422 protein-coding genes, 9 tRNA genes, 3 rRNA genes, 1 other RNA gene, 8 pseudogenes and 1 riboswitch (2 of these 444 only partly in view) are annotated in these 455,364 nt (G+C 58.5%); of the genes and pseudogenes, 242 read left to right on the top strand and 201 right to left on the bottom strand.

The features are described 5' to 3' along the window. A protein-coding gene (gene ispA / locus ACWGZX_RS10795; RefSeq protein ID WP_223521910.1) for a (2E,6E)-farnesyl diphosphate synthase crosses the window boundary here: on the bottom strand, positions 1-567 show its 5' portion. It extends 321 nt beyond the left edge of the window; only the first 567 of its 888 coding nucleotides appear in the window; the start codon lies at positions 565-567; its stop codon lies off the left edge, out of view. Continuing rightward, complete coding sequence (locus tag ACWGZX_RS10790; RefSeq protein ID WP_056743654.1) at positions 564-806, bottom strand: exodeoxyribonuclease VII small subunit; 243 nt, start codon at positions 804-806, stop codon at positions 564-566. Before ACWGZX_RS10790 ends, ispA begins: the two co-directional genes overlap by 4 nt. Before the next feature lie 208 nt (positions 807-1,014). On the opposite strand from ACWGZX_RS10790, the gene ACWGZX_RS10785 reads away from it, so the two are divergent. Further along, complete coding sequence (locus ACWGZX_RS10785; protein WP_452629004.1) at positions 1,015-2,106, top strand: IS110 family transposase; 1,092 nt, start codon at positions 1,015-1,017, stop codon at positions 2,104-2,106. A 422-nt stretch (positions 2,107-2,528) separates the two neighbouring features. On the opposite strand, the gene ACWGZX_RS10780 is transcribed toward ACWGZX_RS10785, so the two are convergent. Next, entirely contained in the window at positions 2,529-3,674 is a 1,146-nt protein-coding gene (locus ACWGZX_RS10780; RefSeq protein WP_452628297.1) for a Fic family protein, read from the bottom strand. A 277-nt stretch (positions 3,675-3,951) separates the two neighbouring features. Here ACWGZX_RS10780 and ACWGZX_RS10775 point away from each other — a divergent pair, with 277 nt between their 5' ends. The 6 genes from ACWGZX_RS10775 to ACWGZX_RS10750 are packed head-to-tail and all read left to right on the top strand — an operon-like array spanning position 3,952 to position 14,129. Continuing rightward, positions 3,952-4,743 carry a YfaP family protein gene (locus tag ACWGZX_RS10775; protein ID WP_452628296.1) on the top strand — a complete coding sequence of 264 codons (792 nt, stop codon included), beginning with the start codon at positions 3,952-3,954 and terminating at the stop codon, positions 4,741-4,743. Positions 4,744-4,779: 36 nt separating this feature from the next. Beyond that, positions 4,780-6,492, top strand: a complete 1,713-nt coding sequence (locus tag ACWGZX_RS10770) for a DUF2138 domain-containing protein (protein WP_452628295.1) — start codon at positions 4,780-4,782, stop codon at positions 6,490-6,492. Continuing rightward, the gene (locus ACWGZX_RS10765) at positions 6,477-7,127 is read left to right on the top strand and encodes a DUF1175 domain-containing protein (RefSeq protein WP_452629003.1); all 651 of its coding nucleotides are present in this window, start codon (positions 6,477-6,479) and stop codon (positions 7,125-7,127) included. The genes ACWGZX_RS10770 and ACWGZX_RS10765 overlap by 16 nt, the downstream gene beginning before the upstream one ends. Further along, positions 7,124-11,689 (top strand): alpha-2-macroglobulin family protein, encoded by a 4,566-nt coding sequence (locus ACWGZX_RS10760; protein ID WP_452629002.1) that lies wholly within the window; start codon positions 7,124-7,126, stop codon positions 11,687-11,689. Before ACWGZX_RS10765 ends, ACWGZX_RS10760 begins: the two co-directional genes overlap by 4 nt. Position 11,690: 1 nt before the next feature. Next, positions 11,691-13,310: a DUF2300 domain-containing protein gene (locus ACWGZX_RS10755; protein ID WP_452628294.1), complete on the top strand. Its 1,620-nt coding sequence runs from the start codon at positions 11,691-11,693 to the stop codon at positions 13,308-13,310. Positions 13,311-13,313: 3 nt separating this feature from the next. Beyond that, the gene (locus ACWGZX_RS10750) at positions 13,314-14,129 is read left to right on the top strand and encodes a YfaP family protein (RefSeq protein ID WP_223521916.1); all 816 of its coding nucleotides are present in this window, start codon (positions 13,314-13,316) and stop codon (positions 14,127-14,129) included. Between the two features lie 56 nt (positions 14,130-14,185). Here ACWGZX_RS10750 and ACWGZX_RS10745 read toward each other — a convergent pair whose 3' ends face one another. Next, the gene (locus ACWGZX_RS10745; protein WP_452628293.1) at positions 14,186-15,151 is read right to left on the bottom strand and encodes an HAD family hydrolase; all 966 of its coding nucleotides are present in this window, start codon (positions 15,149-15,151) and stop codon (positions 14,186-14,188) included. Between the two features lie 426 nt (positions 15,152-15,577). On the opposite strand from ACWGZX_RS10745, the gene ACWGZX_RS10740 reads away from it, so the two are divergent. Next, positions 15,578-16,237, top strand: coding sequence for a MarC family protein (locus tag ACWGZX_RS10740; protein ID WP_452628292.1), 660 nt, complete (start codon positions 15,578-15,580; stop codon positions 16,235-16,237). Positions 16,238-16,542: 305 nt separating this feature from the next. Here the strand turns inward: ACWGZX_RS10740 and ACWGZX_RS10735 are convergent, their stop codons facing one another. The 9 genes from ACWGZX_RS10735 to exaC all read right to left on the bottom strand — a co-directional run bounded on the left by ACWGZX_RS10735 (position 16,543) and on the right by exaC (position 26,035). Then, complete coding sequence (locus ACWGZX_RS10735; RefSeq protein ID WP_452628291.1) at positions 16,543-17,289, bottom strand: S24 family peptidase; 747 nt, start codon at positions 17,287-17,289, stop codon at positions 16,543-16,545. 228 nt (positions 17,290-17,517) lie between these two features. Next, entirely contained in the window at positions 17,518-18,045 is a 528-nt protein-coding gene (gene ppa, locus ACWGZX_RS10730) for an inorganic diphosphatase (RefSeq protein WP_003205933.1), read from the bottom strand. Between the two features lie 113 nt (positions 18,046-18,158). Then, a complete protein-coding gene (locus ACWGZX_RS10725) occupies positions 18,159-18,971 on the bottom strand; it encodes a M90 family metallopeptidase (protein ID WP_452628290.1) in 813 nt (270 codons plus the stop codon). Between the two features lie 6 nt (positions 18,972-18,977). Then, a complete protein-coding gene (locus ACWGZX_RS10720) occupies positions 18,978-19,634 on the bottom strand; it encodes a DedA family protein (protein ID WP_452628289.1) in 657 nt (218 codons plus the stop codon). Between the two features lie 308 nt (positions 19,635-19,942). Next, on the bottom strand, positions 19,943-20,404 hold the full coding sequence (locus ACWGZX_RS10715; RefSeq protein ID WP_452628288.1) for a GNAT family N-acetyltransferase: 462 nt from the start codon (positions 20,402-20,404) through the stop codon (positions 19,943-19,945). A gap of 110 nt (positions 20,405-20,514) precedes the next feature. Beyond that, on the bottom strand, positions 20,515-21,339 hold the full coding sequence (eutC, locus tag ACWGZX_RS10710) for an ethanolamine ammonia-lyase subunit EutC (RefSeq protein ID WP_452628287.1): 825 nt from the start codon (positions 21,337-21,339) through the stop codon (positions 20,515-20,517). A gap of 8 nt (positions 21,340-21,347) precedes the next feature. After that, positions 21,348-22,742, bottom strand: coding sequence for an ethanolamine ammonia-lyase subunit EutB (locus ACWGZX_RS10705; RefSeq protein ID WP_452628286.1), 1,395 nt, complete (start codon positions 22,740-22,742; stop codon positions 21,348-21,350). Positions 22,743-22,947: 205 nt separating this feature from the next. Beyond that, entirely contained in the window at positions 22,948-24,318 is a 1,371-nt protein-coding gene (gene eat / locus ACWGZX_RS10700; RefSeq protein WP_223521932.1) for an ethanolamine permease, read from the bottom strand. A 196-nt stretch (positions 24,319-24,514) separates the two neighbouring features. After that, a complete protein-coding gene (gene exaC, locus ACWGZX_RS10695; protein ID WP_452628285.1) occupies positions 24,515-26,035 on the bottom strand; it encodes an acetaldehyde dehydrogenase ExaC in 1,521 nt (506 codons plus the stop codon). 566 nt (positions 26,036-26,601) lie between these two features. On the opposite strand from exaC, the gene ACWGZX_RS10690 reads away from it, so the two are divergent. The 4 genes from ACWGZX_RS10690 to ACWGZX_RS10675 all read left to right on the top strand — a co-directional run bounded on the left by ACWGZX_RS10690 (position 26,602) and on the right by ACWGZX_RS10675 (position 30,987). After that, on the top strand, positions 26,602-28,515 hold the full coding sequence (locus ACWGZX_RS10690) for a sigma-54-dependent Fis family transcriptional regulator (protein WP_452628284.1): 1,914 nt from the start codon (positions 26,602-26,604) through the stop codon (positions 28,513-28,515). 216 nt (positions 28,516-28,731) lie between these two features. After that, positions 28,732-30,081, top strand: a complete 1,350-nt coding sequence (gene mpl, locus ACWGZX_RS10685; RefSeq protein ID WP_223521938.1) for a UDP-N-acetylmuramate:L-alanyl-gamma-D-glutamyl-meso-diaminopimelate ligase — start codon at positions 28,732-28,734, stop codon at positions 30,079-30,081. Next, the gene (gene ubiX / locus ACWGZX_RS10680) at positions 30,078-30,710 is read left to right on the top strand and encodes a flavin prenyltransferase UbiX (RefSeq protein WP_452628283.1); all 633 of its coding nucleotides are present in this window, start codon (positions 30,078-30,080) and stop codon (positions 30,708-30,710) included. The genes mpl and ubiX overlap by 4 nt, the downstream gene beginning before the upstream one ends. Next, positions 30,703-30,987: a YceK/YidQ family lipoprotein gene (locus tag ACWGZX_RS10675; protein ID WP_452628282.1), complete on the top strand. Its 285-nt coding sequence runs from the start codon at positions 30,703-30,705 to the stop codon at positions 30,985-30,987. Before ubiX ends, ACWGZX_RS10675 begins: the two co-directional genes overlap by 8 nt. 146 nt (positions 30,988-31,133) lie before the next feature. Here the strand turns inward: ACWGZX_RS10675 and ACWGZX_RS10670 are convergent, their stop codons facing one another. From ACWGZX_RS10670 to ACWGZX_RS10660, 3 genes are all read right to left on the bottom strand, one after another. Next, positions 31,134-31,775, bottom strand: a complete 642-nt coding sequence (locus ACWGZX_RS10670) for an oxidoreductase (RefSeq protein WP_223521944.1) — start codon at positions 31,773-31,775, stop codon at positions 31,134-31,136. A 27-nt stretch (positions 31,776-31,802) separates the two neighbouring features. After that, positions 31,803-33,521 carry a C13 family peptidase gene (locus ACWGZX_RS10665; RefSeq protein WP_452628281.1) on the bottom strand — a complete coding sequence of 573 codons (1,719 nt, stop codon included), beginning with the start codon at positions 33,519-33,521 and terminating at the stop codon, positions 31,803-31,805. Positions 33,522-33,623: 102 nt separating this feature from the next. After that, positions 33,624-34,079 carry a MaoC family dehydratase gene (locus tag ACWGZX_RS10660; protein WP_452628280.1) on the bottom strand — a complete coding sequence of 152 codons (456 nt, stop codon included), beginning with the start codon at positions 34,077-34,079 and terminating at the stop codon, positions 33,624-33,626. A 195-nt stretch (positions 34,080-34,274) separates the two neighbouring features. Here ACWGZX_RS10660 and ACWGZX_RS10655 point away from each other — a divergent pair, with 195 nt between their 5' ends. From ACWGZX_RS10655 to ACWGZX_RS10645, 3 genes are read left to right on the top strand one after another with little or no spacing between them, the layout of a single operon-like run. Further along, positions 34,275-34,637 carry a CidA/LrgA family protein gene (locus ACWGZX_RS10655; protein ID WP_223521950.1) on the top strand — a complete coding sequence of 121 codons (363 nt, stop codon included), beginning with the start codon at positions 34,275-34,277 and terminating at the stop codon, positions 34,635-34,637. Then, positions 34,634-35,350, top strand: a complete 717-nt coding sequence (locus tag ACWGZX_RS10650) for an LrgB family protein (RefSeq protein WP_452628279.1) — start codon at positions 34,634-34,636, stop codon at positions 35,348-35,350. The genes ACWGZX_RS10655 and ACWGZX_RS10650 overlap by 4 nt, the downstream gene beginning before the upstream one ends. Before the next feature lie 10 nt (positions 35,351-35,360). Continuing rightward, positions 35,361-35,951: an LON peptidase substrate-binding domain-containing protein gene (locus ACWGZX_RS10645; RefSeq protein ID WP_223521952.1), complete on the top strand. Its 591-nt coding sequence runs from the start codon at positions 35,361-35,363 to the stop codon at positions 35,949-35,951. A gap of 3 nt (positions 35,952-35,954) precedes the next feature. Here ACWGZX_RS10645 and ACWGZX_RS10640 read toward each other — a convergent pair whose 3' ends face one another. The 4 genes from ACWGZX_RS10640 to ACWGZX_RS10625 form a co-directional block, all read right to left on the bottom strand. Further along, positions 35,955-38,087, bottom strand: a complete 2,133-nt coding sequence (locus tag ACWGZX_RS10640) for a hypothetical protein (RefSeq protein ID WP_452628278.1) — start codon at positions 38,085-38,087, stop codon at positions 35,955-35,957. 50 nt (positions 38,088-38,137) lie between these two features. Further along, complete coding sequence (locus ACWGZX_RS10635; protein ID WP_452628277.1) at positions 38,138-41,641, bottom strand: calcium-binding protein; 3,504 nt, start codon at positions 41,639-41,641, stop codon at positions 38,138-38,140. Between the two features lie 525 nt (positions 41,642-42,166). Then, complete coding sequence (locus ACWGZX_RS10630; RefSeq protein WP_452628276.1) at positions 42,167-43,483, bottom strand: bifunctional DedA family/phosphatase PAP2 family protein; 1,317 nt, start codon at positions 43,481-43,483, stop codon at positions 42,167-42,169. Between the two features lie 249 nt (positions 43,484-43,732). Continuing rightward, on the bottom strand, positions 43,733-44,431 hold the full coding sequence (locus ACWGZX_RS10625) for a DNA-3-methyladenine glycosylase (protein WP_452628275.1): 699 nt from the start codon (positions 44,429-44,431) through the stop codon (positions 43,733-43,735). A 189-nt stretch (positions 44,432-44,620) separates the two neighbouring features. On the opposite strand from ACWGZX_RS10625, the gene ACWGZX_RS10620 reads away from it, so the two are divergent. The 13 genes from ACWGZX_RS10620 to ACWGZX_RS10560 all read left to right on the top strand — a co-directional run bounded on the left by ACWGZX_RS10620 (position 44,621) and on the right by ACWGZX_RS10560 (position 57,205). Next, entirely contained in the window at positions 44,621-45,892 is a 1,272-nt protein-coding gene (locus ACWGZX_RS10620) for a glutamate-5-semialdehyde dehydrogenase (RefSeq protein ID WP_452628274.1), read from the top strand. A 64-nt stretch (positions 45,893-45,956) separates the two neighbouring features. Beyond that, positions 45,957-46,583: a nicotinate-nucleotide adenylyltransferase gene (gene nadD / locus ACWGZX_RS10615; protein WP_452628273.1), complete on the top strand. Its 627-nt coding sequence runs from the start codon at positions 45,957-45,959 to the stop codon at positions 46,581-46,583. Between the two features lie 71 nt (positions 46,584-46,654). After that, positions 46,655-47,149 carry a ribosome silencing factor gene (gene rsfS, locus ACWGZX_RS10610; RefSeq protein ID WP_223521957.1) on the top strand — a complete coding sequence of 165 codons (495 nt, stop codon included), beginning with the start codon at positions 46,655-46,657 and terminating at the stop codon, positions 47,147-47,149. Positions 47,150-47,158: 9 nt separating this feature from the next. After that, the gene (gene rlmH, locus ACWGZX_RS10605) at positions 47,159-47,626 is read left to right on the top strand and encodes a 23S rRNA (pseudouridine(1915)-N(3))-methyltransferase RlmH (RefSeq protein WP_007937439.1); all 468 of its coding nucleotides are present in this window, start codon (positions 47,159-47,161) and stop codon (positions 47,624-47,626) included. 10 nt (positions 47,627-47,636) lie between these two features. Then, on the top strand, positions 47,637-49,532 hold the full coding sequence (gene mrdA, locus ACWGZX_RS10600; RefSeq protein ID WP_452628272.1) for a penicillin-binding protein 2: 1,896 nt from the start codon (positions 47,637-47,639) through the stop codon (positions 49,530-49,532). A 31-nt stretch (positions 49,533-49,563) separates the two neighbouring features. Beyond that, positions 49,564-50,667 (top strand): rod shape-determining protein RodA, encoded by a 1,104-nt coding sequence (gene rodA / locus ACWGZX_RS10595; RefSeq protein ID WP_452629001.1) that lies wholly within the window; start codon positions 49,564-49,566, stop codon positions 50,665-50,667. 17 nt (positions 50,668-50,684) lie between these two features. Next, on the top strand, positions 50,685-51,695 hold the full coding sequence (gene mltB, locus ACWGZX_RS10590; protein WP_223521963.1) for a lytic murein transglycosylase B: 1,011 nt from the start codon (positions 50,685-50,687) through the stop codon (positions 51,693-51,695). After that, complete coding sequence (locus ACWGZX_RS10585; RefSeq protein WP_452628271.1) at positions 51,695-52,708, top strand: septal ring lytic transglycosylase RlpA family protein; 1,014 nt, start codon at positions 51,695-51,697, stop codon at positions 52,706-52,708. The genes mltB and ACWGZX_RS10585 overlap by 1 nt, the downstream gene beginning before the upstream one ends. 180 nt (positions 52,709-52,888) lie before the next feature. After that, complete coding sequence (locus tag ACWGZX_RS10580; RefSeq protein WP_452628270.1) at positions 52,889-54,046, top strand: D-alanyl-D-alanine carboxypeptidase family protein; 1,158 nt, start codon at positions 52,889-52,891, stop codon at positions 54,044-54,046. A gap of 83 nt (positions 54,047-54,129) precedes the next feature. Beyond that, positions 54,130-54,405 carry a DUF493 domain-containing protein gene (locus tag ACWGZX_RS10575; RefSeq protein WP_223521967.1) on the top strand — a complete coding sequence of 92 codons (276 nt, stop codon included), beginning with the start codon at positions 54,130-54,132 and terminating at the stop codon, positions 54,403-54,405. After that, complete coding sequence (gene lipB / locus ACWGZX_RS10570; protein WP_452628269.1) at positions 54,405-55,052, top strand: lipoyl(octanoyl) transferase LipB; 648 nt, start codon at positions 54,405-54,407, stop codon at positions 55,050-55,052. Before ACWGZX_RS10575 ends, lipB begins: the two co-directional genes overlap by 1 nt. A gap of 1 nt (position 55,053) precedes the next feature. After that, positions 55,054-56,079: a lipoyl synthase gene (lipA, locus tag ACWGZX_RS10565; RefSeq protein WP_008035102.1), complete on the top strand. Its 1,026-nt coding sequence runs from the start codon at positions 55,054-55,056 to the stop codon at positions 56,077-56,079. A 175-nt stretch (positions 56,080-56,254) separates the two neighbouring features. Further along, the gene (locus tag ACWGZX_RS10560) at positions 56,255-57,205 is read left to right on the top strand and encodes a S66 peptidase family protein (RefSeq protein WP_452628268.1); all 951 of its coding nucleotides are present in this window, start codon (positions 56,255-56,257) and stop codon (positions 57,203-57,205) included. Positions 57,206-57,322: 117 nt separating this feature from the next. Here ACWGZX_RS10560 and ACWGZX_RS10555 read toward each other — a convergent pair whose 3' ends face one another. The 5 genes from ACWGZX_RS10555 to leuS form a co-directional block, all read right to left on the bottom strand. After that, the gene (locus ACWGZX_RS10555) at positions 57,323-58,645 is read right to left on the bottom strand and encodes a lytic murein transglycosylase (protein ID WP_452628267.1); all 1,323 of its coding nucleotides are present in this window, start codon (positions 58,643-58,645) and stop codon (positions 57,323-57,325) included. Positions 58,646-58,706: 61 nt separating this feature from the next. Further along, on the bottom strand, positions 58,707-58,871 hold the full coding sequence (gene arfA / locus ACWGZX_RS10550) for an alternative ribosome rescue factor ArfA (RefSeq protein ID WP_007946659.1): 165 nt from the start codon (positions 58,869-58,871) through the stop codon (positions 58,707-58,709). Between the two features lie 273 nt (positions 58,872-59,144). Continuing rightward, positions 59,145-60,182 carry a DNA polymerase III subunit delta gene (holA, locus tag ACWGZX_RS10545; protein ID WP_452628266.1) on the bottom strand — a complete coding sequence of 346 codons (1,038 nt, stop codon included), beginning with the start codon at positions 60,180-60,182 and terminating at the stop codon, positions 59,145-59,147. A gap of 39 nt (positions 60,183-60,221) precedes the next feature. Continuing rightward, positions 60,222-60,827, bottom strand: a complete 606-nt coding sequence (locus ACWGZX_RS10540; protein WP_452628265.1) for an LPS-assembly lipoprotein LptE — start codon at positions 60,825-60,827, stop codon at positions 60,222-60,224. Between the two features lie 88 nt (positions 60,828-60,915). Further along, positions 60,916-63,522 (bottom strand): leucine--tRNA ligase, encoded by a 2,607-nt coding sequence (leuS, locus tag ACWGZX_RS10535; protein WP_452628264.1) that lies wholly within the window; start codon positions 63,520-63,522, stop codon positions 60,916-60,918. 279 nt (positions 63,523-63,801) lie between these two features. Between leuS and ACWGZX_RS10530 the strand changes: the two genes are divergently transcribed. Then, positions 63,802-64,122 carry a hypothetical protein gene (locus ACWGZX_RS10530; RefSeq protein ID WP_223521981.1) on the top strand — a complete coding sequence of 107 codons (321 nt, stop codon included), beginning with the start codon at positions 63,802-63,804 and terminating at the stop codon, positions 64,120-64,122. Positions 64,123-64,236: 114 nt separating this feature from the next. Next, positions 64,237-64,998, top strand: a complete 762-nt coding sequence (locus ACWGZX_RS10525; RefSeq protein ID WP_452628263.1) for a YdcF family protein — start codon at positions 64,237-64,239, stop codon at positions 64,996-64,998. Between the two features lie 110 nt (positions 64,999-65,108). Here ACWGZX_RS10525 and lnt read toward each other — a convergent pair whose 3' ends face one another. From lnt to miaB, 5 genes are all read right to left on the bottom strand, one after another. After that, on the bottom strand, positions 65,109-66,632 hold the full coding sequence (lnt, locus tag ACWGZX_RS10520; RefSeq protein ID WP_452628262.1) for an apolipoprotein N-acyltransferase: 1,524 nt from the start codon (positions 66,630-66,632) through the stop codon (positions 65,109-65,111). Positions 66,633-66,647: 15 nt separating this feature from the next. Further along, a complete protein-coding gene (locus tag ACWGZX_RS10515; RefSeq protein WP_452628261.1) occupies positions 66,648-67,487 on the bottom strand; it encodes an HlyC/CorC family transporter in 840 nt (279 codons plus the stop codon). A 5-nt stretch (positions 67,488-67,492) separates the two neighbouring features. Continuing rightward, entirely contained in the window at positions 67,493-67,987 is a 495-nt protein-coding gene (gene ybeY, locus ACWGZX_RS10510) for an rRNA maturation RNase YbeY (RefSeq protein WP_223521988.1), read from the bottom strand. After that, complete coding sequence (locus ACWGZX_RS10505; protein WP_223521989.1) at positions 67,980-68,984, bottom strand: PhoH family protein; 1,005 nt, start codon at positions 68,982-68,984, stop codon at positions 67,980-67,982. The genes ybeY and ACWGZX_RS10505 overlap by 8 nt, the downstream gene beginning before the upstream one ends. 228 nt (positions 68,985-69,212) lie before the next feature. Further along, positions 69,213-70,541: a tRNA (N6-isopentenyl adenosine(37)-C2)-methylthiotransferase MiaB gene (gene miaB / locus ACWGZX_RS10500; protein WP_452628260.1), complete on the bottom strand. Its 1,329-nt coding sequence runs from the start codon at positions 70,539-70,541 to the stop codon at positions 69,213-69,215. A 134-nt stretch (positions 70,542-70,675) separates the two neighbouring features. On the opposite strand from miaB, the gene ACWGZX_RS10495 reads away from it, so the two are divergent. Beyond that, positions 70,676-71,005 carry a DUF1820 family protein gene (locus ACWGZX_RS10495; RefSeq protein ID WP_007894425.1) on the top strand — a complete coding sequence of 110 codons (330 nt, stop codon included), beginning with the start codon at positions 70,676-70,678 and terminating at the stop codon, positions 71,003-71,005. 167 nt (positions 71,006-71,172) lie between these two features. On the opposite strand, the gene ACWGZX_RS10490 is transcribed toward ACWGZX_RS10495, so the two are convergent. The 4 genes from ACWGZX_RS10490 to ACWGZX_RS10475 all read right to left on the bottom strand — a co-directional run bounded on the left by ACWGZX_RS10490 (position 71,173) and on the right by ACWGZX_RS10475 (position 74,704). Further along, positions 71,173-71,727 (bottom strand): tetratricopeptide repeat protein, encoded by a 555-nt coding sequence (locus ACWGZX_RS10490; protein WP_223521990.1) that lies wholly within the window; start codon positions 71,725-71,727, stop codon positions 71,173-71,175. Positions 71,728-71,951: 224 nt separating this feature from the next. Continuing rightward, positions 71,952-73,235, bottom strand: a complete 1,284-nt coding sequence (hemL, locus tag ACWGZX_RS10485; protein ID WP_452628259.1) for a glutamate-1-semialdehyde 2,1-aminomutase — start codon at positions 73,233-73,235, stop codon at positions 71,952-71,954. Positions 73,236-73,250: 15 nt separating this feature from the next. After that, a complete protein-coding gene (gene thiE, locus ACWGZX_RS10480) occupies positions 73,251-73,874 on the bottom strand; it encodes a thiamine phosphate synthase (protein WP_452628258.1) in 624 nt (207 codons plus the stop codon). A 32-nt stretch (positions 73,875-73,906) separates the two neighbouring features. Continuing rightward, positions 73,907-74,704 carry a hydroxymethylpyrimidine/phosphomethylpyrimidine kinase gene (locus tag ACWGZX_RS10475; RefSeq protein ID WP_223521993.1) on the bottom strand — a complete coding sequence of 266 codons (798 nt, stop codon included), beginning with the start codon at positions 74,702-74,704 and terminating at the stop codon, positions 73,907-73,909. Between the two features lie 279 nt (positions 74,705-74,983). Here ACWGZX_RS10475 and ACWGZX_RS10470 point away from each other — a divergent pair, with 279 nt between their 5' ends. The 4 genes from ACWGZX_RS10470 to ACWGZX_RS10455 all read left to right on the top strand — a co-directional run bounded on the left by ACWGZX_RS10470 (position 74,984) and on the right by ACWGZX_RS10455 (position 81,481). Then, the gene (locus ACWGZX_RS10470) at positions 74,984-77,347 is read left to right on the top strand and encodes a hybrid sensor histidine kinase/response regulator (protein ID WP_452628257.1); all 2,364 of its coding nucleotides are present in this window, start codon (positions 74,984-74,986) and stop codon (positions 77,345-77,347) included. A gap of 96 nt (positions 77,348-77,443) precedes the next feature. After that, positions 77,444-79,090: an acyl-CoA dehydrogenase family protein gene (locus tag ACWGZX_RS10465; protein ID WP_452628256.1), complete on the top strand. Its 1,647-nt coding sequence runs from the start codon at positions 77,444-77,446 to the stop codon at positions 79,088-79,090. A gap of 178 nt (positions 79,091-79,268) precedes the next feature. After that, on the top strand, positions 79,269-80,768 hold the full coding sequence (amn, locus tag ACWGZX_RS10460) for an AMP nucleosidase (RefSeq protein ID WP_193560094.1): 1,500 nt from the start codon (positions 79,269-79,271) through the stop codon (positions 80,766-80,768). A gap of 71 nt (positions 80,769-80,839) precedes the next feature. After that, positions 80,840-81,481 carry a pseudouridine synthase gene (locus ACWGZX_RS10455; RefSeq protein WP_452628255.1) on the top strand — a complete coding sequence of 214 codons (642 nt, stop codon included), beginning with the start codon at positions 80,840-80,842 and terminating at the stop codon, positions 81,479-81,481. On the opposite strand, the gene ACWGZX_RS10450 is transcribed toward ACWGZX_RS10455, so the two are convergent. Next, the gene (locus tag ACWGZX_RS10450; RefSeq protein WP_223522002.1) at positions 81,476-81,685 is read right to left on the bottom strand and encodes a DUF2788 domain-containing protein; all 210 of its coding nucleotides are present in this window, start codon (positions 81,683-81,685) and stop codon (positions 81,476-81,478) included. The two genes, ACWGZX_RS10455 and ACWGZX_RS10450, sit on opposite strands and share 6 nt — an antisense overlap. Positions 81,686-81,927: 242 nt before the next feature. Continuing rightward, positions 81,928-82,407, bottom strand: coding sequence for an Lrp/AsnC family transcriptional regulator (locus ACWGZX_RS10445; protein ID WP_007937367.1), 480 nt, complete (start codon positions 82,405-82,407; stop codon positions 81,928-81,930). Between the two features lie 435 nt (positions 82,408-82,842). On the opposite strand from ACWGZX_RS10445, the gene ACWGZX_RS10440 reads away from it, so the two are divergent. Then, complete coding sequence (locus tag ACWGZX_RS10440) at positions 82,843-83,913, top strand: DUF6515 family protein (protein ID WP_452628254.1); 1,071 nt, start codon at positions 82,843-82,845, stop codon at positions 83,911-83,913. Here the strand turns inward: ACWGZX_RS10440 and ACWGZX_RS10435 are convergent. Both ACWGZX_RS10435 and ACWGZX_RS10430 read right to left on the bottom strand, forming a co-directional pair. Then, positions 83,898-84,803: a cation diffusion facilitator family transporter gene (locus ACWGZX_RS10435; RefSeq protein WP_223522006.1), complete on the bottom strand. Its 906-nt coding sequence runs from the start codon at positions 84,801-84,803 to the stop codon at positions 83,898-83,900. The genes ACWGZX_RS10440 and ACWGZX_RS10435 overlap by 16 nt on opposite strands. Positions 84,804-84,825: 22 nt before the next feature. After that, positions 84,826-85,245 (bottom strand): polyribonucleotide nucleotidyltransferase, encoded by a 420-nt coding sequence (locus tag ACWGZX_RS10430; RefSeq protein WP_223522008.1) that lies wholly within the window; start codon positions 85,243-85,245, stop codon positions 84,826-84,828. Positions 85,246-85,508: 263 nt separating this feature from the next. Here ACWGZX_RS10430 and ACWGZX_RS10425 point away from each other — a divergent pair, with 263 nt between their 5' ends. From ACWGZX_RS10425 to hrpB, 3 genes are all read left to right on the top strand, one after another. Continuing rightward, positions 85,509-86,510 carry a hypothetical protein gene (locus ACWGZX_RS10425; RefSeq protein WP_452628253.1) on the top strand — a complete coding sequence of 334 codons (1,002 nt, stop codon included), beginning with the start codon at positions 85,509-85,511 and terminating at the stop codon, positions 86,508-86,510. Then, positions 86,504-87,256 (top strand): hypothetical protein, encoded by a 753-nt coding sequence (locus ACWGZX_RS10420; protein WP_452628252.1) that lies wholly within the window; start codon positions 86,504-86,506, stop codon positions 87,254-87,256. The genes ACWGZX_RS10425 and ACWGZX_RS10420 overlap by 7 nt, the downstream gene beginning before the upstream one ends. 70 nt (positions 87,257-87,326) lie before the next feature. After that, positions 87,327-89,843, top strand: coding sequence for an ATP-dependent helicase HrpB (gene hrpB, locus ACWGZX_RS10415; protein WP_452628251.1), 2,517 nt, complete (start codon positions 87,327-87,329; stop codon positions 89,841-89,843). 141 nt (positions 89,844-89,984) lie between these two features. Here hrpB and ACWGZX_RS10410 read toward each other — a convergent pair whose 3' ends face one another. After that, the gene (locus tag ACWGZX_RS10410) at positions 89,985-91,058 is read right to left on the bottom strand and encodes an endonuclease/exonuclease/phosphatase family protein (RefSeq protein WP_452628250.1); all 1,074 of its coding nucleotides are present in this window, start codon (positions 91,056-91,058) and stop codon (positions 89,985-89,987) included. 150 nt (positions 91,059-91,208) lie between these two features. Next, complete coding sequence (locus ACWGZX_RS10405; RefSeq protein ID WP_452628249.1) at positions 91,209-91,883, bottom strand: YciC family protein; 675 nt, start codon at positions 91,881-91,883, stop codon at positions 91,209-91,211. A gap of 178 nt (positions 91,884-92,061) precedes the next feature. Here ACWGZX_RS10405 and ACWGZX_RS10400 point away from each other — a divergent pair, with 178 nt between their 5' ends. From ACWGZX_RS10400 to ACWGZX_RS10390, 3 genes are all read left to right on the top strand, one after another. Continuing rightward, the gene (locus ACWGZX_RS10400; RefSeq protein ID WP_452628248.1) at positions 92,062-92,826 is read left to right on the top strand and encodes a DUF2076 domain-containing protein; all 765 of its coding nucleotides are present in this window, start codon (positions 92,062-92,064) and stop codon (positions 92,824-92,826) included. Between the two features lie 138 nt (positions 92,827-92,964). Beyond that, the gene (locus tag ACWGZX_RS10395) at positions 92,965-93,444 is read left to right on the top strand and encodes a LabA-like NYN domain-containing protein (RefSeq protein ID WP_007946629.1); all 480 of its coding nucleotides are present in this window, start codon (positions 92,965-92,967) and stop codon (positions 93,442-93,444) included. 22 nt (positions 93,445-93,466) lie between these two features. Then, entirely contained in the window at positions 93,467-94,078 is a 612-nt protein-coding gene (locus ACWGZX_RS10390; protein ID WP_452628247.1) for a 3'-5' exonuclease, read from the top strand. A gap of 97 nt (positions 94,079-94,175) precedes the next feature. Here the strand turns inward: ACWGZX_RS10390 and ACWGZX_RS10385 are convergent, their stop codons facing one another. Then, positions 94,176-94,634 carry an Lrp/AsnC family transcriptional regulator gene (locus ACWGZX_RS10385; RefSeq protein WP_452628246.1) on the bottom strand — a complete coding sequence of 153 codons (459 nt, stop codon included), beginning with the start codon at positions 94,632-94,634 and terminating at the stop codon, positions 94,176-94,178. Between the two features lie 163 nt (positions 94,635-94,797). Here ACWGZX_RS10385 and yedA point away from each other — a divergent pair, with 163 nt between their 5' ends. Both yedA and ACWGZX_RS10375 read left to right on the top strand, forming a co-directional pair. After that, positions 94,798-95,724, top strand: coding sequence for a drug/metabolite exporter YedA (yedA, locus tag ACWGZX_RS10380; protein WP_452628245.1), 927 nt, complete (start codon positions 94,798-94,800; stop codon positions 95,722-95,724). 78 nt (positions 95,725-95,802) lie between these two features. Continuing rightward, positions 95,803-97,146 (top strand): DEAD/DEAH box helicase, encoded by a 1,344-nt coding sequence (locus tag ACWGZX_RS10375; RefSeq protein ID WP_452628244.1) that lies wholly within the window; start codon positions 95,803-95,805, stop codon positions 97,144-97,146. Positions 97,147-97,261: 115 nt separating this feature from the next. On the opposite strand, the gene ACWGZX_RS10370 is transcribed toward ACWGZX_RS10375, so the two are convergent. The 3 genes from ACWGZX_RS10370 to ACWGZX_RS10360 all read right to left on the bottom strand — a co-directional run bounded on the left by ACWGZX_RS10370 (position 97,262) and on the right by ACWGZX_RS10360 (position 100,890). After that, positions 97,262-98,209 carry an IS110 family transposase gene (locus ACWGZX_RS10370; protein WP_452625178.1) on the bottom strand — a complete coding sequence of 316 codons (948 nt, stop codon included), beginning with the start codon at positions 98,207-98,209 and terminating at the stop codon, positions 97,262-97,264. A gap of 237 nt (positions 98,210-98,446) precedes the next feature. Beyond that, positions 98,447-99,688: a TIGR03862 family flavoprotein gene (locus ACWGZX_RS10365; protein WP_452628243.1), complete on the bottom strand. Its 1,242-nt coding sequence runs from the start codon at positions 99,686-99,688 to the stop codon at positions 98,447-98,449. Between the two features lie 281 nt (positions 99,689-99,969). Continuing rightward, positions 99,970-100,890: a histone deacetylase family protein gene (locus ACWGZX_RS10360; RefSeq protein WP_452628242.1), complete on the bottom strand. Its 921-nt coding sequence runs from the start codon at positions 100,888-100,890 to the stop codon at positions 99,970-99,972. Positions 100,891-100,964: 74 nt separating this feature from the next. On the opposite strand from ACWGZX_RS10360, the gene ACWGZX_RS10355 reads away from it, so the two are divergent. From ACWGZX_RS10355 to ACWGZX_RS10345, 3 genes are all read left to right on the top strand, one after another. Next, positions 100,965-101,534: a GNAT family N-acetyltransferase gene (locus tag ACWGZX_RS10355; protein ID WP_452628241.1), complete on the top strand. Its 570-nt coding sequence runs from the start codon at positions 100,965-100,967 to the stop codon at positions 101,532-101,534. Between the two features lie 109 nt (positions 101,535-101,643). After that, entirely contained in the window at positions 101,644-102,513 is an 870-nt protein-coding gene (tesB, locus tag ACWGZX_RS10350) for an acyl-CoA thioesterase II (RefSeq protein ID WP_223519376.1), read from the top strand. Next, on the top strand, positions 102,510-103,103 hold the full coding sequence (locus ACWGZX_RS10345) for an HAD family hydrolase (protein WP_046028658.1): 594 nt from the start codon (positions 102,510-102,512) through the stop codon (positions 103,101-103,103). Before tesB ends, ACWGZX_RS10345 begins: the two co-directional genes overlap by 4 nt. Before the next feature lie 140 nt (positions 103,104-103,243). Here ACWGZX_RS10345 and ACWGZX_RS10340 read toward each other — a convergent pair whose 3' ends face one another. Continuing rightward, positions 103,244-104,203, bottom strand: coding sequence for an alpha/beta hydrolase (locus tag ACWGZX_RS10340; RefSeq protein WP_452628240.1), 960 nt, complete (start codon positions 104,201-104,203; stop codon positions 103,244-103,246). Next, entirely contained in the window at positions 104,204-105,097 is an 894-nt protein-coding gene (ypfJ, locus tag ACWGZX_RS10335) for a KPN_02809 family neutral zinc metallopeptidase (protein ID WP_452628239.1), read from the bottom strand. It lies immediately after the preceding gene. A 278-nt stretch (positions 105,098-105,375) separates the two neighbouring features. Here ypfJ and ACWGZX_RS10330 point away from each other — a divergent pair, with 278 nt between their 5' ends. Together ACWGZX_RS10330 and ACWGZX_RS10325 are read left to right on the top strand one after the other, a co-directional pair. Continuing rightward, positions 105,376-106,152, top strand: coding sequence for an IclR family transcriptional regulator (locus ACWGZX_RS10330; protein WP_452628238.1), 777 nt, complete (start codon positions 105,376-105,378; stop codon positions 106,150-106,152). 247 nt (positions 106,153-106,399) lie between these two features. Then, positions 106,400-107,278: a DMT family transporter gene (locus ACWGZX_RS10325; RefSeq protein WP_452628237.1), complete on the top strand. Its 879-nt coding sequence runs from the start codon at positions 106,400-106,402 to the stop codon at positions 107,276-107,278. A gap of 49 nt (positions 107,279-107,327) precedes the next feature. On the opposite strand, the gene ACWGZX_RS10320 is transcribed toward ACWGZX_RS10325, so the two are convergent. Continuing rightward, complete coding sequence (locus tag ACWGZX_RS10320; protein ID WP_452628236.1) at positions 107,328-108,629, bottom strand: MFS transporter; 1,302 nt, start codon at positions 108,627-108,629, stop codon at positions 107,328-107,330. A gap of 390 nt (positions 108,630-109,019) precedes the next feature. Here ACWGZX_RS10320 and quiC point away from each other — a divergent pair, with 390 nt between their 5' ends. Together quiC and ACWGZX_RS10310 are read left to right on the top strand one after the other, a co-directional pair. Next, positions 109,020-110,921, top strand: a complete 1,902-nt coding sequence (quiC, locus tag ACWGZX_RS10315; RefSeq protein WP_452628235.1) for a 3-dehydroshikimate dehydratase QuiC — start codon at positions 109,020-109,022, stop codon at positions 110,919-110,921. 102 nt (positions 110,922-111,023) lie between these two features. Next, the gene (locus ACWGZX_RS10310) at positions 111,024-111,701 is read left to right on the top strand and encodes a TetR/AcrR family transcriptional regulator (protein WP_452628234.1); all 678 of its coding nucleotides are present in this window, start codon (positions 111,024-111,026) and stop codon (positions 111,699-111,701) included. A 35-nt stretch (positions 111,702-111,736) separates the two neighbouring features. Here the strand turns inward: ACWGZX_RS10310 and ACWGZX_RS10305 are convergent, their stop codons facing one another. The 3 genes from ACWGZX_RS10305 to ACWGZX_RS10295 form a co-directional block, all read right to left on the bottom strand. Beyond that, the gene (locus ACWGZX_RS10305) at positions 111,737-112,591 is read right to left on the bottom strand and encodes a shikimate dehydrogenase (RefSeq protein WP_452628233.1); all 855 of its coding nucleotides are present in this window, start codon (positions 112,589-112,591) and stop codon (positions 111,737-111,739) included. Positions 112,592-112,596: 5 nt separating this feature from the next. Continuing rightward, entirely contained in the window at positions 112,597-113,037 is a 441-nt protein-coding gene (gene aroQ / locus ACWGZX_RS10300) for a type II 3-dehydroquinate dehydratase (protein ID WP_223519394.1), read from the bottom strand. A gap of 140 nt (positions 113,038-113,177) precedes the next feature. Next, on the bottom strand, positions 113,178-114,089 hold the full coding sequence (locus ACWGZX_RS10295; protein WP_452628232.1) for a LysR family transcriptional regulator: 912 nt from the start codon (positions 114,087-114,089) through the stop codon (positions 113,178-113,180). A 248-nt stretch (positions 114,090-114,337) separates the two neighbouring features. Here ACWGZX_RS10295 and ACWGZX_RS10290 point away from each other — a divergent pair, with 248 nt between their 5' ends. Further along, positions 114,338-114,766: a DUF4160 domain-containing protein gene (locus ACWGZX_RS10290; RefSeq protein ID WP_452628231.1), complete on the top strand. Its 429-nt coding sequence runs from the start codon at positions 114,338-114,340 to the stop codon at positions 114,764-114,766. Further along, a complete protein-coding gene (locus ACWGZX_RS10285; RefSeq protein ID WP_452628230.1) occupies positions 114,763-115,209 on the top strand; it encodes a DUF2442 domain-containing protein in 447 nt (148 codons plus the stop codon). The genes ACWGZX_RS10290 and ACWGZX_RS10285 overlap by 4 nt, the downstream gene beginning before the upstream one ends. A 53-nt stretch (positions 115,210-115,262) precedes the next feature. Here the strand turns inward: ACWGZX_RS10285 and trmA are convergent, their stop codons facing one another. After that, on the bottom strand, positions 115,263-116,342 hold the full coding sequence (trmA, locus tag ACWGZX_RS10280) for a tRNA (uridine(54)-C5)-methyltransferase TrmA (RefSeq protein WP_452628229.1): 1,080 nt from the start codon (positions 116,340-116,342) through the stop codon (positions 115,263-115,265). Then, the gene (locus tag ACWGZX_RS10275) at positions 116,339-117,634 is read right to left on the bottom strand and encodes an NCS2 family permease (RefSeq protein WP_223461025.1); all 1,296 of its coding nucleotides are present in this window, start codon (positions 117,632-117,634) and stop codon (positions 116,339-116,341) included. Before ACWGZX_RS10275 ends, trmA begins: the two co-directional genes overlap by 4 nt. Before the next feature lie 223 nt (positions 117,635-117,857). Between ACWGZX_RS10275 and ACWGZX_RS10270 the strand changes: the two genes are divergently transcribed. Beyond that, positions 117,858-118,304, top strand: a complete 447-nt coding sequence (locus tag ACWGZX_RS10270; RefSeq protein ID WP_452628228.1) for a DUF4879 domain-containing protein — start codon at positions 117,858-117,860, stop codon at positions 118,302-118,304. 67 nt (positions 118,305-118,371) lie between these two features. Continuing rightward, positions 118,372-118,923: a DJ-1 family glyoxalase III gene (locus ACWGZX_RS10265; protein WP_452628227.1), complete on the top strand. Its 552-nt coding sequence runs from the start codon at positions 118,372-118,374 to the stop codon at positions 118,921-118,923. A gap of 6 nt (positions 118,924-118,929) precedes the next feature. Here the strand turns inward: ACWGZX_RS10265 and ACWGZX_RS10260 are convergent, their stop codons facing one another. From ACWGZX_RS10260 to ACWGZX_RS10250, 3 genes and pseudogenes are all read right to left on the bottom strand, one after another. Continuing rightward, the gene (locus tag ACWGZX_RS10260; RefSeq protein ID WP_059182122.1) at positions 118,930-119,217 is read right to left on the bottom strand and encodes a HigA family addiction module antitoxin; all 288 of its coding nucleotides are present in this window, start codon (positions 119,215-119,217) and stop codon (positions 118,930-118,932) included. A gap of 13 nt (positions 119,218-119,230) precedes the next feature. Beyond that, positions 119,231-119,517: pseudogene (locus ACWGZX_RS10255) on the bottom strand (type II toxin-antitoxin system RelE/ParE family toxin). A gap of 84 nt (positions 119,518-119,601) precedes the next feature. Next, a complete protein-coding gene (locus ACWGZX_RS10250) occupies positions 119,602-120,840 on the bottom strand; it encodes an MFS transporter (RefSeq protein WP_223519411.1) in 1,239 nt (412 codons plus the stop codon). A 484-nt stretch (positions 120,841-121,324) separates the two neighbouring features. On the opposite strand from ACWGZX_RS10250, the gene ACWGZX_RS10245 reads away from it, so the two are divergent. From ACWGZX_RS10245 to ACWGZX_RS10235, 3 genes are read left to right on the top strand one after another with little or no spacing between them, the layout of a single operon-like run. Further along, complete coding sequence (locus ACWGZX_RS10245; RefSeq protein WP_452628226.1) at positions 121,325-122,764, top strand: cytochrome ubiquinol oxidase subunit I; 1,440 nt, start codon at positions 121,325-121,327, stop codon at positions 122,762-122,764. 3 nt (positions 122,765-122,767) lie between these two features. Next, the gene (cydB, locus tag ACWGZX_RS10240) at positions 122,768-123,775 is read left to right on the top strand and encodes a cytochrome d ubiquinol oxidase subunit II (RefSeq protein ID WP_452628225.1); all 1,008 of its coding nucleotides are present in this window, start codon (positions 122,768-122,770) and stop codon (positions 123,773-123,775) included. 57 nt (positions 123,776-123,832) lie between these two features. Continuing rightward, on the top strand, positions 123,833-124,000 hold the full coding sequence (locus tag ACWGZX_RS10235) for a DUF2474 domain-containing protein (RefSeq protein WP_452629000.1): 168 nt from the start codon (positions 123,833-123,835) through the stop codon (positions 123,998-124,000). A 67-nt stretch (positions 124,001-124,067) separates the two neighbouring features. Here the strand turns inward: ACWGZX_RS10235 and ACWGZX_RS10230 are convergent, their stop codons facing one another. Continuing rightward, on the bottom strand, positions 124,068-125,192 hold the full coding sequence (locus tag ACWGZX_RS10230; RefSeq protein WP_452628224.1) for a methyltransferase: 1,125 nt from the start codon (positions 125,190-125,192) through the stop codon (positions 124,068-124,070). Between the two features lie 178 nt (positions 125,193-125,370). Further along, a complete protein-coding gene (locus tag ACWGZX_RS10225; RefSeq protein ID WP_452628223.1) occupies positions 125,371-126,081 on the bottom strand; it encodes an autoinducer binding domain-containing protein in 711 nt (236 codons plus the stop codon). 344 nt (positions 126,082-126,425) lie between these two features. Here ACWGZX_RS10225 and ACWGZX_RS10220 point away from each other — a divergent pair, with 344 nt between their 5' ends. Further along, positions 126,426-127,202 (top strand): ferredoxin--NADP reductase, encoded by a 777-nt coding sequence (locus ACWGZX_RS10220; protein ID WP_223519421.1) that lies wholly within the window; start codon positions 126,426-126,428, stop codon positions 127,200-127,202. Positions 127,203-127,247: 45 nt separating this feature from the next. Here ACWGZX_RS10220 and mscL read toward each other — a convergent pair whose 3' ends face one another. Beyond that, positions 127,248-127,661, bottom strand: coding sequence for a large-conductance mechanosensitive channel protein MscL (gene mscL, locus ACWGZX_RS10215; RefSeq protein ID WP_046028605.1), 414 nt, complete (start codon positions 127,659-127,661; stop codon positions 127,248-127,250). Between the two features lie 285 nt (positions 127,662-127,946). On the opposite strand from mscL, the gene katB reads away from it, so the two are divergent. Genes katB through radA form a run of 3 tightly spaced genes read left to right on the top strand, consistent with a single transcriptional unit; the run spans position 127,947 to position 131,503 of the window. Beyond that, entirely contained in the window at positions 127,947-129,488 is a 1,542-nt protein-coding gene (gene katB, locus ACWGZX_RS10210) for a catalase KatB (RefSeq protein ID WP_452628999.1), read from the top strand. Positions 129,489-129,547: 59 nt separating this feature from the next. Next, complete coding sequence (locus ACWGZX_RS10205; protein ID WP_452628222.1) at positions 129,548-130,090, top strand: ankyrin repeat domain-containing protein; 543 nt, start codon at positions 129,548-129,550, stop codon at positions 130,088-130,090. A 45-nt stretch (positions 130,091-130,135) separates the two neighbouring features. Continuing rightward, the gene (gene radA, locus ACWGZX_RS10200; RefSeq protein WP_008040321.1) at positions 130,136-131,503 is read left to right on the top strand and encodes a DNA repair protein RadA; all 1,368 of its coding nucleotides are present in this window, start codon (positions 130,136-130,138) and stop codon (positions 131,501-131,503) included. Between the two features lie 135 nt (positions 131,504-131,638). Here radA and ACWGZX_RS10195 read toward each other — a convergent pair whose 3' ends face one another. Further along, positions 131,639-132,007 carry a PilZ domain-containing protein gene (locus tag ACWGZX_RS10195; protein ID WP_452628221.1) on the bottom strand — a complete coding sequence of 123 codons (369 nt, stop codon included), beginning with the start codon at positions 132,005-132,007 and terminating at the stop codon, positions 131,639-131,641. Positions 132,008-132,167: 160 nt separating this feature from the next. On the opposite strand from ACWGZX_RS10195, the gene ACWGZX_RS10190 reads away from it, so the two are divergent. From ACWGZX_RS10190 to yjiA, 3 genes are all read left to right on the top strand, one after another. Continuing rightward, the gene (locus tag ACWGZX_RS10190) at positions 132,168-134,237 is read left to right on the top strand and encodes a carbon starvation CstA family protein (RefSeq protein WP_452628220.1); all 2,070 of its coding nucleotides are present in this window, start codon (positions 132,168-132,170) and stop codon (positions 134,235-134,237) included. Positions 134,238-134,252: 15 nt separating this feature from the next. Continuing rightward, complete coding sequence (locus ACWGZX_RS10185; RefSeq protein WP_003228401.1) at positions 134,253-134,450, top strand: YbdD/YjiX family protein; 198 nt, start codon at positions 134,253-134,255, stop codon at positions 134,448-134,450. A gap of 122 nt (positions 134,451-134,572) precedes the next feature. Then, positions 134,573-135,544, top strand: a complete 972-nt coding sequence (yjiA, locus tag ACWGZX_RS10180) for a GTPase (protein ID WP_452628219.1) — start codon at positions 134,573-134,575, stop codon at positions 135,542-135,544. 118 nt (positions 135,545-135,662) lie between these two features. Here yjiA and ACWGZX_RS10175 read toward each other — a convergent pair whose 3' ends face one another. The 5 genes from ACWGZX_RS10175 to ACWGZX_RS10155 form a co-directional block, all read right to left on the bottom strand. Next, positions 135,663-136,352 carry a GntR family transcriptional regulator gene (locus ACWGZX_RS10175; RefSeq protein ID WP_452628218.1) on the bottom strand — a complete coding sequence of 230 codons (690 nt, stop codon included), beginning with the start codon at positions 136,350-136,352 and terminating at the stop codon, positions 135,663-135,665. Positions 136,353-136,376: 24 nt separating this feature from the next. Then, complete coding sequence (locus ACWGZX_RS10170; protein WP_452628217.1) at positions 136,377-137,081, bottom strand: FadR/GntR family transcriptional regulator; 705 nt, start codon at positions 137,079-137,081, stop codon at positions 136,377-136,379. 57 nt (positions 137,082-137,138) lie between these two features. After that, the gene (locus ACWGZX_RS10165; RefSeq protein ID WP_222588533.1) at positions 137,139-138,452 is read right to left on the bottom strand and encodes a C4-dicarboxylate transporter DctA; all 1,314 of its coding nucleotides are present in this window, start codon (positions 138,450-138,452) and stop codon (positions 137,139-137,141) included. Positions 138,453-138,813: 361 nt separating this feature from the next. Beyond that, positions 138,814-140,067, bottom strand: coding sequence for a serine hydroxymethyltransferase (gene glyA / locus ACWGZX_RS10160; protein ID WP_452628216.1), 1,254 nt, complete (start codon positions 140,065-140,067; stop codon positions 138,814-138,816). 274 nt (positions 140,068-140,341) lie between these two features. Continuing rightward, positions 140,342-144,190, bottom strand: coding sequence for a sensor domain-containing protein (locus ACWGZX_RS10155; protein ID WP_452628215.1), 3,849 nt, complete (start codon positions 144,188-144,190; stop codon positions 140,342-140,344). 285 nt (positions 144,191-144,475) lie between these two features. Here ACWGZX_RS10155 and ettA point away from each other — a divergent pair, with 285 nt between their 5' ends. Both ettA and gdhA read left to right on the top strand, forming a co-directional pair. Beyond that, the gene (ettA, locus tag ACWGZX_RS10150; protein WP_223520471.1) at positions 144,476-146,140 is read left to right on the top strand and encodes an energy-dependent translational throttle protein EttA; all 1,665 of its coding nucleotides are present in this window, start codon (positions 144,476-144,478) and stop codon (positions 146,138-146,140) included. Positions 146,141-146,453: 313 nt separating this feature from the next. Beyond that, on the top strand, positions 146,454-147,791 hold the full coding sequence (gdhA, locus tag ACWGZX_RS10145) for an NADP-specific glutamate dehydrogenase (RefSeq protein WP_452628214.1): 1,338 nt from the start codon (positions 146,454-146,456) through the stop codon (positions 147,789-147,791). Here the strand turns inward: gdhA and ACWGZX_RS10140 are convergent. The 3 genes from ACWGZX_RS10140 to ACWGZX_RS10130 form a co-directional block, all read right to left on the bottom strand. After that, positions 147,788-148,282 carry a GreA/GreB family elongation factor gene (locus ACWGZX_RS10140; RefSeq protein WP_452628213.1) on the bottom strand — a complete coding sequence of 165 codons (495 nt, stop codon included), beginning with the start codon at positions 148,280-148,282 and terminating at the stop codon, positions 147,788-147,790. The genes gdhA and ACWGZX_RS10140 overlap by 4 nt on opposite strands. Positions 148,283-148,426: 144 nt before the next feature. Then, positions 148,427-150,280, bottom strand: a complete 1,854-nt coding sequence (locus ACWGZX_RS10135; RefSeq protein WP_452628212.1) for an Lnb N-terminal periplasmic domain-containing protein — start codon at positions 150,278-150,280, stop codon at positions 148,427-148,429. A gap of 92 nt (positions 150,281-150,372) precedes the next feature. Continuing rightward, complete coding sequence (locus tag ACWGZX_RS10130; protein ID WP_452628211.1) at positions 150,373-150,861, bottom strand: DUF3015 domain-containing protein; 489 nt, start codon at positions 150,859-150,861, stop codon at positions 150,373-150,375. A gap of 279 nt (positions 150,862-151,140) precedes the next feature. Here ACWGZX_RS10130 and ACWGZX_RS10125 point away from each other — a divergent pair, with 279 nt between their 5' ends. Together ACWGZX_RS10125 and ACWGZX_RS10120 are read left to right on the top strand one after the other, a co-directional pair. Next, complete coding sequence (locus ACWGZX_RS10125; protein ID WP_452628210.1) at positions 151,141-153,579, top strand: Lon protease family protein; 2,439 nt, start codon at positions 151,141-151,143, stop codon at positions 153,577-153,579. A gap of 322 nt (positions 153,580-153,901) precedes the next feature. Continuing rightward, positions 153,902-154,243 carry a PA4575 family protein gene (locus ACWGZX_RS10120; RefSeq protein WP_223515467.1) on the top strand — a complete coding sequence of 114 codons (342 nt, stop codon included), beginning with the start codon at positions 153,902-153,904 and terminating at the stop codon, positions 154,241-154,243. Positions 154,244-154,248: 5 nt separating this feature from the next. On the opposite strand, the gene ACWGZX_RS10115 is transcribed toward ACWGZX_RS10120, so the two are convergent. Beyond that, positions 154,249-156,078, bottom strand: coding sequence for a hypothetical protein (locus tag ACWGZX_RS10115; protein WP_452628209.1), 1,830 nt, complete (start codon positions 156,076-156,078; stop codon positions 154,249-154,251). Positions 156,079-156,249: 171 nt separating this feature from the next. On the opposite strand from ACWGZX_RS10115, the gene ACWGZX_RS10110 reads away from it, so the two are divergent. From ACWGZX_RS10110 to ACWGZX_RS10100, 3 genes are all read left to right on the top strand, one after another. After that, positions 156,250-156,738 (top strand): TIGR00645 family protein, encoded by a 489-nt coding sequence (locus ACWGZX_RS10110; protein ID WP_027924206.1) that lies wholly within the window; start codon positions 156,250-156,252, stop codon positions 156,736-156,738. Between the two features lie 211 nt (positions 156,739-156,949). Further along, positions 156,950-157,261 carry a DUF6482 family protein gene (locus ACWGZX_RS10105; protein ID WP_452628208.1) on the top strand — a complete coding sequence of 104 codons (312 nt, stop codon included), beginning with the start codon at positions 156,950-156,952 and terminating at the stop codon, positions 157,259-157,261. Between the two features lie 121 nt (positions 157,262-157,382). Beyond that, positions 157,383-158,000 carry an FKBP-type peptidyl-prolyl cis-trans isomerase gene (locus tag ACWGZX_RS10100; protein WP_223515490.1) on the top strand — a complete coding sequence of 206 codons (618 nt, stop codon included), beginning with the start codon at positions 157,383-157,385 and terminating at the stop codon, positions 157,998-158,000. Between the two features lie 132 nt (positions 158,001-158,132). Here the strand turns inward: ACWGZX_RS10100 and ACWGZX_RS10095 are convergent, their stop codons facing one another. The 3 genes from ACWGZX_RS10095 to ACWGZX_RS10085 form a co-directional block, all read right to left on the bottom strand. After that, entirely contained in the window at positions 158,133-158,390 is a 258-nt protein-coding gene (locus tag ACWGZX_RS10095; RefSeq protein WP_452628207.1) for a PA4570 family protein, read from the bottom strand. A 206-nt stretch (positions 158,391-158,596) separates the two neighbouring features. Beyond that, on the bottom strand, positions 158,597-158,938 hold the full coding sequence (locus ACWGZX_RS10090) for a zinc ribbon domain-containing protein YjdM (protein ID WP_046028563.1): 342 nt from the start codon (positions 158,936-158,938) through the stop codon (positions 158,597-158,599). 207 nt (positions 158,939-159,145) lie between these two features. Further along, positions 159,146-160,114 carry a polyprenyl synthetase family protein gene (locus tag ACWGZX_RS10085; protein ID WP_223515496.1) on the bottom strand — a complete coding sequence of 323 codons (969 nt, stop codon included), beginning with the start codon at positions 160,112-160,114 and terminating at the stop codon, positions 159,146-159,148. Positions 160,115-160,354: 240 nt separating this feature from the next. Here ACWGZX_RS10085 and rplU point away from each other — a divergent pair, with 240 nt between their 5' ends. The 5 genes from rplU (at position 160,355) to ACWGZX_RS10060 (ending at position 164,129) form a co-directional block, all read left to right on the top strand. Then, positions 160,355-160,669 carry a 50S ribosomal protein L21 gene (rplU, locus tag ACWGZX_RS10080; protein ID WP_003176051.1) on the top strand — a complete coding sequence of 105 codons (315 nt, stop codon included), beginning with the start codon at positions 160,355-160,357 and terminating at the stop codon, positions 160,667-160,669. Between the two features lie 34 nt (positions 160,670-160,703). Then, the gene (gene rpmA / locus ACWGZX_RS10075) at positions 160,704-160,979 is read left to right on the top strand and encodes a 50S ribosomal protein L27 (RefSeq protein ID WP_007943982.1); all 276 of its coding nucleotides are present in this window, start codon (positions 160,704-160,706) and stop codon (positions 160,977-160,979) included. Between the two features lie 193 nt (positions 160,980-161,172). Further along, complete coding sequence (gene cgtA / locus ACWGZX_RS10070) at positions 161,173-162,396, top strand: Obg family GTPase CgtA (RefSeq protein ID WP_008037904.1); 1,224 nt, start codon at positions 161,173-161,175, stop codon at positions 162,394-162,396. Between the two features lie 137 nt (positions 162,397-162,533). After that, positions 162,534-163,652, top strand: a complete 1,119-nt coding sequence (gene proB / locus ACWGZX_RS10065; RefSeq protein WP_452628998.1) for a glutamate 5-kinase — start codon at positions 162,534-162,536, stop codon at positions 163,650-163,652. Between the two features lie 12 nt (positions 163,653-163,664). Continuing rightward, positions 163,665-164,129, top strand: a complete 465-nt coding sequence (locus tag ACWGZX_RS10060; protein WP_452628206.1) for a CreA family protein — start codon at positions 163,665-163,667, stop codon at positions 164,127-164,129. Positions 164,130-164,313: 184 nt separating this feature from the next. On the opposite strand, the gene rpsT is transcribed toward ACWGZX_RS10060, so the two are convergent. After that, a complete protein-coding gene (gene rpsT / locus ACWGZX_RS10055) occupies positions 164,314-164,592 on the bottom strand; it encodes a 30S ribosomal protein S20 (RefSeq protein WP_007942340.1) in 279 nt (92 codons plus the stop codon). A 252-nt stretch (positions 164,593-164,844) separates the two neighbouring features. Here rpsT and murJ point away from each other — a divergent pair, with 252 nt between their 5' ends. From murJ to ispH, 6 genes are all read left to right on the top strand, one after another. Beyond that, complete coding sequence (gene murJ / locus ACWGZX_RS10050) at positions 164,845-166,383, top strand: murein biosynthesis integral membrane protein MurJ (protein WP_223515501.1); 1,539 nt, start codon at positions 164,845-164,847, stop codon at positions 166,381-166,383. A 128-nt stretch (positions 166,384-166,511) separates the two neighbouring features. Next, positions 166,512-167,462 carry a bifunctional riboflavin kinase/FAD synthetase gene (gene ribF, locus ACWGZX_RS10045; RefSeq protein ID WP_223515504.1) on the top strand — a complete coding sequence of 317 codons (951 nt, stop codon included), beginning with the start codon at positions 166,512-166,514 and terminating at the stop codon, positions 167,460-167,462. Further along, positions 167,463-170,294 (top strand): isoleucine--tRNA ligase, encoded by a 2,832-nt coding sequence (ileS, locus tag ACWGZX_RS10040; protein WP_452628205.1) that lies wholly within the window; start codon positions 167,463-167,465, stop codon positions 170,292-170,294. Next, positions 170,287-170,799 carry a signal peptidase II gene (gene lspA, locus ACWGZX_RS10035; protein WP_452628204.1) on the top strand — a complete coding sequence of 171 codons (513 nt, stop codon included), beginning with the start codon at positions 170,287-170,289 and terminating at the stop codon, positions 170,797-170,799. The genes ileS and lspA overlap by 8 nt, the downstream gene beginning before the upstream one ends. Further along, positions 170,792-171,244, top strand: coding sequence for an FKBP-type peptidyl-prolyl cis-trans isomerase (gene fkpB / locus ACWGZX_RS10030; RefSeq protein ID WP_452628203.1), 453 nt, complete (start codon positions 170,792-170,794; stop codon positions 171,242-171,244). Before lspA ends, fkpB begins: the two co-directional genes overlap by 8 nt. A gap of 141 nt (positions 171,245-171,385) precedes the next feature. Further along, a complete protein-coding gene (gene ispH / locus ACWGZX_RS10025; protein WP_033054296.1) occupies positions 171,386-172,333 on the top strand; it encodes a 4-hydroxy-3-methylbut-2-enyl diphosphate reductase in 948 nt (315 codons plus the stop codon). Here the strand turns inward: ispH and ACWGZX_RS10020 are convergent. Then, positions 172,302-172,862, bottom strand: coding sequence for a GspH/FimT family pseudopilin (locus ACWGZX_RS10020; RefSeq protein WP_452628202.1), 561 nt, complete (start codon positions 172,860-172,862; stop codon positions 172,302-172,304). The two genes, ispH and ACWGZX_RS10020, sit on opposite strands and share 32 nt — an antisense overlap. Before the next feature lie 129 nt (positions 172,863-172,991). Between ACWGZX_RS10020 and ACWGZX_RS10015 the strand changes: the two genes are divergently transcribed. The 7 genes and pseudogenes from ACWGZX_RS10015 to thiO all read left to right on the top strand — a co-directional run bounded on the left by ACWGZX_RS10015 (position 172,992) and on the right by thiO (position 177,063). Next, entirely contained in the window at positions 172,992-173,465 is a 474-nt protein-coding gene (locus ACWGZX_RS10015; RefSeq protein ID WP_452628201.1) for a GspH/FimT family pseudopilin, read from the top strand. Further along, positions 173,462-173,911: a type IV pilus modification protein PilV gene (pilV, locus tag ACWGZX_RS10010; RefSeq protein ID WP_452628200.1), complete on the top strand. Its 450-nt coding sequence runs from the start codon at positions 173,462-173,464 to the stop codon at positions 173,909-173,911. Before ACWGZX_RS10015 ends, pilV begins: the two co-directional genes overlap by 4 nt. Continuing rightward, on the top strand, positions 173,908-174,621 hold the full coding sequence (locus ACWGZX_RS10005) for a PilW family protein (protein ID WP_452628199.1): 714 nt from the start codon (positions 173,908-173,910) through the stop codon (positions 174,619-174,621). Before pilV ends, ACWGZX_RS10005 begins: the two co-directional genes overlap by 4 nt. Next, on the top strand, positions 174,618-175,088 hold the full coding sequence (locus tag ACWGZX_RS10000; RefSeq protein WP_452628198.1) for a pilus assembly PilX family protein: 471 nt from the start codon (positions 174,618-174,620) through the stop codon (positions 175,086-175,088). Before ACWGZX_RS10005 ends, ACWGZX_RS10000 begins: the two co-directional genes overlap by 4 nt. A 187-nt stretch (positions 175,089-175,275) precedes the next feature. After that, a pseudogene (locus ACWGZX_RS09995) lies at positions 175,276-175,491 on the top strand (hypothetical protein); the annotation flags it as partial. Positions 175,492-175,505: 14 nt separating this feature from the next. Further along, entirely contained in the window at positions 175,506-175,907 is a 402-nt protein-coding gene (locus tag ACWGZX_RS09990) for a type IV pilin protein (protein ID WP_452628197.1), read from the top strand. Between the two features lie 55 nt (positions 175,908-175,962). Continuing rightward, the gene (thiO, locus tag ACWGZX_RS09985) at positions 175,963-177,063 is read left to right on the top strand and encodes a glycine oxidase ThiO (protein WP_452628196.1); all 1,101 of its coding nucleotides are present in this window, start codon (positions 175,963-175,965) and stop codon (positions 177,061-177,063) included. Positions 177,064-177,189: 126 nt separating this feature from the next. On the opposite strand, the gene ACWGZX_RS09980 is transcribed toward thiO, so the two are convergent. From ACWGZX_RS09980 to ACWGZX_RS09965, 4 genes are all read right to left on the bottom strand, one after another. After that, positions 177,190-178,530 (bottom strand): sigma-54-dependent transcriptional regulator, encoded by a 1,341-nt coding sequence (locus tag ACWGZX_RS09980; RefSeq protein ID WP_452628195.1) that lies wholly within the window; start codon positions 178,528-178,530, stop codon positions 177,190-177,192. A gap of 2 nt (positions 178,531-178,532) precedes the next feature. Beyond that, complete coding sequence (locus ACWGZX_RS09975; RefSeq protein WP_452628997.1) at positions 178,533-180,122, bottom strand: sensor histidine kinase; 1,590 nt, start codon at positions 180,120-180,122, stop codon at positions 178,533-178,535. Continuing rightward, positions 180,112-180,345, bottom strand: a complete 234-nt coding sequence (locus tag ACWGZX_RS09970; protein ID WP_452628194.1) for a PP0621 family protein — start codon at positions 180,343-180,345, stop codon at positions 180,112-180,114. Before ACWGZX_RS09970 ends, ACWGZX_RS09975 begins: the two co-directional genes overlap by 11 nt. Positions 180,346-180,467: 122 nt before the next feature. Beyond that, positions 180,468-181,490: an outer membrane protein assembly factor BamD gene (locus ACWGZX_RS09965; RefSeq protein ID WP_452628193.1), complete on the bottom strand. Its 1,023-nt coding sequence runs from the start codon at positions 181,488-181,490 to the stop codon at positions 180,468-180,470. Positions 181,491-181,641: 151 nt separating this feature from the next. Between ACWGZX_RS09965 and rluD the strand changes: the two genes are divergently transcribed. The 7 genes from rluD (at position 181,642) to ACWGZX_RS09930 (ending at position 186,736) form a co-directional block, all read left to right on the top strand. Further along, entirely contained in the window at positions 181,642-182,604 is a 963-nt protein-coding gene (gene rluD, locus ACWGZX_RS09960) for a 23S rRNA pseudouridine(1911/1915/1917) synthase RluD (RefSeq protein WP_007942311.1), read from the top strand. Further along, positions 182,601-183,326 (top strand): peptidoglycan editing factor PgeF, encoded by a 726-nt coding sequence (pgeF, locus tag ACWGZX_RS09955; RefSeq protein WP_223515587.1) that lies wholly within the window; start codon positions 182,601-182,603, stop codon positions 183,324-183,326. Before rluD ends, pgeF begins: the two co-directional genes overlap by 4 nt. Before the next feature lie 130 nt (positions 183,327-183,456). Continuing rightward, positions 183,457-186,021: an ATP-dependent chaperone ClpB gene (gene clpB / locus ACWGZX_RS09950; RefSeq protein ID WP_452628192.1), complete on the top strand. Its 2,565-nt coding sequence runs from the start codon at positions 183,457-183,459 to the stop codon at positions 186,019-186,021. A gap of 299 nt (positions 186,022-186,320) precedes the next feature. Next, a tRNA-Asn gene (locus tag ACWGZX_RS09945) sits at positions 186,321-186,396 on the top strand. 9 nt (positions 186,397-186,405) lie between these two features. After that, positions 186,406-186,482 (top strand) — tRNA-Pro (locus tag ACWGZX_RS09940). 5 nt (positions 186,483-186,487) lie between these two features. Further along, positions 186,488-186,563, top strand: a tRNA-Lys gene (locus tag ACWGZX_RS09935). 96 nt (positions 186,564-186,659) lie between these two features. After that, a tRNA-Pro gene (locus tag ACWGZX_RS09930) sits at positions 186,660-186,736 on the top strand. A 100-nt stretch (positions 186,737-186,836) separates the two neighbouring features. On the opposite strand, the gene ACWGZX_RS09925 is transcribed toward ACWGZX_RS09930, so the two are convergent. From ACWGZX_RS09925 to ACWGZX_RS09905, 5 genes are all read right to left on the bottom strand, one after another. Beyond that, positions 186,837-187,235: an HvfA family oxazolone/thioamide-modified RiPP metallophore gene (locus ACWGZX_RS09925; RefSeq protein ID WP_452628191.1), complete on the bottom strand. Its 399-nt coding sequence runs from the start codon at positions 187,233-187,235 to the stop codon at positions 186,837-186,839. 323 nt (positions 187,236-187,558) lie between these two features. Then, a complete protein-coding gene (locus ACWGZX_RS09920) occupies positions 187,559-188,857 on the bottom strand; it encodes an NAD(P)/FAD-dependent oxidoreductase (protein WP_452628190.1) in 1,299 nt (432 codons plus the stop codon). Between the two features lie 60 nt (positions 188,858-188,917). Next, the gene (locus ACWGZX_RS09915) at positions 188,918-189,091 is read right to left on the bottom strand and encodes a DUF3094 domain-containing protein (protein WP_008028730.1); all 174 of its coding nucleotides are present in this window, start codon (positions 189,089-189,091) and stop codon (positions 188,918-188,920) included. Positions 189,092-189,141: 50 nt separating this feature from the next. Next, positions 189,142-189,669 (bottom strand): MOSC domain-containing protein, encoded by a 528-nt coding sequence (locus tag ACWGZX_RS09910; protein WP_452628189.1) that lies wholly within the window; start codon positions 189,667-189,669, stop codon positions 189,142-189,144. After that, complete coding sequence (locus ACWGZX_RS09905; protein ID WP_007942303.1) at positions 189,666-190,292, bottom strand: DUF1780 domain-containing protein; 627 nt, start codon at positions 190,290-190,292, stop codon at positions 189,666-189,668. The genes ACWGZX_RS09910 and ACWGZX_RS09905 overlap by 4 nt, the downstream gene beginning before the upstream one ends. A 129-nt stretch (positions 190,293-190,421) precedes the next feature. On the opposite strand from ACWGZX_RS09905, the gene ACWGZX_RS09900 reads away from it, so the two are divergent. The 3 genes from ACWGZX_RS09900 (at position 190,422) to ACWGZX_RS09890 (ending at position 191,854) form a co-directional block, all read left to right on the top strand. Beyond that, positions 190,422-190,889 carry an FAD/FMN-containing dehydrogenase gene (locus ACWGZX_RS09900; protein ID WP_452628188.1) on the top strand — a complete coding sequence of 156 codons (468 nt, stop codon included), beginning with the start codon at positions 190,422-190,424 and terminating at the stop codon, positions 190,887-190,889. Continuing rightward, on the top strand, positions 190,886-191,575 hold the full coding sequence (locus ACWGZX_RS09895; protein WP_452628187.1) for an energy-coupling factor ABC transporter permease: 690 nt from the start codon (positions 190,886-190,888) through the stop codon (positions 191,573-191,575). Before ACWGZX_RS09900 ends, ACWGZX_RS09895 begins: the two co-directional genes overlap by 4 nt. A 63-nt stretch (positions 191,576-191,638) precedes the next feature. Continuing rightward, complete coding sequence (locus ACWGZX_RS09890; protein ID WP_452628186.1) at positions 191,639-191,854, top strand: hypothetical protein; 216 nt, start codon at positions 191,639-191,641, stop codon at positions 191,852-191,854. A gap of 3 nt (positions 191,855-191,857) precedes the next feature. On the opposite strand, the gene yacG is transcribed toward ACWGZX_RS09890, so the two are convergent. From yacG to ACWGZX_RS09870, 4 genes are read right to left on the bottom strand one after another with little or no spacing between them, the layout of a single operon-like run. After that, a complete protein-coding gene (gene yacG / locus ACWGZX_RS09885; protein ID WP_452628185.1) occupies positions 191,858-192,058 on the bottom strand; it encodes a DNA gyrase inhibitor YacG in 201 nt (66 codons plus the stop codon). Further along, complete coding sequence (gene coaE / locus ACWGZX_RS09880; RefSeq protein WP_452628184.1) at positions 192,055-192,678, bottom strand: dephospho-CoA kinase; 624 nt, start codon at positions 192,676-192,678, stop codon at positions 192,055-192,057. The genes yacG and coaE overlap by 4 nt, the downstream gene beginning before the upstream one ends. Continuing rightward, entirely contained in the window at positions 192,675-193,547 is an 873-nt protein-coding gene (locus ACWGZX_RS09875) for a prepilin peptidase (protein WP_452628183.1), read from the bottom strand. The genes coaE and ACWGZX_RS09875 overlap by 4 nt, the downstream gene beginning before the upstream one ends. Before the next feature lies 1 nt (position 193,548). Further along, complete coding sequence (locus tag ACWGZX_RS09870) at positions 193,549-194,766, bottom strand: type II secretion system F family protein (RefSeq protein WP_452628182.1); 1,218 nt, start codon at positions 194,764-194,766, stop codon at positions 193,549-193,551. Positions 194,767-194,999: 233 nt separating this feature from the next. Here ACWGZX_RS09870 and ACWGZX_RS09865 point away from each other — a divergent pair, with 233 nt between their 5' ends. After that, positions 195,000-195,422, top strand: a complete 423-nt coding sequence (locus ACWGZX_RS09865) for a pilin (protein WP_452628181.1) — start codon at positions 195,000-195,002, stop codon at positions 195,420-195,422. Positions 195,423-195,729: 307 nt separating this feature from the next. Then, positions 195,730-196,083 (top strand): BON domain-containing protein, encoded by a 354-nt coding sequence (locus tag ACWGZX_RS09860; protein WP_452628180.1) that lies wholly within the window; start codon positions 195,730-195,732, stop codon positions 196,081-196,083. A gap of 217 nt (positions 196,084-196,300) precedes the next feature. On the opposite strand, the gene ACWGZX_RS09855 is transcribed toward ACWGZX_RS09860, so the two are convergent. From ACWGZX_RS09855 to dksA, 15 genes are all read right to left on the bottom strand, one after another. After that, positions 196,301-199,285: a DUF748 domain-containing protein gene (locus tag ACWGZX_RS09855; RefSeq protein ID WP_452628179.1), complete on the bottom strand. Its 2,985-nt coding sequence runs from the start codon at positions 199,283-199,285 to the stop codon at positions 196,301-196,303. Between the two features lie 60 nt (positions 199,286-199,345). After that, positions 199,346-200,362, bottom strand: a complete 1,017-nt coding sequence (locus ACWGZX_RS09850; RefSeq protein WP_452628178.1) for a class I SAM-dependent rRNA methyltransferase — start codon at positions 200,360-200,362, stop codon at positions 199,346-199,348. 201 nt (positions 200,363-200,563) lie between these two features. Beyond that, on the bottom strand, positions 200,564-201,436 hold the full coding sequence (locus ACWGZX_RS09845) for an oxygenase MpaB family protein (RefSeq protein ID WP_452628177.1): 873 nt from the start codon (positions 201,434-201,436) through the stop codon (positions 200,564-200,566). 50 nt (positions 201,437-201,486) lie between these two features. Continuing rightward, a complete protein-coding gene (gene acs, locus ACWGZX_RS09840) occupies positions 201,487-203,424 on the bottom strand; it encodes an acetate--CoA ligase (RefSeq protein WP_452628176.1) in 1,938 nt (645 codons plus the stop codon). Between the two features lie 169 nt (positions 203,425-203,593). Next, positions 203,594-205,258 carry a glucose-6-phosphate isomerase gene (gene pgi, locus ACWGZX_RS09835; RefSeq protein WP_452628175.1) on the bottom strand — a complete coding sequence of 555 codons (1,665 nt, stop codon included), beginning with the start codon at positions 205,256-205,258 and terminating at the stop codon, positions 203,594-203,596. Between the two features lie 229 nt (positions 205,259-205,487). Continuing rightward, the gene (gene panD / locus ACWGZX_RS09830; RefSeq protein ID WP_003228271.1) at positions 205,488-205,868 is read right to left on the bottom strand and encodes an aspartate 1-decarboxylase; all 381 of its coding nucleotides are present in this window, start codon (positions 205,866-205,868) and stop codon (positions 205,488-205,490) included. 135 nt (positions 205,869-206,003) lie between these two features. Then, positions 206,004-206,864, bottom strand: coding sequence for a pantoate--beta-alanine ligase (panC, locus tag ACWGZX_RS09825; RefSeq protein ID WP_452628174.1), 861 nt, complete (start codon positions 206,862-206,864; stop codon positions 206,004-206,006). Beyond that, positions 206,861-207,661 carry a 3-methyl-2-oxobutanoate hydroxymethyltransferase gene (gene panB, locus ACWGZX_RS09820; protein ID WP_452628173.1) on the bottom strand — a complete coding sequence of 267 codons (801 nt, stop codon included), beginning with the start codon at positions 207,659-207,661 and terminating at the stop codon, positions 206,861-206,863. Before panB ends, panC begins: the two co-directional genes overlap by 4 nt. A gap of 364 nt (positions 207,662-208,025) precedes the next feature. Further along, positions 208,026-208,511, bottom strand: coding sequence for a 2-amino-4-hydroxy-6-hydroxymethyldihydropteridine diphosphokinase (gene folK / locus ACWGZX_RS09815; protein ID WP_452628172.1), 486 nt, complete (start codon positions 208,509-208,511; stop codon positions 208,026-208,028). Between the two features lie 3 nt (positions 208,512-208,514). Beyond that, a complete protein-coding gene (locus tag ACWGZX_RS09810; RefSeq protein WP_223515650.1) occupies positions 208,515-209,915 on the bottom strand; it encodes a polynucleotide adenylyltransferase PcnB in 1,401 nt (466 codons plus the stop codon). An 852-nt stretch (positions 209,916-210,767) separates the two neighbouring features. Continuing rightward, on the bottom strand, positions 210,768-212,204 hold the full coding sequence (locus ACWGZX_RS09805; RefSeq protein ID WP_223515653.1) for a sigma-54-dependent transcriptional regulator: 1,437 nt from the start codon (positions 212,202-212,204) through the stop codon (positions 210,768-210,770). Positions 212,205-212,226: 22 nt separating this feature from the next. Then, on the bottom strand, positions 212,227-215,181 hold the full coding sequence (locus tag ACWGZX_RS09800; RefSeq protein WP_452628171.1) for a sensor histidine kinase: 2,955 nt from the start codon (positions 215,179-215,181) through the stop codon (positions 212,227-212,229). After that, positions 215,165-215,341, bottom strand: coding sequence for a hypothetical protein (locus ACWGZX_RS09795; protein ID WP_003176118.1), 177 nt, complete (start codon positions 215,339-215,341; stop codon positions 215,165-215,167). The genes ACWGZX_RS09800 and ACWGZX_RS09795 overlap by 17 nt, the downstream gene beginning before the upstream one ends. Positions 215,342-215,418: 77 nt before the next feature. Next, positions 215,419-216,315: a tRNA glutamyl-Q(34) synthetase GluQRS gene (gene gluQRS, locus ACWGZX_RS09790; RefSeq protein ID WP_452628170.1), complete on the bottom strand. Its 897-nt coding sequence runs from the start codon at positions 216,313-216,315 to the stop codon at positions 215,419-215,421. A gap of 204 nt (positions 216,316-216,519) precedes the next feature. Then, a complete protein-coding gene (gene dksA, locus ACWGZX_RS09785; protein ID WP_007948662.1) occupies positions 216,520-216,963 on the bottom strand; it encodes an RNA polymerase-binding protein DksA in 444 nt (147 codons plus the stop codon). Between the two features lie 333 nt (positions 216,964-217,296). Here dksA and ACWGZX_RS09780 point away from each other — a divergent pair, with 333 nt between their 5' ends. Then, the gene (locus ACWGZX_RS09780) at positions 217,297-218,469 is read left to right on the top strand and encodes a pyridoxal phosphate-dependent aminotransferase (RefSeq protein ID WP_223515662.1); all 1,173 of its coding nucleotides are present in this window, start codon (positions 217,297-217,299) and stop codon (positions 218,467-218,469) included. After that, positions 218,469-219,182 carry a DNA/RNA nuclease SfsA gene (gene sfsA, locus ACWGZX_RS09775; protein ID WP_452628169.1) on the top strand — a complete coding sequence of 238 codons (714 nt, stop codon included), beginning with the start codon at positions 218,469-218,471 and terminating at the stop codon, positions 219,180-219,182. The genes ACWGZX_RS09780 and sfsA overlap by 1 nt, the downstream gene beginning before the upstream one ends. On the opposite strand, the gene ACWGZX_RS09770 is transcribed toward sfsA, so the two are convergent. Continuing rightward, complete coding sequence (locus ACWGZX_RS09770; protein WP_452628168.1) at positions 219,179-219,496, bottom strand: Rieske (2Fe-2S) protein; 318 nt, start codon at positions 219,494-219,496, stop codon at positions 219,179-219,181. The two genes, sfsA and ACWGZX_RS09770, sit on opposite strands and share 4 nt — an antisense overlap. Before the next feature lie 250 nt (positions 219,497-219,746). On the opposite strand from ACWGZX_RS09770, the pseudogene ACWGZX_RS09765 reads away from it, so the two are divergent. The 4 genes and pseudogenes from ACWGZX_RS09765 to ACWGZX_RS09750 all read left to right on the top strand — a co-directional run. Further along, positions 219,747-219,929 (top strand): annotated as a pseudogene (locus ACWGZX_RS09765) (hemin ABC transporter substrate-binding protein); the annotation flags it as partial. 50 nt (positions 219,930-219,979) lie between these two features. Next, positions 219,980-220,963 (top strand): FecCD family ABC transporter permease, encoded by a 984-nt coding sequence (locus tag ACWGZX_RS09760; protein WP_452628996.1) that lies wholly within the window; start codon positions 219,980-219,982, stop codon positions 220,961-220,963. After that, positions 220,963-221,730 carry a heme ABC transporter ATP-binding protein gene (locus ACWGZX_RS09755; protein ID WP_452628167.1) on the top strand — a complete coding sequence of 256 codons (768 nt, stop codon included), beginning with the start codon at positions 220,963-220,965 and terminating at the stop codon, positions 221,728-221,730. The genes ACWGZX_RS09760 and ACWGZX_RS09755 overlap by 1 nt, the downstream gene beginning before the upstream one ends. 20 nt (positions 221,731-221,750) lie before the next feature. After that, the gene (locus ACWGZX_RS09750) at positions 221,751-222,602 is read left to right on the top strand and encodes a ChaN family lipoprotein (RefSeq protein ID WP_452628166.1); all 852 of its coding nucleotides are present in this window, start codon (positions 221,751-221,753) and stop codon (positions 222,600-222,602) included. A gap of 262 nt (positions 222,603-222,864) precedes the next feature. Here the strand turns inward: ACWGZX_RS09750 and ACWGZX_RS09745 are convergent, their stop codons facing one another. The 3 genes from ACWGZX_RS09745 to ACWGZX_RS09735 all read right to left on the bottom strand — a co-directional run bounded on the left by ACWGZX_RS09745 (position 222,865) and on the right by ACWGZX_RS09735 (position 225,366). Then, positions 222,865-223,137 (bottom strand): TfoX/Sxy family protein, encoded by a 273-nt coding sequence (locus ACWGZX_RS09745; RefSeq protein WP_223515680.1) that lies wholly within the window; start codon positions 223,135-223,137, stop codon positions 222,865-222,867. A 237-nt stretch (positions 223,138-223,374) separates the two neighbouring features. Then, on the bottom strand, positions 223,375-223,719 hold the full coding sequence (locus tag ACWGZX_RS09740; RefSeq protein WP_310339230.1) for a pentapeptide repeat-containing protein: 345 nt from the start codon (positions 223,717-223,719) through the stop codon (positions 223,375-223,377). Positions 223,720-223,809: 90 nt separating this feature from the next. Next, the gene (locus tag ACWGZX_RS09735; protein WP_452628165.1) at positions 223,810-225,366 is read right to left on the bottom strand and encodes a bifunctional aminoglycoside phosphotransferase/ATP-binding protein; all 1,557 of its coding nucleotides are present in this window, start codon (positions 225,364-225,366) and stop codon (positions 223,810-223,812) included. A 117-nt stretch (positions 225,367-225,483) separates the two neighbouring features. Between ACWGZX_RS09735 and mrcB the strand changes: the two genes are divergently transcribed. From mrcB to ACWGZX_RS09720, 3 genes are read left to right on the top strand one after another with little or no spacing between them, the layout of a single operon-like run. After that, positions 225,484-227,808, top strand: a complete 2,325-nt coding sequence (mrcB, locus tag ACWGZX_RS09730; protein WP_223515688.1) for a penicillin-binding protein 1B — start codon at positions 225,484-225,486, stop codon at positions 227,806-227,808. 16 nt (positions 227,809-227,824) lie between these two features. After that, complete coding sequence (locus ACWGZX_RS09725) at positions 227,825-228,571, top strand: tetratricopeptide repeat protein (RefSeq protein WP_452628164.1); 747 nt, start codon at positions 227,825-227,827, stop codon at positions 228,569-228,571. Beyond that, positions 228,571-228,906: a YqcC family protein gene (locus tag ACWGZX_RS09720; protein WP_452628163.1), complete on the top strand. Its 336-nt coding sequence runs from the start codon at positions 228,571-228,573 to the stop codon at positions 228,904-228,906. Before ACWGZX_RS09725 ends, ACWGZX_RS09720 begins: the two co-directional genes overlap by 1 nt. 73 nt (positions 228,907-228,979) lie before the next feature. Here ACWGZX_RS09720 and ACWGZX_RS09715 read toward each other — a convergent pair whose 3' ends face one another. Continuing rightward, positions 228,980-229,417 carry a DUF4124 domain-containing protein gene (locus tag ACWGZX_RS09715; RefSeq protein WP_452628162.1) on the bottom strand — a complete coding sequence of 146 codons (438 nt, stop codon included), beginning with the start codon at positions 229,415-229,417 and terminating at the stop codon, positions 228,980-228,982. Positions 229,418-229,817: 400 nt separating this feature from the next. Between ACWGZX_RS09715 and ACWGZX_RS09710 the strand changes: the two genes are divergently transcribed. The 14 genes from ACWGZX_RS09710 (at position 229,818) to ACWGZX_RS09645 (ending at position 245,204) form a co-directional block, all read left to right on the top strand. Further along, positions 229,818-231,542, top strand: coding sequence for an acetolactate synthase 3 large subunit (locus ACWGZX_RS09710; protein ID WP_046049403.1), 1,725 nt, complete (start codon positions 229,818-229,820; stop codon positions 231,540-231,542). Positions 231,543-231,544: 2 nt separating this feature from the next. Beyond that, complete coding sequence (gene ilvN / locus ACWGZX_RS09705) at positions 231,545-232,036, top strand: acetolactate synthase small subunit (protein WP_003176102.1); 492 nt, start codon at positions 231,545-231,547, stop codon at positions 232,034-232,036. Between the two features lie 48 nt (positions 232,037-232,084). After that, on the top strand, positions 232,085-233,101 hold the full coding sequence (ilvC, locus tag ACWGZX_RS09700) for a ketol-acid reductoisomerase (RefSeq protein ID WP_007948647.1): 1,017 nt from the start codon (positions 232,085-232,087) through the stop codon (positions 233,099-233,101). 145 nt (positions 233,102-233,246) lie between these two features. Next, positions 233,247-234,104, top strand: coding sequence for a CDP-diacylglycerol--serine O-phosphatidyltransferase (gene pssA, locus ACWGZX_RS09695; RefSeq protein ID WP_007948646.1), 858 nt, complete (start codon positions 233,247-233,249; stop codon positions 234,102-234,104). A 63-nt stretch (positions 234,105-234,167) separates the two neighbouring features. Then, positions 234,168-235,181, top strand: a complete 1,014-nt coding sequence (gene msrP / locus ACWGZX_RS09690; protein WP_452628161.1) for a protein-methionine-sulfoxide reductase catalytic subunit MsrP — start codon at positions 234,168-234,170, stop codon at positions 235,179-235,181. Next, the gene (msrQ, locus tag ACWGZX_RS09685; protein ID WP_452628160.1) at positions 235,181-235,801 is read left to right on the top strand and encodes a protein-methionine-sulfoxide reductase heme-binding subunit MsrQ; all 621 of its coding nucleotides are present in this window, start codon (positions 235,181-235,183) and stop codon (positions 235,799-235,801) included. Before msrP ends, msrQ begins: the two co-directional genes overlap by 1 nt. 487 nt (positions 235,802-236,288) lie before the next feature. Beyond that, a 16S ribosomal RNA gene (locus ACWGZX_RS09680) occupies positions 236,289-237,824 on the top strand. 81 nt (positions 237,825-237,905) lie between these two features. Then, positions 237,906-237,982 (top strand) — tRNA-Ile (locus tag ACWGZX_RS09675). Positions 237,983-238,012: 30 nt separating this feature from the next. Beyond that, positions 238,013-238,088 (top strand) — tRNA-Ala (locus ACWGZX_RS09670). Between the two features lie 248 nt (positions 238,089-238,336). Continuing rightward, positions 238,337-241,225, top strand: a 23S ribosomal RNA gene (locus tag ACWGZX_RS09665). A gap of 148 nt (positions 241,226-241,373) precedes the next feature. Next, positions 241,374-241,489: ribosomal RNA gene (gene rrf / locus ACWGZX_RS09660) — 5S ribosomal RNA — on the top strand. The 16S, 23S and 5S rRNA genes sit together here with 2 tRNA genes alongside, the layout of an rRNA operon. Positions 241,490-241,638: 149 nt before the next feature. Beyond that, entirely contained in the window at positions 241,639-242,298 is a 660-nt protein-coding gene (locus tag ACWGZX_RS09655; protein WP_223519816.1) for a paraquat-inducible protein A, read from the top strand. After that, entirely contained in the window at positions 242,285-242,908 is a 624-nt protein-coding gene (locus ACWGZX_RS09650) for a paraquat-inducible protein A (protein ID WP_223519818.1), read from the top strand. The genes ACWGZX_RS09655 and ACWGZX_RS09650 overlap by 14 nt, the downstream gene beginning before the upstream one ends. After that, complete coding sequence (locus ACWGZX_RS09645; protein ID WP_452628159.1) at positions 242,901-245,204, top strand: PqiB family protein; 2,304 nt, start codon at positions 242,901-242,903, stop codon at positions 245,202-245,204. The genes ACWGZX_RS09650 and ACWGZX_RS09645 overlap by 8 nt, the downstream gene beginning before the upstream one ends. Positions 245,205-245,386: 182 nt before the next feature. Here ACWGZX_RS09645 and mksF read toward each other — a convergent pair whose 3' ends face one another. From mksF to mksB, 3 genes are read right to left on the bottom strand one after another with little or no spacing between them, the layout of a single operon-like run. Continuing rightward, positions 245,387-248,227, bottom strand: a complete 2,841-nt coding sequence (gene mksF / locus ACWGZX_RS09640) for an Mks condensin complex protein MksF (protein ID WP_452628158.1) — start codon at positions 248,225-248,227, stop codon at positions 245,387-245,389. Next, positions 248,224-248,925 carry an Mks condensin complex protein MksE gene (gene mksE / locus ACWGZX_RS09635; RefSeq protein ID WP_452628157.1) on the bottom strand — a complete coding sequence of 234 codons (702 nt, stop codon included), beginning with the start codon at positions 248,923-248,925 and terminating at the stop codon, positions 248,224-248,226. Before mksE ends, mksF begins: the two co-directional genes overlap by 4 nt. Continuing rightward, complete coding sequence (gene mksB, locus ACWGZX_RS09630) at positions 248,915-250,207, bottom strand: Mks condensin complex protein MksB (RefSeq protein ID WP_452628156.1); 1,293 nt, start codon at positions 250,205-250,207, stop codon at positions 248,915-248,917. Before mksB ends, mksE begins: the two co-directional genes overlap by 11 nt. A 239-nt stretch (positions 250,208-250,446) precedes the next feature. Between mksB and ACWGZX_RS09625 the strand changes: the two genes are divergently transcribed. Both ACWGZX_RS09625 and rimI read left to right on the top strand, forming a co-directional pair. Beyond that, positions 250,447-251,187 (top strand): energy transducer TonB, encoded by a 741-nt coding sequence (locus tag ACWGZX_RS09625; RefSeq protein ID WP_452628995.1) that lies wholly within the window; start codon positions 250,447-250,449, stop codon positions 251,185-251,187. Next, complete coding sequence (gene rimI / locus ACWGZX_RS09620) at positions 251,180-251,632, top strand: ribosomal protein S18-alanine N-acetyltransferase (protein ID WP_223519827.1); 453 nt, start codon at positions 251,180-251,182, stop codon at positions 251,630-251,632. Before ACWGZX_RS09625 ends, rimI begins: the two co-directional genes overlap by 8 nt. A gap of 146 nt (positions 251,633-251,778) precedes the next feature. Here the strand turns inward: rimI and ACWGZX_RS09615 are convergent, their stop codons facing one another. Beyond that, the gene (locus tag ACWGZX_RS09615; RefSeq protein ID WP_452628155.1) at positions 251,779-252,183 is read right to left on the bottom strand and encodes a serine kinase/phosphatase; all 405 of its coding nucleotides are present in this window, start codon (positions 252,181-252,183) and stop codon (positions 251,779-251,781) included. A gap of 141 nt (positions 252,184-252,324) precedes the next feature. Here ACWGZX_RS09615 and can point away from each other — a divergent pair, with 141 nt between their 5' ends. Next, positions 252,325-252,969 carry a carbonate dehydratase gene (gene can, locus ACWGZX_RS09610; RefSeq protein WP_223519831.1) on the top strand — a complete coding sequence of 215 codons (645 nt, stop codon included), beginning with the start codon at positions 252,325-252,327 and terminating at the stop codon, positions 252,967-252,969. A 6-nt stretch (positions 252,970-252,975) separates the two neighbouring features. Here the strand turns inward: can and ACWGZX_RS09605 are convergent, their stop codons facing one another. After that, positions 252,976-253,500, bottom strand: a complete 525-nt coding sequence (locus ACWGZX_RS09605) for an SET domain-containing protein-lysine N-methyltransferase (protein WP_452628154.1) — start codon at positions 253,498-253,500, stop codon at positions 252,976-252,978. A 322-nt stretch (positions 253,501-253,822) separates the two neighbouring features. On the opposite strand from ACWGZX_RS09605, the gene ACWGZX_RS09600 reads away from it, so the two are divergent. Together ACWGZX_RS09600 and ACWGZX_RS09595 are read left to right on the top strand one after the other, a co-directional pair. Then, positions 253,823-254,113, top strand: coding sequence for a nucleotidyltransferase family protein (locus ACWGZX_RS09600; protein WP_452628153.1), 291 nt, complete (start codon positions 253,823-253,825; stop codon positions 254,111-254,113). After that, positions 254,110-254,454: a HepT-like ribonuclease domain-containing protein gene (locus tag ACWGZX_RS09595; RefSeq protein WP_452628152.1), complete on the top strand. Its 345-nt coding sequence runs from the start codon at positions 254,110-254,112 to the stop codon at positions 254,452-254,454. The genes ACWGZX_RS09600 and ACWGZX_RS09595 overlap by 4 nt, the downstream gene beginning before the upstream one ends. Before the next feature lie 36 nt (positions 254,455-254,490). Here the strand turns inward: ACWGZX_RS09595 and ACWGZX_RS09590 are convergent, their stop codons facing one another. Continuing rightward, positions 254,491-255,909 carry a short-chain fatty acid transporter gene (locus ACWGZX_RS09590; RefSeq protein WP_223519839.1) on the bottom strand — a complete coding sequence of 473 codons (1,419 nt, stop codon included), beginning with the start codon at positions 255,907-255,909 and terminating at the stop codon, positions 254,491-254,493. 202 nt (positions 255,910-256,111) lie between these two features. On the opposite strand from ACWGZX_RS09590, the gene ACWGZX_RS09585 reads away from it, so the two are divergent. From ACWGZX_RS09585 to ACWGZX_RS09570, 4 genes and pseudogenes are all read left to right on the top strand, one after another. After that, positions 256,112-257,425 carry an MFS transporter gene (locus tag ACWGZX_RS09585; protein WP_452628151.1) on the top strand — a complete coding sequence of 438 codons (1,314 nt, stop codon included), beginning with the start codon at positions 256,112-256,114 and terminating at the stop codon, positions 257,423-257,425. A 72-nt stretch (positions 257,426-257,497) separates the two neighbouring features. Next, positions 257,498-258,274 (top strand): annotated as a pseudogene (locus ACWGZX_RS09580) (PAS domain-containing protein); the annotation flags it as partial. After that, complete coding sequence (locus ACWGZX_RS09575; protein ID WP_452628994.1) at positions 258,254-258,862, top strand: methyl-accepting chemotaxis protein; 609 nt, start codon at positions 258,254-258,256, stop codon at positions 258,860-258,862. The pseudogene ACWGZX_RS09580 and the gene ACWGZX_RS09575, both read left to right, overlap by 21 nt. Before the next feature lie 57 nt (positions 258,863-258,919). Then, entirely contained in the window at positions 258,920-259,516 is a 597-nt protein-coding gene (locus tag ACWGZX_RS09570) for a flavin reductase family protein (protein ID WP_452628150.1), read from the top strand. A 22-nt stretch (positions 259,517-259,538) separates the two neighbouring features. On the opposite strand, the gene ACWGZX_RS09565 is transcribed toward ACWGZX_RS09570, so the two are convergent. Further along, positions 259,539-260,063 carry a hypothetical protein gene (locus ACWGZX_RS09565; RefSeq protein ID WP_452628149.1) on the bottom strand — a complete coding sequence of 175 codons (525 nt, stop codon included), beginning with the start codon at positions 260,061-260,063 and terminating at the stop codon, positions 259,539-259,541. Positions 260,064-260,379: 316 nt separating this feature from the next. Then, positions 260,380-262,212, bottom strand: a complete 1,833-nt coding sequence (ggt, locus tag ACWGZX_RS09560; protein WP_452628148.1) for a gamma-glutamyltransferase — start codon at positions 262,210-262,212, stop codon at positions 260,380-260,382. A gap of 165 nt (positions 262,213-262,377) precedes the next feature. On the opposite strand from ggt, the gene ACWGZX_RS09555 reads away from it, so the two are divergent. Further along, entirely contained in the window at positions 262,378-263,487 is a 1,110-nt protein-coding gene (locus ACWGZX_RS09555; protein ID WP_452628147.1) for a DUF2817 domain-containing protein, read from the top strand. A gap of 89 nt (positions 263,488-263,576) precedes the next feature. Here the strand turns inward: ACWGZX_RS09555 and ACWGZX_RS09550 are convergent. Beyond that, positions 263,577-263,653: transfer RNA gene (locus ACWGZX_RS09550), tRNA-Met, on the bottom strand. 116 nt (positions 263,654-263,769) lie between these two features. Further along, the gene (locus ACWGZX_RS09545) at positions 263,770-265,824 is read right to left on the bottom strand and encodes a methyl-accepting chemotaxis protein (protein WP_452628146.1); all 2,055 of its coding nucleotides are present in this window, start codon (positions 265,822-265,824) and stop codon (positions 263,770-263,772) included. A gap of 333 nt (positions 265,825-266,157) precedes the next feature. Here ACWGZX_RS09545 and ACWGZX_RS09540 point away from each other — a divergent pair, with 333 nt between their 5' ends. After that, positions 266,158-267,375 (top strand): MFS transporter, encoded by a 1,218-nt coding sequence (locus ACWGZX_RS09540; RefSeq protein WP_452628145.1) that lies wholly within the window; start codon positions 266,158-266,160, stop codon positions 267,373-267,375. 80 nt (positions 267,376-267,455) lie between these two features. On the opposite strand, the gene ychF is transcribed toward ACWGZX_RS09540, so the two are convergent. The 8 genes from ychF to ACWGZX_RS09500 form a co-directional block, all read right to left on the bottom strand. Beyond that, positions 267,456-268,556, bottom strand: coding sequence for a redox-regulated ATPase YchF (gene ychF, locus ACWGZX_RS09535; RefSeq protein WP_007942650.1), 1,101 nt, complete (start codon positions 268,554-268,556; stop codon positions 267,456-267,458). A 23-nt stretch (positions 268,557-268,579) separates the two neighbouring features. Further along, entirely contained in the window at positions 268,580-269,164 is a 585-nt protein-coding gene (gene pth, locus ACWGZX_RS09530) for an aminoacyl-tRNA hydrolase (protein WP_046030136.1), read from the bottom strand. Between the two features lie 168 nt (positions 269,165-269,332). Beyond that, a complete protein-coding gene (locus ACWGZX_RS09525; protein ID WP_140668560.1) occupies positions 269,333-269,932 on the bottom strand; it encodes a 50S ribosomal protein L25/general stress protein Ctc in 600 nt (199 codons plus the stop codon). A 141-nt stretch (positions 269,933-270,073) separates the two neighbouring features. Next, entirely contained in the window at positions 270,074-271,015 is a 942-nt protein-coding gene (locus ACWGZX_RS09520; RefSeq protein WP_003208392.1) for a ribose-phosphate pyrophosphokinase, read from the bottom strand. Between the two features lie 46 nt (positions 271,016-271,061). After that, positions 271,062-271,136 (bottom strand) — tRNA-Gln (locus tag ACWGZX_RS09515). Between the two features lie 36 nt (positions 271,137-271,172). After that, entirely contained in the window at positions 271,173-272,024 is an 852-nt protein-coding gene (ispE, locus tag ACWGZX_RS09510; protein WP_452628993.1) for a 4-(cytidine 5'-diphospho)-2-C-methyl-D-erythritol kinase, read from the bottom strand. Between the two features lie 2 nt (positions 272,025-272,026). Then, positions 272,027-272,644, bottom strand: coding sequence for a lipoprotein insertase outer membrane protein LolB (gene lolB / locus ACWGZX_RS09505; protein ID WP_223515439.1), 618 nt, complete (start codon positions 272,642-272,644; stop codon positions 272,027-272,029). Between the two features lie 4 nt (positions 272,645-272,648). Further along, a complete protein-coding gene (locus ACWGZX_RS09500) occupies positions 272,649-274,373 on the bottom strand; it encodes a tetratricopeptide repeat protein (RefSeq protein ID WP_452628144.1) in 1,725 nt (574 codons plus the stop codon). Between the two features lie 182 nt (positions 274,374-274,555). Between ACWGZX_RS09500 and hemA the strand changes: the two genes are divergently transcribed. The 6 genes from hemA to ACWGZX_RS09470 all read left to right on the top strand — a co-directional run bounded on the left by hemA (position 274,556) and on the right by ACWGZX_RS09470 (position 279,920). Beyond that, positions 274,556-275,845, top strand: a complete 1,290-nt coding sequence (gene hemA, locus ACWGZX_RS09495) for a glutamyl-tRNA reductase (protein WP_223515434.1) — start codon at positions 274,556-274,558, stop codon at positions 275,843-275,845. Beyond that, complete coding sequence (gene prfA, locus ACWGZX_RS09490) at positions 275,842-276,924, top strand: peptide chain release factor 1 (protein WP_223515431.1); 1,083 nt, start codon at positions 275,842-275,844, stop codon at positions 276,922-276,924. The genes hemA and prfA overlap by 4 nt, the downstream gene beginning before the upstream one ends. Beyond that, positions 276,925-277,755, top strand: a complete 831-nt coding sequence (prmC, locus tag ACWGZX_RS09485) for a peptide chain release factor N(5)-glutamine methyltransferase (RefSeq protein WP_452628143.1) — start codon at positions 276,925-276,927, stop codon at positions 277,753-277,755. After that, positions 277,749-278,504 carry a molybdopterin-synthase adenylyltransferase MoeB gene (locus ACWGZX_RS09480; RefSeq protein WP_452628142.1) on the top strand — a complete coding sequence of 252 codons (756 nt, stop codon included), beginning with the start codon at positions 277,749-277,751 and terminating at the stop codon, positions 278,502-278,504. Before prmC ends, ACWGZX_RS09480 begins: the two co-directional genes overlap by 7 nt. Further along, positions 278,497-279,288: a glutamate racemase gene (murI, locus tag ACWGZX_RS09475; protein ID WP_452628141.1), complete on the top strand. Its 792-nt coding sequence runs from the start codon at positions 278,497-278,499 to the stop codon at positions 279,286-279,288. Before ACWGZX_RS09480 ends, murI begins: the two co-directional genes overlap by 8 nt. 113 nt (positions 279,289-279,401) lie before the next feature. After that, complete coding sequence (locus ACWGZX_RS09470; RefSeq protein ID WP_452628140.1) at positions 279,402-279,920, top strand: acyloxyacyl hydrolase; 519 nt, start codon at positions 279,402-279,404, stop codon at positions 279,918-279,920. A 104-nt stretch (positions 279,921-280,024) separates the two neighbouring features. Here ACWGZX_RS09470 and ACWGZX_RS09465 read toward each other — a convergent pair whose 3' ends face one another. From ACWGZX_RS09465 to ACWGZX_RS09430, 8 genes and pseudogenes are all read right to left on the bottom strand, one after another. Beyond that, positions 280,025-280,330: a YkgJ family cysteine cluster protein gene (locus ACWGZX_RS09465; protein ID WP_007942663.1), complete on the bottom strand. Its 306-nt coding sequence runs from the start codon at positions 280,328-280,330 to the stop codon at positions 280,025-280,027. Positions 280,331-280,459: 129 nt separating this feature from the next. Then, positions 280,460-281,242, bottom strand: coding sequence for an SDR family NAD(P)-dependent oxidoreductase (locus ACWGZX_RS09460; RefSeq protein ID WP_452628992.1), 783 nt, complete (start codon positions 281,240-281,242; stop codon positions 280,460-280,462). Next, positions 281,239-281,346, bottom strand: a pseudogene (locus ACWGZX_RS09455) (nuclear transport factor 2 family protein); the annotation flags it as partial. The gene ACWGZX_RS09460 and the pseudogene ACWGZX_RS09455, both read right to left, overlap by 4 nt. Further along, positions 281,342-282,763: pseudogene (gene phrB, locus ACWGZX_RS09450) on the bottom strand (deoxyribodipyrimidine photo-lyase); the annotation flags it as partial. The pseudogenes ACWGZX_RS09455 and phrB, both read right to left, overlap by 5 nt. A 20-nt stretch (positions 282,764-282,783) precedes the next feature. Next, complete coding sequence (locus tag ACWGZX_RS09445; protein WP_452628139.1) at positions 282,784-283,725, bottom strand: MerR family transcriptional regulator; 942 nt, start codon at positions 283,723-283,725, stop codon at positions 282,784-282,786. Next, the gene (locus ACWGZX_RS09440) at positions 283,725-284,684 is read right to left on the bottom strand and encodes a YbgA family protein (protein ID WP_452628138.1); all 960 of its coding nucleotides are present in this window, start codon (positions 284,682-284,684) and stop codon (positions 283,725-283,727) included. The genes ACWGZX_RS09445 and ACWGZX_RS09440 overlap by 1 nt, the downstream gene beginning before the upstream one ends. 280 nt (positions 284,685-284,964) lie before the next feature. After that, a pseudogene (locus ACWGZX_RS09435) lies at positions 284,965-285,030 on the bottom strand (TIGR02450 family Trp-rich protein); the annotation flags it as partial. Further along, on the bottom strand, positions 285,027-286,013 hold the full coding sequence (locus tag ACWGZX_RS09430; protein WP_452628137.1) for an NAD(P)/FAD-dependent oxidoreductase: 987 nt from the start codon (positions 286,011-286,013) through the stop codon (positions 285,027-285,029). The pseudogene ACWGZX_RS09435 and the gene ACWGZX_RS09430, both read right to left, overlap by 4 nt. Before the next feature lie 196 nt (positions 286,014-286,209). Between ACWGZX_RS09430 and ACWGZX_RS09425 the strand changes: the two genes are divergently transcribed. Both ACWGZX_RS09425 and hemH read left to right on the top strand, forming a co-directional pair. Then, on the top strand, positions 286,210-287,112 hold the full coding sequence (locus tag ACWGZX_RS09425; RefSeq protein ID WP_452628136.1) for a TIGR01777 family oxidoreductase: 903 nt from the start codon (positions 286,210-286,212) through the stop codon (positions 287,110-287,112). A 13-nt stretch (positions 287,113-287,125) separates the two neighbouring features. Next, entirely contained in the window at positions 287,126-288,148 is a 1,023-nt protein-coding gene (gene hemH / locus ACWGZX_RS09420; protein WP_452628135.1) for a ferrochelatase, read from the top strand. Positions 288,149-288,235: 87 nt separating this feature from the next. On the opposite strand, the gene ACWGZX_RS09415 is transcribed toward hemH, so the two are convergent. Beyond that, positions 288,236-289,510 carry a uracil-xanthine permease family protein gene (locus tag ACWGZX_RS09415; protein ID WP_452628134.1) on the bottom strand — a complete coding sequence of 425 codons (1,275 nt, stop codon included), beginning with the start codon at positions 289,508-289,510 and terminating at the stop codon, positions 288,236-288,238. A gap of 2 nt (positions 289,511-289,512) precedes the next feature. Then, positions 289,513-290,151, bottom strand: a complete 639-nt coding sequence (gene upp, locus ACWGZX_RS09410) for a uracil phosphoribosyltransferase (RefSeq protein WP_223515400.1) — start codon at positions 290,149-290,151, stop codon at positions 289,513-289,515. A gap of 163 nt (positions 290,152-290,314) precedes the next feature. Here upp and ACWGZX_RS09405 point away from each other — a divergent pair, with 163 nt between their 5' ends. From ACWGZX_RS09405 to ACWGZX_RS09390, 4 genes are all read left to right on the top strand, one after another. Then, a complete protein-coding gene (locus ACWGZX_RS09405; protein ID WP_223515397.1) occupies positions 290,315-290,872 on the top strand; it encodes a hypoxanthine-guanine phosphoribosyltransferase in 558 nt (185 codons plus the stop codon). A gap of 3 nt (positions 290,873-290,875) precedes the next feature. Further along, positions 290,876-291,349 (top strand): WbuC family cupin fold metalloprotein, encoded by a 474-nt coding sequence (locus ACWGZX_RS09400; RefSeq protein WP_452628133.1) that lies wholly within the window; start codon positions 290,876-290,878, stop codon positions 291,347-291,349. Positions 291,350-291,533: 184 nt separating this feature from the next. Beyond that, the gene (locus ACWGZX_RS09395; protein WP_452628132.1) at positions 291,534-292,019 is read left to right on the top strand and encodes a hypothetical protein; all 486 of its coding nucleotides are present in this window, start codon (positions 291,534-291,536) and stop codon (positions 292,017-292,019) included. 63 nt (positions 292,020-292,082) lie between these two features. Continuing rightward, positions 292,083-292,370 carry a PA4642 family protein gene (locus tag ACWGZX_RS09390; protein ID WP_452628131.1) on the top strand — a complete coding sequence of 96 codons (288 nt, stop codon included), beginning with the start codon at positions 292,083-292,085 and terminating at the stop codon, positions 292,368-292,370. A gap of 225 nt (positions 292,371-292,595) precedes the next feature. Here ACWGZX_RS09390 and mqo read toward each other — a convergent pair whose 3' ends face one another. Continuing rightward, positions 292,596-294,104: a malate dehydrogenase (quinone) gene (gene mqo, locus ACWGZX_RS09385; RefSeq protein WP_223515384.1), complete on the bottom strand. Its 1,509-nt coding sequence runs from the start codon at positions 294,102-294,104 to the stop codon at positions 292,596-292,598. A 737-nt stretch (positions 294,105-294,841) separates the two neighbouring features. Continuing rightward, positions 294,842-295,039, bottom strand: coding sequence for a hypothetical protein (locus ACWGZX_RS09380; protein WP_452628991.1), 198 nt, complete (start codon positions 295,037-295,039; stop codon positions 294,842-294,844). Positions 295,040-295,142: 103 nt separating this feature from the next. On the opposite strand from ACWGZX_RS09380, the gene ACWGZX_RS09375 reads away from it, so the two are divergent. Further along, on the top strand, positions 295,143-295,727 hold the full coding sequence (locus ACWGZX_RS09375) for a YajG family lipoprotein (RefSeq protein WP_452628130.1): 585 nt from the start codon (positions 295,143-295,145) through the stop codon (positions 295,725-295,727). A 181-nt stretch (positions 295,728-295,908) separates the two neighbouring features. Here ACWGZX_RS09375 and ACWGZX_RS09370 read toward each other — a convergent pair whose 3' ends face one another. After that, positions 295,909-296,115 (bottom strand): hypothetical protein, encoded by a 207-nt coding sequence (locus ACWGZX_RS09370; protein ID WP_223515378.1) that lies wholly within the window; start codon positions 296,113-296,115, stop codon positions 295,909-295,911. A gap of 194 nt (positions 296,116-296,309) precedes the next feature. Between ACWGZX_RS09370 and ACWGZX_RS09365 the strand changes: the two genes are divergently transcribed. After that, the gene (locus ACWGZX_RS09365; protein ID WP_452628129.1) at positions 296,310-296,588 is read left to right on the top strand and encodes a hypothetical protein; all 279 of its coding nucleotides are present in this window, start codon (positions 296,310-296,312) and stop codon (positions 296,586-296,588) included. Between the two features lie 175 nt (positions 296,589-296,763). On the opposite strand, the gene ACWGZX_RS09360 is transcribed toward ACWGZX_RS09365, so the two are convergent. After that, on the bottom strand, positions 296,764-297,927 hold the full coding sequence (locus tag ACWGZX_RS09360) for a 1-acyl-sn-glycerol-3-phosphate acyltransferase (RefSeq protein ID WP_223515372.1): 1,164 nt from the start codon (positions 297,925-297,927) through the stop codon (positions 296,764-296,766). A 141-nt stretch (positions 297,928-298,068) separates the two neighbouring features. Between ACWGZX_RS09360 and ACWGZX_RS09355 the strand changes: the two genes are divergently transcribed. The 4 genes from ACWGZX_RS09355 (at position 298,069) to ACWGZX_RS09340 (ending at position 300,166) form a co-directional block, all read left to right on the top strand. Beyond that, complete coding sequence (locus ACWGZX_RS09355) at positions 298,069-298,251, top strand: CPXCG motif-containing cysteine-rich protein (RefSeq protein ID WP_452628128.1); 183 nt, start codon at positions 298,069-298,071, stop codon at positions 298,249-298,251. 15 nt (positions 298,252-298,266) lie between these two features. Further along, entirely contained in the window at positions 298,267-298,527 is a 261-nt protein-coding gene (locus ACWGZX_RS09350) for a putative signal transducing protein (RefSeq protein WP_452628127.1), read from the top strand. Between the two features lie 35 nt (positions 298,528-298,562). Further along, on the top strand, positions 298,563-299,186 hold the full coding sequence (locus tag ACWGZX_RS09345) for an SOS response-associated peptidase (RefSeq protein ID WP_452628126.1): 624 nt from the start codon (positions 298,563-298,565) through the stop codon (positions 299,184-299,186). Positions 299,187-299,347: 161 nt separating this feature from the next. Continuing rightward, complete coding sequence (locus ACWGZX_RS09340; RefSeq protein WP_452628125.1) at positions 299,348-300,166, top strand: M48 family metallopeptidase; 819 nt, start codon at positions 299,348-299,350, stop codon at positions 300,164-300,166. 135 nt (positions 300,167-300,301) lie between these two features. On the opposite strand, the gene ACWGZX_RS09335 is transcribed toward ACWGZX_RS09340, so the two are convergent. From ACWGZX_RS09335 to ACWGZX_RS09325, 3 genes are all read right to left on the bottom strand, one after another. Then, positions 300,302-300,883: a TMEM165/GDT1 family protein gene (locus ACWGZX_RS09335; RefSeq protein ID WP_452628990.1), complete on the bottom strand. Its 582-nt coding sequence runs from the start codon at positions 300,881-300,883 to the stop codon at positions 300,302-300,304. 100 nt (positions 300,884-300,983) lie between these two features. Then, a riboswitch (yybP-ykoY riboswitch) is annotated at positions 300,984-301,099 on the bottom strand. A 40-nt stretch (positions 301,100-301,139) separates the two neighbouring features. Beyond that, entirely contained in the window at positions 301,140-302,138 is a 999-nt protein-coding gene (locus ACWGZX_RS09330; protein ID WP_131059460.1) for a class I SAM-dependent methyltransferase, read from the bottom strand. Positions 302,139-302,171: 33 nt separating this feature from the next. Further along, a complete protein-coding gene (locus ACWGZX_RS09325) occupies positions 302,172-303,137 on the bottom strand; it encodes a 2-hydroxyacid dehydrogenase (protein ID WP_452628124.1) in 966 nt (321 codons plus the stop codon). A gap of 242 nt (positions 303,138-303,379) precedes the next feature. On the opposite strand from ACWGZX_RS09325, the gene ACWGZX_RS09320 reads away from it, so the two are divergent. The 7 genes from ACWGZX_RS09320 to ACWGZX_RS09290 all read left to right on the top strand — a co-directional run bounded on the left by ACWGZX_RS09320 (position 303,380) and on the right by ACWGZX_RS09290 (position 314,131). Beyond that, a complete protein-coding gene (locus ACWGZX_RS09320) occupies positions 303,380-304,009 on the top strand; it encodes a LysE family translocator (protein ID WP_007947100.1) in 630 nt (209 codons plus the stop codon). A gap of 153 nt (positions 304,010-304,162) precedes the next feature. After that, positions 304,163-305,845 carry a fatty acid--CoA ligase gene (locus tag ACWGZX_RS09315; protein WP_452628123.1) on the top strand — a complete coding sequence of 561 codons (1,683 nt, stop codon included), beginning with the start codon at positions 304,163-304,165 and terminating at the stop codon, positions 305,843-305,845. Positions 305,846-306,182: 337 nt separating this feature from the next. Then, positions 306,183-308,084 carry a DUF1302 domain-containing protein gene (locus tag ACWGZX_RS09310; RefSeq protein ID WP_452628122.1) on the top strand — a complete coding sequence of 634 codons (1,902 nt, stop codon included), beginning with the start codon at positions 306,183-306,185 and terminating at the stop codon, positions 308,082-308,084. A 28-nt stretch (positions 308,085-308,112) separates the two neighbouring features. Continuing rightward, complete coding sequence (locus ACWGZX_RS09305) at positions 308,113-309,477, top strand: DUF1329 domain-containing protein (RefSeq protein ID WP_452628121.1); 1,365 nt, start codon at positions 308,113-308,115, stop codon at positions 309,475-309,477. A gap of 376 nt (positions 309,478-309,853) precedes the next feature. Further along, positions 309,854-312,592 carry a LuxR C-terminal-related transcriptional regulator gene (locus ACWGZX_RS09300; RefSeq protein WP_452628120.1) on the top strand — a complete coding sequence of 913 codons (2,739 nt, stop codon included), beginning with the start codon at positions 309,854-309,856 and terminating at the stop codon, positions 312,590-312,592. Between the two features lie 84 nt (positions 312,593-312,676). After that, complete coding sequence (locus ACWGZX_RS09295; protein ID WP_223515342.1) at positions 312,677-313,318, top strand: MBL fold metallo-hydrolase; 642 nt, start codon at positions 312,677-312,679, stop codon at positions 313,316-313,318. 114 nt (positions 313,319-313,432) lie between these two features. Further along, the gene (locus ACWGZX_RS09290; protein ID WP_223515339.1) at positions 313,433-314,131 is read left to right on the top strand and encodes an OmpA family protein; all 699 of its coding nucleotides are present in this window, start codon (positions 313,433-313,435) and stop codon (positions 314,129-314,131) included. Between the two features lie 201 nt (positions 314,132-314,332). Here ACWGZX_RS09290 and ACWGZX_RS09285 read toward each other — a convergent pair whose 3' ends face one another. After that, the gene (locus ACWGZX_RS09285; protein ID WP_452628119.1) at positions 314,333-314,767 is read right to left on the bottom strand and encodes a YhcB family protein; all 435 of its coding nucleotides are present in this window, start codon (positions 314,765-314,767) and stop codon (positions 314,333-314,335) included. Positions 314,768-314,911: 144 nt separating this feature from the next. On the opposite strand from ACWGZX_RS09285, the gene ACWGZX_RS09280 reads away from it, so the two are divergent. From ACWGZX_RS09280 to zapE, 3 genes are all read left to right on the top strand, one after another. Further along, positions 314,912-315,541 carry an alpha/beta hydrolase gene (locus ACWGZX_RS09280; protein WP_452628118.1) on the top strand — a complete coding sequence of 210 codons (630 nt, stop codon included), beginning with the start codon at positions 314,912-314,914 and terminating at the stop codon, positions 315,539-315,541. A gap of 24 nt (positions 315,542-315,565) precedes the next feature. Continuing rightward, complete coding sequence (locus ACWGZX_RS09275) at positions 315,566-316,921, top strand: tryptophan--tRNA ligase (protein WP_452628117.1); 1,356 nt, start codon at positions 315,566-315,568, stop codon at positions 316,919-316,921. Between the two features lie 91 nt (positions 316,922-317,012). Beyond that, on the top strand, positions 317,013-318,107 hold the full coding sequence (gene zapE / locus ACWGZX_RS09270) for a cell division protein ZapE (RefSeq protein WP_033049434.1): 1,095 nt from the start codon (positions 317,013-317,015) through the stop codon (positions 318,105-318,107). A gap of 191 nt (positions 318,108-318,298) precedes the next feature. Here zapE and ACWGZX_RS09265 read toward each other — a convergent pair whose 3' ends face one another. After that, positions 318,299-319,195: a GlxA family transcriptional regulator gene (locus tag ACWGZX_RS09265; protein WP_452628989.1), complete on the bottom strand. Its 897-nt coding sequence runs from the start codon at positions 319,193-319,195 to the stop codon at positions 318,299-318,301. Positions 319,196-319,438: 243 nt separating this feature from the next. Between ACWGZX_RS09265 and ACWGZX_RS09260 the strand changes: the two genes are divergently transcribed. Then, positions 319,439-320,575: an acyl-CoA dehydrogenase family protein gene (locus ACWGZX_RS09260; RefSeq protein WP_452628116.1), complete on the top strand. Its 1,137-nt coding sequence runs from the start codon at positions 319,439-319,441 to the stop codon at positions 320,573-320,575. Positions 320,576-320,678: 103 nt separating this feature from the next. Here the strand turns inward: ACWGZX_RS09260 and ACWGZX_RS09255 are convergent, their stop codons facing one another. After that, complete coding sequence (locus ACWGZX_RS09255) at positions 320,679-321,719, bottom strand: NADP(H)-dependent aldo-keto reductase (RefSeq protein ID WP_452628115.1); 1,041 nt, start codon at positions 321,717-321,719, stop codon at positions 320,679-320,681. A 245-nt stretch (positions 321,720-321,964) separates the two neighbouring features. Here ACWGZX_RS09255 and rplM point away from each other — a divergent pair, with 245 nt between their 5' ends. From rplM to ACWGZX_RS09220, 7 genes are all read left to right on the top strand, one after another. Next, the gene (gene rplM / locus ACWGZX_RS09250; protein WP_007905295.1) at positions 321,965-322,393 is read left to right on the top strand and encodes a 50S ribosomal protein L13; all 429 of its coding nucleotides are present in this window, start codon (positions 321,965-321,967) and stop codon (positions 322,391-322,393) included. Between the two features lie 14 nt (positions 322,394-322,407). After that, the gene (gene rpsI / locus ACWGZX_RS09245) at positions 322,408-322,800 is read left to right on the top strand and encodes a 30S ribosomal protein S9 (RefSeq protein WP_002555064.1); all 393 of its coding nucleotides are present in this window, start codon (positions 322,408-322,410) and stop codon (positions 322,798-322,800) included. 268 nt (positions 322,801-323,068) lie between these two features. Continuing rightward, complete coding sequence (petA, locus tag ACWGZX_RS09240; protein WP_452628114.1) at positions 323,069-323,662, top strand: ubiquinol-cytochrome c reductase iron-sulfur subunit; 594 nt, start codon at positions 323,069-323,071, stop codon at positions 323,660-323,662. After that, positions 323,662-324,873, top strand: coding sequence for a cytochrome b (locus ACWGZX_RS09235; RefSeq protein ID WP_223515319.1), 1,212 nt, complete (start codon positions 323,662-323,664; stop codon positions 324,871-324,873). Before petA ends, ACWGZX_RS09235 begins: the two co-directional genes overlap by 1 nt. Continuing rightward, positions 324,873-325,655, top strand: coding sequence for a cytochrome c1 (locus tag ACWGZX_RS09230; protein ID WP_452628113.1), 783 nt, complete (start codon positions 324,873-324,875; stop codon positions 325,653-325,655). Before ACWGZX_RS09235 ends, ACWGZX_RS09230 begins: the two co-directional genes overlap by 1 nt. Positions 325,656-325,805: 150 nt before the next feature. Further along, positions 325,806-326,423: a glutathione S-transferase N-terminal domain-containing protein gene (locus tag ACWGZX_RS09225; protein WP_007905304.1), complete on the top strand. Its 618-nt coding sequence runs from the start codon at positions 325,806-325,808 to the stop codon at positions 326,421-326,423. A gap of 16 nt (positions 326,424-326,439) precedes the next feature. Further along, entirely contained in the window at positions 326,440-326,853 is a 414-nt protein-coding gene (locus ACWGZX_RS09220) for a ClpXP protease specificity-enhancing factor (protein ID WP_007943725.1), read from the top strand. A 119-nt stretch (positions 326,854-326,972) separates the two neighbouring features. On the opposite strand, the gene ACWGZX_RS09215 is transcribed toward ACWGZX_RS09220, so the two are convergent. From ACWGZX_RS09215 to ACWGZX_RS09200, 4 genes are all read right to left on the bottom strand, one after another. Next, entirely contained in the window at positions 326,973-327,551 is a 579-nt protein-coding gene (locus tag ACWGZX_RS09215) for a BON domain-containing protein (protein ID WP_452628112.1), read from the bottom strand. Then, complete coding sequence (locus ACWGZX_RS09210; protein WP_223515311.1) at positions 327,548-328,141, bottom strand: phosphoheptose isomerase; 594 nt, start codon at positions 328,139-328,141, stop codon at positions 327,548-327,550. Before ACWGZX_RS09210 ends, ACWGZX_RS09215 begins: the two co-directional genes overlap by 4 nt. Before the next feature lie 104 nt (positions 328,142-328,245). Beyond that, positions 328,246-328,608, bottom strand: coding sequence for a YraN family protein (locus ACWGZX_RS09205; RefSeq protein WP_019582357.1), 363 nt, complete (start codon positions 328,606-328,608; stop codon positions 328,246-328,248). Next, positions 328,608-330,419: a penicillin-binding protein activator gene (locus ACWGZX_RS09200; RefSeq protein WP_452628111.1), complete on the bottom strand. Its 1,812-nt coding sequence runs from the start codon at positions 330,417-330,419 to the stop codon at positions 328,608-328,610. The genes ACWGZX_RS09205 and ACWGZX_RS09200 overlap by 1 nt, the downstream gene beginning before the upstream one ends. Before the next feature lie 175 nt (positions 330,420-330,594). On the opposite strand from ACWGZX_RS09200, the gene rsmI reads away from it, so the two are divergent. From rsmI to lpxC, 18 genes are all read left to right on the top strand, one after another. After that, on the top strand, positions 330,595-331,500 hold the full coding sequence (rsmI, locus tag ACWGZX_RS09195) for a 16S rRNA (cytidine(1402)-2'-O)-methyltransferase (protein ID WP_223515303.1): 906 nt from the start codon (positions 330,595-330,597) through the stop codon (positions 331,498-331,500). Between the two features lie 75 nt (positions 331,501-331,575). After that, an RNA gene (gene rnpB, locus ACWGZX_RS09190) (RNase P RNA component class A) lies at positions 331,576-331,929 on the top strand. Positions 331,930-332,283: 354 nt separating this feature from the next. Next, the gene (gene mraZ / locus ACWGZX_RS09185) at positions 332,284-332,739 is read left to right on the top strand and encodes a division/cell wall cluster transcriptional repressor MraZ (RefSeq protein WP_223515300.1); all 456 of its coding nucleotides are present in this window, start codon (positions 332,284-332,286) and stop codon (positions 332,737-332,739) included. Next, complete coding sequence (gene rsmH, locus ACWGZX_RS09180; protein ID WP_452628110.1) at positions 332,736-333,683, top strand: 16S rRNA (cytosine(1402)-N(4))-methyltransferase RsmH; 948 nt, start codon at positions 332,736-332,738, stop codon at positions 333,681-333,683. The genes mraZ and rsmH overlap by 4 nt, the downstream gene beginning before the upstream one ends. Beyond that, positions 333,680-333,973 carry a cell division protein FtsL gene (gene ftsL, locus ACWGZX_RS09175; RefSeq protein ID WP_007943735.1) on the top strand — a complete coding sequence of 98 codons (294 nt, stop codon included), beginning with the start codon at positions 333,680-333,682 and terminating at the stop codon, positions 333,971-333,973. Before rsmH ends, ftsL begins: the two co-directional genes overlap by 4 nt. Further along, positions 333,973-335,712, top strand: coding sequence for a peptidoglycan D,D-transpeptidase FtsI family protein (locus tag ACWGZX_RS09170; protein WP_452628988.1), 1,740 nt, complete (start codon positions 333,973-333,975; stop codon positions 335,710-335,712). Before ftsL ends, ACWGZX_RS09170 begins: the two co-directional genes overlap by 1 nt. Then, the gene (locus ACWGZX_RS09165; RefSeq protein ID WP_452628109.1) at positions 335,712-337,175 is read left to right on the top strand and encodes a UDP-N-acetylmuramoyl-L-alanyl-D-glutamate--2,6-diaminopimelate ligase; all 1,464 of its coding nucleotides are present in this window, start codon (positions 335,712-335,714) and stop codon (positions 337,173-337,175) included. The genes ACWGZX_RS09170 and ACWGZX_RS09165 overlap by 1 nt, the downstream gene beginning before the upstream one ends. Next, entirely contained in the window at positions 337,168-338,535 is a 1,368-nt protein-coding gene (locus ACWGZX_RS09160) for a UDP-N-acetylmuramoyl-tripeptide--D-alanyl-D-alanine ligase (protein WP_452628108.1), read from the top strand. Before ACWGZX_RS09165 ends, ACWGZX_RS09160 begins: the two co-directional genes overlap by 8 nt. Continuing rightward, on the top strand, positions 338,535-339,617 hold the full coding sequence (mraY, locus tag ACWGZX_RS09155) for a phospho-N-acetylmuramoyl-pentapeptide-transferase (RefSeq protein WP_027922688.1): 1,083 nt from the start codon (positions 338,535-338,537) through the stop codon (positions 339,615-339,617). The genes ACWGZX_RS09160 and mraY overlap by 1 nt, the downstream gene beginning before the upstream one ends. A 5-nt stretch (positions 339,618-339,622) precedes the next feature. After that, a complete protein-coding gene (gene murD / locus ACWGZX_RS09150; protein ID WP_452628107.1) occupies positions 339,623-340,969 on the top strand; it encodes a UDP-N-acetylmuramoyl-L-alanine--D-glutamate ligase in 1,347 nt (448 codons plus the stop codon). Further along, a complete protein-coding gene (ftsW, locus tag ACWGZX_RS09145; RefSeq protein ID WP_452628106.1) occupies positions 340,966-342,183 on the top strand; it encodes a putative lipid II flippase FtsW in 1,218 nt (405 codons plus the stop codon). Before murD ends, ftsW begins: the two co-directional genes overlap by 4 nt. After that, positions 342,173-343,243, top strand: coding sequence for an undecaprenyldiphospho-muramoylpentapeptide beta-N-acetylglucosaminyltransferase (gene murG, locus ACWGZX_RS09140; RefSeq protein WP_452628105.1), 1,071 nt, complete (start codon positions 342,173-342,175; stop codon positions 343,241-343,243). Before ftsW ends, murG begins: the two co-directional genes overlap by 11 nt. Further along, positions 343,236-344,696 carry a UDP-N-acetylmuramate--L-alanine ligase gene (gene murC, locus ACWGZX_RS09135; protein ID WP_452628104.1) on the top strand — a complete coding sequence of 487 codons (1,461 nt, stop codon included), beginning with the start codon at positions 343,236-343,238 and terminating at the stop codon, positions 344,694-344,696. Before murG ends, murC begins: the two co-directional genes overlap by 8 nt. Beyond that, the gene (locus ACWGZX_RS09130) at positions 344,693-345,676 is read left to right on the top strand and encodes a D-alanine--D-alanine ligase (RefSeq protein ID WP_452628103.1); all 984 of its coding nucleotides are present in this window, start codon (positions 344,693-344,695) and stop codon (positions 345,674-345,676) included. The genes murC and ACWGZX_RS09130 overlap by 4 nt, the downstream gene beginning before the upstream one ends. 4 nt (positions 345,677-345,680) lie before the next feature. Next, positions 345,681-346,550 carry a cell division protein FtsQ/DivIB gene (locus ACWGZX_RS09125; protein ID WP_007943484.1) on the top strand — a complete coding sequence of 290 codons (870 nt, stop codon included), beginning with the start codon at positions 345,681-345,683 and terminating at the stop codon, positions 346,548-346,550. A 15-nt stretch (positions 346,551-346,565) separates the two neighbouring features. Next, entirely contained in the window at positions 346,566-347,825 is a 1,260-nt protein-coding gene (gene ftsA / locus ACWGZX_RS09120) for a cell division protein FtsA (protein WP_223515261.1), read from the top strand. A 71-nt stretch (positions 347,826-347,896) separates the two neighbouring features. Continuing rightward, positions 347,897-349,090: a cell division protein FtsZ gene (gene ftsZ / locus ACWGZX_RS09115; protein WP_452628102.1), complete on the top strand. Its 1,194-nt coding sequence runs from the start codon at positions 347,897-347,899 to the stop codon at positions 349,088-349,090. A 112-nt stretch (positions 349,091-349,202) separates the two neighbouring features. Further along, the gene (gene lpxC / locus ACWGZX_RS09110) at positions 349,203-350,114 is read left to right on the top strand and encodes a UDP-3-O-acyl-N-acetylglucosamine deacetylase (RefSeq protein ID WP_007943488.1); all 912 of its coding nucleotides are present in this window, start codon (positions 349,203-349,205) and stop codon (positions 350,112-350,114) included. Between the two features lie 205 nt (positions 350,115-350,319). Here lpxC and ACWGZX_RS09105 read toward each other — a convergent pair whose 3' ends face one another. From ACWGZX_RS09105 to ACWGZX_RS09080, 6 genes are all read right to left on the bottom strand, one after another. Continuing rightward, on the bottom strand, positions 350,320-351,822 hold the full coding sequence (locus ACWGZX_RS09105) for a diguanylate cyclase (protein ID WP_452628101.1): 1,503 nt from the start codon (positions 351,820-351,822) through the stop codon (positions 350,320-350,322). Between the two features lie 203 nt (positions 351,823-352,025). Beyond that, on the bottom strand, positions 352,026-352,250 hold the full coding sequence (locus ACWGZX_RS09100) for a hypothetical protein (protein ID WP_452628100.1): 225 nt from the start codon (positions 352,248-352,250) through the stop codon (positions 352,026-352,028). Positions 352,251-352,529: 279 nt separating this feature from the next. Continuing rightward, positions 352,530-353,894, bottom strand: coding sequence for a heavy metal sensor histidine kinase (locus ACWGZX_RS09095; protein WP_452628099.1), 1,365 nt, complete (start codon positions 353,892-353,894; stop codon positions 352,530-352,532). Then, positions 353,884-354,561: a heavy metal response regulator transcription factor gene (locus tag ACWGZX_RS09090; RefSeq protein WP_007943491.1), complete on the bottom strand. Its 678-nt coding sequence runs from the start codon at positions 354,559-354,561 to the stop codon at positions 353,884-353,886. Before ACWGZX_RS09090 ends, ACWGZX_RS09095 begins: the two co-directional genes overlap by 11 nt. Positions 354,562-354,570: 9 nt before the next feature. Beyond that, positions 354,571-357,672 (bottom strand): multidrug efflux RND transporter permease subunit, encoded by a 3,102-nt coding sequence (locus tag ACWGZX_RS09085; RefSeq protein ID WP_452628098.1) that lies wholly within the window; start codon positions 357,670-357,672, stop codon positions 354,571-354,573. Beyond that, positions 357,669-358,829 (bottom strand): efflux RND transporter periplasmic adaptor subunit, encoded by a 1,161-nt coding sequence (locus ACWGZX_RS09080; RefSeq protein ID WP_452628097.1) that lies wholly within the window; start codon positions 358,827-358,829, stop codon positions 357,669-357,671. The genes ACWGZX_RS09085 and ACWGZX_RS09080 overlap by 4 nt, the downstream gene beginning before the upstream one ends. Positions 358,830-359,162: 333 nt before the next feature. Between ACWGZX_RS09080 and ACWGZX_RS09075 the strand changes: the two genes are divergently transcribed. Next, on the top strand, positions 359,163-359,420 hold the full coding sequence (locus ACWGZX_RS09075) for a hypothetical protein (RefSeq protein ID WP_007943495.1): 258 nt from the start codon (positions 359,163-359,165) through the stop codon (positions 359,418-359,420). A 155-nt stretch (positions 359,421-359,575) separates the two neighbouring features. Here ACWGZX_RS09075 and ACWGZX_RS09070 read toward each other — a convergent pair whose 3' ends face one another. From ACWGZX_RS09070 to norR, 5 genes are all read right to left on the bottom strand, one after another. Beyond that, positions 359,576-360,325, bottom strand: a complete 750-nt coding sequence (locus ACWGZX_RS09070) for a YkgJ family cysteine cluster protein (protein WP_452628096.1) — start codon at positions 360,323-360,325, stop codon at positions 359,576-359,578. 83 nt (positions 360,326-360,408) lie between these two features. Continuing rightward, entirely contained in the window at positions 360,409-360,735 is a 327-nt protein-coding gene (locus ACWGZX_RS09065; RefSeq protein ID WP_452628095.1) for a hypothetical protein, read from the bottom strand. Between the two features lie 159 nt (positions 360,736-360,894). Further along, the gene (locus ACWGZX_RS09060) at positions 360,895-361,353 is read right to left on the bottom strand and encodes a GNAT family N-acetyltransferase (protein WP_452628987.1); all 459 of its coding nucleotides are present in this window, start codon (positions 361,351-361,353) and stop codon (positions 360,895-360,897) included. A 27-nt stretch (positions 361,354-361,380) separates the two neighbouring features. Next, on the bottom strand, positions 361,381-362,283 hold the full coding sequence (locus ACWGZX_RS09055; RefSeq protein ID WP_223518630.1) for a chemotaxis protein CheV: 903 nt from the start codon (positions 362,281-362,283) through the stop codon (positions 361,381-361,383). A gap of 281 nt (positions 362,284-362,564) precedes the next feature. Then, the gene (gene norR / locus ACWGZX_RS09050) at positions 362,565-364,115 is read right to left on the bottom strand and encodes a nitric oxide reductase transcriptional regulator NorR (protein ID WP_452628094.1); all 1,551 of its coding nucleotides are present in this window, start codon (positions 364,113-364,115) and stop codon (positions 362,565-362,567) included. Between the two features lie 148 nt (positions 364,116-364,263). On the opposite strand from norR, the gene hmpA reads away from it, so the two are divergent. The 7 genes from hmpA to cyoE all read left to right on the top strand — a co-directional run bounded on the left by hmpA (position 364,264) and on the right by cyoE (position 371,909). Next, positions 364,264-365,445, top strand: coding sequence for an NO-inducible flavohemoprotein (gene hmpA / locus ACWGZX_RS09045; RefSeq protein WP_223518632.1), 1,182 nt, complete (start codon positions 364,264-364,266; stop codon positions 365,443-365,445). Between the two features lie 276 nt (positions 365,446-365,721). Then, the gene (locus ACWGZX_RS09040; protein ID WP_452628093.1) at positions 365,722-366,231 is read left to right on the top strand and encodes a disulfide bond formation protein B; all 510 of its coding nucleotides are present in this window, start codon (positions 365,722-365,724) and stop codon (positions 366,229-366,231) included. An 829-nt stretch (positions 366,232-367,060) separates the two neighbouring features. Next, entirely contained in the window at positions 367,061-368,005 is a 945-nt protein-coding gene (cyoA, locus tag ACWGZX_RS09035; protein ID WP_452628092.1) for a ubiquinol oxidase subunit II, read from the top strand. A 3-nt stretch (positions 368,006-368,008) separates the two neighbouring features. Next, entirely contained in the window at positions 368,009-370,039 is a 2,031-nt protein-coding gene (cyoB, locus tag ACWGZX_RS09030; protein WP_452628091.1) for a cytochrome o ubiquinol oxidase subunit I, read from the top strand. 3 nt (positions 370,040-370,042) lie between these two features. Beyond that, on the top strand, positions 370,043-370,669 hold the full coding sequence (locus tag ACWGZX_RS09025; protein ID WP_223518646.1) for a cytochrome o ubiquinol oxidase subunit III: 627 nt from the start codon (positions 370,043-370,045) through the stop codon (positions 370,667-370,669). Next, positions 370,669-371,010 (top strand): cytochrome o ubiquinol oxidase subunit IV, encoded by a 342-nt coding sequence (cyoD, locus tag ACWGZX_RS09020; RefSeq protein ID WP_027922712.1) that lies wholly within the window; start codon positions 370,669-370,671, stop codon positions 371,008-371,010. The genes ACWGZX_RS09025 and cyoD overlap by 1 nt, the downstream gene beginning before the upstream one ends. 11 nt (positions 371,011-371,021) lie before the next feature. Further along, a complete protein-coding gene (cyoE, locus tag ACWGZX_RS09015; RefSeq protein ID WP_452628090.1) occupies positions 371,022-371,909 on the top strand; it encodes a heme o synthase in 888 nt (295 codons plus the stop codon). 197 nt (positions 371,910-372,106) lie between these two features. Here the strand turns inward: cyoE and ACWGZX_RS09010 are convergent, their stop codons facing one another. Next, positions 372,107-373,516 carry an aminotransferase-like domain-containing protein gene (locus ACWGZX_RS09010; protein ID WP_452628089.1) on the bottom strand — a complete coding sequence of 470 codons (1,410 nt, stop codon included), beginning with the start codon at positions 373,514-373,516 and terminating at the stop codon, positions 372,107-372,109. A 121-nt stretch (positions 373,517-373,637) separates the two neighbouring features. Here ACWGZX_RS09010 and ACWGZX_RS09005 point away from each other — a divergent pair, with 121 nt between their 5' ends. Then, positions 373,638-374,132, top strand: coding sequence for a RidA family protein (locus ACWGZX_RS09005; RefSeq protein WP_452628088.1), 495 nt, complete (start codon positions 373,638-373,640; stop codon positions 374,130-374,132). Between the two features lie 67 nt (positions 374,133-374,199). Here ACWGZX_RS09005 and ACWGZX_RS09000 read toward each other — a convergent pair whose 3' ends face one another. From ACWGZX_RS09000 to ACWGZX_RS08980, 5 genes and pseudogenes are all read right to left on the bottom strand, one after another. Continuing rightward, complete coding sequence (locus tag ACWGZX_RS09000; protein ID WP_140668471.1) at positions 374,200-374,514, bottom strand: helix-turn-helix domain-containing protein; 315 nt, start codon at positions 374,512-374,514, stop codon at positions 374,200-374,202. Then, positions 374,511-374,800 (bottom strand): annotated as a pseudogene (locus ACWGZX_RS08995) (toxin). The gene ACWGZX_RS09000 and the pseudogene ACWGZX_RS08995 overlap by 4 nt, the downstream one beginning before the upstream one ends. Positions 374,801-374,939: 139 nt before the next feature. After that, a complete protein-coding gene (locus tag ACWGZX_RS08990) occupies positions 374,940-375,644 on the bottom strand; it encodes a hypothetical protein (RefSeq protein WP_452628087.1) in 705 nt (234 codons plus the stop codon). A 167-nt stretch (positions 375,645-375,811) separates the two neighbouring features. Next, positions 375,812-377,329 (bottom strand): ATP-binding protein, encoded by a 1,518-nt coding sequence (locus ACWGZX_RS08985; protein ID WP_452628086.1) that lies wholly within the window; start codon positions 377,327-377,329, stop codon positions 375,812-375,814. Continuing rightward, on the bottom strand, positions 377,326-378,042 hold the full coding sequence (locus ACWGZX_RS08980) for a response regulator transcription factor (protein ID WP_123435046.1): 717 nt from the start codon (positions 378,040-378,042) through the stop codon (positions 377,326-377,328). Before ACWGZX_RS08980 ends, ACWGZX_RS08985 begins: the two co-directional genes overlap by 4 nt. Before the next feature lie 152 nt (positions 378,043-378,194). Here ACWGZX_RS08980 and msrB point away from each other — a divergent pair, with 152 nt between their 5' ends. From msrB to msrA, 3 genes are read left to right on the top strand one after another with little or no spacing between them, the layout of a single operon-like run. Beyond that, positions 378,195-378,713: a peptide-methionine (R)-S-oxide reductase MsrB gene (msrB, locus tag ACWGZX_RS08975; protein WP_452628085.1), complete on the top strand. Its 519-nt coding sequence runs from the start codon at positions 378,195-378,197 to the stop codon at positions 378,711-378,713. A 43-nt stretch (positions 378,714-378,756) separates the two neighbouring features. Beyond that, positions 378,757-380,520, top strand: a complete 1,764-nt coding sequence (locus ACWGZX_RS08970) for a cytochrome c biogenesis protein DipZ (RefSeq protein WP_452628084.1) — start codon at positions 378,757-378,759, stop codon at positions 380,518-380,520. Between the two features lie 30 nt (positions 380,521-380,550). Beyond that, positions 380,551-381,255, top strand: coding sequence for a peptide-methionine (S)-S-oxide reductase MsrA (gene msrA / locus ACWGZX_RS08965; RefSeq protein ID WP_452628083.1), 705 nt, complete (start codon positions 380,551-380,553; stop codon positions 381,253-381,255). 24 nt (positions 381,256-381,279) lie between these two features. Here msrA and ACWGZX_RS08960 read toward each other — a convergent pair whose 3' ends face one another. Together ACWGZX_RS08960 and ACWGZX_RS08955 are read right to left on the bottom strand one after the other, a co-directional pair. Then, positions 381,280-382,293, bottom strand: a complete 1,014-nt coding sequence (locus ACWGZX_RS08960) for a diguanylate cyclase (RefSeq protein ID WP_452628082.1) — start codon at positions 382,291-382,293, stop codon at positions 381,280-381,282. Positions 382,294-382,367: 74 nt separating this feature from the next. Beyond that, positions 382,368-383,273: a LysR family transcriptional regulator gene (locus ACWGZX_RS08955; RefSeq protein ID WP_452628081.1), complete on the bottom strand. Its 906-nt coding sequence runs from the start codon at positions 383,271-383,273 to the stop codon at positions 382,368-382,370. A 102-nt stretch (positions 383,274-383,375) separates the two neighbouring features. On the opposite strand from ACWGZX_RS08955, the gene ACWGZX_RS08950 reads away from it, so the two are divergent. Next, entirely contained in the window at positions 383,376-384,551 is a 1,176-nt protein-coding gene (locus tag ACWGZX_RS08950) for an acetylornithine/succinylornithine family transaminase (protein ID WP_452628080.1), read from the top strand. A 242-nt stretch (positions 384,552-384,793) separates the two neighbouring features. On the opposite strand, the gene ACWGZX_RS08945 is transcribed toward ACWGZX_RS08950, so the two are convergent. From ACWGZX_RS08945 to ACWGZX_RS08920, 6 genes are all read right to left on the bottom strand, one after another. Next, positions 384,794-385,291, bottom strand: a complete 498-nt coding sequence (locus tag ACWGZX_RS08945; protein WP_452628079.1) for an adenylate kinase — start codon at positions 385,289-385,291, stop codon at positions 384,794-384,796. Between the two features lie 14 nt (positions 385,292-385,305). Further along, positions 385,306-387,228, bottom strand: coding sequence for an alkaline phosphatase D family protein (locus tag ACWGZX_RS08940; RefSeq protein WP_452628078.1), 1,923 nt, complete (start codon positions 387,226-387,228; stop codon positions 385,306-385,308). A gap of 115 nt (positions 387,229-387,343) precedes the next feature. Next, positions 387,344-387,565 (bottom strand): formate dehydrogenase subunit delta, encoded by a 222-nt coding sequence (locus tag ACWGZX_RS08935; RefSeq protein ID WP_452628077.1) that lies wholly within the window; start codon positions 387,563-387,565, stop codon positions 387,344-387,346. Then, on the bottom strand, positions 387,562-390,444 hold the full coding sequence (fdhF, locus tag ACWGZX_RS08930; RefSeq protein ID WP_452628076.1) for a formate dehydrogenase subunit alpha: 2,883 nt from the start codon (positions 390,442-390,444) through the stop codon (positions 387,562-387,564). Before fdhF ends, ACWGZX_RS08935 begins: the two co-directional genes overlap by 4 nt. Further along, the gene (locus ACWGZX_RS08925; protein WP_452628075.1) at positions 390,441-391,982 is read right to left on the bottom strand and encodes a formate dehydrogenase beta subunit; all 1,542 of its coding nucleotides are present in this window, start codon (positions 391,980-391,982) and stop codon (positions 390,441-390,443) included. Before ACWGZX_RS08925 ends, fdhF begins: the two co-directional genes overlap by 4 nt. Beyond that, positions 391,979-392,455, bottom strand: coding sequence for a formate dehydrogenase subunit gamma (locus tag ACWGZX_RS08920; RefSeq protein WP_452628074.1), 477 nt, complete (start codon positions 392,453-392,455; stop codon positions 391,979-391,981). The genes ACWGZX_RS08925 and ACWGZX_RS08920 overlap by 4 nt, the downstream gene beginning before the upstream one ends. A gap of 331 nt (positions 392,456-392,786) precedes the next feature. Here ACWGZX_RS08920 and ACWGZX_RS08915 point away from each other — a divergent pair, with 331 nt between their 5' ends. Beyond that, positions 392,787-393,155 (top strand): PH domain-containing protein, encoded by a 369-nt coding sequence (locus ACWGZX_RS08915; RefSeq protein WP_093226569.1) that lies wholly within the window; start codon positions 392,787-392,789, stop codon positions 393,153-393,155. A gap of 318 nt (positions 393,156-393,473) precedes the next feature. Here ACWGZX_RS08915 and ACWGZX_RS08910 read toward each other — a convergent pair whose 3' ends face one another. The 4 genes from ACWGZX_RS08910 to ACWGZX_RS08895 form a co-directional block, all read right to left on the bottom strand. After that, positions 393,474-393,974 (bottom strand): DUF3916 domain-containing protein, encoded by a 501-nt coding sequence (locus tag ACWGZX_RS08910; protein ID WP_452628073.1) that lies wholly within the window; start codon positions 393,972-393,974, stop codon positions 393,474-393,476. A gap of 185 nt (positions 393,975-394,159) precedes the next feature. Further along, entirely contained in the window at positions 394,160-394,390 is a 231-nt protein-coding gene (locus tag ACWGZX_RS08905) for a DUF7683 domain-containing protein (protein WP_452628072.1), read from the bottom strand. 20 nt (positions 394,391-394,410) lie between these two features. Further along, positions 394,411-395,532: an S-type pyocin domain-containing protein gene (locus ACWGZX_RS08900; protein WP_452628071.1), complete on the bottom strand. Its 1,122-nt coding sequence runs from the start codon at positions 395,530-395,532 to the stop codon at positions 394,411-394,413. A gap of 275 nt (positions 395,533-395,807) precedes the next feature. Continuing rightward, positions 395,808-396,119 carry a DUF3077 domain-containing protein gene (locus tag ACWGZX_RS08895; protein WP_452628070.1) on the bottom strand — a complete coding sequence of 104 codons (312 nt, stop codon included), beginning with the start codon at positions 396,117-396,119 and terminating at the stop codon, positions 395,808-395,810. Between the two features lie 727 nt (positions 396,120-396,846). Between ACWGZX_RS08895 and ACWGZX_RS08890 the strand changes: the two genes are divergently transcribed. Together ACWGZX_RS08890 and ACWGZX_RS08885 are read left to right on the top strand one after the other, a co-directional pair. After that, on the top strand, positions 396,847-397,983 hold the full coding sequence (locus ACWGZX_RS08890) for an ImmA/IrrE family metallo-endopeptidase (RefSeq protein ID WP_452628069.1): 1,137 nt from the start codon (positions 396,847-396,849) through the stop codon (positions 397,981-397,983). Next, a complete protein-coding gene (locus ACWGZX_RS08885) occupies positions 397,980-398,477 on the top strand; it encodes a DUF4411 family protein (protein ID WP_452628068.1) in 498 nt (165 codons plus the stop codon). The genes ACWGZX_RS08890 and ACWGZX_RS08885 overlap by 4 nt, the downstream gene beginning before the upstream one ends. Before the next feature lie 132 nt (positions 398,478-398,609). Here the strand turns inward: ACWGZX_RS08885 and ACWGZX_RS08880 are convergent, their stop codons facing one another. From ACWGZX_RS08880 to ACWGZX_RS08865, 4 genes are all read right to left on the bottom strand, one after another. Beyond that, on the bottom strand, positions 398,610-398,939 hold the full coding sequence (locus tag ACWGZX_RS08880) for a hypothetical protein (RefSeq protein ID WP_452628067.1): 330 nt from the start codon (positions 398,937-398,939) through the stop codon (positions 398,610-398,612). Positions 398,940-399,268: 329 nt separating this feature from the next. After that, complete coding sequence (locus tag ACWGZX_RS08875; protein ID WP_452628066.1) at positions 399,269-400,084, bottom strand: hypothetical protein; 816 nt, start codon at positions 400,082-400,084, stop codon at positions 399,269-399,271. Between the two features lie 902 nt (positions 400,085-400,986). After that, entirely contained in the window at positions 400,987-401,499 is a 513-nt protein-coding gene (locus ACWGZX_RS08870; protein ID WP_452628065.1) for a hypothetical protein, read from the bottom strand. Continuing rightward, the gene (locus tag ACWGZX_RS08865; protein ID WP_452628064.1) at positions 401,496-402,464 is read right to left on the bottom strand and encodes a hypothetical protein; all 969 of its coding nucleotides are present in this window, start codon (positions 402,462-402,464) and stop codon (positions 401,496-401,498) included. The genes ACWGZX_RS08870 and ACWGZX_RS08865 overlap by 4 nt, the downstream gene beginning before the upstream one ends. Before the next feature lie 381 nt (positions 402,465-402,845). Here ACWGZX_RS08865 and ACWGZX_RS08860 point away from each other — a divergent pair, with 381 nt between their 5' ends. Beyond that, positions 402,846-403,325 (top strand): HNH endonuclease, encoded by a 480-nt coding sequence (locus ACWGZX_RS08860; protein ID WP_452628063.1) that lies wholly within the window; start codon positions 402,846-402,848, stop codon positions 403,323-403,325. A 94-nt stretch (positions 403,326-403,419) separates the two neighbouring features. Here the strand turns inward: ACWGZX_RS08860 and ACWGZX_RS08855 are convergent, their stop codons facing one another. The 14 genes from ACWGZX_RS08855 to ACWGZX_RS08790 form a co-directional block, all read right to left on the bottom strand. After that, a complete protein-coding gene (locus ACWGZX_RS08855) occupies positions 403,420-404,685 on the bottom strand; it encodes a hypothetical protein (RefSeq protein ID WP_452628062.1) in 1,266 nt (421 codons plus the stop codon). Further along, positions 404,651-405,841 (bottom strand): helix-turn-helix domain-containing protein, encoded by a 1,191-nt coding sequence (locus ACWGZX_RS08850; protein WP_452628061.1) that lies wholly within the window; start codon positions 405,839-405,841, stop codon positions 404,651-404,653. Before ACWGZX_RS08850 ends, ACWGZX_RS08855 begins: the two co-directional genes overlap by 35 nt. Next, positions 405,838-406,530: a hypothetical protein gene (locus ACWGZX_RS08845; RefSeq protein WP_452628060.1), complete on the bottom strand. Its 693-nt coding sequence runs from the start codon at positions 406,528-406,530 to the stop codon at positions 405,838-405,840. The genes ACWGZX_RS08850 and ACWGZX_RS08845 overlap by 4 nt, the downstream gene beginning before the upstream one ends. Before the next feature lie 287 nt (positions 406,531-406,817). After that, positions 406,818-407,678, bottom strand: coding sequence for a hypothetical protein (locus ACWGZX_RS08840; RefSeq protein WP_452628059.1), 861 nt, complete (start codon positions 407,676-407,678; stop codon positions 406,818-406,820). Between the two features lie 90 nt (positions 407,679-407,768). Then, a complete protein-coding gene (locus tag ACWGZX_RS08835; RefSeq protein ID WP_452628058.1) occupies positions 407,769-410,672 on the bottom strand; it encodes a DUF927 domain-containing protein in 2,904 nt (967 codons plus the stop codon). Next, the gene (locus ACWGZX_RS08830; RefSeq protein ID WP_452628057.1) at positions 410,657-410,941 is read right to left on the bottom strand and encodes a DUF3077 domain-containing protein; all 285 of its coding nucleotides are present in this window, start codon (positions 410,939-410,941) and stop codon (positions 410,657-410,659) included. Before ACWGZX_RS08830 ends, ACWGZX_RS08835 begins: the two co-directional genes overlap by 16 nt. Continuing rightward, complete coding sequence (locus ACWGZX_RS08825; RefSeq protein ID WP_452628056.1) at positions 410,938-411,219, bottom strand: hypothetical protein; 282 nt, start codon at positions 411,217-411,219, stop codon at positions 410,938-410,940. The genes ACWGZX_RS08830 and ACWGZX_RS08825 overlap by 4 nt, the downstream gene beginning before the upstream one ends. After that, positions 411,216-411,374: a hypothetical protein gene (locus tag ACWGZX_RS08820; protein ID WP_452628055.1), complete on the bottom strand. Its 159-nt coding sequence runs from the start codon at positions 411,372-411,374 to the stop codon at positions 411,216-411,218. Before ACWGZX_RS08820 ends, ACWGZX_RS08825 begins: the two co-directional genes overlap by 4 nt. 374 nt (positions 411,375-411,748) lie before the next feature. Further along, the gene (locus ACWGZX_RS08815) at positions 411,749-412,090 is read right to left on the bottom strand and encodes a hypothetical protein (protein ID WP_452628054.1); all 342 of its coding nucleotides are present in this window, start codon (positions 412,088-412,090) and stop codon (positions 411,749-411,751) included. Continuing rightward, complete coding sequence (locus tag ACWGZX_RS08810) at positions 412,087-412,695, bottom strand: hypothetical protein (protein WP_452628053.1); 609 nt, start codon at positions 412,693-412,695, stop codon at positions 412,087-412,089. The genes ACWGZX_RS08815 and ACWGZX_RS08810 overlap by 4 nt, the downstream gene beginning before the upstream one ends. Further along, positions 412,692-412,973, bottom strand: coding sequence for a helix-turn-helix transcriptional regulator (locus ACWGZX_RS08805; protein WP_452628052.1), 282 nt, complete (start codon positions 412,971-412,973; stop codon positions 412,692-412,694). The genes ACWGZX_RS08810 and ACWGZX_RS08805 overlap by 4 nt, the downstream gene beginning before the upstream one ends. Positions 412,974-413,061: 88 nt before the next feature. Further along, positions 413,062-413,901 carry a hypothetical protein gene (locus ACWGZX_RS08800; RefSeq protein WP_452628051.1) on the bottom strand — a complete coding sequence of 280 codons (840 nt, stop codon included), beginning with the start codon at positions 413,899-413,901 and terminating at the stop codon, positions 413,062-413,064. Between the two features lie 282 nt (positions 413,902-414,183). Then, the gene (locus tag ACWGZX_RS08795) at positions 414,184-415,425 is read right to left on the bottom strand and encodes a tyrosine-type recombinase/integrase (RefSeq protein ID WP_452628050.1); all 1,242 of its coding nucleotides are present in this window, start codon (positions 415,423-415,425) and stop codon (positions 414,184-414,186) included. Between the two features lie 165 nt (positions 415,426-415,590). Next, positions 415,591-415,675: transfer RNA gene (locus tag ACWGZX_RS08790), tRNA-Leu, on the bottom strand. Positions 415,676-415,782: 107 nt separating this feature from the next. Between ACWGZX_RS08790 and queA the strand changes: the two genes are divergently transcribed. From queA to ACWGZX_RS08760, 6 genes are all read left to right on the top strand, one after another. Beyond that, positions 415,783-416,832, top strand: coding sequence for a tRNA preQ1(34) S-adenosylmethionine ribosyltransferase-isomerase QueA (gene queA / locus ACWGZX_RS08785; protein ID WP_452628049.1), 1,050 nt, complete (start codon positions 415,783-415,785; stop codon positions 416,830-416,832). Between the two features lie 14 nt (positions 416,833-416,846). After that, complete coding sequence (tgt, locus tag ACWGZX_RS08780) at positions 416,847-417,962, top strand: tRNA guanosine(34) transglycosylase Tgt (protein ID WP_223512204.1); 1,116 nt, start codon at positions 416,847-416,849, stop codon at positions 417,960-417,962. Positions 417,963-418,005: 43 nt separating this feature from the next. After that, the gene (gene yajC, locus ACWGZX_RS08775; protein WP_007982729.1) at positions 418,006-418,341 is read left to right on the top strand and encodes a preprotein translocase subunit YajC; all 336 of its coding nucleotides are present in this window, start codon (positions 418,006-418,008) and stop codon (positions 418,339-418,341) included. A gap of 63 nt (positions 418,342-418,404) precedes the next feature. Continuing rightward, complete coding sequence (gene secD / locus ACWGZX_RS08770; protein WP_452628048.1) at positions 418,405-420,273, top strand: protein translocase subunit SecD; 1,869 nt, start codon at positions 418,405-418,407, stop codon at positions 420,271-420,273. A 9-nt stretch (positions 420,274-420,282) separates the two neighbouring features. Next, positions 420,283-421,197, top strand: coding sequence for a protein translocase subunit SecF (gene secF, locus ACWGZX_RS08765; RefSeq protein WP_223512190.1), 915 nt, complete (start codon positions 420,283-420,285; stop codon positions 421,195-421,197). A 119-nt stretch (positions 421,198-421,316) separates the two neighbouring features. Further along, positions 421,317-421,865 (top strand): glycine zipper 2TM domain-containing protein, encoded by a 549-nt coding sequence (locus ACWGZX_RS08760; RefSeq protein ID WP_223512189.1) that lies wholly within the window; start codon positions 421,317-421,319, stop codon positions 421,863-421,865. A 251-nt stretch (positions 421,866-422,116) separates the two neighbouring features. Here ACWGZX_RS08760 and suhB read toward each other — a convergent pair whose 3' ends face one another. Beyond that, on the bottom strand, positions 422,117-422,935 hold the full coding sequence (gene suhB / locus ACWGZX_RS08755; protein WP_007948182.1) for a type III secretion system regulator SuhB: 819 nt from the start codon (positions 422,933-422,935) through the stop codon (positions 422,117-422,119). A 146-nt stretch (positions 422,936-423,081) separates the two neighbouring features. Between suhB and trmJ the strand changes: the two genes are divergently transcribed. The 21 genes from trmJ to ACWGZX_RS08650 all read left to right on the top strand — a co-directional run bounded on the left by trmJ (position 423,082) and on the right by ACWGZX_RS08650 (position 442,182). Beyond that, positions 423,082-423,852 carry a tRNA (cytosine(32)/uridine(32)-2'-O)-methyltransferase TrmJ gene (gene trmJ, locus ACWGZX_RS08750; protein ID WP_140668441.1) on the top strand — a complete coding sequence of 257 codons (771 nt, stop codon included), beginning with the start codon at positions 423,082-423,084 and terminating at the stop codon, positions 423,850-423,852. Positions 423,853-423,854: 2 nt separating this feature from the next. Next, positions 423,855-424,631, top strand: a complete 777-nt coding sequence (cysE, locus tag ACWGZX_RS08745) for a serine O-acetyltransferase (RefSeq protein ID WP_452628047.1) — start codon at positions 423,855-423,857, stop codon at positions 424,629-424,631. 238 nt (positions 424,632-424,869) lie between these two features. Further along, positions 424,870-425,361 (top strand): Fe-S cluster assembly transcriptional regulator IscR, encoded by a 492-nt coding sequence (iscR, locus tag ACWGZX_RS08740; protein ID WP_003227911.1) that lies wholly within the window; start codon positions 424,870-424,872, stop codon positions 425,359-425,361. A gap of 50 nt (positions 425,362-425,411) precedes the next feature. Then, on the top strand, positions 425,412-426,626 hold the full coding sequence (locus ACWGZX_RS08735; protein ID WP_046026628.1) for an IscS subfamily cysteine desulfurase: 1,215 nt from the start codon (positions 425,412-425,414) through the stop codon (positions 426,624-426,626). Positions 426,627-426,711: 85 nt separating this feature from the next. Further along, the gene (gene iscU / locus ACWGZX_RS08730) at positions 426,712-427,098 is read left to right on the top strand and encodes a Fe-S cluster assembly scaffold IscU (protein WP_003443374.1); all 387 of its coding nucleotides are present in this window, start codon (positions 426,712-426,714) and stop codon (positions 427,096-427,098) included. Between the two features lie 34 nt (positions 427,099-427,132). Next, positions 427,133-427,456, top strand: a complete 324-nt coding sequence (gene iscA / locus ACWGZX_RS08725) for an iron-sulfur cluster assembly protein IscA (RefSeq protein ID WP_003227904.1) — start codon at positions 427,133-427,135, stop codon at positions 427,454-427,456. An 8-nt stretch (positions 427,457-427,464) separates the two neighbouring features. Continuing rightward, the gene (gene hscB, locus ACWGZX_RS08720) at positions 427,465-427,986 is read left to right on the top strand and encodes a co-chaperone HscB (RefSeq protein WP_452628046.1); all 522 of its coding nucleotides are present in this window, start codon (positions 427,465-427,467) and stop codon (positions 427,984-427,986) included. A 51-nt stretch (positions 427,987-428,037) separates the two neighbouring features. Continuing rightward, positions 428,038-429,900, top strand: coding sequence for a Fe-S protein assembly chaperone HscA (gene hscA / locus ACWGZX_RS08715; protein WP_452628045.1), 1,863 nt, complete (start codon positions 428,038-428,040; stop codon positions 429,898-429,900). A gap of 2 nt (positions 429,901-429,902) precedes the next feature. Beyond that, positions 429,903-430,244: an ISC system 2Fe-2S type ferredoxin gene (gene fdx / locus ACWGZX_RS08710; RefSeq protein WP_452628044.1), complete on the top strand. Its 342-nt coding sequence runs from the start codon at positions 429,903-429,905 to the stop codon at positions 430,242-430,244. A 14-nt stretch (positions 430,245-430,258) separates the two neighbouring features. Further along, positions 430,259-430,459: a Fe-S cluster assembly protein IscX gene (gene iscX / locus ACWGZX_RS08705; RefSeq protein WP_007903597.1), complete on the top strand. Its 201-nt coding sequence runs from the start codon at positions 430,259-430,261 to the stop codon at positions 430,457-430,459. Between the two features lie 92 nt (positions 430,460-430,551). Then, positions 430,552-430,977: a nucleoside-diphosphate kinase gene (ndk, locus tag ACWGZX_RS08700; RefSeq protein ID WP_007916882.1), complete on the top strand. Its 426-nt coding sequence runs from the start codon at positions 430,552-430,554 to the stop codon at positions 430,975-430,977. 27 nt (positions 430,978-431,004) lie between these two features. Continuing rightward, entirely contained in the window at positions 431,005-432,147 is a 1,143-nt protein-coding gene (rlmN, locus tag ACWGZX_RS08695) for a 23S rRNA (adenine(2503)-C(2))-methyltransferase RlmN (RefSeq protein WP_452628043.1), read from the top strand. 17 nt (positions 432,148-432,164) lie between these two features. Further along, positions 432,165-432,923, top strand: coding sequence for a type IV pilus biogenesis/stability protein PilW (pilW, locus tag ACWGZX_RS08690; protein ID WP_223512183.1), 759 nt, complete (start codon positions 432,165-432,167; stop codon positions 432,921-432,923). After that, entirely contained in the window at positions 432,923-433,951 is a 1,029-nt protein-coding gene (locus tag ACWGZX_RS08685; RefSeq protein ID WP_452628042.1) for a RodZ domain-containing protein, read from the top strand. Before pilW ends, ACWGZX_RS08685 begins: the two co-directional genes overlap by 1 nt. 3 nt (positions 433,952-433,954) lie before the next feature. Then, complete coding sequence (gene ispG / locus ACWGZX_RS08680; protein WP_027922758.1) at positions 433,955-435,064, top strand: flavodoxin-dependent (E)-4-hydroxy-3-methylbut-2-enyl-diphosphate synthase; 1,110 nt, start codon at positions 433,955-433,957, stop codon at positions 435,062-435,064. A gap of 37 nt (positions 435,065-435,101) precedes the next feature. Continuing rightward, positions 435,102-436,391 carry a histidine--tRNA ligase gene (hisS, locus tag ACWGZX_RS08675; RefSeq protein ID WP_452628041.1) on the top strand — a complete coding sequence of 430 codons (1,290 nt, stop codon included), beginning with the start codon at positions 435,102-435,104 and terminating at the stop codon, positions 436,389-436,391. Positions 436,392-436,431: 40 nt separating this feature from the next. Beyond that, on the top strand, positions 436,432-437,073 hold the full coding sequence (locus ACWGZX_RS08670) for a tetratricopeptide repeat protein (RefSeq protein ID WP_223512179.1): 642 nt from the start codon (positions 436,432-436,434) through the stop codon (positions 437,071-437,073). Beyond that, positions 437,066-438,217 carry an outer membrane protein assembly factor BamB gene (bamB, locus tag ACWGZX_RS08665; RefSeq protein ID WP_223512177.1) on the top strand — a complete coding sequence of 384 codons (1,152 nt, stop codon included), beginning with the start codon at positions 437,066-437,068 and terminating at the stop codon, positions 438,215-438,217. Before ACWGZX_RS08670 ends, bamB begins: the two co-directional genes overlap by 8 nt. 260 nt (positions 438,218-438,477) lie before the next feature. Beyond that, complete coding sequence (der, locus tag ACWGZX_RS08660; RefSeq protein ID WP_150747938.1) at positions 438,478-439,947, top strand: ribosome biogenesis GTPase Der; 1,470 nt, start codon at positions 438,478-438,480, stop codon at positions 439,945-439,947. Between the two features lie 307 nt (positions 439,948-440,254). Further along, entirely contained in the window at positions 440,255-441,403 is a 1,149-nt protein-coding gene (locus ACWGZX_RS08655; protein WP_452628040.1) for a pyridoxal phosphate-dependent aminotransferase, read from the top strand. Further along, positions 441,391-442,182, top strand: a complete 792-nt coding sequence (locus tag ACWGZX_RS08650; protein WP_452628039.1) for an amidohydrolase — start codon at positions 441,391-441,393, stop codon at positions 442,180-442,182. The genes ACWGZX_RS08655 and ACWGZX_RS08650 overlap by 13 nt, the downstream gene beginning before the upstream one ends. A 179-nt stretch (positions 442,183-442,361) precedes the next feature. Here the strand turns inward: ACWGZX_RS08650 and leuA are convergent, their stop codons facing one another. Next, positions 442,362-444,041 (bottom strand): 2-isopropylmalate synthase, encoded by a 1,680-nt coding sequence (leuA, locus tag ACWGZX_RS08645; RefSeq protein ID WP_452628038.1) that lies wholly within the window; start codon positions 444,039-444,041, stop codon positions 442,362-442,364. A 168-nt stretch (positions 444,042-444,209) separates the two neighbouring features. Here leuA and ACWGZX_RS08640 point away from each other — a divergent pair, with 168 nt between their 5' ends. Together ACWGZX_RS08640 and ACWGZX_RS08635 are read left to right on the top strand one after the other, a co-directional pair. After that, positions 444,210-444,410 (top strand): hypothetical protein, encoded by a 201-nt coding sequence (locus tag ACWGZX_RS08640; protein ID WP_452628037.1) that lies wholly within the window; start codon positions 444,210-444,212, stop codon positions 444,408-444,410. An 18-nt stretch (positions 444,411-444,428) separates the two neighbouring features. After that, complete coding sequence (locus ACWGZX_RS08635) at positions 444,429-444,785, top strand: hypothetical protein (RefSeq protein ID WP_452628036.1); 357 nt, start codon at positions 444,429-444,431, stop codon at positions 444,783-444,785. Between the two features lie 119 nt (positions 444,786-444,904). On the opposite strand, the gene ACWGZX_RS08630 is transcribed toward ACWGZX_RS08635, so the two are convergent. From ACWGZX_RS08630 to ACWGZX_RS08620, 3 genes are read right to left on the bottom strand one after another with little or no spacing between them, the layout of a single operon-like run. Next, the gene (locus ACWGZX_RS08630) at positions 444,905-445,726 is read right to left on the bottom strand and encodes a peptidoglycan DD-metalloendopeptidase family protein (protein WP_452628035.1); all 822 of its coding nucleotides are present in this window, start codon (positions 445,724-445,726) and stop codon (positions 444,905-444,907) included. Between the two features lie 3 nt (positions 445,727-445,729). Next, on the bottom strand, positions 445,730-447,109 hold the full coding sequence (gene xseA / locus ACWGZX_RS08625) for an exodeoxyribonuclease VII large subunit (RefSeq protein WP_452628986.1): 1,380 nt from the start codon (positions 447,107-447,109) through the stop codon (positions 445,730-445,732). Positions 447,110-447,154: 45 nt separating this feature from the next. Next, positions 447,155-448,051 (bottom strand): LysR family transcriptional regulator, encoded by an 897-nt coding sequence (locus ACWGZX_RS08620; RefSeq protein WP_452628034.1) that lies wholly within the window; start codon positions 448,049-448,051, stop codon positions 447,155-447,157. 101 nt (positions 448,052-448,152) lie between these two features. On the opposite strand from ACWGZX_RS08620, the gene ACWGZX_RS08615 reads away from it, so the two are divergent. The 6 genes from ACWGZX_RS08615 (at position 448,153) to tadA (ending at position 455,043) form a co-directional block, all read left to right on the top strand. Beyond that, on the top strand, positions 448,153-448,920 hold the full coding sequence (locus ACWGZX_RS08615) for a sulfite exporter TauE/SafE family protein (RefSeq protein ID WP_452628033.1): 768 nt from the start codon (positions 448,153-448,155) through the stop codon (positions 448,918-448,920). Between the two features lie 178 nt (positions 448,921-449,098). Then, complete coding sequence (locus ACWGZX_RS08610; RefSeq protein ID WP_452628032.1) at positions 449,099-449,647, top strand: sugar ABC transporter ATPase; 549 nt, start codon at positions 449,099-449,101, stop codon at positions 449,645-449,647. 185 nt (positions 449,648-449,832) lie between these two features. After that, complete coding sequence (guaB, locus tag ACWGZX_RS08605; protein ID WP_223512163.1) at positions 449,833-451,302, top strand: IMP dehydrogenase; 1,470 nt, start codon at positions 449,833-449,835, stop codon at positions 451,300-451,302. An 83-nt stretch (positions 451,303-451,385) separates the two neighbouring features. Continuing rightward, positions 451,386-452,963, top strand: coding sequence for a glutamine-hydrolyzing GMP synthase (guaA, locus tag ACWGZX_RS08600; RefSeq protein ID WP_059406339.1), 1,578 nt, complete (start codon positions 451,386-451,388; stop codon positions 452,961-452,963). A 215-nt stretch (positions 452,964-453,178) separates the two neighbouring features. Next, entirely contained in the window at positions 453,179-454,555 is a 1,377-nt protein-coding gene (locus ACWGZX_RS08595) for a multicopper oxidase family protein (RefSeq protein ID WP_452628031.1), read from the top strand. After that, complete coding sequence (gene tadA, locus ACWGZX_RS08590; RefSeq protein ID WP_452628030.1) at positions 454,555-455,043, top strand: tRNA adenosine(34) deaminase TadA; 489 nt, start codon at positions 454,555-454,557, stop codon at positions 455,041-455,043. Before ACWGZX_RS08595 ends, tadA begins: the two co-directional genes overlap by 1 nt. A 9-nt stretch (positions 455,044-455,052) precedes the next feature. Here tadA and ACWGZX_RS08585 read toward each other — a convergent pair whose 3' ends face one another. After that, a protein-coding gene (locus ACWGZX_RS08585) for a retron system putative HNH endonuclease (RefSeq protein ID WP_452628029.1) crosses the window boundary here: on the bottom strand, positions 455,053-455,364 show its 3' end. The gene runs 453 nt beyond the window's last position; the window shows 312 of its 765 coding nt (coding positions 454-765); its start codon lies off the right edge, out of view — the gene reads right to left on this strand; its stop codon occupies positions 455,053-455,055.

Raw genomic sequence — 455,364 nt, 5'->3', positions numbered from 1 at the left:
GACGCTGACTTCAATCAGCGCGCCGGTCTTGTGCCGGTGCATGTACTCAAGGGCTTTTTGATCGAGTTTCAGACCGACCGAACCGAGGTCGATGGCTTGACCGCCGACCATGCCCGCCGGGCCTGCCGCGACGGCCAGGGCGCTGACCATCTGCAGGCGGATCTCGGCGTCCGCCCCGTTCAGGCGCGGGTCGAGCAGGGCGCTGAACGCCAGGCTCTGCAAGCCGTCACCGGCAAGGATTGCGCAGGCTTCATCGAATTTCTTGTGAGTTGTCGGCTGGCCGCGACGCAGGTCGTCATCGTCCATGGCCGGCAAGTCGTCGTGCACCAGGGAGTACGCGTGAATCAGCTCCACCGCGCAGGCTGCGCCGTTGGCTTGCTCAGCCTTGCCGCCCAACGCTTCGCAGGCCGCATAAGCCAGCAATGGACGTACGCGCTTGCCGCCATTCATCACGCTGTAGCGCATGGCTTCATAGAGACGGGCAAGTTCAGAGCTGGGGGCGTTGAACAGGGTTTCCAGTGCCGCGTTGACGCGGGCCTGGCTGGTCGCCGAATACGCTGCAATCATTCTGGCTGATCCGCTTCGAAGGGTTCCTCGGCCAGCTCGCCATCACGTTCGAGCAGCACTTGAACCTTCTGCTCGGCCTGGGCTAGCGCCGCCTGGCAATCGCGAGTCAGACCGATGCCCTGCTCGAAAGCCGTCAGCGAGTCTTCCAGCGACAGTTCGCCGTTCTCCAGACGCTCTACCAGCGTTTGCAGGTCAGCGAGCGATTGTTCGAAATCCAGTGCAGCTTTTTTGCGGGCCATGGCGGCTATTTCCGGTTGACGTTAAACCGGCGCGACACTAGCAGACATGGGGGGGATGGGCAAATGAGCCGGGTGTTTCGGCCAATGCACCGGCAGCAACCGTTTCACCTGCGCCACACTATTTGTAATTGAATGGACTCGCCCAAGCCGAGGCGTCTTCGCGCCACGGTGGCATTCTATGAAAGCCAACGACAGCGAGGGCGAGGCCATGAGCAAGCATACGACGATAAACAAATCCTTGTCGCCAGCCGATCTTGCGGCGTGCACGACAGTAGCGGTGGATCTTGCGAAGAATGTGTTTCAGGTCGCGGGGGAAAATTCCCTTGGCCAGGTGGTCCACGAGCAACGGATCAAGTCTCGTGAAGCTTTTCACGTGTTCCTGCGCCAGTTGTCGGCGGATGTGACGGTACTGATGGAGACCGGGCCGGGCGCGCAAGCGTGGGCACGGCTGTTACAGGCGCAAGGCAATCCAGTGCGGATACTGCCTGCACAACGTGTGGCCGAACACCGTAGCGGAGCGAAGAATGACCGCAACGATGTGCTGGCGATATTACGTGCAGGCCGAGACCAAAAAATTGCAGCCGTACCGGTCAAGAGTGAGTCGGCGTTAGCGATGCAAGCGCTGCACCGCGTCCGGCAGGGATGCGTGCGACGGCACACGGCCTTGGGTAACCAGATGCGTGGCTTGCTGCTGGAACACGGCATTGCCTTGGCGCAGGGCGAGATGGCCCTCAGCCGAGATGTGCCACGGGTACTGGAAGACCCCAGCCAGCCGCTGCCGGATATGTTGCGCGAGCTGATCGACGAAATACTGGCTGAGTGGGGCCAACTGGGCGAACACATCAACGTGCTGACGGGGCGCCTGGAAGCCAGTGCTCGCGCGGACGAGACGGCGAAACGGTTGATGACTATACGGGGTGTCGGCCCGATCTTCTCCACGGCGATGCTAGCCAAACAGACTGAGCCTGAACGCTTTGCCAACGCGCGCCAGTTCGCCGCCTATTTCGGCACGGTGCCCGAACAGCACAGTAGCGGGCAAAAGATTCGACTGGGCAATATGTGCAAGCGCGGTGATGCCTATCTGCGCAGCTTGGCGATTCAAGGTGCGCACTCTGTATTGAGGCAGGTGCGGCCAGATTCGGAACATCCAGATGACCAGCGTCTGCGACGCTGGTTGAGCCGTCACGGTCAAAAAGGCGCGGCGGTGCGGTTGGCCAACCGCAACCTGCGCATCATGTGGGTGCTGCTGCAAAACGAGCAGACCTATCATCGCCAACCGGCCACTGGTCAGAGGCCGTGATGAGGGGCTGATCAAGAGTCATTGACAGAGTTCTGCCACCGGGGCGCTGAGCCGCCTCAACCCTTGCTGAAGAACATTGACCCCAGGTCAGACCGTCGCGGATAGATGCCTGAGCTGCTACCGGCCCTTGAGGCCTAAATGTAATAGGCATACCGCGAGCTCACCCAATGTTGGCCAGAAGCCGATGAAGGCTTCCTCGAATAGGCCTTATACATAGATGCAACCGGGTAGCAGTGTTCAAAAGCGGGTTGAAAGTGGGGGCGAGTCCATACATAGCAGCTGGCGAAGCCTGCGTCCGGCTGCGTAGCAGTCGTAAAACCATCACTCGCGGTCAATCAGGCATACCGTACAAGCAGCATTGACGACTGCTTCGCAGCCGAACGCAGGCTTCGCCAGCTGCTACAGATCGCATTACGGCTTGATTAATAGGTTGAGTCATCTGGATAGCGGACCTGATAGCGGGTGCTACGCCCACCACCGGGCAGGCGTTTCAGACAACCCTTCTCCAGCAACTCAGCCAAATGACGGGTCGCAGTGGCTTTCGATACTTTTGCCACAGCTTGATATTGAGCCGCGCTGATACCGTTTTCGAAACCTCGCTCTCCGCCATCCAGCAAGCGATTCAGTACCTTGATTTGCTCGGATGACAGTTTTGCGTCCCGATGCGCCTGCCAGAAGCGCGCCTTGCCCAGTACTGCTTCGATCCGTGTCATGGCCTGCTGCAAGCTGAGCAGCAAGGTTTGCAGAAACCATTCCAGCCACTCGGTAATGTCCGTGGAGCTTTTCTGGCTGGTTTCCAACACTCGGTAATAGCCGGAGCGATCCTCAAGGATGCTCGCCGACATGGCGTAAAAACGGATCGCTTGGGCTTCACCCTGAGCCAACGCCAAGTCGGTGATGGTTCGCGTGAGGCGACCGTTGCCGTCGTCAAAGGGGTGCAGGGTGACGAACCAGAAGTGCGCGATGCCGGCCCGCAACAATGGATCGAGCCCGCCTTGTCTCTGGCTGGTTTCAAACCAGGCGAGAAAACTATCGAGCTGTTGTTCAAGGCCAAGGCGGGGCGGTGCCTCGAAGTGGATGGTCGGTTTGTCGAGTCGTCCGGACACCACCTGCATCGGCTCATCGCCGCGCAATTCGCCGATATGAATCGACCGGGCGGCAACATTCATATCCTGATCCGGAAACAGCCATTGATGCCATGCCAGTAACCGCTCCATTGTCAGCGGTTGCGCAAAGTGCCGAGTCGCGTCGAGCATTAACTGCGCTAGCCCTTCACTGCGTTGACTGACTTTATCGCCATCGACCACCTCCAGACCCAGGCGTCGCGCCAGTGATGAGCGGACCGAGCCAACATTCAGCTGCTCACCCTCGATAGCTGAAGACGTCACGATGTTCTGCAATAACGCATCCAGTTCGTTCTGCACGCTGAGTGAGCCACCCACAGAACTGGCCATGCCCATCAACCGACCTTGCGCCTGCACGCACTCACGCAATAGCGGCGTCAGGCGTTCGGATTGCCAAGTGAAATTCGGCCAATCAGGCTGTTGCCAAATCCAGTGAGATGCCATGACCACGGATAACTCCAGAGTGAATGAGCCGAATAATAGCCTTATTCGGCTCATTTAGTGAGCCGAATAAGGTCGCTATTCGGCTCACGCACTCAAATGTTCGTGACTCGCACCGCAAATCAAGATGGATCCGATTGTTAAAAACTAGCCAAATCGCTACCCTCGCGCCTTCCAGGACCCATCCGTCACGGGTCTTTCTGACGAAACGCAGCTTTTGGATCTGTAACGCGCCGAGGATCGGGCGCAAGGTTTCGTTATGCATGGCAGGAGGCATCACATGCGTTCATTTCTTGTGCTGGCGATGGGGCTGGTCTGCGCGACTGCTGCCTGGGCAGAACCGACGGCTGAGCTGTCGGAACCGGTCGGCGGCTGGCGCTTTAGCGGTCTGCTCGACCGTAGCGAAAACCCGCAAGTTGCCTATCCCACGCCGCCCATCGACCGGGGTGTGCAGCGTAATCGCACGATGATCGAGGGCCAACTCAAGGCCATCGGCACTCAACGCGGACCGCACACGCTGGCGGTCAACGGTAATCCACTGAATCTGTACACCGACGACGAGGGGCGTTTCGCCCGGCCGTATGCCTTTGGCGCGGGTTCCAACAGCGTCGAAGTGCGCAGTGCCGAAGGCCAGTCGCTCAAGCGCGTTCAATTCTATGAAGCCAACAACCTGCGCACGCCGGCACGGATTCGCGTGGTGCTGGGTTGGGACGATCCGAAAGCCGAGCTCGACCTGCACATCATTACCCCGGACGGACAACATGCGTTTTGGGCTCACTCGGCGCTGACCAACGGCGGCGGGCTTGACCCGGACGGCGTCGATGGCCCCGGTCCGGAAATGTTCACCATGACCGCGCCGATGCATGGCACCTATCTGGTTTACGTGAACTATTGGGGCAACTTCGGCAGCGGCGGCTATAACTTCGAGGAGGCCAGCAACCAGAACGAGGTCATCACCTCGCAGATCAACCTGGTGCTGAACGAAAACACCGTCGACGAAAAACGCGAGACCTTCATCGTGCCCTTGCGCGCGATCGGTGACCTGCTGCTGGTCAAGACTTTCAACTATTAAGCATCCCGCACCACGGATGAATTGGGCGTTGTGAACATGAGCGAAAAGACTGTTTCCCCGGCCGCTGACGCACCTGCTGCCAAAGCTATCCGCCGTTTGCCGGCGCTGCTGGTCGGGCTGTGCCTGGTGGCTGGCGTGGCGGGTGGGTTGTGGTGGTTCATGCACAAACCCAAAGCGCCACCGGCGGAGTTGGCTAGCGACAAACTGGGCATGAGCCGGCCGGACGGTCTGCTCGAAACCCATTCCTTGAGTCAATTGCCCAAGGACTTGCTGACGGTGCCGTTTCTCAAGGAAACCCTGACTGAAGATTTCGTCTTCTATTACGAAACGCATGTCGATCGCCTCGGCTTGATCGGCAGTCTGCGACGGATCATTTACGAGCATGACCTGAAATTGCAGGACAGCCTGATCGAGCAACTCTTCGATCAACCGGCCGATGTGGCGCTGTGGCGCGGGGCGGATGGCCGGCTCAAGGATTTCCTGTTGGTGATGGATCGCGGTGGCCTGGCCAAGGTCTTGGAGCCGTTGGCCAAAGTGGCGCTGGATGATTCGCAGTTGACCAAGCTCAGTGATGTGAAAGTCGGCGCCGACGACGTGACGCTTTATCAGCTCACCTACAACAACAGCAAAGCGCTGGTGTTCGCTTCCCATGGCGACAAGTTGGTGGTGCTGTCCAATCCCTCCAAACTCTACGACCCAAGTAACGGCGCGGCGGAAGAGCCGGGCAGTGTTTCGACGCTGGCGCTGGCGGCCCTGCTGAACGGCGACAAACTGTTTCCCGAAGCCTTCGGCCTGCCACCGCGCACACCGGAAGTGAAGCAACGCCTGTCGGTCCACTCCAGCGTCTTGGCCATGGGTTACCAGCGCTTCATCCCGAACTTCGCCGGGCTGCGCTTCGACATGGATGACAAGGGCTGGCACAGCTTCCTCGCCATGGACGAACTGGACAACCAGCCGGACTTCGATTTCAAACCAATCTGGCAAGCCATGCCGATGGGCGCCAGCGCTTGCGTCGCCTTGCCCCTCGCCGCCGAACAACAGAAACCACTGCTGGTGAAACTCGGCGCCGAAGAAACCGTGGCCCAGGCCCTGGCCGAACACATGGCTGGTGCCGCCGGCCTGTGCTGGTATGCCGACTCGCGTCTCTACACACCGTTGCTGGTGGCCAGCCTGAACGACAAGGGCAGCGCCAAACTCGACGCTGATTTGGGCACTCTGTTCGGCTCGATGGTCGGTGCCTTTGAGCCCAACGTCGATGAACACGCGTTCCCGGTAGTCGAGAAACAAACAGATCAAACCCACCAATGGCTGCGTCAGGTCAGCTCCAATTTCGGCCCTTACAAAGCCAAGGACGCCGAAGATCCGGATGCTATTTCCGGCAAGGCCTTCATGAAAGTCAGCCTGGCGCGTCACGGCTCGACGCTGTTGTTCTCCCTCGACGACAAACTCGTGGACAAGGCCCTCGGCACCCTCGACAAACGCTTCCCGCCGATGGCCGACGTGGTGCCAAAAGACCTGCTGATGCCGTTCTACTTCGGCCCGGAGTCCATGGCGCAACTGATGCAACAGGAAACCCTCGACAGCCTGCCGCAGGACATGGAACCGGTGTTTTACAACGCCGCGCAAACCTACCTGATCCCGAAACTGCGCAAGCTCGGTGGCTATGGAAAATACGCCCTGACCTTGCCCGAAGGCAGTGAACCCGACGGCCACTGGCAATGGCTGCCGCTGCAATGGAAAACCCTGTGACCGCACTCATCCGAGGCCTCGGCTTGCTGGCCATGTTGCTGGGCAGTCGCGCGTTTGCCACTGAAGCGCCACCGCTCGACGTGCAGCAATCCCAGGTGTTTCGCGCCTGGTTCGTGCGCATCGCCCAGGAACAACTGACCCAAGGCCCGAGCCCGCGCTGGTATCAGCAGGACTGCGCGGGACTGGTGCGGTTCGCCGCCAACGAAGCGTTGAAAGTCCACGACGACAAATGGCTGCGCAGCAACGGCCTGTCCAATCGCTACCTGCCGCCGGAACTGCAATTGAGCGAGGCGCAACGTGGTCTCGCGCAGCAATGGCAGCAGGGCGGCGGCAAGGTCGGGCCATACGTCAACGCGATCAAACTGATTCAGTTCAACAGCCATCTGGTTAGCCGTGATGTGGCGCAAGCCCGGCCCGGCGACCTGATGTTTTTCGATCAGGGCGACGACCAGCACCTGATGATCTGGATGGGCCGCTACATCGCCTATCACACCGGCACCACCACCCCCACTGACAACGGCATGCGTTCGGCAAGCCTGCAGCAACTCATGACATGGAAGGACACCCGATGGATACCCGACGTAGCCAACCCCAACTTCATCGGCGTCTATCGATTGAACTTTCTCTCCCAATGATCGGTGCCTGCATGTTGCGTTTTCTGCCTCTGCTGTTGGTCTTGATGCTGCCTTTTTCGGCGGTCAACGCCGAAGACACCGTCGAGCCGAGCGGCTATACGCCGGTGGCTGGTGAAAGCTTTTTCCTGCTGGCCGACAGCAGTTTCGCCAGCGATGAACAGGCGATGGTGCGCCTCGAAGCACCGGGCCGTGACTATCGCCGGTTTCGCATGGAGCCTTACGGCGGCGCCGACATTCGTGTGTACCGCATCGACAAGCCGCTGGATTTTCTCAAACGCCAGAAGAACCTGCACCGCGTCGTCAGCGATGGCCAGTTCAAAGGTGAAGGTCTGTCGAACACGCTCGCGTACCTGTGGGACAACTGGTACCGAAAATCCCGTCGCGTGATGCAGCGGGCGTTTTCCTACGAGTCCCGCCAACAAGTCACCGAGGCAGTGCCGGAACTGAAGATGGGCACCGCGATTGCCGCGCCAACGCCTTACGACGCCCAGCCGCAATTCGCACTGATTCCGGGCCTGCCGGTGGTCAGTCAATTCCGTTATCCGCTGTGGCAAGCCAAACCGATCCAGCCGCCTGAGGGTGTGAACCTGGCGGGTTCTTCCAGCGAGTTCGTCAGCGTCGCGCCGGGCAATGTGTACATCCCGTTGGGCAACCTGAAACCGGGTCTGTACCTGGTAGAAGCGCTGATCGGCAAGTACCGCGCGACCACTATGGTCTTCGTTTCCAACACCGTAGCCGTGAGTAAGATTGCCGGTGATGAGCTGGTGGTCTGGGCTGCACGCAAACACGAAGGCAGTTCGGTGTCGAAGGTCAATGTGCTGTGGACCGATGGCCTCGGCGTGATGAACAGCGGCGCCACCGATACCGATGGTTTGCTGCGTCTGAAACACGTCAGCCCCGAGCGTTCTTTCGTGATTGGCGAGGACGAAGAGGGCGGGGTGTTTGTCTCCGAGAACTTCTATTACGACAGCGAAATCTACGACACCAAACTCTACGCCTTCACCGACCGACCGCTGTACCGGCCGGGGGATTGGGTGTCGCTGAAAATCGTCGGGCGCGAATTCAAGAATGCGCGTGATTCGGTGGCGCCGACCGCAGCCGACGTCAACGTGACCGTGCTCGATGCCACTGGTACTGCGCTGCAATCGCTGGCGTTGAAACTCGATTCCAAGGCGGGCACCCAAGGTCGTTTCCAGTTGCCGGACAATGCGGTGGCGGGCGGTTATGAACTGCGTTTCAGCTACAAGGATCAGACCTACAGCAGTGCGTTCCGCGTGGCTGAATACATCAAGCCGCACTTCGAAATTTCGCTGAACCTGGCCAAGCAGGATTACCGCACTGGCGAACCGGTCAAGGGCAGCCTGGTGTTGCTATACCCGGACGGTAAACCGGTGGCCAACGCCAAGTTGAGCTTGAGCCTGCGCGCCCAGCAACTGTCGATGGTCGACAACGAACTGCAATACCTCGGGCAATTCCCGGTGGAGCTGACCAGCACCGAACTGACCACTGATTCCAAAGGCAACGCGACCCTCGACCTGCCGGCCGCCGAGAAGCCGAGCCGCTACATGCTCACCGTGTTTGCCAGCGATGGCGCGGCGTATCGGGTCAAGACCACCAAGGAGATTCTCATTGACCGTGGTGCCGCGAGTTTCAGCTTGAGTGCGCCGCAACGCTTCAGTGCGGTGGGCGACAAAGTCATTTTCAGCTATCAAAACGAAGGCGCCAACGAGCAGAGCAAAACCGTCACGCCGAGCAGCTACGGCTGGGTGCGTCTGGAAGACCAGAGCAGCGGCGACGGCAAACTTGCCGCGAAGGACAAAGGTTTCACCGTGGCCTTCGACCGTCCGGGCACTTACAACCTGACGTTGAAGGATGACCATGGCCACGTGATTGGCGCGACCGGTCATTCGGTCACCGGCGATGGCGTCAAAGCCGTGCCGGGCACCGTGGAAATTGTCCTCGATAAACCGGAGTACAAAGCGGGCGATGAAGCCTTGGCGTTGATCACTTTCCCGGAACCAATCAGCGATGCGCTGCTGTCGCTGGAGCGCGACAAGATCGAGGCTACGGCGCTGCTGTCCAAGGGCGGCGACTGGCTGAAGATGGAAAAACTCAGCGACACCCAATACCGCGCGCGCATCCCGGTGAAGGACAATTTCGCGCCGAACCTGACCTTCTCCGTGCTCTACACCAAGGGCGGTCAGTACAGCTTCCAGAACGCCGGCATCAAGGTGATTGCGCCGCAAATCGACGTGGCCATCGCCACCGATAAAGAGGCGTACCAACCGGGCGATACCGTGTCGGTCGACCTGACCACACAGTTCGCTGGCAAGCCGATTCCGGCGCACCTGACGGTCAGCGTGGTCGACGAAATGGTCTACGCGTTGCAACCGGAAGTCGCGCCGACCATCGACCAGTTCTTCTACCACCCACGCCGCAACAACGTGCGCACCAGCGCCAGTCTGTCGTTCATCAGCTACGACGTGGCGTTGCCGGGCAGCCCGGGCGCGCCGGGCAAAGCCAACCGCAGCGAGCGGGGGGTGAAAGTGCTGGAGCGGCCACGTCGTGAAGACGTCGACACCGCCGCGTGGCAGCCGGAATTGATCACCGATGCCAACGGCAAAACCCGCTTCACCTTCAAGATGCCGGACTCGCTGACCCGCTGGCGCATCACCGCCCGAGCCATCGCCGATGACGGTCAGGTCGGGCAGAAGAAGCAATTCGTGCGCTCGGAAAAACCGCTGTACCTGAAGTGGAGCGGGCCGACCAAATTCCGTAGCGGCGACAAGCCGGCTCTTGGGGTGTTTGCCTTCAGTCAGGCCGAAAAACCGGTCAAGGCTGAGTTGGTGATTCACTACGGCGGTGCCGATCAGCGTGTGCCGGTGATTCTGAACAACGGCATCAACTACATTGCGTTGCCTGAGTTTTCGTTGGCCAGTGGTGAGTGGACTGCCGAACTGGTGCAGGATGGCAAAACCGCTGACGCGCTGGCCGTGCGCCTGACCGCGACCGGTGAAGGTTGGCAGGTTACGCAAAGCCAAAGTCTGGACGTGGCCAGCGGCGATACACCGCTGAGCTTGCCGGCGGACGCGACGGATATTCGCCTGCGTCTGGATGACAGCCCGCAAGCGCTGTTCCGTTCGGCGCTTGATGATTTGCTCAGTTATCCATACGGCGGCGTTGAACAAACCGCCAGTCGTTTGCTGCCGCTGAGCATTGCGTATCCAACCTTGGCGTCGAACCCGCAAATCCGCGATCGCTTACGCCTGATCATGCAAAACAGCCGCTTGCGACTGGTGCAAATGGCCGGGCCTTCCGCGAGCTTCACGTGGTGGGGCATGGACGGTGAGCCGGATGCCTTCCTCACGGCTTACGCCTATTACGCCGACTGGAACGCCAGCAAGGTGCTGGAGCTGAACCTGCCGTCGGAGCATTGGCAGCGGGTGCTGGAGGTGTATTCGAAGCAGGCCAAAAACACCCCGCTGTTGCAGCGCGCGCTGATTCTTTCGTTCGCCAAACAGATGCAATTGCCGGTGAACACCTTGCTCAGTGGTTTAATGGACGACCTGGCGAAAGCGGGCGAGGGTAACGCCGCGAACCTGATGGAGGACGGTGCAGACAGCCTCGTGATGAGTGATCCGGATTCGGCGCTCGGCCTGGCGGCCGCACGTGTGTTGACCGCCTCGTTGGCCAAGCAGTCGAAGGTCAATCTGCCAGACACGTTCAATCGCCAACTGGCGGACGCGCAACAGCGTCTGGCCGTCAGTTCGCAGCCGTTTGCCGAAGCCTTGAACCTGTCGCTGCAGGCCTTCGATCCGGCTCACGCGCAAGCCTTGTTGCAACGCTTGCTGCCGCAGCAATCGACGCTGGAACGCGCCTTGGCGCTGACCTGGTTGCAACGCAGCATCGAGCAGGCTTCGCCCACCATCGCATTGGCGCCGGGTGAAGGCTGGAAGAAAGAACACGGTGATACCGGTGAGATGTATTGGACGTGGCAGGGTGTTTCGCCAGTGCCAGCCGTGTTGTCGTTGGCTGGGACGCAGGAACGGCCATTGCGTGCCGCGTTGAGCTACCAGACCAAACAACCGCCGGTCGATCCGATGGCCGTGTCCATCACTCGTCGTTTGTCTCGATTGGTGCCGGGTGACGAAGCCTTCACCTTCAAACTCGAAGCGGTTGGCGCCCGGCCATTGTCCAGCGACAGTCTGTATCTGGACGAAGTGATCATCACCAGCAAAGCCGCGAAACCGCTGCGTTACGGCATGCTCGAAGTGCCGCTGCCGCCGGGTGCCGATGTCGAGCGCACCACGTGGGGCATCAAGTTGATGGGCAAGGCTGGCACCGAACCGACGGCGCTGGAGAAGGCGCGTTTCGAGCCGGGGCAAATGGCTTACGCGATTCCGGTGGATGCCTTGAGCGGTGAGTTGCGCTTGCGTCACTTGGTGCGCTTTTCGCAGAAGGGGCAGTTCAATTTGCCACCGGTGCGTTTCACTCAGGTTTATGCGCCGCAACATCAGGCGCAGGAACAGAAGCCGGCCCTGGGCCAGGTCACGGTCAACTGACATGCCCCGGCCTCTGGTCTGGTTGCTGCTGTGTTTGATTCCTGCCCTGGCGACAGCGCAGGACGAACCGCTGCGGCTGGGTTTCAAGGGCGAACTACTGTCGTTGAACCGGACTCAGGTGATTTCACGCGAACCGTTGCCTGCTGATTTTCAGGCGCCTTTAGGTAGTTTGTGGAAGTTGTTTGTGTACGGTTGGCTGGTGGAAACCGGCGCTCAAGAATCGCCTTATGAATGTCGCGGGCAGTCAAAAGAAGAAGTTTATTGCTGCACGGCCGGCGGCAAAATTGAGCGCGATCAGGCGTTGGTGAAATCGTGTGGCTTGTACTTTGAACCGGCGCGATTGGGCATCACCGACGCTGACTGGCGCACGTATTGGCAAGCGCGACAGGCACCGGAGTGGTTACTGGATTTGCCCTCATTAAAGCCCTCTGCGCGAGTTTCCGTGGCTGAATTGCTCAAGGTGCTGGCCGGGATGCCGGCTCAGGATCAGGCGCGACGGGTGTTGCTGGACGTGGTGCTGAATGCCGCCGACGGCAATGTCGTGGGCGAGCTCGGTGGCCGGTTGCGGGTGAAAACCTGGAGCTGGCTGGGGGATCAGGACCCGTCGTCACGTCAGGGCGGGTTTGCCGGTTGGACGGCGGATGGCACGCCGATCTGGGCCGGTGGGCGCGGGACCAGTCAAATGGTGCTTCGTCATTACGGTGAGGCGTTAGCCTCCGCGTTGCCGACTGACTGGCCTGCGGATACCGGGCGTTGTGTCGAAGTCGGGTTGTTTTCTCGCTATCCGATCGAGCGCGTTCTGACGGGGGATCGTGTGGTTTCTTCCGGGCCATTGCAGGGCGACTATCGCGTTGAATTCAGCAACGGCAACCAGCTCGATATCCACAGCGACGGCGAACTCTTTTTGTTGAAGGACAAGCTCGTCGCCCGCCTGGACCGCGAAGAATACGTCGCCCGCGTCCTCCAGCGCGAAGCCAAACCCGAACCCGCTGAAGCCGCCAAAGCCCTGGCCGTCGCCATCCGCACCTATCTGCTGCAAAACGCCACCCGCAATGGCGACTGCCTGAGCATCGACGACAGCAGCAGCCGCCAACGCGTCGCCCCGCGTCCGGCCACTAACGAAGCACGCAACATCGCCGCCTGGACCAGCGACCTCGTATTGGCCGGCAGCACCGTCACCTACCACTCCGACCAACCTGGCCCGGACAAACTCTCTTGGCAGCAAGCCGTCGAACAAGCCAACGCCGGCCAACGCTTCGACGCTATCCTGCTGCACGCCTACCCGCGCGCCAGCCTCAGCCGCTGGGACAACCCTGTCGCCTCCTGCGAAGCACTGCCCGCCGCGCAAGACTGGCTGCAAACCCAGCGCCGCAGCTGGCGCCAACGTCTCGAAAGCGAAGTCGGATACAACGAAGTCAGCACCTTCGCCGTCTGCCGCCTGGCCTTCGGCCGCCCCTATGTCGACCGCGAACGCCAGCGCATCTACGTGCGCGGCCTGCTGTCGCTGCAAGACCGCCTCGACCTGACCCACGAATACCTGCACCTGGCCTTCGAAGCACACCCCAACGGCCAGGATGAAACCTACATCGAAGGGCTCGCCCGCCACCTCTTGCTGGAATAGGCCATGAAACTCCGTTATCCACAGGTCATCCTGTTCCTTTGTTCTTTTTGCGCACTGCCGCCGATTTTCGCCGCCGACGCCGCCGTCAAACTCGACACCCCCGTCGGTGGCTGGCGTACCGGCGCGGTTGAGGGCGAAGGCGAAAACTTCCGTCAGACCGTCAATTATCCCGCTTCGTCGGTTAACACTCCGGTGGGGCAGGCCAACACTGCGCGCATCAGCGGTCAGATAAAATCCACGCCCAAATCGGCGGAGCCTGGTCGACTGATCGTCAACGGCGTGAGCATGCCGCTGAAAATCGATTCGGCGGGCCGCTTTGATCGCCCGTTCTCGTTTCCCAATGGCAGCAACAGCGTTGAAGTGCGCAGCCCTGATGGCCAGCAGCGGCATCGCACGCAATTTCTCAATGCCAGTGGCGGTGCCACACCAGCCAAGTTACGGGTGTTGCTTTCCTGGGACAGCGATAACACGGATCTGGACTTGCACCTGATTACGCCGGAGGGGGCGCACATCTGGTACGGGGATCGTGTTGCGCCCAATGGTGCGGCGCTGGATGTTGATGTGACGACTGGGTATGGCCCGGAAATTTTCGCCATGCCTGCGCCGATCAAGGGGCAGTATCTGGTGTATGTGAACTACTTTGGCGGTGGCTATCGCAGTGACGATGAGGGGCAGGAGGATGCGGTTCAACCGCTGACAACGGCGCAGGTGACGGTGATTACCGAGGAAGGGACTCCAAGCGAGAAAATGGAGACGTTTCTGGTGCCGATGCGGGCCGTGGGAGAACTGACGCTGGTGAAATCGTTCAGCTATCCATGAGGAAGTGATTGTCCAACGGGCTGCTGGACAATCACCAATTCAACGACAGCTGCGTTTCACTCGAATGCAAAAATTTTCTTCCAGTCCTTTTTCATGCTGATCACAGTCCAGCCTTCATTGGTCGCCTGGTTATACAACGACTCGGTAAAGGTGCCCACTTTGGTATCCGGTAATCCTTGCGCCGGGCCATAGGCGTACTCGCGATCAGCGTCGTCATGGAGCACCAACATCGCCAGTCGCGCACCCTTGCCGGCTTTGGTGTACTCCAGCATTTGCTTGTCACCGGTGGAATTACCGAAAGCTGCTTGAGGCTGACGGCCGACCATCAGGTAAATGTTCTCTGCCTTACCCGCATCGTTGTCATTGAGCAGTATCTTGGGCAGCTTGATCAGCTCGGGTTTGCCGCTTTTGTCGTAGCCATATTCGGTGGCCCCGGCACTGCCGACTACCTGTTCGGGAGGCACACCATAGACTTCTTCGGCATAAGCGCGAACGAAGTCCTGACCGCCGCCGGTGACGATGTAAGTTTTGTAGCCGTTGTCACGCAGGTATTGCATGACTTCCTTCATCGGCTTGTAGGTCAGCTCGGTAAAAGGGCGCTTCCAGCGAGGGTCACGGGCTTTGGCCAGCCAGGCTTGGACTTGCTGCTTGAACTCATCCGTGGGCATGCCGCTCAGGGTCACCATGGCAATTTTAAGGTAATCATCAAGGGTCAGTTTCGCCATGGCGGCACGGTCCCCCGACAGCACTGTCTTGAAGGGTTCTAATTTAGCCAGTTCTGGCCTTGCCTCGACCGCGGCAGGTACGCGACTCAGACAATAGAACAATTGGCTATAGGCAGGGTGTTCAACCCACAAGGTGCCGTCCTGGTCGAAGGTTGCGATGCGCTCGGCCTGTGGTACGAACTGAGCACCGCCTTCCTGGGTGGTCGCCTTGACGAATTCTACGATGGCTTGCTTGGCCGGCCCTTCATTCCAGGAAGGCAGCGGGTCGGCAGCGAACACCACCGTCGAAGCAATCAAACTCAGCCCCAGTACCGCAAGGGGGGACCCGAAACGTCGTCTGACATGACCGTCAGTACGGTTCGCAGATATGAGGGAGCTCCAAGTACGCTGCACCAAAATCATGAATTTCATGATGATTACCCATGGTTGGACTGGTAAATCGTTGGTGGTTACATGGCTGCTCACTTTGACTATGACTGCAGCAGTCAGTTGGGAATCCAGTGTAGATGGTTTGGTAATAGTTGCTATTCAGAGCGGTTCCGCCCCCCTGGTGCCGTTTGTAGGCTAGTTTTACCGGTGTCTGGACGCCACGCACCTCAGCGATATGGTCAGTGACGATGGAGTTCAACGCTGCCAGTCCCGGCGTCAGAGCGAGTCCCTGGCGAGCTCATCGCTTCCCATCCGCTATGGTGATGTAAAACTGTCTGTTATCGAGGGTGCGCCATGAACTCATATTTCACGTTGTTTATCGGTATGTTCACTACGTTACTGGCCATCATCAATCCCTTGGAGGCTATCCCCGTGTTCCTTGGTATGTTGCAAGGCAAGGACATTACCGAGCTCCGCCGGGTGGCACGTAAAGCTTGCATCTATGCCTTACTGCTGATGTTTTTTTTCCTGATTTTCGGCAACTTGCTACTGCGCCTGTTCGAAGTACCACTGAGTATGATTCGGGTGGTCGGCGGGATAATTCTGATGCGTATCGGTTTTGAACTTTTCGCACCCTCACCTAACAGCAGCCTGATTCCCACTAGCCATGACTCTAATCAGGATGTGTCCTTCATCCCCATGGCCATGCCAATCATGTTTGGCCCCGGTGCGATTGCCACCGTGATCGGATTGACCAGTACCATCAAGGAAGCCGATCGGGTCGTAATATCTTTCGCCGTGGTGGCGCTGGCCATCTGCGCCACCATGTTCACCACCTATTTGTCACTGGCCTACGCTCAAGTCATCCTCAAGACAATCGGCCCGCAAGGTATCGATGCCGCCACCCGAATTGTCGGTTTCTTCGTCTCTGCCATGGGGGTCGGCCTGATATTCCACGGCACGGTGGAGTTTCTGCAATCGTATGGGGTGCTGCTCCATGGCGGAGCGGGGTAGGGCTGCGGCGTGATCGTGATCTGCGGGGAAGGGGGGACTTCGTGCGAGGCCAGTAATTACGTGGCTTTCAGGCATTAAAAAGCCGGCTTGTGGCCGGCTTCTCGGGGACTGGCTTGGATCATTTTTGGTAAACCGCGCCAGCCTTCAAAACGTACACCCGGATCTTGCGTCCGGCTGTGGGACTTGGCGAGAAAATCATCTGCCGTGTCGGTGCGATCTGAGCCGCCAGGCGGGTCGATACGCAAATGTGGGGCGCAGCATACTGATTTTTTTGGGAAATTCCCAGTGTGGTGTGCTGCGCGGTGTTACAGAAACGGCACCGCCGGCCGGCGTTTGTTAAGCGTCGACCACCAGAACACCCATCCCAACACACTGATGTTCTGCTTCTCAATCTGCTCGGCACTAAGGATCTCATCCGGGTGCTCGGTTTTGTTGTAACTGCGCAATCTCAATGCATTGCCCGGCATCCGGTGCAGGTATTTGATTCGCAGCATCCCGTCATGATCGATGGCGTAAATCTCCCCATCAATCACCGTGGTCAGCCCACGGTCGATGGCCAGTGTGGAGCCATCTTCAATCCTCGCGCCCATGCCGTTACCGAGCATGTGAACGCAGAACACATCCGCATGATTGATTTCCAGGGAGTCGAGGTGGCTTTTGGGTAGTCGGATGAATTGGCCGGTGTCTTCCACGATATGGGTTTTATTGGACCCCGGGGCGATGGGCATTTCTTTGTAGAAGGGCAGTTCGACATCCGTCGGCTCGATGACCGTGTAGATGCCACGAATGGCCTGGGCGTCGAAGGTGTTGCCAGACTCGCCGAGCAGATGCAGGTGTTTGGCGTCTTCCGGGCCTTCGCCGGTTTTGAGCCAGTGGCTGTTTACCGAGAGTAATCTGGCGACCTCTTCCATGCGGTAGGCGGGCACACCGCGGGTGTACCAGTTGTGGATGTTTTGTGCTTCCGTGTCGAAAAACGCAGCAAATCCTGTCGTCGTGATGTTCGCTTTTTCGAGGAGTGCTTTGAACCGGGGGCCGCTAGTGTTCTTTTTCATAAACACGAGTCTACGGGCGCAGGGCGGGGCTTTGAATAAACGAAGCGTTCAAATTTCGAGGGAAATTTACGACCGGATGTAAGACGTATTTCGAACAAATTAAACAGAAAAAAACCGCAGCGACCGAAAGATAAACACGCTGTTTAAAACGCTTTATGAGCGCCCACAAAAAACCCCGGATAAACCGGGGTCTTTTCAAGGCGTCAGTGGCGCGAGACCACTGGCGTCTTAGCCTTTATAGGCAGCAACCGACTTGGTGATCGCTTCGCGAGCGGCATCTGCGCCGGCCCAGCCTTCGATCTTCACCCATTTGCCTTTTTCGAGATCTTTGTAGTTCGCGAAGAAGTGCTCGATCTGCTGAATCAGCAGCGGTGGCAGGTCGGTGTATTCCTTCACGTCGACGTACAGCTGGGACAGCTTGTCGTGTGGAACAGCGATGACTTTGGCATCGCCGCCGCCGTCGTCGGTCATGTTCAGGATGCCGACTGGACGAGCGCGGATGACCGAACCTGGAGCAACCGGGTAAGGGGTTACAACCAGCACGTCGAGGGGATCACCGTCGTCAGCCAGGGTGTTCGGGATGTAACCGTAGTTGGCCGGGTAGAACATCGGGGTGGCCATGAAACGGTCAACGAACAGGCAATCGCTGTCTTTGTCGATTTCGTACTTGATCGGCGCGTGGTTGGCCGGAATCTCGATCGCGACGTAGATGTCGTTCGGCAGGTCTTTGCCAGCCGGAATCTTGCTGTAGCTCATTGGGCGGTGCCCCCGTTAGTTGACCAAAGATACTTGGCCGGATTGACCAAAAAGTGGCGGCGATTATAGGCATATTCCGCCGTTGATGCTACGTACCAAGGGTCGTAGAGACCTTAGTCGCGTGCCTGATAGACCGGGTCTGCAGCCAGAAGTTGCCGTAACCGGCTCAGTGGATCCTGCCGGTAGAAAAGCTTGAGCTGCTCATAGACCCGCGGATAAGCCTCGAACAGTAAATCCGGGGCGCTGAAGAAATATTCGCTGGTGACGGCGAAAAACTCGGCGGGGTTTTCTGCTGCGTAGGGATCGATCGCGGTTTCGGCGTCCGGGTTGCGCTCCAGTTGCCGGTCGAGGTCATCGTAGGCCTCTTGCATCACCTTGGCCCAGTCGCTGACCCGCATGTCGGGGTGCAGCGGCGGCAGGCCATTGGCGACGCCATTGAGCATGTCGAGTTTGTGTGCGAGTTCATGGATGACCAGGTTGTAGCCTTCCCAGCCTCCACTGGCCATCACGCCCGGCCAGGCGAGGATGATCGGACCTTGTTGCCACGCCTCGCCGCTGTGTTCGCCGTCCCACTCATGTTCGACGCCGCTGGCGTCGCGATGGCGCTGGGGGCTGAGGAAGTCGTCGGGGTAGAGAATTATTTCGTGGAAACCCTGATACCAGTTCAAGTCGCCCAGGTTCAGCAGTGGCAATTGCGCCTGCGCTGCCAGCAGCAGGCGCTGCTCCTGATGCAGTTCAACGCCGGGCAGGGCAGTCAGGTGTTTGTCTTCGAGGAACAGCACGCAGGCTTCGCGCAGCCACTGGTCTTCAGTGGCGCTGATGCCATCGAGAAAGCTCAGGTGATGGCGCACCCGCTGCCACATGTCGTCGGCAATCGGGTGCCTGGCCAGGATCCGCTGGCGGCGCCAGGCGCTAAGCGACCACATCGCGGATCAGCGCGATTGGGTTTTGGACGCAGCGTTGGCGAGGCGGCTGCGGACCATGCTTATGATCATCGGAAGCAGCGACACCAGGATGATGCCCACCACCAGCAGCGACAGGTTTTTCTTGATGAACGGTACGTTGCCGAAGAAGTAACCGAGGGTCACCAGGCCGCCGACCCACAGGATCGTGCCGAAGACGCTAAAGAAAAAGAAACGCGGGTAAGGCATTTTTCCGACGCCGGCGACGAACGGTGCAAAGGTGCGGATGATCGGCAGGAAACGCGCCATCGTTACGGTTTTACCACCGTGCTTGTCATAGAAATCGTGGGTTTGTTGCAGGTAGTCGCGACGAAAGATTTTCGAGTCCGGGTTACTGAACAACTTTTCGCCTGCTGTTCGACCAATGAGGTAGTTGGTGCTGTCGCCGAGAATCGCCGCGAGCATCAACAGGCCGCCCAGTAATACGGGGTCCATGCCGCCACCGGCCGCAACGGCACCGGCGATGAACAGCAGGGAGTCACCTGGCAAGAACGGCGTCACCACCAGGCCCGTTTCACAGAAAATCACCAAAAACAGAATGGCGTAGATCCAGGCACCGTAGTTGGTTACCAGCATGTCGAGGTAGACGTCGAGATGCAGCACGATGTCGATCGGGTTGAAATCCATAGGGGCACCTGTGGTAACGGCCGGACTCTGCAGGCCTGTGCGGACGACTTCGCGGAAGACTACATAGGAGTGTAGTTTTTCTTGCAAGTCGAAAAGCTCGGGATTATACGGGCTGAAAAGTGAAAAGAGCGTTCAGTGTATATAGCGGGGGATGTCGCGGTAGACCGATGGTCGATGCAGGCTTTTTTTGTAGGAGCAAGCTTGCTCGCGATAGCCGCACCTCGGTGAATCAGTTAAGCCGAGGTGCGGCTATCGCGAGCAGGTCGAATCGTCGCACCGTCGCTCCCACAGTATTAGGCCGGTGGGGCTCAGAGACTGTCGCTGATCGGCAGCACGTAGTTCTTGAACTCAGTGTCTTCCTTGAACCCGATGGATTCGTAGGTTTTGCGCGCGACTTCGTTGTCGATGCTGGTGGAAACACGCATGCGCACGGCATTGGTTTCCTTGGCCATTTTCTTGGCGGTGCGGATCAGATTGTCGGCCACCAATTGGCGGCGGGCGTCTTCGGCGACATAGATGTCGTTGAGGATCCACACGCGTTTAAGCGAAAGAGAGGAAAAGCTCGGGTACAACTGGCAGAAGCCCATCAGTTTGTTGTTGTCGTCGTCGGATACGGCGAGATAAATCACCGATTCCTTGCGGCGCAGGCGTTTTTCGAGGAACGCACGCGACGAGTCCGGGTAGGGCAGGGATCCATAAAACTCACGATATTTCACGAACAGTGGCGTCAGAAGGTCCAGGTGTTCGAGGGTCGCTTGAATAATCCGCATGGTAGGTCTCGACTTCAAGTGGCTGTCTTACGTGACGGCGATGGGAAACCCGTGGCGGCCGTTCGTCGATCCTGCCTGAAACCGGCGCAGAAACGCAATGCGGGAACTGTTCACGTATCTTTCTGACCCAACAGGAAGTTGCGTTTCATGTCCGCTCCTGCGTCTGAATCCAGTGTCTGAAGCTGGGCTTCGTCCTTGAGATTGACCCCCGACAACTGTCTGCGACAGGCCTCGCGCATTAAATACAGCAAACGGTGTGCCGCCATGCCGTAACTCAGGCCTTCGAGCCGGACATTGGAGATGCAATTGCGATAAGCGTCTGTCAGGCCGATCTTTGGATTGTAAGTGAAATATAAGCCCAGACTGTCCGGGGAGCTGAGTCCAGGACGTTCGCCGATCAGGATCACCGTCATTTTTGCCCCTATCAGCTCGCCAATCTCGTCGGCCACCGCGACGCGGCCCTGCTCGACCAGTATCACCGGCGACACGGACCAGCCTTCGGCCAGCACCTGTTCTTCCAAGCGCGTGAGAAATGGCAGGGTGTGGCGATGAACGGCCAGTGCCGACAGCCCATCGGCCACCACAATCACCAGATCGACGCCGCCGGGATTGGCTGAGGCATAAGTGCGCAGCCTCTGCGCCGACTCATCGCTCAATTTTCGCCCCAAATCAGGGCGCTGCAAGTAACTGTTTCTGTCCGTGGCGGCGCTGTGCAGCAACACACTGTCGCGCCCGATCTCGGCCAGTTGCGAGCTGAGCCCTGCCGAGTCGAACGGCAGATGCACCGCATCCCGCGCCTGAGCGTGGGCGTACTGGAAATCCAGTTGGGCGCTGGTCGGCATGCTGGTGCCCGTGCGCCCCAGGGCAATTCGTGCTGGTGTCAGACGCCGCAATTCCAGCAATGGATTCTGTGGATCTACGGGTGGTTTTTCCATGAAAGCACTCATCCCAATTGCGCCATCGCCTGGCGGAAGGCCGGGGGCAGGCTGTCGCCGAAGTGAATTTTGCCGTCTGCCTGGGTAAATATGCCCATTTTTGTCAGCCACTGTTCGAATTCAGGTGCGGGTTTCAGGCCCAGGGTCTGACGGGCGTAGAGGGCATCGTGGAACGAGGTGGTCTGGTAGTTGAGCATGATGTCGTCAGAACCGGGGATGCCCATGATGAAGTTGATTCCGGCCACGCCCAGCAGGGTCAATAGGGTGTCCATATCGTCCTGGTCGGCTTCGGCGTGGTTGGTGTAACAGATGTCGCAGCCCATCGGCACGCCCAATAGCTTGCCGCAGAAGTGGTCTTCAAGGCCGGCGCGAATGATCTGTTTACCGTTGTATAGGTATTCCGGGCCGATGAAGCCTACAACCGTGTTGACCAGAAACGGCTTGAAATGACGCGCCACGGCGTAGGCGCGGGTTTCGCAGGTCTGTTGATCGATACCGTGGTGGGCGTTGGCCGACAGTGCGCTGCCCTGACCGGTTTCGAAATACATCAGGTTCTGACCCAACGTGCCGCGATTGAGGCTCAAACCGGCGTCATAACCTTCCTTTAAGACATTCAGGTTGATGCCAAAACTGGCGTTGGCCGCTTCGGTACCGGCGATCGACTGGAACACCAGATCTAGCGGAACCCCGCGATTGATTGCCTCGATCGACGTGGTGACGTGGGTCAGCACGCAGGCCTGGGTCGGGATTTCATAGCGCTGGATAATTGCATCGAGCATTTCCAACATGGCGCAGATCGACGCGATGCTGTCGGTGGCCGGGTTGATGCCGATCATCGCGTCGCCGTTTCCGTACAGCAGGCCGTCGAGGATGCTTGCTGCGATACCGGCGGGCTCGTCGGTGGGGTGATTGGGTTGCAGGCGGGTGGATAGCCGGCCACGCAATCCCATGGTGCCGCGAAACCGGGTGACCACGCGGATTTTTTGCGCCACCAGCACCAGGTCCTGGACGCGCATGATCTTCGACACGGCGGCCGCCATTTCCGGCGTCAGGCCGGGGGCGAGCGCTCGCAGGCTCTGCTCATCAGCGGCGTCGCTGAGTAGCCAGTCGCGAAACCCGCCGACGGTGAGATGGCTGACCACGGCAAAGGCGTGTTTGTCGTGAGTATCGATGATCAGTCGGGTGACCTCATCGGCCTCATAAGGAATCATTACTTCCTGCAGGAAGTGGGTCAACGGGATGTCAGCCAGGGCCATCTGCGCGGCCACACGCTCGCCATCATTAAGCGCAGCGACGCCCGCCAGGAAATCACCGGAGCGCGCCGGACTGGCCTTGGCCATGACGTCCTTGAGGCTCTCGAAGCGATAGGTCTGAGTGCCGACGGAGTGGGCAAATGTGGCCATGGGATGGTGTCCTCCTGAACCTCTGAATAACTCAAATTCATTACTAACCCCCTTGTGGGAGCGAGCCTGCTCGCGAAAGCGATCTGACATCCAACAGTTGTGGTGAATGACACACCGCATTCGCGAGCAGGCTCGCTCCCACAGGGGGAACAGCATGCACTTCAATATGGCAGGCGCCGGGTGATTGGCCCGGCGCCGGTGCAACTCAAATGCCTTCGAGCATCGCGTCTGCCGGCGCATCGGCACGTTGTTTGGCGGTCAACTGGAAGTACAGGTAACCGGCCGCCATGAAGCCGAGGAACACACAACCAATCAGCGTGTTGAACCAGGCCATCGCCACCAGGCACACCACCGCCAGAAACAGCGCAATCCCCGGGACAATCGGATAGCCCGGTGCGCGGAAGGTGCGTTCCAGGTTCGGTTCGGTTTTACGCAGTTTGAACAGGCTCAGCATACTGATGATGTACATCACGATGGCGCCGAATACCGACATAGTGATCATCGCCGCCGTCAGCGTCATGCCTTGCAGGTTGACCAGGCCATCGCTGTATATCGCCGCGATGCCGATCACACCACCGGCCAGAATGGCGCGGTGCGGGGTCTGGAAGCGCGAGAGTTTGGCCAGGCCGCTGGGCAGGTAACCGGCACGCGCCAGGGCGAAGAACTGTCGCGAGTAGCCGAGGATGATCCCGTGAAAGCTCGCCACCAGGCCGAACAGACCAATCCAGACCAGCATGTGCATCCAGGTCGAGTTGTTGCCGACCACGGCTTTCATCGCCTGGGGTAGCGGGTCGTTGATGTTCGACAGTTGACGCCAGTCACCGACGCCGCCGGCCATCACCATCACGCCGATGGCCAGAAACACCAAGGTCAGAATGCCGCTGACGTAAGCCTTGGGAATCGTGCGTTTCGGGTCCTTGGCTTCTTCGGCTGCCATCGCCGCGCCTTCAATCGCGAGAAAAAACCAGATCGCGAAGGGAATGGCGGCAAAGATGCCGGGAATGGACGCGATGGTGAACTCATTGGAACCCGACCAGCCATTCAGCACGAAGTTACTGAAGCTGAAGCCCGGCGCAACCACGCCCATGAACACCAGCAACTCGGCGACCGCCAGCACGGTGACCACCAGTTCAAAGGTGGCCGCGATGCTGACGCCAAGGATGTTCAGGCCCATGAACACGAAATAGGCGCCAACTGCCGCGATTTTCGGATCAAGTTCCGGGTATTGCACGTTGAGGTAAGCGCCAATAGCCATCGCAATGGCCGGGGGCGCAAATACGAATTCGATCAGGGTGGCGATACCGGCGATCAATCCGCCTTTCTCACCAAACGCCCGCCGGCTGTAGGCGAACGGCCCTCCCGCGTGGGGAATTGCGGTCGTCAGTTCGGTGAAGCTGAAGATGAAGCAGGTGTACATCGTCGCCACCATCAGGGCAGTGACGAGAAAGCCCAATGTGCCGGCTGTGCCCCAGCCGTAACTCCAGCCGAAGTACTCACCGGAAATCACCAGGCCGACGGCAATACCCCATAGGTGCAGGGTGCCGAGTGTGGGTTTGAGCTGTGTAGAAGAAGTCATAAGTCCTCGCTGTCTTTTTATTGTTTGATCTTTTGGACTTGCGGTACGACGTTTTAGCTGTGAAGCGGGCACGCAAAGCCCGTGCCAGAGCGGCCAGGGCAGTTGTGCGGAGTCATTAAGGACGCCTTCGCCGGCAAGCCGGCTCCTACAGGAGCCGAGCTTGCTCGCGATGGCCGTTACGCGATATCGCGCCGGGTTAGAAGAAGCCCAACGGATTGATGTCGTAGCTCACCAGCAGGTTTTTGGTCTGCTGATAGTGATCGAGCATCATTTTGTGGGTTTCACGGCCGACGCCGGACTTTTTGTAACCCCCGAACGCGGCATGCGCCGGGTACAGGTGGTAGCAGTTGGTCCACACACGACCGGCCTTGATGGCGCGGCCCATGCGATAGGCGCGGTTGATGTCGCGGGTCCAGAGGCCGGCGCCCAGGCCGAACTCGGTGTCGTTGGCAATGGCCAGGGCTTCAGCTTCGTCCTTGAAGGTGGTGATGCTCACCACCGGGCCAAAGATTTCTTCCTGGAACACGCGCATTTTGTTAGTGCCCTTGAGCAGGGTCGGCTGGATGTAATACCCGGTCGCCAGGCTGCCCTCGAGTTTTTCCACCTTGCCGCCGGTCAGCAGCTCAGCGCCCTCGCCCTTGGCAATTTCCAGGTACGAAAGGATTTTGTCGAATTGCTGTTCGGACGCCTGGGCGCCGACCATGGTGTCGGTGTCCAGCGGGTCGCCACGTTTGATTTGCAGAACCTTCTTCATCACCACTTGCATGAATTCGTCGTAGATGGACTCTTGCACCAGGGCGCGGGACGGGCAGGTGCAGACTTCGCCCTGGTTGAAGAATGCGAGCACCAGGCCTTCAGCGGCTTTTTCGATGAAGGACGGTTCGGCCTTCATGATGTCTTCGAAGAAGATGTTCGGCGATTTGCCACCCAGCTCCACGGTGGACGGAATGATGTTTTCGGCGGCGCATTTCATGATGTGCGAGCCGACCGGGGTCGAGCCGGTGAAGGCGATTTTGGCGATGCGTTTGCTGGTGGCCAGCGCTTCGCCGGCTTCTTTGCCGAAGCCTTGCACGATGTTCAGCACGCCGGGTGGCAGGAGGTCGCCGATCAGCTCCATCAGTACGGTAATGCCCAGCGGGGTTTGCTCGGCAGGCTTGAGCACCACGCAGTTACCGGCGGCCAGGGCCGGGGCGAGTTTCCAGGCGGCCATCAGGATCGGGAAGTTCCACGGGATGATCTGCCCGACCACGCCCAGTGGCTCGTGGATGTGATAGGCGACGGTGTTGCCGTCGATCTCGGCAGCGCTGCCTTCCTGTGCGCGGATGCAACCGGCAAAGTAGCGGAAATGGTCGGCCGCCAGCGGGATGTCGGCGTTGAGGGTTTCGCGAACGGCTTTGCCGTTGTCCCAGGATTCGGTGATTGCCAGCAGTTCCAGGTTTTGCTCGATGCGGTCGGCGATTTTCAGCAGCACCAGCGAACGCGCCTGGGCGGACGTGGCGCCCCAGGCATCGGCGGCAGCGTGGGCAGCGTCCAGGGCCTTGTCGATGTCTTCGGCGGTGGAGCGCGGGAATTCGGCAATCGGTTGGCCATTCACTGGCGAGGTATTGGTGAAGTACTGACCTTTGACAGGCGCGACGAACTCGCCGCCGATGTAGTTACCGTATTTGCTCTTGAACGAAACGATAGCGCCTTCAGTACCGGGGTGAGCGTAACGCATGGTGGATTCTCCTTGGCTCTTGTGCTTATCAGACTCGGTCCGAAAACTGCCTGCGCGACGATCATGCTGCGTTAAAAACAGGCTCGGAATACTCATGTAGGTCCCCTACACTCCGCTTCCTCACCTGTTTTTGCCTTGCCTGATCGCCGCTCGGCGAGTTTTCGGACCGACCCTGGGGAGAGCGCATGTGCGCTTGTATAAGCGTAGAGCAAAGGTCGGGCCACTGCCTTGCAAGTCAGGCAAATCAAGGCCTTGCGTGGTTTTTGTCGGACCGGCGGGTGTGCGCTGTGACGCTTTCGATACAGTTCACGTGACACTTTGTACCGCTTGTGGCACAGCGTGTGACTGGCGAGTCTCGACAGCATTGCAATGCGGGCCAGGCTGGAGGATGCTCGGACTCGCGCTCTATGTAGCAGCTGCCGAAGGCTGCGTCAGAGTGCGCAGCGCTCTCTTCGGTTTAGCCCTGAAATAGGGGACACAGGTTTACGACCGCTTCGCGGCCGGACGCAGCCTTCGGCAGCTGCTACACGGGAGCGAGCCAGACCCGCGGGGGAGAATAATAAGAAATGCACGACAACCATTTGAGTCGCCATGCCCAGCAAGTCTTGACCGTGACTCAGGGCAAATCGCACCTGCACGGCCCCGGCAGCGATCCGTCCATTGCCCGCTCCTGGCTGCGCTGTCTTGAGGACTATCACCTCGACCCGGCCCTGACCATGGCGCCCACCGTGTTGGAACATGGCCGCGTGCTGGAAAGCCGTGAACGCTTGCAGCAAGTGCTGCACATCGCCGGCAATGAAATGTCCAGCCTGCACCAACAACTGTCTGGCGCCGGCCATGCGGTGCTGCTGACCGACGCTCGTGGTGTGATCCTCAATTGCGTCACCGCTCCCGCCGAACGGAAGATTTTCGAACGTGCCGGCCTTTGGCTTGGTGCCGACTGGAGCGAAGCCTGCGAAGGCACCAACGGCATCGGCACCTGTCTGGTGGAGCGTCAGTCGCTGACCATTCATCAGGACGAACACTTTCGCGGACGCCACACCGGCCTGACCTGCTCGGCGAGCCCGGTTTTCGATCCTCATGGCGAACTGCTGGCGGTGCTCGACGTGTCTTCGGCGCGCCACGATGTATCGCGCCAGAGCCAGTTCCACACCATGGCCTTGGTCAATCTTTCGGCGAAGATGATTGAGAGTTGTTATTTCCTGCGCTACTTCGACAATCAATGGCTGCTGCGTTTTCACTTGCAGGCCGAGTCCGTCGGGTTGTTCAGCGAGGGGCTGCTGGCATTCGACGGGGAAGGGCGGATCTGTGCGGTCAACCAGAGTGCACTGAACTTGCTGGGGCATATTCGCGGCGGCTTGCTGGGTAAACCGGTCGAAGCGTTTTTCGACTGTTCGCTGGATGAGTTGCTCGGCCGCGCCAGTGTAAATGCCAGCGCCAGTTGGCCGCTGCGCACCCGCGACGGCCGTAGTCTATTTGCCGTGTTGCGTGGGCAGCCGCGCAGCATTCCAGTGCCCGTGGTGCTAAGCCCGACGATTGCCGAACGTCCACGGCTGTCAGGCATCTGCATCGGTGATACCGCGTTGCAGGAGGATTTTCGCAAGTCGCTGCGGGTATTCGAGCGCGATGTCCCGCTGCTGATCAACGGCGAAACCGGTTCCGGCAAAGAGGCGTTCGCCAAAGCCGTGCACCAGGCCAGTCAACGGGCGGAAAAATCCTTCGTCGCCCTTAACTGTGCGGCCATTCCTGAAAGCCTGATCGAGAGCGAATTGTTCGGCTATCGCGGCGGCAGCTTCACCGGCGCGCGCAAGGAAGGCATGCGTGGCAAGTTGCAGCAGGCCGATGGCGGGACCCTGTTTCTCGACGAAATCGGCGACATGCCGTTGGCCTTGCAGACCCGACTGTTAAGGGTATTGGAAGATCGACAGGTAGTGCCGATTGGCGGGGAGCCGGAAGCGGTCAACGTTCGAATCATCAGCGCCACTCACCGAAATCTGCTGGATCGGGTGCAGGACGGCAGTTTCCGAGAGGATTTGTATTACCGGCTCAATGGGCTGGAAGTGGCGTTGCCGGCATTGCGTGAGCGTAGTGATAAATCGCAGTTGCTCGATTTTTTACTGGCCGAAGAGGCAGGTGGGGAAACCATCCTGATCGACGGACCGGCGCGGGAAGCCTTGCTGGGTTTTTCCTGGCCGGGCAACGTGCGGCAATTGCGCAATGTGCTGCGCACCTTGGCGGCATTGTGTGACGGCGGGCGGATCGGGCTGGAGGATTTGCCAGCGATGATTCGTCACGCGCGGCCGGCGGTTGCATGGGCGGTGGAAGAGCCGTCCGAACATCCGTTGGACGATGCCGAGCGGCTGGCGTTGTTGAATGCGCTGGAGCACACGCGTTGGCATATGACCCATACCGCTGAGCACTTGGGTGTCAGCCGTAACACGCTTTATAGAAAGCTGCGCAAGCACGGTATTGCCCGGTAAACCGTGTCGCGGCCATTCGCGAGCAGGTCGAATCGTCGCACCGTCGCTCCCACATTAGATTTTCAGCGGACACACTTTATGCGAACACCGCTGAACCACTGTGGGAGCGAGCCGGCTCCGGGCGGCGTTCCGACGAAGGCGTCTTCAAATCCTAAACACAAGGTGCGATTTTCCCCTCCCTACGCTAACCTGCGGCCATGTTTTACGAGGTCGACTATGCACATTCATATTCTGGGTATCTGCGGCACTTTCATGGGTTCGATGGCGGTGTTGGCCAAAGAGCTGGGCCATCACGTGACCGGCTCCGATGCTAACGTCTATCCGCCGATGAGCACTCAACTTGAGGCTCAAGGCATTGAGTTGACCCAAGGCTACGATCCTTCTCAGCTCGATCCGGCACCGGACCTGGTGGTGATCGGTAACGCCATGTCGCGCGGCAACCCGGCCGTCGAATACGTGCTGAACAAAGGTTTGCCGTACGTTTCCGGCCCGCAATGGCTGGCCGATCATGTGTTGCAAGGTCGCTGGGTGCTGGCCGTCGCCGGTACTCATGGCAAAACCACCACCAGCAGCATGCTCGCTTGGGTGCTGGAGCACGCGGGCATGAGCCCGGGCTTCCTGATCGGCGGCGTGCCGCAGAATTTCTCGGTGTCGGCGCGCTTGGGCGGCACGCCGTTCTTCGTGATCGAAGCCGACGAATATGACAGCGCCTTCTTCGATAAACGCTCCAAGTTCGTTCACTACCGCCCGCGCACGGCGATCCTGAATAACCTTGAATTCGATCATGCGGACATCTTCCCTGATCTGCCGGCCATCGAGCGGCAATTCCATCATTTGGTGCGGACCATTCCAAGCGAAGGCCTGGTGATCCATCCGACCACCGAACCGGCGTTGCAACGTGTCATCGAAATGGGCTGCTGGACCCCGGTGCAAACCACCGGTGCTGGCGGTCAGTGGCAGGTCAAACTGCTCAGCGAAGACGGTTCGAAGTTTGAAGTGATGTTTGAAGGCGTCGCTCAAGGCGTGGTCGAGTGGGACATGACCGGTCAGCACAACGTCGCCAATGCTTTGGCTACATTGGCGGCCGCGCGTCATGTCGGCGTAGTGCCTTCCATGGGCATCGCCGCGTTGAGCGCGTTCAAAAGCGTGAAGCGCCGCATGGAAAAAGTCGCCGACGTACGCGGCATCACCATTTATGACGACTTCGCGCATCACCCGACCGCCATCGCCACCACCCTTGATGGCCTGCGCAAACGCATCGGCGATGCGCCATTGATCGCGATCATCGAGCCGCGCTCCAATTCCATGAAGCTCGGCGCGCACCGCGACGGCTTGCCGGAAAGCGTGGTCGATGCCGATCAGGTGATCTGGTATGGCCCGGCCAACCTCGGTTGGGACCTGGCCGGCACGGCAGCGCTGTGCACTGTGCCGTCGGTTGTCAGCGATTCGCTGGAAGGCATCATCGAACGCGTGAAGAGCCAGGCTCAGCCCGGCACCCACGTGGTGATCATGAGCAATGGCGGCTTCGGCGGCCTGCACGGCAAACTCGCCGAGGCGCTGCAATGAGCAGCGGCCCGGATCGCATCACGCTGGCCATGACCGGCGCTTCCGGCGCCCAATATGGTTTGCGCCTGCTCGATTGCCTGGTGCGTGAAGATCGCGAAGTGCACTTCCTGATTTCCAAGGCGGCGCAACTGGTGATGGCGACCGAGACGGATGTTTCGTTGCCGTCCAAACCGCAGATGATGCAGGCCTTTCTCACCGAATACACCGGCGCTGCGGCCGGGCAAATCAAGGTGTATGGCAAGGAAGACTGGATGTCGCCAGTGGCTTCGGGCTCCGGTGCGCCCGCAGCGATGGTGGTGGTGCCGTGTTCCACGGGGACGCTGTCGGCCATTGCGACGGGTGCCTGCAACAACCTGATCGAACGTGCCGCCGACGTCACCTTGAAGGAGCGTCGCCAGTTGATTCTGGTCCCGCGTGAAGCGCCGTATTCGAGCATCCATCTGGAGCACATGCTCAAGCTGTCGAACATGGGCGTGACGATCATGCCGGCTTCGCCGGGCTTCTATCATCAGCCGCAGACGATTGATGACCTGATCGACTTTGTCGTGGCGCGGATTCTCAATCTGTTGAACATTCCGCAGGACATGCTGCCACGCTGGGGTGAACATCATTTGAGCAGCGATGAATAAGCTACTGATCCTTCTGCTGGTGTTGCAACTGACGGGCTGCGCCACGGCGCGCACCCTTGATGCCGCCAAACCCGGAGCACCGCTGGTGTATGCGGGGACGCGTCTGGATGTGTATGCCATGAACGGTGGGTGCTGCGCCAAGGACCACTTTGGCGCCGAAGCTCCGAGTTACCCTGGCTTGGACCTGCCAGCCAGCGCGTTGCTCGACACGCTACTATTGCCGTTGTCGTTACTGACGGTGATCGGGGTGAGTTTTCAGGCTACGGGCGGATTGTAGGAGAGCGCTGTGGTGAGGGGGCTTGTCGGAACGCCGCACCGCCCCGTTCGGCTGCGAAGCAGTCGTAATCCAGGCGACGCGGTTTTATTGAATTATTAAATGGGGCCGCTTCGCAGCCCAACGGGGGCAAGCCCCCTCGCCACAGGTTACTTGCCGAGCTTGCGCAACTCATCCGACTCGACAATCCGAACCCCATCCTGCTCTTCCAGCGCCAAGCGCCACATCGCCCGGGCCAGTTGGCAGGCTTCGATGCCGTGATATTTGCCCGGGATAAGGCGTGACAGAGGGCCGGCAATTTTCTCGCCCAGACGTGGCGTGACGCGATCACCGAGCAGCAGAGAAGGGCGGCAAATGGTCAGTTGCGGCCAGTCCTGCGCGCGCAATGCGTGTTCCATCTCGCCTTTAACCCGGTTATAGAAAATCGAGGATCTGCGATCGGCGCCCAATGCGCTGATCACGATCAGGTGCCGTGCGCCCATTTCCCGTGCACGTTTGGCGAATGCCACCACCATGTCCAGGTCCACTGCACGAAACGCTTCTTCGGAGCCGGCCTGTTTGATCGTGGTGCCAAGGCAGCAGTAGGCGATGTCGACGCGGCCGTTCAGTTGCGGCAGAAACACCGTCGGGTCGCCGACCGGGTTTTCCAGGTGCGGATGTGTGGCCAGTGGTCGCCGTGAAGGGGCCAATACCCTTGAAATTGTGGGCTCATTGAGCAAGCGATCAAGCAAGTGTTCACCGGTCAACCCGGTAGCTCCGGCAAGCAATACATGCTGAGGCGTCAAGTACATAGTGTTTCTCCCTTGATACTGTTCAGCTTAGTTGCTCTTTGAATCCTTGCTATCGGTAGAGCTACTTTGTAGCGCTTTTCGTGCCTGCTGCTTGCGTAACAACTGCCAGTGCGAGATCACCCCTTTAGGCGCCCACATCTGCGGCTCGGAAGCTTCGAAGCTGTCCGCCAGTTCGCGTTCGGCGACAGTAGCCTTGGCCAGTTTGAAGGCTTGCTCCAGGTCGTCGGTCTGGTTCAGTGCCTGGGTGAACAGTGCATCGCCGAAGTAGGTAGAGTTGGCTTCTTCGGAGCAACCAAAGGACACGCGGTCTGCCCGCGAGGCGGTGATGATCAAGGTGCGTTCATCCTTGAGGGCGGGGATGAAACCACCGGAATAGCAGGCCGAAATCACAATGATCTTGTCGCGATTCTTCAAGGGTGCAAGCACTGCGGCGAGTTCATCGGCCGGCAGATCGGGCAGTTCCATGCGCGGTTGATCGAGCACCAGTTCGTGTTCGCTGGTGCCGTGGCTGGTCAGGTAAATGAAGATCAAATCTTCCGGGCCGCTGCGCTCGGCCAACGTCAGCGCGGCACGGCGCAGGTTTTCCCGGGTGGCCATCGGCCGGTCGACGAGGTGGTCGCGATGATTGACCAGACGGATCTGGCCAAACGCACCGAAGCGGCTGCTGAGCATGTTGCTGACGTAATCGGATTCGCGCAGGAACACGCTTTGTTTGCCGTCACCACCGAGGGTCAGGGTGTACAACTCGACGGCCGGAGTCGAGCTCGGAACATTGAGCAGTGCGTCGTCGAGCAAGCGGCCCTGAGCCAGCAAACCGAGCTCCAGGCTATCGGGTAGCAGCTTGCCATCGGCGTCACGCACACGTTGGCCATTGAGCCACGTGCCGCTTTGCACGGTGCCGTCAGTCAGCACCAGCGTGCCGCGTCCCGAGTAACTGTCATTGTCGAACTGGCCGGTGTAGAAGCTGCCGTCCGCCAGGTTCAGTCGCCCTTGGCCGGTGAAGCGCCAGTCGCTGAACCGGCCGACGTAATGGCTGCCATCGGCACCGATCAACTCGCCCTTGCCATTCAGCGAGCCTTCCTTGAACTGGCCCAGCCAGACATCGCCATCGGCATTCTCGTAGCGGCCCTTGCCGTGCAGTTGATTGTTCTTGAAACCGCCGACGTAAATGTCACCCTCGGCGCTGTTGAAGGTGCCGTTGCCCTCCAGTTGTCCATGGACAAAATGTCCGGTGAACTGATTGCCGCTGGCGTCGCCGCGCTGGCCTTCACCGTTGGGTTTGCCTTGGGTGAACTGGCCCTGGTAGGAGCTGCCGTCGTCGAGTTCGAGACGACCGAGCCCTGAATATTGATCGGCCTTGAATTCGCCGCGATAGGTCATGCCGTTTTCTTTGAGCGTGCCTTCGCCATCGCGCCGACCGAGTTTGAACCCACCGGTGTAATTGCTGCCTGGTGTGGTCAGCGTGCCTTGGCCGTCGAACAGGCCCTGATTGAATTGACCGCGAAAGACCTCGCCGTTGCTGCCATGCCATTCGCCTTGGCCATGCCATTGACCCTTGTCGAACTCGCCGGCGTACCAGCTTTTGTTCGGGTAGTCGATGCGGCCCTGGCCTTGCAGCAAGCCGTCGACCAGATCCCCGCGATAGCGTCCACCGTCCGGCAAGCGGGCATCGGGGGGCAGCAGCGATTCGCCATCGCCGCAAGCGGTGAGCAACAGGGTCAAGGCAAGGAGTGCAAGTGAGCGCATAGCGGGATCCGGGCAATTAGGCGACGGAGTATGCCGTAGCTATGTGTCGTATATATAGAGACGGTCGCGAAACAGCGTGAGCTGCTTCGCATCCGGGATGGGTTATACGAAACAGAGGGACAGGGATTCAGCGACATAGGCCGGCTTGTCCGAGCCTTCTATCTCAAGGGTGGTGGTGGCCTTGAGCAGCCATTGGCCGGGCTTTTTCTCGACGGCGTCGGAGAGGTCAACCTTGAGGCGTACTTTCGAATTGACCTTGACCGGTTGAATGAAACGCACGCCGTCGAGACCGTAGTTGACTACCATCTTCACGCCTTCGGGGAGGATGAGGATGTCTTCCATCAACTTGGGGATCAGTGACAGCGACAGGAATCCATGTGCGATGGTGCTGCCAAATGGCGTTTGCGCGGCTTTGACCGGGTCGACATGAATAAACTGGTAATCACCAGTGGCTTCTGCGAACAGGTTGATGCGCTCCTGATCGATGGTGAGCCATTCGGAACGTCCGAGTTCCTTGCCGACATAATCTTTGAGCTCTGCAACGGGAACATAGGGCATTGAGACTCTCCTTGGGTTTCATCGGATTTATAGTTTTTCGAGTGGGGGGATTTGACCTCCCTGCGAACCACTGTAGATCAACATGGGTAATTGCTCCGGTCAACTGTCCATGCTTTTGGCGAATGCCGATCCATAGTGTTGACGTGCTTATAATGCGCAGCCCCTTCTTGGTGGGGAGAGCGTGGGAGATGCCGGATGTTGTTACGTGGCCTGACTTGGCTGGTGCTGTTCCAATTGCTGGGCACAGCCATCAACCACTTGTTTTTACCGGTGCTACCGGGGCCGATTATTGGCTTGCTGCTGTTACTGGTGTACCTGATTTCACGCGGACAAGTCGGCGAGCCGCTGAGCCTGGCGGCCAGCAGCCTGCTGCGTTACTTGCCCTTGCTGCTGGTGCCACCGGCCGTGGGCGTGATGGTGTATGCCAAGGATATTGCCGCGGACTTCTGGGCCATCGTCGGTGCGCTGGTGTTGTCGCTGCTGCTGTCCATGGCCTTCGCCGGCGTACTGATGCAGCGCATGGTCAAGCGCCACGCCCATCGCGGAGATGACCAATGATCCTTGATTGGCACGGCGCACTCGACTCGGTGATTCATCATCCGTTGTTCGGCATCGGCATCACGTTGGGCGCTTATCAGTTGGTGCTGGCGGCCTTCGAGAAAACCCGCTGGATCTTTTTGCAACCGGTGCTGGTCTCGATGCTGGTGGTGATCGGTGTTCTGGTGACCTGTGGCCTGACGTACGCCGAGTACCGCAAGAGCACCGAGATCCTCAGTATCTTGCTCGGGCCTGCGACAGTCGCGCTGGCGGTGCCGCTGTACCTTAATCTGCGACGTATTCGGCAGTTGTTCTGGCCGATATTTACTACGCTGGTGATAGGTGGCGTGGTGGCCACGGGCATGTGCGTGTTGCTGGGCTGGTGGTTCGGTGCCGAGCACATGATCCTGATGACCATGGCACCCAAGTCGGTGACGTCACCGATTGCCATGCTGGTGGCCGAGCAGATCGGCGGTGTCGCGGCGTTGGCTGCGGTGTTCGTGTTGATCACCGGCGTAATCGGTGCGATCTTCGGCCCGAGCCTGTTGACCCGGCTCGGTGTCCACAGTCCTGAGGCGCGCGGTATGGCACTGGGCATGACCGCCCATGCGGTCGGCACCTCGGTGGCCTTGCAGGAAAGTGAAGAGTGCGGCGCCTTTGCGGCGCTGGCGATGAGTCTGATGGGTGTGGCCACGGCGGTGTTCCTGCCGTTGGCGGTGTCGATGGTGGTGTAAGGAAATGTCTATGAGCTTGCCGCTTTTCCCACTGAACACGGTGCTGTTTCCTGGCTGCATCCTCGACTTGCAGATCTTCGAGGCGCGCTACCTGGACATGATCGGCCGCTGCATGAAACAGGGCGGCGGCTTCGGCGTGGTGTGCATCCTCGACGGCGAAGAAGTCGGCATCGCTCCGGCTGGGTATGCCTTGGTGGGGTGTGAAGCGCTGATCACCGATTTCAAGCAGCAGGACAACGGCCTGCTGGGGATTCGGGTGCAGGGCGGGCGGCGTTTTCATGTCTTGCGCACCGAGGTGCAGCGCGACCAGTTGACCGTCGCCGACGTTGAATGGCTTGAAGACGAACCTGAACAGCCGCTGCAGGAAGAAGACGCCGATTTGGTGGCGCTGCTCAAGGCGTTGGCCGAACACCCGATGGTCGAAGCGTTGAACATGGGCACTGAGGCGACCGGGCAACAATCATTGGCTAATCAGTTGGCCTATTTGCTGCCGTTCGCGGAAGTGGACAAGATTGACCTGCTGCAACTCGACGATCCGCAGCAGCGACTGGATGCGATTCAGGCGCTGCTGGATGAATTACAAGGGGAGTTGTTTGCGTGACGTTCAGCTCGGGTTCTGAACGACGGGGATGGGCGGCCAGACAATATCGTTGGCAAACCAGTCTTTATCGCTATTCAGTTCGAGAATTGGTTTGCCGGCCTTGGCAGCTTTATCGATCAACCCATCGTATTCCTCTTTGTTGTAGCTGCCGGCATGTGTTCGTGCCTGCACTTCTTCCTGGTAATCGTTATCAGCTTGTTCAGTGAGGTCTCTGACGCGTACTGCTCGTTTAAAGTTTGAATCGAACAGCCAGATCCGATCGGCATTGATGCCTCGTCTCGATACTGAGATCAATGCTTCGAGATCGTCTTCAGGGAACCAGGTAGGGAGAACATCCGCACGTTTATTAAAAGCGTGATTTTCTTCGCCTAATACCACTTCCATGTTGCGGGTATCGATTGCGTAAACGAACCGTATATTTTGATTGTGTCGGGTCGTTTCATAGTTTCGTTCGGAGTCAAGTTGAAGTGAGGTGTCGGAGTCTGACCAGTCGTTATCGGAGGCGCTGGAGTGGTTTGAGCTATCAGAGCTATCAGAATTGTCGGAACCACCGTCCGTATCATCCGGTTTCTTGCCAGGGTATTTGTTGGTCTGACTGTTATAGAGCAAGTATTCCGGATCAGGTCCGTCCTTTCCGTACAAAGAAGTTGCCTCGCGCAGGCGGACCGTTGCACTCATGGGCTTCTGGGTCGTTGCCCCGGGCCTGTGGTTGTAACGGGGTAACATCCAGCCATCATTGGCCAGTTCAAACGGAGTGCGTTCATCTCCTCTGAATAGCGAAGGGATGTCCGTGCGGTATAAACAATTATTTTTGTTTCGGGCGTAGCCCATTTTCTTCAGAAAAGAAAAGAGGAACTCTTCGGTCAAGCTCTCTTCAAGGCCATAAAGGCCTGTTTGCGCGGTTTTGTTTCGGACATGCAGTACTTGGGGGGCGAATTCGCTATAGAGCTGATCGAACCTGATCGGGTTGGTTTTGTCGTGGCTCAGTTGTTTGTGATGCTCAGCCCATACCGGAATTTTTTGCTGCTTTGACAAGTCCTGGTGGAGACGTAATTGTTGCCCGGGAGAGAGATTGTAAGTTCTCAGGAGCATTTCGCGCTCCTTGACCGTCTTGTTCGGATAAAGCCACTTCAGCGTGTCGTTGATCAGTGAAGCTCTTGGATCGTCATTCGATGCCGTTTTTGCCCACTGCGGCCTCATTCCGCTTGCTTGGGCTTCCATGCGGAAACGTTGAATATCCTGGCCATGAATGCCGTAGAGCTCCCAGAGCTGATGATCCGTCCACTCGCTCAAATGCCTGACAGGCGCATTGAATCCATCCGGTGGTGGGTCAACTTTCACCCACATGTTTTTTGAATCCCTGAAGCCGTAAAGGTATCTTGGCTCATTTGAGCCAGGCACCGGTTTCACCAGCAGACGGTAGTAGCCCTGAACATCAGGACCCCCTAACGGATTGTTGGAACCCAAATATATTCCCCCTGCTGGAACTCCTGTTTCCAATGGGTCGTCAGGTAAAGCGTGCTTTGGATGTTTGGGCGCTAACGTGTTGTCGGAAGATTCATTGTCACCGGCGTGAATTCGCTTGAGCGAAGGTCGTGTTTCTTCCAAGGCAAGGGCAGGCTGACTCCAGGTCAATTCCCCATCGTTCTTGTAAAGTGCGGGGCCTGACGGGAGCTTATGGTAAAGATCTGTTGCACGATAAGCCCCAAGGGTGTCATCGAACTCCACATACACAGTTCCTTTGTCTTTGACATCGACGAACTTGCGCCCGACGATGAGTCGAAATCCCTCTGCATTGGGCGATTGCATTCCGCGCAAGAATGCAGATCCCAATAGATATTTGTCCAGGCTGGCGCTGGTTATGCGCTCTGGCAGTCGCAGTGAAGGTAGATCCGTTATGTTCAACGTTGATGAATCGCTTGCCATTCCACTTGCGTGGTTTCTTGTTTCGCTGCCGCCCGCGACATCGGGACCTGTCGGATCCTGCTGTTGCAGATGTGGCGCAGTACCCGTTATCTGGCGTGGCAGCGTTGAAGTGTCTCCTTGGGTGCGTAACCTAGGGGGGTTAATGGATATAGAGGAAGGCGAATCCACGCCGGAAGAATTTGCTGAGACAGGCGGTTTTTTTGTACCCACGGTGCCACTCCTTGGCCAGTGAAAAGAGAGAGATTTAGTTTGAATTTGACTCAGGTTGACGCTATCGAAATGACCTTGTCTACGATGGTCAGGTCTTCGATCTTTATAATGCGTGACCAGTCGGTATCAATAGTCCAGTTGTTCATTTCTGTGTCGTAATAAATGTTGCCGGCTGTGAGGTCGGTCATTCGGATGTTCTTTACATAGGTCAGATCATTGTTTAGCTCTCCTCGTTGTTTGTGAAACTTTATGTCCGATTGTATAGCGTTGATGCTTGAATAAGCCTGTGCGTTGACTGCATCAAGCAGAATGATTTCAAAGAGCGTACTGATATGGTAACGATTGCCAGATGAGATAGTGACGCTGACCTGCTCGAGGGGAACTCCAGGTGATGCACTGTTCGGAAGTCGAATGTGTATGCTTCCAATCTTGAGCACGCTGTTGGAAATGATGAGTTCCTGTCGGGTTATTATTTCGCGAAGGTGTTCTGTATAAATGCTCCAGGTTGAGCCCGTCGCGGTGTCTGGGGTTGAGAGGCTGAGGCGTGTGTTGCTTGCCAGGTATATGTCATAGGACGAAGCTTGACCTTCAAGCAAGTAGACGGTGTTGTGTAATGCCGAGCTGATATCGATACGCTGCGAAACCGACTTCAAAACACGTCTTTCAAATGCAGGTTCGACGAGCAAGTACTTTCCTGGTCTTTGACGCAATGAAGCACGGCTTTCAATGGTTCTATATCCGGGGTTTTCCTTGTCTTCAAGGTAGGAGTTTTGCGGGTAATCCAGCGAGTAAGATTTTCCGTTGCGCATTGTCAGAGTAAACGCGTGGATGGTCTCCCAACCTGAAGTCATGATGCCGCTCCCCCGGTCAGATTTTTTTCCGGAGCCTTCCCTCGCAGCACCATGAATCAGCAGTGAGCATCCATTGTTGAAATGGATCTGGAAGTGAATGTGCGAATAACTCAAGTAAGTAAAGCTGCTGCGACCGGTGGCCGTGACAACATAGATAGCGTTGACGTTACTGATTTCGTCATCGTCGAAGTCTATATATAGCGTGCTGGACGTGTTTTTCTTCTGTGCGTCGACACTGAAAGTGGTTCGATACGTCTCGCGGGACACGAAGTAATTTTGGTGTTTTTCATTGGGGACTCGCTGGATTTTACTGTTGACGATAACGGGTGGATCTTTGGGGACGCCGGGAGCGACGACAATGACCTTGATGCTTTGCTCGCTAAAATCCGCTATTTCAGAGGGTAGGTCGGCTTTTAGTTGGTAGCCGTCGCTTGTGATAAATAACAACTTGTCGTTGCGTAATCTCCTTGTGCCCTCGAGCTTTGCGTAGACATCTTTGATGATCAGCTGTCTCTGAGGCCCATACTCGTCTGTGCTGCGCAATGAGGAGATGATCAGGGCATTGTCATGTATGCGCCAACTCTGGATAAGTTCGAGCGTGACGCCCAGATGTAGGGTGCTGATGTCCTGACCGTCTTCAGTAATGGATACAAAGTGGCTCAGGTCATTCAAATAGTAGGAGTCAACACCGCTTCCGCCGTTGACCTGGCATTCGTTACCCCGAATAAAGATCTGGTCGTCACCTGCGCCTGCGTCGATGCTGTCGTTGCCACTGGCAACAATCGTGTCAGTCTGATCAGAGCCGGTGACCCGGTTGGAAGCACCAGCCAGTGTCTCGACTTTCTCGATCGAGTCGAGGGTCGAGTGTAAAATCGGGGTCGCATCGGCCTCGGGGAGGCGCAAGCCCAGTGTTCCATTCTTCAAGTCAATGTCGTAGCCGGTATACGCATTGTCATCCGGCCCATGGCGTACCGGTACGTGTCGCCCCTGAAGTGATAGCGTGTCTATTCCGGCGCCACCATTTAAAGAGCTTACGTGTTCAGCGGCAGGGGTTTTCTTGAGGCCTTCGGCGGCCGACTGAAAGAGGAACGAATCGTCAAGGTCACCGCCCGTCAGGGATTTAGTGCCTGACGCGTAATTAAAGTAATTCGATTTGTCTTGGACACCGACGATGCTGTCGTTACCTGCGCCCAGTGCCCACAGTATTCCTTTGCCTGCGCCGGTCTCACCCGCAACGACACCGGGAGTGCCTGGCGAGAGGCCCTCTCTGGCGTTGTAAACGTCGTCGGTTTCCTTAATAGCGGGTACGTTGACCGTTATGTAAGGTGACTCTCCGCCCTCTGCATCCCACTGAAATTTTTGATATCGGGTAGGCTGCAATGTCACTTCGAATCGGCCATTCACAACCGCTTCAACGCTGTCTCTCAGTTCATTTTTGAGCCATCCGGCGCTCGTGGTTTCGAGCGCACTGGCATAGTCGCTGTAGGTCTTGGCGACGCTGAAGCGATCCGCGACCTCTTGGTCCAGGTCTTGTCCGGTAAAGGCAAGCCAGCCTGTACGCCAACGCTCATGCACGGTCAACTCGATGTAATCGTCGATATCGTCGACCACTCGCGCGGCACTGTAGACTTTTGCCCCGATGATCAATATAGCGGCGGCGGCGATCCCGACAGGCCCGGCGGCTTTGAAGCCCAGTAACGCGGCACAGCCCAGTATTGTGGACACCCCCGCGCTCGTCAGGCTGAGCGCGCCATTGACGTAAAGATCTTGTGCAGTTTTGCTCTGTGCATTGGCTGCATCGTTAAACGATTTGATCGCGGTGTAGAGGTCAAACGGCAGGGTTAAAACGCTGGCAAATAGTCCAGCCCCCCTACTCAGCAATTGGCCGACGGTTGTCCTGCCAAAGAGTTCGAATGTTTTTGCACCACTGCGAATCATTGCCTCGCCGGTTTTTGCCAAGCCCCGTTCGACAATCAACGAGCCGATCTCTGCTACGCCTCCTCCGATATTGACCGCAGCTTCATCCCAATGACCTTTTTTAAGTGCATCCGTCGTGCCGATCAAAGCGCTATAGAGCCCATATGCCTGAAGCCCAACCCCCATGGACGCCATGCCATGGCTTTTGGTTTTATCGACCCAGTCAGGCAGGTGAGCAGGTAGTGAGATTTTCTGTATATCCAATCGCTGGGCGGTTTTTAGCAAACTACCGATTCTCTCCAAGGGTACTGCCGACCTGCCTGGTTCGGGTTGCTTCAATAAGGGGGCGGCCGAAATGGAGCGTTTTGTGGCAATTTCAAACAGCAAGGTGGCCGGGAGATGAGTCTGGTCAGTTTCGACTGTTTTTATCCGGTGTTCGACTTTCACTGGATCAAACTCCAGCGCATCTATGAACGCCTGGTCGGGCTCTGCAAAGTAAGTGAGCGAGCCGGTAATTATTTCTCCATTGAGTAGGGCGCCCATCGAATGAAGTTCTACACGGCTTACGCTTAGATCGCCGAAGCGTAAGGGGCCAAAAAGATTATCAATGTCTTTGAGGTCAGGCTGTTTTATCTCTCGCGCAGCCGTATTGTTGTCGATCGTTCCCTGTGCGTCATTCAGTACTTCATGAGGTGGTGTGAGTGGTGCAGGCATGGCGATATCGGTTATTCGGATGAGGCCATCGCGTGCAGTCTGAAAGTCGGAGCTGATGAGAGGTATGGACATGGTTGATATTCTTGTTGGAAGAGGTACTTGTTTTGAGTGTGGAGGGTTGTTGCGATATGTCTAATATTGCACAGCTGCAATTAATTTTTTAGCGGGGTTGTTTTTCCAGATGTTATTTATTTTTTGTATTATTTTGGTTGCGATGTAGGTGTTGTTTGTTTGCGCCATGTTTGGCTATAAAAAAATATAAAGTCGTATTCTTATCGTGCGCCGATCGAGGCGGGATAATTACAATGATTTTTATTTTAAATAATCCGCGGCAGCGACTGGATGTGATTCAGGGAGAGTGTTTACCTGAATTGCGCTGATAGGTCGCAATATTTCGGTCGCCGTTATTTCTTTTTGTTTTAAACGGCTTTCATGCGAACGATGTTATGTCTGGAAGATAGGGGGGGCATGTTCAATACACTTTGGTCAGAGTGTCAGATCATCGTGAGGCGCACGATGCGAAATTCTTGACCCCTTTGCGCCGGGAGATTTGAGGTGATTTTCTTATCGGCAGATCGATTTTCTGAAATGCCTGCCCTAATACGCATACCGCAACATCGCGTGCGGCAAATGCCGCAACGCAAAGAACCCGAACAACGCCATCAGCGCTGGCAACACCAGCCACCAGACCTTGGGTGGCATGGCGTTGAGCGGTGTCTGGCGCTGACTCAGCCACAGGCTCGCCGCACAAACACAGGCAGCCAACATAGCGCCGGCCAATACATCTGTCGGCCAATGTGCGCCCAGGTACACCCGCGATAGCGCAATCGCCAGCGCGGGCAAGCAACCCAGTAGCAGCCATGTCAGACGCATCCGCGGTGGTTGTCCTCGGCCCGCCAGCACGGCGAGGGTCAGGAACAGCGCGAATGACCCCGAGGCATGGCCGCTGGGCATGCTGTAACTGGTCAGTGGATCGCTCAGTACTTCCGGGCGCACGCGGGCGAAAAATTGCTTGGTGAAGGTGTTGCCGAGGGCGGTGACAAGCAGGGTGCTGCCGGCAAAAATCGTCTGCCGCCATTGTCGCGCGATCAGCAGCAGGCCGGTCAGCAGTGCGCTGAATAGCAGCATGTTGCGAAACTCGCCAATCAGCGTAAAGACCACGGCCACTTCATCGAGCATCGGGCTGCGGTGTTCTTGCACCAACGTCATTAAGCCCTGATCAAGCGCGGTCAGGTGCGGATAGCCGATAAACAATCCCGCCAGAATCAGAAGGCTCATCCCGGCAATCAGCATCGTCGCCTTGCGATGGCGGCGCAGGCTGCTGGTGACGCTCAAACCAACCATGACGGCAATAGCACCAGCGACGACTCCCGCCTCAGGCCAGAAACCTTCCGGCAACGGCAAACGAATCGCCGCGCCCGTGGCCCAGCCGGGCAGCAGGTACGCAACACTCCAGCCAGCGGCAGCCAACAGACTGACGGCGAAAAATCGCGGGAATGGCATATCGAACATCCCGGCAACCATCGGCAACATCGGGCGCAGCGGTCCGATAAAGCGTCCGACCAGCAGGCTGGCGATGCCATAACGCTGGAAATACGCCTCGGCGCCGGCAATCCATTCCGGATGATGACGTAAGCCGGGCAGGCGTCGGATGTTCTGGTGGAAATGCCGTCCGACGAAGTACGAAATGACGTCACCCAGCACCCCGGCAACGAACCCCAGCAGCAGCGTTTCACTCAACGATAGCGCGCCACTGCCGGCCAGGACCGCCACGGCAAACAGCAACACCGTGCCGGGCACGATCAGCCCGGCAATCGCCAGGCATTCCACAAAGGCCACTATGAACACCGCCGCAGCCAGCCACTGCGGGTTGACCGTCAACCAACCGGTGACGCTATCGAGCCATGGGCCCATAAAAACAACTCCATAAATGTTCATTGGTCCCATGAGGGACGACCGCAATCTTCAAAAAACTACAGATCCCTTGTGGGAGCGACCTGTGGCGAGGGGGCTTGTCGGACCGCCGCACCGCCCCGTTTGAGTGCGTAGCACTCACAATATCTTTGGCACATCAGCGATTTTGGGGCCGCTTCGCAGCCCAACGGGGCGGTGCGGCGGTCCGACAAGCCCCCTCGCCACAGGTCGCTCCCACCGGGGGCGTCATCAAAACAGTACAAAATAATCGCGACCTTCGACCTGCCCCCGTCGCAGCGGGTTACGCGTGCAATACGGCGCGTAAGCCGCATCGACAAAGCGGTACATCAAGTGTTCATCACGGCCATGGGGGATGCCCAAGCGCGTGGTCTGGATGATGTGGGCGGGCGCCGGGCCGATGTCTTCCACGAGAAGCACTTCATGATCGAAACGCTTGGCGTCCCAGACCGGCACCTTCAAACCCAGGGCCTTGCACAGCAGGGTCTGCCCGGCACACAGCTTTTGCGAGGGGCGAGGGCGGCCTTGGGCGTCGGGATTGTTCAACAGCATTTGCGCCAGGCTCGCCGGTCCGCTCAGCTCATCGACCCACGGATAGGCCGATTTGATCAGCACCGCGTTGCCGGGGCCTTTGGCACTGAAGTTCAGCGAATCGCCGCCACGGGCGTAATACATATAGATGTGGCCGCCATCCAGAAACAATGCCTTACGTTTTTCTGTGTAGCCGAGGGAGGCGTGGCTGCCTTTTTCCTCAAAATAATAGGCTTCGGTTTCGATAATCCGGGCGCTGAGCCACAGGTCGCCGACCCGGTGGCGAATGACTTTGCCGAGTAAATCCCGGGCCAGCGTTTGCGCGTCACGGTCGAAAAACGCGTCCGCAAGCCCGGTGGGCAGGCTAGTAGCGGACGCTCGAACAGTCAGGTTGGACATGATGAACGGCGTTTATCAGGGCTTATAGAGCGGTGATGATAACAATTTGCAGCTTAATCACGGCTGAACGTCGGCAAATTGCCCTCGATTTCGACCATCCGCCCGTCACCGCTGTTAGTCGGGGGACGCGACAGCTATAATCTGCCGCTTTACTCTTTACCAAGACCTTAGCAAAGACCAATCCAGACCATGACTGAGTCCGTTCTTGACTACATGACCCGCCTGGGTCGCGCTGCCCGCGAAGCCTCTCGCGTCATCGGCTGCGCCAGCACTGCGCAGAAAAACCGCGCCTTGCAGGCTGCTGCCAATGCGCTGGACGCTGCACGCGCCGAGTTGACGGCGGCCAATGAACTGGATTTGGCCGCGGGTCGCGCCAATGGTCTTGAGCCGGCCCTGCTGGAGCGTCTGGCGCTGACCCCGGAACGCATCGACGGCATGATCGTCGGCCTGCGCCAGGTGGCCGCATTGCCGGACCCGGTCGGCGCGATTCGCGACATGAGCTTCCGCCCGTCGGGCATTCAGGTCGGTAAAATGCGCGTGCCGCTGGGCGTGATCGGGATCATCTACGAATCCCGTCCCAACGTGACCATCGATGCCGCCAGCCTGTGCCTCAAGTCTGGCAATGCAACCATTCTGCGTGGCGGCTCCGAAGCGATCCATTCCAATCGCGCCATCGCCGCCTGTATCCAGCGCGGTCTGGCCGAAGCCGAACTGCCAGCCGCCGTGGTGCAAGTGGTCGAAACCACCGATCGTGCCGCCGTTGGCGCACTGATCACCATGCCGGAATATGTCGATGTCATCGTGCCCCGTGGTGGCCGTGGCCTGATTGAACGCGTCAGCCGTGACGCCCGCGTGCCGGTGATCAAACACCTCGACGGCATCTGCCACGTTTACGTGAGTGAACATGCCGATCTGGCGAAAGCCCAGCGCATCGCGTTCAACGCCAAGACGTACCGTTATGGCATCTGCGGCGCCATGGAAACGCTGCTGGTGGATCAAGCCGTTGCCAAAGATTTCCTGCCATCGATGGCTGCCCAGTTCCGCGAAAAAGGCGTCGAGCTGCGTGGTTGCGAGCGCACGCGCGCGATTATCGATGCTGTAGCGGCCACCGAAGAAGACTGGACTACCGAATACCTGGCGCCGATTTTGTCGATCCGCGTAGTCGAAGGGCTGGACCAGGCGATCGAGCATATTAATAAGCACGGCTCCCATCACACCGACTCGATCGTCAGCGAAAACCTCGCTGACACACGGCGTTTTGTCGCGCAGGTCGATTCGTCGTCGGTGATGATCAACACCCCGACGTGCTTCGCCGATGGCTTCGAATACGGATTGGGTGCCGAGATTGGCATTTCTACTGATAAGCTGCACGCCCGCGGCCCGGTGGGTCTCGAAGGTTTGACCTGCGAGAAGTACATCGTGGTCGGTGATGGCCAGTTGCGCGGCCAGGCGTCGGTCTGACTTGGGCGACCTCGACCCGACAGCCCCAGCCACTTCAAGCGAGCCTCAACCTCGCCGGATTGGCATGCTGGGCGGTACGTTCGACCCGGTGCACATCGGCCATCTGCGTGGTGCGCTGGAAGTCGCCGAATCGCTGGCGCTCGATGAGTTACGTCTGACACCCAGTGCCAGACCGCCGCATCGTGGTACGCCGCAGGTGTCGGCCAAAGACCGTCTGGCGATGGTCGAGTGCGCGGTGGCCGGTGTGGCGCCGTTGGTGGTGGACGCCCGCGAATTGCAGCGGGACAAACCGTCCTACACTATTGACACCCTGGAGCTGATGCGCGCCGAACTGCCCGCTCAGACCCAGGTTTTTCTACTTTTGGGCTGGGACGCATTTTGCGGCCTGCCCACTTGGCACCGCTGGGAAGAGTTGCTCCAGCATTGCCACATCCTGGTGCTGCAACGCCCGGATGCCGACAGCGAACCGCCGGATGCCTTGCGCAACCTGCTGGCAGCGCGCTCGGTGAGCGACCCGCTGGCCCTCAAAGGGCCGAGCGGACAGATTGCATTCGTCTGGCAGACACCGCTCGCGGTATCCGCCACCCAGATCCGTCAACTGCTGGCCAGCGGTAAGTCGGTACGTTTCCTGGTGCCCGACGCGGTCCTGGCCTACATCGATGCGCACGGACTTTACCGTGCGTCGAACTGAAAAGAGGCGCGCTTCAAGCACGTGATCACGTGTATCGAAGCCCCCGAACATACGAGCAAAACGAGTTTTATATGACGAACAAAGACGTAACTAAAGTAAAGCGCAAAGGCACATTCAAAAGCGCCCCACTGCCAGTAGTAGCACCGACCGGCCCGGAGCTGGCCGGTGAAGAGCTGGTCAAGGTTGCCGTAGCGGCCCTGGAAGACGTCAAGGCCCAGGACATTCAGGTGATCGACGTTCGTGAAAAGCAGAGCATCACTGACTTCATGATCATCGCTACCGGTACGTCCAACCGCCAGATCGGCGCGATGCTGGACAAGGTTCGCGAAGCCGTCAAAGCCCAGGGCGTGAAGCCATTGGGTGAAGAAGGCAAGGGCGACAGCGACTGGGTTCTGCTGGACATGGATGATGTCATCGTTCACATGATGACCGCCTCGGCTCGCCAGTTCTACGACCTGGAGCGTCTGTGGTCCGGCGCTGAACAGAGCCGTGCGCTGAACGCGGCTCACCACAGCCCGGAAAACACCCACGAGCATTTCATCAAGCTCAACAAAGACCAGCAATAAGGGCCCGCTGTGCGACTGCGACTGATCGCCGTCGGTTCACGGATGCCCAAGTGGGTGGAAGAAGGCTGGCATGAATATGCCAAGCGTCTTCCGTCCGAGCTGGCGCTGGAACTGGTGGAAATACCGCTCAACACCCGTGGCAAGAACGCCGACGTGGCGCGCTTCATCCGTCAGGAAGGCGAAGCCATGCTGGCCAAGGTCGGGCCGAACGAGCGTGTTGTCACCCTCGAAGTCCACGGCAAGCCCTGGAGCACTGAGCAGTTGGCGGTCGAACTCGATCGCTGGCGTCTGGACTCGCGCACGGTGAATTTCATGGTCGGCGGCCCCGAAGGGCTGGCGCCGGAAGTCTGTGCCCGAGCCGATCAGCGCTGGTCATTGTCGCCGTTGACGTTGCCGCACCCGCTGGTGCGAATCCTGATCGGCGAACAGCTGTATCGTGCCTGGACAGTCTTGTCCGGCCACCCTTACCACAAGTAGTTCTGCCCTCATGTCTCAGCCGATCCGTATCAAGGACCACGAAAAAGACGCCCGTCTGGTGCGTGGTCGCGTCGTGTTCGGTGCAATTGCGGTAGTAGCGCTGATTTGTGTGCTGATTGCGCGGTTGTATTTCCTGCAGGTGATCCAGTACGAGTACCACTCGACCCTGTCGGAAAACAACCGCGTCCATGTGCAGCCGATTCCACCCACCCGTGGGCTGATCTTCGACCGTAATGGCGTGGTGGTGGCCGATAACCGGCCCAGCTTCAGCCTGAGCATGACCCGCGAGCGCTCCGGCGACTGGCAGCAAGTGCTCGACGTGATTGTCGAAGTGTTGGAGCTGACACCCGAGGACCGGGTGATCTTCGAGAAACGCATGCGTCAGGGGCGTCGGCCATTCGAGCCGGTGCCAATCCTGTTCGAGCTGACCGAAGAACAGATCGCCCTGATCGCCGTGAACCAGTTCCGCCTGCCGGGCGTGGAAGTGGTCGCGCAGCTGGTTCGTCACTATCCGCAGGGCGCGCACTTTGCGCACTCGGTGGGTTACATGGGGCGAATCAACGAGAAAGAGCTCAAGTCACTGGATCCTGTGAGTTACAGCGGCACCCATCAAATTGGCAAAACCGGCATCGAACGTTTCTACGAGCCGGAATTGCACGGTCAGGTCGGTTACGAAGAAGTCGAAACCAACGCTCGGGGCCGCGTATTGCGTGTGCTCAAGCGTACCGAACCGATTTCCGGCAAGGACATCGTCCTGAGCCTGGACATCAAATTGCAGGAAGCGGCCGAAGCGGCACTGGGCGGTCGTCGTGGTGCCGTCGTGGCGCTGGACCCGAAAACCGGCGAAGTGCTAGCGATGGTCAGCCAGCCGAGTTTCGACCCGAACCTGTTCGTCACGGGCATCAGTTCCAAGGCCTATTCCGAACTGCGCGACTCCATCGACCGACCGCTGTTCAACCGCGTGTTGCGCGGTCTGTACCCGCCGGGTTCGACCATCAAGCCGGCGGTGGCGATTGCCGGTCTGGATTCAGGTGTGGTCACCGCGTCGACCCGCGTGTACGACCCCGGTTATTACCAACTGCCCAATTACGATCACAAGTACCGGAACTGGAACCGTACCGGCGACGGTTACGTGGATCTGGACACGGCGATCATGCGGTCCAACGACACCTACTTCTATGACTTGGCCCACAAGCTGGGGATCGATCGTTTGTCGGCGTATCTGGGTAAATTCGGCATCGGCCAAAAGGTCTCGCTGGACATGTTCGAAGAATCGCCGGGCCTGATGCCGTCCCGCGAGTGGAAACGTGCGACCCGCCGCCAGGCCTGGTTCCCGGGCGAAACCCTGATCCTGGGGATCGGTCAGGGCTATATGCAGTCCACGCCGCTGCAACTGGCCCAGGCCACGGCACTGGTGGCCAACAAAGGTGTGTGGAACCGTCCGCACCTGGCCAAGACGGTCGAAGGCGAGAAGCCCAAGGATGAAAATCCGATGCCGAATATCGTTCTGCGCGATCCGTCGGACTGGACCAAGGTCAACCACGGTATGCAACAGGTGATGCACGGCGCTCGCGGTACGGCGCGCAAGGCCTCGATTGGCGCGCAATACCGGATCGCCGGGAAAAGTGGTACGGCCCAGGTGGTCGCGATCAAGCAGGGCGAGAAGTACGACCGCTCCAAGGTTCAGGAACGTCACCGCGACCACGCCTTGTTTGTCGGCTTTGCGCCGGCCGACAACCCGCAAATCGTGGTGTCGGTGATGGTCGAGAACGGCGAGTCCGGTTCCGGGGTCGCCGCGCCAGTGGTGCGTCAAATCATGGATGCCTGGCTCCTGGACCAGGACGGCCATCTCAAAGCCGAGTACGCCAGCCCTATCAGTGCGGAGGTTACGGCCCATGATGAATAATTTTGATCGCATGCTCTCAAGCGAAGATGTGATGCGTCGCCGCGCGACGCTGTTGCAACGCCTGCACATCGATGGGCCGTTGCTCATTTTGCTGCTGACCCTCGCCGCCGGCAGCCTGTTCGTGCTGTATTCGGCCAGCGGCAAGAGCTGGGACCTGCTGGCCAAGCAAGCCACTTCGTTTGGTATTGGCCTGGTGTCGATGGTCGTCATCGCGCAGTTCGAGCCGCGTTTCATGGCGCGGTGGGTGCCGGTCGGTTATGTGCTCGGTGTGCTGTTGCTGGTGGTGGTGGACGTCATGGGCCACAACGCCATGGGCGCCACGCGCTGGATCAACATCCCCGGGGTGATCCGCTTCCAGCCCTCGGAGTTCATGAAAATCCTGATGCCGGCGACCATCGCCTGGTATTTGTCCAAGCGCACCTTGCCGCCGCAGCTCAAGCACGTTGCGGTCAGTCTGTTTCTGATTGGCTTGCCATTTATCTTGATCGTGCGTCAGCCGGACCTGGGGACATCGCTACTGATCCTCGCGGGTGGCGCGTTCGTCTTGTTCATGGGGGGCTTGCGCTGGCGCTGGATCATCAGCGTGCTGGCGGCTGCCGTGCCGGTGGCCGTGGGCATGTGGTACTTCATCATGCACGACTATCAGAAGCAGCGAATCCTGACGTTCCTCGACCCGGAGAGCGATCCGTTGGGGACTGGCTGGAACATCATTCAGTCGAAAGCCGCCATCGGTTCCGGTGGTGTGTTTGGCAAGGGCTGGCTGCTGGGCACCCAGTCGCACCTGGACTTCCTGCCGGAAAGCCACACCGACTTCATTATTGCGGTATTGGGCGAAGAGTTCGGCCTGGTCGGCATTTGCGCGTTGCTGTTGATTTACCTGCTGCTGATTGGACGGGGTCTGGTAATTACCGCTCAGGCCCAGACATTATTCGGCAAATTGCTCGCGGGCAGTTTGACCATGACGTTTTTTGTTTATGTTTTCGTCAACATCGGTATGGTCAGTGGCCTGTTGCCGGTGGTGGGGGTGCCGTTGCCGTTCATTAGCTACGGAGGAACTTCGCTGGTAACGCTGCTGTCAGCGTTTGGGGTTTTGATGTCGATCCATACCCATCGTAAGTGGATCGCACAGGTTTGAATAAGGTGAAGATTTCAATGCAAGTAATGCGTGGCTGGGTGACTCGATACGCGCCATGGGTCGGCCTGGTAAGCATCCTTGGCACAACGCAGCACGCGTTGGCCGGCGAGTACGAAGGCTCACCCCAGGTGGCTGAATTTGTCGGTGAAATGACCCGCGATTACGGTTTCGCCGGTGAACAGCTGATGGGCGTGTTCCGCGAAGCCGAGCGCAAGCAGTCGATCCTGGACGCGATCTCGAAACCCGCCGAACGGGTCAAGCAATGGAACGAATACCGCCCGATGTTCATCACCGATGCGCGTATCGCCCGTGGTGTGGACTTCTGGCGTCAGCACGAAGCGGTGCTGGCGCGTGCCGAGCAGGAATACGGTGTGCCGGCGCAGGTGATCGTCTCGATCATCGGCGTAGAAACCTTTTTCGGCCGCAATACCGGCAATTACCGGGTGATCGACGCATTGTCGACCCTGGGCTTCGACTATCCTCCCCGCGCTGAATTCTTCCGTAAGGAATTGCGTGAGTTCTTGCTGCTGGCCCGGGAAGAGCAGGTCGATCCGTTGACCCTCAAGGGCTCCTACGCAGGTGCCATGGGATTGCCGCAGTTCATGCCGAGCAGTTTTCGCGCGTATGCGGTGGACTTCGACGGTGACGGTCACATTAATATCTGGACCAATCCCGACGATGCCATTGGTAGTGTCGCCAGTTACTTCAAGCGTCACGGTTGGGTCGCCGGCGAACCGGTGGTCAGCCGCGCCGATGTCCGTGGCGAGCAGGTGGACGACGGTTTGACCACGGGCATCGAGCCGACTAAAACCGCAGGGGAGTTGCGGGCTCTGGGGTGGTCAAGTCATGATGCGCTGCGCGATGATATGCCGGTTACGGCTTTCCGCCTGGAAGGTGACAATGGCCCCGAATACTGGATGGGCCTGCAGAATTTTTATGCGATCACGCGTTATAACCGCAGCGTGATGTACGCCATGGCCGTACATCAACTGTCTGAACAGCTGGTCCAAGCACGGGGCGTCAAGTAATGCGGGCATTGCCTATGAATAAACCCCTGAAGTTCATGGCTTTCGCCGCGTTGGCGGTGCTGCTCGCCAGTTGCTCGACCAGTCGCGCACCCGCTCAGAAATCCTCGTCCACTGCCGTGCGCCCGGCGCCGGGGCTGGACATCAACCGCGCCCACAAAGATGGCGCGCCGTGGTGGGATGTCGACGTATCACGCATCCCGGATGCCACGCCGACCCTGCACTCCGGCCCTTATAAGGCCAACCCGTACACGGTTCTGGGCAAGACCTACTTCCCGCTGCAAGAATCCAAGACTTACGTCGCCTCGGGCACGGCGTCCTGGTATGGCACCAAGTTCCACGGCCAGAACACCGCCAATGGCGAGGTCTACGACCTGTATGGCATGAGTGCCGCGCACAAGACGTTGCCACTGCCGAGTTACGTCCGGGTGACCAACCTGGACAACAACAAGAGCGTGATCCTGCGGGTCAACGACCGTGGGCCGTTTTATTCGGACCGTATCATCGACTTGTCCTATGCCGCCGCCAAAAAGCTCGGTTATGCCGAAACCGGCACGGCGCGGGTCAAGGTCGAGGGTATCGACCCGCAACAGTGGTGGACCCAAAAAGGCCGCCCAGCGCCTTTGATGCTCAACGAGCCGAAAGTCGCGCAAAATAGCGCCCCGGTGATTACGGCTTCGGCCGGTACCGTCGAGCAATGGACGCCTCCGGCGCAGCAACACGCTGCGGCCGTCGTGCCTGTTCAGCTGGATGCAAAAAAAAACGCTTCTGTACCAGCCTCTGGCCAGTATCTGCAGGTGGGCGCGTTCGCCAACCCGGACGCTGCAGAACTCCTGAGATCGAAGCTCAGCGGGATGGTGAGCGCCCCGGTGTTCATCAGCTCGATCGTGCGCAACCAACAGACACTGCATCGGGTGCGCCTGGGGCCGATAGGCTCTCCGGGTGAAATCCAGCAAGTGCAGAACAGCGTGCGCATGGCCAATCTCGGTTCGCCGAGCCTGGTCACCGCCGAGTAATACGTAGTACCTGATTGACGGTTCACTTGCGATTCATGGGGTGAACCTGGTTGTTGGCTCGTAACGAACAAAAGCCCGGCAAGGGTTCTGAGTGAACAGCTGAATACGCGATGGCCCGTTAGAAGGTCATCTGATTAGTTTTGCCCCCGGGCAGTTTCCATTAGCGATTTCGAGAGACGGATGAACATCACCACCTTTGCCAAACGCCTGTTCCTGTTAGTCCCGCTGCTCCTCTCACCGGCTGCGTTCGCGGTCGAGGTGATGCCAGCTCCACCACAACTGGCTGCCAAAGCCTATGTGCTCATGGATGCCAGCAGCGGCAACGTGCTGGTCGAAAACAATGGTGACCAGCGTCTGCCGCCGGCCAGCCTGACCAAGCTGATGACCGCCTACCTCGCGACCCTGGAAATCCGTCGTGGCCAGATCGGCGAAAACGACCCGGTGACCGTCAGCGAAAACGCCTGGCGCACCGGTGGTTCGCGGATGTTCATCAAGGTGGGCACGCAGGTGACTGTCAGCGACCTGCTGCACGGCATCATCATTCAGTCGGGTAACGACGCCAGTGTTGCGCTCGCCGAGCACATCGCCGGCAGCGAAGACGCCTTCGCTGACATGATGAACAAAACCGTGGCCGACCTTGGCATGACCAACAGCCACTTCATGAACCCGACCGGTCTGCCGAACCCGGAGCACTACTCGTCGGCTCATGACATGGCGGTGCTGGCTCGCGCGATCATCCACGAAGACCCGGCTCACTACGCGATCTACTCGCAGAAAGAATTCTTCTGGAACGGCATCAAGCAACCTAACCGCAACCTGCTGCTGTGGCGCGACAAGACCGTCGACGGTCTGAAGACCGGCCACACCGACGAAGCCGGCTACTGCATGGTGTCTTCGGCTGTACGTGATGGCATGCGCCTGATCGCCGTGGTGTTCGGCACCAGCAGCGAAGTGGCTCGCGCCGCCGAAACCCAGAAGCTGCTGACTTACGGTTTCCGCTTCTTTGAAACCCAGACCTTCTATCAGAAAGGCGCCGAGCTGGCTCAGGCCCCTGTCTGGAAAGGCGCGACCAATCAAGTCAAGGCCGGCCTGGCTGAAGACCTGACCATGACCCTGCCAAAAGGCCAGCTGAAAAAGCTCGCTGCCAGCATGACCATGAACCCGCAGCTGATTGCGCCAATCGCCAAGGGCGACGTGATCGGTAAAGTCGAAGTGAAGCTGGAAGACAAGGTGGTGCACAGCGCCGACCTGATCGCCCTGGACGCTGTCGAGGAGGGTGGTATCTTCCGCCGTATGTGGGATAGCATCCGTCTATTCTTCTACAGCATGTTCAACTGATAGTGTGCTCCTGCAAGGCCCCGTGCTGATCCGGCGCGGGGCTTTGTTGTCGCCACGGCTTACGCTTACGAGGCCGTTACGCCATGACCGATACCGAAGTAAAGGCACCAAAGATCGAATTCCCTGCCACTGATTACCCGGTTAAGGTGATCAGCGACACCGGCGTGGGTAACAAGGACAAGATCATCAATATCGTCAGAAAACACGCCACCATCAACGATGAGCGTGTTGACGAGCGCCAAAGCAGCAACGGCAAATACACCACCATCCAATTGCACATTGTCGCCACCGACCAGGACCAGCTGTACAACATCAACAGCGAACTGCGGGCTACCGGCTTCGTGCACATGGTGTTGTGATGTCTGGCACGCTGGGCTTTCGTGAGCTCGGCCAGATGGCTTACGAGCCGGTCTGGCACGCCATGCAACGCTTCACCAACGAACGCGGCACCGACGCCGCCGACGAGATCTGGCTGGTCGAGCACCCGCCAGTGTTCACCCAAGGTCAGGCTGGCAAGGCCGAGCACCTGTTGCTGCCGGGGGATATTCCGGTGGTACAGGTCGACCGTGGTGGTCAGGTAACCTATCACGGGCCTGGCCAACTGGTGGCCTATCTGCTGCTGGATGTGCGCAAGCTGGGGTTTGGCGTGCGTGACCTGGTCACCCGCATGGAACTCTGCCTGATCGAACTGCTGGCGAGCTACGGCGTCACTGCCGCCGCCAAGCCGGACGCGCCGGGTGTCTACGTCAACGGGGCGAAAATCGCTTCCCTGGGTCTGCGGATCCGCCATGGTTGTTCCTTTCATGGCTTGGCCCTGAACGTGGACATGGACCTGGAACCGTTTCGACGGATTAATCCCTGCGGATACGCCGGGCTGGCGATGACCCAGCTGAGCGATCACGCAGGATCGATTGAATTTGCCGAGGTAAGTGCCCGGCTGCGCGCGCAGCTCGTCAAACACCTCGACTATGCTGAGCAGACGACCCTAACGGGCGGAATCGACTGATATGACTACTGATGCAGTGCAAACCATGATCCCGACGCTTGATGTTACCGAGCGTCCGGCCCCGCGTGCCAAGGTTGAAGCCGGCGTCAAGCTGCGCGGCGCCGAGAAGGTTGCACGTATCCCGGTGAAGATCATTCCGACCACCGAACTGCCGAAGAAACCCGACTGGATTCGCGTGCGTATCCCGGTTTCGCCGGAAGTCGACCGCATCAAGGCCCTGCTGCGCAAACACAAGTTGCACAGCGTGTGCGAGGAAGCGTCCTGCCCGAACCTGGGCGAGTGTTTCTCCGGCGGCACCGCGACGTTCATGATCATGGGCGACATCTGCACCCGTCGCTGCCCGTTCTGCGACGTCGGCCACGGCCGTCCGAAACCACTGGACGTCAATGAGCCGGAAAGCCTGGCTATCGCCATCGCCGACCTGAAGCTCAAATACGTAGTGATCACCTCGGTAGACCGCGACGACCTGCGTGACGGCGGTGCCCAGCACTTTGCCGACTGCATCCGCGAGATCCGCAAGCTGTCGCCAAACGTACAGCTCGAAACCCTGGTCCCGGATTACCGTGGCCGTATGGACGTGGCGCTGGAAATCACCGCTGCCGAGCCACCAGATGTGTTCAACCACAACCTGGAAACCGTGCCGCGCCTGTACAAGGCTGCGCGTCCAGGTTCGGATTACCAGTGGTCGCTGACCCTGCTGCAACGCTTCAAGCAGATGATGCCGCACATTCCGACCAAGTCCGGCCTGATGCTGGGCCTGGGCGAAACCGACGAAGAAGTCATCGAAGTCATGAAGCGCATGCGCGAACATGACATCGACATGCTGACCCTGGGCCAGTACCTGCAACCGTCCCGCAGCCACTTGCCGGTGCAGCGTTTTGTGCACCCGGATACCTTCGCCTGGTTTGCCGAGGAAGGTTACAAGATGGGCTTCAAGAACGTCGCGTCCGGCCCGTTGGTACGTTCCTCGTACCATGCCGATGAGCAGGCAAAGTTGGTCAAAGCTGAGCTGATATCGTCCTTGTAATTTGGCGGTGACATAAAAGGCGCCCGCATGGCTTTTCAGGCCTTGCGGGCGTTTTTTTGCCTGGCCTACGCCAGCCAGTGTTTTTTCCTGCAACCTGCGGGCGACTGACCCTCTTCTGTTTGTCCCCGTTCCTGACTACTGTGTGCTGAAGATTTTCGCGCAGGGAGATTCATGGATGACCGTTCGACCGACCCACACGCTGTATCCGCATAAACCTGTTCCGGCCTTGCCGTCGGAAGGGCTGATCGGCGTGATTGCACCCGCCGGTCCCGCCGGGCTGGACACTGACAAAGCCATCGCCTGGATGCGCGCTCGCGGCTATGCGTTGCGGGTGTTTCCCGGGGTATATGAACAGGATGGGTATCTGGCCGGCAGTGACGAGGTGCGGCTCAATGATCTGCACGCGGCGTTCGCTGACACAGAAGTCGATGCGATTATCTGCCTGCGTGGTGGTTACGGCACACCGCGTTTGCTCGACCGAATTGATTTCGAACTGCTGCAAAACAACGCCAAACCGTTCATCGGCTACAGCGACATCACGGCGCTGCACTTGGCGATCAGCCGTTATGCCGGTTTTGTGACCTTTCATGGCCCGCTGCTCAATGCCGATTTGCTGGGCGACAAGCAGAAGCCTACCGAGTCGTCGTTTTTCAACATGCTCAGAGGGCAGGTGAAGACCGGCAGCGTACTGTCGCACCCGGTGGCCTGGCCGTTGACCACGATCGAGCCCGGTATCGCTCACGGGCGTTTGCTGGGTGGCAACCTGTCGATGATTGCCGCGACCATGGGCACGCCGTACGAGCTGGACGCCGAGGGCGTCATCCTGCTGATCGAGGACGTCAACGAGCCGCTGTATCGCATTGACCGGCTACTGACCCATCTGCGGCTGGCTGGCGCGCTGGGCAAGCTTCGTGGGGTTTTGGTGGGGGATGTGGCAGGGGTCGATGCGGCAGCGCTGGAGCAATTGCTAAAACAGACCTTCGAGCCGTTGCGGATACCGGTGCTGGCCGGGTGGCGTAGTGGTCATTGTGATCCGAACCTGACGTTGCCGATGGGAGCGTTGGTTCGATTGGATGCGGGGAAGAAGGAGTTGGTGTTGGAGCAGGATGTGGTGGTCAGGCGCTAGAGTTTCGTCGCCTGATAGTCAGCTATCGTCGGAACGCCGCCCGGAGCAAGCCCGCTCCCACACTGGATCTGTAAACGACACAAAATCTGTGGGAGCGTGGCTTGTCCGCGATGCTTTTTAGCGGCTACGCAGTCCTTCCAGCAACTTGTGCGTCGGATACCCATCCGCCGGCCAGCCAAACGACTGTTGTGCACTGCGAATCGCCTTGCGCGTGTTGGCGCCAATGATTCCGTCAGGGATGCCCGCGTCGTAGTTCTGGGCACTCAGCAGGCTTTGCAGTTCCATGCGCTCGGTGCGGCTCAACGGCAAATCATCTTTGGGCCAGTTGCCGCTGATCAGTCCTGCACCGTCGAAGCGTTCGGACAGCAAACTCACGGCCAACGCATAAGACGACGAGTTGTTGTACTTGAGTATCGCGCGGAAGTTGTCGAGGACCAGGAACGCAGGGCCACGATAACCGGCTGGCAGCAACAGGGCCGCGGAGAGGTGTTCCGAGCCTGGCGGAACCTGAGCCCCCGGGGGCAGTGAAACGCCCAGCTGCTGCCACTCGGCGACGCTTTTGCGAATCGTGCCATCGGCCAAAACGTAGTTGAAACTGCTTGGCAGTCGTACTTCAAAGCCCCACGGCTGGCCTTTCTGCCAGCCGGAGCTTTGCAAGTAGTGCGCAGTCGAGGCCAATGCGTCGGCGGGGCTGTCCCAGATGTCGCGGCGGCCATCGCCGTCGAAATCCACGGCGTGGGTGTTGTAAGTGGTCGGGATGAACTGGGTCTGGCCCATGGCGCCGGCCCAGGAACCGAGCATTTTCTCGGGTGTGATGTCGCCTTGTTGCAGGATTTGCAGGGCGGCGATCAGTTGATCGTGCGCAAAGCCCGGGCGCCGGCCTTCGTACGCCAGGGTTGCCAGCGAGTTGATGACCGACTTGCTGCCCTGGAACTGACCGAAGTTACTTTCCATGCCCCACACCGACACCAGTGCTTGGCGGTCGACGCCATAACGTTGTTCGATGCTTTGCAGGATGGCAGCGTTTTCGCTGATCAGCGCTTGGCCTTTACGTACTCGCAGTGGAGAAACTGCGCCATCGAGGTATTCCCACACCGGACGGGAAAATTCCGGCTGGCTGCGATCGGCACGGATCACGCTGGGGTCGAAGCTGACATCGGCAAAGGCGCGGTCGAACAGATCGGCGCGGATACCGGCGGCCAGTGCGTCTTTGCGGAAACCCGCTTGCCATTCGGCGAACGACTGGGTGGGCTGGATGTCGGGGGTTTCACCCGTCGGCACCGCGGGCGGATAGACCGCAGGAGCTGTCGCGACAGGAAGGGTTTTGAGCGGCTGGGCGTCGGCGGCAGTCGGTTTTTCCGCGCAGGCGACAAGCAAAATGAGGCTGGAGGCAGCTATCAGTTGGCGAACTGGCCAACGACGGGAAAGACAAAGGGGCATGCACAGGTCCAGGGCAATCGATTCAAGTGCAGACCTTAACATGTAGAAGGGGTGTTCTGCTTTACGCAGCCAGAAAGTAAGAAGCCTCCCAGCTATTAGACTGGAAGGCTTCGCGGCGGTAGCTGCCTTTGCCCTTGCCGGCTCGTTCCTGACGGCTGCGGAACAGTGGCTGGGCGATGATGGATTTGGCCTTGTTGGGGCCATGCGTTGATGGCTTTTTGCTCATGATGATTTCTCGTAAGTGAGGGGATTTTGCGGGGCAAATCATCGGCCGAAGTTGTGGTTCTGTCTAGTCCCCACAGGTTGTAGGACCTTTCGGCGATCGCAAAACCTGTAGCAGCTGGCGCAGCCTGCGTCGGCCGGTCCGCGCTCGGGCGAAGCAGTCGCCAAATCAGCCGATGGGGTATGTCAGGAAGATTCTGGATTCAGGGTTTACGACTGCTTCGCCCGAGCGCGGACCGGCCGACGCAGGCTGCGCCAGCTGCTACAGGGGGAGTGTTTACTCGGAAGGCAAAGTCAGGCGCTGACCGGCCATCAACAGCGTCAACCGGCTCAGGCTCATCCACGGCGAACCCGCCGCCTGGCCTTTAATTTGCGCGTCGATACGCTGCGCTTCGAGCAGCAACTGCGCCCAGCGTTGCGCCGAGTAGCGTTGCAGTGCCTTGCTCATCAGCGGCTTGCGCTTGTCCCAGATCGGCGGTCGGGCCGAGCTGAACGCCTTATCCAGCGGCACGCCCTGACTGTATTGCAGCGACAGGTTAGCCAGCAGGCGCAGTTCCCGGGCCAGCGCCCAGAGAATCACCGGTGGTTCGACACCTTCACCGCGCAGCCCTTCCAGCATGCGCAGCGCGTGGGCCGCTTCACCATTGAGGATGGCATCGGTCAGGCCAAATACGTCGAAACGTGCACTGTCGGCCACGGCAGCCTGTACGGTTTCGACAGTGATCTGCCCACTTTCGGCCATCAATTTGAGCTTTTCGATTTCTTGCGCGGCGGCGAGCAGGTTGCCCTCGACGCGAGCTGCAATCAGTTCGACCGCGTCCTGGCTGGCCGACAACCCTGCCTGAGACAGGCGCTGGCGGATCCAGCTTGGCAACTGGTTGGCATCCACCGGCCAGATCTGCACGAACTGAGTCTGCTGACCTTCGACCAGCGCCTTGCCCCACTTGGTTTTCTGCGCGCTGGCGTCGAGCTTGGGCAGGCTGATCAGCAATATCGTGTCTTCGGCCGGGCGCGAGCAGTACTCTATGAACGCGGCGGCGCCTTTGTCGCCGGGTTTGCCGGACGGCAGGCGCAGTTCCAGCAGGCGTTTTTCGGCAAACAGCGACATGCTTGCCCCCGCCTGCAACAACGTTCCCCAGTCGAAACTGGCGTCGGCGGCGAAGACCTGACGTTCGTCGAAGCCCTGCTGGCGCGCGGCCGCGCGAATGGCATCGGCCGCTTCCTGGCACAGCAGCGGGTCATCGCCACTGATGATATAGACCGGCGCGAGGGCACCTTGCAGGTGTTTACCGAGTTGGGCGGGGGCAAGTTTCATAAGAGAGGCCAAACGGGGCGCCGGAACGCCCCGAAAGTTTTACTGCTGAGGGATCTGGACAGGCGACTGGCGCGGAGTATTCGCTTCAGCCTTCTGTGCTGCTTCCAGCGCCTGGGCTTCGGCCTTGGCCTTGGCTTCTGCGGTCTGCTGCAGTTGGTCCAGTTGCGCCGGGGTGATCTGCTGCAGACGCAGCATCATGCGTTGAACCAGCTCGCGACGGCTTTCGTTGCGCGCGGCGCTAGCTTCCTGGTCCGAACCCAACAGGTTGTTGCCGTCGTGAACGTAGGTCTTCTGCACCTCGAGCTTATCGCTCATCAGCGGCAGGTTATGTGCCCCACGAATGTCGTAGTTCAACACGGTGATCAGTTCATATTCGCCGGTACCGCCACCGCCTGTGTAACTGAGGACGCGCTGGTTGTTCTGCTCATTGGTCAGCACCAATTTGTAAGGTGCGCCGGCGTAGACCTTGACGCCACTGCTTTCCAGCGCCTGACGCAGCATCACCACGGTTTCGCCGTAGGCATTGCGGGCGCTCAGGTCGATTTCGGTGATCGCCAGTTCGGTGGTGCCGGTGCCGCGCAGCTGGAAACCGCAGGCGCTCAACAGGACCGCAAGGCCCATCACCAGCAGATTGCGTTTGATCATTTTGTTGCTCCCCTTGAAACCATGTGGGCCGATCTGGCGGCCCGTAAGGTTTTACTCGGCGCCGGGCATGGCCCGGCGCCTGGTCCAATTAGCTGGCGACGATATTGACCAGTTTCCCGGGCACGACGATCACTTTGCGAATAGTCAGGCCGTCGACAAAGCGCAGCACGTTTTCGTTGGCCCGTGCGGCGGCTTCGACTTCTTCACGTGTCGCGCTGGCCGGCATTTCGATCTGGCCGCGCAGCTTGCCGTTGACCTGGATCACCAGTGTCAGGCTGTCCTGCACCAGCGCGCTGTCGTCCAGCACTGGCCAACCGGCGTCGATCACAGGCTCAGCGTGACCTAGTTGATTCCACAACTCGTGGCAGATGTGCGGGGTGATCGGGGCCAGCAGCAGAGTCACTGTTTCCAGACCTTCGTGAACCAGTGCGCGATCCTGTTCGGTGCCTTGGGCCGCTTTTTCCAGCACATTCATCAGCGTCATCACCTGGGCGATGGCGGTGTTGAATTTGTGGTTCTGGCCGACGTCATGGCTGGCCTGCTTGATGGCCTGGTGGATCGAACGGCGAATGACTTTCTGCTCGTCGTTCAGGCTGGCGACGTCCAGTTTCCCCGGCAGGCCCTGAGTGACGTGCGCTTGAGCCAGGCGCCAGACGCGCTTGAGGAAGCGGTGCGAACCTTCTACTCCGGAGTCGGACCATTCGGCGCTCATGTCCGGCGGCGAGGCGAACATCATGAACAGGCGGCAGGTGTCTGCGCCGAACTGGTCAATCATCGACTGCGGGTCAACGCCGTTGTTCTTGGACTTGGCCATCTTCTCGGTGCCACCGATTTCCACCGGCAGGCCGTCTGCGATCAGCTTGGCGCTGATTACCTTGGCCTTGCTGTCGCGTTCAAGTTCGACGTCCGCCGGGTTGAACCACGTGTAGGCACCGTTGGCTTCGCGACGGTAGTACGTCTCGGCGATTACCATGCCTTGGGTCAGCAGGTTCTTGAATGGCTCATTGGAGCTCACCAGGCCTTCGTCGCGCATCAGCTTGTGGAAGAAACGCGCGTAGAGCAGGTGAAGAATTGCGTGTTCGATACCGCCAATGTACTGATCCACCGGCAACCAATGGTCGGCCGCGGATTTTTCCACCAGGCCACCTTGGTAGTTTGGCGAGGCGTAACGGGCGTAGTACCACGAGGACTCGACGAAGGTGTCCATGGTGTCGGTTTCACGCTTGGCAGGCTGACCGCATTTCGGGCAGCTGCACTCGTAGAACTCCGGCATGCGTGCCAGTGGCGAACCGGCACCATCGGGCACGACGTCTTCTGGCAGTACCACGGGCAATTGATCTTCCGGGACCGGCACATCGCCGCAGGTGTTGCAGTGGATGATCGGGATCGGGCAGCCCCAGTAGCGCTGACGGCTGATGCCCCAATCGCGCAGGCGGAACTGGGTACGCGAAGCGCCGAGGCTTTTCTTGATCAGCGCGACTTCGATGGCGTCGAATGCGCCGGCGAAGTCGAGGCCGTCGAACTCGCCGGAGTTGATCAGCGTGCCGTACTCGCCATAAGCGTCCTGCCATGGCGCCGGGTTGGTGTCGCCTGCGCTTGTACGCACCACGGACTTGATCGGCAGGTTGTACTTGGTGGCGAACTCGAAATCACGTTCGTCGTGCGCCGGGACAGCCATGACCGCGCCATCGCCGTAGTGCATCAGCACGTAGTTGGCGACCCACACCGGCAGTTTCTCGCCGGTCAGCGGGTGCTCGACGAACAACGTGGTCGGCAGGCCTTTTTTCTCTTGAGTGGCGACGTCGGCTTCAGCGACGCTGCCGCCCTTGCATTCAGCGATGAACGCTTGCAGCTCAGGATTGTTCTGCGCGGCCAGGGTGGCCAAATGGTGTTCGGCGGCCACGGCAACGTAGGTGGCGCCCATCAGGGTGTCCGGACGGGTGGTGAAGACTTTGAGCGCGCCGGCCTCGCCGATGGAATCGACGTTGTACGGGAACTGCACTTCCATGCCACGGGACTTGCCAATCCAGTTGCGCTGCATGGTCTTGACCTGTTCAGGCCAGCCAGTCAGTTCGTCGAGGCTCTCCAGCAGCTCATCCGCGTAAGCGGTGATCTTGAAGTAGTACATCGGGATTTCGCGTTTTTCGATCAGCGCGCCGGAACGCCAGCCGCGACCGTCGATCACCTGTTCGTTGGCCAGGACGGTCTGGTCGACCGGGTCCCAGTTCACGGTGCCGCTTTTTTTGTAGATCACACCTTTTTCGAACAGGCGAGTGAACAGCCATTGTTCCCAGCGGTAGTAATCCGGCTTGCAGGTGGTCACTTCGCGGGACCAGTCCACCGCCAGGCCCAGGCTGCGCAGCTGGGTTTTCATGTAGGCGATGTTTTCGTAGGTCCACTTGGCGGGCGCTACGTTGTTCTTCATTGCGGCGTTTTCCGCTGGCATGCCGAAGGCGTCCCAACCCATGGGTTGCAGGACGTTCTTGCCTTGCATGCGCTGGTAGCGGGAGATCACGTCGCCGATGGTGTAGTTACGCACGTGCCCCATGTGTAGCTTGCCGCTGGGGTAAGGGAACATCGACAGGCAGTAGAACGTCTCCTTGCCTGGCTGTTCACTGACTTCAAAGGACTTTTGCTCATCCCAGAATGACTGGGCGGCGGCTTCGATTTCACGGGGCTGATATTGTTCGTGCATGGCTACTTTTGAACTGAATAGGGGTGGCCTAATCCTCTTCAATGCAACGCTGGGCGGTGATCACGCCAAATCGGCGTTTTGGTGCCCAGACGAGCAGGAAGTGGAGTTACAGGAAGCGCCGTAGCATACATGACCGCACTCTACCGAGGGAAACCCTGATTACTGTCGCGCGTCTTGTAAAAACCGCTGCGAGGGCCGTTGGTCGCAGCGCTCAGCCGGTTTGTTCATGGAAGCTAAGCTCTAAATGGGGAGCGAGTCTTATCTTCAATGAGGTGAGGGATGGTTGAGTCACGGCAAAAAGCTACAAAACCGGAGCTGTACGAAAGACTGATTGATCGTCTGGGAATGGCTCTGGACGTTGCAAAAACTGCTGGTCGGCTGCGCGATGAGCGTCCCCTTGAGCTGGAACTGCGTGGTCTTAGTCCCGCAGAGTTTGAATTGGTCAAAGCCTATCTGGATCGCAGTGAACGGGAAACACGTGGATGCTTGTCAGCAGCAGTGCAGCAACTCGACGCCCCACGTTCGGCCAAAATCATCTGGCTCAAGGATAAAGTACCTGGCAGGGATGCGGTAAAGGTCCGGTCTCTGCAATTCAAGTAAGGGCGCATGAGCTATTGGCCCCTTCTTTTGACACATTCCAAAGCGTAGTCCTTCCATATTTGTTGTCGCTTTGCGTCAACCCACTTAGGCTTCGGGCATCTCTGGAGATGCTCGATGCCTTTTCGATATTTCGTGAAACAACTTCTGTTGCCGCCCGGCCTTCTTTTGCTGTTGCTGGTTCTTGCGTGGTGGTTGCGCCGCTCAAGGCCAAGGCTTGCGGGTGTGTGCTTTGTCTTGGGTTGCGGGGGCTTCTGGCTGATGAGTTTGCCCGTGGTGGTGCAGTGGAGCGCTAAAGCGCTTGAGCGCGAACCACCGCTGGCACGCGACGAGTGGGCGACGCTGGGTCAGCGCGCGGACGCCATCGTGGTGTTGGGTTCCGGGCGTGAACGCGGCGACCTGGCCTGGGGCGCCGACCAGCCGACTGGCGTAGGGTTGGAGCGCGAGCGATATGCGGCGCGTCTGGCCAAGGCTTCTGGTTTGCCGGTTCTGACCAGCGGTGGTTTGCACTACGGCACGCCACCCACCGAAGCGAAGTTGATGGCGGACTCGCTGCTCGATGATTTCGGCGTGACAGTACGCTGGCAGGAAGGGCGCAGCCGTACGACGTGGGAAAACGCGCAGTTCAGTGCCGAAGTGTTATTGCCTCAGGGCATCAAGCGGGTCGTGGTCGTGACTCAGGCCTGGCACATGCCGCGGTCTGTCTGGAGTTTCCAGAAGGCAGGATTTGAAGTGGTGCCCGCGCCGGTAGGATTTTTAGGTGTGGATAATGCCCGACCGCTGGGCGGCTGGATGCCGGAATTCAAATCGATCTGGCAGTCCGGGCTATTGATGAATGAGGCGGTGGGGCAGATCGGGTATTCGATGTTTTACCGCTGATCCATTGTGGCGAGGGGGCTTGCCCCCGTTGGGCTGCGCAGCAGTCCCATTCCTTCTGGGGATAAAGGGGGCCGCTACGCGACCCAACGGGGGCAAGCCCCCTCGCCACATCAGACGATCTTGGCCATCCGGCTGGCAATCAACGCCCAGCCAAACAACAGCACGCAAACGATGAGCAGCGGCCACGAGCGCCATTGCAGGTAAGGCGTCAGGTTGTGCATCGGCACGACTTCGCCGTACAGGATGCCGCGTTCGAACTGCGGGATCTGCGCGGTAATCTGGCCAAACGGGTTAATCAGGCCGGACACGCCGTTGTTGGTGGCGCGGATCATCCAGCGGCCCGCCTCAAGCGCGCGCATCTGTGCCATCTGCAAATGTTGCAGTGGGCCGATGGAGGTACCGAACCAGGTGTCATTGCTGATGGTCAGCAGCAAGTCACTGCGGGCCGCGAGGCTGGCGGCGAATTCCGGGTAGACCACTTCGTAGCAGATGAATGGCGCAATCTGATAACCCTTGGCCTGCAACATCGGCTGATCGGCCGGTCCTCGCGCGAAGTCGGACATTGGCAGGTCGAAGAATGCGATCAGCCCGCGCAGTACATCCTGCAACGGCACGTATTCGCCAAACGGCACCAGTTTCTGCTTGAGGTAAGTACCTTCGCCTTCACCGACGACAGTAATACCGTTGAAGAAGCGTTTCTCGTGGTGCACTTCCTGACGGATCGGTATGCCAGTAATCAACGCCGAATTACGCTCGGCGGCGAAGTTACCCATCATGTTCAGGTAGCTCTCGGCGGACTCCTTGAGTACCGGCACGGCGGTTTCCGGCCAGATCAACAGGTCGACGCGTTTGGAGCGAAAGCTCATGTCACGGTACAGCCCCAATTGCGCATTGAGCTGCGCCGGGTCCCACTTCATGCTTTGTTCGATGTTGCCTTGAATCGCTGCGACGCTTAACGGCGGGCCCGCCGGGCTGGTCCAGGCGTGTTCTTTCAGTGCCATGCCGGCCACCCATGGGCCAATCAGCAGCAACGCGCCGACCGCGATAAACCCTTTGCGCCCGGTGCGTACCAGGCGCAATGCGTTGTAGATCAGCGCGGCCGTCAGGGCGAGGGTGAAGGAAATCAGCCACATCCCGCCCACGGGCGCGAGTCCGGCCAATGGGCCATCAAGCTGGCTGTAACCGGAATAGAGCCATGGGAAACCAGTGAGGAACCAGCCACGAAACGCTTCCTGGCCAACCCACAGCGCCGCAAATGCCAAGGCATCCGCCAGTGGCGCTTCATTGCGACGCAACCAGCGCGCCCAAATCCAGGCGGGCAGGGCGAAGAACCAGGCAATCGCCGCCGTGAAGATCAGCATCAGGAAACCGGCCAGCAGCACCGAAGCACCACCGAAATGGTGAATGCTGTAGTAGATCCAGCTGGTGCCGGCGCCAAACAGACCGAAACCGAAACACCAACCACGGCCCAAGGCCTGACGTGGGCTTAGTTCGCGTAAACCGGCGTAAAAGAAACCGACTGCCAGCAATGCCAACGGCCAGATATCGAACGGCGCCAAGGCCAGAGTGGTGAGTGCACCGGCCGCCACGGCCAGCAGGTTACCGGGCCAGCCGGGGCGGGTTATCCAGCGCATTTCTATCCTTAGTTTTTACCGAGCAATAGGCGTCAGGCGAAGCAAGTGAATCCGACGGCTGTCGGCATTCAGGATGCGGAAGCGATAAGGGCCGATTTCAGTGATTTCGTTGCGTTTTGGCAAGTGCCCAAACGCGCTCATCACCAGGCCGCCGACCGTATCAAATTCATCGTCGGAAAATTCGCTGTCGAAGAAGTCGTTGAAGTTTTCGATCGGCGTCAGGGCCTTGATCAGGAAATCACCGCTGGGCAGCGGCTTGATGTAGCTGTCTTCCTCGACGTCGTGCTCGTCTTCGATGTCGCCGACGATTTGTTCCAGCACGTCTTCGATGGTCACCAGCCCAGCCACACCGCCGTACTCGTCAATGACGATGGCCATGTGGTTGTGGTTGGCGCGAAATTCACGCAGCAGCACATTCAGGCGCTTGGACTCGGGCACGAAGGTGGCCGGGCGCAGCAGGTCCTTGATGTTGAAACGGTCGCCATTCTCCTTGAGGATCAACGGCAGCAAGTCCTTGGCCAGCAACACACCCATCACGTCATCGTGGCTTTCGCCGATGACCGGGTAGCGGGAGTGAGCCGAGTCAACCACGGCGGGCAGGAACTCGCGAGGGGTCTGGGTCGCCTTGATGCTGACCATTTGCGAGCGCGGGACCATGATGTCCCGTACTTGCAGGTCCGCAACCTGGATGGCGCCTTCGACGATGGCCAGCGCTTCGCTGTCCAACAGTTTGTTCTGGTGTGCATCGCGCAGGAGCTCCAGCAGCTCCTGACGGTTTTTCGGCTCGTGGGCAAAAGCCTGGGTGAGCTTACCCAGCCAAGACTTCTGCCCGTTGCTCGATCGATCTTCGCTCATAGCGATTACTCTGAATCCTTTGTTGTAACAATAGGGGATGTTTCGGTTTCGTCGTCCGCGTACGGGTCCGGATAGCCCAATTCTGCAAGCAACGTTCGTTCCAGTGCTTCCATTTCTTCGGCTTCGTCGTCATCTATATGGTCGTAACCCAGCAGATGCAAGCAGCCGTGAATGACCAGATGTGCCCAATGGGCCTTCAGTTCCTTGCCTTGTTCGGCCGCTTCGCGCTCAACCACGGCCACGCAGATCACCAGATCGCCCAGCAGCGGGATATCCAGAAACTCGTCGGGTACATCGGCGGGGAACGATAGAACGTTAGTGGCGTAATCTTTTTGCCGCCAGGTGTGATTCAGTTCGCGGCCTTCTGCTTCGTCGACCAGGCGAATGGTCATCTCCGAATCGGCAGTGCGTTGGCGCAAGGCCAGTTCGCACCATTGGCGGAACTCGGCTTCAGTGGGGGCGGACGCTTGTGTCGCCAGTTGCAGATCAAGCTCAAGCATCGCGGCGGTGGTCCTTGGGGGCTTCTTCGGCCACGCGGTTCTCGAAGCGCTCGTAGGCTTCGACGATGCGCTGCACCAGTGGATGGCGCACAACGTCCTTGGGCATGAAATGGGTGAAGCTGATGCCCGGCACGTCTTTGAGCACCTCGATCACATGGTGCAGCCCTGACTTGGTGCCTTTCGGCAAGTCGACCTGGGTAATGTCACCGGTGATGACCGCTGTGGAGCCAAAGCCGATACGGGTCAGAAACATCTTCATCTGCTCGACGGTGGTGTTCTGGCTTTCGTCGAGGATGATGAAACTGTTGTTCAGCGTGCGACCGCGCATGTAAGCCAGCGGCGCAACTTCGATGACCTGGCGCTCGATCAGCTTGGCGACGTGTTCGAAGCCGAGCATTTCGTAGAGGGCGTCGTAGAGCGGGCGCAGGTATGGGTCGATCTTCTGCGACAAGTCGCCTGGCAGGAAGCCGAGCTTCTCGCCAGCTTCAACCGCCGGGCGAACCAGCAGGATGCGGCGAATCTGCTCACGCTCCAGCGCGTCTACCGCGCAGGCAACGGCCAGATAGGTTTTGCCAGTACCGGCAGGGCCGATGCCGAAGTTGATGTCGTTGCCGAGAATTTCCTTCACGTAACGCAGCTGATTCAAGCCGCGAGGGCGAATCATGCCTTTTTTGGTACGCAGTGCTACGGAGGGTTCTGACGGGGACACATTGTCCAGCTCTTCGACGGCCGATTCCTGCAGGAACAGGTGAACCATGTCCGGCGACAGGTCGGTACCTTTGGTTTCCCGGTACAGGCGGCGCAGGAGGTTTTCCGCGGAGGTGGTGTGTTTGGGCTCGCCGATCAATTCGAACTGGTTTCCGCGGTTGCGGATCTCGATGGTCAGGCGCTGTTCGATCAAGCGCAAATGCTCATCGAATTGCCCGCACAGATTGGCGAAGCGGCGAGCCTCAAAAGGCTCGAGGATGAAACGATGCGGTTCTATGGGTGCGTTCAAGGTCGTATTTAGCCGCCCTGGGGCAATTAAGTTGAAATCAAGGATAACGCCAGTGGGCTGGGTGCGAAAGCTCTTAAATAAGATGCCGGATTTCGGCACTTAATCTGTGGCGAGGGGGCTTGCCCCCGTTCGGCTGCGAAGCAGTCGCAAAATCTTGGGACCGCTTCGCGATCCTACGGGGGCAAGCCCCCTCGCCACAAAGCTCGCTCCCACAAGGGGATTGGTGTGTTACGGGATCAGCGAGCCCCGCAGCGAGTGCGGTTGTGCGGCATCGATGTGCACGTCGGCAAACTGGCCGATCAAGGTCGGATTGTCGCAGCGGAAGTTGACGATACGGTTATTCTCGGTCCGGCCTTGTAGCTCGCCAGGGTCTTTTTTCGAATAATCGGTGACCAGGATTCGCTGGATCGAACCGACCATTTGTCGGCTGATCTCGAAGCCTTGCTGGTTCAGGCGATGTTGCAGGGCGTTCAGCCGTTCTTTTTTCAGCTCTTCGGGCGTTTCATCGGCCAGGTCGGCAGCCGGAGTGCCCGGGCGCTGGCTGTAGACGAATGAATAGGAAAAGTCGAAGCCGACGTCTTCGATCAACTTCATGGTCTGCTCGAAGTCTTTTTCGGTTTCGCCCGGGAAGCCGACAATAAAGTCCGAACTGATGCAGATGCCCGGCACGGCCGCCCGCAATTTGCGCAGTTTGGATTTGTATTCCAGCGCGGTGTGGTTGCGTTTCATCGCCGAGAGAATCCGGTCTGAACCCGACTGCACCGGCAAGTGCAGGTGTTTCACCAGTTCCGGCACATCGGCGTGGGCCTGGATCAGGCTGTCGGAGAATTCCAGCGGGTGCGACGTGGTGTAGCGAATCCGGTCGATGCCATCGACAGCGGCTACAACGCGGATCAGTTCGGCCAGATCAGCCAAACGCCCGTCGTGCGTAGTGCCGCGATAACCGTTGACGTTCTGACCCAGCAGCGTCACTTCGCGCACGCCGCTTTCGGCCAGGTGAATGATCTCGGCAATCACGTCGTCGAACGGGCGGCTGACTTCTTCGCCACGGGTGTAGGGCACCACACAGAAAGTGCAGTACTTGCTGCAACCTTCCATGACCGACACGTAGGCACTCGGGCCATCGATGCGCGGCTCGGGCAAATGGTCGAATTTTTCGATTTCCGGGAACGAGACGTCGACTTGCGGCAATTTGGTGGCGCGTGCGGCGTCGATCATTTCCGGCAGGCGGTGCAGGGTTTGCGGGCCGAAGACCACGTCCACGTACGGTGCGCGATCACGAATGGCGGCGCCTTCCTGACTGGCCACGCAACCGCCGACGGCGATCACCATGTCCGGGTTGGCGAGTTTCAGTTCGCGCCAGCGGCCGAGCTGGGAGTACACCCGGTCCTGGGCGCGCTCGCGAATCGAACAGGTGTTGAGCAGGATCACGTCGGCGTCTTCAGCGCGAGCGGTGACTTCCAGGGCCTGGTGTTCACCCAGCAAGTCGACCATGCGCGAGCTGTCGTACTCGTTCATCTGGCAACCGTGGGTTTCGATGTAAAGCTTCTTGGCCATGGATACAGTCATCACGTGATTCAAAGAACCGCGCATTATAGGGAACATGTCCCAAGGTTCCTACCGTTGTGCGTCCGGTGGCTATGCTATAGTTCGCGCCCTCATTTTTATCCCAAATGTGTTGCTCGCCCACCATGACCAAACGTGAAGCTCCAATCTACAAGGTGATTTTCCTCAACCAGGGCCAGGTGTACGAAATGTATGCCAAGCAGATCTATCAAAGTGATCTGTGGGGCTTTCTGGAAGTGGAAGAGTTCGTCTTTGGCGAGCGCACGCAAGTGGTCGTCGATCCGAGCGAAGAAAAGCTCAAGGCTCAGTTTGAAGGCGTGGTGCGCAGTTTTGTGCCGATGCATTCGATTGTGCGCATCGACGAGGTAGAGCGTCTGGGCACACCGAAAATCAGCGAAGCCCGTGGCGCGGTCGGCAATGTCATGCCGTTTCCGATGCCGATGCCTGAGAAGTAGGCCCTGTGGTGAGGGGGCTTGTCGGACCGCCGCACCGCCCCGTTCGGCTGCGAAGCAGTCGCAAGTCAGAAGTCACGGTGAGTCAGAAAGAATTAATTTGAAGGATTTGGGGCCGCTTCGCAGCCCAACGGGGGCAAGCCCCCTCACCACAAGGGCCCGAGTTGAAATCAGGGAAGCGGCGAGAAAGGCGTGCGCCCGTCAGCGCTCTGCAATTCCATCAGGTATTTACGGAATATTTGCCCCAGCACCTGTGTGGCGACTTCAAGTTCTTCGCGCGGCATTTTCTCGGTGACTTCGTCGGCGGTGTCCAGTGCATCTTCAGCGCCGTTGACCGCAGCCATTTTCAGCAGAATGTAAGCCTGAACGTTATTGGCCTGAACGCCTTCGCCTCGGAAGAACATGGTACCCAGTTTGAATTGCGCCTGGGCGTGGCCTTGTAGTGAGGCTTTTTCGAAATAGCTGAGGGCTTTATTGAGGTCGCGCGGCGTGTTTTTGCCGTTGTAGTAGAACTCACCCAACTCGTATTGCGCTTGCGCATCCCCTTCATCCGACGCTTTCTGGCAGGCGGCGAGCGCTTGCGTCAGGTCTTGCGGCTGAGTATTGAGGGTGCAGCGACCCATCGCTGGGATTAACAACGAGTTGCCGCCTGCTTGTGCGAGCGCGAGCAGTGGCTGAAGGAGCAACAGGCAGCCCAATGAAAGGGCGCGGCCGGTGCGGTTCATGAGAATCGACTTACCTCTGAAGGGCGCGCGGACCCATCGAGGGATCCAATAAGCGCGCATTATGAAATAAGCAGGGCCAACCTTACAAAGTCTTTACTCGTTTTTCTGCTGCGCGGGGAATATATCGCCCAATTTGCGGGAGATTATTAGCAGTAGCGTAGGAAGAACGGTGCGGATGTAGGTAAAAGCTGACGCTGGCAGTCGCCAACGTCAGCGGTAAGGCGTTATTTCAATGCGGCGAATGCACGCTCAGCGGCATCCAGCGTCAGTTTCAACTCGACTTCGCCATGGGCGATCGAGGTGAAGCCGGCTTCGAACGCGCTCGGCGCCAGGTACACCCCGCCTTCGAGCATCAAGTGGAAGAACCGACCGAACAGAGCCGCGTCGCTGGCCATCACGTCATCGAAGGTCACGATGTCGTCAGCGCCACTGAAGTACAGACCGAACATGCCGCCGGCCTGCGTGGTCACGAATGGAATGCCCGCGGCATCGGCGCGCTGTTGCAGGCCGTCGAGCAGGCGGCTGGTGTAGTCGCTCAGTTCGGCATGGAAGCCCGGACGGCTGATCAGGCGCAGGGTGGCCAGGCCGGCGGCCATGGCCAGCGGGTTACCTGACAACGTGCCCGCCTGGTACACCGGGCCCAGTGGCGCGATGTGCGACATGATTTCGCGTTTGCCGCCGAAGCAGCCGACTGGCATGCCGCCGCCGATGATCTTGCCAAACGTGCTCAGGTCCGGCGTCACCCCGAAGTGTGCCTGGGCACCGCCAAGGGCAACGCGGAAACCGGTCATCACTTCGTCGAAAATCAATACCACGCCATGTTTGTCGCACAGGGTCCGCAGGCCTTCGAGGAAGCCTGGCGCCGGCGGTACGCAGTTCATGTTGCCGGCAACCGGCTCGACGATGATGCACGCCACGTCCTGCCCGACTTCGGCGAGCATGGTTTCCACCGCGTCGATGTCGTTGAACGGCAGGGTCAGGGTGTGTTTGGCGAAGTCCGCCGGCACGCCGGCCGAGCTCGGTACGCCTTGGGTCAATGCGCCGGAACCGGCCTTGACCAGCAGGCTGTCGGAGTGACCGTGGTAGCAGCCTTCGAACTTGATGATGTTGTCGCGGCCAGTGAAACCACGGGCCAGGCGGATCGCGCTCATGGTCGCTTCAGTGCCGGAGCTGACCATGCGCACCATTTCCATCGACGGCACGATCGAGCAGACCAGGTCGGCCATCTCGGTTTCCATCGCGGTCGGGGCGCCGTAGGACAACCCGTGTTCCAGCTGTTTACGCACCGCGTCCAGCACGTCCGGATGGCTGTGGCCGAGGATCATCGGGCCCCAGGAACCCACGTAATCGACATAACGCTTGTCGTCTTCGTCGGTGACGTAGGCGCCTTCAGCGTGTTTGAAAAACAGCGGGGTGCCACCCACGCTTTTGAACGCGCGAACAGGCGAGTTCACGCCCCCGGGAATGTGTTTCTGGGCATTGGCAAACAGGGTTTCGGAACGAGACATGGTCGGGCTCTCAAATCAGATTTTAAGTAATTCATTAAAGGCGCGGGCGCGGCGTGTCACTTCAGCCGGGCTCTCGGCGCCAAACAGACCGTGGACGACCGCCAGCAGATCAACCCCATGGGCCACCAGTGGCGCGGCGTTTTCCAGGGTGATGCCACCAATCGCGCAAATCGGCAGGTGCAGTGTGCGGCGGGCCTGGTCGAGCAGTTCGAGGCTGCAAGTGGGGGCGCCGGGTTTGGTGTTGGAGTTGAAGAAACGACCGAAGGCGACATAACTGGCGCCTTCCTTCGCGGCTTGTTCGGCGAGTTCGAGTTGCGCGTGGCAGGTCGAACCGATGATGGCTTTGGAGCCGAGCAGAGCGCGGGTCGGCGACAACGGACCATCGGTCTGGCCCAGGTGCACGCCGACGTTCAGGCGTGCGGCCAGTTCGGCATCGTCATTGATGATCAGCTGGGTTTTATAGCGGTCGCACAGATCGCGCAAGGCTTCGGCCTCGCGCAGGCGTCGGGCCTCGTCGCTGCTCTTGTCGCGGTACTGCAGCAGGGTGACGCCGCCTTCCAGCGCCGCCTCCACGTACTCAAGCAGTTTACCGGCCAGCAACTGGCTGTCGGTAATAGCGTACAGGCCACGTAGTTTCATCGAACAAGCCTCACCGCATGACTAATAGAAAGTTACGAACAGAAATCCAGCGGCAGGCGGCGCGGCACGAACTGGCCTTTGCCCAATTGCTCCGCATCACGCAGGGTTCGCCATGTGTAGTTAAGCGCGGTCTGCACGGCGCTAACGAGGTTTTCACCTTGGGCCAGACGACCGGCCAGGGCGCTGGCCAATGTGCAACCGGAACCGTGATAACTGCCGGGCAAGCGCTGGCAGGTGAAGGTTTCGCGGTGGCCGTCGCGGCTGTACAGGCGATTGTGTATTTCGTGTTCGTCGCCATGGCCGCCGGTGATCAGCAGGTGTTTGACGAATGGCAGCAGTTTTTCGGCGCACTCGTCGGCGGTGCCTTCGGGCAGTTCGGCGAGGATGCGCGCTTCGGGAAGGTTAGGGGTGGCAATGATCGAAAGTGGCAGCAGGCGTTCGCGCATGGCATAGCCGACTTCGTCCTTGCCCAGTCGTCCGCCACCGCCGGCGCGCAGCACCGGGTCGCAGACCACTGGCAGGTGCGGGTGCGCCAAGAGCAGTTCGACTACCGTGTCGACCATCTCCAGGGAACCGAGCATGCCCAGTTTGACCGCGGCGACTTCGGAGTCGTTGAGTACGGCATTGGCCTGGGCCAACACCCACTCACGGTCGAGGACGCGAAAGTCAGTGACGTTGACCGTGTCTTGCACGGTCAGGGCGGTGACGGCCGGGGCCGCATGACAACCCTGAGCGAGCAGGGCTTCGATATCTGCCTGCAAGCCGGCGCCACCACTTGGGTCGTGGCCGGAGAGACAGAGGACAACGGGGCGAGAGCTGTAGATATTCATGGTGCGCGAGCTTACCACCAGTCGACCAGTGAGTCATGAGACGGACTATGTAGCAGCGTCATTCTCTCACTCTGACCGGGCAAACAGCTCTATATCAATGGTTGCCGCTGGAACGCCCGTTCTAGAGCCCTTGCTGTAAATATTTCAATGGTGTTCAAAGGCCATCAACGGCTATGCTAGAGTGGATCCAAACCAATAACAGGTAATGCCGGTTTTACGTCTACTCAAAAGGAATGAGGGGCTTCCTGAGATAACCGGACAGGCCACGCTGGGGCTTAAATGCGCTATTTGCTGATGTTGCTGCTTTGCTTGCCCCTCATGGCGAGCGCCGTCGAGTTCGACGAGTTCACTCAAAGCCTGCCCTTGGGCAAAAGCCTGCAAGTGTTCGAAGACGCGGGCGGTCAGGCGACCATCGCCGATGTCCGCGCGCAAGCTGCGGCTGGAAACTTCAAGACCCACGACAAAGCGACACTCAACGCCGGCTATTCGCGTTCGGCGTTCTGGCTGAAAATTGACCTGCACTATCGTCCGACCAGCCCGGAGGCACAACGCACCTGGCTGCTCGAACTGGCCTATCCGCCCCTTGATCACCTCGATCTGTACTTGCCCGATGCTACCGGCAGCTATCAATTGGTGCGCCAGACCGGTGATGCCTTGCCGTTTGCCACGCGCGCGATCCGTCAGAACAACTACCTGTTCGATTTGAATTTCACGCCTGACCAGGCACAAACGGTGTACCTGCGCCTGCAAAGTGAAGGCTCGATCCAGGCGCCGGTCACCTTGTGGTCGAGCACCGCTTTCCTCGAAGAACAGCCGGTCCGGCTTTATGTGTTGGGGCTGATCTATGGCGTGTTGTTGGGGATGCTGGTTTACAACCTGTTCATCTACCTCAGCGTACGCGACACCAGCTACCTCTATTACATCTTCTATATCGCCTCGTTCGGGTTGTATCAGCTGTCAGTCAACGGCGCGGCCGTGCAGTATTTCTGGCCGAATAACCCGTGGTGGGCCAACGCAGCAACACCGTTCTTCATCGGTTGCGCCGGGCTGTTCGGCAGCCAGTTCGCCCGTAGCTTCCTGCAGACAGGGTCTTACGGGCGCTGGCTCGATCGCTTGCTGCTGGCATTGATTGCATTCGGCGCGGTGGTGATCGGGCTGTCATTGATGGCCAGTTACGCCCTGGCCTTGCGTCTGGCCACCGCATTGGCCTTGACCTTCACGGTGGTGATTTTCGCCGCCGGGTTGTTTGCCTGGTTGCGTGGCTTGCGTGTGGCGCGGTATTTCATCATTGCCTGGTCGGCGTTTTTGCTCGGCGGCATCGTCAACACGCTGATGGTGCTGGGTTACCTGCCCAACGTGTTCCTGACCATGTATTCGAGCCAGATAGGCTCAGCAATCGAAGTCGCCTTGCTGTCGCTGGCCCTGGCTGACCGAATCAACGCCATGCGCGAGCAGCAAGCGCAAACGCTGTTTGATGCGGGTCAAAAACTCGAAATGCTGAACCAGCAACTGGCTCACAGTAACAAGCTCAAGGATGAATTCCTCGCCACCCTGACCCACGAATTGCGCACCCCCATGAACGGTGTGATCGGTTCGCTGGAGTTGATGCAGACCGTCGAGATGGACCCTGAGCTGGAGCAATACCAGCAAACTGCCGCCGGTTCCGCGCGGGACATGATGCGCATGGTCAATGGCATCCTGACCCTGACCGAATTGCAGGCCGGCAAGCTCAAGGCCTCCCCTGCAGTGTTCAGCTTGCGGGGCGTGGTCGATGCCTTGCGCGCGCAATTCGAGGTCAACGCATCGAGCAAGTCGCTGGACTTCAAAGTCGACGTCACGCCGGGGCTGCCGGATCGCTTGCACGGTGACAGCGCCAAACTCACGCAATGCCTGGAATGCCTGTTGGACAACGCGATCAAGTTCACTCGGGTCGGTGGGCTGGCGCTACGGGTGACGGGCAAGCCGGTGGAAAACGGTCGGTTGTCGTTGTCGTTTGCCGTGATCGACACGGGTATCGGCTTCACCGATCTGGGGGAGGCGACGATGTATCAGCGTTTTTTCCAGCTCGACGGTTCAATGACTCGCGAATACGGCGGTTTGGGCGTGGGGCTGGCGATTTGTCGGCAACTGGTCGAACTGCTCGGTGGGCGCCTGACGCACCGCTCCGAGCCGGGCAGTGGCAGCCGCTTCCAGCTTGATGTCGACTTTGAAGTGCCGGTGGTAGAGCGACCGCCCATACCGTTGATGAGCGGCGATCTTGCGCGTTTGCGCTTGCCTCAGGATTGCAGCGTATTGCTGGTGGATGACAACAGCGTCAATCTGTTAGTGATGCGCGGTATGTTGCTTAAACTCGGGTTCCGGGTGCGTTCCGCCGACAACGGTCTGAACGCGCTCGATCAATTGCAGCGTGAAACCTTTGATGCGGTGCTGGTCGATTGTCAGTTGCCGCCTCAAGACGGCATCTCCCTGTGCTGCCAGATCCGCGCCTTGCCGGGTTGCGCCGAATTGCCGGTGTTCGTGGTGGCTCTGAGTGTTGATCGTGAACGTTGCCCGACCGCAGACTCGATCGATTACTTGAACAAACCGGTAAAATTCGAAGATTTACAGGCCGCGCTCTATCGTCGTGTGTTGTGCCCAGGCTAGGGCGAAAGCGCCGACAGTTAGGCGGATATGCCACTTTGTTCAGTCTCGGGGCAGTGCTTAACTGACTCCCTTGGCTGACCCAAAGGAGCCCCCGTCATGAACCTGCATCAGTTTGCCGAAACTCACGAAGTCACCAACCAACCTCCGTCGCTGGACGGCACCAACCTTTATCGCATCGACTTGCCGTTGCAAGAATGGTCGCGGCGGTTCGGGGCCGGTTGGGCCGAGTCGCGGATCGACGCGTATGGCGCACTGGCAGGCGGGCCGCTGATGGAGGCCGGGTTTGCGGCCAACCAAAACAAACCGGTATTCGTCAGCCATGACCGTTATGGCCACCGTATCGATTTAGTGGAGTTCCACCCGGCCTATCACCAATTGATGCGCACCGCGGTGGAGCACGGGCTGACCTCGTTGCCTTGGGCACATCCGCAGTCCGGTGCGCATGTGGCCCGAGCGTCCATGAGTTATCTGCACAGCCAGGCCGAAGCCGGAAGCGGTTGCCCATTGACCATGACCTTCGCCAGCGTTCCGGCAATGCGCCTGCAACCGGATCTGGCTGAGCAGTGGCTGCCGAAAATCCTTTCTACCGAATACGACCCGCGCAACGTCGGCATGGCGCACAAGGCCGGTGTGACCATCGGCATGGCCATGACCGAGAAGCAGGGCGGCACCGACGTGCGCGCCAACACCACCAAGGCGTATCCGATCGGCGCCAGCGGTCCGGGCCAGGCTTACGAACTGGTCGGTCACAAGTGGTTCTGCTCGGCACCGATGTGCGATGCCTTTCTGACCCTGGCGCAGACCGATAAGGGTTTGACCTGTTTCCTGCTGCCGCGTCATCGTCCCGACGACACGCGCAATCAGTTCTACATCCAGCGCCTGAAAAACAAACTCGGCAATTGCTCCAACGCCTCCAGCGAAGTGGAGTTTCGTGGCGCGCTGGCGTGGATGGTCGGCGAGGAAGGGCGGGGCGTGCCAACCATCATCGAAATGGTCGCCATGACCCGCTTCGATTGCATGGTCGGCTCCAGCGCATTGATGCGCCAGGCCCTGACCCAGGCCAGCCATCACTGCGCTCACCGCTCGGTCGGCGGCAAGCTGCTCAGCGAACAGCCGTTGATGCAAAACGTGCTCGCCGATCTGGCGCTGGAAAGTGAGGCCGCCCTGGCCTTGAGCCTGCGCATGGGCAAGGCGCTGGATCATCTGGACGACAGCCATGAAGCGAAATTCGCCCGACTGGTGACGGCAGTGGGCAAATACTGGATCTGCAAACGCGCGCCCGCCATGATCAACGAAGCCGCTGAATGCATGGGCGGCGCCGGGTACGTCGAAGAAAGCATCCTGCCGCGCCTGTACCGTGAGGCACCGGTCAATTCGACATGGGAAGGTTCCGGCAACGTACAGTGCCTGGATGTGCTGCGGGCGCTGTCGAAAGAGCCAGGTGTGCTCGACGTGCTATTCAGCGAATTGGGCGATGGTCATGGTGACAAACGCCTGGCCGCGCACATCAATCAGTTGCAGGCGGCGTTCAAGGACACCAGCGACATTCAATACCGAGCGCGGCAACTCACCGAAGACATCGCCTTGGGGCTTCAGGCCAAGCTATTGCTGGAGGCGGGGAATGCGGCGGTCAGCGATGCGTTTATCGCCAGCCGTCTTGGTTCCGCCGGTCGGGTGTATGGCGCGTTGCCGCGTGGGCTGGATGTAGAGGCAATTGTCGCTCGCTCGACCCCGCTTATGTGAGCGACCTTGATCTACTGTAGGAGCGGGCTTGCCCGCGAAAGCGATTTAACATTCAACATTGATGTTGGCTGACACACCGCCATCGCGAGCAGACTCGATCCCACAGGGGGTAATTGTTCATCGCGATTGGCGTATGGCCAACACGCCGCTGTTCCCGTGAAGCGACGATGCAGGCAAGATGAAGGTCTGCAAGTCAGAACACAGGATGCTGATCGTGACCGAAGCTTTTATTGTCGTTCAAACCGCCGAGCAAGCCGTGGACCGGCTTGCGCTCTTGCACAATCGTGCAACCACCGCGCTGAATCAGGCGCTCAAGCGTTACCTCAAGGATCGAGTTGAGCCGGACGCCGAACAGCGTGCGATGTTTCGTTATCCCGAACTGCGACTGACCTATCACTGCCAGGGCGAAGTCCCGCAGACCACGCGCGCCTATGCCAAGGTTCAACTGCCGGGGACCTACAGCGTCACCGTCACCCATCCGGCCGCTTTCCGTAAATACCTGCTGGAACAACTCGTGCCGTTGATGCACGACTTCACCGTGACCGTCGAAGTCGGCATCAGCCAGCAAAACATTCCTTATCCGTACGTGGTCGAACAGGGCGATGAACTGGCCGGCTCCGGCGTGACCGCTGCCGTGCTGGCGCGCGTGTTCCCGAGTACCGATTTGTCGGCCGCGACTGACGGCATTGCCGATGGTTTATACGACTGGGAAAACACCGACCCGTTGCCACTGGCCCTGTTCGATGCGGCGCGGGTGGATTTCTCCCTGCGCCGGCTGGTGCATTACACCGGCAGTGACTGGCGTCATGTGCAGCCATGGATTCTGCTGACTAACTATCACCGTTACGTTGACCAGTTCATCGTCCATGGTCTGGAGCAGTTGCGCAGCGACCCGCGTTTTGTGCGCATGGTCTTGCCGGGCAACGTGATCATAGAAAAGAGCATGGACCACGGCGAAGCGTCGGCAATTGCCGCGGGCGTGGTCTGGCACCGTTACCAGATGCCGGCTTATCACCTGATCGCCAGCGATGGTCACGGCGTGACGCTGGTTAACATCGGCGTCGGCCCGTCCAACGCCAAAAACATCACCGACCACTTGGCCGTGCTGCGCCCGCACTGCTGGCTGATGATCGGCCACTGCGGCGGCTTGCGTCAGTCGCAGACTATTGGCGACTACGTACTGGCGCACGCTTACATGCGCCGCGACGGGATTCTCGACCGGGTCGTACCGCCGAACATTCCGATTCCGGCCTTGGCTGAAGTGCAGATGGCGTTGCAGCAAGCGGCGGCCAATATCACTGGCGAGAAAGGCGATGAGCTGAAAAAACGCCTGCGCACCGGCACTGTACTGACTTACGACGACCGCAACTGGGAGCTGCGTTGGGCTCAGGAACGTCCACTGATCAACCTGTCCCGCGCCGTGGCGGTGGACATGGAAAGCGGCACCATTGCCGCCCAGGGTTATCGTTTGCGTGTTCCTTACGGCACGTTGCTGTGTGTCTCGGACAAACCGTTGCACAGTGAAATCAAGTTGCCGGGCTCGGCCAACGCTTTCTATGAGCGTGCGGTCAGCCAGCACTTGAAGATCGGCATCGAGGCAGTGGACCTGTTACGTACCGAACTCAACTCGCTGCACTCGCGCAAACTGCGCAGCTTCGACGAGCCACCGTTCCGCTAACGGTTGTCATGGTCATTTGGCGGTCAGGGCACTAGCATTAGCAGCCCTGACCGTTAGATGTTTCTTTCCTCATGTCTCGTCCCCAACGTCCCGTTTCTAGTCGCCCTGGCGCGAAGCCTGCACCATCCTCCTCAGCCCCGCGCCGTGTCGCCAAAGTACCGCCGGCCGAGCCGAAGCTGATTCTGTTCAACAAACCTTTTGATGTGCTGACCCAATTCAGCGACGGTGAGGGGCGGGCGACGCTCAAGGATTACATCGACATCCCGGGGATTTACCCGGCAGGACGGCTGGACCGCGACAGCGAAGGTTTGCTTTTGCTGACCAACGACGGCCAGCTCCAGGCGCGGATTGCTGACCCGAAACACAAACTGGCCAAGACCTATTGGGTGCAGGTGGAAGGCGAGCCGAGTGCCGAGCAATTGCAGCGTTTGCGTGACGGTGTCGAACTGAACGACGGCATGACCTTGCCGGCCGAAGCGCGGCAGCTGGACGAGCCTGAACTGTGGCCACGCAACCCGCCCGTGCGCTTTCGCAAAAGCGTGCCGACGAGCTGGCTGGAGCTGGTGATTCGCGAGGGGCGTAACCGTCAGGTGCGGCGCATGACGGCGGCGGTCGGCTTGCCGACATTGCGTCTGGTGCGGGTTAGAATCGGCGACTGGACGATCGAAGGGCTCGATCAGGGCCAGTGGAAGGAAGTCCCGGCGCGTTTATAACGTGCCGGATTCGATCAGGCCGATCACCACGCTTTTGATCACGAACGCGGCCACGCCCAGACCCAGTACAAAGAACAGAATGAGCGAGCCAAAGCGCCCGGCCTTGGACTTCTTCGCCAGATCCCAGACGATGAAACCCATGAAAATGATCAGAATGCTGACAAGGCCAGTCATCATCCACTCTTCAAATACTGCAGGATCCATCGAACATCTCCAGCGTGGGCGAGACTAAAAGGCGCTGGAGTATACGCCACGGGGAATTGGCGAAGTATTGACCTGCGTCGGTGTGTCGCACCTGTGGTGAGGGGGCTTGCCCCCGTTGGGTTGCGAAGCAGCCCCTAAAGCAACCACTGAGTTTTACCTAATCCCCCCGCATACTCTGGTTTTACGACCGCTGCGCGGCCGAATGGGGCGATGCGGCGTTCCGACAAGCCCCCTCGCCACAATCAGCTGCGCAGATGAGTCAACGGCAGCTCGGTACTATTGAGCACCTGATTCAACACAAAACTCGACCGCACACTGGTCACCCCTTCAATCCGCGTCAAATGCCCCAGCAGCAGTTTCTGATAGTGATCCATGTCCGGCACCACCACCTTCAGCTGATAGTCGGCATCCATCCCCGTCACCAGGCTGCACTCCAGCACCTGTGGCAACGTACGAATCGCCGCTTCGAAGTTCTCGAATCGTTCCGGTGTGTGCCGGTCCATACCGATCAGCACGTAAGCCGTCAGGCTCAAACCGAGCATCTTGCGGTCCAGCAGGGCGACCTGGCGGGAGATATAGCCGTCATCTTCCAGTTGCTTGACCCGGCGTGAGCATGGCGAGGGCGACAGGCCGATGCGTTCGGCCAATTCCTGGTTGGAGATACGCGCGTCACGCTGCAATTCCGCCAAAATGCTCAAGTCGTATCGGTCGAGTTTGCTCATCAATCAGTCCTTTGTCTTAACTATTGCGGAAGATTATCTATCCAGGGTTAAAAATTGCGCAAGTGATGTTTAATTGAGCAATCTTCGCAATCCTCTGCCGGCGCCTCAGGCCTATTCTTATCACCAGAATCACTGCTCGGACAAACAGTCCACAGCGGCTCGCCCAACCAGGCCAGCCGCGGCCGCCACCCCCACCGGGGATGTGCCGGCCCCCGAGCTGCACACTGTCCAGAAGACGGCGTGAGGTGAGCCGACGTCATAAGCGTCGAGCACGGACGAAGTTCTCAAAGGGAGGCCGACGGGTCTCCCTTTTCTTTTGCGTGCTGTTTCTGTTCTGTCCTCAATAAATAAGTTTCGTGACTGATAACCTGTTGCAGAACCGGCCTGTGCTTTTCCAGTCTTACGTACAGGCCCTAACCCGCAGTGAGGATAAGCATGAAGTCGCGCATCTGGCGTTTAGCCGGTGTTGGTTTGTTGTGCGTCAGTGTCACTGCGCAATCGCTGGCCGATGATCAGCAAAACCGTGGGTCCGATGGCGGCCAGCATGGGTCGGACAGCCATCAGGGAAACGGTCAGGGCCATGGCGGTAATAATCAACCGCACCCGCAGAATAATGGTCAGCAACAGAACCAGCAGCACCCGCAAAACAACGACGTCAATCGTGGCGACAACAACCGCCAGTTCGAGCACAACCGCCAGAATCAGAACAATAGCCAGTGGCAGAGCCGCCCGCAGCCTGACTTCAATAATCCGATTCGATCGCCTCCGCCCCCGCCGCAACTGCCGGCCAATGACCTGCCGATCCAGCCCCGGCCCGACACCGTGCACCAGACCCAGCCGTCACAGCGTGGTTACTATCAGGACATGCCGCGACGCAACGACAACAACCAGCGCTGGAACGGCTATATCGGCGCTCCATCCTATGGCAATCATTATCAGGGTCGTTCCAGTGGCTACGGAAATGGCTGGGGCCCAGGCCCGCAATATCGCCCGGGACACGTGATCGACCGCTTCCCGGACCGCGAGTACCGCGTGCCTTACCGTGGAATGGATTATTTCTACTCCGGCGGTTACTGGTATCGCCCGCTGGGCCCACGCTATGTGGTGGTCGAACCACCGCACGGGATTCGCGTCAGCTATTTGCCGGATTACGCGGAGCAGGTGTTGATCGGCGGGGCGGTGCTGTTCCTGGTGGCAGGCTCGTATTACGCCTATCAGGAGAGCACCCGGGATTACGTCGTGGTCGAGCCACCGGCTGGGACCTTGCAACCTCAACAGCAGCCGCAAGTCGCCAGCAATGGATATGACGTGGAGGCGTATCCAGCCAACGGGCAGTCGGCGGAACAGGTCAATCAGGATGGTTACGAGTGCTATCAATACGCGGTGCAGCAGAGTGGGTTCGACCCGCGAACCGCGACCTATCAACCGGACCCATCGGTGGTTCAAAACTATCGCCAGGCCCAGGGCAACTGCCTGAGCAGCCGCGGTTATCAGGTGAGTTTCTGACCCCTGGCGGCCTGCACCACTTCCTGCGGGTCGGCGTGCACCAGCACTTCGGCTCGCGGGTAGGCGGCGTGAATCGCATCGGCGGCCTGATCGCTGATGCCATGGGCGACTGACAAGGTCAAATCCCCCGGCAGCTCCAGATGCAGTTGCACAAACCACTGGCTACCGGAAACCCGCGTGCGCAGATCATGCGCACCCAAAACCCCCGGCACGCTGCACGCCAGTTCAAGCATGTGCTGGCTGACATCCGGCGGCAGTTCTTCATCCATCAACACCGTAAAACTTTCCCGGGCGATCTGAATCGCGCTCCAGAGAATGTACGCGGCAATCCCTAGGCCGAACCAAGGGTCGACCTGATGCCAGCCAAACCCGGCCAGCACCAGCGCCACGAGAATGCTGCCGTTGAGCAGCAGGTCCGAGCGGTAATGCAGCGAGTCCGCGCGCACTGCGTTGGAGCCGGTGGCCTTGACGACGCGATGTTGCAACATCAGCAACGCCAGCGTCAGCGCCAGGGACAGCACAATCACGCCGATGCTGATCCACGGCGCACCCACAGGCTCCGGATGTTGCAGTCGTTCAAACGCCTGCAAGGCAATCAAAACCGCACTGCCACCGATGAACAACGCCTGGGCCATGCCCGCCAGCGACTCGGCCTTGCCATGCCCGTAACGGTGATCCTCATCGGCCGGGCGCAAGGCGTAATGCACCGCCAGCAGATTGAGCAGCGACGTGACGCCGTCGAGCGCCGAGTCGGTCAACCCGGCGAGCATGCTCACCGAACCGCTCAACCACCAGGCGATGGCTTTGGCGACGATCAGCGTACACGCCACCGCCACCGAGGCGCGGGTGGCCAGCCGCAGCAGGCGGGCGTGTTCGGAGCTGGAAATCATAAGTGCGGCTTTTCCTTCTGGTTTACGCGGCGGGTTGCAGGCCGAACATCGCCAGTTGCTGGGCGCTGCCCTTGTGTTGAATCAGGCGTGGGTCGTCCAGAGGGAAGCTGCGGCCTAGTTCCGTTTCGAGAATAGTCTGCAACTTGTGATTATCGACCTTGCCGTCGGCGCCGATCGCTTCCTTGAGTTTTTCCGGGGCTACATGAGCGGTCTTACCCGGCTCCAGATAAATCGCGCCGGTGGCGAAGTCGACCGCAAAAGCGATCAGGCCGGGGAGGATGTAGAACAGCAGGCCAACGGCATCCAGCGCCGCTACGACCGGGTCAATCTTGCCGTCAATCTGCCCACGGCGGTCGGGGAAGAAAATCGACCCGCAAGCGGTAACCTGAGTCAGCAGCGTTGCGACCAATACACCGCCAATCAGGCGAAAGGGAACACGCATAGAAAATCTCCTGGGTAATTTCAAAACGAAAGAGCGTCGGTATGAATTAAGACCCTGACGAACGCCTGGCAGTTCGCCGTTATACCCGGCCCTCTGTTTGGGGGCTAGTAGATTTATGAGGATTTACCTGATCAGCGTGAAGCGTTGGCGACACGCTAGGGCGCGCTGTTAAAGCCATGCCGGAACTAAAGTCGTGTAACGTGATTGTTGCACGGTAACAGCGCGTCCGTTACTGTGCGTTAATCGTGTTATTGGACACCGAAGTGAACACCAGCAGACAAGACATTCAAGATTACTTCGAATTGGTTTTCGGGACTAAACCCGAGATCAGGCGCTGGGCGAAGTCCAAGGGTTTGCCCTTTTATCTCCTGGATGAATACGCCTTCGACACCGTGACGCTCTATGGCCGCCAATGCCTTTTACTGCTTGCTCACGAACCCTTTGAAAACGTCGCGAAGATTCGCAAGCACCTCGATGTTTTGAAAACGATGGTGGATCACCCGATCCTCTATGCCACCGGCGCCCTCAAATCCTACGAGCGTAAACGCCTCATCGAGGCCAGGATTCAGTTCGTAGTGCCCGGCAATCAACTCTTCGCTCCACAGCTTGGAATGGATCTGCGCGAGTACTTTCGCAGCAGGCATACCGAGAGAGAAGTCATGGGGCCGGCAAGCCAGGCATTGCTTATCGCCGCCATTGTTCGAGGATGGGACAAGGACTTTACTTTTCGAGGTGTGGACCTGGCGGATGGAGAGCCGTACTCCAAAATGACGATGTCCAGAGCGATGAAGGAATTTGAATCGTTCGGATTGATAGAGCCGGCCTCGAGTGAAAAATCACCTCGCTGGCGCTTTGTTGCGACGCCTGAAGTCACGTGGGAAAAAGCGTTACCAGCGTTGCAAAGCCCGGTCAAACGTGTGGTTTATTCTGACCGCCAACTCTTGTTACAGCGAGCTGCCGGACTGTCGGCACTCAGCAAAGCATCGATGCTCGCGGAACCCTTGATACCCGTAATCGCGTGCTCCAAAGACGAATGGAACCTGGAGGTCCAACGGTCTGGCTGCAAGGAAGTCGGCCAATTTGATGATCCGGCTTTTGAGGTCGAGATCTGGAGTTACTCCCCCCATCACATTGGCGGCAATACCTGTATTCCAGAGTCGAGTGAAAGCGTCGACCCCCTTTCTCTCTACCTCAGCTTGAAGGACGACGTTGATGACAGAGTCCAAATCAGCCTTGATGAAATGATGGAAAAAATTGAATGGTAAAAGGACTGGATACCTTTCGCGCAGCCTTCGCCGGCTATGCGGATCGATATGTGCTGATTGGCGGCGTTGCAGCGAGCCTGACGCTTGAAGAAGCAGGTATACCCTTCAGGGCTACCCGAGATTTGGACATTGTCCTGATCATAGAAGCGCTGGATGACGTGTTCGGTATTGAGTTCTGGGAGTTCGTAAAGCGCGGAGGTTACACCGAGCGTCACGAACTGGATGGGCCGACGAGGCGCTACAGGTTTGGCAATCCCATCGATGACAGCTACCCGGTACTGCTGGAGTTGTTCTCGCGGGCTCCTGAAGGCTTATCGCTGCCCCAAGGTGCTCATCTGACCCCGATCCCAGTAGACGGAGAGGTTTCCGATTTGTCTGCCATTCTGCTCGACGAGGCTTATTACGCTTTCATCGTAGAGGGCCGCAACGACACAGAGGACCTTTCCTACATTGGTGTCGACCGATTGATTCCGCTTAAAGCACAGGCATGGACCAATCTCACGCGTCCTGACTGCGAGGAGCCGAGCGCTGGCCGCAAGAGCAATAAACATCTGAAGGATGTTGTTGTCTTGTCCCGTCTTCTTTCTGAAGAGCCAGCATTTGATTTGCCAAAAAGCATAGCAGTGGACTTACGACAATTTCTGGACGTCATGCCTTCGCTGGACGTAGACATGAAAGCCATCGGGTTGCGTGGAGTTACCATCGCTGAAGTAGCGGAGCGCATCCGGACAGCATTCAAAATCTAGATTCTGAACGCCCGGTTGCATTGAGTCGGGCGCTTCGCCGTTATACTTGCCGGCTTGTCTGGGAGCCAGCATGATTTCTTTGCCGATTGATGAAGTTTTACCCGCCCTGCGTGAAGCCTTGGGGACACGCCACGAAGCCGTGCTCGAAGCACCGCCCGGCGCTGGTAAAACCACCCGCGTGCCCTTGGCCTTGCTCAACGAGGTTTGGCTGGCCGGGCAGACCATTCTTATGCTTGAACCGCGCCGGTTGGCAGCGCGGGCGGCGGCGGAGCGGTTAGCCAGTGAATTGGGGGAGAAGGTCGGTGAAACCGTCGGCTATCGGATTCGGCTGGACAGCAAAGTCGGCCCCAACACCCGCATTGAAGTGGTCACCGAAGGCATTCTCACGCGCCGTTTGCAGGATGACCCGGCGCTGGAAGGCGTTGGTCTGCTGATCTTCGATGAGTTCCACGAACGCAGCCTCGACGCCGATCTGGCATTGGCCCTGAGCCTGAATGGCCGGGAGCTGTTTCGCGATGATCAACCGCTGAAAATCCTGCTGATGTCGGCAACTCTGGAAGGTGAGCGCCTGGCCGGTTTGCTCGACGATGCGCCGATCCTGCGCAGTGAAGGGCGCATGTACCCGGTGGCGATGCGCTGGGGCCGGCCGTTTCAGTCTGGTGAATTCATCGAGCCGCGTCTGGTACAGACCATTCTCGAAGCCTTGAATGACGAAACCGGCAGTATTCTGGTGTTCCTGCCGGGGCAGGCGGAAATCCGTCGTGTGCATCAACAATTGGCCGATGCGTTGGGCGATAGCTCGCAGGTTCTGCTCTGCCCGTTGCACGGTGAACTGGACCTGAATGCCCAGCGTGCGGCGATTGATCCGGCACCGCTCGGCAAGCGCAAAGTGGTGCTGGCCACTAACATCGCCGAGACCAGCCTGACCATCGACGGCGTGCGCGTGGTGATCGATGCCGGGTTGGCGCGGGTGCCGCGTTTCGACCCCGGCAGCGGCATGACCTGCCTCGACACCCAGCGCATCTCCAAGGCCAGCGCCACTCAGCGCGCGGGCCGGGCAGGGCGCTTGGAGCCGGGCGTGTGTTATCGCTTGTGGTCGCAGGATCAGCACGAGCAACTGGCGGCGTATGCCAGTGCGGAAATTCTCTCGGCGGACCTCGCCGGCCTGGCGTTGCAACTCGGTCGCTGGGGCGTGACGCCAGGTCAGTTGGTTTGGCTGGATGTACCTCCGGCCGCTGCTTATGCACAGGCGCAGGATTTACTGGATCGACTGGGCGCATTGGACGGTGAAGCGCTGACTCGCCACGGTCAGGCCATGGCCGAACTGCCGGCGCATCCACGCATCGCCCATTTGTTGTTGCGCGGGCAGGCGCTCGGTTTGGCTGACATGGCCTGCGATGTCGCGGCATTGCTCGGCGAGCGGGATATTTTGCGCGGTGCCGGGGCGGATCTGCACAGTCGATTGGTGTTGTTGTCCGGCGAAGAACGCGCCGCGCGGGGAGCTCAGGGCGGTGTGCAGCGGGCTCGGCAACTGGCGCGACAGTATCGCGGTTATCTGCGCGGAAAAGCCTCGGAGCCGGTCAGCGATCCGGATCACCCGCGCTGGCTCGGAGCGCTGTTGGCGTTGGCCTATCCCGACCGTGTTGCCCTGCAGCGCCGTGCCGGTGGTGCGGAATATCGCTTGGCCAACGGCCGCGCGGCGTTGTTTGCCGAGGCTGACAGCCTGATGAAACAGGCGTGGCTGGTGATCGCCGATCTCGGCAGTCGACAGGGCCAGCGTGAGGAGCGGATTTATCTGGCGACGGATTTCGATCCGGCGCTGTTCGATTCGGTGCTCGCCGAGCAAGTGCGCGTTGTCGATCAACTGGATTGGGACGAACGCGAAGGCGTGCTGCGCGCCGAGCGTCAGCGCAAGGTTGGCGAGTTGATCCTCAGCCGCGAACCGTTGACCGGCCTCGATGAAACCGCCCGCAGCCAGGCGTTGGTCAACCTGGTGCGGCGTAAAGGTTTGGAGTTGTTGCCGTGGACCCCGGAACTGCGTCAGTGGCAGGCGCGAGTGGCGTTGTTGCGTCAGTTGGATATGGCCGGCAAGGGCGAAAGTGAGTGGCCGGATGTCAGCGATGCCGCGCTGCTGAAAAGCCTCGAGCATTGGCTGATGCCGTATCTGGGCAAAGTCTCGCGGCTCAGTCATTTCGCCAATCTGGACCTGTCGAGCATCGTCCACAACCTGCTGCCGTGGCCGCTGCCGCAACGGCTGGATGAGCTGGCGCCACATCATTTGAGCGTGCCGTCGGGTTCGTCGATTCGTCTGGATTACAGCGAGCAACCGCCAATTCTCGCGGTGCGCTTGCAGGAGTTGTTTGGCCTGGCCGAGACCCCACGCATTGCGGGTGGCCGGCAAGTGGTGAAGTTGCACCTGCTGTCCCCGGCGCGGCGGCCGGTGCAGGTGACGCAGGATCTGGCGAACTTCTGGCGCAGCACCTATGCCGAGGTTAAGAAAGATTTGAAGGGGCGGTATCCGAAGCATTATTGGCCGGATGATCCGCTGGTGGCTGAAGCGACTGCGCGGATCAAGCCCCGTAAATAGTACTTCAATGACTGCGAAGAACCCTGTGGGCGCTGGCTTGCCTGCGATTGCGTTCTGTCAGTCGACATATATTTAGCCTGACACACCGCTTTCGCGAGCAGGTCGAATCGTCGCACCGTTGCTCCCACAGGTTTTGCATCATTAGTTGGCTGGCAACAGGAATCGCGCAATGACGGGAAGGTGATCGGAGATGCGCAACGTATCGTCCTGCCTCACCGTCGCCTCGACCCGTTTGATGCGTGGGCTGTAGAACAAATAGTCGACAGTCCGGTCCGGGCCGTTCAGGCCCGGATCGTTCGGGTAGTGGGTTAGCCAGCGCGCGCGGTTGATTCCGCTGGCTTCGTTGTTGGTCGGGATCATCGGGTACTTGTCCCACAGCACATGCAGCGCGCTTTCGGCAGAGTAGGGCGTGCGTTGGTCGTCGGGCAGTCGGCGAAGTTGCCCCAGCGGCAACAGATTGAAGTCGCCACCGATCAGCCACGGCGTGCCAAGGCTTTCGAACTTGTCGAGGACTTTGGCAATAGCCGTTACTTGGGCTTGCAACGTTTCGTCAGGCTGGAGGACTCGGTCCAGATGGGTATTGAGAGCCGCCATCTGACCGCCGTCGTTCAGCGGCAGATAAGTCACCAGCAGGGCGTTTTTCGGTTTGAACTGGCGGCTGATCACGTTGGCTGGTTCGACCGGCAATTGCAGGCGTTCGGCGTGTTCGATCTGGTAGCGGCTGAGCGTTACCAGTTGCCGGCCAACGCTGCCGAAAATGTGCGGCTGCGGCACGAAATCGGCCTTCCAGTCGAAGGCGCGAGCGCTGCACGGATACAGGTCGGCGACCCGCTCTTGCAGCAGCTTGAACTGGTTCTGGTAATCGCTGGTCTTGGCATTGTCATCGAGCTCCTGCAACAACACGATGTCGGGGTTTTCGTCGCGAATCACCCGCGCCACTTCGTCGAGGCTGAAGGCCATGTCTTCCAGTGTCGGCTTCTCGTCGTCACCCTGTGCCAGATCGTTCCAGAACACGTAGCGTTTGCCCGCCAGGTACTGAACGTTCCAGGTCATCACCTTCAACGCCTGGCCGGACACCAGGCTTGGCGCTTGAACCGTGCAGCTGGCCGGCACCACTTCCCTGGCGTCGGGGCGCCAGGTCAGGTTGTAGATCAGGGTCATCACGCCGATCACGATCAACAGGCTCGGCAGGGTGTAGCGCAGTAGACGGGTCATGGCTCGGCTTATAGCGTTACAAAAGATGGCCCTGAGCATAACCGAGCGCCGCGCTTATTCCCAAGGGCATGCCCACTGATCAACCGTAATACGCACCCTGTAGCAGCCGGACGCAGGCTTCGCCAGTTGCTACATAGAGTGTGTTGTCAGTTAGAGCGGCCCATCAATTTTCGCGGGTTCTTCGCTGATCAGCATGAACAAACGGAACAACACCACGCTGGTGAACAGTTGCAGGAAGCTGTGAGCACTGTCGATCACCAGGCTGATCGCCGGGTTCTGTGGCTCCGGATACACCGCGAAGGTTGCGCCCTTGAGCAACCACAACGGGCCCATCACACACAGGATGCACACCAGGATGCGCATGAAATGGCCACGGGTCAGGCGCAGGCTTTCCTTCATCGCCGCCAGCGGAGCCAGGCCTCGCAGCACCAGCAGGTATTCGCCGAACGCCAGGGTCACCATCAGATAGATACCGGGCAGGAAATACAGCGACAGGCCGAGCAGGATCAGCAGGGTATTGAGCGCCGTCAGCAAGGCGAAGCGTGGCCACAGGTAGGCCGACCTCGCCAGCAGATCGCGAATGCGTGGCGCCTCACCGCGGCTGCGGGCGTCGAGAAACAGGATCAGGGCGGCGGTGTACAGCGGATAAACCAGCAAGCCGACAATCACACTGACGCCGGGAAAACTGTCCGGCTCGGTGGAGTTGTCAACCACTAGTTGCAGGAGCGACTCGAAGATCACCAGCGGCAGGCACAGCTGCACGATCTGGCCCAGATTGCGCTTGAAGAAATACAGGGAGTCACGCAGTACATCTAACGGATTCATCAGTCGGTATCGCTGGTTGGAAGCGGTGGCCCACTTTAACCGATGAACCCCTTTGAGGCGCAAACGTAAACGTAAGGTAAAGGTCGTTGAAACAACTTCTTTCAGCCTCCATTAAGGTGGAGCACCTTATCCTCATCGGAAAAGGACAACGATTTTCCCGGCAATCTACGAGGTCGCCATGAACAGCGAAGAACAAACCCTGATCGATGGACTGTTTTCCCGGCTGCAACAGGCCGAAACGGATTCAGCCCCGCGCGACGCCCAGGCCGAGGCGCGGATCAAGGAACACCTGACTCGCCAGCCTGCGGCCGGCTATTTCATGACTCAGGCGATCCTGGTTCAAGAAGCCGCCATCAAGAGCCTCGACGAACAGAACAAACAACTGACCCGGCAAGTGCAGCAATTGCAGGCTGAACTGCAATCGGCCAAGGCTCAGACAGCGGCACCGGCGCCGAGCGGTGGTGGCTTTTTGTCGAGCATCTTCGGTGGCAATGCCCGCGATCCGCAGCCAGCACCGAGCCAGAGTGCCGTGCCATCCACGGGCGGCTGGCGCGAACCGGCACGGCCATCGTTCAATTCGCAATCGCCACAGCAAAACTTCGGCGCAGTACCGCCTCAACAAAATTACGCCCCGCAACAGCAAGCTCCGGCGGCTGGCAGCAGTTTTCTCGGTGGTGCGCTGAAGACCGCAGCCGGTGTGGCGGGTGGCGTGATGCTGGCACAAGGCATCAGCAGCCTGTTCCATCACAATCAGCCGCCGGAAGTGGTTGAAGTGATCAAGGAAGAGCCAGCTCAGGTCAGCGATCAGAACGATAGCGGCAATGGCTGGGGCGACGACCAGCGCATGGCTGATAACTCCAACAATCAGGGCGGCTTTGTCGACACTGATTACAGCAATGACGACTCGTCGTTCTTCGGCGGTGACGACGATTCCTTCGTCTGACCCACCATTCGTCCGGGGCATGCGCGCGCCCCGGGCCGATTATTCGCGGAACAATCCTTCGGGCTGGCATACTGGGCGACTTTTCGGGCCCGGTGCCTGATATCGCCTGCGCGCCTGTGCGCCAAGAGGAAGTCCGCGGTGAAAAAAATCGCAGTGTTCGCCGATGTTCAAAACCTCTATTACACCGTGCGTCAGGCCTATGGTTGCCACTTCAACTACGCCGCGTTATGGGCTGACATCAGCAAACAGGGCGAGATCGTCGAGGCTTATGCCTACGCGATCGATCGCGGTGACAGCAAACAGCAGCAGTTTCAGCAGATCCTGCGCAACCTCGGCTTCACCGTGAAGCTCAAACCCTACATCCAGCGCAGCGACGGTTCGGCCAAGGGTGACTGGGACGTGGGCATTACCCTGGACATCATGGACGCCGCCGATCATGTCGACGAAGTGGTGCTGGCCTCCGGCGACGGTGATTTCGACATGCTGCTGGAGCGCATCATCAGCAAACACGGAGTGCAAGCGGTGGCTTACGGCGTGCCGGGCCTGACCGCCAATTCGCTGATCCGCGCCGCCAGCCGTTATGTGCCCATCGAAGGCGCGTTGCTGCTCAAGAATTGACTTTTACGGAGCTGAAACAGGTTTGGAACGCATAGCAGTCATTGACTTTGAAACCACCGGAATCTCCCCGAGCAGCAGCTGCCGGGCCACGGAAATTGCCGTGGTGATTCTTGAACAGGGGCGCATCGTCGAGCGTTACCAAAGCCTGATGAATGCCGGCGTGCGCGTGCCGGCCTTCATCGAGCAACTCACCGGCATCAGCAACGCCATGCTGCGCACCGCGCCGTCGGCGGAGCAGGTGATGAACGAAGTCAACGAGTTCGTCGGCATCACGCCGCTGCTGGCGCACAACGCCGCGTTCGACCAGAAGTTCTGGGACTTCGAACTGGGGCGGATCAAGCGCACGCGATTACAGAACTTTGCCTGCTCGCTGCTATTGGCCCGGCGGTTGATGCCAGCTGCGCCGAACCACAAGCTCGGCACCCTCACCACCTTCGCCAACCTGCCCGATACCGGCAAGGCGCACCGGGCCATGGCTGATGCCGAGATGGCTGCCAACCTGACGGCGCATCTGGCTGAAGAGCTGCGGCGCAAGCATGGGTTGCGCGAGTTGTCGCATGATTTGCTGTGCAGCTTGCAGAAAGTGCCGGCGGCGAAGATCAACGAGCACCTCAAGCGCCATCGCGGATTCTAATATCACCGCCAATCCCCTGTAGGAGCTGAGCTTGCTCGCGATGGCGGCATGTCAGTCACCGTAAATGTTGACTGTTAAACCGCCATCGCGAGCAAGCTCAGCTCCTACAGGCATTCCCTTCCAGTTGCCCCAACGGCACGCGCTTTTCTATCGCGCTCGAAAGCACAATCGACGTCTTGCTGAACCCGAATTTCGCAATCCGGTTAATCAACTCCTCCAGCTCCGGCATTGAGCCCACCGCCGCTTGCATGATCACGCACGGATCGCCGGTGACCCGGTGGCACTCGGTCAATTGCGGGATTTTGATCAAGTCGTCGTAGGCCTTCTGGTTGCCGTGCTGGTTCAGCCGCAGTTCGATCACGCACTGGATCGGCAATCCAAGCTTGGCCATGTCGACTTTCGCCTGGTAACCGGTGATGACCCCGCTGGCTTCCAGTTTGGCCACGCGCTCGGCCACGGCCGGAGCGGACAGGTTGACCTTGCGCGCCAGGTCGGCGTAGGACGCACGACCGTTTTCCAACAGGGCGCTGAGGAGCATGCGGTCGTATTTATCCATCGTCGGACTCCTGAAAAATGACTGACTTTCGAAAACACGGTTTATAGCGATGATCTCCGTGTTTTGAAAAGTGTACCGGCGCTACAAACAGGTTTTGTAACTTATTTTTCGCCGTTGGCCTTTCTAGAATAGCTGTTCACATTGTCCTGTCATCGAGTTGCTCATGCCTGGCTTACGTCGTTTTCCCTTACCGTTGATCGCCGCCTTTTTCGCGCTGTATGTGATTTGGGGATCGACCTATCTGGCGATCCGCATCGGTGTGGAGTACTGGCCGCCGTTGTTGCTCGCCGGAATCCGTTTTGTGGTCGCCGGGACGCTGATGTATGCCTTCCTGCGCTGGCGTGGGGCGCCGACACCGACCTGGGCGCAGTGGAAAGCGGCCGGCATGATCGGGATCTTGCTGCTCGCTGGCGGTAACGGCGGAGTCACTGTGGCCGAACACATGGGGGTGGCCTCCGGTGTGGCAGCTTTGGCGATTGCGACGGTGCCGTTGTTTACCTTGTTGTGCGGATATTTTTGGGGCGCGCGTAATACCCGTCTCGAATGGGCCGGGATTGCGCTCGGGCTGATCGGCATTGCCATGTTGAATCTTGGTTCGAACCTGCAATCGAGCCCGCTGGGGGCGACGTTGCTGGTGCTGGCGGCGGCTTCCTGGGCGTTTGGTTCGGTTTGGAGCAAACACTTGCCGTTGCCCGAGGGGGCGATGGCCAGCGCTGTGGAAATGCTGGTCGGCGGCGTGGCGCTGCTGATCGGCAGTGCGCTGAGCGGCGAGCATTTGCAGGCCCTGCCACCGATCGAAGGTTGGGCAGCCCTGGCGTATCTGACGTTCTTCGGCTCGATTATCGCGTTCAACGCTTATATGTATCTGCTGAAAAACGTGCGTCCGGCGGCGGCGACCAGCTATGCCTACGTCAACCCGGCCGTGGCGGTGTTGTTGGGCATCGTGTTTGTCGGCGAGACCATCGGCATCGAAGAAGGGCTGGCAATGCTGGTGATCATCAGCGCCGTGGTGTTGATCGGATTGCCGCAGTGGCGCCGGGCGCCTGTGCAGCCGGCTGCAGTCGCGCCGACAGAATCCCGTGTGAATTAGGGTAAACTGCGCGCCATTGCATCTTGTTTTGCACACTTGTTTTGAAAAACCCGCGCTGAATTTTCCTACGGTAATCCCATGACTTTCGCCACCCTTGGCCTGATCGAACCCTTGCTGCGCTCTCTCGAGACGCTCGGCTACCAGACCCCGACGCCGGTTCAGGCGCAAGCCATTCCGGCGGTGCTGGCCGGTCGCGACCTGATGGCCGCCGCCCAGACCGGCACCGGCAAGACCGCCGGTTTCGCGTTGCCGTTGTTGCAATTGCTGGCCATGGAAGGGCCGAAAGTCACCGCTAACTCCGTACGCGCATTGATTTTGGTGCCGACCCGCGAGCTGGCGGAACAGGTTCACGAAGCCGTGCGTCAGTACGCCGAGAACCTGCCGTTGAGCACTTACGCGGTGTACGGCGGCGTCAGCATCAACCCGCAAATGATGAAACTGCGCAAAGGCGTCGACCTGCTGGTGGCCACGCCGGGCCGCTTGCTCGACCTGTTCCGTCAGAACGCGCTCAAGTTCAATCAGCTGCAAACCCTGGTGCTGGACGAAGCCGATCGCATGCTCGATCTGGGCTTTTCCGAAGAACTGGGCAACATCTACAAGGCGCTGCCGAAGAAACGTCAGACGCTGTTGTTCTCCGCAACGTTCTCCGATGCGATCCGCACCCTGGCCGGGCAGATGCTCAACGATCCGCTGAGCATCGAAGTCAGCCCGCGTAACGTAGCCGCCAACACGGTTAAACAGTGGGTTGTGACGGTCGACAAGAAGCGCAAGCCGGAGCTGTTCGTTCACTTGCTGCGCAAGGGCAAGTGGAAGCAGGTGCTGGTGTTCGCCAAGACCCGCAACGGTGTCGACGCGCTGGTGGAAAAACTCCAGGGCCTGGGCATCAATGCCGACGGCATCCACGGCGACAAACCGCAGGCCACGCGTCAGCGCGCGCTGGACCGTTTCAAGGCCAGTGAAGTACAGATTCTGGTGGCTACTGACGTTGCGGCCCGTGGTTTGGACATCGAAGATTTGCCGTTGGTGGTCAATTTTGACCTGCCGATCGTGGCGGAGGACTACATCCACCGCATCGGTCGTACCGGCCGTGCGGGTAACACCGGGCAGGCCATTTCACTGGTGTGCGCCGATGAAGTGAATCTGCTGTCGGCCATCGAGACGTTGACCCGTCAGACGTTGCCTCGGCAGATGGAGCATGACTTCGAACCTGAGCACCGCGTACCGGATACCGATGCCAGCGGTCAGGTAGTCAAGAAACCGAAAAAGCCGAAGAAGCCGAAGAAGCCAAAGACCTCCAGTGGCGGCAAGCGCAACCTGGGCAAGTGGGTTGAGAGCGGGGATGCTTCGGCGCCGGAACCTTCGATCAAGCCTGTGCGCAAAGTGCCGGTGTTCAATACCGGGCCGCGTAAGCGTAAGCCTTAAATAACTGCAGCGTCTGTCAGGACGCCTTCGCGAGCAGGCTCGCTCCCACACTTACCGCATTCTTACTGAAAGAACCCGGTCGAATGTGGGAGATTCTATGGTTGAGGGGAAGCCCTCAACTGGTTTTCGGTTGGTATTCGCTTTGCCCGTTCAGCAGGGCGAATACAACCCGAGCAAGCTTGCGAGCCAGCATTACCAGCGCCTGAGTGGTGCTGAAGCCCCGAGCTCTTTGCGCTTCGTAAAATCCTTTCCAGGCCGCCGTTCGGCTGGCCGACATCGCTGCATTGTGCAAAAGGCGCCGGGCCTCTGGGTCACCTCGCTTGCTCAAACTCCGGCGACAATCTTTTTGTCCTGACTTCGCCACCCGCAAATCCATTCCCAAGAAGGCGATAAAGGCATTCGCGTTTCTGAAGTCACCCCGCTGAAAAGCCGCAATCAAGCGAGCTCCGGTCAAAAAACCAATACCTTCAACTTTCAGACACCGCTTTAACTGGCCGAGCAAGCCGGCTTCTTTCAGATGGTCCTTAATCGTCTTTTCGACCAGCACTTCAAGTTGCTGCATGGATTTCACTTGCTCGGCGAAAGCGGTTTTCAGCAACGGTTCATTCGCCCAGCTTTGCACCAGGCCAACTCGCGCCTGGACCAAAGCCGCCCGGCGGCGGAAAAGGCTCAAGAGCTGGCGGTACAGCGGTGACGGCGGGGTCCACGGATGAAGCTCCTCAGCTTCGTTCTTTAAATAACGGGCAAGTAACTTGGCATCTAGCGCATCAGTTTTGGCGCGAACTTTGACACCTTTTCGGTAATGACTGAGTTCATAGCCGCCCACCATGTAAATAGTGCAACCGGCCTCATAGGCCAAGTCAGCAAACTCCAGGTGATAGATGTTGGTGGCCTCAATGGCGATCGCCACTGTCCCCGGCAAGGCCTTCAACCACTGCTTGATGGCCGCTTTGGTGTTGGGGATTTCTTCGAGCAAATCGAACTCTGCCTGATAAATCACCAATTCATTCTTGGCGACATCCACACCCACGATCGGCTTTGAAACAAGAACCGGCATTGCCATTGGATTTCCTCCGGGATAAGGTTTTAAGCACTTGAAGGGCTCACCCAGAGGCGCAGGCTTGTTCCTATCGTCGGTCTAGCCAGAAGCATTCTTTATCGGCGCTTGGGTGAAAGGAGGAGGGGCGAAATCTCCCACGGTCTGTACTGCGTCAACAGTCAGAAACGAGCCTTGTCCCTCCTCCTCCCTTCAAGTCCTACCATACAAGCGAGCCTGCTCGCGATGGGCGCGACTCGGTCTTCAGCCTTGGTGCTTCAACCACTCCACCATCCCCATCCCCGCCGCCCGCCCGCTGGCGAAACACGCGGTCAAAAGATAGCCGCCCGTCGGCGCTTCCCAATCCAGCATCTCCCCCGCGCAGAACACGCCAGGCAACTGCTTGAGCATCAAGCGTTCATCCATCGACTCGAACATCACGCCCCCGGCGCTGCTGATGGCTTCGTCCAGTGGACGGGTCTTCACAAGCGTCAGCGGCAATGCCTTGATCGCTTTGGCCAACAGTGCCGGTTCGGCAAAGCAGTCGGCCGGCGTCAGTTCACGCAGCAACGCAGCTTTGACCCCATCAATGCCCAGTTGACTGTGCAGGTGTTTGGACATCGAACGTGAACCGCGCGGTTTGTTCAGCGCTGCCTGCACTTTATCCACAGGCTTGCCCGGCAGCAGGTCGAGGTGGAGGGTGGCCGAGCCGTATAGATTGATCGCTTCGCGGATCGGTGCCGACAGGGCGTAGATCAGACTGCCTTCAATCCCGGTCGCCGTGACCACACATTCCCCGAGCCGTGGCACGTCGTCATTGAGGCCGATGGCGATGTTTTTCAGCGGCGCGCCGGCGAATTTACTGACCATCAATTCGCTCCAGGCCTGCACCTCGAAGCCGCAATTGCTCGGTTGCAACGGGGCCAGTCCTACGCCGCGTTGTTCCAGCGGCAGCATCCACGCGCCGTCCGAACCGAGGCGCGACCAGCTGCCGCCGCCGAGGGCGAGCAGGGTGGCGTCAGGTGAAAGGTTTTTTACACCGTCGGGGCTCGACATGTTCAGGCTGCCGTCGGCATTCCAGCCGAGCCAGCGGTGGCGGGTGTGGATAACTACGCCGGCGTCTCGCAGGCGTTTGAGCCAGGCGCGCAGCAGGGGCGCGGCTTTCATGTCGGTCGGAAACACCCGCCCGGAACTGCCGACAAAGGTTTCGATGCCCAGGCCATGAATCCATTGGCACAGCGCGTCGGCGCCAAAGGAGCGCAGCAGCGGCGCAATCTGTGGGGCGCGTTTGGCGTAGCGCGAGAGAAACGCCGGGTAGGCTTCGGAATGGGTGATGTTCATGCCGCCGACCCCGGCCAGCAGGAATTTGCGTCCCACTGAAGGCATGCCGTCGTACAGGTCGACCTTGATCCCGGCCTGGCTCAACACTTCAGCCGCCATCAGGCCGGCAGGGCCGCCGCCGATGATGGCGACGTGGGGGGAGAGGGCGGTGGAGGATTGGGTCATGGGATGCGCTGCGGTATGGCGGGATAAGCCGGGCATTCTACCAGCCTGATCCCTTGTGGGAGCGAGCCTGCTCGCGAAAGCGGTGGCACATTCAACACTGATGCAAGCAGACCCACCGCATTCGCGAGCAGGCTCGCTCCCACAGGGGATTTGTTGTGAGTTCAAAGTGTGGTTAAAAAACAACCACCGTTGTGTCGCCTATACGCCGTATGGGCTGTAGGCCCTTTCACTCAGGTTATCCACAGGCAGTTCCACAGGCATTGTGGGTAAAGACTCAGATCTCAATGACACCCTGATGACTGCCAGACCCGTTGCGCGCTGTGATGCAAAATTCCATGACGACGTGCGAGGGCCTTGCGGTCCTTGCTGTACCCGCCGCCAATCACCCCGACCACCGGAATATCCCGGCCCAGGCAATGGCGCATCACGCTTTCATCACGCGCTGCAACGCCTTCGTCCGTCAGTTTCAAATAACCCAGGGCATCGTCCTTGTGCACATCGACCCCGGCGTCATACAACACCAGGTCCGGTTGATAGAGCGGCAGCAAATAGTTGAGTGCATCGTCGACCACTTTCAGGTAGTCGGCATCGCCCATGCCCTTGGGCAGCGGGATGTCCCAGTCACTTTCGGCTTTGCGTGCAGGAAAGTTCTTTTCGCAGTGCAGGGAAACCGTCACCGCGTCCGGGGTGTTGTGCAGGATCCGTGCAGTCCCGTCGCCCTGATGCACGTCGCAATCGAAGATCAGCACTCGATTCACCCGGCCACTTTCCAGCAGGTAATGGCTGATCACCGCCAGGTCATTGAAGATGCAGAAGCCGGCCGGGTAGTCGTAATGTGCGTGATGCGTGCCGCCCGCCAAGTGACAGGCCAAACCGTGCTCCAGCGCCTGTTCCGCCGCCAGCAACGAACCGCCGACCGCGCGCACCGTGCGCCGGGCCAGGGCTTCGGTCCAGGGCAGGCCGAGGCGCCGTTGGTCTTCACGGGACAACTCGCCACTCATGTAACGTTCGATATAGGCAGCGTCATGGGCGAGGGCGAGAATCTCCGGGGGACAAAGCGCCGGGCGCAGCAGGTCGGCGTCCCGGGTCAGGCCACTATCCACCAAGTGATCGCGCAGCAGGCGAAACTTATCCATGGGGAAGCGGTGATCCGCCGGGAACTCGGGGCTGTAGTCTTCGTGATAAATCAGCGGCAGCAGCATGATGATTTCATGTAGGAATGAGAGAAGGATCCTACCAGCGATGTAGACTTGCGGCATGGAAACAGGGGAACGCAATGGAGCCAATACTGGAACTCGAAAGCGCGCGACTGTTGTTACGGCAGTGGCGCGATGAGGATTTGCTGGAGTTTGCGGCGATGTGTGCCGATCCGCAGGTGATGCGATATTTCCCGGCACCGTTGAGCCACCTGGAAAGCGCTTCGCTGATCGGGCGCATTCGCGGGCATTTTGCCGAGCATGGTTTCGGATTGTGGGCACTGCAACGCAAGGACACCGGACAGTTCATCGGGTTTACCGGCCTGGGTGTGGTGGGCTTCGACGCGCCATTCACCCCCGCGACCGAAATTGGTTGGCGCCTGGCCCGCGAACATTGGGGCCTGGGTTATGCAAGTGAAGCGGCGTGGACCGCTCTGCGTTGCGGGTTTGACCGGTTGGGGCTGACAGAGGTCGTGTCCTTCACCACCCAAACCAACACGCCTTCAGAGAAAGTCATGCAGGCGATCGGCATGCACCATGATTCAGCCGATGACTTCGAGCACCCAAAGCTCGCGGCCGACCATCCCCTGCGTCAGCATGTGCTGTACCGCATCACCCGTGAACAATGGCTGCAAACCTTGCATGGATAAGCCGACGCGGACGTTTACAATGGCTCCCATATTGTTGGCCCGGGCCAGAAATTGAATCGACCGTCGCAGCCGAGACTGCGCGGCAATGTTTTGCGTGAGGAGAGTCTGAATGAGCCAAGTGTTGGATGATCTGGTCGATTTACTGACCCTGGAACCAATCGAAGAAAACCTGTTCCGTGGGCGCAGCCAGGACCTTGGTTTTCGCCAGTTGTTCGGCGGTCAGGTGCTCGGCCAGTCACTGTCGGCGGCCAGTCAGACGGTCGAAGAAGCGCGCCACGTGCATTCGATGCATGGTTATTTCCTGCGTCCGGGCGATGCCGGGTTGCCGGTGGTGTATCAGGTTGACCGGGTACGCGACGGCGGCAGTTTCAGCACGCGCCGAGTCACGGCGATCCAGAAAGGCCATCCGATTTTTACCTGCAGCGCCTCGTTCCAGTACGACGAAGAAGGCTTCCAGCACCAAACCGAAATGCCGGTTGTGGTCGGCCCGGAAAACCTGCCGTCGGAGCTGGAGCTGACCCAGCAGCGTGCACACTTGATCCCTGAAAAAATGCGCGAAAAACTGCTGTGCCCGAAACCGATCGAATTCCGCCCGGTGACCGAAAAAGATCCCTACAACCCGCTGCCGTCCGACCCGATCAAGTACGTATGGTTTCGCGCCGACGGTGCCTTGGCCGACTCGCCAGCATTGCACAAATACCTGCTGGCCTATGCGTCGGACTTCGGTCTGTTGGTCACCTCGATGCAGCCCCATGGCAAATCGGTCTGGCACAAAGACATGCAGGTCGCCAGCCTCGATCACGCGCTATGGTTCCATCAGGATCTGCGCGCAGATGACTGGTTGCTCTACGCGATGGACAGCCCGTGGGCCGGTAATTCCCGTGGCTTTAGCCGTGGCAGCGTGTTCAACCGCGCCGGGCAACTGGTGGCTTCAGTTACGCAGGAAGGCCTGATTCGTCATCGCAAGGATTGGGCATGAGCCTGGCCGAGGTGCGTCACTGGGTGTTCGATATGGACGGCACCCTGACAGTGGCCGTGCATGACTTCGCGGCGATTCGCGTGGCATTGGCGATCCCGGCCGAAGACGACATCCTGACGCACCTCGCGGCGCTGCCCGCTGATGAAGCGGCGGCTAAACATGCGTGGTTGCTGGAGCACGAACGTGATTTGGCGCTGGGTTCGAAACCGGCGCCGGGTGCGGTGGAGCTGGTGCGTGAGTTGGCCGGGCGCGGCTATCGCTTGGGCATTCTGACGCGCAATGCCCGGGAGTTGGCGCATGTCACGCTGGAGGCCATCGGCCTGGCCGACTGCTTTGCGGTGGAGGACGTGCTGGGGCGTGATGAAGCGCCGCCTAAACCGCATCCCGGTGGTTTACTGAAACTGGCCGAGGCCTGGAAGGTGCCAGCGAGCGAGATGGTAATGGTCGGTGATTACCGGTTTGATCTGGATTGCGGGCGGGCGGCGGGGGCGCGGACGGTGTTGGTGAATTTGCCGGATAACCCGTGGCCTGAGCTGACGGATTGGCATGCGGCGGATTGCGTGGCGTTGCGGCAGATGCTGTTGGCTTGAGGGCCTCTTCGCGAGCAGGTCGAATCGTCGCACCGTCGCTCCCACATGGGGTCTCTATGGAATACAAAATTTGTGTCCACTAAAGATCCACTGTGGGAGCGAGCCTGCTCGCGAAAGCGTCAGATCCGGCACCCTATAACTCACTGCCCGAACAACGCCTTCTGCCCCTCGGGCGACGTAAACATCCCATCCCCGTTATGCCCAACCCCCGGCACGTCGACCAGTTGCTGGTTCACCCCGCGCGGGTTGCGACGCAGCAAATAATCAAAGTAAAAATGCCCGCGAGTCAGGCGATTAGCGCCTTGGGCTTGCGCTTCGCAACCTTTATCCAGCGCCGGATGCTGCGGGTCGACGTCTTGCTGCCCGAGCAGATAAGTCACGTCACGCTTGACGTAATTGCCTTCAATCTGTGGTGCGGTTTGCCCACTGGCATAGAGGGGTAAGTCCGTCAGACCATACTTCCAGCGGTTAAAACCGGGGCATTTCGCGTGATCGAATGCCATGGGCCGCCGCTCGTCGAAATAGGCATACGAGGAAGGGTTGGCGACCACATAACGGACTTTCACACCGGACGCAGTGAGCGCCGGTTGGTCGTGAGCCAGCAATGCATAGTGCTGAACCACTTGAGCGCCACCGGAATGACCGGCAATGACGATTTGTTTCACATCCGGAAACTGTTGTCGGTCGCTGACTCTCTGGATGATCTGATCCAGTGCCCCATAGGAGCTCAGCGCAAACGGGGCTGTGGATAAACCGCCCGCCATCCAGTCATTGCCCTGCCAGCGTAGGACGGTGTCCGCCACTGGATGCAGGGCTACATCGGTTTCGTTGAGAAATTGTGGGGCGATCACCAGCGTGGTATCGCTTTGTCCTGCCAGTTCAGCCGCCTGCTCGGCGCTCTGGCGGTAGGCCTCAGAATTACGCAAGCGACCATGGATGATGATCAGCACTCGCTCGATTTTCGCTGGCGCCGGGCCGATGCCTACCGCCATCTCACCTTCTTTGAGCAACAGCCGCCCGGGGCTGAGTTCTTTGACCCCATGCTCGGCGGCTTGGGTACTTGCGCAGGTAAACAGTACAGCTAACAGCCACTTATTCATTTACAGGTTTTTCGCCGCAAAGGTATCGCACTGGCCCACCTGGCCTTGTGCAAATCCGGTTTTAAACCAGCGCACTCTTTGCGCTGACGTGCCATGGGTAAACGAGTCCGGCACCACGCGACCCTGACCTTGCTGCTGCAAGCGGTCGTCGCCGATGGCGTTGGCTGCGTTCAAGGCTTCTTCGATATCGCCGGGTTCCAGCCAGTTCAGACGCTTTTGCGCATTGTTGGCCCAGACCCCGGCCAGGCAATCGGCCTGCAATTCCTGGCGCACGAGTAAACCGCCATCGCCTTCCATCTGCCGGCCTTGCTGGCGGGCGGTCTGAATTTTCGCTGAAACGCCGAGCAAGGTCTGAACGTGATGTCCGACTTCGTGAGCGATCACGTAAGCCTGAGCGAAGTCGCCGGCGGCCGCAAAGCGTTGTGACATTTCCTGGAAGAACGCCATGTCCAGGTAGACCTTCTGGTCGGCCGGGCAATAGAACGGACCGGTCGCTGATGTCGCCAGACCACAGGCGGAATTGACGCGATTGCTGAACAGCACGAGTGTCGGGTCTTTATATTGCCGGCCTGCCTGCTGGAAAATCTGACCCCAGGTGTCTTCGGTATCACCGAGGATCGAACGCACGAATTCGGCGCCTTCGTCATTGACCGGCGGCGCCTTGCGGGTTTGGTTGGTGGCCGGTGCCGATTGCTCGCTCATTTGCCCGGTGAGCTGTCCGAGGATCTGCAGCGGGTCCTGGCCGGTGATCCAGCCGATGCCGACAATCAGAATGATCGCGGTCAGGCTCAAGCCCTTGCCGCCACCGAAACGCATCCCGCCACCGCCACCGCCGACATCATCACCACGGGCATCGACCACGTTGTCGCTGCGTCGGCCTTTTTTCCATAGCATGTGGGAATCCTCTGATTGTCCGTGGGGATGAGTGTTGCTGGTGTGCGGAAGCGACGCCAGTCCGGTCGTCCGGGTTTCTGCGTGTGCCAGCATGCACTGTAGCTTTGCGGCAGGGGGAACCTTGCAGACTGTAGGAACATGGATAGCCCATCGAATTCCGTCAGACGATGGGTTTTTCTCAAATGAGTGGATGCCTGTGCTTGTCGACTGTTCAGTTCCAGATTTCGCGTTATACGGTTCATCTTCTAGAATCAGGCAAATTGTGTGTGGAATCTCCCATGGCCGGCAGTCAGATCGAACGTGTTTTCAGCGTGCTGGAAAGTCTTACCAGTGACCCTCGCGGCCTGCAGATGCAGACGCTGGCGGAACAGCTGGACATCCCTAAAAGCGCGACCCATCGCTTGCTCGCCGAGCTGATCCGCTTGGGTTATGTGCGACAGAATCCGGAGAACCTGCGCTATCACCTGTCGACCAAACTGGTGGCGATGGGGTTTCGTTATCTGGCGGGCAGCGGCGCCGATATCGTGCAGCCGGTGCTGGATCGCCTGGCTCAGGAAACCGGTGAACTGGTGCGCCTGGGCGTCATTGAGGGCGAGCGGCAGATCTGGATCGCCAAGTCTCAAGGTGCCCGGTCCGGCCTGCGATACGACCCGGACATGGGCCGCGATGCGCCGTTGTTCTATACCGCCTCGGGCCACGCGTGGCTGGCGTGCATGAGCGATGCCGAGGCGTTGTCGCTGGTAGAACGTCAGGGCGGTGAGCGGCCGAAGGACCTGGGGCCGAATGCGCCGCGTTCCAACATTGAATTGCTGGAACGTCTACGTCTGGCGCGCGATCAGGGCTATGCCTGGGTTGAAGAGAGCTCGGCGGTGGGCACCTCGGCGATTGCTGCCGTGATACGGCACCCTGGCGAGGGGCGGGTGATCGGGGTGTTGAGCATCGCCGGGCCCAGTGCGCGTATGCCGGGCGCTCGGTTGCATGAGTTGGCACCGCTGTTGTTGACGTTTGCCGAAGAGTTGTCGGCGGCCAGCCTTGCATCAGAGCTATTCAGTTAACTCGGGCACACCACCACTCCCCTGTAGGAGCCGAGCTTGCTCGCGATGACGGACTTACATTCAACATCTGAGCTATTTGAAAGTCCGCTATCGTCGGAACGCCGCCCGGAGCAAGCCCGCTCCCACATTTTTGATCGCTGTCGATTGTAAAACCGTGCGTTGTTCGAACACTTTCGGCCTATGCTTGTATAGGAATCTGGAACCAGGTTCTAAATTATTGGAATTCGCCAGGCACAAGGGAACCCATATGACCGTCAGCACCCCGCTCTCCGGCGTAAACCGCCCCTTCAAAGGGATTTTGCTGATCGTTCTTGCCACCTTCCTCTTTTCCAGCCATGACGCCTTGTCGAAATACCTCTTGGGCTTTTACCCGATGGTCATGGTCGTTTGGGCGCGTTATGTGGTTCACACCTTGTTGATGGCCGGGATTTTTCTGCCGCAATCAGGGCTGGGCGTGCTGCGTACCAAGCGGCCTTTGCTGCAGACAATGAGAGCGTTGTGCCTGTTGGGCACCAGTCTGTTTTTCACCACTGGTTTGCAATACATCCCGTTGGCCGAAGCCACGGCGGTCAACTTTCTTGCGCCGGTGCTGGTCACCGCGTTATCGGTGCCGTTGCTGGGTGAGCACGTCACCCGTGGCCAATGGATCGCGGTGATTTGTGGATTTATCGGCGTATTGATCATCGTCCACCCAGGCGGTGATCTCTTCACGCCTGCGGTGCTGTTGCCGTTCTGCTCGGCGCTGTTTTTCTGCTTCTATCAATTGCTCACCCGCAAGCTCAGCAACATCGACAGCCCGACCACCAGTAACTTCTTCGCCGGCCTGTGCAACACCTTGGTGATGTGTGTGCTGGTGCCGTTCTTCTGGAAAATGCCAACCCTTGGGCATGGCTTGATGATGGTGGCGTTGGGTGCTTGCGGGATGACGGCTCACTTGTTTCTGACTCAGGCGTTCCGTTACGCCGCGCCCGCGCTGCTGGCGCCGTTCGGTTATTGCCAGATTGTGTTTGCCGGGTTGCTGGGCTGGCTGCTGTTTTCCCACACGCCGACCCTGACCACCGTGGTCGGGATCGCGGTGATTTGCTGCAGCGGGTTGGCGGCAGCGTGGCAACAGAGTCGTCGGTAGGAGAAACAAAAAGGCAGGCCTGGAATCAGGCCTGCATGGGGAAGGGCAATTACTCGGTAACGGTAGGAATCTTGCGCGGTGCCATGAAGTACATCCAGGTCAGGGCGATGAAGTACATCGCCGGGATCAGGGTGAAGAGCACGGTGTAGTTGTTGTTGGTGACGGTCAGAATGTGGCCGACCAACTGCGTCATGAACATCCCGCCGATGGCTGCGCACATGCCGCCAAAACCAAATACCGTACTCATCATGTGTTTAGGCGTGTAGTCCATCACCAGGCTCCAGATGTTCGCGGTCCAGGCCTGGTGCGCGCCGATGGCCAGGGAAATGGCGGCCACCGCGACCCACAGACTGCTCGAACCGGCCGCCATGATCACGCCGATGATGCAGCAGGCGAACAGGAACATGGACATCAGTCGTGCCTTGATCGGGTTGATCCCGCGACCGATCAGGAACGAGGAGAGAATCCCGCCACCGACACTGCCGAAGTCTGCCGTCAGGTAGATGATGATCAGCGGAATACCCATCTGGGTCACGTTGATCCCCAGGTTGTATTGCTGATTGAGGAACGGCGGCAGCCAATACAGGTAGAACCAGAACACCGGCGCGGTAATCGCGTAAGCCAAGGCGAAGGCCCAGGTGCCACGCATGCGCAGGATTGTCGAAAACGATACGCGGGATTGTTCCGGTTCGACTTCGTGCTGAATGTAGTCCAGCTCTGATTGTTTAACGCTCGGATGATCTTCCGGGTTGAAGTACTTCAAGCCCCAGAACAGCAACCAGATACCGCCCAGCGCCGACATGCACAGGAACGCAGCCTGCCAGCCCCACACGTGGAGGATCAGCGGCAACAGCATCGGGGTGAACATCGCGCCGACGTTGGTCCCGGCGTTGAAGATGCCGGTGGCCACGGCGCGTTCGCCGGCCGGGAACCACAGGCGCGTGGTTTTCACGCAGGCCGGGTAGTTGGCGGCTTCGGTCAGGCCGAGGATGAAGCGGCAGACCATGAAGCCGACTGCCGAAGTGGCCAGGCCGTGAGCACCGGTAGCGATGCTCCAGAGCAGCACGGCGCAGAAGAACACACGTTTGACGCCGACCCGGTCGATCAAGCGACCTTGCAGCACGAAACCGATGGCGTAGCCGACCTGGAACCAGAAGTTGATGTTGGCGTAGTCCATCGCCGTCCAGCTCATTTCCTTGGCGAGAATGGGCTGCATGACGCCGAGGGCGGCACGGTCGATGTAGTTCAGGGTCGTCGCAAAAAACACCAGCGCCAGCATGCCCCAACGGGTTTTGCCGACCGCCATGGCGCCACGGATCTTGTCGCCGATGCCGCCGATGGCAGGAGTCATGGAGGAGCGCTCCACGGGAGAACTTTGAGAAGGAGTCATGTAGTCCACCGATTGTTTTTATGTGGTGTTCTGGGGCTTTGGTAACCGAACCCGATGGTTTATGACCGGGCTCAATGTGGAGTTGATGTTGCGCAGTGGACAAAAAATCGTCAATTCGCCAACGGTCATTTTGTTCGATAATCGAACACAAAACTAACCGGGTAGTACACTTTGAATTGCTGTGTGAGTTTACACAGCCAATAATTCACTTCAAGAAAAACACAGTCCTGTAGGAGCGCGGCTTGCCGGCGATGGCAGCCGCGAGATTGCCATCGCCGGCAAGCCGTACTCCTACATAAAGCAAGCGTGTAGCGCCCTGACAAGACTGTCTCCACCACCGGGAGTCGAAATATGCAGCGTTCCATTGCCACCGTGTCCTTGAGCGGTACCCTGCCGGAAAAACTCGAAGCCATTGCCGCCGCCGGTTTTGACGGGGTGGAGATTTTCGAGAACGACCTTCTCTACTACGACGGTAGCCCGCGGGAAATTAAACAGATGTGCGCCGATCTGGGGATCGCTATCACGCTGTTTCAACCGTTCCGCGACTTCGAAGGGTGCCGCCGTGATCGCCTACAGCGCAACTTGGAGCGGGCCGAGCGCAAGTTCGACTTGATGCAGGAACTGGGCACCGACCTGGTGTTGGTGTGCAGTAACGCGTCCGCCGAATCAGTCGGCGATGAGCAAATCCTCGTCGACGACTTGCGCCTGCTGGCCGAACGCGCCGGTGCGCGCGGCCTGCGGATCGGTTATGAAGCCCTGGCCTGGGGCCGTCACGTAAACACCTATCAACAGGTGTGGAGCATCGTCCGCCAGGCCGATCACCCGAGCCTCGGCGTGTTGCTGGACAGCTTTCACACGCTGTCGCTCAAGGGCGATCCGAGTGCCATCGCGCAAATTCCCGGCGACAAGATCTTCTTCGTGCAAATGGCCGACGCGCCGATCCTGGCCATGGACGTGCTGGAGTGGAGCCGGCATTTCCGCTGCTTCCCGGGCCAGGGCGAATTCGATTTGCCGGGGTTCCTCGCGCCGATCATCAAGAGTGGCTACACCGGGCCGCTGTCGCTGGAAATCTTCAACGACGGCTTCCGCGCCGCGCCCCCTCGGGCCAATGCCGCTGACGGTTTGCGTTCGTTGCTGTACCTCGAAGAGAAAACCCGCCAGCGCCTGGCGCAGGAAGCCCAACCGGCGACCAACCTCGACATCCTGTTCGAGACCCCGACTGCCAGCGAGTACAACGGCATCGAGTTTCTCGAGTTTGCAGTGGACGATAGCCTCGGCGCCAAGCTCTCCCATTGGCTGGAGCGGCTGGGTTTCGTCAAGGCCGGGCAGCATCGTTCCAAGAGCGTGAGCCTGCTGCGGCAGGGCGATATCAACCTGATCCTCAACTCCGAGCCTTACTCGTTCGCCCACAGTTTTTTCGAAGCGCACGGTCCATCGCTGTGCGCCACCGCTGTGCGGGTCAAAGACAGTGCGAGCGCGCTGGCCCGGGCCGTGGCTTACAAAGGTCAGCCATATCGCGGACTGGTCGGGCCCAATGAATTGGAGCTGGCCGCGGTGCGAGCACCGGATGGCAGCCTGATTTATCTGGTGGACCAGGAAGCCGACGTCTATGGCACCGACTTCAATCTATATCCTGCCGCCGTGGCCAGTGGCGGCCTCAAGCGTATCGACCACATGGCCATGGCGTTGCCAGCCGACAGCCTCGACAGTTGGGTGCTGTTCTACAAGAGCCTGCTGGATTTCGAAGCCGACGACGAGGTGGTGCTGCCCGACCCGTACGGCCTGGTAAAAAGCCGTGCGCTGCGCAGCCGCGACAGTTCGATTCGTTTGCCGTTGAACATTTCCGAGAACCGTAACACCGCGATCTCACACGCGCTGTCGAGTTATCGCGGCTCCGGTGTGCATCACATCGCGTTTGATTGTGATGACATCTTTGCGCAAGTCAGTCGTGCGAAAGAGGCGGGCGTGCCGTTGCTGGACATCCCGCTCAATTACTATGACGACCTCGCCGCACGGTTCGACTTCGATGACGAGTTCCTCAGCGAGTTGGCCTACTTCAACGTGCTGTACGACCGCGATGCGCAGGGCGGTGAACTGTTTCATGTGTACACCGAGCCATTCGAGGGGCGATTCTTCTTTGAAATCATTCAACGCAAGAACGGCTATGCCGGCTATGGCGCAGCCAACGTCGCGGTTCGACTGGCGGCGATGGCCAAATCCCGCAGCGGTGCCTTCCGTCAGGCCAAGTTGTAGGAAAATCGTAAACACGGGTACAAACCGCTGCCGCACGGCTTCCTTCACTGTGCGGCGCGGCCCATAATCGCCAGCCTGTGCAGTGATGGCCGTGAGCCCGCAATGACAATGACTTCAGAACGCTCCGCAGCGCCCGGTGAACCCATCGTCGAGCCTCGCAAAAGCCGCAAAAACAACCCGGAAAAGACCCGCGAGAACATCCTTCAAGAGGCGATTGTCGAATTCGTCCAACAGGGGCTTTCCGGTGCTCGCGTCGATGCTATAGCCGAGCGCATCCACACCTCAAAACGCATGATCTATTACTACTTCGGCAGTAAAGAGCAGCTCTACGTTGAAGTGCTGGAAAAGCTCTACGGGGACATTCGCAGCACCGAAAACCGTTTGCTCCTGACCGAGCTGGAGCCGGTCGAGGCGATTCGACGCCTGGTGGAATTTACCTTCGATCACCATGATCGCAATGTCGATTTCGTGCGCATCGTCAGCATCGAAAACATTCACAACGCTGAATACGTGAAACGCTCCGATGCGATCAAGGCGATGAACAATACGATCCTCGATTCGCTGGGTGAGATTTTGCGTCGCGGTGCCGAGGAGGGTCTGTTCAGGGCAGGGCTTGTGCCGCTGGATGTGCATCTGTTGATCAGTTCGTTCTGCTTCTATCGCGTATCGAACCGTCATACCTTTGGTGAGATTTTTCAGATCGACTTGCCGGACGAAGCTATCAAGCAGCGTCATCGGGAGATGATTTGCGAGTCGGTGTTGCGCTACTTGCAGGCTTGAATGAAGTGAGGGGAATGTCCCCTCACTGCATCCACTCAGCCATTCATGCTCTGAAAATGCGCGAGCATTCGCTGCGCATCCGGCACTACGCCGCTGAACAATTCAAACGCCTTCACCGCCTGAAACACCGCCATGTTGCCGCCATCCAGCGTGCGGCAACCGAGCGCGCGGGCATTGCGCAGCAGTTCGGTTTCCAGCGGGAAGTAAACAATCTCCGCCACCCACAACTCAGTGCGAAGCAGCTCCACCGGCACCGGCATGCCCGGCAGTTTTTTCATGCCCATGGGCGTGGTGTTCACCAGCCCGTCCGCTTGGGCCATTGTGCTTGGCAGATCATGCCCGGCCACCGCCCGGCCAGCGCTAAAATGCTGATTGAGGTTGTCCGCCAGCGCCTGCGCGCGGCTGATCTCCACGTCGAAAATACTCAGCAGTTGTACGCCTTCGCTTAATAGCGCGTGAGCCACTGCCGCGCCTGCGCCACCGGCACCCATTTGTACGACATGCCCACGGGCAGCGTCCTTCAAGCCACGGCGAAAACCTTCGGCAAAACCCAGGCAATCGGTGTTATGGCCGATGCGTTTGCCGTCTTTCAACACCACGGTGTTCACCGCGCCGATGCCGCGCGCTTCCGGCGACAGTTCGTCGAGCAACGGGATGATCGCTTGCTTGCACGGGAAGGTGATGTTCAGGCCGGTGAAGTTCATCCGCTCGGCTGCCATCAGCAGGTCGGGCAAGGCACTGCTGTCGAGCTGCAACTGATCGAGGTCGATCAAGCGATAGAGGTAGCGCATGCCCTGCGCTTCGCCTTCATGCTCGTGCAGCGCGGGTGTGCGGGAGGCTTGAATCCCGGCGCCGATCAGCCCGGCCAATACGGTGTTGTGCTGAGTCATTGCGTTCACCCCTTCAATTGCAGACTGAAATGTTCCAGCGCCAGGCGATAGCCGTGGCTGCCGAAACCGGCCAGCACGGCGGTGGCGATGGCCGAGACGAACGAGTGATGGCGGAAAGGCTCACGGGCGTGGACGTTCGACAGGTGGACTTCGATCACAGGCAGTTCGCTGGCGACGAGGGCGTCGCGGATCGCAACCGAGGTGTGGGTCCACGCGGCCGGGTTGATCACAATCCCGGCGCAACGACCGCGAGCGGCGTGAATCCAGTCGAGCAACTCACCTTCGTGGTTGGTCTGGCGAAACTCCACGGCCAGGCCGAATTCTTCAGCGGCACGTCCGCACAGCGCAGAGATGTCTGCCAGGGTTTCGTGACCATAAGTCGCCGGTTCACGGGTGCCGAGCAGGTTCAGGTTCGGGCCGTTGAGCACCAGAACGATAGGGGGCATCGAGGGTCTCTCCACTTATTATTTTTGGAAGCGGCTGTTGGTTCAGCCTGTGGAGATAAATTGTACTAGCTAGTTAGTTTGGTCAATTAAAGAGACGTTTCAGCCGGGATTTGTGGGCGGTGATCGGACAGTTTCGAGGTTTATCGGGGCAGATGCTCAACCAGGAAGTCGATAAAGGCGCGCAACTTCAGGGGCACATGGCGGCTTTGCGGATACAGCAACGTGAACGGTCGCGAGCGTCCGCTGTAAGGCTTCAACACTTCCACCAGCGAGCCATCGGCCAGTTCGCTTTCGACGATAAACCGGTACGTCTGAAACAGTCCCGCCCCGTGTTTGGCCAGGGTTACGCCGCCGAGCACATCGTCAGAGCAACTGAGACTGCCCTCGGCGAGAATCTCCCGTGGTGCGCCGCTGTCATTGAACAACCAGGCAATCCGCCGACCGCTGCTGGGCAGTTCGTACTGAATGCATTCGTGCTGCGCAAGGTCGTCCAGGGTTTGTGGGACGCCGGCACGGTTGAGGTATTCGGGGCTGGCAATCATCACCAGCGCGGCGTCCTCCAGATGTCGGGCAATCAAGCCGGAATCCGGAATCGCCCGAACGCGAATGGCCATGTCATAGCCTTCGCCAACGAAATCGATGTTGCGATTGCTGATGTGCGACTCGACCTTTACCTCGGGAAAGCGCGCCCGAAACGCCGGTAGCAACGGCAAAATCCGGTGGTGTGCATAAGTCGTGGGAATGCTGATCCGCAACGTGCCGGACGGTTGCTGCTGCTGCCCCATGACCTCGCGTTGGGCTTCGATCAGTTGTGCCAGCGCCTGGCGACATTCCTCGTAATACCGGCGACCACTGTCGGTCAACTTCACGCTACGGGTCGTGCGCGCGAACAGCCGCACGCCCAGGCGTTCTTCCATGCGCGATACCGAACGGCTGACGGCGGCCGGCGTCACGCCCGCCACCAGCGCGGCGGCAGTAAAGCTCCCGGCCTCGGCCGCCAGGCAAAACAGTTCGATGCTGCCTAGCTGAAGATCATCGAAGACTCGCTGCATGATTGATTACACCGGGGATCAAATAAGGGGCTGAATGGCGTCACTGTAGATGAAATTGCCGTGCAGTGATTATCTGGAGCGGCGGCTTTTTTTGCGGGTATGGAGAAAGGATTGCTTACTATTTTGACGCAGTAGACGGCGAGTCAAAAAACGCTCAAGCGCTAGTCTGAAAATCAGATCGCACCAATTATCGGGTTCTTCAAGGAATGGAGAATCTTTGCACTCTATAACCTAACAGATGGGTTAGCATGAACGTATGTCGCTACAAGGGCTTTTCATTGGTCATCATGCTGCGCGATGAACATTGTCCGCCTCATGTCCACGTAGATGCCCGAACGTGGAGCGCACGCTTCAAATTCAGTTTCTGGCACAACGGCGTGGAGCTCTGGGATGTCGTTCCTCATTCGCAGCGACCCGTCTCAGCGGTGCTGGAGGGATTGCGTCAGGCGCTGCGGCAACCGGCGCATTTACGGCGAGCACGCGGCATCTGGTGGAGCAAATTGCGCACGGCCTGCCTCGACAATCAGTTGTGGGATTGGGAGGGCAATGAAGTGGTCGTGATGAAACGAATCGCCTGCACGACCTACCTGATTGGCTCGGCCTGTTACGAGCCCGAAACGAACAAGACGTTGTTGTCCCTGATGGGGGCTGCCGAGGGAGTGGAAATCGAATTATGAAAACGATGCAGGCGAACATTCAGGCGGATCGCCCCGTCACCGAAGAAACACTGGATCAGGCCATTCAGCGAGGCGAGTTGAGTCGTCGTAGCGGTTTGAATGCGACAGCAGTGACCTGGACAGGACATTGCCTGGTCGTCGGCTTTGAAGACGGCAGTGGCGTGCTGCTACCGGCGAAGAATTACCCGGAGTTTGATGGCTTTGACGATGGGGACTTCGCCCACTTGAAGGTCGGCTTTTCGGGAACCGCGCTCTGCCATGAAGGCCGTGATTTACAGGTGTCCATTGCTGGATTGATTTCAGCGAGCAAGCCACTGATGGACATGGCGTCTTCAGTCATCGCCTCGCGCAATGGTCGTCAGAGCAGTGTCGCCAAGGCCGAGGCTGCTCGGGCCAATGGCAAAAAGGGCGGTCGCCCACGCAAGGTGGATTCGGCTCATTGATCGCCCACAAAAAAGCCGTCGTCATGACGGCTGATTTGTACGGGCAACTGTAATCAACGACGGGTCAACAACACCCCGGATTCCATGTGATGCGTCCACGGGAACTGGTCAAACATCGCGCACTGAGTGATGCGATGCGTGTCGTGCAACTGGGCGATGTTCGCCGCCAGCGTTTCCGGGTTGCAGGAGATGTAGAGGATGTTGTCGAAGCGTCGGGTCAACTCGCAGGTGTCCGGGTCCATGCCGGCACGGGGCGGGTCGACGAACACGCTACCGAACTCGTAGCTCTTGAGGTCAATGCCGTGCAGGCGCCGGAACGGGCGGACTTCGTTCAGCGCTTCGGTCAGCTCTTCAGCGGACAGGCGCACCAACGTAACGTTATCCACCGCGTTTTCGCTGAGGTTGCTCAGGGCTGCATTGACTGATGTCTTGCTGATTTCCGTGGCCAGCACTTTGCGTACACGGGTGGCGAGCGGCAGGGTGAAGTTGCCGTTGCCGCAGTACAACTCCAGCAAATCGTCGGTGCGATCACCGAGGGCGTCGTAAGCCCAGTTGAGCATCTTCTGGTTGACGGTGCCGTTGGGCTGGGTGAACGCGCCTTCCGGCTGGCGATAGCTGAAGGTGCGACCGCCGACGTCGAGCTTCTCCACCACATAATCGTGGCCGATCACTTCGCGTTTGCCCTTGGAACGACCGATGATGCTGACGTTCAGGTCGGCGGCCAGTTTCGTGGCAGCTGTATGCCAATGCTCGTCCAGCGGGCGGTGATAGCACAGGGTGATCATCGCATCGCCGGCCAGGGTGGTCAGGAACTCCACCTGAAACAGCTTGTGGCTCAGGGCTGCACTGGCTTTCCATGCCGCTTTGAGCTGCGGCATCAACTGATTGATGCGCACGCTTGCGATTGGAAACTCTTCGATCAGGATCGGCGTACGTTTGTCTTCCTGGGAAAACATCGCGTAGTGCCGCTCGCCGGCTTCACGCCACAGGCGGAACTCGGCGCGCAGGCGGAAGTTTTGCAGCGGTGAGTCGAAGACGGCCGGTTCAGGTGCATCGAACGGGGCCAGCAGGTCACGCAGGCGCGTGACCTTTTCTTCAAGCTGAACGGCGTAGGCCTGGGAATCAAAAGTCATGCGTTGAACCAACCCAACTTGATCACGAACAGAATCGACAGAATTACCAGCGCCGGGTTCAGCTCACGGCCGCGACCGGACATCAGCTTGATTGCGGTCCAGGAAATGAAACCGAAGGCGATACCATTGGCGATGGAATAAGTGAACGGCATGGCCAGAGCGGTGATCACGACCGGTGCGGCAACGGTGATGTCGTCCCAGTCTATTTCGGCCAGGCCGGAGGTCATCAGTACGGCGACGAACAGCAGTGCTGGTGCTGTGGCGAACGCCGGAACGCTGGCGGCCAATGGCGAGAAGAACAATGCCAGCAGGAACAGAATCGCCACCACAACGGCGGTCAGGCCGGTGCGGCCACCGGCACTCACGCCGGCTGCGGATTCGATGTAGCTGGTGGTGGTCGAGGTACCCAACAGCGAGCCGGCCATGGCTGCGGTGCTGTCGGCGATCAGCGCGCGACCCATTTTCGGCATGTGGCCGTCCTTGCTCATCAGGCCGGCGCGCTTGGCGACGCCGATCAGCGTGCCGGAGTTGTCGAACAGGTCGACAAACAGGAAGGCGAAAATCACGCTGACCAGACCGATGTCCAGTGCGCCTTTGATGTCCAATTGCAGGAAGGTCGGGGCCAGGGAGGGCGGCATCGACATCACGCCGCCGAACGGGGTGAAGCCCATCACGATCGAAACGATCGTTACCACCAGAATGCCGATCAGCACTGCGCCGCGTACGGCCAGGGCTTCGAGAGCAACGATCAGGGCAAAACCCAAGGTCGCGAGGATCGGGGCCGGTTGTTTCAGGTCACCGAGGCCGACCATGGTCGCCGGGTTGCTGACCACGATACCCGCGTTATGCAGGGCGATCAGCGCCAGGAACAGGCCGATACCAGCGGCAATCGCCGAGCGCAGCGGCAGCGGGATGCTGTTGATGATCCATTCACGGATGCGGAAGATCGACAGCAGGAAGAAGCACACCGCCGAGATGAACACCGCCCCCAGCGCCACTTGCCAGGTGTGGCCCATGTGCAGAACCACGGTGTAGGTGAAGAAGGCGTTCAGACCCATGCCCGGTGCGAGTGCGATCGGGTAGTTGGCGATCAGGCCCATGGTTGTGGAGCCGATGGCCGCAGCCAGACAGGTGGCGACAAACACCGCGCCCTTGTCCATGCCGGTCTCGCCGAGGATGCTCGGGTTGACGAACAGAATGTAGGCCATGGCCAAGAAAGTCGTGACGCCCGCCAGAATCTCGGTTCGCACGTTGGTGTTGTGTGCCTTGAGTTGAAACAGCCTTTCCAGCATGTCTGCTCCCCGTGGCGCGCCCGGCGCCGTGAATGTATCGACCTCAACAGCAAAGCACAGACCGCTGAACGCGCCTGGGAAATTACTGTGGGCCGGAAAAAGCCGCGCATCATACCAGCCGCGTGGGGTTATGGCTGCTTATGGCTGCGATCGTCGTCGATGTTTTGCCGTCAAGTGAAGTGAGCCATACTGCGCGCTGGTTTTGGGGGTAGCTATGTATTGCATGAAAAAGCCTGTGATCGCCGTGATTGGCGTCGTGTTTGCCTTGTTGCTGGGGGCGCAAAACGCCTCGGCCGCGATGGCGCCACCCTTGAGCCAGTTGAAAGTGCTCAAGGTCGAATCGCCAGGTTGTGGCTTTGAAGACATCGCCGAGGGGCAGGAACAGACGCGCTGCGACCACAGCGGCCCGAGTATCAAGGTCTATGTGTTGGAAGTCGGCTACGGACGTGAGGCGTTTGTCGCGCTGGACGGGTTTGAACTGAACGGCACCCGCACGCCGGTCTGTGCTTTTGATACCGGTAACCTGACCGAGTGCACCGTCGGGAGAAAAACCGTCGGCTATCTGTATGTCCTGGACCTGGCCGGCAAGCAGAACGGCGTCTTCACGTTCAGCAATACCTCGATCAACGCGCCGGGCAACAAGATGTCGACGCAGCTTTACATCAAGTAACGGCTGCGCTCGAACAAGCGTCAGGAAAGCTGACTACGCTTTAAAGATCACCCTGTGGACTGCCCCCATGACCTTTAGAGCTTTGATTACCCTCGCCGAGGGCATTGATGACCTGCAAACAGTGACCCTGGTCGATGTACTGCGCCGCGCCAACGTTGAAGTGGTGGTGGCCAGCATCGAGGGTCGGCGCATGCTCACCTGCGCTCGTGGCACCCGACTGACGGCCGATGCCATGCTGGTGGATTTGCTGGCCCAGCCGTTCGACCTTATTGCCTTGCCCGGCGGTGCCGTTGGCGCGCAACACTTGGCGGCCCATCAACCCCTGCAACAACTTATGAAGGATCAAGCCGCCGCCGGACGCTTGTTCGCAGGCATCGCCGAAGCCCCGGCTGTCGCGCTGCAACAGTTCGGTGTGTTGCGTCAGCGGCGCATGACGTGCCTGCCCTCGGCCAGTCATCAGCTGTTGGGCTGCAACTTTGTCGACCAACCGGTGGTGGTTGACGGCAACTGCGTGACCGCCCAGGGCTCCGGGGCCGCCTTGGCATTTGCCCTGACATTGGTGGAACAACTCTGCGGCAAAGCTAAGCGCGCGGCGGTGGCGGGGGAGTTGTTGGTTTAAGGGATGTCAGGCGTGGATGGCAATGGGCTTGATCGCCGGTTGCTCACGCTGTTCCGCTTGCCAGAGATCATAATCGGTCTGAACCCCTAGCCACATGCGGGCCTTACCAATCCCTGCCCGCTCCAGGCGCACAGCCAGGTCGGGGCTGATCGGCGCATGTCCATGCAATACCCGAGAAAGATGTGGTCGCGCAAAACCCAGATGGCGGGCCAGTTCAGTGACGCTGATGCCGAGTTCGGGCAAGACATCCATCAATAGTGTTTCGCCAGGGTGTGGCGGGTTGTGCATGGGCATTGCCTGCCTCCTGTCAGTGGTAGTCCAGATAGTCGACCAGTTCGATGTCTGAACCGATAAACCGATAAACCGATAAACAACTCGCCAGTTCCCTGAAACACTCAGTGACCAGAATTCGGCCAACTCTCCCCTGAGTGGATGCAGTCGCCATCCCGGAATATCGAGGTCGCCGGGTAGCGCTGCACGGTCCATGAACTGAAGCATCCGAGACAGACGCTTCGCATGGTCTGCGCGAATCCCGCGAGTCGAACCTGTTTCATAGAAGCCACGAAGGCCTTTGTGCTGAAAGGATTTGATCATGGGAGAAGTGTAAGGCGATACATTACACTGGAAGCGGTATCTATGTATTGCACCTGGTCGGCAAATTTATGCCAGCAACCTGCTTCAGACCTTCACTTCTTCCACCGGCACATGCATGCGGTCGCGGTTGGCCAGGCTCGGGAACAATTTCACCCAGACCCCGGTCACCACCAGCGTGCCGATCCCGCCCATGACCACCGCCGGTACGGTGCCGAACCAGTGGGCGGTCAGCCCGGATTCGAACTCGCCCAACTGGTTCGAAGCGCCGATGAACAGGCCGTTCACGGCGCTGACCCGGCCACGCATTTCGTCCGGGGTTTCCAGTTGCACGAACGAGGCGCGGATCACCATGCTGATCATGTCTGCCGCGCCCAGCACTACCAGCACGGCAAGAGAGAACCAGAACGAGGTCGAAAGGCCGAAGGCGATGGTGGCCACGCCGAACACACCGACTGCCGTGAACATCACACGTCCGACGTTGCGCTCAACCGCAAATCGCGCCAGGAACAACGACATCAGTAACGCTCCGACTGCCGGCGCTGAACGCAGCAGGCCCAGACCCCACGGGCCGGTGAGCAGGATGTCCTTGGCAAACACCGGCAGCAACGCCGTCGCGCCACCGAGCAAGACCGCAAACAGGTCCAGAGAGATCGCCCCGAGAATGTCCGGGCGACTGCGAATGAAGCGGATGCCCGCCAGTAGCGAATCCAGCGTCGCCTTGCCCTTGTTCAGCGGCGTTTGCCGGGCCGGCAGGTTGAGCATTAGCACACAGGCAATGATGTAGAGGATCACCGTCGGGCCATACACCCAGACGCTGCCGAAGGCATAGAGCAAACCACCGAGCGCCGGAGCGACGATGGTGGCTGATTGCTGCGCAGATTGTGCGGCGGCCACCGCACGGGGAAACAGCGCACTGGGCACGATGCTGGGCAACAGGGCTTGAGTAGTGGGCATTTCGAAGGAGCGCGCGGCACCGAGCAGGAACGCGAGGATGAAGATCATTTCCCGGGTGACCTGATCGGTTGCACTGCCGATGGCCAGCGATAGGGCGATCAGCGCTTGCAGGGACTGGCAGATCGCCGCGACTTTGCGCCGGTCATAGCGGTCCGCGACGTGCCCGGTGTGGAGCATGAACAGCACGCGTGGCGCAAATTCCACCAACCCCACCAAACCCAAATCGAGCACGTTGCCGGTCAGCTGATACAGGTTCCAGCCAATGGCCACCGTGAGCATCTGGAAACCACTGGCGGTAAACACCCGGGCCAGCCAGAACGCGAGAAACGGACGGTGGTGACGTAACAGCAAGGGCTCTTGGTTGGGCATCTGCGGGGAAATCTGGGAGAGGGGAAGGGCGAGGTTATCACCAGCCTGTAATCAGAAGTTGCAGTTGCCGTAAATTTAGTTAGCTAGACACCGATCTCGAAATCGCCCAAATCCCCCTGTGGGAGCGAGCCTGCTCGCGAAGCGGTGTTTCAGGCAGCATGAGTATTGATTGATACGCCGCCATCGCGAGCAGGCTCGCTCCCACAGGGAAAGTATCGCGGCGCATGTCTGCGGCCATGAGGCAACTTGTCACGCGGCAAAAGACCACGCGGTTCATGGCCAGAAATGGGACTACTCTTTCAACGTTGATTGATCCAGATCAAAACCCCAAAAGGAATTGATCCGACGGCCATTTGGCCAGACTCCCTGCGTTGTGATGCTAATAAAAACAGAACGAATTTGAATTCACCTCACTCCATACCCGTGGGGGCCGATGGGTGCAGGCTTCCAGCCAGCAGCCGTATTACCTGACAGAGGAAGACTTATGTTCGGTTTAGAGGCACTTGATCTCGCCCGAATTCAGTTCGCGTTTACCATCTCGTTTCATATCCTGTTCCCTGCCATCACCATTGGCCTGGCGAGTTACCTGGCGGTGCTCGAAGGTTTGTGGCTGAAAACCCATAACGATACTTACCGCGACCTGTATCACTTTTGGTCGAAGATCTTTGCCGTCAACTTCGGCATGGGCGTGGTCTCCGGGTTGGTGATGGCTTATCAGTTCGGCACCAACTGGAGCCGCTTTTCGGACTTTGCCGGTTCGGTGACCGGGCCATTGTTGACGTACGAGGTGCTGACCGCCTTCTTCCTGGAAGCCGGCTTTCTGGGCGTCATGCTGTTTGGCTGGAACAAGGTCGGGCGCAATTTGCACTTCTTCGCCACGGTCATGGTGGCCATCGGCACCCTGATCTCGACCTTCTGGATTCTGGCCTCCAACAGCTGGATGCAAACGCCGCAGGGTTTCGAAATTGTTAATGGGCAGGTGATTCCCACCGACTGGCTGGCAGTGATCTTCAACCCTTCGTTTCCCTACCGCCTGATGCACATGGCGACGGCGGCGTTCGTGGCCACGGCGTTTTTCGTCGGCTCTTCGGCGGCCTGGCATCTGCTGCGTGGCAAGGACAACCCGGCTATCCGCAAGATGCTGTCGATGGCCATGTGGATGGCCTTGATCGTGGCGCCGATTCAAGCGGTCATCGGTGACTTCCACGGGCTCAATACCCTCAAGCATCAGCCGGCGAAGATTGCGGCGATTGAAGGGCATTGGGAAAATCATGGCGATGAACCGACCCCGCTGATCCTGTTCGGCTGGCCGGACATGAAAGAAGAGAGAACCAAATTTGCCGTCGAGATTCCGTACCTGGGCAGCCTGATTCTCACTCACTCGCTGGACAAGCAGGTGCCAGCGCTCAAGGAGTTTCCGCCTGAAGACCGGCCAAATTCGACCATTGTGTTCTGGTCGTTCCGGATCATGGTCGGCTTGGGCATGCTGATGATCTTCACCGGTTTGTGGAGCCTGTGGCTGCGCAAACGCGACAAGCTTTACACCTCGCGACCGTTCCTTTACCTGGCGTTGTGGATGGGGCCGTCTGGCCTGATCGCGATCCTCGCGGGTTGGTTTACCACCGAAATCGGTCGTCAGCCGTGGGTAGTCTACGGTCTGATGCGCACGGCGGACGCGTCCTCCAACCATAGTTTCGTACAGATGAGCATCACGCTGATTCTGTTCGTTGTGGTGTATTTCGCGCTGTTCGGTGCCGGTCTGGGCTACATGATGCGCCTGGTGCGCAAAGGGCCGAAGATCGACGAAGGCAAGGAAACCAACGACGGTGGTCCTGGCCAGAAACGTACACCGGCTCGTCCGCTCTCTGCGGCTGACGATGATGGCGCCAGTGACCACAGCCCTAGCCTGACCAAGGAGATTTGAGTCATGGGTATTGATCTTCCGCTGATCTGGGCCGTGATCATCATCTTCGGCATCATGATGTACGTGGTCATGGACGGTTTCGACCTGGGGATCGGGATTCTCTTCCCGTTCATCCCCGGCAAGACCGACCGTGACGTGATGATGAACACCGTCGCCCCTGTGTGGGACGGTAACGAAACCTGGCTGGTACTGGGCGGCGCTGCGTTGTTCGGTGCCTTTCCGCTGGCCTATTCGGTGGTGCTCTCGGCGCTGTACCTGCCGCTGATCCTGATGCTGATCGGGCTGATCTTCCGTGGCGTGGCCTTCGAGTTTCGCTTCAAGGCCAGGGACGATAAGCGTCACCTTTGGGACAAGGCCTTTATCGGTGGCTCCGTCACCGCAACCTTCTTCCAGGGTGTGGCATTGGGGGCCTTCATTGATGGGTTGCCGGTGGTCAATCGCCAGTTTGCCGGTGGTTCACTGGACTGGCTGACACCGTTCACCCTGTTTTGCGGCTTGGCGCTGGTTGTGGCTTATGCGTTGCTCGGTTGCACGTGGCTGATCATGAAGACCGAAGGCAAGCTGCAAGAGCAAATGCACGATCTGGCCCGGCCGCTGGCCTTCGTGGTGTTGGCGGTTATCGGCATCGTCAGCATCTGGACGCCATTGGCCCACGCCGAAATCGCCGCTCGCTGGTTCACGCTGCCCAATCTGTTCTGGTTCATGCCCGTGCCGATTCTCGTGCTGGTGACTATGTACGGTTTGATCCGCGCCGTCGCCCGCAATGCGCACTACACGCCGTTCCTGCTGACGCTGGTGCTGATCTTCCTCGGCTACAGCGGTTTGGGCATCAGCCTGTGGCCGAACATCGTGCCACCGTCCATCTCGATCTGGGACGCTGCTGCACCGCCGCAAAGCCAGGGTTTCATGCTGGTGGGCACGTTGTTCATCATCCCGTTTATCCTGGGTTACACCTTCTGGAGCTACTACGTGTTCCGCGGCAAGGTGACCCACGAAGACGGTTATCACTAGGGCACACGATGACGGCGCAGCGCTAAGACCTGCGCCGCTTCAGAGGAGATCACGATGATGACGGGCAAACATTCCTTGCAGGACATCGAAGCCGCCGAGAAGAAGCCGCTGTGGCAACGGCTTGGATGGCTGGCCCTGATCTGGGTCGGTAGCGTCGGCGCCCTGTTTATCGTGGCCAGCCTGATGCGCATGTTCATGAATGCTGCAGGTCTGACCACGCACTGAAGATCCCATCCCGTTGCCTTGGAGGCACGGATTTACAACCCTCCTGCATGGAGGGTTTTTTTCGGGCTTATTTGCGGGCTTTGAGAATCACGAATTTTGGCGTGGCGGCCACTTGCTCTACACCACGGAACAGTCGGGCAAGCTTGCTGTGGTAACCCAAGTGACGGTTGCCGACGATATACAGCGCACCGCCCACCACCAGCGCCTCTCGGGCCTGCTGGAACATGCGCCAGGCGAGAAAGTCGCCGACGACTTGTTGCTGATGGAACGGCGGATTGCACAACACCACGTCCAGGGATTGAGATTCCTGCCCCGCGAGGCCATCGCCGGCCCGCACAATGACTTCTCTGTCACCGAGTGCCGCGCGCCAGTTTTCGGCGGCCGATTGCACGGCCATGTACGACTCGTCCACCAGCGTGTACTGCGCCTGCGGGTTTTGCAGAGCACTGGCGATGGCCAGCACGCCATTACCGCAACCGAGGTCCGCGACTCGCGCATTGCCGAGGTTCTTTGGCAGGTGTGGCAGAAAGGCCCGGGTGCCGATGTCCAGTCCTTCGCGGCAAAACACATTGGCGTGGTTCAGCAGTTCAATGGCCGGTTCATCGAGTTGATAGCGCGAAGGGTAGGGGGACACGACAGGGGCTTTTGCTTCAGGTGTGGAGATCAATAGCCGAGCCTTTTTCACCGCCAAAGAGGCTTGCACCGGGCCGATGTAGCGTTCAAGCAGATCACCGGCAGCACGTGGCAGATGCTTGATCATCGCCGCAGCAATCACTTGCGCGCCCGGCGCCAACTGGCCTTGCAGGCGAATAAGCTGTTCTTCCAGCAACGCCAGGGTTTTCGGCACCCGGAGCAAAACCCGGTCAAACGGGCCGCTGAATGCTTCGCTGGCGGGCACGCTCGGCACCGCGTCAAACGGCAGGTTGTTACGGATCAGGTTTTTCTCCAGTCCCTGAAACGCCAGAAACGAGTCGCCACTGCTGATCACCCGGACCTTGCCTGCGAGGCTGGCGGCCAACGCGCCAAAACTGTCGTTCAGCACCAGTACCCGAGTCTCGGCCGAGGGGTGTTGTTCGGCGAGATGGTTGAGCAGGTATTCGTCGGCCGCATCGAAAGCTTGCAGCGGTTCGTTCTGCTGTTCTGGCTGACGGATCAGATCGAGTTGGGCAAAGGGCGTTTCGAGCAGGGGCATGAGACGGGGGCTCTGGGTAGTCAACGGGTGTGGTGTCCCGCTGCCGGAGGCGTTGTAGCGGGCGGGGCCGTCCGAGTGCACTTCATCGTGAGGTTATAGACGACATCACTCAGGGGACCGCAAATGGTACGTTTTTTTCTGTTGGATTACTCGTAGGTTTTCCGGGCATGGTGTGGATTCAGATGGCCCCCGTCCTCACAGCCTTTATCACCGCTGCAATCTTGTTGTTCACGCCAAATTTCTGGATTGCACTGTGCACGTGGAAATTGATGGTGCGTTCACTGATGCTGAGGATTCTGGAGCATTCATAAGCCGTCTTGCCGTCGGCTGACAATTTCAAAATTTCGATTTCACGTGTCGATAAATGGGGGGCGCATGCGTTCGGCAGGCAATGACGCAGTTTTTGCGCCACGTGCCCATGCAACTGGTGGTTGATGAAAATGGCGTAGCCCAGATTTTCATAAAAATCAGAGGAAGTGATCGGGGTGTTGCTTCTGGCCAGGCTAAACATGCTGCGAAGACCGCTGTCGTCATGAATCGATTGTGACCAGCCATATTGCAGGCCTAGTGTTTTTTGCGCCTGCCTAAGCTGAGGCGCCTTTGAGAAAACCTCATCCTCCCAAAGAATCGGCAGTTCTGATTGCTTGCAATGAGCCAGTATTGGATCTACGTCACCGAAATGGTCATGGTCATATTTCGTATTCCATTCGAGCGGGTAGTTGTTAAAACCTACTGTGTCGCGATGATGCGCTTCTGCGGGGGACGTAATTGAAAAAGCACAGAAAGTGAAGCCAAGACTCTGAACGAGATTGAGCGAAATTTCATACGCAGATTTAATTTCCTTGGCGTTGGATATTTCTTTTAACTGTGATTCCTTCCACATTTTCATTGCAGTAGCTCCATGCGGATATCTTGGGGGTGCAAATTGGATCCGCGATCCAGCACGTGCCGAGTGTAGGAGTAATTACTGACACATGCTGCAATTATTTTGCTCTTGATGATCTTTGAAGGTGTATGTCTGGTTCTTAGAAATCAACAGCCCAGCAAAACTCAGTCACATGGCGCACATCATTCTATTTGTCGTTTTTTTTACGAATTGGTGCATGTCGTTAGCATTATAAAGTCGGCTATATAACTAACAGCGGATCTCATTTCCAAAGACACTACAAATCACCAGTGTTTACATCGTCTGCTTTGCGCGACACTGGTGAGGTCAGTTCAATGGAGCGACCCATGACCGCCAGTGCCGATAAATTCACTCGCCAAACCTTGCTCGACGTCCAGCCGTTAACCCCGAACCTGTTTACCCTGCGGGCCACCAGGGATCCGGGTTTTCGTTTCAGGTCAGGGCAGTTCGCCCGGTTAGGTGTAACCAAGGCCGATGGCAGTACGGTTTGGCGTGCCTATTCAATGGTGTCGTCGCCCTTTGACGAATTTCTCGAGTTCTTCTCCATTGTCGTACCAGGAGGGGAGTTCACCAGCGAGCTGAGTCGCCTGGAGGTCGGTGATACGTTGCTGGTCGACCGCCAGGCATTTGGTTATTTGACCCTTGATCGTTTTGTTGATGGGCGTGATCTGTGGTTGTTATCCACAGGCACCGGCATTGCCCCGTTCCTGTCGATCCTGCAGGACTTTGAGGTCTGGGAGAAATTCGAGCGCATCATCCTCGTCTACAGCGTACGCGAAGCCCGGGAACTGGCGTATCAGGCGCTGATCGCCGAGTTGGGGCAGCGCGATTATCTGGTCGAAAACGCCCATAAATTGCAGTTCATCGCCACCGTCACTCGCGAACAACATCCCGGCGCCCTGAGCGGGCGGATCACTACGCTGATCGAAAATGGCGAGCTGGAGCGGGCTGCAGGCGTGGCGCTGACACCTGAGCACTCGCGGGTCATGCTTTGCGGTAACCCGCAGATGATCGATGACACGCGCAAGCTGCTCAAACAGCATGACATGCACCTGAGCCTCAGCCGACGGCCAGGCCAAGTGGCTGTGGAAAACTTTTGGTAAAAAAAACGGCGCCTCACGGGCGCCGTTTCTAGTTGTAACCAGCGTTCATGGCCGATTGTTCTGGGCCTTGAGCAAATCACGGATCTCGCTCAACAACTCTTCTTCCTTGCTCGGGACCGGCGGCAGTGTTGGGGCTGCGGCCTCTTCGCGCTTCAGTTGGTTGATCGCTTTGATCCCCATGAAAATCGCTAAAGCGACAATGACGAAGTCAATCATGCTCTGGATGAATTTGCCGTAAGCCAGCACCACGGCCGGGGCATTGCCTTCGGCAGCCTTGAGCGTAATGGCCAGATCACTGAAGTCCACCCCACCGATCAACAAGCCAATGGGCGGCATGACCACGTCGCCGACAAACGACGTAACGATCTTGCCGAAGGCTGCGCCGACGATGATACCGACCGCCATGTCGATCACATTACCTTTGACCGCGAAGGCCTTGAACTCACTTATCACGCCCATAGGTTATTTCCTTGTTACAGATGAGGTTGGTAAACGCAGTGTAAAGCAGCAAAACGGCTCTTGCTTGAAACACCTTATTACAGTGCGCGTGATTATCGACCTGTCTGCCGGCAATTAGTTTGCAAAGTGCCAGCAATCGCGCACGAAATACGCGCTAACTGGCTGATCAGCAAAATAAATTTCTGAATCATCACGTTGCGTTATTTCTATTTAAGCTTTACCGCTTTGGCCTCTAGCCTCGGGTCAGCGCACTGGGAGTGCGCCTCGAAAACAGAGGAACCTGATATGACTTCAACCATTGGAATTGGGGCTTTTCCCCATCGGCGTACCCTTGGCGTTTTAACCGCCAGCCTGCTGTCCTTCTCCGTCCATGCTGCCAACCTGACCCGGGATAACGGTGCTGCCGTGGGTGATGACCAGAACTCACAAACCGCGGGTGCCACCGGCCCCGTGCTGTTGCAGGACGTGCAACTGATTCAGAAGCTGCAGCGCTTTGACCGTGAACGTATTCCTGAACGTGTGGTGCATGCTCGCGGCACCGGGGCCCATGGCACCTTCACCGTGACCAATGACCTCAGCGACCTGACCAAGGCGAAGGTATTCGCTGGTGGCCAGAGCACACCGGTGTTCGTGCGTTTCTCCGCCGTTGTTCATGGCAACCATTCGCCGGAAACCCTGCGCGACCCTCGCGGTTTCGCCACCAAGTTCTACACCGCCGACGGCAACTGGGACCTGGTGGGTAACAACTTCCCGACCTTCTTCATCCGCGACGCAATCAAGTTTCCGGACATGGTCCACGCGTTTAAACCAGATCCGCGCACCAACCTCGACGATGATTCGCGACGTTTCGACTTCTTCTCCCATGTCCCTGAAGCCACTCGCACCCTGACCGAGTTGTATTCCAACTCTGGTACTCCCGCCAGTTACCGGGAAATGGACGGAAACGGTGTACACGCCTACAAGTTAGTTAATGCCAAAGGTGATGTGCATTACGTAAAGTTTCATTGGAAGAGTTTGCAGGGGAACAATAATCTCGATCCGAAGTCGGTCGCAAAAGTTCAAGGCCAAGACTACAGTCATATGACCAATGACTTGGTTGCACATATTAACAAGGGTGACTTTCCGAAGTGGGACTTGTACGTTCAGGTTGTAAAATCTCAAGATCTGTACAAGTTTGATTTCGATCCATTGGACGCAACCAAGATCTGGCCCGGAGTTCCGGAACGAAAAATTGGACAAATGGTTTTGAATCGTAATCCTGCAAATGTCTTCCAGGAAACCGAACAAGTTGCCATGGCGCCGGCCAATCTTGTTCCCGGTATCGAGCCATCGGAAGATCGTTTATTGCAGGGGCGAGTATTCTCCTACGCCGATACGCAACTCTATCGTCTGGGCGCCAATGCGCTGCAGTTGCCGATCAACGCGCCAAAAGTTGCCGTGAATAACGGTAATCAGGACGGCGCGATGAACGTCGGCCACAGCAGCACGGGCGTGAATTATCAGCCGAGCCGTCTGATGCCCCGCGAAGAGCCGCAAGCCGCGCGTTACAGCCAATCGGTGCTGACGGGCAGCACCCAGCAGGCGAAGATCCAGCGCGAGCAAAACTTCAAGCAGGCCGGTGATCTGTATCGCTCCTTCAGCAAAAAAGAGCGAAACGACCTGATCGATAGTTTTGGCGGTTCGCTCGCGACAACCGATGACGAGAGCAAGCACATCATCCTGTCGTTCCTTTACAAAGCCGACCCGGAATACGGGGCAGGCGTGACCAAGGTGGCCAAGGGTGACATGAGCCGGGTCAAGGTGCTGGCGGCCAACCTGGTCGACTGACCGTGTTTGCCTGAAAAGCGGGACCTCGGGTGAGGTCCCGTCGAGCCAAGGAGCTTGCGATGCGTAGTTATCTGTTTCTGTTACTGGCGTCGCTATCGACCAGTGCCTTTTGCGCCACGACCGAAGATTCTGCGGCGCTGTCCGCTCAACTGCAGGATTACTACTTCGGCGCCGCCCGCCGTGGCGATGTGCCAATGCTCGATACGTTCATTGAGGCTGGATACTCACTCGAAACCCGCGACAGCAAGGGTTACACCGTGCTGATACTGGCGGCCTATCACGGCCAGACCGCCGCAGTGGACCGCTTGCTCGCCGCTGGCGCGGATGCCTGTGCTCAGGATCAGAGAGGCAATACGGCATTGATGGGGGCGATTTTCAAAGGTGAAGTCCAGATCGCCCGCACCTTGTTGGCGGCCCATTGCAGTCCCGACCAGCGCAACGGCGCAGGGCAGACTGCCGCGATGTACGCCGGACTGTTCAAGCGTGCCGAGTTGCTCGACGCTCTCAAGGCCAAAGGGGCGGACCTGGACGCCGAAGATCCATTGGGCAACAGCGCCGCGCGTCTGGCCAACGGTGAAATCCGCACCGCTGCGCCGCGCTGATCGACGTCAGCTGAGCTATCATCGCGGTTTTTGCCGGGAGTTCAGATGGCCAAGGCCAAACGCATGTACGGCTGCACCGAGTGTGGCTCAACCTTCCCAAAGTGGGCTGGCCAGTGCGGCGAGTGCGGGGCCTGGAACACGCTGACTGAAACCATGGTGGAAAGCGGTGGTGCCGCTGCCCCGAGCGGTCGCACCGGCTGGACCGGCCAACAGGCTCAGATCAAGACCCTGGCCGAAGTCAGCGTCGAAGAAATCCCGCGCTTTTCCACGGCCTCCAGCGAACTCGATCGGGTGCTGGGCGGTGGCTTGGTCGACGGTTCGGTGGTGCTGATCGGCGGTGATCCGGGCATCGGTAAGTCGACCATCCTGTTGCAGACCTTGTGCAACCTCGCCAAGAGCATGCCGGCGCTGTACGTCACCGGCGAAGAATCGCAGCAGCAAGTGGCCATGCGTGCCCGCCGGCTGGGTTTGCCGCAGGATCAACTGCGGGTGATGACCGAAACCTGCATCGAAACCATCATCGCCACGGCCCGGGTGGAAAAGCCCAAAGTCATGGTGATCGACTCGATCCAGACGATCTTCACCGAACAATTGCAATCGGCGCCGGGTGGTGTCTCTCAGGTTCGCGAGAGCGCGGCTTTGCTGGTGCGTTATGCCAAGCAGAGCGGCACCGCGATTTTCCTGGTGGGCCACGTGACTAAAGAAGGCGCACTGGCCGGTCCTCGCGTGCTGGAGCACATGGTCGACACCGTTCTGTATTTCGAAGGCGAATCCGATGGGCGTTTGCGTTTGTTGCGTGCGGTAAAAAACCGTTTCGGTGCGGTCAACGAATTGGGTGTGTTCGGCATGACGGACAAGGGCCTGAAAGAAGTCTCTAACCCTTCGGCGATTTTTCTCACCCGAGCTCAGGAAGAAGTCCCAGGCAGTGTGGTCATGGCGACGTGGGAAGGGACACGGCCAATGCTGGTGGAAGTTCAGGCATTGGTGGACGACAGTCATTTGGCCAACCCGCGCCGGGTCACGCTGGGGCTGGATCAGAACCGTCTGGCGATGTTGTTGGCGGTCTTGCACCGTCACGGCGGCATTCCGACCCACGATCAGGACGTGTTCCTCAACGTGGTCGGCGGTGTGAAGGTTTTGGAAACCGCTTCTGACCTGGCGTTGATGGCGGCGGTGATGTCCAGTTTGCGCAACCGACCATTGCCGCATGATCTGTTGGTGTTTGGCGAAGTCGGCTTGTCCGGCGAAGTACGCCCGGTGCCAAGCGGTCAGGAACGCCTGAAAGAAGCCGCCAAGCACGGCTTCAAGCGCGCCATCGTGCCCAAGGGCAATGCGCCGAAAGAGGCGCCACCGGGGTTGCAGATTATTGCCGTGACGCGTCTGGAGCAGGCACTCGACGCCTTATTCGAATAAACCACAATCCCTGTAGGAGCGGCGGTGCGACGATCCGACTTGCCCGCGATAGCGATCTGTCATTCAACGATGATGTTGAAAGTGAAACCGTCATCGCGGGCAAGCCCGGCTCCCACAGTGGAATAGCGTATGGCTTCAAACTTCGATCAAGGCGCCCAGCTCGCGTTCCAGTTCCTCTGGGTCGCCAAGGTTGAGTTCGATCAACCGCCGCAGGCGTTCAATCGATTCCAGGCTGATGTGTTTGCAGACGAAGCCGAGTTGGCCATGATCATCGTGGGTCAGTTGCACATCCATCTTGATGGCAACGTCATCGGTAAGATGAATATCGACGAGGAAATGCCACTCTGGGTTACCCAGCCACGGCTCGGGCTTCTCGATCAGCAGCCCCTTGAGCGACAGGTCGATCAACTTCACCGGCCAGATGTATTCCCCCTGACTCAGCTCGGTCCTGGCATCGAACGCGATACGTTTGAAGCGGCGGCGATCGGCTGCGTGTTCGCTCATGGCGCAATCCTCGAATAGGTACGCTGACTATAGTCCCGCATTGTCAAGACCTGCCAGCGCAGGCAGGCGTCTAGACCAATATCAGGGTATGGCCTTTGCCGTCAGGAGAGCTAAACTCGGGGTGGCTGTCTTTCTTGTCCACTCTGGCTGGAATCATAAAATGAAAAATAATAATAATAGCCCGCTACGCCACTTACCCTGGCTTCTGCTGGCAATCGTCGGTGCGTGCGCCCTGGGTGTAGTGGCATTGCGCCGTGGTGAGGCGATCAACGCCTTGTGGATTGTGGTTGCTGCGGTGGCCATTTATCTGGTTGCGTATCGCTACTACAGTCTGTTCATCGCTAACAATGTGATGCAACTCGACCCGCGACGGGCCACCCCCGCCGTACTCAATAATGACGGTCTGGACTACGTTCCGACCAACAAACACATTCTTTTCGGCCACCACTTCGCGGCCATCGCTGGCGCTGGTCCTCTGGTCGGTCCGGTATTGGCGGCGCAGATGGGTTACCTGCCGGGTACTCTGTGGATAATCGCGGGCGTGGTGCTGGCCGGTTCTGTTCAGGACTTCATGGTGTTGTTCATGTCGACCCGCCGTAATGGCCGGTCTCTGGGTGACATGGTCCGTGAAGAAATGGGCCGCATCCCCGGCACCATTGCGCTGTTTGGCTGCTTCCTGATCATGGTCATCATCCTCGCGGTGCTGGCACTGATCGTGGTCAAGGCCCTGGCCGAGAGCCCATGGGGCATTTTCACGGTGATGGCGACCATCCCGATTGCGATGTTCATGGGCATTTATATGCGCTACATCCGCCCGGGCCGCATTGGTGAAATCTCCGTGGTCGGCGTGCTGTTGCTGCTGGGTTCCATCTGGCTCGGTGGGCAGATTGCTGCTGACCCGGTCTGGGCCAAGGCGTTCAGCTTCACCGGGATTGAGATCACCTGGATGTTGATTGGCTACGGTTTTGTTGCGGCAGTGTTGCCGGTGTGGCTGATTCTGGCCCCGCGCGACTACCTGTCGACCTTCCTGAAAATCGGCACCATCGTCGCTTTGGCCATCGGTATTGTGGTGACCATGCCCGAGCTGAAAATGCCGGCGCTGACCCAGTTCATCGACGGCACCGGGCCGGTGTGGAAGGGCGGTCTGTTTCCGTTCCTGTTCATCACCATTGCTTGTGGTGCGGTTTCGGGTTTCCACGCACTGATCTCCTCCGGTACCACGCCGAAGCTGCTGGATAACGAAACCAACGCCCGTTACATCGGTTACGGCGGCATGCTAATGGAATCGTTCGTCGCCATCATGGCCATCGTTGCCGCCTCGGTGATCGAACCGGGTGTGTACTTTGCGATGAACAGCCCCCCAGCTGTGGTCGGCGGCGATGTAGTGGCGGTGGCGCAAGCGGTCAGCAGCTGGGGTTTTGCCATTACCCCGGAAGCCCTGCAAGCGGTGGCCCATGATATTGGCGAAACCACCATCCTGGCCCGTGCCGGTGGTGCGCCGACCCTGGCAGTGGGTATCGCGCAGATCCTGCACAGCGTCCTGCCGGGTGAAAACACCATGGCATTCTGGTACCACTTCGCGATCCTGTTCGAAGCACTGTTCATCCTGACCGCTGTCGACGCTGGCACCCGTGCCGGTCGTTTCATGCTCCAGGATTTGCTCGGCTCCTTCGTCCCGGCGCTGAAACGCACCGAATCCTGGACCGCCAACCTGATCGCCACCGCCGGTTGTGTAGCGATGTGGGGTTACTTGCTCTACCAGGGCGTGATCGACCCATTGGGCGGCATCAACACCTTGTGGCCGCTGTTCGGCATCTCCAACCAGATGCTCGCCGGTATCGCGCTGATGCTCGGCACCGTTGTGCTGATCAAAATGAAACGCCAACGCTATATCTGGGTGACGTTGGTGCCCGCGGCCTGGCTGCTGATCTGCACCACCACTGCAGGCTTCATCAAGCTGTTCGACGCCAACCCGGCGATCGGCTTCCTGTCGCTGGCCAAGAAATACAGCGATGCTCTGGCCAATGGTCAGATCCTCGCTCCGGCCAAGGACATCACGCAGATGCAGCACGTGATCTTCAATGCCTACACCAACGCAACGCTGACGGCGCTGTTCTTGTTCGTGGTCTTCAGTATCCTGTTCTACGCACTCAAGGTCGGCATTGCCTCTTGGGGTAAAAAAGAGCGTACGGATAAAGAATCGCCATTCCAGGCCCTGCCGGACGCGTAATCGAGGATTGCAAACATGTTCAATGACCTGAGTCGCCTCGGTAAATACCTCGGTCAGGCCGCGCGCCTGATGGTCGGCATGCCCGACTACGACACCTACGTCGAGCATATGCAAACCAAACACCCGGACAAACCGGTGATGAGCTACGAGATGTTCTTCCGCGAACGCCAGGAAGCTCGTTACGGTGGCAAGGGGGGGCCGAAGTGCTGTTGATGCACGTAGGCTAAGCAATACACCACTGTAGGAGCCCGGCTTGCCGGCGAAAGCGATCTTTCGGACGCCTTCGCCGGCAAGCCGGGCTCCTACAGTTTTTTAGCGCATGGGAGATTTTCGTTTTGCTCACTCCAATTCCGGTCACGATCCTCAGCGGCTTCCTCGGCGCGGGAAAAACCACGTTGTTGCGCCACCTGCTCAAAGCCGAGCACGGGCTGAAAATCGCCGTGATCGAAAACGAATTCAGTGATGCCGGTATCGATACCCAACTCTTGGGTGACGAGCCGGTACAAGTCATGACGCTGTCCAACGGCTGTGTCTGCTGCACCATCCACACCGATCTGACCAAAGCGCTCTACCTGTTGCTCGAACGCCTGGACAGCGGCGACATCGCCTTCGACCGTCTGGTGATCGAATGCACCGGCCTGGCCGATCCGGCTCCGGTGGCGCAAACCTTCTTCATTGACGAAGAACTGCGCGAGCGCTACATCCTCGACGGCATCATCACCCTGGTGGACGCGGCGCACGCCGAGACTCACCTGACCCAAACCATCGCCCAGGCGCAAATCGGTTTCGCCGACCGCTTGCTGGTGAGCAAACGCGATCTGGTGGACGAGCCGACGTTCACCGCATTGAGTGAGCGCCTGACCCGCATCAATCGACGCGCACCGATCCGCGTGGTGGATCATGGCAAGATCGATTTGGCCGAATTGCTCGACGTGCGCGGTTTTAACCTGAATGCCGACCTCGGCGGCGGCGTGAGTTTGCGCCCGGTGAGCAAAGCGCCTTCCATTGACCGCATTTCCAGTCTGGTGCTGCGCACCGACAAGCCGCTGGATATCGACAAACTCAGTGAGTTCATGAACGAACTGCTGGAAGACCATGGCAAGCAGTTGCTGCGTTACAAAGGGGTGTTGAACATCCTGGGTGAGCCGCGACGGATGGTGTTTCAAGGTGTCCTGAAATTGTACGGATTCGACTGGGACACGGAATGGGCAGAGGGCGAGGCGCGGGAAAGTGTGATCGTATTTATTGCCGATGATTTGCCGGAAGAGAAGATTCGTGAGGGGTTTGCGCGGGTGGCGGCTGAGTAAGGACTGGCATGTTCAGTGGGCCTTATGCCGTCATCGCGAGCAGGCTCGCTCCCACAGGGGGAATGCAATCCCCTGTGGGAGCGACGGTGCGACGATTCGACTTGCTCGCGATGGCGATTTACCCGGCAACACGATTCTGGCTGATCGTTGGTCCTGAGCTCAGCAACATCTCTTCCAAATGATCCAGATGCTGACTCAGTAAAGTGACCGCCATCACCTCATCCCGATGCTCCACCGCCGCCAAAATCCCCTGATGCACCTGCCAATCGCAATAATTCGCTACCCGTCCATCAAGCTGCGCAATCGCCAGCGATGTCATTGGCACCAGGCTGTCCAGAAAATGCGTCAATGGAGCATTCCCAGCCATTTTCGCAATCTGTAAATGAAACTCCCCCGACAACCGAATCGCCGAACCACGCGCGGCGCATTGGCGCTCGCTATCAATCAACGCTCCCAGGCTTTTCAAATCTTGCGCCCGCGAATGCTGACAGGCCAACTGCACCAACGTGATCTCGGTCAGCCGCCTGGCATGCAATGTTTGCCGGATCTGTTCGACATCGAGCGCAGCAACACGAGGCCGATGATTCGCCCGAAGTACGACAATCTGTTGATGAGCCAATTGCGCCAGCACCCCCCGAATATCACTGCGTCGAACGCCAAACATCTGCGCCAGACTTTCTTCGGTAAAGCGACTGCCCGCATCAATGCGCTGTTCGAGAATCGCATCGAAAACCCGTGAGTACAGATCTTCCTCCCGCTTGGGGAAGGGCAGGGCAACAAGAGTCTGCGGTGAAGCGAAGCTGTTCATGGCCTGTCTCCGGTTCCAAAGGTTTCAACTGCCGAGGTTGTCGTCCGGGATGTTCAATTCGATGCCCATTCGCTGCCCTTCGCGAAGAATGTGTCGGCGCATTTCGGCGCTGGCCTGGGCGCTGTTCTTGCTGCGGATCGCGCGCACCACGGCTTCGTTTTCTTCAAGACGTTCGGCCAAGTGTTCCGGCGAGTTACGCAACACTTCAGCGCTTTGCTTGAGTGCGTTGCTGGTCTGCTGCACCACGCTCTGGAAAATCGGGTTCGACGTCAGCGTGAACAATTCTTCGTGGAAGGCGATGTAGGCGTTGACCCCGGCGTCGGCGTCGTTGGCTTCCAGCGCTTCGCGCATATCCATCAGGGTCAGGCGCAGTTGCCCGACTTCCTTGCTACTGATCGACTGCGCCACCAGGCCGACGATGAACGGCTCAAGGGTGTAGCGCAGTTGCAGCACGTCTTCCAGGCTCGCGCCAGCCACTGCGCTGTCGTGGCTTTGGCTGTCACTGAGGTGGGCGTCCAGCACCACCACGCCTTTGCCCGGCATTGAACGCACAAGGCCCAGGGTTTCCAGCACGATCACCGCTTCACGCAGGCTCGGACGGCTGATGCCCAGTTGTTCGGCCAGTTCACGCTGTCCCGGCAACATCTCGCCGGAGCGCCACTGACCGCGGGCCAGTGCGGCCCGAAGTTTTTCTACGACTGAATTGACGACCGTTGAAGTGGTAATCACGGGTTGCTCCATGGATAAAGGCAGGGGAACCCGCCGTCTGGCAGGCTCCCACTTGATTCAAAATTCCTGCTGATGCGCCGGCGCGACCGGTTTTCTCGGCTGGAAGGTATAACCCACCTGACCAGAAAGCACCTTGTTCGCGCGCTGGATATCGATGTCCTTCTCCCAGCGGGCGATGGCCACGGTGGCGACGCAGTTGCCGATCAGGTTGGTCAGCGCGCGGCCGATGCCCATGAACCAGTCCACCGCGAGCACCAACACCAGACCGACCACAGGAATCGCCGGGATCGCGGTCAATGTTGCCGCCAGGATCACCAGCGCCGAGCCGGGAATCCCGTGGGCACCTTTGGAGGTGATCAGCGACACCAGCAAGATGGTCAGCAGGTCAGTCATGGCCAGCGGCGTGCCGGTGGCGTTGGCAATGAACACGATGGCCAAGGTCAGGTAGATCGAGAAACCGTCAAGGTTGAACGAGTAACCGGTGGGAATCACCAGCCCGACCGTCGAGCTGCCGATGCCCAGATGCTCAAGCTTGCGCATGATTTGCGGCAACACGGCGTCGGACGAAGCGGTGCCCATGACGATTAGCAGTTCTTCGCGCAGGTACTTGAGCAGCGGCCACATCCGCAGACCGGACAGACGCATCACCAGACCCAGAATCAGCGACACAAACGCCACGCAAGTCAGGTAAAACAGGCCGACCAGGCTGCCCAAATGCTGCAGCGAATCCAGGCCATATTTGCTGGTGGTGAAAGCGATGGCGCCGAACACACCAATCGGTGCCAGGCGCACGATCATGCCCATGATGCGGAAGATCACGTGGCTCAGTTCATTGATCAGCCGGGAAATACCCGATGCTGCTTCGCCCACCAGGTTCAACGCGCTGCCGAACAGCACCGAGAACAGCAGCACCTGCAGAATGTTGTTGTCAGCGAAGGCGCCAATCACCGACGTCGGGATCAGGTCCATCAGGAATTGCGTGGTGGTGTGCATGTGCTGGCCGCGCTGGGCGATGTCACCCATGTCGGCGGCGGAGAGCTGATCCAGATGAATGTTCGCGCCGCTGCCGATGCCGGTGCTGAAGGCGAACACCAAGCCGATCACCAGGGCGATGGTGGTCAGGATCTCGAAGTAGATCACCGATTTCAGGCCGATGCGGCCGACTTTCTTCAGGTCGCCGGCACCGCTGATGCCGCTGACCACCACGCAGAATACGATCAGGCCGATGAGCATCTTGATCAGTTTGATGAAACCGTCACCGAGCGGTTTGAGCTGGGCCGAGTATTCAGGAAGGGTCAGCCCGCAGACGATGCCGAGCACCAGTCCGAGAACCACTTGAAGGAAGATTGAACGCGAGCACCATCTGAGCATGGGAGGAATCCTGGTCGGTGTCCTGGCGGCCTTGCGCTTAAGCGCATCAGATACAGGACTTAATTATTGTGGTCTTACCGGTATGTCCAGTGCAGGCGCAGTGTACGCTGGGTTTTTTCAGGATTACAAGAGCGGATACAAAAATTGGCATGACCGGTCTGACCGGTTGTGCCGACCCCCTGTAGGAGCTGGCATGTCGGATCGCCGCACCGCAGCGAAGGCGTCTTCATGGGCGCTGCAAGGCTCAAGGCCGTCTTCGCTGGCAAGCCAGCTCCTACAGGGGGAGCGCGATAAATCGCAGACGAAAAAAAACCGGCCATTCACTGGCCGGTTTTTTCATTGCTGCGGTTTAGCGGGCTGATCAGGCGCCGTACACCGGCAGCTTCTTGCAGATAGCCTTGACCTTCTCACGAACGGCGTCGATCACCGTTTCGTTGTTCAGGTCTGCCAGGATGTCGCAGATCCAGCCGGCCAGCTCCATGCACTCTGCTTCCTTGAAGCCGCGAGTGGTCACAGCCGGTGTACCGAAGCGCAGGCCGGAGGTGACGAACGGGGAGCGAGGGTCGTTTGGCACGGAGTTCTTGTTCACGGTGATGAACGCTTTGCCCAGAGCGGCGTCGGCGTCTTTACCGGAGATTTCCTGCTTGATCAGCGACAGCAGGAACAGGTGGTTCTCGGTACCGCCGGAGACCACGTCGAAACCGCGCTCGATGAACACACCGGCCATGGCCTTGGCGTTTTTCACCACTTGTTGCTGGTAGGTCTTGAACTCAGGCTGCAGCGCTTCCTTGAAGCAGATCGCTTTGGCGGCGATCACGTGCTCCAGTGGACCACCCTGGGCGCCCGGGAATACCGCGGAGTTCAGCTTCTTCTCGATGTCGGCGTTGGCGCGAGCCAGGATCAGGCCGCCACGTGGACCGCGCAGGGTCTTGTGCGTGGTGGTGGTCACGACGTCAGCGAATGGCACCGGGTTCGGGTAGACGCCAGCGGCGATCAGACCGGCCACGTGGGCCATGTCGACGAACAGGTAAGCGCCCACTTTGTCGGCGATTTCGCGGAAACGCGGGAAGTCGAGGATCTGCGAGTAGGCAGAGAAACCGGCCACGATCATTTTCGGCTTGTGCTCAACCGCCAGACGCTCGACTTCGTCGTAGTCGATCAGGCCGTTGGCGTCGATGCCGTACTGGATGGCGTTGTACAGCTTGCCGGAGGACGAAACGCTGGCACCGTGGGTCAGGTGACCACCGTGGGCCAGGCTCATGCCCAGGATGGTGTCGCCAGCCGACAGCAGGGCCAGGTAAACGGCGCTGTTGGCTTGCGAACCGGCGTGTGGCTGAACGTTGGCGTAATCGGCGCCGAACAGTTCTTTGGCACGGTCGATGGCCAGCTGCTCAACGACGTCAACGAACTCGCAACCACCGTAGTAGCGCTTGCCCGGGTAGCCTTCGGCGTACTTGTTGGTCAGTACCGAGCCTTGAGCTTCCATCACCGCTGGGCTGGTGTAGTTTTCTGAAGCGATCAGCTCGATGTGTTCTTCCTGGCGCTGAGCTTCTTGCTCCATGGCGGCAAAAAGGTCGGCGTCGTACTTGGCAATAGTCAAATCACGGCTGAACATGGCGGTCCTCAAGGATCGGGGCAGAAAAGGGGGGCATTCTAACCCAATGGGTTTTAGATGGCATATGAAAGGACATCATGTCGCAGACAAGTGGGCTTCATGACGGGATCAGCGGTGATCATGCCGGCCTGTGGCGAGGGGGCTTGCCCCCGTTCGGCTGCGAAGCAGTCGCAATGTGCGCGAACGCGGTTTGTCTGAAGAGTTGCAATTGCAGGTTTAGGGGCCGCTTCGCGACCCAACGGGGGCAAGCCCCCTCGCCACAAGGGCCGCTCAATCAGTCGAACATGAACAGCGCATCATTGCTGAACTGCGCTTCAAACTGGCTGGGTGGCATCGGTCGGCCGAACAGATAACCCTGAACCTCATCGCAACCATGCTCACGCAGGAAGTCCAGTTGCTCGTGGGTTTCCACGCCCTCGGCGATCACCGCCAGGTTCAGGCTGTGCGCCATGGCGATGATCGCCCGGGCAATTTGCGCATCCTGTTCACCGGACGGCAGGCCATCGACAAACGTACGGTCGATTTTCAGCACGTCGATCGGGAATTGCTTGAGGTAGTTGAGCGATGAATAACCAGTGCCGAAGTCATCGACCGCGATGCTCAGGCCGAGGTTTTTCAACCCGGCGAGAATCTGCATCGCCTCGCTGACTTCGCGCATCAGGATACTTTCGGTCAGCTCCAGCTCCAGGCACGCCGGCGGCAGGCCGGTTTCCTTGAGGATGGTGGCGATTCGCGTGCCCAACTGGCCGTCCGAGAACTGCCGCGCCGAAATGTTCACCGAAACCTTCGGCACGCGGACCTTCGTCTGGTGCCAGGTCTTGAGCTGACGGCACGCTTCGCTGATCACCCAGTCACCGACATCCACCACAAGGCCGAGCTCTTCGAGCACCGGAATGAAGTCCCCCGGCGGCACCAGCCCGCGTCGTGGATGACGCCAGCGCAGCAAGGCTTCGGCACCGGTCAATCGTTTGCCATCGCCGCTGAACTGCGGTTGGTAATACAGCACGAATTCGTTCTGTTCGAGGGCATGGCGAAGGTCGCTTTCCAGCTCCAGCCGCTCCAGGGCGCTGGCGTTCATGTCCGCCTGATAAAACTGGAAGTTGTTTTTGCCGCGTTCCTTGGCGTGGTACATCGCCGTGTCGGCGTTCTTCATCAGCTGGCTGAGTTCGTTGCCGTCCTGCGGGCTCAGGGCGATCCCGATACTGGCCGTGACGAAAAACTCGCGGCCTTCCAGCACAAAGGGTTTCACCAGGCTGGCGAGAATCTGTTCGGCCACATGAATCGCCCGGTTCAGCGCGACTTCACGATTGACCTTGGGTTGCAGCAACAAGGTGAATTCATCCCCGCCCATACGCGCCACGGTGTCGTCATCATCGACGCAGCCGAGCAGGCGCGTGGCCATTTCCTTGAGCATGCGGTCGCCGGCGGCGTGACCGAGGGAGTCGTTGATCGGCTTGAAACGGTCCAGGTCGAGGAACATCAACACCACCCAGGACTTCTGCCGTTCCGCCGATTGCAGCGCGGTGTGCAGGCGATCCTGAAACAGCGTGCGGTTGGGCAGATGGGTCAGGGCGTCGTAGTAGGCGAGGCGGTGAATCCGCTGTTCACTGGCTTTGCGTTCACTGATGTCGCTGAAGAAGCACACGTAACTGGCCAGATCACCTTCATCGTCAAGCACGGCCGTGATGCCGACCCAGGCCGGGTAGTGTTCGCCGTTGCGTCGTCTGAGCCAGACTTCGCCTTCCCAGGTGCTGTGCTGATGAAGTTGCTTGAGCACGTAGCGCAGATGCGATTCCTGATGCTCGTCGACGGTCAGCATGTTCGGCAACTGGTCGAGCACTTGCTCCACGGCATACCCGCTGACGCGACTGAACGCTTCGTTGGCCTGAACGATGTAACCGGCCGGGTCGGTGATCAGAATGGCCGAGGTCGAGTGTTCAAACACCGTGGCTGCCATGCGCAGGTCTTTCTCGGCCCGGCGCTGCTGGCTGATGTCGCGACCGACACCGAGCACGCCTTCGAATGCGCCGTGTTCGTCCCAGACCAGCACCACCCGCAGCTCGATGGGAATCTTGCGCCCGTCGGCCCGCAGGCAATCGAACAGAAACAATTGGGTCTGCACCTGGCTGCGCAACAGCGCCAGTTGCTCGGGTTTATCCAGCGCTTTGCCAACCCGGTCCATCAGGCCGAAGATGCCGGTCAGTTGTTGCGGGTTGGCGATGATCGATTGCCAGCCGTTCTGGAAAATCCACTCCGCGTCGTAACCGAGCACTGCCTGCACCGAAGGGCTGACGTAGTTGAGCGACAGCTTGCTGTTCGTAGAGAAAATCACGTCGCTGATGCTTTCGGCGAGCATCCGGTAACGCTGCTCGCTATCGCGCAACGACTCACTGGCTTCGATCTGATCGGTGATGTCCTTGGCCACACCAATAATGCGCGTGACCTGATTGTGCTTGTCCCGTGCCAAGGCTTGTTCGCGAATCTCGAACCGCCGCCATTGGCCATCACGGTGGCGGAAGCGCAGTTGGCACTGCATCAATTGGCTGTAACCACCCTGGCGCTGGATCTGGCGTGAGCGGTGGTAAAAATCGGCGTCTTCGGGGTGCAGCAGGATCTCCCAGAAATACTCACCCATTTGATGCAGTTCGGTGCGGTCGTAACCCAGGGTGTGCCCCAGGTGGTGGTTGCTGAAAATCATCCGCTGGCTGATCACGTCCTGCACATACAGGTGATCCGGCACGGTGCGCACCACATCGGACCAGAAGCTTTCACGTTCCAGCAGCGACAGCTCGATCAGTTTGCGGCTGGTGATGTCGGTGATGCTAAGGATCACGGCTTTATAGTCATCCTGATCGACCGGCAGGTGCAGGACCAGCCACAAATGCTGATCGCGGTCATGGGCGTCCTGCAGTTTGATTTCCAGCTCAAGCTGCTTCTGCTGGTTGAACACCGCTTCGAGCACTTGATTGCCGATGGCGGTGCCGTCCAGCGGGTTGCCGTCGATCAGCAGGTTCCAGGCTTGATCGCAAGATTTGACGTTGAGCAGTTGCAGGGCAACCTGGTTGACCTCGGTGATGTGCAATTGCTGAAGTAGTTGCCGACGTTGTTCCGGGGAATCAAGCCAGGTTTGCAATTGTTCGCGGCTGTGCAGCTGAGCCTTGTCGAAAAAGCTCTTGAGCCCGGCCACGTCGAGTACGCAGAGGGCAACGCCGGTGCCTTCGAAAATGTCCTGATAACGTCGACGGCCCTCATTCAGTTGGCGTTGACGCCGGCGCATGTTCAGCAGCGCAATGAATGGCAGTAGAGAAAGCGCCAGGCCCAGCAGGCATTTGCCAATGAACGCCGGCAGCAGGTCTTCGAGCACGCGATGCCGATCAAACAACCCACGCAGTTGCCAGTCGCTGTTGCTCAAGGGAACGGTCAGCACGCTGCTGGCCAGTTCATCCGGCGTCAGCACGGTTGGCTTGCTTGAGGGTAATGCATCATCGCGGCTGATGATCTGGCGATTGAGCCGGTTTTCCACCAGCCACAGCGGGCGGATACCGGCTTCGTCTTGTTTGATCAGGCCTGAGAAAAAGGTCGGCGTCAGGCGCAGGGCCCAATAGCCTCGGGTGCTACCGCTGGCTTGATGCAACAGAAGATGCACCACCGAACCGTCATCGGCGTTGCTGAAGTAGTGCGCCTGGGCTTGACTGCGCCGCACCAGTTCTCTCAGGTAATCGGCGTCCTGGTTGTCATCGGCGCTGTCGCTGAGGATTTTTCCGGAAGGGCTGAGCAACACCAGGCTGCGCAGCTCGGGCAATGACCGTTGCAGCTTGCGCAGCAGCGCCTGCTGTTCGTCGGCGCTTTGCGGTTGTTCGACGATCGGTAGCAGGTTGAGGGCGATCTGGGCGTTGAGCGCCATGTTCAGGCTGACTTGCGCGGCCAGATCGGCGGTGTAATCGATGGTGTATTGGCGTTGGCTTTTCTGGGTTTCGCGAAGCTGATCCAGCAACTGCCAGAACAACAGGGCGAGCAGCAACAGGACGAGGGTGGCCAGTGTGCCCTTCAAGGTTCCGCGCAGGGGTGAGCCGGTCGCAGGACTGGGGGCGCTCACGGAAACGGGCGGAGTGGCATTAGACAAACTGAAATCCTGCGGTTTGGCTGGGCTGGCGCGACGTGCACTATAAGTCGCACGCCCGAAGGGCGGCTAGCATGCCTTGAGTTGTGGCGAAGTGCCAGTCCCGCTCGGCTGGACTGCCTTCCGTCAATCAGGTAGCTTTGCCGGTTACGCGGGAGCGTTCCAGCTCCTAAACTCAGACTTTTTCAGCGCGCACGCATTGATCCACATCAATCGGACGACGCGCACGGTCTGGTCGGGCTTCGCCTGCGCTCCAATCATTCATCTGTCACTGACCCAAGGTTCTCCATGGCTCAATACGTCTTCACCATGCATCGGCTGGGCAAAGTTGTTCCGCCGAAGCGGGAAATTCTGAAAAACATTTCTCTGTCGTTCTTCCCTGGCGCCAAGATCGGTGTACTCGGCCTCAACGGTTCGGGTAAGTCCACGCTGCTGAAAATCATGGCCGGCGTCGACACCGAGTTCGAGGGCGAGGCCCGCCCGATGCCAGAGCTGAACATCGGCTACCTGCCTCAGGAACCGATCCTGGATCCGACCAAGACCGTGCGTGAAGTGGTCGAGGAAGCGGTCAGCGTGATCAAGAACGCCCAGGCACGCCTGGACGAGGTTTACGCGGCTTACGCTGAAGAAGATGCCGACTTCGACAAACTGGCGGCAGAACAGGCCAAGCTCGAAGCCATCCTGCAAGCCAGCGACGGTCACAACCTTGACCGCCAACTGGAAGTCGCCGCTGATGCACTGCGCCTGCCGGCGTGGGACGCCAAGGTCGAATTCCTCTCCGGTGGTGAAAAGCGTCGTGTGGCCCTGTGCCGCCTGCTGCTGTCCGCGCCCGACATGCTGTTGCTCGACGAACCGACCAACCACCTGGACGCCGATTCCGTCGCCTGGCTGGAGCACTTCCTGCACGATTTCCCGGGCACCGTGGTTGCGATCACGCACGACCGGTACTTCCTGGACAACGTTGCCGGCTGGATTCTGGAACTCGACCGCGGCGCGGGCATTCCGTACGAGGGCAACTATTCGGGTTGGCTCGAAGCCAAGTCCGATCGTCTGGCGGCCGAATCCAAGCAGCAGTCGGCTCACGAAAAGGCCATGAAGGAAGAACTGGAGTGGGTGCGCAAAGGCGCGAAGGCCCGTCAGTCGAAATCCAAGGCTCGTCTGCAACGCTTCGAAGAAATGCAATCGCAGGAATTCCAGAAGCGCAGCGAAACCAACGAGATCTACATCCCGGCCGGTCCGCGCCTGGGCGACAAGGTCATCGAATTCAAGAACGTCACCAAGGGCTACGGCGATCGCGTGTTGATCGACAACCTGTCGTTCTCCATGCCTAAAGGCGCCATCGTTGGCGTGATCGGCGGTAACGGTGCCGGTAAATCGACCCTGTTCCGCATGTTGATGGGCAAGGAAACGCCGGACTCGGGCAGCATCGAAGTCGGGGAAACCGTGCAGTTGGCGTGTGTCGATCAGAGCCGCGAAGACCTGGACGGCAGCAAGACCGTGTTCCAGCAAATCTCCGAAGGTTCGGATCAGATCCGCATTGGCAACTACGAGATCCCGTCGCGTACCTACGTCGGTCGCTTCAACTTCAAGGGCGGCGATCAGCAGAAGTTCGTCAAGGACCTGTCCGGTGGTGAGCGCGGTCGCTTGCACCTGGCCCTGACCCTGAAAGAGGGCGGCAACGTCCTGCTGCTCGACGAACCGTCCAACGACCTCGACGTTGAAACCCTGCGTTCCCTGGAAGAAGCACTGCTGGACTTCCCGGGCGCCGCCATTGTGATCTCTCACGATCGGTGGTTCCTTGACCGCGTCGCGACGCACATCCTGGCGTACGAAGACGACTCGCAAGCGGTGTTCTTCGAAGGTAACTACAGCGAATACGAAGCCGATCGCCGCAAGCGTCTCGGCGAAGCGGCTACTCAGCCGCATCGTGTACGGCACAAAAAACTGGCCTGATCGGGGCTGGTTGCATGAAAAGCGGAGCCTTCGGGCTCCGTTTTTTTTGGGTTTCAGTTGCACCGTGGATTTGCGTCGATCACATAACCCTGTAGGAGCGAGCTTGCTCGCGAAGTGGTGTCACTAATGGTGCAAAACTCGAAGGGTTAATCCCTATTTCGGTGCGAAAATAGCCTGAAATTCGAATTAATTTATACGCAGCGCACCATTTAAATTCATAAATGCGACATTTGGCGCTGTCATTGTGCGCAATCTGTTTGCTAGAGTCCGGCGCAATCTCTTCCAACGACAACAAATTTGCCGAGACTTTTCCATGATCGAAACCGTCGAATCCTTCCTTGCCCGTCTGAAAAAACGCGACCCTGACCAACCGGAATTCCACCAGGCCGTGGAAGAAGTCCTGCGCAGCCTGTGGCCGTTTCTCGAAGCCAATCCGCACTATTTGACCTCCGGCATTCTGGAGCGGATTTGCGAACCTGAGCGCGCGGTCGTTTTTCGGGTTTCCTGGGTCGACGATCAAGGCAAAGTGCAGGTCAATCGCGGTTTCCGTATCCAGATGAACAGCGCGATCGGTCCCTACAAGGGCGGGCTGCGTTTCCATCCTTCGGTGAACCTCGGCGTATTGAAATTCCTCGCCTTCGAACAGACGTTCAAAAACTCGCTGACGTCGCTGCCGATGGGCGGTGGCAAGGGTGGCTCGGACTTCGACCCCAAGGGCAAGAGCGACGCTGAAGTCATGCGTTTCTGCCAGGCCTTCATGAGCGAGTTGTACCGTCACATCGGCGCGGACGTTGACGTGCCGGCCGGTGATATTGGCGTCGGTGCCCGCGAAATCGGTTTCCTGTTCGGTCAATACAAGCGCCTGAGCAACCAGTTCACCAGCGTGCTGACCGGCAAGGGCCCCAGCTATGGCGGCAGCCTGATTCGTCCGCAAGCCACTGGTTTTGGTTGCGTCTACTTCGCCGAGGAAATGCTCAAGCGCAGCGGTGAGACCGTCGAAGGCAAACGCGTGGCGATCTCGGGTTCCGGTAACGTCGCGCAATATGCGGCGCGCAAGGTCATGGACCTTGGGGGCGTAGTGGTTTCGCTGTCCGACTCCGAAGGCACGCTCTACTGCGAAAGCGGTTTGACCGAAGAGCAATGGTTGGCAGTGCTGGAGCTGAAAAATGTCCAGCGCGGACGCATCAGTGAATTGGCCGGCCGTTTTGGTCTGGAGTTCCTGGCGGGCCAGCACCCGTGGGCGCTGAGCTGCGACATCGCGCTGCCATGCGCGACACAAAACGAACTGGACGCCGAGGCGGCTCGTACGTTGCTACGCAACGGCTGTATCTGTGTGGCGGAAGGGGCAAACATGCCGACCACCCTGGAGGCCGTGGACCTGTTTATCGAGGCGGGGATTCTGTTCGCGCCGGGCAAGGCTTCCAACGCGGGCGGTGTGGCGGTGAGCGGGCTGGAGATGTCGCAGAATGCCATGCGCCTGCTGTGGACCGGTGGTGAAGTTGACAACAAGCTCCACGCAATCATGCAGTCGATCCACCATGCTTGCGTGCATTACGGTGAAGAGAACGGCCGGGTCAACTATGTCAAAGGCGCGAACATCGCCGGCTTCGTTAAAGTCGCCGACGCCATGCTCGCCCAAGGCGTGGTTTAAGCCGGTTCGATGCGGGTGATCTCGATCAGTAGATCACCCGCCGGACGTTGCCACAGCACCTCGTCGCCGAGTTGCGCCCCGAGCAATGCCCGGCCCAACGGTGAACCCCAATTGATCAGGCCCGCCGCCGCGTCGGCCTGGTCTTCACCCACCAATTGCACGGTTTGCCGGGTGTCGTGTTCGTCAGCGAACGTCACACGGCTGCCGATCTGGACTTTTTCAGTCGAGCTGGCGGCGGTCACTACCTGAGCGCTGTGCAGGCGCTGGTTGTAATAGCGCAAATCGCGCTCAAGGTCCGCTTGGCGCTGCTTGTCTGCTTGTTCCCCTTTGGCCGATTGCTCGCTGTGCAGGTGTTGCAGTTCGGACACTTTCGCCTGCAATTGGGCCAGGCCCGTGGGCGTGACGTAATTGGGCTGCGCGCTGACCTGCCGTTCGACCGGCTGATCGGCTTGCGCGGCGGCGTTATCTTCGTTGACGAATGCCCGGCTCATGCTCTTCTCCCGTTATAGGGTTTTGGCCATTTTGGCAGGTATGTAGGAGCACAGCTTGCTGGCGATGGCATCACCCGGTCTATCTGAATAACCGCATTGATGCCATCGCCAGCAAGCTGGGCTCCTACAGGTAAAGCGGGGTGGTTAGTAGTGATACCACTTCACCTCAAGCATCACTTCATTCTCCGGGGGCGCGAGGTGGCTGAATTCGCGCTGGGCGCTCAGGCGCAGGCCCAGGTTGCGTGACAGCTCCCACTGCTGATTCAGGCTGATGCTACGGCGCACTTCACCATTGGTGAAGAAATCGCCTTTGGTCTCCAGACTGAAATTGCCCAGCGGGTTTTTCCACAGCACGCCGGTATTGAAACCCGCCGCCGGGGCGATGAACCCGGCGAAGTCGTTATTGTGTTCAATGCGCGCGGTACCCAAGGCAAAACCGAGCATGTCGTCGCCCAGTTGCCAGGTACCGCCGCCTCCGCCATTGATGTGGCTGACCAGGGTTTCGTCGTCATGTTTGCCCGGCACGCGTTCCAGGCCGCCAGTCACCTGCCATGACAGCGGTTGCAGCAGCTCGCTGCGGGGGGTGAAGGAGCGAATCGTCGCCAGATCAAGCTGCTGAAACTGCCAGTGATTGCCTTCGTACTGGCGCAGTTTCATTTGCAGGATTTCAATTTGTGCGCCGAGCGGGAAGCTCTCGGCGTTGTCGTTGAGATCGTGATAGGCCATGCGCAGGCCGTATTCGCCGAACGCCTTGTCACCTCGGGTGCCAACGCCGGCCTGCCAGGTGCGGGATTCATGACCGTCCTCGGGCAGGCCGGGTTGCGAGATGTCCAGTTCCGGCGCCGGGTTCTGGTTGATCGCCCGCAGCAATTCAAAACTGCGCTGAGCCTGCGCGGGGTCGCGTTCCTGGCCGTTGGCACGGTAGCGCTCCAGACGATAGGCCGCGTCGATGATCAGCGCCTGGCGATCCTTGGGTTGCGCCTTGAAAGCGGGTTCTTGCAACTGTTTCTGGTCAGCGCTGACTTTCAACACCCATTGCAGTTCATCAGGATTCAGCGGTTCGGCACGACTTAACAACTCACGCTCGCGGGACGGGCGATATTGAATCGATTCCACCAAACCGGCGGCTTTCACGGCTTTGACGGTGTCGGTAGGAATCGCGGTCAGCGGGAATTGCTCAGTCAGCCGCAGACTGGGCCGCGCCACTTGCAGCAATTCAAGCAAGCGATAGGAGCAGTTTTCGTCGAAGAAGAAATAGTCGAACCGGACCTGCTTCAGTTCCCAAACGTGCTCGACCATGCGTTCGGTTTCTGGTGGGGTCAGGTTCAGCCGGTACTCCCACAAGTCACGGTTCTCGAGGCTGCGGTATTCCGAGAGTTTTTCCTGATAGGGCACGAGCGAAAAAAGCCCCGGATAGCCACCCATCAAGCCTTTCCAGGCGAAGAGGATGCTGTTGTCCGAACCTTCGATGAAGGCGCCGAAGTTGATTGCGTAACTGAGCAGGGCCGTGTGGTCGCTTTGCACATCCGCCTGGTCGATGCGCAGCAACGTGTGGCCGAACATCGATGACGGACTGTTCAAGTAAGCCGCCGGGAAAATCATCACCGCACTGTGCGGCGAGACGTCCTTGAACCATTGCTTGAACTCAGTGCAGGCAAGCGTCGGCAGACCGGTCAGGTTGAGCTGCGACTTCAGCCAGCGGGTACGGGCCGGATAGACGCATTGAGCGTGTTGTTCGCCAGCACTGGCCGGGGCGTACAACGCTTGCACGGTGGCGGCCAGTTCACGGTCGGGGTGTTCGTTGCCGTCGGGCGCCAGGAAGAACGCCTTGTCGCTGATATAGCTGCGCCAGCCGCCGAGCTTGGCGGTTTCGTAGTGTCCCAGGGAAATCCAGAAGGGGTCATTGGCCAATTGCTGCAAACGTTGAGGGTCGATGTGCGGCGCAGCAGACAGCGGGGCGCAGACACAGAGCGCCAGCCAGGCAAGGCGTTTGAGCATAGTGGGCAACTTAAGTCGAAAAAAACAAAGACCCAAAGAGGGGCGGGCCTAAAAAATAAATCCGCTCCTCGAAAGGAGCGGGCGGGTCGAGCTTAAGCTTGAGTGGCGTACTTGGCCAGACGCGGATCGTTCTTCAGAACGGCCAGGGTGTTGGTGTGCACGTCTTCAGCGGTCACATCCGCCTTGCTGAAGATTTGCTGGAAATGCTCGTGAGTCACGGCGGCGAAATGCGCACGGTCTTCCGGCGCCACGCCCAGGACCACGGCGTAAGTGGTCAGCGCTTCGCCCTGACCTTTAGCCATGTCTTCGGACAACTCGTTCATCATGCCATTCATGGCAAACCAGGATTTGCCGCCGTAGGTCAGCGACGAATTCGTTGCGCAGCCGTTGGTGCCGGAGGTCATACCGAAGGTTGCGTTGCCGGATGTGCCGTTGGTGATGGAGGCCATGATGTGAGACGGGGTGCCACGCTGCCCTTCGAACAGCATGTTGCCCCAACCGCAATCCGGGCCGCCGGGGGCTTGCGCCATGGCGTTGAGGGATACAACGGTGAAGAGAGTACCGAGAAGAATCCGTTTCATAGCTAAGTTCTCTTTGTGTGCATACCGATGGACAAGGGAGACTGGTGCCACTGTAGCGCCAGTTAGGCCGGTTATTGGTCCAGCCGCGCAGTTTGGAGTTTAGGCACGATCCCGGGGTTCCGTGATTTTTTGCAAAACACCCGCTGAAATCATTGATTTAGCCCCGGCCCGCCAGGGGATGGCAGTTTGTCTATGCTTTGGCTGGAGGCGCGCCTTGCAAGTGAGGTATGGGCAGCGCCAGAATGCCGCTATCTGCCCCGCCTGATGTAAGGAAGCCCGATGCCTGATCCTGTTGCTGCCAGCTTGCGTCTAGCGCCTGAAGCGCTGACCCGTCCGTTTTCCGCTGAACAGTTCAGCTTCTCTACCACCAATGATCTGGAGCCCTTCCGCGGTGTGCTTGGCCAGGAACGTGCGGTCGAAGCCTTGCAGTTCGGTGTGGCCATGCCACGCCCCGGTTACAACGTCTTTGTCATGGGTGAGCCTGGCACCGGCCGGTTCTCCTTCGTCAAACGTTACCTGAAAGCCGAAGGCAAGCGCCTGCAGACTCCGGCGGACTGGGTCTATGTCAATAATTTCGATGAACCGCGCGAGCCTCGCGCCCTGGAATTGCCGTCAGGCACCGCGGGCGCTTTCATCGGCGACATCAATGGCTTGATCGACAACTTGCTGGCGACCTTTCCGGCGGTGTTTGAACACCCGTCCTACCAGCAGAAGAAAAGCGCCATCGACCGCGCCTTCAACCAACGCTACGACAAGGCGCTGGACGTCATCGAGCGTCTGGCCCTGGAAAAAGAAGTCGCCCTGTACCGCGACGCCAGCAACATCGCCTTTACCCCGATGAGCGAAGGCAAAGCGCTGGATGAAGCGGAATTCGCCCAGTTGCCGGAAGCCGATCGCGAACGTTTTCACGAAGACATTTCCGGTCTGGAAGAGCGTCTGAACGAAGAGCTCGCCAGCCTGCCGCAATGGAAGCGTGAGTCGAGCAATCAACTGCGCCACCTCAACGAAGAAACCATCACGCTGGCGTTGCAGCCGTTGCTGTCGCCGTTGTCGGAGAAGTACGCCGAGAACGCGGCCGTGTGCGGTTACCTGCAAGCGATGCAGGTTTATCTGCTGAAAACGGTGGTCGAGCAACTGGTGGACGACAGCAAGACCGACGCCATTGCCCGCAAGCTGCTGGAAGAGCAATACGCACCGAGCCTGGTGGTCGGGCATTCGGCCAGCGGCGGTGCGCCGGTGGTGTTCGAGCCGCACCCGACTTACGAAAACCTGTTTGGCCGCATTGAATACAGCACCGATCAGGGCGCGCTGTACACGACCTATCGGCAACTGCGACCGGGTGCCTTGCACCGGGCCAACGGCGGTTTTCTGATCCTTGAAGCGGAAAAAATGCTCAGCGAGCCGTTCGTCTGGGATGCGCTCAAGCGCGCCCTGCAATCGCGCAAGCTGAAAATGGAATCGCCATTGGGTGAACTGGGCCGTCTGGCCACCGTGACCCTGACGCCGCAACACATTCCGTTGGCGGTCAAAGTCGTCATCATCGGTGCCCGTCAGCTGTATTACACGCTGCAAGACCTCGATCCGGACTTCCAGGAGATGTTCCGCGTCCTGGTGGACTTTGACGAAGACATCCCGATGGTCGACGAGAGCCTGGAGCAGTTCGCCCAGTTGCTCAAAACCCGCACCTCCGAAGAGGGCATGGCCCCGTTGACGGCGGATGCCGTGGCGCGTCTGGCCACCTACAGCGCGCGTCTGGCCGAGCACCAAGGGCGTTTGTCAGCGCGAATCGGTGATCTGTTCCAGCTGGTCAGCGAGGCGGATTTCATTCGTCATCTGGCCGGCGACGAGATGACCGACGCCGGGCACATCGAGCGTGCGCTCAAGGCCAAGGCGACCCGCACCGGACGCGTCTCGGCGCGGATTCTCGACGACATGCTGGCCGGGATTATCCTGATCGATACCGATGGCGCGGCCGTCGGCAAGTGCAACGGGCTGACGGTGCTGGAAGTCGGCGACTCGGCCTTCGGTGTGCCGGCTCGTATTTCCGCCACGGTGTATCCGGGCGGCAGTGGCATTGTCGACATCGAGCGTGAGGTCAACCTCGGGCAGCCGATTCACTCAAAAGGCGTGATGATCCTCACGGGGTACTTGGGCAGTCGTTACGCCCAGGAATTCCCGCTGGCCATTTCCGCGAGCATCGCCCTGGAGCAGTCCTACGGTTATGTCGATGGCGACAGTGCGTCGCTGGGCGAGGCTTGTACGCTGATTTCGGCCTTGTCGAAAACACCGCTCAAGCAGTGCTTTGCGATCACCGGTTCGATCAACCAGTTCGGCGAAGTGCAGGCGGTAGGCGGGGTCAACGAGAAGATCGAAGGCTTCTTCCGGCTCTGCGAAGCGCGCGGGCTGACCGGTCAGCAAGGGGCGATCATTCCGCAAGCGAACGTTGCCACGTTGATGCTCGACGAGAAGGTCTTGGCGGCGGTGCGCGCGGGGCAGTTCCATGTTTACGCGGTGCGTCAGGCGGACGAGGCCTTGAGCCTGTTGGTCGGCGAGCCTGCCGGTGCGCCGGATGAGAATGGCGAGTTTCCGGAAGGCAGCGTCAATGCGCGGGTGGTGGAGCGACTGCGCGTGATCGCGGAAATGATCAGCGAAGAAGACCTCAAGGAAGCCGAGAAAGAAATGGCGCAGGAGGCGTTGGCAGAAACAAAACCTGCCTGATGCGGTTTTGAGCTGAGCTCACACACCTCCTGTGGGAGCCGAGCTTGCTCGCGATGAGGCACTGACATTCAACATCTTTGTTGGTTGAAAGTCCGCTATCGCGAGCAAGCTCGGCTCCCACAGTTTTTTGTGGTGTATGTCGGAAAGTGCCATCACTCTGACGTCAAGCTTCACACAATGACCATTCGGCGCCTTCTGGTCTCGCCTGACGTACGGTGCGGACTTTTCTTCTATTCTCTGCTCAAGGATATCGACAGTAATCACTGGATCGAGACAGTTCCTATGTGGGGGCTGAATACCAGATCTACCGAGGGTCGCCGCTATGTCGCGCAACCTCTGCCTCACCCGTCAATGCCTGGGCCTTGTAACCCGTATCGAGTGTGCCATCCGCCCTCTGGCGGGAGATACGGGCATGTGGACCTTGCTCTTCGCCGCCGGGATGGCCGGCGAGCAGCCCTCGGCCATCAAGGCGCAAGGCCCGTTTCATGGTCCTATCGTGGCTGAATCAATCCTCGACACCATCGTTGAAAGCCTGACCTTGCACGGCTACGAACTGGCCGACGATCCACAAATCTGGTGCCTGCACCTGCAAGCCCAACTGCGGGAAATCAACGGTGGCCGTTGCCGCAATCTCGGTGGCTTCGAGTACCGGCCCGATCACTGAACGGGTTATTGATCAAGTTCACTTGGATCAGCCTTGGACAGTTGGACCTCGAAACCATATTGCACAGTGGTGAGTTCGGTGCGCTGATAGCTTTCCAGGTGTGTCGGCTGACCATAAAAGTAATGCACCTCGAATAACGCCGGGCCTTCGGCGCTTGCGTGATGCGTGACCGCAAGAATCTCTTTCAGATAGTTCCCGCTGTCGTCCTTGGCAAAAAATCGCCAGTCCTGCGCAGGGAACAGCTTCAAATCCACCACCAGCGCATTGCCTTTGAGCTCCAGGCCCTTGGGCAATTTCCGGGTGTCGAGCGTCTGCTTCTCGATCGTGGCCAGAAACAACGGCATGGAGCCCACGGCGTACGCTGGCGTTTGTGGAAACAGGTTCAGGTCGTAAGTGATCGTGCCGCGCAGAGGGTCTACCTGATACGCCTGCGATGGCAGTTCGATCGGCTCATCGCGTTTGCCGCTACTGTCCGCGGTAAAAAAACTGAGCGGGCTATCGCCGGGGCTGAAGGTGCTGCCGAGCAACTCGTCATTGAAGCTTCTGGGATGATCGAATTCGATGCGCGCAGCGCTCGGGTCTTCCACGGACTGAATGACGTTGATGCTTTTTTTCAGCTGTTCCTCACTCAGTGTCGCGCCCTTGAGCCAGTTCGGCGTCTGATCGTCATACACCACCACCGGTAAGCTCAGCGGCGGGATGGTTTTTCCCGTGGTGTGCGGGTCGAAGCGGCGTATCGGCAGGTTGAGTTCTTTGCGGGTTATGGTGGCAGCCGAGAAGTCCAACAGGCTGACCTCAAGGGTCTCGATCGGCCCGTTGAAGTACACCTTGGAATAATGCTGTCCCTGCTGCTGCTCGAACGTGCGCTGTTCTTCATTGAGCTGTTGTTCGAACACCTCGCTCCAGGCCTTCTGCTGCTGCATTTTCGCCAGTTGTTTTTGATAGAAAGCAATTTGCGTGGCGGTTTCGTTGATCGAGCCTGCGCGCGAGAGGAACTGCCCTGTGGTGTCTTTGGCCTGAACAATCAGTGGGATCAACCGGGTTTCAGCGACTTCGGGGGGCAGTGAGGCGTTGTTGCTGTATTCAATTTCGGCGTAGTTCTTTTCTAGCTTCAACAGGGTGACGCTGAGGTTGTCGTTGGTGCGCGTCTGTCCGACATCCTTTTTGGTCAGGTCGAAGCTGTAGAGCCGGCGTGGCGCGATCACTTCGACTTTGCCTTGCACGCTCACCGGTTGCGGCTGGTTTTTTTTGTCCACATCCAGGCCGTTGATGAAGGGGTAGGTCACCGTCAGGTCATCGGGGCTGGTCAGGTTGGAACTCGATGGGCTGAACTGAATACCGGGATCGGTTTCCGACCATTCGGGCTGGAAGGGGATGACCCGTTTGTTGTTCAGTGTCACCGATTGCCATTCCAGGCCATGAGGGAAAAGGAACGCCGCCGGAATACTGAAATTGAATGGGAATACCGGTTGCAGATCGGTCAGGTAATCGGAGCTGGAATCCTTGTGCAGCACGAACAGGCCATTGATGTAGGTGTCGACCAGAGCCTGGGGCGTAGGGTAGTGCTTGAGCACGGCGAGGGCGTCTTCGCCGTATTCGGTTTCCACCGGTTTACTGTCGAGCTTGAGTTGCGCACGTTCGAGCAACAAGAGTGAGCCGCCGAGTTCAGAGACCGCGTCCTTGAGCTTCGGGTCCTGGATCTGATCCAGCGATTGCTCGAACTGTGCGGTTTTTTCCTCGAGGCTGACCTGACGCTTGTCCTCGCTTGGCGAGCAGCCGCTCATCAGCAGAATCAGGCAAATGCCGGTACTCGTTAAAGGCAATCGCACATCCATTTTCCAGTCTTCCTGTCCGACATCGCTGAGCAGTCAATAGTCTGGACACTAGCAGAAAAACTTTGTGGCACACGCGCAGGTAGCGGATTTTTCGACGGTTTCTGGCTGCTTCTGGGTGTAGACAGGTGGCTGGTATACTCGCGGCCATTTTCAACCCACGTGTGAGATTCAATGGAACGCTTTATCGAAAATGCAATGTACGCCTCCCGCTGGCTGCTGGCGCCGATCTACTTCGGGTTATCCCTTGGTCTGCTGGCGCTGGCGCTAAAGTTCTTCCAGGAGGTTTTCCACGTTATCCCTAACGTTTTCTCGATGGCAGAGTCGGATCTGATTCTGGTGTTGTTGTCGCTGATCGACATGGCGCTGGTGGGCGGTTTGCTGGTGATGGTGATGATTTCCGGTTACGAGAACTTCGTCTCTGAACTGGACATCGATGACCACAAGGAAAAGCTCAACTGGCTGGGCACCATGGATTCATCTTCTCTGAAGATGAAAGTGGCCGCTTCCATTGTGGCGATTTCCTCTATCCACCTGCTGCGGATCTTCATGGACGCCAAGAACGTCGATCCCGAGCATTTGAAGTGGTACGTGATCATTCACATGACGTTCGTCGTGTCGGCGTTTGCCATGGGCTATCTGGACAAGCTGACCAAGCACTGATCTGCACACCCCTTCTGTGGGAGCGTGGCTTGCCCGCGAAAGGTTCACCTCGGTCTGACGATAAACCGCGGTGATGCCTTCGTGGGCAAGCCACGCTCCTAAAGGGTATTTGGTCGAACCGGACAGGTGGTGTGATTACTGGCTTGTACTTTGATTCGCCGAGGCCTATCCCTGTAAGTAGTCTTGGCTCGCCACTGTATGAGGTGCATTCATGAACCTTGTTGAACTACGCGCTTATGCCATCGCAGGGAAGATCGATGAGTTGAATCTGATCTCCATGGAAGGCGGGATCTACCTGCTGGAGGCGCGCATGCATGGTGTCGCGTATCCACTGAGTGATGGCCACGACCATATGTTTCAACTGCGCTCGGTCGAGCATGCTCGTGAAGTGTTGCATGACTTCCCTTCCTTACCCTTCAACCTTGTTCACGCCTCGGTTCATGATGAAATGTGCGGGCAGGGTGCGAACGTGGGGGAAAGCCTGAAGGTGCCGATAGCCTTCCGTTCTGCCTGGCATCTCTGAAGGCTCTCATCAACGCAATGACATCTGTGCTAGTCTGCTGGCCCTTTTGGTTCCGGGCGCTCCGGGATGCGCTGTGCGAGCACGGCGAGTTCCTGAGCCGTCCGCACAGCGGAGCAATGTCATGTCCGAAGTAAATCTGTCCACCGACGAAACCCGCGTCAGCTACGGTATTGGCCGTCAGCTGGGCGACCAGCTGCGCGACAACCCGCCACCGGGCGTTAGCCTGGACGCGATCCTGGCTGGCCTGACTGACGCCTTCACCGGCAAAGAAAGCCGTGTTGGCCAGGAAGAAATGTCCGCGAGCTTCAAGGTGATCCGCGAAATCATGCAAGCCGAAGCTGCTGCCAAAGCTCAAGCCGCTGCTGGCGAAGGCCTGGCTTTCCTGGCTGAAAACGCCAAGCGTGACGGCATCACCACCCTGGCTTCCGGCCTGCAATTTGAAGTGCTGACTGCCGGCGAAGGCGCCAAGCCAACCCGTGAAGATCAAGTGCGCACTCACTACCACGGCACCCTGATCGACGGCACTGTGTTCGACAGCTCCTACGAGCGCGGCGAGCCGGCAGAATTCCCGGTTGGCGGCGTGATCGCTGGCTGGACCGAAGCCCTGCAACTGATGAACGCCGGCAGCAAATGGCGTCTGTACGTGCCGAGCGAACTGGCTTACGGCGCTCAAGGCGTTGGCAGCATTCCGCCGCACAGCGTACTGGTATTCGACGTCGAACTGCTCGACGTTCTGTAATCCCGTGACCCTGTAGGAGCATGGCTTGCCCGCGATGGCATCAACTCGGTTTCAAGGCGAAACCGAGTCGGTCGAGCGCGACCCCGGCACATCGCGAGCAAGCTCTGCTCCTACAGGGTTTTGCGGTGATTTTCATATTTCCAGCTTGTGGTGCTGTTCACTCGGCGGGCGCAACGCCCGGGCGTAGCAGAACAGAAACAGATTACGCACCAGTTCCTTGAGCACCACCGGCTCGCTGGAACTCAAGTCGCTGACGTCCAGATCCCCCTGATCCTGCAGCTCGCTCAAGGCTTCTTCTTCAAGCACCGCGCAGACTTCCCCGGTTTCCCGATGCAGGATCCTGAGGTAAGGGTGTGGGCGGTCCAGCCAGGCATCGATCAAATAAGTCATGTCTTATCTCCATTGAACGGGTTTCAATGAGAATAATTCTTATTCATCAAATAGCAAGGGCCTATTGGCGCTTTGTGTTTTTTTCCGGGTAAAGCTTGCGTCAGGTCAAAACGGCTGGCGTTTGGCTATTGCGCGTGTAGGCGGGATAAAGCGGGAAGAGGGCGAAGCACCATCCCACGCAAGGCGCGGGATGGAATACAGCCAGTTCAGACTTTTCTGACGAACTCGGATTTGAGTTTCATCGGGCCGATGCCGTCGATCTTGCAGTCGATGTCGTGATCGCCATCGCACAAGCGGATGTTCTTGACCTTGGTGCCGACCTTGACCACCAGCGACGTGCCTTTGACCTTGAGGTCCTTGATCACGGTGATGGTATCGCCGTCCTGCAGGACATTGCCGACCGAATCCTTTTTCACTGTGTCATCGGACGCCACGTCGGCTTCGCCGCTGGCAGACCATTCGTGCGCGCACTCGGGGCAGATCAGCTGTGCGCCGTCTTCATAGGTGTATTCGGAGTTGCATTTTGGGCAGGGTGGCAACGTGCTCACTAAAGCTCCTTGAATTCAGGATGGCTAAAAAGCGCACATTATATAGGGTTTTAGGTGGGAGAGGGGCGGGATGCTTACCGGCGAACGCTGCGGTGCCGCTTTCCTGTAGGAGCCGGCTTGCCGGCGAACCAGGCGACGCGGTGTGTCTGAAACACCGCCTTCGCTGCGATGCGGCGACCCGACAAGCCAGCTCCTACAGAGGCCGTATCAATGGGTACGCGCGACCGCAAACTCACTCAGCTCAACCAACGCATCGCGATACTCGCTGGCAGGCAGCGCGTCGAGGCATTTGATCGCACGAGCAACGTAATCACGGGCCAGTTGCGCGGTGTATTCCAGCGAACCAGAGGCCTCTACCGCTTCGCGGATGCTTTCCAGGTCTTCGATGCCACCTTTCTGGATCGCCTTGCGCACCAGTGCCGCCTGTTCTGGCGTGCCTTCGCGCATGGTGTAGATCAGCGGCAGGGTCGGCTTGCCTTCGGCCAGATCGTCACCGACGTTCTTGCCCAGGGTTTCGGCATCGCCTTTGTAGTCCAGCAGGTCGTCGACCAGTTGGAAGGCCACGCCCAAATGATCGCCAAAGGTGCGCAGGGCTTCAGCCTGTTCCGCTGGGGCTTCGCAAAGAGCGGCGGCACTGTGGGTCGAAGCTTCGAAGAGCATCGCGGTCTTGCCGCGGATGACTTCCATGTAGGTTTCTTCAGTGGTGCTGGCGTCACGGACCTTTGACAGCTGCAACACTTCGCCTTCAGCGATGATGCGGGTCGCTTGCGAAAGGATCTTCATGACCGGCATGGAGCCCAGTTCGACCATCATTTCGAAGGAGCGCGAATAGAGGAAGTCGCCGACCAGCACGCTCGGTGCGTTGCCCCACATGGCGTTGGCGGTCGAGCGGCCACGGCGCATGCCGGACATGTCGACCACGTCGTCGTGCAGCAGGGTGGCGGTGTGCAGGAACTCGATGGTTGCAGCCAACAGACGCAGGTCATCGCCTTCGCGGCCCAGCGCTTTGCCACACAGCAGCACCAATAAAGGACGCAGGCGTTTACCGCCAGCCGAGGTAATGTAATCGCCGATTTTCGATACCAGCGGCACTCGGGAAGTCAGCTGCTTCTTGATGATGCCGTCGACGGCGCTAAAATCGTCCGCCACCGCGCGGTAGAAAGCTTGGGGTTGCATCAGCGACAGTTGCTCCAGAAGGGTTGCGCGGCATGCTAGGACCCACGTCGGCGAGTGTCAAGGCGCGATGGACGGCCTCTTGCATCGCCCCGGTAGCTTGCGTACAATCGCGCACCCTGAACTTCCTGGGCAGCACCTGCCTTACGCAATTGCAAACCGGCCTTCCAGCCATATGCAGCCATGCCAGCCAATACCTCTTCTTATAAAGAGCTGGGTGAGCAGGATTATCGGAGAAATACCATGTCGTACGCAGTAATTGTTACTGGTGGCAAGCAATACAAGGTCGCCCCAGGTGAATACCTGAAGATCGAAAAACTGGAAATCGCTACCGGCGAATCCGTTACTTTTGATCGCGTTCTGTTGGTCGCCAATGGCGATGACGTGAACATCGGCGCTCCAGTTGTTGCTGGCGCTACCGTTGTGGCTGAAGTGATCTCCCAAGGTCGTCACGATAAAGTCCGCATCATCAAGTTCCGTCGTCGTAAGCACCACATGAAGCGTATGGGCCACCGCCAGTGGTACACCGAGATCAAAATCACCGGTATTCAGGCTTAATTTCAGCCTAATTCCTCACTAGGAGAATTGACTCATGGCACACAAAAAAGCTGGTGGTAGTACCCGTAACGGTCGCGACTCAGAAGCCAAACGCCTTGGCGTGAAGATGTATGGCGGCCAGGTTATCATTCCGGGCAACATCATCGTGCGTCAGCGCGGCACCCAATTCCACGCCGGTTATGGTGTTGGCATGGGTAAAGATCACACTCTGTTCGCTAAAATCGACGGCGTGATCAAGTTTGAAGTAAAAGGCGCTTTCAACCGCCGTTACGTAAGCATTGTCCCGAAGACTGACGTCGTCGCGGCATAATTACGTGGTTGCTGGAAAAGCCCTGTCTTGCGACGGGGCTTTTTCGTTTGTGGGGTGAGTCTCTTGCAAAGCTGTTTGTGATGGGCTCCAGCGCAGGTTTTGCGGTCGTTGATTGAGGTCGCTGCGCTCATTTTTGCAAGAGTCTTATGTCTAGATTTTTTCGGCTCGTCCGTATGGCGAGAGGCGTTTTGTTATGAAGTTTGTTGATGAAGTATCGATTCGAGTAAAGGCCGGTGACGGCGGCAACGGTTGCATGAGCTTCCGTCGCGAAAAATTCATTGAAAACGGCGGCCCGAACGGCGGTGACGGTGGTGATGGCGGCTCGGTCTACATGATCGCCGACGAAAACCTCAACACCCTGGTCGACTACCGTTACACCCGTCACTTCGATGCCGAGCGCGGTTCCAACGGTGGCAGCACCGACTGCACCGGCAAGAAAGGTGAAGAGCTGGTGCTGCGCGTACCGGTCGGCACCACCGTCATTGACGCGGCCACTCAAGAAGTGATTGGCGACCTGACCAAGGCTGGTCAGAAGCTGCTGGTGGCTCACGGCGGCTGGCACGGTCTGGGTAACACCCGTTTCAAATCCAGTACCAACCGCGCTCCGCGTCAGACTACTCCGGGTAAGCCGGGTGAGGCGCGTGACCTCAAGCTGGAAATGAAAGTGCTGGCTGACGTCGGTCTGCTGGGCTTGCCGAACGCCGGTAAAAGTACCTTTATCCGCTCGGTATCGGCCGCCAAGCCGAAAGTCGCCGACTACCCGTTCACTACCTTGGTGCCGAACCTGGGTGTGGTTAGCGTCGATCGCTGGAAGAGCTTCGTGGTCGCGGACATTCCGGGCCTGATCGAAGGTGCTTCCGATGGTGCTGGCCTGGGGATTCGTTTCCTCAAGCACTTGTCGCGTACCCGCTTGCTGCTGCACCTCGTGGACATGGCGCCGCTGGATGACACCAGCGCACCGGATGCCGCTGAAGTAATCGTCAGCGAGCTGACCAAGTTCAGCCCGTCCCTGGCTGAGCGTGATCGCTGGTTGGTGCTGAACAAGTGCGACCAGATCCTTGAAGAAGAGCACGACGCTCGCGTCAAGGAAATCGTCGATCGCCTGGAATGGACCGGTCCGGTGTACGTGATCTCGGCCATCTCCAAGCTCGGTACCGAGCGTCTGTGCCACGACATCATGCGTTACATGGAAGATCGTGCTGATCGTCTGGCTAACGACCCGGCTTACAAGGAAGAGTTGGCTGAGCTCGATCAGCGCATCGAAGACGAAGCCCGTGCTCAGCTGCAGGCCCTGGATGACCAGCGTGCCCTGCGCCGTAGCGGCGTGAAGTCGGTCCACGACATCGGCGACGATGATTGGGACGAAGAAGATGTGGATGACGAAGACGGTCCGGAAATCATTTACGTGCGTGACTGATTCGTTGCGATAAACTTAAGCGCCGCTCACTAGAGCGGCGTTTTAGTATCTGGAAATCGATCGTTGGTCAGCAATAGCCACGATTAACGTCACGGGCAGTGCCAGGTCGCGCTGTCCTCAAGCTAAGGTTGAAGATGATGCGGAGCAAGGTGACAGGTGCGCAGCGTTGGGTCGTGAAGATCGGCAGCGCTTTGCTGACGGCGGACGGCAAAGGCCTGGATCGCGCAGCAATGGGTGTCTGGGTCGAGCAGATGGTGGCTTTGCATGAAGCTGGCGTCGAACTGGTGTTGGTGTCTTCCGGGGCGGTAGCTGCGGGCATGAGCCGCTTGGGCTGGACCGTACGACCCAGTGCGATGCACGAGTTGCAGGCTGCTGCCGCCATCGGTCAGATGGGGTTGGTTCAGGCTTGGGAGTCGAGCTTTGCCGAGCATGGCCGGCACACCGCGCAGATTCTCCTGACGCACGATGACTTGTCCGACCGCAAGCGTTACCTGAACGCCCGCAGCACCTTGCGTGCCCTGGTCGAGTTGAAAGTGATCCCGGTGATCAACGAAAACGACACCGTGGTGACGGACGAAATCCGTTTCGGCGACAACGACACACTGGCGGCGCTGGTGGCCAACCTGGTCGAGGCCGACTTGCTGGTGATTCTCACGGATCGCGATGGGATGTTCGATGCTGATCCGCGCAACAACCCTGACGCCAACCTGATTTACGAAGCGCGTGCCGATGATCCGGCGCTGGACGCGGTGGCGGGCGGTACAGGTGGTGCGCTGGGGCGTGGCGGTATGCAGACCAAATTGCGTGCCGCACGTCTGGCGGCCCGTTCTGGGGCGCACACTATCATTGTCGGCGGACGTATTGAGCGAGTGCTGGATCGCCTGAGGGCGGGTGAGCGCATCGGCACCTTGCTCTCGCCTGAGCGTGGCATGCTGGCAGCGCGTAAACAGTGGCTGGCCGGACATTTGCAAACCCGTGGCACGCTGGTGCTGGATGGTGGTGCGGTGAAAGCGCTGGTCCAGGATCATAAAAGTTTGCTGCCGGTGGGTGTCAAGCTGGTTCAGGGCAGCTTCCGTCGTGGCGAAATGGTGGTGTGCGTGGCGCCAGATGGTCGCGAGATCGCCCGAGGCCTGGCTAACTACAGTGCGCTGGAAGCGCAAAAAATCATCGGTCAGTCGTCTGAGGCGATTGTCGGTTTGTTGGGTTATATGGCTGAGCCGGAGCTGGTTCACCGCGATAACCTGATTCTGGTCTGAAGGAATACCTGAATGCGTGTGGCAAAAGGAATATTGGGTCTGTTGCTGGCAATGCCGCTGCTGGCTTCGGCTGAGGAAATTGGCCAGGTATCAACGGTGTTCAAATTCGTCGGCCCCAACGACCGTATTGTTGTCGAGGCGTTTGATGATCCCAAGGTCGATGGCGTGACGTGTTACCTGTCGCGCGCCAAGACAGGTGGCGTTAAAGGTGGTTTGGGTCTGGCTGAAGATCGTGCCGAGGCCTCTATCGCTTGCCGTCAGGTCGGGCCCATCAGTTTCAAGGGTGAGCTGAAGGATGGTGACGAGGTGTTCAAGGAGCGCACGTCGCTGGTGTTCAAAACCATGCAGGTGGTGCGCTTCCTCGACAGGAAGCGCAATACGCTGGTGTACCTGGTCTACAGCGATCGTTTGATCGAAGGCAGCCCGCAGAATGCGGTGACGGCAATTCCGATTCTGCCGTGGGCTCGCGCTCAATAATCTGACGCAAATCGAAATGTGGGAGCGAGCCTGCTCGCGATAGCGGTAGAACAGTCGACATCAGTGTTGAATGTTAAACAGCTATCGCGAGCAGGCTCACTCCCACATTTTTTTGTGTTGTGTTTGCCAAATCGCAGGCAATAAAAAACCGACCCGGAGGTCGGTTTTTCAACAAGCTTATCGCTTATGCGGCAACAGCAAGGTTCAGAGCCTTGACGTGACCGTTCAGGCGGCTCTTATGACGAGCAGCCTTGTTCTTGTGGATGATACCTTTATCGGCCATGCGGTCGATAACTGGTACGGCCAGAACGTAAGCAGCTTGAGCTTTAGCAGCGTCTTTTGCGTCGATGGCTTTAACTACATTCTTGATGTAGGTACGAACCATGGAACGCAGGCTGGCGTTGTGGCTGCGACGCTTCTCAGCCTGTTTTGCACGTTTTTTGGCGGAAGGTGTGTTGGCCACCGTCGAGCTCCTCGAAAGACTTTTTAGGAAATAGCAAACAAAATAGGCCGCGAATCATGCCGATGAGTTGATGTCTTGTCAAGGGCGGTTGAGACGTTCCGCTAAGTGGTAGGTATAAAGAGGCGGGATATTTATTTCCGGCGCTTGACCTGTAAACTCGCGAGCTTTGGCTCTGTGCTGCTGCGGCGCGGAGTATCGCATAAGTAGGCGCTTTGTTCGCCTGCTGTTTATCGACAGGCACAAACTCTTTCAATGAATCTGCTCAAATCGTTGGCCGCCGTCAGCTCTATCACGATGATTTCCCGGGTTTTGGGGTTTGTTCGTGACACGCTTATCGCACGTACATTTGGTGCCGGGATGGCGACGGACGCCTTCTTTATCGCCTTCAAACTGCCCAACCTGCTGCGGCGGATCTTCGCCGAGGGGGCGTTTTCCCAGGCTTTCGTGCCGATTCTGGCCGAATACAAAAGCCAGAAGGGTGAAGAGGCGACGCGAACGTTTGTTGCGTACGTCTCGGGCCTGCTGACGCTGGTGCTGGCGCTGGTTACGGTATTGGGGATGATTGCTGCACCCTGGGTCATCTGGGCGACCGCGCCGGGATTTACCACTACACCGGAAAAATTCGAGCTGACCTCCAGCCTGTTGCGGGTGACCTTTCCCTACATCTTGTTGATCTCCCTGTCGTCCCTGGCCGGTGCGATCCTCAATACTTACAACCGTTTTTCGGTGCCGGCCTTTGTGCCGACTCTGCTCAACGTCAGCATGATCATCTTTTCGCTGTTCCTGACTCCGTATTTCGATCCGCCGGTCATGGCGTTGGGTTGGGCGGTTCTGGTGGGTGGTCTGGCGCAATTGCTCTATCAGCTGCCGCACCTGAAAAAGATCGGCATGCTGGTGTTGCCACGCCTGAACCTGCGTGACAGCGGCGTCTGGCGGGTCATGAAACAGATGCTGCCGGCGATTCTCGGCGTGTCCGTGAGCCAGATTTCGCTGATCATCAACACTATTTTCGCGTCGTTCCTGGTGGCCGGTTCGGTGTCCTGGATGTACTACGCCGACCGTTTGATGGAATTGCCGTCCGGCGTATTGGGCGTGGCGTTGGGCACGATTCTGTTGCCGACACTGGCCAAAACCTACGCCAGCAATGATCGTCACGAGTATTCGCGCATCCTCGATTGGGGGCTGCGCCTATGCTTCATGTTGGTGTTGCCGTGTGCGCTGGCGCTGGGGATTCTGGCTGAGCCGTTGACCGTCTCGCTGTTTCAGTACGGTCAATTCAGCGCCTTCGATGCGTCGATGACGCAACGGGCGTTGATCGCTTATTCAGTCGGGTTGCTGGGCATTATCGTGATCAAAGTGCTGGCGCCGGGCTTTTATGCGCAACAAAACATCCGTACGCCGGTGAAAATTGCAATTTTTACCCTGGTGGTGACCCAGTTATTCAACTTGATGTTGATCGGTCCACTGGCCCACGCCGGTCTGGCACTGGCCATCAGTGCCGGTGCCTGCCTCAACGCCGGGTTATTGTTCTATCAGTTGCGCAAGCAGCAGATGTACCAGCCGCAACCGGGTTGGGCGAAGTTCGGCGCCAAGCTCGTCATCGCCGTGTTGGTGATGTCTGCGGTGTTGCTGGTCGGGATGCACTTCATGCCGGCGTGGGATCAGGGGCATATGCTGGAGCGGTTCCTGCGCCTTGGTGCTTTGGTCGCGGCCGGTATCGTCTCTTATTTCGGGATGTTGCTGCTGATGGGCTTCCGTTTGCGCGACTTCAATCGCAAGGCACTGAGTTGAGGTTGCGGCCTCGATAAACACGGGCGAGCCGGTGGTTTTGTCGGCTCGATCACTTTGGTTACGGTGTTGCCTGTCGTCGGCCGCCGGGTGTGGTTATAATCGACCACTTTATGAGCAAGAAGCGCGTTATGCAGCTGGTTCGAGGCCTCCAAAATCTGCGCCCCCAGCATCGGGGCTGTGTCGCCACCATTGGCAACTTTGACGGTGTTCACCGTGGTCACCAGGCTATCCTGGCGCGGCTGCGTGAACGTGCGCTCGAGTTGGGCGTGCCCAGCTGCGTGGTGATTTTTGAGCCGCAGCCCCGAGAATTTTTCGCCCCGGACACGGCTCCTGCCCGTCTGGCCCGGTTGCGGGACAAACTGCAGCTGCTGGCCGACGAAGGTGTCGACCGCGTCCTGTGCCTGGCCTTCAACCAGCGGCTGAGCAAGCTCAGCGCCAGTGAATTCGTTGATACCATTCTGGTGGACGGCCTTGGCGTGCAGCACCTGGAAGTCGGTGATGACTTCCGATTTGGCTGTGACCGCGTAGGAGATTTCGATTTCCTGCAACAAGCCGGCATCGTTCAGGGCTTTACCGTCGAAGCAGCGCAAACCGTCGAGCTGGACGGCATTCGCGTCAGCAGCACCCAGGTCCGCAATGCCCTGGCCGCTGCTGATTTTGCCTTGGCCGAGCGACTGCTCGGGCGGCCCTTCCAGATTACCGGGCGGGTGCTGCACGGCCAGAAGCTGGCGCGCCAGTTGGGTACGCGCACGGCCAACATACAACTCAAGCGCCGTCGCGTGCCGCTGACCGGGGTTTACCTGGTCAACGTCGACATCGACGGCAAGACCTGGCCAGGCGTCGCCAATATCGGCGTGCGGCCAACGGTTCAAGGTGATGGCAAAGCCCACCTCGAAGTGCATCTATTAGATTTTGCCGGCGATCTGTATGACCGGCGTTTGACGGTGGTCTTCCACCACAAGCTGCGTGAAGAGCAGCGTTTCGCCTCTCTGGAGGCGCTTAAGACGGCGATCAATGCGGATGTCGCCGCCGCCCGTGCCCTGTCGCACCTAGCGCCAATCGCTAATGAAGAGCCTTAAATGACCGACTATAAAGCCACGCTAAACCTTCCGGACACCGCCTTCCCAATGAAGGCCGGCCTGCCTCAGCGCGAACCGCAGATTCTGCAGCGCTGGGACAGCATTGGCCTGTACGGTAAGTTGCGCGAGATTGGCAAGGATCGTCCGAAGTTCGTCCTGCACGACGGTCCTCCGTACGCCAACGGCACGATTCACATCGGTCATGCGCTGAACAAGATTCTCAAGGACATGATCATTCGCTCGAAGACCCTGTCGGGTTTCGACGCGCCTTATGTGCCGGGTTGGGACTGCCACGGTCTGCCGATCGAGCACAAAGTCGAAGTGACCCACGGCAAGAACCTGGGCGCGGACAAGACCCGCGAACTGTGCCGTGCCTACGCCACCGAGCAGATCGAAGGTCAGAAATCCGAATTCATCCGTCTGGGCGTGTTGGGCGACTTCGCCAACCCGTACAAGACCATGGACTTCAAGAACGAGGCCGGTGAAATCCGCGCCTTGGCTGAAATCGTCAAGGGCGGTTTCGTATTCAAAGGCCTCAAGCCTGTGAACTGGTGCTTCGACTGCGGTTCGGCCCTGGCCGAAGCGGAAGTCGAGTACGAGAACAAGAAGTCCTCGACCATCGACGTAGCCTTCCCGATTGCCGACGAAGCCAAGCTGGCTGCCGCTTTCGGTCTGCCTTCGCTGGCCAAACCGGCTTCAATCGTGATCTGGACCACCACCCCGTGGACCATCCCCGCCAACCAGGCGCTGAACGTTCACCCGGAATTCAACTACGCCCTGGTCGACGTCGGCGACAAACTGCTGGTGCTGGCTGAAGAGCTGGTCGAGTCGTGCCTGGCCCGTTACAGCCTGCAAGGTTCGGTCATCGCGACCACCACCGGTAAAGAACTGGAACTGATCAATTTCCGTCACCCGTTCTACGATCGCCTGTCGCCGGTTTACCTGGCCGAGTACGTTGAACTGGGCGCCGGCACGGGCGTGGTTCACTCCGCGCCGGCCTACGGCGTGGACGACTTCGTGACCTGCAAGAAGTACGGCATGGTCAACGACGACATCCTCAATCCGGTGCAAAGCAACGGCGTATACGCGACGTCGCTGGAATTCTTTGGCGGCCAGTTCATCTGGAAGGCCAACCCGGCCATCGTCGACAAGCTGACTGAAGTCGGCGCGCTGCTGCACACCACCATCATCGAACACAGCTACATGCACTGCTGGCGTCACAAGACCCCGCTGATCTACCGCGCCACCGCGCAGTGGTTCATCGGCATGGACAAAGAGCCTGCGACCGGCGAAACCCTGCGCAAGCGGGCGATCAAAGCCATCGAAGACACCAGGTTCGTTCCAGCCTGGGGCCAGGCACGCCTGCACTCGATGATCGCCAACCGTCCGGACTGGTGCATCTCCCGTCAGCGCAACTGGGGCGTGCCGATCCCGTTCTTCCTGAACAAGGAAAGCGGCGAACTGCACCCACGCACCGCCGAACTGATGGAAGAAGTGGCCAAGCGCGTCGAAGTCGAAGGCATCGAAGCCTGGTTCAAGATGGACGCTGCCGAACTGCTGGGTGATGAAGCGCCGCAGTACGACAAGATCAGCGACACCCTGGACGTCTGGTTCGATTCGGGCACCACGCATTGGCACGTCCTGCGCGGTTCGCACCCGATGGGCCACGAAACCGGTCCACGCGCCGACCTGTACCTGGAAGGCTCGGACCAACACCGTGGCTGGTTCCACTCGTCCTTGCTGACCGGTTGCGCCATCGACAACCACGCGCCGTACCGCGAACTGCTGACTCACGGCTTCACCGTTGATGAGTCCGGTCGCAAGATGTCCAAATCGCTGGGCAACGTGATTGCACCGCAAAAGGTCAACGACACCTTGGGCGCCGACATCATGCGTCTGTGGGTGGCTTCCACCGATTACTCGGGTGAAATGGCGGTTTCCGAGCAGATCCTGCAACGCAGTGCAGACGCCTACCGGCGTATCCGTAACACCGCGCGCTTCCTGCTCTCGAACCTGACCGGCTTCAATCCGGCCACCGACATCCTGCCGGCCGAAGACATGCTCGCGCTGGACCGTTGGGCCGTGGACCGCACGCTGCTGCTGCAACGTGAACTGCAAGAGCACTACGGCGAGTACCGTTTCTGGAACGTCTACTCCAAGATCCACAACTTCTGCGTGCAGGAGTTGGGCGGTTTCTACCTCGACATCATCAAGGACCGTCAGTACACCACTGGCGCCAACAGCAAGGCCCGCCGTTCGGCGCAAACCGCGCTGTATCACATCTCCGAAGCGCTGGTGCGCTGGATCGCGCCGATCCTCGCGTTCACCGCTGACGAACTGTGGGAATACCTGCCGGGCGAGCGCAACGAATCGGTGATGCTCAACACCTGGTACGAAGGTTTGACCGAGCTGCCGGAAGGCGTCGAACTGGACCGCGCCTACTGGGAGCGCATCATGGCGGTCAAAGTGGCCGTCAACAAGGAAATGGAAATCCAGCGCGCGGCCAAGGCCGTCGGTGGCAACCTGCAAGCCGAAGTGACGCTGTTCGCCGAAGAAGCGCTGAGCGCCGACCTGGCCAAGCTGAGCAACGAACTGCGCTTCGTGTTGATCACTTCGACCGCAACTGTTGCACCGTTCGTACAGGCACCGGCCGATGCCGTGGTCACCGAAGTCAGCGGTTTGAAGCTGCAAGTGGTCAAGTCGAGCCACGCCAAGTGCGCCCGTTGCTGGCACTGCCGTGAAGACGTCGGCGTGAACCCGGAGCATCCGGAAATCTGCGGTCGTTGCGTCGACAACATCAGCGGCGCTGGCGAGGTCCGTCACTATGCCTAATGCCGTTGGCCGTTTCGGACGGCTGAGCTGGCTCTGGTTGAGTTTGCTGGTTCTGGTCATCGACCAGGCCAGCAAGTTCTACTTCGAAGGCAAGCTCGAGATGTACCAGCAAATCGTGGTGATCCCCGATTACTTCAGCTGGACCCTGGCCTATAACACTGGCGCAGCGTTCAGCTTCCTGGCTGACAGCTCCGGCTGGCAGCGCTGGTTGTTTGCCTTGATCGCTGTGGTGGTCAGTGCGGTGCTGGTGGTGTGGCTCAAGCGTCTTGGGCGCAACGAAACCTGGCTGGCTGTCGCCTTGGCGCTCGTGCTGGGCGGCGCGCTGGGCAATTTGTATGATCGCATCGCCTTGGGCCATGTGATCGATTTCATTCTGGTGCATTGGCAGAACCGCTGGTATTTCCCGGCGTTCAACTTTGCCGACAGCGCAATTACTGTCGGTGCGGTGATGCTGGCACTGGATATGTTCAAAAGTAAGAAGACCGGAGAAGCCGTTCATGACTGAACAGGTATTGGCTGAGCAACGCATCCGCCAGAACACGGAAGTCACCTTGCACTTTGCACTGCGCCTGGAGAACGGCGACACCGTCGACAGCACCTTCGACAAAGCCCCGGCGACCTTTCAGGTCGGCGACGGCAACCTGTTGCCAGGTTTCGAAGCGGCACTGTTCGGCTTCAAGGCGGGCGACAAGCGTACGCTGACCATTCAGCCGGAAAACGCTTTCGGTCAGCCGAACCCGCAGAACGTACAGGTCATCCCGCGTTCGCAGTTCAAGGACATGGACCTGTCGCCGGGTCTGCTGGTGATCTTCAACGATGCGGCGAATACTGAGCTGCCAGGCGTTGTGAAAGAATTCGGTGACGAGCAAGTAACCATCGATTTCAACCACCCGCTGGCCGGCAAGACATTGACCTTTGACGTCGAGATCATCAGCGTCAAATCGCTGTAAACGCTTTTCTGTAGGAGCCGGCTTGCCGGCGAAGAGGCCTTGAAGAGTAGCGTTGAAGCTGATGGCCTCATCGCTGGCAAGCCAGCTCCTACAGTGAGTTGCAATGTTTCAATTTCCTGCGCGCAAGACACGAGGCACAGCATGCAAATCAAACTCGCCAACCCCCGTGGCTTCTGCGCCGGAGTGGACCGTGCGATCGAAATCGTCAACCGCGCCCTGGAAGTGTTCGGGCCGCCAATCTATGTGCGCCACGAAGTGGTTCACAACAAATTCGTCGTCGAAGATCTGCGTGCTCGCGGGGCGATCTTTGTCGAAGAACTGGATCAGGTACCAGACGACGTCATCGTGATCTTCAGTGCCCACGGCGTATCCCAGGCTGTGCGCACCGAAGCTGCCGGCCGTGGCCTCAAGGTGTTCGACGCGACTTGCCCGCTGGTGACCAAGGTGCACATCGAAGTCGCGCGTTACAGCCGCGATGGCCGTGAATGCATCCTCATCGGCCACGCCGGTCATCCGGAAGTCGAAGGCACCATGGGCCAGTACGATGGCAGCAATGGTGGCGCGATTTACCTGGTCGAAGACGAGAAAGACGTCGCGGCGTTGCAGGTGAACAACCCTGAAAAACTCGCTTTCGTGACCCAGACCACCCTGTCCATGGACGACACCAGTCGCGTGATCGACGCACTGCGTACGCGCTTCCCGGCGATTGGTGGCCCGCGCAAGGACGACATCTGCTATGCCACGCAAAACCGTCAGGACGCCGTCAAACAACTGGCCGACGAATGCGACGTGGTGCTGGTAGTCGGCAGCCCGAACAGCTCCAACTCCAATCGCTTGCGTGAACTGGCCGAACGCATGGCCACCCCGGCTTACCTGATCGACGGCGCCGAAGACCTGCAAAAGAGCTGGTTTGACGGTGTCGAGCGTATCGGCATTACCGCCGGCGCTTCTGCACCGGAAGTGTTGGTGCGTGGGGTGATTCAGCAATTGCAGGCCTGGGGTGCAACCGGTGCCGATGAGCTGGCCGGTCGCGAGGAGAACATCACATTCTCCATGCCTAAAGAGCTGCGCGTGCGTTCTTTGCTCTGAAGCGTTTCCCACCCGGACATAGCGCCTGCTCGGCTTTTTTGCTGCGCAGGCTGACGCGACCCGTAGCGGCCAGAACCACCTGGAGTTGGCTGACCGGTTCGCGGGCTGCGCAAAAGTGCAGTGTCCCCGCTTGAAACGCCCGTCCGGGCATCTGGGGTTCGCCTATCCCGCTGAATCGTATATAACGCCTGACCGGCCCATTGCCGACAATCGCCCCCCGAGCGCCACTGGCGGCGCGCTCAACCAGCAGCGGATTGCTGCTGTCCTTCGGCCCTTTGCCACTGATGTCCAGAATGATCCGCCAACCCTGACCCCAATCCCCGTTGATGCCATGAATCACAACGGCCTGATTACGTGTGATGGCGAGGGTTCTGGCGTTGCGAATACCACTGACCAGAGCGTTCGCCGCCGCCTCGCGATGGTTCGATTCAGTGAGTGCCGCGAACACCGGACTGACCAACAGTAGAACAATTGCGGCAATCGCCAGTCCCATAAGCAGTTCGATCAGGCTGAAACCTTGCTGATGCATGGCATTTCCTTCCCTGGAGTGTTGTGACCCGCGCGGTCCCTGCGGGGGTGATGGCAAACAACCTGCCTGCGCCGGTCGAGTTTTCTAGCGTGTAGTGGCAGGTATAGCCGACGGCAACTGAGGGCACCGATGGATCATCGTACAAAAGGTTTCACGCTGATCGAGCTGCTGATTGCGCTCGCGGTGTTTCTGATCTTGATCACCCTGGCGGTGCCGGCGTTTACCCGTTCGGTGCAAACCACCAGGGCCGATACAGAAATCGGCGACTTGCAGCGTGGACTCAACTTCGCCCGACTGGAGGCCATCAACCGTGGCATCACCACTCGGGTCCGCCCGACAGCCGGTGGCAGCGTTTGGACCGGTGAATTGACGGTCTATGACGGTACTGGCACACCGGCCAATGTATTGCGGGTTGTTCCAGCCACGAGCAGCGGCGCCACCCTGACGCTAACCTCAGGAGTGACCGCGCTGGACTTCAATAACCTGGGCGGTTTGTCGGCACCGTCTACCACCGTTGTCATCAACTATGTACGGGGGACGCAAAGCAGGACGCTGAATGTGTGTTTGAACGGACGAATTCTATTGGGTGGAAGTTGCGGATGAGGGGATGGAGCAAGCGTGCACAGGAGGGCATGACGCTGATCGAAGTCTTGGTTGCGTTGTTGATACTGACGGTGGGGCTATTGGGAGCGGCGGCGATTCAGCTCAATGCGCTGAAGTACACCGACAGTTCACGGATGACCAGCCAGGCCAGTTTTATCGCCTACGACATGATGGACCGCATCCGCGCCAACTCCGGCGCTGATTACACCGTCACGCCACCGACCTCGGGCAACCAGAGTGTCGCCCGCGATCAGGATCTCTACGATTTCACCACCAATATCGTCAATTTCGGCGGCGCGACGGCCACCGGCAGTGTGGTGTTGAACCAGCGGGTCTACACCATCACCATTACCTGGGATGACTCGCGCGCCGCCAATACCGCCAACTCGCGCCGCAGTTTCGTCCTGACCAGTCGCGCCACGGTCGACCCGGTGTCTACGCCATGAGCCGCTCCAGCCGAGGGTTCGGTTTGATCGAGTTGCTGATTGCGCTGGCGTTGAGTCTGATCGTGGTTCTGGGCGTGGTGCAGATTTTCATCGCGGCTAAAAATACCTACGTCAGCCAGAACGTCTCCGCCGGCATGCAGGAAGACGCGCGATTTGTGTTGAGCAAGATGATTCAGGAAATCCGTATGGTCGGCATGTTTGGCTGTCTGGGGACCATTACTGACTCAAGTGATGCGGGTGATTTCAACGCCAGTCAGATAACGCCCATCAGTTGGGACAACGCCAACCGCAAGCTGACCCTGGTGACGGCGGATGTCGGCGGCGCGGGCGGAGTGCCAGCCTGGACGGTCATTTCTGACTGCCGAAACTCGGCGACGGCATACACCGGCCTGCGCAAACCCGCGACAGGGTTTCTGGCGTTCCCGATACGGCGATTGATCTACAGCTTCAAAAATAACCAGATACTGATGGGGGCCGGCGTCGGCACGCCCACCCAGTACGTGCTGGTGAACCACGTGGAGGCTTTCAACGTAAGCTTCGGCCTCGCCAGTTCGGCTACCGATGTGGCCGCCTCCAGTTACAGCAGCAACCCGTCAAACCCGGCACGCATTCGCAGCGTACGGCTGAGTCTGACCCTCGCGGACCCGAACAACCGGGTACACAACCAAACCTTCAGCGTGGTTGCCGCCTTGCGCAACCGCTTGCCATGAGGGCGGCCGCCATGACGTCTCACGCTCAACGCGGGATGGCGCTGCTGGTCAGCCTGGTGTTTCTACTGTTGCTGACGTTGATCGGCCTGTCTTCGATGCAGAACGCCACCCTGCAGGAAAAAATGGCCGGCAGCGTGAGCTTGCGCAACCAATCGTTCCAGGGCGCCGAAGCCGCGTTGCGCGTGGGTGAAAGCGCAGTGCAACTCGACACCTATTCATTGCCGGTTTGCAGCCAGTGCGCACCGCCGGCCGAGGCCACGACCCTCACTGCCGCCGGCCGCAACGCCAGTTCTGGCGTGACGTGGATCGCTTCCGGCAGCGGCTTTTACGGGGTACAGAACATTGGCACCACGCTCACCGCTGTCAATGTGCCGAGCAATACCTCGGCGACGCTTTACCGGGTGACCGCCGTCGGCATCGCGGGCAACTCGCGCAGCGTCGTGGAGAGTATTTATGCAAAATACTAAGCGCCACATTGCATGGCGACTGCGGTGGTATGGCGTTGGGTTGCTGCTGTGCCTGTCGATGCCGGCCTATTGTTTTACGTCGCCGGACCCGCCCACCCCGAGTAAACGTCGATGTCTGGCCGCTGGCAATTGGTACGGTTTCTATCGCGACAGACAGGGGTTGATGGCAATCTGCCTGAAGCTGCCCGAAGCGTTCAGCGTTAAGATGCTCGACGGCAATGGCGATGGCGTGGTCGATAATCCCGACGCAATTTCCAGTGGGGTGATCTATATCGGCGATAATCCAGCCTCCGATGGCATCGCCAATGACATCACCGGAAATGATTCCGTAGACGTGATCACCCCAGTGGTGGAAAAATCCGGCGGCGGCAGCCGTCGCATCATGTGGCGACAAATACAGTAAGTGAGAGTTGAGGCATGCGTAGATCCAACCGAGGTTTTACCCTGATCGAAATCATGATCGTGATTGCGATCATTGGGATCGTCATCACCATTGCCGCCCCGAGCTTCACCGAATACCTGAATAAGGGCCGGCGCGGCGAAATCGCCGGGGTGTTGTCGGAGCAGGCGCAGATCCTTGAACGTTTCTACTCCCAGAACAATGTCTACACCAATGCCACCGGCCTGAGCGCCGGCAATGACTATTACACCATCACCCCGACCCTCACTGACCAGACCTTCCTGCTGACCGCGGTGCGCAAGTCCGGGTCGAGCATGGCCACCGACAAGTGCGGGGATTTCACCCTCACCAATACCGGTGTCAGAAGCATGGTCAATGCAACAGACGGGTTGACCGCCAAGGATTGCTGGGGTGGCTGAGTTTCGTTTTGGGCGTCATTTGCGCCCTCTGTCTATTTAACGGTTGGATCTGAACATGACCAGGCAACAGCAAGTGGTGATTGTCGGCGGCGGCGTGATTGGGCTGCTGACGGCGTTCAATCTCGCGTCCGAAGTGCACAGCGTTGTGCTGCTGGATCGTTCGAACGTCGGGCAGGAGTCGTCATGGGCCGGTGGCGGGATTGTTTCGCCGTTGTACCCGTGGCGCTACAACCCGGCAGTCACCGCGTTGGCGCATTGGTCCCAGGATTTTTATCCACAGCTCGGTGAGCGATTGTTCGCTGCGACCGGGGTTGACCCTGAGGTTCACACTACCGGTCTGTACTGGTTGGATCTGGATGACGAGGCTGAGGCGCTGGCTTGGGCCAAGCGCGAGAATCGTCCGCTGCGTGCTGTGGATATCTCTGCGGTACACGATGCAGTGCCGGTGCTGGGCGCAGGTTTTTCGCGGGCGGTGTACATGGCCGATGTGGCCAATGTGCGCAATCCACGGCTGGTGAAGTCGCTGAAGGCTGCGTTGCTGGCGCTGCCGAATGTGACGATCCACGAGCAGTGCGAAGTCAGCGGGTTCATTCGTGAGGGTGATCAAATCGTCGGTGTGCAGACTGCGACGGGTGCCATTGCTGGTGATCAAGTGGTGCTGACCGCCGGCGCCTGGAGTGGGGATTTACTGAAGAGCCTGGGTCTGGAACTGCCGGTCGAACCGGTAAAAGGGCAAATGATTCTGTACAAGTGCGCGGCGGATTTTTTGCCGAGCATGGTACTGGCCAAGGGGCGTTATGCGATTCCCCGGCGCGACGGGCACATTCTGATCGGCAGTACGCTGGAACATGAAGGCTACGACAAGACGCCGACCGATTCGGCTTTGGAAAGCCTGAAGGCATCGGCGGTGGAGTTGATTCCCGCGTTGGCGGATGCCGAAGTGGTCGGGCATTGGGCCGGGTTGCGACCTGGGTCGCCTGAAGGCATTCCTTACATCGGTCAGGTGCCAGGGTTTGAAGGCCTTTGGCTCAATTGCGGGCATTACCGCAATGGGCTGGTGCTGGCGCCGGCATCGTGTCAGTTGTTTGCCGATGTGATGCTCGGCCGCGAGCCGATTATTGATCCCAAGCCGTATGCTCCGATCGGGCGGATCTAGCCGCAGAAGTTTTGGCGCCTGGAAAATCGCTTCGCGAGCAGGCTCGCTCCCACAGTTGATCTGTAAACGACGCAAATTCCCTGTGGGAGCGAGCCGGCTCCGGGCGGCGTTCCGACGAAGGGGCCCTCAATCCAACCCTAACTTCTTCAGCCTGTAACGCATCGACCGAAATGACAGACTCAACCGCTGAGCCGCCGCCGTGCGGTTCCAGCGGGTTTCCTCCAGCGCCTGGAGAAGGAGTTTGCGTTCGACGTTTTCCAGATAGTGTTCAAGATTATCGATCTGCGTCAGGTCCGGCACCGCGCCTTCAACAGTGCAGTTACCCTCGGCCAGTCGTAAATCACTGGCTTCAATCTGTTTGTTTTCACACAAGGTGTGAGCTCGTTCGAGCACGTTCTCCAGCTCTCGAACATTGCCCGGAAAACGGTAATTTTTCAGTGCGTCCAGGGCGAGTGGGTGGAGCGTTGCGGCGGGTTGGCCGCTGCCGGCCGCCAAGCGCTTGAGCACATGGCTGGCCAGTGGTTCGATGTCGTCACGGCGTTCGCGCAATGAGGGAACCCGCAGTTCGATCACGTTGAGGCGGTAGTACAAATCCTGGCGAAATCGTTCAGCAGTGACTTCGGCATCGAGGTCTTTGTGGGTGGCGCAAAGGATGCGCACATCGACCACCGTTTCCTGTTGTTCGCCGACCCGGCGAACCGTTTTTTCCTGAATCGCGCGCAGCAGTTTGACCTGCATGGCCAAAGGCAAATCCGCGACTTCATCGAGGAACAGCGTGCCGCCATGGGCGGCCTGGAACAGTCCGGGTTTGTCTTCGATGGCGCCACTGAAACTGCCTTTGCGATGCCCGAAGAATTCGCTTTCCATCAGCTCTGACGGAATCGCCCCACAGTTGACCGGGACGAAGGGTTGATGGGCTCGCGGTCCTTGCTCATGGATCAGTCTGGCGACCAATTCTTTGCCACTGCCGGACTCGCCGCTGATGTAGACCGGCGCCTGGCTGCGCGCGAGTTTGTCGATGTGTTTGCGCAGGCTGCGCATGGGCAGGGAGTTGCCCAGAAGCCGGCGATCAATGGCGGTACTGGCCTCGCCCGGTGCAGGCAAGCGCAGGGCACTGGTGATCAGTTCTCTCAGCCGAGTGAGGTCGACCGGTTTGGTCAGGAAGTCGAAGGCGCCGGCCTTGAGTGCGTTGATCGCTGTTTCGAGACTGCCGTAGGCGGTGATCATCGCCACCGGCACTTGCGCGTAACGCTGCTGGATGTGCTGCACCAGCTCAAGGCCGGTGCCGTCGGGCAGGCGCATGTCGGTCAGGCACAGATCGAAGGATTCCCGGGCCAACAAGGCTTGGGCATCGCCCAGGTTGCGGACACTGAAGGTATCGAGTTTCATCCGTCCCAAGGTGATTTCGAGGAGTTCGCGGATATCCGGTTCGTCGTCGACGATCAGGACTTTGGGCCGTGGGCTCATGTTCAACTTTGTTTCCGTCCGTGGGCAAAAGTAATGCGAAAGCAGCCGCCGCCTTGGCGTGGTTTGAAGTCTAGGCGGGCCTGATTGCTTTCGCACAGCTCACGGGACAGATAAAGCCCCAGGCCCGTGCCTTGGCTACTGGTGGTAAAAAACGGTTCGAACAAATGCACCTGCTGGTCCGGCGCCACGCCGGGGCCGTTGTCCACCACTTCGAGCATCGGCAATTGGCTGTCGGCATCGACAAACAATTCGAGCCAGACTTGAGCCGCGTCGTGATTCAGGGCGCTATGGCGCCAGGCATTGCGTAGTAAATTGTCCAGCACCTGGGTGAGCTGGATCGGGTCCATCAAGGTGTTGAAGTCACCTGAGCCTATACGCAAGTGAATGTGCTGACCCTCGGTCGCGCCCTCACGGGCTTCGGCGACGAACCTTTCCAGCCACGGCTTCAGATCGAGCCGTTGCGGTACGGTTTGCTGGCGGCGGGACAGTTGCAGGACGTTTTCGATAACCCGATTCATTCGCTGAGAGTGGTCTTGAATAATCTGGGTCAGACGCCGATCTGCCCCCTTGAGTTCCTCGGATTCGCGCAGCAATTGTGCGGCATGACTGATGGCGCCCAGTGGATTGCGGATTTCATGGGCAATACCCGCCGTCAGTCGACCGAGGGCGGCGAGTTTTAGTTGCTGTGCTTGTTGTGCGACCTGAGCGAGGTCTTCGAGAAAAACCAGGGTCTGGTGGTTGGGGCTTTGGTTCAGGGCAATGAAACTGGGTTGCAGTTCCAGTCCGTTGCCAGCGATTTTCAGGCTTTGCGGGCGCAGGGTCGGATTGTTTAGCCACAGCTGAAGACGTTCGGCCAGCATTGGCGAAAAATCATCGATCAGCTGTCCGTCGAGGGCTTTGTGCCCCAGGAAAGTCAATGCGCTGTGATTGGCCAGTAGCACCCGCCGCTGCTCGTCGAGCACCAGAATGCCCGTGCGCATGCGTTGCAGGATCAGGGCATTGAGTGCTTCGAGCCCCACCACTTCGCTGGCCCGCTGTTCGGCGAGGTGTTCGCTGACTTCCACGCGTCTTGTCAGGCCTTGCACCAGCAATGCCGCGGCAAAACACAGCGCGCCGAGCGTGCCGACTTGCAGGTAATCGCTGGGACTGGCCGGGTGACTGTAGCTCAGGAGGAAACTCAAACCGACGATGCCCAGTGCGCCGACTGCGGCGATTGACAGGCCGGTACGTCCACGCAGCAGGGTATTGCCGATGGCCACCGACACGATCAATAGATTGCCGATGCCACTGGCCACTCCGCCAGCGGCGTAAAACAAACCGCAGAGCAGCAAGACGTCGACCAGCGCGAGGCTGAACAACTGCGCCGGCCGTCGGGTGTTTTCCAGAAACACCACCAGCAGAATATTCAGCACCAGGTACAACCAGCTGCCACTGCGCAGCAGGTCGTCATTGGCGAACGCCAGCAACCCGTTGTCGAGGTTGCTGGTCATCAACAACACCAGAGTGATGCCGACGCTTAAGCGGTAGAGGTGATAAAGGCGCAGCAGTCGCTGGGCCTGTTTGTCGCCGGGACTGGACGTCTCAGCGACCACCAGGGCCCGGGCCTTGCTCAAGGTGAGCCTGGCTGCAATACCACTGTTGTTGAAGGCTCAGCGCGCGGTCGCGGGGCAGGTGTACGCCGCAATGGGCGCAGCGGACCATCGGAGCAGCCTCCAGCTCGGCGGAGGACCGGGGGGCGGAAGCCGAGCCCTTGAACTTGCGCCAGAGCCATACCGCAGCGGCAATCAGGGCGATCCAGAACAGTAAACGGAGCATGGTGAGCAGCTTTATGACGAGTGATTCAGCAGTTTAGCCAAGGTGATGCCAAGCGCACAGCGTAATCATCACGCCCACAAAAAAGGAGCCTCGCAAGGCTCCTTTTTGTACAACCTGAGGTGTCAGTCGAACACGCCAAAGGTCATGTAGCTGAACCACGAGCGGTCGCTGTTGTTGCCTTCGGACTCGTGTTGCTCTTCTTCGACTGCGTCGCCACTTCCATCTTTAGGCTTCAGTTCGCTCGGAATCGCTTCCTTGGCATCCTGGAACTGTCTCTGCACGTCCTGGTTGGCGCGGGTTTCGCCTGGCGGCAGCGGTGGACGGGACTCGATCAGGCCCAGCGTGGCCTTGCTCAACCACGAACGGTTGTCAGCTTCGGCGACCGAAGGCTTGAACTGACCGTCTTCCAGGCTTGGGTTGTTCGGGTAGTTGAGCTTCAGGGTTTCGAGGCTGGTGGCTGCCAGCTCGTCCAGATGCATACGCTGGTAGGCTTCAGTCATGATCGCCAGGCCGTCACCGACGGACGGGGTATCCTGGAAGTTTTCCACCACGTAGCGACCACGGTTTGCGGCGGCGACATAGGCCTGACGGGTCAGGTAATAGTGGCCAACGTGAATCTCGTAGGCGGCCAGCAAGTTGCGCAGGTAAATCATGCGCTGCTTGGCGTCCGGCGAGTAGCGGCTGTTCGGGAAGCGGCTGGTCAGTTGGGCGAATTCGTTGAAGGAGTCGCGAGCGGCACCCGGATCACGCTTGGTCATGTCCAGCGGCAGAAAGCGCGCCAGCAGGCCGACGTCCTGATCAAAGGACGTCAGACCTTTCATATAGTAGGCGTAATCCACATTCGGGTGCTGCGGGTGCAGGCGAATGAAACGCTCGGCGGCCGACTTGGCAGCTTCTGGCTCGGTGTTTTTGTAGTTCGCGTAGATGAGCTCGAGCTGAGCCTGATCAGCGTAGCGACCGAACGGATAACGCGATTCCAGAGCCTTCAGCTTGGCAATGGCGCTGGTGTAGCTACTCTTGTCCAAATCTTGTTGAGCCTGCTGGTACAGCTCGACTTCGCTAAGGTTTTCGTCTACGACTTCCTTCGATGAGCAAGCAGCGGTCAATGCGAGGATGGCGATCAGCAGCAGGTGTTTCACTTGCATGGCGGCTTGCGTCCCTATGACGGCCGCTGTCTTGGGCGGGGCCGTCCTGTTATGATGAGTGCCCCGTTGTATAGCCTCGGGGCAAAAGACGCCGTATTTAACCACAAGCGCGCAGCTGAAACCAAAAGCTGTGCCGACGCCTAGTCTGAGCATGTCCGATAAAATTGAACTCCGCGCAGAGGTGCCGTCCGAATTGGGCGGCCAACGCCTCGATCAAGTCGCCGCACAATTATTCGCTGAGCACTCGCGCTCGCGCCTTTCCGCCTGGATCAAAGACGGCCGCCTGACTGTGGATGGGGCGGTTATCCGCCCGCGAGACATCGTTCACGGTGGCGCCATTCTTGAACTGACTGCCGAGCAGGAAGCTCAGGGCGAATGGATCGCTCAAGACATCGAGCTGGACATCGTCTATGAAGATGACGACATCCTGGTGATCAACAAACCTGCGGGTCTGGTGGTGCATCCGGCTGCCGGTCACGCTGATGGCACCTTGCTCAACGCCTTGCTGCACCACGTGCCGGACATTATTAATGTGCCCCGCGCCGGTATCGTGCATCGCCTGGACAAGGACACCACCGGTCTGATGGTGGTGGCCAAGACCATTCAGGCGCAGACACAGCTTGTCACTCAATTGCAGAGCCGCAGCGTAAGCCGGATATACGAGTGCATCGTGATCGGTGTGGTGACGGCGGGTGGCAAGATCAACGCGCCCATCGGTCGTCACGGCCAGCAACGCCAGCGCATGGCGGTGATGGAAGGTGGCAAGCAAGCCGTCAGCCACTACCGCGTGCTCGAGCGTTTCCGCTCCCACACTCATGTGCGGGTGAAGCTGGAAACCGGTCGTACCCACCAGATTCGTGTGCATATGGCTCACATCAACTACCCGTTGGTCGGAGACCCTGCCTACGGCGGTCGCTTCCGTATTCCTCCGGCAGCCAGTGTGACCATGGTCGAATCGTTGAAGGCGTTCCCGCGTCAGGCCCTGCATGCGCGGTTCCTGGAGCTGGATCACCCGACTACCGGTAAACGCATGAGCTGGGAATCACCGTTGCCGGACGATTTCGTCTGGTTGCTGACCCTGCTCAAGCAAGACCGTGAGGCGTTCATCGGATGAGTGACTGGCTGATTCCCGACTGGCCTGCGCCTGCCGGGGTGAAAGCCTGTGTAACCACCCGTGCGGGCGGCGTCAGCCTGACGCCGTTCGACAGCCTCAACCTCGGCGATCATGTCGACGACAGCCCCGACGCTGTGGCCGAGAACCGCCGTCGCCTCACCGATCATTTCTCTATTCAACCAGCCTGGCTGCAACAGGTTCACGGCATCGCCGTGGCCCATGCGGATCCAAGCCTGGTAGCCACCGCTGACGCCAGCTGGACGGCCACGCCCGGTATCGCCTGCGCGGCGATGACGGCTGACTGTTTGCCAGCGCTGTTTTGCGACCGTGCCGGCACCCGCGTTGCGGCGGCGCATGCCGGTTGGCGCGGGTTGGCGGCGGGGGTGTTGGAAGCAACCCTCGACGCGTTGGCCGTACCGGCAGAGGACGTGCTGGTCTGGCTCGGTCCGGCCATTGGCCCGCAAGCCTTTGAAGTCGGCCCGGAAGTGCGCGAAATCTTCGTGCAGCAATTACCCGACGCGGCCAAAGCTTTTGTGCCAAGCCAAAACGCCGGGAAATTTATGGCCGACATCTACGAGCTGGCGCGTTTGCGTCTGGCTGCTCGCGGTGTCACTGCTATTTATGGCGGCGGTTTCTGCACCGTGACCGATCCGCGCTTCTTTTCTTACCGCCGCAGCCCTCGCACTGGTCGGTTTGCCTCCCTCATTTGGCTTGAACGCTAGACTGAGCTGATCTGCATCAACATCACGACGCTTGAAACTCCCGGAATCGACCGCATCTATAACGGTATCTGGCAGGTTTCTTCATTCAGGATGTTTTATAGGTCCGGCCTGCTCAAAAGGAAGGTGACCCATGCGTATAGATCGTTTAACCAGCAAATTGCAGTTAGCACTATCCGACGCCCAATCCCTGGCTGTCGGCCTCGACCATCCCGGCATCGAGCCGGCGCACTTGATGCAGGCCATGCTTGAACAGCAGGGCGGCTCGATCAAACCCCTGCTGATGCAGGTCGGTTTCGACGTCAACAGCCTGCGTAAAGAGCTGACCAAAGAGCTCGACCAGCTGCCGAAAATCCAGAACCCGACCGGCGACGTGAACATGTCGCAGGACCTGGCGCGCCTGCTCAATCAGGCTGATCGCCTGGCCCAGCAAAAGGGCGACCAGTTCATCTCCAGCGAGTTGGTGCTGCTCGCTGCCATGGACGAAAACAGCAAGCTCGGCAAGTTGCTGCTGGGGCAGGGCGTGAGCAAGAAAGCCCTGGAAAACGCGATCAATAACCTGCGTGGCGGCGAAGCGGTCAACGACGCCAACCACGAGGAGTCGCGCCAGGCACTGGATAAATACACCGTCGACCTGACCAAGCGTGCCGAAGAAGGCAAGCTCGATCCGGTGATCGGCCGTGACGATGAAATTCGCCGGACCATTCAGGTCCTGCAACGCCGTACCAAGAACAACCCGGTGCTGATCGGCGAGCCTGGCGTGGGTAAAACCGCCATCGCCGAGGGCCTGGCCCAGCGCATCATCAATGGCGAAGTGCCGGATGGCCTGAAAGGCAAGCGCCTGCTGTCCCTCGACATGGGGGCGCTGATTGCCGGCGCCAAGTATCGCGGTGAGTTTGAAGAGCGCCTGAAGTCGCTGCTCAACGAGCTGTCGAAGCAGGAAGGGCAGATCATTCTGTTCATCGACGAACTGCACACCATGGTCGGCGCTGGCAAAGGCGAAGGCTCGATGGATGCGGGCAACATGCTCAAGCCTGCCCTGGCTCGTGGCGAGCTGCATTGCGTCGGCGCGACCACGCTCAACGAGTACCGCCAATATATAGAGAAGGACGCAGCCCTTGAACGGCGCTTCCAGAAAGTACTGGTGGACGAGCCGAGCGAAGAAGACACCATCGCGATTTTGCGTGGCCTCAAAGAGCGTTATGAGGTTCACCACAAGGTGGCGATCACCGACGGCGCCATCATCGCCGCAGCCAAGCTCAGTCATCGCTACATTACTGATCGCCAGTTGCCGGACAAAGCCATTGACCTGATCGACGAAGCGGCCAGCCGTATTCGTATGGAGATCGACTCTAAGCCGGAAGTGCTGGACCGTCTGGAGCGTCGCCTGATTCAGTTGAAGGTGGAATCGCAGGCGCTGAAGAAAGAAAGCGATGAAGCGGCGATAAAACGCCTGGAAAAACTCCAGGAAGAAATCGGACGCCTTGAGCGTGAGTACTCGGACCTGGAAGAAATCTGGAATTCGGAAAAAGCCGAAGTTCAGGGTTCTGCGCAGATCCAGCAGAAAATCGAACAGTCCCGTCAGGAGCTGGAAGCCGCACGCCGTAAAGGCGACCTGAACCGCATGGCCGAGCTGCAATACGGGGTGATCCCGGACCTGGAGCGCAGCCTGCAAATGGTCGATCAGCACGGTAAAAGCGAAAACCAGTTGCTGCGCAGCAAGGTGACTGAGGAAGAAATTGCTGAAGTCGTGTCGAAGTGGACCGGCATCCCCGTGTCGAAAATGCTCGAAGGCGAGCGCGACAAACTGATGAAGATGGAAAGCCTGTTGCACCAGCGTGTGATTGGTCAGGACGAAGCGGTGATCGCGGTTTCCAACGCGGTGCGGCGTTCGCGGGCCGGGTTGTCTGACCCGAATCGCCCAAGTGGTTCGTTCATGTTCCTCGGCCCGACCGGTGTCGGTAAAACCGAGCTGTGCAAGGCACTGGCCGAGTTCCTCTTTGATACCGAAGAGGCGATGGTGCGGATCGACATGTCCGAGTTCATGGAGAAACATTCAGTGGCCCGACTGATCGGTGCGCCACCAGGTTACGTAGGCTATGAAGAGGGCGGTTACCTGACCGAGGCGGTGCGTCGCAAGCCTTACTCGGTGATCCTCCTGGACGAGGTCGAGAAGGCCCACCCGGATGTGTTCAACATCTTGCTGCAAGTGCTGGAAGATGGCCGCTTGACCGACAGCCATGGCCGCACGGTGGATTTCAAGAATACCGTGATCGTCATGACGTCTAACCTGGGTTCGGTGCAGATCCAGGAACTGGTCGGTGATCGTGAAGCGCAGCGTGCGGCGGTGATGGATGCGATTTCCACCCACTTCCGGCCGGAGTTCATCAACCGGGTCGACGAAGTGGTGATCTTCGAGCCATTGGCGCGGGATCAGATCGCAGGCATTACCGAGATCCAGTTGGGACGCCTGCGCAGTCGTCTGACCGAGCGTGAGCTGAAACTGGAACTGAGTCCTGAGGCCATGGATAAGCTGATCGCGGTGGGTTACGACCCTGTGTACGGCGCACGTCCGCTCAAACGAGCGATTCAGCGCTGGATCGAGAACCCGCTGGCTCAGTTGATTCTGTCGGGTCGTTTCATGCCCGGCGAGACCGCCAAGGGTGTGGTGGAGAACGACGAAATCGTATTCGTCTGACCTATCCAGGCAACAAAACTGATGAGGCCTCGCATTGCGAGGCCTTTTTTTCGCCAGGCTGTTGAACTCTAAGGAAAAGGCTTGTAAAGTGCGCCCCGCAGTAAGTCACCCGCCAGGGTTTCCGCTCCCCAAGCAGGAATCCAAAATAAGTTGCAAATCATTAACTTGAAAGCAATTTAGGGGGTTGACAGAGGTTCTGAAGATTGTAGAATAGCGCGCCTCAGACACACGAACGCAGCGATGCGAACGAGTCGAAGAGAACGCAAAAAGCTTCACCGTTGTAAATTGAAATATGTAGTTCCGTGATAGCTCAGTCGGTAGAGCAAATGACTGTTAATCATTGGGTCCCAGGTTCGAGTCCTGGTCACGGAGCCAATTTCAAACCGGGGTATAGCGCAGTCCGGTAGCGCGCCTGCTTTGGGAGCAGGATGTCAGGAGTTCGAATCCCCTTACCCCGACCATTTTTGGGTCGTTAGCTCAGTTGGTAGAGCAGTTGGCTTTTAACCAATTGGTCGTAGGTTCGAATCCCACACGACCCACCATTTTTGAAACCAGTTAACGCTGGAATCGAATCTTAAGATCAGAGGCCAAAAGCGCTGATCGAAGAAGGCGACTTGTAAAGGTCGCCTTTTTTTTACCGGGGTATAGCGCAGTCCGGTAGCGCGCCTGCTTTGGGAGCAGGATGTCAGGAGTTCGAATCCCCTTACCCCGACCATATTAAAAATCCTCGTATCGAAAGATACGGGGATTTTTTTTGTCTGCCGAAAAAAAGCCCCGCTTCTCGGTGGAGAAAGCGGGGCGTGGTACTCAGTGGCTTAGGCGCCGTCTTGGTCTTTCAGGTGCCCGAACAAACCTTTTGGCATTTTCTTGCCGTTGGCTTCGAAGTTGGCTTTCACGTTGTTGTAAGCCTCTTGCTCGTCGATAAAACCGTCATGGTTGGTGTCGATCTTGTCAAAATTGGACTTCGGCGCGACTTTCAGGAATTCCGCACGGGAAACTTTACCGTCGTCATCGGTGTCGGTTTTGGCCATCGATGCATCGCCACACTTGCCTTCACCGCATTTACCTTCAGGGGTTTTCACCACCTGTTCAGCCGAGGCCAGCAGATAGCCTTGCGTCAGCGGCTGCGAAGCGAATACGGAGCCGGTCAACATCATGCCACCGGCCAAAACAGCGCCAAGCAGACCGATAGTGTTTTTGGTAGTACGGGACATTTCAATTCTCCTGGGTTGCACGACACAACCGCTTGATAACGGGTTGCCACGTAAGTGCGGCGATAAACCTGCGCAGGCGTGGTGCCTTGCTCGGGTGTGGCCATTTAGCGGGAGTGGTGTATCGCTACTGTGTCGCGCAAGGGGGGAGTTTGTAATCGAAGGGGCAAAAACGCGGGGGGAGATACAGTGAGACACAGATTTATACGTTGATGACTAAAAAATGTGGGAGCGAGCCTGCTCGCGAAGGCGGTGTAACAGTCAACACAGAGGTTGAATGTAATGGCCTCTTCGCGAGCAGGCTCGCTCCCACAGTTGGATGTGTGTCAGTGCAGCTTGAGTCGCGGTTCCGTCCCGCGCCCGATCTTGCTGCCCAGCATCAACATCGCCGTGCGAAACGCGCCATACAGCGCCATCTGGTGCATGCGGTACAGCGACACATAAAACATCCGCGCCAGCCAACCTTCCAGCATCACACTGCCGGTCAGGTTGCCCATCAAGTTACCCACAGCCGAAAAACGCGACAGTGAGATCAACGAGCCATAGTCGGTGTACTTGTACTCCGGCAACGCCTTGCCTTCGATCCGCAGCTTCAGCGATTTGGCCAGCAACGAAGCCTGCTGGTGCGCCGCCTGGGCACGCGGCGGTACATTGCGATCAGTGCCCGGTTGCGGGCAGGCCGCGCAATCGCCGAAGGCGAAGATGTTCTCGTCGCGGGTGGTTTGCAGGGTTGGCAGCACTTGCAGCTGGTTGATGCGGTTGGTTTCCAGACCGTCGATGTCCTTGAGGAAACCCGGAGCACGAATCCCGGCGGCCCAGACTTTCAGGCTGGCGTTGATCACTTTGCCATCGGCGGTGATCAGGCTGTCGGCCGTGACTTCACTGACCGCGGCATTGGTCATGACGTTGACCCCGAGTTTCTCCAGGGTTTTATGCACAGGCCCACCGATGCGTTCTGGCAGGGCGGGCAATACCCGAGGACCGGCTTCGATCAGGGTGATGTGCATGTTCTCCGGTTTGATTCGGTCCAGGCCGTAAGCCGCCAACTCATGCGCGGCATTGTGCAGCTCGGCGGCCAGTTCAACGCCAGTAGCGCCGGCACCAACGATGGCCACGCTGATCTGTTCGACTTTGTCGGTTTGCCCGGCATGGGCGCGTAGATAGTGGTTGAGCAGTTGCTGGTGGAAACGCTCGGCCTGTTTGCGCGTGTCGAGGAACAGGCAGTGTTGCGCCGCGCCTTGGGTGCCGAAATCGTTGGTGGTGCTGCCGACGGCAATCACCAGCGAGTCGTAACCCACTTCGCGGGCGGGCACCAGTTCCAGACCGGCTTCGTCGTAAGTGGCGGCCAGCTGGATTTTTTTATGCGTGCGATCGAGCCCGCTCATGCGCCCCAGCTGGAACTCGAAGTGGTTCCATTTGGCCTGGGCAACATAGTTGAGTTCGTCTTCGGAGGAGTTCAGCGACCCGGCCGCCACTTCGTGCAACAGCGGTTTCCAGATGTGGGTCAGGTTCGCGTCGACCAGCATCACACTGGCCGTGCCACGCTTGCCCAGAGTCTTACCCAGACGGGTAGCCAACTCCAGACCGCCGGCGCCGCCGCCAACGATGACAATACGATGAGTCATGGGGATATCTCGAAAGGCTAAAAGAAATCGGTGCAGTCAACCGAGCGAGCGCGATGCTGCTCATAGCGTCAGGTAACTGATAAATCGGCTCAACAGGCCCAGACCAATGGTCACTGCCAGTACCACCACCAGGAGCATCCACGGCCGGAAAGGACGGCGCTCGACTCGGTGCTGGGACAAGTGCAGGTACTCTTCGACATGCTTTTGGTCGTCGGGGTTCAGGCGACTGGTCATAAAGGCCTCGTCAGTAGACGTTGCTGAATGTGTAGAAGCTACAGGCTGAGTTAACGAACGTTGAACGGAGCATAGCCGCTGTCCGGGAAAGGCTCGACGCTCACCGTGTCGTCCAGGCGAATGATTCCACTTTGTATCACTCGGGCGGTGATTCCGCCATGTCCGCGCACGGCCTGAAAAGTCCCGGGGCCGAGGTTGTTTTGAAGGCGCGCACAAGGCTGGCACCAGCCGGTGGTTTCGAAAATCGCCTGACCGATCCGGAAGCGCCGTCCCTTCAGGCTGAACAGGTTGATACCGCTGATAACGAGGTTGCGCCGCAAATCATTAGGTAATACCGGCTGATCGTCCGGGCGGCCCATCAACGAACTGATCACCGCCAGATGCTCCCACTGAATCAACGTCACCTGCCGCGCGTTACGCACGCCAGGGCGGGCTCGATCGCCGGTCAAACCGGCTTCGAGTCGCGCTTCCACTTTATCCAGTTCGATCATCGGTACGTGAGGTTCGGGGCGCACGCCGATCCAGCGTACGCGGCCGGTTTGCGGGACTTGTGCGATCAATGCCTGCAATGGGCTCACAGGCTGATTCCGACATCGAAGACGATGCTGCGCCCCAGATTGCTGCGCAGGAAGTCCGGTGCATCCGGGTGCGCGAACAGCACCCGGGCGAACGTCGGGCCGACCAGTGACAGCGAACGCCAGCCCTGGCGCAGGTATTCGGTCGGCGGTGGGAAATGGCTGTTGAGGTCCAGCACTTCGCGCTTGAGGCTGGCGAAGGCGATGATGTCGAGTTCCCCCAGGTCCATGCCACGTTCTTTGTAGTTGTGCGCTTTTTTGCGCAAGGTCGGCGCCAGTCTCAACAAAAACTCATTGGCGGGGATGCGTTTGGGTTTGGCTTCGCGTCGCACTAACTGACTCAGGGAAAACGCACTGCGCCGACGTTGCAGCTCGTCGCGCCATTCGTCGTTCAGTCGCCGGCCCTCATCGAGCACGAAGAACACCTCGAAATTCGCCTCCCGAAACAATACGTCCGGCGGCTCGCCGGCCGGGGCGAACTCGTCGGCGCGGTAGGGAATGTTCAAGCCTTGCAGCAGGCGCTGGCACACCCAACGCTCACGCTCCCATTTGCGGGCATTGGACAGGAACGCGTTGGCTTGCTCGGCCGCGATGGTCAGCAGGCGTAAATAATCTGAGTCATCCATAGGCCCAAGCTTAGCGTTCAAATGCGACAAGCAGAAAGCGTTTACCGGCAATGGACGTCACTGGGCAGTCTGAAAGGGCGGTGTAGACTGATGGCCATCATGCAGAAGCGATAGGACAAGGGGGTGAATGTGAAATATTGGCCGGTGTTGCTGCTCGGTTTTCTGCCCTTGTGGGCCCAGGCGCTGGAAGTGGGCGAGCGACTGGCGCCCTGGACCTTGCTCGATCAGTACGACCAGGCCTTTACGCTCGATAAACAGACTCAGACGCTGCTGGTGGCGCGAAGTATGGAGGCCGCCAAACTGGTAGAGGCTGCACTGCAAGGCCAGCCAAAAGGCTATCTGGAGGCGCGGCACGTCGTATTTTTAGCGGACATCCAGCGCATGCCACGGTTGATCGCGAAGATGTTTGCCATTCCGGCCATGCGCGATTATTCCTACCGGGTAATGCTGGACCGTGAGGGGCGTGTGGCGCCGCGCTACCCCGGGGCTGAGGACAAAGTACTGTGGCTGCAACTCAAGGACGGCCAATTGTTGGCACAACACGAATATGCCACGGCCGCGCAGTTACATGAGGCGCTAGAGAAGGCCCGACCATGATCGGTGCCGAGCTGCTGTCACCGCAGACGCTGACGGTCGGCTGGCTGATCTATGTGCCTGTGCTGCTCTGGGCCATCTGGCGCGCGCCCTGGGTTGAGCTATTCACAGACAGCCGCCGCCAGCATTTGCTGTTCGGCACGGTGTTCGCGCTGTTTATGCTGTGGCTGGTGCGGCGGGATTTCGACACCGGCGTGTCTTATCACTTCATCGGCATGACAGCCGTGACCCTGCTGCTGGATTGGCCGTTGGCGATCATCGGCGGCTTGATTGCGCAGTTCGGACTGGTGTTGCTCGGGCGTCAGGACCTGGTCGCCGTTGGCGTAAACGGGGCGCTGCTGATTTTACTGCCGGTGCTGGTCACCGAGTGCATCGCCATCCGGGTGGAGCGGGCGCAGCCGCGTAACCTTTTTGTGTATATCTTTTGTTCCGGTTTTTTTGCGGCGGCGCTGTCGGCGTTGTTGTGCCTGCTGCTGGCTCTGTGGGTGCTGTGGTTCGACGAACGTTTTGCCATGCCGTATTGGCTGGAAGATTTTGTCGGCTATCTGTGGCTGCTGATTTTCCCGGAAGCGTTCATCAACGGCATGATTGTCAGTGCGCTAGTGGTGTTCAGCCCTGAATGGCTGGAGACGTTCAATCGCACGCGCTACCTTTCGGCCCCCTGGAAAGACGACGATCCGAAGTCTTGATCCACATCAAATCGACTTTTCGCTGGCGAACACATGCTCGACAAAACCTTCAGGAGCATGGGTATGAGTGTCTACGAGTGGGCGAGGCAGGAGTTGCGTCAGAGTCTGGATGGGGCGCAGGAGGTGGGGTTTGATCCGGGCTTGAGCCTGCGCGCCTTGCTCAGCGCAGTGGTACAGCAAAGCAAGGCAGTGCGCAGTACCGAAGACCTGGCCGACGAGTTGCGTTTTCTCGCGGAAAACCTCGATGACGACCAGGACTACGGTTTTATGCGACCTTGAACCTCAGTGACGCGGTTCGAAGTCTTCGCTGAACAGGTCGTCTTCAGCGTCCGGGCTGACCGGAATCTTGTGCTCTTCCGATGCCCAGGCGCCCAGGTCGATCAGTTTGCAACGATCCGAACAGAACGGCCGGAACTTGTTCTCGGGGCTCCATTCGACAGGAGCGCCACAGGTTGGGCATTCGACGGTTGGGGTCTGGCTCATGACTGGCCTCCACGCAAAGTAAGGTAAAAGTGATGCAGGCGTTCGACCTCGCTGTGCAGCCAGGCGAGGTCGCGGTCGTTGACTACCACATCGTCGGCATGGCTCACGCGGTCCTGGCGGCTGGTCTGGACCTTGAGGATCGCCTGGACCTGTTGTTCAGTGGTCTGGTCACGCTGCAAGGTGCGTTCGATTTGTAACTGTTGCGGGGCATCGATCACCAGGACGCGTTGAGTCATGGCGGTCTGCCCGGACTCGATCAGCAGCGGCGAAACCAGAATCGCGTAAGGCGATTGTGCCTTGGCCAGGTTGTGAGCGATTTCTTCACCGATCAACGGATGCAACAAGCCTTCGAGCCACCGGCGTTCCTCCGGCACTTCAAAGATCAATGCGCGCAGGGCCGCACGATCCAGTTGTCCGTCGGCTTGCAGCACACCAGGGCCGAAGTGTTCGGCGATGGCGGCCAGCGCCGGGCGACCCGGTTCCACCACCCAGCGCGCCGCGTGATCGGCGTCCACGACGTGGATGCCCAGGTCGATGAAGTGTTGGGCGGCCGCGCTTTTGCCGCTGCCGATGCCGCCGGTCAGACCTAGAATCCAGGGTTTTTCCACAGGGGTATTCATTTCAAACCGACAAACTGCCAATAGGAGTCGGTTATTTGACCACCCCAGAGCAAGGCAATCCAGCCGGCAATCGCCAGATAGGGGCCGAAGGGGATTGGCGATGAGGTTTTTGCGTTGCGCAGACGCAACAAAATCACCCCGAGAATGGCGCCCACGAGCGATGACAGCAGGATCGTCAGCGGCAGAATTTGCCAGCCACCCCACGCCCCGAGCATGGCCAGTAACTTGAAATCACCGTGGCCGATACCGTCTTTTCCGGTGAGCAGCTTGAACAACCAGAAAACCGACCACAACGCCATGTAGCCGGCCACCGCCCCCCACAGCGCTTCATGCAATGACACGAAGACCCCGAAGCTGTTGACGATCAACCCCAGCCATAACAGCGGCAGTACCAGCACATCCGGCAGCAGTTGGTGCTCGGCGTCAATCAGGCTCATCGCCAGCAAGCCCCAGGTCAGGACCAACACCGTGCAGGCCTGCCACCCGAAACCGAAATGCCAGGCGATAAACGCCGAGAGCAGACCACAAGCCAGTTCGGTCAGCGGATAGCGCTTGCCGATAGGTGCGGCGCAGTTCGAGCATCGTCCCCGTAAAAACAGATAACTGAGCACCGGGATGTTTTCCCATGCGCGAATTCGATGGTCGCACTGCGGGCAATGGGAGTGGGGCAGCATCAAGTTGTAGGTCGGGCCGGGCGCTTCGGGTGGTACACCCAGAACATCATGGGCTTGCAGCCGCCATTCGCGATCGAGCATTTTCGGCAGGCGCCAGATCACCACATTGAGAAAGCTGCCCACGACCAGGCCCACCACTAATGCGAGGGTCACGAAGAACGCTGGGTAAACAGTTAGAATTTCATTCAAAGGCATGTCAGATCGCTGAGCCGAGTTGGAAGATGGGCAAGTACATCGCAACCACCAGGCCCCCGACGATAACACCCAGCACGACCATGATGAATGGCTCCATCAGGCTGGTGAGGTTATCGACCATGTTGTCCACTTCGTCTTCGTAGAAGCCCGCGACCTTGTCGAGCATGGCATCCAGTGCGCCGGACTCTTCACCAATGGCCGTCATTTGAATCGCCATGTTGGGGAATACGCCGCAAGTGCGCATGGAAAAATTCAGCTGCATGCCGGTCGACACGTCCTGCTTGATGCGCAGGACCGCACGCTTGAACACGATGTTGCCGGTCGCACCGGCCACGGACTCCAATGCTTCGACCAATGGCACGCCGGCGGCAAAGGTAGTCGACAGCGTTCGGGCGTAGCGGGCCACGGCAGACTTGTACATCAGCGTGCCGATCAGGGGCAGTTTCAACAGCCAGGTGTCCAGCCAGTCGCGAAAGCCCGGGGATTTCTTGAAAGCGTGGCGCACGCCGAAAATCGCCGCGATCAGCACACCGAGCATCACCCACCACCAGTGCTGCATGAACGCCGACAGGCCGATGACCATCACCGTGAAGGCAGGCAGTTCGGCACCAAAACCTTTGAACACCGACTCGAACTGCGGCACCACCTTGACCAGTAGAATCCCCGTGACAATGATCGCGACAAACACCACGGCCAATGGGTAGGTCATGGCTTTTTTGATTTTTGCCTTCAGGCTTTCGCTCTTTTCCTTATAGGTCGCCACCCGTTCCAGCAAAGTATCGAGGGCGCCGGCCTGTTCACCGGCATCCACCAGGTTGCAGTAGAGCTCATCGAAATACTGCGGCTTTTTGCGCAGGGACGCGGCGAAGCTGTTACCCGCCGCGACTTCCTGTTTCAACTCGTCCACCAGTTTGCGCATGGCCGGGTTATCGAAGCCTTCGCCGATAATGTCGAATGACTGCAACAGCGGCACGCCGGCTTTCATCATGGTCGCCATCTGCCGGGTGAACAGGGCGATGTCCTGAGTCTTGATGCGTTTGCCGACGTTGAAAATCGACGCGGATTTCTTGCGCACCTTGCCGGGGGTGATGCCTTGCTTGCGCAGTTGGGCCTTGATCAACGCCGGGTTCTGGCCGCTCAACTCACCGATCATCTTGGTGCCTTTCCTGTCTGTGCCTTCCCAGGCGTAGACATTTGTTTTTGCTGCTTTGACCGACATGTTCAGTCCTTGGTGACCCGATTGATTTCTTCATGGCTTATAGCCTAGTCAAGGCGCTGAGCCAAACCAGCGGCCTTGAGGTGACAAAAAGTGTCAGATAGTGCGGTTCCTGGGGGTAGGAACGGTCTTTGATTCGACTCGCCGCCCCGCCAACAGGGGCTGTGGCGCTTGGCATGGGCTGTGCTGATGCTCTTTCAGATCATGAGCTTTCGACTCATGCATGGAGCTTGTCTATGAAGACTCAGAAAGGTTTTACCCTGATCGAACTGCTGATCGTGGTGGCGATCATCGGGATTCTGGCGACGTTTGCGTTGCCGATGTATTCCAAATATCAGGCCAGGGCGAAGGTGACGGCGGGGCTGGCCGAGATTTCCGCAATGAAAGTGCCATATGAAGATGCGATCAACCAAGGCATTGCGCCAACGGTAGACAACGTGGCGCCGGCGGGTAATGCCAAGACCAGCAATTGCACCGTCGCGGTCACCGGCGCTGTGGCCACAGGCGATGGCACCATCACCTGCACGATCTTGAATGCCCCAGGGCCAGTGCTGAGCAAGACCATTACGTTGAAGCGTGATGCAGTCAATGGCTGGTCGTGTATCAGTTCTGCTGACCAAGATTACTTGCCTAAAGCCTGCACCAGTTCCGCCTCGTAAACGCTGACATCCAACACGGCCCCGCTGCTTCGGTTGCGGGGCTTTTTTTTGTTTGTCGAATGCCTCGCTACTGCAAAAAAAGCAAAAAATTCAGGGTGTTAGGAACTTTGTGAAAACCCGCAAGTTGCATGCAGGGTTTTGCCTGGTCATGCATTTTGCATGATTCCGAAAATTCACAATATTTATAACATGTTGATTTATAACGATTTTGTTGTTGTCTCAAAGTTGGCACAGTGTTCGCACTCTACCCAGTAACCCTGCTGCGAAGACAACCAGCAGACTTTCTAGAAAAACAGGAGTTACACGTATGAAGAAGTTCGCTATCGCTGCCGCTACTGCTACCGCGCTGACCCTGACTCTGGCCAACGCTGCATTCGCACAGACCACCACCACTCAAGCCCCGCTGACACTGGCTGCGGGTGAAGTTGCCAAGGTCGAGGAAGCTACTTCCGATACCTGGATCACGACCAAAGTTAAAAGCGACCTGCTGACCGAAAAAGGCATTCCTGGCACCGACATCAAAGTCGAAACCAACAAAGGTGTAGTGTCGCTGTCGTCCACGGTTGCAGTGACTGACGCTCAGAAAGACACCGCTGTGGCGATCACCAAGAAAATCAAAGGCGTCAAAGCGGTCTCCGCTGACGGCCTGAAAGCCGAGTAAGGCAAGACTTCTCGCCTGGACCGGGGGAAGGTGTGGCTGACGGGCTGAGTAATACGGCTGCCACTTCTTAGGAGTTCATGCGAACGGCCATAAGGATGTGGCCATTACAGGCCCCCGACATTCGTGTCGGGGGCCTGTTCTATTTGGGCTGCACAAAACAATTGTGGCCACTCAAGGTTGTGGTGAGCTCAATGGCTAATCAGCAAGCTTGTGAGCATCACTCGGCATCCAGATGCAACGGCGTCACCACCCGACCGTCACTTTGCGCTTCGCCAAGGTTGGCGTCGATGAAGTACACGCGGTCGTCGGCCAGCTGACCTTTGTCCACCAGATAGTCCTTGATGCTGCCGGCGCGCTCCTGCCCTAATTGACGCAACAGCACGTCGCTGGTGCTCCAGAACTTGATCACGTCGGCACGCATTTTGGTGGTGCGTTCTTCCTTGCCCAGGTCCTTCCATTCGGCCGGCGGTTGAATCTTCAGGCGCGTTCGGTAGATGCCTTCCAGCAGCGGGCCTTTCTCGTTTTCCGGGACCACCAGCAATGAAGCCTGGGCCGGGACTTTGTCACCGCGACGCTGGAGCATTTTGTAGTAGTTGTATTGGTATTCCCGTTCCAGGCGTTGCTCGGCAATCAACGGGCCGTCACTGCTGGCGGCGGCCGTACCTTCGATTTCAAGGCGCAGGGCCGGACGTTCCTTCAAGGCTTGGGACAGTTTGACCAACGCCCCTTCCGCTTCCTGGCTCAAATCGCTTGAGCCCGGTGCGAACGAAACGGTGCCCAAGTCCTCGGAACCGCCGCCACTGACCAGTCCGCCAATCATTTTGAACGGCGCAGCGGCGGCTTTGACGATCAGGTTGCGCAGGGTTTGCCAGATAATCGGCATGACGCTGAACTGCGGATTATTGAGGTCGCCAGTGACAGGCAATTCGATGGAAATCTTGCCATCTACGTCTTTGAGCAAGGCAATTGCCAGCTTCAACGGCAGGCTCACGGCATCCGGGCTGTCGACTTTTTCACCCAACTGCAGTTGCTCGACCACCACTTTGTTTTCGGCCTTGAGCTGGCCTTTGATGATCAGGTAATGCAAGTCGAGGTTGAGCCGACCCTTACGGATGCGATACCCGGCAAACTTGCCGGAGTAAGGCGTGAGCGTGGTCAGTTCCACACGTTTGAAACTGGTGGCGATGTCGAGGCTGGCCATCGGGTCGAACGGATTGACCGCGCCCTTGATGGTCACCGGTGCATAACGGTCGACCTTGCCTTTGATATCCACGCTGGCCGGTTTTGCCTGACGGCTGTCGATGGTGCCGATCTGCCCGTTGAGCTGTTGCACGGCAGTGGCGAAGTTCGGTGTCAGGCTGAAGTCGGCGAAGTTGGCCGAGCCGTCATTGATGGCGATACCGCCGATGTGAATGCCCAGTGGTTTGTCGTTGCTGGCCGGTTTGGCAGCGGTGGTTTTGGCGCCCGTGTCGGGCGGTTGCGGGATCAACAGGTCATCGATGTTGGTGGTTCGATCCTCATTGATCATGAAGCGCGTATAGGGCTGGAACAGGTTGACCTTGTCGATCGACAGGCTATCACCGTGCTGATAGTTCAGGCCTTCGAGCACCAACTGCTGCCACTTGAGGAAGTCGCGGGTTTTAAGGGTGTCGAGGGTGTGCAATTGATCGACTTGAACCCGGCCGGTGACGCTGAATGCCAGCGGTTCAGTGCTGTTCAGATCGACCGCCAGATCACTGCCGAGCATGCCGCTACGCAGTTCCAGGCGGATGAATGGGGTGATGTAGGACTGGGCGACACGCAGGTCGATGTCTTTGGTCTGCACCTTCAGCTTGGCGCTGATCGGGGCGAGATTGACCACGCCGTCGGCCAAAACCTTGCCTTGTTTGCCCACGCCAGTGTCGAGCTTGAGATTAAAAGGCGAACCGTTAAGGCTGTCGAAGTTCTGCAGGTCCAGATTCAACGGGCCGACTTCCAGCGCCACAGCGGGTTGCGCCTTGCGGTCGGCCAGGTGCACCTGGGAATCGCGCAGCTGCACGTCTTTGAGCAGCACTTGCCACGGTTTGCCCGGTGGCGTCGGTTCAGGTTTGGGTGAGTCGGCTGCCGCTGGCGTACTGGCGGGTTCAGCCTTGGCCTTGGCGGCGGGTTTGGACGGCTGGCTGGCGAACAGTTTTTGCCAGTCGAGTTGCCCGTCGGCTTCGAGGGCGGCCCAGGTTTCCAGCTTGTGGCTGCGAATCTTGCCGACCACCACGAGTTGCTTGGCCAGGTCTACCGTGGTTTCGCTGATGTCCAGTCGTTCAAGCTTCGCCAACGGCCGTCCGTCCGGGGCCTTGATCGCGAAAGGCGCGACGCTGACAGCGACATTGCTCAGCAGCAGTTGGGTTTCTTTGGACAGATTGAGCTTGTAGTCGGTACTGAGGCTCATGATGCCCCTTTCGAGGTCCAAGGGCACTGCGTCGCGCACATAGGGCCAGAAGGCTTTCATCTTGCCTTCGGTGATTTTCAGCTTACCTTCGGAGGCGAGCGGGATCAGGCTGAAGTTGCCGGTCCAGTCTACCTGTCCGCCGTTGGGGCCGATGGCCACCAAGGTCATGTCGGCGCTGTCGTCGGGCAGGGTGCTGAGGTTTTTCAGCTCGAAGTCGAGTTTGTCGTAGAGGAACTCGATAGGTTCGCTTGGCCGGGCATCTTCAAAGTGCACGGCGCCGCCGGTCAATTCGATCCGCTCGATGCGCAGCGGAAACGGCTTGGCATCCGGGTCGGCGGGGGTGGGTTCGCTCGCTGGCAGTTTGAATAGCCCAAGCAGATTGAGCTTGCCGTCCTTGCTGAAGAGGATTTCAGTCTTAGGCTTGACCAGTTCGATCTCGGACAAATGCACGGCCTTGGTCCAGAGACTGTCCACTTGCAGGTTGGCGTACAGGCGTTCGAAGCCGATCTGCTCCTTGCCCGGCTCGCCGATGACCAGGCCCCAAAGGGTGACTTCCAGGCTGAACGGGTTGAGTTCGATCCGCTGAAGGTGGGCGGGCACCGTGGCGTAGTTGGCCAATTGTTGGTTGGCAACCCGCAACGCGATACCCGGTAAAATCAGAAACCCCAGCAAGCTGTAGAGGGCCAGAGCAGTCAACAAGGCGCCGATAGCGCGAATCAATCCTTTGGTCATGTGTGGCTTCATCTGTCTGGATCGGAGTGCCTTGGAGTATGGCATGCGATTGCAGTTCCGAAGTGCCCACGCTTTGCAGGATTTATCTGAATTTTTGGGTGATTGTCAGAGCTGCAGAATCAGCGTTTTCAGCGGCGGCTGCTGATCCATCGACGGAAAATCAGCGCCCGGTGTCATCACTGTCCACTCGCGCACCGGTCGCCCGGCTTTCTCTGCGCAACGCAACACCTGTTCGCGCCAGTCGTCCATGCTGACCTTTGCCAGGTTGTTGCAGCAGATCAGCACGCCATTGTCGGCCGTGGTCAGCAGCGCGGGTTTGAGCAGGCTCTGGTAGTCGCGCAGCAGGTCGACGGTGCCGAAAGCACTCTTGGCCCACGCGGGAGGGTCGAGCAACACCAGGTCGTACTGGCGTTGTTCCAGGCGTTGGTAGCTCGGCAGTTTCTGCCCGCGCCGCTGACTGATTGGCAGGCCGGCCAGTTGGCGGATCGCCGGGAAGTAATCGGACTGGACGAATTGCATGGCTGGCAACTGCGGATTCAGTAGACCGTTCTCACGGCCGACTGCCAGGTTGCCCTCGGCGAAATCCAGGTTGCACACCTCACGGGCGCCACCGGCCGCAGCGCTCAGGCCGACGCCACAGGTATAGGCAAACAGGTTGAGCACGCTTTTGTTTTGGCTGTGCGCTTTGACCCAGCCACGGGTATTGCGCAGGTCGAGGAACAGCAGCGGATCCTGGCCGGCATGACGCCCGCGAACCCGGTAGTTAAGGCCCCATTCGTGGCCGACCAAATCCTCCAGCGCCGCCTCACTGGCACGGTAGACCGTGTCTTCACGGTCGATGCGCGAATTGCCCCGGGAGCGGTCGTTGTAGACCAGCAGGGTGTCGAGGCCCAAATGCTGGTTGATTGCCTCGTGCAATTGCAGCAGCACGTCGCGCTCCAGCGACTGGTGAAAGCTTTGCACCAGCAACTGCGGGCCATAGCGGTCGATGGTCAGGCCGCCGGCGCCTTCCTGGCTGCCGTGGAACAGTCGATAGCAATCGGTGCCTTGCTGATGCAGTTCGGCAAGCAGGTCCTGGCGATGTTCGAGGGCGGCGCGCAGCGCCTGATTCAAGGAAGACATGCTGGGCGCCTTGCAGGAGGGAATTTGGCGCGGGAGTTTAACACTGTGGCGAGGGGGATTGCCTGTGGTGAGGGGGCTTGCCCCCGTTCCAGCGCGTAGCGCTGGCAAAATGTCGGCAACACTCAAGATTTTTGGGGCTGCTTCGCAGCCCAACGGGGCGGTGCGGCGGTCCGACGAGCCCCCTCGCCACAGGATTTGAGTTTAAGTCGGCAACCCCATCCGCCGTTTAGCCCGTTGCACCGAGCCATTACGCACCGCCCAGCGCAGCATCGGCGTGCTGCGATTGACGCTGGCGCGAATCAGTTTGCGTTGCAACGGGTTTTGGCTGACGCCCAGCATGTCACTGGCCCAGTCCGGCAGCAGATCGATCCCGGCCTGCATCATCAAACCGCCGAAAGGCTTGGCCAGACGACTGGGGGAGGGGGCGTTCAACAACAATCGCAAGACTTCGCGGCTGCGTTCGTCACACAGCAACTGTGGGCGAATGCGCTCAAGGTAATCAGCCATTTCCTGCCGCGAGCGGGGCACATCACGGGCGCCCAGTCGTTCGGCGACCAACGCGATTTCCCCGTAGTAACGGTCTTGGTCGGCCAGTGACAGATTCGGATTGCGATAACGCAAATGCGCGGCGAGAAAGTTGCTGACTTCGGCCACATGCACCCAGGTCAGCAGGTCTGGATCGCTGGCCGCATAGGGGCGCCCGTCCGGCGCAGTGCCCGTTACTTGCAGGTGGATAGTACGGACTTTCTCGATCAGCCAGTCGGCATCCTTTCGTGAGCCAAACGTGGTGCCGGAGATGAACTGCCCGGTGCGGCGCAGCCGGCCGAGCATGTCCTGGCGAAAATTCGAATGGTCCCAGACACCAGCCAGGGCCAATGGATGCAAGGCTTGCAGCATCAAGGCACTGATGCCGCCGATCAGCATGCTGCTGAAATCGCCATGCACTTGCCAACTCACCGAGTCGGGGCCGAACAGGCCGGGATCGCCTTTGGGATTTTCCAGATCGAGCTTGCCGAGGGACAGACCGCTCAGGCTCATGATCTGGGTTTCGATGCGGGTACGGATGAATTCCATGGCGACTCAGTGGTGAACATAAAACGCGGCCATTGCTGGCCGCGCGAGGCTTATTGGTTCAGGCGTTTATCAACCAGATCCTGAACAACGCTCGGGTCGGCCAGGGTCGAAGTATCCCCCAGCGTGTCCAGTTCGTTGCAGGCAATTTTGCGCAGGATTCGCCGCATGATCTTGCCCGAACGGGTTTTCGGCAAGGCCGGGGCCCATTGGATCAAGTCCGGTTTGGCGAAGCTGCCGATTTCCTTGCTGACGTGGGCCAGCAACACTTTCTTCAGTTCGTCGTCGGGGGTGGTGCCGTTCATGGGTGTGACGAAGGCGTAGATGCCCTGGCCTTTGAGGTCGTGGGGGTAACCAACCACTGCGGCTTCGGCGATGCTGTCGTGCAGCACCAAGGCACTTTCCACTTCGGCGGTGCCGATACGGTGCCCAGAGACGTTGATCACGTCGTCGATGCGCCCGGTGATCCAGTAATCGCCGTCCTCATCGCGTCGCGCGCCGTCGCCGGTGAAGTAATAACAGGGGTAGGGCTTGAAGTAGGTGTCGACCATCCGTTGCGGGTCGCCGTAGACGCTGCGGATCTGCGCCGGCCAGCTGGATTTGATGGCCAGCACGCCGCTGCCGGCGCCTTTTATTTCCTTGCCCGTTTCATCGAGCAACACCGGTTGCACGCCAAACATCGGTTGCGTGGCGCAGCCGGGTTTGATCCGTTGTGCGCTGACCAGCGGGCTGAGCATGATGCCGCCGGTTTCGGTCTGCCACCAGGTGTCGACAATCGGACAACGCTGTTCGCCGACCGCATTGAAGTACCAGTCCCACGCTTCCGGGTTGATCGGCTCACCGACAGTGCCGAGTAATCTGAGGCTGGCGCGCGAGGTTTCCTTCAACGGTTCCGGCCCTTCGCGCATCAGCGAACGCAGGGCGGTCGGCGCCGTGTAGAAAATGTTGACGTGGTGTTTGTCGATGACCTGCCAGAAGCGCGAGCTGCTCGGGTAACTCGGCACGCCTTCGAAGATCAGCGTGGTCGCGCCGTTGGCCAGCGGGCCGTAGACGATGTAGCTGTGGCCGGTGACCCAGCCAACATCGGCGGTGCACCAGAACACTTCGTTATCACGGTAGTCGAGCACGTATTTGAAGGTCATCGCGGCTTGCAGCAGATAGCCGCCGGTGGTGTGCAGTACGCCTTTGGGTTTGCCGGTGCTGCCGGAGGTGTAGAGGATGAACAGCGGATCTTCGGCGTCCATCGGTTCCGGCGGGCAATCGTCACTGACGTCGCGTAGGGCCTGGTGATACCAGAGGTCGCGACCTTCAACCCACTTCACTTCGCCTTGGGTGTGCTCGACCACGATCACCGTGCTGACGTTCGGGCAATTTTGCAGCGCCTTGTCGACTTTCTCTTTCAGGGGCACGAATTTTCCGCCGCGTACACCTTCATCGGCGGTGATCACGGTGCGGCAATCGGCATCAAGGATCCGGTCGCGCACCGAGTCCGGGGAGAAACCGCCAAAGACCACCGAATGTACCGCGCCGATTCGCGTGCAGGCGAGCATGGCGTAGGCAGCTTCGGGGATCATCGGCATGTAAATGCATACGCGGTCGCCTTTCTTCACGCCACGGCTTTTGAGCACGTTGGCCAGGCGACAGACGTAGTGATGGAGTTTTTTGTAAGTGATTTGCGCGGATTCGGCGGGATCGTCGCCTTCCCAGATGATCGCGACTTGATCGCCGCGCTGTTCCAGATGACGGTCGATGCAGTTGTAACTGACATTCAACTTGCCGCCGGCAAACCAGCTGGCTTCACCGGTTTTCAGGTTGTAGCGCTGGACGGTGGCCCACGGCGTACTCCAGTCGAGAAAGCGCGTGGCTTGTTCGGCCCAGAAGGTAGAGGGGTGTTCGATGGACTCGCGGTACAGGCGGTGATAGTCGTCTTGACTTAAATTCGCAGACCGGCGGACGGCATCGGCTTTGGGGAACGTGCTGATATCGAACATGACGGTTCCTTATTCTTGTTGTGCGACAAGAGGGGAGCTACACGACCCTCGTAGGAGCTGGCTTGCCAGCGAAGGCGGTGTGTCATTCAACATTTATGTCGACTGATCCACCGCTTCGCTGGCAAGCCAGCTCCTACAAGGTTAGTACCGTCTGTAGTCTGGCGTCAGATCAACCGCGGTGACGGCCGCGGAAGTAGTTGATCAGGCCTTGGGTCGAGGCATCGTCAGCCGGGGTTTCTTCGCTGCCGACCAGACGGTTGTAGACGCCTTTGCCCAGTTCTTTACCCAGTTCCACGCCCCACTGATCGAAGGCGTTGATGCCCCAGATCACGCTTTGTACGAAGACTTTGTGTTCGTACATCGCCACCAGTGCGCCGAGACGACGCGGGCTGATGCGTTCGACCACCAGGGTGTTGCTCGGACGGTTGCCCGGGATCACCTTGTGCGCCGCCAGTTTCTGCACGTCGTCTTCGCTCATGCCTTTGTCACGCAGTTCGGCTTGCGCTTCGGCAAGGGTCTTGCCGAGCATCAGCGCCTGGCTTTGCGACAGGCAGTTGGCGTATAGCCACTGGTGGTGGTCGGACACCGGGTTGAAGCTGACGATCGGCACGATGAAGTCGGCCGGGATCAGTTGGGTGCCTTGGTGCAGCAGCTGGTGATAGGCGTGTTGACCGTTGCAACCGACGCCACCCCAGATGACCGGGCCGGTGTCGGTGGACACCGGGGTGCCGTCCTGACGCACACTCTTGCCGTTGGACTCCATGTCCAGCTGTTGCAAGTGCTTGGTGATGTTGCGCAGGTAGTGGTCGTACGGCAGGATCGCGTGGCTTTGCGCGCCCCAGAAATTGCCGTACCACACGCCGAGCAAGGCCAGCAGCACCGGCATGTTCTGTTCGAAAGGCGCGCTCTGGAAATGCTGGTCCATGGTGTAGGCACCGGACAGCAGTTCCTTGAAGTTCGACATGCCGATGGCCAGCGCGATGGGCAAGCCGATGGCCGACCACAGCGAGTAACGGCCGCCGACCCAGTCCCACATCGGGAAGATGTTTTCTTCGCGAATACCGAACGCCACCGCCGCGGCATTGTTGCTGGAAACGGCGATGAAGTGACGATGCAGCTCGGCTTCCGAACCACCCTGAGCCAGGTACCAGGCGCGTGCGGCCTGGGCATTCTTCAGGGTTTCGAGGGTGTTGAAGGATTTCGACGAAACGATAAACAGCGTGGTCTCGGCACGCAGCTTCATGGTCAGTTCGTGGAACTCACTGCCATCGATGTTCGCCAGGTAGTGACAACGCACGCCTTTTTGGGCGTAGGACAGCAGCGCCTCGGACACAAGTTCAGGGCCGAGGAACGAGCCGCCGATGCCGATGTTCACTACGTCAGTGATCGGCTTCTCGGAGTAACCGCGCCACAGGCCATCGTGGATACGGCCCACGAGGTCGGTGATCTGGTTCAGTACCTTGTGTACCTGCGGCATCACGTTGACGCCGTCCACCGACAGCTTGTCGCCGACCGGGCGACGCAGGGCGGTGTGCAGCGCGGGGCGGCCTTCGGAGGCGTTGACGATTTCACCGTCGAACAACGACTTGATCGCGCCGCTGAGGTCGACTTCGTTGGCCAGGCCCACCAGCAGGTTGCGGGTCTCTGTGTTGATCAGGTTCTTCGAGTAGTCGAGAAACAGGCCGCAACTACTGAGGGTGAATTGGGTAAAACGCTGCGGGTCGGCATTGAATGCCTCGCGCATGCTGAAATCCTGCATGGCTTGGCGGTGGTCATTCAACGCTTGCCAGGCGGGTAGAGCGGTCACGTCGTGAGGAGTGCGGTAATACGCCATCGCTGCGGGTTTCCTTTTTACTTGAACGGCCTTTTGAACACTAAAAATCCCGGAGCGCTGCGGGTGGGCGTCCGGTCAACTGCGTCGACACGATTTCATGGCGCAGGGCGAATACAGTAACCCCCGCGCCATGATCTGTCTTGCCTTTGTCTGACCTGTTTCCGGTACTTTTTAACATCGAAGTCAGGAGCAGTCCGACAAACGGGAAAAAGACAGGATGTCGGTTCGATCAGGCGACCTGGACCGGAATGGCATTGCTGGTGTGGCTCAGTTCATTGCCCGGCGCCATGTAGAGCATGCGCGGCTTGAAGTTGAGCAGCTCGGCTTCGCTGTAATGAGCGTAAGCGCAGATGATCACGCGGTCGCCGACCTTGGCTTTGTGGGCGGCAGCACCGTTGACCGAGATCATGCGCGAGCCTTCTTCACCACGAATCGCGTAAGTGGTGAAGCGTTCGCCGTTGTCGACGTTATAGATCTGGATTTGCTCGTATTCACGGATGCCGGACAAGTCCAGCCATTCGCCGTCGATGGCGCAAGAACCTTCGTAATCAAGTACTGCGTGGGTGACTTCGGCGCGATGCAGCTTGGCCTTGAGCATGATGGCGTGCATGAGTGTTTTCCCAGGTCGGAATCGAACGGCGGGCAGTTTGCCCGAAGCCTCAAAGGGCAGCAATACAATGCAGGAATTGACGCGGGAGACCAATGTAGGAGCTGGCAAGCCAGCTCCTACAGGGGTGGTGGTGTTTTAGGCAGAGGCGTCGAGATTCAGGTGCAGGTTGTCGATCAACCGTGTGGTGCCAAGGAACGCCGCGACCAGAATCACCAGATCGCGATCATCTGCCGTGGCCGGACGCAAGGTCAGCGCATGGCGAATCTCCAGGTAATCGGGACGCAATCCAGCCACTTCAAGCTGTTTGATCTGCGCGTCGATCAGCGCGGGGAAATCCCGCTCACCCTGTTTGATCGCGTCGGCAATCGAACTCAGTGTGCGATAGACCACCGGCGCCACAGCCCGCTGCTCTTCGCTGAGGAAACCATTGCGAGAAGACAGTGCCAGGCCGTCGGCCGCACGGACAGTCGGCTCACCAATGATCTGGACCGGCATGTTCAGGTCATGGACCAGGGATTTGATCACCGCCAGTTGCTGGTAGTCTTTCTGGCCGAAGACCGCGAGGTCCGGCTGGACCATGTTGAACAATTTGCTGACCACCGTCGCCACACCTTCAAAATGCCCTGGACGGCTGGCGCCGCACAGGCCTTCAGACAACAGCGGAACGCTGACGCGCGTCTGGCCGGCCATGCCGTCGGGGTACATTTCTTCAGCGCTAGGCGCGAACAGCAAGTGGCAACCGGCCTGGAGCAGTTTCTCCTGGTCGGCGGCGAGGGTGCGCGGGTACTTGTCGAGGTCTTCGCCGACACCGAATTGCAACGGATTGACGAAAATGCTCGCGACCACGAAATCCACCCGTTGGGAGGCTTTGGTAATCAGCGCAATATGACCGCTGTGCAGGTTGCCCATGGTCGGCACGAAGCCGATGCGCTTGCCTTCACTGCGGGCACGGGCCACGGCGGCCCGCAGTTCGCGTACGGTTTTTACGGTGTTCATGCAGAGAATCCGTGTTCGATACCTGGGAAAGTCGCCTCTTTGACTTCAGTCACGTAAGCATTCAGGGCTGCTTGAATGGTGTGCTGTCCGGTCATGAAGTTCTTCACGAATTTTGGCACGCGACCAGTAATCGACAAGCCCAGCATGTCGTGCAGGACCAGTACCTGGCCGTCGGTGCCACTGCCGGCGCCGATTCCAATGACCGGAATCTTCACGGCCTGGGTAATTTCTTCGGCCAGTTCGCTGGGCACGCATTCAAGCAGCAACATGGCGGCCCCGGCCTGTTCCAGCGAAATGGCATCGGCACGCATTTGCCGAGCCTGGTTTTCGTTGCGACCCTGGACTTTGTAACCGCCCAGGATGTTCACCGATTGCGGCGTCAGCCCCAAGTGCGCGCAAACCGGGATGCCGCGCTCGGCCAGCAGGCGGATCGAGTCTGCCAGCCACAGAGCGCCTTCTACCTTGACCATGTGCGCACCGGCTTGCATCAACAGGGCACTGTTGGTCATGGCTTGTTCGGTGGTGGCGTAGGCCATGAACGGCAGGTCAGCGAGGATGAACGCATCGGTGTTGCCGCGTTTGACGGCTGCCACGTGGTAAGCCATGTCAGCGGTCGTCACGGGCAGGGTGCTGTCGTGCCCCTGCAAAACCATGCCGAGGGAGTCGCCCACCAGCAGCACCTCGACGCCAGCCTCATTGCAGGCGTGGGCGAAGGTTGCGTCATAGCAGGTCAGCATGGTGATTTTTTCACCTTTTTGCTTGAGACCTTGCAGAGTGGTCAGGGTGATGGCTGGCATGAAAAGATCCTCATTCAGGCGCTGTGGAAACTACTGCGAGTAACGCGCGTGATTCTTCGTTAAATACAGGCGCACGGTCTGTTGTCATGCTTTTAAGGCCTGGATTGCGCCCTTCAATGCCGTGTTGGCGGCAGCGGGACGCCTATAGTCGTGAGGAGAACTCGGGAAGTCAATTGGATGTGTTACCGCGTTGTTACGACGGGGGTGTTACCGGTGTGACTGATGCGATTCAGCAGCAGATTCTGTGCTCAACACCAAACCAATGTGGGAGCGAGCCTGCTCGCGAAAGCGGTGGAACAGCCAACATCAATGTTGAATGACATACCGCATTCGCGAGCAGGCTCGCTCCCACATGGGATTTGCGTCAATTTTTGGAGAGGCGTTCCAGGCTGATGAACGGGCAGGCCGCGAGCAATTCGGCAAGGCTGCGACCATCGGCCAAACGCAAATCCGCAGGCGCCAGCTCGGCTAGCGGATACAGGACAAAGGCCCTTTCCTGCAGGTGGTAGTGAGGGACTTTGAGGCGAGGCTCGTCGATCAGCCGATCGCCAAACAGCACGATGTCCAGATCCAGGGTGCGTGGCCCCCAGCGTTCAAGACGTTCGCGACCCTGTTCGTTCTCGATGGCTTGCAGCGCATCGAGCAGGTCCAGCGGTGTGAGGGTGCTGTCGAGGGCGGCGACCGCGTTGGTGTAACGCGGTTGGCCAGGCAGCAGCGAGTCGCTCTGATAAAACGCGGACACCCCGACCAGCTCGGTCTGTGGCAGCTGCGCCAGCGCATCGACGGCGTTGCGCAATTGTTCGGCGGGGTCAGCCAGATTGCTGCCCATGCCGATGTAGATGCGTTCCATGGATTACTCGCCCGAGACGCTCGGTTCGCCGGCTGCGCGTTTACGCTTGGCGCCACCGCTACGGCGACGTTTGCGTGGTGCGCCGGTGCCGTCTTCCTTGCCGCTGAGGTCGCGGATCATGTCGCGACGTTCGCTGTCATTGGCGTCCTGATAATCCGTCCACCATTCACCCAGGCCATCAGTCTGCTCACCGGCGCTTTCGCGCAGCAGCAAGAAGTCGTAACCGGCACGGAACCGTGGGTTGTCCAGCAACAGGTCGGCGCGCTTGCCGCTACGGCGTGGCAGGCGCTCCTGCATGTCCCAGATCTCACGGATCGGCATGGTGAAGCGTTTCGGGATTGCGATGCGTTGGCACTGTTCGGCGATCAGTTCGTGAGCCGCTTCCTGCATGGCCGGAATCGGTGGCATGCCACGTTCTTGCAGGCGCAGTACACGAGCCGGCAGAGCAGGCCACAGCAGGGCGGCAAACAGGAACGCCGGGGTCACCGGTTTGTTCTGCTTGATCCGCAAGTCTGTGTTGATCAGTGCGTCGCTGATCAGGGTGTGGGTGTACGTCGGGTTATATTCCAGCGCCTCGGCACTGGCCGGGAACAACGGATCGAACAGTTGCAGGTCGACCAGCATCTCGAAGGTGTCCGCGGCGTGGCCGGAGAGGAACAACTTGAGCACTTCTTCGAACAGACGGGCCGACGGGATTTCGCGCAGCATCGGTGCCAGCTCGCGAATCGGCAAGGCGCTGTGTTTTTCAATACCGAAATTCAGCTTGGCGGCAAAACGCACGGCCCGCAGCATCCGTACCGGGTCTTCCTGGTAGCGCTGTTTCGGGTCGCCGATCAGGCGGATCAAGTGATTGCGGATGTCGTGTACGCCGTTGGCGTAGTCAAGAATGCGCTCGCTGACCGGATCGTAGTACAGGGCGTTGATGGTGAAGTCGCGGCGTTGCGCGTCTTCTTCCAGTGTGCCGTAGACGTTATCGCGCAGGATGCGCCCGCTTTCATTACGGGAAGACTGGTTGCTGTCTTCTTCCTCGTCGTTTTGCGGGTGATTGGCGCGGAAGGTTGCGACTTCGATGATTTCACGACCGAAGTGAATGTGCACCAGCTTGAATCGACGACCAATGATCCGCGCATTGCGGAATTCGGCACGCACCTGTTCAGGTGTGGCGCTGGTGGCGACGTCGAAATCCTTGGGCGTGATGCCGAGCAGCATGTCACGCACACAGCCGCCGACCAGGTAAGCCTGGTAACCGGCGTTCTGCAGGCGTTCGACGATATTCACCGCGTAACGGCTGAATTGGGCCTTTTGCAGCGAGTGTTGGCCGCTGTTGAGCACTTCAGGCGTACTGCGAATGTGTTGCGTATGACGCTTGGGAGAACGGAATGACTGGAACAGCTTCTTCAGCATGGGATGCACTGTTTGAAGGAATGTTCGGCCATAACAGAAGAATGACCGCATGATGGGCGGGGATTCTAGCATTTAGTCGAGGGATGGTGTAGGAAGCTGCGCAAGCGCTTGAAGGGGATATCTGGCAGACGCGATCGGTGTAGCAGCTGACGAGCAGCGCACTGTGGCGAGGGGGCTTGCCCCCGTTGGGTTGCGAAGCAGCCCAAAGCTCTTAAACGTTTCCGAAATATTGCCAGTGCTGCGCACTGGAACGGGGGCAAGCCCCCTCGCCACAAAGGGCCAGAAACTACAAGGGGAGCCGAAGCTCCCCAAGAAGTAGTTGCATGCTCTATTTTTATTATTGGTTTCGGGCTTTTTGTTTTTGTTAAGTGCCCTCGTCATGAAAATTTTCCTTCATGACCCTCCCAATCGGGAGCCAAGAGCAAACGGATTGCTTTGGTCGCTGTGCTGCAGTGATCTTGCGATCCAACCAGTTCAGGCACTGTCTTAGGACAGTTTTTTATTATTCTCGGCCTGGTCGTGGGGCGATCCCCCAAATACAACGCCTCTCCAAAAGAATCAGTTAGCTGCGCCTCTCGCCGTCTTGTTTTTATTGTGCGTGAGTCGATTCGTCTTATTTTTATTATGTTATGCATTGCTTGTTATTGTTCTTGTACCAAACATATTGCAGGGTGCGTGCCAACTTTTGCTAACCCCAGTAAAACAAGGAGTTAGGTCGGTCGGTGGGGTTTTTTCAGGCCCAAAAAAACCGGGGCTTCGTTACCGTAAGCCCCGGTTTCTGTTACGTGAAAAATCTGAGGTAACAGTTTTTTCAGAAAGTCATGTGTTACCCGCGCATCAGACAGGTGCCATTCAGCTTTCGCTGGCGACCCCGGTCTTGCGCCGCGGGATGCCCAGGCGCTGACGACGCTCCCACAGGCATTTGCGGCTGACCCCGAGTTTGCGGGCCAGTTCGGTTTCGGTCATGTGGTCCTGATGCTCGAGGACGAAGTGCTGGAAGTAGTCTTCCAGTGACAGGTCTTCGGTCGGCTCATGGCTGGAGTTACCGCCATTGTTGCCCTGCTGTGGTGCCAGGCCGATGAACTCATCCTCTTCCAGGCCACTCAGTTCGATGTCGATACCTAGCAGCTCGGCCGAAATTTCCGGGCTCTCGCACAGAATGACCGCGCGCTCGACGGCGTTTTCCAGCTCACGAACGTTACCTGGCCAGGTGTAATGACGAATTGCTTGTTCGGCATCCGGGGCGAATTTCAGATCGGTGCGGTTGACCCGCGCGCTCTGCCGCGCCAGGAAGGCATTGGCGATTTCGTTAACGTCCGCACCGCGCTCGCGCAAGGCCGGCAGCTTCAGGGCGATCACGTGGAGGCGGTAATACAAGTCTTCACGGAACTGGCCGATTTTTGCCAGGCTCTTGAGGTCCCGGTGAGTCGCGGCGATCAGGCGTACGTCGACCTTCTGCGATTGCACCGAGCCCACCCGGCGAATTTCGCCTTCCTGCAACACGCGTAGCAAGCGGGCCTGGGCTTCAAGGGGCAATTCGCCGATTTCATCGAGGAACAGGGTGCCGCCGTCTGCCGCTTCCACCAGACCGGCACGCCCGGCGCTGGCGCCCGTGAACGCGCCTTTTTCGTGACCGAACAGCTCGGACTCGATCAAGCTTTCCGGAATGGCCGCGCAGTTCACCGAAATCATCGGTGCCTTGGCGCGCTTGGACAGGTTATGCAGGGCACGCGCCACCAACTCTTTACCGGTACCGGATTCACCTTGAATCAGGACATTGGAATCGGTTGGCGCGACTTTGCGGATTTTGCTGTACAGGTCCTGCATCGGCGGGCACGAACCGATAATGCCGATTTCGCCGTTGCTGTTATCGACGCCAGCTTTTGCGGCGCCATTGCCAGCTTTGCCAGCGGCAGGTTCGCCGTTGGCTGGCAGTGATTGCCGGTCGCGCAGGATACGGGCGACGGCCTGAAGCATTTCATCGTGATCGAAAGGCTTGGCGATGTAATCCACCGCGCCCATCTTCATCGAGTCGACCGCCGAACGCAGGCTGGCGTAGCTGGTCATGATCAGCACAGGTGTGCCTTGGCCGAGTTTGATCAACTCGGTGCCAGGCGCGCCGGGTAGGCGCAGGTCACTGACGATCAGGTCGAACGTGGGAATAGTGAAGCGTTCTTGTGCTTCCTGCACTGAACCGGCTTCGCTGACCTGGTACTGGTTACGTTCCAGCAGGCGGCGCAAGGCGGAGCGGATAATTGTTTCGTCTTCGACGATCAAAATGTGCGGCATTGATTCGATACTCTCGACGGTCTCAGTTCACAGCGGACGTCGCTTCGACATGACGCGGCAAGGTCACCCGGATACGGGTGCCGCGTTGGCTTTGAATATCAGCCGGGCTGTCGATGGTGATTTGTCCATAATGCTCTTCAACGATGGAATAGACCAGTGCAAGGCCCAGACCGGTGCCTTCGCCAGGATCCTTGGTGGTGAAGAAAGGTTCGAACAATCGGTCCATGATGTTCTTCGGAATACCGCTGCCTTCGTCTTCCACGATCAAGTCGACCGTGTGTTCGCCGGCTTCGCTTTTAACCCGTACCGCGCTGCCGGGAGGCGAGGCGTCGCGGGCGTTTGAGAGTAGGTTGATCAGTACTTGGGCGAGTCGCTGTGGATCGCCTTCGACCCAGTGATCGGGGTCGCACAAATTATAGAACTGCACTTCGAAATTGCGTCGGTTCAGCGCCAGCAAGCCGATGGCATCCTGAGCCACTTCGGCCAGACAGACGGGCTCGTCGCTTTGCTGGTGGCTGCCGGCGTGGGCGAAGCTCATCAGCGACTGGACGATGCGTGACACGCGCTTGGTCTGCTCCAGGATCTGTCCACTGATTTCCTTCAGTTCGCCATCGTCTTCGCGCTCTTCGCGCAGGTTTTGCGCCAGACAAGCAATGCCGGTGATCGGGTTGCCGATTTCATGGGCCACGCCCGCCGCGAGTCGACCGATGCTGGCCAGGCGCTCGGAGTGCACCAGTTTGTCTTCGAGCATCTGGGTTTCGGTCAGGTCTTCCACCAGCAACACCAAGCCGCTGTTACCCGGTGCGAGCGGTTCATCGATCGCCGCTTTGTGCAGGTTCAGCCAGCGGGTCTGGCCATCGAGGGCTAGGTGCTGTTTGTGTAAATGCTCGTCCGGCAAATTAATGAAGCCTTGCAGCAGTTCTTTCCACGGATCGGCAATGGTGCTCAGGCGCGAACCCACCACACGCTGCGCGGCAATCCCCGTCAGTTCCTCCATGGCTTTGTTCCACATGAGGATTTCCTGATCCTTGGCCAGCGAGCAGACGCCCATTGGCAGTTCCTGCAGGGTCTGGCGGTGATAGCGGCGCAGGGCATCGAGTTCGGCGGCAAGGCCGGTCAGGCGCGAATGGTAATCCTCAAGGCGACTTTCGATGAAGTGAATGTCTTCGGTGACATAGTTCTCGCCGCCCGCCTTATAAGGCAGGAATGTTTCGACCATGTCCTGCGCCACACTCGGGCCCATCAGGCCGGACAGGTTGGCTTCGATGCGGTCGCGCAAGCGGCGCAAGGCGTATGGGCGGCGCTCGTCGAATGGCAGATAGAGATCGCGCAGCGCCTGTTCGACTTCTTTCTGCGCCGCCTTGGCACCTAAGGGTTTTGCCAGCTGCGTAGCGAATTCCTGAGGGGAAGCTGCGTGCAATTCGCGGCGTTGCGGGCGACGCACGTTGTCCACGGCGCAAGCTTCGGCGGCACTGGCTTCTTCCGGGCTGGCGTTGGTGAACAGCGAGATCAGGGTGAACATCAGCACGTTGGCAGCCAGCGAGGCAATGGCCGCCATGTGCCAACTGGTGTCGTCCAGCACGTAGATCATGTTCAGCAGCGGAATATAGAAACCCTGCAGATTGCTCACCAGCGGTAACAACATCGTTACCAGCCACACCAGAATCCCCGCCAGCAAACCGGCAATGAAGCCGCGGCGGTTGGCGGTCGGCCAGTACAGAACCGACAGTACCCCCGGCAGGAACTGCAACGTGGCGACAAACGCGACGATGCCGAGGTTCGCCAGATCCTGATCTGTACCCAGCAGCAGGTAGAAGCCATAGCCGGCCATGATGATCGCAACGATCAGCGCCCGACGGGTCCACTTCAGCCAGCGGTAGATGTTGCCTTCGGCCGGTGGTTGATAGAGCGGCAACACCAGATGGTTCAGTGCCATCCCGGACAGCGCCAGGGTGGTGACGATGATCAGGCCGCTTGCCGCCGACAGACCACCGACATACGCCAACAGCGCCAAGGCTTTGCTGTTGGCGGCGATGCCGATGCCCAGGGTGAAATATTCGGGATTGGTGGTGGCGCCGAGTTTCAGGCCAGCCCAGAGAATCAGCGGCACTGCCAGGCTCATCAGCAGTAGGAACAGGGGCAAGCCCCAGCTCGCACTGACCAGCGAACGTGGGTTGAGGTTCTCGGTAAAGGTCATGTGATACATGTGCGGCATCACAATCGCAGAAGCGAAGAACACCAGCAGCAACGTCCGCCACGGCCCTTCTTGCAGCGGCGTGTGCAGGGCGGCGAGGGCGGTCTGGTTTTGCAGAAGCCACAGTTCCAGCTGTTGCGGGCCGTCGAACACGCCGTACAACGCATACAGGCCGACACCGCCGATGGCGATCAACTTGATCACCGACTCGAAGGCAATGGCGAACACCAGGCCTTCATGTTTCTCGCGGGTGGCGATGTGGCGGGAGCCAAAGAAGATCGTAAACAGCGTAATCAGTGCACAGAAACTCAGGGCGACCCGATGCTGCACCGGCTCACGGGTGAGAATGCTGATGGAGTCGGCGACCGCTTGAATCTGCAAGGCCAGCAGCGGCAACACGCCGATCAGCATGAAGACCGTAGTCAGCGCGCCAGCCCATGTACTGCGAAAGCGGAACGCGAACAAGTCGGCCAGCGACGACAGCTGATAGGTGCGGGTAATTTTCAGGATCGGGTAGAGCAGCACCGGCGCCAGCAAAAATGCGCCTGAGACCCCGAGGTAGCTGGATAAAAAACCGTAGCCGTACTGATAGGCCAGGCCCACTGTGCCGTAAAACGCCCAGGCACTGGCGTAAACGCCCAATGAAAGGGTGTAGGTCAACGGGTGGCGAATGATCGCCCGGGGGATCATGCCCCGTTCACTGACCCAGGCCACGCCGAACAGCACCGCCAGGTACGCGGCGCTGATCAGGATCATCTGGGTCAGGCTAAAGCTCATCGGCATCTTTTTGACTCTGCAGGATGAAGGTCACGACGATCAGAATCAGCCAGAGCAGATAAGGGCGATACCAGGCGCCAGTGGCGTCGATCCACCAATCCATGATGGCCGGGGAGAACAGATAAATCCCCACTACCAGGAGCAGGACCAAGCGATAGATGTACATCCCGGCCTCTCTTTTTTATGCGCGTGCCCGAAAACGTGCGGCGATGGTAACGGATGGGCGCGCCACTGCAAGTGCGATCACTGCAGTTGCGCCTCGGGCAGGTTCAGTGTGCGCGGGATCAGCGCCGCATCCCAGTGGGCAATGCCCCAGTTCAACACTTCCCGTGGGCTGGCGTAAGCCAGTTCGGTAGCGGGGTTTTGCCCGAGTGCGCGCAATGCGCGCAGCAATAAAGGTGTCGCCTGGTCTTCGGTCAGCGGCGGCGAGCGGTAGGATTTGCCGAGTTTGTTGCCATCGGGCTGGGTAATCAGCGGGATGTGCAGATAACGCGGTTGGCGCAGGCCGAGCAGTTCTTGCAGATAGAGCTGGCGCGGCGTGGAATCCAGCAGGTCGGCGCCACGCACAATGTCGGTGATGCCTTGCCAGGCATCGTCCAGTACGACCGCCAGTTGATAAGCGTAGAGCCCATCGCGACGGCGAATCACAAAATCGCCCACCTCGCGACCCAGATGCTGGCGAAATTCACCTTGCACGCGGTCGATGAAGTGGTATTCCAGTTCGGGCACGCGCAAGCGAATCGCTGCGTCTTCTGTGCCGTGGCCGGCGTTGCGGCACAGCCCTGGATAAATGCCGTGATACGGTTCCAATTGTTTGCGCGAGCAGGTGCAGGCGTAAGCCAGGCCATGATTGAACAGGCGATTGAGCACTTCAGCGTAAGCCTCGTGCCGGTCGCTCTGACGGACCATTTCGCCGTCCCACTCAAAACCGTAGCTTTCAAGTGCCTTGAGAATCGCCGCCTGAGCACCGGGTTCTTCCCGTGGCGGGTCGAGGTCTTCCATGCGCATCAGCCAACGGCCACCCACCGCGCGGGCGTCGAGGTATGAAGCCAGTGCGGCGACCAGCGAACCGAAATGCAAGTGTCCACTGGGCGTGGGGGCGAAACGCCCGATGTAGGTGGGGGAGGTGATGGCAGTCATGGACGAATGTTACTTTGTCTGGTCCTGTGGGGCACGGCTTGAAACCGCCATCGTGAGCAAGCTCGGCTCCTACAGGAGATTGCGCCAGCCCTTGTAGGAGCCGAGCTTGCTCGCGATGGCGATTTTGAAAGCGCAGCAAGTATTGGCTGACGTCAGAAACAAAAACGGAGCGTTCGCACGCTCCGTTCTTCGTTCAAGTCGATGTTACTTGCCGACTTGTTTTTCCTTGATTTCCGCCAGGGTCTTGCAGTCAACGCACATGTCGGCGGTAGGGCGGGCTTCCAGTCGCTTGACGCCGATTTCGACGCCGCAGGACTCGCACCAGCCATATTCTTCGTCTTCAATCAGTTGCAGTGTCTTGTCGATCTTCTTGATCAGCTTGCGCTCGCGGTCACGGGCACGCAGCTCGAGGCTGAACTCTTCTTCCTGGCTGGCACGGTCTGCCGGGTCCGGGAAGTTGGCCGCTTCGTCTTTCATGTGATCAACAGTACGGTCGACTTCCTGCATCAAGTCCTGTTTCCACTTGTTCAGGATCTTGGTGAAGTGCGCGCGCATGGGCTTGCCCATGTACTCCTCGCCCTTCACTTCTTTGTAGGGTTCGAAGCCGCTGATTGTCGTGCTTTGCTGTTGCTTTGCTTGGGTGGGCATGAAATGGACCGCCTCTACTCTTGTAATCCATCTGCGCAGGATTGCTCCATCACCGACACCTGCCGGCCCTGCGGCTGCAAGCGGGCGAACTTACCAGATCAAATCGGGGCGCGCTACTCCCGGATGTTGAAGTAGTGGCTCGGGGCCCTTGCAAATCATTGCAAAGCCTTGTCTGGTGGTGTTGGAGACCTGGTCAAATATTGATTTTAGTCAAACTTGGGATACTCGTTTGAGTCGTTTATGGTCAGGTGCTAAGGCGTCTGACCGCTTTAAGCTCTCGCTCGTTCCTGCGCTTGGGTAGAATTGATTCTTTTCTCTGTTGAAGGAAGGCTAATGGCTCAGTCCTACAGTGCCCGCAGTCGTGCAATCGAACCTTTCCACGTCATGGCGTTGCTGGCGCGGGCCAATGAACTGCAAGCCGCTGGCCACGACGTGATTCACCTGGAAATCGGCGAGCCTGACTTCACCACCGCCGAGCCGATCATTCAGGCAGGCCAGGCCGCTTTGACGGCAGGTAAGACCCGTTACACCGCTGCGCGGGGCATTCCCGAGCTTCGAGAAGCCATTTCCAATTTCTATCAGCAGCGTTATGGGTTGAACATTGACCCCAAACGAATCCTCATCACCCCCGGCGGTTCGGGCGCCTTGTTGCTGGCCAGCGCCTTGCTGGTGGACCCGGGCAAGCACTGGCTGTTGGCGGATCCGGGCTACCCCTGCAACCGGCACTTTCTGCGATTGGTGGAGGGTGCGGCGCAGCTTGTTCCTGTAGGCCCGGAGGTGCGTTATCAGCTAACCCCTGATCTGGTCGCGCGTCACTGGGACCACGACAGCGTCGGCGCGTTAGTGGCTTCCCCGGCCAATCCGACCGGGACGATCCTGACTCGCGACGAACTGGCGGGGTTGTCTGCGGCGATCAAGCTGCGACACGGCCATCTGGTGGTGGATGAGATCTATCACGGTCTGACGTACGGCACCGATGCCGCCAGCGTGCTGGAAGTCGATGACAACGCATTTGTGCTCAACAGCTTTTCCAAGTATTTCGGCATGACCGGCTGGCGTCTCGGTTGGCTGGTTGCGCCGGAGGCAGCCGTAGGTGAGTTGGAAAAGCTCGCGCAAAACCTCTACATCAGCGCGCCGAGCATGGCCCAATACGCCGCATTGGCCTGCTTTGAGCCGGCAACCATCAGCATTCTCGAAGAGCGTCGCGCCGAATTTGGTCGTCGTCGCGATTTCCTGCTGCCAGCCTTGCGTGAATTGGGTTTTGGCATTGCCGTGGAGCCGGAAGGCGCGTTCTATTTGTACGCGGATATCAGCAAGTTCGGCGGTGATGCCTTCGCGTTCTGCCGGCACTTCCTCGAAACCGAACATGTGGCAATTACCCCGGGACTGGATTTCGGGCGCTTTCACGCAGGGCACCACGTGCGTTTTGCCTACACCCAAAGCCTGCCGCGCTTGCAGGAAGCGGTCGAGCGGATCGCTCGCGGTTTGAAGAGCTGGCAAGGCTGATGCGTTTTAATCCTCCCCTCGAAGAAGGGCGCCTGATCCGTCGTTACAAGCGTTTTCTCGCCGATATCGAAACCGTTAGCGGCGAGTTGCTGACAATACATTGTCCCAATACGGGCTCGATGCTCAATTGCCAGGTTGAAGGTGGGCAGGTCTGGTTCAGCCGCTCCAATGACCCGAAGCGCAAGTTGCCCGGCACCTGGGAAGTCGGCGAAACCCCTCAAGGGCGCTTGTTTTGCGTCAATACCGGGCGAGCCAATGGATTGATTGAAGAGGCACTGCGCGCCGGTGTGATCAGTGAGCTGAACGGTTTTACCGAGCTCAAGCGCGAAGTCGCCTATGGGCAGGAAAGCAGCCGAATCGATTTTCGTCTCGATTACCCCTGCGGCCCGGCTTATGTAGAAGTCAAAAGCGTCACCCTGGGCTTCGACGGTTCTTCGGTGGCCGCGTTTCCCGATGCGGTGACCCAACGCGGGGCCAAGCATTTGCGCGAATTGGCGCACTTGGCCCGAGACGGGATTCGTGCGGTTCAGTTGTATTGCGTCAACCTGACCGGCATAGAAGCCGTGCGTCCTGCAGAAGAAATCGATTCGGCCTACGCGGCGGCCTTGCGTGAGGCCGTGGCGTGCGGGGTCGAGGTGCTGGCCTATGGCGTGCGTTTGACCCATGAGGAGATGGTGGTTGATCGGCGCCTGGACGTGCTGCTCAACGGCTAAAGGCTGACCCAGATGCCTTGCGCGTCTTCACGGCAGGGCACGGCGGTCAACGATTGACCGGCGCAGGGGCCGGAAACGCATTCGCCGTCTTCGATCAGGAATAGTGCGCCGTGGGTGGCGCACTGGATCAGGCTGTTGCTGGGGTCGAGAAACTGGTCGGGTTTCCATTCCAGGCCAACACCACGGTGCGGGCAGCGATTGATGTAGATGTAAACCTGGCCACCGCGGCGTACGGCAAAGAGCTTCTGCCCCTCGATGTCGAAACCGCGACTGCTGGCGTCAGCCAATTCGGCACCTGTGCAAAGAAACTTCATGTATATCCTCAATGCATCTCGTGACCAGAAATGTCCGAGCTTGACGTTCAAATGCAAGCAATTATCAAATGGCCGCCTGCCCGTCGGGCGCAGGTGCCAGAGGCCGAGAATACGTGGCCTGCCATCTCGATGCCCGGAAAAACTGTAAAGGAAGCTGTGTATGCGCCTGAGTACCCGCGTTGTTGCGCTCTGTGTCGGACTCTTCGTCAGTCACCATGGCGCAGCGGCCGAGTTGCCGCAACGTTGGGTAGGGGATGCGGCGCGTGCCGCGCTGTTCAAGGAAAACCCGATGCTGTCCTCGACCCGCGCGGCGAGGGACGGTCGAGTCATAGAGCTGGATCCGACGTTGCTGGTGGGCGGGCTGGGACCACGGTTGCCCGATAGCCTGAAAAAGCTGTCTGACGGGTTCTTTCCTGGCACGGCCGGCCAATGACCGTCCTGGTTAAACCTCGTGCACTGTTCATTGGCCTGAGCCTTCTGTGTTTGCTGGCGATCTGGCTGTCGCTGGCACTGGGGCCGGTCAGTTTGCCGTTGCTTGACACCTTGCACGCTGCGCTACGCCTGGTCGGATTGCCGATTGCGCCGGACGGTCTGGAACAAGCCGAATTGATCGTGGGGCAGATCCGTCTGCCGCGAACCTTGCTGGGACTGGCGGTGGGCGGCGTGCTGGCGCTGACCGGTGTGGCGATGCAGGGCCTGTTTCGTAACCCGCTGGCGGACCCGGGATTGGTGGGGGTGTCCAGCGGCGCAGCATTGGGTGCGGCCATCGCGATTGTGGGCGGGTCAATGTTTGGCGGCCTGCCCGAGTCGTTCGGGCCTTATTTGCTGTCGGTATGTGCGTTTCTCGGTGGCTTGGGGGTGACGGCGCTGGTGTATCGACTGGGCCGACGAAACGGCCAGACGAACGTCGCGACGATGCTGCTGGCCGGTATCGCATTGACCGCTCTGGCGGGTTCGGCGGTGGGGTTGTTCACCTATCTGGCTGACGACGCGACCCTGCGTACGCTGACGTTCTGGAATTTGGGCAGCCTCAATGGCGCCAGTTACGCGCGACTCTGGCCATTGCTGGTGGTGAGTGCGGGCGTGGCGCTGTGGTTGCCGCGTCGAGCCAAGGCCTTGAATGCGTTGTTGCTGGGGGAGTCGGAGGCCGGTCACCTGGGCATTAACGTCGAGGGGCTCAAGCGCGAATTGGTGTTCTGCACAGCACTGGGGGTTGGCGCGGCGGTGGCGGCGGCGGGGATGATTGGATTTGTCGGGTTGGTCGTTCCGCACCTCGTGCGTTTGTTGGCCGGTCCCGATCATCGAGTATTGTTGCCAGCCTCGGTACTGGCAGGTGCGAGTCTTCTGTTGTTTGCCGATCTGGTGGCGCGACTGGCCCTGGCGCCCGCCGAACTGCCGATCGGCATCGTCACGGCCTTTATTGGTGCGCCATTTTTCCTGTTCTTGTTGCTTCGGAGGCGCGCCTGATGTTGCGCTCGCAGAACCTGCAAATCCGTCGCGGTGCCAAGACTGTGCTGACGGACATCACGCTTGAACTCCTGCCTGGCGAAGTGCTTGGCGTGCTCGGCCCCAATGGCGCCGGCAAAAGTACTTTGCTGAGTGCCTTGTGCGGCGAATTGCACGCCCATCAGGGAAGCGTCTGGCTCGATGATCGCGAGTTGCGTCACTGGGCCGCCGCGTTGCGCGCGCAACGTCTGGCGGTGCTGCCGCAGGTGTCGACCCTGGACTTTGCCTTTCGCGTCGAAGAAGTGGTGGGTATGGGGCGTTTGCCCCATCAAAGCGGTCGGGTACGCGATGACGAGATTGTCGCTGCCGCGTTGCACGCCGCCGATGCCGGGCACCTGAGTGGTCGCAGCTATCTGGCGTTGTCCGGCGGCGAGCGTCAGCGGGTGCATCTGGCCCGGGTGCTGGCGCAGCTCTGGCCGGGCGAGGCGGGGCAGACGCTGTTGCTCGATGAGCCGACCTCGATGCTCGACCCGCTGCATCAGCACACCACACTGCAAGCGGTGCGCGAATTTGCCGATCGCGGCGCGGCCGTGTTGGTCATCTTGCATGATCTGAACCTGGCGGCGCGTTATTGTGATCGTCTGTTACTGCTTGAGGGCGGGCGTCCGGTGGCACTGGATACGCCGGAACAGGTCCTGAAACCCGAGCCGCTCAAAGCCGTGTTCGGGCTGGAAGTATTGGTCCAGCAGCATCCGGAGCGTGGGCATCCGCTGATCATCGCCCGCTGATACTTTTCATCGAGGTGAACATGCGTGGAATTTTACTGTTGGCCGTACTGCTGTTGAGTGCCTGCCAGCATGTCTCGGAGCCACCGCCGGTCAGCGCTGACATTCGGGACCTGAGTACGGGTGAAACTCTGACGGCGCAGGAACTGATCGAACGACTTGCCAAGCCTTCGCTGCTGATCGTCGGTGAGCAGCATGACAATCACGATCACCACCAACTGCAACTGTGGTTGCTGCAGTCGCTGGGTGAACGGCGGCCACAAGGCAGTTTGCTCCTGGAAATGCTTACGCCCGATCAACAACAGCGCGTCGATGATGTTCGTCATGCCTCGACGCCACCGGAAAACTTGCCTGCTGCTTTGGCTTGGCAGGAGGGTTGGGACTGGGACCTGTACGGGCCGATCGTACGTTTCGCGCTGACTCAGCCTTATCCGCTGCTCGCGGCCAATCTGGATAACCTCGAGGTTCGTGCGGTCTACGCCAAACCGCCGGCATTGAGCGGTTCGCGGTCCAATGCGGCGTCGGTCAAGGAAGTGTTGCTGGCACAGATCAGCGACTCCCATTGCGGCTTGCTGCCCACTTCACAAATGCCCGCCATGTTGGCGGTCCAGCAGCAACGAGATCGGCGAATGGCTGAGCGTTTGCTGGCAGCCCCGACACCCTCACTGCTGTTTGCCGGTGCCTATCACGCGCGCAAGGACGTTGGCGTGCCGATCCATGTGCTGGATTTGGGCCAGGCGCAAGCGCCGACGGTATTGATGCTGGCAGAGCAGGGGGCCGTGGTAACAGCAGCAATGGCCGATTACGTCTGGTACACCCCTGCTTCACCGCCTCAGGATTATTGCGCGCAGATGCGTCAGCAGTTCGGCAAATAACGTCCGGGTTTTTCACGGGCAAAAAAAACCCGGCAAGAGCCGGGTCAAATAACCGTGATTAGCCTGATGAGGAGATATCTGAGAGTCCGAACCAAGGGCTTTTCAAATATCGACCAGTCTCGCAACCAGTTGTGGTAATCATAGCGATTCTCATTACCAAGTCAACCGCTGTTTTTTGATTTCTTTTAAATGCATCGTCAACCTGTTTCAAAGCTCAGTAATCACTGGGTAATCGCGCTACGCGCCTGGCGAAATCAATGCCTCAAGCCTTGTGGCGCGACGAAATCGCTTCCAGTTGTTTGTTCAAGTCTTCTTTGCGCTCAGCTGGAATGTCGTTCCAGTGCACATCCATCAATGCGCCTTCGATCGCATACAACAACACCTTGGACGCCCGAAACCCGCGAGTACGCACGGCCCGATACGCATCCACCGCCCCAAGGCGACGCAAGTCCGAGGCGCTATGGATACCCACGGCATGCAGCCACTGCGCCGACGTCTTGCCAAGATTCTTCAGGTGTTGCAGTTCATCATTCATCAAGCCTCCTTGCGACGGCCGAACGGCGCGTGAGCGAAGTTCTCAGGAGTGTAGCCATCAGTAGGAAAAGCGTAATTGTTTGGCGGTTTTCGACGCAAAAGCTTCTAAGAAGCAAACTCAACTTGGGTGAATGTTGGCGAACGCAATGGGGTGGGTACTGGAAGTCTAGCTGTCGGGAGCAAACACGGAGTCCAGCGCAAAGCGGGGGCGCTGGACTGGTCAGGTAACACGTCGTTTTTAGCGAGTGCGATAACGCAGGCGAGTGCCGAAGTTCATCGACATCAGGATCTCATCTGCGCTCAGCTCTGGCGGGAAGTACGCGCCGGAGATCTGTGCGTGGGCAAGGCTGGCACCTTCGAGGGATGCGTTGCGAAAGTCGATGCCGCGCAAGTCCGCGGAACGGAAATAGGCATCGGTAAAGTCGACGCCATCAGCGTTCAGCTCACGCAAGTCCAGGCCGCGGAAATCGCCACCGACCATGTCGATAGGTCCGTCTTTGGGCCGTTCGTTGTTGAAGCCTGTGATGTCGTCTTTGTGCAGCAAGGCATACAGCGGGGTGTCGAGAAATTTGGGCTGGCTCATGTCGCATCACCTGATGGTTTTATGACGCCAGTGTAGTGCCACTATTTGACAGCCGTGAAGCCAGTGGAGGCTTCACGGCTGAAAATAGTTTTACAGGCCTGGCATGCGTTGACGAATTTGCGCAACGACCGTGTCGAGGGTCCCGCTTTCATTGGTCTGGACACGCTTGCTGCACAGAATCTCTGCTGGCGTCAGCGGTTCACGATGGGCTTGCTGGGCTTCGATAACGGCCAGGTTGGCGTCGGACGGATCCTTGTTGTCTGCCTGGCGCAGGGCCAGCCAGCTCTCGATTACGGCTTGCGGCGCATTGCAATCGAGGATCAGGAACGGTGCACCCGTGGCCTCGGCGATTTTTGCCGCGCCGTCGCGCTGGTCGCGCTTGAGGTAAGTGGCATCAATCACCACCGGGAAACCGGCGCGCAGGATGACCCCGGCAATCTCATGCAGACGGCTGTAGGTGGCGGCGCTGGCGTCGGCACTATAAATGCCGGCCTGCGGGTCATTCGGTACGGTTTGTTCGCCGAACAGACGTTTGCGTTCTACATCCGAGCGAAGGCGAATGGCGCCCAGTGCTTCGACCAGACGCATGGCGACGTGGCTCTTGCCGACGGCGGACACGCCGTGGGTAATCGCCATGAAACGCGAAGGAATGGTGCTGTAGCTTTCCGCGAGGTTGGCGTAGTTGCGGTACTGGCGCAGGGTCGTGGCGCGCTGCACCGGATCGGCTTCGGCCGGCATGCTGAACAGGCTGACCTTGGCGCGAACCAGTGCGCGGTAGGCTTTATAGAAGTTCAGCAGCTCAAGGCCCTGATAATCGCCGGTCAGCTCCAGGTATTGGCTGACGAAACGGCGCGCGAGGCACTTCAGGCCACGGTCTTCCAGGTCCATCGCCAGGAAGCCGGTGTCGGCGTAGACGTCGGTGAAGCGGAACGGTTCGTTGAACTCGATGCAGTCGAAGATCACGACCTTGTTATCGATCACGGTGGCGTTACCCAGGTGGATATCACCGTGGCATTCACGAATGAAACCCTCGGCCTTGCGCTGGGCGAACAGTGGCTTGAGACGTTCGAAGCTGCTTTCGGCCCAGGCTTGCAGGGCATCGAGTTGTAGCAGATCGGCCTTGTCGCTGAGGAACGGGCGGATCTGTTCGAAGTTCTGACGCACGGGCGCCATGACGCTGTCCGGGGAGCCAGCTTCGTGTTCGGCAGGGACTTTCGGCGCATTGAGGTGGAATTGAGCGATCTGCGCGGCCATCTCGTCGATGTGCGCGGTGGTCAGTTCGCCATTGGCCTGCAAGGTGCTGAGCAGCTGGCTTTGTGGGAATTGACGCATTTTCAGGGCGAAATCGACGACCGGACCTTCACCGCCCAGTTGTGGTGCTTCGGCGCTGCCGGTGATTGGCAACACTTCCAGGTACAAATCGTTGGTCAGGCGCTGGTTCAATCGCAGTTCTTCACCGCAGAAGTGCTCGCGGGCTTCGAGGCTGGAGAAGTCGAGGAAGCCGAAATTCACTGGCTTCTTCACTTTATAAGCAAAGGGGCCTGTGAGGATGACCCAGGAAATATGGGTTTCGATGACCTGGAACCCGTCTACCGGATGCGGGTAGAGGGCCGGGTTTTGCAGAGCGGCGATCAGGGACTGGCTCACAGGCGATCCTTCAGAGTCTGGGAAAAATTCAAGGCGCCATTATGGCCGCAAGTCCGCCTGACGCAAACCTTGGAGGGCGCCTGTTGAGTATGAATAAAGTGCGTATAATCCGCCGCCATGACTCGTACTCGATCCCCCCGCACTCCAAAAAAACCACCTTCCAGGGGCCTGAGCCCGTGGCTGGGCTGGGCCCTTAAACTCAGTCTGGTCGGCCTCGTCGTGCTCGCCGGATTCGCGGTTTACCTCGACGCTATCGTCCAGGAAAAATTCTCCGGCAAACGCTGGACTATCCCGGCCAAGGTGTATGCGCGCCCGCTTGAGCTGTTCACCGGCCAGAAGCTGAGCAAGGATGACTTCCTCACAGAGCTTGACGCTTTGGGCTACCGACGTGAAAGCGTAAGCAACGGCCCGGGCGCTGCGTCGGTCAACGGCAATACCGTCGATTTGAACACGCGTGGCTTCCAGTTCTATGAAGGCCTGGAAAAGCCCCAGCCCGTGCGCGTACGGTTCTCCGGTGACTATGTAGCGGAGCTCTCGGCGACCGACGGTTCGAAGCTTTCGGTAGTGCGGCTGGAGCCGCTGATGATCGGCGGGATTTACCCGAAAAACCTGGAAGACCGCATCCTGATCAAACTCGATCAGGTGCCGCCTTATCTGCTGGAAACCCTGGTTGCCGTGGAAGACCGGGATTTCTATAGCCACTGGGGCGTGTCACCCAAGTCGATTGTCCGAGCCGTCTACGTCAACACCTCTGGCGGCAAGATGACCCAGGGCGGCAGTACGCTGACACAACAGTTGGTCAAGAACTTCTACCTGACCAGTGAACGCAGCCTGTCGCGCAAACTCACCGAAGCCATGATGGCGATGTTGCTTGAGCTGCATTACGACAAACGAGAAATTCTTGAGGCCTACCTCAATGAAGTGTTCGTCGGTCAGGACGGCCAGCGTGCGGTTCACGGTTTCGGTCTGGCCAGCCAGTTCTTCTTCGGGCAGCCGTTGTCCGAACTGAAACTGCATCAAGTTGCCATGTTGGTGGGGATGGTCAAGGGGCCATCCTATTACAACCCGCGTCGCAATCCTGAGCGGGCGCTGGAGCGACGCAATCTGGTGCTCGATGTTCTTGAACAACAAGGCGTCGCCACCGCTGAGCAGGTCGCTGCCGCGAAGAAAATGCCACTGGGTGTGACAACCCGCGGCAAGCTGGCCGACAGTTCGTTCCCGGGCTTTATCGATCTGGTTAAACGCCAGTTGCGCGAAGACTACCGCGACGAAGACTTGACCGAAGAGGGGCTGCGGATCTTCACCAGCTTCGACCCGATTCTGCAAATGAAAGCCGAAGCCTCCGTCAACGACACCTTCAAGCGTCTGTCCGGTCGCAAGGGTTCCGATGAAGTCGAAGCGGCCATGGTCGTGACCAACCCGGAAACCGGTGAGGTCCAGGCCATGATTGGCAGCCGTCAGGCCAGTTTTGCCGGTTTCAACCGTGCACTGGACGCGGTACGCCCCATCGGTTCGTTGATCAAGCCGGCGGTCTATCTGACGGCTCTTGAAAAACCCACTCAATACACTCTGACCAGCTGGCTGTCGGACGAATCCTTCTCGGTCAAAGGCGCGGATGGTCAGGTCTGGAAACCGCAGAACTACGATCACCGTTCCCACGGTACGGTTTTCCTGTATCAGGGGCTGGCGCATTCCTACAACCTGTCGACCGCGCGTCTCGGCTTGGCAATGGGTGTACCGAATGTCCTCAAAACCCTGGCTCGCTTGGGCGTGACTCGCGAATTCCCGGCGTTCCCGTCGATGTTGCTGGGCGCAGGTGGCATGACGCCAATTGAAGTGGCGACCATGTACCAGACCCTCGCCAACGGTGGTTTCAATACGCCGATGCGCGGGATTCGTAGCGTATTGACCGCCGAAGGTGAACCGCTCAAGCGCTATCCGTTCCAGATCGAGCAGCGTTTTGACCCGGCATCCATTTACCTGATCCAGAGCGCCATGCAGCGGGTCATGCGTGAAGGTACCGGCAGTTCGGTTTATAACGTGTTGCCGAAGACCCTGACCCTGGCCGGCAAGACCGGTACCAGTAACGATTCCCGGGACAGCTGGTTCGCCGGTTTCAGTCAGGACTTGCTGGCGGTGGTCTGGCTGGGCCGCGATGACAACGGCAAGACGCCGTTTACGGGTGCCACCGGTGCCTTGCAGGTCTGGACCAGTTTCATGCGTAAGGCCGATCCGCTGCCGCTGGACATGCCGCAGCCGGACAACGTAGTTCAAGCCTGGGTCGATTCGCGTACCGGGCAAGGCTCCGATGCGGGCTGCCCAGGCGCTGTACAGATGCCGTATATTCGCGGCAGCGAACCACCTCCCGGTGCGGCTTGTGGTGGCGAAGGCCCTGCTTCCGGTGAAACGGTGATGGATTGGGTCAAGGGCTGGATGAATTAAGCAAAGAGGGATTCAAGTGAACAAGTGGTTGATACCAGCGGTTGTCACCGTGGCGTTGCTCAGCGGTTGCTCCACCGTACAACGTGGATCGATTCCGGTTGAGGATGCCGGCACGGCTGTGTCTAACAGTGAGCGGATTTCGGCGAATGGTGGCTTTCGCAAGTCGACTGTGAAGCGTCCTGCGCAAGCGCAAACCCAATCCCAAACCCAGGCGATTCCGCAAGGCGACACCGGTGTAGTGGTGATGGTCCCGGGTGGCGGCGCCGCCACCTCTGCGCCGATCAGTACCTCGCCAATTACGCCGGGCCCGATTACTCCTGGGCCGATCGACACGTCGCCGGTCCAGTCAGCACCGATCAATCAGGGCAGTTACAGCATGCCGCCGACGCCGAGCGGAATTCCTTCGGCGAGCGCTGGCGGTCTGTCAGCCGACGAGCAGCTGGATGGTCCGGTGCTGGCGTTGTTGACCACGGCTCAGCAGCAACAGGCAAGCGGCGACCTCAACGGTGCTTCGTCCAGTCTGGAGCGTGCTCAGCGAGTCGCGCCGCGTGAGCCGCAAGTGCTTTATCGCCTGGCTCAAGTGCGCATGGCTCAAGGGGATGCCGCGCAGGCTGAGCAATTCGCTCGTCGTGGTCTGACGTTCGCCAATGGCCGTCCGGATCTTCAGGCCAGCCTCTGGGATTTGATTGCCCAGGCGCGCGAGAAGCAGGGTGACTCTGCCGGCGCAACATTGGCCCGTCAGAAGGCCAAGGTTTCGCTGTGATGGACGTACGCTTTTCGAAGATTGCCGACCAGTTGCTGCTGATCGAGCGTGAACTGCGGGTGCAGCGGTGGTGGGATGACGTTTCGCCTTCCGCTGAAGCGCTTTCCAGCGTCGAGCCGTTTTCGGTCGATACGCTGGACTTCGAGCAGTGGCTGCAATGGATCTTCTTGCCTCGGATGAAAATGATCCTTGAGCAAGATCTGCCATTGCCCACCGTATCCGGCATTCAGGAGATGGCCGAAATGGTCTTCGCCGCCCGTGATGTCCAGGGCAAGGACCGGCAGCTGCAAGTGCTGCTCAAAGAGTTCGACCGGCTGATCACCACCTCCCGCTAACTCCGATCCTCTGTAGGAGCTGAGCTTGCTCCGGGCGGCGTAACACTCAACAGATCTGTTGAATGTTGCACCGCTATCGCGAGCAAGCTCGACCCCTACAGCAGTTCTGCGCAATCTGTTTCTGTGTTTCGCCAATGCGTTCCTGACGTTGTTGATCGGTCAGGCGGCGCATCTCGCCTTCCACATCCTCCCGAAGTCGCGGATTGTTTTGCAGTTGAGCCAGGTTCGTCCGCGCCTGCATGCAAAATGCGTTGAGTTGAGCTTGATGCTCGGCAACCTGCTTTTTTACGGTGTTGTCGATGTCCTGTTGATTACCGATGGCGCTGCTGCCTGGCAGCGTGGCCGGTTTGCCGGCAGAAGAGGAGGGGGTCACCACGGTGGCGGCTTCCTGTCCTTGGGGCGGTTGTGAATCGAAGTGAGTCACGCCTTGGGCATCGACCCATTTGTAGATCTGGCCCGCCACACATAAAGGGCTGATCAGCAGGCTGACCGTGAAGAAGATCGTTCGCATGCCATTTCCTAGTCATGAGTTGCGCAATCGAAGCTAACACAGTCGCTGTTTGGCGATTTTTTCTTGCTTTCTCATGTGCTTACTTCAATTAAGCACATAGACGACTTGACTTGCAGAGGACGAAACAGAAGAATCCAAAGTCCGCTGTAGAGGGACTGCCAGAAGCAGACCCACTCAGCAGATCATGAGGCGCACATCCGCGCCGACTTGTTACACCCGCAACGCGTTACCTCGCGCTGGGTGGGAAAGGCCCGCAACACTTGGGACGATCCCAATACTTGCTCAGTCAGTGCTGACGTAGTCGGCGACCACCGTCGCTCATGCTCTGCCGAGAAGTAAACCTATTAAGACCCGTCCCCGTTTGAGTGGGCGGTATTCTGGCGTTTTAGAGGTGAACAACGTGGAGCTTTTATCTGGCGGTGAGATGCTCGTCCGCTTCTTGCGTGACGAAGGCGTCAAATATATCTACGGGTACCCGGGTGGTGCTCTTCTTCATGTTTACGATGCCCTGTTCAAAGAACCGGAAGTGACCCACATCCTGGTTCGTCACGAACAAGCGGCTACCCATATGGCTGACGGCTATGCCCGTGCCACCGGTAAAGCCGGCGTGGTACTGGTGACTTCCGGTCCTGGCGCAACCAATGCCATCACTGGTATTGCCACCGCCTACATGGACTCCATTCCGATGGTGGTCATTTCCGGCCAGGTGCCTAGCAACATGGTGGGCACCGATGCGTTCCAGGAAACCGACATGATCGGTATCTCCCGGCCGATCGTGAAGCACAGCTTCATGATCAAGCACGCATCGGAAATCCCGGAAGTCATGAAGAAAGCGTTCTACCTGGCGCAATCCGGTCGTCCGGGCCCGGTCGTTGTCGATATTCCGAAAGACATGACCAACCCGGCCGAGAAGTTCGAATACATCTTCCCGAAAAAAGCCAAGCTGCGTTCCTACAGCCCGGCCGTTCGCGGTCACTCTGGGCAGATCCGCAAGGCGGCAGAAATGCTCCTGGCGGCCAAGCGTCCTGTGATGTACGCAGGCGGAGGCGTGATTCTCGGTGGTGGCTCCGCGCCGCTGACCGAATTGGCGAAGATGCTCAACCTGCCAGTGACCAATACCCTGATGGGATTGGGTGCCTACCCTGGCACCGATCGTCAGTTCATCGGCATGCTCGGCATGCACGGCAGCTACACCGCTAACCTGGCGATGCACCATGCCGACGTGATCCTTGCAGTCGGCGCTCGTTTCGACGACCGCGTGATCAACGGCCCGGCCAAGTTCTGCCCGAATGCCAAGATCATTCACATCGACATCGACCCGGCTTCGATTTCCAAGACCATCAAGGCAGACGTGCCTATCGTCGGTCCGGTCGAGAGTGTCCTGACCGAGATGGTCGCGATCCTCAAGGAAATCGGCGAGACCCCGAACAAGGAGTCCGTTGCCAGCTGGTGGAAGCAAGTTGATGAGTGGCGCGGTGACCGCGGTCTGTTCCCTTACGACAAGGGCGACGGTAGCGTCATCAAGCCGCAGACCGTGATCGAAACCCTGTGCGAAGTCACCAAGGGCGATGCCTTTGTGGCCTCCGACGTGGGCCAGCACCAAATGTTTGCGGCGCAGTACTACACGTTCAACAAGCCGAACCGCTGGATCAACTCCGGTGGCCTGGGCACCATGGGCTTCGGTTTTCCGGCGGCCATGGGCATCAAGCTGAGCTTCCCGGATGACGACGTCGTCTGCGTGACGGGCGAGGGCAGTATCCAGATGAACATTCAGGAACTGTCCACCTGTCTGCAATATGGCTTGCCGGTCAAAATCGTGATCCTGAACAACGGCGTTTTGGGTATGGTTCGCCAGTGGCAAGACATGAGTTACGGCAGCCGTCACTCGCACTCCTACATGGAATCCTTGCCTGACTTCGTCAAGCTGGCAGAAGCCTATGGTCACGTTGGCGTGCGCATCACCGATTCGAAAGATTTGAAGTCGAAGATGGAGGAGGCGTTCGCCATGAAGGATCGCCTGGTGGTGCTGGATATTTCAGTCGACACCAGCGAACACGTCTACCCGATGCAGATCAAAGACGGCTCCATGCGCGATATGTGGCTGAGCAAGACGGAGCGTACTTAATCATGCGACACATTATTTCCTTGCTTCTGGAAAACGAACCGGGCGCTCTGTCTCGTGTAGTCGGCCTGTTCTCGCAGCGCAACTACAACATCGAAAGTCTGACCGTGGCACCCACCGAAGACCCGACTCTGTCGCGTCTGACGCTGACCACCGTTGGCCACGATGAAGTCATCGAGCAGATCACCAAGAACTTGAACAAGCTGATTGAAGTGGTCAAATTGGTCGACCTGTCGGAGAGTGCTCACATTGAGCGCGAACTGATGCTGGTCAAGGTCAAGGCCACCGGCGCCCAGCGTGCCGAGATCAAGCGCACTACCGATATTTACCGTGGGCAGATCGTCGATGTCAGCGCCAGCGTGTATACCGTTCAACTGACCGGTACCAGCGACAAGCTCGACAGCTTCATTCAGTCCATTGGCACTGCGTCGATTCTGGAAACCGTCCGTAGCGGCGTAACCGGTATTGCCCGCGGCGACAAAGTACTCAGCATCTAAACCAAATTAGCGAATGGCCTGAACGGCCTGGATATATAGGGGAATTTCATGAAAGTTTATTACGAAAAAGACTGCGACCTGTCCATCATCCAGGGCAAGAAAGTTGCCATCATCGGTTACGGTTCCCAGGGCCACGCTCAAGCGTGCAACCTGAAAGATTCCGGCGTTGACGTGACTGTTGGTCTGCGTAAAGGTTCGGCCACTGTTGCCAAAGCCGAAGCTCATGGCCTGAAAGTGACTGACGTTGCTTCCGCTGTTGCAGCTGCCGACCTGGTCATGATCCTGACTCCGGACGAGTTCCAGTCTGCCCTGTACAAAAACGAAATCGAGCCGAACATCAAGAAAGGCGCCACCCTGGCCTTCTCCCACGGCTTCGCGATTCACTACAACCAGGTTGTTCCGCGCGCTGACCTCGACGTGATCATGATCGCGCCGAAAGCACCGGGCCACACCGTGCGTTCCGAGTTCGTCAAAGGCGGCGGCATCCCTGACCTGATCGCTATCTATCAGGATGCTTCCGGCAACGCCAAGAACGTTGCGCTGTCCTACGCTGCTGGTGTTGGTGGCGGTCGTACCGGCATCATCGAAACCACCTTCAAGGACGAGACTGAAACCGACCTGTTCGGCGAACAAGCCGTTCTGTGCGGCGGTACTGTTGAGCTGGTTAAAGCCGGTTTCGAAACCCTGGTTGAAGCTGGCTACGCGCCGGAAATGGCCTACTTCGAGTGCCTGCACGAACTGAAACTGATCGTTGACCTCATGTACGAAGGCGGTATCGCCAACATGAACTACTCGATCTCCAACAACGCTGAATACGGCGAGTACGTGACCGGTCCGGAAGTGATCAACGCCGAGTCCCGTCAGGCCATGCGCAACGCCCTGAAACGTATTCAGGACGGCGAATACGCCAAGATGTTCATCAGCGAAGGCGCAACCGGCTATCCTTCGATGACCGCCAAGCGTCGTAACAACGCCGCTCACGGTATCGAGATCATCGGCGAGCAACTGCGCTCCATGATGCCGTGGATCGGTGCCAACAAGATCGTCGACAAAGCCAAAAACTAAGTCACGCCCTTGTACGGAAAACGCGGCCTAGGCCGCGTTTTTTCGTTTGGATCGCCGCTTCTGGTATAAAGCTGCATCGTTTGTGGCCGAACCGTCGTCCCAGACACCTGTCGAAAACTTTCCATCCTGTTGCAAGGTAATGTCCATGAGCGAACGCCCCGAAGAGCCAAACCAGGCTTCTGACGCCGAAAGCCTGCTGCCCATCGATGAGCACATCGAAGAAGGGCATGACGCTGAGGGTCGCAAAGTCCGGCATCGTGGTATCTATCTTCTGCCGAATCTGTTCACCACTGCGAACCTGTTCGCAGGGTTTTATTCCATCATCAACTCGATGAGTGCCCAGGCCGCATTGAGTGCCGGTGATTCGGTCAATGCGAGCAAGTACTTTGCTTTCGCCGCGATCGCGATTTTCGTCGCGATGGTGCTCGACGGTCTCGATGGCCGCGTGGCGCGCATGACCAATACCCAGAGCGCTTTTGGTGCCGAGTACGACTCGCTGTCGGACATGGTCGCCTTTGGTGTTGCGCCGGCATTGCTGGCGTTTGGCTGGGCCTTGGGTGATATGGGCAAGGTCGGCTGGATGGTTGCCTTCATTTATGTGGCGGGTGCGGCGTTGCGTCTGGCGCGCTTCAACACTCAGGTTGGCACCGCGGACAAGCGCTACTTCATCGGCCTGGCCAGTCCGGCGGCGGCGGGTGTGGTTGCCGGGATTGTCTGGGCGTTCAGCGACTACGGCATTCAGGGATCGAAGATGTCCTTCCTGGTTGCGCTGATGGTTGCGGCTGCCGGCATGCTGATGGTCAGCAACATCAAGTACAACAGCTTCAAGGAACTGGACTTGAAAGGGCGCGTACCTTTTGTGGCGATCCTTGCGGTGGTGCTGGTGTTTGCTGTGGTCTTCAGCGATCCGCCTCGCATTCTGTTGCTGGTTTTCCTCGCTTACGCGGCCTCCGGCCCGGTGCAATACCTGTTGCGCCTTCGTCGGCACAAAAACGCCGAGTGATGTAATTTCCCCCATACTCCGCAGTCTATTGGTGCATCTGTTCTCCAAAGCTGCGGAGTTGCCATGTTGATCAAAGTACCCAAAGCGTCTGACTGCCATGAGTCGGACGTCACGCCTGAATCCTTCTATCTATCTCGTCGTAATGTTCTCGGTGCCGCCGTTGCAGGTTTGGCTTTCAGTAGCTTGCCGCGCTGGGCGAGTGCCGAGGAGGCTTCGCGCTATGCGGATGTCGATCCTGGCAAGGCGCCTTCCTGGTTTGCCGAAAAGCTTCCTTCTACTAAATGGGGTGCGGTCGCCGTCAAGGACGAAGCGATTACGCCCTTCAAAGATGCAACCCACTACAACAACTTCTATGAGTTCGGTACTGATAAAGGCGACCCTGCTGCCAATGCGGGGGCGTTAAAGACTGAGCCGTGGAGCGTGGTGGTGGATGGAGAGGTGGGCAGGCCGGGGCGGTATGCGCTGGAAGACTTCATGAAGCCTTACCAGTTAGAGGAGCGGATCTATCGTCTTCGCTGTGTTGAAGCGTGGTCGATGGTCATTCCGTGGATCGGGTTCCCCATCTCGGCCTTGCTCAAGCAAGTCGAGCCGACCTCAAAGGCGAAGTACATTCGTTTCGAAACCCTGGAAAATCCCAAGAGTATGCCGGGGCAGCGGTCAGGCTTTGCCTTGATTGACTGGCCATATGTAGAAGGGCTGCGTCTGGATGAAGCGATGAACCCGCTGGCGATTCTTGCGGTAGGCATGTACGGGCGTGAACTGCCTAATCAGAATGGAGCGCCGCTACGCCTGGTGGTGCCCTGGAAGTACGGCTTCAAGAGCATCAAATCCATTGTGCGTATCAGCCTGGTCAGCGAGCAGCCGAAAACGACATGGCAGAGCATTGCTGCGGATGAGTATGGTTTTTACGCAAATGTGAATCCCACGGTTGATCACCCGCGCTGGACTCAAGCGCGGGAGCGTCGTTTGCCCAGTGGTCTGTTCAAGCCGAATGTGCGGGACACGCAGATGTTCAACGGCTACGCGGATGAAGTCGCCTCTCTATATACAGGGCTCGATTTGCGGAAGAACTACTGATGCGTTTTCCGGTTTGGCGTATTGGCGTCTTCATTGCGGCAGCGGTGTGGCCGCTACTCTGGTTGTATCAGGCGTGGGCGGATGTGCTGGGGCCTGATCCGGGCAAGGTGCTGGTTGACCGGTTGGGGTTGGGTACGCTTGTTCTGCTACTCATTACCCTCAGCTTGACGCTCCTGCAAAAACTCACCGGGTGGGCGGGGTGGATTGCGGTGCGAAGACAGATCGGTTTGTGGTGCTTCGCGTATGTGGTTTTGCATTTAAGCGGCTATACGGCGTTCATCCTTGGGTTTGACTGGTCGCAACTGGTTGTTGAGTTGCGCAAACGGCCGTACATTATTGTCGGTACATTGGGATTCTTGTGTTTGTTGGCGTTGGCGGTGACCTCCAATCGCTACAGTCAGCGGCGTTTGGGCGTTCGCTGGAAGAAGCTGCATCGCCTGGTCTATGTGATTCTCGGGCTTGGGTTGCTGCATATGTTGTGGATCGTTCGTGCCGACCTGAAGGAGTGGGTGGTGTATGCCTCTATAGGGGTGTTGCTATTAGTGCTGCGTATACCGGTAGTTACCCGTCGAATCCCGCGTTTAGTGGCTAAAAAGGCACCGTCTGTACGAAAGGCGTAATTAAAGGTTGACGGCAGATTCTGGGTGTCTATAATTCGCCCCACTTCCGGCGCAGTCGAAACGGAAAACTCCTTGGTAAACAACGAGTTACGCAGTTTTCGACAGTGAGCGGCTTCAGTTCATCGAAGCCCGAAAGGAGTTGAAAAAGAGGTGTTGACAGCAGCGTGTAACGCTGTAGAATTCGCCTCCCGCTGACGAGAGATCGAAAGCGCAAGTGGTTGAAGTTACAAAGGAAACTTTGAAAACTTCTGAAAATAACCGCTTGACAGCAACAGAGGCTGCTGTAGAATGCGCGCCTCGGTTGAGACGAAAGATCTTAACCAACCGCTCTTTAACAACTGAATCAAGCAATTCGTGTGGGTGCTTGTGGAGTCAGACTGATAGTCAACAAGATTATCAGCATCACAAGTTACTCCGCGAGAAATCAAAGATGTAACCAACGATTGCTGAGCCAAGTTTAGGGTTTCTTAAAAACCCAAAGATGTTTGAACTGAAGAGTTTGATCATGGCTCAGATTGAACGCTGGCGGCAGGCCTAACACATGCAAGTCGAGCGGTAGAGAGGTGCTTGCACCTCTTGAGAGCGGCGGACGGGTGAGTAATGCCTAGGAATCTGCCTGGTAGTGGGGATAACGCTCGGAAACGGACGCTAATACCGCATACGTCCTACGGGAGAAAGCAGGGGACCTTCGGGCCTTGCGCTATCAGATGAGCCTAGGTCGGATTAGCTAGTTGGTGAGGTAATGGCTCACCAAGGCGACGATCCGTAACTGGTCTGAGAGGATGATCAGTCACACTGGAACTGAGACACGGTCCAGACTCCTACGGGAGGCAGCAGTGGGGAATATTGGACAATGGGCGAAAGCCTGATCCAGCCATGCCGCGTGTGTGAAGAAGGTCTTCGGATTGTAAAGCACTTTAAGTTGGGAGGAAGGGCAGTAACCTAATACGTTGCGGTCTTGACGTTACCGACAGAATAAGCACCGGCTAACTCTGTGCCAGCAGCCGCGGTAATACAGAGGGTGCAAGCGTTAATCGGAATTACTGGGCGTAAAGCGCGCGTAGGTGGTTTGTTAAGTTGGATGTGAAATCCCCGGGCTCAACCTGGGAACTGCATTCAAAACTGACAAGCTAGAGTATGGTAGAGGGTGGTGGAATTTCCTGTGTAGCGGTGAAATGCGTAGATATAGGAAGGAACACCAGTGGCGAAGGCGACCACCTGGACTGATACTGACACTGAGGTGCGAAAGCGTGGGGAGCAAACAGGATTAGATACCCTGGTAGTCCACGCCGTAAACGATGTCAACTAGCCGTTGGGAGCCTTGAGCTCTTAGTGGCGCAGCTAACGCATTAAGTTGACCGCCTGGGGAGTACGGCCGCAAGGTTAAAACTCAAATGAATTGACGGGGGCCCGCACAAGCGGTGGAGCATGTGGTTTAATTCGAAGCAACGCGAAGAACCTTACCAGGCCTTGACATCCAATGAACTTTCCAGAGATGGATTGGTGCCTTCGGGAACATTGAGACAGGTGCTGCATGGCTGTCGTCAGCTCGTGTCGTGAGATGTTGGGTTAAGTCCCGTAACGAGCGCAACCCTTGTCCTTAGTTACCAGCACGTAATGGTGGGCACTCTAAGGAGACTGCCGGTGACAAACCGGAGGAAGGTGGGGATGACGTCAAGTCATCATGGCCCTTACGGCCTGGGCTACACACGTGCTACAATGGTCGGTACAGAGGGTTGCCAAGCCGCGAGGTGGAGCTAATCCCATAAAACCGATCGTAGTCCGGATCGCAGTCTGCAACTCGACTGCGTGAAGTCGGAATCGCTAGTAATCGCGAATCAGAATGTCGCGGTGAATACGTTCCCGGGCCTTGTACACACCGCCCGTCACACCATGGGAGTGGGTTGCACCAGAAGTAGCTAGTCTAACCTTCGGGAGGACGGTTACCACGGTGTGATTCATGACTGGGGTGAAGTCGTAACAAGGTAGCCGTAGGGGAACCTGCGGCTGGATCACCTCCTTAATCGACGACATCAGCTGCTCCATAAGTTCCCACACGAATTGCTTGATTCATTGAAGAAGACGAAAGAAGCAGCCCGAAATTGGGTCTGTAGCTCAGTTGGTTAGAGCGCACCCCTGATAAGGGTGAGGTCGGCAGTTCGAATCTGCCCAGACCCACCAATTTTGTGTGGGAAACGCCTGTAGAAATACGGGGCCATAGCTCAGCTGGGAGAGCGCCTGCCTTGCACGCAGGAGGTCAACGGTTCGATCCCGTTTGGCTCCACCACTACTGCTTCTGTCGGTATAAAGCTTAGAAATGAGCATTCCATCGGATGATGGTGAATGTTGATTTCTAGTCTTTGACTAGTTCGTTCTTTAAAAATTTGGGTATGTGATAGAAAGATAGACTGAACGTTACTTTCACTGGTAACGGCTCAGGCTAAGGTAAAATTTGTGAGTTGCTCTTTATGAGCAAGAATCGAATTTTCGGCGAATGTCGTCTTCACAGTATAACCAGATTGCTTGGGGTTATATGGTCAAGTGAAGAAGCGCATACGGTGGATGCCTTGGCAGTCAGAGGCGATGAAAGACGTGGTAGCCTGCGAAAAGCTTCGGGGAGTCGGCAAACAGACTTTGATCCGGAGATGTCTGAATGGGGAACCCAGCCATCATAAGATGGTTATCTTAAGCTGAATACATAGGCTTAAGAGGCGAACCAGGGGAACTGAAACATCTAAGTACCCTGAGGAAAAGAAATCAACCGAGATTCCCTTAGTAGTGGCGAGCGAACGGGGACTAGCCCTTAAGTGGCTTTGAGATTAGCGGAACGCTCTGGAAAGTGCGGCCATAGTGGGTGATAGCCCTGTACGCGAAAATCTCTTGGTCATGAAATCGAGTAGGACGGAGCACGAGAAACTTTGTCTGAATATGGGGGGACCATCCTCCAAGGCTAAATACTACTGACTGACCGATAGTGAACTAGTACCGTGAGGGAAAGGCGAAAAGAACCCCGGAGAGGGGAGTGAAATAGATCCTGAAACCGTATGCGTACAAGCAGTGGGAGCCCACTTTGTTGGGTGACTGCGTACCTTTTGTATAATGGGTCAGCGACTTATTTTCAGTGGCGAGCTTAACCGAATAGGGGAGGCGTAGCGAAAGCGAGTCTTAATAGGGCGTCTAGTCGCTGGGAATAGACCCGAAACCGGGCGATCTATCCATGGGCAGGTTGAAGGTTGGGTAACACTAACTGGAGGACCGAACCGACTACCGTTGAAAAGTTAGCGGATGACCTGTGGATCGGAGTGAAAGGCTAATCAAGCTCGGAGATAGCTGGTTCTCCTCGAAAGCTATTTAGGTAGCGCCTCATGTATCACTGTAGGGGTAGAGCACTGTTTCGGCTAGGGGGTCATCCCACTTACCAAACCGATGCAAACTCCGAATACCTACAAGTGCCGAGCATGGGAGACACACGGCGGGTGCTAACGTCCGTCGTGAAAAGGGAAACAACCCAGACCGTCAGCTAAGGTCCCAAAGTTATGGTTAAGTGGGAAACGATGTGGGAAGGCTTAGACAGCTAGGAGGTTGGCTTAGAAGCAGCCACCCTTTAAAGAAAGCGTAATAGCTCACTAGTCGAGTCGGCCTGCGCGGAAGATGTAACGGGGCTCAAACCATACACCGAAGCTACGGGTATCACTTAGGTGATGCGGTAGAGGAGCGTTCTGTAAGCCTGTGAAGGTGAGTTGAGAAGCTTGCTGGAGGTATCAGAAGTGCGAATGCTGACATGAGTAACGACAATGGGTGTGAAAAACACCCACGCCGAAAGACCAAGGTTTCCTGCGCAACGTTAATCGACGCAGGGTTAGTCGGTCCCTAAGGCGAGGCTGAAAAGCGTAGTCGATGGAAAACAGGTTAATATTCCTGTACTTCTGGTTATTGCGATGGAGGGACGGAGAAGGCTAGGCCAGCTTGGCGTTGGTTGTCCAAGTTTAAGGTGGTAGGCTGGAATCTTAGGTAAATCCGGGATTCTAAGGCCGAGAGCTGATGACGAGTTACCCTTTGGGTGACGAAGTGGTTGATGCCATGCTTCCAAGAAAAGCTTCTAAGCTTCAGGTAACCAGGAACCGTACCCCAAACCGACACAGGTGGTTGGGTAGAGAATACCAAGGCGCTTGAGAGAACTCGGGTGAAGGAACTAGGCAAAATGGCACCGTAACTTCGGGAGAAGGTGCGCCGGTGAGGGTGAAGCATTTACTGCGTAAGCCCATGCCGGTCGAAGATACCAGGCCGCTGCGACTGTTTATTAAAAACACAGCACTCTGCAAACACGAAAGTGGACGTATAGGGTGTGACGCCTGCCCGGTGCCGGAAGGTTAATTGATGGGGTTAGCTAACGCGAAGCTCTTGATCGAAGCCCCGGTAAACGGCGGCCGTAACTATAACGGTCCTAAGGTAGCGAAATTCCTTGTCGGGTAAGTTCCGACCTGCACGAATGGCGTAACGATGGCGGCGCTGTCTCCACCCGAGACTCAGTGAAATTGAAATCGCTGTGAAGATGCAGTGTATCCGCGGCTAGACGGAAAGACCCCGTGAACCTTTACTATAGCTTTGCACTGGACTTTGAATTTGCTTGTGTAGGATAGGTGGGAGGCTTTGAAGCGTGGACGCCAGTTCGCGTGGAGCCAACCTTGAAATACCACCCTGGCAACTTTGAGGTTCTAACTCAGGTCCGTTATCCGGATCGAGGACAGTGTATGGTGGGTAGTTTGACTGGGGCGGTCTCCTCCTAAAGAGTAACGGAGGAGTACGAAGGTGCGCTCAGACCGGTCGGAAATCGGTCGTAGAGTATAAAGGCAAAAGCGCGCTTGACTGCGAGACAGACACGTCGAGCAGGTACGAAAGTAGGTCTTAGTGATCCGGTGGTTCTGTATGGAAGGGCCATCGCTCAACGGATAAAAGGTACTCCGGGGATAACAGGCTGATACCGCCCAAGAGTTCATATCGACGGCGGTGTTTGGCACCTCGATGTCGGCTCATCACATCCTGGGGCTGAAGCCGGTCCCAAGGGTATGGCTGTTCGCCATTTAAAGTGGTACGCGAGCTGGGTTTAGAACGTCGTGAGACAGTTCGGTCCCTATCTGCCGTGGACGTTTGAGATTTGAGAGGGGCTGCTCCTAGTACGAGAGGACCGGAGTGGACGAACCTCTGGTGTTCCGGTTGTCACGCCAGTGGCATTGCCGGGTAGCTATGTTCGGAATAGATAACCGCTGAAAGCATCTAAGCGGGAAACTAGCCTCAAGATGAGATCTCACTGGGACCTTGAGTCCCCTGAAGGGCCGTCGAAGACTACGACGTTGATAGGTTGGGTGTGTAAGCGCTGTGAGGCGTTGAGCTAACCAATACTAATTGCCCGTGAGGCTTGACCATATAACACCCAAGCAATTTGCGAACTCGAAAGAGGCCAGATTGCGGTGTGTGAAGACGAAAGAACCGAAAGTTCGAAACGAAACACACAAATCTATTACATACCCATTCGCTGGAGCGTTATGCACATAACGACCTGGCTACCGAATTTCTTGACGACCATAGAGCATTGGAACCACCTGATCCCATCCCGAACTCAGCAGTGAAACGATGCATCGCCGATGGTAGTGTGGGGTTTCCCCATGTGAGAGTAGGTCATCGTCAAGATTAAATTCCGAAACCCCTATCTGCGTACGCAGGTAGGGGTTTTGTTTTGTCCGCAGGAAAGTACACCTCTGTTTAACGCACAAATTGGCGCAGTTATTTTCGACTCATACCTCTAGAATAGGCCCAACTTTCTCGGAGCCAGAGCCTTTATGCCAGATTCGGTTGACGCCCCAAGGCTGTCAGAATTACCGCTGGACGATTTGGTCGCATGTCATGAGTGCGACTTGCTGATGCGAAAACCCGAACTCGCCCATGGCGAGAAAGCGCTGTGCCCGCGCTGCGGTTATGAGCTCTACGCCCATCGGCACAACGTCGTGCAACGCAGTCTCGCCTTGGTCATTGCCGCGTTATTGTTGTATGTGCCGGCGAACTTTTTGCCCATCATGGAGCTCAATCTACTCGGGCAATCGTCTAAGGACACCGTCTGGAGCGGCGTTGTCGCTTTGTTCGATACTGGAATGCAAAGCGTTGCGGTGATTGTGTTCCTGTGCAGTATGGGTATCCCTTTGCTCAAACTGCTCTGCCAATTGGCAGTCTTGTTGAGTATTCGCTTTGATATTGGACGCAGCTACGGCTTGCTGCTCTATCGCATTTATCACCATTTACGAGACTGGGGCATGCTTGAGGTTTACCTCATGGGCGTACTGGTCGCGTTCGTAAAACTGGCAGATATGGCAGCCATTAGCGTAGGTCTTGGTCTGGTGTGCTTTATCAGTTTGCTGTTGGTTCAGGTCGGGTTGGAGGTTGTGATGTCGCCTCATCAGATCTGGCAGGCTTTATCAGGAGAGGATGCCCATGCGGGCGATTGATGCAGGCATTCTGATTTGTGCGGAGTGCCATGAGTTGAACAAGCAGGAAGCTGACACCGACGAGCAAGTCTGCACCCGTTGTGGTGCGCTGGTGCATGCCCGTCGCCCGAACAGCCTGGTGCGCACCTGGGCGCTGCTGATTACCGCTGCGATTCTCTACATTCCGGCCAACATGCTGCCGATCATGACCATCAATTCACTCGGCAAGGGCGCCCCCAGCACCATCATGTCCGGCGTGATTGACCTGGTTCATTACGGCATGTTTCCCATCGCGGCAGTTGTGTTCATTGCCAGTATTCTAGTGCCGACGTTCAAACTGGTGGGCATCGGGTTGCTGCTGTTTTCGATACAGCGCCGCCAGCCACTCTCGGCTCGCCAACGTATCTGGATGTACCGCTTTATCGAGTTCATCGGCCGCTGGTCGATGCTGGATATCTTTGTGATCGCCATCCTGGTGGCGGTCGTGAATTTCGGACGGCTTGCCAGCATTGAAGCCAATCTTGGCGCCATCGCCTTCGCCAGTGTGGTGATTTTGACGATGCTTGCCGCAGTTTCTTTCGATCCCCGACTGATTTGGGATAACACGGAGTCGGACGACGACCATGACTGATTTGCCTACAGCAAAAACCCGACCGGCCTCGAACTGGTCAGCTATTTGGATTCTGCCCCTGATTGCTTTGATCATCGGCGGCTGGCTCGGCTGGCGTGCTTATAACGAGACAGGCATCCAGGTTCAGATACGTTTTGAAAGCGGCGAAGGCATCCAGGCCAACAAGACCGAAGTGGTCTACAAAGGCATGTCCGTCGGTAAAGTGAAAGCCCTAAAACTCGATGACGAAGGCGCTTCCAAAGGCGTGATCGCGACTGTCGAGATGAATAAGGATGTCGAGCAATACCTCAAGACCAGCACTCGCTTCTGGCTGGTCAAACCGAGCGTGACCCTGGCCGGTATCACCGGTCTGGAGACGCTGGTCTCGGGTAACTACGTGGCCATCAGCCCCGGTGAAGGAGAGCCCACTCGCAAATTCAAGGCGCTGGCCGAAGAACCGCCATTATCTGACGCCAAGCCGGGTTTGCACCTGACCATCAAGGCTGATCGCCTCGGTTCTCTGAACCGTGGCAGCCCTGTGTTCTACAAGCAGATCAAGGTCGGCGAGATCAAAAGCTACGTGCTCTCGGAAGACCAGAGTACCGTCGAGCTCAAAGTTTTCATTGAACCCACCTACGCCAATCTGGTGCGCAAACACACGCGTTTCTGGAATGCCAGTGGCATCAGCATCGACGCCAACCTGTCCGGTGTGAAAATTCGCAGCGAGTCACTTGCGAGCATCGTCGCCGGTGGTATCGCGTTCGCCACTCCGGAGAACCGAAAGGACAGTCCACCCACCGATCCGAGCCTGCCGTTCCGTCTCTACGAAGACTTTGACGCTGCGGCAGCCGGCATTCGGGTCAAGGTCAAACTCACCGATTTCGAAGGCTTGCAGGCTGGCCGCACGCCGGTAATGTACAAAGGCATTCAGGTCGGCAATCTGAAAGCGCTGAAGATCGATCCGGACCTATCCGGTGCCACCGCTGAATTGACCCTCGATCCATTGGCCGAGGATTACCTGGTTACCGGCACTCAGTTCTGGGTGGTCAAACCGTCGATCTCCCTCGCGGGCATCACCGGTCTGGAAGCGTTGGTCAAAGGTAACTACATCGCGGTGCGCCCTGGCGATAAAGGTTCAGCGCCGCAACGCGAATTCGTCGCACGGCCCAAGGCGCCGCCGCTGGATTTGCGTTCGCCGGGCCTGCACCTGGTGTTGTTCACCGAGAACCTGGGATCACTGGAAGTCGGCAGCCCGATTCTCTACAAACAGGTCAAAGTCGGTTCGGTGCAGAGCTATCAATTCTCCAAGAAAACGAAGCGACTGGTAATCGGTGTCCACATCGAGAAGGAATACGAAGGGTTGGTTAACGCCTCGACGCGATTCTGGAATGCCAGCGGCATCACGCTCACGGGCGGACTGACGGACGGAATCCAGGTCAAAAGTGAATCGCTGCAAAGCCTGATGGCCGGCGGCATCGCCTTTGAGACGCCTGAAGCCAAGGCTCCGCTGCAAAAGAAGATTCCGCGTTTCCGTCTGTTCGCCAACCATGACGAGGCCAATCAGAAAGGTACCGTGGTCACCATTAAGGTTGAGCGCGCCGATGGCTTGCGTAACGGCACGCCTGTGAGATTCAAAGGCCTGGATGTCGGCAAGATTGAAGACGTTGACCTCACGGATGATCTGCAATCGGTGATGCTCACCGCACGGATCACCGTAGTGCCAGAGCGCATCGCCCGGGTAGGCAGTCAGTTCTGGGTGGTGAAACCTGAGTTGGGTCTGATCAAGTCCTCCAACCTCGAAACCTTGGTCACCGGCCAATACATTGAAGTGCAGCCCGCACCGAAAAATCTTGGGCCACAAACGAACTTCGTCGTCTTGGCCAATCCACCCGATTCGGCCAAGCAGGAAGCCGGTTTGAGTCTCGTCCTGAGTGCCGCTCGCCGTGGTTCGCTGAAAACCGGTGTGCCGGTGACGTACCGCGAAATTACCGTCGGCAAGGTCACTGGCTATGAACTCGGACAGACGGCGGATCGTGTGTTGGTACACATTCTGATTGAGCCGAAATACGCGCCGCTGGTGCGCAGTGGTACGCGTTTCTGGAACAGCAGCGGTTTTGGTCTCGACTACGGCTTGTTCAAAGGCGCAACGGTGCGCACTGAATCGCTGGAGACGCTGATTCAGGGCGGAATCGCCTTTGCTACGCCGGACGGTGATCGCATGGGTAGTCCGGCGCGGGCTGAGCAAACCTTCCCGCTGTTCGACAAGTTCGAGGATGAATGGCTGACCTGGGCGCCGAAGATCGCAATCGGCAAGTAGTTTATCGGTGCCGGTAATGCCGCCTTCGCGGGCAAGCCCGCTCCTACATTAAATCCGGTGCATACCGAACCATTGTGGGAGTGAGCCTGCTAGCGATGAGAGCCTCAAACTCACCGAAAAGCTGCCACAAAAAAGGCCGCGATCCATTGGATCCCGGCCTTTTTCGTATCTGACGGTTTAACTCAGACTACATCCAGTTCCGGCTCATCCGCTTGCACTACAACGTTCGCCTTCACCTCATCATGACGACGAATGTACTTCCAGTCCGCCTCATCGATGTAGATCCCGTTCGGCCCGCTTCCGCCTTCCAGGTCAATCGCAACACTGGCGCAAACCTGCGGCTTCACACTCGCCAGGATCGGTACGAAGCCCAGTTGCAAACTGGTTTCAAGCAGCGCTGCCTGGTTCTTTTCGTCGATGTCCGCCGCTTCGTCGAGGTAGTACGGCAGGCGCACGCGACCGGCCTGGTCGCGGTCCATCAAGTGCAGCAACAAGTACATGTTGGTCAGCGCCTTGATGGTCATCGTGGTGCCGTTGGAGGCGGCGCCATCGATGTCGGTGTGGATCACCGGCTGACCGTTGACCTTGGTGATTTCGAACGCGAGTTCGAACAAGTCCTTCAGACCGAGCTGGTTATGGTTTGCCGCCACCAGCCGCGCCAGGTACTCCTTGGCTTCCTCGTTCTTGTTGTCCTGATCGGCGCTTTGGCTGAGGTCGAACACGGAGAGGGTTTCGCCTTCTTCGTATTGGCCGGCGCTGTGGATGATCTGGTCGATGTGCTTGAGCGCTTCCTTGTTCGGCGCGAGCACGATGCGGAAGCTTTGCAGGTTGGACACCTGACGCTTGTTGATCTCGCGGTTGAACAGCGCCAGTTGATGCTCAAGGCTGTCGTAGTCACTGCGGATGTTGCGCAGGGTCCGGGCGATGTCGGTGACCGCTGCACGGCGTGCCTTGCCCAGCGTCAGGGCTTCGTCGGTGCGGTGCGCGTACGCGTTGATCAGCAGTTGCAGACGACGTTCCATATCGTCTTCGCTGTCGAACTTGGCCACACCCTTGAGGCGGACCTGCGCATACAGTGCTTCGATCTGACCATCACTGCGAAGCAAACCTTGCCAGCTGTCCTGATAGTCGTTGAGCAACGGCAACAGGTTGTCCATGGAATCATCGATCGGGTCCATGAACGGCGTGCCGAACGGCAAGTCTGCGGGCAACAGCTGACGGCGGCGCAGGGCGTCGTCGAGGGTGCGTTGCTTGGCTTCCATGTCGCCAATCTGACGGCCGACCAGTTGCAGCTTGGCCGACAGTTGCTGGACGCGTTCGGTGAAGGCATCGCTGGAACGCTTCAATTCGTCCTGCGCCGCTTCCATTTGCGCCAGTTGCTCAAGCTTGTCGCCTTCCTCGGCGCTCAGGGTTTGCGCGCGGCGGAAATCTTCCAGGGCTTTCTGCGCATCCAGCACTTGCTGGTACAGCGCTTCGGTCTGGGTCTTGCTCGCCGCGCGGTCGGCGGCGACGGCCTGTTGGGTCTTGAGTTGCTTGAGTTCTTTGTCCAAACGTTCTTTCTGATCGCGCAACGCGGCACGGTCAGCCAGGGCTTGCAGCGCTGGCGGTTCGATGTGCGAGATGTCGATGGACAGGCCCGGCACTTCGAAGCGCTCGCCTTTGAAACCGTCGAGGATCAGCTCCATGGATTTGACCCACTGACCGTCCTCGTCCAGCGTGATGCCGTGCTCACCCAGCGGCAGGCTGAACAAAGCGCTGTTGAACAGGCGCATCAAACGCTCGACGTCCTGCTGCGAGAACTCTTCACGCAGACGGGCGTAGCTGTTGTTGTCAGCATGATCGAGCTGCTGCTTGACCGACTTGAGGCGTTTTTCCAGATCGCGCAGACGTTCTTCCAGATCTTCGGCAGAGAACTGCCGCGACTGCGCCAGCGCACCAGCCAGCTCATCGTGCGCGTCCTTGGCTGCAAGCAATTGCTGCTCCAGCACTTTGACGTCATCGACCAGCGCGAAGCGATGCTTGAGCACCGACAACTCGCCGAGCCAGCGCTGGATACCGGTGATTTCCCGTTCCAGGCGCATCAGCTCTTGCGTGCCACCACGCTGATCGTTTTGCAGTGTGTCTTGCTCGTTGCGGTAATGCTCGGCCTGAATCGTCAGCTCTTCCTTGCGCGCACTGGCATAGTCCGACCAGGTGCCGAGCAGGGAATCGAGCAGCGGCGAGATCCTGTGCAGTTTGCCGCGCAGGATATTGCGCTGGGCCACGCCGGCGGCCAGTGCTTCAACCAGCGGGCCAGCCGTGACCAGCGAGTTGTAATCCTGCTCCATGCGACGAACATCGCGGAACGCTTCTTCGCACGCGGCGATGTAGTCGACGCTGCCGGAGCGCAGGCTGTGCTCGAACGCATCAAGGAACAGTTGCTTGAGCTTGGCCGCAGTGATTTCGCGCATGTGCAACAGGTTGATGAACAGCGCGCGGAATGTCTTCAGGCTCTGCTCGCTGGTGGAGCGCAGCGGGATCAATGTCAGGTCCAACGGAATCGAGGTGTGACCGCCGACCAGCAAACGACGCAGCTCATCAGGCTTCAACTCATAGGCTTTGAGGCCTTCGCGCTCAAGGTTGGTGAACAGTTCTTTCTGGCGCAGGCAGGTGTCGTTTTTCTGATAGTGCGCCAGATCCAGTTTGCCGGCATAGGCAAAGAACTGGTGACCGAAACCACCGCCTGGCCCGCGACCGACCACGCCGATCACGTGCGGGCCGTGTGGCAGCGACACTTCAACCAGGATGTAACTGGTGTCCGAGGCGAAATAGAAACGCCGGGATTGTTCCAGGCTGTACTTGCCGAAACTCATGTCCGACATGCGCGCCAGAATCGGGAACTGCAAGGCGTTGATCGAGGCGGATTTACCGAGGTTGTTCGCGCCGTACACCGATAGCGGCTCTTCCAGCGGAAACAGGCCGAGGCTGTAACCGGCGGTGTTCAAAAGGGCAAAGCGGCGAATGCCGTAGCGTTCCTTGCTCATGCGTCGATCTCCTGTTCTTCGGCGATGGCGCGGGCCATGGCGTCTTCTTCGCTTTCTTCTTCGAAGTCAGTCAAATCCAGCGGATCATCGGTTTCCAACAGCTTTTCGTCGCTATCGTCATCGATCAGCACCGGGACCGGTAATGGCAGCACGCTGTGCAGGCTGGCCGCCAGATCGCGGTCCTGCTGAACCGACAGGCAGACATCGAGGAAGCGATGCATCGGCGGCAGGAAACGGTAGATGCCGTTTTCTTCGCCGGCGAACCCGAGTTGGGTCATGCGGCGCATGATCTTTTCTTCGAGCTCTTCGACAGTCTGCACTTCCGCCTGGATGAACAGGTCGCGGTACTTTTCCAGCAAGGAAGGCAATTCATCGCGCCCGAGGCTGCCACCGTCGAGCACGGCGACCGGGTCACGGCCCTGATCCGCCAGATGTTCGACAAGGATGAAGGTGAACAGCGCCAGACGCTGGGCAGTCTTGTTCACCGCTGCAGCGGCCAGATCCGGCACGAAGTAGTAGAACCCCCGGGTGTCGCACACCAGTTCAAAGCCCAAGGCCTTGAACAGCGTGCGGTACTGGTCCTGAAAGTTCGACAGTTGCGCGTACAGCTCAGGGTCGCGGCGGCTGACGTGGTAGCCCTTGAACAGCTCGCGAAAAATCGGCGCCAGCTGGGACAGCTCGGAAAGATCAAGATGCATGCGAAGTACTTGCATAGAGGGTGCTCGCAGAATCCTCGGCGGCGCAGTCGCCGGCCGAGAGCAGGGCGAAGGAGCGCAGGCTGACCTGGTGCTCATGAGTGTGGTAATCGCGGCGTTCCAGACGCTCACGTTTGAAGCGTTTCTCCCGCGACAGGCGCGAGAACCAGTACAGCAATTCGTCAGTAGCGCCGTCCGGCTCCTGCTCCAGCAGCCAGGTCATCAGGTCCGGCATCGGCAGGGCGTCTTCGCAGCGTTCGAGCATTTCGCGAACGGTACGTGGCGCGCGCGGTGCTTCGCCTTTCTGAGTCTTGTGGGCCTTGGGGAAGCGCGCCGGTTTCGGTTCGAAACGGGCCAGCGCATACACATAGGCTTCGACCTGACTGGCGCTGCCGAGGAACGTGCTTTGCGGGCGGGTGAACATAGGCATGGCGGCTTGCGGCACTGCATCAATGCCTTTACGACGGATGGCCGACAAGGCCAGCGCCGCGCCACGGGTCACTGCGTTGTGGCGACGGGCTTCCTCACGCAGCGGCAACAGCAGTTCACGGGCATGACGCAGGGTCAATTGGGCGCTGGTTTGCATTTCGAGGATGCGCGCGTGGGTGCGCAGCAGCATATCGTCGTCGACCAAGTGACCGAGGCGCTGCTGTTCGGTGAGCATCTTCAGCAGGACATTTTCGACTTTGCGCACGCCTTGTTCGAAGGCGCCATCGGCGTTTACCAATTGAATCATCGGCTCGACGTATTCGTCCCAGGTCGCCAACACTTCGGCGTAACGCTGACGCAACGGAATCTGCCGGTCGCTGGTCTTGGCACGTTCGGCGACGGCCACCAGCGCCTGTTCGTCGTTGGCGAGCTTCTTCAATACGTCGCGTACGCGCATATCGAGCAAGCGCAATTGACGCGCCAGGTCATGGCCGTCGCGAACGTCGAAGGCGTCCTGAATGTAACCGGCCAGACGTTCGAGGTGACGCAAATAGGCTTCGATCTCCAGGCACAGGCCCAGACGGTGCTCACGGCGCAGGTAGGCGAGGAAGTCGTGGATCTGCGCATTGAGCTCGAAACGGTTCGGGCTTTTCGCCACCGGAACCAGAATATCGAGGCGGATCCACACGTCCAGCAGGCTGGTGATGTCCTGCGGCGTACTGTCGAGTTGCTGGGCGGCCAGTTGCGTGCGCAGTTCGTTGAGGCTCAGGGTGCCTTGGTCGAAGTGCTCGCACAGTGGCTCCAGAAGTGCCCAGTGTTCAGCGAGGGCGCGCAAGACGCGCTTGGGTTCGATCATCGGAATGGCCGGCTGGTTGGCGATTAAAAGCCGCGATTGTACTGCATCGGGGCCGATGCGATTCACTCTCGGGACAGGCTGTCGCCATTTTTCATAGGTGGAAAGACTATCGGTGAAGTCTATCGATCAACAGCGCGGGCGATCTTGAGCGAACGGCGGTAGAATCAGCGCACTTTTAGTTATCCACAAGTGGCCGACCTTTGCTTATCGAGTCCCGTCGCCGCGCTTATTTGACCGCCATGCAGGTGGTCAACTGGCTGCCGCGCACCGAATTGCCCTTTGCTGCGCCTTCGCGCCCCGAGCTGCTGGAGCTGCCCGAGCCGTTGGTCGTCGCCCCGGTAATACTGGCTCCGGTGCCTGACGCGCCGGTGGAACCGGTAGTCAAACCGGCTGAACGGGTAAAGATCGAGGTGCCGCGCCCTTCATTGGCCAGTACGCGCACCAACGCCAAGGTCGAAGAAGAGGCGGCGCCGGTCGTCGCCAAGGCTGTACAAGTGCCGCCACCGCGCTTCGCCCTGCAATTGCTGCGCGCCGGTCGCTGCCTGCTGCTGGTGGAGTTACCCACAGGCGAAACGTTCCAGACCCGCGACCCGGCCTATCTGCTGCTCAAAGACATGCTGCGCGCCGCCGGTCTGCCGGACAGCCCGCAGATTGTCGGCGAACCGGTACGCTGGCCGCTCCTGGCTCGCGGCACCATGGACCAAGGCCCGGAAGCGGCTCGCGACTTCGTACAGGGTTTTCTCTCGGCGCGCATTGAAGATGCTCCATGCGTTTGCGTGTGGCTGATCGGTCTGCCGGCGGTGCGGTTTGCCGGTGAGGCCAATGCCGAATCATTCAACCGTGAACTCCAGGTCGAAGGCCTGGGCTCGGTCTGGGCCCTGCCGGGTCTGGAATTATTAATGGAAGAGCCACAGCGTAAGGCTGATGTCTGGCAAGCCATGCGTCGGCTGATGGCGCGCTGGAAAGAATCAAATGAGTGATGCAGTATCGTTCCGCGTAATGACCGAGGCGGACCTGGAAGCAGTACTGAAAATTGAATACGCGGCATACAGCCATCCCTGGACCCGCGGGATTTTTCTCGATGGGTTGGGCAAATACCAGATCTGGCTGATGTTCGAAGGTCAGCAGCAGGTCGGTCATGGCGTGGTGCAGATCATTCTGGATGAGGCGCATCTGCTCAATATCACCGTGAAGCCGGAGAATCAGGGCCGTGGCCTGGGTTTGACGTTGCTGGAGCACTTGATGTCGATTGCCTACAAGGCTGAGGCGCGGGAGTGTTTTCTGGAAGTTCGCGACAGTAACCGCTCGGCATTTCGTTTGTATGAGCGGTACGGGTTTAACGAGATTGGCCGGCGTCGGGATTATTATCCGGCGGTGGGTGGGCGCGAAGATGCGGTTGTCATGGCCTGCACTTTGGTGGACTGACCCTCTTTAAAAACTTCGTCGGAACGCCGCCCGGAGCCAGCTCACTCCCACATTGATCTGTGTCGGTCACAGAATTTGTGAACTAATCAGATCCACTGTGGGAGCGAGCCTGCTCGCGAAGGCGGCTTAACAGGCGCTGAAGAAGATCAACGATTCCCATCCATCGGATCCCGATTCGCCATCTCCGCCTCATCCAGCCCATTCCCCCCGCCAATGTCATCTTCATCGACAATGCTCAAATCCCAATCCGCCTGATCGCCTTCACCGGCTTCATGAGCATCCCGCGCGCCATCCTCAAGGATTAGCGTTTCCGGGCTCATGTCATCATCGGTAGGCTCATGATCATCGGTCGAGGCGCCCGTCATGCCCCCTTCACGCAGGCGTTCAATGGGCATCAGCCGCGCGCGGTCGGTTACCAGCAGTTCGTCACCGATTTTGCCACCGGGTTCTTCCTCGTCGAAGTCCAGCTCATGCACCGAGCCTATGCGGTCTTCGTTGTCGTCGATCGGCTCTGGTTGCGCCGCATCGAACGGACGTCGTGATTCAGTCATGGCAATTCCTCATACTGTGGGTCTTACTAGGGTGGACCCACTGAACTCCCGAGAATTCCACCGGCCATACTTGCATCAAGCGCGTGACCCCGACGGGTGGTTGTCTGTCAAACCAGCGCATCATTCTTGAGGCTTTACAGCATGAACGAATTACAAGATCTGATTGATAACAACGAACGCTGGGCTGAAGCGATCAAACAGGAAGATCCGGACTTCTTCTCCAAGCTGGCCCGCCAACAGACGCCGGAATATTTGTGGATTGGCTGCTCCGACGCCCGTGTGCCGGCCAACGAGATCGTCGGCATGCTGCCCGGCGACCTGTTCGTGCACCGCAACGTGGCCAACGTGGTGCTGCACACCGACCTCAACTGCCTGTCGGTGATTCAGTACGCCGTGGACGTGCTCAAGGTCAAACACATCCTGGTCACCGGTCACTACGGCTGTGGCGGTGTGCGCGCCTCGATGCAGGATCGCCAACTGGGCCTGATCGACGGCTGGCTGCGCTCGATTCGCGACCTTTATTATGAAAAACGCGAAGAACTGGCCAAGTTGCCGACCGAAGAAGAGCGAGTCGACCGTCTCTGCGAGCTGAACGTGATTCAGCAAGTGGCGAACGTCGGGCATACCAGCATTGTGCAAAACGCCTGGCATCGAGGGCAGAAACTGTCGATCCACGGCTGCATTTACGGCATCAAGGACGGCCGCTGGAAAAGCCTGAACGCGACCATCAGCGGGTTCGAGCAACTGCCACCGCAATACCGTCTGCGTCCGGTCGAGAAGTTGTAAAGGTCCTCAACAAAGACTACGCCGACGCCAGTGTTGATAAAACAACTGGCCGTCGGCGTTCGGCGGTTCATCGTAACCGGTGATCCAGCCTCGGCACTCCGGCGACCCACACAGGCAGGCGAACTGGCGCAGCAGTTTGTCTTCGGTTGCGGCGAAGTCCATCGTCAGGCTGTCGCCTTTCTTGATGTCCTTCAGCGCCCACAACCACAGTTCGCTCATGTCAAAAAACACGTTGGGGTCGCAGGAATGCCGCAGCAGGCTGCTGAAGTGCGGGTCATAGAGGTGAATGTCGGTCGCCATTTGTCGCGTGTGTTGATTGCGATAAGGCAGCACGTGCCCCGACACCCGGCAGATTCGGCTGATCCGTGGAAACTCGCACAATGCTGTGACGGCCACCGCCGAGCCATCGGCGGTGCAGATGATTTTGAAGTCGGCCCGTGATGGAAATCCAAGACTGCGCGGCAGCTCTGGAAACGGGTAAATGCCATCCGGCGGAGGCGAAGACGTTGGGTACAGCGGATGAGGTTTCATAACGATCCTTGTCGGCAATGCGTTGCGACTTCCAACACTGACAATCCTGTCAGCCCTGCAACACAGGGGCATGCCTCACGATCTCGCATATGAAACGACGAGTCTACTGTCAGAACTGACAGTGGGGGGGAGTGCACTTTTTTCGCGCTTCGAGGAGTAGAACATCCCGTAGGTTTTTGCCAGGTTTGTTTGCGATGCTTGATCCAGTTACGTATCGGTGTGCTTGAAGCGAAATGTGACAGAGGGGTTACAAGTAGCGCGGTGTTTACCTATCCCAAGCACTGCTAGACTGGCGCAATACTGGACTTGGTAAAGGTCAATCATGAAACCTTCAATCGCACTGGATCTAAAACGCGCAGCCGTACGCGAGGTCGTCGGCCGCTTTCGTGTATCCAATCCGCGTGTATTCGGTTCCGCATTATTCGGCACCGATAAAGAGGGGAGTGATCTGGATTTACTGGTGGATGCACTCCCGGGCGCCACGCTTTTCGATCTGGGCGGTCTTCAGGTTGAGCTCGAAGATTTACTGGGGGTTAGTGTCGACTTGCTAACGCCGGGGGATCTTCCGTTGAAGTTTCGTCAGCAGGTGCTGGAAGAGGCGCGGCCTGTATGACCGTCAACCGGCTCGGTGACTACCTGGACCACATGCGTCAAGCCGCTGGTGATGCACTTGTTTTCGTCGAGGGGTTGAGTAAAGACGAATTTTTCGACGACAAACGTACCCAGCAAGCAGTCATCATGAGCCTCATCATTATTGGCGAAGCGGCTACCAAGATAATGGATGGTTACGCGGACTTTGCAGGCAAAAATTCGCAAGTGCCGTGGCGCAGCATGCGCGGTATGCGTAATCGCATCGCTCATGGCTATTTCGATATCAATCTTGAGGTGGTGTGGGATACGGTTCAGGCAGCTTTGCCAGAACTATTGAAAGTGTTACCCACCGACCAAACCTGATTGCGCCTGCCGCCCGGCAGGCGCAATCAATTTCAATTAAGGCATCACCGGCGCCGTATACGTCAGCGTCGTCCCCAGCGCCCACAGCAGAAACAGCACCAGCGGCGTATGCACCAGCAACTGCACAAATGAAAACCCGATCAAGTCCCGCGCCTTCAACCCGAGCACGCCCAGCAGCGGCAGCATGTAGAACGGGTTGATCAGGTTCGGCAGCGCCTCGGCCGCGTTGTAGATTTGTACGGCCCAGCCCAGGTGATAGTTCAGGTCGGTGGCCACTTGCATGACGTACGGCGCTTCAATGATCCACTTGCCGCCGCCGGACGGGATGAAGAAGCCCAGAATCGCCGAGTACACGCCCATCAGCACCGCGTAGGTGTCGTGGGACGCGATGCTGACGAAGAAGGTCGAGATGTGGTGCGCCAGGGTCTGAGCGTCAGTGCCTTTGACCGTGGTCATTAACGCAGCGATCGAGCCGTACAGCGGGAACTGGATCAGCACGCCGGTGGTGGTCGGTACTGCGCGGGACACTGCGTCGAGGAAGCTGCGCGGACGCCAGTGCAGCAGTGCGCCGAGCATCAGGAACAGGAAGTTGTAGGTGTTCAGCCCGGAGATGGCGCTGAGCAACGGTTTGGTTGAAAACTCGTGGAACAGCCAACCGGCCGCCAGCAGCACCAGCAAAAGGGTCAGCAGCGGGCTGTATTCCAGCCATTCGCCGGGGCGAGTGCGTGGTTGCAGCGGTGGCAGGTTGAAACTCGGGTCGACGCCGCAGGCTTTGGCGTCACGGGCCGTGTTGGGACCTGGCGCGGTGGCGTAGGCAACGATCAGCGAGACCACGATCAGCGCCAGTAGCATGACACCGGATTGCCACAAAAAGATCGTTTGGGTGAAGGGAATGACCCCGGTGATCGCCAGGATCGACGGCGGCAGGCTGGCCGGGTTGGCCTGCAGTTGTGCAGCGGACGACGACAGGCCCAAGGCCCACACCGCACCAAGGCCCAGATAGACGGCAGCACCGGCGGCACGGTAATCCATTTTCAGGTCGGTACGGCGGGCGAGGGCGCGCACCAGCAAACCGCCAAACACCAGCGACAAGCCCCAGTTCAGCAACGAGGCGACCATGGAAATCAATGCCACCCAGGCTATTGCGGAGCGGCCGTTTTTCGGAAGGCGCGCCAGACGGTCGATCAGTTTCACCGCTGGCGGCGAGCTGGCGACCACATAACCGCCAATCACCACGAACGCCATCTGCATGGTGAACGGGATCAGGCTCCAGAACCCGTCACCGAACGCCATGGCGGCGTCAGTCGGTTTGGCGCCCATGAACAGGGTCGCTACGGCGACGATGATCACTGCCAGCGCGGCAAACACCCAGGAGTCGGGGAACCAGCGTTCGGCAAAATTTGAACAGCGCAGGGCAAAACGGGCAGAGCGGGTATCTTCGATATCAGCAGCCACGGGCGTACCTCGAATTTTTATGTTTATGGTGGTCTTCGGGCTGTAACGGCCCGTCTAGACAGATGCCAACAGTAAATCAACCGATCCTGCCGTGTGACAAAGTTTTACCAAAACAGGACTATGGTCTAACGGCTTGTCCGTGGAGGCGTTTGCGTAGACCATGGGCGCCTTGGTTTTTTTACCGGCTGCAGAGTTCTTTTTCATGACTGCCAACACCCCTTCGCGCCCGATGCCCTTTACCCGCTCGGACTACAAGACCCTCGGCCTTGCGGCCCTTGGCGGCGCGCTGGAAATCTATGATTTCATCATTTTCGTTTTCTTCGCCCTGACCCTCAGCCAACTGTTCTTCCCGCCGGAAATGCCCGAATGGCTACGCCTGTTGCAAAGCTTCGGGATTTTCGTCACCGGTTATCTGGCGCGCCCATTGGGCGGGATTCTGATGGCGCATTTCGCCGACCGGCTGGGGCGCAAGAAAGTCTTCAGCCTGAGCATCCTGATGATGGCGCTTCCGTGCCTGCTGATCGGGATCATGCCGACCTATGCGCAGATCGGCTATTGGGCACCGCTGCTGCTGTTGGTATTACGTGTCCTGCAAGGCGCGGCGGTGGGTGGTGAAGTGCCGAGCGCCTGGGTGTTTGTCGCCGAGCACGCGCCGGTCGGGCATCGCGGTTATGCCCTCGGTTTTCTGCAAGCCGGGCTGACCTTCGGTTACTTGATCGGCGCCCTCACCGCGACCTTTCTCGCACAGGCGTTCACCCCTGCGGAAATTCTCGATTTCGCCTGGCGTTACCCGTTCCTGCTGGGCGGTGTGTTCGGGGTGATCGGCGTCTGGCTGCGCCGCTGGCTCAGTGAAACCCCGGTGTTCATGGCGATGCAGGCCCAGCGCGATGCCGCCGTCGAACTGCCGTTGCGCACGGTCTTGCGTGAGCATCGTCTGGCGATGTTGCCGGCCATGATCCTCACCTGCGTGCTGACCTCGGCCGTGGTGGTATTCGTTGTCATCACTCCGACCATGATGCAAAAAACCTTCGGCATGACCGCCAGCCATACTTTCGCTCTGAGCGCGTTGGGCATTGTTTTCCTGAACATCGGCTGCGTGCTTGCCGGGTTGCTGGTCGATCGCATTGGCGCCTGGCGCACGGTCATGCTCTATAGCCTGTTGTTGCCGCTGGGCATTGGCGTGCTTTACGGCTGCCTGATCAGCGGCGGTAACTGGACAGGCCTGGCGTACGCGATTGCAGGCCTGAGTTGTGGGGTGGTCGGCGCGGTGCCGTCGGTGATGATCAGCCTGTTCCCGGCGCGGGTTCGCGTCTCGGGGATTTCCTTCACCTACAACATTGCCTACGCCGCGTGGGCAAGCATCACACCGCTGTTGTTGATTGGTCTGATGCCGTGGAGCCCGTGGATCTGCGTGATCTTCTGTGCAGTGATGGGGGCGGTGGGCGTTGGCAGCGCGGCGTATTTTGGTACGCGCATGCCCAAGATCGGTCATTGCGCGGCGGCTGGCGCGATGTAATCGCAGGTTGTGACGGCAACTATATTTGTAGGACAACCCTGAAACACTCTTCAGAAAGTACCCGTACCGCCGATGGCTAGGCAGCAGGCCGTTTTCCCTCCCAGTCCATCGGTGTTTTCCATGTTCAATAAACGCTTGAAGCAGGAGCTGTCGGCTCTTCGCGAAGAACTCTCCAGCCTTCAGCAAGTGAAGGACAGTCTGGAAAGCGAGATGCTGGTCCTGACCCTTGATCCAGATGGGCGGATTCAATCGGCCAACCAGAATTTCATCGCAGAGATGTTCTACAAGAGCAACGATCTGGTCGGTCGTCACATCGAAGACATTGTTCCCACCCATGTGAAATCAGACGAATTCCACCGCCGCTTCCAAAATGCGCTGTCCCGTGGCGAGCATTTCGCCGGTGCTGTGCGTTTGCTGCGGGGCAATGGCCAGGAAGCGTGGTTGCGGTCGATTTTGCAGCCGGTGCGCTCGGCGGATGGCCGAATCAAAAATTTCTCGATTTACTCCAGCGACCTGACACGCACCATCGAAGCGTCTCGTGAGCACGAGAACCTGATCGGCGCGCTGGTGCGCTCGACCGCGGTGATCGAGTTTGACCTTAATGGCAACGTGCTGACGGCTAATGATCGTTTTCTCGGCGGCATGGGGTACAGCCTCGCGCAGATCAAGGGCAAACATCACCGGACATTCTGTGAGCCGCAGGAGTACAACAGCGCCGAGTATCAGAACTTCTGGCGTCGCCTGAACGTGGGTGAGTTTGTCGCCGGCCGTTTCAAACGCTTCGACAGCCATGGCCGTGTGGTTTGGTTGGAAGCGTCCTACAACCCGGTGACCGACGCCAACAACAAGCTCTACAAAGTGGTGAAGTTCGCCACGGTGATTACCGATCAGGTCAATCAGGAAAACGCCGTTGCTGAAGCGGCCAACATTGCCTACAGCACCTCTCAGCAAACCGACCAAAGTGCCCGGCGCGGTACGGCCGTGGTGACTCAGGCGGTGGACGTCATGCGCGACTTGGCCAGGCACATGCAAACCGCTGGCGATGGCATCGAAGCCTTGAATGAGCAATCGCTGGTCATTGGCACCATCGTCAAAACCATCAGCGGCATTGCCGAACAGACCAACTTGCTGGCGCTCAACGCGGCCATTGAGGCCGCTCGGGCTGGTGAACAGGGCAGGGGGTTTGCCGTGGTCGCGGATGAGGTCCGGCAGTTGGCGTCTCGCACCAGCCAGGCCACCGATGAAATTGTCGGTGTTGTGCGACAGAACCAGGAGATGGCGCGCAATGCCGTGGCCCTGATGACCGACGGCAAACTTCAGGCGGAACAAGGTCTGGCGCTGGCGGCTGAAGCCGGCACGGTGATTGTCGAGATTCAGGACGGTGCGCAGAAGGTGGTGAACGCGGTGGGGCAGTTCGCCAATCAGCTGGCGACTTGATCCCTGCCGTCGCGGTGAAAATCGCTACAATCGGCTCTTTTCCCAGGAGCAGACAACATGAGCGATTCCCACCGCCGGCCGGTTCCTTTGTCCAAGGCGTATCGTCTGCTCAATCATGGGCCGACCGTACTGGTGAGCGCGGCCCATGATGGCCAGCGCAATATCATGGCCGCCGCCTGGGCCATGCCGCTGGATTTCGAACCGCCGAAAATTGCCGTGGTGCTGGACAAGTCCACCTGGACCCGGCAACTGCTGGAGGCCTCGGGAACGTTCGTGCTGAACGTTCCCTGCGCGGCGCAGGCCGATATCACCCAGACCGTTGGCTCGACGTCAGGCCTGGAATTGACCCGGGGTCAAGGTCGGGACAAGTTCCAGGCCTATGGTTTGCCAACCTTCAGTGGTGAGCTGATCGACGCCCCTATGCTCGAAGGCTGTGTGGCATGGCTGGAATGTCGGCTGTTGCCAGAGCCCAATAATCATCAGCAATACGATCTGTTCCTGGCTGAAGTCATTGCCGCTCAGGCGGATGAGCGCGTCTTCAGTGAGGGCCGTTGGCACTTCGAAGGGCAGGATGCATTGCGCACCTTGCATCATGTGGCGGGCGGACATTTCCTGATGATTGGCGATCCGGTGGATGGCAAGACCCTGCCGTAATTCAGCCACCAGGCCTGCGTCCTTACAAGCGAATGTGATTTTTAGGATGGCTGCGGGTCGGGCGAGTCATCAAAAAGTCATGCAGCAACGATACCGATGCCGAGAACAACAGGGTTATGAGGCAGAGCATGAGCGTGGTCAGCCAATGGTTCAGTGAAATCGGCACGTCCTCCATGAAGGGGGCAATCATCAGGAAACCGACGATCGCCCCAAGGCCGGTACGCAGCAGGGTCAGGAAACTCGTCCCGACTTCCGCCGTGACCTTGTAGATCACCTCGAACCGTTCACGCATGCGGTCGCTTTTCAACCGGTGAATTTTCTTGTGAATGCACACCGCGATGTAGATCGTCAGCAGGCAAAAGCCATGGCTGATGATGGGCGCGCTGGCCAGCAACGACTGGAGTATGGCTTGCAGTTCGGCCTGACTCGTCGAGTGGATCAGCAGGGGGATGGCGCCAAGAATGAAGCCCACGATCAGTTCGGTTTTAAAGCGCTTGAGAAACGCACCAGACTCATTGCGCGAATTGCTCTTCCAACGGTTGCTCATCAAATGTAAACGCCTTGGTGGTTGTGAAAAGTTTCGGACGCGCAGGGTTTGAACGGGGAAACCCGCTGGTCAAATCATGACGCCTGCGATTCGGGACACACTTTAAAACAACTGCTGAAACACTTATGTCTGAAGCTTCCGAGGGTGTTGGAGGGCGATTCCCACAGCGTTGTGGGCTTTGCGAGAAGTGCTGGATCTGGCGCTGGAGAAGCGCACAACGCGACGGGCTTTGAAATACAAAACGCCCGATGCGGTGCATCGGGCGTTAGGGTGAAACAGGTGTAAACCTATTTCAGGACTAGACACCATGTACGAATCAATCCCCCAATGCTTCCCCTTCGCGCCGAGGATCGGCCCCACCGGCCAGCGATGCGTTTCCATGCGCATCCTTGACCCGAACAATCGCCTGAGTACCGCTGGTCATGTCGATCTCACTCACGCTGTGCCCTTTGTCCTTCAACGCCTGTATCAACTCGATGCTGAACTCTCCCCGTTCCAGCTCTGTCGGGCCATTGCGGCTGCCGAAGTTGGGCAGGTTGATGGCGGCTTGTGGGTCGAGGTTCCAGTCGAGCAGGCCGATGGTGGATTTGGCGACGTATTCGATGATTTGCGAGCCGCCGGGAGAGCCGAGGGTGGCGAGGAATTCACCGCTCTGGCGGTCGAAAATCAGGGTCGGAGCCATGGACGAGCGTGGGCGTTTGCCGGGTTCGACGCGGTTGGCGACTTTTTGCCCGTTTTCTTCGGGGATGAACGAGAAGTCGGTCAGCTCGTTATTGAGGAGGAACCCCTGAACCATCACATGCGAGCCGAATCCGGATTCAATGGTGGTGGTCATGGACACGGCGCCGCCTTGGTCATCCACGGCCACCACTTGAGAAGTAGAGATTCGCAGCGGCGAACGGTCCGGCGCGTAGGCCACCTGAATGCCCGGCGGGGTGCCGGGTTTGGCCACGCCCATGCTGCGATCACCGATCAGGGCGGCGCGGCTGGCCAGATAAGCCGGGTCGACCAGCCCTTTGACAGGCACGGGCACGAAATCGGCGTCGGCCACGTACTGCGCGCGGTCGGCGTAGGCCAGGCGCTCGGCTTCGGCGATCAGGTGCACCGCTTCCGGGGCGGGCTCAGTGCCAGCGGGTTTTTGGGTCCGGACCGGTTTAAGCGGCGCCAGGGCGAAACGCGGGTCGCGGGTTTCCAGGGCCTGCAAGGTGCCGAGGATCTGCGCCACGGCGATCCCGCCGGACGACGGCGGCGGCATGCCGCACACCTGCCAGCGTTTGTAGTCGGTGCACAGCGGCGCGCGTTCCTTGGCCTGGTAGCCCTGGAGATCGTTCAGCGACAGGCTGCCGGGGTTGGCGTGCCCCTGAACCTTGGTGACGATCTCTTGCGCGATGGCGCCTTTGTACAACGCGTCAGGCCCTTCGTTGGCGATGCGTTTCAACACAGCGGCCAGTGCCGGATTCTTCAACAGTGTGCCGGCGGCTTTCGGGCTGCCATCAGCGTTCAGAAAGTAGGCCACCATGTCCGGCGAGCTGCGCATGGACGAATCCGAGGCGATCAATTGGTGCAGACGCGGCGAAATGGGGAAGCCTTGCTCCGCGAGTTGGATGGCAGGTTCGAACAGCTTCGCCCACGGAAGACGACCGTGTTTGTGGTGGGCCAGCTCAAGCGCTCGCAAAACGCCCGGCGTCCCTACCGAACGACCGCCAATCTGCGCTGGGGTGAATGCCATCGGTGTGCCGTCGGTCTGTAGGAAAAGTTTCTCGGTAGCGCCGGCCGGTGCGGTTTCGCGACCGTCGAAAGTGCGCACAGCCTTGCCATCCCAGAGCACAATCAATGCGCCGCCGCCAATGCCGGAGGATTGTGGCTCGACCAACGTCAGTACCGCTTGCATCGCAATCGCGGCATCAATCGCCGAGCCACCCTGACGCAGCATTTCCCGACCGGCTTCGGCCGCCAGAGGATTGGCCGCTGCCGCCATATGTCTGGACGCGTACCGGGTTTGCAGGTCGGTGCGATAGCCCGAGGCGCTTTCTGGCGCAACCGGCAATGTCGACGTAGGTGGCGCGTTGCAGGCGCTGAGGGTCAGCGCAATGGCGATCAGCGACAGGGCCGAGCGGCGATAGCGGTTCAAGTGGAAGGCTGAGAACACGTTGGGGCACTCCGTCCGTGGGGAAAGTTACCGGGACTTTATCGGTCGCCTCGGGGTGGCGCAAACCAAGGCCTACAGTAAAGCTGTTTTTGCCCTTCATGAATCGACGGATTTTCTGTAGGGTCGAGCGCAACAGACGGGTCAGAAGATCAACAAGAGGCAGACATGCAGACTGAGTTCCCCATCCAGCCAAGTTACCGTACTCAACGAGAGCAGTTCCTCGCGGCAGCCACCGAGGCCGGTGCGACGTTGACCGAATACCCGCATCCACTCAAAGGGCCTTTCGGGGAGCCCTTGAGCACCGATGTGGCGGTGCTGGGCGATCCGGGCGCCAAGCGGTTGCTGATAGCGCTGAGCGGCACGCATGGCGTCGAAGGCTTCTACGGTTCGGGTTGCCAGATCAAATGGATGCAGGACTTGGGCAAGCGCTCACTGCCGGCCGATGTGGCCGTGGTGTTCATTCACCTGATTAATCCCTGGGGCACCGCCTGGCTGCGGCGGGTTAATGAAGACAACATCGACCTGAACCGCAATCACCTGAACTTCGAGCGTCCGCTGCCGCACAATCAAGCTTACGCAACGCTGCATGACATCTACGCCTGCACTGAGCTGCAAGGTCCTGAGCGTGAACGCGCCGATGCCTTACTCGACGAGCAGATTCGCCAACATGGCTGGCCGGCGGTGATGTCGATTGTCGAGGGCGGCCAGCACAGTCACCCCGACGGTCTGTTTTTCGGTGGGCTGGCGCCAAGCTGGTCGAATCGCACGCTGCACGCCATCCTGCAAAAGCATATTGCCCACGCCGACGTGGCCATGTGTTTCGACTTGCACACGGGGGCCGGCGAGTACGGTCATCCGATGTTGTTGACGATCACCGAGGCAGCTTATCCGGCACTCCCGGAGGCGCAGGACATTTACGGCCCGTGGCTCTACACGCTGTTGACCGGCACCGACACCTTGAGCGAAACCGGTGTGGCGGCAACCGCTACCGGCTACACCTCGCAGGCGCTAATCGATGCGTTACCGCAGGTACGATTGATGCCCTTTGTGATTGAGTGCGGAACGTATCCGGGGGCCGACGTGCATCGTCATTTGCGCGATGACCACTGGCTGCATCTGCATGGCAATCCGAGTGATGCAGTGGGGCACGGGATCAAGCTGAATCTGCTGGAGCAGTTCTATCCGGCGGACAACGACTGGCAGGCGATGGTCTGGCTGCGTACCTGGCAAATTTGGGAGCGGGCGCTGTCAGCGTTGCCGACAATTCGCATCTGACGCGGATCACCCTGAACCCATGGGGTTCAGGGTACTTTTCTCGAGGCATAAAAAAACGGCCTACCTTTCGGTAAGCCGTTTTTAGTACTTGGTGGCTACACAGGGACTTGAACCCCGGACCCCAGCATTATGAATGCTATGCTCTAACCAACTGAGCTATGTAGCCAAGTGGCGCGCATTATTGGCTTGGAACGATGATGTGTCAAGCGTAAATCTAAAATATTTCTCTACGCTTTCAACTGCTTATCCTCCTGACCCGAAAAAACGGGCCGGAGGAGGGCATCAACTGAGCTGAAATCTCCCGGTATTCGCGCTCAGGGCCTTGCTGCCCTGGCTCAAGGTGTCTGCCGCCAGGTTCACTGCCCGCGCGCCTTCCAGCAACCTTACCGCCGCCTGATCAACCTGTTGAATGTTGCCGCTGACTTCATCGGCGGTGCTGGCCTGTTCTTCCACCGCGGTCGCGATGTGCGCCAGGGTGTCGGTCACGCCTTGCACCGCGAGGGCAATTTCCCCGAGGCGTTCACCCAGGCCGGTGACGGATTGGGCATCACTTTGTGCCTGGCGACAGGCCACTTCCATCAGGCTGACCGCCTCATTCACGGTGCTGCGCAGGCTGTCGACCGTGCAGGCAATTTGCGCGGTGGAGGCCTGGGTGCGTTGTGACAGGCTGCGCACTTCATCGGCCACCACGGCAAAACCACGACCTTGCTCGCCCGCGCGAGCGGCCTCGATAGCCGCGTTGAGCGCCAACAGGTTGGTTTGCTCGGCGACACCGCGAATGGTGTCGACCACCAATTGAATCTGTTGCCCTTGCTCACTGACCCGACCCAGTGCCGCCGCGGTGTCGTTCAAGCGCTGATTGAGCTGCTGAATGCTTGCGGTGGTGCGCTGACTGTCTCGGCTGCTGTCGGCGGCAATGCGCTGGGTGTGCTGAGCGCTGCCTGACGCCTGTTCACAACTCTGGGCGACCCCTTGAGAGGTGGCCGCCAGTTGCGTGGCCGCAGCAGCGATCTGGCTGATTTGCAGTTGTTGCGCTTCGACTTCGCCGAGTGCGCCGCTGGAGTGATGATTGAGCGTGCGTACCGCGTTGCTCACCTGCAAGGTTTCGTGATCGACTCCCTGCAAGCTATTGCGCAATTGCACCACGGCGACGTTCAGGGCGGTGCTGATAGCCGCCAGTTCGTCTTGGCCCTGCACGGGGGCTTGCAGGCTCAGATTGCCGTCACGCAAGGCTTCGGCCAGCAGTGTGATACCACTGGCGCTGCGCCGGATCGAGGCTTGCAGGCAGATAAACAAGTACAGCGCGGCCAGTAGCAGGCAACCAAAGATCGTCGCCACCACAATGAACTGGCGAATCGCCGAGCCGTGGTAGTAATCCAGACGTTGATCCAGCGACATCAACGATTGCTGGCGCAGGGATGCAAGGTCGGTGAGCAGGGCGTCGAGGTTGCGTTCAAACTCTTCCGGCTTAAGGTTGATGCTGCCGCCGAACACGCCGTCATCCAGCACCTTCAGGCTCGTGTCGAGCTGTTTGACGCTGTCTCGGTACTGCCCGGCCCAGCTTTGCAATGCGCTAGGCAGGCGGGCTTCCAGGAGCGTGGCGGTTTTCACCAACTGCTCCCGGGCATCGCCGATACGACTGCGCAGGTCACGCAGTTGCAGACGGCTTTGCAGGGTGAACTGCCCGGAGACAACCGACGCCTGACCGACGCTGGCCAGGCGGCCGACCCGTTCGATCAGGTCCGGCGCGTGCTGGGTGGAGATCTGCGTCAGCAGGTAGGTTTCCAGCCACGGCGCCAGCGTCAGGCGATTGTCCATGGCGATCTGTTCGCGCAGGGCTTGCAGGGCGCTCAAGGCGTTGGTGAAACGGTCGTAACCGTCCGGCCACCAGCCGACACCGTTCAGGCTTTTCGAATCCAGGCCATTGAGCGCGGTTTGCAGGACTTGATAACGGGTTAGCGTTTCGCCCTCGGCGCCTTCAACATTCAGCGCGTTGCCGAGGTCTGAGGTGGCTTGAGCTACGGCCGGCTGAACCGCATCAAACGCAGCCATCGCAGCGAGGGTTGCGGGCGTCGGCTGGCGATTGGTTTCCGTGGCGCGCCAGCGAGCAGCGCGATCACGCTGGGCCGCGAGCAGGTTGTCGAGCGCATCCAGCGCGAGCAACTGACGCACACCAGCACGTTCGCCGGAGATCAGGCTGAGTTTGGCGCGATAATCCTGTCCGATCATCAACAGGCTGCCGGCCAGCGGCAGGATAAACAGGAGAAACAACAGCTGAAATTTGCGTGCGAAGCCAAAACGCCCCAGCAACCCGATCCCCGGTGATAAAAACGACATGCCCCATGACTCCTGTGGACACCACGCCCCATCGGCGTGCGTCGAGGTCATTGCGACCGCGACAGGTGCTCTTGTAAAAGGCCTCGAAAGTTCACCCTCGCCAGCTCTGTAGGCCGACTCTGTAGCGAAACTTCCCATTCTCGGATCCCTTTGTAAGAGGCCCGCATTGAAGGGGTTAAACAAGGCAAGATTTAGACCATGGCGTTGCGCTATCACCTGTCGGGCGTTGAATATTTAGTTCGTTAGCTGGCTAAGGGGATGGCAATGTCTCACCGAAAAATGGCACATTGACGCACCTGCCCGCGTGCACCCATCTGCTATACGGAAATACTCATGGCTATCAGCAACGTTCAGACCGGCGCGACGTCTGTACCCGCGACTTCACAAAGCAGCCCTTTGGTTGTGCGCATCATCGGCGCGGTGGCGCTGGCGCACCTCATCAACGACCTGATCCAGTCGGTGCTGCCGTCGATTTATCCGATGCTCAAGGCCAACTATGGCCTGACTTTTACCCAAGTCGGATTGATCACGCTGACCTTCCAACTGACCGCTTCGCTATTGCAGCCGTGGGTCGGTTACTACACCGACAGGCATCCCAAACCCTGGCTGCTTCCCGCCGGGACGGTGTGCACGCTGATCGGCATTGTGATGATGTCGATGGTCGGCACTTTCCCGTTGATTCTGCTGGCGGCGGGGTTGATCGGTATCGGTTCCTCGACCTTTCACCCGGAAGCCTCCCGCGTGGCGCGACTGGCCTCGGGCGGGCGATTTGGTTTGGCGCAATCGACCTTTCAGGTGGGCGGTAATGCCGGCTCGGCGTTCGGGCCGTTACTGGCGGCAGCGATCATCATTCCCTACGGTCAGGGTAATGTGGCCTGGTTCGGGCTATTCGCTGTGTTCGCGTTATTCGTGCTTTACCGGATCAGCCGCTGGTACGCCAACCACTTGAGCCTGTTCAAGCTCAAGCAAGGCCAGGCGGCGACGCATGGCTTGTCGAAGGGGAGGGTGATCAGTGCACTGGTGGTGCTTGGTTTGCTGGTGTTCTCCAAGTACTTCTACATGTCCAGCCTCACCAGCTACTTCACGTTCTACCTGATCGAGAAGTTCGACCTGTCGGTGGCCAGCTCGCAGCTGCACCTGTTCCTGTTTCTGGGCGCGGTCGCGGCGGGGACCTTCTTCGGTGGGCCGATCGGCGACAAGATCGGGCGTAAGGCGGTGATCTGGTTCTCGATCCTCGGTGTGGCGCCATTCACGCTGCTACTGCCGCACGTCGACCTGTTCTGGACCAGCATCTTGAGTGTGATCATCGGCTTCATCCTCGCCTCCGCGTTCTCGGCCATCGTGGTGTATGCCCAGGAATTGGTGCCGGGTAATGTCGGGATGATTGCTGGGGTGTTCTTTGGCTTGATGTTCGGTTTCGGCGGGATTGGCGCGGCGCTGCTGGGGCATCTGGCGGATGTGCACGGCATTGAATACGTGTACTTCCTGTGTTCGTTCTTGCCGTTGTTGGGTGTGCTGGCGATCTTCCTGCCAAGAACCAAAAAGGCCTGACCGTTCTGCGTTGTTAGTGGTATTTATTCCAGGCACAAAAAAGCCGCGTATCAAACGCGGCTTTTTCTTGGACGTGTGTCTTACACGTTGAAACGGAAGTGCATCACGTCGCCGTCTTTAACGATGTAATCCTTGCCTTCCAGACGCCATTTGCCGGCTTCTTTGGTACCGGCTTCGCCCTTGTACTGGATGAAGTCGTCATAGGCGATGACTTCGGCGCGGATGAAGCCTTTTTCGAAGTCGGTGTGGATCACGCCAGCGGCTTGTGGCGCGGTGGCACCGACGCGGACGGTCCAGGCGCGAACTTCTTCGACACCGGCGGTGAAGTAGGTCTGCAGGTGCAGCATTTCGTAGCCAGCGCGGATTACGCGGTTCAGGCCAGGTTCTTCGAGGCCCAGGGCTTCGAGGAACATGTCTTTCTCTTCGCCGTCTTCCAGCTCGGCGATTTCGGCTTCGATCTTGTTGCAGACCGGAACCACCATGGCGCCTTCTTCTTCGGCGATGGCTTTGACGATGTCCAGCAGCGGGTTGTTCTCGAAACCGTCTTCAGCGACGTTGGCGATGTACATGACCGGCTTGGTGGTCAGCAGGTGGAAGCCACGAATCACTGCTTTGTCGTCGGCGCCCATGTTCTTCATCAACGTGCGCGCAGGCTTGCCAAGGGTGAAGTGAGCGATCAACTGCTCCAGCAGGCCTTTCTGGACCACGGCGTCCTTGTCGCCACCCTTGGCGTTACGGGCCACTTTTTGCAGTTGCTTTTCGCAGCTGTCGAGGTCGGCGAAGATCAGTTCCAGGTCAATGATCTCGATGTCGCGTTTCGGGTCGACGCTGTTGGAGACGTGAATCACGTTCTCGTCTTCGAAGCAGCGGACCACGTGGGCGATGGCATCGGTTTCACGGATGTTGGCGAGGAACTTGTTGCCCAAGCCTTCACCTTTCGAGGCGCCGGCAACGAGGCCCGCGATGTCGACGAATTCCATGGTGGTCGGCAGGATGCGTTTTGGATTGACGATGGCCGCCAAGGCATCCAGGCGTGGATCCGGCATCGGCACGATACCGGTGTTCGGCTCGATGGTGCAGAAGGGGAAGTTCTCGGCCGCGATCCCGGATTTGGTCAGGGCGTTGAACAGGGTGGACTTGCCGACGTTAGGCAGGCCGACGATGCCGCAATTGAATCCCATGGTGTTTTCCCCGAGGAGTAGAGTCAGGCCTTCTGGCTGTGCAGGTTTTTCATCGCGCGGTTCCATTCACCGGCGAGGATATCCGGCAGCACGCCGAGGGCAAAGTCGATGCTGGCATCGAGTTTTTCCTGTTCGGCGCGAGGCGCACGACCCAGGACGAAATTTGAAACCATACTGGCAACGCCCGGGTGGCCAATGCCGAGCCGCAAGCGATGAAAGGTATTCTGATTACCCAGTTGCGCAATGATGTCGCGCAACCCGTTGTGACCGCCATGGCCGCCGCCCTGCTTGAGCTTGGCAACGCCCGGAGGCAGATCGAGTTCGTCGTGCGCCACGAGGATTTCTTCAGGCTTGATGCGGAAGAAACCTGCCAGAGCTGCTACGGCTTGGCCGCTACGGTTCATGTAGGTGGTGGGAATCAGCAGACGAACATCCTGACCCTGATGCGAATAGCGCCCGGTCAGGCCAAAATATTTGCGATCGGCGACAAGGTTTACGCCTTGTGCGTTCGCGATGCGCTCAACAAAAAGGGCCCCTGCGTTATGCCGGGTCTGTTCGTATTCAGCGCCTGGATTTCCCAGGCCAACGATCAGTTTGATGGCAGTCACGATAGGGGCCCTTCCTTGGAGTGGTGGATAACATCGCCGCAATCAGTATGTGCGGCGAAAGTGGACGAAAATTGCTCATTTACCATTATGTAAACTCCGCGTTCCCGCCCGCTTTCTCGCTACGTTCCAGTCCGCGATGTTTCCGGTCACTCCGGCGTACAGAGTAAATTACTCTGCAGCGCCTTCTGCAGCTTCTGGGGCAACACGTGGAGCGTGAACGTTGGCAACAGCCAGGTCGTTACCGTGAGCCAGAGCAACAAATTCAACGCCTTTAGGAGCGCTGATGTCGGACAGGTGAATGATCGAGCCGACTTCGGCGTTAGCCAGGTCAACTTCGATGAATTCAGGCAGGTCTTTTGGCAGGCAGGTCACTTCGATTTCAGCAACAACGTGCGAAATCTCGCCGCCTTTCTTCACTGGAGCAGCTTCGTTGATGAAGTGCACAGGAACGATAGCGGTCAGCTTTTGGCCGGCAACTACGCGTACGAAGTCAGCGTGCAGCACGTGGCCTTTGGCCGGGTGACGTTGCAGAGCCTTGATGATTACGTTTTGCTTGGTGCCGCCAACGTTCAGCTCGATGATGTGGCTGTAAGCCGCTTCGTTTTCGAGCAGTTTGGCAACTTCTTTAGCCAGCATGCTGATGGATTCAGGGGCTTTTTCGCCACCGTAAACTACAGCTGGTACCAGGCTTGCGAGACGACGCAGGCGGCGGCTCGCACCTTTCCCCAGGTCGGAACGCACTTCAGCATTCAGAGTAAAATCGTTCATGTTGTATCTCCAAAATAACCACATTCGCCCCAGCGTTTGCGACCAGCGCTAAAGGCGATATGGGCAAAAAAGCCCCGCCCCGACAGGAATGCCGGGGCGGGGCGCTTTTCGTCAACGTGATGAATGAGAAGGGCAGGGCCCTTAACGGAACATCGCGCTGATCGATTCTTCATTGCTGATGCGGCGGACCGCCTCGGCAACTACCGGCGCGATATCCAGTTGACGGATACGCGAGCAGGCTTGTGCAGCAGCGGACAACGGGATGGTGTTAGTCACCACCAGTTCGTCCAGCATGGAATTTTCGATGTTTTCGATCGCCCGACCGGACAGCACAGGGTGTGTGCAGTAGGCGAAAACCTTGGCAGCGCCATGCTCTTTCAAGGCCTTTGCCGCGTGGCACAGAGTGCCGGCGGTATCGACCATGTCATCGACCAGAATACAGGTACGCCCTTCGACATCACCGATGATATGCATCACTTCAGAGTGATTGGCTTTCTCACGGCGTTTGTCGATGATCCCGAGATCCACGCCCAGGGATTTGGCAACAGCACGTGCACGCACGACGCCACCAATGTCCGGGGACACGATCATCAGGTTTTCGAAGCGCTGATCTTCAATGTCATCCACCAATACCGGGGAGCCGTAGATGTTATCTACCGGAATATCGAAGAAACCCTGGATTTGGTCAGCATGCAGATCAACCGTGAGAACACGGTCGATGCCGACTACGGTAAGCATGTCAGCAACGACTTTCGCGCTGATAGCTACACGTGCGGAACGCGGACGGCGATCCTGACGGGCATAACCAAAGTAAGGAATAACAGCAGTGATACGAGTAGCCGAGGAGCGGCGGAAGGCATCAGCCATCACTACCAGTTCCATCAGGTTATCGTTGGTCGGAGCGCAAGTCGGCTGAATAATGAAGACGTCTTTACCGCGGACGTTTTCATTGATCTCGGCTGTAATTTCGCCGTCGGAAAACTTACCGACAGAGATGTCACCGAGAGGGATATGCAGCTGACGTACGACACGCCGAGCCAGATCGGGGTTGGCGTTCCCCGTAAAGACCATCATCTTGGACACGCGCAGTACCTGAAGGCTGAGGGTAACCTGGATGAGTATAGGAAAATGGCAGGGGCGGCTGGATTCGAACCAACGCATGGCAGGATCAAAACCTGCTGCCTTACCGCTTGGCGACGCCCCTGTATCTGTTGCAACGATTACCCAGTAATCGGTTCCTTTAGAGCAGACTTTGCAGCTTGCGATGCAACATCGAAACGTTGCTTCCCTTTGCTACAAACCCTGTAAGGGTCTCTGTAAGAAGGGCCGAGACTTTATCAGCTTCAGCTTTGCTTGGGAAGCCCCCAAACACACAACTTCCAGTTCCGGTGAGTTTTGCTTCGGTAAATTTACCTAACAAATTCAAAGCGTTACGTACCTCTGGATAACGCCTTGTTACCACCGGTAAGCAGTCATTACGACTGTTTCCCTTGGGAACGGGGCGCACTTTAATGGGAGGAGAGTTACGTGTCAACAGCGGATCTGAAAAAATTTCTGCTGTACTTACAGATACTTGCGGTACCAGCACGACATACCACGGTTCTTCGGGGTCTACAGGGGTCAGTTTCTCCCCTACGCCTTCGGCAAAAGCTGCGTGACCGCGCACGAAAACCGGGACGTCAGCGCCCAGTCCAAGGCCCAGCGCCGCCAGTCGATCCTCGTCCCAACCCAATTGCCAGAGATGATTCAAACCCAGCAATGTCGTCGCGGCATTGGAGCTGCCTCCGCCAATTCCGCCCCCCATGGGCAGGACTTTCTCGATCCAGATATCCATGCCGAGCGCACAACCGGATTGCTCCTGAAGTTGCTTGGCGGCCTTGACGATCAAATTGTTGTCGTGGGGGACGCCATCGAATTCGGTGTGTAAACGGATCACGCCGTCGTCGCGAACGGCGAAGGTGATCTCATCGCCGTAATCGAGGAACTGAAAAATCGTCTGCAGCTCGTGATAACCGTCTTCACGGCGACCGAGGATGTGCAGCATCAGATTGAGTTTGGCCGGGGAGGGCAGAGTCAAGCGGGGAGTCGTCATATTCACGACCCCAGCTTGCGTGGTTGCCATTCCTTGATCACCAGCGTGACATCAAGGTCGGTGCCGTGCAGCTTGATTTTTTCGGGCAGCCAGAAACCGTTTTGTTGTGTGTAAGAGGAGTATTCAACCTGCCAGCCATCCTGTTCGAGGCTCGCCAGGCGGCTGTCGGTATCCAGCGTCAATTTGCTTTTGCTGTCGGGCGCCGGGAGCCCGCGGACCCACCAGGCCAGATTCGACACCGGTAATTTCCAGCCCAGTTGTTCTTCCAGCAGTATTTCCGGGTTCGGTGCGTCATAGCGCCCCTGATTGGCGACTTCCAGCGAGACCTTGCCAGGTCGGCCGGTCAGGCGTGCGGCGCCGCGACCCAGCGGGCCGGAAAGGCGGATGTCGTAGTAATCCTGACGCTGCAGCCAGAACAGGGTGCCGCTGCCCGAGTCTTTGGGCGCGCGGATGCCAATCTTGCCGTTGATCTGCCAACCGTCGAGGCTGGTCAGTTGCTGTTTGTTTTCGCGCCATTGGGCCGGATTACCGTGACCTTCGACCGATTCGCGGGCACCAAAACCTGCGCAACCGGCGAGCAGGGCGATAAAACTGAAAACGATAATGTGGCGCAAAAACATAATCTTAAAGAGTCTCTGATCCGGTCAGGCGCTTGATGGTGCCGCGCAGGGTAGGGCTGTCGGGTTGTTCCTTGAGGAATTTGCCCCAGATTTGTTTGGCTTCCCGCTGTTTGCCATTGGCCCACAGGACTTCACCCAAGTGGGCGGCGACTTCCTGATCGGGGAAGCGATCCAGCGCTTGGCGCAGATAGCGCTCGGCTTCATCGAGATTGCCCAGGCGGTAGTTCACCCAGCCGAGGCTGTCGAGTACTGCCGGGTCTTCCGGATTGATTTGGTGTGCCTGTTCGATCAGGGCCTTGGCTTCGGCATACCGCGTGGTGCGGTCGGACAGGGTGTAGCCGAGCGCATTCAATGCCATGGCATTGTCCGGGTCGCGCTTGATGATCAGGCGCAGGTCTTTTTCCATCTGCGCCAGGTCATTGCGTTTTTCCGCCTGCATGGCGCGGGTGTACAGCAGATTCAGATCATCCGGGTACTGCTGCAAGGCTTTCTGCAAGACAGCCCAAGCTTTGTCCCCCTGTTTGTTGGCAGACAGGGTTTCGGCCTCGATCAAATACAACTGAATGGCGTAATCCGGCTGCTCGTCGCGCTCGGCCGCCAGGCGGCGTTGCGCTTCGGCGGTCCTGCCGTTGTCCATCAGAATATCGGCCTGACGCAATTGTGCCGGCAAGTATTCGTTGCCCGGCCCGACTTTGCCATACTCGATCAGCGCGCCTTGAGGGTCGTTGCGTTCTTCAGCGATACGGCCGAGGTTCAGGTGGGCGGAATCAACGTGGCTATCGCGGGCGATCAGCTCTTCAAGCAAGCCCTTGGCCTGATTCCAGTCCTTGTCTTCCAGACAGACCAGTGCCAGGGAGTAACGCAACTCGTCGTCTTCCGGGTATTGCTGAACCAGGCTTGCAAACTCGGCTTTGGCGTCATCCATGCGGTCTTGTTCAACCAGCATGCGCGCGTAAGTCAGGCGCAGGCGTTTGTCGTCCGGGTATTTCTTGATGCTTTTTTGCAGCAGCGGCAAGGCTTCGTCGCCACGGTTGAGCACTTGCAGCAGGCGCGCGCGCAGCAGAATCGGGGCGATTTCGCCATCGTCCGGTGGATTGTTTTCCAACAGGGTCAACGCGCCTTTGGCATCACCATCCTGTTGCATCAGCAAGGCCTTGCCAAATATCAACTGGCTGTTTTTCGGGTGTCGCTGCAACAAACTGTCGAAACTTTTCATCAAACCGTTGCGCGTTTCCTGGTCAGTATCGGCCGCGGCCAGGGCAAGAAAGTCGAAATGCGTGTCGCCTTTGCCTAGCAGGACTTTTTCCATATAGACCATGGAGTCGTCGTAACGACCGGCGCGGGCCAGTTGCACGGCGACCGCACGCTGTGCTTCCAGGTCGTTGGGGGCGTTTTTTGCCCAGATCAGCGAGGTGTCCAGGGCGGCCTGATCGGCGCCCAGGTACTCGGCAATGCGAAACGCTCGCTCGGAGATGCCGGGATCCTGTGTGTTGATGGCCTGGGTCACGTAGTTGTCCAAAGCAATGTCGTAACGATTGCGCTGGCCAGCCAGTTCGGCGCTCAACAGACTGAAGACGGTTTCTTCACTGAATGAGCTGTAAACCTTGGGCTTTTCAGGGGCCGGACTGCTGTCTTCAACCGGCGATGTACCGTCCGGCGACACGGGTGCCAAGGCCTGGCAGCCGCTAAGGAAGACAAAAGCGAGGAGCAACGCGGAAGATCTATTCATATAGGAAAAGGACGACTAACCTGCGGTCGGATCATCATGACACAAGCCTTCGGCCAAACATAACCGAGTCTCAATCGAGGCCTTTATAGAGGCGGGACATTGGGACAATAGTCAGCGGTAGTTGTTCTGTCTGTGGCGAAGTAGGACAATTGCCGGCTTCACGTCACCATCAGCGACCTTGAATGGCCTTCCTTGCACTCGGTATCAACCACAAGACTGCTTCAGTAGACGTCCGCGAGCGCGTGGCCTTTACCCCTGAGCAGCTGGTGGAGGCCTTGCAGCAGCTCTGCCGCCTCACCGACAGCCGCGAAGCTGCGATCCTCTCCACCTGCAATCGCAGTGAACTCTATATAGAACAGGATCACCTTTCGGCTGACATTGTGTTGCGCTGGCTGGCCGATTATCACCATTTGAGCCTCGAAGAGCTGCGTGCGAGCAGTTATGTGCACGAAGATGATGCGGCAGTTCGTCACATGATGCGGGTTGCTTCCGGGCTTGACTCGCTGGTGTTGGGCGAGCCGCAGATTCTTGGTCAGATGAAGTCGGCCTACGCCGTCGCGCGCGAGGCCGGCACCATCGGTCCATTGCTCGGGCGGTTGTTTCAGGCCACGTTCAACGCGGCCAAGCAGGTGCGCACCGACACCGCCATTGGTGAAAATCCAGTGTCCGTGGCGTTTGCCGCGGTCAGCCTGGCCAAACAGATTTTCAGTGACTTGCAACGCAGCCAGGCCTTGCTGATCGGTGCCGGCGAAACCATCACCCTGGTCGCCCGCCATCTGCACGAGCTGGGGGTAAAACGCATTGTCGTCGCCAACCGCACCCTGGAACGCGCGAGTATTCTGGCCGAGCAGTTTGGCGCCCACGCCGTGCTGCTCTCGGACATCCCGGCTGAGCTGGTGCGCAGCGACATCGTTATCAGCTCCACCGCCAGCCAGTTGCCGATTCTTGGCAAAGGTGCGGTGGAAAGCGCCTTGAAGCTGCGCAAGCACAAGCCGATCTTCATGGTGGACATCGCCGTCCCGCGCGATATCGAGCCGGAAGTCGGCGAACTGGACGACGTTTACCTGTACAGCGTCGACGATCTCCACGAAGTGGTCGCCGAGAACCTCAAGAGTCGTCAGGGCGCAGCCCAGGCGGCGGAAGAAATGGTCTCGGTCGGCGCCGAAGATTTCATGATCCGCCTGCGCGAGCTGGCGGCGGTGGATGTGCTCAAGGCTTATCGCCAACAAAGCGAGCGCATGCGTGACGAAGAATTACAGAAGGCCCTGCGCCTGCTGGCCAACGGCAGCAGCGCCGAAGACGTGCTGGTGCAACTGGCGCGCGGCTTGACCAACAAACTGTTGCACGCGCCCAGTGTGCAATTGAAAAAGCTCTCTGCCGAAGGCCGCCTCGATGCGCTGGCCATGGCCCAGGAACTCTTTGCCCTGAATGAGGGCTCATCGGATAGCTTTTCGGATAAAAAACCGCAATGAAAGCGTCACTGCTCAATAAGCTGGACATCCTCCAGGACCGTTTCGAGGAATTGACCGCCTTGCTTGGCGATGGCGAAGTCATTTCCGACCAGAACAAATTCCGCACCTATTCCAAGGAATACGCGGAAGTCGAGCCGATTGTCGGTACCTATAAACAGTTGCTCAAAGTGCAAGGTGACCTTGAAGGCGCTCAGGCACTGCTCAAGGACAGCGACCCGGACATGCGCGAAATGGCCGTGGAAGAAGTCCGCGAAGCCAAGGAGCAATTGATCGAACTCGAAGCCAGCCTGCAACGCATGCTGTTGCCGAAAGACCCGAACGACGGCCGTAACGTGTTCCTCGAAATTCGTGCCGGTACCGGCGGTGACGAGGCGGCGATTTTCTCAGGCGACCTGTTCCGCATGTATTCGCGTTACGCCGAGCGTCGTGGCTGGCGGGTAGAGATTCTCTCGGAGAACGAAGGCGAACACGGCGGCTATAAAGAAGTCATTGCCCGGGTCGAAGGTGACAACGTCTACGGCAAGCTGAAATTCGAATCCGGCGCGCACCGTGTGCAACGGGTTCCGGCCACTGAGTCCCAGGGCCGCATCCACACCTCGGCCTGCACCGTGGCGGTGTTGCCCGAGCCGGACGAACAAGAAACGATCGAGATCAACCCGGCGGATCTGCGCGTCGATACTTATCGCTCCTCCGGTGCTGGTGGTCAGCACGTCAACAAGACCGACTCGGCGATCCGCATCACGCACTTGCCGTCCGGTATTGTCGTGGAGTGCCAGGAAGAGCGTTCGCAGCACAAAAACCGCGCCCGGGCGATGTCCTGGCTGTCGGCCAAACTTAATGATCAGCAAACCAGCGCTGCGGCGAATGCCATCGCCAGCGAGCGTAAATTGCTGGTCGGTTCCGGTGATCGCTCGGAGCGGATCCGTACCTACAACTTTGCCCAGGGCCGGGTCACCGACCACCGGGTTAACCTGACGCTGTATTCGCTCGACGAAATTCTCGCCGGTGGGGTCGATGCGGTAATCGAGCCGTTGCTGGCCGAGTACCAGGCGGATCAATTGGCGGCGATAGGTGAGTAAATGACGATCATTGCCAGTTTGTTGCGCGCCGCCGATTTGCCCGACTCGCCCACCGCGCGTCTGGATGCCGAGTTGTTGCTGGCTGCTGCGTTGGGCAAGCCCCGCAGCTTTTTGCACACCTGGCCGGAGCGCATTGTTCCCAGTGAAGCGGCGCTGACGTTTGCCAGTTACTTGCAGCGTCGTCGTGGTGGCGAGCCGGTGGCTTACATTCTGGGGCAGCAAGGCTTCTGGAAACTGGACCTTGAAGTGGCTCCGCACACACTGATCCCGCGCCCGGACACCGAACTGCTGGTGGAAGCTGCGCTTGAGTTGTTGCCGGCCACACCCGCCAAGGTCCTCGACCTCGGCACCGGCAGCGGTGCCATCGCCCTGGCCCTGGCCAGTGAGCGCCCGGCGTGGAAGCTCACGGCGGTGGATCGCGTGCTTGAAGCCGTGGCACTGGCCGAGCGTAACCGCCAGCGCCTGCACCTCAATAACGCCACGGTGCTGAGCAGCCATTGGTTCAGCGCCCTGTCAGGTCAGCGTTTTCAACTGATTATCAGCAACCCGCCTTACATCCCTTCCTCCGACCCGCATCTGGTGGAAGGCGACGTGCGCTTCGAGCCGGCCAGTGCTCTGGTGGCCGGTGTCGACGGACTCGACGATCTGCGCTTGATCGTCGCCCAGGCGCCGGATTATCTGGAAGCGGGCGGTTGGCTGATGCTCGAACACGGCTATGATCAAGCCAGCGTCGTCCGCGATTTACTGCTGACCCGCGGCTTTGAAAACGTCCATAGCCGTACCGATCTGGGTGGACACGAACGTATCAGCCTGGGGCGCCTGCCGTGCTGAATGATCAGGAATTGTTGCGCTACAGTCGGCAGATTCTGTTGCAACACGTCGACATCGACGGCCAGTTGCGTTTGAAAGAAAGCCGCGTGTTGATCGTCGGCCTCGGTGGTCTTGGTTCACCGGTTGCGCTTTACCTGGCCGCTGCTGGCGTGGGTGAGCTGCACCTTGCCGACTTCGACACGGTCGACCTGACCAACCTGCAGCGTCAGATCGTTCACGACACCGATAGCGTCGGCCTGAGCAAGGTTGACTCGGCGATCAAACGCCTGAGCGCGATCAATCCCGAGATAAAACTGATCGCCCATCGCACCGCCCTGGACGAGGATTCCTTGGCCGCAGCCGTGGCTGCGGTGGATCTGGTGCTTGATTGTTCCGATAACTTCTCCACCCGCGAAGCAGTCAATGCTGCCTGTGTCGCCGCCCGCAAACCACTGGTCAGTGGCGCGGCGATTCGCCTCGAAGGGCAATTGTCGGTGTTCGACCCGCGCCGTCCTGACAGTCCGTGTTACCACTGTTTATACGGGCATGGCAGCGAAGCCGAACTGACGTGCAGCGAAGCCGGTGTTGTCGGGCCGTTGGTGGGATTGGTGGGGAGCCTTCAGGCACTGGAAGCCATGAAACTGCTGGTCGGTTTCGGCGAGCCACTGGTGGGGCGTCTGTTGTTGATCGATGCGCTGGGCTCGCGCTTTCGCGAATTGCGGGTCAAGCGTGATCCGGGCTGCAGTGTTTGTGGTTCGACACATGCGTGAAGCGCCGATTGGCGTGTTCGATTCCGGCGTCGGTGGGCTCTCGGTGCTGGCCGAGATCCAGCGTTTGTTGCCCAACGAGTCACTGCTGTACGTCGCCGATTGCGGGAATGTTCCTTACGGCGAGAAAACCCCGGAATTCATCCGCCAGCGCTGTAGTGTCATGGCCGATTTTTTCCATCAGCAGGGTGCGAAGGCCTTGGTGCTGGCGTGCAATACCGCGACCGTCGCGGGCGTTGCCGACCTGCGGCGCGATTATCCCCAGTGGCCCATCGTCGGCATGGAGCCTGCGGTCAAACCCGCCGCCGCCGCGACCCGCAGCGGTGTGGTGGGTGTGCTCGCCACCACGGGCACCTTGCAGAGTGCCAAGTTCGCCGCCTTGCTCGACCGTTTCGCCACCGATGTGCGCGTCATCACTCAGCCATGTCCCGGCCTGGTGGAACTGATTGAAAACGGCGATTTGCACAGTCCGGCCCTGCGCCAGTTGCTGGCAAGGTACGTTGAACCGCTACTGGGCGCCGGATGCGACACCCTGATTCTGGGTTGTACGCATTATCCCTTCCTAAAGCCTTTACTTAAGCAGATGATCCCCGACGACATCAGCCTGATCGACACGGGGGCTGCTGTCGCGCGGCAACTTCAGCGTCTGTTGGCTGAGCGTGAATTGCTCGCCGATGGACCTGTTCGTGCCGCTCGGTTCTGGACGAGTGCCGATCCCGTTCATTTCAGAAATATCTTGCCGATACTGTGGAATACGTCGGGTGTTGTGAGAAGCTTCGAGGGGTAAGTAACGAGTTGGGGGCGAAAGAGCAATTGGCATGAACTTTTGATCAAGCGTCGACTTCTATAGCGTTGAGCAACAGAAAACCATACGAAATCGTTTGGAAAAGGAAGTTTCTAGTGAAGCGACTATTCTGCTTGGCCGCGATTGCGGCCGCTTTAATGGGGCAAAGTTTCACCGCACAGGCCGCAGGCGTGGAGTTCGGGGTCGGCCAGACCACCGATTCAACCATGACCTATCGACTGGGCATGCAATTCGATTGGGACAAGAGCTGGTGGCAAAGTGACGTGGGGCGTCTGACGGGTAACTGGAGCGGTGCCTATACCTATTGGGACGGGGACAAGACTTCCAGCAACAACAGCCTGTCGTTCTCGCCGGTGTTTGTTTACGAGTTTGCCGGTCAGTCCATCAAACCATATGTCGAGGCGGGTATTGGTGTGGCGTTTTTCGCCCATACCGAAATTGAAAACAACGATATTGGCCAGTCCTTCCAGTTCGAAGACCGTTTCGGTTTCGGTGCGCGTTTTGCCGGCGGTCATGAAGTCGGGATTCGTGCGACGCACTATTCCAATGGCGGTATGGCCAATCACAACGATGGTGTAGAAAGTTACGCGCTGCACTACACCATGCCGTTGTAATGTCAAAAGCATCGCGGGCAAGCCACGCTCCCACAGGTTAGGCATTCTCCTGTGGGAGCGTGGCTTGCCCGCGATGGCGTCGGATCGAGCGATACACTTCCAGGTTACCGATACGCGGTGCTGATCCCCTGGCGTTCTTCGATGCACTCCGGTGCGCCCATCTCGAATTCCCGGCAGATCAGCGGACGTTTTTCGTAGATCGTGCACATCATGCTGTTGCGATCCAGTGCAGCGCACCAGCCGTCGTCCAGACGCAGCATGACTTCACCGCCCCAATCATCGGTATCGATAAAACGTTCGGGTACGCCCGTGTCGGTGATCAGCATCACTTCGAGCTGACAGCAGCACGCCGCGCAGGTCGAGCACGTGACGGCCGGCTCGGCGATTTGCGTGTGGGGAATGGTTTTCATGGCGCTCAGTGTAAGGCAGTGGACCGGTGCTGTGTGAAAGGCCTGACGGACGCTCAGTGTCGGGTATCTGAGGCGAACCGTTGGGCCATGAAGTGAAGCGCGGGAAACAGCTGCCGATGAGGGCGATGTTTACAGCAGATCCTGGATCGGCGGGTTGCTGCGCACCATGCGTTTGCCGATGGCCAGTTGCACCGCGTTGGGCAATTTCGACAGCGGCCAAAGCGCCGCCATGAACAGGCCCGGAAAAGCGATCTCCAATGGCCGGTTCTTGAGTTTGGCGAAAAGGTGCCGGGCGGCTTTACCTACCGGACAACTGAGCGGTATCGGGAAGTCGTTCTTTGCCGTCAGCGATGTCTGGCCAAACCCAGGGCTGACCATGGTGACTTCGATGCCTTCCGGCGCCAGGTCCATGCGTAGCGATTCGAACAGGTAACGCAGCCCGACTTTCGACGCGCCATAGGCTTCCGCTCGCGGCAGCGGCAAGTACGTCACGGGGCTGGCGACGCCCACCATGTGTGGCGCGGTGCCTTTGCGCAACAGGGGTATCGCGGCCTCGATGCAATAGGCGCTGGCGAGCAAATTGGTGCGCACCACGTGCTCGACAATCGACGAATCAAATTGCTGGACGTCGACATACTCGCAGGTGCCGGCATTGAGAATCACCGTGTCCAGCGAGCCCCAGTCTTGCGCAATTTGCTCGCCGATTTCACGCACCCGCTGGCTGTTGGTCAGGTCTCCAGGCAGGACCAGCACTTGTCCGGGATAGCGCTGGGACAAGACTTTCAGCACCGCTACCGAGCGTGAACTGACGGCCACATGAGCGCCGCTTTTCAGTATTTCTTCGGCCAGCGAGGCGCCGATACCGCTGCTGGCGCCGGTCAACCAGTAGCGCCGTGGGGGGGGGCGACTCATCCCATTCTCCTGTTCAGCCAGGCAATCGCCCGACCCAATATGGGTACATGTTCGTAATTCAGCGCCCCGGCATCGAAGTAATCCCGGTGGCGATAAACCTTGTCGTGCTGGCAGTTTTTTGAACGCGGCCAGCGCTCGTTGTCGAGACGTGCTCAGATTGACGATCGGCGACGGATAGTCCGCCACACCGAACAAGCCGCCGAGGTTGGCCGGGTTGTGCACGTCCTTTTTGTTGAGCCCGGCCAGTTCTGGCAGCCAGTGCTTGATGAACACGCCTTCGGCGTCGAATTTCTCCGACTGGCTCAACGGGTTGAAAATCCGGAACCAGGGCGCCGAATCGGTTCCGGTGGACGAGCTCCACTGCCAACCACCGTTGTTTGCCGCCAGATCGCCGTCGATCAAATGCCGCATGAAAAAGCGCTCGCCTTCTCGCCAGTCGATCAACAGGTTCTTGGTCAGGAACATCGCCACGACCATGCGCAGCCGATTGTGCATCCAGCCGGTTCCAAGCAGTTGGCGCATGGCCGCGTCGATGATCGGCAGGCCGGTGCGGGCTTCTTGCCAGGCCAGCAGTTCTTCCGGTGCATCGCGCCAAGCCAGGGCCTCGGTTTCCGGGCGGAAGGCACGATGGCGGGAGACCCGTGGGTAACCCACCAGAATATGTTTGTAGAACTCGCGCCACAGCAGCTCGTTGATCCAGCTGATGGCGCCCACCTTGCCGCTTTCGAACTCGCCCTGATTGCTTTGCAGGGCCGCGTGCAAACACTGGCGGGATGAAATCACCCCGGCGGTGAGATAGGCCGAGAGCTGGCTGGTGCCGGGGTTGGCCGGGAAGTCGCGTTCGTCTTTGTAGTAGTCGATCTGGGCGTCGGCGAAGGTGTCGAGACGGCGTCGGGCTTCGGTCTCACCGGCGGGCCAGAGTTTGCGCAAGCTGTCGCTGGGTGTGGCGAAACCTTCAACGCTTGATGGAATGGCGTCGCTGCTGATCGCCAATGGCGCCTGGACGGCAGGGGCGCAGACCCGCTCTGGCATTGACCTGTGCAGACGGTCGTAACAGACCTTGCGAAACTGGCTGAAGACCTGAAAGTAAGTGCCGGTCTTGGTTAGCACGGTGCCCGGTTTGAATAGCAGTTGATCGAGGTAGCTATGGAAATTGATGCCATTGGCCTTCAACACTTGAGCCACCGCCGTATCACGACGGCTTTCGTGAATGCCGTATTCCTCGTTGACGTGTACGGCGTCGATCTTCAACTGCTGACACAGGTCTAGCAGCACTGTCGGCGCTTCGTCCCAACGTGATGCCTTGCGGATCAACAAGGGGATGTTCAGTTCGCCCAACGCGCGGCTCAATTCGCTCAGGTTGCGCAGCCAGAAATCTACCTTGCACGGTGCATCATCGTGCTCCAGCCACTGCTCCGGGCTCAGCAGATACACCGCCACCGCCTGACCGCGCGCTGCGCCAGCCGAGAGGGCGGTGTTGTCGTGTAGGCGCAAATCGCTGCGCAGCCAGATCAATTGCATGGTGCTGTCCGAACGATTCATTAAATTAGCCCGCGCTGAACAAGTTCCTTATGCGCCGATAACAGGTCTTCGGCGAAGGACAAATCAGGGATCCCGGTCGTTCTTGCGGACAAATCGGCGTGATGGATACGTACCGTGGGTCCGGAAATCATTTTTGGGCAACTGACACCATTCAAAAGTTTTGGCAGCTGCGAAAGGTTTATGGCTTTGCTGGAATACAGCAGCACGCCGCGGGCTTGCAGGTGATCGACCGCCAGCGCGAGTTCGCCAGCGGGCAAGGGCCAGTCGAACACCTCTACCGGGCAATCGGCGCTGCTGATCAGCCAGGCTGTGAGCCACAGGTGAGGTTCCAGTGGCACATCCGAGTGATTGATCAACAACAGTGGCGCAGCGCGTAACTGACGGTTGTTATGGTAGATGCGTGCGCCGAATTTGCTGCGTAACCAGGAATAAAAGAACGCCCGCTCCATCTGCGCGCCAAACTGGCCCTGCCAACGCTGTTCCAGTTCCGCCAGCAACGGCAGCAACAGGCGTTCGCACAAGGTTCGCGGTGGATACAGCGCCATGGCTTGATTGACGGTGTCGTCGAGGGCGCGTTCGTTCAGGTGTGACACCGCGTGCAGCAGCGTCTGGCGCAGCACCTGCCAGTCGTTTTCGACGGGCTCGGTAAACGCCTGCGGGGTGTCCAGCAGTTGCTTGACCTGACTGACGGCCACGCCGCGGTTAAGCCAGGTGAGGATCTTCAGGATGCGTTGAACGTGTTCGACCGAGAACAGCCGATGGCCCTTGGGTGTGCGTTGCGGAACGATCAGGCCATAGCGCCGTTCCCAGGCACGCAACGTCACGGCGTTGACGCCGGTCTGGCGCGCCACTTCACGGATGGGCAGCCAGCCTTCGTCCAAGACCTTTTTAAAATCATCGCCAAGGTCTTCGCTGGCGCTGATGTCGATTAGGGTTTTCATTAGATCGCGTTTCGCAGACTGAGATTTTCCGGATGCGGTTGCAGGTAAACCTGTCGCGCGATGTAAGTATCCGGGTGCTGGCGGAAGTGGTGCTTGAGCAGGGTCAATGGAACCACCAATGGCACGATGCCTTGGCGGTATTGGCCGATGACGTGCTGCACTTCCTGCTTGTCGTCAGGGCTGATGACCTGCTTGAGGTAGCCGCTGATGTGTTGCAGGACGTTGGTGTGGGTACGCCGTGTGGCGCACATTTTCAATGCCGCCATCAATTCACTGAAGTAACGCCGGCCCAACTCGTCGGGGGTGGTCTGGCTCATGTTGCCCAGTAAATTCCCCAGGGTTTTGTATTGCACCGGGTTATGCGCCATCAGCAGGTATTTGTAGCGAGAATGGAATTCGGTGAGGCCGCGGCGGGTCAGGCCCTTTTTCAGCAATTGCTGCCAGGCGCTGTAAGCGAACACGCGGGTGAGGAAATTTTCCCGCAGCACCGGGTCGTTGAGCCGGCCGTCTTCTTCTACCGGCAGGTCAGGGTGCCGTGCGCAGAAAGCCTGGGCATAGACGCCTCGACCACCGCCCTCCACCGATGCACCGTTGGCGTGATAGACCTTTACCCGTTCCAAGCCGCAGGATGGGGATTTCTGCATGAAGATGTAGCCGCAGATGTCGCTCAACTGACTGGCCATTGTCTGGCCGTACTCGGTGAGCGGATGGGTGACATTCAGCTCGGCGTGAACGCTGCCCACGGCTTCGGGATGTTGCGGGTCGCCTATCAGGCGGATCGGCTCACGGGGGGTACCGAGGCCGATGGCGACTTCCGGGCATACCGCGATGAAATCGAAATAGTCAGTGAGGGTGTGACTGCACAGGCGTGATTCCTTGTGCCCGCCGTTGTAGCGAACTTGGGCCCCCATCAAGCAGGCGCTGATAGCGATTTTCGGTTTCGCGGGGGCGTGGGTCATCAGAGCACCTCGAATCTAAACCTGTACAGAGTGGTGGTTCTGTACAGCATGACTTCATCATAGATTCAAAGGTGTACAAGTCAAACTTTCTGTATAAGTTTTGTGATTGGCAATGAAGACCCTGTGGGAGCGAGCCTGCTCGCGAAGAACGATGACGGGGAGGATATGACGGATCGCGGCGCTTGCTTCGCGAGCAGGCTCGCTCCCACAGGATCTACTTCCAGCCAAGCACCGCGCCTTCCTCATCACGGAACAACACGGTCACCAGAAGGTGTTTTTAGCGGTTTTGCGGAGGGGCTGCTGTCCACTTCGACAGCAGCAATTGACGCGGATTGATTCGGTTCACTGCATGTGTTCATGCAAGCGGCGAGCAGCCTCCTGACCACTGAGCCAGGCGCCTTCGACACGTCCGGACAGGCACCAGTCGCCGCACACATACAGGCCCAGGTCGGCATCGGCGAGCGCGCCCCATTCATGGCTGTTGGCGGGGCGGGCATAGAGCCAGCGATGGGCAAGGCTGAAGGTCGGGGCGGGCATGGAGTCGTGCAACAGTTCGGCGAATGCGCCGTGCAGTTGCTCGATCACGGCCTCCTTGGACAGATCGATATGTTGCCGGCTCCAGGCGCTGGTCGCGTGCAACACCCAGGTGTCCAGGGTGTTGTCGCGTCCCGGTTTGCTGCGGTTGCGGGCCAGCCAGTCGAGGGGGCTGTCCTGCACGAAACAGCCTTCCATCGGCGTCTCCAGCGGTGTTTCGAATGCCAGGGCGACGGCCCAGGTCGGGTCCATTTTTACCCCGGCGGCAACCCCGGCCAGCTTCGATGCGGCCGCCAGCAGCGCGGTGGCTTGAGGGGCGGGTGTGGCGATCACCACATGACTGAACGGACCGTGGGTAAAGCCTTCGGCGTCCTGCAAATGCCAGTGTTCTTCGCCGCGATAGACCTCGGTGATCCGGCATGCGAACTGTACTTCCAGATCGTCGAGCAGGCCGCGGGTGATAGCGCTCATGTGTGGCGTACCGACCCAGCGCGTCTGTTCGTCCGGCGACAGGCTGAGTTGGCCGCCGTGGTAGGTGTAGAGCTGCGGCGTCCACTCGGCGGCCCAGCCGTTGGCTTGCCAACGCTGGACTTCGGTGACGAAGCGGCGGTCACGGGCTGTGAAATATTGCGCGCCCAAGTCCAGAGCACCCGCATCGCTGCGCTTGCTCGACATGCGTCCGCCACTGCCGCGGCTTTTATCAAAAAGCTGGACGACATGCCCTGTGTCAGTCAGGGCTTGAGCGGCTGAGAGCCCGGCGATGCCGGTGCCGATGATTGCGATAGGTACAGTCATAGGGGCCTCGTTTACCTTTCTGTACAGACTACGCCGTGGGTCAAACCTGTACAATATTGTTTTTTGGTATAACTTTTAGCGTTCTCGATCTGACAGCTTGGCCTATTGTTAAACACAGAGCCTGCCCGATACCAAAGATCCCTGCTTATAAAAATAGACTAGTGATCAGAGTTAAACGCCACGCGAGGAAGAAGTCATGCACATATTGCTGACAGGCGGTACTGGTTTGATAGGACGTCAGCTCTGCCGGCACTGGTTGAGTCAGGGACATCGTGTGACCGTCTGGAGTCGCAAGCCTGAAAAAGTCGCAAAAATATGCGGCACGCAAGTGCGTGGGGTTGCCCGGCTGGAGGACCTTGATCAGGCACCGCTGGACGCCATTATCAATCTGGCAGGCGCACCGATTGCCGACCGGCCCTGGACTCACAAGCGCAAAGCGTTGCTCTGGAGTAGCCGCATCACCCTGACAGAAACGCTGCTGGCCTGGCTCGAAAAACGCGAGCAAAAACCTTCGCTGTTGATTTCCGGTTCGGCGTTGGGCTGGTATGGCGATGGGGGGGAGCGTGAGTTGACCGAGGCTTCACCCCCCGTCATCGATGATTTCGCCAGCCAGTTGTGCATCGCCTGGGAAGAAACCGCCCAGCGTGCCGAGGCCTTGGGAATTCGGGTTGTGCTGATTCGTACCGGCTTGGTTCTGTCGGCCGAGGGCGGCTTTTTGTCGCGGTTGTTGCTGCCGTTCAAACTGGGGCTGGGCGGGCCGATCGGCAATGGTCGGCAGTGGATGCCGTGGATCCATATCAACGACCAAATCGCCCTGATTGATTTTCTTCTGCATCAGAAAGACGTCAGCGGTCCTTATAATGCGTGCGCCCCCAAACCGGTGCGCAATCGCGAGTTTGCCAAGACACTGGGCAGCGTGCTGCACCGCCCGGTGTTCATGCCGATGCCGGCCCTGGCCTTGAAAGTAGCTCTGGGCGAGTTGTCATTGTTGTTGCTGGGTGGCCAGAAGGCCCAGCCGGTCCGCTTGCTGGAAGCGGGTTTCACTTTCCAGTTTACTGATTTGCGCGCGGCCCTGGACGATCTGTCCAGCCGCCTCTGAAATAGGACGTTGCATGACCGATCACGCGTTGCTTCTGGTTAACCTGGGTTCACCTGCCTCCACGTCGGTGGCGGATGTACGCAGCTACCTCAATCAATTTCTGATGGACCCGTATGTGATCGACCTGCCATGGCCGGTGCGGCGCTTGCTGGTGTCGCTGATCCTGATCAAACGCCCGGAACAGTCAGCCCACGCCTACGCGTCGATCTGGTGGGAGGAGGGCTCGCCCCTGGTGGTGCTCAGCCGTCGTCTGCAACAGGCTATGACGGTGCAGTGGCCCCACGGTCCGGTGGAGCTGGCGATGCGATACGGTGAGCCGTCGATCGAATCGAAACTGGTGCAGCTGGCCGCCCAGGGCCACAAAAGAATCACCCTTGCGCCGCTTTATCCACAGTTCGCCGACAGCACCACCACGACAGTAATCGAAGAAGCCAAGCGAGTGCTGCGCGAAAAAGGACTCGACCTGCAGCTGTCGATTCTCCAGCCGTTCTACGATCAGCCGGAATACCTCGACGCCTTGGTCGCCAGCGCGAAGCCTTATTTGCAGCAGGATTACGATCACTTGTTGCTGAGCTTCCACGGATTGCCGGAGCGGCACCTGAAGAAGCTCAATCCCGGCCACAGTTTCGAAGGCGGCGGTGACTGTTGCGCCGGTGCTCCGCCGGAAGTGGTCGCGACCTGCTATCGCGGCCAGTGCCTGCGTACGGCGGCAGCGTTTGCCAAACGCATGGGCTTGTCGGACGGCAAGTGGTCGGTGTCGTTTCAGTCGCGTCTGGGCCGAGCCAAGTGGATCGAACCTTACACCGAAGCGCGGCTCGATGAGTTGGCCAAAAGCGGCGTGAAGAAGATTCTGGTGATGTGCCCGGCATTCGTTGCCGATTGCATCGAGACACTTGAAGAGATTGGTGATCGTGGGCTGGAGCAGTTCCGCAAAGCGGGGGGGGAGGAGTTGGTGCTGGTGCCGTGCCTCAACGATGACCCGCAGTGGGCGCGGGCGTTGAGTGCATTGTGCGAAAGAGCGCCATTGACCCTTTAAAAGCTTCGCGGGCAAGCCTCGCTCCTACAAGGTCAGCGCAAAACCTGTAGGAGCGAGGCTTGCCCGCGAAGGTATTCTTGAGCCTGCTTACAACAACGGCTCATTCGCCTTCTTGTGCTTCCAGCTGTCATTGCCCGGCAGCAACAGGTTCAGCGCAATCGCCACCACTGCGCACAGTGCGATGCCTTTGAGGCCGAAGTCATCCTGACCCGTCCCGGTGCCGACCAGCATACCGCCAATCCCGAACACCAGGGTCACCGACACAATCACCAGATTGCGCGCTTCGGCCAAATCGATCTTGTGGCGAATCAGCGTGTTCATGCCAACCGCCGCAATCGAACCGAACAACAAGCAGAGAATCCCGCCCATCACTGGCACCGGAATGCTTTGCAGCAGTGCGCCGAACTTGCCGATGAACGCCAGGCTGATGGCGAAAATCGCCGCCCAGGTCATGATTTTCGGGTTGTAGTTCTTGGTCAGCATCACCGCGCCGGTCACTTCGGCGTACGTGGTGTTGGGTGGGCCGCCAAACAGGCCTGCTGCGGTGGTGGCAATACCATCGCCGAGGAGCGTGCGGTGCAGGCCGGGTTTCTTCAGGTAATCGCGACCGGTCACGCTACCGACGGCAATCACGCCGCCGATGTGTTCGATGGCCGGGGCCAACGCAACCGGTACGATGAACAGAATCGCCTGCCAGTTGAACTCGGGAGCGGTGAAGTTCGGAATTGCAAACCACGGCGCGGCCGCAATCTTCGCGGTATCGACGACGCCGAAGTAGAAGGCCATGGCAAAACCGACCAGTACGCCGGAGATGATCGGCACCAGACGGAAAATGCCTTTGCCAAACACCGCGACGATCAGGGTGGTCAGCAGCGCGGGCATCGAGATGAGCATTGCCGTCTGGTAATGAATCAACTCAGTGCCGTCGCCGGCCTTGCCCATTGCCATGTTGGCAGCAATCGGCGCCATGGCCAGTCCAATGGAGATGATCACCGGGCCAATCACCACCGGTGGCAGCAGGCGGTCAATAAAACCGGTGCCTTTGATTTTCACGGCCAGGCCGAGGAAGGTGTAGACGAAGCCTGCCGCCATCACGCCGCCCATGGTCGCCGCGAGGCCGAACTGGCCCTTGGCAAGGATGATCGGGGTGATGAAGGCAAAGCTCGACGCCAGGAACACCGGCACCTGACGTCCGGTGACGATCTGAAACAAAATCGTCCCCAAGCCTGCGGTGAACAGCGCCACGTTCGGGTCGAGGCCGGTAATCAGGGGCATCAACACCAACGCGCCGAAGGCCACGAACAGCATCTGTGCACCCGACAGCACCGTGCGCCAGAGCGGATCGTTGAACTCCTGCTGCATGCTCAAGCGTCCTTCTGCTTGGTGCCGAAAATCTTGTCACCGGCATCGCCCAGGCCCGGGATGATGTAACCGTGTTCGTTCAGTTTTTCGTCAATGGAGGCGGTGTAGATGGTCACGTCCGGGTGAGCCTTCTCCACAGCGGCGATGCCTTCGGGCGCTGCCACCAGCACCATGGCGCGGATCTCGCGGCAACCGGCCTTTTTCAGCAGGTCGATGGTGGCGACCATGGAATTGCCGGTGGCGAGCATCGGGTCGATGATCATCGCCAGGCGCTCGTCGATTTCCGGGACCAGTTTTTCCAGGTAGGTGTGGGCTTGCAGGGTCTCTTCGTTTCGGGCCACGCCCACGGCGCTGACTTTGGCGCCCGGGATCAGGCTCAGCACGCCTTCGAGCATGCCGATACCAGCGCGCAAAATCGGTACTACAGTAATTTTCTTGCCGGCGATTTTCTCGACCGACACCGTGCCGCACCAGCCTTCGATGTCGTAGGTCTCCAGTGGCAGGTCTTTGGTGGCTTCATAGGTCAGCAGGGCGCCGACTTCCTGAGCGAGCTCACGAAAATTCTTGGTGCTGATGTCTGCACGGCGCATAAGGCCAAGTTTATGACGGATCAGCGGGTGGCGGATCTCGAGGATGGGCATGGGAAAGGCTCCGGCGGCGGGCAAAAAAACCGGCCTAGATTAATCTATCCGAGGGTGTTGTCCTATAGACATACAGTACGTTAGTCCACAAACGCTTGATCTGGCCGTGTGGGATGCGTACCTTTGCCCGCTTTTCCCGAACAGCCACCCCCTGGAGAGCGCCATGTCCGCTGATCTCGAGCATATCCGTCAAATCATGCGAGAGGCTGACTGCCTGTACACCGAAGCTGAAGTCGAGGCGGCCATCGCCCGCGTCGGTGCGCAAATCAACGATCAACTGGCGGATTCCAACCCGGTGGTGTTCTGCGTGATGAACGGCGGCCTGATTTTTTCCGGCAAGTTGTTGCCGCACCTGCACTTTCCGCTGGAGGCGTCCTACTTGCACGCCACCCGTTATCGCAACGAAACCAGCGGCGGCGACCTGTTCTGGAAAGCCAAGCCGGAAGTGTCGTTCATCGACCGTGACGTGCTGATCATCGACGACATCCTCGACGAAGGTCACACCCTGGGCGCAATCATCGATTTCTGCAAACACGCCGGCGCGCGCAAAGTGCACACCGCCGTGCTGATCGACAAAGACCACGACCGTAAGGCTCGCCCGGACCTGAAAGCCGATTTCGTCGGCCTGCCGTGCATCGATCGTTACATCTTCGGTTACGGCATGGACTACAAAGGCTACTGGCGTAACGCTAACGGGATCTTTGCTGTTAAAGGAATGTAATCAATGGCCACGCCGCGCTTTCTGGATCAAACGCTGTTCACTGAATTGGCCGAGAAAGCAGCGGCTAATCCTCGTGGACGACAGCATCACAACTTTCATCAGATGGAAGACGCTTGCCATCGCATGGCGGTGGGTTTGCAGCCGAGCACCTATATCCCGCCTCACCGGCACTTGGGCGAAAACAAGGCTGAAACCTTGCTGGTCCTGAAGGGGCGCCTTGGCGTGCTGATCTTCGACGAGGCCGGCGGGGTGGTTAAAAAGCAAATCCTGCAAGCCGGTGGCGATTGTGTCGGCGTGGACCTGCCCACTGGTGTTTTCCACGGATTGGTGGTGCTGGAAGCCGACAGCCTGATGTTCGAGTGCAAGGCCGGTCCGTATCGCCCGGTGGGAGAAGGCGAACTGGCGGATTGGGCGCCTCGTGAAGGCGAGCCAGGTGTCGCCGAGTATCAGGCGTGGATGCACTCACAATTTGACTGATCCCACTTCCTGTAGGAGCGAGCCTGCTCGCGAAAGCATTGGCACATTCGACATCAATGTGTCAGTGAAATCGCCTTCGTCGGAACGCCGCCCGGAGCCGGCTCGCTCCCACAAGGGATGTGTTCACCGATCTACGTCCGTTAGCTCATGATAAAGTGCCCGGCCCCGCCCCCCGGAGCCCGTCATGAGCCTTTTGATTCGCAGCTTTGCCGCCTTGTTGTTGACCCTCAGCCTGCCACTGGCGGCCGCCCCGGCACCGATGCACGCACAGTTTCTGCCACCCGATGACCTGACCCTGCGCGACGCAGAGCCCGAGCAGCAACAACTCTTGCAGGTCACCGAGTATTCGGTGGTGGTGGGTAGCCAGCGCCAGTCCAATCAACAGCCGATTCCCGTCACGTCACCGTTGCTGATCCGCCTCAAGGGCAAATCCTTGAACAAGGGCGCGACCATCAACCAGGTGCTGGTCAACTTCGATGGCGAAAGCAAAAGCCTGAAAAAGCCGGTCTACGATGACAAAAGTAAAACCCTGACGCTGTTTTATCCGATGGCGCAGTACCGGGTGGTGATCGACTTGTTGCGCAATGACACGGTGTATTGCCAGTTCCTCAGCTATGCCAATGGCCATGTCTGGGCTGATTTGCACACCGGGGCCACTCGCATGCGTTGAGCCCGGCGCCAAGGGAGGGGTAAACTGCCCGCCCCGTGAAATGTCTGCGAGCTGGAGTCGGCAATGCGTAAAGATAAGAAGCAAGTGATTGGTGACGAGATCGCCGACAAGCAGATCAAGTTGTTCCTCGATTTCGAGCCAGTCGACGCCACTTCGCCGTCGCTGCACAAATTGATCAAGGCCTACCGTGGTCTGCGCATCGATGACTTTGAGCGTTTCCTGACGTTCTTCGTCGAGGCAGGTCTGGACCTCAATGGCCAAGATGAGCATGGCAATGACTTCGTCGCCCTGATCAAGGATCAGCGCAATGCGGCCGAGTACATCGAATTGATCGCCAAGGCCCGCGGTTAACCTCAGGCAGACGGGTTGTTGCCCTGACCTGTTTGGTGTTGGTGCTGGCCCCTTCGCGAGCAGGCTCGCTCCCACATTTGATTTGTGTGCGCCGATCCACTGTGGGAGCGAGCCTGCTCGCGAAGAGGCTGGCACAAATGCTGAAGATCTTGAATCATCCATTTTGCCGGCCATAAAAAAACGCCCCGCTCTCAGTGAGAACGGGGCGTTTTTTATGGGGCCGAATCAAGCGTAGCTTTCGGTCTCGTTACTGGCTTCAACCAGTTCCAGTGCGATGTTGTTGTGCGCATTGATCTTGCGATACAGCGCAGCATCGGTTTCGAGCACTTTTTCGCGAGCCGGGAAGATCTCTGCCAGTTTGGCAGCCCACTCACCGGAAGCCTTGCCCGGGAAGCATTTTTCGATCAGCTCAAGCATGATCGAAACGGTCACCGAAGCACCAGGGGAGGCGCCGAGCAGGGCAGCAAGGGAACCGTCCTTGGCCGCGACCAGTTCGGTACCGAATTGCAGGACGCCGCCCTTTTTCGGGTCTTTCTTGATGATCTGCACCCGTTGGCCGGCCACTTCCAGGCGCCAGTCTTCGGCTTTCGCTTCCGGGTAGAAACGACGCAGGGATTCCAGACGCTGTTCCATCGATTGCATCACTTCGCTGACCAGGTACTTGGTCAGGTCCATGTTGTTTTTCGCCACGGCCAGCATCGGGCCGATGTTGCCGGCGCGAACCGACATCGGCAGGTCCATGAAGGAGCCGTGCTTGAGGAACTTGGTGGTGAAACCGGCGTAAGGTCCGAACAGCAGGGACTTCTTGCCATCGACCACGCGGGTGTCCAGGTGCGGAACGGACATCGGTGGCGAACCCACGGCGGCCTGGCTGTACACCTTGGCCTGGTGGTGTTTGACCACTTCCGGGTTGTCGCAACGCAGCCATTGGCCACTGATCGGGAAACCGCCGAAGCCTTTGCTTTCTTCGATGCCCGAAGCCTGCAACAGCGGCAATGCCGCGCCGCCAGCGCCGAGGAAGACGAATTTCGCGTCGACGTCACGGGTGTTGCCGCTGTTGACGTCCTTGATGCTGACGGTCCAGCCGCCGTTGTTACGCTTCAGGCCGGTCACGCGCTTGCAGTACTTGACCTGCGCGTCGGGCGCGCTGGTCAGGTGCTTGAGCAATTGATTGGTCAGGGCGCCGAAGTTGACGTCTGTGCCATTCATCACGCGGGTAGCCGCGACGACTTCGTCGGCCGGACGGCCTGGCATCATCAGCGGCATCCAGTCGGCCATTTTGGCCTTGTCTTCGGTGTATTCCATGTCCGCGAAGGCGTGGTGCTTGCTCAGCAACTTGAAGCGTTCCTTGAGGAAGGAAACGCCACTGTCACCTTGCACGAAGCTCAGGTGCGGCACCGGGCTGATGAATGTCTTGCACGAGCCGAACGTGCCTTTCTTGGTCAGGTAGGACCAGAACTGCTTCGACACCTCGAATTGGGTATTGATGTGTACGGCTTTCTTGATGTCGACGGTGCCATCGGCAGCCTGTGGCGTGTAGTTGAGCTCACACAGCCCGGCGTGACCGGTGCCGGCGTTGTTCCACGGGTTGGAACTCTCCGCGGCACCGGAATCCATCAGCTCGACGACTTCCAGCTTGATCGCGGGGTCGAGCTCTTTGAGCAATACCGCAAGGGTGGCACTCATGATGCCGGCCCCAACCAGTACTACGTCGACTGCTTCGTTATGCGCCATTTAACGCGTCTCCAAAATCTGCAGCACCAAATTGACGGCATGGCTGCCAGGAGTGACGGGGCGTGTCAGTGATGCCCCAGATACCCATGGCGAGTATTGCCATGTCCGAATCTTCGCAATTTTTTGCAACTTCGACGGACGCTACCGGCCGGGTCAATGAGGGTTATGAACTCATTTCAACGCGCGACTGGCAATTCGACTTATGGTCGATACATCCGTTTGTGCAACCAAATCCGTAGCGGACAGGCTTCAGGCTCCGGTATACGAGGAGTGCCCGGTCCTGTGTCGTTGGGCTGTTTCAGACGCTAATGGTGCATGTTCAGACGCAAAACTATTCATTTGCTCGCCACACTCTTGTGAAGTTGTGAAAACCCGTTTTTTTCACGCTCTTTTGAAGACGTGAACCTCAAAAAAGGGCTGTCCCTGCCTGGCACCGTGCCCGCAAGCATTACCGTCATGGGATACATGACCGGCAAAACGGGCAGACAGCTCAGTGACCGAGCGTAATGACAGCTCTGCAGATTCGCGAAAAGCGGGTTTTTGCTCAAGGAACAGCAAGCGCGCCAGCTTCACTCGATCTGTGTGGGCGGCTCTCTGTGGGCGGTGCGGGGTGTCAATACCGAGGCATTAACGATGCTGCGAGGCCCGATCAGGAGACGTCCTTATAATCGGGGGGAGATTGTATCTAAGAAACGCAGGGAAATGGACGTGTTTAATGACTTTTATTAGGCATCTGGTCAGGTGGTCAACAGATGTTGCACCCGTGCACGTGGCTGGCGCGTGCTAACGCGTGCGCTTGGGGGGAGAGGTTGGTGCAACCCGTTCAGACGGATTTCTTCGATTTCCACCCGGCTTTCTCCCATTGGCTGGAGGCTGCACTGCTTGAACTGCAGGCAATGGCCATTGCCGTCGAGCAGGGCAGAGCAGCGGTGCAGGGGGGTACAGGAATTTACTTCAAGGCTTGTAGGGTGCTAGTTACCCGTCGTGACGCACCGCTATACTGCGGGCCTGTTTGTACCTGATTCTGGAGAGATACGCATGTTGCAACGTCTGTTGTTCGGTTTGATCACTGTGACCAGTTTGACCCTCGTTGGCTGCGCCCACAGCCCGCAACAACTGAACCCTGAGCCCAAGCTGACAACGCAGCTGGCGCCAGTCGGCCATGGTCAGCCGGTGGTGGTGCGTGTGGTGGACGGTCGTCCGTCGCCAACATTGGGCACCCGTGGCGGCTTGTATCCGGAAACCAGCGCGATCACCGTGCAGGGCTCGCAGATTCTGCCGAAGTTGCAGGCTCAGGCCGAGGCGGCCGTGCGCTTGCTGGGCTTTACCCCGACGCCCAATGCGCCGAATGCACCGCAACTCACCGTGACCTTGGCCGAGCTGAAGTACCAGTCGCCTAAAGAAGGCATGTATGTGACAGAAGCGACCATCAGCGCAACGTTCCGCTCCGACGTGCAGAACGCCAATCGTCGTTACAGCGGTCGTTACGGTGCATCGTTGGACCAGCGTTTCGGCATGGCACCGAACCAGGAAACCAACACCAAGCTGGTCAGTGACGTGTTGAGTGATGCGCTGACGCGCCTGTTCAAGGACCCGACGGTGGGTCAGGTTCTCGGCGAATAAGTATTCATCGGATTCAAAAAAGCCCGGTGCCAGCAATGGCCCCGGGCTTTTTAATGTTTGCAATACATCGTTGGCCTGTAGGAGCCGAGCTTGCTCGCGATGGCGTACTGTCAGTCGACGTCAATATTGAATGTGATGCCGCCATCGCGAGCAAGCTCGACTCCTACAGGTTGGGGTGATGTCAGGCTGCTTCTGAGTAAAAATCCAGCACACTCACCCCGGTCAGCAAATCCGTCTCCGGCAAATCCGCATGTTGATGCCCGCCCAGCGCGCAATACACCAGCCAGTGGCGGTCCTGAACGTTGAAGGCAAGGCTGCCGATCAACGTTTGCTGTTCTTCACTTTGGGCGATGAGGTAGAGGCGATCCTGATTTTCAGCGTGCAGCATGACGGTCTCCGTGTCCGTTTTCGTGTGGCGGGAGACTGACGGATTTAGATGACGAAGTTATGACTCAGGGCAGGAGTCTGCCAATTAGTGAGCTCTTTGTCGTAAAACAGATGCGGGAGGTGAGGCTTTCGGTAGAATCCGCGCCGCATTCGTCGGTTCGGCGTCTGCTACACCTGTTTTGTTTGAGGTCCGTGATGTCGCTGCATTTGATGACGCTGTTTACCGCCCATCCCGCCAAACTGGTCAATCTGCTGGCCTTGCTGCTTGCCTTTCCGGGCTGTTGGCTGCTGCACGCCACTCGTCGCCGCGAACAACGCGCCATGGCCAATATTGTGGCTCAGCGTCAGAGCCAACCCAACGTAGAGCCGACCCTCGATTGGGCGACGTTGCGCATGAACCGCTTTTTCTATCGCTTCGGTTTCGCCTGCCTCGGGCTGGCGTTGCTGGTGTCGTGGATTAGCACGCGGGTCTGAACCTCCGACACAGAACCTGTGGTGAGGGGGCTTTTGTGGTGAGGGGGCTTGCCCCCGTTGGGCTGCGAAGCGGCCCTCATCCGTGATGGCTAATATCTTTTACGTCTGCTGCGCAGCCGAACGGGGGCAAGCCCCCTCGCCACAAGGGCGCCGTTTTCGTATCCAGCCAAAAATCCTACAGCGGCAAGCCGGCCTTCACACGGTACTGATTGCGCACCGGCGTCGCATATTGCAGCACCAGGAACGGACGATGTTCTTCGGGGCAGGCCTCCAGACGTTTGTTCCATTCTTCCTGCGCCTTGGCCAGTTCATCGGCCGCAAATACTTCAGCAGCCTTCGGTACCTGCAATTGCGGGTCGGCGTCTTTCCATTGGGCGTAGGCCAGGTAGTGCACCGGGAACAAGCGGTAGCCACCGAGGATTTGCTTGTCCATCTCGACCGCCAATTGCTTGGTGTCTTCAAACAGCTCGGTGATCGGCGCGGCGAAGTTCACGTGGACCCGGCCCTTGTAGCCAGTGATGCCCTTGGCGATGCTCACATCATCCTCGCCCGGCACTTTGCTGTAGCTGCCGGTGGTGGCGCGGATGAACAACTCGCGCGCCTTGGCCTGATCGCACGGGTCGTATTCATAGCTGATCGACACCGGGGTGAGGTTCAGCGACTGAATGACTTCGCCGAACGGCTCGTCCTTGCGACTCATGTGGAACATCTTGAGGATCGCCGATTCGGTGCGGTCGTCGCCGTCTTTCGCCCGGCCTTCGGCCTGGGCGATCCAGATCGAGGCGCAATCGTTGCGGATCGAGTGGTTGATGTAGGCCGACAGCAGTTGATACGCCGCCATCTTCTCGCGGCGACCGGTGATCGAACGGTGCACGATGAAGCTCTTGTTCAGGCGCATCAGGTCGCTGACGAAGGGCTTTTGCAGCAGGTTGTCGCCGATCGCGATGCGCGGTGTCGGCAGGCCAGCGTGGTACACGGCGTAGTTGACGAAGGCCGGGTCCATCACGATGTCGCGGTGGTTGGCGATGAACAGGTAGGCGCTGCCAGACTTGAACTGCTCGACGCCGGTATACGTGACGCCGTCTGTTGCGCGTTCGATGGTGTGGTCGACGTACATCTCGACCTTGTCCTGCAACGTGGCCACCGAATGAACACCGGCGAACTCGCGGCGCAGCCGATGAGCTATAAGAGGTTTAAGCATCCAGCCGAAAGCACCGGCAAAACGCGGGAAGCGGAAGTGGGTGAGGATATCTAGAAACGCCTTGTCGCCGAGCAACCTGTCCAGTACCGCTGGGACTTCGCTGTCGTCGTAAGGTCGGATGGCATCGAATTCGCCCATCATGCTCTCTTGTTAGAAACGGCTAGGGTAAGTAAAGGTTTTGATCAAAACCGACAGGGCACGGTCTGAAAAAATAGCCAGACAAAAATAGCCCTGCAAATAGACCGGCGATTATACGCACAAGTCACCCGGGAGACCGCGATGCTGGAAACCGAGCGCTACGAATGTCCGTATTGTGGTGAGGAAGCAGAGGCCGTGTTGGATCTGTCCGGCGGAGATCAGACCTACATCGAAGATTGTCCGGTGTGTTGTCGGCCAATAACGTTTGTCCTGCAGACCGACGGTCAGGAATGGTTGCTCGAAGTGTTCAGCGAAAACGAGTGAAAAAGGGGCGTCCCGATGCTGCGAATCTACGAGCCGGAAAATCTCATGGAAGGCGAGTTGCTGCAAAGCATGTTGGCCAGCGAAGGCATTGAGGCGCATTTGGTGGGGCGCCATTTGCTCGGCGGCACTGGCGAACTGCCGGTTTTCGGCCTGTTGGGCTTGTCGGTGGATAACGACCAGGCGGAATACGCCCGCTCGCTCATCACCGCGTACAATGCCGCGCTGCCGCTGTCCGGCGATGAACCGGAGAGCTTTCCCGGCACGCTGGTCTGTTAGGCTGGCGTTCGTTTGATCAAGAGTCGTGCTGCCCCATGTGTGGACGTTATGCCCTGTTTCGCTGGAACCCCGCCTTCGCGGCCCTGCCCGGCTTTCCCGCCGATCAGCAGGCCCAGTGGAATATTTCCCCCAACGATTCGGTGTTGATGCTGCGTGCAGGCCTGGACGGCCAGCGCGAACTGGCCCGCGCCCGCTGGGGCCTGACGCCACCGTGGCTGACCGATCTGTCCCGCACCCCGGCCCATGCCCGGGCTGAAACCGTTGCCGAGCAACCGATGTTTCGCCAGGCCTTTCGTGAGCGACGTTGCCTGCTGCCGGCCAACGGTTTCTATGAATGGCGCGGTACCACGCGCAAGCGTCCGTACTGGCTGACGCCGGGTGAGGGTTCGTCACTGTTTTTTGCCGCTATCTGGGAAGCGTACCCGGTGCAGGAACAGGTATGGCTGAGCACGGCAGTGATCACGCAGCCGGCGGCGAGTCAGCGCCGGCCGTTGATTCTCGATGCGGCGGGGCAGGCGGCGTGGCTTGATCCCGAGACGCCGTTGCATACCTTGCAGGCCTTGCTTGCCAGTGAGCCCGCGGTGTTACGCGAGCGGGTGCTGGCGAACCTGGTAAATGATCCGAGGCTGAATGCGCCGGAGTGTCTTACCCCAGGTTAATGGGGGGCTGTGCTTGCCCGCGATAAGGCCCGCACAGACTTGAGAATTTTTTCCTGCGGTGCTGAGAGCTTTGCCGGAATTTTGCGTCTTAGTTTTATGTATCTGGCGTCGATACATTTCCACGCCCAGGATACGCGGCATGATTTGAGGGAGTTTACTTGATGAACAAGCTATTGGTTTTTGGGACGCTGAGCGCCAGCCTGCTGCTCACCGGGTGCCAGTCGGTCAACACCACCAGCGGTGGCGCCGTGGGGGTTGAGCGCAAACAGTACATGTTCACCATGTTGCCCGCGCAAGAGGTCGACCAGATGTATGCGCAGTCCTATCAGAAGACAGTCGGTGAAGCCTCCAGCAAAGGTGTGCTGGACAAGACCAGTGAGAATGCCCTGCGCGTCCAGGCCATTGCTGATCGGTTGATTGCCCAGGCGCCTATTTTTCGTCCGGATGCGGCTCAGTGGAATTGGGAAGTCAACCTGATCAAGAGCGATGAACTCAACGCCAACTGCGGGCCTGGGGGCAAGATCATCTTTTACACCGGGCTGATCGACAAACTGCAACTGACCGACGATGAAATCGCCGCAATCATGGGGCATGAAATCGCCCACGCCCTGCGTGAGCATGGTCGTGAAGCGATGTCCAAAGCCTATGGTATTGAAATGGCCAAGCAAGGCGCCGGTGCCTTGTTAGGGTTGGGCCAGGGCAGCATGGTTCTGGCGGATACCGTTGCGAACTACGGCATGACCCTGCCCAACAGCCGCGCCAATGAAAACGAAGCGGACCTGATTGGTCTCGAACTGGCCGCTCGCGCCGGTTACAACCCGAACGCCGCGATCACGCTGTGGAACAAGATGAGCAAGGTCTCGGAAGGCTCGCCACCGGAGTTCATGAGCACTCACCCGGCGTCGGCCAGTCGTATTGCCGCGTTGCAGGCAGCGATTCCCAAGGTGATGCCGTTGTACGAGAACTCGCGTAAATCCTGAATCATGTATTAAGGCTGCGGGCGCCTTCGTCGGAACGCCGCCCGGAGCAAGCCCGCTCCTACAGGGGAATGCATTTCAACTGTAGGAGCGGGCTTGCCCGCGATGAACGATAACTCGGACTACCGACTTATCGCGTCAAACCCAGCCGCTGCTCTGCATCGCCTTGTACACCGCAACAATCGCCAAAATGAGAAACGCCGACGCCGCCAGTCTACGGATCAGGGTCAGTGGCAACTTGTCTGCCGCAAAGTTACCGGCCAGCACCACAGGCACGTTGGCAATCAACATGCCGGCGGTGGTGCCGAGAATGACCAGCCACAAATCCGGGTATTGCGCAGCCAGCATCACGGTAGCGACCTGGGTCTTGTCACCCATTTCCGCGAGGAAGAACGCAATCAGTGTGGTCAGGAATGGCCCGAACTTGCGAGCGGTGCTGACGTCGTCGTCTATCTTGTCCGGGACCAGGGTCCACAAAGCCGTCGCCGTAAAGCAGGCGGCCAGGATCCAGTGCAGCGTCGCATTCGAGAAGAAACTGCCGAACCAGGCACCTACCGCACCAGCAGCTGCGTGGTTGGCCAGGGTGGCGGCGACGATGCCCGCGATGATCGGCCACGGCTTGCGGAAGCGGGCAGCGAGAATGAGCGCGAGCAGTTGCGTCTTGTCGCCGATTTCGGCCAAGGCAACGATTGCGGTAGGAACGAGAAATGAATCCAGCATCATCAGGGTTTTCCTAAGGGGCGGGTCGACACGGCTATGACACGTACAGCCTTCCCGCCCCGGGTAAGGTGTTCGTGTCATAGGTCTTGTCAAACCCTGCGAACCGTCTGATGCGGACGCTTAGGTCGCATACGCCATGGTCTGAGGACCAAGTATGTTGACGTATGCCGGACGAGCATGGCGCTCGTGGGAGACTACTCCCCTAGGACGGAGCGGATTCTGCCTAGGCAAAATCCGTTAGGCAAGCACTTATTTATCAGCCGCGTTTGGCCCGGTAGATTCGGAAACCCTGTCCCTCAGCCTTGATTGCGCACACGCCGAGGTGCTCTTCGATCAGTGGTTGATACTTCAGGAAACTGTTGGCGACCAGGCGCAGTTCGCCGCCGTTTTTCAGATGTTTGGCGGCTTTTCGCAGCAAGTTTTCGGTGGCGAAGTAGTCGGTGTGGACGCCGACATGGAATGGCGGATTGCTCAGGATTGCACTCAAACCCATGGGCGCGGCGTCGATGCCGTCACCGGTAATGACGTCTGCTTCCAGACCGTTGGCCGCCAAGGTCAAGCGGCTGCTGGCGGCGGCAAAGGCATCGACGTCGAGTAAAGTGACCTGATTGTGCGGATAACGACGCTTCACCGCGGCGCCCAACACGCCGGCGCCGCAACCGAAGTCCAGCAAGTGGCCGCTCGGCAACTTGTCCAGATGCTCCAGGAGCAGCGCGCTGCCGCGATCCAGTCGGCCGTGGCTGAACACGCCCGGCAGGCTGATAACTTTCAATGGCCCTTCAGCCAGCGGCAACTCGTAGGTCTGAGCCAGGCTTTCCAGTGATTTGGCTTCTGGCGCATTGGCTACCGTGACCAGCCAGAGTTGGCAATGACGGGCGCTGTCGAGCTTGCGCGGCTTGCCGAACGGGTTAAGTTGTTTGGCTGCACCTTCAATCCCGCTGCGTTTTTCGCCTACCAGATACAGCTCGCGACCGGCCAGGCGCGAGGCGAGGGCGTTGAGGATGTAATCGGTCAGGTCCTTGGACTTGGGCAGAAACACGACCGCCGTCTCGAACTCACGCTCGGGTGCGTTCACACCAAAATGGCTGCGCTCGGCAAAACGTGCGTCCAGCGCGGCTTGGTCGCCGGCGTGCCAGCACCAACCGTGGGCATCGGGCAGTCGGCCCAGCAGATCGTCGGCGGGCAAACCGGCCAACAACACCGAACCCTGGAATAACTCAGCCTGACGAAGCAGTACTTCACTGCGCGGATCCATACTCTGCTCCTTGAAAAAAAGTGCGGCAGTTTATCAACTGACGACTCGCAGCGCTGTACCGCTGAAGAAAGCCTGCGCGTTTTCGGTCAACTGCCCCACGATACGCTGCCGCGCCTCGCGACTGCCCCAAGCGTTGTGTGGAGTGACGATCAACCGTGGAATGTCAGCGGCCAGCAAGGCATTGCCAGCCGTCGGTGGCTCGACACTCAGCACATCGGTGGCTGCGCCGCCCAGATGACCGCGGCGTAACGCATCGGCCAGCGCCTGCTCATCGATCAAGCCTCCGCGCGCGGTATTGACCACGAAGGCACCGGGTTTCATTGAGGCCAGTTCACGGGCGCCGATAAAGTGGCGGGTGTGTTCGTTGAGCGGGCAGTGCAGGGTGAGGGCGTCGATCTGCGGCAGCAGTTCATCCAGCGGCAAACGATCCGGCCGGGCAGGGCGCCCCGGAATCTGACCCAGCAGCACGCGCATGCCGAACGCTTCGGCCAGCCGTGCGACCGCGCCGCCCAGTTCGCCGTGGCCGAGCAGGCCAAGGGTTTTGCCTTCCAGTTCGACGATCGGGTAGTCCAGCAGGCAGAACTGTTTCGCTTGCTGCCAGCGGCCTTCACCCACTGCTTTTTGATAGTCGGCCAGGCGCGTCGCCAGGTTGAGCAGCAACATGATCGTGTGCTGGGCCACCGACGGTGTGCCGTAGCCCTGGCAGTTGCAAACGGTAACGCCATGGGCGCGGGCTGCGGCCAGATCGACGTTGTTGGTGCCGGTGGCGGTGATCAGGATCAGTTTCAAGTCCGGGCTGGCGGCGATGGTCGCGGCATCGATCAGGATCTTGTTGCTGATGGCCACCGTGGCGCCTTTGAGGCGTTCGATTACTTGATCCTGCGTGGTCTGCGCGAACAGCTGCAAGTCATCAAAACAATCACGCAGCGGGCTGAGGTCGAGGTCGCCGAGGTCCAGGGATGGGTGGTCGAGGAAAACGGCGCGGCGAGAGTTCGTCATCAACTGTACCTTTTGTGCATTGATCTGAAGGCGTAATCTGCGGAGCCTATCAGATGACACAAATGGTTACGCAGTGTCAGGACAGACACAAAGCTTGTGGGAGCGAGCTTACTCGCGATGAGGGCGTGTCAGTCGACATCGATGTTGTCTGGCACACCGCCTTCGCGAGCAAGCTCGCTCCTACAGGGGTGGCGTTAACCTTGTGAATTTCATTTCGACCGATCTGCCCCATAGGAGCCCCCATGTACTGGACAGAGTTCTTGACCGTTGCCCTGATTCACTTGCTCGCCGTGGCCAGCCCCGGCCCGGACTTTGCCGTGGTGGTGCGTGAAAGCGTGACCCATGGTCGACGCGCCGGCACCTGGACGGCACTGGGCGTTGGTACGGCGATTTTCCTGCATGTTGGCTATTCGCTGCTCGGCATCGGCCTGATCGTGTCCCAGTCGATCGTGCTGTTCAACGCGCTGAAATGGGCCGCCGCCGCGTACCTGTTGTACATCGGCTACAAGGCCCTGCGCGCGCAACCGGCCAAAGCGGTCGCTGACAATCTGCACAAGGAAGCCGGCGAGCGCACCGCCCGTGGCGCTTTCACCTCCGGTTTCGTGACCAACGGTCTGAACCCGAAAGCCACGCTGTTCTTTTTGTCGCTGTTCACCGTGGTGATCAACCCGCACACGCCACTGGCGGTTCAAGCCGGTTACGGGGTCTACCTCGCGGCGGCGACGGCGGTGTGGTTTTGCCTGGTGGCGCGGCTGTTCAGCCAGCAGCGTGTACGCGCCGGTTTCGCCCGCATGGGCCACTGGTTCGACCGCACCATGGGCGTGGTGCTGATCGCCATCGGCGTGAAACTCGCGTTCACCGAGATGCATTGATAGCGGGCTGATCCTCGACATCCTGCAAATGCTGGCGCAAAGCCAGCATTTGTGCGGCTCTGCAAATCATTCCTTTGGCTGATTTGGCTGACATTGAAGGGCACTAAAGTGCTTGCATCCAGCCAACACCGTGCAGCCAGAAAAGGGATTCATATGTTGCAGACTCGCGTTATCCCCCCAGCCGAAGGCGCTTACCAGTATCCGCTGCTGATCAAGCGGCTGCTGATGTCCGGCGCTCGTTATGAGAAAACCCGCGAGATCATTTACCGCGACCAGTTGCGCTACAGCTATCCGACCCTCATTGAGCGGGTCGCGCGGCTGGCCAATGTGTTGACGGCGGCCGGGGTCAAGGCCGGGGATACTGTGGCGGTGATGGACTGGGACAGCCATCGATATCTGGAATGCATGTTCGCCATCCCGATGATCGGCGCGGTGATCCACACGATTAACGTGCGCCTGTCGCCGGAACAAATCCTCTACACCATGAACCACGCGCAGGACCGCTTTGTGCTGGTCAACAGCGAGTTCGTGGGGCTTTACCAGGCAATTGCCGGGAACCTGACCACGGTCGAGAAAACCCTACTGCTGACCGACCTGCCGGAGAAAACCGCCGACCTGCCGAACCTGATCGGCGAGTACGAGCAACTGCTGGCGGCTGCCAGCACGCAATACGACTTCCAGGACTTCGACGAACACTCGGTCGCGACAACGTTCTACACCACCGGTACCACCGGCAATCCCAAGGGGGTGTACTTCACCCACCGGCAATTGGTGCTGCACACCATGGGCGTGTCGACCATCATGGGCTCCATCGACAGCGTGCGCCTGCTGGGTACCAGCGACGTGTACATGCCGATCACCCCGATGTTCCATGTGCATGCCTGGGGCTTACCCTATGTGGCGACCATGCTCGGGCTCAAGCAGGTTTATCCAGGCCGTTACGACCCGGAATACCTGGTGGAGTTGTGGCGCAAGGAGAAGGTCACCTTTTCCCACTGTGTACCGACCATTTTGCAGATGATCCTCAATGCCAAAGCGGCGCAAGGCACGGACTTCGGCGGCTGGAAAATCGTCATCGGCGGCAGTGCGCTTAACCGCACGCTGTACGAAACGGCCAAAGGCAACGGCATTCAGTTGACGGCCGCTTATGGCATGTCGGAAACCGGGCCGCTGGTGTCGTGTGCGCACCTCAACGATGAGTTGATGGCCGGCAGCGAAGATGAACGCACCTCCTATCGCATCAAGGCCGGCGTGCCGGGGCCATTGGTGGAAGCTGCGATCGTCGACCCCGACGGCAACTTCCTGCCCGCCGATGGCGAAACCCAGGGCGAGCTCGTGCTGCGTGCGCCATGGCTCACCGAGGGCTATTTCAACGAACCGCAAAAAGGTGCCGAGCTCTGGGCTGGAGGCTGGCTGCATACCGGCGACGTGGCGACGCTGGACGCCATGGGCGTGATCGACATTCGGGACCGCATCAAGGACGTGATCAAGACCGGTGGCGAGTGGATTTCGTCGCTGGACCTTGAAGACTTGATCAGTCGCCACGAGGCGGTACGCGAAGTAGCAGTGGTGGGGATCGCCGATCCGCAGTGGGGCGAGCGGCCGTTTGCGCTGCTGGTGATCCGCGAAGGGTATGAGATCGGCGCCCGGGAACTCAAGGAACACCTCAAACCATTCGTGGAATTGGGGCACTTGAGCAAGTGGGCGATCCCCAGCCAGATTGCCCTTGTTACTGAAATTCCCAAGACCAGTGTCGGCAAGCTCGACAAGAAGCGCATCCGCCTCGACATCACTGAATGGCAGGCCAACAACAGCACCTTCCTCTCGACGCTTTAAGCGCCCCCTGGCGTGCCCGAAAAGGCACGCCAGGCCCACCAAGCAAGCGCTTGGCTTGTGTAATCCGAATTTTCAGCCATCCTTGCCGGGCCGACAGGTGTCGGACTGGCGAAAGGACTGTTCCAGAGTGGTCGGTAGCTACAAATCACACTTTAGAGGGATCAAGCTCTACTACCTGCTGGCTATAGTCCGCTCATGGATTTTTAAGAACGGAGCAAGCGCACAAACGGGGGCGATGCAATTTTGGAGTGACTTCGGGACGCCTTGGCTCCCCGTCACCCACAACGTTTTTAGAAGTGCTCACAGCCATAACAATAATGCACATGGAGTAGCGTCGATGACATCAGTAAACACGTTCTGGCGCCGGGCAAAATTGCCCCTGGCGGTCAGTCTCGCCTCTTCGCTCGCCGGGCCTGCATTCGGCGTCAGTTTCAACGTTGGTGAAATCGAAGGTCAGTTCGACTCGTCGCTGTCCCTGGGTATGAGTGTCTCGACCCAACAGCCGAACAAGAACCTGATCGGTGTCAACAACGGCGGGCGCGGCTTGTCCCAGACCTCCGATGACGGTCACTTGAACTTCAAGAGTGGGCAAGCGTTCTCGAAAATCTTCAAGGGCATCCATGACCTTGAATTGAAATACGGCGATACCGGCGTGTTTGTCCGGGGCAAATACTGGTACGACTTCGCACTGCAAGATACAAACCTGGAATTCAAGAACGTCGAAAACGACGGTCGTAAAGAGGGCGCCAAGTCCTCCGGCGGGCAAATCCTCGACGCCTTCGTCTACCACAACTACACCGTTGCCGATGAGCCGGGTTCCGTGCGTCTGGGCAAGCAAGTAGTGAGCTGGGGTGAAAGTACGTTCATCGGCGGCGGCATCAACTCGATCAACCCGATTGACGTGTCCGCGTTCCGTCGTCCGGGTGCCGAGATCAAGGAAGGCTTGATCCCGGTCAACATGTTCTATGTGTCACAGAGCCTGACCGATAACCTCTCGGCCGAAGCGTTCTACCAGTTGGAATGGGACCAGACCGTTGTCGATAACTGCGGCACGTTCTTCTCTCAGCCAGACATCGTTGCCGACGGTTGCGACAACAACTTGCGCGTGCTGAACAAGCGCTCGACGATTCCAGCCATTGCGTTGGGCCCGTTGGCCGCCAACGGCGTCGACGTCAACGAGGAAGGTGTCCTGGTTCGGCGTGGCCCCGACCGTGATGCACGGGACAGCGGCCAGTGGGGGGCGTCCTTCAAGTACATGTTCGACCCGCTGGACACCGAGTTCGGCGCCTACTTCATGAACTATCACAGCCGTGCGCCGATCTTCAGCGCCACCGGTGCGCCGCAGTCGGTCTACAACACTGCTGCGTCGCTGCCAGGCCCCTTTGCCGCGCTTGGGCCGCTGTTGGTGGCCGGTAACTCGCAGTACTTCATCGAATACCCTGAAGACATTCGCCTTTACGGCCTGAGCTTCTCCACCACCCTGTCTACGGGTACGGCGTGGAGCGGTGAGATCAGCTATCGTCCGAACGCGCCGGTGCAGTTGAACTCCACCGACATTCTGTTCGCTGGCATTCGTCCTTTGGGCAACGGCAATCCGAACAATCCTTTGACCAACGCTTCGTTGCTCTCCGCCGCACCGGGTACTGACCTCAATGGCTATCGCCGTAAAGAAGTCACCCAGTTCCAGAGCACCCTGACGCACTTCTTTGACCAAGTGATGGGCGCGAGCCGTCTGACCCTGGTCGGCGAAGTGGGCGTGACCCATGTCGGCGGCCTGGAAAGCACTTCCGACGTTCGTTATGGCCGCGATCCGGTCTACGGCCCAGGTTCATTGCCAGCCTCTGGCGCTATTGATACTTGCGTGGCGCTCAACACCAGCACCATCAACGGTGCTGGTCCGGGCACTCCCACCAACAACGTCAGCCGCAACTGCGACAACGACGGCTTCACCACGGCGACTTCGTGGGGCTACCGCGGTCGTGCGATCTGGGAATACAACGACGTGTTCGCCGGTGTGAACCTCAAGCCGAACGTGGCCTGGTCCCACGACGTAGACGGTTACTCGCCAGGCCCTGGCGGCAACTTTGAGGAAGGTCGTAAAGCGGTGAGCCTGGGTGTCGATGCCGAATACCAGAACACCTACACCGCGAGCCTGGCTTACACCAATTTCTTCGACGGCAAGTACACCACCGTAGATGACCGCGACTTCGTTGCGCTCAGCGTCGGCGTGAACTTCTAAGCACTGTTTTTTGAGGACGAACACACATATGAAAATAACAAAGAGTCTGTTCAAAGCTGGTGTTCTGGGGCTTTCGCTGCTGGCGACCAGTGTGATGGCGGCGGTCCCTGCGGCCGAAGCCGACAAACTGGGCAAGAGCCTGACCCCGATGGGCGCCGAGATGGCGGGCAACGCCGACGGTTCGATTCCGGCCTGGAAGCCAATGGCGAAAAATGCCGGCACCGTCGACAGCAAAGGTTTCCTGTCCAACCCGTACGCCAGTGAAAAACCACTGTTCACCATCACGGCGCAAAACGTCGACCAGTACAAAGACAAACTCGCCCCGGGCCAGTACGCGATGTTCAAGCGCTACCCGGAAACCTACAAGATGCCGGTTTACCCGTCCCATCGTGGCTCCACCGTGCCGGCTGACGTGTTCGCCGCCATCAAGAAAAACGCCACCACGACCAAGCTGGTATCTGGCGGCAACGGCCTGGAAAACTTCGAAACCGCCATCCCGTTCCCGATTCCCCAGAGCGGCATTGAAGTCATCTGGAACCACATCACCCGCTATCGCGGTGGTAGCGTGACCCGTCTGGTGACCCAGGCCACACCACAGCCGAACGGTTCGTACAGCCTGGTGTACTTCCAGGATCAGTTCGTGTTCCGCGACAAGATGAAGGACTACGATCCGGCTAACCCGGGCAACATCCTGTTCTACTTCAAGCAGAAAGTGACCGCGCCGGCACGTCTGGCTGGTGGTGTGCTGCTGGTGCACGAAACCCTCGACCAAGTGAAAGAACCTCGTTCGGCGTGGGTCTACAACGCCGGTCAGCGTCGTGTGCGTCGTGCACCACAAGTGTCCTATGACGGGCCGGGTACCGCGGCGGACGGCCTGCGTACCTCCGACAACCTGGACATGTTCAACGGTGCGCCGGATCGCTACGACTGGAAGCTCGAAGGCAAGAAAGAGATGTACATCGCCTCGGACAGCTACAAGCTCGATTCGCCTACCCTCAAGTACGACGACATCATCAAGGCCGGTCATATCAACCAGGACCTGGCACGTTACGAGTTGCGCCGGGTCTGGCATATAGTGGCGACTTTGAAAGAAGGCCAGCGTCATATCTACGCCAAACGTGACTTCTACATCGACGAAGACACCTGGCAAGCCGCAGTGATTGATCACTACGACGGTCGTAATCAGCTGTGGCGTGTGGCAGAAGCTCACGCCCAGGATTACTACAACGTTCAAGTGCCGTGGTACGCCCTGGAAGCCCTGTACGACCTGCAATCGGGTCGCTACCTGGCGCTGGGTATGAAGAACGAAGAGAAGTCTGCGTATGACTTCGGCTTCACCGCTACCACCAGCGACTTCACACCGGCTGCGCTGCGTCAGGACGGGGTTCGCTAACCTGTACTGAACAGAGGTCACCTCCTCGAAAAAACGCCCCGACTGGTTCGGGGCGTTTTTTTTGGAGTTCATAAAGGTCGTCGTAGCAGCTGTCGAGCCTGCGAGGCTGCGTTCGGCTGCGAAGCAGTCGTGAAATCAAGCGCTGCGGTGTTTCAGGACTGCCTTGCACTCAGGTTTTACGACTGCTTCGCAGCCGAACGCAGCCTCGCAGGCTCGACAGCTGCTACGAGGGCGGTGTGGTTGCCGGGTTGACCGACATCTCTGCTTGTAGTCTTTTTGTAGCCATTTGTAGCAATTACCTTCATTCCCTATCCGTTTACCGCTAGTCTGCGGACATCTGCAACGCCGCCATCCGCAATTCAAACAAGAGCCGGCCATGACTGATCTGTCCCCACTCCCGGGCCCTGCAAGCGTATCCATCGCGGCATTGGACGGGCGCTTTTTTCGGCCCCCGCTGCCCGACGGCCATGTGCTGCGGCCTCGTCTGTGCGAGCGCCTGAGTGCCGGCCTCGGTGGCAGGCTATTGCTGGTCAGCGCACCCGCCGGGTTCGGCAAGAGCTCATTGGCAGTGGAGTTCTGTCAGGGGCTGCCGGCCCATTGGCAAAGTCTGTGGTTGGGGTTGAGTTCTCGAGACAGTGATCCGGGGCGTTTCCTTGAGCGGTTGCTCGAAGGACTCCAGGATTATTTTCCGACACTGGGCAGCCAGGCGCTGGGGCTGCTGAAAATGCGCCAGCGTCATCAACCGTTCGCCTTTGAAGAATGGCTGGACGGGTTGTTGGACGAGCTGGCCATCTACCTGTCGCCGAGTACGCCTTTGCTCTTGGTGCTTGATGACTATCACCTTGCGCAAGGCCCGGTACTCGATCGTTGCCTGCAATTTTTCCTCAATCATTTGCCCGATGGCCTGCTGGTCATGGTGACCAGTCGACAGCGTCCGGACTGGCATCTGGCACGTTTGCGCTTGTCGCGCCAACTGCTTGAACTGCATGAGCAGGACCTTCGACTGACCCATGATGAAGCGCTCACGTTGCTTGATCGCCACAGCAGTTCCTTGCGTGGCGAGGCGCTGGAAAGTCTGATTCAGCGCAGTGAAGGCTGGGTCGCGGGGCTGCGATTCTGGTTGCTGGCGGCTTCCGAGGCAGGCAATGACGGTGCGTTGCCACAGTCGCTGCACGGTGGCGAAGGGCTGATCCGTGATTACCTGCTGGAAGAAGTCATCGATTGCCTGCCGGCCGAAGTGCAGCAATTCCTTTACGACACGGCGCCTCAGGAACGCTTTTGCAGCGAACTCTGCGACGCGGTTCGCGAAGCCCATGACAGTGCCGAAATTCTGCGTTTCCTTCAGGCACACCAGGTATTTCTGGTGCCGCTGGACGAGCACGGCCACTGGTATCGCTATCACCATCTGTTTTCCGACCTGCTGCGCACTCGGCCCACCGCTCACACAATAGTGCCGGCCGCCAGCCTGCATTTGCGTGCCTGTCGCTGGTTCAATGCACAGGGGCTGCTCGACGAAGCGGTGGAGCAGGCGTTGCGTGCCGGGCATCTGGACGTTGCGGCGAACCTGGTACAAAACCTTTCGGAAGAACAACTGCTGGCCGAGCAGAACGCCGGCATGTTACTGCGCTGGAAAATGGACTTGCCCGACAGCTTGCTGATCAGCACGCCCAGGCTGATCGTGCTCTACAGCTGGGCGCTGGGGATGGCCTGTCAACTGGATGCGGCGGAGGAGTTGGCAGCCCACTTGAGCCGCTTCCTGCCGGCCCCTTCGGCCACCGCGCAGAAGTCGATGCTCGCGCAGTGGCTGGCCCTGAGGGGTATCATCGCCCGGGGGCGTGGCAACCGCGAGCTGACGCTTCTCTATTGCACTGAAGCGCTGGATAGCCTGCCGGCCAAACGCTACGGGCAACGTCTGATGTGCCTCTCGACCCTGTCAAACCTGGCCATCGCCGACGGCGACTTGTGGCGTGCGCGCAGTTTGAATCGTGAATCGCTGGAATTGGCGCAGCGGGTCGGTAATCCGTTGTTTGAAGCACTGGCCCATTACGACCGCGCCCGAGTATTGCAAGCGCGCGGGGAGATCCTGCGCTCGTTGCAAGAGGTTCGTCAGGGGCTGCAACGCCTGCAAGGGTTATCCGCGCAACGACTTTTCGCCATACGCGCTCGTCTGACTTTGTATGAGGGGCTCTTGCTGGCCTTGCGCCTGCAACCGCAAGCCGCGCGAGTACGTTTGCAAGCCGGTTTGAGTGAGGCTCGCGCCTGTCGCGATATCAGCGTATTGATCGGTCATTGCGTGATCGCCCGGCTTGAAGGTAGCAGCGGCGAGTTCGCCAAGGCCTTCGCCGAACTGGCCGAAGCCGAGCGCCTGATGCATATCTGGGACGTGCCCCCCATTTACTATCTGGCGATGATTACCATGGTCAAATGCGAACTCTGGCTGGCCCAGGACCGTACCGATCTGGCCGAAGCCTGGCTTTCCCGGTTGGGGCAGACCTATAACGGCGAACACCCGGCAGCACCGCCGGAATTCCATCCACAGCTGCCGTTGCATATCGAATTGCAACAAGCCTTGCTGGACGTCATTCAGGGGCAGCCAATGCTGGCCGAAGGCCGATTGAATGCACTGCTTGAGCATGGGCAACAAACGGGACGGCAGATGCTCAGTGCGATGGCGCTGACTCAGAAAGTGGCCTTGTTGCTCGTCAGTGGACGTGAGCCCGAAGCCCGCAAGGCGCTGGCACAGGCACTGGAAGCGTCGACCGGTGGCGCCTTGCAACCGTTCGAAGGGTTGCTGGCGCAACATCCGGACTGGCTACGTGGGCAACTGCAACTGGTTGCTTCGACGGCTGTTTCGCAGAGTCTCGTAGAACAACTGCCGGTCCTGATCACTCGCCCGGTATTGGAGTCGTGTTCCGGGACAGAGCAGCTCAGTGCGCGTGAACTGGCGGTTCTGCAACTGATTGCCCAAGGCTGTTCGAATCAGCAAATCAGCGATCAACTGTTCATTTCGCTGCACACGGTCAAGACCCACGCCAGCCACATCAACAGCAAGCTTGGGGTTGAGCGGCGCACGCAGGCGGTGGCACGGGCGAAAGAATTGGGAATGCTGAGATAGTATTTTCAAGATTGGCCCGGCGCTTAAAAGACCGTTGCAGTTTTGTGCCAGAATTGCCCATCTCTGATTTTCGAGCTTGTCCCGATGACCCAGCAACCCAGCCTCATTCGCGAAACCTTCCCCGTCGGTCCGTTGCAGTGCAACTGCACCATCATCGGCGACCCGATCAGCAAAAAAGCGATCGTGGTCGATCCGGGCGGTAATCATGAATTGATTCTGGCGCGCCTCGATGCCCTGGGCTTGAAGGTGGTCAGCATCATCCATACCCACGCGCATCTGGATCACTTCCTGGCCTCCGGTCAGTTGAAGGAGAAAACCGGCGCCACCCTGCACCTGCATAAAGAAGATCAGTTCCTCTGGGACAATCTGGAGATGCAATGCCAGATGTTCGGTGTGCCTTACACGCCCGTGCCACCGCCGGATCGCTGGTTGGCCGATGACGAAGAACTGGCCTGCGGTTGCGGCGTGGCGTTGCACACGCCGGGTCATACGCCGGGCTCCATGAGCTTCTGGTTTTCAGAGGCCAAGCTGCTGATTGCCGGTGACACGTTGTTTCGGCGTGGAGTAGGGCGCACGGATTTGTGGGGCGGCGATCAGGCGACCATCGTGCGGTCGATCAAGCAGCGGCTGTATACGCTCGACGAAGAGGCAACCGTGGTCACCGGCCATGGTCCGGACACGCGATTGGGTGATGAAATGCGCGAGAACCCTTTTGTGCGGGCCTGATTTGTAACACGTTTGTAATACGGGGAATTTTTGACCTGTGCGATGATCCAACCCCCGCAAAGGTCCAATGCTGAAGTCCGTTGCACCACAGAATGCAAAAAAGTAGGAGCTCTAATGTTCACCACGCGTCGTTTGATTATTGTCGCTACCGCAGTGGCCTTGCTGTCTGGCTGTGCCGCACCTGGCCCTTACGATAACCAGGGCCAAGCTAATGGCGGCTCTCAAGGTATGAGCAAAACCGCTAAATATGGCGGTCTCGGTGCTTTGGCCGGTGCTGTGGCGGGTGCCGCCATTAACCATGATAACCGTGGCAAGGGCGCGTTGATCGGCGCAGCAGTAGTGGGTGCTTCTGCCGCCGGTTACGGCTACTACGCCGACCAGCAAGAGAAAAAATTGCGTGCCAGCATGGCCAACACCGGCGTTGAAGTGCAGCGCGAGGGCGATCAGATCAAATTGATCATGCCCGGAAATATCACATTCGCAACCGATTCGGCGAACATCGCTTCAGGTTTCTATCAACCGTTGAACAACCTGGCAGGCTCGCTCAAGGAGTTCAACCAGAACCAGATCGAAATCGTTGGTTACACCGACAGCACCGGCAGCCGCCAGCACAACATGGACCTGTCCCAGCGTCGTGCGCAAAGCGTGGCGACTTACCTGACTTCGCAAGGTGTGAGCGGTGCCAACCTCTCGGCTCGCGGTGCCGGCCCGGATAGCCCGATTGCCAGCAACGCTGATACCAATGGGCGGGCACAGAACCGTCGAGTTGAAGTCAACTTGAAAGCGATTCCGGGTCAGCAGTATCCTCAGTAATAACAGTTTTACCTTTACCAACCTGACTGAACCCCAGGCGTAAAAAAAGAGCCCGCCCGATCCTCAATAGATCGGGCGGGCTTTTTTGTATCTGTGGGAGCGAGACCGGCTTGCCGGCGATGGGGCCGGAACTGACGCAACAATAAAAAAGCCCCCGGACAATCATTCATCCAAGGGCTTTTTGTCCTGCGCGAAACCTGATTACTTCTTCAGGCCGTAATGCTCATCCAGCATGCCCGGCGCGTTCGGGGATTTTGGTGCGTAGTCGCGAGGCGGCTCCTGATTGCGCGGCGGCGTCAGGCGTTCGCGTGGGGCCACTGCCGCATCGGCGTGCAGAGAGGCCAGCAAGCGTTGGCGAGTCTGCTCGTCCAGGGCCAGACGGTTGGCACCCTCGGCGAGGTGATCCTGCACTTCCTGATAGCTCTGAGTCAGTTTCTTGACCAGGTTTGCAGTGCTGTTGAAGTGGGTGACCACCTCGTTCTGATAACTGTCGAAACGTTCCTGAATGTCATCCAGCTGACGTTGCGTGCTGCTCGGCGCGGCGTTCGGCACCAGACGAGCGATCAGGAATCCAATGGCGACACCCACAACCAGGGCAAGAGTCGGTAACAACCAAACTAAGAGCGAGTGTTCCACGAGTCCTTCCTCTATAAACGGCTTTGCTTTACGTTAACGGCTCGAACCTGCGCTGTATACCGCGATTCACTCGCAATAGATTGGCACAGACAATTTGCTAGACGAGTCGACCCGATTCGAGGTCACGGAGTTCCATACTTGCTTATGCGCGAAACCCCTGTAGTGATTGATGGCCCCGTCGGTCAGCTGGAAGCTTTGTATCTGGATAATGAGCAGCCCCGCGGCATTGCGCTGATCTGCCATCCGAACCCGGTGCAGGGCGGCACCATGCTCAACAAAGTCGTCTCGACCCTGCAGCGCACAGCGCGCGATGCCGGCTTGATTACCCTGCGGTTCAACTACCGTGGTGTCGGTGCCAGTGAAGGCACGCACGACATGGGCACTGGTGAAGTCGACGATGCTCAAGCCGTCGCCGAATGGCTGCGGGTCAAGCACCCGGACTTGCCACTGACCCTGTTCGGTTTTTCCTTCGGCGGTTTTGTTGCAGCAAGTCTCGGCGGACGCCTGGAAGCCAAGGGCGAACAATTGAAACATGTGTTTATGGTCGCACCTGCGGTCATGCGCCTGGGTGATCAGGAGCAACTGTCGCAGCAGGGCGAGTTGACCCTGATCCAGCCGGAAACCGACGAAGTCATCGATCCGCAGCTGGTTTACGACTGGTCCGAAAAACTCGAGCGCCCCCATGAGCTGCTGAAAGTGGCAGAATGCGGACACTTTTTTCATGGCAAGCTGACCGATCTCAAGGATCTGATCCTGCCGCGTCTTTCGAATTGATTGCAGTCTGACAAGCGATTACCCATGACGACTCGTACCCGTATCCTCACCGGCATCACCACCACCGGCACGCCACACCTGGGCAACTACGCCGGCGCCATCCGCCCGGCGATCGTTGCCAGCCGTGACAGTAATGCCGATTCGTTCTACTTCCTGGCCGACTACCACGCCCTGATCAAATGCGATGACCCGCAGCGCATCCAGCGCTCGCGTCTGGAAATCGCCGCGACCTGGCTGGCCGGTGGCCTGGATGTGGATCGCGTGACGTTCTACCGCCAGTCCGACATTCCGGAAATCCCCGAGCTGACCTGGCTGCTGACCTGCGTCGCCGCCAAGGGGTTGCTCAATCGTGCACACGCCTACAAAGCCTCTGTGGACAAGAACGTCGAGACCGGCGAAGACCCGGATGCCGGCATCACCATGGGCTTGTACAGTTACCCGGTGCTGATGGCCGCAGACATTCTGATGTTCAACGCGCACAAGGTGCCGGTCGGTCGCGACCAGATCCAGCACGTGGAAATGGCCCGCGACATCGGCCAGCGCTTCAACCACTTGTTTGGTCAGGGCAAAGAATTCTTCACCATGCCCGAGGCACTGATCGAAGAAAGCGTCGCCACGCTGCCAGGCCTCGACGGTCGCAAGATGTCGAAGAGCTACGACAACACCATCCCGCTGTTCAGCAGCGCCAAAGAGATGAAGGATGCGATTTCGCGGATCGTCACCGATTCGCGCGCGCCGGGCGAAGCCAAGGACCCGGACAATTCGCACCTGTTCACGCTGTTTCAAGCGTTTGCTACGCCGGCGCAGTCCGACGAGTTCCGTAGCGAATTGTTGCAGGGCCTGGGCTGGGGTGAGGCGAAGAATCGCCTGTTCCAATTGCTGGACAGCGAGTTGGGCGAATCCCGCGAGCGTTATTACCAGCTGATGGAACGTCCGGCCGATCTGGAAGACATGCTGCAAGTCGGTGCCAAAAAAGCCCGTGCCGTAGCGACGCCGTTCTTGAACGAACTGCGTGAAGCGGTCGGCCTGCGTTCTTTCGTGGCGCAGACTCAAGTCGCCGCCACCACCAAGAAAAAAGCCGCGAAAGCCGCACGTTTCGTCAGCTTCCGCGAAGACGACGGCAGCTTCCGCTTCCGTCTGCTGGCGGCCGATGGCGAGCAACTGCTGCTGTCGCGCAACTTCGCCGACGGCAAAACCGCCGGGCAAGTGACCAAACAGCTGCAAGCGGGCCAGCCTCTGGACGTGCGCAGCGAAGACCTGAGCTTCAGTGTCTGGCTGGAAGGCGAATGCGTGGCAGATAGCCCGACATTCGCCGACAGCGCGGCTCGCGACGTCGCCATCGACGCCCTGCGTGTTGCGCTGACGCCGGTTCAGGAATAAATCAGCGGCTCGTCCCGACCAAGGGCCGATTGCCATTCCCCCGGGCCGTCGCTACAGTGACGGCCCGTTTTTGTTGCCTTGCTAACGAATTATGACGCCCCTAGAACGATATCAAGCTGATCTGAAGCGCCCGGAATTCTTCCATGACGCCGCGCAGGAAACTGCTGTGCGCCATTTGCAGCGCCTGTACGACGATCTGGTCGCGGCCTCGCAGAACAAGCCGGGACTGCTCGGCAAACTGTTTGGCAAGAAAGAGCAGGCGCCGGTCAAGGGCCTGTACTTCTGGGGCGGCGTGGGTCGCGGCAAGACTTACCTGGTCGACACCTTCTTCGAAGCGCTGCCGTTCAAGGAAAAGACCCGAACTCACTTCCACCGCTTCATGAAGCGTGTGCATGAAGAGATGAAGACCCTTGGCGGCGAGAAAAACCCGCTGACCATCATCGCCAAGCGTTTCTCCGACGAGTCGCGAGTGATTTGCTTTGATGAATTCTTCGTCTCCGACATCACCGATGCCATGATCCTCGGCACGCTGATGGAAGAGCTGTTCAAGAATGGCGTGACCCTGGTCGCGACCTCGAACATCGTACCGGACGGTCTGTACAAGGACGGCCTGCAACGCGCGCGCTTCCTGCCGGCCATCGCGCTGATCAAGCAGAACACCGACATCGTCAACGTCGACAGTGGTGTCGATTACCGCCTGCGTCATCTTGAGCAAGCGGAGTTGTTCCACTTTCCGCTGGATGACGCCGCTCAGGACAGCCTGCGCAAGAGCTTCCGTGCGCTGACGCCGGAATGCACTGCCGCGGTCGAGAACGACGTGCTGATGATCGAGAATCGCGCAATCCGCGCCGTACGCACGTGCGATGACGTGGCCTGGTTCGACTTCCGCGAACTGTGCGATGGCCCGCGTAGCCAGAACGACTACATCGAACTGGGCAAGATCTTCCACGCCGTGTTGCTCAGCGATGTCGAGCAGATGAGCGTCACCACTGACGACATCGCCCGTCGCTTTATCAACATGGTCGACGAGTTTTACGACCGTAACGTCAAGCTGATCATTTCTGCCGAAGTCGAGCTCAAAGACCTCTACACCGGTGGTCGCCTGAACTTCGAGTTCCAGCGCACGCTCAGCCGTCTGCTGGAGATGCAGTCGCACGAATTCCTGTCCCGGGCGCACAAGCCGTAGGACTTATCGGAATACAAAAAAGGGCCTGCAGATGCAGGCCCTTTTTTTGTGCTTCTCTTTTGGCTCACCACAATCCCTGTGGGAGCGAGCCTGCTCGCGAAAGCGGTGGTTCAGGCAACTTCAATGTTGAATGTGAGTACGCTTTCGCGAGCAGGCTCGCTCCCACATTTAGATTGTGTGGGGGCTAAAGTTTACGCCGCTTGCTGAAACTGCTGCCGATACTGGTTCGGCGACAATTCAGTGTGCTGACGGAACAATCGCGCAAAGAAGCTCGCATCGTCGTAGCCGACCTCATAGCTGATGGTCTTGATGCTCTTGCGGCTGCCGGACAACAGGCCCTTGGCAGTTTCGATGCGCAGTCGTTGCAGGTAGTGCAGCGGCTTGTCGCCGGTCGCAGTCTGGAAGCGGCGCATGAAATTGCGGATGCTCATGCCGTGTTCGCGGGCCACGTCTTCGAAGCGGAACTTGTCGGCGAAATGCTCTTCGAGCCAATGCTGGATCTGCAGGATGATCACATCCTGGTGCAGCTTCTGTCCGCCAAAACCGATACGTCCCGGGGTATAACTGCGCTGTACTTCGTAGAGAATATCCCGCGCCACGGCTTGCGATACGTTGGCGCCGCAGAAGCGCTCGATCAGGTAGACGTAAAGGTCGCAGGCCGACGTCGTGCCGCCTGCGCAATACAGGTTGTCGGCGTCGGTCAGGTGTTTGTCCTGTTTGAGGTGAACCTGTGGGAAGCGCTCGGCGAAGGCGTTGAAGAAACGCCAGTATGTGGTTGCTTCCTTGCCATCGAGCAGGCCCGCCTCGGCTAGCCAGAACACCCCGGTCGCTTCGCCGCACAACACCGCGCCGCGGGCATGTTGCTCACGCAGCCATGGCAGGATCTGTGGATAACGTTTGCTGAGCGTGTCGAAGTCATCCCAGAAGGCGGGGAGGATGATGATGTCGGTGTTTTCCAGGCCACCGTCTACCGGGATGATGACATCGCTGAAGCTATTCACCGGTTTGCCATCGGGACTGACGAGTCGGATTTCGAACGACGGTGTCAGGCCTTGGCCCAGTTGTTTGCCATGGCGCAGGCTGGCCATGTGGAAAAAGTCTTTGGCTTGCAGGAGGGTGGAAGCGAAAACTCGGTCGATTGCCAGGATGCTGACGCGCCGCAAGGGCGTGGAGACTTGCTTAGACATAATTCAACTTTATTTTTATAGGAGAAAGTGGTCATCAAACGGCTGGATCGTCTTATTTTTTGTCTGATGTGTCCAGTGTCCTGTGTCGAATGCGGGGCTTAGTCTCTGAAGATCAACTCCTCTAACAATAACGACAGGTGCCGCATGATCCCCAGAACCTTGTTCAGCTCCGAGCACGAACTTTTCCGCGACAGCGTGCGAACGTTCCTCGAAAAAGAGGCGGTGCCGTTCCATGGGCAATGGGAAAAACAAGGCTATATCGACCGCAAGCTCTGGAACAAGGCAGGGGAGGCGGGGATGTTGTGTTCGCATCTTCCGGAGGAATACGGCGGGCTGGGGGCGGACTTTTTGTACAGCGCGGTAGTGATCGAAGAGGTCGGGCGCCTGGGGCTGACCGGGATCGGTTTTTCCCTGCATTCGGACATCGTGGCGCCGTATATCCTGCATTACGGCAGTGAAACGCTGAAGCACAAGTACCTGCCGAAACTGGTGTCTGGCGAGATGGTCACGGCGATCGCCATGACCGAGCCGGGGGCCGGGTCCGATCTGCAAGGGGTGAAAACCACGGCGGTACTGGATGGCGACGAGTACATCATCAACGGTTCGAAAACCTTCATCACCAACGGCTTTCTGGCTGATCTGGTGATTGTCGTGGCCAAGACCGATCCAAAGGCCGGCGCCAAGGGCACCAGCCTGTTTTTGGTCGAGGCCAACACCCCTGGTTTCGACAAGGGCAAGCGTCTGGAAAAGGTCGGGATGAAGGCGCAGGACACCTCGGAGCTGTTTTTCCAGGACGTTCGGGTGCCCAAGGAAAACCTGCTGGGGCAAGCCGGAATGGGCTTCGCTTACCTGATGCAGGAATTGCCGCAAGAGCGCCTCACCGTGGCCATTGGTGGGCTTGCGTCGGCTGAAGCGGCGTTGCAATGGACGCTGGACTACACCCGCGAGCGCAAGGCGTTCGGCAAGGCGATTGCCGACTTCCAGAACACCCGCTTCAAACTGGCGGAGATGGCGACCGAGATCCAGATTGGCCGGGTGTTTGTCGATCGCTGCCTGGAACTGCACCTGCAAGGCAAGCTGGATGTGCCGACGGCGGCGATGGCCAAGTATTGGGGCACGGACCTGCAATGCAAGGTGCTCGACGAATGCGTGCAGTTGCATGGCGGCTACGGTTTTATGTGGGAATACCCGATTGCCCGGGCATGGGCGGATGCGCGGGTGCAGCGGATTTATGCCGGCACCAACGAAATCATGAAAGAGATTATTGCGCGGTCGCTTTGATCTGCATTGACTGAACTGCCGCCATCGCGGGCAAGCCACGCTCCCACAGGAATAACCGTACCTGTGGGAGCGTGGCTTGCCCGCGATTGGGTTTATGAATCCATCAAGGTGCCGGGTTCGGGTGATCCTTGTGAATCGCCTCAATCCCTTCCAGCACTTCGTCCGAAAGTTTCAGCTCGAAGCTGGCAATGTTGCTGTCCAGTTGCTCAAGCGTCGTTGCACCGATGATGTTGCTGGTGACGAACGGCTGTTGATTCACGAATGCCAGCGCCATCTGCGCCGGGTCCAGGCCGTGTTCACGGGCCAGTGCCACGTAACGGCTGCACGCTGCTTCCGATTGTGGATTGAAATAGCGGCTGAAGCGGCTGTAGAGGCTCAGGCGGCCTTTCGGCGGGCGCGCGCCACCTTCGTACTTGCCTGACAGGAAACCGAACGCCAGCGGCGAGTAAGCCAGCAAGCCGCATTGTTCACGAATGGCAATCTCTGCCAGACCGACTTCGAAGCTGCGGTTGAGCAGGTTGTAGGGGTTCTGGATCGACACTGCGCGCGGCCAGCCACGGGCTTCGGCCAGGGCGAGGAAGCGCATGGTGCCCCATGGCGTTTCATTGGACAGGCCAATGTGGCGGATCTTGCCGGCCTTGACCTGTTCGTCCAGTGCTTCGAGGGTATCTTCCAGCGGCGTGAGGTTGGCTTCGCTCTTGTGTTTGTAGCCCAGTTGGCCGAAAAAATTGGTGCTGCGTTCCGGCCAATGCAGTTGGTAAAGGTCGATGTAGTCGGTTTGCAGGCGCTTTAGGCTGGCGTCCACGGCTTGCGTGATGTGCTGGCGGTTGTGGCGCAGGTTTTTGTCGCGGATGTAGTCGATGGTGTTGCCGGGGCCGGCGATCTTGCTGGCGAGGATCCAGTCGGCACGATCACCACGACTTTTGAAGTAATTGCCGATGTAGCGCTCTGTGGTGGCATAGGTATCTGCCTTGGGCGGCACCGGGTACATCTCGGCGGTGTCGATGAAATTGATCCCGGCACCTTTGGCCCGTTCAATCTGGGCGAAGGCTTCAGCTTCGCTGTTTTGCTCGCCCCACGTCATGGTTCCGAGGCAGATAGCGCTCACGTTCAGATCGGTTCGGCCTAGCTGTCGATAGTCCATCAGGTGCTCCTTGGGCAAAACAATCATAAAAGCAGGTTGAAATATTTTCCGCAATCTGCATAATTGCGCACCTCTTTCTGCAGTGGAAGTGATGCGCCGCCGCCGAAGAATCTTGCCGTTGAACGGACGCGCCGACCCGAGCCCCCGAAAGCGTCTGTATCCGGCTGCCTTTGACTTGTCAAAGTACGCACTATTCAGTAAGATCCGCCGTCTAATTTACAGGGCGGCCCCTGAGGCTATAAAGAATGAAAACTTTTACTGCTAAACCGGAAACAGTACAGCGCGACTGGTTTGTCGTCGACGCTGCAGGTCAGACCCTGGGTCGTCTGGCCACCGAAATCGCGAGCCGTCTGCGTGGCAAGCATAAAGCTGAGTACACTCCTCACGTTGACACCGGCGATTACATCGTCGTTATCAATGCCGAGCAGATTCGTGTAACCGGTGCTAAAACCACCGACAAAATCTACTACTCCCACTCCGGTTTCCCGGGCGGCATCAAGTCGATCAACTTTGAAAAGCTGATCGCCAAAGCCCCTGAGCGCGTGATCGAGACCGCGGTCAAAGGCATGCTGCCTAAGAACCCGCTGGGTCGCGACATGTATCGTAAGCTGAAAGTCTATGCGGGCGCTGTACACCCTCATACTGCTCAGCAGCCCCAAGAACTGAAGTTTTAACGGAATAGTTCATTATGTCGGCGACTCAAAATTACGGCACTGGCCGTCGCAAGACCGCAACCGCACGCGTTTTCCTGCGTCCGGGTACTGGTAACATCTCCATCAACAACCGTTCGCTGGATAATTTCTTCGGCCGCGAAACTGCCCGCATGGTAGTTCGTCAGCCGCTGGAATTGACTGAGACTGTCGAGAAGTTCGACATCTACGTCACCGTGATCGGCGGTGGTGTAAGTGGTCAAGCTGGCGCAATCCGCCACGGTATCACTCGCGCACTGATGCAGTACGACGAAACCCTGCGTGGCGCTCTGCGCAAAGCTGGCTTCGTTACTCGCGATGCTCGTGAAGTTGAACGTAAGAAAGTCGGTCTGCGTAAAGCGCGTAAGCGTCCGCAGTACTCGAAGCGTTAATTCGCTTTCACGTTCGAAAAAGAACGCCCAGTTTCCTCACGGAGCTGGGCGTTTTTTTATACGTGTGATTTATCAAAGAATTGCGCTGTGACAACTTGCCACATCCGTAGAGCCCCTATACTACAAGGCTTGGCAGTGGAGCCCTTCGGTAATTACCTTGTCAGAATTGGGGCTTTTCATTACCATTCGGCAAAATTTTTATAAGTACATAGATTTACTTAGTAGATGCCTGATTTAACAGGCCACAAAGCTGATGGGAGAGGACTGAATGAGCAATGACGGCGTGAATACAGGCCGGCGTCGCTTCTTGGTAGCAGCCACATCCGTGGTGGGTGCTGCAGGAGCGGTGGGGGCTGCGGTCCCGTTCGTGGGGTCATGGTTTCCCAGTGCCAAGGCGAAAGCCGCAGGTGCACCGGTGAAAGTGAATGTCAGCAAAATCGAGCCAGGCCAGCAGATGATTGCTGAGTGGCGCGGCCAGCCGGTATTCATTGTCCGCCGTACTCCGGAAATCCTGGGGAATCTGAAAAAGATCGAAGACGACCTCGCCGATCCTGATTCCAAACAATCGACGCAACCGGCCTATGTCAACCCGGAAACACGTTCGATCAAGCCAGAAATTCTGCTGCTGATCGGCATTTGCACGCACTTGGGTTGTTCGCCTACTTTTCGTCCGGAAGTGGCACCGGCGGATCTTGGTCCGAAATGGGTAGGTGGATATTTCTGCCCTTGCCACGGCTCCCATTACGATCTGGCTGGTCGCGTCTACAAGTCGCAACCTGCGCCTTTGAACCTGCCGGTTCCCCCGCATTCCTATGAGACCGATGAGCTTATTGTCATTGGCGTCGATACGGAGAAAGCGTGATGAGCAAGTTCATGGATTGGGTAGATGCGCGCTTTCCCGCGACCAAAATGTGGGAAGACCATCTCAGCAAGTACTACGCCCCGAAGAACTTCAACTTCTTCTATTTCTTTGGCTCCCTGGCGCTGCTCGTTCTGGTTAACCAGATCGTCACCGGTGTCTGGCTGACCATGAGCTACAACCCGTCGGCGGAAGAGGCGTTTGCTTCCGTCGAATACATCATGCGCGACGTCGAGTACGGCTCGATCCTGCGTCTGCTGCACTCCACCGGCGCTTCGGCGTTCTTCATCGTGGTTTATCTGCACATGTTCCGTGGCTTGCTCTACGGTTCGTACCAGAAGCCGCGTGAGCTGGTGTGGGTCTTCGGCATGCTGATCTACTTGGCGCTGATGGCTGAAGCCTTCATGGGTTACCTGCTGCCGTGGGGCCAGATGTCCTACTGGGGTGCCCAGGTGATCATCTCGCTGTTCGGTGCGATCCCGGTCATCGGTAACGACCTGACCCAGTGGATCCGTGGTGACTACCTTATTTCCGGTATTACCCTGAACCGCTTCTTCGCGCTGCACGTTGTTGCCTTGCCGATCGTGATCCTTGGTCTGGTGGTGTTGCACGTTCTGGCGTTGCACGAAGTCGGTTCGAACAACCCGGACGGCGTCGACATCAAGAAATACAAAGACGAAAACGGCGTACCGCTGGACGGCATTGCCTTCCATCCGTACTACACCGTGAAAGATATCGTCGGCGTGGTGGTGTTCCTGTTCATCTTCTGCTCGATCGTGTTCTTCTTCCCGGAAATGGGCGGTTACTTCCTCGAGAAGCCGAACTTCGAAGTGGCGAACGCCTTCAAGACCCCAGAGCACATCGCTCCGGTCTGGTACTTCACGCCGTTCTACGCGATTCTGCGGGCGATTCCGGACAAACTCCTGGGTGTTATCGCCATGGGTGCAGCCATCGCCGTGCTGTTCGTCCTGCCGTGGCTGGACCGCAGCCCGGTCAAGTCGATGCGCTACAAAGGCTGGCTGAGCAAGATCTGGCTGTGGGTGTTCTGCATCTCGTTTGTGATCCTGGGTGTACTGGGCGTATTGGCCCCAACGCCAGAGCGGACGCTGCTGTCGCAGGTGTGTACGTTCCTGTACTTCGCCTACTTCATTCTGATGCCGTTCTACACCAGGCTTGAGAAGACCAAACCGGTTCCGGAAAGGGTGACTGGCTGATGAGAAAGCTATTTGCTGTATTGATTCTTGCTGCTATGCCTATGTTGTCCTTCGGGGCTGAGCACGGTGGTCCTGAGCTGGAAAAGGTCGACATCGACGTTTCTGACAAGGCGGCCTTGCAGGATGGCGCGCGTACATTTGCCAACTACTGCATGGGCTGCCACAGCGCCAAGTTCCAACGCTACGAGCGTGTTGCCGATGATATTGGCGTTCCCCATGATCTGATGATCTCGAAGCTGGTGTTCACCGGCGCCAAGATTGGTGACCACATGAAAATCGGCATGCAGCCGGCAGACGCCAAGGCCTGGTTCGGTGCGGCTCCGCCTGACCTGACGCTGGTGGCTCGTGTTCGTGGTACTGACTGGCTCTACGGCTACCTGAAGTCTTTCTACGAAGATCCGTCGCGTCCGTGGGGCGTGAACAACAAGGTCTTCCCGAACGTTGGTATGCCTAACGTGCTGGCTGGTCTGCAGGGTCGTCAGATTATCGGTTGCAAGCAGGTTCAGATCGTCGAAGACGGCAAGAAGCAATTTGACCCGTTGACTGGTACGCCTTTGACTCATGAAGCATGCGATCAGATGACTATCGTGCCGAAAAGCGGTGCTCTGACCGAAGAGCAGTTCGATGAGAAGGTCAAGAATCTGGTAACCTTCCTGGCTTACTCGGCTAACCCGGTTAAGCTGCAACATCAGCGCATCGGTACATACGTCTTGCTGTACTTGGCGTTTTTCTTCGTATTCGCTTATTTGCTCAAGCGTGAATACTGGAAAGATGTGCACTGATAAAGCTTCAAGCAATTGCTGTTAATCGCGCGCGCCCAAGGGCGCCTCTGAAGGTGTAACGAGCCTGGTGATCCAGGCGTTACGGGAGGCGCCCTCTGGGCGCGCTCGTTTTTCCGCTTCCGATAATTTCAACAAGCGAGGAGGACCGCCATGGGCGTGACCAATCGGTTGGCCTGTTACTCCGACCCCGCCGACCACTATTCCCACCGAGTGCGTATCGTACTTGCAGAGAAGGGTGTCAGCGCCGAGATCATTTACGTGGAAGCTGGTCGTCAGCCGCCTAAACTGATTGAGGTGAACCCTTACGGAAGCCTGCCCACCCTGGTCGATCGTGACCTGGCGTTGTGGGAGTCGACCGTGGTGATGGAATATCTGGATGAGCGTTACCCGCACCCGCCTTTGTTGCCGGTTTATCCAGTGGCGCGTGCCAACAGCCGTCTGCTGATTCATCGTATTCAGCGTGACTGGTGTGGCCTGGTGGATCTGATCCTGGATTCACGGACCAAGGAAGCTGCCCGCGTGGTCGCTCGTAAAGAGCTGCGCGAAAGCCTGACTGGCGTGTCGCCGTTATTCGCCGACAAGCCGTTTTTCCTCAGTGAGGAACAAAGTCTGGTGGATTGCTGCCTATTACCAATACTCTGGCGCTTGCCGATTTTGGGTATTGAACTGCCGCGGCCTGCCAAGCCGCTGCTTGATTATATGGAGCGCTCGTTTGCGCGTGAGGCATTCCAGGCGAGTCTGTCTGGTGTCGAACGCGATATGCGCTAAGGCTTAAGGAGCCGCTATGAACTCCAGTCGACCTTATCTGGTCCGCGCGCTCTACGAGTGGATTGTGGACAACGATTGCACCCCGCACATGCTGGTCAATTCCGAGTATCCGTCGGTGCAGGTGCCTCAGGGTTTTGCCAGTGACGGACAAATTGTCTTGAACGTGTCGCCGCAAGCCGTGCGTCATCTGCACATGGATAACGAGGCGGTCAGTTTCGAAGGGCGTTTCGGTGGCGTGCCGCACACCTTGTACGTGCCTATCGCCTCGATCCTTGGGATTTACGCCCGGGAGAATGGCCAGGGCATGGTGTTCGATCTGGAATCGCCTATGGAAGACGAGGAAGAGATCGAGCCGGATGATGATATTCCGCCACCCGACAGCGAGCCGCCGCGTCCCAGCGGTCGACCCAGTTTGAAAGTGGTGAAGTAATAAAAAAGGCGATCCGGATGGATCGCCTTTTTTATTACTTCCGTAGGAGCCGAGCTTGCTCGCGATGGCGATTTCAAAGACGCCATCGCCAGCAAGCCGTGCTCCTGCAGGGGCGGGTGTCAGTCGATGTACTCAAACAGCTTCACAATCTTCTGCACACCGGAAACGCCCTGTACCAGGTTGGTAGCCTGAGTGGCTTCCTGTTTGGTCACCAGACCCAGCAAGTAGACGATGCCATTTTCGGTCACAACCTTGATGCGCGAGCCAGGAATGTAGGCGTCGGTGAGCATCTGGGTCTTGATCTTGGTGGTCAGCCAGGCGTCGTTCTGGCGCGCCAGCAATGAGGAGGGCGGCATGATCTGCAATTCGTTGTGGACCGTTTTTACCCGTTGAACAGCGGCGGCAGCCTGTTCGGCTTTAGCCTTGAGGTCTGCGCGAGGCGTCTGTCCGGCGAGCAGCACCACGCCGTTGAAGCTGGTGACGACAATGTGCGATTCGTTGTCCAGGGCAGGGTCGGCTTTGGCCACGTTTACGCCGACTTTGGTATCGATCAGGGAATCGTCGATCTTGCTGCCAAAGGTGCGCGTGCCACGGTCATCTTCAATCGGCGCTTCACGGCTGGCGTTAACCACCGAAGTGCAGCCGCTGATGCCAAGGCACAGGGTCAAGGCCAATAGGCCTAGGCGATTAGGGGTCATTCTTCACTCCCGAACAATTGGCTGTCGATCAAATCGCAAAGGCAATGGATCGCCAGCAGGTGGACTTCCTGAATACGTGCGGTGACATTGGCCGGTACGCGAATCTCGACGTCCTCGGGCAAAAGCAGTGACGCCATGCCGCCGCCATCGCGACCGGTCATTGCTACGACAACCATTTCGCGATCATGTGCGGCCTGGATCGCCTGAATTATGTTTGCCGAGTTACCGCTGGTGGAAATCGCCAGCAATACGTCGCCCGGTTGGCCGAGGGCGCGAATCTGTTTGGAGAAAATTTCGTTGTAGCTGTAGTCGTTGGCAATCGAGGTGATGGTCGAGCTGTCAGTGGTCAGCGCGATGGCTGGCAGGCTCGGGCGTTCGCGTTCGAAGCGGTTGAGCAGCTCCGACGAAAAGTGCTGGGCATCGCCGGCGGAGCCGCCGTTGCCGCAGGAAAGCATTTTGCCCTCATTGAGCAGGGCGTTGACCATCACTTGGCTGGCTTGCTCGATGTGCGGTGCAAGTACGTCCATCGCCATTTGCTTGGTGTCGATACTGGCCTGAAAAAGCTGGCGAATTCGGGATTGCATGTCCATCTGTGTGACCTTAATTAGCGCGGCTACTCGGCACATGAATGTGCAGCCCGCAATGCAAAGAGCAAAAGTGTTGGGTGAAAGTGTCCGGTTCGGGGCGCAAGCGATCAACTGTCGAAGGCATTCTGCAACCAGTTCAACTGATCAAGGTTGCTGTCGATGGCAACCACGTCGAAGCGGCAAGGGGAATTGGCCCAACGCGACTCGCGCTGAAGAAAATACTGTGCAGCGAAAATCAGTTTCTGCCGTTTGCGCTCATCGATGCTATCGAGCGCGCCACCCCATTGGGTGTTTTTTCTGTAGCGGACTTCAACGAATACTACTGTATCGCCATCAAGCATGACCAGATCAAGCTCGCCGCGTTTACACAACCAGTTCTGCGCCAGCAGGCGCAGACCTTGTTGTTGAAGATGCTCGAGCGCATGGCGCTCGGCATCTTTACCGCTTTGCTGGCGTGACCTGTCAGGCATCAGTTCGGAGTACTTGGCAGGCGTTGAACCTGGCCATTGACGAATTGAGCCCACGGCAGCTGACGCACGACGCGTTGGTTCTGAGTCAAGCTCAGGCTACCCGACTGACCTTCGAGGCGGCTGTCCGGCAAGGCTTTGAGTTGCCCCAGGCGTGGCGCCAGGCGGTAAGCATCGACGCCCATGGCATACAGGCGACCGAGGCTGCCGGAGGCTTGTGGCCATTGAGCCGTAACCTGCCTGCGCAGCGGATCATTGGCGTCCAGCAACCACGGAGTTTCGCAGAAGCGAATGCCGTTCATGTCGTTGTACTGATTCACGTCGCCGCTGGCACTGTACACGTGGGAGGTGGCGTAAACCGGCACATCACCTGCGTACTGGAAGTTCAGGGTCGGTTTGATCTGTTGAGCCTGTTGCGGAGTGGCGGCCAGGAAGATGAATTCAATGTCCTGGCGACGCGAAGGCTGGGCGGCGACCTGTGAGCCGACGGTGCTTTGCAGGCTTTTCGCGCGGCCTTCGCTCTGGCGCAGTTGGAACATGTCAGCAATCTGCTGGGCCAGTTGAACCGGTTGGTCTACGCGCTCGGTGACAACGATGGTGCCGCCGTTGGCTTGCCAGTCCTGGCTGAATGCGCGGAGTACGCGATCGCCCCATTCGCCTTTTGGCACCATGATCGCGGCGCGATGCAGGCCATCGGCGCGCGCGCGGCGAGACACTTCGCGGGCTTCGTCTTCAGCGGCCAGGCCAAACTGAAACAGTTGCGCCGGGCCTTGTTCGCCTTCGCTGTAGTTCAGCGCCAGGGTGGTGATCGGCAATTGCGGGCGGGCGCTGAGCTGTTTAACCAGTGGTTTTTCCAGCGGGCCGACCACCAGTTGCACGCCATCGGCCTGGGCTTTGCGGTAGAACTCGTCCATCGACGTCAGCTTCGAGCTGTCATAAAACTCGATGGCGGGTGGCTTCTGGCCAGTTTGTTGGGCCTGGTAGTAAGCGGCCATGAAGCCTTCGCGCAATGCTTTGCCGACCGACGCCAGCTGGCCGTCTTGTGGCAGCAGCAGGGCAATCTTGCTCAGGGGTTGGCTGGCCAGGTCCTTGAGGTTGGTCAGTGCCAATGGCAGATGAATGGCGGCCGGGTGTTTAGGGTTTTGCGCGCGCCAGTTGTCGATTGCTGCTTGTTGCTGCTCCAGCGTCCCGGCCGTTTTCACCGCCAGTGCCAGGCTCATCCAGCCGCCGAGGTCGTCGGAGGTGGTGGGCTGCAGTTGGTCGGTGGGCAGGGAGGCGATCAGGATCCAGATCGCATCGTGGTTTTTGCTGGCCGCTTCACCGCTCAGCATTGGCGCGATAAAAATACGCTCCCGTGCGGCAGCCAGCGTCTGGCCATCTGCTTCAAGGGCGCGGGCATGGACTGTGCCGGTGCGAACCTGTTGCTCAGCCGGCAGCTCGCTCAGGCGTTGCAAGCTCGGATGGCTCAAGGCCGTCAGCGCCGCTTTGGGCTGGTTGCGCACCATCGCCAGTTCCGCCGCCAGCGTACTGGCGAAGACTTGTGGGCCTGGCTTGAGTTGCTCGACCGGAACCTGCTGCAGGATTTGCGCGGACTGGCCGGCATTCCCTTGGCGGTAGGCCACGTCTGCGGCGCTCAGGCGCAGCAGGGCAGCTTCTTCCGGGTCTTTGCTTTGATTGGCCTGCCCGAGCAGTTGCTCGACGCTGGCATTCGGGGTCCGTGGAACTTCGCCAAGGCTGGAGGAGGGCGAGCTGGCGCAAGCCGCCAGCAAGGCAGCGAGGCAGAGGGCAGTAAACAGCCGCAGGCAAGCGATCATGTAGTGTTCCTGTTACTCGATCAAATTAGCGTGGAATTGTACCCAAGCACTGGCCGGGGCGCGATGTTACTGGCGTGAATCGATCAATTTAGCTCGTGTAAATGTTGCAGCACTGCACAAAAGGCGGGAAAACCCGGGAAGGGCCAGGCGTATCGCGAGCGCGCTACGCGCTACAATGTCACTTTTTACCGATCATGAGGTGTGCGCTTTGACTGCTCCAGGTGCTTTGAATTCCGCTGCTGGCTCGCTTTATGTGGTGGCGACGCCCATCGGCAACCTGGACGACATCAGTGCGCGTGCGCTGAAGATCCTTCGTGAGGTGGCGTTGATTGCCGCCGAAGACACTCGCCACTCCCAGCGATTGATGCAGCATTTCGGTATACCCACGCCGCTGGCGGCGTGTCACGAACACAACGAGCGGGATGAAGGTAGCCGCTTTATCACGCGTCTGCTGGCAGGCGACGACGTGGCGCTGATATCCGATGCCGGCACGCCGTTGATTTCTGATCCCGGGTATCACTTGGTGCGTCAGGCCCGTGCTGCGGGGATCAATGTGGTGCCGGTTCCAGGAGCCTGCGCATTGATCGCGGCGCTGTCGGCGGCGGGTTTGCCATCCGACCGGTTTATCTTTGAGGGCTTCCTGCCGGCCAAGGCGGTCGGTCGCCGGGCTCGTCTTGAGCTGGTAAAGGAAGAGCCGCGCACGCTGATTTTCTACGAAGCTCCGCACCGCATTCTTGAATGCCTGCAAGACATGGAGCTGGTGTTCGGTGGCGAGCGTCAGGCGTTGCTGGCTCGTGAAATCACTAAAACCTTTGAAACCCTCAAAGGCCTGCCGTTGGCCGAGTTGCGTGAGTTCGTCGAGTCGGACAGCAATCAGCAGCGCGGTGAATGTGTGGTGCTGGTGGCCGGCTGGGCTGCACCTGAGACCGAAGACGCGGTCAGCAGCGAAGCGATGCGCATCCTCAACCTGTTGCTCGAAGAGATGCCGCTCAAACGTGCGGCCGCCTTGGCTGCGCAAATCACCGGCGAGCGCAAGAATGTGCTGTATCAGGTTGCGCTGGATAAGCAGAAGGGCGAGTAAAACCCGACGTGCAGGAGGGGTCAAAGGCGTTTAGCGCTTGTTCTTCGGCCGCTCTGCCGTTAACCTTTGCGGCGGAGAGTCGATCGGACAGTCGCTGCCCTCTATGAAAATTAGGGGGGGGAGGAAAGTCCGGGCTCCATAGGGCGAAGTGCCAGGTAATGCCTGGGAGGCGTGAGCCTACGGAAAGTGCCACAGAAAATAACCGCCTAAGCGCTTCGGCGCCGGTAAGGGTGAAAAGGTGCGGTAAGAGCGCACCGCACGTCTGGCAACAGTTCGTGGCTAGGTAAACCCCACTTGGAGCAAGACCAAATAGGGTCCCAAGGCGTGGCCCGCGCTGGGACCGGGTAGGTTGCTAAAGATGTCCAGTGATGGCCATCGTAGACGAATGACTGTTCAAGACAGAACCCGGCTTACAGATCGACTCTCCACCTTTTTTCCTCCCTGTTTGAATCTTTGAACAGGGCGCTGGTAGTGGCAAATTCCCTCCTTACCGAATCATCAGCAGAAGCACTTTCGTAATACCAAAAAAATCTTACTCTTAACAAACTACTTTAACTTCCGAGCGCAGCTCTCTGTGCTGACTCAAGTTATTGAGTGTGATGACACGTCGGATTTCCGTAACACCTCCTCCTACGCTCCTAAATCTCAGTTCTGTAAGGGTTTTCCTTTAATCCGCGCCTTGACGGTGCGGTGGCCGCATTCCTATAGTGTGCACAAGTGGCGGAAAGTGGCATGAAGTGGGTTTTTTGAGCGTAAAACGCTAAAATTTGGAGAGACGCTGACGTGTTTCGCGGAGCTAACGCTATCAGTCTCGATGCAAAGGGCCGACTCGCCATGCCGAGCCGGTACCGTGACGAGCTCGTTTCGCGTAGTTCAGGTCAGTTAATCGTCACAATTGACGCCGTTGATCCATGTTTGTGTGTTTACCCCCTCGATGAGTGGGAAGTTATTGAAACCAAACTGCGCGCACTGCCTTCGCTTCGCGAAGAGAACCGCCGCCTGCAACGTTTACTGATTGGTAATGCCGTCGACCTCGAACTCGATGGCAGTGGTCGTTTTCTGGTTCCGCCGCGTCTTCGTGAATATGCCAAGTTGGATAAGCGCGCGATGTTGGTAGGCCAACTGAACAAGTTCCAATTGTGGGACGAGGATGCCTGGGATGCGGTTTCTGCCGCTGACCTGGCTGCTATTCAACAACCGGGCTCTATGCCTGATGAACTGCGTGATTTGATCCTGTGACTATTGATAGCGGCTTTAACCACATCACCGTACTGCTTGACGAAGCCGTCGAGGCTCTCGCCGTACGTCCTGATGGCTGCTATCTGGACGGCACGTTCGGGCGCGGCGGGCACAGCCGGCTGATCTTGAGCCAGCTGGGTCCCGATGGCCGGTTGCTTGGATTTGATAAAGATCCTCAAGCGATTGCCACCGGGCAGACGCTAGCGGCCGAAGACGGCCGCTTTGTCGTTGTGCAGCGCAGCTTTGCCGAGCTGGGTTCGGAAGTCGCCGAGCGCGGTCTGGCCGGCAAGGTCAGTGGTATTTTGCTCGACCTCGGCGTGTCTTCGCCGCAGCTCGACGACCCTGAACGCGGCTTCAGTTTCCTCAATGACGGCCCGCTGGACATGCGCATGGACCCATCCCGCGGGATCAGCGCTGCGGAGTTCGTCAACACCGCACCGGTAGAAGAAATCGCTCGCGTGTTCAAGGAATATGGCGAAGAACGTTTCTCCGGTCGTATGGCCCGAGCCGTGGCCGAGCGCCGCGACATCAAGCCGTTCGAGCGCACCGCGGACCTGGCCGAAGTCCTGAAAGTCGCCAACCCGGCGTGGGAAAAAGGCAAGAACCCGGCGACCCGTGCGTTCCAGGGCCTGCGCATTCACGTCAACAACGAACTGGGCGATCTGGAAGCCGGCCTCGAAGCCGCACTGGAATGCCTGGAAGTCGGCGGCCGTCTGGTCGTTATCAGCTTCCATTCGCTGGAAGACCGCATCGTCAAACTGTTCATGCGCAAACTGGTTAAAGGTGAAGCCGACAACTTGCCGCGCAACCTGCCGGTACGTCACGTCGCTTTCGAACCGATCATCAAAATCCATGGCAAAGCCAAGTCCGCCTCCGAGGCCGAACTCAAAGCCAACCCACGTTCCCGTAGCGCCGTCATGCGCGTGGCGGAGAAGCTGCGGTGAGCAAGCTTTTCGCCAAGCCACTGCCCGGCGGAAGCTTTTTCATGCTGCTGTTGTTTGCAGGCGTGCTTGTTTCAGCGATCGGCGTTTCGTACAGCGCTCACTGGAACCGTCAGCTGTTGAACTCGCTGTACAACGAGTTGAGCGTGCGCGACAAGGCGCAGGCCGAGTGGGGCCGTTTGATCCTTGAACAGAGCACCTGGACCGCCCATAGCCGTATCGAAGTACTGGCCTCCGAACAGCTGAAGATGCGCATTCCCGGCGCAGCTGAAGTGAAGATGGTGGCGCCATGATGAAACTCGAAGGCGCAATGTTCCCATGGCGTTTCCGCGTGGTGGTCGGATTGCTCGGTATCATGGTCGCGGCGATTTCCTGGCGCATCATCGACCTGCAAGTCGTCGACCGTGCCTTCCTTAAAGGTCAAGGCGATGCGCGTAGCGTTCGTCATATTCCGATTCCGGCTCACCGTGGTCTGATCACCGACCGTAACGGCGAGCCTTTGGCCGTGAGTACCCCAGTCACCACGCTGTGGGCCAACGCCAAGGAAATGCAAACGGCCAAAGAGAAGTGGCCGGCACTGGCGGCCGCGCTGGGTCAGGACCCTAAAGCCCTGGCTGAACGTCTCGAAGCCCAGGCCAACAAAGAATTCATTTACCTGGTACGCGGGCTGACCCCCGAGCAGGGCCAGTCCGTGCTCGATCTGAAAGTACCGGGCGTCTACGGTATTGAAGAGTTCCGGCGTTTCTACCCGGCCGGTGAAGTCACCGCGCACATGGTTGGATTTACCGACATCGATGACCACGGTCGTGAAGGGGTCGAGCTGGCCTATGACGAATGGCTCGCCGGGGTCCCCGGCAAGCGTCAAGTCATCAAAGATCGGCGCGGAAGGCTGATCAAAGATGTCCAGGTCACCAAAAACGCCAAGGCCGGCAAGCCCTTGGCGTTGTCCATTGACCTGCGCCTGCAATATCTGGCCAACCGCGAACTGCGTAACGCGATCATCGAGAACGGCGCCAAGGCGGGCAGCCTGGTGATCATGGACGTGAAGACCGGCGAAATCCTGGCCATGGTCAACCAGCCAACCTACAACCCGAACAACCGTCGCAACCTGCAACCGGCGATGATGCGTAACCGCGCGATGATCGACGTGTTCGAACCGGGTTCGACCATGAAGGCCGTCTCCATGAGCGCCGCAATTGAAACCGGGCGCTGGAAGCCGAGCGATACCGTCGAGGTGTATCCAGGCACCTTGCAGATTGGTAAGTACACCATCAAGGACGTATCGAAGTCCGAAGGTCCGGTACTCGACCTGACCGGCATTCTGATCAATTCCAGTAACGTCGGCATGAGTAAGGTCGCGTTCGATATCGGCGGCGAGACGATTTTCCGTCTGGCGCAAAAACTCGGCCTCGGCCAGGACACCGGCCTCGGGTTCCCGGGCGAACGCGTCGGCAACCTGCCGAACTACCGCGAATGGCGCAAGGCTGAAACCGCCACGCTGTCTTACGGCTACGGTGTTTCCGTGACCGCGATTCAGCTGGTTCACGCCTTTTCGGCGCTGGCCAACGACGGTCGCCTCGCACCCTTGACCCTGATCAAAACCGACAAGGCGCCGCAGACCACGCAAGTGCTGCCGGAAGCCGTCTCGAAAACCATGCAAACCATGCTGACCCAAGTGATCGAAGCGCCGCGCGGTGTATTCCGTGCGCAAGTGCCGGCGTATCACGTTGCTGGCAAGTCGGGTACTGCGCGCAAGACGTCGGTGGGCACCAAAGGCTACGCCGAGAACTCTTACCGCTCGCTGTTCGCAGGTTTCGGGCCGATGAGCGATCCGCGTTACGCGATCGTCGTGGTCATCGATGAACCGACCAAGGCCGGTTACTTCGGTGGTCTGGTCTCGGCGCCAGTGTTCAGCAAAGTGATGTCCGGGACACTGCGCCTGATGAACATTACGCCGGACAACCTGCCGCCGACTGAAACCGCGAATGCTACCCCCGTCGTACCGCTGAAAGCCAATGGAGGGCGCGGCTGATGTCTCTGAGTCTGAACAAGATTTTCGCCCACGCCGGTCGCGATCTGTTGATCCGCGAATTGGCACTCGACAGCCGCAACGTGCGCGCTGGCGATCTGTTTCTCGCCGTCCCGGGCGGACGCTTCGACGGTCGCGCGCACATCGCCGACGCCCTGCAACGCGGCGCTGCCGCTGTGGCTTATGAAGTCGAAGGCGCAACCGTATTGCCGATCACCGAAGTGCCGCTGATTCCGGTCAAAGGCCTGGCGGCGCAGCTGTCGGACATCGCCGGGCGTTTTTATGGCGACCCGAGCCGTCACTTGAATCTGATTGGCGTGACCGGCACCAACGGCAAAACCAGCGTGACTCAACTAGTGGCCCAGGCGCTCGATCTGCTAGGCCAACACTGCGGCATCGTTGGCACGCTGGGCTCCGGTTTCTACGGCGCGCTGGAAAGCGGTCTGCACACCACGCCGAACCCGATCGCCGTGCAAGCGACTCTGGCCGACCTGAAAAAGGCCGGCGCCAAAGCCGTTGCCATGGAAGTCTCTTCTCACGGTCTGGATCAGGGCCGCGTGACCGCGCTGGCGTTTGATGTGGCGGTGATGACCAACCTGTCCCGCGATCACCTCGATTACCACGGCACCATGCAGGCCTACGGCGAAGCCAAGGCCAGGCTGTTTGCCTGGAACGATTTGAAGTGCCGGGTGGTTAACCTCGACGACGAATTCGGCCGCCAACTGGCCGCCGAAAAGGGTGAGTCGCGTTTGATCACCTACAGCCTGGAAGACACCAGCGCCTACCTGTATTGCCGTGAAGCGCAATTCGACGACGAAGGTGTGCGCGCCACGTTGGTGACGCCTCAGGGCGAGCACCATTTGCGCAGCGCCTTGCTCGGTCGTTTCAACCTGAGCAATGTACTGGCTGCGGTCGGCGCCTTGCTCGGTCTGGATTACGCGCTGGACGAAATCCTCCACATCCTGCCGAAGCTCGAAGGCCCGGCTGGCCGCATGCAGCGCCTGGGTGGCGGTACTCAGCCGCTGGTGGTGGTCGATTACGCGCACACCCCGGACGCGCTGGAAAAAGTATTGATGGCCCTGCGTCCACATGCCAAAGGTCGCTTGCTGTGCCTGTTCGGCTGCGGCGGCGATCGTGATCGCGGCAAGCGTCCGCTGATGGCTGAAGTGGTTGAGCGTCTGGCCGATGGCGTGCTGGTGACCGATGACAATCCGCGCACCGAAGACCCGGCTGTGATCTTCGATGACATCCGCGCCGGTTTCAAGGCTGTGGATAAAGTGACTTTCGTGGCAGGCCGGGGCCAGGCGATTGCCCAGTTGATCGCCAGCGCTTCGGTGGATGATGTGATTGTTCTGGCCGGTAAAGGTCACGAGGACTATCAGGAAATCAACGGCGAGCGTCACGACTTCTCCGATCTGGTCGAGGCCGATCATGCCCTGAGCGCGTGGGAGGTGGCCCATGCTTAAAGCCTTGAAGTTGAGCGAACTGACTGGCGCGCTGAATGCTCGCCTGATCACTGCCGACACCACGTTTGATGGCGTCAGCATCGACAGCCGTGCAATCAAGCCCGGCCAACTGTTTATTGCCCTGACTGGCCCGCGTTTCGACGGTCACGACTATTTGAACGATGTCGCAGCCAAAGGCGCCGTCGCTGCGTTGGTCGAACGTGAAGTCGCTGGCAGCATGCTGCCACAGCTACTGGTCAATGACACCCGCCAGGCTCTCGGCCAACTGGGTGCACTGAACCGTGCGGCGTTCACCAACCCGGTCGCGGCCGTCACCGGTTCCAGCGGCAAGACCACGGTCAAGGAAATGCTCGCGAGCATCCTGCGCACGCGCGGTCCGGTGTTGGCCACCCGTGGCAACCTGAACAACGACCTCGGCGTACCGCTGACCTTGCTCGAACTCGCGCCGGAACACACCGCTGCCGTGATCGAACTCGGTGCCTCGCGCCTTGGCGAAATTGCCTACACCGTGGGCATGACCAAACCTCACGTGGCCATCCTCAACAACGCCGGTACCGCCCACGTTGGCGAGTTCGGCGGGCCGGAAAAAATCGTTGAAGCCAAAGGCGAAATTATTGAAGGGCTTGAGGCCGATGGCATCGCCGTTCTTAATCTCGACGACAAGGCGTTTGAAATCTGGAAGGCCCGCGCGGCCGGGCGCAAGGTGCTGACGTTCGCCCTGAGCAATCTCAGTGCCGACTTCTACGCCAGCGACCTGGACCGCGACGCTCGCGGATGCCCGGCGTTTAACCTGCACACGCCTGAAGGTGTGGAGCGCGTTCAATTGAACCTGCTCGGCACGCATAACGTCGCTAACGCCATGGCTGCCGCCGCTGCCGCTCATGCCTTGGGCGTGTCGCTGTTCGGCATCGCCACGGGGCTGGCCGCCGTGCAACCGGTCAAAGGGCGCACCGTCGCGCAACTGGCCACCAATGGCATGCGCGTGATTGATGACACGTACAACGCAAACCCGACCTCCATGTGTGCCGCCGTTGATATACTCGCCGGCTTTTCCGGTCGCACCGTTCTGGTGCTCGGGGATATCGGCGAGTTGGGCGATTGGGCGGAGCAGGGGCACCGCGATGTGGGTGAATACGCCCGCGGCAAGGTGTCCGCGCTGTATGCCGTCGGACCCAACATGGTTTACGCCGTAAACGCTTTCGGTCCACAGGCCTTTCACTTCAGCACTCAGGCTGAGCTGATCAAGGCCCTGGGCGCCGAGCAAGACACCAACACCACCATTTTGATCAAGGGCTCGCGCAGCGCTGCGATGGAAAACATCGTCGCCGCTTTGTGCGGGTCCAGTCTGGAGAAACATTAATGCTGCTGCTGCTAGCGGAGTATCTGCAACAGTTCTACAAAGGCTTCGCGGTCTTTCAGTACCTGACCCTGCGCGGGATTCTCGGTGTGCTGACCGCGTTGGTCTTGTCGCTGTGCTATGGCCCGTGGATGATCCGCACCTTGCAGAACCGTCAGATCGGTCAATCCGTTCGCAACGACGGTCCACAATCGCACTTGTCCAAGTCGGGTACTCCGACCATGGGCGGCGCGCTGATTCTGTCGTCCATCGGCGTCAGCACCTTGCTCTGGGCTGACCTGAGCAACCGTTATGTCTGGACTGTGCTGCTGGTAACCTTGCTGTTCGGCGCCATCGGCTGGGTCGACGATTACCGCAAAGTGATCGAGAAGAACTCCCGCGGCTTGCCGAGCCGCTGGAAGTACTTCTGGCAGTCGGTGTTTGGTCTGGGCGCGGCGGTCTTCCTTTATATGACCGCTGCTACTCCGGTGGAAACCACCCTGATTCTGCCGATGCTCAAGGATTACAGCATTCCGTTGGGTGCTGGCTTCATCGTGCTGACCTACTTCGTGATCGTCGGATCGAGCAACGCCGTCAACCTGACTGACGGCCTCGATGGTCTGGCCATCATGCCGACCGTGATGGTCGGCGGTGGTCTGGGGATCTTCTGCTACCTGTCGGGTAACGTGAAATTCGCTGAATACCTGCTGATTCCCTATGTACCGGGCGCGGGTGAACTGATCGTGTTCTGCGGCGCGTTGATCGGTGCGGGCCTCGGGTTCTTGTGGTTCAACACCTACCCGGCACAGGTTTTCATGGGCGACGTCGGCGCACTGGCGCTGGGCGCGGCCCTGGGCACCATCGCGGTGATCGTCCGTCAGGAAATCGTCCTGTTCATCATGGGCGGCGTGTTTGTGATGGAGACCCTGTCGGTCGTCATCCAGGTTGCTTCTTTCAAGATGACCGGTCGCCGTGTGTTCCGCATGGCACCGATTCACCACCACTTTGAACTCAAGGGCTGGCCTGAGCCACGCGTGATCGTCCGTTTCTGGATCATCACCGTGATTCTCGTCCTGGTCGGCCTTGCCACCCTGAAGCTGAGGTAGAACGAGTGTCTCTGATCGCTTCTGACCACTTCCGCATCGTTGTCGGCCTCGGCAAGAGCGGCATGTCCCTGGTTCGCTTCCTGGCGAACCGGGGCACGTCGTTTGCTGTCGCCGATACGCGGGAAAATCCACCGGAACTGGCCGCGCTCAAGCGTGACTATCCGCACGTGGAAGTGCGTTGTGGCGAGCTGGACGTCGAGTTCCTGTGCCGTGCCGACGAGCTCTACGTGAGCCCTGGCCTGGCGCTGGCGACCCCGGCCCTGCAGGCTGCCGCTGCCCGTGGCGTGAAATTGTCCGGCGACATCGAGCTGTTCGCGCGTAACGCGAAGGCACCGATTGTCGCCATCAGCGGTTCCAACGCGAAAAGCACCGTCACTACCCTGGTCGGCGAGATGGCGGCCGCGGCGGGCAAGCGAGTTGCCGTCGGCGGCAACCTCGGTACGCCGGCACTGGACCTGCTTGGCGATGACATCGAGCTGTACGTGATGGAGTTGTCGAGTTTCCAGCTGGAAACCACCGATCAACTTAACGCCGAAGTGGCGACCGTGCTCAACGTCAGCGAAGACCACATGGACCGTTACAGCGGTCTGCCGGCCTATCATCTGGCCAAGCACCGTATCTTCCGTGGCGCCAAACAGTTTGTGGTCAACCGTCAGGACGCCCTGAGTCGTCCGCTGATGGGCGAGGGCCAGCCGTGCTGGACCTTCGGTTTGAGCAAGCCGGATTTCAAGGCCTTCGGTATCCGCGAAGAAGATGGCGAGAAGTACCTGGCCTTCGAATTCCAGAACCTGATGCCGGTGCGCGAGTTGAAAATCCGTGGTGCCCACAACCAATCCAATGCCTTGGCGGCCTTGGCGCTGGGCCACGCTGTCGGTCTGCCATTCGACGCCATGCTCACGGCCCTGCGCTCCTTCGCCGGGCTTGAACATCGTTGCCAGTGGGTTCGTGATCTGGATGGCGTCGGCTATTACAACGATTCCAAAGCCACTAACGTCGGCGCCGCACTGGCAGCCATTGAAGGCCTGGGCGCGGACATCGGCGGCAAGATCGTGCTCATCGCCGGCGGCGACGGCAAGGGTGCCGAGTTCAACGATCTGCGTGATCCGGTGGCAGCCAACTGCCGCGCCGTGATCCTGATGGGCCGTGATTCCGACAAGATCGGCCAGGCCATCGGCGCAGCCGTGCCACTGATTCGCGTCAGCTCGCTGGTTGAAGCCGTGGAGCAATGCCGCGCTGCTGCCGAACCAGGTGACGTAGTGCTGTTGTCACCTGCCTGCGCCAGTTTCGACATGTTCAAGAACTACGAAGACCGTGGTCACCAGTTCGTCCAAGCCGTGGAGGAACTGGTATGAGCCTGAAAAACATCATCAAGCCTTATCCGTCGCCAATCATTACCGGGCGCGGTATCGACCTCGATTTCCCGATGCTCGCCGGTTGCCTGGCATTGATCGGCCTGGGGCTGGTCATGATTGCATCGGCATCGACCGAAGTGGGGGCGGTGCAGTCGGGCAGTGCGCTGTATTACATGATTCGCCACCTTATTTACGTGGTGCTGGGCCTGGGTGCCTGCATCGTCACCATGATGATTCCGATTGCCACCTGGCAACGCCTTGGCTGGCTGATGCTGCTGGGTGCGTTCGGTTTGCTGGTGATGGTGATCGTTCCGGGGATCGGGCGTGAAGTGAACGGTTCGATGCGCTGGATCGGCTTCAGTTTCTTCAACGTCCAGCCTTCCGAGATCGCCAAGGTGTTCGTGGTGATCTACCTCGCCGGTTATCTGGTGCGTCGCCAGAAAGAAGTGCGTGAAAGCTGGATGGGCTTCTTCAAGCCGTTCATCGTGCTGCTGCCGATGGCAGGGCTGTTGCTGATGGAGCCGGACTTCGGTGCCACCGTCGTGATGATGGGGGCGGCGGCGGCGATGCTGTTCCTTGGCGGGGTCGGGCTGTTCCGGTTTTCCTTGATGGTGGTCCTGGCCGTCGCGGCGGTGGTGTTGTTGATTCAAGTGCAGCCGTATCGAATGGCGCGCCTGACCAACTTTGCCGATCCGTGGGCCGACCAGTTCGGTGCCGGCTATCAGTTGTCGCAAGCATTGATCGCGTTTGGTCGCGGCGAGTGGCTGGGCGTTGGCCTGGGCAACAGCGTGCAGAAACAGTTCTACCTGCCGGAAGCTCACACTGACTTCGTGTTCTCGGTACTGGCTGAAGAACTGGGTGCCGTGGGTTCGTTGTGCACCGTGGCGCTGTTCACCTTTGTCTGTATTCGTGGCATGTACATTGGTTATTGGGCCGAGAAGGCCAAGCAATTCTTCGCCGCCTACATCGCGTACGGCCTGTCGTTCCTGTGGATCGGTCAGTTCCTGATCAACATCGGCGTGAACGTCGGTCTGCTGCCGACCAAAGGCCTGACGCTGCCGTTCCTCAGTTATGGCGGCAGTTCGCTGGTGATTTGCGGTGCCTGTCTCGGCTTGTTGCTGCGCATAGAGTGGGAGAGTCGTACCCACCTGGGCAGTGAAGAGATGGAGTTCCATGAGAGCGACTTCGCCGAGGAGCCGACCCATGGGCGCTAACGTATTGATCATGGCGGGCGGCACAGGGGGCCACGTGTTCCCTGCGCTGGCCTGTGCTCGCGAATTCCAGGCCCGCGGTTACACCGTGCATTGGCTCGGAACGCCGCGTGGCATCGAGAACGATCTGGTGCCGATGGCCGGTATCGAGCTGCATCGAATCCACGCCAGCGGTCTGCGCGGCAAGGGCAAGCTGTCCTTGCTCAAGGCGCCGTTCATGTTGCTTAAATCCGTCTGGCAGGCGCGGGCGATCATTCGTCAGCTGCGGCCGGTGTGCGTGGTGGGCTTCGGTGGTTATGTGACTGGCCCTGGCGGTGTTGCCGCCAAACTGTCTGGAGTACCGGTGATCGTTCACGAACAAAACGCCGTGGCCGGTACCGCCAATCGGTTGCTGGTGCCGTTGGCCGCCCGGGTCTGTGAAGCGTTCCCCGACACCTTTACCCTGTCGGACAGCCGTCGGACCACCGGTAACCCGGTGCGCACCGAGCTGTTCCTCGAAACAGCGCGACCCGCCCTGGCTGGTCGCAAGGCGCGTTTGCTGATCCTGGGCGGAAGCCTGGGCGCAGAACCGTTGAACAAATTGCTGCCTGAAGCCCTGTCGCAAGTCGCCCCCGACCTGCGCCCGGAAGTGTTTCATCAGGCCGGAAAAAACCACGATGAAGTGACTGCAGAGCGCTATCGCGCGGCTGGCGTCGAGGCGCAAGTGCAGCCTTTCATCAAAGACATGGCCCAAGCCTATGGCTGGGCCGACCTGGTGGTGTGCCGCGCAGGCGCGCTGACCATCAGTGAACTGGCCGCCGCCGGTCTGCCTTCGATGCTGGTGCCTTTGCCCCACGCGATCGACGATCACCAGACCCGCAACGCCGATTATTTGGCCCGTGAAGGCGCTGCCTTCCTGATGCCGCAAAGAACGACTGGCGCAGCGGATCTTGCCGCTCGCCTGACAGAGGTCCTGATGCAACCACAACGACTCAACGATATGGCCACCGCGGCACGCCGCCTGGCCAAACCCGATGCCACCCGTAACGTGGTCGATACCTGTCTGGAGGTGGCCCATGGTTGAGAATCAGAAAGCCATGCCGCAACCGGAAATGCGCCGCATCCGTAAAATCCACTTCGTCGGTATCGGCGGCGTGGGCATGTGCGGTATCGCTGAAGTGTTGTTGAACCTGGGCTATGAAGTGTCCGGTTCCGACCTGAAAGCGTCGCCAGTGACCGAGCGCCTGGAGTCTTTCGGCGCGCAGATCTTTATCGGCCACCGCGCCGAGAACGCCGCGTCTGCCGATGTGCTGGTGGTGTCGAGCGCCGTCAACACCTCCAACCCGGAAGTCGCGACTGCGCTGGAGCGCCGTATTCCGGTGGTGCCGCGCGCCGAGATGCTGGCCGAACTGATGCGCTACCGTCACGGTATCGCGGTCGCCGGTACGCACGGTAAAACCACCACCACCAGCCTGATCGCTTCGGTGTTCGCGGCCGGTGGCCTGGACCCGACGTTCGTCATTGGTGGTCGTCTGAATGCCGCGGGCACCAATGCCCAGCTCGGCACCAGCCGTTACCTGATTGCCGAAGCCGACGAAAGCGACGCCAGTTTCCTGCACTTGCAGCCGCTGGTGGCCGTGGTCACCAACATCGACGCCGATCACATGGCGACCTACGACGGTGACTTCAACAAACTGAAGAAAACCTTCGTCGAGTTCCTTCACAACCTGCCGTTCTATGGGCTGGCCGTGATGTGCCTGGACGATCCGGTGGTGCGTGAAATCCTCCCGCAGGTCAAGCGCCCGACCGTCACTTACGGCTTCGGCGATGACTGCGACGTACGCGCCATCAATGTGCGTCAGCAAGGCATGCAGACTTTCTTCACGGTGCTGCGCCCTGATCGCGAGCCGCTGGATGTCTCGGTGAACATGCCGGGCAACCACAACGTATTGAACGCGCTGGCTACCATCTGCATCGCCACTGACGAAGGTGTCAGCGATGAAGCCATCGTCCAGGGACTGTCCGGGTTCCAGGGTGTCGGTCGTCGCTTCCAGGTCTACGGCGAACTGCCGGTCGAAGGCGGCAACGTGATGCTGGTCGATGACTACGGTCACCACCCGACCGAAGTCGCCGCGGTTATCAAAGCCGTGCGTGGTGGCTGGCCGGAACGCCGCCTGGTGATGGTTTACCAGCCGCACCGTTACAGCCGCACCCGCGACCTGTACGACGATTTCGTCAATGTACTGGCTGACGCCAACGTCCTGCTGTTGATGGAAGTCTATCCGGCTGGCGAAGAGCCGATCCCGGGCGCCGACAGCCGCAAGTTGTGCAACAGCATCCGTCAGCGCGGTCAGTTGGACCCGATCTATATCGAGCGCGGCGTCGACCTCGCGCCGCTGGTCAAGCCACTGCTGCGTGCCGGCGACATCCTGCTGTGCCAGGGCGCCGGTGATATCGGTGGCCTTGCACCCAAACTTTTGAACAGTCCGTTGTTCGCTGGCGCCGTTGCCGCGCCAAGCGTGGGGAAGTTGAAATGACTGCTGCTTACGCCAACCTCGTCTCCACTGTCGCGCCGAAAGACTTCGGCCGCGTTGCCGTGCTGTTCGGCGGCAAGAGTGCCGAGCGGGAAGTTTCCCTGAAGTCGGGTAACGCGGTCCTCGCAGCACTGCAAAGTGCCGGTGTGGACGCGTTCGGTCTCGACGTCGGCGATGACCTGTTGCAGCGTTTGCTCAACGAAAAGATCGACCGCGCCTTCATCATCCTCCACGGTCGTGGTGGCGAAGACGGCAGCATGCAAGGCCTGCTCGAATGCCTGGGCATTCCGTACACCGGCAGCGGCATTCTGGCTTCGGCGTTGGCCATGGACAAGCTGCGCACCAAACAGGTCTGGCACAGCCTGGGTATTCCGACGCCGCGTCACGCCGTATTGAGCAGCGAAGCCGATTGTATTTCGGCAGCGACGGAACTGGGCTTCCCTTTGATCGTCAAACCGGCGCATGAAGGTTCAAGTATCGGTATGGCCAAAGTGAGTTCCGCGTCCGAATTGATCGACGCCTGGAAAGCGGCCAGTACCTACGATTCGCAAGTGTTGGTCGAGCAATGGATTCATGGTCCGGAGTTCACCATCGCCACCCTGCGTGACCAGGTGTTGCCTCCGATTGCCCTGGGCACGACGCACAGCTTCTACGACTACGACGCCAAGTACATCGCCAACGATACCCAGTACCGCATTCCGTGCGGGCTGGACAGCACCAAGGAAAAGGAACTCATGGACCTCACGGCGAAAGCCTGCGAGGCGCTGGGTATCGCCGGTTGGGGCAGGGCAGACGTGATGCAGGACGCCGACGGGCAGTTCTGGTTCCTGGAAGTGAACACCGCACCGGGCATGACCGATCACAGCCTGGTGCCGATGGCGGCCCGTGCCGCCGGTCTGGATTTCCAGCAACTGGTTCTGGCCATTCTGGCAGCCAGTGTTGCCGGCAACACTGCCGGTAACCAAGAGTCGGCGAGAGGTTAAGACCATGCAAGGCGCATCGCTAAGACATCAGCCCCCTCCAGCACCCGGCCGCAAGCCGGTGCCACGGGGTGCCAGCCGAATGGTGGCCAAAGAGCCGATGTCGATGCGCCTGCCGAAAGCCAATTTTGGTTTTCTCAAAGCCTTGTTCTGGCCGGTGCTGTTGGTTGCGCTGGGGTTTGGTACTTACGAAGGCGCGCAGCGTTTGCTGCCTTACGCCGACCGGCCGATTACCAAGATCAACGTGCAGGGCGATTTGAGTTACATCAGCCAGCAAGCCGTGCAGCAGCGGATCGCCCCATACGTGGCGTCGAGCTTCTTCACCATCGACCTGGAGAGCATGCGTACCGAGCTTGAAACGATGCCATGGATCGCCCACGCCGAAGTGCGCCGGGTGTGGCCGGATCAAGTGGTGATCCGCCTGGAAGAACAACTGCCGGTGGCCCGTTGGGGCGATGAATCGCTGTTGAACAACCAGGGCCAGGCATTCACCCCGCGTGAGCTGGCGAACTACGAACACTTGCCACAGCTGTTCGGCCCACAACGGGCTCAACAGCAGGTGATGCAGCAATACCAGGTGCTGAGCCAGATGCTCAGGCCGCTGGGCTTCTCGATTGCACGCCTGGAATTGCGTGAACGCGGCAGCTGGTTCCTGACCACCGGCGCCGGCAGTGCCGGTCCCGGGATCGAACTGCTGCTGGGGCGGGGCAAGCTGGTGGAGAAGATGCGCCGTTTCATCGCCATCTATGACAAGACGCTTAAAGAACAGATTACGAACATTGCGCGCATCGATCTGCGCTACGCCAACGGCCTCGCTGTTGGCTGGCGGGAACCTGTAGCGCCCACGACAGCCCAACCCGCTGTCGCGAAGAATTAAGAAGAGGCAGGACCCATGGCAAACGTGCAAAGCGGCAAAATGATCGTCGGTCTCGATATCGGCACCTCCAAGGTGGTGGCGCTTGTCGGCGAGGTTGCGGACGACGGCACGCTCGAAATCGTCGGGATCGGTACCCATCCGTCCCGTGGCCTGAAGAAAGGCGTGGTGGTGAACATCGAATCCACCGTGCAGTCGATCCAGCGCGCCATCGAAGAAGCGCAGTTGATGGCCGGTTGCCGCATTCACTCGGCGTTTGTCGGCGTGGCCGGCAATCACATCCGCAGCCTGAACTCCCACGGCATCGTCGCCATTCGTGATCGCGAAGTCAGTCCGGCCGACCTTGAGCGCGTCCTCGACGCTGCCCAGGCTGTGGCGATCCCGGCGGACCAGCGCGTGCTGCACACCTTGCCGCAGGATTACGTGATCGATAACCAGGAAGGCGTCCGTGAGCCACTGGGCATGTCCGGTGTGCGTCTGGAAGCCAAGGTTCACGTGGTCACTTGCGCCGTCAACGCCGCACAGAACATTGAAAAATGCGTGCGTCGTTGTGGTCTGGAAATCGACGACATCATTCTCGAACAACTGGCTTCCGCCTATTCGGTCCTGACCGACGACGAGAAAGAGTTGGGCGTGTGCCTGGTAGACATCGGCGGTGGCACCACCGACATCGCCATCTTCACCGAAGGTGCGATCCGTCACACCGCCGTGATCCCGATTGCGGGCGATCAGGTGACCAACGACATCGCCATGGCGTTGCGCACCCCGACCCAGTACGCCGAAGAAATCAAGATCCGCTACGCCTGCGCCCTGGCCAAACTGGCCGGTGCCGGTGAAACCATCAAGGTCCCAAGCGTTGGCGACCGTCCACCGCGCGAGCTGTCCCGTCAGGCCCTGGCCGAAGTGGTCGAGCCGCGTTACGACGAGCTGTTCACGCTGATCCAGGCCGAACTGCGTCGCAGCGGTTACGAAGACCTGATCCCGGCCGGCATCGTGCTGACCGGTGGTACGGCGAAGATGGAAGGCGCCACTGAACTGGCCGAAGAGATTTTCCACATGCCGGTGCGCCTGGGCGTGCCGCATGGCGTCAAGGGCCTGGACGACGTGGTTCGCAACCCGATTTATTCCACAGGCGTTGGCCTGTTGATGTACGGCCTGCAAAAGCAGTCCGACGGGATTTCGTTCTCGGGTATCAGCAGCCGTGACAGCTACAGCAATGACGAACCGAAAGCCGCCTTGCTCGATCGCATCAAGAGCTGGGTACAAGGCAACTTCTAAAGATTTACCGCGGCACCGTTGTAGAAACAGGCAGTAGGCGAAAAAACTAGAGAATGTAAAGGAGAGGGAAAATGTTCGAACTCGTAGACAACATCCCCGCAAGCCCGGTTATTAAAGTTATCGGTGTTGGCGGTGGCGGCGGAAACGCTGTGAATCACATGGTCAAGAGCAACATTGAAGGCGTTGAATTCATCTGCGCCAACACTGATGCCCAGGCGCTGAAATCCATCGGCGCGCGGACCATCCTGCAACTGGGTACCGGTGTGACCAAAGGTCTTGGCGCCGGCGCCAACCCTGAAGTGGGTCGTCAGGCCGCTCTCGAAGACCGTGAGCGTATTGCCGAAGTCCTGCAGGGCACCAACATGGTGTTCATCACCACTGGCATGGGCGGCGGTACCGGTACCGGTGCGGCGCCAATCATTGCCGAAGTGGCCAAGGAAATGGGGATCCTCACCGTTGCGGTGGTGACTCGTCCGTTCCCGTTCGAAGGTCGCAAGCGCATGCAGATCGCCGACGAAGGCATCCGTCTGCTGTCTGAAAGCGTCGACTCGTTGATCACCATTCCCAACGAGAAACTGCTGACCATCCTTGGCAAGGACGCAAGCCTGCTGTCCGCATTCGCCAAGGCTGACGATGTGCTGGCCGGTGCCGTTCGCGGTATTTCCGACATCATCAAGCGTCCGGGCATGATCAACGTCGACTTCGCCGACGTACGTACCGTGATGAGCGAAATGGGCATGGCGATGATGGGCACTGGCTGCGCCAGCGGTCCGAACCGCGCGCGCGAGGCCACCGAAGCGGCCATTCGCAACCCATTGCTCGAAGACGTGAACCTGCAAGGTGCACGCGGCATCCTGGTGAACATCACCGCCGGTCCTGACCTGTCCCTGGGTGAGTACTCCGACGTGGGTAGCATCATTGAAGCCTTCGCCTCCGAGCACGCGATGGTCAAGGTCGGTACCGTTATCGATCCGGACATGCGCGATGAGTTGCACGTGACTGTGGTTGCTACTGGTCTGGGCGCTAAAATCGAGAAGCCTGTGAAGGTCATCGACAATACCGTTCACACCTCGATGACCTCCCAGCCGCAACAATCGGCTCCCGCTCGTCAGGAACAACCGGCGGTAAACTACCGTGACCTGGACCGTCCGACCGTCATGCGCAACCAGGCTCAGGCCGGTGCTGCGACTGCCGCGAAGATGAATCCGCAAGATGATCTGGACTACCTGGACATCCCGGCATTCCTGCGTCGTCAGGCTGATTGATGGAATGTATCAGGGCTATGAAGTTGATTGGTGTTCAGCAAAGGTCTGGTCTGCTATCATCGCCAGCCTTTGTTGATACCAGTTCGCAATTTGCGCTGAAGCGGCCCAAGCCATGATTAAACAACGCACACTGAAAAATATTATCCGTGCCACAGGTGTAGGCCTGCACTCCGGGGAGAAGGTATACCTGACCCTCAAGCCCGCGCCTATCGACACCGGCATTGTGTTTTGTCGTGCTGACCTCGATCCTGTGGTGCAGATACCTGCTCGCGCAGAAAACGTTGGCGAAACCACTATGTCGACCACGCTGGTCAACGGTGACGTCAAAGTGGACACGGTGGAGCACTTGCTCTCGGCCATGGCTGGCCTGGGCATCGATAACGCCTACGTCGAGCTCTCCGCGTCCGAAGTACCAATCATGGATGGTAGCGCTGGACCTTTCGTATTCCTGATTCAATCGGCCGGCCTGGAAGAACAGGACGCACCGAAGAAGTTCATCCGGATCCTGCGGGAAGTGACAGTGGAAGACGGCGACAAGCGCGCCACTTTCGTCCCTTTCGAAGGCTTCAAGGTGAGTTTCGAGATCGATTTCGATCACCCGGTTTTCCGTAACCGCACACAAAGTGCAAGCGTGGATTTTTCCAGCACTTCGTTCGTAAAAGAAGTCAGCCGCGCCCGTACCTTTGGTTTCATGAGTGACATCGAGTACCTGCGCAAGCACAACCTCGCACTCGGCGGCAGCGTTGAAAACGCTATTGTGGTCGACGCGGATGGTGTACTGAACGAAGACGGCCTTCGCTATGAAGACGAATTCGTGAAGCACAAGATCCTCGATGCAATTGGTGACCTCTACCTGCTGGGCAATAGCCTGATTGGTGAGTTCAAGGGCTTCAAGTCCGGACATGCATTGAACAACCAGCTGCTGCGCAAGTTGATTGAGCAGACAGATGCTTGGGAAGTCGTGACTTTCGAAGACGCCAGCACTGCACCGATCTCTTACATGCGTCCTGTCGCGGCCGTGTAAGCAAAAAACCTCTCTAGTTTTTAAGGGCTGCCTTCGGGTGGCCTTTTTTTATGTCCCCGGGAAAGTAATGCGATGTTCGTTCCGGCCCCATCGCGGGCAAGCCCAGCTCCCACAGGTTATGTGGGGTGACGCAGATTTAGGTACGACGCATTACTTGTGGGACCCGGGCTTGCCCGCGATGGGGCCCGCCGCCGCAACGCAGGATTCACTGCGCAGCCACCACCCGATTTCTCCCTCCTGCCTTGGCCTGATACAACGCCTTGTCCGCCGAAAACAGCAACTGCTCCAGACTCATTTCTTTCTCCGTCGTCCAGGTACTGATCCCGATACTGACAGTAATCGGCGTTTCAGCGCCCGCCACCAATGGCATCTGCAAGACCGCCCCCCGGATTTTTTCAGCAATCAGCCCGGCCCCCGCGCTGTCCGTTTCCGCCAGGATCACCGAAAACTCCTCTCCGCCATACCGCGCCACCAAATCTCCAGGCCGCCGGACATTGGCACTGATCACCTTGGCCACTGCCCGTAGCGCATCGTCGCCGCCCTTATGGCCATGGCGATCGTTGAACGCCTTGAAGTGGTCGGCGTCGATCATTAGTACCGACAGCGGCTTACCCGAACGTTGGGCGCGGAACCACTCATGGCGAAGGGTTTGATCCAGGGTCCGCCGGTTGGCGACGCCGGTCAGGGCATCGGTGGCAGCCAATAGCACCAGCTCCTGCTCGGCGTGATGGCGCAGGCGAAGCTCGCGGCATAGCAACCAGGTCAGCCAGAGCAGGCCGATGCACAGCACGCCGGTGGCACCGCTGATCACCACCGCCGTGCGTTTCCAGGTGGCGAACACTTCGTTGCCCGAGAGGGCGACGATAACCGTCAACGGCAGGTTGCCGACCCTCGAAAAAGTGTACAGGCGTTGTTGATGATCGACGCTCGACACGCTGTCGAAGCTGCCCGCGCCCTCTCGCAGGATGCGCTCGACATTGGGCCGACTGGCGAAGTTCTTGCCGATGGGGTCGTTGATCAGGTGAGGCTTTTGCGCCAGCAGAATGCCGTCGTCATTGAGGATGCTCAGGGTACTGTCGTTGCCGATGTCCAGGCTGTTGAATAATTGTTCAAAGTACGCGAGGCGCATCGATGCCACCGCCACGCCTAAAAACTCGCCACTGGACGAGGAAATGCGTCGGCTAAAACTGATACGCCACTCCTCGCTGTCGTCGCAGTCGCAGCGCGGCTTGAACGGACGGCTGATGAACATGCCTGTGTCACGGTTGAAAGCATGGGCGAGGAAATAGTCGCGGTCGGCGAAGTTACCGGGCTTGGGCTCGATCAGCGATGAGTCGGCAAGCACTTCACCGTGCTTGTCCAGCAACAGAATATCGCCCTTGAAGCGCGCCGTGGTGGAGCGGTCGAACAGCACCAGATGGCGTATCTGCGCCGAAACCTGTTTCAGGTCTTCCCGTTGCGAGGCCGCAATCAGACCTTGCAGGGTCAAGTCGTAGAGCTCGACGGTGCGCAACACGTCAGCGTCAATCAACTGCGCAATGGTCGTCGCGCTACGGGTGGCGGCCTGCTGGGCGTTGGCGTGTTCGCGAATCAGGAGGAAGCCAACGATGCTGAGAATCGCAATCACCGTCAGCGAACTGCCAAGCATCACCATCAGCTCAGGTCGACCGGTCTTGCCTGGAGGGGGAGGAGGGCGGCTCACGGGCATGGGCTGATGTCTGGTTGAGGCGCATAAAAAAGGCCAGCAAAACGCGCCGGCCTTTACTTGTTCAAGCTTAGAAGACATTGAGCGGGAACGCACTTGCGGTAGTCCCAATGAAAAAAAGCCGCTGATAGCAGCGGCTTTGAAGACAACTTTTCAAAGGGAAGAGCCGAGGAAAAGTGTCGAGGGAAACAGAGTCGTTCGATGAATCAGCTGTCTTTCTCAATCTGTGACTGGCTTGCAGAAATCGATGTTTGAGGGGGTTGCGCAGCGTCCAGAGCCTTAGCCGTCATTTCGCTCTGATACTGATCGTACGCTGTGGTGCGCGCGGCATTTTGCGTGACGAACGTCTGCGATTCTTCCGCCATGGCGAACGGAGACAGGAACAATGAGGACAAAACGAAAGCGCTGGCAATACCCTTGATGTTGGACATCTTTAAAACCTTCTTGCTTGGCAAGTGCTGTTTGGTGCGGGCAAAGATAAGGATCTTGGCCAATGGGAAACAGCGCCAATTGAAGAAAGGACTATTGCGGCAAAAGCAATAGTGGTTCGTAGACGGCAATCTTTTTTGTGGCGAGGGGGCTTGTCGGAACGCCGCCCCGCCCCGTTGGGCTGCGAAGCGGCCCCAAGTTCTTTGAGCGTTTGTGAAATCTTGCCAGTGCTGCGCACTGGGACGGGGGCAAGCCCCCTCGCCACAAGGGAATGAATCGGGTCAGACGGGAAGGTGAATCCCGAAAGTATTCATCCCGTGGTCACTGCGCACAAACACATCCCCGCCATGCATCAGGGCAATCGCTTTGACGATCGCCAGCCCCAACCCGTGATTGTTGCCGCTGTTGCTGCGCGACGCATCCACTCGATAAAACCGCTCAAACAGCCGCGGTAAATGCTCGCTGGGAATCGGTGATCCAGGGTTGGCGACGCCAATACTCACCTGATGCTCCTCGACCTCGATCCGCACCTGAATCACTTGCCCAGGCTCAGTGTGCTGCACCGCGTTGCTCAGCAAATTGATCAACGCCCGGCGCAGATGGGCGATTTCGATCCGCACCTGCGCATCACCGCTGACTTGCACCTGAACCTGCGCATCCTCAAGAATGAAATCCAGGTACTCCAGCGTCGTCGCCACTTCATCGGCGAGCGAGGTGGACGTCAGTTTGGTGGCCTTGCTGCCTTGATCGGCGCTGGCGAGGAACAGCATGTCGTTGATGATCGAGCGCAGTCGTTCCAGTTCTTCGAGGTTCGATTGCAGCACTTCAAAATAGTGTTCGGCGGAGCGCCCACGCGTCAGGGCGACCTGGGTTTGCCCGATCAGGTTGGTCAGCGGCGAACGCAACTCATGGGCGACGTCGGCGTTGAACGATTCCAGTCGCGAATACGCCTGTTCAACCCGCTCCAGCGTGGAGTTGAACGAATTGACGAACTGATTCAGTTCCGGCGGCAGCGACGATAATCGCAGTCGCCCGGAACGCAGCGGTGGCGCCAGGCGCTGGGCCTCCTGAGACAATTTGATCAAAGGCTTGAGACCAATGCGCGCCACCCAATACCCCAGCGCAGAAGCTAATAACACACCGACAATCGCCAGGCTGATCAATGCGATCAGCAAGTGATGCTGAGTCTCGAAAAATGTCTCGGTGTCGATGCCGATCATGAAGCGCAGCGGTGGGCGTTGATCCTTGGCCGGGAACTGGCTCACCAGTACTTTCAGCGGGTAGGGATGGTCCGGCAGCTGCAAGTCGCGCATCCCCAGGGACCCCTCGGCAAAGGCGCGAATCTGCGGTGTCGGGTCGCCGTATTCGTAGTTCGGATCACCACTGACGATCCAGAAACGGATGCGTTTGTCTTCTTCGCCAAGCAGCTTGAGCTTGTTGTTGATCTTCACCCAATGCTCGGGCGTGCCGTAACGGCCGACTGTAGATTCGAGCACGCTGTAGCGCGCATCCAGTTCGGCCTCGGGAAGCAAACCCAAGCCTTTATCGACCTGCTGATACAACGCCCAGCCGATCAACAAAAACACTAAAAGCGCCACCAGCGTAAACATCCCGCTCAGGCGAAGCGCGATGGAGTTACTGGACACCACGGCTCTCCAGCACATAACCCATGCCACGAATCGTGTGCAGCAGTTTCTCGTCGAACGGCCCGTCGAGCTTGGCCCGCAGGCGCTTGATCGCGACTTCGACGACGTTGGCGTCGCTGTCGAAATTGATGTCCCAGACCATCTCGGCAATCGCCGTTTTCGACAGGATTTCACCTTGCCGACGGGCCAGCACACTGAGCAGCGAAAACTCTTTGGCGGTCAGGTCCAGCCGTGTGCCGGCGCGTGTAGCCTTGCGGCTGATCAAATCTATCCACAGGTCGGCGATGCTCACTTGCACCGGTTCGTGCCCACCGCTACGCCGGGTCAGCGCCTGCAACCGCGCCACCAGTTCAAGGAAGGAAAAGGGCTTGCCAAGGTAATCGTCGGCACCGTCGCGAAGGCCCTTGATGCGGTCTTCGACGCGCTCGCGGGCGGTGAGCATGATCACCGGGGTTTGCTTGCGCGCACGCAATGCGCGCAACACGCCGAAGCCGTCGAGGCCCGGCAGCATGACGTCGAGGACGATCACCGCGTAGTCACTTTCCAGCGCCAGGTGCAGGCCTTCAACGCCGTCCCGCGCCACGTCCACGGTGTAACCCTGTTCCGTCAGGCCGCGGTGCAAATAGTCCGCGGTTTTTTCTTCGTCTTCGATAATCAGAACGCGCATGACCCCGCCTCAGTCTGTGGTCGCCAACGCCGAAATCGGTGCAGGTTTAGGTCGATGGAAAAGCCGCTCAAGCCACAAGTATATGACCGGAGTGGTGAACAGCGTCAGCGCCTGGCTCACCAGCAGGCCGCCGACCACCGCGATGCCCAATGGCTGGCGCAGTTCGGCGCCGGTGCCGTAACCGAGCATCAACGGCAGTGCGCCGAGCAGAGCGGCGAGGGTGGTCATGATGATCGGGCGGAACCGTGTAATACAGGCCTCGAAGATGGCCTCTTCCGGCGGCAAGCCACGGTTGCGCTGGGCGTCGAGCGCGAAGTCGATCATCAAGATGCCGTTTTTCTTGACGATGCCGATCAGCAGCACCAGCCCGATCAACGCCATGATCGAAAAGTCCTGGCCGCAGATCCACAACATGATCACCGCCCCGAGCCCCGCCGAAGGCAGCGTCGAGATGATGGTCAGCGGATGCACGAAGCTCTCGTAGAGCACGCCGAGAATGATGTACACCGCCACCAGCGCCGCCAGAATCAGCCACGGCTGGCTGGCCAGCGAGCTCTGGAATGCCTGCGCAGCGCCCTGGAAATTGCCGCTCATGGCCGCCGGCATGCCGATGTCGACCTTGGCCTGGTTAAGCATGATCACCGCATCACCCAACGCTACGCCGGGCGCTAGGTTGAACGACAAGTTGGCGGCCGGGAACATGCCGTCATGGGCAATGGACAGCGGGCCGACCGTGGGTGCGTCAAATTTTGCCAGTGCCGACAGCGGCACCATTTCCCCGCTCAACGGCGAGCGCAGGTAGAAATAGTTGAGGCTTTCGGCCTTGCCGCGTTGCTTGGTGTCCAGTTCCAGAATCACGTTGTATTGGTTGATCTGGGTCTGGAATTCATTGACCTGGCGCTGACCAAACGCATCGTACAGCGCTTCGTCGACGTCACTGGCGGTCAGGCCGAAACGCGCCGCGGCGCTGCGGTCGATGCTGATGTGGGTGATGCTGCCGCCCAGTTGCAGGTCGTTGGAAATGTCGCGGAACGCCGGGTTGCTGCGCAGTTTTTCCGTCAGCCGCTGGGTCCAGGTGCTGAGGGTCGCGCCGTCGTTGCTCTTGAGCACGTATTGGTACTGGGCACGGCTTGGGCCTGAGCTGAGGTTGATGTCCTGGCCTGCGCGCAGGTACAAAACGATGCCCGGAACCTTCATCAGTTGCGGACGAATCCGGTCGATGAACTGACTGGCCGACACGTCGCGGTCGCCGCGTTTTTTCAGGGAAATCCAGAAGCGGCCGTTGGCGATGGTCTGGTTGCTGCCGGAAACACCGACCGAGTGGGAAAATGCCGCGACCGCGGGATCCGCCGCGACGATTTCGGCCATCGCCAAGTGTTTTTTCACCATGTCGCCGTAGGAAATATCGGCGGCAGCTTCGGTCGTACCGAGGACAAACCCGGTGTCCTGTACAGGGAAGAAGCCCTTGGGAATGAAGATGTAACCGGCGATGGCCAGGCACAGGGAAAGTCCGAACACACCGATCATCAATTTCTGATGGGCGAGGGCGTGGCGCAATAATTTTTCATAGCCAGCCAGCAAGCGCTCGCCAAACGTTGGTTTACTGTGGGCATGATGCACCGGCGCACGCATGAACAGCGCGGCCAGGGTTGGTGCCAGCGTCAGCGACACCACCACCGAAATCATGATGGTTGAAGTGGCGGTGAGGGCGAATTCCTTGAACAACCGCCCGACCACGCCGCCCATGAACAGCAGCGGAATGAACGCCGCCACCAGCGAGAAACTGATCGAGACCACGGTAAAACCAATCTCGCCGGCGCCCTTGATCGCCGCTTCGCGCATGCCGTCGCCGGCTTCAAGATGTCGGTGAATGTTCTCCACCACCACAATCGCATCGTCGACCACAAACCCCACCGCCACCACAATCGCCACCAGGGTCAGGTTGTTCAGGCTGAAGCCCATGATGTACATCAGGGCGAAACTCGCGATCAGGGAAACGCCCAGCACTGCGGACACAATCAGGGTCGCCGACCATTGGCGCAGGAACAGCGCCATCACCGCCACCACCAGCAGGATCGCGATCAGCAGGGTGATTTCCACTTCATGCAAGGACGCGCGGATGGTCTGGGTGCGGTCGACCAGCACGTTGACCTGAACCGAGGCGGGGAGCATGGCTTTCAGTGTGGGCAGTGCGGCTTGAATGCGGTCCACGGTCTCGACGATGTTCGCCCCCGGTTGCCGGAAAATCACCAGGTTCACCCCGGGCTTACCGTCGGCCCAGGCCTGAATGTAGGCATCTTCCGAACCGTTGACGACTTTGGCGACATCCCTCAGATGAACCGGGGCGCCGTCCTTGTAGGAAACGATGAGTTGGCTGTATTCCTCGGGGTGAAACAGCTGGTCGTTGGTCGACAGCGTCGAAATGCTCGACTCGCCGTATAACGCACCTTTGGCCAGGTTGAGGCTGGTGTTCTGGAGGGCCAGGCGAATGTCGGCGAGGGTCAGGCCGATGGCCGCCAGTTTGTCCGCCGAGGCTTGAACGCGAATCGCCGGACGTTGCTGACCGGTAATGTTGGTTTGGCCTACGCCTTCGATCTGGCTGATCTGACGGGACAGCAGGGTTTCCACCAGGTCGCTGAGTTCAGTGCCGGGCATTTGCGTGGAGTTGACGCTGAGGATCAGCACCGGGCTGTCAGCCGGGTTGACCTTGCGCCAGGTCGGCAGGTTGGGCATGTCCTTGGGCAGTTTGCCGGCAGCGGTGTTGATCGCGGCCTGGACTTCCTGGGCGGCGGTGTCGATGCTTTTGTCGAGGGTGAATTGCAGGATCAGGATGGTCGAGCCCAAGGCGCTGCTCGATGTCATTTGGGTCACGCCGGGAATGGAACTGAATTGCACTTCAAGCGGCGTGGCCACCGATGACGCCATGGTTTCCGGGCTGGCGCCGGGCAGTTGCGCGGCCACCTGAATGGTCGGGAATTCGGCCTCCGGCAGCGGCGCAATCGACAGACGCGGAAAGGCGATGGCGCCGAGCAGCACCAGGGCGAAGGTCAGCAGGAGGGTGGCGACCGGGTGATCGATGCACCAGGCCGAGATCGAGCCGTGGCCCTTCATGGCTTGGACTCCGATTGCACCACCTGTGGCGGTTCGGTCAGCACCTGCACGGTCGACCCCGGCTTGAGCCGCGACTGGCCATCAGTGACCAGCACATCGCCCGGTTTCACACCTTTGATGATGTCCTGGCCGCTGCCTTGCGAAACCACCTGCACGGTGACGGCTTCGACCTTGTCACCGTTGACCCGGTACACGAAGTGTTGATCGAGACCCCGTTGTACGACGGTGGGCGGCACCACCAGGGCATCTTTCTCCAGGGCTGTCTGAATTTTTACCGTCACCAGCAGGCCCGGCCAGAGTTTCTGCCCTGGGTTGTTGAATTCGGCCTTGGCGCGGATGGTCCCGGTGTTGGCGTTGATCTGGTTATCGATCAGGGTCAAGTGACCTTCGCCCAGCAGGTTGCCGGTTTCACCGTCGGTGTCGGCGCCAATGTAGGCTTTTACCTTTGCGCGTTGCGGGTCGCCGATCAGCCCTTGCAGGGTCGGCAGCATGTGCTGCGGCAGGGAGAACTCGACGGCAATCGGGTCGATCTGGGTCACGGTGAACAGGCCTTGGGCATCGGTCATGCGCAGGAAGTTGCCTTCATCCACCGTGCGAATCCCGACGCACCCTGTGACCGGGGAGTGAATCTGTGTGTAGGAGAGTTGCACCTGAGCGGCGTCGATTGAAGCCTGGTTGCCCTGGGCGGTGGCTTTGAGTTGATTGACCAGCGCTTGTTGTTGGTCGTAGGTCTGTTTGGACACCCCGTCATCAACACTCAGCAATTTGTAACGCTTGAGGTTGACCAGTGCCACTTGCAACTGCGCCTGGTTTTCTCCCAGTTGAGCGCGGGCCTGATCGAGGCTGGCGCGGATCGAGCGGTCATCGATGGTGGCCAGCAGGTCACCTATGTTCACCAGTTGGCCTTCCTTGACCAGGATTTTGGTGAGAATGCCGTCGATCTGCGGGCGCACCACGACGCTGTGCAAGGACAGCACCGAACCGATGCCGCTGATATAACGCGGCACGTCTTTTTCAACGACATTGACCACGCGTACCGGAATCGCGGTAGGGGCGGCGAGTTTGGCTGTGGCGGGCTTGGTGACATACCACGTGCCCAGCGCTGCCAAGGCAATTAGCAGACCTGCGATCAAGGCGGGTTTTTTTTGAATTCGCATGCGAGTGGGGCGCCGGGCTAAAGGGTTTGGGTATTTTCAGATTTATACCCTCTTTATAACCCTGTCAGCCCGTCAGGAGGGTGACTGGTAACTGACGGGGTTGTCAGTTTGGGCGTTTGGATCCGTTGCGGACGGTTTCTTCAGGTTGACGGCGTTATCGTTCATCGTCGGAACGCCGCCCGGAGCAAGCTCCGACGATGGCGGTGTATCAGTCAACACAAAACCCGACGGACTCTCTTGCAGCGTGAAGCTTGCGGCGCTCGACACAGGTATACTGCCGCCTTTCGCGGCTCGCTGACCGGGCCCGACTCTATTGCATCACCCGGAGCTTTCATGACTTCCCCGACACAACCGCCGGTTGCCGACGCCTTGAGCGACGACCAGGCAGACCTGCCAGACAGCGTCGACTCCAGCGCAGACAGCGAAACCAAAGCCGCGATCCCGGCGTTCAAGTTCCCGTTCAAACCGGGTGACTTGGCCGCGGCGAAGAACGCTAGCCAGCCTTGGTACAAGAATGGCGCGAAGAATGGCCATACCAAGACCCCAGGTGCAGCACCTCCGGGGACTCGTCGTTCGATGGGTAAGCGCTGAGTCTTTAAATCTGCGGTGTTTGACCAATAGCCTTCGCGAGCAGGCTCGCTCCCACAGTTGAACTTCACAGGTCACAGATGTTGTGTACGACGAAGATCCACTGTGGGAGCGAGCCTGCTCGCGATGGGGTCATACCCGACGACATCTCTCTTGAATCAAGCCGCCCGCAACGAAATAAACGCATAGTTCACCGGCGCATCAGTCGCCACTTGCGCCCCAGCAGCCTGAACTTGCCCGGCAATGTCTTCCCCCGAAAGATGAAACAACCAGTCACTCTCCGACGCTGCCAGCGGTTGTGTTGACACCTGGTCGATGACCGTGGCAAACGCCGTCATGTCAGGCAGATAAGCGGTAAACACATCTCCCTTCAGCGCTGTCGTCCGAATCCCCAGCAACCCGCAAATCGCATCCTTGGCCCGAACGTCATTGCGGTCCGCCTGACGAGAACGCTGGATCAACCCCGCCAGTTCCTGATCCACTAACTCGCCGCCGATGATCAAGTCCGGGCCTTGTTCCCATGACTCAGGCGGGCAGTCCTTGATCGCTTTGTTCAGCATGATGTGCGGGTTGATCTCCGCGGGGTATATGCGGCACACCAACGGTCGGCGTTCGTAAATGCGGCACAGATTGTCTTCGTCAAGATTCCGGCAGGGACCGATGTTATAGGCGGCAAAGGTGATCGCCACATACGCCTCGGACGTGCCGCTTCGAACCGCTACCGAACGGCGTTCGGCGTGTTCGCGTTGCTGCACGGGCAGGCCCAGGCCGTTACCCAAAAAGCCCTCGACCAGCACGATCACTTGACCGCCATCGGCCGCCCACATCCGGGCTTCCGCCAGGGTCAGGGGGACATGATGGTCATTGCAGCATTTGCCGCAACCTACGCAGGAAAACGTTGTATTCATTGATCGCTGGGTCATATGTGGAGGCGTAAAGCGGCGACAGAATGTCACCGCACCGCTCAGCCTTGAGGCAAGTTATGCGCCACTCACTGGGCCTTGGCGGTCGAGCGGATGGAGTCCCATTCGGTCACGTAGGCGGTTTTTGTCTGCTTGTTGTAGAGGCACAGCTCTGTGCCTTGCTGGCCTTTCATGTGTTTTTGCGGGTATTGGCCTTGCAACAGGAGGGCGGTGTAGCCGACCCGATCATCGAACTGCGCAGCGTTGCCGACCGGTTTTGCATTTTTCAGACCGCTTGCCTTGGTGCAACTGGCGAGGACTGCTTTGTCGTAGGCGGCCCAGGCGTCGGGGCTGGAGGCGTGGGCCAGGGAGGCGAGGGCGGTGAGGCAGAGAAAGGTCAGGGTTGCGGCTTTCATGGTTCAGGCATCCTTGGGGGTTTTTGGCCAAGGTTAGAGTATGTCTGATGAATTCACGTTGAATGTGTCGGCGCCTTCGCGAGCAGGCTCGCTCCCACATTTGATCTGCGTACGACATAGATCCATTGTGGGAGCGAGCCTGCTCGCGAAGGCGGTATATCAGGCTGGAACTTGCTCCCGGCGAACCACATACATCCCGGCACGTTCATACAGCCGCTGCGCCCGAAGGTTGTCTTCCAATACTTTCAAATCGACAAATCCTTCCCGGCGTTGCTTAAAGACGTTGAACGCCTGTAGCAGCAATGCGCGGCCAAGCCCGAGGCGTTGCGCCCGCGGATGCACCACCAGGTTTTTGATGTAGGCGCTGGTCCAGCACTGGCACACACCGACGACGCCGTCGGCATCCAGCGCAATGAAACACAGGGAGGGATCGTATTCGGGGTCGGTTTCAAACCGCTGTTGCCACACCTCCAGCGCCGGCACGCGGCCGCCACCGTCCTGAAACCCCTGTTCCATCAAACAATGAACAGCTTCTGCTGATTCAGGGCGGTACTGGGTGAGGACCATCCCTTGAGGCCAAGTGATCTCTGGCACAGCCTCAGCGAGGTTGCGCCGCATCAAAAAACAAAAGCCCTCGGCCATCTCTCAATGACCTTGTTCAGCGACGGCCTTGGCCGCCTCGATCAGACATTTGGTCAATTCTGGCGAAGAGAATTTGGTCAGCACTGCGTTAGCACCGGCCAGGCGTGCTTTTTCGCTGTTCATCGTGCTGTCCAGGGACGTGTGCAGCAGCACATACAGGTGCGAGAAGTCTGGCGTTTCGCGCAGGGTGCGGGTGAAGGCGTAGCCATCCATCTCTGACATTTCGATGTCCGAGACGATCAGGTTGATCTGTTGGGCCGTGCCTTGCAGGTCGAGCAGGCAGTCGATCGCTTCCTTGGCGCTGCGCGCGGTGTGGCATTGCAGGCCGAGGTTGCGCAGGGTGTGCACGGATTGTTGCAAGGCGACCTGGCTGTCATCAACCACCAGAATGCGTGCGCTGCCCAAGATTTCGGCGTCTTCCATGCTCAGTTCGGTCGGGGCGGTTTCGATCTGTGCCGGCGCGATGCCGTGGATGACTTTTTCGATGTCCAGCACCTGCACCAGAGTGCCGTCGACCGAGGTCACGCCGGTGATGTACGAACGCACGCCGCCGGAACCGAAGGGTGGCGGGCGAATGTCGGAGGTCAGGCAGTGAACGATCTTGCTCACGGCTTGAACATGCAGGCCCTGCTTTGAGCGACTGACGTCGGTGACGATCAGGCAGCCACCGTTCGGGTCTTCCAGCGGGCGCTCGCCGATGGCACGGCTCAGGTCGATCACCGACAACGACGCGCCACGCAGGGTGGCGATGCCTTTGACGTGGGGATGCGACTCCGGCAGCCTGGTCAGCGGCGGACAGGGGATGATTTCGCTGACTTTCAGCAGGTTGATCGCCATCAGCTTGCCGCTGCGCAAGGTAAACAGCAGAAGCGAAAGTGAATCTGCGCGGGCTTTGGTGGAAGACATAAAAACCTTCTGTGGAAAAGGTGATGGGTGGTTGCGGGATGGCCCACAACTACCGATATCGGGTTATCGACTTTTTGTGGGCAGGCTTTAGGGGCTTTGCGTCGCACACCGGTGAATGCATGCTTTGTAGCAGCTGCCGAGCCTGCGAGGCTGCGTTCGGTTGCGAAGCAGCCGTAAACCCTGAATCCCGGATGTATCAGATACAACGCAGCCAATGGATTGGCGAGGACTGCGTCCTCGAACGCAGCCTCGCAGGCTCGGCAGCTGCTACAGGGACCGAGTTATTTCATCCCCAATCGCTTGGCCATGCGCCCCAGATTCGCCCGATCCAGGCCCAGCTCACGCGCCGCACTCGCCCAGTTGTTGTGGTGCCGCTCCAGGCAAGCACTGATCAATTGCCGCTGATAGTTCTCGGTGGCTTCACGCAAATCACCAGACACCAGCACCACAGGGCTGGCCACTGGCTGCTCGCTGATGGCCTCGACGTGGCCCGTGGGCAAATCCAGGTCCGCAGCGCTCAAGCTGAGAATCTTCGGTCGGTCCTTGCAGCTGCCCAGCGCTTTGAGCGCACTTCGGCCAATCAAATGCTCCAGCTCCCGCACGTTCCCCGGCCAGTTGTAGGCCATCAATGCGGCCTGTGCATCGCTGTTCAAGCGCAGGCTGTTAAGGCCCATGCGCGAGCGATTTTGCTCCAGGAAGAAGCCGCTGAGCAGCAATACATCCCGTCCGCGATCGCGTAGTGCCGGTACCAGCAAGGGGTAAACGCTCAAACGGTGGTAGAAGTCGGCACGGTAGCGCCCGTTGCGCACTTCTTCGGCCAGGTCTCGGTTAGTCGCCGCGATCAGGCGCACGTCCACTTGGTGTTCCTTGTCCGAACCCAGTCGCTGCAATTGCCCGCTTTGCAGGACGCGCAGCAGCTTGGCTTGCACCGTCAGCGACAGTTCGCCGACTTCATCGAGAAACAGCGTGCCGCCGTTGGCCAGTTCGAACTTGCCGCGACGATCATTCGTCGCGCCGGTGAACGCGCCACGCACATGGCCGAACAACTCGCTCTCGACCAGCGTGTCCGGCAGGGCTGCGCAGTTAAGGCTGATGATCGGTTTGTCGGCCCGCGCAGAGGCGGCATGAATCGCCTGTGCGACCAGTTCCTTGCCGACCCCGGTTTCACCGGTGATCAGCACCGTCAGGTCACTGCCCCCCACCAGATTGATCTCTTCCACCAGGCGTTTGTGCGCCTTGCTCTGGCCGATCATCTCGCGGTTCTGCTGACCGCTGGCCTGACGGTAAACCTCGGCACGCTGGTGTTCGTCTTCGGCGCGATTGGCCAGGCGCTCGATGCGCTCGGCGGCGTTGACCGTGGCCGCAGCAAGGCTGGCAAAGGCTTGCAGCGCATCCAGTTCGATGGGTTGAAATTGTTCCGGGTTGAGGGCATCGAGGGTCAGCAAACCCCATGGGCGCTCGTCGATAAACAGCGGGCAACCCATGCAGTCGTGGACTTCCAGATGATCGTCGAGGCCATCGACCAGTCCGTCGTAAGGGTCTGGCAGGTCGCTGTTGGCGGCGAAGCGGGTCGGGCCGTGGCTGCTGAGCAAGGCTTCGAAGCGCGGGTGTTCGCTGACTTTGAAGCGCCGGCCCAGAGTGTCTGTGCTCAACCCGTCGACTGCCAGCGGCACCAGCCATTCGCCATCAAGGCGCAACAGGGCAGCAGCATCACAGGGAAGCAGGGCGCGCATGGCTTCGAGCAGGCGTCGATAGCGCTCGCCTTCGGGCAGTTCACGGGACAGGTCCGAGACCAGAGGCAGCAGGGCGGTGAGCAAGGGTTTTGCAGTCATAGTGACTCCATGTAGTCGCTAAGACTATAAAACAGCTCGTGTCGATATGACTACGATGTTTTTAAGTTTTTGATTTATAACGTTTATATAGTTGGCATGGAAACTGATATGTCTAAGGAAATACACATAAAGCTCCGGAGTCGTCCTTATGCTTAGCGTTCAAGACCGTGCCATCGTCAAATCCACCGTGCCACTGCTGGAAAGCGGCGGCGAAGCGCTGATTACGCACTTCTACCGCATGATGCTCTCCGAATACCCTGAAGTCCGCCCGCTGTTCAACCAGGCCCACCAGGCCAGCGGTGATCAGCCACGCGCACTGGCCAACGGTGTCTTGATGTACGCACGGCACATCGACCAGCTCGACCAATTGGGCGACCTGGTGGCCAAGATCATCAACAAGCACGTGGCCCTGCAAATCCTGCCGGAACACTACCCGATTGTTGGCAGCTGCCTGCTGCGCGCGATCGCCGAAGTGCTGGGCGAAGAAATCGCCACCCCTGAGGTTATTGCGGCCTGGGGTGCCGCGTATGGTCAACTCGCCGAGATATTGATCGGCGCTGAAGGCAGCATTTACGACCAAAAAGAACAAGCGCCCGGTGGCTGGCGCGGGGCGCGGGAATTCATCGTCGCGGCCAAGGTCGAGGAAAGCGCGGAAATCACCTCGTTCTACTTCGAACCTGCCGACAAAGGCCCGATCCTTGCGGCGGAGCCTGGCCAGTACATCGGTATGAAACTGATCCTTGATGGCGAAGAGATTCGTCGCAACTACTCGCTGTCGGCGCTGGCGAACAAGGGCCACTACCGCATCAGCGTCAAACGTGAAACCGGTGGGCGTGCGTCTAATCACTTGCACGATCACCTGCAGGTCGGTTCGAGCATTCAGTTGTTCCCGCCATCGGGCGACTTCACCCTGACGGCCAGCGACAAACCGCTGGTGTTGATCAGCGGCGGCGTCGGCATCACCCCGACGCTGGCGATGCTCGAAGCTGCATTGGCCACCGAGCGCCCGGTGCATTTTATCCACTGCTCGCGTAACGGCAGCGTGCACGCTTTCCGCGACTGGATCGATGGGTTGGCTGAGCGTCATCCGCAACTCAAGCGCTTCTATTGCTATGACGAAGATGACGGTGTCAGTGCTGCTGCGCACAAGGTCGGGTTGTTGAGTCAGGAACAATTGGGCGAGTGGTTGCCCGAGCAACGTGACCTGGATGCTTACTTCCTGGGGCCTAAAGGTTTCATGGCCGCGGTCAAGCGTCACCTCAAGGCCTTGGGGGTTCCGGAGAAGCAAAGCCGCTATGAGTTCTTTGGGCCGGCTGCGGCGTTGGAGTAACTGTGTGCAGCGACTCGGGAGACCGAGTCGCCTTCATCGCGGGCAAGTCGAATCGTCGCACCGCCGCTCCCACAGGTACACCGCTGTACCTGTGGGAGCGGGCTTGCCCGCGATTGGCCGCACAGCGGTCCTGATTCTTGAAAACACTTCCAAAGTTAATCCCTTCTTAACCGCTTTATCGTTTATTCCCCCAAATCCACCGGCACGCGCCAGGCTCTCAAACGACGGAGCCTGCGTGTAGACTTGGCGGCAACTGATATCAAAAAGGGAAACGCGATGAGCGAGGAAACAATGCGGTTGGGACGCGAACGGCGATATCTGGTGTTACTGGGCATCATCTGCCTGGCACTGATTGGCGGTGCGTTGTATATGCAAATTGCGCTGGGCGAGGCTCCGTGTCCACTGTGCATCCTCCAGCGCTACGCGTTGCTGCTGATCGCGGTGTTTGCCTTCATTGGCGCGGCAACGCGCACCCGTCGCGGCATTACTGTGTTCGAGACGCTGGTGGTGATCTGTGCCATTGCAGGCGTCGCGGTCGCCGGGCACCACGTCTACACCCAGTTCTATCCTGCGGTCAGCTGCGGCATTGATGTGCTGCAACCGATAGTCGATGGTTTGCCGCTGGCGAAGATTTTCCCGCTGGGCTTCCAGGTAGATGGCTTCTGTTCCACGCCGTACCCGCCGATCCTCGGTCTGTCGCTGGCGCAATGGGCGCTGGTGTCGTTCGTGCTTATCGTGATTCTGGTGCCGTTGCTGACTTCGCGTAACCGTAAAGCGCTGCGCTGAGGCGGTTCGCCGCACCGCTGTGTCGTCCATAAAAACGCCCCGGCCCTCGTTGAGAGGGCTGGGGCGTTTTGCATTTTAGAGGTCAGGTAAAAAGACCGGGATGCGCGGCAATCAGGGGTGCGACATGTGTGCGACACGTTGTCACAGCGGGAGTGTCGCAAGGCGTTTCAAGAGGATTAATTGACGCAGGACAAGACAACAAAATTGGACTGTTTCGCTGGTTCATCATGTCACCCTGAAAATGATGAAGCAGGCAGTTTTAACAGGGGCTGGCGAATCGCCAGAGCCCTTGTCGCATAGGGGGTTGCGCAATGAAGGCGCCGGAGGTGGGGGCCTTGAAGCTGTCTGAACTGCGCAAGGTAGACCTACTATTTTTGGTGTTTTTGTTGAGAATTAATTTCTATAACATGCCGCGTTTTTGCGAAATGCGTTAATGATTGTTGCTGGAATGGATAGAAATTATTTCGAGATGAGACATGGTTTATGAATCGTTACATATCTACAATCGCCCGCATTGAAATCCCGGCACTGCTCACCCTTACTCAGGTGCATGAGCAGAAAGTAGGGCGTCGAGGGGCTTGAACGCTTCATGCGACTCCCTGGTGTCGGAGCCTTCCAACTATCCGCACCAAATGGAATTGGTCTGTAACAAGGCCTTTGACCACGAAATCGAATAAGAACTTACCGCTGGCCCAGGATTTGTCGAGCAGCGTCTGACGCGCGACGGGCAGCCCTTATTCAATCCAAGAAAAATGCCAACCCTTGGCAGGGTGAAGTGTTGGCGATCAAAACCCAACTGCATTGCGCAAGCTGCTTTAGAGGTCGTGAGATGAGTAAAAACAGGTACCCCAGACTACTAGGCTTATTGCCGCTGCTCGGCACACTGTTGCTGGGAGGCTGCAACATGACCTTGCTCGATCCCAAGGGCCAGGTTGGCCTGGACGAGCGAAACCTGATCATCACCGCAACGCTGCTGATGCTTCTTGTCGTGGTACCGGTCATCGTCATGACCTTCCTGTTCGCCTGGAAATATCGCGCCTCCAACACCGACGCCGTGTACACGCCGAAGTGGTCGCACTCCACCAAGATTGAAATCGCGGTGTGGGCAATTCCAGTGCTGATCATCATTGCCCTGGGTTATGTCACCTACAAGTCGACCCACGCCCTGGATCCGTACAAGCCACTGGAATCCGACGTCAAGCCGGTCACCATTCAAGTGGTATCGATGGACTGGAAGTGGCTGTTCATCTATCCCGAGCAAGGGATCGCCACGGTCAACAAGATCGTATTCCCGGCCAACACGCCAATTAACTTCCAGATCACCTCCGACACCGTGATGAACTCGTTCTTCATTCCGGGTCTGGGCGGCCAGATCTACGCGATGGCGGGCATGCAGACCAAACTGCACCTGATCGCCAACCAGAACGCTGAATTCGACGGGATCTCCGCCAACTACAGCGGCGCGGGTTTCACCGGCATGAAGTTCAAAGCAATCGCCACCTCTCAGGCGGACTTCGATGCCTGGGTCAGTGATGTCAAGAAGGCACCTAAACAGCTTGAAAAAGCTGAATACGAAGCCCTTTCCAAGCCAAGCCAGAACAATCCAGTAGAGCTCTACTCCTCGTTCACGCCGAACCTGTTCCAGACCATCGTCGACAAGTACGAAGGCATGAAAGCGGGTCCGAAAGTGGATCACGAGAAGAAAGAGAAAGAAGTGGCCCAGATGGAAGGGATGGACATGAGTTCGCATTCAGCTGCCGGGGCAGAGGAGTAAACGATGTTTGGTAAATTAAGTTGGGAAGCGGTCCCGTTCCACGAACCGATCGTGATGGTGACCATCGCCATGATCGCGCTCGGCGGTCTGGGCGTGTTCGGTGCAATCACCTATTTCAAGAAGTGGACCTACCTGTGGTCCGAGTGGCTGACCTCGGTCGACCACAAGAAAATCGGCGTGATGTACATCATCGTCGCCATGGTCATGCTGCTGCGTGGTTTTGCCGACGCCATCATGATGCGTACCCAGTTGGCCATGGCCACCGAAGGTTCGCCTGGCTACCTGCCGCCTGAACACTATGACCAGATCTTCACCGCTCACGGTGTGATCATGATCATCTTCATGGCGATGCCATTCTTCACCGGCCTGATGAACCTTGCAGTGCCGCTGCAGATCGGCGCGCGTGACGTGGCCTACCCGTTCCTGAACTCCCTGAGCTTCTGGCTGCTGATGTCTGGCGTGGTGCTGGTCAACGTGTCCCTGGGTGTCGGCGAATTCGCCCGTACCGGTTGGGTTGCGTATCCACCACTGTCGGAACTGGGCTACAGCCCTGGCGTGGGTGTGGACTACTACATCTGGGCGCTACAGCTTTCCGGGCTGGGTACGACGCTGACCGGGGTCAACTTCCTGGCCACCGTGCTGAAAATGCGTACCCCGGGCATGAAACTGATGGACATGCCGATCTTCACCTGGACCTGCACCTGGGCCAACGTTCTGATCGTCGCATCCTTCCCGATCCTGACCGCTACCCTGGCTTTGCTGACGCTTGACCGTTACATGGATTTCCACATTTTCACCAATGAACTTGGTGGCAATCCGATGATGTACGTCAACTTGTTCTGGGCCTGGGGTCACCCCGAGGTTTACATCCTGATTCTGCCGGCGTTCGGGATCTTCTCCGAAGTCATCTCGGCCTTCTCCGGCAAGAAGCTGTTCGGTCACCACTCGATGATCTACGCCTCGGGTGCGATCTCGATCCTGGGCTTCATGGTCTGGCTGCACCACTTCTTCACCATGGGTTCGGGTGCCAACGTCAACGCCTTCTTCGGTCTGGCGACGATGCTGATCTCGATTCCGACGGGGGTGAAGCTATTCAACTGGCTGTTCACCATTTACCAGGGCCGTTTGCGCATCACCAGCCATGTTCTGTGGACCCTGGGCTTCATGGTGACCTTCGCCATCGGCGGCATGACCGGCGTACTGCTGGCCATCCCGGGTGCTGACTTCGTTCTGCACAACAGCCTGTTCGTGATCGCTCACTTCCACAACGTGATCATCGGCGGCGCGGTGTTCGGCTACATCGCCGGCTTCGCCTTCTACTTCCCTAAAGCGTTCGGCTTCAAGCTGCACGAAGGTTGGGGCAAGGCAGCGTTCTGGTGCTGGATCACCGGCTTCTTCGTCGCGTTCATGCCGCTCTATGTACTGGGCTTCATGGGCATGACCCGTCGTCTGAACGCCACCACCAACCCTGAGTGGGTTCCGTACCTGTACGTTGCAATGTTCGGTGCGGTCATGATCGCCTGCGGTATCGCCTGCCAGCTGATCCAGCTCTACGTCAGTGTGCGTGACCGTAACAAACCGGAAAACATGTGCGAAGCCGGTGACCCGTGGAATGCCCACACGCTGGAATGGTCGACCTCCTCGCCACCACCGTTCTACAACTTTGCCGTACTGCCAAAAGCCGACTGCATCGACCCGTTCACCGAAGCCAAGGAAAACGGTACTGCGTACCAGGCTCCGGCCAGGTACGAGCCGATCCACATGCCAAACAACACCGCGACCGGCCTGGTCATGGGTGCTCTGTTGACCGTGTTCGGTTTCGCGATGATCTGGCACATCTGGTGGATGGCCATCTTCGGCCTCGCCGGTACCGTGATCTACTTCGTGATCCACGCTGCTCGTGATGACCAGGGCTATATGGTGCCGGTCGACGTGATCGAGCGCACCGAAGCCGAGCAGCGCAAACGTCTGGTAGCAGCCGGGAAAATCCCAGCCACCGCCACCCGTGTTGAAACCTCGTTGGAACAGGCTTAAACCATGTCGAACTTAGTGACCAATGCTGGACACACCCATGTCGATGGACATGGGCACGATGACCATCACCACGACTCGGGCGAGATGACCGTATTCGGTTTCTGGCTCTACCTGATGACCGACTGCATTTTGTTTGCATCGATCTTCGCGGTGTACGCGGTACTGGTTAACAACGTAGCGGGTGGCCCGTCGGGCCACGACATCTTCGAGCTGCCATACGTGCTGGGCGAAACCGCCCTGCTGTTGTTCAGTTCGATCACCTACGGCTTCGCCATGCTGGCGTTGTTCAAAGGCAAGAAGACTCAAGTGCTGGGCTGGCTGGCGATGACCTTCCTGTTCGGTGCCGGCTTCATCGGCATGGAGATCAACGAGTTCCACATGCTGATCTCCGAAGGCTACGGTCCTAACCGCAGCGGCTTCCTGTCCGGGTTCTTCACCCTGGTCGGCACCCACGGTCTGCACGTGACCAGCGGTCTGATCTGGATGGCGATCATGATGTATCAGGTGCAGAAAAACGGCCTGACGGCGACCAACAAGACCCGTCTGAGCTGCCTGAGCCTGTTCTGGCACTTCCTGGACGTGGTGTGGATCTGCGTATTCACCGTTGTTTACCTGATGGGGACCCTGTAATGGCTAATGCACACTCCCACGATGGCCACGGCCACGACGACAGCCACGGCAGCGTCAAGTCTTACGCCATCGGCTTCATCCTGTCGGTGATCCTGACGATCATTCCTTTTGGCCTGGTGATGTACCCGTCGCTGCCAAAAGCCATGACCCTGTGGATCGTACTGGCCTTCGCAGTGATCCAGGTGCTCGTGCACCTGGTGTACTTCCTCCACCTGGACCGCTCCGCTGCCCAGCGTAACAACGTGATCGCGTTTGTCTTCGCTGCATTGGTGATCGTTCTGTTGGTTGGCTTGTCGCTGTGGATCATGTTCAGCATCCACACCGTCATGATGGCGCACTGAGGAAAGTCCGGATGTCCTTTAAGCACTTTATCCAAATCACCAAACCGGGGATCATTTTCGGTAACGTGCTTTCTGTGGCGGGCGGATTTTTCCTGGCCTCGAAAGGGCATGTCGATCTGGCCATTTTCCTGGCCGCCATGATCGGCACGTCCCTGGTGGTGGCTTCCGGTTGCGTGTTCAACAACTGCATCGACCGCGACATCGACCTGAAGATGGAACGCACCAAGAACCGGGTGCTGGTCCAGGGCTTGATCTCCCTGAAACTGGCCCTGGCCTTTGCGACCGTCCTGGGTATTGCCGGCGTTGCGTTGTTGTACAAGGTGGCAAACCCGCTGGCCGCGCTGTTCGCGGTGATCGGTTTCGTCATCTACGTCGGCTTCTACAGCCTGTACCTCAAGCGCAAGTCGGTTCACGGCACGCTGGTGGGCAGTCTGTCGGGCGCCATGCCGCCGGTGATTGGCTACGTCGCTGTGACCAACAGCTTCGACATGGCCGCACTGACGTTGTTGGTGATGTTCAGCCTGTGGCAGATGCCGCATTCCTACGCCATCGCGATTTTCCGCTTCAACGATTACCTGGCCGCATCGATTCCGGTGCTGCCAGTGAAGCGCGGTATCGAAGTGGCCAAGAAGCACATCCTGATCTACATCCTGGCGTTCCTCGTGGCGACCTTGATGCTGACCTTCAGCGGTTACGTCGGCATGAGCTACCTCGCCGTCGCCGCGGCCATGGGCATGTACTGGTTGTACATGGCCTGGACCGGTTACAAGGCAGTGGATGATACGGTCTGGGCACGCAAGCTGTTCGTGTTCTCGATCTTCACCATTACCGCGTTGAGCGTGATGATGTCCCTGGACTTCAAAGTGCCGACCGAGCTGCTGCTGACGTACGCGCCTTAAGCGTCGGATGCTGTAAACAAAAGCCCCGCCTTCGAGAGAAGTGCGGGGCTTTTTGTTGGGGGCTGTCTGGTGGACCGTGTTACCCCCTTCGCGAGCAAGCCCGCTCCTACACAAGACCGCGTTCCTCCAAGTGGAATGCGGTCAAATGTAGGAGCAAGCTTGCTCGCGAAGGCAGCAACTCGGTCTTTCAGAACAACTCAGCTATCAAGGAGTCGGAAAAACCGCTCCCGCACCTGCGGATCATCACTGTGCGCGACATTGAAGCGCAGAAAACTATTGGCGTCGGCAGCTTTGCTCAACATGGTACCTGGCGTTAGCACCAGGTCATTTTTGAGGCCTTTGTTGGCGAGGGTTTCGGCATGTAATCCGTTGGGCAAGCGGGTCCAGATGAACAGTCCTTCACCCGGCACCGACGACACCGAGCATCCAGCCTCCACCAGCCAGCGCGCCACGCGACTACTCGATTCGTACAAACGATCCACCGTGCGCCGGATGTGTTTGGCGTAGCTGCCGTTGCTGAGCATCGTGCAGATGATCTGCTCCGCCAATTCAGAGGTCACGCCGCCGATGCTCATCTTCAGGGCAATCATTCGGGCGGCCAGTTGTGGTGACAACACGGCGTAGCTGACCCGGCTGTTGGCCGTCAGGGTCTTGGAGAAACCGGACACGTAGCTGACCGTGTCCAGCCCGCTCGCGGCCAGGCGTGGGGTGCGTCTTTGCTGGAGGTCGCCGTACAGGTCATCTTCTACAATGTGGAAGCCGTATCGGTGACTCAACTCCAGCAGGCGATAAACCTGCGCCGCGGAAAACGAGTGCCCGGTCGGGTTATGCAGGGTGCTGTTGGTCATGTAGAGCACGGGGCGATGGGCGATCAGCAATTGCTCGAAAGCCTCCAGGTCCAGACCATTGCAATCGCGGGGTAGGGTGATGATCCTGGCACCGTGCAACGCCAGGTTGGTGTGCAGGTTGAAGTAGCACGGATCGTCGAGCAGCACCGTATCGCCAGGTTTTATCAACAGGCGCATCAACTGGTCGATGGCCTGCATGGTGTTAGCGGTGGTGATGATTTGTTCCACCGGCACTTCGATGCCGAAGCTCGACAACTTCACCCGCAACGCCTCACGCAGCGGCCGGTAACCACCGACCTCACCGTATTCGCCCATGCGCAATGACGTCGCACGAAGGGTGCCGCGCACCGCTTTGAGCAGATCTTCGGCGGGCAGCCATGAACCGGGCAGAAATCCACAGCCGGGACGCAGCGCGCCGTTGTCGAGCAGCACTGCACGGCGAATCCGGCTGAGGGTGTCTTGTGGTTGCAGATCCGGGCCAGCAGCGGCTGGGGTTTGCGAGCTCGCTCGGTGGACGTAATGCCCCGAGCCCTGGCGCGAGACCACCAATCCTTTGGCACGCAATCGGTCGAGGGCGTCGACCACGGTGGATTTACCGACGTTCATCAATTCAGAGAGTTCGCGAATCGGCGGCAACTTGGCCCCGTGCGGCAGGCCACCCTGGCTGATCGCCACGGACAGCTGATCGACAATCTGCTGCACCAGCGGCGCTCCCGGCTGGAACTCGATGGCGGCGATCACGGCGCGCTTAGCCTGCATTTTATTGGTCTCCCTGGCAATAAACTTCGCTGGATTCTATACGAACTTGCCCTGATCAGGAGAAGCGTCTGTCTCTACCATCAACAGGCGGTTTGCATGATGGATCAAGAGGGGGCAGTAGATGATTAAGCAAATAACCCGCGACGAACGTTTTCTCGCGATGGCCAAAGAACTCGGCTTCGATGTCTACGACGAAAACCCGGCCGGCGGGCATTACGCGCCGCTGCTTCGGCATGACGATGAGCTGTATGTCAGTGGCCTGGTGCCAAGAATGAACGGCAAAATCCAGTACCCCGGCCGAGTGGGGCTGGAACTCAATTTGGCCGATGCCCAGGAAGCCGCGAGTATCAGTGCGATACGCGGGCTGGCACTGATTCGCGACGCCGTCGGTTCACTGGAAAACGTCAAGGCAGTGCTTCGTGTCACTGTTTATGTGAAATCCACCTTCGACTTTGTCGACCTCAGTGAAGTGGCCAACGGTGCGTCGGATGTCTTCACCCATGTGTTGGGCGACGCAGGCAGGCATACCCGGACGACGGTCGGTGTTTATCAATTGCCGAAAAACGCACCGGTAGAAGTGGACATGATCGTGGCTCTGAATCCCTCGCCGCTCTAAATCTTGCAGGCAATAAAAAGCCCCGCTTTCACTCGTAGGCGGGGCTTTTTGATAATGAGCTATCAATTCAAACAGCTTGGAGTCGCTCGACCATATCGGGGAATTTCTCCACCAGCCTGATCAATAAAGCTGCTTGAGCATTTGGCTTGGATTTTTCCTGCTCCCAATTTCTCAGGGTGCTGGGGCTGGTTCGAATTCGTTTTGCAAAAACGGCCTGGGACATATGCAACTTGGTACGCAGCGCAACGATTTCTTGTGCGCCTACCTCAGGAGCCGGGTTGTCTTCCACCGTAGTATTTCGCAGCGTGATCTTGCCTTCTCGCTGAGCAGCCATCTCGTCAACGCCCTGCATCAACTCTGCAAACAGGTCGCGCTTTTTCATGGGGTACCTCGTGCCTTTAACTCTGTGCCTATGGCTTTCTTGAGCGCCTTCTCTTGGTCTGCAGTCATATTCTCAAGCTCATCCTTGTCATAAATTGCAAACATCCAGAACTGGCCATCATTCATAAGCCCCGGCGCAGTTTGCGGAAGCCACCTGTACGAGGCATGACATCGCCTGCCTGTGGGTTCGACTGCATATACGTTTGCAGCGAACGATACTCATCGTCCGTCAGATAATCGCCAACGGTGGCAGTGAACGAAGAGGTTTCAAAGAATTGGGTTCGCATCACGAAACTATAGGCAACTTGATTATAGTTTCGCAAGCGGCAATTCCTTCACCTGACGAAGGGGACGACAGGATCTACCAAAAAACATCAGGCAAAAAAAAAGCCCCGCTGCAAGGGCGGGGCTTTCGGGTGAAACGTGTTACTGCGCGGCGATGCTGTAGCCGTCGAACGCAGTTTGCTGCTGCAGTGCGGTGATGATGTTCTTGCGGTTGACCGCTTGTTCGGCCCCGGAGTTGTCCAGGAACGTCTCGCTTTCAATCGCCGCGTCATCGCCTTCGCCGACGAAGGTAAAGCCGAGGAATTCCAGCGCTTTGCGGTCAACGTTCAGGCTAGAACGCGGGGTGCGTAGCGGCAGGGTGACGCTCATGCCGTCTTTGCTGATGGTGAACACTTCGAGATCTTTCTTGGCGCGAGCCACTTTGCTTTTGCCACTGCTCGGGTTGCTGATGGCCTGGTGAGTCTGGTTCAGCACTTTCAGCGCCAGGCCGTAGACGATTTCCTGAAACGCCGGGTCATCCTTGAAGCTGGAGAGAATCCGGCTGATCGAAAATTTGCTGCTCAGGTCTTCCAGAGCAGCAATGTCGGCTGCTTCAGCGTCCTTGAGTTGCTTGAGTTCGCCCATCAGTTCATAGGCTTTATCGTCGTCGAAGCTGTCATGAGCCTGGCGAATCGCGGCGCGCAGCTCGCGGATCTGGTCGCTTTCCCGGGTGGATTGAAAAGCGTCCAGGACCATCTCGCTGATGATCTTGGCCTGAGGCACATGCTGTGAAAGATTGATGGAGTTTTCGTATTCCGCTTTGGACGACAAGGTGATTACGGATTCAGCGGTGTTGGAATCGGACATTGAAATTTCACTACTTCTTTTAACTTGAATTGAGGCGAGAAAGCACAGGGCCTTTTCAGGTCGCCTAATCTATTGGACCGCGGCAGCGTTGTCACGGATGAACAGGCAGTTGGTCATGATTTTTGCGTGAGGACATTTGTGGGCATTGCCGGAACGTGTGCTACGGGCTATTTCCCCATCGAATTCAGATTCATCGAGTGAGCCGCCCATTGTTCCGCCGTTTGCTGATCCACCGGCAAGGAGAAGCGAAAGGTCGCACCCCGTCCAGGCAGATCGATCAGCTGGATCTCCCGACCGTGCAATTGCAAGATCCGATGCACGATACGCAGCCCCAACCCGCCATCGCGCCGAGCACCGCCAATGTTGAAGGGGCGCAGGAACAGACCTTCGCGCAACGGCGTAGCAATGCCTGGCCCGGTATCGCTGACAGTGACTTCGATAAACGGTCCTTGGGGGCGCAGGCTCAGTTCGATTTCTCCACCTTGAGGGGTATCGCGCAGGGCATTGTCGAACAGGTTGGTCAACACCCGCTCGATCAGCCCCAGGTCGGCGCAGGTCGTGGAAACGTTGGGGGCGAAGGTGGCCTTCAGCTCAATCTGGCGCGCTTCGGCGGTCAATTCGAATTTCTGAAAAATATCCTGCACCAGATCGGTCAGGGAGAAGCGCTCCAGTACCGGTTGTACGAATCCGTGTTCCAGCCTGACCAGTTCCAGCAGCGATTGCGCCAGCCCACCCACCTTGCGGCTTTGATCCAGGGCGATGCCCAGATAGCGACGCCGGTCAGCAGGGGATAGTGTGGCGTCCTTGAGCGACAGGGTTTCCAGGTACCCGTGCAGCGAGGCCAAGGGCGTTCGCAGGTCGTGCGAAATGTTCGCCACGAGCTCGCGGCGCTCCTGGTCCTGACGCGTCAGCGAGCGCCACTGTTCATTGAGGCGGGTTTGCATCTGCCGGAAGGCGGCGTCCAGCACGGCAATTTCATCGTGACTGGTGGCTTTTTCTACTGGTTTCGAGGCCGGTGGTGTGGAGGGCATGCCATCGATGTCGAACTGACTGACCCTTTCGGTCAAGCGCCGCAACGGTCGGGTAATCAGGGCAAAGGCCGTGAGACCTGCGATCAGGCACAACAACGCCACCAGACCGATGGACATCAGGGCAGTATTGAGTGCGGCGCTGGTGGCACCTTGTTCGGCGAAGCGGTCGTGTTCTTCGCTGAGCAGTACCACATAGAGATAGCCGACCGGTTGACCGTTGACCCGCAATGGCGCGGCGCTGAACACTTTGCGGCCATCGATGCTGCGCGGGTCATCGCCGAGAACCGGCAGGGCATCGCCTTTGAGCAAGCGCTGGATCGGTCCCAGATCGATCCGCTCCCGACGTATCCGGCCTTCCGGTGCGGCACTTCCGACAATCTTGCCCTCGGTGTCCAGCAGATAAACCTCAACGCTTGGGTTGACCTGCATGAGTTTGCTGAACAATTCGCGGATGGCATTGGGCATCAGGCCGCTGCTGTCCATCAGCACCGTGTCATTGGCGATGTGTTGCGCCAGGTCGCGCGACAGCCCCTGGACCACTTCCAGTTCATGCATTTTGTTGGAGCGCACTTGCATCCATGCCGATGTGCCACAGCACACCAGCAACAGAATGGCGAACACCAGGGACAGGCGTTGTGTCAGGGTCAGCCTCATGGCTGCTCCTCCTTGACGGCGAATTTGTAGCCACGGCCCCACACCGTGAGGATGCGCGCAGGGAGCGCCGGATCGGCTTCGATCTTGGCCCGCAGCCGGTTGATGTGAGTGTTCACTGTGTGTTCGTAACCTTCATGGCTGTAGCCCCAGACTGCATTGAGCAAATCCATGCGCGAGAACACCTTGCCGGGTTGGCGGACGAAGAAGTACAACAAGTCGAATTCCCGTGGTGTGAGGTCCAGACGCCGACCGTCGAGAGAGACATCGCGGGTGATCGGGTCGATGGACAGACCGTCCGTCATCAGGCTGCCCGAGTCCATCTTCAGGTTGCGGGCCATGGCGTCGACCCGGCGCAGCAAGGCTTTGACCCGCGCGACCAGTTCCAGCATCGAAAAGGGTTTGGCAAGGTAGTCGTCGGCGCCGAGCTCCAGCCCCAGGATCCGGTGCATTTCGCTGGAGCGCGCACTGGTGATGATGATCGGGGTGTAGCGGGCCATCGCCCGGGCACGACGGCAGATTTCCAGGCCGTCGACACCGGGCAGCATCAGGTCGAGGATCAAGGCGTCCCAGCTTCCTTGCTGCAACAGGCGCATGCCTTCATCACCGTCGGCGCAGTGCACCACCTCGAACTGCTCATCACGAAGATGCAGGCAGATCAGGTCGGCGATGTGCAGGTCGTCCTCGACCACCAGGACGCGTTTGGTCTGTTCCATAAAGCTCAATCCTTTGTAGCGCAATGGGCACATTGTGCGGGTTTTCCTCAGTCCGAGTTATCACGAATTGTTTAACTGCTCGTGAGGATTTGGCGATCAACCCAAGCCTAGGCTGTGTTCTATATCAGGCACCTGGAATTTTGGAGAAGGCCATGTTTTCACGGCGACAGTTTCTTGTAGCGGGCGGCGGGCTGGGCGCTGCAGCCCTGGTGATCGGTGTGTTGCCAAAATTTGCCGCCAGTACCGCACTGGTCAGTGAGGTCCGCGCGGCAGAGGTGTTCGAGGTGACCCACAGCGACAACGAATGGCACGCCATGCTCAGCGACGAGCAGTACGAAATCCTGCGTGAAGAGGGCACCGAGCGGGCCTACAGCAGCCCGTTGAACAATGAACATCGCGAGGGCGTTTTCGCCTGCGCCGGGTGTGGTTTGCCGCTGTTCTCATCCGACACCAAGTTTGACAGCCGCACCGGCTGGCCCAGCTTCTGGGCACCCCTGGACAAAGCGGTGGCCACTCGTCAGGACCGGTCCTTTGGTGTGTTGCGTGAAGAAGTCCACTGTCGGCGATGTGGTGGTCACCTGGGCCATGTCTTCGACGATGGGCCCAAACCCACCGGTTTGCGTTACTGCATGAACGGTCTTGCGCTGAAGTTCCAGCCACAGGCGGCTTGATTCACGGGCATTCCCTTTCACTCACTTGATGCAGGTCGACGCTATGTGGCTTTTGGTTCTCGCTTATCTCGGCGGTGTACTGACGATTGTCAGCCCCTGCATTCTGCCGGTGCTGCCCTTTGTCTTCGCTCGAACCGGGCAGCCGTTTATGAAAAGTGGCTTGCCGCTATTGGCAGGGATGGCGCTGACTTTCGCCTTGGTCGCCACGTTGGCGGCGGTGGGCGGCGGTTGGGTGGTGCAAGTCAATCAGTACGGTCGCTGGCTCGCGTTGCTGTTCGTTGCTCTGTTCGGGCTGACGCTGTTGCTGCCTCGATTGGCCGAACGATTGACGCGGCCACTGGTGGCGGCCGGCAGCCGATTATCGGAAGTCGCTGGCGCCGATACCCGGCCGCGTCCTGGCGCTTCGTTCCTGATCGGCGTCGCCACGGGCCTGCTCTGGGCACCTTGCGCCGGGCCGATTTTGGGTCTGTTGCTGACAGGGGCGGCGCTGCAAGGGGCAAGCATCGAAACCACGTTGTTGCTGCTGGCTTACGCGGCAGGTGCCGCCACTTCGCTCGCCGTGGCGTTGCTGCTTGGCGGTAAAGTTTTCGCAGCAATGAAGCGTTCAATAGGTGCTGGCGAATGGCTACGGCGCGGTCTGGGGGCGGCAATGCTGGCGGGTGTCGCCGCGATTGCGTTGGGGCTGGATACGGGAATTCTGGCACGGGTTTCAACCGCGTCCACCGGCGGGATCGAGCAAGCCTTGGTCGGCCGTTTGGCCGGCAAGTCTGCGAATAACAGCGGAGCGATGATGGCTGCGGGTGGCACGATGAAAGCGAGTGCCAAGGCAGCGGGCTCCTTGCCGATTGAAGGCAACCTCCCACCGCTGGATGGCGCGGTGCAATGGCTCAATTCGCCACCGCTCACCACTCAGGCCCTGAAGGGCAAAGTCGTGCTGGTGGATTTCTGGACTTACTCCTGCATCAACTGCCTGCGCACCTTGCCGTATGTGAAAGCCTGGGCCGAAAAATATCGCGATCAGGGATTGGTGGTGATTGGTGTGCATGCACCGGAATTCGCCTTTGAACGGGATGTCGGCAATGTCACCAAAGCCATGAAAGACCTGGGCATCAACTACCCCGTGGCCATCGATAACGACTACAAAATCTGGCGTGCCTTCAACAACGAATACTGGCCGGCCCATTATTTTGCGGACGCACAGGGGCGCATTCGTTATCACCACTTTGGTGAAGGCGAGTATGCCGAGTCGGAAAGGGTCATTCAGCAACTGCTGCGTGAAGCGGGAGCGGTGAAGGTCGCGGACGGTCTGATCACTGCGGATGCGACAGGGGTTCAACTCGCGCCGGACATGAACGAAGTGCAATCACCGGAAACCTATGTCGGTTTCCAGCGTGCCGAGCATTTCGTCCCCGAGACCAGTCTCGTGCCTGACAAAGTGACCGCGTACACCTCACCCGCCAAACTGGCCCTCAACGACTGGAGCCTGGACGGAAAATGGAATGTCGGTTCAGAGCGTGCGATTTCTAGCGCGCCCGCCAGTCGCATCGTCTATCGCTTCCATGCACGCGATTTGCACTTGGTGCTGGGTCCCGGTGCCGACGGTAAACCGGTGCGATTCAAAGTGCTCATTGACGGCAAAGCCCCTGGTGATGCCCACGGCACCGATGTGGCGCCCGATGGCAGCGGCAGTGTGAACTCACAGCGTTTGTATCAGTTGATACGCCAGAGCGGCAGCGTGACGGACCGGACGTTCAGCATCGAATTTCTCGATCCGGGTGTGTCGGCATATGCGTTTACGTTCGGTTGAAATCATTCCATTGGTTGAGGAGTCTGCCCCATGAAAACCCTGTTCACCTGGCGCCGTACCCTATTGGGAATGGCCGCTGCCGGCGTTATTAGTCAGTGCTCGGCATTTTCGTTCGGTGCCGAAGAATCCGTCGTCATCCCCCCGCCAGCTGTGGATGAAACGACCCAGGCCCACAGCGAAAAAGTGGTGTTTGCCGGCGGATGTTTTTGGGGCGTCCAAGGTGTTTTTCAGCACGTTAAAGGTGTGAAAAAAGCTATCTCTGGTTACGCCGGTGGTGCCGCCAACACCGCCCACTATGAACGGGTCAGCGAGGGCAATACCGGCCATGCGGAATCCGTCGAAGTCACTTACGATCCGGCTCAGGTCAGCTACGGGACGTTGCTGCAGATCTATTTTTCGGTGGCCCATAACCCCACAGAACTGAACCGCCAGGGCCCCGACAGCGGCACTCAATACCGGTCGGCGATTTTCACTGAGAACACCGAACAGCAACGCATTGCCCAGGCTTACATCGCCCAGCTCGACGCCGCTCATGCGTTCAACAAACCCATTGTGACCAAGTTGGAAACCTACAACGGTTTCTACCCGGCAGAGGAGGAGCATCAAGATTTTCTGACCGAGCACCCGACCTATCCGTACATCGTGATCAACGATCTACCGAAAGTGGCGCAGTTGAAACGGTTGTATCCCGATCGGTACCAGGAGAAACCGGTGTTGGTGAAGGCAGGGATGTGAATGGCAGTTGATGCCGGGGTTTATTCACCCCGAAATCACATTCTTGCCCGCCACCTTCGACCGATACAGCGCCTGGTCGGCCCGGGCCAGCAATCCGGTCTGTTGTTCTTCTTCGAAGCGCTGGACCACGCCGAAACTCATGGTCACTTGAAACGCGCCCACAGGTGGCAAGCTCAGCAGGCCATCGCGGATTTTTTCGGCGAGGAGCCTGGCATCAGCCAACGAGGTAGCGGGAAGGATCATGATGAACTCGTCCCCCCCCCATCGCGCCAGCAGATCACCTTCGCGCACGTAGTGCTTCACGCTCTCGACCACCTGCACTATTGCCGCATCACCCAAGGCATGGCCGTAGTGATCGTTGATGATCTTGAAGTCGTCGATGTCCATGGCGATCAGGGACAGGGGGCGTCGAAAGCGTTGTGCTCGTTCGCATTCCTGAGGCAGGGTTTTTTCCATCAGGTAGCGATTGGCAATGGAAGTCAGCGTATCGGTTTCTGCCAGTTTGCGGTTTTCTTCGAGTTGAACCTGAAGCTGCTGGTTGACCTGAGACAACTCCCGGGTTCGCTCTTCAACGGTCGCTTCAAGGGAGTGAGCGCGTCGTTCCAACTCTTCGAGCAGACGTCGCTTGTCGTCGATGCTGCGGTGCGCACCGACCATCCGCGCTACCGTGCCGTCGGCGTTGCGGGACAGCACATAGCCGCGGTCTTCGATCCAAAGGTAGCTGCCGTCCAGCATCCGGCAGCGGTACTCGGCCTGATAGGTGGGCGCGCGCTGTTGCAGGTAATCATCAAACACGGCCATGACTGAGGGGTAATCTTCAGGGTGGATGAGGTTCTCCCAAGTCAACGCAGTGTTGTCCAAGGAATGAGGCTCGTAACCGAGCATCTTGTACCAACCGGGGTTACGGTAGACAAAACCTGTGTTGGCGTTCCAGTCCCAAATACCGTCGCTGACCAGTTCCAGAATAGTGTGGAGCAGGTCTTCGCTAAAATCTGACACATTGAGTTTCAATGGCTTGATATTTGTCGCTTCCCCCATCACCACTCTCCCTGACGCACAGCTTTCAATTGATTCGCCTGGCGTCGAGATTAGTGCATGGCGCATTGCCACGCCTAGTACTTGCCCCATAACTGCATAGCAAAGTCGACGAAATGGCGTAATTTCGGTAAGCGGTAGCGATCCTGAGCGTACACAAGGTGCATCGGCCGGCTCGGCAGTTGATAGTTCTGCATCAACGCCACCAGTTTTCCGTTGAGCAGGTCCTGTTCGACCAGTGCATCAGGCAACATCACGATACCCATCCCGGTTCGAGCAGCCTGATGCAACCCTGCGGAGCTATTGATCAGCATCGGACCACTGACGGCCACCATCACTTCGCCTTCCGGCCCGCTCAGGCGCCATTGTTTTGCGACCGATTGCCAGTCATCCCCGACCGGGTAGGCAAAAGACAAGCAATCGTGATGTTGCAGGTCTTCGGGTTTTTCCGGCGTGGTTCGGCGTGCCAGGTACTCCGGTGATGCGCACATGGTCAGGGTGTAATCGATAAGCGGGCGGGCGATCAGGTTGGACGGCTCAATGGCGCCCAAGAGAAACGCCACATCGAGGCCGTTTTCGAGTAGATCGGGGCGCCCGTTAGTGAGCACCACGTCCAGTTTGACCTGTGGACATTGCAGAGAAAATTCGCTGAGCGCTGGCGCAAGCTTTTCCGTGCCAAAGGTCAGCGGTGCCGTGATGCGCAAGATTCCACTCGGCGCGTCCTGACTCTGTTCGGCCAGGCGTTCGGAATCGGCCACCAACCCCAATACTTCAAGACAACGCAGATAATACGCGGAGCCGAATTCCGTCAGGCGCTGGCGCCGTGTCGTACGGTTGAGCAAGCGCACGCCCAGACGTTGCTCCAGTGCGCGCAGGTGATTGCCGACCATGGTCGTGGACATTTCACACTGCTGCGCGGCGGCCGTCATGCTGCCAGCCTCCACCACGCGTACGTAAACGGTCATTGCCTGGAACAAATCCATTATCAAGCTCGGCTTTAAGATGATTGAAGTATTACGGCGTTTATCCAGCTCAGGTGGCTAACCATACTGCAAAAACACCGACCATTGATGGAGCTTGATGCCATGACCGCCGCCTGCCTGATGAGCACTTACCAACCGCTGGCCCTGAGTTTCAGCAGAGGGCTGGGTACGCGCCTTTGGGATGAGGCCGGTCGTGAGTACCTGGACGCGGTGGCGGGCGTGGCGGTGACCAACGTTGGCCACTCCCATCCTCGAATCGTCTCGGCGATCAGCGAGCAGGCTGGCTTGCTGTTGCACACGTCCAACCTCTACAGCATCGATTGGCAACAGCGGTTGGCCCGGAAACTGACGAATTTGGCGGGCATGGACCGGGCGTTCTTCAACAACTCCGGTGCCGAAGCCAATGAAACCGCGCTGAAACTCGCACGGCTTTACGGTTGGCACAAAGGCGTCGAGCAACCGCTGGTGGTGGTCATGGAGAATGCTTTTCATGGCCGGACATTGGGCACTTTATCCGCCAGCGATGGCCCGGCGGTGCGCCTGGGCTTCAATGAGTTGCCGGGGGATTTCGTCAAAGTGCCGTTCGGTGATCTCAGCGCACTGGATCACGTGCAGCAGGCCTACGGCCAACGAATCGTGGCGATCCTGATGGAGCCGATCCAAGGCGAAAGCGGCGTCCAGTTGGCGCCGCCCGGTTATCTCAAAGCGGTGCGCGAACTGTGCAACAAACGCTCGTGGTTGATGATGCTCGACGAAATCCAGACCGGCGTCGGCCGCACCGGTCAATGGTTTGCTTTTCAGCACGAAGGCATCGTCCCGGACGTCATGACCCTGGCCAAAGGCCTGGGCAACGGCATCCCTATCGGCGCCTGTCTGGCCCGAGGAAAAGCCGCCGAACTGTTCACCCCCGGCAGCCACGGCAGCACTTTTGGCGGCAATCCGTTGGCCTGTCGTGTCGGTTGCACCGTGCTAGACATCATTGAAGAACAGGGTCTGCTGGAGAACGCCAGGCTTCAGGGCGAACGTCTATTGGCTAGATTGCGTAGCGAGTTGGCGGACGATCCGAACGTCCTGGCGATCCGTGGTCAAGGCTTGATGATCGGCATCGAACTCAAGCAGCCGATCCGCGACCTGACCCTGATCGCCGCGCGGGACCACGGTTTACTGATCAACGTGACACGGGGCAAGACCATTCGCCTGCTACCGCCGTTGACGATTGATGAGCGGGAAGTGGAGATGATTGTCAGAGGGGTTGGTCGGGCCGTGAATGCGGTTTGATACACAATTGATCGTTCCCATGCTCTGCGTGGGAATGCCTCTTGTGACGCTCTGCGTCACGCTTTTGGGGACGCGGAGCGTCCTTGGCTGCATTCCCACGCGGAGCATGGGAACGATCAACGCAAGTATTGAATGTGCCACCGTCATCGCGAGCAGGCTCGCTCCCACAGGGGATTTGGGATGGTTCATCGGCTCAGTGGCGTTCGCAAGAGCACAGCCGCTCCGCTGAGCTTCGCTAGAGGCTAGGCATGCAACGTGGTGTTAGCGAACTCGCTGATTTCGGCTAGATCCATGAGTTTGATTTTTGAGCCGTTGAACCCTTTGAACAATTGCTGGTGCGCGGTAAATCCACTGGAGTCCTCGCGCATCCGATAACTGGCGGCCCATTCCAGCAACGCCATCAGCAACTCGTCATTGTCTGGTTTTTGTTCTCTCTGACGAATATTGGCAACACAGTTTTTGTCATCAACACACAACCAGATCAGCGCCGTTGCCCGGTGCATAAGCTCGCTGACGATCCAGCCATAAACGCCTTCGATCACCCACTGTTCTTCATCGGCCGCAACCCGCGCTATGTCCAGTGCTGCAGCATACGGGCGGGCGATGCTGTGTTCGTCCGAGATCCAGTGAATTTTATCGAGATCAATCCATGGCACCTTGAGTTGTGCTGCCAATCGTTCCGCCAGCCAGCTTTTGCCAGAGCCAGAGTTGCCGATGATCAGCGTTCGGGTGAGGTTCATGGTCACTCGCCAATTCAGTCGTCATGTTCAGGCGCAACCATCCGGGTCTTGGGTGAGCCGTTTGAGTTGTGCTGATAAATGTCCTGGGGTTGTCCTTTCTCATTGAAGAACACCTGGCCGATGCCTGCCGAGTTCCATAGCCGTTCGCCGGCCTCGGCATGTTCGGGGGTGTGCGGGACGATGCGCATGCGGCGGCGTTTGGTCAGCCAGTTAAGTGGCGAGCGCGGCGAATAGAGCCAGCGATTGAGGCGGTCGAACCATTCGAGCAGTCGGGGCGGGAATTCGTTTTTGATGCCGCTGCTGGTGATCTGCCAGATTTTCGGGCCGGCCTTGCGGTGTCGGATAAACACTTCGTAGACGAAGGAATAATGCACATCACCGGACAGCACCACGTAGTTACCCGGTGTGCGCGAGTGTCGGAAAATGTTCAGGATCACTTGGGCGGCGCCGCGATGCGCCATCCAGTTTTCAGCGTCCACCAGCAGTGGATAACCGAACCAGCTGAAAACTTTCTGTACGGTTTCGATCAGTTTGACGCCGAAGATCGGCGCGGGTGAAACGATGATCGCCGATGGATGGTCGAGCAGTTCCTGTTGCAGTTCGCTGAGGGCTTCCCAGTCCAGCAGGCCGGACGGTTGCTTGAGGTTCATCTCGCTGCGCCAGCGCCGGGTGCGGGTATCTATCACCACCAGTGCGGGCGTGGTGGGCAGCACGTAATGCCACTGTTGAAAGCTCAACAGCGCATCAATCAAATCATCCTGCACCGGACTGTCGAGGTAACGGTCGCCCCCGGTGACGCAGAGCAAGCGGGCTTTTTCCAGTACACCGCCAAATGCATCCGGGTTGTTGCCCCAGCCCTGGCACAGCATGTAGGCGATCAAGGCGTTGCCGATGATGCGCTTGGAGAACGGATGGCCGTAGGCCGTTTCCTCCCATTGCGCGGACAGATTCCAGTCGTCGGTAATGTCGTGGTCGTCGAAGATCATCAGGCAGGGCAGATGCGCCATGGCCCGTGCGGCACCGCCCAGGCCCGAGTTGAAGTCATCGATACAGGTTTGTTCAACAGCAAACAGTTTGTGTCGTGCGAACGTCAGCGCCGGAGGTTGCGGATTGATCAGTGTCCAGGGCGTTGGCGACCAGACCAGCAGGTACATGGCCATCACCTCGGCGAAGGTCATCAGGTGATTGTCGGCACTGCTGCTGGTGAAAATCGGCTTACGCGCGCCGCCGAAAAATCGATCACGCAGGGTTTCATTGCTCTTGAGCGCTGGTAACAAATCCGCACGGTGGTAGTAACTGGCCGGGTGTTCGTAGAGTTTTGCGCTATCGCTGACCACGGCGCCTTCGAGGCGTTCTTCAAACAGGCCCAGCCGTTCGATCAAGGCATGGATCGCCCGCAACATCGGTCCTGCAACATCGTCGGTGTAAATCTGATCGCCGCTCATCATCAACAGCGCCGGCCGCTGCGAGGCGTCCTGTTCCTCTGCCAACAAACGGTCGACACAGAGCAAGCCATCGGTGGCCGGGAAATGCGGTTTGCGGCAGGAACCATGCAGTAGCTGATCAATGCGCGAACGCAGGACAAAGTTCGGGCAACGCGCTTCGCCGTAGAGCAGATGCGGGGCCCACTCGGCGATGCCGGTCATTGCGTCATCGATCAACAGGTCGTACTCGATCAGTGTGTCGCAGGGCAGGGCAGTCGCCAGCGGCACATCGATCAAGTGGATAAATGCGTGAGTGCCGATGGGGATGACAGTGCACTGCCCGGCATCCAGGCGGATGTCGGCGCAGTTTTTCAGGCGCAACGTCAGCGACAGCGCGCGGGATCCGACGAGCCACATGACCAGCCGTGCAGGTTCCAGCCGCCGTAACAGCGGGCCGACCAGCACCGGAGGCAGTGAGTTGCAATCGTCAGGCAATGGCAGAGATACGGACATCCGGGTTCAAGGCTCTTGGCACACAGGTCGGCGATGATAGCTCAAGTGGTCGCCTTTTCCTGTTAAGCGGGAGCCGCGATTCCTCACGACCCCACGCCCAAGGGTTCCTGTGAACCTAAGCCTCCCAGCCCGCCCCACTGACGGCTGCCTGCGCCAGTGGGTGCATGTCCGCCCCCTGATGCTCCGTCTGCCAGGCCAGCAATTCCTTGCGCATGCCGGGCGTCCAGTACATTTTCAGGTGATTACGCACGCCGAGCACGGCCTGTTGTTGGTCCGGTTCGCTGGCGAAGTACTGGGCGATCTGGTTGGCCATTTTGATCAGGTTTTCAGTGCTCATCGGCGTACCTCGGCTTTAGTGCCACGCGCCTGACGGCGTTCGTTGAGCAGACGATGCTGTTCGTCGCTGAACTCCTGATAGCGTTTTTGCCACTCGGAAGGGTGGTAGACGCGGCTGACCTCCACGGCGGTGACCTTGTACTCCGGACAGTTGGTGGCCCAGTCGGAGTTGTCGGTGGTGATGACGTTGGCCCCCGATTCAGGGAAGTGGAAGGTGGTGTACACCACGCCCGGGGCTACCCGTTCGGTGACCCGCGCACGCAGGACGGTCTGTCCGGCGCGACTGCCGATGCCGACCCAGTCACCCTCGTTGATGCCACGACTCTCGGCGTCGGTCGGGTGGATTTCCAGGCGGTCTTCATCGTGCCAGGCGACGTTTTCGGTACGCCGGGTCTGGGCGCCGACGTTGTACTGGCTGAGGATGCGCCCGGTGGTCAGCAGCAGGGGATAGCGATTGTTGACCTTTTCCTCGGTGGGCACGTAGCCGGTGAGCATGAAGCGCCCCTTGCCCCGCACGAACTCCTCGATGTGCATGGTCGGCGTGCCGTCCGGTGCTGCGGCGTTGCATGGCCATTGCAGGCTGCCGTGGCTGTCCAGTGCTGCGTAGCTGACGTTGGTGAAGGTCGGCGTCAGGCTGGCGATTTCATCCATGATTTCTGACGGGTGCGTGTAGTTCATCGGGTAACCCAGCGCGTTGGCCAGGGCCACCGTGCCTTCCCAGTCGGCCTTGCCGCCCAGCGGTTCCATGACCTTGCGCACCCGAGAGATGCGCCGCTCGGCGTTGGTGAAGGTGCCGTCTTTTTCCAGGAACGAGCTGCCCGGCAAGAAAACGTGGGCGAACTTGGCGGTTTCGTTGAGGAAAATATCCTGCACCACCACGCACTCCATGGCCGACAGCGCCGCGGTGACGTGCTGGGTATTCGGGTCGCTCTGGGCGATGTCTTCGCCCTGGCAATACAGGCCCTTGAAACTGCCGCCCAGGGCTGCCTCGAACATGTTGGGAATACGCAGGCCCGGGTCGGGTTGCAGGGTGACGTTCCACGCCTGTTCGAACTGCGCCCGTACCACTTCGTTGGAAATGTGCCGGTAGCCGGGCAGCTCGTGGGGGAAGGAGCCCATGTCGCAGGAGCCCTGAACGTTGTTCTGCCCCCGTAGCGGGTTCACGCCTACGCCTTCGCGGCCGATGTTGCCGGTGGCCATGGCCAGGTTGGCGATGCCCATGACGGCGGTGCTGCCCTGGCTGTGCTCGGTGACGCCGAGGCCGTAGTAGATCGCCGCGTTGCCGCCGGTGGCATACAGGCGGGCGGCGGCACGGATGTCGGCAGGGTCTACGCCGCAGATGGTGCCAAGCACTTCCGGCGAGTTTTCCGCGCGGCTGACGAACTCGCTCCAACGAGCGAAATCGCTGCCCTCGCAACGGGCGTCGATAAAGGCCTGATTGAGCAGACCTTCGGTGACGATGACGTGGGCCAGCGCGTTGAGCATGGCGACGTTGGTGCCCGGACGTAGTGCCAGGTGCACTTCGGCGCGGGCATGCACCGAGTCCACCAGATCAATGCGTCGAGGGTCGATGACGATCAGTCGCGCGCCTTCACGCAGACGGCGTTTGAGCTGGGAGGCGAACACCGGGTGAGCATCGCTGGGGTTGGCGCCCATCACCAGGATCACGTCGGCCTGCATCACCGAGTCGAAACTCTGAGTGCCGGCGGACTCGCCCAGGGTTTGTTTCAGGCCATAACCGGTCGGCGAGTGGCAGACCCGCGCACAGGTGTCGACGTTATTGTTGCCGAACGCGGCGCGCACCAGTTTTTGCACCAGGTAGGTTTCTTCGTTGGTGCAACGGCTGGAGGTGATGCCACCAATGGAATCGCGGCCGTATTTTTGCTGCAGCCGACGGAATTCGCTGGCGGCGTAGGTCACCGCTTCATCCCAGCTGACTTCCTGCCAAGGGTCGTTGATATGTTTACGGATCATCGGCTTGGTGATGCGATCCGGGTGGGTGGCGTAGCCCCAGGCAAAGCGCCCTTTGACGCAGGAGTGGCCGTGGTTGGCGTGGCCGTTCTTGTCCGGAACCATGCGCACCAACTGGTCGCCTTTCATCTCGGCACGGAACGAGCAGCCCACGCCGCAATAGGCACAGGTGGTGATCACACTGCGTTCGGGCTGACCCAGTTCGACCACGCTTTTTTCCATCAGGGTCGCGGTGGGGCAGGCTTGCACGCAGGCGCCGCAGGACACGCATTCCGAGTCGAGGAAGTTCTCGCCACCGGCAGCGGCTACGCGAGATTCAAAACCGCGCCCGGTAATGGTCAGGGCAAAGGTGCCCTGGGTTTCTTCGCAGGCGCGCACGCAGCGGTTGCAGACGATGCACTTGCTCGGGTCGTAGTCGAAGTAGGGGTTGGAAGTGTCCTTCACGTCGGCGAGGTGATTGTCGCCTTCATAGCCGTAACGCACCTCTCGCAGGCCGACTTGGCCGGCGACGGTTTGCAGCTCGCAGTTGCCATTGGCCGAGCAGGTCAGGCAGTCCAGCGGGTGATCGGAGATGTACAACTCCATGACGTTGCGGCGCAGCGTGGCGAGTTTCGGCGTCTGGGTATGCACGCTCATGCCTTCGCTGACCGGTGTGGTACAGGACGCCGGGTAGCCGCGCATGCCCTCGATTTCCACCAGGCACATGCGGCAAGAGCCGAAGGCTTCCAGGCTGTCGGTGGCACACAGTTTGGGAATGGTGGTGCCCAGCAGCGCGGCGGCGCGCATCACCGAAGTGCCTTCGGGCACGCTGATGCTGCGGCCGTCGATGTTCAGGGTGACTTGCACCTGGCTGTCGCGGGCCGGAGTGCCAAGATCGATATCGGTTTTCGGGTCGAAGAGAGTGATCATTGTTCGGCCTCCGAGGCTTGCAGACCGAAGTCGGCGGGGAAGTGCTTGAGGGCGCTGACGACCGGAAAGGAAACCATGCCGCCCAATGCGCACAGCGAACCGTATTGCAGGGTGTCGCACAGGTCCTTGAGGATGATCACCTGTTCATCGCGACCGTTCTGGTCAGGCGCGGCCAGCAGGCGGTCGATCACCTCCACGCCGCGGGTCGAGCCGATGCGGCATGGCGTGCATTTGCCACAGGATTCCTCGGCGCAGAATTGCATGGCGAAGCGCGCCATATGGGCCATGTCGAGGCTGTCGTCAGCCACCACCACACCACCGTGACCGAGCATGGCGCCGATGCCGGCGAACGCTTCGTAATCCAGCGGCGTGTCAAATTGCGAAGGTGGCACCCAGGCGCCGAGCGGGCCACCGACCTGAGCGGCTTTCAGCGGCCGGCCACTCGCGGTTCCGCCGCCGTAGTCTTCCACCAGTTCCCGCAGCGTCAGGCCAAAAGCCCGTTCCACCAAACCGCCACGACGAATATTGCCCGCCAGTTGGAAGGGCATCGTGCCAAGAGAGCGGCCCATGCCGTAATCGCGATAGAACTGCGCGCCCTTGGCCAGAATCAGCGGCACCGAGGCCAGGGTCAGCACGTTGTGCACTAGCGTCGGCAGGCCGAACAGCCCCTTCAACGCCGGAATCGGTGGCTTGGCACGGACGATCCCGCGCTTGCCTTCGAGCGAGTCCAGCAGCGCGGTTTCCTCACCGCAGATGTAAGCGCCGGCACCGACGCGCACTTCCATATCGAAGGCCTGGCCGCTGCCGCCGACATTGGCGCCGAGGTAACCGTTAGTTCGGGCAATCTCCAGCGCCTCATTTAACGTGGCGATGGCCTGTGGATATTCCGAGCGCACGTAGATGTAGCCGTAGCTGGCGCCGACGGTGATGCCGGCAATGGCCATGCCTTCGATCAGCAGGAAGGGGTCGCCTTCCATCAACATGCGGTCGGCGAAAGTGCCGGAGTCGCCTTCGTCGGCGTTGCACACAATGTATTTCTGCGCCGCTTGAGTGGCGCGCACCGTGCGCCATTTGATCCCGGCCGGAAACGCCGCGCCGCCACGGCCACGCAGGCCCGAATCGAACACCTCAGTTGCAGTTGGCTCGCCGCCAATGGTGACGGCTCTTTTCAAACCCTCGAAACCGCCATGGACTCGGTAATCGTCCAGCGATAGCGGCCGCGTAATGCCGGCGCGGGCGAACAGCAGGCGTTGTTGAGACTTGAGATAAGGCAACTCTTCTACAAGACCCAAGGCTAGCGGATGAGCGGAGGGCTCGCCTTGCAGCGCATCGAGCACCGACGGCACATCGGCAGCCGTCAGCGGGCCGAAGCCGATACGGCCTTGCGGAGTGTCCACTTCCAGCAGCGGTTCCAGCCAGTACAGGCCGCGAGAGCTGGTGCGTTGCAGGTCTAAATTAGTCTGATTTGAGAGGGCCGAGGCCACCTCATCGGCACCGACGGCACGGGCCAGGGAATCACAGGACAGATAGAGGCTCATACGTCCTCCCGGCAAGCATCAAGCAGGGCATCCAGACGCTCGGCACTGAGCCGCGCATGCACCTGACCATCCAGCTCAAGTGCCGGCGAACAAGCGCACGCGCCGAGGCAATACACAGGGCGCAGACTGATATTGCCGTCGGCACTGCTGCCGTGGTCATCCAGTTGCAGGCGATCGCGCAACTGCGCGGCAAGCTCCTCGGCGCCGCGACTCTTGCAGGACTCAGCCCGGCACAAACGCAGAATATGCCGGGCCGGCGGCGCGGTGCGGAAGTCATGGTAAAAACTGATCACCCCACGAATCTCCGCCTGACTCTGATTGAGGGCGTGGGCAATCTCGGGGATGGCGGCATCGGGGATGTAACCGATACCGGCCTGAATCTCATGAAGGATGGGCAACAGAGCGCCGGGAATGCCTTTGTGGCGCTCCAGCAGGCTGTTGACCATTGGCAGGTGCAACATCTCATCAGGCATTCAGCAATCCTCACGGTCACGGACAAACCAGGCGGTTGTCGGTCGTCCGAAAGTGTCGGCTGCGGCATTCACACCACGTCACGGTATCGTGGCATTGTCAGGCCGTTGGCCAGGGCACCCTGAGCGGGCATCTTGTTGTGCCCGGCGCGGTCTTTGCCGCACCTTTTATAGGGCATTAAGGCAGCTTGCCACGCTGGTATTGATTCGACTGCACCAAAGCGACGTGTTTGGTTCTTTCTACGACTACCCGTTAAGTCTAGACGAGGCCCAGCCCAAGGCGTCGTACGCAACTCGTACTCGGGACATACATTCAAAAAACAGGGAATGACAGATGATTGATTTCAACAACAAAGGCTTCTTCAAACTCAAGCAAAACGAAGAATACGCCGAACGCGTCAGCGCGCTGCTGCTGGAAGGGGAGCAGGTCATCGACGCCTACAAATCCATGCGCGACGGCGTGGTGTTCACCAACAAACGCATCATCGCCGTCAACGTGCAGGGCATCACCGGCAGCAAAAAAGACTTCACCTCGCTGCCCTACAAAAACATCGTGGCGTACTCGGTGGAAACGTCCGGCACCTTCGACCTGGATTCGGAGCTGGAGATTTACTTTTCGTCGCTGGGAAAAGTGAAGTTCGAATTCACCGGCAGGACATCGATGGTGGAAATCTCAAAACTGATTTCCCAGCACCTGCTCTGACCCGAACGCTCAACGGCCCCGAAAACCTCGGGGCCAACAACGGCCTCCAGCTGCAACAATTGCGTTACCGCAGAAATTGCTTAACTGACCGGCATTAGGGCTTGCCCGCGAAAGCGCCAGACCAGCCAACATCAATGCTGAAAGCTAGCCACTACCTCCCAGCCTTCGCCTCCGCCCGCTTAGGTGTCGGTACAAACCAGTGTTTTATGTGGCGTCGACGTTGACATGGTGATCGGGCTTCGACAGCATCAATCTCAATCGCGCCCTATTGATGTGTCCAATTTCATTAGGCCAGATCAGCCTGCTCGCTAAAAGCAGTCAGGCCGGTTCCCCGATGCACCACCACTGCACTGCGACCTCCTCGTCAGGCTGAGTAACGTCATGCCCGTGCTCAATGAAATTTGCTGGCATGTGCAACGCAAGATCACGACTGATCCGCTCTGGCATGAGCGCGTTAGTTTCACCGAGAAAACCCAAATAATAGTCACGGTCATAGAAGACGGTGACCTCGCTCTGATGAACCCATGGCCACGTCAGCAGGCAAGCGACGCGGTAGTAACCTTGAGAGTGGTCAGCAGCGTTGGACAGGTGACTAGCGGCTTCGAGCAGTTGCTGAATGCAGAAGGCCTGAACTTCGATCGCGGCTTGCGGACCTTCGACCAGGGCCGCATGCACCGGGATCTTCCAGTGTGTGTAGCGCTCCATTTGCGCGGATCGCGGGTAAAACTCGTCGCGAAAACTGGAGGCCCAGTGCTCCAGAGCGCGAAGGCGGCGGGGAATGCCTCTGAGTGGCTTGTTGCTGAGGGCGATTTGCCGCATTGATACGTCCTTGTGATGCCGAAAAAGTCTTTCGTTGTTGTCAGCTGGGGTAATAGAAAAGTGGCAGGTCCATCCTCACTTCAACCATACCCCTGCCAGTATCAGTAGGTGTGAAGAGGCTGCAACCCTTATTTCAAATCGGACTTATCTAGATGGCCGCAGAATGGACGCGCCGACAAACTTCATCAGGCACTACAGGACAGTTGAAAGATGTAATCCGGACTGCTGAAGGCTTTTCCAGTCATACTTTCAAGGCGCCTTATCTGATCTGGCGTTAAGTCGTATTCATAAATGGCGTCTTCCGGCTCACTCCACGCCATAAGCTCTGCCAATTGATCGAACTGGTCGGCAGGGATTTCAATGCTGAACGCTAGCTCCTCAGTTCCCTTGTCGAATGCAAGAATCTCATGCAGCATTTTTTTGACTCCTATCAAAGTTACTTTGGCGTGGTTCGGCCTGGCTCGGCGTCCTTTGCTCGTTCGCCCGTGTCAGGGTTGAACTCTCCCAAATGCTTGCCTTGTTTGTCGTAGAGCTCAACCCTGCCATTCTCGTAATCCCATTCATAAATTCGTCCCTTGCGGTCTTTCCAGCGTTTTCGCTTATGTCCACCACCTTTGACAGAGCTCTTTGATGGACTGAGTACGGCATCTGGAAAGGCCGTCAATCCTTTGGGGGCGGGGTGATAGCTGTGGTCGCCGCCGATAGGTCGCGAAAACACCAAGTACAACGAGCTCAGGCCTGAGTCTGCCGGAAAGACCAGAATGCAGTCATCGGCCTCTATGCCGTCCTCTGCCGAATAGCCCTCGATATGGGAGTCTGTTTCTTCCGGGATCGGGTGTACTAGGATGGTGCCTTGGCTGTTGCTGGCATCTGGGTGGACCATTGGCGGTATGCCTGATCGTCCTCTAGGTGTCCACAGGATGGTGGCGCCATTTAGCTCGGCTTCGATCGCGGTCTTGGTGGCGTTCCACTGGGCTTGCACCGTACGGACCGTGTCATCACCTGACGGGCCGGTATGGATGCCGTAAACCTGCAACGCGCCCTCAACATCGCGGCGAAACTGAAAGCGAACGCGGGTCGGAGCACGGGTCATGCTGCGTAGCTGATCGTCGGTATAGAGGGTGCCGTCGCCCATTTTGGTCGGAAGCATGCCCAGCACAAATACGCCGGCAGGGCTTCCGCGCAATGCCCAAGTGAATCCCTGTTGCATGATGCCGCCACCCGCCATGCGCCCCAGTACAGCGTCGAAGCCTAGTGCAAGCCCGGCAGCCTGTGCCGCCGACGGGACAAGCATCGACCCAGCCAGCATGACCTTGCCAAAGTCCGAGGCGGGCATGGGGTCGCTACCGGCGTGAGTACTCCCCCAGTTTTCAGGTGTGCAGCACTTGGCAAAAACCGGGTCTGTACGCTCCTTGGGAATTGGCCATTCATCTTTGGGGATATATTCCGGCTGTGGCGTCGGGGGCGGATTCCAGCCGGCCCACGAGGCGCCACCGTTCGGACGTTTTCGGCGCCAAATGTCGTCGAAAGGATGTTTTTTCCGTGTGTCCATGGTCATGACAATCCCTGTGTGACTTCGTCTCGAGACAGGAGATTGTCGGTCAGCTCGCTTCCCAGTCAATTTGACTCGGTAACCTGAAGTTTCAGACTCTGCGAGGTACGCAAGATCCGCTGCGGGCTTCGTACGTATCAAGCTGTAAGCCAATATTCATGGACGCCATCACACAGTCCTTCTGCGGGAGCGAGCCTGCTCGCGAAAGCGCCGGTTCAGCCAACATCAATGCTGAACCCACTGCCATCATCACAAGCAGTCCGCTCCCCATTTTTCAGCCACTACCCTTCAGACTTCGCCGCCGCCCGCTCAGGTGTCACCACAGAACTCCGATCCCGCCCAAGCACCTTCACCGCATCATCAACCACCGCCTTACTCATCGCCGTCAAATAATGCGCAGCCCAGGCATGGCGGTCGGTGTCCGTAGCGTAAGCGGCATCCTCATTCAGCTTCTTGGCGAGAAACAGAAAGTCAGAAGCCATGGCTAACGCATCGCCGAGGGGAACGCCGCGAGTGACGTGGAAGAGTGGTTGATCGGCGCAGTAAATGGCGGGGGTTAGGCCGATGGTTTTTAGCTCTGATTGATCTGTCATTGGCCACCTCCGATGACGGAGAGGCAGAGGGAGAGGGTGGACGGTGGGGCGTTACGCAATTGGGAATTACGTAGAGGGAAAAGCCAAATTTTGTACGGATCCATACTGCACATTGCGAAGCTCCTTAATTTGAAGAGCTGCCACAATTCGTTACCAAGCGAATGGGTGGCAGCTGTGCGCAGGTTGGTAAACCGGGAAATCAAGGAAACCGGCACGTCCGAAGACGTCCCACGCACAGCCGCCATAACGCAGATCGCAGGCGAAAAAAAAGCGCCTGCGAACGCATAGCACTGTTGCGCAGTGATTTACCTCGGGTTACCAAGCCCGGTCGCTGAATTGGCAGCGACGGTGGGAGGGTATCGTGGGGATCTCGTTACTGCAACCCTCCAAATTTCGGCGTAATAATCTGGTCGATCGCGGGGTGAACTCGGGTTATAAAGTCGCGGCGTCGAGCCGCACTTAAGTCATGAAATGCGTTGAAATACAGTGGTGCCATCTGTCTGCGGGTTACATATTTGCGCTTCGAGTCGTTGCGTATTTACCTCATACTCGCGTGCTTCTTCCGACGTAGCTCTGCTACTCGACTAATCTGTAGACGCAGCCCACTAGACCATTAATAGCCAAGGAGAAAGGCAATGCCAGATAACCGGACCCCGCGTCAGTCGGCTGCATCTGCAAAGGATGCTCTCGAACGTTTGCTGGACCCATCTGATTTGCCAGTGACCCTATGAGCCAAGCCGCCTTAGTCAATCCAAGCCTGCTCACATGGTCTCGGGAGCGCGCAGGTCTCTCCACTGAGCAGGTTGCTAAAAAGCTGCCAGTGAAACCTGATCGAGTAGAGGAATGGGAGGCTGGCGAGACCAAACCAACATTCCTTCAGGCTCAAAAGTGGGCGAGTCTCGCTCACATCCCTTTTGGCTTCTTGTTTCTTCCGCGCCCTCCAGTCGAACAACTGCCTTTACCTGATCTTCGGACCGTCGGTGGGATTGCGCCTCAACGTCCCAGTCTGGAGTTGTTGGACACTGTCAGGGACTCCCTGCGTAAGCAGGACTGGTACCTGGAGTATCTGCAACACCAGGAGCATCAGCCGCTGGCATTTGTCGGTCGCTTCAACAGCCGATCTCGAGTCGCAGAGGTGGTGGACGATATCCGCCGGACGCTCGGCGTAAACCCTGACGCTGCTCGATTGGATTACGACAAATACAGCCGTGCCTTGATCGAAGCGGCAGAAGCGGCTGGCATCTTGGTTATGCGCAGTGGCATTGCGCTAGGAAATACTCATCGCAAACTTGAAGTCAGCGAGTTCCGGGGTTTTGCCATCAGTAATACCCACGCCCCCGTTATATTCGTCAACAGTTCCGATGCCCCCACTGCCCGCTTGTTCACCCTGCTTCACGAGTTGGCCCATATCTGGATTGGTAGCAGCGGAGTGTCTGACGGAAATACCGCCAATGGTCGAGACGAGGAACGATTCTGCAATGCAGTTGCAGGTGAATTTCTGGCTCCCGAAGCCCAGTTCCGCGCTCTGTGGAACGCCGATGTTAACTGGGAAGAAAACCTGGCTCCAATGGCAACTCGGTTTCACATCAGTAAATTGGCGATTGGTCGCCGCGCATTAGATCTTGGATACATAAGCCAGACCCAATACAGCGCTTACTATCGAATGATCCTCAAGGCTTTTCAGGATGATAAAGGTGGCGCGGGTAACTACTACCGCAACGCCACCGCGAAAAACAGCCCTAGCCTAAGCAAGGCGGTGCTGACTGAAGCAATGAGTGGCCGGATGCTGCTGCGCGATGCGGGGCATTTGCTCGGCGTGCAACCTGCCAAATTAAGGACTCTCGCCAGCATGATTACGGAATGAATCATTTACTCGACGCTAACACGCTGATTGAAGCAAAAAATCGTTACTACGGGATGGCTATCTGTCCTGGGTTTTGGCAATGGTTACTACTTAAGAATAAAGCATTGGCTTTAGCCAGCATTGCACCTGTAATGGATGAGCTAACAAAAGGGCATGACGATCTGGCGGATTGGGCGAAGGACAATTGTGATTTCTTTCACTCCACCACCGATCAGGATACGCAACTGGCATTCATGCAGGTTGCGGGGCTTGTGGCTGATCAAGCGCCTAAGATGAAAACAGGCGCTATGGACGAATTTTTAGCAGGTGCTGACCCTTGGTTGATTGCGAAAGCAATGACTACAGGGGCTACAGTCGTTACTCATGAAGTGCTAAATCTCGATGCTAAACGAAAATTCATTATTCCCAATATTTGTAAGGAGCTGAATGTTCCTTTTTTGAATACGTTCGAGTTGTTGCATAGGCTTGAAGCAAGGTTTGTGTTGCCTGCTTGAAGTAAGTGACTTACTCACATCGTTTGGGGCTTGAAATGTTTAGCAGCGTGAATGGACATAAATCCGAGAATACGTGGCAGCCAGCGTCGGTGCGACTATCGGGTATACCGTTTTTTAGGCTGCTCCCTTCATTCATTGAATATCTTTCAAATAGTTCTTGAGCGCGATGAGCGGGGGATCAATCTGCTCCATCGTCTGCGTAGCGCTGAAATCTGTCGCTAACCTACCCAGCTCACGCCCCAGGACTGAATCAACCCCGCCGATAGCGTTCAGCGCCAATCTCACGCATTCATCAACTTTTGCCTGAATCACCTCAACATCCCCTCGACGCACCAGCAACCCAAACACCTCCCGCTCATAATCACTCATCAGCAAATCATCCCGCAGAATCGGACTCGAATCCTCCGTCTCATAAGAAAGCTTGAGGCAGAACAGGGCGACGGTTTCCAGCAGCAGTTCCATGGGGTGAATCCTTGATAAGGGTCGTACCGGTCGAGGATGCGAGAAATCAAAAAGCATCGCCAGCAAGCCGGCTCCTACAGGTCGGCGTTGCGTCAGGCACTTTTCGGCAGACGAAAAAAAAGGCCTTGCTAAGCAAGACCTTTCTTAATTTTGGTGCCCGAGGGAGACTGGAGCATTCCATATAAATCAAGGCTTGCGGGTGAATTATATATTCAGGGATACAAGGAGGGATACAAGCCTCCTGCTACTGGAACCGTTTCCAATGAGATTCGTCGAGTAAACCCTGAAGACGTCGTATTGGCGAATTCTACAGGACACCCTTTCGTTGCCTAGGGCCATCGCTTCTTCCGGAGTACATATTGACGGTCTAACCACAGAAAGTCGAAAAACTCACTGAGCACCGGCACACGGTCTCCATGGGGATTTATGGAAACTGCCACTGCGTCGGCGGCGTAGCCCGCACTCACGACAGAGTCACGAAGTGGCGATAGAAGGGTGCATATTTCCCATACCAGGTACTTTGAAGCCGTATCTAAGGCTGACGGTTCAGAGAATGCCGACGAGAGGGTCAGTGGGTTGCCTGCAAGATCGCTAGCGAATACAGCTGCATGGCCTTCCAGCGCTTCAGCAATGGCTATGGCCCGAGTATTGATTTTATGTTTTGCCGCATCACTCATTTTTGAGGCAATGGTGTGCTGCAGAATCTCGTTCCATTCGCTTAGTGGGTCGCGCTGTGACTTTCCTGATGCTAAGGCGTCGAGGTTCGCGTAACGCATGCCCGTAGCGAAGTCGGAAAGAAATGCTACTACACGTGTGCACAAAGGATCGGTTGGAAAGGGCGTTGATAGATCATATCCGCGAGCGCTGGCTACATTGGATACATTGGATATTAGAGTTCGCAAATCATGGCCATACCCTTTGACAACTGGGCGCCCTGGAGCCTGAAGCTGATTCTGTGCCATGTGATCTAGGATCAAAGCCAGCTTTGCTAACCGTTCAATTCCTATCGCGAGCTGAAAGAAGGCGGTGTAGTAGCGTCCCTTCTCATTCAGGTTTGCATTGCGCAGCTCTGTCAGACCAATCGTGAGGCACGACTGAATTACGTAGCCTTCCTGTGAAAGGGTTCTGAATAGCTCACCGTACATGCCACTCTCCTGCCTAAACTTCTCCTGAGGATGCATCTCTCCGAGACCAACGTTAGCGGATTTGCGTAGAAACGGATGAAAAATCTGCCGGGGACCCTGAGGGAAGTCCTTTGACACGGGGTCGGAAACCCGCGGGATCGTGGTAGCGGCGGCTTACCCAGCTTACTGAAATTTCAATGTTGAAATTGAAGGGATATTGAATAAAAAGGGCCACCTTTACCGCATCTGTAAAGGTGGCCCGTCGTGTTGATGATTGTGAACACCAGAGCACCGTCAACCGCGGGGATCGATGTCAACCACGTCAACCTGTCAACCAACGTGAAAAAACCTCCCACTATCACGAAGGCGCGGGTTTTGTGCCCCGTGTCTATCCAAAATACCCAGGGTCCCCAGCGACATCCCAATCCATAGTGCAAATGCGCTGGTGAACAGCAATTCACTCGGTTCACCTGTTCACTAAGCTGGGCATTTTTCCGCTGACACGATCACGCGGGTTACCGCCCCCCGTGTAAACAGTATCTATCAGGGACTACGCATATCTAGGGGGCAATCGTGAAATTTGAAAAAGATGTGGCTTTCTGTCGCTGTGGGCATTACGACGAAAGGGCGTGGGATTTGCGGTATCTTCTCAAAGAGTGGTGTAACAGGTGTAAATTGTGTAACGAAGCTCGGTAAGTCATTGAATACGTTGGTTTCTATCGTGTTACACGGTTCATGATATTTTGCGTACACCCAATATAAAAGGGTGGATGGTGTAACGCTTTGGCCGTTGATATCGGAAGAAAGTGATGTGCAAACAATCTTGCAATCCTCAAAGAGTGCCACTTCTATGCCGTCATTTGTGCAGCCTAGGCATGTTCCTCTAGTGTCGGCTGCGGCCCCTGCGGTATTAGTGATGGGGGTTAGTGCGAGGGAGGCTTATTGCCCGTCTCGCGTTGTTCCCGGTCTTTAATTACCTTCTCGAGGTCTTCAACTTGACGTTTGGTTAGGCGCCCTGGTAGTGCGAATGACATAGACATTGCAAGTGTCGCGAAAAAAAGCAGGATACGTTCCAGCCAGGTTTGCATATTCCATTCCCAATCAAACTTTAACTGGCAAACAAATGCCAAGGTCAAAGTTACTAGGTACATGTAAAAAAGGAGTTGGTGTTTCTTTAGCTCTCTTTTGACTTTATCCAAGTAAAATGTGTCCTGCCTCCAAGTCCTTCCCTTTAAGGCTCTGTCATTTGCCACTACTGCGATAATGGCCGCCAAGAAGCCCGCAAGGATAGAGAAGATCGAAACAAGGGAAGCTAATGCTTCGTCGTTGTCATGATACTTTGGTTGAAAAAACCAGCCGGCAATTCCTGCCCCGCTGACGACTACGAGCGCTGTAACTAGCTTTCGCCAACTGATCTTTGGTTTATCCGGTTTCACCGTAACCACTCACCTATATGTTGGAGTTGCTCCCGGTACTCAGTGAGCTTCTCCCAGACCTCAGTAACATCCAGGTCATTTGTGTTTTCGCGCCGCTTCAAATTAGCACTTTTTACTCTGATCAGATCATCAGGGGTAATTTTAGTGCCGCTTCGGGTAATCACGGTGAGATTAACGCCTGCTGGCATTTCGGCTAGCAGGTCGCTTCCTAGTGACTCGACCGACTCCAGCACTGATTCCTTGGCACGTGAACCACCTTTTGCTTTGATAATAGTAGAGACTTCCAATTCTCCCCAGTCCTCGGCAAGCATCTGGACCTGGGCCTGATCCTGCTCCTCTTCGACAAACGACCTCAACATTCCGGTGAACTGATTCCAGGCGGATGTTGGCGAGGCTTCTGCATCATTCAGTAGCTGGGTAGCAGCATAGAGAGAACTCTCAATGTGCAGCTCTTTAATTCCTTCCCGAGCAAGGACGGCTGCCCGATCGCGATTAGAAACCGGCTTCAGTGCGAAGACGTTTGCCGCTCTACCTCCTGGCGAAGCCAGCTCTATGAGCTCTCTTAGGTAGGCTGCAACAGAGTCGAGGCTGAATGAACCGTCAACTATGATCAGCAGATCTCGTTCCTCTAGAAGAATATAGGCATCAGCGTGCTTGAAAACGCGATTTGGAGGCGGAGCTTCGAGGAGGTCGTGGTCCTGGATAGCGCGTACGCGAAGGCCCATTGTGCTCATTTGTTCATTTGGAGCACCTGCTCCAATCGCCAGCATTAGGGGGCTAGCCGAAGTCCGCTGGCGAATGGCGACAGTTCCCAGTAAACCCATTTGAATCTGGGTTTCCTGTACAGATGGCAGTCGCCTAATCGCGTTACGAACCAATGATTCCAGGCTTTCTCGGGGTGCAGTGTTTCGGTTATAGCTTGCACGCACGTAGTGAATTCGCTTGGGGGCAGGGCGACGCGGCATTTAGAGAACTCCTTGTATGTCTGCACCATACTGAACTAGCCGCCCAACGTTTCCAAGAGGGGTGTTTAGGAGCGTTTAAATCAACAACTGCGTACCGCCTCGCATCGACCTCTCTTTTTTCGGAGGGTAGCTGAAAGATGCATTTTCGTTACGAGGTGGGAACAGCAGAGCGACCGCCTTCGCCCCGATCTAGACAGTCAGTCGTGACCATCACTTCGGTCGAAAGTCGATTATCAGGAGTGCCGGTCCTGAATAAAAGCAGCAGCTGGACAGCCCGCGGGAAAATTCGTAGCTTGCTCCTGCAAACGAAAGTCTTACTCTACATCCCACTTCAACCTGAATAGTTGGCGCCCGATGACAGGAACACGGCATTTTCCGAGGATGAATTACCACGTACTTCGCGGCATGCGAGAGATTGTCGCTTCTTCTCACCGGATGACAAAATTGGAGTGGGCGGACACCCAAAAAGAATTCGACGGTCGGTGCGCCTATTGTGGTGAAGTGCCTACTGCGGAAAATCGTGGTGTAGTCGCGGATCACCTCATTCCGGTTACAGCGTTCGGTGAGTTGGTTGTCGGCAATACGGTACCTGCATGCCAGACATGCAATGACTCGCGCGGTAACAAGGATTGGCGTACTTTCATTAAGTCTCGTCATCCACATGATGGTGCGTCGCGAATTGCTAAGATTGAGGGCCACATCGGTAAGTATAATTACAACCCATGTGGTCTTGAAGACTCCCTTACATTACAAGAGCAGGAAGAGTATCGAAAGATTTTAAAGCAGTGGGAGGAAGTGCTTGAACAAGCAAGAGCACTCAAACTAAAAGTCAATGCTCGTAAATCATTAAAAGGAATGTAGCTAATGGTGGCTCGGCTTTGATAAGCCTTGAGGCTATATGATAAGTACAAGTCTTCATCAGATGAGCGAGGCCTAGGCCTCGCTATTCCATAGTCTAGTATATGGTGTTCGCTATCATGTTTTTCCAGATTTCCCTTCGGTCTAGTTCTACACCCTTGTAAATAACCTGGTCAAAGGTGTCGTCCACAATTCTACGTCGCCCTTGGTCTTGGTAGACGTGGACATGAATACCTTTTTCCTGTGGTCTATTAGCAGTCCAAAGTACCGCCGGAGTGGATGCCCAGACATCAAAACGATTTCCATCGTATTCGTCTAAGTTTAATGTGCGGTCGGGAGAGATATAATTGTTACTTTGGTGGAACTGATCGTGCAAAGGCTTGAGTGGTGTAGAAACAATTGGGGAGGAACTCCATATGCTATCGTTGCCGCAGTTTCCGCAGAAGTGTTTTTTATGAGGTTTTACCGCGAAATCACCTAGATCAAGATGCGGATATCCGCATTTTTTACAACTGACACAGTCCATCTGCCAATTTTCTTCCAGTGAGCGAACGAACTCGAAAGCTGCTGGCGGTGTCACCTGTATTTTTGTAATCTCTTGATTTTGAAATAAACCTAACTGCTGATTGTATGAGCAGACTATGGCGTCGAAATCTCTATCCATAGCCTTTTTTTCCTCGCCAGCATATCTTTTGTGGACATGGATTTTCGGTGCTCTCCGAACAATAGGCTCACTAGATAAGCCGGGTGGGAGCGAGCACCAAATACCAATTTCCTCAAAGTCAATGAAGGAAATCTCGTGTGGATCTACCACATAACTCATACCCATCAAGTGGTTTCCGCACTTTACTTCACCTGACTCGTTAGCAGCAGCGAAGTCAGCTTTGGTGCCCCAATGTATTTGATGAGTTTTGCAATACCATCGTTTTTCGCCATGGCGGAATTTTCCGCATGGTATTATTTGACAAGGCAGCAACGCGTCAGTGCCAGCCTTACCTTCAAACATGCCGAAAGCCTCTTCAGAGCTTACCGCAATATTTCCAATTGTACGCCCAGGCGCCCAGCAGATCGCATCTGCAGGTGAGTAGTCATCGTGGTCAAAGTCTATCTCATCTTCGTCACCTACTTTTTTCAAATACTCTTTTCGAGCTAAGCCGGTGCCCTTGTTAGACCACTCACATTCCCAGACTTCAACTTTTCCATTTTCGGTATTCAGTTTTCGTGAATAAAACATTTTTACCTCATGGAGTAAAATGGCCAAGTATTGAACATGGCTAACTCTGTATTCAAGCACGCGATGATGCAGTTCATCGCTGAGCTGTGTTAAATTACGGTCTGTCGCGTCGTTTAAATGAGACAACATTTGATGTGGTGTCTATTGATTTTCGCAGAGCAGGGAAAGCATTGTTGTCTAACGTTGGTAGTTCACTTAAGAAGTCTGTTTCTAGTCCGCAAATACTTTCAACTTCTCTGCGGGCCAGCAAAAGATCTGACACTATTCCGCTCTTTGACTTAATGTTGTTGTCTAGTAGCGCTTTAACCGCGCGAGGAAGAAGGCGAATGCTCTCAGGGGGAGTGGAGTCATCCAGCGGCTCACCCTTAGACCATCCTCTGGCAGAATAGCTTTTTCTAAGTCGAAGGGTTTCGTCCTCACCAATAAGTCCAAGTTTGTTTGCTCGAAAAATTATAGCTGCCACTGAGACTTTCCAACGTCTTTTAAGGCCTAATAAGTTTTCCAGGGATGGATATCTAGGTAACTCCATGGAAAGCGATTCTTCAGGTAGTAAAAAGCAGCTCGCAAAGTAGTTCGCTTGATCTTCAATTTCTTTGTGGTGAAGTAAATCAAATGTGTTAATAAAACGGTGCATTACCAAATGACCCAGTTCATGGGCTGCGTCAAACCGACCGCGGTAGTAGTTGTTCTTGTCTTTTGATAATAATATATATGGCCTGTTGGTAGGCTCTTCCCACTGCGAAAGACCATCCATTTTTGTGTGCCCCTGATAGATCCTGGAGCAAATCACGCCGGCACTTTCAATTGAGAGTAGCACATTCTCTATTGGGCCTAGCCCTAGCCCCCACATATCTCTGCAACTCTGTGCATAATTTGCCACGTCTGATCGGTCAAGTTCTCGATGGTCAATTGCATTGGATTGAGGAAGTTTTATTTCTGGCCAATCTAACCATTTGGAGAAATATGCTGCTATCTCTTGTTGCCAGCCAATTTTAACGCGTGCTACGGTTCGCAAATCATTTGTGGTTGTTGCCAGGGTTCGAAAAAATATATTCGACTCAGTTTCTGTTGGCAGTTCTTTTGTAAACCAAGCTATTGGGCATTTCAATATCAATGATAAACTTTCTAGTGCTTCTGATTCGGGTAGGCTTTCGCCTTTCTCCCATCGCGTAACAGAGGATGGTGATTTTCCTATGCGATTACCTAGCTCTAACTTAGTAAGACCTGCAGAAACGCGCGCTTGTGTCAAACGAACCGGAACAAACCCGGATACTCCAGCTCTCATTTTGAATCTCTTGCCATATCAGCTTCAATAACATCAATTGCTTCTTTGATACGAACCACCGCACCATCAGTTTGCTCCACCGATTGAGCAGTTGGTCTGCTCGTAACTTCTGATGCGAAGACGGAGCACGACTTCAAATAATGCCAGCCTGAGAAGTCGGTGTAAGGAACTCCTATCTGAAGATCTACCATTTGATCCTGAGCAATAGTTGGCTTTGGATTAATATTGACGAGCAGCAGCCCTAAAGTTTGTGACGGCAACCGAGGTATATCTTTAGCAAAAAGATCAGGGGTATATCCTTCAAGCCGCGAGTTCAAAGCAGAAATAAGGGTGCGATGTTTGGCTCCTCGCGGGAGAGCTTCCCCTTGATTTACGCCGATTCTTCCGACTTGGAGGGGGCCAGACTTCAACACGATGTAGTTTTCACCAGAATGATCCGCTTGTAGGTCGGCTACCTCTACACCACTTGCCTCAGCTACCGCCCTCAAGGCGGTACTCAGTTTGTAATGTCGAAATTGGGGTAGGGCGCGCACCAACTCATGCCTGTGCAGGCCAAGAGTGACGTTCGCTGCGTGAAAGGCCATCCCATATGAAGCGTGGAGATCGTCAATCAGCCGGACCCAGAATTCCCGAGGGAAATGAGCCGATATCAAGCTTTCAATTGCTTCATGAACCTGGGTCTCGTTCATATTCTGCTGATTCCGTTATCTGGATTTTGGTATCGAATAATTCCGTTATTGATCTTAGCAGGGGTTTCCGGTCAGCACAAACCGTCTTGTGTTTTCAGGCTGTACGTGAACATGACGTGTAGCCAATCGTCGCCGAGGATTTATCGAATGTCCTTGCCACTGAGTAGGATTCACACTCGATGCGTCGCCTTTTAAGGGGCAGATTCACCGTTCGGACGGAGTGGAGGGTTTTGCTGTGAGATTCAGAGCCTTGGGTAAGCAGCCCGCTAGCGCGGGCTGATTCGGTGTCAGGCTGCTCCGAATAGATCCACTAGGGAAATGTTGCGCGCGGCTTCTGCCAGGTCGGAACGATCAAGTCTTGTGTGGAAGGGACCGAAGCGAGGCACTACAAGTCCGGATAGGCCATCTCCCATCCCTCCCTTCTGATAGCTGACAGCGAGTATCCGTGCTCCCACAGCCACCAATTGCTCGGTAGCGGCATTCCACTCCTCATCTAATGCAAACCCTATTGCGTTCAAGGCCGCTTTTTTTGCCTCATCCCCACGCTGTTGAGCGCTTGAGATTTGAGTTTCGATGGTGTCGAGTTCCGCCTGCAGGGCGGTAAGGATGAGTTCTTGCCTTCTCACTTGCTCATCCGTTGTTGCAAGTTGCTTGGCAGCTTTCTGGATTTCACTGTTCGCGGTTTTTTCACCTTCGCGGTCACCGCTGGCAAGGCTTCGGGCATAGAGACTGGCAGCGTCCCGCTCGGCTTGTTGTGCTTTTTCCAGGGTTTGTTCTGCCTCAGACCGAATCGACTGAAGTCGCTCACTCAAGTGCGCTTGCGTCCGTTCCAATGCTTCGACCTCGGCGGTTGCTGCGGACATGGCTTGGATGGATTCTGTTTTGATCTCATCAACCTGTGTCCTGCGCTTTAAGTACGCGAGCTTTTGCTCAATGCGATCGAGCTCATGAGGGATGGCGCGTAAACGGCTTTGGGCAGAGGAAAACCGATCCATGGCTTCACTCTTTTCTGGGCTTCCTATCATGTTGCCGATCGAGCTGTAGTTGCTGGGTGCATTTCGCCAAGCAGCCTCCAAGTGAGGGAGGCTGTTTTCCAGCGTTTCGCGTTCAGCGATCAAAGCGGCTTGTTGCTGTTTCAATTCATTCATGGTCACTTCCTCAAGTCAGTTTTTTAATTGTGTGTACTTGGCTGGCGAGGCCGGAATCAGCCGGCGCTACCTCATGAGTTAGGCCGCGACTTAAGCGGCCTGCGATTCGCGCTCACCTTGCTCAGGTACTGCCACAACCACATAGCAACGCTGCAAACCAAGTCCAGGCAGGCGTACAGCGGTCGACGCTTTGCCATCGGCTCCCGGCTCCAATACGCCTCGACGTAACAGCTCCTTGTTCACCGCGTTGATGTTCATGCCTTTGAACACTTCGGAGCGCCAAGCTTCGGGCAGCACGTAGTAAGTAGTCGTCGTATGCAGCGTGTCGCCCATTCCGTGTTCCAGCGACTTGCGAAAACCCAGTCGGTCGATGGTGCGCGGACCGTGTTCATCGATCTTCGCGGCGGCCGACTCCCAGCGGGTGAAGCGGCTTTCGCCGAAGCGCTCGATGACTTGGCGCAGCCGCGCCAGGATCGCGTCACCTTCAAGATTTCCGGCGCCGCCACGCTCATTCATCCAGGCACTGAGGCATACACGAGCGGCGGTAGTGGCCGTGCCATCGGGCCAGCCTGTGATGCCCATGGCGGTGGCCAACTCACCGGCTGCGGCAGCCAGACCAAAGCGAGCGGCGGCTCGGTGTGCTTGACCGCTGGCCGAAGTGGGTAGCGCCTTGGCGATAAAACCCTCCAAGGTGTGGCGCAGAATCGTCGACCAACCGTGCCGCTTGCCGGGCTCACAGAGGGCCGACAGGAAGGCGGTGAGCGGTGTGCCGTAGTACTTGGCCACCCGCGCCTTGAGTGCATCGGAGAGGGCGGCAGCATCATCAAAGCCGTTCAGCACATCGAACATGCCCAGGCCTTTGCTGGCGTCCGCCGGCACGGCGAGCATGCGTACGTCCATGCCGGCTTTGAGTTCCTTGTTGGCTTCGGCCATGTGTTGCGCCAAGGTCTTCTCGCCAGTGGAGAGAAACAGCAAACGCCACTCCTGCACCTGGCGGCCTGCTTGTCCTCGATCATTGGCGCGAGCCTTACCGGTGCCGTTGCCGAGCATGTACACCGTTTCGCCAATGATGCGCGGGTCGCACATGCCGATTTCATCCAGCACCAAGAGTCCATCCGAATGCGCGGCGGCGATGGATTCCAAGGCGTTATCCGTGGAGCGCCAGGAACGCACCAGACGCGGCCCACCGTAGATCGAAGCGGCCACTTGCAGGTGGGTGGTCTTGCCGCCCGAGCTGTCGCCATACAGGTGAAAGCCGCCCGACTCATGGCCGAGCAGGTGCAGCAGCGGTCCGGCAAACGCCACGCTGGCGACAAACGCCAAGCGGTGATTACCGATGCACAAGGCGCCGATCTGCTCTTGCCACTGCTCCAGGGTGCCGGCTTCGCTGATGGGTGGAAGCTGCGCGCCGGCCTCATAGAAGTGCAGGTGTTCGGGGTGCGAGCCGACCTGTTGTTCGGGCAGCAGGAAGGCGCTGTCATGCCAGCCTAGACGGGTGACCAATCGTGCGCGTTGGGCGCTGTCGAAGCCGCCGAGGTAACTTTGCAGGTCATTGCGCGCATTGCGTCCGGATCGGCTGCCGGCCAGACGCAGGCCCATGTCCACCAGTGGGCCGAGCACGTCCTTGCCGAAGTCGCCGGTCATGGTTCGTGCCGGGATGTTCCAGCGCTTTTTCGCCCCGTCGGGATCGTCGAACTCGACCAGCAAACCCCAGTTATGCCCCTGTGCATCACGGGTGCGCGCGAGGATCTCCAGTGGCGAACACACCGGGCGTGCCTCGCCATCGTCACCGGAATAAAACACGCCTTCGGGTGTGAGGCGGAAGCCGCCGGGCAGCAGATCGTTTTTGGGTTTCGCGGCACGCTTGGTCGTCGGTTTGGCCTTGGTTTCGGTTGGTTCGGTCGGTGCTTTCTCAGGCTCGACACCGAACAATTCGCCGCTACGCTCCAGTTCGGCGAAATGCGTCGCCGTCCAGCCTTTGGCTTGGGCATCGGCCGCGTCGTCGCCGTCATCCCATTGCCCACCTTTGGCAAAAATGGGCTGGCCATTTTCGAAGGTGGGCTTGCGTTTGAAGACGTCCAGGGTGATCACGCGGACCGACGCGGCGCCGACTTGTTGCAGTTGTTCGGCGACGGCGTCCATGCAGCTTTTGCCGCTGGTGTCGTTGTCTGGCCACAACACCACGGACCGACCTTTGAGCGGTATCAGGTCAGCTTTGTGCCAGGAGTTCGAACCGTTCGGCCAGCACGTGGCCACGTAACCGGGCAGCAGCTCCGCCGCGGCGTCGGCGGCCTTTTCGCCTTCGCACACAATGACCGGAGCTTCTGCTCGTTGCGCCAGTTCATCCAGGCGCAGCAGAGGACGCGGCTCAGGCAGCCCCTGCCAGCGCCATTGCTGCGTTTGGCCGTCGGTACGCTGGCACCAGGTCAAGGGAGCAAACACCTTGCGCGGTTTGCCGTCTTCATCTGGAGCTAGATCGAAGCGATAGAGCGCCATGACCGGCTGACCTTGAACGTCGCGATACATCCAGACTTTGGACGGCGCACCGTGTTGCCGGTGTTTGGCTGGGCACTTACTCAGGGCCTCGGCCGGGACCGGCTGAATAGCGAGCCATTCCGGTGTTTTGCTTTTGCTGGGTTCCGGCTTCGCTTGCACGGCCCCAGCGGAAACGCTCAGCAGGTCCGCCAGCTTGTTGCAGGCCTCAACGTCGGTGCCGCCATCCAGATAGCGCACCAGATCGATCAGATCGCCGCCTTTGTCGTCAGTGGCAAAATCCGCCCAGGTGCCTTTGCTCAAGTTGACCTTGAGGGAACCTGCGCGTTTGTCGGCGCGGGTTGGATTGGCAGCGGTGTATTCCTTACCGCCGTCCACGCGTTTGCCGTTGGGCAGCCAGTGAGCAAGTACACGATCAATGTTGTGTAACGCAACGGCTTTGACTTGGGCGAAGGTAGGGCGACGGGTATGGGATGTAGGTGCATTCATACGCCACCGCATTGGGCCAATTGCAAGCCACTGGTAACGTCATCGATGATCGCCTTCGCCATCTCACTCAAATAGTGCGAAGCCCACACCATTGCGCCGTTGTCATTCTCCATGCCGCTCAGACAGGTGAGCTTGTTCACGCAGTCCATGAGTAGAGACGCTTGTTCGAGTGCTTCTTCGCAGGAAATGCCGGCATTGATGCGGAACAGTGGTTGATTCTGAGCGTTGCATTTGGCAAAGGTGGCGCCGCCAACGGTATTGATCAAAATGGAAGGGTTCATTGGGTGCCTCCATTCATGGCTCGCCGGGTGGAGTTGTCAGCGTGCAGGGCGAGGGTGCGGATCAGTCCCAAGGTCCCGCGAACGTCCCACAGGGCGGCTGCGATGACGTGGTTTGCTAGATGTGGTCCATCGCTCTCGAACTGATCTTCAAGAAGCAGGAGCACAGAGCTGGCTCGATCTACTGCACAGGTGATGGCATCAATCGGAATGCCTGCCTCAGTGTCTTTACTGACACACAGCAAATCCTCGGGCAGGGCGAAATTCAGAGCACTGATCATTGAGCACCGCCTGCGGCTTCGAGCGCGCGAGCTTTGACCATGTGAGCGTTGTAACGGGTGAGGCGTGTAGCGAGACTGGAGTTGGCGTGTAAAGCGGCGAGAGCCATTGCACGGTGTGCAGCGGCGCGAATTTTGGACGGATTGAGGGCGTGCATGGGGTGAAACTCCTATTGTTGAGGAGCTACCACCGTCCGCCGTCAAACGAATTAGGGTGGTAGCTGTGCGCAGGTTGACGGACCGGGACAATAGGAACCCGGCAGACCCGAAGGTCTCCCACGCACAGCCACCATAAAACAGGAATGCGGGCACAAAAAAAGCGCCTGCAATCGTAATGGGGGCGCCTGTGCGCCTATTGTTGATCGGGCCGTCAAACCCGGTCGCTGATTTTGCAGCGACGGCCAGAGAGTAACGCCGTGTTTTTAAAAGTGCAACCGTGCGGAGATCTTGCGCATTTTTTCGATGCGTCATAAATTGTGCGGGCATGTAGATTTACCTCAACGCCTCCGGATCGCTCCCGGGGGCGTTTTCGTTAGTGCTGGGTAGTGACTGGGCGGGCGAGGGTGAGCCATTGCAAGTGGTTTCCTTGGCGGGCTCGTTGTCGCATCAGCTGTAGCGCTTCGGGATTGCGCAGCAGGTTTGGAATCAGCTCGCGAGCGTCACTGATCAACACGTCTGCTGGCGGTTGAACCGCTAACAACGTCCACTCCAGGTTCTGCCACAGCACGATCATCACCTGAGCGCCGGCTGAGATCGCTTGATCGCGGAGGGCAAGCAAGCGCTGGCGACCGTTGATCTCTGCGGATGAAGGCAGAGACGCTTCAAGTACGCCTACGAGATCCAATGCTTGGTGGGGAAGAAAGGTCGGCGTCATGCTGCCTCCTGCACGCTGGCAAACAGTGGCGGCGATGTTTCGCCTTTGAGCCAAGCCAGGATCTTGCTGTCCTCGGCGCACCGTCGGCGATGTTCTACCGCGAGCAAATCGCGTCGTTGTGTCAGACATTCATCGACATAGCTGGTCAGATCGGAGGTCAAGCGCATTTCACGATGAAGGCGTTCGCTAGCGGTTTTTTCCTCCGCAAGATCCTGCTCTGTGAGGTGTCGCCACACCGTCGGATCGTTGGCGTAACCAGTCGATTGATCAACCAGCCAGTACGTGACCCAGTCGGTCATACCAAGCGACTTGAGCGAGGCGCGGCGGCTTTCTTTTATCGCAAAATAACCGGTGCCGTGGATGCTCGAAAACTCCCTTCGCACCGCATTTTTGCGGATCAGTTCCGGTAATTCCCAAGGATTGGCTTTGAGTGGGAGAACGAGGCCGTCAGGGCTGAAAAAGAACGCTTCCTGCTCCTCTCCGTTCCAGCTCACGCCCGCTATCGTGCGATGTCGCCAGTTGATTGCGCTGGGTTGATAGAGACGGAATCCGATACTGTAGGAGTCGAGAAACGGCCCCTTGAATGGGCTGTAGTTGCGCTTCATGCGGCCACCTGGTCACGCGCTTCGATACGGCTGCGTGCCCATGCCTGAACTTCGGAAAGAACCCAAGCGACAGGTGCGCCGCGAGCGTTGCTGTTGCTCAATTTGACGGGCTGGGGAAAGCCGCAATCGGGACGCTGCATGAGCTTGTAGATGGTCGAACGTTTCATGCCCACGATGCCCTCGACTTCGGGCATGCGGATCAAAGTCGAAGACGCATCGAATAGTGGGGTAGCAGTTGCAGAGGTGAGGCGGGGGAGTTCGGTAATTGAGGTTTTCACAGTACTTGCTCTCGATAGGTTTGGACGAGAGCAATGATCTAGGTGTGGAAAATCGGTGAGCAGTTCACTTCCAATTGAAATTTCTGGTTTACAGCACGAGATTGCGTATGAGGATGGTCTCCACGCTCTTACGTGTCAGTGCCTTTTCGGTTTCGAGGGTAATCCATTTGGGACGCTGGTTTGGTGATTTAGCGACTTCACGTTCCAACCACGCATGCACAGCCGTTTTGACGTTCCTCTCAGGCATTCCGCTCGCCAAGTAGTGGCGGGCCTGATTAACAATTGCCGCGTCGCGGGCACTGATGTCCTTAGTGCGCTCGATTCCACTGATGATGCCGCCTTTTTTGCGGATGGCATTCTTGATAGCCCGATCAGCGATGGGCGTCAGCTCGTCATTGATCAAGCAGGGTAGGGAGGTGATCGGCTCCAGATGGAGGACATACTGATCAAGTGCTTGGGTGCGTTCGCCCGGGTCGATTTGCATCTCCACGAACTGGCAGTAGAAGTCCCACGGCCAGTCGGTCGGAGGTTCAGCTACATACGACCAAGCCTGTTGATCGGCGGCACGCATCCAATCTGCCAAGATCCCCAGAGCTTTCGCGGCACAGGCCATGATGTATGCAGCATGCGCCTCTCGCTCCGAAGCCGAATAACAGTTGGTGTACTGGCGAACCCAATGAGCGAGGCGCGCTTTGTAGTCGGTGGAGGCATACTGAAAAATTGTCTCTTCATGCACCGTTGCCTTGATGCACATGCTGCTGAGATTGCCTTCGATGTCGCCGGTCTGAATGCGCAGACAGCACTGATCGATTAAATAACACACGTCAGCGAGCTGTTCTCGGCAGAGTCCGTAGAGCGGTTGGGCGGAGAGATACGCGATCAGGCCAGACGTTAGCGCTGTACGGGGAGTGATTTGGTGATCAATCATCGCCAAGTATCTCTTGCATCGTGTAACGCTTGATCCCACGCCCTACGTTTTGCAGACGTAACCAGCGAGAGTCGCGCTGTAGCCGCGTACGTCGAACGTCGGCCCGCAGCAGGCGAGGGCTTGTTCTGGCGTTACACGTTAGGTCGGCGCTACATCGGGTGTACGGAAAGTCGCGCAAGCGTGTAACAGCCGTGAAAGCCAATGAAACCGGGTGTTTGGCCAAGGTCGTTACACGAGTAACACCCGTAACACGCATTTTTGAGGGTGGCTGGATGGACGTACTCATACCGCTTTCCCGAACTGTCCTTTGATAACCTTTCCGCTTGCTAGCGCATCGAGGTGATCCGCATACCACTGCATCATCTTTACTCGCTGCTCAAGGTATTGAGCCTTGTTGTACACCCCGGAGATTCCCTCTTCTTTATGAGCAAGCTGCGCTTCGACATGCTCTTTCGGCCAACCGTGTTCCCTTAGCAGAGTACTAGCGGTATGGCGAGTGCCATGGCCAACCAAGCGCCCCTTGTAACCAATCGTCGCAAAGACTTTGTTGATGGTGTTTTCACTAATGGTCGGGTTTTTAGCACCGACTCCGGGGAACAACCATCGACTGCGCCCGGTGAGACACTGGAGCTCTTTGAGGGCGGATAGTGCCTGCTTGGGAAGCGGGCACATGAAGTCCCTGCGCATCTTCATCTTCGCGGCGGGTGTCGTCCAGATCGCTTTATCAAGGTCAAACTCTTTCCATTCGGCTAAGCGAACCATCCCAGGTCTCGATGCCGTCCATATGCAAAGCCATGCGGCAGTTCGGGCCGTCAGTCTACTGGGGGTGTTTTTCAGTGCGCCGAGAAACTCGCCGAGTTCAGGTTCTAGCAAATGTGGATGCTGCTGAGTCTTAGGTGCTTGAGCGGCGATATCGCGAAGGCGGCTGCCGGGGTCATTTTCGGTCAGGCCTAAGCCAATGGCTCGACCGAAGATCTGATTAATCCAGGTGCGACACTTTTCCGCGACGTTGTGAGCATCCCTAGCTTCTATGGATGCTTGGAGTTCTGCGCAATCTGTGCGGGTAATTTCGTCGAGAGGTTTGTCCCCCAGCGCTGGGAGGATGTCCTTGTCGAGGTAGGTGCGGATTTTGTTGAGGGTGGAGGGTGCAAGACCCTTTTCTTCTTTCGCCTTCAGCCAGGCATCAGCAGCAGCTCGAAAGGTTCGGGTTTTGGCCGCATCGATAGCAGCTTTCGCAGATCGCTTTTGTTCAAGGGGATCAGCACCGCTACTCACTACCTTGCGTAGATCAGCAGCTTTGTCCCGCGCCAACGCACCACTTACTTCCGGGTAACCCCCGAGCCCCATCCATGCCCAATTGCCCGCCGGGCGTTTGTAACGGAGCTGCCAGGATTTACCACCATCAGGTTTGACCCGGAAATAGAGGCCGTTTCCGTCCAGCTCCCGGTATTCCTTTGATTCCGGCTCCAGTCCCGCAAGTGTCGTGTCTGCGAGAGGGCGGCGCTTGATGTCTGCGCGCTTCATCCTTGTATCCCAAAGTTCGGTATTTTTCTCAGGATACAAGCAGGGATACACGGATACAACGGATAAGGGGATACAGAGGTAGATAGCCAGACACAAAAAAACCGGCTCAAGTGGCCGGTTTCTCTGGGTCTGAGAGTCTGGTAGAGACTTTCAGATACTGCTATATGGTGCCCCGAGGGAGACTCGAACTCCCACTCCTTTCGAAAACGGATTTTGAATCCGCCGCGTCTACCAATTCCGCCATCAGGGCTCAATGGCGGCGAAGTATAGAGATGAGATAACCGTTGGTCAATCAGGTACATGGAGAATTTTTGATATTTCCGCTAGACTTCCCGGCCCTGCTAGACGAACCCCATCATGCGCGTTGCTGACTTTACCTTCGAGCTCCCAGATTCGCTGATCGCCCGCCATCCTTTGGCCGAGCGTCGCAACAGTCGCCTGTTGACCCTTGATGGGGTCAGCGGCGCCCTGGCACACCGTCAATTCACCGATTTGCTCGAGCATTTGCGCCCGGGCGATTTGATGGTGTTCAACAATACCCGGGTGATTCCGGCGCGGCTGTTTGGCCAGAAGGCTTCCGGCGGCAAGCTGGAAATCCTGGTCGAGCGGGTGCTCGACAGTCATCGCGTGCTGGCGCATGTGCGTTCCAGCAAGTCGCCGAAACCGGGTTCCAAGATCCTGATTGATGGCGGTGGCGAGGCCGAGATGCTGGCGCGTCACGATGCGTTGTTCGAGCTGGGGTTCGCCGAAGAGGTGTTGCCGCTGCTTGACCGCGTCGGGCACATGCCGTTGCCGCCTTATATAGACCGCCCGGATGAAGGCTCGGACCGTGAGCGTTATCAGACGGTCTACGCCGAGCGTCTGGGCGCTGTGGCGGCACCGACGGCGGGGCTGCATTTCGATCAGCCGCTGATGGAAGCGATTGCCGCCATGGGCATCGACACTGCGTTCGTGACCTTGCACGTCGGCGCCGGTACGTTCCAGCCGGTGCGCGTCGAGAAGATCGAAGATCACCACATGCACAGCGAATGGCTGGAAGTCGGCCAGGACGTGGTGGATGCGGTTGCCGCTTGCCGCGCTCGCGGTGGTCGCGTGGTGGCCGTGGGGACCACCAGCGTGCGTTCGCTGGAAAGCGCTGCGCGCGATGGCGTGCTCAAGCCGTTCAGCGGCGACACCGATATCTTTATCTACCCGGGCCGGCCGTTTCATGTGGTCGATGCCCTGGTCACCAACTTCCATTTGCCCGAATCCACGCTGTTGATGCTGGTTTCGGCGTTCGCCGGTTATCCCGAAGCCATGGCTGCTTATAAAGCGGCCGTCGAGCATGGATACCGCTTTTTCAGCTACGGTGATGCGATGTTTATCACCCGTAATCCCGCACCACGTGGCCCTGAGGACAAAGAATGAGTCGCCAAAGTCGTATGTCGTTTGAGTTGCTTGCTACTGACGGCAAGGCTCGTCGCGGTCGTTTGACCTTTCCACGCGGCACCGTAGAAACCCCGGCGTTCATGCCGGTGGGCACCTATGGCACCGTCAAGGGCATGCTGCCGCGGGATATCACCGCCACTGGCGCGGAAATCATTCTGGGTAACACCTTCCACTTGTGGCTGCGTCCTGGCACCGAAGTGATCAAGAAGCACGGCGACCTGCATGATTTCATGCAGTGGAAAGGCCCGATTCTGACCGACTCCGGTGGTTTTCAGGTGTTCAGCCTGGGCGCCATGCGCAAGATCAAGGAAGAGGGCGTGACCTTCGCTTCTCCGGTCGACGGCGCCAAAGTGTTCATGGGGCCGGAAGAGTCGATGCAGGTTCAGCGTGACCTGGGCTCGGACATCGTGATGATTTTCGACGAATGCACCCCGTACCCGGCTGACGAAGACGTCGCTCGCGTGTCGATGGAGCTGTCGTTGCGTTGGGCCAAGCGCTCGAAAGAAGCCCATGGCGACAACACTGCGGCGCTGTTTGGCATCGTTCAGGGTGGCATGCACCAGGACTTGCGCATGCGTTCCCTGGAAGGCCTCGACCAGATCGGCTTTGATGGCCTGGCCATTGGCGGTCTGTCGGTGGGCGAGCCCAAGCACGAAATGATCAAGGTGCTGGATTACCTGCCGGGTCAGATGCCGGCTGACAAACCTCGTTACCTTATGGGCGTTGGCAAACCGGAAGATCTGGTTGAGGGTGTGCGCCGCGGTGTGGACATGTTCGATTGCGTGATGCCAACCCGTAATGCCCGCAACGGGCATCTGTTCATTGACACTGGCGTGCTGAAGATCCGTAACGCGTTCCATCGCCATGATGATTCGCCGCTGGATCCGACCTGCGATTGCTACACCTGCCAGAACTTCTCCCGCGCTTATTTGCACCATCTGGACAAGTGCGGCGAAATGTTGGGTAGCATGTTGAATACCATCCACAATTTGCGCCATTACCAGGTGCTTATGGCTGGTTTGCGCGAGTCTATTCAACAGGGTACATTGGCCGCCTTTGTCGATGCCTTCTACGCCAAGCGCGGGTTACCTGTTCCGCCTTTGGACTGAGTTTTCTGACCCCAAGATTCAACATTTGCAACTGGAGTGCTAAATGAGCTTTTTTATCTCTAATGCCATGGCTGACGCTGCTGCACCTGCGGCAGGCCCAATGGGTGGCGGTTTTGAGTGGATTTTCCTGGTCGGTTTCCTGGTCATCTTCTACCTGATGATCTGGCGTCCACAGGCCAAGCGCGCCAAAGAGCAGAAGAACCTGCTGAGCAGCCTGCAAAAAGGCGATGAAGTTGTGACCACCGGTGGTATCGCCGGCAAGATCACTAAAGTGGCAGACGATTTCGTCGTTCTGGAAGTTTCCGACACCGTCGAAATGAAATTCCAGAAAGGCGCCATTGCCGCCACGCTGCCAAAAGGCACGCTAAAAGCGATCTAAGTTTCAACTTCTACTCAATCGACGGGGCGCGCAAGGCGCCCCGCGTCATAAGCGGGCGGCGTGATGCTGAACAAATACCCTCTGTGGAAATACATTCTGATCCTGGCGGTGCTGGCGGTCGGTCTGATTTATTCCGCTCCCAATTTATATCCTGATGACCCGGCCATTCAGGTCAGCGGTGCAAGTACTGCGCTGCTCGTCAATCAGGCTGATCTGGATCGCGTGAGCGCTGCGCTCAAGGCATCCGGGATCAACGTCAAGGCTGCAACGCTGTCGGCGAACGGCAAGGGTGGTCTGATTCGTCTGACCAAGGCTGAAGATCAGCTGCCTGCCAAAGACGTTGTACGCAAGGCATTGGGTGATGACTACGTCGTTGCACTGAACCTGGCACAAACCACGCCACAATGGTTGCGCAGCCTGGGCGCGCACCCGATGAAGCTGGGTCTGGACTTGTCCGGTGGTGTGCACTTCCTGCTGGAAGTGGACATGGACAAAGCAATCGACGCGCGCTTGAAAGTGTACGAAGGCGACGTAAAGAGCCTGTTGCGTAAAGATAAACTGCGCTATCGCAGCCTGCCGCAATTCAACGGTGCCATTCAGCTGGGCTTCAGTGATGAAGCAGCCCGCGAAGAGGCCCGTACGCTGATTCGCAAGAACTTCAACGATTTCGACATTGTTCCGGCCGACCTCAATGGTCAACCGGTGCTGCGTCTGGCGATGACCCCGGCCAAGCTGGCGGAAATCCGCGAATACTCCATCAAGCAGAACTTGACCACGGTACGTAACCGCGTCAACGAGCTGGGTGTTGCCGAACCGATCGTTCAGCGTCAGGGCGCCAACCGCATCGTGGTTGAGCTGCCGGGCGTTCAGGACACCGCAGAAGCCAAGCGTATCCTCGGCAAGACGGCCAACCTTGAGTTCCGTCTGGCCGCTGAGCCGGGTGCTTCGAAAGCCACTTCCGAGTCCTTCGAGTTCCGTGAAGGCAACCGTCCGCCGGCACAGATCGAGCGTGGCCTGATCATCACCGGTGACCAGGTGACTGACGCCAAGGCTGGCTTCGGCGAGCACGGCACGCCAGAAGTGAACATCCGTCTGGATGGCCACGGTGGCGAGCTGATGAGTCGTGCGACTCGCAGCAACGTCGGCCGCAGCATGGCGGTGATCTTCATCGAACAGCGCCCGGTGACCACTTACGTCAAGCAAATGGTCAACGGCGTCGAGAAAGATGTTGCGGTTCAAACGTTTAAAGAAGAGAAGAAGATCATCAGCCTGGCGACCATCCAGTCGCCGCTGGGTGCTCAGTTCCGCATCACTGGCCTGAACGGCCAGGGCGAGTCTTCCGAACTGGCACTGCTGCTGCGTGCTGGTGGTCTGGCTGCACCGATGTACTTCGCTGAAGAACGCACCATTGGTCCAAGCCTGGGTGCCGACAACATCACCAAAGGTATCGATGCATCGCTGTGGGGCATGCTGTTTGTCTCGCTGTTTATCATTGCCATCTACCGCTTCTTCGGCATTATCGCCACCGTCGCGCTGGCAGTGAACATGGTGCTGCTGCTGGCCTTGATGTCTCTGCTGGGAGCAACGCTGACCCTGCCGGGTATCGCCGGTATCGTGTTGACCATGGGTATGGCGGTCGACGCCAACGTACTGATCTTCTCGCGGATACGTGAAGAGATCGCGGCGGGCATGACCGTACAACGGGCAATCAACGAAGGCTTCGGCCGGGCATTCACCGCGATTCTCGATGCCAACCTGACCACCTTGCTGGTCGGCGGGATTCTCTTTGCGATGGGCACCGGCCCGGTCAAAGGTTTCGCAGTGACCATGTCCCTCGGGATCTTTACCTCGATGTTCACGGCCATCATGGTGACCCGCGCGATGGTCAACCTGATCTTCGGCGGTCGTGACTTCAAGAAGTTGTGGATTTAAGGGGCTGCCATGTTACGTACAATCAACTTCATGGGCGTTCGCAACTTTGCGTTCGGCGTCACATTGTTCCTTACTGCGCTGGCCATTTTCAGCGTCTTCCACAAGGGCATGAACTGGGGGCTGGACTTCACCGGCGGTACGCTCATCGAGCTGACCTACGAGCGTCCGGCCGACGTCACCAAGGTGCGTGAGCAACTGGTTACCGCCGGTTATCACGAAGCCATCGTGCAGAACTTCGGTGCAACCACCGACTTGCTGGTGCGTATGCCGGGTGAAGATCCGCAACTGGGTCACCAGGTGGCCGAGGCCTTGCAAAAGGTCGGCGGCGATAACCCGGCGCAGGTCAAGCGCGTAGAGTTCGTCGGCCCGCAGGTCGGTGAAGAGCTGCGCGACCAGGGTGGCCTCGGCATGCTGATGGCGCTGGGCGGTATCCTGATCTACCTGGCGTTCCGCTTTCAGTGGAAGTTTGCGGTCGGTGCCATTGTTTCGTTGATCCACGACGTGATCGTGACCATCGGTATTCTGTCGTTCTTCCAGATCACTTTCGATCTGACGGTATTGGCGGCGGTACTGGCGATCATTGGTTACTCGCTCAACGACACCATCGTGGTATTTGACCGGGTTCGCGAGAACTTCCGTGTACTGCGCAAGGCGACCCTGATCGAGAACATCAACATCTCGACCACACAAACCCTGCTGCGGACCATGGCGACCTCGATTTCGACGTTGCTGGCGATTGCGGCCCTGCTGTTCTTCGGTGGCGACAACCTGTTCGGCTTCTCCATTGCGCTGTTCATCGGTGTTCTGGCGGGTACTTACTCGTCGATCTACATCGCGAACGTGGTGCTGATCTGGCTGAACCTCAGCAGCGAGGATTTGATTCCTCCTGCGGCGACCGAGAAGGAAGTCGACGACCGCCCATAACGGTTATCGCTTTTCCGCTGTCAGCCAAAAAAGGCGCGAGTTGAACTCGCGCCTTTTTTTGTGCTCCAAGGCTGGGAGAAGCGCGGGCTTGCCCCGCATGTGATGGTCAGGAGGTTCATGTGAACAAGTCGATGTTGGTTGGTGCGGTTTTGGGTGCTGTCGGTGTGACTGCCGGGGGTGCTGTTGCCACCTACAACCTGGTTAAAAGCGGCCCTGAGTATGCGCAAGTACTAGCCGTTGAACCGGTCAAGACACAGATCAAGACGCCACGTGAAGTTTGCAAGGACGTAACCGTGACTCGGCAGGCGCCGGTCAAAGATCAGCACCAGATTGCCGGTACGGTGGTCGGTGCATTAGCGGGTGGTCTGCTGGGTAATCAGGTCGGCGGCGGCTCCGGCAAGAAAATTGCTACGGTCGCAGGCGCTGTCGGCGGTGGTTATGCGGGCAACAAGGTTCAGGAAGGCATGCAGGAGCGTGACACCTACACCACGACCCAAACTCGCTGCAATACGGTGAATGACATCAGCGATAAGGTCGTTGGCTACGATGTCCGGTATTCGCTGGATGGCAAGGAAGGCAAGGTGCGGATGGATCGCGATCCGGGTAACCAGATTCCGGTCGACAAGGAAGGTAAGCTGATCCTTACGCAGAACGACGAGAATCGCTAAATACTCGGGTTTCAGATTCAAAAAGAAGCACCTTTCGAGGTGCTTTTTTTGTGCCCGCAATTTATGCAACACCCCCAATCCCTGTAGGAGCCGGGCTTGCCCGCGATAGCGGTGTGTCAGTCACCATGAATGGTGCGGGTGAAACCGCCATCGCGGGCAAGCCCAACTCCCACAGGGCTTTAGGTGTTCCCGCAGTCGTATTCCAGGCATAAAAAAGCACCCCGAAGGGTGCTTTGTCTGTCGCTGGACGCTTAGCGCTTCAGCGAAGGCGGTAGGTGCGGCTGGATAGCCGTCAGCACTGCCTTGAAGCACTTGGTGTTGCCGGCAACGACGTGGCCTTTTTCAAGGAAGTCGTGACCGCCGGTGAAGTCGCTGATCAAACCACCGGCTTCCTGGATCAGCAGGGCGCCTGCGGCCATGTCCCACTCGGACAGACCCGACTCCCAGAATGCGTCGAAACGACCGGCAGCCACGTAGGCCAGGTCCAGGCTTGCCGAGCCGGCGCGACGGATGCCGGCGGTCTGGCCAACCAGGGCGCGGAACATGCCCAGGTAGTTTTCGAGGTTGTCCATCTGGTCGTCACGGAACGGGAAGCCAGTACCCAGCAGGGCGCCGTCCAGGCTGGTGCGGCCGCTGACGCGCAGGCGACGACCGTTCAGTTGAGCGCCGCGACCACGGCTGGCGGTGAATTCTTCCTGGCGAACCGGGTCCAGAACAACGGCGTGTTCCAGGCGACCGCGGTATTTGCAGGCGATGCTGACAGCGAAGTGAGGAATGCCACGGAGGAAGTTGGTGGTGCCGTCCAGCGGATCGATGATCCACAGGTACTCTTCGCCTTCGATGCCGTTGCCGGCGTGCATGCCGGTTTCTTCACCCAGGATCGAGTGATTCGGGTAGGCCTTGCGCAGCGCATCAATGATTTTCTGTTCGGCGGCGCGATCCACCTCGGATACATAATCCTTGGCGTCTTTTTCGTCGACCTTGATGGTATCCAGGCGCTCGATGGAGCGGAAAATCAATTCACTGGCGCTGCGGGCGGCGCGCAGCGCGATATTCAGCATGGGCTGCATGGATGTGTCACCTAAGGTTGTTAAAGAAAGCCGAGCATTCTATCAGAACTTTTCTACAGGTGAAGGTCGGTGTTCGCATTCATAGCTTAACGGTAGTAGTAACTGTAAGATTCGGCTCCCTAATTCTGTGTTCGAGAGCGCCTCCCGTGCTGCATAACATTCGTGTCGTCCTGGTCAATACCAGCCATCCCGGCAACATCGGCGGGGCTGCGCGTGCCATGAAGAACATGGGCCTGTCGCGGCTGGTGCTGGTTGAACCGCGGTTATTCCCGCATCACGAAGCTGACGCCCGTGCTTCCGGTGCCGGGGATATCCTTGAAAACGCGCAAGTCGTCGCCACCTTGGAAGATGCCTTGGTCGGCTGCAATCTGGTGCTCGGCACCAGCGCTCGTGACCGCCGCATCCCCTGGCCGTTGCTCGATCCCCGCGAATGCGGTGTGAAAGTGGTGGAAGAGGCAGGGCAGGGCGCCGAGATTGCCTTGGTGTTTGGTCGTGAAGATTCCGGCCTGACCAACGAAGAGCTGCAGCGATGTCATTATCACGTGCACATCCCCTCGGACCCTGAGTTCAGTTCGCTGAACCTTGGGGCGGCGGTGCAGGTGTTGGGCTATGAAGTGCGCATGTCCTGGCTGGCGGCCCAAGGGCAGCCGAGCAAGGTCGAGAAGGATGAAGTGGCGTCCACCAAAAGTGGAGAGCTGGCGACCATGGATGAGCTGGAGCGATTCTATGAGCACCTGGAGCAAACCCTGGTGGCCATCGAATTCCTCGATCCGGAAAAACCGCGGCACTTGATGGCGCGCCTGCGCCGGTTGTACGGACGTAGCTCGGTCAGCCGGGCGGAAATGAATATATTGCGTGGCATCCTCACGGAAACCCAAAAAGCGGCCCGTGGCGAGCTTCTAAAGCGGAAGGATTAAAAATGTTCGAGCGTTTGCGTGAAGATATCCAGAGTGTTTTCCATCGTGATCCGGCAGCGCGCAACGCCTTTGAAGTTCTGACGTGCTACCCGGGCATGCACGCCATCTGGATCCATCGTCTATCCGCGATGCTGTGGCGCGCGGAGCTGAAATGGCTGGCGCGGCTGGTGTCGAACTTCGGTCGCTGGTTGACCGGGATCGAGATCCATCCGGGCGCCAAAGTGGGTCGTCGTTTCTTTATTGATCACGGAATGGGCATCGTCATTGGTGAAACCGCCGAAATCGGTAACGACGTTACTCTCTATCAGGGTGTGACGCTGGGCGGGACCAGCTGGAACAAGGGCAAGCGTCATCCGACCCTTGAAGATGGCGTGGTAGTCGGGGCGGGTGCCAAGGTGCTTGGCCCGTTTATCGTCGGTGCTGGTGCCAAGGTCGGTTCTAACGCCGTGGTGACCAAAGCGGTGCCAGCCGGTGCGACGGTCGTTGGGATTCCGGGGCGGATCATCGTCAAGTCCGATGACGAGCAAGATGCCAAGCGTAAAGCCATGGCCGAGAAAATCGGCTTCGATGCCTACGGTGTCGGCGAAGACATGCCTGACCCGGTGGCGCGTGCCATTGGTCAGCTGCTGGATCACTTGCAGGCGGTCGATGGGCGTCTGGAGGGGATGTGCGGCGCGCTGAAGGATCTGGGTAGTAACTACTGCGCCAAAGATCTGCCTGAGCTGCGTGACGAAGACTTCGCCTGCGTGAAGGACAAGGATCAGAGTCAGGCCAGCTAGATCGAGTCGACTTCATCGCGAGCAGGCAAACTCCCACAGAAAATCGCATTTCAAATGTGGGAGCGAGCCTGCTCGCGATGAACGATAACGCGCAATTGCTGGCTGTAACCGCCCAGCCTTTGCTATGATGCGGCCGCTCTTTTGCGGGTAAACCTGACTAAAGTACTAGGTCTTATAGTTGACTTAAATACTCGGGAATTGCATACTCGCCCCATTCCGAACTCCGTGGTAATTGTCCATGCGACTGACTACAAAAGGCCGATACGCCGTGACCGCCATGCTTGATCTGGCGTTGCACGCGCAGCACGGGCCGGTGTCCCTGGCCGATATCTCCGAGCGCCAAGGCATCTCCCTGTCCTACCTCGAACAGCTTTTCGCCAAATTGCGCCGCAGCAATCTGGTGTCCAGCGTCCGGGGGCCGGGCGGTGGCTACCAATTGTCCCGCGACATGCAGGGCATCCAGGTCGCCCAGGTGATCGATGCGGTGAACGAATCGGTCGATGCAACCAAATGCCAGGGTCAAGGCGATTGCCATTCCGGCGACACTTGCCTGACTCACCACTTGTGGTGCGACCTGAGCCTGCAGATTCACGAATTTCTGAGCGGTATCAGCTTGGCTGACCTTGTGACTCGCCGTGAGGTACAAGAAGTAGCCCAGCGTCAGGACCAGCGCCGTTGCAACAGCAAGGCGCCACGCCTGGACAAGATTGAAGCGTCAGCCGTCGAATGACAGCCAGAGAGCTAACGGCACGCCAGCCAGCCTGATTTAGGAGATAGTCCATGAAATTGCCGATTTACCTTGATTACTCTGCGACCACCCCGGTTGATCCGCGTGTTGCGCAAAAAATGAGTGAATGCCTGCTGGTTGACGGAAACTTCGGTAACCCGGCGTCCCGTTCCCATGTGTTCGGCTGGAAAGCTGAAGAGTCCGTCGAAAACGCTCGTCGTCAGGTCGCAGACCTGGTTAACGCCGATCCGCGTGAAATCGTCTGGACCTCCGGCGCAACTGAATCCGACAACCTGGCAATCAAGGGTGCGGCGCATTTCTATGCGACCAAAGGCAAACACCTGATCACCACCAAGATTGAGCACAAGGCTGTCCTCGACACCATGCGCCAACTGGAGCGTGAAGGTTTCGAAGTCACCTACATCGAGCCGCGCACCGACGGTCTGGTCACTCCAGAGATGATCGAAGCCGAGCTGCGTGACGACACCATCCTGGTTTCGGTCATGCACGTGAACAACGAAATCGGCACCATCAACGACATCGCAGCCATCGGCGAACTGACCCGTTCCAAGGGCATCCTGTTCCACGTCGACGCCGCTCAGTCCACCGGCAAGGTCGACATCGACCTGTCGAAGCTGAAAGTCGACATGATGTCCTTCTCCGCACACAAAACCTATGGCCCTAAAGGCATCGGCGCGCTGTACGTCAGCCGCAAGCCGCGTGTTCGCATCGAAGCGACCATGCACGGCGGCGGCCACGAGCGTGGCATGCGTTCCGGCACCCTGGCGACCCACCAGATCGTCGGCATGGGTGAAGCCTTCCGCGTAGCCAAAGAAGACATGGCTGCCGAAAACGTCCGTATCAAAGCCCTGAGCGACCGCTTCTTCAAACAAGTCGAAGGCCTGGAAGAGCTGTACATCAACGGCAGCATGACCGCCCGCGTACCGCACAACCTGAACCTGAGCTTCAACTACGTTGAAGGCGAGTCGCTGATCATGGCGCTTAAGGATCTGGCTGTTTCGTCCGGTTCGGCCTGCACTTCGGCTTCCCTGGAGCCTTCGTACGTACTGCGCGCCCTGGGCCGCAACGACGAACTGGCACACAGCTCGATTCGCTTCACCTTCGGCCGTTTCACCACCGAAGAAGAAATCGACTACGCCGCGCAGAAAGTCTGCGAGGCCGTTACCAAGCTGCGCACTCTGTCGCCGCTGTGGGACATGTACAAAGACGGTGTCGACATTTCGAAAATCGAGTGGGCGGCACACTGATTTCAAGTCGCCGCGAACCGGCCCTGTAAAACCAAGGTTTGCAGGGCTTAAAGAGCGACTCTCTGATGAGTGAGGAATAAGCATCATGGCTTACAGCGAAAAGGTCATCGACCACTACGAAAACCCGCGCAACGTCGGCAAGATGGACGCGGAAGATCCTGATGTCGGCACCGGCATGGTCGGCGCTCCAGCGTGCGGCGACGTTATGCGTCTGCAGATCAAGGTCAACGAGCAAGGCATCATCGAAGACGCCAAGTTCAAGACCTATGGTTGCGGTTCGGCTATCGCCTCCAGCTCCCTGGCGACCGAGTGGATGAAAGGCAAGACTCTGGATGAAGCAGAGACCATCAAGAACACTCAGCTGGCTGAAGAACTGGCCCTGCCGCCAGTGAAAATTCACTGCTCCGTACTCGCTGAAGACGCTATCAAAGCGGCCGTTCGCGACTACAAGCAGAAGAAAGGCTTGATCTGACTTTCAGGTTTTGGCGACGAGTAAGGAGTCACCGATGGCTATCAGCATGACAGAAGCGGCTGCTCGACACGTGCGGCGCTCCCTCGACGGGCGCGGCAAAGGTGAAGGGATTCGTCTGGGTGTTCGCACCACAGGCTGTTCCGGCCTTGCCTACGTGCTGGAGTTTGTCGACGAGGTGGTTGCAGAGGATCAGGTGTTCGAAAGTCACGGTGAAAAAGTGATTATCGACCCGAAAAGCCTGGCCTACCTGGACGGCACTGAGCTCGATTTCGTCAAGGAAGGGTTGAACGAAGGCTTCAAGTTCAACAACCCCAACGTGCGCGGTGAATGTGGCTGCGGCGAAAGCTTCAACATCTGAGGCTTGTCGTGGGTACTCCTTGTCATTTCGCTTTATTTGAGCTGCAACCGAGTTTCAATCTGGACCTCGACCAGCTGGCTACGCGCTACCGTGAGTTGGCGCGCAGTGTTCATCCGGACCGCTTTGCTGACGCTTCCGAGCGTGAGCAGCGGTTGGCGCTAGAGAAATCCGCGAGCCTCAACGAGGCCTACCAGACGCTCAAAAGTCCCCCTAAGCGTGCGCGTTACTTGCTCGCTTTGAATGGTGGCGAGCTGCCGCTGGAGGTCACGGTGCATGATCCGGAGTTTCTTCTGCAGCAGATGGAGCTGCGTGAAGAGCTCGAAGACCTGCAAGACAGCGCCGATCTGGCCGGTGTTGCAGCGTTCAAGCGTCGGCTGAAAGCCGCGCAGGATGTATTGAATCAAAGCTTCGCGGCTTGTTGGAATGATGCGGCGCACCGTGAACAGGCCGAACGCCTGATGCGGCGCATGCAGTTCCTCGACAAGCTCACCTACGAAGTGCGCCAGTTAGAAGAGCGCCTCGACGATTAACCCAGTGCCGCTCCGGTCGCACGCCTGATATACAGATAAGTCCTGATACCAATGGCCCTACTGCAGATCGCCGAACCCGGCCAAAGTCCTCAACCGCACCAGCGTCGTCTGGCTGTGGGGATCGACTTGGGCACTACCAATTCGCTGGTCGCTGCGTTGCGCAGTGGTCTTTCCGAGCCTCTGGCCGACGCTGACGGGCAGGTCATTCTGCCATCAGCCGTGCGCTATCACGCCGATCGCGTCGAAGTCGGCGAGTCAGCCAAACTGGCTGCCGCGACCGATCCTTTGAATACGGTGCTGTCGGTCAAGCGCTTGATGGGTCGTGGTCTGTCCGACGTCAAGCAATTGGGCGATCAACTGCCGTACCGCTTTCTGGACGGCGAGTCGCACATGCCGTTCATCGACACCGTTCAGGGACCGAAAAGCCCGGTCGAAGTCTCCGCCGACATCCTGAAAGTGTTGCGTCAGCGCGCCGAAGCGACGTTGGGTGGTGAGCTGGTCGGTGCGGTGATCACCGTTCCGGCCTATTTCGATGATGCGCAGCGTCAAGCCACCAAGGATGCGGCCAAGCTGGCCGGTCTGAACGTGCTGCGTTTGCTCAATGAGCCGACGGCTGCGGCGGTCGCTTACGGGTTGGATCAACACGCTGAGGGCCTGGTCGCCATTTATGACCTGGGCGGCGGCACTTTCGATATTTCGATTCTGCGCCTGACGGGCGGTGTGTTTGAGGTCTTGGCTACCGGCGGCGACAGCGCGCTGGGCGGCGATGACTTCGATCATGCGATCGCTGGCTGGATCATCGAGAGCGCCGGTTTGTCCGCCGATCTCGATCCGGGCGCGCAGCGTCAACTACTGCAAACTGCCTGTGCCGCCAAAGAAGCGCTGACCAATGCCTCATCGGTCGAAGTGGCTCATGGCGACTGGAAAGCCGAGCTGACCCGCGAAGCCTTTGATGCGCTGATCGAGCCGATGGTCGCTCGCAGCCTGAAAGCCTGCCGCCGCGCAGTGCGTGATTCCGGTGTTGAGCTGGAAGAAGTGCACGCGGTGGTCATGGTTGGTGGCTCAACTCGCGTGCCTCGCGTCCGTGACGCCGTCGCTGAAGCCTTTGGTCGTCAGCCGCTGACTGAAATCGATCCGGATCAAGTGGTGGCCATCGGTGCCGCGATCCAGGCCGATACGCTGGCTGGTAACAAGCGCGATGGCGATGAACTGCTGTTGCTCGACGTGATTCCGTTGTCCTTGGGGCTGGAAACCATGGGCGGTCTGATGGAGAAGGTGATTCCGCGCAACACCACCATCCCTGTCGCTCGTGCTCAGGACTTCACCACCTACAAAGACGGCCAGTCGGCCATGGCGATCTATGTGTTGCAAGGCGAGCGCGAGCTGATCAGCGACTGCCGCTCCCTGGCGCGCTTTGAATTGCGCGGTATTCCGGCGATGGTGGCCGGTGCGGCGAAGATTCGCGTGACCTTCCAGGTCGATGCCGACGGTCTGCTCAGCGTTTCGGCGCGCGAATTGGGTTCGGGCGTTGAAGCCAGCATTCAGGTCAAGCCGTCCTACGGCCTGACCGACGGCGAAATCGCGAAGATGCTCAAGGATTCGTTCCAGCACGCCAATGACGACAAGGTTGCCCGTGTGCTGCGTGAGCAGCAGGTCGACGCACAACGCCTGATTGAAGCGGTACAGGCTGCTCTGGAGGCTGATGGCGAGCGCTTGCTCGACGCCGAAGAGCGTCTGGTCATCGACATGCAGGTGCAGGAATTGACCGAACTGATGAAAGGTACTGATGGTTACGCCATCGAGCAGCAGACCAAGCGTCTGTCGCAAGTGACCGATGCCTTTGCTGCCCGCCGCCTGGACTCGACGGTGAAAGCCGCGCTGGCGGGGCGCAACCTGAATGAGATTGAGGAATAACGATGCCGCAGGTCATTTTTCTGCCACACGAGAGGTTTTGCCCGGAAGGCATGGTTGTTGAGGCTGAGACAGGTATATCCATTCTCGAACTGGCGCATGAGCACCATATCGAGATGGAAAGTGCTTGTGGCGGCGTCTGTGCCTGCACCACCTGTCACTGCCTTATTCGTGAAGGCTTTGACTCGCTGGAAGAGGCTGACGAGCTGGAAGAAGACTATCTTGATAAGGCTTGGGGGCTGGAAGCTCAGTCCCGCCTGGGCTGTCAGGCCAAAGTCGGGACTGAAGACCTGACGGTTGAAATTCCGAAATACTCGCTCAACCATGCGGCTGAAGCGGCGCACTGATTCAAGGAAGCGACATGAGTCTGAAATGGGTTGATGTGCTCGAAATCGCGATCCAGCTGGCTGAATCCAGGCCAGAAGTGGATCCGCGTTATGTGAACTTCGTCGATCTGCACCAATGGGTGCTGGCATTGCCGGAGTTCAGTGATGATCCGACCCGCGGTGGCGAGAAGGTGCTTGAAGCCATTCAGGCCGCCTGGATCGAAGAAGCAGACTGAGTCTGCACCGTACGCAGTTAGGCAATACCCAAGAACCCGCGTATAATTCGCGGGTTTAATTTTTCACAAATTACCGTTTCTGGAGTTACACCATGGCTGTTCAACGTACTTTCTCCATCATCAAGCCTGACGCTGTTGCAAAAAACGTCATCGGCGAGATCACCACTCGTTTCGAAAAAGCAGGCCTGCGCGTTGTAGCTTCGAAACTGAAGCAACTGTCCAAAGCTGAAGCTGAAGGCTTCTACGCTGAGCACAGCGCTCGTGGTTTCTTCGGCGACCTGGTTGCTTTCATGATCTCCGGCCCGGTTGTTGTTCAGGTTCTGGAAGGCGAAAACGCTATCGCTCTGAACCGTGAGCTGATGGGCGCTACCAACCCTAAAGAAGCTGCTGCCGGCACCATCCGCGCTGACTTCGCTGATTCCATCGATGCCAACGCTGTGCACGGTTCGGACTCCGAAGCCGCTGCTGCTCGCGAAATCTCGTACTTCTTCGCAGCTACTGAAGTAACCACTCGCTAAGCATTGCTTAAGAGTGAAGGTGAATCCATGACTACATCGACTGTAAAAACCAACCTGCTGGGTCTGACTCAACAGGAAATGGAAAAATTCTTCGACTCAATCGGGGAGAAGCGTTTCCGTGCCGGTCAGGTAATGAAATGGATTCACCACCTTGGCGTCGATGATTTCGACGCCATGACGAACGTCAGCAAGGCCCTGCGCGACAAGCTCAAGGTCATTGCTGAAGTCCGCGGCCCCGAAGTGGTCAGCGAGGACATTTCCACCGACGGCACCCGTAAGTGGGTGGTGCGTGTGGCGTCCGGCAGCTGCGTCGAGACTGTGTACATTCCTCAGGGCAAACGCGGCACCTTGTGCGTTTCGTCCCAGGCAGGCTGTGCCCTGGATTGCAGTTTCTGCTCCACCGGCAAGCAAGGTTTCAACAGCAACCTCACCGCCGCCGAAGTCATCGGTCAGGTGTGGATTGCCAATAAATCGTTCGGCAGCATCCCGGCGACCGCCGACCGTGCCATCACCAACGTGGTGATGATGGGCATGGGCGAGCCGCTGCTGAACTTCGACAACGTCGTTGCGGCCATGCACCTGATGATGGACGACCTGGGTTACGGCATTTCCAAGCGCCGTGTGACCCTGTCGACCTCCGGCGTGGTGCCGATGATCGATGAGCTGTCCAAGCACATCGACGTCTCGCTGGCGTTGTCGCTGCACGCACCGAATGACGCATTGCGTAACCAATTGGTGCCGATCAACAAGAAGTATCCGCTTAAGATGCTGCTCGAGTCATGCCAGCGCTACATGTCGTCCCTGGGCGAAAAGCGCGTGCTGACCATCGAGTACACCTTGCTCAAGGACGTCAACGACAAGGTTGAACATGCCGTTGAGATGATCGAGTTGCTCAAGAACATCCCATGCAAGATCAACCTGATTCCGTTCAACCCGTTCCCGCATTCCGGTTATGAGCGCCCGAGCAACAACGCGATTCGCCGGTTTCAGGATCAGCTTCACCATGCAGGTTTCAATGTCACCGTACGCACCACCCGCGGTGAAGACATCGATGCCGCGTGTGGCCAATTGGTAGGGCAGGTGCTGGATCGCACCCGTCGCAGCGAACGTTATATCGCCGTGCGCGAGTTAAGCGCCGAAAACGATATGGCTTCAAACGCCGCGAAATAATTCAAGAGAGGATCTCTATGTCCCTGCGCTTTGCGCTGCTTTTGCTGTGGGCCAGCCTGTGTGCTGGTTGTGTCCTGTCGGGCGATTTCAACCCGATGAAGACCAGCAAGGGCCGTGATGAGGCGCGTGTTGCCTACGTGCAACTGGGCTTGGGCTACTTGCAACAAGGCATGACCGAACGCGCTAAAGTCCCGCTGAAAAAGGCGTTGGAGCTGGATGACTCGGACCCGGATGCCAATGCGGCATTAGGGTTGGTGTTTCAGGCTGAAATGGAGCCTGAACTGGCAGACCAGTATTTTCGCAAGGCGCTGTCCTCCCGCCCCAACGATGCGCGAATCCTGAACAACTACGGCAGTTTCCTGTTCGAAGAAAAACGTTACAAAGAGGCGTACGAGCGCTTTGAACAGGCCGCCGCCGATACGCTGTATCCTGAGCGTTCGCGAGTATTCGAGAACCTGGGCATGACCGCATCAAAGCTGGGTGAGCGTGATCTCGCGCAGCAGCAACTGGAAAAAGCCCTGCGTTTGAATCGCCAACAGCCACGTGCATTACTCGAAATGGCTGAGTTGTCCTTCGAAGACAGGCATTATGTGCCCGCGCGTGACTATTACGATCGTTTTAGCCTGCTGGCCGAGCAAAATGCACGTAGTCTATTGCTCGGCGTTCGGCTGGCAACAGTGTTCGATGATCGCGACAAGGCCGCCAGTGCGGGCCTGCAACTAAAACGACTCTATCCCGGTACCCCGGAATATCAGCAATACCTGTCGGAGCAATGATGAAAGCGGCGCATCCCGAAGTTGTAGCAGCGAATCGCGTTAACCCCGGTGAAACTTTGCGCCAGGCTCGCGAAAGCAATGGCTGGTCGCTGGCCGAAGTGGCCCTCAAGCTCAACCTCACTGTGACCTCCTTGAGCAATCTGGAAGCCGGCGCATTCGACAAGCTGCCTGGGCATACCTTTGCTCGCGGTTATATCCGTGCGTACGCCAAATTGCTGGGCATGGACCAAGCCGTTCTGGTCCAGCAGTTCGACCAATCGACTGGCACCGATTCCCACGGCAGCAGCGTGCACAGCCTGGGTCGTATCGAAGAGCCAGTGCGGGTTTCCCATACGATTTTGCGAATTGTCAGCCTGTTGTTGCTGATCGCGGTCATTGGTGGCGGTTTTGTCTGGTGGCAGGATCAAACCTCGCTGCGCACCAAGGATTTGATCGGTCTGAGCCCGGAACACGTTGAAGTGGAAGGTGCCGACGGCACCACCCAGATCCATCCGCTGGACGAGCCGGAAGACCAGGCCGTCGCGCAAGGTCAGGCTGAAAGCGCTACCCCGCTGGCGTTGCCGCAAGCTGAAACCTCCTCTGAAGCGCCGGCTGAAGCTGAAGCAACGTCGCCTGTTGTCGCACCGACAGCCCCGACGCCAGTTGCCCCGACGCACAACGTCGCTCCAGTTGTTGCAGCACCGGCTGCTCCGGCTCCGGCTCCGGCTGTTCCAGTGGTTCCGGCACCGGTGGTGACCGCTCCGGTTGCTCCGGCTTCGGCTCCGGTCGCAACAGCTCCAGTGGCCGGCCAAGGCCAGGTTCAGCTGAAGTTCACCGCCGACTGCTGGGCGCAAGTGACCGATGGCGCTGGTAAGGTGCTGTTGAGTGGTCTCAAGCGTAAAGGCGATAGCGTTTCCGTCAGCGGCAAGCCTCCGTTTTCTGTGCGTCTGGGCTTCGCCCGTGGCGCGCAGGTCAGCTACAACGGTCAGGCGGTTGATGTCGCTCCGTTCACCAGTGGCGAGACTGCTCGCCTGAAGTTGGGTCAATAAGTCATGCACGGCGAATCTCCAATCAAACGTCGCGAATCCCGCAAGATCTGGGTCGGTAACGTGCCTGTTGGCGGCGATGCACCCATCGCTGTGCAGAGCATGACCAACAGCGATACCAATGACGTTGCCGCCACCGTGGCCCAGATCAATCGTCTGGAAGCCGCTGGCGTCGATATCGTGCGCATTTCTGTGCCGGATATGGATGCCGCCGAAGCCTTCGGCAAGATCAAGAAACTGGTCAAAGTGCCGTTGGTGGCTGACATCCACTTCGACTACCGGATCGCCTTGCGCGTAGCCGAGTTGGGTGTTGACTGCCTGCGGATCAACCCGGGCAATATCGGTCGTGAAGACCGTGTACGCGCGGTGGTCGATGCCGCCCGTGATCGCGGGATTCCTATCCGCATCGGCGTCAACGCCGGCTCCCTGGAAAAAGACCTGCAAAAGAAGTACGGCGAGCCCACCCCGGCTGCGCTGGTCGAGTCTGCCCTGCGTCACGTCGAGCACCTCGAACGCCTGAATTTCCAGGACTTCAAGGTCAGCGTGAAGGCCTCCGACGTGTTCATGGCCGTCGAAGCCTACCGCCTGCTGGCCAAGGAAATCGTCCAGCCTTTGCATTTGGGTATCACCGAAGCGGGTGGTTTGCGTTCTGGCACAGTGAAATCCGCCGTGGGCCTCGGTATGCTGCTCGCCGAAGGGATTGGCGATACTATTCGCATCTCGTTGGCGGCTGACCCGGTCGAGGAAGTGAAAGTCGGCTACGACATTCTCAAATCCCTGCATCTGCGTTCCCGTGGCATCAACTTCATCGCCTGCCCGAGCTGCTCGCGGCAGAACTTCGATGTGGTCAAAACCATGAACGAGCTGGAAGGGCGTCTCGAAGACCTGCTGGTGCCGCTGGATGTCGCGGTCATCGGATGCGTGGTCAACGGGCCGGGTGAAGCCAAGGAAGCCCATATCGGCTTGACCGGCGGCACGCCAAACCTGATTTACATCGACGGCAAGCCGTCGCAGAAACTGACGAATGACAATCTGGTGGATGAGCTTGAACGCTTGATCCGCCAGAAAGCGGCCGAAAAGGTCGAAGCTGACGCTGCCGTTATTGCGCGTGGCTGAGCCTGACTAAAGAGCCGAACGAATTTAAGGATTTATTGTGAGCAAGTCTTTGCAAGCCATTCGTGGCATGAACGATATCCTGCCCGAACAGACTCCCCTGTGGCGTCATTTCGAGGGCACTGTTTCGCGTCTGCTGGATAACTACGGTTACAAGCAGATCCGCATGCCGATCGTCGAGTTCACCGAGCTGTTCAAGCGCTCCATCGGTGAAGTGACCGACATCGTCGAAAAAGAGATGTACACCTTCGACGACCGCAACGGCGACTCCCTGACCCTGCGTCCTGAAGGCACGGCAGCGTGCGTGCGTGCGGTGCTTGAGCACGGCATCACCGGCGGTGGCCAGGTGCAGAAACTCTGGTACATCGGCCCGATGTTTCGCCACGAGCGTCCACAGAAAGGCCGTTATCGCCAGTTCCATCAGATCGGTGTCGAGGTGTTCAACCTCGACGGTCCGGACATCGATGCCGAGCTGATCGTGCTGACCTGGCGCCTGTGGGGCGAGCTGGGCATTCGTGATGCGGTCAAGCTCGAACTCAACAGCCTGGGCACTGCCGAGTCGCGCGGTCGCTATCGTGAAGCGCTGGTCGAGTTCCTGTCCGCACATCTGGACAAGCTGGACGAAGACAGCCAGCGCCGTCTGAAGACCAACCCGCTGCGAGTTCTGGATACCAAGAACGCCGACACGCAAGCCATCCTGATGGACGCGCCGAAAATGGCCGACTACCTGGACGATGAGTCCCGCGTGCACTTCGAGGGTCTGAAGGCTCGTCTGGACGCCGCCGGCATTCCTTATGTGATCAACCCGAAACTGGTTCGCGGGCTGGATTACTACAGCAAGACCGTTTTCGAATGGGTCACCGACAAGTTGGGCGCCCAGGGCACCGTGTGTGCCGGTGGTCGTTACGACGGTCTGGTCGAGCAGATGGGCGGCAAGCCGACCACGGGCGTTGGTTTCGCCATGGGTATCGAACGCTTGGTGCTGTTGCTTGAAACCCTGGAGCAGATCCCGGAAGAAATCTCCCGTCAGGTCGACGTCTACCTCTGCGCCTTCGGTGAAGCGGCGGAGCTGGCGGGCCTGACCCTGAGCGAACGTGTCCGTGATCAATTACCCAACCTGCGCCTGCAAGTCAATGCCGGCGCCGGCAGCTTCAAAAGCCAGTTCAAGAAGGCCGACAAGAGCGGTGCGCTGTATGCACTGATCCTCGGTGACGATGAGATGGCCCAGCAAGTGGTAGGTTTCAAACCCCTGCGTGGCCAGGGCGAACAACAAAGTATTGCCTGGGATGCGCTTGCTGCACACCTGGCCACCTGCGTCGTGCAGGGTTGAAGCTGTCAAACAGCCGATTTAGCGATTAAGGAGTATTGGGGTGTCGAGTACCGAAGACGAACATCTGGCGGATTTGAAGGACTGGTGGTCACGCAACGGCAAGCCCTTGGTCACTGGCGGCCTGTTGGCGCTGGTCATCGTGTTCGGCTGGCAAGCCTTTCACAAGTATCAGAGCAATCAGTCGCAGGGCGCCTCGATGCTCTATCAGCAATTGCTCGAAACCACGCTGACGCCTGATGGCAAGCCTGACGCAGCCCGTGTTGCCGACTTGGCCGGCAAGCTCAACAGCGAGTTCGCCGGTAGCGCATACGCTCAGTACGGCAGCCTGTTCGTGGCGAAAGTCGCGGTCGACAGCGCCAAGCTGGACGACGCAGTCACCGAGCTGAAAGCCATTGTCGCCAAACCGGCCAACCCGGCACTGGGCGAAATTGCCCGTCAGCGCCTGGCGCAGGTACTGGCCGCGCAGAACAAGGCCGATGAAGCCTTGAAACTGCTCGAAGGCGATGCCGACAAAGCATTCCTGGCCACTCGCGAAGAACTTAAAGGCGACCTGCTGGTGCAGTTGGGTCGTACCGACGAAGCGAACAAGGCGTATCAAAAAGCCAAGGCCGCCCTGTCGGATGAAGCGGCGGTCGGCGGCCTGCAAATCAAGCTGGATGATCTGGCCAAAGGGGATGCGTGACGTGATTCGTTGGAAGCATGCAGCATTGCTGGCCCTGGCCATTTTGGCCGCGGGTTGCAGCAGCAACAGCAAAAAGGAATTGCCACCTGCCGAGCTGGTCGACTTCAAAGAAGAAGTGGTTCTGCAAAAGCAGTGGAGTCGTTCGATCGGTGACGGTCAGGGTAAATCCTACAACATGCTGGTACCGGCGATTGATGGCGAAACCATCTATGCCGGCGACGTCACTGGCGTGGTGATGGCGATGAATCGCAGCAATGGCGACGTCAAATGGAAGAAAGATCTCGACCTGCCTGTTTCCGGCGCCGTTGGCGTGGGTTACGGTCTGGTCATGATCGGTACGCTCCAGGGCGAAATCGTTGCCATGGACGCGATCAACGGTGAAGAGAAATGGCGCGCTCGCGTGAACAGTGAAGTTCTCGCGCCGCCGGCCACCAACGGTGACGTGGTGGTGGTTCAGACTCAGGACGACCGTCTGATCGGTCTGGATGCCGCGACTGGCAACCAGCGCTGGTTGTATGACAGCACCCCTGCGGTCCTGACGCTGCGCGGCACCAGTGCACCGATCGTGACCAACCGTTTAGCGGTAGCAGGCCTGTCGACCGGTAAAGTGGTCGCTCTCAATGTCTCCAACGGCGTGCCGGTGTGGGAACAACGTGTAGCGATCCCACAGGGTCGTTCGGAGCTGGAGCGTGTGGTCGACATCGACGGCGGCTTGCTGCTGTCCGGCGGTACGCTGTACGTCGCCAGCTATCAGGGCCGTCTTGCGGCACTGGACCTGGAAAGCGGGCGTCAGCTCTGGCAGCGTGATGCTTCCAGCTATGCTGGCGTCGCCCAGGGGTTTGGCAACGTTTACGTGAGCCTGGCTTCGGGCACCGTTGAAGGCGTCGACGAACGTTCCACCTCTGCGTTGTGGAGCAATGATTCGCTGGCCCGCCGTCAACTGTCGGCTCCGGAAGTTTTCTCCAGCTACGTTGCAGTCGGCGATATGGAAGGCTACCTGCACCTGCTGAGTCAGGTGGACGGTCGTTTCGTCGGCCGCGAGCGCATCGACAGCGACGGCCTGCGTGCCCGTCCGCTGGTGGTGGGTGACACGATTTATGTATATGGCAACAGCGGCAAACTGGAAGCCCTGACCATTAAGTAACATTATTTTCTGAAGGAGCCGAGCGAAGCTCAGGCAAGGCAAAAATCAGCGAGGGAGCGGAGTTGACTTTAGTCAATGAGCATCCTGAGCTGATTTTTAACGCAGCATGAGCGAGCGCAGGCCCTTTAGCTATGCTTGGGGTTTAACCCCAGGCAACCCCGTAACACGGGGTTCGCAGCGCCCTCAAGCGTTGCCCCGAGCACCAGCCGCTGCCTCGCAGCGGCTTTTGTATTTTCTGAAATAACGAAGTGGAGAGCCGCATGGTTCCCGTAATCGCCCTGGTGGGCCGACCGAACGTCGGCAAGTCCACCTTGTTCAACCGCCTGACCAGGACTCGCGACGCCATCGTCGGCGACTTGTCCGGTCTGACCCGTGATCGCCAATACGGTGAGGCCAAGTGGCAAGGGCGTTCCTACATTCTGGTCGACACCGGCGGTATCTCCGGTGACGAGCACGGTATGGACGAAAAAATGGCCGAGCAGTCGCTGCTGGCCATTGAAGAAGCCGATGTCGTTCTGTTCCTGGTAGATGCCAAGGCTGGCTTCACCGCCGCCGACCAGATGATCGCCGAGCATTTGCGCAAACGTAACAAGCGTTCTTACGTGGTTGCCAACAAGGTCGACAACATCGACCCTGAAATGGCCCGCGCTGAATTCGCCCCGTTGGGCATGGGCCACGCGATCCCTATCGCTGGTGCTCATGGTCGTGGCATCACCCAGATGCTGGAAATCGCCCTGAGCGATTTCCCGAAAGACGACGAAGAGCCGGAAGACGGCGAAGAAGAGATCGTTGCCGAAGGTGAGGAAGCCAAGCGCATTCCTGGCCCAAGCGAAAAAGACGGTATCAAGATCGCTATCATCGGTCGCCCGAACGTCGGCAAGTCGACCCTGGTTAACCGCATGCTCGGTGAAGACCGGGTGATCGTGTATGACCAGCCTGGTACGACACGCGACAGTATCTACATCCCGTTCGAGCGTAACGACGAGAAGTACACGCTGATCGACACCGCCGGTGTGCGCAAGCGCGGCAAGATCCACGAAGAAGTTGAAAAATTCTCCGTGGTCAAAACCCTGCAAGCGATCAAAGACGCCAACGTGGTGATCTTCGTCATGGACGCGCGCGAAGGCGTGGTGGACCACGACCTCAACCTGCTGGGCTTCGCCATTGAGTCGGGTCGTGCGCTGGTTATCGCGATCAACAAGTGGGACGGCATGACGCCGAGCGAGCGCGACTTCGTGAAGGTCGAGCTGCAACGTCGACTGTTCTTCGTTGACTACGCCGACATCCACTTCATCTCGGCGCTGCACGGTACGGGCGTGGGCAATCTCTACGCCTCGGTACAGAACTCGTTCAAGTCCGCCGTGACCCGTTGGCCAACCAACCGCCTCACCCAGATTCTGGAAGATGCGGTCGGTGAGCACGCGCCGCCGATGGTCAACAACCGCCGGATCAAACTGCGTTATGCCCACTTGGGTGGCGCGAACCCGCCGATCATCGTGATTCACGGTAACCAGATCGAGAAGGTGCCGAAGTCTTACGTCCGGTATCTGGAAAACACTTACCGTCGTGTCTTGAAGCTGGTCGGTACGCCGATCCGCATCGAGTTCAAGGGCGGTGAGAACCCGTACGAAGGCAACAAGAACTCGCTTACAGACCGTCAGGTCAACAAGAAGCGTCGCATGATGTCGCACCACAAAAAGGCCGACAAAAAGCGCCGCGACAAGCGCTGATCCAGGCCTTCACACTATTTTGTGTGGAGGGCTTGTTGTGGCGAGGGGGCTTGTCGGACCGCCGCACCGCCCCGTTCGGCTGCGAAGCAGTCGTAAAACCTGCACTACGGTTTATCTGACAGACCGCAGTGGATAGTTCTAGGGCGGCTGCGCCACCCAACGGGGGCAAGCCCCCTCACCACAGGGTTATGCGGTGAATGTTTAAGAAGGGCGCCAGTTGGCGCTCTTTTTTTATGGGCGCCGGATGGGCTATCCTCGGGCTCTCCCGCGCCGCCATTAGCGCCGGGTGTAGAGCAGGGAATGACCGATGATCACCAGTAAGCTGCCGAATGTCGGCATCACTATCTTCACTCAGATGTCTCAACTCGCGGCACAAACCGGGGCGATCAACCTGTCCCAGGGTTTTCCCGATTTCGATGCCCCGCAGGCCCTGTGTGATGCGGTTGGCCGGCACATCGCCAATGGCCACAACCAATATTCGCCAATGACTGGCCTGCCTGCGTTGCGCCAGCAAGTGGCGGCGAAGATCGCTCGCAGCTATGGCGTCAACGTCGATGCCGACCACGAAGTGACCATCACACCCGGCGCCACGCAGGCGATCTTCTGCGCTATTCAGGCGGTTATCCACAGCGGCGACGAAGTCATCGTGTTCGACCCCTGCTACGACAGTTATGAACCGTCGGTGGAACTGGCCGGCGGACGTTGCGTGCATGTGCAACTCGGGCTGAATGATTTCTCCATCGACTTCCAGAAGCTGGCCGAGGCCATTACGCCGCGCACGCGGATGATCGTTCTCAACTCACCGCATAACCCGAGTGGCGCGTTGATCAGCCGTGCCGAACTGGATCAGTTGGCGGATTTGATTCGCGGTCGCGACATCTATCTGGTCAGCGACGAAGTCTATGAACACCTGGTGTTCGATGGCGTGCCTCACGTCAGTGTGCTGAATCACGAAGAGTTGTATCAGCGCGCTTTCGTGGTCAGTTCCTTCGGTAAGACTTACCACGTCACGGGCTGGAAAACCGGCTACGTGGTCGCACCGCCGGCGCTCACTGCCGAGTTGCGCAAGGTTCATCAATACGTCAGTTTCTGCGGCGTGACACCGCTGCAATTTGCCTTGGCCGACTTCATGGCCGAGCATCCTGAGCACGTCGAAGAGTTACCCGGTTTCTATCAAGCCAAGCGTGATCTGTTCTGTGATCTGCTGACGCCTTCGCGGTTCAGTTTCACTCGCGTGACCGGCACTTATTTCCAGTTGGTCGACTACTCGCAGATCCGCCCGGACCTCAATGACGTCGAGATGGCGCTGTGGATGACCCGCGAACATGGCGTGGCGAGTATTCCGATCTCGGTGTTCTACCAGGCCCCACCCGCAGGCCAGCGCCTGGTGCGCTTGTGCTTCGCCAAACGCGAGGAGACCCTGCGTGAAGCAGCGGCAAAACTATGCGTGATCTGAGTGCACTGCCTAACCTGAATGTTGCGCTGATCCAGACCTCGCTGGCCTGGCACGACCGGAAAGCCAACCTGGAGCATTTCGAGCAGTTGCTGGAGCAGGCTCGCGGTGCGGATCTGATCATCCTGCCGGAGATGTTCACCACCGGTTTCTCCATGGAATCGCAAACCCTGGCGGAGTCGGAAAACGGTCCGACCAGCAAGTGGTTGCGCGTTCAGGCGGCGAAGCTCGACGCGGTGATCACCGGTAGCATCATCGTTCAGGTCGCTGACGGCAGTCATCGCAATCGCCTGCTATGGGCGCGTCCGGAAGGGGAGGTCTGGCACTACGACAAACGTCATCTGTTCCGCATGGCCGGCGAGCATAACCACTTCACGCCGGGCGAGCGTCAGGTGCAGTTCGAACTCAAGGGCTGGCGAGTACGGCCACTGATTTGCTACGACCTGCGCTTCCCGGTCTGGAGCCGCGATGCCCAGGACACCGACTTGCTGCTGTACACCGCCAACTGGCCGGGTGCACGCCGCCAGCACTGGAACCGTTTGCTGCCTGCGCGGGCCATCGAGAACCTCTGCTATGTGGCGGCGGTGAATCGCATTGGCACGGACGGTAAAGGTTTTGCCTACACCGGCGACAGTCAGGTACTGGATTTCCAGGGGGAGACCTTGCTCAGTGCAGGCGAGGCCGATGGGGTGTTTCAGGTGGTACTGAATGCTGCGGATCTGCAGGCTTATCGCACGCGGTTTCCGGCTAATCTGGATGCGGATACATTCGAATTCACCTGAGATTTTTGCTGCCTGACCGGGCCTCTTCGCTGGCAAGCCAGCTCCTACAGGGGAATGCATTCCAAACTGTAGGAGCTGGCTTGCCAGCGAAGAGGCCATGACAGACAACACAAAAATCCCAGGCAAATAAAAAGGCCCCAAGGTTCGCACCTCGGGGCCTTTTATATTTCAGCGAACGCTTACGCCGCTTTCGCTTCCGGCTGGCTCAGCGAGCGGTTCAGCGCGCTGAACAGGGCCTTGAAGCTGGCGGTGGTGATGTTTTCATCAATACCGACGCCATGCACCGCACGCTCACTGTTCACGCGCAGTTCGATGTAGGCCGCTGCCTTGGCATTGGTGCCCGCGCCGATGGCGTGTTCGTTGTAGTCCATGATCTCCACCGGGATCGGCAGGCCAGCCACCAGGGCTTCCAGCGCACCATTGCCCTTGCCGCGCCAGTGCAGGTTGGTTTCGCCCTGACCTTTGCTGGAGACTTCCACTTCCACGGAGCTGTGACCGTTTTCTTCCTGCAGGCGATGGCTGACCAGCGCGTACGGGGTGTTGGCCTGCAAGTACTCGCTGTGCAGCAGCGCGTGGATTTGCTGAGCGGTCATTTCCAGGCCCAGGCGATCGGTTTCACGCTGCACCACCTGGCTGAATTCGATCTGCATGCGACGTGGCAAGTTGATGCCGTATTCCTGTTCCAGCAAGTAAGCGATACCGCCCTTGCCCGACTGGCTGTTGACGCGGATGACCGCCTCGTAGCTGCGACCGATATCGGCCGGGTCGATTGGCAAGTACGGCACTTCCCACAGCGCATCCGGTTTCTGCTGGGCGAAGCCCTTGCGGATGGCATCCTGGTGGGAGCCGGAGAACGCGGTGTGAACCAGGTCGCCAACGTACGGGTGACGTGGGTGCACCTGGATCTGGTTGCATTCTTCGACGACCTTGCGCACGCCGTCGATGTCGGAGAAGTCCAGCTCGGGGTGAACGCCCTGGGTGTAGAGGTTCAGTGCCACGGTCACGAGGTCGACGTTACCGGTACGCTCGCCGTTGCCGAACAGGCAGCCTTCGACACGGTCGGCGCCGGCCATCAGGCCCAACTCGGTGGCGGCTACACCGGTGCCACGGTCGTTGTGGGTGTGCAGGCTGATAATCACGCTGTCACGACGGTTGATGTGACGGCCGAACCATTCGATCTGGTCGGCGTAGATGTTCGGGGTGGCGCATTCGACGGTCGCAGGCAAGTTGAGGATCATCTTGTGCTCAGGCGTCGGGTTCCAGACCTCGATCACGGCATCGCAGACTTCTTTGGCGAACTCCAGCTCAGTGGCGCTGAAGGTCTCTGGCGAGTACTCGAAAGTCCACTCGGTGTCCGGTTGCTGGGCGGCGTATTTGACGAACAGCTTGGCCGCGCTCACAGCGATTTCCTTGACTCCGTCCTTGTCCTGATTGAAGACAATCCGGCGGAAAGAAGGGGAGGTCGCGTTGTACAGGTGAACGATGGCTTTCTTCGCGCCGCGCAGGGATTCGAAGGTGCGCTCGATCAAGTCTTCACGGCCCTGGGTCAGCACCTGAATGGTGGTGTCGTCCGGGATGTGGTTGCCTTCGATCAGGGTACGCACGAAGTCGAAGTCGGTTTGCGAAGCGGCTGGGAACGAGGCTTCGATTTCCTTCACACCGACGGACACCAGGGTTTTCCAGAAACGCAATTTCTTGACCGCGTCCATTGGCTCGATCAGCGACTGGTTGCCATCACGAAGGTCGGAGCTGCACCAGATCGGCGCAGCAGTGATGGTCTTCGACGGCCAGGTACGATCCGGGATGTCGATGGTCGGGAACGCGCGGTATTTCGAAGACGGATCTTTGAGCATGCTCATCGGGGGAATCCTTATTGTGTGGGCCGAAAAAAGGCGGCCTGCCGGTGGATCAAATGTTCTTGGGGAAAAGCGTGGAGCGAGGCGCCGCAAATTCAGCCCGGCAGTCGTGCGCTGACGAGGCACAGGCTGCGGTGCTGGCGAAGCTGAATGAGGGTGTGAGAGGTTTTCATGCCTTCAACCCTAACCGCGGGGGGAAAGGATGGCAAGCAGTCGAAAAAAATTGAGAGGAATACCCTGAAAGTCGATTTTATCGAGATTTTATTGCTGAGGGTTGCGGCGATTGTTGTGATGATTGCGCGAGGTTTGGGCTGTGCGCAATTTGAGGTTCGCGGCGACGACTCCCTGAGCACAGCTATGCTTAAAGCCTGAACACGGCAGGAGTCGAACATGAACGAGTCGGACTGGAAGCGGTATAGCGCGTTGCGTCCATTGGCACATGAGCGGATGTGCATCCGGATCATGGAAGAGGTCGAGCTCATGGTGCTGGATAAAAGCCTGGCGCCTTACGAGCGGATTGAAGCCACTGAAGAGCTGCTTCAGTCCAGGCAAAAGGAGTTGTATTGGGCGTTTGGTGTGTTCAGGTTTTCACGGCATGAGGCTCGCTCGCACTTGCTTGGGCTGTGCGCGCGGGAGTTGATCACGTCTGAAGAGTTGGCGGGTTTCTCGGCGGAGACTCAGGAGTGGATCAGGCATTGCCTGGCGGACCGGGAAGCCCATGGGATTGAAGATCTTGAGGCTGAATAGAGTGTGTCTGTGACATCGCCTTCGCGAGCAGGCTCGCTCCCACAGTGGATTTGTGTACGCCATAGATCAACTGTGGGAGCGAGCCTGCTCGCGAAGAGGCCAGTAGCCTCAACAACTAATCAAGGTTGAAAAGCCCCGATAAAAATCGCCGGATCCACCCGCGCATCATTCAGGCTGATATTCCAGTGCATATGCGGCCCGGTCGCGCGGCCCGTCGCCCCCACTTTCCCGACCACCCCGCCACGCGCCAGTTGCTGGCCAACCTTCACGTCGATTTTCGACATATGGCAGAACATGCTGATAAAGCCTTGCCCGTGATCGACAAACACCGTGTTGCCGTTGAAGAAGTAGTTGCCGATCAGAATCACCTTGCCCGCCGCCGGCGTCTTGATCGGCGTACCGGCAGGCACCGCGAAGTCCAGGCCGGCATGCGGATTGCGCTCTTCACCGTTAAAGAAACGACGCACACCAAACTTGCTCGACAGCGGCCCGTTGACCGGCTTGTCCAGCAAGAGGTTGCTCGGGGTGTTCGGGCTGAAGCTGCGGTAGGCCTGGATCTGCTCGGCCAGTTCGCCTTCGATGCGCTTGAGGTTGTCCGGATTCGGGTTGACCTGCTGCGTATTTTTCAAGGTGATGTGCTGTTCCGGGTACTTCTTGTTGCCGACGGTGAAACTCAGGTTACGACCGCCGCTGCTGAGCTGCTGCGTGCCCGGTTTGACCGTCAAGGGCACGCCGACAATCGCCAGCCAGTTGTTCTGTTCCTTGACCACCAAAACCGGTTTGCCTTGATAGCTGGCTTTCGGCGCTTGGGCTGAGGCGCCCAGATCCACCACGGCCACACCGCCCGGCACCGGTTTGTTCAACAGGCGTGTGATGTAGCTGTCGGCGTGGGCGTTGAAGGTCAGGCACAGCAACAGCAGCGGAGCTAAAAAGCGCGGCATGGATCAATCCAGTAAAGAAAGGGTGACAGGCGTCAGATGATTGTCTTCGACCCGCACTTGCAGTTCGCCGTTGCCGAGTTTGGCCTTGAGGCGCTGACCGTTGTGGGTTTGTTCGGCGCAGCGGATTGCGTTGCCGCGTTCGTCCAGCAGAATGCTGTAGCCACGGGCCAGTGTCGCCAGCGGGCTGACCACTTGTAGCGTCTGCACCTGACTTTGCAGTTGCAGGCGCCGCGACTTGAGACCTTCGCGGATGGCACGGGGCAGGCGTTCGGCGAGGCTGTCGAGGCGCTGGCGGAGCATCGCCAATTGTCGGCCGGGATGTTGCCCGGCGAGACGGGTTTCCAAACGAAGCAAGCGCTCGCGACGGGTATTGAGGCTGCGTTCGAACGCGCGGCGCATGCGCATGTCCAGGTCATCCAGACGCTGAGCTTGCTGACGCAGGCGTTCGCCGGGATGACGCAAGCGGCGGGAGATGCCCTCCAGACGCAGCCGGTCGCGCATCAAACGGTCGCGCATGCGCATCACCAGTCGGCGATGCAGGCTTTCGACCCGACGCACCAGATCGCTGGAATCCGGCGCGAGCAGTTCGGCGGCGGCGGACGGTGTCGGGGCGCGGACATCGGCCACAAAGTCACTGATCGAAACGTCGGTTTCGTGGCCAACGGCGCTGACAATCGGCGTGACGCAGGCATCGACGGCACGGGCCACCGCTTCTTCGTTGAAGCACCAGAGGTCTTCCAGCGAACCGCCACCACGGGCCAGGATCAGCGCGTCGAAGCCACGGGCGTCCGCCAGTTTCAGCGCGCGGACAATCTGCGCGGTGGCTTCGCGACCTTGCACTGCCGTGGGGATCAGCGTCAGCTGGATCTGCGGTGCACGGCGACGGAACACGCTGATAATGTCGCGGATCACCGCGCCGGTCGGCGAGCTGATGATGCCGATGCGTTGCGGATGCGCCGGCAGCGGCACTTTGCGCTTGGCACTGAACAGGCCTTCGGCGCTGAGCTTTTCTTTCAAGGCATCGAAGGCCAGGCGCAGCGCGCCATCACCGGCCGGCTCCACGGTGTCGAGGATCAGCTGATAGTCGCCGCGTCCCTCGAACAACGAAACCTTGCCCCGGACTTTGACGGCCAGGCCATCCTTCAACGCCTGACGCACCCGCGCCGCGTTTTGCCGAAACAGCGCGCAACGCACCTGGGCGCCACTGTCCTTCAGGGTGAAATACACGTGGCCGGACGCCGGGCGGGCGAGGTTGGATATTTCGCCTTCGACCCAGATATTGCTGAACACGTCTTCGAGCAACACCCGCGCGCGGCCGTTGAGCTGGCTGACAGTCAGGACTTCACGGTCCAGGCCGAGTCTTGCAAAGGGATCTTTAATCATGGGGCGCATGATAAAGGCAATCTCCTGCGCAATGCACGATCCGCCCTACATGGATCGGGGGAAGTATTGAATGAATTGCTGGACCAGCGCTGTGGGGTGTTGCCGGGAGGCGAGGGCGACGGTGCTGTGGCAATCCGGGTCAGCCAGCGGCAGGAAATGGATGTCCGGCGGGGCGATGTCCTGCATCGACTCCGGCAACAGGGCAATGCCGAAGCCGGCCTGGATCAATTGCAGCTGCGTGGTTTTACGCGATACCACCCGAGCAGCCTTGGGAAAGAAGCCCTGGCGCATGCATAACTCCGCAGTCAAATAGCTTAGGCCGCCACGTTGAGGGTGAGGAATGGAGATAAATGCCTCTTCCTTCAACTGCATCAGATCGATGCCTTGAGTGAACTTATGCACAGCCAGTCGATGATTCGGAGGAGCCGCCACTAGCAAACGTTCGCTATACAAAGGAACAATCTGCACCCCTTCACGCTGGCGCAGCACTGGCAAGCGCAGCAGACCGACATCCAATCGGCCTTCGGACAACTCTTCCAGTTGTGCTTCGGAGGACAGCTTGACTATGTCCATGGACACACCGGCATGCTGATCCAGATAAGCACTGATGCTTTGCAACAGTCGCCCACTCATTGGCACGGTGCTGGAATGGCTCAGGCGCAAGGTACCGAGTTGGCCGTTGCCGACCTGGGTCGCCATCTCGCTGGCCTTGGTCAGATCATTGAGCAGGTTTCTGGCACGAGGCAAAAAAGCTTCGCCAGCAGCGGTGAGTCGAGGCTGGCGCGCGGTGCGTTCGAACAGGGGCGTTTGCAAGCGGTTTTCCATGTCCTTGATCTGTCGGCTCAGGGCTGACTGCGCGATAAACAGTCGTTCGGCCGCAGCGCTGAAACTGCCGCACTCAGCAATTTCCACGAAGTAACGCAATTGGCGAGTTGAAAGCACGAGGTATGCCTTTTAGAGATGAGTTGGCGACTTTGATGATATTAGTCGCAACGCTTGGTGCTGGCTAAAGTCATCTCTGGTATTCAAGGAAAGCCCTGCAAATGAATGTTCTTGAGTTGTTGCACCAATGGCCCTTCGGCACAACGGATTGGCTGGTGATCGGGCTGGGCATCGCCCTGGCTTATATCGTGTTCGGCATCGCTGGTTTCGGGACGGCGCTGGTGGCGGGGCCGATTCTGATCCTGTTCATGCCGCTGTCGAAGATCGTGCCATTGCTGGTGTTGCTGGATTTTGTCGCGGCGTTCGGCAATTTGCTGCCCTCGCGACGTGATGTGGCGAAACCCGAGTTGCTGCGGTTACTGCCGTGCATGGCGGTGGGTTGCACGCTGGGGGTGATCTTTCTGCTGAACCTGAAATCCGACGTGTTGCTGCTGTTGATGGGGCTGTTTATCAGCGCGTATGCGGTTTACAGCCTGTGGGTCAAAACCCGTCCGACGCAGTTATCCGCCGGTTGGGCGGTGCCGATGGGTACCGTGGGCGGGATGTTCGGGGCGTTGTTTGGCAGTGGCGGTTTTTTATATGCGATCTATTTGAACAGTCGCCTGCCCAAAGAGGCGGCCCGCGCGACGCAGAGTGCGCTGATCAGTTGCAGCACGGTGGTGCGCTTGAGCCTGTTTGCCGTCGCAGGTGTATATGCCGAGCTACCCTTGTTGGTGTTGGCGCTGTGTTTGTTGCCGGCCATGGCCTTGGGATTGTGGATCGGGCGGCGGTTGACCATGAGATTGTCCCGCGAGGCGTTTGTGCGGCTGGTGACCTGGTTGGTGCTGGCCAGCGGGATTGCCTTGATCGGGCGTTACTTGAGTACTTGACCTGAGGGTGTCAGGGATTAAGCTGCCGGCCGAAAATCCTGTAGGAGTGAGTCTGCTCGCGATAGCGGTTTAACGTTCAATAATGTTGTCGACTGATACACCGCTATCGTCGGAACGCCGCCCGGAGCCGGCTCACTCCTACAAGGTTGAATATTCAGTATTTGCAGGGTCTGCACCCATGAATTCACAAAGCATCATCGTCCCGAAAATCTCCACACTGCCGGTACACGAACCCCGGGCTCGCGCAGTGGTGCGGTGGCTGGTGCGCAAGAACATCGTCCAGGAAGAACTGACCACCTGTGGTCGCACCGGCAACCGCATGGCCCACGCCATCGCTGACGGTGCCCGCGCGGTGGTGCTGCACCCGCAAGCGCTGCCGTTTGGCGAGTCGATCAATGGCCTGGAGATCGTCACCAAACGCTGCATCTACACGCCGACCAAAGGTTTCCTGAGCGAGGCCGGCTGCGCCGAATGCCGCAAGGAAGTCGGCGAAGCACTGTTCGAAAGCCTGGAAGACTGGATGCCGGGACGCACCGATAACTTCACCTGTCCCGAATGCGGGCATGAAGATGACATCAACGGCTTTCTTTTCTTGCAGGAGTGTGGTTTTTCCAACCTGGGATTTATCTTCAACAACTGGGCGGAAGCCGGGTTCAAGCAGAGCTTTATCGACGAATTTGCCGATTGGCTGGATCAGCCTGTCAGTTGGGTGAAAGTCGAACTGTAGGAGCACAGCTTGCTGGCGATGGCGGACTTAAGGACGCCATCGCCAGCAAGCTGTGCTCCTACAGAATTCGGGGTTAAATGCCCGTCAATCGACTGTATCGATAATAGACAGAGTTTTACATTGAACCCGAGGGGGTGTCTGACTATAATGGCGCGCTTCCATTTTCCCGCTCGGGAGCCCCCGCGATGCTGCGTATCAGCCAAGAAGCTCTGACATTCGACGACATTCTCCTAGTGCCTGGTTATTCCGAGGTGCTTCCTAACGAAGTCAGTCTCAAGACCCGCCTAACCCGTGGCATCGAGCTGAATATTCCTCTGGTTTCTGCTGCCATGGACACCGTTACTGAAGCCCGTCTGGCAATTGCCATGGCTCAGGAAGGTGGCATCGGCATTATCCACAAGAACATGACCATCGAGCAGCAAGCTGCCGAAGTGCGTAAGGTCAAGCGTTACGAAGCCGGCGTGGTCAAGGATCCGATCACTATCGAGGCTGATGCCACGGTTCGTGAACTGTTCGAATTGACCCGCATGCACAACATCTCCGGCGTTCCGGTACTGCACGATGGCGACCTGGTCGGCATCGTCACTTCCCGTGACGTGCGTTTCGAGAACCGTATGGACGTCTCCGTCCGTGAAGTGATGACGCCTAAAGAGCGTCTGGTCACGGTCAAGGAAGGCGCCGACAAGCACGACGTTCGCGAGCTGTTGCACAAACACCGCATCGAACGCGTACTGATCGTCGACGACAAATTCGCCCTCAAAGGCATGATGACCGTCAACGACATCGAAAAAGCCAAGGCTTACCCGCTGGCCAGCAAGGACGATCAAGGTCGTCTGCGTGTGGGCGCTGCCGTCGGTACCGGTAAAGACACCGGTGACCGCGTCGCTGCCCTGGTCAACGCCGGCGTTGACGTGGTGGTGGTCGACACCGCACACGGTCACTCCAAAGGCGTGATCGACCGCGTTCGTTGGGTCAAACAGAATTTCCCTGAAGTGCAGGTCATCGGCGGCAACATTGCCACCGGCGCTGCCGCCTTGGCTTTGGCCGAAGCAGGCGCTGACGCGGTCAAGGTCGGTATCGGCCCTGGCTCGATCTGCACCACCCGTATCGTCGCCGGTGTCGGCGTCCCGCAAATCAGTGCCATTGCCAACGTCGCCGCTGCCCTTGAAGGCACTGGCGTTCCGTTGATCGCCGACGGCGGCATCCGTTTCTCCGGTGACCTGTCCAAGGCCATCGTAGCCGGTGCTTCCTGCGTGATGATGGGCTCGATGTTCGCCGGTACTGAAGAAGCGCCGGGCGAGATCGAACTGTTCCAGGGTCGTTCGTACAAGGCTTACCGTGGCATGGGCTCGCTGGGCGCCATGTCCCAGGCTCAAGGTTCCTCCGACCGTTACTTCCAGGACTCTTCGGCAGGCGCCGAGAAGCTGGTTCCGGAAGGCATCGAAGGGCGTGTTCCTTACAAGGGCACCCTGAGCGCCATCATCCATCAGCTGATGGGCGGCCTGCGTTCCTCGATGGGCTACACCGGCAGTGCCGACATCGAAGAAATGCGTACCAAGCCTGAGTTCGTGCGGATCACCGGTGCTGGCATGGCCGAGTCCCACGTTCACGACGTACAAATCACCAAAGAAGCGCCAAACTACCGCGTAGGTTGAGGCTTCCAGCAAAAAGTTAAGTAACCGGGGCTGTTTTATTCAGCCCCGAGTTGTTTCTGAACTACATAGACGAGACTGACTTCATGGCCCTCGACATTCACGCTCACCGCATCCTGATCCTCGACTTCGGTTCCCAGTACACCCAGCTGATTGCCCGCCGCGTGCGTGAAATCGGCGTGTACTGCGAACTGCATCCGTTCGACATGGACGACGAAGCGATTCGCGAATTCGCTCCAAAAGGCGTCATTCTCGCCGGCGGCCCCGAGTCTGTGCACGTCGCTGACAGCCCGCGCTGCCCGCAAGCGGTGTTTGACCTTGGCGTACCGGTCTTCGGTATCTGCTACGGCATGCAGACCATGGCTGAACAGCTGGGTGGCAAAGTCGAAGGTTCCGAGCTGCGTGAGTTTGGTTACGCTCGCGTTGACGTGGTCGGCAAGAGCCGCCTGCTCGACGGCATCGAAGACCACATCGACGCCGACGGCCTGTTCGGCCTCGACGTGTGGATGAGCCACGGTGACAAAGTCACCAAGATGCCTCAGGAATTCCACATCCTGGCCAGCACCCCGAGCTGCCCGATTGCCGGCATGTTCGACGACGCGCGCGGCTACTACGGCGTGCAGTTCCACCCGGAAGTGACCCACACCAAGCAGGGTGGACGCATCCTGTCGCGCTTCATCCTCGACATCTGCGGCTGTGAAGCCCTGTGGACGCCTTCGAAGATTGCTGAAGACGCCATTGCCAACATTCGCGCCCAGGTCGGCACCGACAACGTACTGCTCGGCCTGTCCGGTGGTGTGGATTCCTCGGTAGTTGCCGCGCTGCTGCACAAAGCCATCGGCGACCAACTGACCTGCGTATTCGTCGATAACGGCCTGCTGCGTCTGCACGAAGGCGAGCAAGTGATGGCCATGTTCGCCGAGAATATGGGCGTCAAAGTGATCCGCGCCAACGCTGAAGATCAGTTCCTGGACAACCTGGCCGGCGAGTCCGACCCGGAGAAGAAACGCAAGATCATCGGCCGTACCTTCATCGACGTGTTTGATGCCCAGTCCAACAAACTGGACAACATCAAGTACCTCGCTCAAGGCACTATCTACCCGGACGTGATCGAGTCGGCTGGCGCCAAAAGCGGCAAGGCTCATGTGATCAAGTCGCACCACAACGTGGGCGGCCTGCCGGAAGAAATGAACCTCAAGCTGGTTGAACCCCTGCGCGAGCTGTTCAAGGACGAAGTCCGTCGTCTGGGCCTGGAGCTGGGCCTGCCGTACGACATGGTCTACCGTCACCCGTTCCCAGGCCCGGGTCTGGGCGTGCGGATCCTCGGTGAAGTGAAGAAGGAATACGCCGACCTGCTGCGTCGTGCCGACCACATCTTCATCGAAGAACTGCGCAAGGCCGACTGGTACCACAAAGTCAGCCAGGCATTCGTGGTGTTCCAGCCGGTGAAATCGGTTGGCGTGGTGGGCGATGGCCGGCGTTACGCCTGGGTTGTTGCCCTGCGTGCCGTTGAAACCATCGACTTCATGACCGCACGTTGGGCACACCTGCCTTACGAGCTGCTGGAAACCGTCAGCGGCCGCATCATCAATGAAATCGAAGGCATCTCCCGCGTCACTTACGACGTGTCGAGCAAGCCGCCAGCGACGATTGAGTGGGAATGATCCCGCGCAAGCCTTGATGGCTTGATCGCAGGTTGCAATAAAGGCCGTGTGAACACTGTTCACACGGCCTTTTGCGTTTTATCCACGGTGCCAATCTCGCAGGCCTGCGTCTGCGCGTCACGGTCGCTTTGCTGTTTCTTTCACAACTGCGGGTGTATCGTATTCGCCTTTTGCGGGCCTGGGCCTGCCGCTTTTCATGTGAGGTAGTTGAGTTCATGTCCTTTACCCGTCGACAAATACTCGGTGGTCTGGCCGGTCTTGTGGTGGTTGGCGTGGGGGCGGGTGGCGCGTCGCGTTACTGGCTGGGCAAGAGGGCCGATGCGGACGCCGGCCACGACTATGAGCTGATTGCGGCGCCGCTGGACGTCGAACTGGTGGCTGGGCACAAAACCGAAGCCTGGGCGTTCGGCCCGTCGGCACCGGGTACAGAATTGCGGGTTCGCCAGGGCGAATGGCTGCGGGTGCGTTTCATCAATCACCTGCCCGTTGCGACCACCATTCACTGGCACGGTATCCGTCTGCCACTGGAAATGGACGGCGTGCCGTACGTCTCGCAATTGCCGGTGCTGCCGGGTGAATACTTCGACTACAAATTCCGCGTGCCCGATGCCGGCAGCTACTGGTATCACCCGCACGTGAACAGCAGCGAAGAACTCGGCCGCGGCCTGGTCGGACCGCTGATTATTGAAGAGCGCGAACCCACTGGTTTCAAGTATGAAAAAACTCTCAGCCTGAAGAGCTGGCACGTCGATGAAGAAGGCGCGTTCGTCGCGTTCAGCATTCCTCGCGAAGCTGCTCGTGGCGGCACGGCGGGGCGTCTGTCGACCATCAATGGCGTCTCGCAAGCGGTGATTGATTTGCCTGCGGGGCAGATCACTCGTGTTCGCTTGCTCAACCTCGATAACACGTTGACCTATCGCCTGAACATTCCTGGCGTCGAAGCGCAGATATACGCACTGGACGGCAATCCCATCGAGCCGCGCCCGCTGGGCAAGGAATACTGGCTCGGCCCGGGTATGCGTATCTGTCTGGCGATCAAGGCACCGCCGGCCGGTGAAGAATTATCCCTGCGCAACGGTCCGGTACGCTTGGGTACGTTCCGTTCGGTGGCAAATAGCGATGCACTGACCGAATGGCCGCCTGCGCTGCCCGCCAACCCGGTGGCTGAGCCGGACCTGGCCAATGCCGAGAAACTCAACTTCAATTTCGAGTGGGTCGGCTCTGTGTCGGTCAACGTCGAAAACGGCAAACCGCCGAGCCTGTGGCAAATCAACGGCAAAGCCTGGGATATCACTGACAAGACCTGCGCCGACCGGCCGATTGCCAAGCTTGAAAAGGGCAAGAGCTACATTTTTGAATTGAAGAACATGACTCAGTATCAGCACCCGATTCACTTGCACGGCATGAGCTTCAAGGTCATTGCTTCGAACCGGCACAAGGTCATTCCGTACTTCACCGACACGTATCTGTTGGGCAAGAACGAGCGTGCGCAAGTGGCGCTGGTGGCGGATAACCCGGGCATCTGGATGTTCCATTGCCATGTGATCGATCACATGGAAACCGGCCTGATGGCCGCCATCGAGGTGGCGTGATGCGTCAGATTCGTCCAACCGCCATCATCGACCGCAGCCGTGATCGCGACTTCATGCGCGAAGCCCTGGCCCTGGCGGCTCAAGGTGCCGCGCTTGGTGAAGTGCCGGTGGGCGCGGTGCTGGTGCAGGACGGTGAAATCATTGGTCGCGGCTTCAACTGTCCGATCAGCGGCAACGACCCGAGTGCTCATGCCGAGATGGTCGCGATTCGCGCCGCGTCCTTGGCCGTGAGCAACTATCGCCTGCCGGGCAGCACGCTGTACGTGACACTGGAGCCGTGCAGCATGTGCGCAGGCTTGATCGTGCATTCGCGGATTGCGCGGGTGGTGTATGGCGCGCTGGAGCCAAAAGCGGGGATTGTGCAGAGTCAGGGGCAGTTCTTCACCCAAGGCTTTTTGAATCACCGGGTGTTGTTTGAAGGCGGGGTGTTGGCGGAAGAATGCGGGGCGGTGCTCAGCGAGTTCTTCAAGGCCCGGCGAAGCCGCTGAACGCGTTGATCAACCTATGTAACCCGTACTCTTCAGGTGCGCTTCAGCATGGTTGCCCAAGTAATCACGAATGGCCGAGAAGAAGGCTGGCCAATGATGATTACTGTCTTTTATCAAAAAGGTTGAGGCTAAATAACTCCGTGCGTCTTCAAGAGATCTGCCGTTATCTACCAATAATTTTAATTGGTCATTAAGTTTGTCGAGGGCCGGCTTTCTGAGCTTACGCAAGCGGGGGCTATCCAGCTGAAGATTGTCTACAGTTGCCTTTGCCTTGGTAATACAGACCGCGGCGGAATTACAGTTAATTTCATTGACTTGCAT

The organism is Pseudomonas sp. CLCA07 (assembly GCF_053615335.1).
This window is presented reverse-complemented; position numbering and strand designations above follow the sequence as displayed.

Bases quoted from the DNA above. Each gene is read 5' to 3' on its own strand.
- ACWGZX_RS10790 (WP_056743654.1), bottom strand. From the start codon at position 806: ATGGCCCGCAAAAAAGCTGCACTGGATTTCGAACAATCGCTCGCTGAC.
- ACWGZX_RS10785 (WP_452629004.1), top strand. From the start codon at position 1,015: ATGAGCAAGCATACGACGATAAACAAATCCTTGTCGCCAGCCGATCTT.
- ACWGZX_RS10780 (WP_452628297.1), bottom strand. From the start codon at position 3,674: ATGGCATCTCACTGGATTTGGCAACAGCCTGATTGGCCGAATTTCACT.
- ACWGZX_RS10775 (WP_452628296.1), top strand. From the start codon at position 3,952: ATGCGTTCATTTCTTGTGCTGGCGATGGGGCTGGTCTGCGCGACTGCT.
- ACWGZX_RS10770 (WP_452628295.1), top strand. From the start codon at position 4,780: ATGAGCGAAAAGACTGTTTCCCCGGCCGCTGACGCACCTGCTGCCAAA.
- ACWGZX_RS10765 (WP_452629003.1), top strand. From the start codon at position 6,477: ATGGAAAACCCTGTGACCGCACTCATCCGAGGCCTCGGCTTGCTGGCC.
- ACWGZX_RS10760 (WP_452629002.1), top strand. From the start codon at position 7,124: ATGATCGGTGCCTGCATGTTGCGTTTTCTGCCTCTGCTGTTGGTCTTG.
- ACWGZX_RS10755 (WP_452628294.1), top strand. From the start codon at position 11,691: ATGCCCCGGCCTCTGGTCTGGTTGCTGCTGTGTTTGATTCCTGCCCTG.
- ACWGZX_RS10750 (WP_223521916.1), top strand. From the start codon at position 13,314: ATGAAACTCCGTTATCCACAGGTCATCCTGTTCCTTTGTTCTTTTTGC.
- ACWGZX_RS10740 (WP_452628292.1), top strand. From the start codon at position 15,578: ATGAACTCATATTTCACGTTGTTTATCGGTATGTTCACTACGTTACTG.
- ACWGZX_RS10735 (WP_452628291.1), bottom strand. From the start codon at position 17,289: ATGAAAAAGAACACTAGCGGCCCCCGGTTCAAAGCACTCCTCGAAAAA.
- ppa (WP_003205933.1), bottom strand. From the start codon at position 18,045: ATGAGCTACAGCAAGATTCCGGCTGGCAAAGACCTGCCGAACGACATC.
- ACWGZX_RS10725 (WP_452628290.1), bottom strand. From the start codon at position 18,971: ATGTGGTCGCTTAGCGCCTGGCGCCGCCAGCGGATCCTGGCCAGGCAC.
- ACWGZX_RS10720 (WP_452628289.1), bottom strand. From the start codon at position 19,634: ATGGATTTCAACCCGATCGACATCGTGCTGCATCTCGACGTCTACCTC.
- ACWGZX_RS10715 (WP_452628288.1), bottom strand. From the start codon at position 20,404: ATGCGGATTATTCAAGCGACCCTCGAACACCTGGACCTTCTGACGCCA.
- eutC (WP_452628287.1), bottom strand. From the start codon at position 21,339: ATGGAAAAACCACCCGTAGATCCACAGAATCCATTGCTGGAATTGCGG.
- ACWGZX_RS10705 (WP_452628286.1), bottom strand. From the start codon at position 22,742: ATGGCCACATTTGCCCACTCCGTCGGCACTCAGACCTATCGCTTCGAG.
- eat (WP_223521932.1), bottom strand. From the start codon at position 24,318: ATGACTTCTTCTACACAGCTCAAACCCACACTCGGCACCCTGCACCTA.
- exaC (WP_452628285.1), bottom strand. From the start codon at position 26,035: ATGCGTTACGCTCACCCCGGTACTGAAGGCGCTATCGTTTCGTTCAAG.
- ACWGZX_RS10690 (WP_452628284.1), top strand. From the start codon at position 26,602: ATGCACGACAACCATTTGAGTCGCCATGCCCAGCAAGTCTTGACCGTG.
- mpl (WP_223521938.1), top strand. From the start codon at position 28,732: ATGCACATTCATATTCTGGGTATCTGCGGCACTTTCATGGGTTCGATG.
- ubiX (WP_452628283.1), top strand. From the start codon at position 30,078: ATGAGCAGCGGCCCGGATCGCATCACGCTGGCCATGACCGGCGCTTCC.
- ACWGZX_RS10675 (WP_452628282.1), top strand. From the start codon at position 30,703: ATGAATAAGCTACTGATCCTTCTGCTGGTGTTGCAACTGACGGGCTGC.
- ACWGZX_RS10670 (WP_223521944.1), bottom strand. From the start codon at position 31,775: ATGTACTTGACGCCTCAGCATGTATTGCTTGCCGGAGCTACCGGGTTG.
- ACWGZX_RS10665 (WP_452628281.1), bottom strand. From the start codon at position 33,521: ATGCGCTCACTTGCACTCCTTGCCTTGACCCTGTTGCTCACCGCTTGC.
- ACWGZX_RS10660 (WP_452628280.1), bottom strand. From the start codon at position 34,079: ATGCCCTATGTTCCCGTTGCAGAGCTCAAAGATTATGTCGGCAAGGAA.
- ACWGZX_RS10655 (WP_223521950.1), top strand. From the start codon at position 34,275: ATGTTGTTACGTGGCCTGACTTGGCTGGTGCTGTTCCAATTGCTGGGC.
- ACWGZX_RS10650 (WP_452628279.1), top strand. From the start codon at position 34,634: ATGATCCTTGATTGGCACGGCGCACTCGACTCGGTGATTCATCATCCG.
- ACWGZX_RS10645 (WP_223521952.1), top strand. From the start codon at position 35,361: ATGAGCTTGCCGCTTTTCCCACTGAACACGGTGCTGTTTCCTGGCTGC.
- ACWGZX_RS10635 (WP_452628277.1), bottom strand. From the start codon at position 41,641: ATGTCCATACCTCTCATCAGCTCCGACTTTCAGACTGCACGCGATGGC.
- ACWGZX_RS10630 (WP_452628276.1), bottom strand. From the start codon at position 43,483: ATGGGCCCATGGCTCGATAGCGTCACCGGTTGGTTGACGGTCAACCCG.
- ACWGZX_RS10625 (WP_452628275.1), bottom strand. From the start codon at position 44,431: ATGTCCAACCTGACTGTTCGAGCGTCCGCTACTAGCCTGCCCACCGGG.
- ACWGZX_RS10620 (WP_452628274.1), top strand. From the start codon at position 44,621: ATGACTGAGTCCGTTCTTGACTACATGACCCGCCTGGGTCGCGCTGCC.
- nadD (WP_452628273.1), top strand. From the start codon at position 45,957: ATGCTGGGCGGTACGTTCGACCCGGTGCACATCGGCCATCTGCGTGGT.
- rsfS (WP_223521957.1), top strand. From the start codon at position 46,655: ATGACGAACAAAGACGTAACTAAAGTAAAGCGCAAAGGCACATTCAAA.
- mrdA (WP_452628272.1), top strand. From the start codon at position 47,637: ATGTCTCAGCCGATCCGTATCAAGGACCACGAAAAAGACGCCCGTCTG.
- rodA (WP_452629001.1), top strand. From the start codon at position 49,564: ATGCGTCGCCGCGCGACGCTGTTGCAACGCCTGCACATCGATGGGCCG.
- mltB (WP_223521963.1), top strand. From the start codon at position 50,685: ATGCAAGTAATGCGTGGCTGGGTGACTCGATACGCGCCATGGGTCGGC.
- ACWGZX_RS10585 (WP_452628271.1), top strand. From the start codon at position 51,695: ATGCGGGCATTGCCTATGAATAAACCCCTGAAGTTCATGGCTTTCGCC.
- ACWGZX_RS10580 (WP_452628270.1), top strand. From the start codon at position 52,889: ATGAACATCACCACCTTTGCCAAACGCCTGTTCCTGTTAGTCCCGCTG.
- ACWGZX_RS10575 (WP_223521967.1), top strand. From the start codon at position 54,130: ATGACCGATACCGAAGTAAAGGCACCAAAGATCGAATTCCCTGCCACT.
- lipB (WP_452628269.1), top strand. From the start codon at position 54,405: ATGTCTGGCACGCTGGGCTTTCGTGAGCTCGGCCAGATGGCTTACGAG.
- lipA (WP_008035102.1), top strand. From the start codon at position 55,054: ATGACTACTGATGCAGTGCAAACCATGATCCCGACGCTTGATGTTACC.
- ACWGZX_RS10560 (WP_452628268.1), top strand. From the start codon at position 56,255: ATGACCGTTCGACCGACCCACACGCTGTATCCGCATAAACCTGTTCCG.
- ACWGZX_RS10555 (WP_452628267.1), bottom strand. From the start codon at position 58,645: ATGCCCCTTTGTCTTTCCCGTCGTTGGCCAGTTCGCCAACTGATAGCT.
- arfA (WP_007946659.1), bottom strand. From the start codon at position 58,871: ATGAGCAAAAAGCCATCAACGCATGGCCCCAACAAGGCCAAATCCATC.
- holA (WP_452628266.1), bottom strand. From the start codon at position 60,182: ATGAAACTTGCCCCCGCCCAACTCGGTAAACACCTGCAAGGTGCCCTC.
- ACWGZX_RS10540 (WP_452628265.1), bottom strand. From the start codon at position 60,827: ATGATCAAACGCAATCTGCTGGTGATGGGCCTTGCGGTCCTGTTGAGC.
- leuS (WP_452628264.1), bottom strand. From the start codon at position 63,522: ATGCACGAACAATATCAGCCCCGTGAAATCGAAGCCGCCGCCCAGTCA.
- ACWGZX_RS10530 (WP_223521981.1), top strand. From the start codon at position 63,802: ATGGTTGAGTCACGGCAAAAAGCTACAAAACCGGAGCTGTACGAAAGA.
- ACWGZX_RS10525 (WP_452628263.1), top strand. From the start codon at position 64,237: ATGCCTTTTCGATATTTCGTGAAACAACTTCTGTTGCCGCCCGGCCTT.
- lnt (WP_452628262.1), bottom strand. From the start codon at position 66,632: ATGCGCTGGATAACCCGCCCCGGCTGGCCCGGTAACCTGCTGGCCGTG.
- ACWGZX_RS10515 (WP_452628261.1), bottom strand. From the start codon at position 67,487: ATGAGCGAAGATCGATCGAGCAACGGGCAGAAGTCTTGGCTGGGTAAG.
- ybeY (WP_223521988.1), bottom strand. From the start codon at position 67,987: ATGCTTGAGCTTGATCTGCAACTGGCGACACAAGCGTCCGCCCCCACT.
- miaB (WP_452628260.1), bottom strand. From the start codon at position 70,541: ATGGCCAAGAAGCTTTACATCGAAACCCACGGTTGCCAGATGAACGAG.
- ACWGZX_RS10495 (WP_007894425.1), top strand. From the start codon at position 70,676: ATGACCAAACGTGAAGCTCCAATCTACAAGGTGATTTTCCTCAACCAG.
- ACWGZX_RS10490 (WP_223521990.1), bottom strand. From the start codon at position 71,727: ATGAACCGCACCGGCCGCGCCCTTTCATTGGGCTGCCTGTTGCTCCTT.
- hemL (WP_452628259.1), bottom strand. From the start codon at position 73,235: ATGTCTCGTTCCGAAACCCTGTTTGCCAATGCCCAGAAACACATTCCC.
- thiE (WP_452628258.1), bottom strand. From the start codon at position 73,874: ATGAAACTACGTGGCCTGTACGCTATTACCGACAGCCAGTTGCTGGCC.
- ACWGZX_RS10475 (WP_223521993.1), bottom strand. From the start codon at position 74,704: ATGAATATCTACAGCTCTCGCCCCGTTGTCCTCTGTCTCTCCGGCCAC.
- ACWGZX_RS10470 (WP_452628257.1), top strand. From the start codon at position 74,984: ATGCGCTATTTGCTGATGTTGCTGCTTTGCTTGCCCCTCATGGCGAGC.
- ACWGZX_RS10465 (WP_452628256.1), top strand. From the start codon at position 77,444: ATGAACCTGCATCAGTTTGCCGAAACTCACGAAGTCACCAACCAACCT.
- amn (WP_193560094.1), top strand. From the start codon at position 79,269: ATGAAGGTCTGCAAGTCAGAACACAGGATGCTGATCGTGACCGAAGCT.
- ACWGZX_RS10455 (WP_452628255.1), top strand. From the start codon at position 80,840: ATGTCTCGTCCCCAACGTCCCGTTTCTAGTCGCCCTGGCGCGAAGCCT.
- ACWGZX_RS10450 (WP_223522002.1), bottom strand. From the start codon at position 81,685: ATGGATCCTGCAGTATTTGAAGAGTGGATGATGACTGGCCTTGTCAGC.
- ACWGZX_RS10445 (WP_007937367.1), bottom strand. From the start codon at position 82,407: ATGAGCAAACTCGACCGATACGACTTGAGCATTTTGGCGGAATTGCAG.
- ACWGZX_RS10440 (WP_452628254.1), top strand. From the start codon at position 82,843: ATGAAGTCGCGCATCTGGCGTTTAGCCGGTGTTGGTTTGTTGTGCGTC.
- ACWGZX_RS10435 (WP_223522006.1), bottom strand. From the start codon at position 84,803: ATGATTTCCAGCTCCGAACACGCCCGCCTGCTGCGGCTGGCCACCCGC.
- ACWGZX_RS10430 (WP_223522008.1), bottom strand. From the start codon at position 85,245: ATGCGTGTTCCCTTTCGCCTGATTGGCGGTGTATTGGTCGCAACGCTG.
- ACWGZX_RS10420 (WP_452628252.1), top strand. From the start codon at position 86,504: ATGGTAAAAGGACTGGATACCTTTCGCGCAGCCTTCGCCGGCTATGCG.
- hrpB (WP_452628251.1), top strand. From the start codon at position 87,327: ATGATTTCTTTGCCGATTGATGAAGTTTTACCCGCCCTGCGTGAAGCC.
- ACWGZX_RS10410 (WP_452628250.1), bottom strand. From the start codon at position 91,058: ATGACCCGTCTACTGCGCTACACCCTGCCGAGCCTGTTGATCGTGATC.
- ACWGZX_RS10405 (WP_452628249.1), bottom strand. From the start codon at position 91,883: ATGAATCCGTTAGATGTACTGCGTGACTCCCTGTATTTCTTCAAGCGC.
- ACWGZX_RS10400 (WP_452628248.1), top strand. From the start codon at position 92,062: ATGAACAGCGAAGAACAAACCCTGATCGATGGACTGTTTTCCCGGCTG.
- ACWGZX_RS10385 (WP_452628246.1), bottom strand. From the start codon at position 94,634: ATGGATAAATACGACCGCATGCTCCTCAGCGCCCTGTTGGAAAACGGT.
- yedA (WP_452628245.1), top strand. From the start codon at position 94,798: ATGCCTGGCTTACGTCGTTTTCCCTTACCGTTGATCGCCGCCTTTTTC.
- ACWGZX_RS10375 (WP_452628244.1), top strand. From the start codon at position 95,803: ATGACTTTCGCCACCCTTGGCCTGATCGAACCCTTGCTGCGCTCTCTC.
- ACWGZX_RS10370 (WP_452625178.1), bottom strand. From the start codon at position 98,209: ATGGCAATGCCGGTTCTTGTTTCAAAGCCGATCGTGGGTGTGGATGTC.
- ACWGZX_RS10365 (WP_452628243.1), bottom strand. From the start codon at position 99,688: ATGACCCAATCCTCCACCGCCCTCTCCCCCCACGTCGCCATCATCGGC.
- ACWGZX_RS10360 (WP_452628242.1), bottom strand. From the start codon at position 100,890: ATGCTGCTGCCGCTGATTTATCACGAAGACTACAGCCCCGAGTTCCCG.
- ACWGZX_RS10355 (WP_452628241.1), top strand. From the start codon at position 100,965: ATGGAGCCAATACTGGAACTCGAAAGCGCGCGACTGTTGTTACGGCAG.
- tesB (WP_223519376.1), top strand. From the start codon at position 101,644: ATGAGCCAAGTGTTGGATGATCTGGTCGATTTACTGACCCTGGAACCA.
- ACWGZX_RS10345 (WP_046028658.1), top strand. From the start codon at position 102,510: ATGAGCCTGGCCGAGGTGCGTCACTGGGTGTTCGATATGGACGGCACC.
- ACWGZX_RS10340 (WP_452628240.1), bottom strand. From the start codon at position 104,203: ATGAATAAGTGGCTGTTAGCTGTACTGTTTACCTGCGCAAGTACCCAA.
- ypfJ (WP_452628239.1), bottom strand. From the start codon at position 105,097: ATGCTATGGAAAAAAGGCCGACGCAGCGACAACGTGGTCGATGCCCGT.
- ACWGZX_RS10330 (WP_452628238.1), top strand. From the start codon at position 105,376: ATGGCCGGCAGTCAGATCGAACGTGTTTTCAGCGTGCTGGAAAGTCTT.
- ACWGZX_RS10325 (WP_452628237.1), top strand. From the start codon at position 106,400: ATGACCGTCAGCACCCCGCTCTCCGGCGTAAACCGCCCCTTCAAAGGG.
- ACWGZX_RS10320 (WP_452628236.1), bottom strand. From the start codon at position 108,629: ATGACTCCTGCCATCGGCGGCATCGGCGACAAGATCCGTGGCGCCATG.
- quiC (WP_452628235.1), top strand. From the start codon at position 109,020: ATGCAGCGTTCCATTGCCACCGTGTCCTTGAGCGGTACCCTGCCGGAA.
- ACWGZX_RS10310 (WP_452628234.1), top strand. From the start codon at position 111,024: ATGACAATGACTTCAGAACGCTCCGCAGCGCCCGGTGAACCCATCGTC.
- ACWGZX_RS10305 (WP_452628233.1), bottom strand. From the start codon at position 112,591: ATGACTCAGCACAACACCGTATTGGCCGGGCTGATCGGCGCCGGGATT.
- aroQ (WP_223519394.1), bottom strand. From the start codon at position 113,037: ATGCCCCCTATCGTTCTGGTGCTCAACGGCCCGAACCTGAACCTGCTC.
- ACWGZX_RS10295 (WP_452628232.1), bottom strand. From the start codon at position 114,089: ATGCAGCGAGTCTTCGATGATCTTCAGCTAGGCAGCATCGAACTGTTT.
- ACWGZX_RS10290 (WP_452628231.1), top strand. From the start codon at position 114,338: ATGAACGTATGTCGCTACAAGGGCTTTTCATTGGTCATCATGCTGCGC.
- ACWGZX_RS10285 (WP_452628230.1), top strand. From the start codon at position 114,763: ATGAAAACGATGCAGGCGAACATTCAGGCGGATCGCCCCGTCACCGAA.
- trmA (WP_452628229.1), bottom strand. From the start codon at position 116,342: ATGACTTTTGATTCCCAGGCCTACGCCGTTCAGCTTGAAGAAAAGGTC.
- ACWGZX_RS10275 (WP_223461025.1), bottom strand. From the start codon at position 117,634: ATGCTGGAAAGGCTGTTTCAACTCAAGGCACACAACACCAACGTGCGA.
- ACWGZX_RS10270 (WP_452628228.1), top strand. From the start codon at position 117,858: ATGAAAAAGCCTGTGATCGCCGTGATTGGCGTCGTGTTTGCCTTGTTG.
- ACWGZX_RS10265 (WP_452628227.1), top strand. From the start codon at position 118,372: ATGACCTTTAGAGCTTTGATTACCCTCGCCGAGGGCATTGATGACCTG.
- ACWGZX_RS10260 (WP_059182122.1), bottom strand. From the start codon at position 119,217: ATGCCCATGCACAACCCGCCACACCCTGGCGAAACACTATTGATGGAT.
- ACWGZX_RS10250 (WP_223519411.1), bottom strand. From the start codon at position 120,840: ATGCCCAACCAAGAGCCCTTGCTGTTACGTCACCACCGTCCGTTTCTC.
- ACWGZX_RS10245 (WP_452628226.1), top strand. From the start codon at position 121,325: ATGTTCGGTTTAGAGGCACTTGATCTCGCCCGAATTCAGTTCGCGTTT.
- cydB (WP_452628225.1), top strand. From the start codon at position 122,768: ATGGGTATTGATCTTCCGCTGATCTGGGCCGTGATCATCATCTTCGGC.
- ACWGZX_RS10235 (WP_452629000.1), top strand. From the start codon at position 123,833: ATGACGGGCAAACATTCCTTGCAGGACATCGAAGCCGCCGAGAAGAAG.
- ACWGZX_RS10230 (WP_452628224.1), bottom strand. From the start codon at position 125,192: ATGCCCCTGCTCGAAACGCCCTTTGCCCAACTCGATCTGATCCGTCAG.
- ACWGZX_RS10225 (WP_452628223.1), bottom strand. From the start codon at position 126,081: ATGAAAATGTGGAAGGAATCACAGTTAAAAGAAATATCCAACGCCAAG.
- ACWGZX_RS10220 (WP_223519421.1), top strand. From the start codon at position 126,426: ATGACCGCCAGTGCCGATAAATTCACTCGCCAAACCTTGCTCGACGTC.
- mscL (WP_046028605.1), bottom strand. From the start codon at position 127,661: ATGGGCGTGATAAGTGAGTTCAAGGCCTTCGCGGTCAAAGGTAATGTG.
- katB (WP_452628999.1), top strand. From the start codon at position 127,947: ATGACTTCAACCATTGGAATTGGGGCTTTTCCCCATCGGCGTACCCTT.
- ACWGZX_RS10205 (WP_452628222.1), top strand. From the start codon at position 129,548: ATGCGTAGTTATCTGTTTCTGTTACTGGCGTCGCTATCGACCAGTGCC.
- radA (WP_008040321.1), top strand. From the start codon at position 130,136: ATGGCCAAGGCCAAACGCATGTACGGCTGCACCGAGTGTGGCTCAACC.
- ACWGZX_RS10195 (WP_452628221.1), bottom strand. From the start codon at position 132,007: ATGAGCGAACACGCAGCCGATCGCCGCCGCTTCAAACGTATCGCGTTC.
- ACWGZX_RS10190 (WP_452628220.1), top strand. From the start codon at position 132,168: ATGAAAAATAATAATAATAGCCCGCTACGCCACTTACCCTGGCTTCTG.
- ACWGZX_RS10185 (WP_003228401.1), top strand. From the start codon at position 134,253: ATGTTCAATGACCTGAGTCGCCTCGGTAAATACCTCGGTCAGGCCGCG.
- ACWGZX_RS10175 (WP_452628218.1), bottom strand. From the start codon at position 136,352: ATGAACAGCTTCGCTTCACCGCAGACTCTTGTTGCCCTGCCCTTCCCC.
- ACWGZX_RS10165 (WP_222588533.1), bottom strand. From the start codon at position 138,452: ATGCTCAGATGGTGCTCGCGTTCAATCTTCCTTCAAGTGGTTCTCGGA.
- glyA (WP_452628216.1), bottom strand. From the start codon at position 140,067: ATGTTCAGCCGTGATTTGACTATTGCCAAGTACGACGCCGACCTTTTT.
- ettA (WP_223520471.1), top strand. From the start codon at position 144,476: ATGGCTCAATACGTCTTCACCATGCATCGGCTGGGCAAAGTTGTTCCG.
- gdhA (WP_452628214.1), top strand. From the start codon at position 146,454: ATGATCGAAACCGTCGAATCCTTCCTTGCCCGTCTGAAAAAACGCGAC.
- ACWGZX_RS10140 (WP_452628213.1), bottom strand. From the start codon at position 148,282: ATGAGCCGGGCATTCGTCAACGAAGATAACGCCGCCGCGCAAGCCGAT.
- ACWGZX_RS10135 (WP_452628212.1), bottom strand. From the start codon at position 150,280: ATGCTCAAACGCCTTGCCTGGCTGGCGCTCTGTGTCTGCGCCCCGCTG.
- ACWGZX_RS10130 (WP_452628211.1), bottom strand. From the start codon at position 150,861: ATGAAACGGATTCTTCTCGGTACTCTCTTCACCGTTGTATCCCTCAAC.
- ACWGZX_RS10125 (WP_452628210.1), top strand. From the start codon at position 151,141: ATGCCTGATCCTGTTGCTGCCAGCTTGCGTCTAGCGCCTGAAGCGCTG.
- ACWGZX_RS10120 (WP_223515467.1), top strand. From the start codon at position 153,902: ATGTCGCGCAACCTCTGCCTCACCCGTCAATGCCTGGGCCTTGTAACC.
- ACWGZX_RS10115 (WP_452628209.1), bottom strand. From the start codon at position 156,078: ATGGATGTGCGATTGCCTTTAACGAGTACCGGCATTTGCCTGATTCTG.
- ACWGZX_RS10110 (WP_027924206.1), top strand. From the start codon at position 156,250: ATGGAACGCTTTATCGAAAATGCAATGTACGCCTCCCGCTGGCTGCTG.
- ACWGZX_RS10105 (WP_452628208.1), top strand. From the start codon at position 156,950: ATGAACCTTGTTGAACTACGCGCTTATGCCATCGCAGGGAAGATCGAT.
- ACWGZX_RS10100 (WP_223515490.1), top strand. From the start codon at position 157,383: ATGTCCGAAGTAAATCTGTCCACCGACGAAACCCGCGTCAGCTACGGT.
- ACWGZX_RS10095 (WP_452628207.1), bottom strand. From the start codon at position 158,390: ATGACTTATTTGATCGATGCCTGGCTGGACCGCCCACACCCTTACCTC.
- ACWGZX_RS10085 (WP_223515496.1), bottom strand. From the start codon at position 160,114: ATGCAACCCCAAGCTTTCTACCGCGCGGTGGCGGACGATTTTAGCGCC.
- rplU (WP_003176051.1), top strand. From the start codon at position 160,355: ATGTCGTACGCAGTAATTGTTACTGGTGGCAAGCAATACAAGGTCGCC.
- rpmA (WP_007943982.1), top strand. From the start codon at position 160,704: ATGGCACACAAAAAAGCTGGTGGTAGTACCCGTAACGGTCGCGACTCA.
- cgtA (WP_008037904.1), top strand. From the start codon at position 161,173: ATGAAGTTTGTTGATGAAGTATCGATTCGAGTAAAGGCCGGTGACGGC.
- proB (WP_452628998.1), top strand. From the start codon at position 162,534: ATGCGGAGCAAGGTGACAGGTGCGCAGCGTTGGGTCGTGAAGATCGGC.
- ACWGZX_RS10060 (WP_452628206.1), top strand. From the start codon at position 163,665: ATGCGTGTGGCAAAAGGAATATTGGGTCTGTTGCTGGCAATGCCGCTG.
- murJ (WP_223515501.1), top strand. From the start codon at position 164,845: ATGAATCTGCTCAAATCGTTGGCCGCCGTCAGCTCTATCACGATGATT.
- ribF (WP_223515504.1), top strand. From the start codon at position 166,512: ATGCAGCTGGTTCGAGGCCTCCAAAATCTGCGCCCCCAGCATCGGGGC.
- ileS (WP_452628205.1), top strand. From the start codon at position 167,463: ATGACCGACTATAAAGCCACGCTAAACCTTCCGGACACCGCCTTCCCA.
- lspA (WP_452628204.1), top strand. From the start codon at position 170,287: ATGCCTAATGCCGTTGGCCGTTTCGGACGGCTGAGCTGGCTCTGGTTG.
- fkpB (WP_452628203.1), top strand. From the start codon at position 170,792: ATGACTGAACAGGTATTGGCTGAGCAACGCATCCGCCAGAACACGGAA.
- ispH (WP_033054296.1), top strand. From the start codon at position 171,386: ATGCAAATCAAACTCGCCAACCCCCGTGGCTTCTGCGCCGGAGTGGAC.
- ACWGZX_RS10020 (WP_452628202.1), bottom strand. From the start codon at position 172,862: ATGCATCAGCAAGGTTTCAGCCTGATCGAACTGCTTATGGGACTGGCG.
- ACWGZX_RS10015 (WP_452628201.1), top strand. From the start codon at position 172,992: ATGGATCATCGTACAAAAGGTTTCACGCTGATCGAGCTGCTGATTGCG.
- pilV (WP_452628200.1), top strand. From the start codon at position 173,462: ATGAGGGGATGGAGCAAGCGTGCACAGGAGGGCATGACGCTGATCGAA.
- ACWGZX_RS10005 (WP_452628199.1), top strand. From the start codon at position 173,908: ATGAGCCGCTCCAGCCGAGGGTTCGGTTTGATCGAGTTGCTGATTGCG.
- ACWGZX_RS10000 (WP_452628198.1), top strand. From the start codon at position 174,618: ATGAGGGCGGCCGCCATGACGTCTCACGCTCAACGCGGGATGGCGCTG.
- ACWGZX_RS09990 (WP_452628197.1), top strand. From the start codon at position 175,506: ATGCGTAGATCCAACCGAGGTTTTACCCTGATCGAAATCATGATCGTG.
- thiO (WP_452628196.1), top strand. From the start codon at position 175,963: ATGACCAGGCAACAGCAAGTGGTGATTGTCGGCGGCGGCGTGATTGGG.
- ACWGZX_RS09980 (WP_452628195.1), bottom strand. From the start codon at position 178,530: ATGAGCCCACGGCCCAAAGTCCTGATCGTCGACGACGAACCGGATATC.
- ACWGZX_RS09970 (WP_452628194.1), bottom strand. From the start codon at position 180,345: ATGCTCCGTTTACTGTTCTGGATCGCCCTGATTGCCGCTGCGGTATGG.
- ACWGZX_RS09965 (WP_452628193.1), bottom strand. From the start codon at position 181,490: ATGCAAGTGAAACACCTGCTGCTGATCGCCATCCTCGCATTGACCGCT.
- rluD (WP_007942311.1), top strand. From the start codon at position 181,642: ATGTCCGATAAAATTGAACTCCGCGCAGAGGTGCCGTCCGAATTGGGC.
- pgeF (WP_223515587.1), top strand. From the start codon at position 182,601: ATGAGTGACTGGCTGATTCCCGACTGGCCTGCGCCTGCCGGGGTGAAA.
- clpB (WP_452628192.1), top strand. From the start codon at position 183,457: ATGCGTATAGATCGTTTAACCAGCAAATTGCAGTTAGCACTATCCGAC.
- ACWGZX_RS09925 (WP_452628191.1), bottom strand. From the start codon at position 187,235: ATGTCCCGTACTACCAAAAACACTATCGGTCTGCTTGGCGCTGTTTTG.
- ACWGZX_RS09920 (WP_452628190.1), bottom strand. From the start codon at position 188,857: ATGACTCATCGTATTGTCATCGTTGGCGGCGGCGCCGGCGGTCTGGAG.
- ACWGZX_RS09915 (WP_008028730.1), bottom strand. From the start codon at position 189,091: ATGACCAGTCGCCTGAACCCCGACGACCAAAAGCATGTCGAAGAGTAC.
- ACWGZX_RS09905 (WP_007942303.1), bottom strand. From the start codon at position 190,292: ATGGATGACTCAGATTATTTACGCCTGCTGACCATCGCGGCCGAGCAA.
- ACWGZX_RS09895 (WP_452628187.1), top strand. From the start codon at position 190,886: ATGATCGGTGCCGAGCTGCTGTCACCGCAGACGCTGACGGTCGGCTGG.
- ACWGZX_RS09890 (WP_452628186.1), top strand. From the start codon at position 191,639: ATGAGTGTCTACGAGTGGGCGAGGCAGGAGTTGCGTCAGAGTCTGGAT.
- yacG (WP_452628185.1), bottom strand. From the start codon at position 192,058: ATGAGCCAGACCCCAACCGTCGAATGCCCAACCTGTGGCGCTCCTGTC.
- coaE (WP_452628184.1), bottom strand. From the start codon at position 192,678: ATGAATACCCCTGTGGAAAAACCCTGGATTCTAGGTCTGACCGGCGGC.
- ACWGZX_RS09875 (WP_452628183.1), bottom strand. From the start codon at position 193,547: ATGCCTTTGAATGAAATTCTAACTGTTTACCCAGCGTTCTTCGTGACC.
- ACWGZX_RS09870 (WP_452628182.1), bottom strand. From the start codon at position 194,766: ATGTCGGTCAAAGCAGCAAAAACAAATGTCTACGCCTGGGAAGGCACA.
- ACWGZX_RS09865 (WP_452628181.1), top strand. From the start codon at position 195,000: ATGAAGACTCAGAAAGGTTTTACCCTGATCGAACTGCTGATCGTGGTG.
- ACWGZX_RS09860 (WP_452628180.1), top strand. From the start codon at position 195,730: ATGAAGAAGTTCGCTATCGCTGCCGCTACTGCTACCGCGCTGACCCTG.
- ACWGZX_RS09855 (WP_452628179.1), bottom strand. From the start codon at position 199,285: ATGCCATACTCCAAGGCACTCCGATCCAGACAGATGAAGCCACACATG.
- ACWGZX_RS09850 (WP_452628178.1), bottom strand. From the start codon at position 200,362: ATGTCTTCCTTGAATCAGGCGCTGCGCGCCGCCCTCGAACATCGCCAG.
- ACWGZX_RS09845 (WP_452628177.1), bottom strand. From the start codon at position 201,436: ATGGAATTCATCCGTACCCGCATCGAAACCCAGATCATGAGCCTGAGC.
- acs (WP_452628176.1), bottom strand. From the start codon at position 203,424: ATGTTCGATATCAGCACGTTCCCCAAAGCCGATGCCGTCCGCCGGTCT.
- pgi (WP_452628175.1), bottom strand. From the start codon at position 205,258: ATGGCGTATTACCGCACTCCTCACGACGTGACCGCTCTACCCGCCTGG.
- panD (WP_003228271.1), bottom strand. From the start codon at position 205,868: ATGCACGCCATCATGCTCAAGGCCAAGCTGCATCGCGCCGAAGTCACC.
- panC (WP_452628174.1), bottom strand. From the start codon at position 206,864: ATGAACACCGTAAAAACCGTACGCGAACTGCGGGCCGCCGTGGCCCGT.
- panB (WP_452628173.1), bottom strand. From the start codon at position 207,661: ATGCCAGCCATCACCCTGACCACTCTGCAAGGTCTCAAGCAAAAAGGT.
- folK (WP_452628172.1), bottom strand. From the start codon at position 208,511: ATGGAACGCATCTACATCGGCATGGGCAGCAATCTGGCTGACCCCGCC.
- ACWGZX_RS09810 (WP_223515650.1), bottom strand. From the start codon at position 209,915: ATGCTGAAGAAGCTGTTCCAGTCATTCCGTTCTCCCAAGCGTCATACG.
- ACWGZX_RS09805 (WP_223515653.1), bottom strand. From the start codon at position 212,204: ATGCCGCACATTTTGATCGTCGAAGACGAAACAATTATCCGCTCCGCC.
- ACWGZX_RS09800 (WP_452628171.1), bottom strand. From the start codon at position 215,181: ATGCCGATGAGCTTTAGCCTGACCCAGATGATCCTGATCAGCGCCGCG.
- ACWGZX_RS09795 (WP_003176118.1), bottom strand. From the start codon at position 215,341: ATGTACATCTATCGCTTGGTCCTGCTCCTGGTAGTGGGGATTTATCTG.
- gluQRS (WP_452628170.1), bottom strand. From the start codon at position 216,315: ATGACTGCCATCACCTCCCCCACCTACATCGGGCGTTTCGCCCCCACG.
- dksA (WP_007948662.1), bottom strand. From the start codon at position 216,963: ATGCCCACCCAAGCAAAGCAACAGCAAAGCACGACAATCAGCGGCTTC.
- ACWGZX_RS09780 (WP_223515662.1), top strand. From the start codon at position 217,297: ATGGCTCAGTCCTACAGTGCCCGCAGTCGTGCAATCGAACCTTTCCAC.
- sfsA (WP_452628169.1), top strand. From the start codon at position 218,469: ATGCGTTTTAATCCTCCCCTCGAAGAAGGGCGCCTGATCCGTCGTTAC.
- ACWGZX_RS09770 (WP_452628168.1), bottom strand. From the start codon at position 219,496: ATGAAGTTTCTTTGCACAGGTGCCGAATTGGCTGACGCCAGCAGTCGC.
- ACWGZX_RS09755 (WP_452628167.1), top strand. From the start codon at position 220,963: ATGTTGCGCTCGCAGAACCTGCAAATCCGTCGCGGTGCCAAGACTGTG.
- ACWGZX_RS09750 (WP_452628166.1), top strand. From the start codon at position 221,751: ATGCGTGGAATTTTACTGTTGGCCGTACTGCTGTTGAGTGCCTGCCAG.
- ACWGZX_RS09745 (WP_223515680.1), bottom strand. From the start codon at position 223,137: ATGAATGATGAACTGCAACACCTGAAGAATCTTGGCAAGACGTCGGCG.
- ACWGZX_RS09740 (WP_310339230.1), bottom strand. From the start codon at position 223,719: ATGAGCCAGCCCAAATTTCTCGACACCCCGCTGTATGCCTTGCTGCAC.
- mrcB (WP_223515688.1), top strand. From the start codon at position 225,484: ATGACTCGTACTCGATCCCCCCGCACTCCAAAAAAACCACCTTCCAGG.
- ACWGZX_RS09720 (WP_452628163.1), top strand. From the start codon at position 228,571: ATGGACGTACGCTTTTCGAAGATTGCCGACCAGTTGCTGCTGATCGAG.
- ACWGZX_RS09715 (WP_452628162.1), bottom strand. From the start codon at position 229,417: ATGCGAACGATCTTCTTCACGGTCAGCCTGCTGATCAGCCCTTTATGT.
- ilvN (WP_003176102.1), top strand. From the start codon at position 231,545: ATGCGACACATTATTTCCTTGCTTCTGGAAAACGAACCGGGCGCTCTG.
- ilvC (WP_007948647.1), top strand. From the start codon at position 232,085: ATGAAAGTTTATTACGAAAAAGACTGCGACCTGTCCATCATCCAGGGC.
- pssA (WP_007948646.1), top strand. From the start codon at position 233,247: ATGAGCGAACGCCCCGAAGAGCCAAACCAGGCTTCTGACGCCGAAAGC.
- msrP (WP_452628161.1), top strand. From the start codon at position 234,168: ATGTTGATCAAAGTACCCAAAGCGTCTGACTGCCATGAGTCGGACGTC.
- msrQ (WP_452628160.1), top strand. From the start codon at position 235,181: ATGCGTTTTCCGGTTTGGCGTATTGGCGTCTTCATTGCGGCAGCGGTG.
- ACWGZX_RS09655 (WP_223519816.1), top strand. From the start codon at position 241,639: ATGCCAGATTCGGTTGACGCCCCAAGGCTGTCAGAATTACCGCTGGAC.
- ACWGZX_RS09650 (WP_223519818.1), top strand. From the start codon at position 242,285: ATGCGGGCGATTGATGCAGGCATTCTGATTTGTGCGGAGTGCCATGAG.
- ACWGZX_RS09645 (WP_452628159.1), top strand. From the start codon at position 242,901: ATGACTGATTTGCCTACAGCAAAAACCCGACCGGCCTCGAACTGGTCA.
- mksF (WP_452628158.1), bottom strand. From the start codon at position 248,227: ATGAGCAAGGAACGCTACGGCATTCGCCGCTTTGCCCTTTTGAACACC.
- mksE (WP_452628157.1), bottom strand. From the start codon at position 248,925: ATGCATCTTGATCTTTCCGAGCTGTCCCAGCTGGCGCCGATTTTTCGC.
- mksB (WP_452628156.1), bottom strand. From the start codon at position 250,207: ATGATCGAACCCAAGCGCGTCTTGCGCGCCCTCGCTGAACACTGGGCA.
- ACWGZX_RS09625 (WP_452628995.1), top strand. From the start codon at position 250,447: ATGCAGGTGGTCAACTGGCTGCCGCGCACCGAATTGCCCTTTGCTGCG.
- rimI (WP_223519827.1), top strand. From the start codon at position 251,180: ATGAGTGATGCAGTATCGTTCCGCGTAATGACCGAGGCGGACCTGGAA.
- ACWGZX_RS09615 (WP_452628155.1), bottom strand. From the start codon at position 252,183: ATGACTGAATCACGACGTCCGTTCGATGCGGCGCAACCAGAGCCGATC.
- can (WP_223519831.1), top strand. From the start codon at position 252,325: ATGAACGAATTACAAGATCTGATTGATAACAACGAACGCTGGGCTGAA.
- ACWGZX_RS09605 (WP_452628154.1), bottom strand. From the start codon at position 253,500: ATGAAACCTCATCCGCTGTACCCAACGTCTTCGCCTCCGCCGGATGGC.
- ACWGZX_RS09600 (WP_452628153.1), top strand. From the start codon at position 253,823: ATGAAACCTTCAATCGCACTGGATCTAAAACGCGCAGCCGTACGCGAG.
- ACWGZX_RS09595 (WP_452628152.1), top strand. From the start codon at position 254,110: ATGACCGTCAACCGGCTCGGTGACTACCTGGACCACATGCGTCAAGCC.
- ACWGZX_RS09585 (WP_452628151.1), top strand. From the start codon at position 256,112: ATGACTGCCAACACCCCTTCGCGCCCGATGCCCTTTACCCGCTCGGAC.
- ACWGZX_RS09570 (WP_452628150.1), top strand. From the start codon at position 258,920: ATGAGCGATTCCCACCGCCGGCCGGTTCCTTTGTCCAAGGCGTATCGT.
- ACWGZX_RS09565 (WP_452628149.1), bottom strand. From the start codon at position 260,063: ATGAGCAACCGTTGGAAGAGCAATTCGCGCAATGAGTCTGGTGCGTTT.
- ACWGZX_RS09555 (WP_452628147.1), top strand. From the start codon at position 262,378: ATGCAGACTGAGTTCCCCATCCAGCCAAGTTACCGTACTCAACGAGAG.
- ACWGZX_RS09545 (WP_452628146.1), bottom strand. From the start codon at position 265,824: ATGTCGTTTTTATCACCGGGGATCGGGTTGCTGGGGCGTTTTGGCTTC.
- ACWGZX_RS09540 (WP_452628145.1), top strand. From the start codon at position 266,158: ATGGCTATCAGCAACGTTCAGACCGGCGCGACGTCTGTACCCGCGACT.
- ychF (WP_007942650.1), bottom strand. From the start codon at position 268,556: ATGGGATTCAATTGCGGCATCGTCGGCCTGCCTAACGTCGGCAAGTCC.
- ACWGZX_RS09525 (WP_140668560.1), bottom strand. From the start codon at position 269,932: ATGAACGATTTTACTCTGAATGCTGAAGTGCGTTCCGACCTGGGGAAA.
- ispE (WP_452628993.1), bottom strand. From the start codon at position 272,024: ATGACGACTCCCCGCTTGACTCTGCCCTCCCCGGCCAAACTCAATCTG.
- lolB (WP_223515439.1), bottom strand. From the start codon at position 272,644: ATGTTTTTGCGCCACATTATCGTTTTCAGTTTTATCGCCCTGCTCGCC.
- ACWGZX_RS09500 (WP_452628144.1), bottom strand. From the start codon at position 274,373: ATGAATAGATCTTCCGCGTTGCTCCTCGCTTTTGTCTTCCTTAGCGGC.
- hemA (WP_223515434.1), top strand. From the start codon at position 274,556: ATGGCCTTCCTTGCACTCGGTATCAACCACAAGACTGCTTCAGTAGAC.
- prfA (WP_223515431.1), top strand. From the start codon at position 275,842: ATGAAAGCGTCACTGCTCAATAAGCTGGACATCCTCCAGGACCGTTTC.
- prmC (WP_452628143.1), top strand. From the start codon at position 276,925: ATGACGATCATTGCCAGTTTGTTGCGCGCCGCCGATTTGCCCGACTCG.
- murI (WP_452628141.1), top strand. From the start codon at position 278,497: ATGCGTGAAGCGCCGATTGGCGTGTTCGATTCCGGCGTCGGTGGGCTC.
- ACWGZX_RS09465 (WP_007942663.1), bottom strand. From the start codon at position 280,330: ATGAAAACCATTCCCCACACGCAAATCGCCGAGCCGGCCGTCACGTGC.
- ACWGZX_RS09460 (WP_452628992.1), bottom strand. From the start codon at position 281,242: ATGAGTCGCCCCCCCCCACGGCGCTACTGGTTGACCGGCGCCAGCAGC.
- ACWGZX_RS09445 (WP_452628139.1), bottom strand. From the start codon at position 283,725: ATGAAAACCCTAATCGACATCAGCGCCAGCGAAGACCTTGGCGATGAT.
- ACWGZX_RS09440 (WP_452628138.1), bottom strand. From the start codon at position 284,684: ATGACCCACGCCCCCGCGAAACCGAAAATCGCTATCAGCGCCTGCTTG.
- ACWGZX_RS09430 (WP_452628137.1), bottom strand. From the start codon at position 286,013: ATGACTGTACCTATCGCAATCATCGGCACCGGCATCGCCGGGCTCTCA.
- ACWGZX_RS09425 (WP_452628136.1), top strand. From the start codon at position 286,210: ATGCACATATTGCTGACAGGCGGTACTGGTTTGATAGGACGTCAGCTC.
- hemH (WP_452628135.1), top strand. From the start codon at position 287,126: ATGACCGATCACGCGTTGCTTCTGGTTAACCTGGGTTCACCTGCCTCC.
- ACWGZX_RS09415 (WP_452628134.1), bottom strand. From the start codon at position 289,510: ATGCAGCAGGAGTTCAACGATCCGCTCTGGCGCACGGTGCTGTCGGGT.
- upp (WP_223515400.1), bottom strand. From the start codon at position 290,151: ATGCCCATCCTCGAGATCCGCCACCCGCTGATCCGTCATAAACTTGGC.
- ACWGZX_RS09405 (WP_223515397.1), top strand. From the start codon at position 290,315: ATGTCCGCTGATCTCGAGCATATCCGTCAAATCATGCGAGAGGCTGAC.
- ACWGZX_RS09400 (WP_452628133.1), top strand. From the start codon at position 290,876: ATGGCCACGCCGCGCTTTCTGGATCAAACGCTGTTCACTGAATTGGCC.
- ACWGZX_RS09395 (WP_452628132.1), top strand. From the start codon at position 291,534: ATGAGCCTTTTGATTCGCAGCTTTGCCGCCTTGTTGTTGACCCTCAGC.
- ACWGZX_RS09390 (WP_452628131.1), top strand. From the start codon at position 292,083: ATGCGTAAAGATAAGAAGCAAGTGATTGGTGACGAGATCGCCGACAAG.
- mqo (WP_223515384.1), bottom strand. From the start codon at position 294,104: ATGGCGCATAACGAAGCAGTCGACGTAGTACTGGTTGGGGCCGGCATC.
- ACWGZX_RS09375 (WP_452628130.1), top strand. From the start codon at position 295,143: ATGTTGCAACGTCTGTTGTTCGGTTTGATCACTGTGACCAGTTTGACC.
- ACWGZX_RS09370 (WP_223515378.1), bottom strand. From the start codon at position 296,115: ATGCTGCACGCTGAAAATCAGGATCGCCTCTACCTCATCGCCCAAAGT.
- ACWGZX_RS09365 (WP_452628129.1), top strand. From the start codon at position 296,310: ATGTCGCTGCATTTGATGACGCTGTTTACCGCCCATCCCGCCAAACTG.
- ACWGZX_RS09360 (WP_223515372.1), bottom strand. From the start codon at position 297,927: ATGGGCGAATTCGATGCCATCCGACCTTACGACGACAGCGAAGTCCCA.
- ACWGZX_RS09355 (WP_452628128.1), top strand. From the start codon at position 298,069: ATGCTGGAAACCGAGCGCTACGAATGTCCGTATTGTGGTGAGGAAGCA.
- ACWGZX_RS09350 (WP_452628127.1), top strand. From the start codon at position 298,267: ATGCTGCGAATCTACGAGCCGGAAAATCTCATGGAAGGCGAGTTGCTG.
- ACWGZX_RS09345 (WP_452628126.1), top strand. From the start codon at position 298,563: ATGTGTGGACGTTATGCCCTGTTTCGCTGGAACCCCGCCTTCGCGGCC.
- ACWGZX_RS09340 (WP_452628125.1), top strand. From the start codon at position 299,348: ATGAACAAGCTATTGGTTTTTGGGACGCTGAGCGCCAGCCTGCTGCTC.
- ACWGZX_RS09335 (WP_452628990.1), bottom strand. From the start codon at position 300,883: ATGCTGGATTCATTTCTCGTTCCTACCGCAATCGTTGCCTTGGCCGAA.
- ACWGZX_RS09330 (WP_131059460.1), bottom strand. From the start codon at position 302,138: ATGGATCCGCGCAGTGAAGTACTGCTTCGTCAGGCTGAGTTATTCCAG.
- ACWGZX_RS09325 (WP_452628124.1), bottom strand. From the start codon at position 303,137: ATGACGAACTCTCGCCGCGCCGTTTTCCTCGACCACCCATCCCTGGAC.
- ACWGZX_RS09320 (WP_007947100.1), top strand. From the start codon at position 303,380: ATGTACTGGACAGAGTTCTTGACCGTTGCCCTGATTCACTTGCTCGCC.
- ACWGZX_RS09315 (WP_452628123.1), top strand. From the start codon at position 304,163: ATGTTGCAGACTCGCGTTATCCCCCCAGCCGAAGGCGCTTACCAGTAT.
- ACWGZX_RS09310 (WP_452628122.1), top strand. From the start codon at position 306,183: ATGACATCAGTAAACACGTTCTGGCGCCGGGCAAAATTGCCCCTGGCG.
- ACWGZX_RS09305 (WP_452628121.1), top strand. From the start codon at position 308,113: ATGAAAATAACAAAGAGTCTGTTCAAAGCTGGTGTTCTGGGGCTTTCG.
- ACWGZX_RS09300 (WP_452628120.1), top strand. From the start codon at position 309,854: ATGACTGATCTGTCCCCACTCCCGGGCCCTGCAAGCGTATCCATCGCG.
- ACWGZX_RS09295 (WP_223515342.1), top strand. From the start codon at position 312,677: ATGACCCAGCAACCCAGCCTCATTCGCGAAACCTTCCCCGTCGGTCCG.
- ACWGZX_RS09290 (WP_223515339.1), top strand. From the start codon at position 313,433: ATGTTCACCACGCGTCGTTTGATTATTGTCGCTACCGCAGTGGCCTTG.
- ACWGZX_RS09280 (WP_452628118.1), top strand. From the start codon at position 314,912: ATGCGCGAAACCCCTGTAGTGATTGATGGCCCCGTCGGTCAGCTGGAA.
- ACWGZX_RS09275 (WP_452628117.1), top strand. From the start codon at position 315,566: ATGACGACTCGTACCCGTATCCTCACCGGCATCACCACCACCGGCACG.
- zapE (WP_033049434.1), top strand. From the start codon at position 317,013: ATGACGCCCCTAGAACGATATCAAGCTGATCTGAAGCGCCCGGAATTC.
- ACWGZX_RS09265 (WP_452628989.1), bottom strand. From the start codon at position 319,195: ATGGCCAGCCTGCGCCATGGCAAACAACTGGGCCAAGGCCTGACACCG.
- ACWGZX_RS09260 (WP_452628116.1), top strand. From the start codon at position 319,439: ATGATCCCCAGAACCTTGTTCAGCTCCGAGCACGAACTTTTCCGCGAC.
- ACWGZX_RS09255 (WP_452628115.1), bottom strand. From the start codon at position 321,719: ATGGACTATCGACAGCTAGGCCGAACCGATCTGAACGTGAGCGCTATC.
- rplM (WP_007905295.1), top strand. From the start codon at position 321,965: ATGAAAACTTTTACTGCTAAACCGGAAACAGTACAGCGCGACTGGTTT.
- rpsI (WP_002555064.1), top strand. From the start codon at position 322,408: ATGTCGGCGACTCAAAATTACGGCACTGGCCGTCGCAAGACCGCAACC.
- petA (WP_452628114.1), top strand. From the start codon at position 323,069: ATGAGCAATGACGGCGTGAATACAGGCCGGCGTCGCTTCTTGGTAGCA.
- ACWGZX_RS09235 (WP_223515319.1), top strand. From the start codon at position 323,662: ATGAGCAAGTTCATGGATTGGGTAGATGCGCGCTTTCCCGCGACCAAA.
- ACWGZX_RS09230 (WP_452628113.1), top strand. From the start codon at position 324,873: ATGAGAAAGCTATTTGCTGTATTGATTCTTGCTGCTATGCCTATGTTG.
- ACWGZX_RS09225 (WP_007905304.1), top strand. From the start codon at position 325,806: ATGGGCGTGACCAATCGGTTGGCCTGTTACTCCGACCCCGCCGACCAC.
- ACWGZX_RS09220 (WP_007943725.1), top strand. From the start codon at position 326,440: ATGAACTCCAGTCGACCTTATCTGGTCCGCGCGCTCTACGAGTGGATT.
- ACWGZX_RS09215 (WP_452628112.1), bottom strand. From the start codon at position 327,551: ATGACCCCTAATCGCCTAGGCCTATTGGCCTTGACCCTGTGCCTTGGC.
- ACWGZX_RS09210 (WP_223515311.1), bottom strand. From the start codon at position 328,141: ATGGACATGCAATCCCGAATTCGCCAGCTTTTTCAGGCCAGTATCGAC.
- ACWGZX_RS09205 (WP_019582357.1), bottom strand. From the start codon at position 328,608: ATGCCTGACAGGTCACGCCAGCAAAGCGGTAAAGATGCCGAGCGCCAT.
- ACWGZX_RS09200 (WP_452628111.1), bottom strand. From the start codon at position 330,419: ATGATCGCTTGCCTGCGGCTGTTTACTGCCCTCTGCCTCGCTGCCTTG.
- rsmI (WP_223515303.1), top strand. From the start codon at position 330,595: ATGTCACTTTTTACCGATCATGAGGTGTGCGCTTTGACTGCTCCAGGT.
- ACWGZX_RS09170 (WP_452628988.1), top strand. From the start codon at position 333,973: ATGAAACTCGAAGGCGCAATGTTCCCATGGCGTTTCCGCGTGGTGGTC.
- ACWGZX_RS09165 (WP_452628109.1), top strand. From the start codon at position 335,712: ATGTCTCTGAGTCTGAACAAGATTTTCGCCCACGCCGGTCGCGATCTG.
- ACWGZX_RS09160 (WP_452628108.1), top strand. From the start codon at position 337,168: ATGCTTAAAGCCTTGAAGTTGAGCGAACTGACTGGCGCGCTGAATGCT.
- mraY (WP_027922688.1), top strand. From the start codon at position 338,535: ATGCTGCTGCTGCTAGCGGAGTATCTGCAACAGTTCTACAAAGGCTTC.
- ftsW (WP_452628106.1), top strand. From the start codon at position 340,966: ATGAGCCTGAAAAACATCATCAAGCCTTATCCGTCGCCAATCATTACC.
- murG (WP_452628105.1), top strand. From the start codon at position 342,173: ATGGGCGCTAACGTATTGATCATGGCGGGCGGCACAGGGGGCCACGTG.
- murC (WP_452628104.1), top strand. From the start codon at position 343,236: ATGGTTGAGAATCAGAAAGCCATGCCGCAACCGGAAATGCGCCGCATC.
- ACWGZX_RS09130 (WP_452628103.1), top strand. From the start codon at position 344,693: ATGACTGCTGCTTACGCCAACCTCGTCTCCACTGTCGCGCCGAAAGAC.
- ACWGZX_RS09125 (WP_007943484.1), top strand. From the start codon at position 345,681: ATGCAAGGCGCATCGCTAAGACATCAGCCCCCTCCAGCACCCGGCCGC.
- ftsA (WP_223515261.1), top strand. From the start codon at position 346,566: ATGGCAAACGTGCAAAGCGGCAAAATGATCGTCGGTCTCGATATCGGC.
- ftsZ (WP_452628102.1), top strand. From the start codon at position 347,897: ATGTTCGAACTCGTAGACAACATCCCCGCAAGCCCGGTTATTAAAGTT.
- lpxC (WP_007943488.1), top strand. From the start codon at position 349,203: ATGATTAAACAACGCACACTGAAAAATATTATCCGTGCCACAGGTGTA.
- ACWGZX_RS09105 (WP_452628101.1), bottom strand. From the start codon at position 351,822: ATGCCCGTGAGCCGCCCTCCTCCCCCTCCAGGCAAGACCGGTCGACCT.
- ACWGZX_RS09100 (WP_452628100.1), bottom strand. From the start codon at position 352,250: ATGTCCAACATCAAGGGTATTGCCAGCGCTTTCGTTTTGTCCTCATTG.
- ACWGZX_RS09090 (WP_007943491.1), bottom strand. From the start codon at position 354,561: ATGCGCGTTCTGATTATCGAAGACGAAGAAAAAACCGCGGACTATTTG.
- ACWGZX_RS09085 (WP_452628098.1), bottom strand. From the start codon at position 357,672: ATGAAGGGCCACGGCTCGATCTCGGCCTGGTGCATCGATCACCCGGTC.
- ACWGZX_RS09080 (WP_452628097.1), bottom strand. From the start codon at position 358,829: ATGCGAATTCAAAAAAAACCCGCCTTGATCGCAGGTCTGCTAATTGCC.
- ACWGZX_RS09075 (WP_007943495.1), top strand. From the start codon at position 359,163: ATGACTTCCCCGACACAACCGCCGGTTGCCGACGCCTTGAGCGACGAC.
- ACWGZX_RS09070 (WP_452628096.1), bottom strand. From the start codon at position 360,325: ATGAATACAACGTTTTCCTGCGTAGGTTGCGGCAAATGCTGCAATGAC.
- ACWGZX_RS09065 (WP_452628095.1), bottom strand. From the start codon at position 360,735: ATGAAAGCCGCAACCCTGACCTTTCTCTGCCTCACCGCCCTCGCCTCC.
- ACWGZX_RS09060 (WP_452628987.1), bottom strand. From the start codon at position 361,353: ATGCGGCGCAACCTCGCTGAGGCTGTGCCAGAGATCACTTGGCCTCAA.
- ACWGZX_RS09055 (WP_223518630.1), bottom strand. From the start codon at position 362,283: ATGTCTTCCACCAAAGCCCGCGCAGATTCACTTTCGCTTCTGCTGTTT.
- norR (WP_452628094.1), bottom strand. From the start codon at position 364,115: ATGACTGCAAAACCCTTGCTCACCGCCCTGCTGCCTCTGGTCTCGGAC.
- hmpA (WP_223518632.1), top strand. From the start codon at position 364,264: ATGCTTAGCGTTCAAGACCGTGCCATCGTCAAATCCACCGTGCCACTG.
- ACWGZX_RS09040 (WP_452628093.1), top strand. From the start codon at position 365,722: ATGAGCGAGGAAACAATGCGGTTGGGACGCGAACGGCGATATCTGGTG.
- cyoA (WP_452628092.1), top strand. From the start codon at position 367,061: ATGAGTAAAAACAGGTACCCCAGACTACTAGGCTTATTGCCGCTGCTC.
- cyoB (WP_452628091.1), top strand. From the start codon at position 368,009: ATGTTTGGTAAATTAAGTTGGGAAGCGGTCCCGTTCCACGAACCGATC.
- ACWGZX_RS09025 (WP_223518646.1), top strand. From the start codon at position 370,043: ATGTCGAACTTAGTGACCAATGCTGGACACACCCATGTCGATGGACAT.
- cyoD (WP_027922712.1), top strand. From the start codon at position 370,669: ATGGCTAATGCACACTCCCACGATGGCCACGGCCACGACGACAGCCAC.
- cyoE (WP_452628090.1), top strand. From the start codon at position 371,022: ATGTCCTTTAAGCACTTTATCCAAATCACCAAACCGGGGATCATTTTC.
- ACWGZX_RS09010 (WP_452628089.1), bottom strand. From the start codon at position 373,516: ATGCAGGCTAAGCGCGCCGTGATCGCCGCCATCGAGTTCCAGCCGGGA.
- ACWGZX_RS09005 (WP_452628088.1), top strand. From the start codon at position 373,638: ATGATTAAGCAAATAACCCGCGACGAACGTTTTCTCGCGATGGCCAAA.
- ACWGZX_RS09000 (WP_140668471.1), bottom strand. From the start codon at position 374,514: ATGAAAAAGCGCGACCTGTTTGCAGAGTTGATGCAGGGCGTTGACGAG.
- ACWGZX_RS08990 (WP_452628087.1), bottom strand. From the start codon at position 375,644: ATGTCCGATTCCAACACCGCTGAATCCGTAATCACCTTGTCGTCCAAA.
- ACWGZX_RS08985 (WP_452628086.1), bottom strand. From the start codon at position 377,329: ATGAGGCTGACCCTGACACAACGCCTGTCCCTGGTGTTCGCCATTCTG.
- ACWGZX_RS08980 (WP_123435046.1), bottom strand. From the start codon at position 378,042: ATGGAACAGACCAAACGCGTCCTGGTGGTCGAGGACGACCTGCACATC.
- msrB (WP_452628085.1), top strand. From the start codon at position 378,195: ATGTTTTCACGGCGACAGTTTCTTGTAGCGGGCGGCGGGCTGGGCGCT.
- ACWGZX_RS08970 (WP_452628084.1), top strand. From the start codon at position 378,757: ATGTGGCTTTTGGTTCTCGCTTATCTCGGCGGTGTACTGACGATTGTC.
- msrA (WP_452628083.1), top strand. From the start codon at position 380,551: ATGAAAACCCTGTTCACCTGGCGCCGTACCCTATTGGGAATGGCCGCT.
- ACWGZX_RS08960 (WP_452628082.1), bottom strand. From the start codon at position 382,293: ATGGGGGAAGCGACAAATATCAAGCCATTGAAACTCAATGTGTCAGAT.
- ACWGZX_RS08955 (WP_452628081.1), bottom strand. From the start codon at position 383,273: ATGGATTTGTTCCAGGCAATGACCGTTTACGTACGCGTGGTGGAGGCT.
- ACWGZX_RS08950 (WP_452628080.1), top strand. From the start codon at position 383,376: ATGACCGCCGCCTGCCTGATGAGCACTTACCAACCGCTGGCCCTGAGT.
- ACWGZX_RS08945 (WP_452628079.1), bottom strand. From the start codon at position 385,291: ATGAACCTCACCCGAACGCTGATCATCGGCAACTCTGGCTCTGGCAAA.
- ACWGZX_RS08940 (WP_452628078.1), bottom strand. From the start codon at position 387,228: ATGTCCGTATCTCTGCCATTGCCTGACGATTGCAACTCACTGCCTCCG.
- ACWGZX_RS08935 (WP_452628077.1), bottom strand. From the start codon at position 387,565: ATGAGCACTGAAAACCTGATCAAAATGGCCAACCAGATCGCCCAGTAC.
- fdhF (WP_452628076.1), bottom strand. From the start codon at position 390,444: ATGATCACTCTCTTCGACCCGAAAACCGATATCGATCTTGGCACTCCG.
- ACWGZX_RS08925 (WP_452628075.1), bottom strand. From the start codon at position 391,982: ATGAGCCTCTATCTGTCCTGTGATTCCCTGGCCCGTGCCGTCGGTGCC.
- ACWGZX_RS08920 (WP_452628074.1), bottom strand. From the start codon at position 392,455: ATGCCTGATGAGATGTTGCACCTGCCAATGGTCAACAGCCTGCTGGAG.
- ACWGZX_RS08915 (WP_093226569.1), top strand. From the start codon at position 392,787: ATGATTGATTTCAACAACAAAGGCTTCTTCAAACTCAAGCAAAACGAA.
- ACWGZX_RS08910 (WP_452628073.1), bottom strand. From the start codon at position 393,974: ATGCGGCAAATCGCCCTCAGCAACAAGCCACTCAGAGGCATTCCCCGC.
- ACWGZX_RS08905 (WP_452628072.1), bottom strand. From the start codon at position 394,390: ATGCTGCATGAGATTCTTGCATTCGACAAGGGAACTGAGGAGCTAGCG.
- ACWGZX_RS08900 (WP_452628071.1), bottom strand. From the start codon at position 395,532: ATGACCATGGACACACGGAAAAAACATCCTTTCGACGACATTTGGCGC.
- ACWGZX_RS08895 (WP_452628070.1), bottom strand. From the start codon at position 396,119: ATGACAGATCAATCAGAGCTAAAAACCATCGGCCTAACCCCCGCCATT.
- ACWGZX_RS08890 (WP_452628069.1), top strand. From the start codon at position 396,847: ATGAGCCAAGCCGCCTTAGTCAATCCAAGCCTGCTCACATGGTCTCGG.
- ACWGZX_RS08885 (WP_452628068.1), top strand. From the start codon at position 397,980: ATGAATCATTTACTCGACGCTAACACGCTGATTGAAGCAAAAAATCGT.
- ACWGZX_RS08880 (WP_452628067.1), bottom strand. From the start codon at position 398,939: ATGGAACTGCTGCTGGAAACCGTCGCCCTGTTCTGCCTCAAGCTTTCT.
- ACWGZX_RS08875 (WP_452628066.1), bottom strand. From the start codon at position 400,084: ATGTACGGTGAGCTATTCAGAACCCTTTCACAGGAAGGCTACGTAATT.
- ACWGZX_RS08865 (WP_452628064.1), bottom strand. From the start codon at position 402,464: ATGCCGCGTCGCCCTGCCCCCAAGCGAATTCACTACGTGCGTGCAAGC.
- ACWGZX_RS08860 (WP_452628063.1), top strand. From the start codon at position 402,846: ATGAATTACCACGTACTTCGCGGCATGCGAGAGATTGTCGCTTCTTCT.
- ACWGZX_RS08855 (WP_452628062.1), bottom strand. From the start codon at position 404,685: ATGTTGTCTCATTTAAACGACGCGACAGACCGTAATTTAACACAGCTC.
- ACWGZX_RS08850 (WP_452628061.1), bottom strand. From the start codon at position 405,841: ATGAGAGCTGGAGTATCCGGGTTTGTTCCGGTTCGTTTGACACAAGCG.
- ACWGZX_RS08845 (WP_452628060.1), bottom strand. From the start codon at position 406,530: ATGAACGAGACCCAGGTTCATGAAGCAATTGAAAGCTTGATATCGGCT.
- ACWGZX_RS08840 (WP_452628059.1), bottom strand. From the start codon at position 407,678: ATGAATGAATTGAAACAGCAACAAGCCGCTTTGATCGCTGAACGCGAA.
- ACWGZX_RS08835 (WP_452628058.1), bottom strand. From the start codon at position 410,672: ATGCGGTGGCGTATGAATGCACCTACATCCCATACCCGTCGCCCTACC.
- ACWGZX_RS08830 (WP_452628057.1), bottom strand. From the start codon at position 410,941: ATGAACCCTTCCATTTTGATCAATACCGTTGGCGGCGCCACCTTTGCC.
- ACWGZX_RS08825 (WP_452628056.1), bottom strand. From the start codon at position 411,219: ATGATCAGTGCTCTGAATTTCGCCCTGCCCGAGGATTTGCTGTGTGTC.
- ACWGZX_RS08820 (WP_452628055.1), bottom strand. From the start codon at position 411,374: ATGCACGCCCTCAATCCGTCCAAAATTCGCGCCGCTGCACACCGTGCA.
- ACWGZX_RS08815 (WP_452628054.1), bottom strand. From the start codon at position 412,090: ATGACGCCGACCTTTCTTCCCCACCAAGCATTGGATCTCGTAGGCGTA.
- ACWGZX_RS08810 (WP_452628053.1), bottom strand. From the start codon at position 412,695: ATGAAGCGCAACTACAGCCCATTCAAGGGGCCGTTTCTCGACTCCTAC.
- ACWGZX_RS08800 (WP_452628051.1), bottom strand. From the start codon at position 413,901: ATGATTGATCACCAAATCACTCCCCGTACAGCGCTAACGTCTGGCCTG.
- ACWGZX_RS08795 (WP_452628050.1), bottom strand. From the start codon at position 415,425: ATGAAGCGCGCAGACATCAAGCGCCGCCCTCTCGCAGACACGACACTT.
- queA (WP_452628049.1), top strand. From the start codon at position 415,783: ATGCGCGTTGCTGACTTTACCTTCGAGCTCCCAGATTCGCTGATCGCC.
- tgt (WP_223512204.1), top strand. From the start codon at position 416,847: ATGTCGTTTGAGTTGCTTGCTACTGACGGCAAGGCTCGTCGCGGTCGT.
- yajC (WP_007982729.1), top strand. From the start codon at position 418,006: ATGAGCTTTTTTATCTCTAATGCCATGGCTGACGCTGCTGCACCTGCG.
- secD (WP_452628048.1), top strand. From the start codon at position 418,405: ATGCTGAACAAATACCCTCTGTGGAAATACATTCTGATCCTGGCGGTG.
- secF (WP_223512190.1), top strand. From the start codon at position 420,283: ATGTTACGTACAATCAACTTCATGGGCGTTCGCAACTTTGCGTTCGGC.
- suhB (WP_007948182.1), bottom strand. From the start codon at position 422,935: ATGCAGCCCATGCTGAATATCGCGCTGCGCGCCGCCCGCAGCGCCAGT.
- cysE (WP_452628047.1), top strand. From the start codon at position 423,855: ATGTTCGAGCGTTTGCGTGAAGATATCCAGAGTGTTTTCCATCGTGAT.
- iscR (WP_003227911.1), top strand. From the start codon at position 424,870: ATGCGACTGACTACAAAAGGCCGATACGCCGTGACCGCCATGCTTGAT.
- ACWGZX_RS08735 (WP_046026628.1), top strand. From the start codon at position 425,412: ATGAAATTGCCGATTTACCTTGATTACTCTGCGACCACCCCGGTTGAT.
- iscU (WP_003443374.1), top strand. From the start codon at position 426,712: ATGGCTTACAGCGAAAAGGTCATCGACCACTACGAAAACCCGCGCAAC.
- iscA (WP_003227904.1), top strand. From the start codon at position 427,133: ATGGCTATCAGCATGACAGAAGCGGCTGCTCGACACGTGCGGCGCTCC.
- hscA (WP_452628045.1), top strand. From the start codon at position 428,038: ATGGCCCTACTGCAGATCGCCGAACCCGGCCAAAGTCCTCAACCGCAC.
- fdx (WP_452628044.1), top strand. From the start codon at position 429,903: ATGCCGCAGGTCATTTTTCTGCCACACGAGAGGTTTTGCCCGGAAGGC.
- iscX (WP_007903597.1), top strand. From the start codon at position 430,259: ATGAGTCTGAAATGGGTTGATGTGCTCGAAATCGCGATCCAGCTGGCT.
- ndk (WP_007916882.1), top strand. From the start codon at position 430,552: ATGGCTGTTCAACGTACTTTCTCCATCATCAAGCCTGACGCTGTTGCA.
- rlmN (WP_452628043.1), top strand. From the start codon at position 431,005: ATGACTACATCGACTGTAAAAACCAACCTGCTGGGTCTGACTCAACAG.
- pilW (WP_223512183.1), top strand. From the start codon at position 432,165: ATGTCCCTGCGCTTTGCGCTGCTTTTGCTGTGGGCCAGCCTGTGTGCT.
- ACWGZX_RS08685 (WP_452628042.1), top strand. From the start codon at position 432,923: ATGAAAGCGGCGCATCCCGAAGTTGTAGCAGCGAATCGCGTTAACCCC.
- ispG (WP_027922758.1), top strand. From the start codon at position 433,955: ATGCACGGCGAATCTCCAATCAAACGTCGCGAATCCCGCAAGATCTGG.
- bamB (WP_223512177.1), top strand. From the start codon at position 437,066: ATGCGTGACGTGATTCGTTGGAAGCATGCAGCATTGCTGGCCCTGGCC.
- der (WP_150747938.1), top strand. From the start codon at position 438,478: ATGGTTCCCGTAATCGCCCTGGTGGGCCGACCGAACGTCGGCAAGTCC.
- ACWGZX_RS08655 (WP_452628040.1), top strand. From the start codon at position 440,255: ATGATCACCAGTAAGCTGCCGAATGTCGGCATCACTATCTTCACTCAG.
- ACWGZX_RS08650 (WP_452628039.1), top strand. From the start codon at position 441,391: ATGCGTGATCTGAGTGCACTGCCTAACCTGAATGTTGCGCTGATCCAG.
- leuA (WP_452628038.1), bottom strand. From the start codon at position 444,041: ATGAGCATGCTCAAAGATCCGTCTTCGAAATACCGCGCGTTCCCGACC.
- ACWGZX_RS08640 (WP_452628037.1), top strand. From the start codon at position 444,210: ATGCCTTCAACCCTAACCGCGGGGGGAAAGGATGGCAAGCAGTCGAAA.
- ACWGZX_RS08635 (WP_452628036.1), top strand. From the start codon at position 444,429: ATGAACGAGTCGGACTGGAAGCGGTATAGCGCGTTGCGTCCATTGGCA.
- ACWGZX_RS08630 (WP_452628035.1), bottom strand. From the start codon at position 445,726: ATGCCGCGCTTTTTAGCTCCGCTGCTGTTGCTGTGCCTGACCTTCAAC.
- xseA (WP_452628986.1), bottom strand. From the start codon at position 447,109: ATGATTAAAGATCCCTTTGCAAGACTCGGCCTGGACCGTGAAGTCCTG.
- ACWGZX_RS08615 (WP_452628033.1), top strand. From the start codon at position 448,153: ATGAATGTTCTTGAGTTGTTGCACCAATGGCCCTTCGGCACAACGGAT.
- ACWGZX_RS08610 (WP_452628032.1), top strand. From the start codon at position 449,099: ATGAATTCACAAAGCATCATCGTCCCGAAAATCTCCACACTGCCGGTA.
- guaB (WP_223512163.1), top strand. From the start codon at position 449,833: ATGCTGCGTATCAGCCAAGAAGCTCTGACATTCGACGACATTCTCCTA.
- guaA (WP_059406339.1), top strand. From the start codon at position 451,386: ATGGCCCTCGACATTCACGCTCACCGCATCCTGATCCTCGACTTCGGT.
- ACWGZX_RS08595 (WP_452628031.1), top strand. From the start codon at position 453,179: ATGTCCTTTACCCGTCGACAAATACTCGGTGGTCTGGCCGGTCTTGTG.
- tadA (WP_452628030.1), top strand. From the start codon at position 454,555: ATGCGTCAGATTCGTCCAACCGCCATCATCGACCGCAGCCGTGATCGC.